The sequence below is a fragment of the Salinicola sp. V024 genome (assembly GCF_052645315.1).
In genome coordinates this window covers 57672-514792 of the sequence record NZ_JBQXYB010000001.1, presented here as the reverse complement: position 1 = coordinate 514792, position 457121 = coordinate 57672, and the positions used below count along the sequence as shown (strand labels likewise).

Genomic DNA, 457121 nt, shown 5'->3' with positions numbered 1-457121 from the left:
GGGCGAGCCAGCGCGGCGTCGAGATCGTTGAGCAGATCCGAGAACTCCCACAGCCCCCGGCGACGCTTGTCGGCGGCAAAGCTCACCGCGACCTGGTCACGGGCGTGAACGAGCACCTGCCTGGCAATCGTGGCGAAAGGTTGACCGATGGCAGCGAGGCGATCGAGCAGCGCGAAGAAAGGGTGCGTTGGCGCGGTCTGCCCTTTGCTGGCGGCGGCCTTGACCAGCGCCCCGTCGAGCTTCTGCTGGCTCAGCCAGAATCGCCCGCTGCTGTCGGTGATGCCGTCGCCCGCGCCGAAATCCCCCTGGGCCAGCCAGGTCTCGAACGCTGCCAGCCGATCCTCCAGCTCGTGGCTCTTGTAGCTGGTCTTGTTGAGCGTCTGGTTGCGAAACGCTTCCGCCATGATCTCCGCGATGGCCTCGCGATCCCAGGCGGCCGTCAATCCGTTCTCAAGCGCCGCCCGCTCGTCCAGGCCGCTTTCCAACTCGGCGAACAGCGGGCCCAGCGCGCGCGGTGCTTCGACCTCTTCTCCCGCGACCCAGAGCGGCTGCGGCTGGCCATCCTTCAGCAACGGGCGCAGCGCCCCCGCAAGCGCCTCCGGCCCGCTCCACTGGGCGCGAATCTGGCGCTGCCAGCGTTCGTCGAGCGGATAGAATTCGCGCCGCCAGTAGTCCTCGACGGCCTGGTTCAGCAGTGTCTGACCATCCTGCAGCAGTTCGGCGGAAAAACGCGCGCCGGCATCGAAGGCGTGACGAGTCAGCATGCGCTGACAGAAGCCATGAATGGTGAAGATCGCCGCCTCGTCCATCAGCCTCGCGGCCTGGTCCAGTCGTCTGGCGCCACTGCGACAGGCTGCCTCGCCCGCCGTGACAAGCGGCTCGAGCAGGTCCGCCAATACCGCATCCTGACGCGTCTCGGCACTCGCCAGCAGCCAGTCGCGGGCCTGCTTGAGACGCGCCCGAATACGCCCGCGCAGCTCGGCGGTGGCGGCCTCGGTGAAGGTGACGACCAGAATTTCCGGCGGTGTCAGCGGGCGTGGGAAATCGACCGTTTCACGCCCGGGCAACGGCCCCAGTACCAGCCTCACGTAGAGCGCGGCCAGCGTAAACGTCTTGCCGGTGCCGGCACTGGCTTCGATCAGATGATGGCCGGTCAGCGGCAGGCCAGTCAGTTCGAGCGGTACGGTCTCATCAGGCATTCGCTCGTCACTCATTGACTCGACCATGCCCGCGGTCGCTGGCTCATTCGAGTCGTTCATGCTTTTGCCTCCGCAGATCGCTTCGCCGTCGCGTGTGCATGAACCTGCTGGGAAGCCCGCAGCAGCGCCTCCAGAATCGGCTGATAGTGCGCCACGCTCTCGCGGACGCCGCCCGCCGCTTCGAAGGCGTCGAAATCCGGCCATAGCTGACCCAGACTGCCCTCGCGCTGAATCAGCGACAACATCCCGAAGCCGCCCTCCTCGTACTCCTCCGCCAGACGGTCGCGCCAACTCGCGTCGAGCGATTCGCCCGCCGCCAGCCCCGCAAGCGCCTCGCGATCGCCCAGGCCCCACAGCATCCTGGCCAGCGCGCCGCTGGCGGGCAACGGTGCGCACCAGGCGCGCCACCAGGCCCGCAGCCACGCTTCCAGCGACTCGCGAGCCTCGAGCGGGGTCAATGCCGGAAACTCGAGCCAGCGGTCCTCGAAGATCGCGGTCCAGCGGCACGGGGACTCGCCGCGAGCGTTGGCCAGCAGCCAGCGGCCGTAGCCGGAGAACAGTCGATGCGGTTTGCCCAGTTTTTTCCACGGGCCGTTGCCGGCATTCTGGCCCTGGCTATCGAAGTGGCCGAAATGGCTCACCTCCAGGGTTACCAGGCTCAGGCTGCCATCCTGCTCCCGATAGAGCCCGTCGACGCGAGATTCCAGCGCCAGCGCCGGACAGTCGTCAGTGTCGTCGATCGAGAAACGCAGCATCGGGGGCGAGATCGGTTCGCTGTCGGCGATTCGTCGATGCCAGCTCTCCAGCTGAATCTGTAGTCGCTTGAGCGGGGGCTCGATCAGCGCCAGACCGAAGCCGGCGGCGGGCAGACGCCCGGCCAGCCGCAGCCGATCGGCGACCTGCAGCAGCGGCTCGCCACGGCGGCCGGCATCGAGCAGTTCGCGCTTGAGCGTGTGGTCCTCGAGAGCGTCCAGAATGAACGGCTCGCTATCCTCGTCGGGCACCTCCGGATCCTGAAAGCGCACGCCCAGCCGGCCGAGGTAGACGCTCCAGGGCCGTCGCAGCAACCGCTGCAGATCGGCCAGCCCCAACGCTTCCGCCGGCAACCCGACAGAGTCGGTCTCCGCGGACGACGCTGTCTGTTCTTCACCCTTTGTAGCTTGTTCTTCGCCCTTTGTAGAAAGGTGCAGCGGCTCCCAGCTGGTATCGAAGGTGAAACGTGAATCCTCGGCTTGGAAATAGCGCCGCGAGAACGGCTGCAACGGGTGCGTCTCGATCAGTCGCTTCACCAGCGCCGCTTCATCGCTCGGCGTCGCTGCGCCAGCCTCGACTGATGTAGAGGCCGGCCGCCAGCCCTGCTCCAGCGTATCGAGCAGTTCGCCGATCAGCACCGAAGGCGGCCGCGGCGTGTTGTCACGTTGATCGAACCCGACCCAGGAAAGCGTCAGCCGCTCGCGGGCGGAGAGCAGCGCCTCGAGCAGCAGATAGCGGTCGTCGTCGCGGCGCGAGCGGTCTCCCGGCCGGGGCCGCTGCGCCATCAGATCGAAATCCTGGGGCTGGCGTGTTCGCGGATAGGCACCGTCGTTCATGCCCAGCAGATAGACCTGCCGGAAGGGAATGGCACGCATCGGCATCAGCGTAGCGAAGTTGACCTTGCCCGCCAGGAAGCGCTGAGCCAGCCCGCCATCGTCGAGTTCGGCGCGGAGCGCGTCGCGCAGCACGGCGAGGCCGATCGGCTGGGTGAAGGATGCCAGCTCACAGCTCTGCTGCCAGCGACTCAGCGATTGATCCACCCGCGCCAGCACGTCGTGCTCATCCAGCGCCGTGGGTGCAAACAGCGCATCCATCAGCCCGCGCAGTCGCGTCAGCCACGCTTCCGGCGTGCCGTCATGGCTCAACGCTTCGCACTGGCCAGCCATCACCTGCATCAGCTCGGCCAGGCGCCCGGCCAGATCCGCTTCCAGCCCGCCGACCTCGTCGTAGGGCACGATACCGTCGAACTGCCACGCGCTGTCGGCAGACGTTTCGTTCGGGTCTTGCGGCCCGGCGGCATCGGACCGGTGGATGGACCCGGTGGATTGCCTCGGCGGCATCGGGCCGGAAGATGGCAAAGCTCCGGTCGATGGCAAAGCTCCGGTGGATGGCAGCGCCCCGGTGGCATACCCCAGCAGCATGCGCTCGAGCCCGAAGGCCCAGCTGTTCTCATGCAGCCCGGGGAAACCGAGAGATTCGCGGTGTGCGCCGGACAAGCCCCAGCGCACGCCGCTTTCCGCCAGCCACTGCCGCAGGCGCGGCAATTCCGACTCCTCGATGGCAAAGCGCGATCGAAATGCCGGCACGTCGAGCGCATCGAGCAGCTCGCTGACCCCCAGCCGCCGCTCGGGCAACTCCAGCAACGACAGTATCAGCACCATCATCGGATGCGCCTCGCTGGCGACCTGGTCGGCGATGGTGAACGGAATATGGCGGGGGTCGTTCGGCGGCACCTGCCCAAAGACGGCTTCGATATACGGCGCGTAAACGTCGATCTCCGGCACCATGATCAGAATATCCCGCGGCCGCAGCGGCGTGCCCTGGCCACTGGCTTCCTCGAACGCCGCCAGCAATCGATCGTGCAGCACTTCCACTTCACGCAGCGGCGAGTGCACGCTGTAGAGCGACAGCGAGGCATCGTCTTCGGCGATCACTCGCTTGGCGCCGGCTTCTCGGGTCCGCTCGCCGGGGTGCTTGAGATCCAGGATGTCCTGCTGCAGCTGATTGAGCAGCGGCGCCTGCTCGGCGGGGAATTCGTCGTCCGGCGCGGGATCGCGGAACAGGTCGGTTTCGACATCGAAGCCGCCATCCTGGCTCTCGAACTCGTAGAGACCGACGATGAAATCCCGCCCCTGGGCGCCCCACGCCGCCAGCAGCGGGTTGGCCTGAAGATGCAGCGCCTCTTCGTCCAGGGCCTCGAGCCATGGGGCCTCCGGGTGACGGGATTGCTGCCGTGCCACGGCGTCGGCCGAGAGCCGCCCGGCACGTTTGATCGCCTCACGGTCGGAGATGATGTCGCCCCAGTAGTGGCGGCAAGGGTTGGTGATCATCAGGAACACGTCGATGACCCCGGAGAGCGCGTGCAGTGCTTCGAGCGTCTGTGCCGGCAGCGTCGAAATACCGAACACGAAAACTCTTGGCGGTAATGCCTTGGGGCAGCTTTCCAACGCCCGGGCGGCACGCAGGAAACGCCCGTGCAGATTGGCGCGGTGGAAGGCCCGTTCGTCGGGGTCGGCATCGGCGATCAGCGCTCGCCAGAGCGCCGGCTGCCAGCGCTGATCGGCAGGCAGATCTTTCGGCGAGTCCTCTCCCGCCTCCCAGGCCGCCAGCCAGTCGGGGCGGTAGTTGAGGTACTGATCGAACAGGTCGGCCAGTCGCACCGCCAGTTGCCAACGTTTGCGCTCGGCCTGCTCGGCGGCCTGGCGCTGCACCAACCCATGCGTCGGCGACGCCCGTCCAGGGCTTGCATCCTCACGTTCAGTATCCAGATAGTGGGCCAGCGGCGCGAAGGTGACCGGATCCCGCACGATCTCGCCCTCCAGCAGACGCAGAATGCGCCACGCCAGCGGGCGTTTGTCGAACGGCGAATGCAGCGGAATCGATTGACGCTCGTTTTCCGGCCCGGCCTGCTCGAGTACCGCACGGTAGGCCCGCCAGACGAAGCTCGATGGCAGCGGGAAATCCACCGACGCCGCGATGCCGTCCGCTTCCGCCAGTGACAGCCGCAGCCATTGCGCCATGCCGTTGGACTGCACCAGGAAGGTTTCCGGCGTCAGCGGCGGCATGCGGTGACGCTTGATCAGCGCCAGGGCCAGATCGTGCAGGTCTTCGAGGTGATTGGCATGCAGGACGCTGAACATCCGCTCTCCCGGGTTCTGGAGTCGATGAGATATCGGTAACGATCGTGCCATCCTACCGTGGCGCAGGGCGACGATCATCCAGAGCCTGTGGCAAGATATGACGATCTCATGACAGCGCTATCGTCGACGCCTCGTCGCTGCCGAGACAAAACTGCGAATAAGTAAAACCCCGAATAAGCAAACCCCCGAACAAGCCAAAACCGAATAAAAAAGGATTCACGTTGACGACGCCCGTCTTCCTCGCCGTACTCGCCGGCGCCCTCATGCATGCCAGCTGGAACGCGCTGGTCAAGGTGGGCCTCGATCGGCTGCTGAGCATCTCGTTGATCCAGGCCGCCTGCGCGCTCATTGCTCTCGCTGGCGTGACCTTCGTGCCACTACCGCAACCGGCCGCCTGGCCATGGCTTGCCGGTTCGGCCGTTCTGCATATCGGCTACAACGTGTTCCTGGCACGCGCCTACCGGGTTGGCGATCTCGGCCAGATCTACCCGATCGCCCGCGGCTGCGCGCCGTTGCTGGTCACCGCGATCAGTGTCTTCGCGCTCAGCGAGCACCCTTCCTGGCTCGGCTATCTCGGCATCGTGGTGCTGGTGCTGGGCATCTTGTGTATGGCGTTCCGCGGTGGGAAAGGGCCGCGCCTGGAACGCGCGTCGCTGATCAATGCGCTGACGACCTCGGCTTTCATCGCGGGCTACACCCTGGCCGATGGCAGCGGCGCTCGTACCAACGGCGATGCCATCGGCTATGTGATCTGGCTGTTCCTGCTCGACGGTTTCGGCATGCTGCTGGTTCTGATCGCCATGCGTGGCGTTCGCGTTCTCCCCGAGCTGACGCGCCATTGGCGAGTGGGCCTGATCGGCGGCGCGCTGTCCATCGGCGCTTACGGCATCACGATCTGGGCCATGACTCAGGCCCCGATCGCGCTGGTCGCCGCGCTGCGCGAAACCAGCGTTCTTTTCGCCATCGCCATCGGCGTGGTCTGGCTGAAGGAACCGCTACGCCGTGAACGCCTGCTGGCTGCCGGGCTGATTCTGGGTGGCGTCATTCTGACGCATTGGGGATGACTGCCATACCACGGCAAGACTGCTAGGCTTAACGATACTGAGCCACTGCCCTGCCAACGCCGTTCAACCGTCTTGCGGCGCGCATCGACGCTCACTAAGACGAAAGCCATCCAGGCGACAGCGATCGGCAAGGAGCCCATTTTGTCTCTTATCGCTCCACCCAACGCCACCAATGCCGACGGTCAGCCGCGCAAGGTCGGTGTCGAACTCGAATTTGCCGGTGTCGGCCCGATTCAGGCCGCGCGCCTGGTCGAAATGACCTTCGGCGGTCACGTCGAGCAGCACAGCGCCCATCGGCTGACGGTAACCGGCACCCCATGGGGCCATTTTCATGTCGAGCTGGACAGCAAGTATGTCCACCCCGATGAGCAGATACTCGACCGCATTCGTGCCAGCGATGGTCAACCCCCGGGGATCGGCGAACACCTTCGTGCCAGCGTGCACAGTCGCACCCGCGAGTGGCTAGGCGACATGGTGGCAGGTCTGGTGCCGACCGAAATCGTCTGCCCGCCGATCCCTTGGGACGAGCTGGAACGGCTGGATGAGCTGTTCGTTGCCCTACGCAGCCATGGCGCCCAGGGTACCGATGCCAGTCTGCTCTACGGTTTCGGGCTTCATCTCAATCCGGAGATCCCCTCGCCGAGGGTCGAGAGCGTGCTGGCCCATCTTCGCGCGTATCTGATTCTGGCAGACTGGCTACGCGACGAGATCGTGGTCGACGTGACGCGGGACATGCTGCCGCATACCCAGCCCTTTCACAGCGACTACACGCGGAAGGTACTGGCACCGGACTACCATCCCTCCTTGAAGACGTTGATCGACGACTACCTGCTCGCCAATCCGACGCGCAACCGTGAGCTGGATCTGCTGCCACTGTTCTCGTGGCTGATGCCGGATCACCCCAACGAACTGCTGCGTGAGACGCTGGTCAAGCCGCGCCCGACCTATCATTACCGGCTGCCCAACGCGGCGCTATCCGACCCGGAATGGGGCGTGGTCGTGGAGTGGAACCGCTGGGCGGAAGTCGAGCGGCTCGCCGCCGATCCGGATCGACTGGCCGAGCGCGGCGCCGCCTATCGCGAACATCTCGCCCAGCCGACGCTCAGCCGCTGGCTCGACTCCCTTCGACACTGGATGCGTCATTGATGAATTCAGCGAAACGTCCGGGAACGGAAGCCAGATCGCGCCAGACTCGCCCGGTGATCGGCATCACCACCTCGGATCACAAGAGCCTTCTGGCCTGGTGGTGCGACTGGCTCTCGGTCTGGCGCGCGGGCGGGAAACCACTACGTATCTCGCCGTCACGGCCTCTGACGCAGCCAGTGGATGGCCTGGTCATCGGCGGCGGTGACGACATCGGCGCCCAGCGCTACGGTGGCGAAGTGCAGCTTGACGTTCGTATCGATCCGGCTCGCGATGAACTCGAACTCGATCTGCTCGGCCACTACCTGCCGTCGAGTCTGCCGATCCTGGGCATCTGCCGCGGCGCCCAGATCATCAACATTCACTGCGGCGGCAGCCTGATCGAAGATATTCAGACGACCTACAGCCACATCAAAAATCGTCGCATGGTTCTGCCTCGCAAGCGAATCGAGATCGAGCCGTTCAGCCAGTTGGCCGACATTCTCAACCGCCGCTACTGCAACGTGAACAGCCTCCATCATCAGGCCGTCGACCGGCCGGGGGACGGCCTGAAAGTGGTCGCCCACGATCGCGACGATCTCGTTCAAGCCATCGAGAGTGAACGCCACCCGTTCCTGATCGGCGTACAGTGGCATCCGGAATTCCTGCTCTTCAGCCGTTCGCAACAACGACTGATCCGAGCGCTGGTGGAGGCGGCTCGACAGCAGCGTCAGGCGCCGGTTGAAACCGGCGAGCGACAGCGGCCGGTGGATGAAGACTGACCGCACCGCCGCATTCCTTGCCGTATCCCTGGCCGCACCAGGTTGCTATCACCGAGCCATCAGGACGGCATCACCGCCAACCTCCGCCCTGCCGGGGAGCGCAGCAGGAACAGGCCGATGATGATGCCCATCACCGATAGCGCCGCGACGTAGATCGCCGGCGACATGGGATACCAGCGCATCAGCGTAGTGACGATGATTGGCGTGAAACCACCGAAGAGTGCGTAGGCGACGTTGTAGGAGAACGAGAGCCCGCTGAAACGCACTGCCGCGGGGAAGGCCTTGACCGCAATCGCCGGTATCGCGCCGGTGATACCCACCGAGAAACCGGCCAGTGCGTAGAGCGGCATCAACTGCTCCGGGCGCTGGCCGACCACGCTCATCATCAGCCAATAGCTCGACCCCAGCAGCGCACTCCACCCCACCAGCGTCGCCCCACTGCCGAAACGATCGGCGCACCAGCCGGCGACCACGCAGCCGACGATTAGACACAGAATCGCCACCACGTTGGCGAGCGAGGCGTCGAGCCCGGCGTACTGCGCCGCCAGCAGCGGCGGCGTCATCAGCATGACGACGACGATGGCTGCGGTCAGAATCCAGCTGACCGCCATGGCCAGCAGTACCCCGCCCAAGTGATCGCGAAGTACCGTCTTGACCGGCAGTTCGGCCGCCAGGGCGCGGCGCTTGCGCATTTCGGCGAAGACCGGGGTTTCACTCAGCCAGCGGCGCAGGTAGACGGCGATGAGTCCGAACGCGCCACCGAGAAGAAACGGTATGCGCCAGGCGCCGCTCGCCAGTTCTGGCGCAGAGAAGTGCGATTTCATCACCGCCGCCACCAACGAGCCGATCAGAATTCCCGCTGCCAGCCCGGCCGATAGCGTACCGCAGGCCAAGCCGACATGACGGCGCTGGATATGCTCGGTGACGAACACCCAGGCGCCGGGTACCTCGCCGCCCACGGCTGCGCCCTGCAGCATGCGCAGCAGCACGAGCAACAGCGGTGCCAGATAGCCGATCGACCCGTAGGTGGGCAGGCAGCCGATCGCCAACGTGGGCAGCGCCATCAGCAGGATCGACAGCGTGAACATGCGCTTGCGCCCCAGCAGGTCGCCGAAGTGCGCCATCACGATGCCGCCCAGCGGTCTTACCAGGTAGCCGGCGGCGAAGATGCCGAACGTCTGGATCTGGCGCAGCCACTCCGGCATGTCTGGCGGGAAGAACAGCTGCCCGATGACCGTGGCGAAGTAGACGAAGATGATGAAGTCGTAGAATTCCAGCGCGCCGCCGAGGGCGGACAGCGACAGCGTCTTGACGTCGCCACGGGAGAGCGGACGCGGCGATTCGGACGAGGTGGGGTCGTGAGACATAGCGATCTTCCAAAAAGGACGGCACCCGAAGGTGCCGTCGCGATCATTCCATAGCGGAACTGCCGAGATCGAAACTCGCCCGCCAGCGCGGTTCGTAACTCGAGACGCGGCTCAGTGCTGCATCAATGCCAGACGCTGTCCGTTCGGCGCGCGTAGCAGGAAAATACCGATGACGACGCCGAGCGCCGACAACGCGGCGATATAGTACGCCGGGGCCGCGGGATGGCTCGCCATCAGCGTCGAGACCACCACCGGCGTGAACCCGCCGAAGATCGCATAGGCAACGTTGTAGGAGAACGACAGGCCGGAAAAACGCACCGCTGCCGGAAACGACTTGACCGCGATGGTCGGCACGACGCCGACGATACCCACGCCGAAGCCGGCCAGGCAGTAGAGCAGCATCAGCTGGTCGGGATGGGTCGGCACGGTGTGCATCATGACCCAGTAGGTGATTCCCAGCAGCAGGCTCCACAGAATGATCGTGATACCGCTGCCGATGCGATCGCAGCACCACCCGGATACCACGCAGCCGATGATCACACAGACGATCGCCCAGACGTTGGCCAGCGAGGCATCGATACCGTAGACCGACTGCAGCAGGCTCGGCGTCATCAGCACCACCACCACCACCGCACCGGTGAGAATCCAGGTCACCGCCATCGACAGCACCACGCTGTCCAGATGCCGACTCAGCACACGCTTGACCGGCAGCCCGTCGGAAAGCGCTTTCTTGGCGCGCATCTCGGCGAACACCGGGGTCTCTTCGAGGTAACGACGCAGATAGACCGCCAGGAATCCGAATACACCGCCGATCAGGAACGGCACGCGCCAGCCATAGGCGCTCATCTCTTCGGGGGTGTAGTAGGACTTCAGAAACGCCGAGATGATCGAGCCGATCAGGATACCGGCGACCAGGCCCGAGGCCAGCGTGCCGCAGGCGAGACCCACGTCCTTGCGCGAGACGTGCTCGGTGACGAAGACCCAGGCGCCCGGGACTTCGCCGCCCACCGCAGCGCCCTGCAGGATGCGCATCAATACCAGCAGCAGCGGTGCCAGATAGCCGATGGTTTCGTAGGTCGGCAGGCAGCCGATCAGCAGCGTCGGCACCGACATCAGGAAGATCGACAGCGTGAACATGCGCTTGCGACCCAGCAGATCACCGAAGTGCGCCATGATGATGCCGCCCAGCGGGCGCGCCAGATAACCGGCGGCGAAGATGCCGTAGGTCTGAATCATCCGCAGCCACTCCGGCATGTCCGGTGGAAAGAACAGATGCCCGATGACCGTGGCGAAATAGACGAAAATGATGAAATCGTAGAACTCCAGCGCGCCGCCCAGGGCGGAGAGCGACAGGATCTTGATGTCACCGCGTGACAGCGGACGCGACGGAGCCGCATCGTATTGGGGTGCGTTAGCCATGGCCGTGTTCTTTTTTCTGAGGCGTTGAAACGTACGTGTCCAGTAGCCAACGTGCTTCACGGAAGCTCGACAGAGGGTGTCATCCGCCGCACGAAGGGGTCATGACATTATCAGACTTTATAAGTTCCGTCAGTGTGGCCGACGGGTCCTTGGTTGGCTTCCGCACAAGATCCAGATACCGATACGGAGAGGCTTGCGCTAGAGTCTCTTTCGTCCGCTCCAATCACAGGCCCACGTCATGAAACCCTTGCTCATCCTGTTGCTCCTCGTCTCCACGCTGGGCGTATCGACCGTCCATGCATGTCCCAAAGGCCAGCATCCTCACGGCGGAACTGGATCGCACCACAAGGGCGGCTGGTGCTCCTAGCCCCGCGCCAGAGCGCCTAATACTCGGACATAAAAAAACCGGCCTCCGAGGACCGGTTTTTCATCATCGCCGGATGTTCAGCTTTCCAGCTTGGCATCCAGCGAAATCTTGGCGTTCAGCAGCTTGGAGATCGGGCAGCCTTCCTTGGCCTTCTGCGCGGCGCTATCGAAGGTCGACTGATCGGCGCCGGGGATCTTGGCTACCGTCTTGAGCTGGACTTCGGTAATGGTGAAGCCGCTGTCGTCCTGCTCCATGATCACCGTCGCGTCGGTCTTGATGCTCTCCGGCTCGATGCCCTCTTCACCCAGCATCATGGACAGCGCCATCGAAAAGCAGCTGGCGTGCGCGGACGCTATCAGCTCTTCCGGGTTGGTGCCTGGCTCGCCCTCGAAACGGGTATTGAAACCGTAGGGGTTTTGCTTGAGCGCGCCGCTCTCGGTGGATACGACACCCTTGCCTTTCTTGAGACTACCTTTCCATTCGGCGGATCCGGATTTCTTGATCGTCATCATCAACTCCTTCTGGTTCGATGTAACCGTTCGAGGCTACTGCCATCACAGCGGATGGAGTGGCAGTCAGTGTAGACCACCTGCGCCAGACGTCATCCCAATCGCTCTCCAACGAGCCGATTCGAACCCGAAAATCCTGTTTTAGGCCTTGAGTGCTGCCAACGCGGAGTCGTAGTCAGGCTCGTTCTTGATCTCGCTGACCAGTTCGGCATGCAAGATCTTGTCCTGCTCGTCGATCACGATGACCGCCCGCGCGCAGAGCCCGGCCATGACACCGCTCTGCAAGGCGACGCCGTAGCGTTGACGAAACTCGGGATGACGAAAGCACGACAGCGTGATCACGCGGTCCAGACCCTCGGCGCCGCAGAAACGGCTCTGGGCGAAAGGGAGATCCGCCGACACGATCAGCACCGCGGTATTGTCGAGGCCGCTGGCATACTCGTTGAACTTGCGCGTGGACATCGCGCAGGTCTTGGTGTCGACGCTGGGAATGATATTGAGCACCTTGCGCTGACCGGCAAAGTCGGAAAGCGAGCGCTCCCCGAGTTCGGCGTCGGTCAGGGTAAAGGCGGGCGCCGTATCGCCAACGACGGGAAATTCATCACCCACTTCGACGGGCACCCCGCCTCGCGTCACGCTTTGCATGATTGTCTACTCCCGCTGGAATGATTCAGAGATCAAAGGAACTAGAGAGGTGGCGTGCCTCGCGGCGCGCCATTCCAGACCAGCATAGCCTATCCCTCGGCCTTGCCGGACGATCGCGTCAGCAGTTCCCGCGATACCGCCAGGGCTTTCGAATCCGAAGCGCGTAATAACGTCATGTTGCGCTCGGGGATGGCCTCGGGGTCGGCGTGACTTGCGAGTGCTCGTTCGAGCTCGGCTTCGCGCAGGATATGCAGCATCGGGTAAGGCGAACGGTTGGTGGCATTGGCCGCATCGGTCGCCTCGACGCCATCGAAGACATAGTCCGGATGAAAACTCGCCAGCTGATAGATCCCGCGATAGCCCAGATCGTCGAACAGCCGCTCGGCCAGCTCGAGCCAATCCAGATAATCATCGAAATCGTCCATGCCGGCGGGCGCAATCAGCAGCGTGGTGGCAATCGAAGGCTCCGCGTCCAGTCGGCGACATTCGTCCACCAGCTCGTGCAGCAACCCTTCCAGCTCTGCGGACTCGGCCAGCGCATAACGAATGGCATTCCGGCGCATCTCGCGCCCGGCAAAAGGACAGATATCGTGGGCCACGACGAAGGATTCGAGCCAGGCTCGGGTGAGGCTGATCGAAGAAGATTCGATGACGGAACTCCTGAGTTCGGATGGGTCACCCGGGTGGCGTCTTCACACAAATCGCAAATCGATTCACGTAAAGCGAACGTACGCGCCACACAAGTCGAGTAATGTTACGCAGTTACCGCGAAAGTGATTTGCGAAACCCGCGAGCGGCGGCCAGCATAACAGTAACACCTTCATGGAAAGGGAGTTTCCGATGCCAGATACGCCGCCGCATATCGTCCTGCCCGAAAGCCTCGGGGCACCGTCACTTGCTCTCCCGGCGATGGGTCAGGGCACCTGGTACATGGGAGAGGATCTCGTTCCTCGTCAGCAGGAAATCGACGCCCTGCGTTACGGCCTGGATCTCGGGATGAGCCTGATCGATACCGCCGAGATGTATGGCGACGGCGGTGCCGAGCGGGTCGTCGGCGAGGCGATACGCGGTCGCCGTGACGACGCCTTCGTCGTCTCCAAGGTCTATCCCTGGAATGCCGGCCGGGATAGCGCCATCGCCGCCTGCGAGCGCAGCCTCGAACGCCTGGGGATCGATTGCCTGGATCTATACCTGCTGCATTGGCCGGGCAATATTCCCCTCGAAGAGACGTTCGAGGCCTTCGAGCGGTTACGTGATCAGGGCAAGACCCGGCGCTTCGGCGTCTCCAATTTCGATGCCGACAATCTCAGGGCCCTGGACGCCATTCCTGCCGCCGCCGAATGCGCAACCGACCAGGTGCTCTACCATCTCGGTTCCCGCGGTGTCGAAGTCGACATCATCCCATGGATGCAGGACCACCACATTCCAGTGATGGCGTACTGCCCGCTGGCCCAGGGCGGCCGGCTGCGATCCAAACTGCTCTCGTCGAGCGTGGTCAACGAGATCGCCGACAAACACGGTGCCAGCGCCGCGCAGATCCTGCTGGCCTGGGTGATTCGCCCCACCTGCGTCAGTCAGGACGGCATGCGTGGGGTCATTGCGATTCCCAAGGCGTCGAATCTCGCCCACGTCGAGGCCAATGCGAAGGCGCTCGAGATCGAACTCGACAGCGAGGACCTCACGCAGCTCGATGACGCCTTTCCGGCACCCAAGGAGCCGGTATCGCTGGATATCGTCTGAATCGATGATCGCAGCGCCGAATTCCCGAGTCCGACGCCCATCGCAGTGCTCGACACCAGAGCCGCTACAGCGACAGCTGTCCGGTGGTCGCCACCGAGCCGCGCCGGGACGCCAGCCGATCCGCCAGCCGGGTCGGCTCCGGCAGCTTGGTCTTGCCCAGGCAGCGCACGACCCAATTGACCGCGCTATCGAGAGACATTCGATGCCCCGGTGACACGAACAGCGGTTTGACGCCCTCTCTCGAGCGCAGCACGGCGCCGATGGTGACGCGGCCGCGTTCGTCGACGGCAACGTCGCTCGGGTCCTGTTCACGTCGGCGATCGGTCAGCGGCGTCCATTCGCCTTTGACCGACGGTACCTCGCCGAACTGCCCGCACAGCCGGCTCTTGCCCACGCCGATGGTCGGCAGATCGAGCCACAGCCCCAGATGGGAGGCGATTCCCAGTCGACGCGGATGCGCGATGCCCTGCCCGTCGACCATGATCAGGTCCGGGCGCTGCGACAGCTGCTCGAACGCGCCCAGCGCCGCCGGAATTTCGCGAAACGAGAGCAGGCCCGGCACGTACGGCATCCGCGTCGGCTCGCGGTGCACCACCTGCTCGACCAGCGTGAGCGATGGCCATTCGAGCAGCACCAGCGCCGCCCGCGTCGTCTCGCCTCCATCCTCGAAGCCGATATCCATGCCTGCGATCAGGTCGACCTCACCCAGCGTATCCTCGCGTATGATTGCTGGCGCCAGCTGCTTCTGCAGCGCGATCGCCGCCTCGGGCGTCAGATTCCATTCGTGTAGCGCCATCCTGGGCTCTCCCGGTTGTCTCCATGAGTCCGAAAGACTAGTCCCAGGTCGCGCGTCTCTCCAACGGCCGAGGCAATATTGAGGCGCGGTCGTGGCGGTGCGCGGCCATAAGGAAGCGCGCATTGGGTCTTTTCCCCCACGCCCGCCACGTTACACTTGGCGACGCTTTTGCCTCTTCACTCTCTCTTCGTTGCAACAGGGCGCCGCGCCGTGAAATTGATCCACACCGCCGACTGGCATCTGGGCCAGTCTTTCCATGGCCAGGAACGCCATGTCGAACATCGCGCCTTTCTCGACTGGCTGCTGGCGACACTCGTCGAGCGCCGCCCCGATGCCTTGCTGATCGCCGGCGATATCTTCGATGTGGTCAATCCTTCGCTGCGCGCCCAGGAGCTGCTCTACGACTTCATCGTTGCCGCCCACGCCGCCCTGCCGGACTTGGAGATCGTGATGATCGCCGGCAACCACGACAGCGGTTCGCGTATCGAGCTGCCGGCACCGTTGATGAAGAGCCTCAAGACCCATGCTCTGGGCCGCGTGCACTGGCTCGACGACGGTCGTCTCGACAGCGACCATCTGCTGATCCCGCTGCACGACGTCGATGGCACGCTCAAAGCCTGGTGTCTGGCGCTGCCCTTCCTGCGCCCCGCCGAGGTGACCGGCGGCGAGATCGATGACTATCGCCAGGGCATCGCTCGCGTCCACGCAGAGCTGATCGCCGCGGCCGAGGCGTGCCGCCAGCCGGGTCAGGCGCTGGTGGCGATGAGTCACGCGCATCTGCAGGGTGCCGCTGTCTCCGAGGCGAGCGAGCGCCCCATCGTCATCGGTGGCGAGGAGTCGGTCCCGGCGACGCTGTTTCCCGATTCGATCGCCTATGTCGCGCTCGGCCATCTGCATCGGCCCCAGCAGGTCGGCGAGCCACGCATTCGCTACAGCGGCTCGCCGCTGCCGCTCGATTTCAGCGAGAGCCACTATCCGCACCAGGTGGTCGAACTCACCCTCGACGGCGAAACGCTGGGCGAGATCGAGACGCTGCCGATCCCGCGTCACGTGGCACTGATACGCGTAGGCCCGGGCAGTATCGAAGAGGTCGAGCAGACGCTTGGCGAACTGGAGACGGATGCCGATCTTCCTCGTGAACGCTGGCCATGGCTGGAGATCCGGGTCGATCTCGACGCCCCTCGCCCCGATCTGCGCGCCCGGATCGAGGCCGCGATGGCAGACAAGCCGCTACGTCTGTTGCGCATTCACAGCCGCTACCCCAACGCCAGCGGGCGCGACGATGCGGACGCCAACGTTGACCTCGACAGCCTGACCCCGCAGGAGATTTTCACCCGCACCTGGCAGACGCGCTACGGCGATGCGCCTCCGGATGACGTCATGGCGGATTTTGCCAGCCTGCTGCAGCAGGTTCAGGACGCGGAAAGCCGCCATGAGGGGAGCGAGACATGAAAATCCTCGCCATCCGTCTGGAAAACCTCGCCTCGCTGGCCGGCCATCACGAGGTCGACTTCACCGCCTCACCGCTGGCCGACCAGGGTCTGTTCGCCATCACCGGCCCCACCGGCGCCGGTAAGAGCACCCTGCTGGACGCGCTGTGCCTGGCGCTCTACGGCAGCACACCGCGCCTGCGCCAGGCACCGAAACGGGACTCTCAGATCGCCGACGTCAATGACGACACCTTGACCACCGCAGACGCGCGCACCTTGCTGCGTCGAGGCTGCGCCAGTGGCTTCGCGGAAGTCGATTTCGTCGGCCGCGACGGGCGCCGCTATCGGGCACGCTGGGCGGTGCGCCGCGCCCGCAACAAGATCGACGGCAGCCTGCAGAAGATCGAACAGTCATTGACCGACCTGGATGCCAACCAGCTGCTCACCGCACAGACGCGGGAGTTCGAGAAGCTGCTGCCCGAGCGGCTGGGACTCAAGTTCGACCAGTTCACCCGGGCCGTGCTGCTGGCCCAGAGCGAGTTCGCCGCCTTCCTCAAGGCCGACGACAACGAGCGCAGTGAACTGCTGGAGCGTCTGACCGACACGCAGCACTACTCGGAAATCTCCAGAGCTGCCTATCAGCGGGTTCGGGATGCCAAAAGCATTCTCGATGCCATCGAGGTCAGGCTCGCCGACGCGTTGCCGGTAGACGCCGAGACGCGCGCGGCCTATGAACGACAGGCTCAGGCCGAGGAGCAGGCGCTGGCCGATCTCCAGGCCGAGCTGTCGCGCCATCAGACACAGGGCATCGAACTCGAGCGCGAGGCCCAACTGGCGCAAGCCTGGCAGCAGGCCGATGACAGCTGGCGCCAGGCCGATCGCGAATGGCGACAAAATCGGGGGGAACGCGAGCAGCTCGCCCAGCTCGATGAGCTGGCACCCTGGCGAGAGCGGGCAAAGCGCCGTCGGACGCTCGAAAGTACACTTGCCGGGCATCGCCAGACGCTGGCCAGGGAGCGTCGCCAGTCCGAGGATTGCGACCGGGAGCGCGAGGCGCTCGAGCCGCAGCTCGCTAGCGCCCGGCAAGCCCACGAACAAGCCCGGCTCGACGATCGGGAAGCCCAGCCGCAACTGGACGAGGCCCGCCAGCTGGCCGCCGATCTCGAACACCAGCGCCAGCAGCTCACCCAGCAGCAGCGCGAGCACCGCCAGCTCGCCGAGGCAACGCAGGCCGACGCGCAGCGCCGAACGCAATTGCAGGAAGCACGCCAGCCACTCAAGACACGCCTTGGCGAGCAGCAGGCGACCCTCGAAGGGCTGCTGAAAGGCGCTGGCGAGGCGGGCGAGCGTCCAAGCGCCCATGAACTGCGCTCGACCCTGAATCGCCGGCGCGATCTGGCGCAAGGTGAGTTGCAGGCACTGCAGGATCTGCAGCAGGACTGGCGTGAAGGAGAACGGCTACGCCAAGAGCAGACCGAGACGCGCCGGCAGCTCGACAGCGAGCGCCGCCGGCTCCAGGAGCTGGAAACTCAGGGCAAGCAGGCCGCACAGCGGCTCAAGGCGGCGGAATCCGAAGAGACGCTGATCCGCCAGCAGATCGAAGGCGCCCGCGCTGCGCGAAGCGACAGCGTCGAACAGCTGCGCCAGCACCTGAGTGACGACGAACCTTGTCCGGTCTGTGGGGCGACGGCTCACCCCTACCGACACGCGCCACCGGCACACCCCGGCGCTGCCATGATCGAGGCGATCGAGGGGCAGGAACGACAACAGCTCGACAACCATCGCGAACAGGTGGAAAACGCCCACCACGTCTATCACCAGTGCAGCGCCGATTACCGCGCCTGCCGCCAGGGCCTGCTCGAACGCGAGCGCCAGCTCGAGACGCTGTCCCGGCGGCTCGATCAGGCCGAGAGCGCCATTGACGCTCACGCCGCGGCCCCGGCCCTGCGTCAGAGCGAGGCGGCCGGCGGCTGGTTCGAGGCGCGGCGCGAGCGGCTGAACCAGCAATGGCGTCAGGCCAGCGACCAGCTCTCCGCGCTCGACGAGGCGGAACGTCTGCTGCAGCCGCTGGAAGCCGAATGGCAGCAGCTGTCACTCGAACTGGGCAAGCTGGAGGAGCGCCATTCCCTGAACCGTGAGCGTCTGCACACGCTCGAGACGTCGCTGCCCTCGTTGCAACAGCAGGTGGACGACACCGGATCACGACTTGCAGCCCGGCTCGGCAGTCACGACTCCGTTCCGGCCTGGCAGGCGGCACTGGAGCAGCGACGCCAGCAGGCGGAAGCGACGCTCGAGGAACATCGAACGCGCTGGCAGACGCTGGCCCAGACCCGGACCCAGTTGACGCAGCGGCTGACGGATCTCGAGCAGCGCCAGCGAGAGGCGCAGACGGAATTCGACGAGCTCGACGGCGACTGGCAAGCCTGGCGCCGCGAGCGTCCGGCGCTGGACGACGACACGATCGACACCCTGCTGGCGGTCAGCGAGGCGGATCACCGCCGCCGCCGGGAGCGCAGCGCACAATCCGAGCGCGACCTCGCCGCTGTCACCGTCAAGCGCGAGGAACGTCAGCAGGCGCTACGCGAGCAGCGCCGCGCGCTCCTTCCGGACCGAGACGAAAACCAGTTGCTCGATGACGCGGCTACCCGCGAACTGGCGGCACGGTTGATCCACCAGCGCGAGACCGCTGAAGCCCTGATCCGCCAGCGAGACGAGCGTCAGGACACCCGCGACGCCGCCCAGCATCAGCTTCGTGAAGACGATCGTCGTCGTCAGGCGCAGCGCGATGGCGCCCAGGAGCGCGAATCGGCCCGGCACGAAGTCAATCGCTGGGAGCGCCTGAACGGCCTGATCGGCAGTGCCGACGGCAAGCGTTTCCGGCGCATCGCCCAGGCCTACAATCTCGACCATCTACTGACCCACGCCAATCAGCATCTGCGCGCGCTGACGCCACGCTACCGATTGATACGCGGCGGCAGCGAGCTCGGCATTCTGGTGATCGATGGCGACATGGCCGACGAGCGCCGCTCGGTCCACTCGCTCTCCGGCGGCGAAACCTTTCTGGTGTCGCTGGCGTTGGCGCTGGGGCTGGCGTCAATGGCCTCCCACCAGCTGGCGATCGAATCGTTGTTCATCGATGAAGGATTCGGCAGTCTCGACCCCGAATCGCTGGCGTTGGCGATGGACGCGCTCGACGGCCTGCAGGCCCAGGGGCGCCGCGTGGGGGTAATCTCTCACGTCCAGGAGATGCACGAGCGGATTCCGCTACAGATTCGGGTCGAACCCAGCGGCAACGGGGCCAGCCGGCTGGTGATTCAGCGCCGTTGACGGCCGGCTATCGCCCGCAAGCTGCGCGCGCGAAGTCGACGCCATGAGTCACACCTCGATCGCCGCCCGGGCCATGACCTGAGCGGCGGCACCTCTGGCGGCGGTGAACGTGCTGTCTTCGATGATCTTGATCGGAACGGATTGCGACTGCCTGAGCAGATCGTTTTGATGGGCCTCGAAGTAGGCCAGCGCCGGCTCGATCAGAGGCCCTTTCAGCCACATCAACGACCCGCCCAGAATCAGCATCGACGGGTTGAGCGTGTGATGCAGGTTGAGCATCAGCAGCCCCAGTGCTTCTCCGGCGCGCTGAATCAAGGCTTGCACGTCCGCCTCACCGGCCCGGGCTCGTACCGAGGCGCTGAGGCTGTCATCGATATCGAGACCCAGCGACTCGCGCAGCGCCCAACCGCTGACCAGGGTTTCGGCACAGCCGCGGTTGCCGCAATGGCAAAGCGCTCCGCCCGGCTGAATCACGGTATGGCCGATCTCCCCGACCAGGCCTTGATAGCCGCGTGGCACCACGGGGAAATGTTCACCGCTGACCACGCCGCAGCCGATACCGATATCGGCGCTGATGTAGGCGAGCGACTCGGGCGGAATGCCCTCGAAAAAATAGAACTCGCCGAACGCCGCCGCGTTGGCCTCGTTGTCCAGTAGCCAGACTCCATCCGGTAGATCCGGCTCTTCCCGCAGCAGCGCCAGAAAATCGACGTCGATCCAGCCCAGATTGGGCGCCAGGCTGAGGATCGGCGCGGTGGGAGAGACGGGGCCGGGCACCGCAACGCCCAGCCCCAGACAGCGCCGACCCGCGATGGCGGGCGCTTCGCGTAGCTGGTTCAGCAGCTTCGCCAGACGCGTCGCGGTGGAAACGGGATCGGCGGGCGGCGCTTCCTGATGGCTGCTTGCCAGAATCTCCCCGACAAGATTGCAGGCAACTAGCCGCAGGCCCTTGACCCCCACTTCGGCACCCAGCATGTAGTGTCGCTCTCCATCCAGATAGAGCGCGCGCCCCGGCCGGCCACCGCCGCGCGCATGCAACTCTCCCTCGCGTAGCCAGCCTCGTTCGACCAGCGTTTGCACCACACTGCCTACCGTCGCCTTGGTCAGGCCTGTCTCGAGCGCGATATCGGCCCGCGACAATCCCGGGCTGCGCCGCACGGTGCTCAGAATCGTGCTGCGATTGAGGCTCTTCAGATAGTTGAGATCACCGGCAGTTTGCGGGGTGAAGGAGTTGGGCATGGGAAAGAGGACAGCGTCGGGTGGCGGTGGATACAGCGACTATACCAAAGCCCGCTGAGATCGACCGAGAAGCACCACCATCATGAGCCTTAAGTCTTAGATCCATTAGTCTCAAAGACAATGGTCTTAACACCAATGGTCAATGGCAGCCGGCACCACATGCGCGCATGATCGCCCTCAACTTAGTTAATAGGTTTTACTAACCTTCAGGAGCCTTCATGCCGTCAGCCATCTATCCCGGTCTCGAAAGCAAGCGCGTGGTCATTACCGGCGGCGGTTCCGGCATCGGCGAGGGCCTGGTACGTGCCTTTGCCGAGCAGCGCGCCGAAATCCACTTCATCGATATTATCGATGACGCCCAGGCGCTGGCCGAGGAGCTCGGCAGCAACGTCCATTTCCATCAGTGCGACCTGACCGATGCTGAGGCGCTGATCGCGACGCTCACCGCCATCGGCGATGTCGACATCCTGGTCAACAACGCGGCAAACGACGATCGCCACCGCCTCGAGGATATTACCCCCGAGTATTGGGAAAATCGGATGGCGGTCAATCTGCGCCATCTGGTGCTGGCTGCTCGCGAAGTGGCGCCTGCCATGCGCCGTCGAGGTGAGGGCGTCATCATCAATCTGGGCTCGATCAGCTGGCACCTCGGGCAGCCTGGCCTGGTGCTCTACGAGACTGCCAAGGCCGGCATCGAGGGGCTGACGCGAGCGTTGGCGAGCGAGCTTGGCAGCGACGGCATCCGCGTCAACTGCGTGATTCCCGGCAACGTCAAGACGCCACGCCAGTCGCGCTGGTACAGCCCCGAGGATGAAGAGCAGATCGTCGCCGAACAGAAGCTCAAGGTCCGTATCCATCCTCACCACGTGGCCTCCATGGTGCTCTTCCTCTCCTCGGACGCCGCGGCCGCCTGTACCGCTCACAACTATTGGGTCGATGCCGGCTGGCTCTGATCGCAAGCTGCCTCGGAACCCTCATCGAGAGACCATTGGAGTTCAACAATGCCAACATCAAGCACTTCACAAAATCCTGTCGTGGTTCTACTTATCTGCTGCGTGGCCGCCATTGGCGGCTTCCTGTTCGGTTTCGATAGCGGTGTCATCAACGGCACCGTCGACGGCCTTCAGCAGGCTTTCCAGTCGGAAAGTGTCGGCACCGGTTTCAACGTCGCCTCGATGCTGCTGGGCTGCGCCGTCGGCGCCTTCTTCGCCGGCCGACTGGCGGATAAATTCGGCCGCCGTACGCTGCTGCTGGTCGCTGCCGTGTTCTTTATCATCAGCGCCTGGGGTTCCGGCATCGCCGGGGGATCATTCGAGTTCGTGATCTATCGGATACTGGGCGGTCTGGCAGTGGGTGCGGCCAGCGTCATGTCGCCGGCCTACATCAGTGAAATCGCCCCCTCGCACCTGCGCGGCCGATTGGCGACCATTCAGCAAGTCGCGATCATCGGCGGGCTGTTCTTCTCGTTTCTCAACAACTACGCCCTGGCCAATATCGCCGGCGGCTCCACCGCCGAGCTGTGGTTCGGTTTTGAAGCCTGGCGCTGCATGTTCTGGATGGAACTGATTCCGGCCGGCATCTTCCTGATCGCGCTGATGTTCATCCCGGAAAGCCCGCGCTTTCTGGTCAGTGCCGGACATGACGACAAGGCCAAACGCGTTCTTCGCCTCGTCTACGACGAAGCCGGAACCGAAAAGCGCCTGGCAGACATTCACGCCTCGCTTTCCAACCGTCATAAACCGCGCCTGTCGGACCTGATCAACCCCGCTACCGGCAAGCTGCTGAAACTGGTCTGGATCGGCATCGGCCTGGCGGTGTTCCAGCAGCTGGTCGGGATCAACGTGGTGTTCTACTACGGTGCGGTACTGTGGCAGGCGGTCGGTTTCTCCGAAAGCGATGCCCTGATGATCAACGTCATCAGCGGCGCGGTCAGCATCGCGGCCTGCCTGGTCACGATCGGCCTGATCGATCGTATCGGTCGCAAGCCGCTGCTGTGGGCAGGGTCGGTGGGCATGACGATCACCCTGGCAATTCTGGTCTACGCATTCTCTACCGCAGAGATCGTCAACGGCAGCCTGGCGCTTTCCTCGGGCAACGGCATCCTCGCCCTGCTTGCGGCCAATGCCTACGTCTTCTTCTTCAACGTCTCCTGGGGCCCGGTAATGTGGGTCATGCTCGGGGAGATGTACCCCAACCAGGTGCGCGGGTCGGGACTGGCCGTTGCCGGGCTGTTCCAGTGGGTCGCCAACTTCGCCATCACCATGACCTTCCCGATCATGCTGGCATCGATCGGCCTCACCGGCGCGTATGGCTTCTACGCGATCTGCGCCCTGCTCTCGGTCATCTTCGTCGCTCGCTTCGTGCGCGAAACCAACGGCAAGGAACTCGAGGATATGGCGTACGAGTGAGCGGCCAATACGCCGTGATCTAAGCATCACGTAGCTTGCAACGAGCAAGGCCCGCGCCGGATGGCGCGGGCCTTCTTTTTGGGACGCTGTCTCCCGCACTGTTCTCCAAGGTCTTTTTCGAAGCTCTTCCCCCAGGCTCTTTCTTGAGGCCCTGTTTCGGGACCCTGTTTCGGGGGCCCTTTCTAGAAGCTCTCTAAACCCCTCTGAGCCTTCTTCCCATACCTTCTCTAGGAAACAGCACTTCGAACGGCGACAGTCACGCTGGGAACCCTGGACGCTATCTCTTCATCCCGCCATCTTCGCGGCGATCTCGGCCACGTGTTTGCCCTGGAACCGGGCAATCGTCAGTTCGTTCTCGCTCGGGGTACGACTGCCGTCGGCGTTGGCCAGCGTCGTCGCGCCGTAGGGCGTGCCGCCGGTGATCTCGTTCATGTTGGAGAGCTCCGGGCAGCTATAAGGCACGCCGACGATGACCATGCCGTGATGCAGCAAGGTGGTGTGGATCGAGGTCAACGTGGTTTCCTGGCCGCCATGCTGGGTCGCCGTCGAGGCAAACGCACTGCCGATCTTGCCGATCAGCTGACCCTGCGCCCAGGGGCCGCCAGTCATGTCCCAGAAGTTGCGCATCTGGGAAGTCATGTTTCCGAAACGGGTCGGGGTGCCGACAATGATGGCGTCGTATTGTGCCAGGGCATCGGGCCCTTCGATCAGTGCCGCCTCCTGATCGACCTTGTAGCCGGATTTCACCGCCACCTCTTCCGGCACCAATTCAGGCACGCGACGGATGTCGACCTGTGTGCCGCTGACACCTTCGGCGCCCTGCGCGACAGCCTTGGCCATGGTCTCGATGTGGCCGTAGCTCGAGTAGTACAACACCAGCACTTTGCTCATAGGAGTTCTCCTGAAGAGATCGGGTTTTTACGACGAACCGCCTCTCAGGCTAGCCCGCGCGATGAGGCGATGCCATCACCGGGCCACTGCATTTTTTGCGCCGGAACCCGCGAAGATATCGAACGCTTTCCGAGCATGGGATCACCACTCCACCCGCCACGCCCGTCGGTTCAGCCGTTTGTTGGCAGGCAGGATTAGCCGCTATTCTGTCGGCACACCCACCCAAAAGTGGTCCACGTTGGTGGATCGGAGCCAGTGATGACGACTTCCCGCGACCTGCTGACGAGCCTGATCGGCTTCGATACCGTCTCCCGCCATTCGAACCTCGAGCTGATCGACTTCGTCGAGCGCTACCTCGCGTCTCATCAAGTCGTGTCACAGCGCATCAGCAACGCCGATGGCAGCAAAGCGAATCTATTGGCCCGCATCGGGCCGGCGGTCGAAGGCGGTGTGGTGCTTTCCGGTCATACCGACGTGGTCCCGGTGGACGGCCAGCCCTGGAGCAGCGATCCGTTCATCCTCACGGACAAGGGCGACGGTCGTCTGTATGGTCGCGGCAGCTGCGACATGAAGGGGTTCCTCGCCTGTGCCCTGGCGCAAGTACCCGCCTGGCAGGCGCTGGATCTGAAGCGGCCAATCTATCTGGCGTTCTCGTTCGACGAGGAGATCGGCTGCCTCGGCGCGCCTTCGATGATCGAACAGCTGATGGCGGACGAGCCGCTGCCCGGCGCGGTCATCATCGGCGAGCCAACCTCGATGCAGCCGGTGGTAGCGCAGAAAGGGATCACCACGATGCGCACCACCGTGACCGGCAAGGAGTCGCATTCGAGCCAGATCAACCAGGGCGTATCGGCGATCCACGTCGCCGCGAGGCTGGTGACTCAGATCGAAGCGATCATGCAGGAACTGGTCGACGAAGGTGCCCTGGAATCCGTCTTCAACGTCCAGCATTCGAGCCTGCACGTGGGCCTGATCGAAGGCGGCACCGCGATCAACATCATGGCGCGCCACTGCCAGTTCGACTGGGAGATCCGTCATCTGCCCAGCGACGGCTTCGACGTCGTCTTCGCGCGTTTCGAGCGCTACGCCAGAGCACTCGAGGCCGAACTCCAGCAGCGCGCACCGGAGATTAGCATCGTCACCGAGCAGATGGTCGACACCGTGCCGGCGCTGGCCGATCGGGACAACGCCGCAGCCGTCGAACTGTGTCGTGAATGCCTCGGTGACCCGAACCTAGAGACCGGCGGCGTCGCCTACGCGACCGAAGGCGGCCAGTTCCAGCGCGTCGGCCTGCAGACCCTCGTCTGCGGCCCGGGCAGTATCGAACAGGCCCATCAGCCGGACGAGTACATTGAGATCAGCCAGCTCGAGGCCGGCGACCGATTCATGCAGCGACTGGGCGAGCGGCTGACGCGATGAGTGCTGCCGCCTCCCGCTTTCATCGACCAACGGAGACCCTGATTCATGACCACGCCCGCCCTCGCCGTTCGCCGCACCGCGCTGGTCGCCGTCTACGGCACGTTGAAGCGCGGTTTGCGCAATCATCACTGGCTTGATGGGGCCGAGTTCGTCGGTAGCGATGTCATCACCACCGCGACGCTCTACGATATCGGCCCTTATCCAGGCGCCAAGGCCGAACCGTCACGGGGCATCGAGATCGAAGTCTTCCGCGTCGACGCGGTCTGCCTGAAGGGACTGGACCGGCTGGAAGACTATCGAGTACGCCGCCCGAAATCCGGCGACTACGATCGCGCCGTTCACGACACCGCGTTCGGCCCCGCCTGGCTCTACTTGTACAATCGCGACGTCGCGGGCTGCCCGGTAATTCGCCAGGGCGGCTGGCCTATGGTGGCGTAGATCCAGGGTTTTTCCCGCCACCAGCAGTCACGCATCGAAGAACACTTTCAGCACGTGGTCCATGTGCACTTCCATCGCTTGTCTTGCCGCGTCGGGATCGCGATTTTCGATCGCGTCGAGAATACGTTGATGATCGTTCTGTGACTGACGCGGCATGTCGGTCTCCATGAACAGCTCCTGAAGTCGACGAAACATCTTGCCGTACTGGTGCCCGAGCAGATGCTTGATAGTCATGGCATAAGCGGCGTTGCCCGAGGCCTCGGCAATCCGAATATGCAGCAGCCGGTCGCCCGCCTGGTTACGCCCGCCGTGGCGGTTGTCCTCGACATTGCGCGCATAGGCGGCACGCATCGCCGCGAGATCGTCCTCGCTGGCATTGATCGCGGCCAGCGCCGCGGTTTCGGGTTCCAGATAGCGTCTCGCCTGCAGCAGCGAGAACGGCGGGATTTCCTGATCCAGATCCAGCTCGATCTCGCTGGCGAACTCCGGGTCCAGCGCCCACCCCTCCAAACGCCGTGCCGCACTCATCACTGACGACTCGACCTCGCCCGAACGCTCCAGCACCAGCACGCCATGGCCGACGCGAACCTCGACCTGCCCCACTACCTCCAGCGCGATCAGCGCCTCGCGCACCGATGCCCGGCTGACGCCAAGCTGCTGGGCCAGATCGCGCTCCGGCGGTAGCAGGCTGCCGGGCGGGAACTCACCCTGTTGAATCAATACCAATAGCTGATCGGCAATCTGTCGATAGAGCCGCTGCGCGCGAATAGTCTGGATCGGCATCCATCGATCTCCCGGTTTCATGAGCAGGACGAGTTAGACATTGGTCGCAAATTCGAACGTTTTCACCGGCCTGGCCGGGACTATTAGACGTTTGGCGATTTGCGGGCCGTTTCCACAAAGGATAATACTTGGATCAAAGGTCAGGCCTTTAGACATTAGAACCAAACCTGTGCTGAGAAGCAAAAAGCCCAGAAGCAGAAAAGTGCAGATCAAAACCGCTTTCAGGAGCCATCGGTCATGCGACTCGCCAACAAAACCGCTTTGATCACCGCCGCCGGTCAGGGCATCGGCCGTGCCACCGTCGAGCGATTCCTGGCCGAGGGGGCTCGAGTCATTGCCACCGATATCGATGCGGCCAAGCTCGAGGGGCTGGAAAACGCCCAGTGCCACGCCCTCGATGTCACCGATGCCGAGGCCGTGCGCACGCTGATCGAGTCGCTGCCGCCGCTGGACATCCTGTTCAACTGCGCGGGAACGGTGCCGAGCGGCTCGATTCTCGAGTGCGACGACGCCCAATGGGCTTTCGCCCAGCGCCTCAACGTCGACTCGATGTTCTACACCATTCGCGCAGCGCTGCCGTCGATGCTGGAGAACGGTGGCGGCAGCATCATCAACATGTCGTCGCTCGCTTCCAGCACCAAGGGCGTCGTCAATCGCTTCGCCTACGGCACGACCAAGGCCGCAGTTGTCGGACTGACCAAATCCGTGGCCGCCGACTACATGACCCGGGGCATTCGCTGCAATGCGATCTGCCCGGGCACGGTCGACTCCCCGTCCCTGCGCGAGCGGGTTGCCGAGCAGGCGCGCCAGCAGGGCCGTACCACGGATGAAGTCTTTGCCGAATTCATCGCCCGCCAGCCCATGGGCCGGCTGGGCAAGGTCGAAGAGATCGCGGCGCTAGCGACGCATCTGGCCAGCGACGAGGCGGGATTCATCACCGGGACGGTGCAGTTGATCGATGGCGGCTGGTCCAACTAGGTTCGCTCTCAGCGCTAGAAGCCAGCGATAACGAATTCACCAATGAAGACAGAAAAGGAAACCGCATGAAACTGCTACGCCACGGCCCCAAGGGTCAGGAAAAGCCCGGCATCGTCGATGCCAACAACACGGTCCGCGATCTCTCCGGCAAGATCGACGACATCGCCGGCGAAGCCCTCTCCGATGAGAGCCTGGCACAGCTGGCCAAGATCGATATCGACAGTCTTCCGGAAGTCGCCGCCGGTACTCGCCTTGGCCCCTGCGTCGGCCGTGTCGGCAAGTTCATCTGCATCGGATTGAACTATTCCGATCACGCTGCCGAGACCGGCGCCGAAGTGCCGGCAGAACCGGTGATCTTCAACAAGTGGACCAGCGCCATCTGCGGCCCCAATGATGACGTGGAAATTCCCCGCGGCTCCCAGAAGACCGACTGGGAAGTGGAACTCGGCGTGATCATCGGCAAGGGCGGTCGCTACATCGACGAAGCCAATGCCATGAGCCACGTCGCAGGCTTCTGCGTGGTCAACGATGTCTCCGAGCGCGAGTATCAGCTCGAACGTTCCGGCACCTGGGACAAGGGCAAGGGCTGCGACACTTTCGGCCCGCTCGGCCCCTGGCTTGTCACCCGCGACGAGATCGCCGATCCGCAGAATCTGGACATGTGGCTCGAGGTCGACGGCAAGCGCTATCAGAACGGCTCGACCCAGACCATGGTGTTCCAGGTTCCGCACCTGATCGCCTACTTGAGCCGCTTCATGAGCCTGCAGCCGGGCGACGTGATCTCCACCGGCACCCCGCCGGGCGTCGGCATGGGCCAGGACCCGAAAATCTTTCTCAAGCCGGGTCAGACCATGCGCTTGGGAATAGAAGGTCTGGGTGAACAGCAGCAACGCTGCGTCGAGAGCTGATCAGCCGATAGACCCGCCCGCCGACCTGCCGGCGGGCTGTTACGCCCCGATTGACCATACCATTGGGCCTATTTTCGTCAGTTTTCTGTCGATTGCCGCCTCAAGGAGCGCTGTCATGCAAGTCGTCGTCTGTTCGAAGCCGAACGAGATGGCCGTCATCGACCAGCCGGTGCCCGAGTGCGCGCCCGGCGAGGCGCTGGTGGCGATTCGCCGCATCGGTATCTGCGGTACCGATATTCATGCCTTCGGCGGTAATCAACCCTATTTCGTCTACCCCCGCGTGCTGGGCCATGAGCTCAGCGGCGAGGTGGTCGCCATGGCCGGCGATGTCGCACCCGGCCTGGTCGGCCAGTCGGTCTATGTCATCCCCTACCTGCACTGCGGCGAATGCCGAGCGTGCCGTCAGGGCCGTACCAACTGCTGCCAGAAACTCGAAGTGATCGGCGTGCATCGCGACGGCGGCATGGCGACGTTTCTCAATGTCCCCGCCTCGCATCTCATGCCGGTGCCGGGCCTGTCGACGGAAGCCCTGGCGCTGGTCGAATGTCAGGCCATCGGCGCGCATGCCGTGCGTCGCGGTCAGGTCGAGAAGGATGAACTGGTCGTGGTCGTCGGCGCCGGACCGATCGGCATCGGCGTGCTCCAGGTCGCCAGAAGTCGCGGCGCGCGGGTGGCGATGATCGATACCAATCGTGATCGGCTGGCGCTGTGTCGCGATGAACTGGGTGCCGATGCGGTCTGGCATGCCAGCGAGGACGACGTCATCGCCGAGATCGAGGCGATCAACGACGGTGCACTGGCCGACGTGGTGTTCGATGCCACCGGCAACCCCGCCGCCATGAATCGCGGTTTCGATTTCGCCGGTCACGGCGGGCGCTACGTGCTGGTCAGCGTGGTCAAGGCCGAGATCACCTTCAGCGATCCGGACTTCCACAAGAAGGAGCTGACCCTGCTGGGCAGCCGCAACGCCACGCGGGAGGACTTCGAAACCGTCACCCGGCTGATGGCCAGCGGCGACATCCTCACCGAACCCTTGATCACCCATCGGGGCCGGCTCGAGGACCTGCCGACCTTGATGCCGCAGTGGTGCGCGCCCGGCAGCGGTGTGGTCAAGGCGATGGTGACGCTCGAAAGCGCGGGACACGATGACCCGGTGGAAAGGCATTCATGAGTGACACCATCGGCACCGACAGCCCGGCCCGGCTCGCATCGCCCTGCGCATTCACCCACTCGACAACGTGGCGGTAGCGCTGACCGATCTTCCGGCCGGCCGCCGAGTCGTGATCGACGATCGCGATATCGCGCTCGCCGACAACATTCGCCACAAGCACAAGTTCACGCTCGAGGCGCTCTCGCCGGGAGCTATCGTCACCATGTATGGCGTCACCGTCGGCAAGGCGACGCGTGCCATCCCCGCAGGAGGCATCATCAGCGTGGGCAACGTCGCCCACGCTACGCAAAGCGACGACATCCAGCCCGGCAGCAAGGCCTGGACACCGCCCGATGTGACACGCTTCCAGGGCACCACGTTCGACGGCTTCCACCGCCCCGACGGCAGCGTCGGCACCGCCAACCTCTGGCTAGTCATCCCGCTGGTGTTCTGCGAGAACCGCAATATCGAGGTGCTGCGCCAGTGCGTTGCCGATGCGCTGGGCGACGACCCTTATCGTGACTACAAGCGCATGGCCCGGCAAATGCTGGACGGGATGCTCGATGACACGCTCGACGGAGAGACCTCGCCGGATCCTTTCCAGGCGCAAGCGCCACGACGCTTTCCCAACGTCGACGGCGTGCGCTTTCTGACCCATACCCTCGGCTGTGGCGGCACCGACGACGATGCCGAGGCACTGTGCCAGCTGCTCGCCGGCTACATCTGCCACCCCAACGTGGCCGGTGCGACGATACTGAGTCTCGGTTGCCAGAAGGCGCAGATTCAGATGCTCAAGGCGGCGGTGGCCCGACGCGACCCGCAGCAGCTGCGCACGGTGGACTATTTCGATCAGCAGTCTTCACCCAGCGAAGAAGCGCTGATTCGCAATGCGCTGCAGTCGATCTTCGACGGTCTGGCGGCCGCCGATCGCATTCGGCGTCAACCGGCCCCTCTCGCCAAGCTCACGCTCGGGGTCGAGTGCGGCGGTTCCGACGGCTTTTCCGGGATCTCCGCCAATCCGCTGGTGGGCGGCGTCGTCGACCGATTGGTCGCACTCGGCGGAAGCGGCATGCTCGCCGAGTTCCCGGAGCTCTGCGGCGTCGAGCACGAACTGGTCGCCCGCTGTGTCGATGCCGCGGTCGCCGAGCGTTTTCGCGGTCTGATGCAGGCCTATCAACGCCACGCCGCCGCGGTGGGCGCCGATTTCTCCATGAACCCGTCGCCCGGCAACATTCGTGACGGCCTGATCACCGATGCGATGAAATCCGCCGGTGCGGCCAAGAAAGGCGGCGATGGGCCGGTGGTCGACGTGCTCGATTACACCGAGCCACATCGCCGCCCTGGCCTCAGCCTGCTCTGCACGCCGGGCAACGACGTGGAATCGACCACGGCGCTGGCCGGATCCGGCGCCAATCTGATCGTCTTCACCACCGGTCTCGGCACGCCCACCGGCAACCCGGTAACACCCGTGCTCAAGATCGCCAGCAACAGCGAACTGGCGACGCGCATGCGTGACATCATCGATTTCGACGCCGGCCCCATCGTGCGTGGCGAGCGCACTATCGATGAGCTGGCCGAGGAACTCCTGACACTGTGCCTCGAGGTCGCCTCGGGCCGTCATCGTTCGCAAGCCCAGCGACTCTCCCAGCACGACTTCATCCCCTGGAAGCGAGGAGTCTCTCTATGAGTCTCTCCAAGAACAAGAACCCCTACCGTGATGCCGGGATCGTCCAGTTCGGCACCGGGCGTTTTCTGCTCGCCCACGTTGACGCACTGGTATCTGAATCACTGAAGCGTGGAGACAGCAACGAACGCATTCTGGTGGTGCAGAGTTCAACTCGCGAAGAAGGCAAGCGCAAGGCGCGCCTGCTCGCCGAGCAGCGCCACTACCCCGTGCGAATTCGCGGCCGGCGCGACGGCGAGACGATCGACCGCGAGCAGACCGTCGACAGCGTCGCCGGCTGCCTGATCGCCGTCGAGCAGTGGGACGCCCTCAAGCGACATGTGGTCGAACACGCCCGAATCATCGTTTCCAACACGGCCGATAACGGCTACGACATTGGCGACGACTCGAGTCTCGCGACAGTGCCGACAAGCTTTCCGGGCAAGCTGACCCACCTGCTTCGCGCGCGCTTCGAGGCCGGTAACGACGGCCTGACGATCCTGCCGTGCGAACTGATCGAGCAGAATGCTCAGCAGTTGAAATCGCTGGTGATGTCGCTGGCTCGCCGAGACAGCAAAATCAAGGGCGACAGCGAGGCCTTTCTGGACTGGCTGGAACACCGCTGCGTGTGGGCCGACACGCTGGTCGATCGCATCGTCTCAACCGCTCTCGAACCCCTCGGCGCGATCGCCGAACCCTATGCCCTATGGGCAATCGCCCGTCAGCCAAGCATGGCGGTTCCTTGCGCGCATCCGGATGTCGAAATCGTCGATGATCTGGGACCGCAGGCAACCTGCAAGCTGCATATTCTCAACCTCGCACACTCCTATCTGGTCGATCGATGGCAGCGCGCCGGCCAACCGGTCGAATTCGTGCGTGACGCCATGCAGAACGATGCGCTGGTCGACTCGCTGCGTGTCGTACTCGATCAGGAAGTGCTGCCGACGCTGGCCGTCGAACTGCCGCTGGCTCAGCTTCAGGCCTATCGGGATACCACGCTGGAGCGGTTTGCCAACCCATTTCTCGATCACCGCCTCGCCGACATCGCCCAGAACCACGCCGCCAAGCGGCAGCGACGTCTGCAACCGGTGGTCGATAAAGCGCGCCTTCAGGGGCGTGCCACGCCCGGCCTCGACGAGGCGCTGACATGACGGGCTCGACCTCCGAAAGCACGACGATTCATCCACCGGCAATCACCAGGCCACCGGCAACATCCACTCGGCTAGCGGCTCATCGACCGACAGCCCCTCGACTGATAACCAGTCAACCAATAACAAGCCACCGATCGACTACATCAGGAGCATGCCCATGAGGACCCATCGATTCTTCCGATTCACGGCTTCGCTCGCCCTGGCGGGCGTGAGTACCCTTGTCCTCGCCAGCACCGCGCAGGCCGCCACCGAAATCCGCGTTGCCTACGGCAATCAACCCGGCGAGCCGGTCGACGTCGCGGTCAAGGAATGGGCGAAAAGCGTCGACAAGGCCAGCGACGGCGAGCTGACGCTCAAGGCGTTTCCCGCCAGCCAGCTCGGCGGCGAAACCGAGGTGATGGAGCAGGCCCGTTTCGGCTCACCGCTGATCACCATCACCGCCTACTCGAACTTCATGAGCTCGGTGCCGGATCTCGCCGTGCTCGACGCGCCCTACCTGGCCGACGATTTCGACAGCAAGCTCAAGGTTTTCGACTCCGACTGGTTCGCCGAACAGGAGAAGAAGGTCGAGGCATCCGGCTACCATATCGTGATCCCCAACAGCGTCTATGGCGTACGCCATCTGCTCTCGCGCGAAGCGGTGTCGACGCCGGAGGACCTGGCCGGGGTCAAGATTCGGGTCCAGAACTCGCCCATGTACGTCGCCGCGATCAAGGCGATGGGCGCCGTGCCGACCCCGATGTCGCTGGGCGACGTCTATCCGGCACTGGCCCAGGGCCTGGTCGACGGCGTCGAAAACCCGCTGCCGGTGCTGTACGGCGGCAAGTTCTATGAAGTCGTCAAGAATCTCAACCTCACCGCCCACATGCATACGGTCGCACCGTTCGTCACCGGTGAAGCGTTCTGGGAGCAGTTGAGCCCGGAAGATCAGAAAATTCTGACCGAGACCGGCCAGGAGATGGCCAAGAATCTGCGGGGGCTGGTCGAGAAGGAAACCGACAAGTCGCTGCAGCAGTTGAAGGATGCCGGCGTCCAGATTCATGAGGTCGACACCGCTCCGTTCCGCGAACGCGCCCAGAAGGAAATTCCGGCGGCCTTTCCGCAGTGGAGCGACGGGCTGTATCAACAGGTCAGCGACATCATCAACGGCTGATCGAGCCTCGATCCCAGCATGACAGCGCCCCGCTCCACGCCGAGCGTGGGCGCTATGGAGTTGACCATGCAAACGCTTTTCAAGGCGATCGACCGCTTGATGCGGCTCGATGAGGTCGTCGCCAGCCTGGCGCTGTTCGGGCTGTTCGTGGTGGCCATCGCCAATGTCTTCATGCGCTACCTGTTCTCGTCGCCGCTGGCCTGGAGCGAGGAGATTCTGCAGCTGCTGATGGTGTGGGCGACGTTCCTCGGCGCCAGCGCGCTGGTTCGTCGTAACGAACACGTGCTGATCGGCCTGCTCAACGAGCGATTGCCGGCACCCGTCGCGCGCTGGAACACCCGCATTTTCAACGTCGGCATCGTCATGCTGTGCGCCGCCGCGATGCTGTTCTGGGGGCTGGAACTACTACCGTTCTCGCGTTTCCGCAGCACGCCGATGCTGCAGATTCCCTACTACTGGATTCACGTCGCCATTCCGATCAGTGCCGCCATGATGCTCTACCACGGCCTGGTACGCCTGATCACCAATGATCGGCTGGTTACCAGTGACCAAAACATGGCGTCCCCGGCAGCGATTCCCGAGACCGCCGCCACCAAGGAGTGATAGCAATGGCCGTTGGAATCGCGCTCGTCGCGCTCTTCGTTCTGTTCTGCCTGGGTACGCCGGTGGCCTTCGCCCTGTTCGCGTCGAGCCTGGCCTATTTTCTGATCGGCGCCGACCAGCCGATGGTGACGCTGATCCAGCGCCTTGCCGGCGGGCTCGAGTCGATTTCGCTACTGGCGATTCCGTTCTTCATCATGGCGGGGGTGTTCATGAACCACTCCGGCATCACCGAGCGCCTGCTGACGCTGGCCGAGCTGATGACCCGTCGAATGCACGGCGGTCTGGCCCAGGCCAACGTGCTGTTGAGCACGTTCATGGGCGGGCTGTCCGGCTCCAACATCGCCGACGCGGCCATGAACGCCAAGCTACTGGTGCCGAGCATGACTGCGGCCGGCTATCCCAAGGCGTTTTCGAGTGCGATCACGGCCTCGTCGTCGCTGATCACCTCGACCATTCCGCCGGGGATCGCGCTGATCGTCTACGGCTACGTCAACAATGTCTCCATCGGCCGGCTGTTTCTCGCCGGTGTGGTGCCCGGCGTGCTGATGGCGGTCGCGATGATGGTGCTGGTCTCGATCCAGTGCCGCCGTCTCGGCTATCAGAAACCGCGTCGCGAACGCGTATCGCGCCACGAATGGATCAGCGTCACCCGTGCCGGGATCATCGCCCTGCTGCTGCCCGTGGTGGTGATCGGCGGCATCCGCGTCGGTGTCTTCACGCCGACCGAAGCGGGCGCGATGGCTGTGCTTTACGCCCTGATCGTCGGGCTATTCGTGTATCGGCAGATGGGGCTGGGCAGTATCGCCGTGGCGACCCAGGAATCGCTGATGGCCTCGGTCAACGTGCTGTTCATCATCGCGGTCGCCTCGGGCTTCGCGCGCGTGTTGACCTGGGAGCAGATTCCCCAGCAGATCGCGCTGATGTTGTCGTCGGGCGTCGGCAGCGCCGTGGCGTTTCTGCTGATCGCCAACGCGCTGCTGCTGATCCTTGGCATGTTCCTCGAGGGCAACGCGATCCTGATCGTGCTATCGCCGCTGCTGGCACCCGTGGCGGCGCAGTTCGGCATCGATCCGGTGCACTTCGGCATCGTGTTTATCCTCAACGCCTCGATCGGCACGATCACACCGCCACTGGGAACGGTGATGTTCACCACCTGCAGTATCACCGGTGTTTCGATAGGCGCCTTCATTCGCGCGATCGTGCCCTACTGGCTGCTGCTGGTCGCCCTGCTGCTGGTCGTGACGTTCGTACCCGCGGTGTCGCTGACGCTGCCCAACTGGGTGTTCTGACCCCGATGCGGTGCCTCGAATAAAGGCTCTCGAGTACGACCATGGGCGTATGTCGACCTTTGCCGTTCGCAAAGCGCGTGACGGGATGGGTAAGATGGAGTTGAGACAGCCAATGTTGACCATACGGCTCAACCGACTTCGACTGCCGAGAACCGATTTTCGTGAAGGACGCGCCAACACCCCGTTCCCCTCAACGCCCCAGCGTTGCTGAAGCGCTGGCCAAGGAGATCTTCGCCGGGCTTTACCAGCCCGGCGATTTCGTGCCCAAGGAGATCGATCTGTGCGAACAGTTCGCGCTCAACCGTTCGGCGGTGCGCAGCGATCTGCGTCGGCTGGTGGATGCCGGCATCATCGAGCGTATCTCCGGCTACGGCTCGCGGGTCCGTGCCTACTCCGAATGGAATATTCTCGACCCTCGGGTTACCGAGTGGATGGTTCAGTTCGCCACGCCTAACCCCGGTATCCAGCGCGAGATCCTGACCTTCCGGCTCGACGTAGAACCCTATGTGGCGATGACGGCGGCCAAGCGCGCCACCGCGCGGGACCTGGTGGCGATAGAAGAAGCTTTCGAAGGCATGGGCCACGATTTCCACAATCCGGAGTCAGCCAACCGGGGGCGACTGCAAAGCGACCATGACGTCGCGTTTCATGTCGCCATCTTCAAGGCGACGCACAATATCGTCTGGACCCAGCTGTCGCATATTCTGCGTCCCTCGATTCATCTGCTGGTGCAGACATCCAATGTCAGCGCCAGCGATCCCGAGCAGAGCCTGGAACGCCATCGGTATTTGATGGAATGCATTCGCACCCGGCGGCCTCGAGACGCCTTCTTCGCGTCGGTAGCCGTGCTGGAAGGCACCGCCGACGCACTGGGGATGGAGATGCCGGAAACCTTGCTGGGAGAGGTACCGGCGGCCCTCGAGACTTGACCAGCGTTACCATTTATCGACACACAACGATTCGTCGATTCGAGCATCACCTCTGCGATGCCCGTCCCGTTCCCACAAGAGGACAAGTGTATGGATCTCGGTATTCGCGGCCGCTGGGCCATCATCTGTGCGGCCAGTCAGGGGTTGGGCAAAGATTGCGCGATTGCTTTGGCAAAAGAAGGCGTCAATCTGGTCGTCAATTCACGATGGCCACGAGCCTTCAGTGCTCAGACCAATATCCCCGATCCCAAATATCCTCAATAGCCACCTTCAAACGCCTTGAGGGCGTTTTACCGGGAACGATACGAAAGGCTTGATTTCCTTGAGCACGAACATGCTCTGCATTTCCTTGATGCCGGGTAGCTGCCGAACATTGGACATTGCAAAGTCGGCGAACGAGTCCAGATCAGGCGCCACCACCTGCAACAGGAAGTCGGCATCGCCACCGATGCTGTAGCACGCAACGACATCTTCCAGCTCCATCACTTCCCGCTCAAACTTCTTCGCCTCGGCCTCGCTATGACGGTCGATTTTGATCCGTATGAACACCATGACTCCCAGCCCGATCTTTCGGCGATCCAAAACCGCCCGGTAGCCCTGGATGTAGCGTTCCTCCTCCAGCAGCTTCACCCGACGCCAGCATGGGGAGGCAGACATGCCGATCTGCTCGGCCAGCGTCTGATTGGTGACCCTGCCATCTTGCTGCAGGGAGGTAAGGATTTTCACATCTGTCGGATTCAGCGCGAGATCGGTCACAAATTCCACCTATTGGCTTGATTTAGGTAAACTCTACCACTTTTCACCTAACTTCCAATAAAAACAGAAAACTCTTTCCCGGTCGGATGACGTAGAATTCTTCGCCTAGAACATCATGCGCGATAACTATTGTGCCGCATTCTTTATTGCATGTAGGGCACGTCGTTTGAGCCAATCAATAATTTGATAGTCGCCTTTGCGAAGCGCGATGCGGGGATGAAAAATGATTCTCCACCTAGTGGTTTTCAAACTTAGCAACCCTTTCCAATGGTGTGATGACGAAGTTGTCGATGCTGAAGCAGCGACACGCCAACATCCAAAGCAGATCAAAGAAATCAATGGCTGGTTTTGTGCCCGGAATATCAGTCTGCGCGAACAAGCCATGGACTTCGTGGTGATGGGGCTATTTGAAAACCAAGAGGACCTTTCGGCATATCTGATTCATCCCGATCATCAACAGGGTGTTCGAAAGTGGAAGAAAATTGCCAGTTGGGAAGTGGTGGATATTGATCTCGGCAGCGACACGACAAGGTTCTTCGGGTTACTCAATGGTATTGCCAACAACCGTGTAGCACTCGTATAGAGCTAAATAGTTTTTGAACACAAAGGAGAGAACAATGGATTTCGATGCTGCCATTCACAAGTGCGTCATTGTGGTCGACAAAGCACTTGGGGCGGGACATGCAGCCAATGCCGTCAGCGTGATTGGCGTCAGCATGGGACGCTCAGTAGAAGGTCTGGTTGGGCCAGACATGCGAAGCAAGGACAACGTGAATTACCCCGGCGTCATCTACTCGCCCTTACCTATTCTGCTCTCCAGCAACGAACTGTTGCGTGAAACCCTGGAGGAGGCGCTGGTGGACGAAGAAATCAACAGCATCCCGTTCAGTGCCTTGGCGCAATCCTGCAAAACCTATCAAGAATACGAAGAGCGTATTTCAGAAGCGGACAGCTCTTCCATTGAATTGGTTGCTGTTGGATTGATCGGGCCAAAGAAAAAAATCAGCAGACTAACCGGCAGTCTTCCACTATTCAAATAACAAGGAGGCCATCGTGTACGCCTTATTTAAGCCCGAACTACTAGAACTGGCTCGTGCGACTCATAAACAACATGAATTATTTGAAACTGGTAGGATTTCCGCCAAAGAACTGAGCAATATCCAGCTGGAACGGCTCAAAAGTACGCTTCGCTATGTCAAAGCGAACACGCCTTTTTACCGGAACGAGCTTTCTGTTCTGTCTGATTCAAATATAGATAGCTTGGACTGGGATTCATTTCGAGAACTGCCATTCACTACCAAGAATGATTTGCGCACTGCAGGGTATGGCATGGCTGCTGCTCAGTTGACCGAAGCCTGGACCTACTATGAGACCACTGGCACCACGGGCGGGGCCACACCTTGTCCGCGCAACGAGCAGGACTCCATATCCAACAACACCCCGCTGATACTCCGCTATGGTGAGATTTTCCGTGCCCATGGCCCGCAGCATATTGTCGGCGTGATGGGGCCTACGGAATTGCATTCGACCGGCGATACTTTCGAGGATGTGTGCCGCAGTTTGGGCCACACCGTCGTGAAAATGTGGCCGCGTTCACCCGTCGTAGGGCTGGATCGCGCGATGGCGCTGATCAAGGAGCTGAAGATCACCGCTCTAGTCTGTACGCCGGCCATCGCTATCAGCTTGGCCAAACATCTGCTCCGAAGAGATTGCGTACCTTCCGATTTGGGCGTGAAACTGATTTTCACTTTGGGCGAGCTCACCACGCCTGCCTTGCTGCGTAATATCGGCGAAATTTGGGGCAGTGCCGTCTACAACTGCATGTATGCCTCACAGGAATCATCGATCCTGGCCGCAAGCGACAAGGATGGAAACCTCTGCACGGTTCCCTTGAACGTCGTTTATGAAGTGATCGATCCTCTAACGGAGCAAGTCTTACAACCTGAGGATGCCAGAATGACTGGCGAACTGGTCATCACTCACCTGTATCCGGGGCAGAAACCGCTGATCCGCTATCGCACCGGCGATATGGTCAGAGCTCAGGTAATGGATCAAGGCCAGTGGTACATCGTTCCCATCGGCCGGGTCAGAGACACCTTGGTGATCAACGGCAGCAACCACTGCGCCTACGACATCGAAGCTGCACTGTTCGAAAACCTCAAAGGCTGCCTAGACTATCACATTCAGGTCGAAACCGTTGCGGGTGCCGATCAGTTGAGCGTCACGCTGGAACTGGAGAACAACAGCGTAACCCAGAACAACCTGGAGACCATTACCAGTTCCATGGCGGACAAGCTGAATGCCAATGTTCGCATCACGGTTGGCTCGACCGATGCCGTTACAGGCACTGCGGCGATGGTCAGTTGGAAGGCCGCCAGACTCCATGATAAGCGCCAGGGCAGTGATAACCAGGAGCGCGAAACCGCAATGAAGATTGCTGCGCGGGGAGCCTGACCATGGCTGACTCGTTAGGCACTGCCTTATCTGCCTCACACAAACCGCACCCTTGGGTATATCTGGATGGAGAGGTTGTAGCGGCTGCAGAAGCTCGGATATCTACAACGACTCAAGCGTTCAATTACGGCACCGCCGTTTTCGAGGGCATTCGCGCCTATGCCACTACCAATGGCGAACTGAATGTCTTCAGGCTGGATGATCACCTGAAGCGCCTGGAGAGTTCGGCCCGGCTTCTGCAGTTGGAAGACCTGCCGCGACGCCCGGCGATGAAGGAAGTCATTCTCGATCTGCTGCGGCGCAACCAAGTATCGACCGATAGCTACATCAGACCGCTGGCCTACAAGAAGGCGCTGATGCCCGGCTTCGGTTTCGGCGTCAAGCTAACTGGCGTCAGCACTGGCTTGGCAATCAACACCCTGGCCATGGGGGCCTACATGCCTGCAGAAGGCATTCGTTGTGCTGTTTCGAGTTGGCGCCGTATTCCCGACTGTTCACTCCCCGCGCGGGCAAAAATCACCGGCAGCTATGCAAATTCGGCCCTGGCCATGGAGTCTGCACAGCGCATTGGCTGTGATGACGCGTTGATGCTGAATGTGCATGGCAATCTGGCCGAATCGACCACTTCCAATGTTTTCATCGTCAAGGATGGCAACCTTATCACTCCCCCTTTGAGTGCCCACATTCTCGAGGGCATTACACGCGATACGGTCATTACTCTGGCCAGAGACGAACTGGGGTTGAAGGTCATCGAGCGTGACGTCTCGTTTTCCGAACTGTTCTCGATCGACGAATGCTTTCTGTCCGGCACCGGCGTTGAGGTCGTGCCAGTGACGCAAATCGACCACTACAAACTGCAAGAAAGTGGCGTGGGAGAAATAAGCACTGCAATCAGGAGGCTCTATCTAGAAACCGTAAAAGGTCTGAATACCAAGTACACCCATTGGCTGACCCCGGTATCAAATTGAACTCACTGGAGACTCGTGACTATGGACAACAGATTCCTGAATCTGGGTATTGGAGATTGGCGCGACTTCATCGTTCACACATTGGGACCCAACGGAACCAGCAGTGAAGCCGCCGCCGGATTCTTTGCCGAATGGTTCGAGCAGCGATATCCCGGCTCGCGTGTGCGGCTCAAACTCAGTGATTCTTACGAAAAAGCCCGTTCCAGCATGGAAAAAGACACCCCAGCGGTGTTGATCGTGGCCAATGCCTATCCAGACATCCACAACTTCTACATGGAACCGCAACTCAGCTTGGTCGCAACCTTTGTATTCGATACGCCTTTGTACGGATTGGCGAGCAAGGGGCCATTGACGACCAGCAAACCAACCATCGCAACCCACCCGGCGCCACGGCTCCTGATCGAAGAATTACTGCCCCAGGGCCTGGAAGTTGATTCCGTGATCCTCGCACTTTCCACTAGTGCCGCCGCTGCCGCAGCAGCCAGAAGCGAGGTGGATGTGGCCCTGACCACGGAAGTGGCGGCCAACATCCATGGGTTGCATTTCATCTCAAATACCCGTCCGATCCGGATGCTCTGGTCTGTCTTTGCTCATACGCGCTGGAGCACACGGCTAGCCGAAGTCAACCCGTACAGGTTGAACGTGGAGCTCGCCCTCTGATTGAACCGCCATTGGACTATCCTGCGAGGTCATGATGCCTATCTTGAAACGACACACGATCGACTCGGCACCGGAAAAAAGCAAAGCGCTACTCCAGAGCTCAATCGCCAGCTTTGGCTGGATTCCTAACCAGAGTGCCTATATGGCGGAGTCGCCATCTCTATTGGCAGCCTATCAGCGAGCACATGACCTGTTCATCGACAGCTCGTTGAACGAAGAAGAAAAGGCCGTTGTATGGATAACCTGCGGTGTCGAAAACAACTGCGCTTACACGGTTCAGGCACATGCCTACATTGCCTTGTCCAAAGGCGTGGACGAGCGCGTGGTCGACGCCGTTGCGCACGATTTGCCCAGCCTCGATGACGGGCTCCGGGAGTTGCACAACTTCACTCTGAAAGTGATTCACTGCCGCGGTCGTCTGGGAAAACAGGCAATAGATACCATCCTTCAAGCCGGTTTCAGTAAACAAAACATGTTGGACGTGATTCTCGGAGTTTCACAGAAAAACATGTCGACCATTCTGAACAATATAGCCGATACGGAAATCGACGCTCGCTTCAAGTGGGATACCTTTCGAGGAATCAAGCAGACGGGCGAGCTTGAATGATGCGTCACGTGGATGGCGACTCAATCAGGAAACTCCTGGATTTCAAACTAGGCATCCGGCTTAGCGAGGAGGCATTCAGGCTGCACTCCTCGAATCAGGTAGAACAGCCGCTGCGCACAATCGTCAGAGGAAGCGAAAACGAGCTGTTGGGCGTCATGCCTGCCTATATCAAATCCGGTCACTACCAGGGGTTCGGTTTGAAATCGGTGGTCGTCAGGCTGGGGGCCGAGATTTGTGGCCCATCTCATCTGGGGAGCGTCCTGATCTATGACGAGACCGGCGCATCCCCGGTCGTTGCAGTCGATGCTGGAGCGATCACTGAAATCCGCACGGCGGCAGCTTCGGCATACGCGACGAGCCTTCTTGCCGCGCCCAACGCCAGCCGCCTGGCTATTCTGGGCACGGGCTTACAGGCCCGCGCCCATCTCTTGGCAATGCAAGTCGTCAAGCCGGTCAACCAACTTTCCATATGGGGGCGCACCGAAGCCGCCCGCCAGGAATTTGCCACCTGGAGCAAGCGCTACTGCAATTTTCCGATCTCAACTCACGCCACGGTGGCCGAGGCAGTGCACGACAGCGACATCATCTGCACCACCACAGCCGCGAGCTCTCCCATCCTGACCCGTACTGACCTGCCTGCACAGTGTCACATCAACGCAATTGGCTCTTCAGCTCTTGGCTTTCAAGAGCTGCACGAAGACATGTATGAGCACAGCGCCTTGTTCACAGACTGCAATCGTTCGGTACTTGCCTCAGCAGAATGCGTGATCAAGGCCGTTCAGAAAGGCCTGCTGCCTGCGCCGGAGGTCGGAACAGAAATCGGCACCCTGCATGCCAGTCACACGCCACTAAATGAGCAGCCCGTGAGTATCTTCAAGTCGGTCGGACTGGCAGTCCAGGATTTGGTCTTTTCACGTGAGGCCATCAGGCGGCGGCTCTTCACATGCCACTGCCCTCCATAACCATTTCATTAGGATCGTGACATGCTCGATTTAACGCAGGTGTTTTCCTATTCGGTAGCGCTGGGTATTGCTGCTGCCGTTCCCGGCCCTGGTATGGCCGCCCTGGTCGCCCGCAGTGTCAGTGGCGGTGCCATTTCGGGCTTTTTCCTACTGCTCGGATTGATCCTGGGTGATCTAATTTATCTCTCTTTTGCGGTCTTTGGTCTGGCGATGATCGCCGAGCATTTCAACGCACTGTTTGATGTGGTGCGTTGGGGGGCAGCACTATATCTCTGCTATCTAGCTTGGCAGTTCTGGTTCGCCAACCATCAAGCGATAGAAATGGAAAAATCGGCGAAGAAGAGGGAACTGCTGTCGGCAGCATTGTCCGGGCTAACCATTACGTTGGGCAACCCTAAGACTATCGCCTTCTACTTGGCAATCTTGCCACTGGTCATCGACCTGAAGGGAGTCTCGTTGCAAACTTGGGCGGTGATGCTGGCGCCTCTTACCGTTCTGGTGTTATTGAGCGTTGGCGCACTGTTCATTGTCGCCGCGGTACGTGTTCGACGCTGGCTGTCGAGCCCTCGCGCCCAACAGAACCTGTTTCGCGGCGCGGCAACGATCATGGTGGTAGCAGCAGCATCCATGTTGCGTCACTAAGGAAGCCAATGGACAGCCTCCGTGATGGCTTCTTTCCACGTGCCGGCAAGTACGAGCATGCCGGCGTCCCAGGCTAACGGGATCCCTCCCGACCGCGCGTCGGTGGTCAAGAGTTGGGCGGCGCCCGGCGCGCACCCTGGCAATGCGGCTACTGACGGAGTCACGTTACCTGCTGCGGGGAGCAATGCAGCGCAGCACGCGCAGGATTCCGATCGCTGGCTGACCCAGGAGGCTGGTCAGCAAAACCGCTTCCGACAAACTGCGTGCGCCCCCATCTGGGAGCTGATACCGATGATCGAAGCGCCTAAGAGGCGCCCGCAGCGGGTTGACCGGATTCGTCGCCGGCACCGCGCGCCAATCGAGCCTGGCCAGTCGCAACGTCACCCTCAACAATCTGCTCCCCGGCGCCTTCGATACCCAGCGACTGAGAGGCGGCATAGACAAGGCCGCCAGCAAGACCGGTCGCTCCCACGAGGAGATGGCCCGAGCGCGTATGGAGGCCATTCCCGTCGGGCGCTTCGGCACGCCCGAGGAGTTCGGCCAGGTCTGCGCCTTTCTCTGCAGCCAGCAGGCCGCCTACATGATCGGGCAGAACGTGCTGCTCGACGGCGGCGCCTACCCGGGGACCTTCTAGGACGCCCGAAGCCGCGCCGCTGTTCCACGCGACCGAGACCGCGCCATTGTCCAAAGCGCCCATCCACTGCGCGCTGAAGTCCAGCTCCTTGGCGCCAGCCTCTGCGCACCACTACGGTATCCAAAACGCCGGACTCGAAAGCCCGGCGTTGTCGATTTTTCGAATGTCAGCAGCAGGTGGCTCGTGGCTCGTCAGTGGTTGTCTCGCGGTAGATCCCAGGCGATGGCGCGATATTTGGTCGCCGGCGCGAGCGTCATGCCGCGATCGAGCTGTTCGACCATCGAGCGCTGGATCTCCTGCCACGGCGTCTGGTGATCACGATAGGGATAGCCGCCTTCGGCCTCGAGCTTGGCGCGCCGCGCCGCCAGTTCGTCGTCGCCGATCAGCAGATTGGCTTCGCCACGCTTGAGATCGATGCGGATCCTATCGCCGGTTTCGAGCAGCGCCAGCGCGCCACCGGCCGCCGCTTCCGGCGAAGCGTTGAGAATCGATGGCGAGCCGGAAGTTCCCGACTGACGGCCGTCGCCCAGACACGGCAGCGATTCGATACCCTGCTTGATCAGCGCTTCCGGCGGCTGCATGTTGACCACCTCGGCGCCACCGGGATGGCCCACTGGACCGGCGCCGCGCATCACCAGAATGGTGTTCTCGTCGATCTCGAGCGCCGGATCGTCGATGCGCGCGTGGTAGTCCTCTGAGCCATCGAACACCGCGACCTTGCCCTCGAATGCGTCGAGATCGCCGGGGTTGGAGAGGTAGCGGCGACGGAAATCGTCCGAGATCACGCTGGTCTTCATCAGCGCCGAGTCGAACAGATTGCCCTTGAGATTGAGGAAGCCCGCCGACTCCACCAGTGGGTGGTCATAGCGCAGGATGACGTCCTCGTCCTGCGTCTCGCGACCCCGACAGTTGTCGCCGATCGTCCGGCCGTTGACGGTCAGCGCATCGCCGTGAAGCCGCCCTGCCGTCAGCAACTCATGTACCACGGCCGGAACGCCGCCCGCCCGGAAGAACTCCTCGCCCAGATAAGCGCCCGCCGGCATCACGTTGGCCAGCAGCGGGATATCGTGGCCGAGTCGCTGCCAGTCATCGTTGCTCAGCTCGATTCCGGCATGGCGGGCAATCGCGTTGATATGGACGGGCGCATTGCTCGAGCCGCCCAGCGCCGAGCAGACCACGATGGCGTTCTCGAACGCCTCACGCGTCATGATGTCGCTCGGACGCAGATCTTCCCATACCATCTCGACGATGCGCGCGCCGGTGGCGTAGGCGACCATCGGCCGCTCCTTGTAGGGCGCGGGAATCATCGCCGAACCCGGCAGGCTCATGCCCAGCGCTTCGGCCATCGAGTTCATGGTCGAAGCCGTGCCCATGGTGTTGCAGTGCCCCACCGACGGTGCCGAGTCTGCGATCCGAGCCAGGAATTCGGGATAGTCGATCTCGCCGGTCGCCATCCGCTTGCGCAATTCCCAGACGATGGTGCCGGAGCCAACGCGGTCCTTGCCGCGCCAGCCGTTGAGCATCGGCCCACCGGAAAGCACGATCGCTGGAATATCGGCAGTGGCGGCGGCCATCAGACAGGCCGGCGTAGTCTTGTCGCAGCCGGTGGTCAGCAGCACGCCATCGAGCGGATAGCCGTGGAGCACTTCGACCAGCCCCAGATAGGCGAGATTGCGATCCAGCGCGGCGGTGGGTCGGCGCACGTTCTCGTGAATCGGATGCAGCGGAAATTCGAACGGCACGCCACCGGCCGCTCGGATGCCGGCCTTGACCCGCTCCACCAGTTGAATGTGATGGCGGTTGCAGGGCGTCAGATCGGAGCCCGACTGGGCGATACCGATGATCGGCTTGCCCGAAGAGAGCTCCTCCAGGGTAATGCCGTAGTTCATGTAACGCTCTAGACACAGCGCCGTGGTACCGGCGTGCTCGGGGTTGTCGAACCACCAGCGCGACCGCAGCTGGTCGGGGGTTCGGCGGGGACGTTGGGGCATGTTCGAAACTCTCTCAAGCAAATTGATAGTCGTGGCAGCTGCAAAGTTGCCGTCTGGCCGCTGTAACGTGAATGCAACGGTGGAAGCTGCCAGCCAGGGGCGACGATGGGCCGGGGTTACAGCGCTTTCGCCGCTGAATAGCCGAAGTCCGCTTCGCTACCCAGGGTGTTGCGCAAGGGTCTGCCCAGCGCCGGCAGGTCGATCTCGTAGCGATCACCCGGCTCGACCACGATCTTGTCGGCGAAGCTCAGCGTGGCGGTACCGAAGAAATGCACATGCACGTCGCCCGGCCGGCGAAAGTTGCGGTACTTGAAGTGGTGATGCTCGAGGTTGGCCAGACTGTGGGCCATGTTGCCCTCGCCGGTCAGGAACGGTTTTTCCCACAGTGTGCGCCCGTCGCGCACGATCCGGCTGGTGCCTTCCAGATTTTTCGGCAGTTCGCCGATGAACAGTTCCGGGCCGAAGCTGCAGGCGCGTAGTTTGGAGTGCGCCAGCCACAGGTAGTTGAAACGCTCGGTGACATGATCGGAGAACTCGTTGCCGACGGCGTAACCGACTCGCCACGGCTGGCCGTTTCTGCCGATCACGTAGAGGCCGGCGAGTTCCGGTTCTTCGCCGGCATCCTGAGCAAAAGCCGGGGACGGAATCTCGGTTTCCGGTGCCACCACGCAGTCGCCGTCTCCCTTGTAGAACCATTCCGGCTGTGGCCCGACCTCTCCCGCCTTCGGCTTGCCGGCCTCGACACCCATGCGGAACATGCGCATGGAATCGGTGAGTTCACTCTCATCGACCTTGTCGGCCGAATGCATCGCCGAACGCGTATCGGCACTGCCGAGATGGGTCAGCCCCGTCCCCGTCACCAGACAGTGCGCCGGATCCGGGTGCGTCAGTGGGGGCAGCAGACGGCGCTCATCAATGAGCTTGGCGTAGTCGAGCCGGGTTTCGGTCAGCGCGGCTTCGACCACCGACGTCAGCGGCTTGTCTTCGTCGATGGCGCGCTTGGCCAGGCCGTAGACGCCTTCATCAGCATTGACGACCTGAACCTCCCGTTCGTTCAGGACCACTGCCACGGTCAGTCGATCATCGTTCAGACACTGTATCAGGCGCATTACCTACCTCCTCGAGTTAACTACGATTCGCACTACCGATTCGCACCACCGCGCTAACGTCCCTCAGCGGCAATCCAGTTCAGTGAACGCGTTCACTGAATGCGGCGCAACAACCACCCATGACGACGCCATGCCTATGTTGAACATATGACAGATAAGTACAACATAGACTTTCGGAGCAAATACGCTCAACGCGAACCAGCGTAATCTAGATACGACGGCCAACCCTCGACATCTGCTCCTCATCGGTTTTATTGCCGAATGATGTTGATAAATCAAGGCAAAATAGAACGCCTAAACAGGACCTTGATGGCTATCTCTAAATAGATCGTTCTGCCTTTTGGGCGGCAGTAATACCAATGTCTATCCAATACGCTTATTGCATTCAATAGTCATAAACCATAGCTTCATTGAGCGAAAAGCCCGTCAATAACCACACAAAATATCGCTCCCCAGGAGATACGCCATGAAGACGTCGATCACCCGAACTCATCTCGCAGGATTGCTGGGCCTGTCGTTGCTGCTGCCACTGCCGGCAATGGCGGACTATCCCGAAAAACCGATCACGCTGATCGTCCCCTGGGCCGCGGGCGGCGGAACCGATGCCACCGCCAGAACCATCGCCGCGGCACTGGAAGAGGAACTCGGTCAGACGGTTAACGTGGTCAACCGCACCGGCGGGAGCGGTGTGGTGGGACATACGGCCATGACGATGGCCAAACCCGATGGCTATACCCTTGGCCTGATCACCGGCGAGATCAACATGATGCACTGGCAGGGGCTGACGCAGCTGACCTACCAGGATTACACCCCCATCGCCCAGATCAACTATGACTACGCTGGCATCCAGGTTGCCGCCGATGGCCCGTTTGACTCTGTCCAATCACTCGTCGATCAGGTCAAAAGCGAACCCGCTCGAACTTATACCGCTTCCGGCACCGGCCAGGGGGGCGTGTGGCACCTGGCTTTCGCCGGTTTCCTGCTGGATCAGGGCCTGGAAGCCGACCGCGTCTCCTGGATTCCCAGCCAGGGTGCTGCACCGGCGATGACCGAGATGGCCGCCGGCAGTATCGACATCGTCCCCAGCTCGGTTCCCGAAGGGCGTTCGATGGTCGACGCTGGCAAAGCCAAGAGCCTGGCAATCATGGCACCGGAGCGACTCGACAGCTTTCCCGACGTACCCACGCTGAAAGAAGCTATCGGCAGCGACTACACCATCGGTGAATGGCGAGGTATCGCCGGCCCGAAGGGTATGGACCCGGCCGTCGTCGATACGCTCGAGAAAGCGGTCGAAGCTGCCTACAGCAGCGACACCTACCAGAGCTTCATGTCCAAGCAAGGGTTTGGCACGGAGTGGCGCGGTGCGGACGATTTCGGCCAGTTTATGGCCGAACAGGATGAACGCTTCGGCAAGATCGTCGAGCAGGTAGGCCTGGCCAAGTGATCCGACGACCCGACCGGGAGACGACTTCATGAGAGACTTCCTGCTCGGACTGGCGTTCGTGATCGGCGGCGGCGTGGTCATCGCCGTCGCCCGGACCTATCCAACGATGCCTGCCCTGCAGTTCGGGCCTTCACTGTTCCCCTCGCTGATCGGCGGGGGAATGGTGATCGGCGGACTGGTGCTGGCGTTGACTCGGGTCGGTCGGCTCAGGAGCGCGTTTGCCGGTCCCCGATCCCAGACGACGAGCTATGACTATCGCAGCCTGTTGATCTCGCTGCTGCCCTGCGCGCTGATCGTGTTCTATATCCTGACCAGCGAGTTCCTGGGCGCTCCTCTATGCATGGCATTGAGCATGCTGCTCCTGATGCAGGTGCGTGGCGCCAAGCTGTGGCTTTCTCTGATCGTATCGATCGTTATCGCAGCGGCGATCTATCTGCTGTTCTCCCGCTACCTGCTGATCCCGCTGCCGGAAGGCACCCTGCTCTCTCAAATCTTACCTTAGCCTGGTGATCGCTCATGGACGCTTTTCTACAAGGCCTGGCAATGGTGTTCAACGCCCAGACGATGCTGGTCATCGTCGCGGCGTCCGTATTCGGGCTGTTCGTCGGTGCCATTCCTGGCTTGACCGCCACCATGGCGGTGGCGCTGCTGGTGCCGATCACGTTCTATATGGATGCGACCCCGGCCATTGCCGCTATCGTCGCGACGTCGGCGATGGCGATCTTTGCCGGTGACATTCCCGGAACCTATCTCAATATTCCCGGCACGCCAGCTTCGGCGGCCTATGTCGGAGAATCCTACCGGCTCGCCCAGAAGGGCCGAGCTCGGGAAACACTGGGCACCAACCTGGTCTGCTCGGTCATCGGAGGCCTGTTCGGTACGCTGGTACTGGTTTTCGTCTCGCCTTCGCTGGCGGAGATGGCGCTCAACTTCAGCTCGTTCGAATACTTCTGGCTCGCGCTGCTCGGCCTGAGCAGCTCGATCTTCATTGCCATCGGCTCAAGGGTCAAAGCGTTCCTTTCGCTGACGGTGGGCCTGCTGCTGTCAACGGTCGGTCTCGACATGATGAGCGGCGCGCCGCGCTTCACCTTCGGCGTGCCCGATCTGATGGCCGGAGTCAATTTCATTCCGGTAATGATCGGCATGTTCGCGCTCAATGAGATCATGATGTTCTACGGCTCGCGGACGGAAGCACGCCACGTTCCGGTGATGACCAAGGATAGCGTCTTCTCCATGGCGCCGAAGCATATCAGGACCTACTGGCGCAACATTCTGCGCGGCAGCTCATTGGGCACTTTGATTGGCGCCTTGCCAGGTGCCGGTGCAGATATCGCAGCCTGGATCGCTTACGCGATGGGCAAGAGTCGCTCCAAGGAGAAAGAGAAGTACGGTACCGGCCATATCGAGGGTATCGTCGATGCCAGCTCCGCCAACAACTCCGGTATCAGCGGGGCCTGGGTCCCGGCACTGGTATTCGGCATCCCCGGGGATACCATCACCGCCATCGTGATCGGCGTGCTTTACATGAAGGGCATGAATCCCGGCCCGACGATCTTCATGAATGGCGGCGGTCAGGTCTACGCCCTGTTCACGGTGTTCTTCGTCGCCAACCTGATCATGCTGCCCATCGGCTATCTCGCCATTCGGGCCTCGAAGGTCTTCATTCTGACTCCACGCAAGATGCTGATGCCGTTGATCCTGAGTTTCTGCATCGTCGGCGCCTTCGCCATCAACAATTCGATCACCGATATCTGGATCATGCTGATCATCGGGATGGTAGCGTTCGTGCTGGCACGCAACGACTTCCCCATGGCACCTGCCATTCTCGGACTGGTACTCGGCAGTACGCTGGAAAACAGCTTCATGAGTTCGATGCTGAAATCCAATGGCGACATGCTGGCCTTCTTCGAGCGTCCCATCAGTGCCGCGCTGGGCGCACTGGTCATTCTGATCTGGGTACTGCCGTCGCTGATCCGGCTGTTCCGCCACTGGCGCCGTCCATCGCAATCTTCTCCCGAAAATGATCGCAAAAACTATCGCAAGCCGAGGTCTTCATGACACGTTATGACGCCGCCAACCTGCGCTCTACGCTAACCACTCTGTTCGCGGAAAACGGCGCGAGCCCCGAGGTTGCGGAAACCACCGCACGCATTCTGGTCGAGGGTGACCTGCTCGGGCATCACACCCACGGGGTGAAACTAGCCAACGGCTATCTCAAGGATCTCAAGGCGGGGCATGCCTGCGGCGACCACACGCGGCTCGAGATTCACCAGAACAGCCCGGTCGCGGCGCTGTTCGACGGCCACTACCTGCTGGGCCCCTATCTAGTCCAGCGCGCCCTAGACCAGTGTCGGGAGGCCGCCAGCGCGTTCGGCATCGGCATGGTCAGTCTCAGGCGCTCGCATCACATCGCGTGTCTGGCCGCGTATCTGCAGCCGCTGGTCGAGGCCAATCTGATTCCGTTGATTCTGACCTCGGACCCTGCGGTCGCTTCGGTGGCGCCCTACGGCGGCCTGGATCGCGTGTACACGCCCAATCCGTTGGCGATCGGCATCCCCGGGCGCGAGCAGCCGCTGCTAATCGATGTCAGCATGTCGACCATCACCAACGGCACGGTCGGCAAGACCCGCGCCGCAGGCGACCGGCTGGATCATCCGGCTATCCTGACCGGCCACGGCGAGGTCAGCGACGATCCCGAGGATTACTTCGCCTCTCCCGAAGGGAGTATCCTGCCCTTGGGTGAGCTGGCGTTCGGCCACAAGGGCTTCGCACTGGGGCTGATGGTCGAGGCATTGACCTCGGCGCTCTCGGGCTTCGGTCGCAAGGACTCACCCGACGGCTGGGGCGCGTCGGTGATGGTCATGGTGATCGATCCGGCACGCTTCGGCGGCGTGGAGCCCTTTCTCGACGAGACCGATCACGTGGCCAGACGTTGCCTCGACAGCCGCCCGCGCGACCCCGAAAAGCCGGTTCGCCTGCCTGGCCAGGCAGGGCTGGCCCGCCGCCGAGACTATCTCGACAACGGTATTCCGTTGCCGACGGATGTTGTCGATGCCATGCGCGAAGCCGTGGCAGACTCGTCCCTGGCGCGAACGACACCGTTCGGCTGACCGCTCAGCGTTCATCCCTTCCCTTTTCCCAAGGAGTTCGTTTTTTCATGGCTTCAACCACTCACGATGATTGCCTTCCCGACGATGCCGAACGAGCGCTGCTGGTCGGGAGAGCCTGGCTCGCCGATGGCGCCGAGTCCACCGTCAACCGCGCCGGCCCCGCCGTGGTGGCAGTGCGCGGCGACGAGCTGATCGATCTCTCCGACCATGTCTCGACCATGGCCGATCTGCTGGAACGCGACGATGCCGCCTATCTGGTTCGCGAGGCACCGGGCAACACAATCGGCACGCTTGACGAGGTGCTGGCCAATGGTCACGGCGATACACCACGAGCGCCCTACCTGCTGGCACCGTGCGACGTGCAGGCGATCAAGGCGTGCGGCGTCACCTTCGCGGTCAGCCTGCTGGAGCGGGTGATCGAGGAGCAGGCGGGCGGTGATCTCAAGCGCGCCGGCGAGCTGCGCCAGGAGATCCAGTCGCTGATCGGTGGCGATCTGTCGCGAATCAAGCCCGGCTCGGAGGAGGCGATGGCGCTCAAGGCAGAACTGCAGGCGCGCGGTGGCTGGTCGCAGTACATGGAAGTCGGCATCGGCCCCGACGCCGAAGTCTTCTCCAAGGCGCAGCCGCTGTCGGCCGTCGGCCACGGCGCCCGCGTCGGATTGCACCCGGCTTCCGAATGGAACAATCCGGAACCGGAGATCGTGCTGGCGGTAGATGCCGAGGGGCACGTCCGCGGAGCCACGCTCGGCAACGACGTCAATCTGCGCGACGTCGAGGGCCGCAGCGCCCTGCTGCTGGGCAAGGCCAAGGACAACAACGCGTCGTGCTCGATCGGCCCGTTCATCCGTCTGTTCGATGATCACTTCGGCATCGATGACGTGCGCAGTGCCCAGGTATCGCTACGCATCGAAGGCAGCGACGACGACTTCGTGCTGGAAGGAAAGAGCGACATGCGCGAGATCAGCCGCGACCCGCTGGATCTGGTGGCGCAGACCTACGGCTCCCATCACCAGTATCCAGACGGTTTCATGCTGTTTCTCGGCACCATGTTCTCGCCGATCCAGGATCGCGACAGCGAAGGTCAGGGCTTTACCCATCATCTCGGCGACCGCGTGACCATCGCCACGCCCAAGCTGGGAGCGCTGACCAACGTCGTCGATCGCAGCGATCGCCTGCCCCCCTGGACCTTCGGCATCCGCGCGCTGCTGGCCCATCTCAGTCAGCGCTGAGGCGCGACTTCCGGGAAACCTGCAGCAAGATCACCGTCGCCGCTCTTCGATGATAGCGGTGACGGTGATCGCCATTCATGAGCGGTCTCGCATCAGCAACGTGTCGATAAACTCCCCGACCACGTCGGAAATTTCCTCTTCCTTTCGGGTCAACACGCCGTAGTAGCCCAACGGCTCACCGATCACCAGCGGCAGCGCCGTGAACTTTCCCGCCGAGACGGCCGTCTTGAGCACCGATGTCGGCAGCAACGCGATGGCATCCGATGAGCTGACCAGCTGCAGCGTCGTCTGTGTCGAGGTGGTTTCCACCACGTTGCGCGGTGTCGATATTCCCTCCTCTGCCAGCGCGATCTCGAACAGTCCTCGCATCGGGCTGTTCATCGGATGCAGAACCCATGGCCAGCGCACGACCTCGCTAAGCCCCGGCGAACGTTCACAGAGTGGATGACCGGCTCTCACCACGATCGAGACCGGTTCCGCCTGCAGCGGCAGAAAATCGAATAGCTGGTGCTGAGCGTTTTCCGTCACGCGACCGATCACCACATCCAGGCGCTTGTATTCCAGGTCTGCCAGCAGCCGATCACTGGAGTTCTCGAACAGACTCACCGCCAGTTGCGGCCGCCGTGACTTGATCGTGTTGATCGCCTTGGGCAACAGCAGCGGCGCTGCCCCCGGTACCGCGCCGATGACCAACTTGCCGTATCCCCCTTCCCGCATCGATACCAGCTCGTCGATCAGGCGGTCGGTATCGTTGAGAATACTGCGGGCATAGCGCACCAACAGGCGCCCCGAATCGGTGATCTCCATGCTGCGGGGCAGCCGATAGAAAAGCGTCATGCCGAAGAACGTCTCGATATCCTTGAGCATCTTGCTGGCCGCGGGCTGGCTCATATTCATGTGGCGCGACGTGGCGTGGAGATTTCGACTTTCATCCAGCGTTACCAGCAGCACCAGATGCTTGATACGCATCCAACCCTTGACGTGTATACGACTATCGTCGGACATCGCGATCACCCGCATAAGGCTTTAGTCTAAAATAATAACCCCCGGTTATCGGGGTAACATAAAAAAAGATTAGCCACCGGACTATACCGCCAATTACGCTAGCGATATATCAGAAAAAAGACGTCGATTGCTGGCGATAAAACGGCGAACTCATCCCGAATCACGAGAAAATCAGCGAACAATACGGGACGTATTATCGTTAACTAATTCGCCAACAGATCGTTATGTTTTTTCTACAATTCGGTAATGATTTTCAAGGAATATTCTCAGTATGCCCAAGATCCAGCGGGTCGAGGTTCAAGATATTCGCTTCCCGACCTCCCGCGAGCTAGACGGCTCGGACGCGATGAACGCTGCCCCGGACTATTCGGCCACCTACGTCATCCTGCATACCGACGCCGGCGATGACGTCACCGGCCATGGCCTGACCTTCACCATCGGTCGCGGCAACGAGATCTGCGTGGCGGCCGTCGAATCTCTGTCTTCTCGCCTGGAAGGGCGCTCGCTATCGGATATCACCGCCGACATGGGCGCCTACTGGCGCGAACTGACCAGCGGCGATAGCCAACTGCGCTGGCTGGGGCCGGAAAAAGGCGTCATTCACCTGGCCAGTGCCGCGATGATCAATGCCGTCTGGGATCTATGGGCCAAGTGCGAAGGCAAGCCGGTATGGAAGCTGCTGGCCGACATGAGCCCCGAGGAACTGGTGCGCTGTCTCGACTTCCGTTTCGTCACCGATGCGTTGACGCCGGAGGAAGCGATCGGCCTGCTCAAGGGTCGTGAAGCGGGCAAGGCCGAGCGCGAAGCCGCGATCCGCGAGCACGGCTATCCCGCCTATACCACATCCGCCGGCTGGCTGGGCTACTCCGAAGAGAAGATGCGCGCGCTCTGCCGCGAGGCCATCGCCGGGGGCTGGGAACACTTCAAGCAGAAAGTCGGTGGCGATATCGAGGAGGACCGCCGACGTGCCCGCATTCTGCGCGAGGAGATCGGCGAGGAGCGCTTGCTGATGATGGACGCCAACCAGATGTGGGATGTCGACGAGGCGATCGTCAACATGCGCCGATTGGCCGAATTTCGCCCCCACTGGATCGAGGAGCCGACCAGCCCCGACGACATCCTGGGACATGCCGAGATTCGTCATCGCCTGGCCCCGATTGGCGTGGCCACTGGCGAGCACTGCCATAACCGGGTGATGTTCAAGCAGCTGTTTCAGGCCGATGCGATCGACTTCTGCCAGCTCGATGCCGCCCGTCTAGGCGGTCTCAACGAAGTGATCGTTGTGTTACTGCTGGCCGCCAAGTATGACATCCCGGTTTGCCCGCACGGCGGCGGCGTCGGCCTGTGCGAATACACCCAGCATATCTCGATGTTCGACTACATCGCCGTTTCCGGCTCGCTGGAAGGCCGGCTGCTCGAGTACGTCGACCATCTGCATGAGCACTTCGTCGATCCGGTACAGATGCGCCGCGGACACTATCTCGTTCCGGAGGCCCCGGGCTACGGCGTCACCATGAAGCCGGAATCGCTGAGCGCACACCAGTTTCCCGGCGGTAGTGCCTGGCAATAGCGGTTCAGGCACTGCTGGCACGGGCGCCTGAAGATCGACCCTTGGTGCCGCTCACGCCGCCACCCCGAGCATTGGGGCGCCGCCGACAAACGGCAGCGCCCTTTCGCAGGCCATACAGGCTTTTCACGCCATTCACGCTCTGGAGTTGAAGATGACAACAATCACACCTTCCCATCGCAGTACGCGCCCCCGCGCTCGTTCCTCGCTGACAACGCTGATGGCAGCCGCGGTGTTGAGCTTGACCAGCCTGTCGGCGGTGGCTGCCACCGAGATGCCTCCGTTACCGGACGTCACCGGTGATGTCGTCAAAGGCGATGGCAACGACTACAACATCAAGTTCAACATCGGTTTGACGCAGTCCAGTGCCCAGTATCGTGGTCTGGAGTATTTCAAGAAGATCGTCGAGCAGCGCAGCGACAACCATATCAAGGTCCAGACATTCCACAGTGCCCAGCTTGGCGACGATCTCCAGTCGGTCAGCGCACTGCAGGCCGGTACGCTGGACATGACGGCGCCTTCCACTTCACCCATGGTCAGCATGTTCCCGCAGTTCGCGGTGTTCGATCTGCCGTTCCTGTTCCCGACGCCCGAGATCGCCGACAAGGTGCTCGATGGCGATATCGGTCAGCAGATGCTCAAGGACGCTTCGACCAAAGGGCTGGTGGCTATCGGCTGGTCAGAAAACGGTTATCGCCAGCTGACCAACAGCGAACATGCCGTGACCTCACCCGCCGATCTCGATGGCCTGAAAGTCCGCACCATGCAGAATCCGATCCATCTGGATATCTGGCGTACGCTCGGGGCCAACCCGACACCGATGTCGTTCGCCGAGCTGTTCACCGCGCTGGAGCAGGGCGTAGTCGACGGCCAGGAAAACCCGTGGATCACCATCGAGTCCTCCAAGTTCAACGAGGTGCAGCCGTACGCCACCGAGACGAACCACGTCTACACGCCGTTCATTACGCTGGTCTCCGAGCGCACCTGGAAGCGGCTGCCGGAGAGTTATCAGCAGCTGCTGCGTGATGCCGCCAAGCAGATGGGCGACTACGAGCGCCACGTCAGCCGCGTCATGAACGATCAGATCAAGCAGGAACTGAAGGATGACGGCATGAAGATCACCGAGCTGACGCCGGAACAGGTCGCCGTCTTCCAGAAGGATCTGGCCCCGGTCTACGACGACTGGCGTGAAAAGATCGGCGGCGACTTGATCGACCGCATCCGCGCCGAGTCGAAGGTCGACTCGAAGTAAGTGTCGCTTCGCCGCCGGCGCATGGGCGCTGGCGGCGAACCTTGTGTGATGACGGAGGTCATGATGAGTGCCGACTCCCCTGCTACCCGGGGTCTCCTGGGCTGGCTGCGTCAAACGCTGGAAATCGCTGCCGGGCTTCTCGTGCTGGGCGTCGTCTTTTGCGTCACGGCCAACGTCTTTGGCCGTTTCGTTCTCAACTATTCCTATACCTGGGCCGAAGAGCTGTCCCGGGTACTGTTCATCTGGCTGGTGCTGCTGGGCGCCGGCGTCGGCAGTCTCGGCAACGAACACGTGGCAGTCACCTTCTTCCGCGACAAGGCCCCTGCCGGGCTGCGCAAGGCTGCCGTGCTGCTGAGCATCGCCATCATCTACATCGTCTGCATCTGCATCCTGCTCGGGTTCAACGAAGTCATCTCAGGCTACACCAGCGCCACCCCGATGCTGGGCATTCCGCAGACTTTCCTCTATAGCGCCATGCCGGTAATGGCGATTCTGACCATGATCGCCAACACCATTGCCCTGGTTGGCCTATTTCGGAGCAAGACGCCATGATCCTGTGGAGCATTCTGATAGGGCTGGCGGTCTGTATCGTCATTGGCATGCCGATCTCGTTCGGTCTGGCGGCCATCAGCCTGTTTATCTTCTTTGAATCCGGCTACTCGCTGTCGCCGATCGTCTCTCAGGCGGTCAACGGTCTGGATTCCTTCCCGCTGCTGGCGATCCCGCTGTTCATTCTGGTGGGCGAGGTGATGAGTGCCGGAGGTATCGCCACACGGCTGGTGCGTCTCGCCAGCGCCCTGGTCGGGTTCGTCGCCGGCGGCCTGGGCCAGGTTGCGGTGTTGACCTCGATGTTCTTCGGCGGCATCAGCGGCTCCGCCGTGGCCGATGCCTCGGCCGTGGGCAGCATGATGATCGAACCGATGAAGCAGCACCGTTATAGCGCGCCGCTGGCAACCGCCATCGTGGTCGCCGCCTCGGTGGTCGGCATCATCATCCCGCCGTCGATCCCGATGATTCTGTTCGGCGTGGTGACCAATACCTCGATCTCGCAGCTGTTCATGGCGGGTATCGTGCCCGGCATCCTGATCACGCTGGGGCTGGCGATCACCACCTACGTACAGTCGCGCAAGAACGGCCGCGGCCAGCCGTTTTCGGTGCCGGAACTGTTTGCCGCACTGAAGGAATCGCTGCTGGCCCTGCTGCTGCCAGTGATCATCGTCGGCGGCATTCTGTCGGGCGTGTTCACACCGACCGAAAGCGCGGCGATCGCGCTGGTCTACGCCTTCGCGGTGTCGTTCTTCATCTACCGTAGCCTGACGCTGAAGCGCTTCTTCGAACTCTGCATCGCCACCGGCAAACTCACCGGCGTCGTGATGCTGCTGCTGGCTTTCGCGAGCGTGCTGGCCTGGCTGCTGACGGCCAACATGATTCCGCAACAGCTAGTGGTGAGCCTGTCGACCATCACTGAGAACCGGCTGCTGCTGTTGCTGATACTGACCGCATTTCTGCTGGTCGTGGGTTTCTTCATGGACCTGACCCCGGCGATGGTGATTCTGGCCCCGCTGATGACCCCGGTCGTGGTCAAACTGGGCATCGATCCGGTCTATTTCGGTGTGCTGATGTCGTTCGTGCTGGGGATCGGGCTGATCACGCCCCCCGTCGGGACGGTACTTTATGTCGGCTGCGGCGTGGGCAAGGTCGGTATGGAGAGCCTGGTCAAGAGCCTGCTGCCGTTCTATTTCACGCTGATCGCGCTGCTGGTGCTGTTCCTGCTCTTCCCGCAGATCGTGCTGTGGTATCGCTGAGGCGAGGAGATTTCGATGACATCGAGTGTTTCGATGAAGCGCTTTTTGATGACGTTTCGAGAGGTGATGCATGATCACGCGTGAAGCGCTGTTCGACGACCTGTCGGCGCTGTTGGGCAAGGGCGGCTTGCTGACCGAGAGCGGCGACATGGAGCGCTATCGCGTCGACTGGCCGGGCTATCGCGGCGCCGAGCCGCTGGCGGTGGCACGGCCGACGACGACACGTCAGGTCGCCGAGGTGGTGAGCTACTGTCATCGTCATGACATTCCGCTGGTCCCCCAGGGCGGTCACAGCGGTCTGGTGGGCGGGGCGCTACCCGACGCCGACTATCCGGAACTGGTTGTCAGTCTCGAGCGAATGGCGTCGGTGCGCCAGGTCGATCCCATCAACTTCTCCATGAGCGTCGACGGTGGCTGCGTGCTGCAGTCGATCAAGGACGCCGCCGAAGCGGCCGACTGCGATTTCCCACTATCGCTTGGTGCCCAGGGAAGCTGTCAGATCGGCGGCAATGTCTCGACCAACGCCGGCGGCCTCAACGTACTGCGCTACGGCATGATGCGTCAGCTGGTGCTGGGGCTCGAGGTGGTGCTGCCGGACGGGCGCATCTACAACGGCATGAAGGCACTGCACAAGAACAATGCCGGCTACGACCTGAAGCAGTTGTTCATCGGCGCGGAAGGGACGCTTGGCATCGTCACGGGCGCCGTGCTCAAGCTCTTTCCTCGCCCCCAGGTCAGCCGTACCGCCCTGCTCGCCTGCCCGGACATCGATGCCGTGCTCGGTCTCTACGCCCTGGCTCGACGCAGTTGCTGCGATCTGCTGACGGCCTTCGAGCTGGTGCCGCGAGCCTGTCTCGAACTTGCGATGGAAGCCTCTCCCGACCTGCGCGATCCGCTCGAAGCGCCCTCCCCGGTCTATGTGCTGATGGAGGCGGCGGCCAGCGGACCGGTCGATCTCGAGGCGATGATCGAGGATCTGTTCGAGCGCGGATTCGAGGCTGGCATGCTGACCGATGGCGTGCTTGCCAGCAGCGATACTCAGGCTCGCAACCTGTGGCACATTCGCGAAGCGATGCTCGAGGGTCAGCGCAATCGCGGCGAACATCTGCGCACGGATGTCTCGCTACCCATCTCGTCGCTGACCGCATTTCACCAACGCGCCTCCGACGAGATCCAGGCGCTGTGTCCACAGGCGACGATCATCGCCTACGGCCATATCGGCGATGGCAACCTGCATTTCAATATCTTGCCACCGCCCGGGCTCGAGGCCGAAGCGCGTGCGGCGCTGCTGCACGAACTGGAAGAACGTCTATTCGAGATCGTCGACGACTTCGATGGCAGCATCAGTGCCGAGCATGGCATCGGGCGCTTCAAGCAGACCGCCTTCCTGGAGACGTTGCCGGAGCCCGAATACGAGATCATGCGAGGTCTCAAGCGTCTGCTCGATCCACGATACTTGATGTCACCCGGCCGGATTCTGCCCCGCCCGATCGAATGAGCGGCCAAACTTCGAACGCGGCACCACCTCGCTCAGGAACCACCCATGACTGATTCGCACGCCTCCCCCTCGGAACAGACGCCTCGCATCGTGGGGGTCCTCGGGACCGGCATCATGGGTGCCCCCATGGCCAGTCGCCTGGCCGCGGCCGGGCATCGCGTGCGAGCCTGGAACCGCTCGCCCGACAAGCTGATTCCTCTGCAACAAGCCGGTGTCGAAGCGTTCAGCTCGGCCATAGCCGCTGCACGCGGCGCCGATGTCGTCATCGTCATGCTGAGCGCCGGGCCGGTATGCGACGAGATTCTACTGGGCGACGACGGCGTCATCGCCGCGATGTCGCCGGATAGTATTCTGGTCGTGATGAGCTCGATTCCGGTGGATACCGCCCGCCATCAGGCGATCATCGCCGCCCGGCATGGAATCGGCTATCTGGATGCGCCGGTTTCCGGGGGCGAACGCGGGGCCATCGACGGCACCCTGGCGATCATGGCCGGCGGCGAGGCCGCGGTGTTCGACAGCTGCCAGACGCTGTTGCAGAACTTCGGCCGCCCCACTCACGTGGGTCCTGCCGGAAGCGGACAGCTTGCCAAACTCGCCAATCAGATGATCGTGGCCAATACCATTGCCACTGTGGCGGAAGCACTACTCCTGGCGGAACGCGGCGGTGCCGATCCGGCCCAGGTGAGAATGGCCCTGATGGGCGGCTTCGCCGATTCGACGATTCTCAAGATGCACGGTCAGCGCATGCTCGAGGGAGACTTCGCCCCCGGCGGCGCCGCCAAATGGCAGTACAAGGATACCCAGACCGCCATCGCGGAAATGAATCGACTGGAACTGGATTTACCGGTCAGTCGTCAGGCCGATGCATTGTTCGGCGACATGCTGAGCCATGGCGACGGCGAGCTGGATCACAGCGGATTGATTCGGGAACTTCGTCGGCGCAATGGCATGCCGGTGGATTGACCGAGTTCAGCGCTGGCCGAGCCAACGCAGGTATCTAGGTGTCCGTAATTCACCGGCATGCCGGAAATTGGCCAGTCGCTCCTGAACCAGCGATTCCGACGCCTGAAGGTGTCGATGCAGCGCCGAGCTGGCAAGCGCGGAACGACGCGCCCGCATGGCCTCGAAGACTTCCCGGTGCGCCGCGAAGAAGGGATCACCCGGCGGCAGCTCGATCTCCCCATCCAGCAAGTGCTTGCTGATCAGCAGGATCGGCCGCGTGCGCTGGAGCATGATCAGAATTTCGGCATTGCCGCCACTCTCCAGCGCTTCGTGATGAAGATCGTTTTCCAGTGCATCGAGCTGGCTTGCCTGCACGGCGGGATAGCGGGCCTGAGCCTGATCGAGTCGCTCGAGATACCGGACGATCTCCTTGTCGGCTATGCGCTCACAGGCATGTGCGATCATGAACGGCTCCAACTGTCGCCGAGCCTCGTAGAGCTGATGGAGCCGATCATCGTCCAGCGGCACCACGTTCCAGCTGCTGTACTTGATCTTCTCGACCACGCCTAGAGACTGCAGCTGCAACAGGATTCGATACGTCGTGGCACGACTGACATCCAGCGACTTGGCCAGTTGCAGTTCGTTGAGCTCGAAGCGGCCTTTCATCGAACAAAGTACGACATCGTGCTCGACCTTCTCGGCCAACGCGCGCCAGGACTCGGTGCGTTTGACGGAAGCCTGTCCGCCGGCAGCTCGGAAGTCTGCAGCGGTCAACGAACGTCGCACGATCGCGCGAGGTTCACGTCCCACCAGGAACCCCCGCCCTTCGAAACGACTGATCGCGCCCTCATCGTGCAGACGCCCCAGCGTCTGGCGCACCGGCGAACGACTCATGCCGAAGATATCGGCGATATTGCCCTCGAGCAGAACCAGACCCGGCTCCAGATGCCCGCTGGCCATGCTGCGCAACAGCGCATCGTACAATTGATCCTTGAGCGTCTTCGCCATCAACCTCATTCCCGCCGAATGTAGGGGACAAATCGGGACGTGCCACGATTCAGCGATAACGAGTATTGCATACAAAGATCGTCACTGGCTGCCAGACATAGGGACTATCCATGACATACAGGGGCTGTCCGTCATCACTGTCCGTCATCACTGTCCGACAGTGACTATCCCACAGGCAGACCTCGGACCTGCTCCAGGTAGCGCCGGGGCTTTTCCGAGTCGACCCAGAGAACGCGGACAGATCGAACCGCCAGACAAAAGAAAACGCCGCCCACAAAGGTGGACGGCGTTCGAACGTCAGCGAGGCGGGCCCCGCTGGCCGGTCTGGCTCGCGAATCAGGCCTGCGAACGACGAACCGGTGCATCGCCGTCGGTACGACGACGCGGTGCGCGCTCGGGTGAGCCCTGATCTTCCGCGATCTCCAGCGAGCGGCCGCCAACGCGGGCTCGGGCCATCTTGGTCAGAATCGAGGCCGGCAGACCGCTCGGCAGTTCGACCACGGAGAAGGCGTTACGGATATCGATACGCCCGATACGGCCGCCTTCGATTCCCCCTTCGTTGGCCAGAGCGCCGACCAGTTGGCCCGGCTTGACGCCATCCTTGTGGCCAACCGACACGCGATAGCGAGTCATGCCTTCGCGAGGCGCGCTGTCACGCTGACGCGGGCCGCCACGCTCACGATTGCCGCCTTCGCGACCGCCATCCCGGCCATTCTCGCGACGCGCCGGGGCGTTGGTGATGCGACCGATCGGAGCTTCTCCGCCGCGCGCCAATGTCGCCAGCGCTGCGGCCAGATCGATCGGATCGTGACCTTCCTCGACCAGCTTCTCGATCAGCCCACGCTGATGAGCCGACCCGGCATCGAGCATTTCACGCAGGCGCGCACTGAAGCGGTCGTCGCGATGGGCACGAATCGCTGCATCGTCGGGCAGCGGCATCTCGGTCATCGACTGACCGGTCGCCTGCTCGACCCAACGCACTTTGCGCGATTCACGGCCACCGGCGAAGGTAATCGCGATACCGTCGCGGCCCGCACGGCCGGTACGACCGATACGGTGGATATAGGCTTCGGAATCCTGCGGCAGGTCGTAGTTGATGACGTGCGTGATCCGCGGCACATCGAGACCACGAGCCGCAACGTCAGTGGCGACCAGTACGTCGACCTTGCTACGCTTGAGACGCGTCACGGTGCGTTCACGCAGGCTCTGGTCGAGGTCGCCCGACAGGCCGGCAGCGTTGACGCCACGAGCGGTGAGCTGCTCGACCAACGTGGTACAGGCGGCACGGGTACGCACGAACACGATGGCCGCGTCGACGGCTTCGACTTCCAGGATACGTGCCAGCGCTTCCAGCTTGCTGGGGCCTTCGACACGCACCACACGCTGCTTGATGTTCTCGCCGGTACTGATCTTGGAATCGATCGTGACCTTGACCGGATCCACCAGATAACGATTGACGATGCGCTCGATTTCGCTCGGCAGCGTGGCCGAGAAGAACACGCGCTGAGCATTCTTCGGGGTGTCCGCGACGACGCGCTTGACGTCATCGATGAAGCCCATGCGCAGCATCTCGTCGGCTTCGTCGAGAACCAGCGCCGACAGACCGTCGAGCTTGAGACTTTTACGATCCAGGTGATCGATGACACGACCCGGCGTACCCACGACAACCTGGGCGCCACGCTTCAGCGCCGAAAGCTGCTCGCGATAGTCCTGGCCGCCGCACAGCGTCGCCACTTCCAGGCCTTTCAGATTCTGGCCGTACTTGGTGAACGACACGGCAACCTGCTGCGCCAGTTCACGGGTCGGTGCCAGCACCAATACTTGCGGTTCACGCCGGCCGAGATCGAGTCGGCTCAGCAGGGGCAGCGCGAACGCTGCAGTCTTGCCGGTACCGGTCTGCGCCTGGCCCAGCATGTCACGTCCTTCCAGAAGCGCAGGAATCGTCTGCGTCTGAATCGGTGACGGGATTTCATAGCCCAGGGTTTCGAGGGCAGTCAGTACTTCCGGCAACAGAGCCAGATCGCCAAAGCTAGGCGAAGCAGTAACAGTCGAGGTCATTTCACACCTTGGAGTGGCCGGTAGGCACCGGCGAAAATGTCATGGCATCGGTGGCGTGATCACCACTGAATGCCGGTCGCACCAGGCATTGCGCTTATCGTCTCGCGAGTCACGAAGCGATAGCGTATGTGGCGACCTTGATGCGCCCGGTTGAACTCATTATCAACCGATCTAGGCGCTCCATCATTGCATCCGGACGCGAAAAACGGCTATGCCGTGCGTCATGTACGAGATACGTCCGGTGCTGGGCATCGATTCACAGGTCGATGGCGTCGATTACAGACATATCGGCAGGATGGTGGGGTCAACACATGCGAGGAAGTGCCACTATACCATTGGTGTAGGCGTTTCACCACCGGAACGTAAAAATCCGACAGATGAAGCGATCGATCGAAGGCCGTAGACTGGCTTCAACGCTGTTTGTTCCAGTGCCTTATTCCAGTAACTTTTTCCAGTACCTTGAATTCCAGCACCTTGAGCCCTCTTGCCATGCCGACACTTAAACCCACGCTGTGGATCGATGCCGACGCCTGCCCCCGGGTGGCCCGCGACATCATCATTCGTGCCGCCGAGCGCACTCGCACCCAGACCTGGATGGTGGCCAACCACGCGCTGCCGCTACCGCCGTCGGCCTGGGTCAAGTCTCGCACGGTGGCGCAGGGTTTCGATGCGGCGGATAACGCGATCGTCGAAGCCGCGACTGCCGGCGATCTGGTGATCACCAGCGACCTGCCATTGGCGCAGGAGGTGATCGAACGCGGCGCCGAAGTCATGACCACTCGGGGAGAGCGCCTGACCCTCGACAATATCAAGTCACGCGTGCAGATGCGCGATTTCATGGAGACGTTGCGCGCCAGCGGCGAGCACACCCAAGGCCCCAACGCCTACACCGACGGGGATCGCCGCGAATTCGCCAATGCCCTGGATCGATGGCTGCAGCGTCACGCCCGTTCCTGAGAACGGGCTTCGAGACCGCCCACCCTTCATCGATCGGTTCCGCGGATCCCCTGCCCCGGCAACCGTTGACGATCATGGGGCTCGTCCAGTGCCAATGCCGGGCCCACCGGAACGATACGAGTCGGGTTGATCGTCGGGTGGCTATAGTAGTAGTGGCGTTTGATGTGATCGAAATCCACTGTCTCCCGAATGCCCGGCCACTGATACAGCTCGCGTAGATAATTCCACAGATTGGGATAGTCGGCGATGCGCTGGCGATTGCATTTAAAATGCCCGTGATAGACCGGGTCGAAACGCACCAACGTCGTGAACAGACGTATATCGGCTTCCGTGAGCCATTGCCCTGCCAGATAACGCTGCGTATCGAGGCGCGCCTCCAGACGATCGAGGCAAGCGAACAGCGCGGCGAAGTGTTTCTCGTAGACCGACTGCTCGGTCGCGAACCCGGTCTTGTAGACCCCATTGTTGACGTTGTCGTAGACGTCCGCGTTGATCTCGTCGATGACCTCACGTAAATCGGCGGGGTACAAGTCCCGGCGATTGCCGGTCAGCTCGTCGAAGGCCGAATTCAGCATGCGCACGATGTCGGCGGACTCGTTGTTGACGATACACCGTCGTTGCCGATCCCAGAGCGCCGGAACCGTCACCCGCCCGGAGTAGTGAGGATCGGTCAGCGTATAGAGCTGGTGATGGAAATCGACATGATTGATGTCGTCGCCACTCGATCCTTCATCGATGCGGTAGGACCAACCCTGGTCGAGCATCAACGGGCTGGTATGAGAGACACCGATCAGCGCTTCCAATCCTTTCAGTTTGCGCATGATCAGCGCACGGTGCGCCCAGGGGCAGGCCAACGATACATAAAGATGATAGCGCCCGGCCTCTGCTGTAAGCCCAGCCTGGCCCTCAGGACCCGGCTCGCCCGAAGGCGTGATCCAGTCCCGCAGCCTGGCGGACTCCCGAACGAACTCTCCACCGTGGCTTTTGGTGTCGTACCACTGATCCCGCCATTCACCCTCGACAAGCAGTCCCATGATGCCTCCTGTCCACTCGATGTCTTGAGAACAACAGGATAGGCCCCCGCGGCCGGAGGTCGAGCGCAATAACTCGACTCATTCGTTCGGCGGCATCGATGAATACAGATTCGGGGAAACGGCATCTCGTGGACAGTTCGCCGTCACGCTGGCCTTCAGCGTCCGAGCCAGGGCCAGCGTCGCGGGACCCGCGCCATCGACGTCACGATGGAATATCTGCAGTGCCACTCGTCGCACCCCGCCCGCGCGCAGCGGCAACGCTTTGACGCGTCCCTGGTCCAGCGCCGAGCGAATGCGCGTTTCCGGTACCCAGGCGAAACCCAGCCCCCGTTCCAGCATATCGATCGATGTCGACAGATGACCCAGGGTCCAGCGCTGTTCTGCCTTCAACCAGCCGGCGTCGAGTCGCTGATGGATGGCTGAATCGCGCACGACCAGTTGACGATGGCGTTCCAGATCGCGCAGATCGAGCTCACGCTGCAATTGATGTAGTGGATGCTGCGGGTGAGCCACCGCGATAAAAGGCACCTCGACGATAGGCTCGCCCAGGAACCCCTGCGCGACGACCCCCGATATGATCAGGTCCGCCCGACTCTCATACAACATTTCGACAGCACCGTTGAGCACGGTTTCGTATAGCTGGACGCGCACATGGGGAAACGCGGCCGAAAACTGCGTCAACGCATCGGCCAGAGCATCCCCCGGAAAGACCTGATCCACGGCCAGTGTGACTTCCGCTTCCAATCCGCCGGCCAAGCGCTCCGCCACGTCCTCCAACGACGCCGCATTCTCGATGAGTTGGCGCGCTCGACGCAGTAATAGACTTCCCGCCTCGGTGAGCACGACCTGACGCCCTTTCGGTTCGAAAAGTACGACCCCCAACTGTTCCTCGATCTTGTGGATGGCATGGTTGAGCGTCGAAGGGCTTCGGTGAACGACTTCGGCAGCCTTGGCAAATCCACCGCTATCCGCTACCGCCGCCAGCATTTGCCACTGCAGCAATGTCACTTTCGGCACGATTTTCTCCCTTTAGCCCTAAATTCCGGCAAGCGAAATGACCCGCGACCGCTGACGGGTCTTGTTATCGACCTGCTGCCACCAGAGCAGAAATCATGACCGCCATTATGACTTACTCAACGTCACGTTAGACGCTAAATTGGCGCTATCGAGCCACTAACCTTGAATAAAAAAACCTTTACAAGGGTTTTACGGAAAGAATAGTTAGCCAGGAAACAAGGTTTTTCAAAGCACCATATTGGTGCAACAGTATGCACGGGTGCATTACATCTACTTACGCTTCGCCTCTTTGACTACGACTTTCGCCTGAAGCCATTTTTTTGCACAATGCCCAAACCGTGCGCCCTCCGATGCTGTACATAAATACAGACTAGGCAATTAACACTAGCTTGGGGTATGGTTCTTCGGCCTTTATTTAAACTTGTCATCCTATTTTATCCGGGCTCATCTCTTCATGTTGCGAATTTTCCATTCGCTGCCCCGCACGCATAAAGTGTTATTGCTACCGGTTGCCACCATGGTCACCGTGCTGGGTACGCAAAAGATCATTGGTGTTTTCGGCGATACCGAAGACGCTCAGACACAGATTCCCGTCGCGACGACGACCACGATTTCTCAGTCGATCGTCAATTCAGCCGCCTCGAGCGAAGCGGCTATCGCTTCTCTTACGATGAGTGATTTATCGAAAGGCATTCCGCTGGCTCAGCTCAAGCCGCTGGAGGTGATGCATCTCGATTTCATCTCCGAAGCCCGTGCCGATGATGACTCCCAGGCCCAGTCCTTTTCTCCCATTGCCAAGCCCCCGACTCAGCCGAGTGAGGTGAAGCTGGCCATGCAGCTTCCGTCGGAAGATGCCACGTCAGCCGAAAGTGAAGACGATGACGGCATTGGTGGCACTTCTTACGAAGACTGGACGTTCGATAACGCACAGGACCCCTCAGGCGACACGGAGCTGGGTGACGAAATCGCGTCTCGGGAAACTTACGTGCCCGAGTGGCAGAGCTATACCATTCAAAGCGGCGACTCCTTCGCACTCACCGCCGAAAGAACACTGGGTCTGGCTTACAGTGATGTAATGCAGATTCTCAACACCGTGCCGGACAAGAAAGTCCTGACGCGATGGCAAGTCGGGCACAGCTTCGATTACAAGCTCGACGAGAACGGTCAGCTACTGGCCCTTCGCGTGATGAAGAATCCTCGCGAGGGTTATCTGCTCAAGCGAGGCGACGAGACGGCAGAGTTCGCCTACTCGCCAGTGGAGAAAGCGGGAGAAGCCGCTCAGCGCATGTTCACCGGCACCGTCAGCGGCTCGTTTGCCTCGTCGGCACAGTCGACCGGCCTGTCCAGCTCGGAAGTTTCCGAGCTCACCAACATCCTTTCTAAGAAGCTGAATTTCCGCCGCGATGCGCGCGCGGGCGATCAGTTCAGGGTACTGGTGGAATCGGACATGATCGACGGTCATTCCATGGACTCCAAAGTTCTGGCCGCCGAATACGAAGGGGAACGGATGGATCTGACGGTGCTTCGCAACAGCGCCGATGACCATTTCTATACGCCGGATGGCAATAGCCTCGATCCGGCGTTCGATCGCTATCCTTTTCAAGGCCATTACCGCATCAGCTCGCCGTTCAATCTGCGACGCCTGCATCCCGTCACGGGTCGCATCAGCCCTCACAAGGGCACCGATTTCGCCATGCGCTCCGGCACGCCGATTGACGCCCCGGCCGACGGGGTCGTCGAACGCGTAGTCAATCACCCGCTCGCCGGGCGTTATATCGTGATTCGCCACAACAATGGCTACGAAACTCGCTTTCTGCACCTGAGCAAGGCACTCGTCAAACCCGGCGAGCATGTCAAGATGGGGGAAGAGATCGCGCTGTCGGGCAGTACTGGCCGCGTTACCGGCCCCCACCTGCACTACGAAGTCATGGTCAATAACCATCAGGTCGATCCCATGCGCGTTAAGCTGCCGGAATCCCAGCGACTGCGAGGCGATGCCCTGGCAGCATTCAAACGCGAATCGGAAAACCTGCTGGCAAAACTGGACCAGGACAGCGCCAACGAGCCAGCCATTGCCCAAGTCGATGTCTCGGGCAAGCCGGTGAGCGACGACAACATCTAGTCGTAGTCCGCTGCAGCGCCTGAGTCACCGCTGGAAATTCACTCCCTGGAAGTCGGATGCCGATCCGACGCCAGGGAGGTAATGCCCGGATGCGTCAATAGATCGACGCTCCCCCCTCTCTACTTCTCTACTTCTCTACTTCTCTACTTCTCTACTTCTTTCATCAGTCATCCAAGAGCATTCCATGGAAACCATAGGCCTTTCGTGGTGCGTCAGGCCATCGGCCTGGCGCGCCTGGTGCTGCAGGATCCCCGCATCGTGCTGCTGGACGAACCCACCGCCGCCTTCGACCAGACCAACGAGAAGCGCGCGGTGGAATTCCTCAAGCGATGGATGAAAGGCCGCACGCTGATCGTCTCGACCCACAAGAAGCCGCTGCTCGAGCTGACTGATCGCGCCATCGTCCTGCGCGAGGGCAAGCTGGCGATGCAGGGCAATCTCGATCAGGTCGTCAAGGGCAACCGTGTCGCCGCCACCGGCAACCAGGGCGCCAGCTCCAACCTTGGTTCCAAACCCAGGGAGGGACGCTAGATGGCCACCACACTCAGCGATCAGGAACTGCAGCGTCAACTGGGCGACCCACGCGCCAATCTGCGCCATCCCCTTGCCCGCCCGGTGGTATGGGCCGTATTGATCTGCCTGCTCAGCTTCATCGGCTGGGCCGCCTGGGCCCACATCGCCGTGGTGACCCATGGCGAGGGCCGCGTGATTCCGGTCAGCCGGATCCAGTCGATCCAGAGTCTCGAGGGCGGCATCATCGAAGACCTCAAGGTTCGTGAAGGCGATATCGTCGACAAGGACCAGTTGCTGGTCCAGCTCAGCGGCACCCGCTTTCGCAGCGCCTATCAGGAAACGCAGAATCAGGTCCAGGCACTGAGGGCGGCCATCGCCAGACTGCAGGCCGAAGTGCTGGAACAGGACAGCATCACGTTCCCGGAGAGCGTCGATGCGCAGAGCTCGCTGGCCCAGTCCGAGCGCGAGCTGTTTCACGCGCGGCGTGAAAAGCTGCGTGAGGCCACTGAATCGCTGGACCATGAAATCCAGATGGCGCAGCGTCGCTTGAATCTGATCCAGCCGCTGGTCAAGCGCAAGGCGGTGAGCGAGATGGAGGCGCTGCAGCTGTAGCAGGACATGGCGTCGCTACGGGGTAAACGCGCCGAAATCCAGAACAGCTACGTGCAGGACGCCTATACCGAGCTGACCGACAAGAAAGGCGAACTCTCCTCGCTAGAGCAGGTGCTGGTACAGCGTCAGGACCAGTACCAGCGCACCGAGCTGCATTCGCCGGTACATGGCCGGGTCAACGCCATCAACTACACCACCCGGGGCGGCGTGGTACCGCCGGGCGAGACGATCATGGAGGTGATCCCGATGGAGGATCAGTTGCTGATCGAGGCCAAGATCAAGCCGAGTGATGTCGCCTTCCTGGCGCCGGGCATGTTCACCAGCGTCAAGATCACGGCCTACGATTACACGATCTACGGGGATCTCGAGGGCACCGTCGATCAAATCAGTGCCGATACCATCGAAGAGGAAACGCCGCGCGGCACGGAGTCCTACTACAAGGTCTATATCCGGACCGACAGCGGCTCGTTGACCCACAACGGCGAGAATCTGCCGATCATTCCCGGCATGATCGCTCAGGTCGACATCCAGACCGGCGAACGCAGCGTGCTGGACTATCTGCTCAAGCCGCTGCTCAAGGCCAACCTGTATTGATAGTTCCCGGTCAGAGCGGGCACGACGCTCAGCGGCGCTCGGCCAACCAGTTTCGAGCTTCTTTCCGCAGCGCCTCGTCGGAAGGCCGACCAGCCCGCGACTGGCCATCGACGGCGCGCTGGGCGTAGGTCAAGGCGTCGTCGTCCTTACCCTGATCCTCGAGAAACTGGGCGTAGTAGAAGTTGGTATCGATACCGGCAGGCCGAATCGATACCGCGCGCTCGAGCAGTTGCCGGGCCTTGTCGTCATCACCGAAGGCGATCGGCCAGCCCGGCGCGTGCTGATAGAGCGCGCCCAGCGTCACGTAGGCCGAACCGTCTTCGCCCTGCGGGTCGATGGCGATCGCCTTCTCCAGTGCCGTGCGTGCCTGCTTGGCCAGATCCAGGGCGCCGAGGCCGCCCTTGGCCTTGGCGTACGAGGCCAGAATCACGCCCCGGGCCGTCAATATATGGGAATTCTCCGGTTCGCTCCTGGCCAGCATGTCGACTTCGCCGGCAAGATCTTCGAAAGCGCGTAACTGGGCATCGCCCTGCATCTGGTATTCGACATTGCCCCACCGCTGCATGAGGGAAAAGAGGGAAGAGTCCGGCGCTTGCGCCATCGCGGTAGCCGCACCGAGAACGCCGCTGGACGCCACGGCCAGTATCATGAGCATTAACATCAGTCGAAAACGGCTGCACGGGGACCACTGGCATTGCTGTCGCATCGACATCTCTCCTGGGGGATCGTGCTAATAATCAATCGTGCTAGCAATCTAACGAGCGTTTGAATCCATCACTATAGGGTTTTAGTCGCAAGAGAGGCGGTTTTAATCGCATGAGATGGCCGCCAGACACCGGATTACGATACGCTCCGCCTTCGATGAGCGTAACAGGATCTTCTTATGCAAGGCCGCAACATGACGCGCTGGCGCGATCCCAAGACGGATCCGCGTCAGGAGAAGAAGAGCAACCTGATCACGCCGCAGGGATGGAATCGGTTACAGGGCATTCACGACCATCTGTCACGGGTCAAACGCCCGCAGCTGTCGGAGAAGGTCGGCGAAGCCGCAGCACTGGGGGATCGCAGCGAAAATGCAGACTACACCTACAACAAGAAAGAGCTGAACCGCGTCATTGCCCGGATCCGCTATCTGCGGAAGCGGCTGGACGAGCTCCAGGTCGTCGATCGCCTGCCGGCGGATACCGGCAAGATCTATTTCAGTGCCAGCGTCACGCTGGAAGACGATAATGGAGAAGAGCTGCAGGTGCGTCTGGTCGGCCACGACGAAACCAATACCGACAAGCACTGGATCAGCATCGATGCGCCGTTGGCGCAGGCGCTCCTGGGCAAGGCGCTGGATGACGATGTCGTCGTCGCGGCCCCGGGCGGCGAGACCCATTACATCGTGACCGATATCGCCTATGTCGATTCCGAAAGCTGAGACCGCAGACCCAGCCGAGCTAGGCTGGGAGTGCGGTTCAGACCGCCCGCCCTACCGGCGTGGAAAGACAGTTATCCGTCGCTGACATGAACGAGCCCTCGAGGACAGCCTATGCCGAATGCCATCGATCCGCCCTCATCGTCGATACTGTTCGCTCGGCAACCGATCTTCGACACCGCCCTGGAAATCGTTGCCTACGAACTACTCTATCGCCCGACGGATGGCGGCCCGAGGCCGATGCCATTCGATGGCAATCGGGCCACCAGCACGGTTCTGATGAATGCGTTCAGCCAGGGCGAGCTGGAGACGGTCAGCGAGGGAAAGCCGTTATTCATCAACTTCACCGCCGACATGCTGAGTATCGATCTGCCGTTCGATACCTCACGTCTGGTAGTAGAAATTCTCGAAGATACGCCGGTCGACGACACCATCCGTGACTGCCTGCAGCAGTTGCGCCAGCGAGGCTTCACTCTGGCGTTGGACGACTATGCCGAAGTGGACGTCGAGCATCCCTACCTGTCCCTCGTGGATATCGTCAAACTCGAATACCCGTATTACTGCGACGAAACGTTCAAGTACATCGTCGAACAGCTACGCCTTCACTATCCCGAGCTCAAGATTCTGGCGGAAAAACTGGAAACGGAAGAGGACCTGAGCTGCTGTCAGCGCGCCGGCTGCGACCTGTTCCAGGGCTACTATCTGGCGCGACCGCAGGTCATGCACGGCGGCGCCGATTCCTGAGCGCCGAACTCCCGAGCGCCGAACTCCTAAGCGCCGACTTCCGAAGAACTTAGCCGGGCGTGTACGGCGAATCAACGCCGGGGTTTGATCGCACGATAGACGCGGAAGCGTCGGTTGTCGGCGAGGGTTTCGAAGCTGCCGAACGTCTCCTGCAGCCAATCCGGATACGGCAGAAACGCATTGGCGACCAGGGTCAGGCTGCCGCCTTCGACGAGATGCGCCGGCGCCTCGCGGATCAGTCGTTGGGTCGGCCCGTAATCGATCGAGCGCTCCTGATGAAACGGCGGGTTGCTGACGATGGCCTCGAAGGTCCCCTCCAGCTGGCGATAGACATCGCTCTGGATGACCGTGCCGGTCAGCTGATTGGCGACTAACGTGCGCCGCGTGGCCTCGACCGCGAAGGCGTTGAGATCGACCGCCGTGACCTGGGAGCCCTGCTTCGCCAGCCACGCCGACAGAATGCCATCCCCACAGCCGACATCCAGCGCCCGCAGCGGCTTACCGCGCGCCGGCAACGGCAACGGCGACTGCGCCAATGCTTTCAGCAATAGCCGCGTGCCGTCGTCGAGCTTGCCATGGCCGAAGACCCCAGGATGGCTCGCCAGCGTCAGCTCTTCTGCCGTGAACGTCTGCCAGACGGCATCCGGGTCGCGTTCGGATTCGACCGTCCGGCTCGCGAACAGCGTGCAGCGACGCGCCGTATCCAGCTTGCGGCACGTCTGCTCAAAGCCTTCCAGTATCTTCGGGACACGCTTGATGCCGCCCTGGTTCTCGCCAACGATCTGAATCGGCGTGCCCGCTGGCAGCGCCGTATTCAGCGCGCTCAGCCACCATTCCCCCAACGCGAGGCTCTTGGGCCAGAACAGCACCGCCCCCGGCACCTCGGCAGGCGGTGCGGTCAGCGCCCCGTAGGCCGGGCGCCCGGCATTGCGCCAGGCCTCGCAGACATCCAGATCCGCACTCCACACGCTGCCCTCGCCGGACTCGAGCCAGCCATCGCGGGGTGGCGCGACCCATAACCAGCCGCGATAGTCCGCATCCTGGCGGGCGAGCAGTTGACAGGCCGGTGGCTGCGTCGACATCAGAACGTCTCCTCTGGGCCCGCGCTGTCCGCGTGCCGAATGATGTAGTGAAGATAGCGCCCCAGGCGCCAGTGCGGATCAGTCTGGCAGTAACGCTTTTCGAGCTCGATGATCGTTGCAAGCTGCGCATCGCTCGGCGCACGTTCCCGCAGGTAGTCGTGAAAGATCCGGATGCCGGCGACGCTTTCGATCACCAGCCCCTCTTCGCGACACCAGCGCTCGATATCGGCATGCGTCAATGGCGAGATCGGCGTCAAACGCTGCCGCTGGCCCGTTCCCGAAAGCCGGTCTTCCAGCGCCTTGTCGAGATTGCCCTTGACCACATTGGAAAAACGCAGCGCATCGCGGTTGAACACCATCAGCGACAGACGACCGCCCGGAGCCAGCAGGGACTTCAACGTGGCAACCGCCCGACGCGGCTGGGCCAGCCATTCCAGCACCGCGTGACACACGACCAGCGGCCATGGCCCCGGCGCCAGTTCCTGCAACGCTTGGATCGGCGCCTGCAGTGTTCGAATGGGAAGCTCGCCGAATTCGGCCCGCGCTCGGGCCAGCATCTCCGCGGAAGGCTCCGCCAGCGTGACATCATGCCCGCGCTCGGCCAGCCACACGCTCATCTGGCCGAGGCCGCCGCCGACATCCAGTGCGACCGCACCGTCCTGCGGCAGAGACTGCGAGAGGACCTGATCGAGCACCGCCAGGCGGATCTGACCGCGCGCCGTAGCGTAAAGACTGTTGGCGAACTTGTCGGCCAAGCCGTCGAAGATCCGGTCCTGCCCCACGGGGATATCGTTGCCGTGCCGCGGGCTCGCGGCAGGCAGCGCGGAAGCGTCATCAGAACTACGCATGAGAACTACGCATGAGAACTACGCATGAGAACAAGGCATGAGATAGCGACGGCTCGAATCGGAAAGGCGGCATTGTATCAACGCCAACGCGGACCGTCCCGACGCAATGGCCCCCGCGGGTTTATCTCGACGAATCCGGCGCTTATACTGTGCGCCGCTTACCTCGCCCGATTCAGGGCGATCCCGGTCAGCCCCCATAGCTCAGCTGGATAGAGCGTCCCCCTCCTAAGGGGAAGGTCTCAGGTTCGAATCCTGATGGGGGCACCAAGTCGATCTCTCCCACCAGGCATGACCCTGCAGCCGAGCACGCTACCTGGCGAGTGAATCGGACAACCTGACGCCATCGATGAGGCAGTCCATCACCGCGGCGCCTCGACGACCTCGAGCGTGAGGTCGACGCCCAGTCGATCCAGCATGCGCCGGAAATCGCTGACCGAATAACGCGCGTCTTCCGTGACCAGTGTCCTGATCCTCCCCGTACCCACTGTTCCGGAGCCAAGATTCGCCACCACACTCTCAGCGGGGTCCAGAAACCGGCATTGAGGGCGCGCACGCTCGAAAAACGCCTTCAGCCATGGCAGGTGCGTGCTCGATAGCGTCAGCACGTCGATATCGGGCTTCCGCCGAAAGAGGGAATCCACGAAGTCGTCGACGCTCGCCTGCGTGCCTTGCGGGTCGAACAGAAACGCCCCGCTTTCTACCAGCTCCACCATGCTCGAGGCGTTGATCAGCTCGACACTGGCACCGGCGAGGTCATGAGACGCCACGAAGCTCTCCAGCATCTCGCTCTCGACCAGCGACTCGACGCCCATGATGCCCACCGCCTGATTGGTCGAGCTTGCCAGCGCCGCCTCCAGGGGTGGAAAGACCCCGAAGACCGGCAAGCGCGTCAGGGGGCGCACCGATTCGAGTACGGTGATCGATGGCGCGTTGGAAGCGATAACGATGGCCGAGGGGTCGAAACTCTCCAGAAAGCGCAACGTCCGCTCCATGACTCGGGCCAACTCGTCGGGCGCCTTGCTCCCGTAGGGAAAACTGGCACGATCCGCGAAGTAGATCACATCCTGTCTAGGTAAGCACCGCTGTATCTCCGCCACGATGGCGTAGCTGCCGATTCCGGCATCGAAGACCGCGATGGGCCGGTGCAGGGCTGTCGATTCCATGAAATTCCTGATCTCCGTGAAGGCTTAGCGGTGTGAAGTGGCCAGGGCGCCACCCGCTGCCATGAAAAGCCCACCGGTGGTGCGGTTGAACAGGCGCACGCGGCGTGGCGTGCCAAACCAGCGGCTGACCGTCGAGCCTACCGAGGCGTAGGCGGTCATCGTCGCCAGATCGACCGCGAGCCACGTCAGCGCGAGGATCACGAACTGTGACCACTGCGGTTGCCCCAGGTCGATGAAGTTGGGAAAGAGCGCGCCGAAGAACAGCAGATCCTTGGGATTGCTGATCCCCACGGTGAAGCCCTTGCCAAACAGCCGCCGCCTGGAGTGAATGCCGTTCGTAACGTCCATATTGGCTTCGGGCGATGCCATTGGCTCGGCGGGCGCACGCCACGCCTGGATGCCGAGATAGACAAGGTAGACCGCACCTACCGCTTTCAACACGACGAAGGCGGTTTCCGATGTCGCGAGAATCGCCCCCAGGCCCAGAGCCGACAGCGCCATCAAGGCAAGCGATGCCAGTGCTCCCCCCACCACCGTCGCCAAGGCGCGTCGCTGGCCGTGACGCAACCCGTGGTGCATGCAAAGCAAAGCGACAGGGCCCGGGAACAGGATAAGAGCGGTGATAACACCGAGGTACGTCAGCCATACGGCAAAATCCATCGCTTCGAGTCCTCGTGTGGAGCGTGATGGCATCTAAGAGGGACGGGCGTCATACCTGATGACCCGTTCGAGCTTATCTTGCGAGCCTTGATCCGTCTCGACCTTATCGAGCTACCTGGCTCTCCCCTTCCCCGGCTCGAGTTCGGGCGCGATAGCCACAAACCAGCGGTATTGGCTCAGGCAACAGATAGACAAAAGGCGCATTCCTGAGAAAACCAGAGTAAGCCAATGTGTTACCACATGGTAACGAGTGGAGTGGCTGTGGCCACTAAAGGAGCTTGGCTCGGCGCAATTTACGCCGCCAGCGCCGGCGCGCTGTCGACTCCCCTCCCCGCCTGCGCGCTAAATGGGTCGGTTTTGATGCGGCGTTGCAGAGGGCGCTAGGCCGCGCCAGCACAGGGGCGGCGGGGTGATTTAGGGGGCGATAAAATGATGCGGAATGATGCATTTTGCAGCGTACCCGACGAAAGGTGGGGGTCTTTGGATAGAAAAGTGAAACGTAATGTGTCAGATTGATACCAAAGGTATTCCTAACAAGCACTGAGAAGGCTGGCAAGTACCGACTTAAAGCGGATGGTTGAAGGAAGGTCGCATGCGCGTTTAAGGGTGTTATGCAGCAAATAAAATTATCAGTGTTATGTTGCCGAATTATATTTAATGCTTAGGGATTTCAATAGGTTGGGGTGCTGACAGTGTGCCAGATAATATTGTTGAACGCGCGTGCGCGTTCAAGTCAACAAACGATCGCGCTATCTAATACCTGTTAAGGCAAAGGAGGGTTGATGCGCAAACTATTTTGGAAGCTTTTCCCTCCTTATGAGGTAAGGCTCACGATTGAAGAGGTAAAAGCTTTCCTAGATCAGTCTGCAGGGCCGAGCAAAAGCATTTTAGAGCCAGAAGTTGTTTCTATTGCCAAGCATGCAGAAAAGACCATTTATTCGGTCAGAATTGACGGGATAAAACCTGGCGAACTCGCTCTATTGTTGATAACCAATGTAATCGGTCGGCATCTCAGTGGTGGGGAACACCATACCTATCGCGGCGTTCTCAATATGACTGGAAAGGACATGCTGAGGGTATGGCACACTGCGCAAAAGGCAATGCTTGAGCGAAAATTTGTCACTGAGACAGAGGTTGAAAAAGACAGTCACTGGGTTATGGAACAGATCAAAAGTGCCGGCTGAGAACTCAAGTGCCTTAACAAACTGCTCGAGCCGACCGGTTTGCGCTTGCGCTCCAACCGGCGGCTTAACTCTGCGTTACGTGTCAAATAAGGATGGAGTTAATCTATGAAGGATGAGAAGTATCAAAGAAGCATTGGCTTACAATTCCCCACTTGCGGCTGCACTGACTATGAGTATGAGCAAGGCGTTGATGAAACTATTGAGCTGGCTAAATGTGCGTCTTGTGACCGTGAGCTTACAAAGAATGAGTTAATTCATGAGAACAGTAAAAATATTCAAGAGCATGTTTTTTAAATAGGCAAGCAAGCTACTGGAGGTCTAGCAAAGGAGCTGAAAGCTTCGCTAAAAAAGCATTTGGCGGCAGCAGAAATACAAGGATTAAGTAATGCCTGTAACAGTTGATGCCGGTGACATTATTGCTGGTCTTGCACTATTAATGTCAGCTTATGCAACCTGGCGTACCACCAGCTTTAATGAAAAACAGAAATCCCTTATCGAAAGCCAAGAAAGGCTAAATAACCTTTTTCTCGAAAAAGAAGAAAGCGAAGCTGTTAGTGGCAAAAAGGCCGATTTGGGTGCATCGTTTGTAAAGCTCGGCAGCAACAAGCACCGGCTGAAGACTTGGAATAAGGGTAGTGCTACTGCACGGAATATCATGTTAGAGTTTCCCGAAGGGAATGATGTACTTATACAATCCGATGTAGATGAAAAGTTTCCCTTAGAATCTATGGAAAAATTTCAGTCTGTAAAGTTGATCGCGTCCGTTCATATGGGAACTAAAAGTAAGCACGCTATTCGTATAGTTTGGGAAGATGACTCGGAAAACCATAATGCAAAGCTCGTATATCCCACGCTGTAGACACGCAACAAGCGCATCAATTAGGATGCTCGCAAGCTCACGCATATTACGCGGGCGTTAAATCGTTTTCAGTTGTAGAGAAAATAAGGATGTAGGATGAAAAAAATTGCTGACTTAGATTTCGGTTTCGCTGATGCGCAAAATTATAAGAGAAGAGAGAATAAACAGCGGTTTAACGACGTTTTCATAAAAAACGAGTATTTGGATCAGTTGTGTGATCACGGCGTTTCGTTTCTTGTTGGGGAAAAAGGAACTGGAAAGACTGCATATGCTGTTTACATGTCAAACAACGACCACAAAAATAATAAATCAGAGATAAAATATATAAGAGAAACTGAGTACAGAAAATTTATATCACTAAAAAAAGACAAGCACCTACAGCTATCTGACTATACAAACGTATGGAAAGTAATTCTTTTCCTTCTACTTAGTCAAAGGATAAAAGAGGCTGAGGGAGGCGCTTTTAATTTTAAGAATTTTGGAAAGTTTAACGCACTAAACGAAGCGATTGAAGAATACTATTATGGGGCTTTTTCTCCAGAGATAATTCAAGCTTTGGAGTTTGTTGAAAACTCAAAGCTTGCAGCAGAAGTTCTTTCTAAGCATGCCAATGCTAAGGGAGAGCAAAGCGAAACATTCACTTTTAGCGAAAGCCGGTTTCAGGCGAATCTCTTTTACATAGAGAAAAAGTTTCAAGATGCCATTCGTCAAATAAGGCTAGAGCATAACTATCTACTTTTTATTGACGGTATTGATATAAGGCCGTCTGGAATTCCTTACCCAGAATATCTAGAATGTGTCAAAGGTTTGGCTAACGCAGTTTGGGAACTGAATAATGACTTCTTTCCAACAGTTAAGGGCGGCAAAGGGCGTTGCAGGGTCGTTCTTTTGATCAGGCCAGATATATTTGAGTCTGCCGGCCTTCAAAACCAAAACGCAAAAATTAGAGACAATTCGGTATTTTTGGATTGGAAAACAGAATATATCAGGCATAGAAATTCAAAAATATTTGAGGTTGCTGACCACTTGCTCGCCGTTCAGCAGGATGTTTCAGAAGGAGATTTAGGAAATCATTGGGATGCATACTTTCCATGGGATTCGCCGAATGTATTCGATACCTATGACTGTCCAACATCATTCATAAACTTTCTAAGATGGTCTTACTACAGGCCTAGGGATATCGTAACGCTACTCACCCTACTAAAACAGCTCACGGAAGACAAAGAAAAGACGAGTTTTTCACTTGACGACTTTGAGGCCAGAAATTTTCAAAGAGCCTATTCCAATTACTTGCTAGGCGAGGTTAAAGACCAGCTTGCTTTTTACTATGAAGACCATGACTACGAAATCTTCTTGAAATTCTTTGAGTTTCTCAAGGGTAAGGATAAGTTCTCATACGAAGAGTTCACCCAAGCGTACGGTGAGATGAAAAAGTATCTTGGGTCATTAGATAAGCCCATGCCACAGTTCATGAAATCAGAAAATGAATTCCTCCAGTTTCTCTACGATTTAAACGTCTTATGCTTCTTGGAAAGAACTGTCGACGGGAAGCCACATATCCATTGGTGCTTCAAGGAAAGAAATTACGCAAACATTTCACCAAAAGTAAAAACCCATTGTGAGTATCAGGTCTTTTATGGATTGGCTAAAGCGCTAAATCTGGGGAAGCAGTATTGATTTAACAGTCGTCTGCACAGCGACCGATTTTCCGCCGCTTCACGGCTCCAAATCGACGCGTGAGCCGGGCGTTAAGCAGAAGAGGATTCATTGCGGTGCTAATAAAATTGAAGGACTACGAGCGCATATACAAAGTAGTTAACTCTATTGTGAAGAATGAAGGAGCTGATCCCTCAGTATGCTGCGTTTTCTTCAGCGCTTATGGCTCATATATTCTGTCTAAGCATTTTAAATTGAACGCGCAACCGAAAGCTGGGTTGGCGGCTTATCACGTGGGCGGTAATAATGATGTTATTGTGTTCGGCGAAGAGACCGAGACTGGACTGACCGGTGATAAAGATGCCTTTCATTGTTGGGTGGAGGTCGATGGTTGGGTTCTGGATTTTATGGCACCTGCTTTTTCGCAGCTAAGTAATGGTCGCTCATCCATTCCGCCCAAGATGTTTCAAAAGCGACTTTCAGCTATGGCATCCTCACCACTTGAGTTGGCTACTCCAGGAGATTTTTACTTGGAATCAAGTCCGGCATCAACTGCAAAGCATATGAGCATTATAACTCAGAGTATGGCCTATGGAGATCTGGCAGAAATTTGCTCGACTTGGTTCAAAAAAGCTCCGAAGAAAATGCTGCAAGAAATTGGTATTGCGGATGCCTCGGGTACGCATAATGCGGTATCCTTAACCGGCAAGAATCTCGTAGGTGCATGGTAGTGCTTAACAGTCGCAGACAAGACGATGTCTTTTCCATTGCGGCTTTGTCTCCATTCCAACGCCGCGCATGCTGCAGGCGTTATGTTTTTACCTAAACTGGGAGTAAAAAATGTCTAGAACGACCGATAACATCATCCGAATTGTAAAAGCGGGTGGAAACATGAATGTAAATGGCGAAAAAATGACTACGGACAACATGATTCGTGTTGCTAAAGCGGCAGTAGAGTCCGGCTCAACTGTTACTTTTATAGGGTTGCATAAGCATACAACAGATAACTTGATCCGTATTGTTAAAGTAGGCGGTAAACAGGTTATTGTTCAAGATTAAAAAAAAGGTCAAGCACAATCGCCCGCAAAAAGACGCGGGCTGGACCTCGCTGTCGCTCGGCCTGTGTTGACTGCGTTATATCTACTCTGGCTTAACGCCAGCTTCTGGCCGGAAGCTGCCACTCAAAGGTTACTCGACACGGGTCGGGCTTTGATGAGTTTCATCAAGCGGCGATCCCGTTTCTCAATGGGTAGCCAACCGGCGCGCTTGTAGAATGCATAGGCTCGACTGCTGATTTCGGTTTCCATCCAAATTTCGTCGAATTTTGCGAATAGGTGGCGCTCGGCCCGCTCGAGGAGTAACCGTCCCACGCCTCGCCCCTCATGATCGGCGCGGACGAAGAGTCCAAACACGCATGCAGTCTCGTCACGAACCATCGAAAAGCCCACGGGTACTCGGCCAATCTCCGCAATCCAGAGACAAGGGCCCCGGGCCAGTATGGCGGCAATGGTCTCCGATGTGATGCCCATTTCGGCGAGCTGCTCGAGTGAAAGGTGATTCTTCGCCACGCTGGTGCGAATGGCGAAGATCTCCCCGATGTCTGCTTTTCTCGCCTCTCTCACTTGAATTGACATGTCTCGATACCCCTGGCAGCAGTTGAAACACCTTGGGCGATCATTCTGGGGCACGCAGTGTCCTCAGGCGAGCTTGCTTGGCGGATGGGAGCCGTGGCTACGGATCGTGCGATGAACAACCACGCGGTCAGCTTTTGAAGCTGAGAGGTATATCGGAAGGTATATATAGATTATAGGTCTTATAAGAATCTTAGCTAAAACATGTATTTACCTTTCATTATAGAATCCTGATGGGCCATCGTTGGCTACCACAGACACAAAAACGGCGAGTCACTATTATTCCGTGACTCGCCGTTCATAACCCGCCTCTTGGCGCCTGCCTATCCTGCGCCAACAGTCCTATCGAGTTGAGCGCTGCTTGTTGAGATGAAGGTAGAGCGGATCAAAATCGCCCTCTTCCTGCAGTCGGTCCCAGTCCAGAATCGCCACTCTTCCTCTCGTGGCATCGATCAGCCCATCCGAACGCAGTGCCTGAAACACTCGGTTCATGTGGACCGACGTGATGCCGATCGCATCCGCCAACTGCGCCTGTGTTATCGGCAGGTGGAATGCTCGATCTTCGACCACCCCTACCGCCTGAAGACGCATCAGCAGCTCGCAGAAAAAATGAGCTACACGGGCGTAGGCGTCACGCTGTCCGATATTGAGGATCCAGTCCCGGTAGATCGAGGCATCAACCAATGTTTCACGCCAGAAGGCGGCCGTCAGGCGTGGGTGACGCTCACAAACGTGGCGTAGAACGTCATGCTGGATGTAGCCGACCTTGCTGGCGCTGACCGAGGCAATACTGACATCCAGCACCTGCAGATGCAGGCTCTGCAGATCCGGCATGTCACCGGGCACGTGCAATGCCAGGATCTGCCGTTTGCCTTCGGAGGTAAGCTTATAAACGCAGGTAAAACCCTCGAGCAACAGGCAGCACTGAGTCGGCTGATCACCGATCCTCACGATATCCTGCTCGGGCTTGAGCGTTTCGACCTGGACGGGCAATGCCTGCAGCGCCTGTTTTTCTTCGGGGGAGAGACTGAAGATGCTCTCCAATTTCTGAACCATCAGACTAGTGGCGTAGGAGACGTCTGCTACCATGCTACTGCTCCTTGCTTGAGGCAGAAATGAAGCCTTGGACGCAGTGGTACTGCTCGATTGACTCAAACCATGGCTTTCTTTCATATCGTTCTTCACACAATCTGTCACGCGGGAATTATGCTCCAATTCCCGCCATGTCGCGAGGGACGATGGCGCAGCGCGAGGCGCGAGGCGCAATACGCGTAAGCGTTTAAAGTCGATCCATACGGTAGACACGAGTGGGAGCTACGAGCGCGTGGGTGGATAATCACAGCTGGCAATGTTTGGGCGGCGAACAACAGAGAGGGGGGTACGATAGGTCAGGGATAGGTCAGCGGGTAAAACAGGTGGGGGTGTACAACAGATCGAGGGTTGACGATTTCAATCATCGGGTCAGGAGGACAATGGGCACAGCGGAAAAGAGACCTATCGCTTGCAGGTCTCAGATACGCTGCTTTCCATGCCAATAGCACCATGGCATCCTGCCATGCGTCCTTGTGACAACCGCTTCCTTGCAGTTTCCTCTCCAGTACCTTCCTGGTACAGGCGCCCACTGTGGACCTGATATCGACGAATTAAGTTGATACAGATCAACTACCTAAAAATATAATCGAACGGCGGCCCACAGGCTGCGAATTGCGGGCTTGCACTCCCGGAGCGCTCTTTCCTGCATCCGGGATCAGGTTTCCAGTTCACGAATCCAGCGCTTGACTCGAAGGCGCCGCCACCGGGAGGCATATCGCCGGGTATCCAGGCGCGTCGGAATCAAGGCCTCGCCCGAGGGGCTCATCGTCAATTCAAAGGTTCTGGAAGCGCCAACGGGAGAATCCTCACTGCCGTAGATCGCGATGACGCGCAGCTCCACCGCCTGCAACGTGCGACCGTCGGTCGTTTGAAAGTCATCCGTCGGAATGTCATGTGAGCGAAGCACCCGCTCCACGATATTCTGAAAGGTTCCAATATGGTTGTAGCTGCCCGAGGCCATCGGCCCCTGCCGCGTCGTCTCGACCAGTTGATCGGCATTGCCCTTGTCGCCAGCAGATCGTTCGAAATCGATCAGATCCTGAAAGAGCGTGCCGCGATCCGTGTGCAGGATCACCACGATATGCTCGATGAAGATCGGCTCGGGGCTCATGTTGCTGATGACACAGCGCGCCTGCAGGGTGCGGCCGAAGCCCCGGTTGATGATGATCTTCGGTTGTCGCTGCCGCTTGAAGTTGAGATACAGCAGCTGCGCGTAAAAAAGCCAGACCAATAGGGTGCATATACTGGTCAGCGCGGTAATGGCGGAGCTATGTTGAGAGATCCAGTTCATCATTGCTCTGCTCACCGCCTCAAACTGCGCTTGGCCCCCTACCGTACCTGCCTGCCGGCAGTCTTTGCCAGCCACAATTGAATAGCGAGAAGCGTTGTTCGTTTCACTTGGCGAACCGCGGGCTCGACCAAGGATCGGACGTTCGACCGGTCACGGAAACGCTGAATAGCACAGGATGATAGAAGGAGAGCGAAACTGGTCTGCTGCACGCTGGCGCGTACCGGTATCACGATCTCGGGTCGTCAAGAAACTGAGCGACATCGAGCGCTTTCTGCGACCAAGCACTGAAACAAGGATGAAACAGGGAGAGAAATGACGAAGCTAAGATACTGATTTTGCGGATGGTGCCGGCGGTCGGACTCGAACCGACACACTGTTTCCAGCGGCGGATTTTGAATCCGCTGCGTCTACCAATTCCGCCACGCCGGCAGCGGAAACGCATTATACGGACGCCCCGCCCGGCGTCAATCATCCCACTGACTTAATCGTTCGGGTGCTTTATGATGGCGCCCTTTCGAACACAACCTGCCCATCCCGACTCGAGCCGATACGCGACCTACGCCATGCAGCGCGCCGATTTTCATTTTGACCTGCCCGACGAGCTGATCGCTCGTTACCCATCCGAACAGCGTACCGACTGCCGCCTGCTCTGCGTCGACGGCGAGTCCGGCGCGCTGGAGCACGCCCGCTTTCCCGATCTGCTGGCGAAACTCGAACCCGGTGACGTGGTGGTATTCAACGATACCCGGGTGATTCCGGCGCGGCTTTTCGGCCAGAAAGCCAGCGGAGGAAAGGTCGAAATGCTGCTGGAACGGCCGGTGGATAGCCATCGCGGGCTGGCGCATCTGCGTTCGAGCAAGTCGCCCAAGCCGGGCACGGAGCTGATTTTCGAGGGCGACATCCATGCCGTGGTCGAGGGCCGCCGGGATGCGCTGTTCGAATTGCGCTTCCTGGGCGAGACGCCGCTGATCGCGCTGCTCGAGCAGCATGGCCACATGCCGTTGCCGCCTTATATCACCCGCGAGGACGAACTGGCGGACCGTGAACGCTATCAGACCGTCTATGCACGCCGGGAAGGCGCCGTTGCCGCCCCCACCGCCGGGCTACATTTCGACGAAGCGATGATGGAGGCGTTGCGCGCCAAGGGTATCGAAACGGCTTTCGTCACGCTCCACGTCGGCGCCGGCACGTTTCAGCCGGTGCGTGTCGACGACATCCGCGAACACCATATGCACAGCGAGTGGCTGGAAGTCGACGAATCGGTCTGCGAACAGGTCAATCGCGCTCACGCCGCCGGTAACAAGGTAGTCGCCGTCGGCACCACCAGCGTTCGCTGTCTGGAAACCGCCAGCCAGAACGACAGCGGCGAGCTGACGCCCTATCGTGGCGAAACCGACATCTTCATCTACCCCGGTTATCGCTGGCGCTGCGTGGATGCGCTGGTGACCAACTTCCACCTGCCGGAGTCGACCCTGCTGATGCTGGTCTCCTCGTTCGCCGGCTACGACGCCGTCATGCGCGCCTATCAGGAAGCCGTCACCGAGGAATACCGCTTCTTCAGCTATGGCGATGCGATGTATCTGACCCGTCGGCCCAGCTAATCCCCGAACGCCTTGCACGCGGCGTCGGGCGCGTTGGACAGACAAACGCCTTGCGTGCGGCTTCGGGCGCGGTGGACAGACAAACGCTTTGCGCGCGGCTCCGGGCGCGGTGGACAGACAAACGCCTTGCGCGCGGCTTCGGGCGCGTTGAAAAAAGAAGAGAGACACCATGCGAGACGAATGCTTCATGAAATTCGAGCGGCTGGGCCAGCAAGGGCGTGCCCGTCGCGGCCGGCTGACCTTTCCGCGCGGCACGGTGGAAACGCCGGCCTTCATGCCGGTAGGGACCTACGGCACGGTCAAGGGCATGACGCCCAAGGATGTCGAGGCGATCGGCGCCGAGATCATTCTCGGCAATACCTTTCATCTGTGGCTGCGCCCCGGCACCGAGGTGATCGAGGCCCACGGCGATCTGCATGATTTCTCCCAGTGGCACAAGCCGATACTGACCGACTCCGGCGGTTTCCAGGTGTTTTCGCTGGGCGCCACGCGCAAGATCACCGAGCAGGGCGTGCATTTCCGCTCGCCGGTGGACGGTGCCAAGGTGTTCATGGGGCCGGAAGAGTCGATGGCGGTGCAGCGCTCTCTGGGTTCGGACGTGGTGATGATCTTCGATGAGTGCACGCCCTACCCGGCCAGCGAGGCCGAAGCGCAGAAGTCGATGGAGCTGTCGCTGCGCTGGGCAGCCCGCTCCCGCGCCGCGCACGGCGATTCACCGTCGGCGCTGTTCGGCATCGTGCAGGGCGGCATGTACCCCGAGCTGCGCAAGCGCTCGCTCGAAGGCCTGCTCGACATCGGCTTCGACGGGCTGGCGATCGGCGGGCTGTCGGTGGGTGAACCCAAGGAGGAGATGATCCGCGTGCTGGACTATCTGCCGACCTGGATGCCGGAAGACAAGCCGCGTTATCTGATGGGCGTCGGCAAGCCGGAGGATTTGGTCGAGGGCGTACGCCGCGGCATCGACATGTTCGACTGCGTGATGCCGACCCGTAACGCCCGCAACGGCCATCTGTTCACCGCCGACGGCACGGTCAAGATTCGTAACGCCGTGCATCGTCACGATACCCACCCGCTGGAAGCCGACTGCGACTGCTACACCTGTCAGCACTTTTCTCGCGGCTATCTACATCACCTGGACCGGTGCGGCGAAATGCTCGGTTCGATGCTCAACACGGTGCACAATCTGCGCTACTACCAGCGCCTGATGGCGGGTTTGCGCGGCGCTATCGAAGCGGGTACATTGGCCGACTTCGTAGCACAATTCTACCGGCGACGCGGAATGTCCGTGCCGCCCGAGGCCGATTGAGACGATTCGAACGGTCCTCGGTAGTCGCCCGGTACGCCGTATCGTCAGCTTCACCCAGGCAACCTTTTCATTACACAGCCGTTTCATTACACAACCTTCGGAGATACATCCATGCTGGACTTTTTCATCCCTGCGGCTCACGCCCAGGATGCGGGCGGCCCTGGCGGTGGTGGTATTGCCCAGATCATCATGCTGGTCGGTTTCGTGTTGATCTTCTATTTCCTGCTGTGGCGTCCGCAATCCAAGCGCGCCAAGGAGCACAAGAAGCTGGTCACCAACCTGTCCAAGGGTGATGAAATCGTGATCGGTGGCGGGCTGCTCGGCCGCATTACCGACGTGACCGATGACTTCATCAGCATGGAGATTGCCGAAGGCACCATCGTCAGCGTTCAGAAGAGCGCCGTGGCCTCCGTCCTCCCCAAAGGCACGTTGAAGTCGCTGTAACTCTCCTGGCTGCCGATGCTCCCATCGGCAGCCGTCTCTTTCCGCGACACTCTTCGCACGACGGTCATCGCCCGATCGTCATTGATTGAAAGGACAGGGCTTCCATGCTCAATCGTTACCCCCTGTGGAAGTATCTGCTGATACTGATCGTCTGCATTGTCGGCGTCATCTACGCGTTACCTAATCTTTACCCCCAGGACCCCGCCGTCCAGATCAGCACCACCAACGGTTCTCTCGGCAGTCAGCAGCTCGACCGAGTCACCCAGGCATTGACCGACGACGATATCCAGGTCAAGTCGGCAGCAATGACCGGCAACAACACCGCCCTGATTCGGCTCGACGATGCCGAACAGCAGCTTCCCGCCCGCGATGTGGTCGACAAGGCGCTCGACGACAAGTACACCGTGGCACTCAACCTGGCCGATTCCACCCCGTCCTGGTTGACCAGTCTTTCCGCGGCGCCGATGAAACTCGGTCTCGATCTCCGCGGCGGCGTGCACTTTCTGCTCGAAGTCGACATGGACGCCGCGGTCGAACAGCGTCTCAAGGCCACCGCCAGCGCCATTCGCGCCGACCTGCGCGACGAGCGCATCCGCTATCGCGGCACCGACGTCGACGACAACGCCCTGCATCTCGAATTCGCCAACAGCGAAGACCGTGACGCCGCCCGCGATCAGATCAGCCAGACCTTCAGCGAGTTCCAGCTGGAAGACCGCGACGAAGGCCGCCGTGCCTATCTCGACATGACCCTGACCGAACAGTCGATCAAGGACATCCAGGATTACGCGGTCCAGCAGAACCTGACCACCATCCGCAATCGCGTCAACGAGCTTGGGGTGTCCGAACCGCTGGTCCAACGTCAGGGGCCGAGCCGTATCGTGGTCGAGCTGCCCGGCGTGCAGGACACCGCCGAGGCCAAGCGTATCGTCGGCGCCACCGCCAACCTCGAGTTCCGGCTCGAGGCGCGCCCGGACACGCCGGACGCCGAGACCGAGACGTTCCCCTTTCGCAACGGCTCACAGCGCACGGCAACGCTGTCGCGCGACGTGATCATCACCGGCGACCGGGTTTCCAGCGCCAGCCAGGGCTTCGATCAGAACGGCCGACCGCAGGTCAACATCAACCTCGATGGCACCGGCGGTTCGCTGATGAACCAGGCAACCCGTACCAATATCGGTCGCAACATGGCGGTGCTGTACATCGATCACAGCACGGACACGCGCACCGTGACCAAGGATGGCAAGCAGGTCGAGGAGCGTATTCCGACTACCAGCCGCAGCATCATCAGCCTGGCGACGGTGCAGAGCGCGCTGAGCAACCGCTTCCGCATCACCGGTCTGGATTCGCCCACCGAAGCCAGCGAACTGGCGCTGCTGTTGCGCTCCGGCTCGCTCGCGGCACCGATCTACTTCGTCCAGGAACGCACCATCGGGCCTAGCCTGGGCGCCCAGAACATCGAGCGCGGCATCTTCTCGGTGCTGGTCGGTGGTCTGCTGGTCGTGGCGTTCATGCTGATTCGCTACAAGGCATTCGGGGTCATCGCCAATGTGGCGCTGGCGGTCAACCTGGTATTGCTGATCGCCGCCATGTCGCTGTTGGGCGCCACGCTGACGCTGCCCGGCATCGCCGGGATCGTGCTGACGCTGGGGATGGCGGTGGATGCCAACGTATTGATCTACGAACGCATACGCGAGGAGCTCAGGCAGAAGACGCTACCGCAGCAGGCGATCCATGCAGGCTATGGCCGCGCCTTCACCTCGATCGTCGATGCCAACCTCACCACGCTGCTGGTGGCGGTCGTGCTGTTCTCGATCGGCACCGGCCCGATCAAGGGCTTCGCCGTGACGCTGTCGCTCGGCATTCTGACGTCGATGTTCACCGGCATCATGGTGTCGCGTGCCCTCGTCAACCTCTCCATCGGCGGCAAGCCGGTGAAGAAACTCTGGATCTAGGAGATGCGAGCAATGCGCCAATTCGACTTCATGGGTAAGCGCCGCATCGCCTTTATCGTCTCGATCGTACTCACGATCGTGTCGGTGGCGGCCCTCGCCCTGCTCAACCTCAATCTCGGGCTCGACTTCACCGGCGGCACCGTCGTCGAGCTTCACTATGCCGCGGCGCCGTCGCTGGACGATATCCGCTCGCTGCTGGCCAATAGCGGTTTCGAGAACTTCTCGGTACAGACCTTTGGCGCCACGGATGAAATTCTGGTGCGTCTGCAGCAGACCTTCAGCAACGACGTGGGCAATCAGGTCGTTTCGGCCCTGAGCAGCGGCAACGCCTCGATCGAACTGGTTCGCGCCGAATTCGTTGGCGCCCAGGTCGGCGATCAGCTGCGCGACCAGAGCGGTCTGGGCATGCTGGTGGCACTGGCCGGCGTGGCGATCTACGTCGCCTTCCGCTTCCAGTACAAGTTCGCGCTGTGCGCGATCATCTCGCTGGGACACGACGTGCTGATCGTGCTGGGCCTGTTCGCGCTGTTCCAGTGGGAATTCGACCTGACGGTACTGGCGGGGATCATGGCGGTCATCGGCTACTCGCTGAACGACACCATCATCGTCTACGACCGGATTCGCGAGAATATCCGGCTGTCACGCAGCGAAGATCTGGCGCAGATCTTCAACGAAGCGATCAACCAGACGTTGTCGCGTACGTTGGCGACGTCCGGTACTACCTTGCTGGTGCTGTTCGCGCTGTTCTTCCTTGGCGGCGACATGATCCACAACTTCGCGATCTCGCTGATCCTGGGGATCGTGGCCGGCACGTTCTCCTCGGTCTACGTCGCCGCGGCGCTGCTGATCGTGTTCAAGCTGGAGCGTCTGGATCTGATCCCGGTGAAGAAAGGCGAGGTCGTCGACGACACGCCGTAGCCTTCGCGTCGCGCCAGTGACTTCAGGGCTCCTCGCACGGCGAGGGGCCTTTTTTGTGGCCGTCGCTCATCGCCCGGCTGGGGTATGATGGCTGGCTGCCGATGGGCATGCCGTTCGATTTCGTCCGGGCTACCCGGCTTCCCCCGTCCCTTTCACGAGTATTACATGGCCCCAATCTTTGCCGACAGCAGCGTCGCCCGCTGGCTTCTGGTGCTGGTGATGGTCGCCGGTGTCTACTTCTTCATCGATTTTCTGATCCCCGTGCTGGCCGCCCTGATCATCTGTCTCGCCAGCTGGCCGCTCTATCGCCGACTACTGGCAAGCTGCGGGCAACGCAAGACGCTCGCCGCCAGCATCGCGCTGGGGCTGATCATTCTGTGCCTGGTGATTCCCATGGTGCTGGCCTCTACTTACGCCTTCCAGGAGCTGAAGGGTTGGGTCGGCTGGCTGATGGTCGCCAACCAGCACGGCATCCCGCCGCCGGCCTGGGTCGGACAGCTGCCGGGCGTGGGGAATTGGCTGGCCCTACAGTGGCAGGATTATCTGGCCGAGCCTCACGCCCCCGAGTATCTGATTCAGCTGGTGGGCGGCGAGCATATCGGCAATATCTCGCGCTGGGTGCTGGCCCTGGGAAGCAACGCGCTGCATCTGGCACTGACGCTGCTGTTCATGCTGATCACGCTGTTCTTTCTCTACAAGGACGGCGCCGGCATGGCGCGTCAGTTGGATATCGTCGGTGAGCGGGTGCTGCCGGCGCGCTGGCAGCGGTTTTCGCGCGTGGTGCCGGCGACGGTCAGCTCGACCGTAATGGGCATGGGCCTGATTGCGCTCGGCGAGGGGCTGGTGCTTGGCACGGCCTATTGGATCGCCGGCATTCAATCGCCGGTGGTGCTCGGCGTGATTACCGCCTTCATGGCACTGGTACCCGGTGGCGCGCCGCTGACGTTCACCCTGGTGTCGCTCTATCTGCTGGCGACCGGGCATATGATCAACGGCGTCGGGCTCTTCGTCTGGGGCGCGTTCGAGCTCTTCGTCGTCGACAAGACATTGCGCCCGCGGCTGGTTGGCGGCCCGATCAAGCTGCCCTTCCTGCCGACCTTCTTCGGCCTGATCGGCGGCGTGAAGACGATGGGGATCGTGGGGCTGTTCGTCGGCCCGGTGTTGATGGCGCTGCTGGTCGCCAGCTGGCGAGAGTGGCTGCATGACGACGATGCGCCGGATGCGCCGTCGGAGGCCGAACGCTGGGGCTATGGCAGACGCAAGCCGATCACACAGTCCAGCGGCGGCGATCAAGCCACGCCTTCGGACGAGGCATCGCGGGACGTCAGTGCCATGGCGAGCACGAACATGGACACCAACGTCGATATCAGCCGTTGAGCCATTGCGGCTAACGTTCGATCAGCGCGCCTAGCGTTCGAGCCGAAGGTGATGGCGCTTGAGCTTGCGGACCACGCTGGGCTGGCTGATGCCGAGACGCGCGGCCAGGGCATAGGTCGTGCGATGCGTCGCCACCAGCGTCTCCAGGATGCGGCGCTCGTGAGCGGCCATGGCCGCCTTGAGTCCCTGTTCCGGTGCGAGCGCAGCGTCCATCGCAGGGTTTCCCTCCACCTCACTCTCGACACCCGCCGAGTCACTGAGCGTGACGGCGCCGTCCGCCAGATTCGACGGCGGCGCCCCCACGACGTTGCCTTCTGCCGATAGCCAGGCTCGTTCCAGCCAGTTTTCCAGCTCCCGGATATTGCCCGGCCAGTCATTGCTCATCAGCTCCGCCCAGGCGCCGGGATGCACCACTTTGTCCTGACCGTAGCGACGATTGAGCTGCTCGAGGTGGCGCTCGGCCAATCCGCGGATATCCTCGCGCCGGTCGCGCAGCGGCGGCAAGGTCACCGGAATGACATTGAGCCGGTAGTAGAGATCGAGACGGAAGGTGCCCTCCTCGACCCGTTTGATTAGATCCTGATTGGTCGCCACCACCAGGCGAAAATCGACCTGACGCGACTGGGTATCACCCAGGCGCATCAACGAACCATCCTGAATCACCTTGAGCAGCTTCGACTGCATCGACAGCGGCAGCTCGCCGATCTCGTCGAGAAACAGCGTGCCGCCGTGAGCCTGCTCGAGGAGACCGGCCTTGCCCTGCCGCGACGCACCGCTGAAGGCACCCGGCTGGTAACCAAACATCTCCGACTCGAACAGCGACTCTGGAATCGCCGCGCAATTGACGTCGACGAAGTCACCGTCGCGCCGCCGGCTCCAGCGATACAGCTGCCGCGCGAAGGCCGTCTTGCCGACGCCCGATTCACCCAGCATCAGTACCGTGGCATCGGTGGGCGCGCTGCGCTTCAGCAGGTGGACCATCTCGCGCATGATCCGACTCTTTACCACTAGGTCGCCAACGGCGGTTTCCTCGTCTCCGGCGGGCTCGTGATGGCGCTTGAGATGCTCCGCAAATCGGCGCTGGAGAAGCGCGTATTCGTCCTGCAGCAGCTGTAGGTCGGTAAGATCCCGCGATCGACTGATCACGCGAATCAGCTCGCCGTCGGCATAGACCGGGAACGCTTCGGCGATCACCTGGCGGCCGGTGCCCGTGCGCTGCATGATCTGCGCGGGCTGCCCGCTGCGGATGACCTCGAGCGATACTGAGGGCGACAATACTCCGCTGGCCTGTAGCGCCTGGACGGTCGTGGCACGAAGTTCATCGCGACGCAGGCCGTAGACCGCGGCACTGCCCGGACTCACATCCAGAATATGGCCGTCGCGGTCGACGATGAACAGATGGTCCTGAGCCGTCTGGACCAGCGTCTCCAGCGTGAGCTGAGCCGCAGCGTCTTCCGTTTTCGTCGAATCCGTCATCCCTGCACCTTTTACGTGACGCACCTTTTATGTGACGCGCCTTTTATCGGATGCGTCTTTCAGCGGCCGCACCTTTCATCGGCTGAACGTCTCATCAGCCGCGCCTCTCACCATCGAAACTGGCATCAACCCAGGCCATGGCGAATCGGCATGATGAATCCGTTGTCGATGCATTGTCGAATCATTAATCCATAAAAGGATCATTTAGACTTGCGCAGTGATTCATTAATAAATCAAAAAGCTCGCAGCATCGCGATATATCAATCACTTAACGATTGGCATGATTCCTGCTGGTGTTTATTCGGCAATCACTACTGACAACCACAACACCCAGGATACCCATGACCGACGGATCGCCATACAACCAGCCGCTCGGCGGCAACGAGATGCCCCGCTTCGGCGGACCCGCCACGATGATGCGCCTGCCGACGCAGAAGAGCGCCGCAGGACTGGACGTCTGCTTCGTCGGCATTCCAATGGATATCGGCACCTCCAATCGCCCGGGCACCCGCTTCGGACCCCGCCAGATCCGCGATGAATCCCGGATGCTGCGCCCCTTCAACATGGCGACCCGCGCCGCGCCGTTCGAAAGCCTGCAGGTCGCTGACATCGGCGATGTGCCAATCAACACCTTCGACCTCAAGAAGAGCGTCGACATCATCGAGCATTATTACGACGAGCTGCTGACCCACGACGTCATCCCGCTGACCCTGGGCGGCGACCATACTCTGTCGCTGCCGATCCTGCGCGCCATGGCGAAAAAGCACGGCCCGGTGGGGCTGATCCACGTCGATGCCCACGCCGATATCAACGAGCACATGTTCGGTGAAGCCATCGCTCACGGCACGCCGTTCCGGCGCGCGGTCGAGGAAGGCCTGCTCGACTGCCATCGCGTCGCCCAGATCGGCCTGCGCGGCACGGGTTACTCCCCCGAGGAGTTCGACTGGGGCCGCCAGCAGGGATTTCGGGTGGAGCCGGCAGAAGCGTGCTGGCACAAGAGTCTGACACCGCTGATGGCGGAGATCCGCGAGAAGGTTCAGGGCGGCCCGGTCTATGTGACCTTCGATATCGACAGCCTCGATCCCGCCTATGCGCCGGGTACCGGAACCGTGGAGATCGGTGGCCTGACCATTCCCCAGGCGCTGGAGATCATCCGCGGCGCTCAAGGTCTCGATATCGTCGGCTGCGACCTGGTCGAAGTCTCGCCACCCTACGACGCTCACGGCCAGACCGCCGTGGTCGCCGCCAACCTGCTGTTCGAGATGCTGTGCATTCTACCCGGCGTCAAACAGCGCTGAACGACACCGAGCAGTCACCCCCAACAAGATCGTCTTTCGACAATAACAACCGCCGCTGACTCAGCGGCAGGACAGGACAACATGATGCTGGATCTCTTCGTCGTCGCACTCTATGCGGTCGGTATGCTCGGCCTGGGCTGGTGGGGCATGAAGCGTGCCCGTAACCGGGAAGACTATCTCGTTGCCGGCCGTCGCCTGGGGCCCGGCATGTATATCGGCACCCTGTCGGCAGTGGTACTCGGTGGCGCCTCGACCGTGGGCACGGTCAGGCTGGGTTATACCTACGGGCTTTCCGGCCTGTGGCTCTGCGCCTCGCTCGGCCTGGGGCTGATCGTGTTGAGCGTGGTGCTGGCCAAGCCACTGATGAAACTCAAGCTCTACACCGTGACCCAGGTGCTCGAGCGCCGCTACAGCCCCGCCGCCAAGTTGATCAGCTCGATCATCATGTTCGCCTATGACTTGATGCTGGCGGTGACCTCGACGATCGGCATCGGCACCGTACTGAGCGTGATCTTCGGCATGCCGGCCTGGCAGGCCGTCGTCATCGGCGGCGTGGTCGTGGTGATCTATTCGACGATCGGCGGCATGTGGTCGTTGACGCTGACCGATATCGTGCAGTTTCTGATCATGACCGTCGGCATGGTGGCGCTGCTGCTGCCGTTGACGATCGATTCGGTAGGAGGCTGGAGTGCGCTGCTGGAAAAGGCGCCGGCCACCAGCTTTTCGCTGACGGCGATCGGCTGGGACACGATCATCACCTATTTCGTGATCTATTTCCTGGGTATCCTGATCGGCCAGGATATCTGGCAACGGGTCTTTACCGCGCGGTCCAGCCGCGTTGCCCGCGGCGCCGGGACCTTCGCGGGCATCTACTGCATCCTCTACGGGGTGATCGGTGCCGTGGTCGGTATCGCCGCCAGCATCCTGCTGCCCAATCTCGATGACGCCAACAACGCCTTCGCCGCCATCGCGCAACTGGCGCTACCGGACGGCATCCGCGGGCTGATCATCGCCGCCGCCATGGCCGCGATGATGTCCACCTCCAGCGCCGGGATGCTCGCTTCCTCGACACTGCTGACTCAGGACATCCTGCCGGCACTCCGCGGTGGCCGCGAAATCGAGGGCGTGACGATCAATCGCCTCTGCACCGGCCTGGTCGGCGTGGTCAGCGTCATCATCGCGATCAACGTCAGCGACGTCATCGGCGCGCTGACGGTCGCCTACAATCTGCTGGTGGGCGGCATGCTGATTCCCATGCTGGGGGCGCTGTTCTGGAAGCGATCGACCACCACCGGCGCCATTGCCAGCATGCTGGCCGGCTGCGCGGGCGTGATCGTCTTCATGCTCAAGGATGGTCTGCTGGCCAATACGCCGATCTATGCCGGCCTCGCCGCTGCGCTGCTGGCGTTCGTGGTGGGCAGCTTGCTCACTCGCCCTCAGCCGACGGCCTCTTCGACACCCTGACGGGACTGGGTGCCCACTCCAACGCAAAGCGCCCTGCCGGGATAACCCGACAGGGCGCTTCGTTTCGTGGCGAGGCGTTCGAGCGCCAGTCGCTCGGCGGCTCGCTCAGACGCTGGCCTTGAGCTGCTGCGCCAGCGCCTTGTAGAGACGCGGGCCAGCGGCCATCAGACTGCCACCGTCCTCGACGCTGGGCGAGCCATCGATGGCGCCGGTCAGCGCACCCGCCTCTTTCAGCAGCAAGGAGCCGACCAGACGGTCCTGCTCTTCCAGCCCCATCACGAACACGGCGTCGGCACGGCCCGAGGCAAACTCGATCATGTCAAGCAGCGCACAGCCGGTACCGGTCAGCGTATCGATCTGCGGCCCCAGGCGTTCGACCACGGTCAAATATTGCGGCAACCAGCGCGAGCGGCTGTCGAGCGCCGGCCAGGCCAACGAAAGCCGAGCGCCCTCGACGCTGACCGTCTTGGAGACGCGCATGCGCTTGCCGTTACCCTGCGCACCGCGGCCACGGCTGATCAGGAATTCGTCATCGCTGAATGGCGACACGACCACCGCATGCTCCGGGCGCCCCTTGACCAGGCACACCATCGAGATCGCGAACTGGCGATTCGCCACACCGAGATTGGACTCGCCGTGGATCGGCTCGATGTGCCACACGGTATCCTTGTCGGTGCCCTTGCCTTCGCGATAAGGCGTGTAGCGACCGGAAATCCCGTGTTGCGGATAACCGCGGGAGAGCTGATGAACGATCAGCGTTTCAGCGTTACGTGCCGTATCCTCGAGCAGATTGGCGGTTGCCTGCTCGTCGTGGTTGACCTCGAGACGGTCACGGATACGAACGAATTGCTCAGCGGCACTGCGAGCGGCGCGCAGCGCATATTGAACCATCGGATGCATGGATCTGGCCTTGGGGTGTCGGAGGCTGTTAAAGAACGCCGCGCAGTCTAGCAGAAGTCAGCCTTTCCAGTCATGCTAGACTACGCGTTTTCCCGCTTGCCCCAGCATTCGATCCGTACCCGATGCCTCTTTCACAGTGTCCCATGCCTCTTTCTATGCTCGACCGTATTCGTATCGTTCTCATCGGCACCAGCCATCCCGGCAATATCGGCGCTGCCACTCGCGCCATGCGCAACATGGGCCTCGAGGATCTCGCCCTGGTGACTCCCCGCTGCAACCCCAAGGATCTCGAAGCCTATTCGCGAGCTTCCGGGGCGACCACGCTGGTGGATAGCGCGCGACAATTCGACGCGCTCGAGGACGCCGTGGCCGACTGCACGCTGGTGGTGGGTGCGAGCGCCCGCTCCCGCCATCTGCCCTGGCCGATGGTCGGGCCCCGCGATCTGGCGGAGAGCCTGCCGCAGGCGCTGGAACCAGCCGAGGCCCGCGTCGCGCTGGTGTTCGGGCGGGAGGACACCGGCCTGACCAACGCCGAGCTGCAGCGCTGTCACCAGCACGTGCACATCCCGACCAACCCTGACTTCAGCTCGCTGAACCTGGCCGCTGCCGTCCAGGTGCTCGCCTACGAGTGCCGCCAGGCGTTTCTGGCCCTGGAAGACGCTTCGTCGAGCGCCGCGTCCGCGCCGGAGCGCGAAGTCGACCAGCCTTTCGGCGTGACCTGGGACAACCCGCCGGCGACCCACGCCGATCTCGAGCGCTTTTTCGTTCATCTCGAGCAAACGCTGACGGCGATCGAATTCCACGACCCCGACAATCCCCGCCAATTGATGGCACGTCTGCGCCGGCTATTCATGCGCGCCCATCTCGACAGCATGGAGATGAATATTCTGCGCGGCATTCTGGGAACGATCGACAAGCGGCTGCGCGACAAGTCCTGACTCGACATGGCTGGATGGCGATTCCAGAAGGCAGCGCGGCGGCGGCGGAATGGTTGACCGAATTACTGGGTTTTTCCATAATGTCGACACCGATGCAGCGACAGCCGATACTCGCCAATGCGTTTGACCACCAAAGGGCGCTATGCCGTCACCGCCATGCTCGATCTGGCGCTCAACGCCGATCAGGGCCCGGTATGCCTGGCGGATATCTCCAGGCGGCAGGATATTTCGCTGTCCTATCTCGAGCAGCTGTTCGCGCGGCTACGCCGGGCCAAGCTCGTCAGCAGCGTACGCGGACCGGGCGGCGGCTATCTGCTGGGCATGGCGCCCGCCGAGATTTCCGTGGCCGGCGTGATCGATGCGGTCAACGAGTCGATCGATGCGACGCGCTGCCACGGACAGGCGGACTGTCATCAGGGCAGCAAGTGCATCACGCATCATCTGTGGTGCGATCTCTCCGATGAGATCCAGCGCTTCCTGAGCGATATCAGCCTGCTGGAGCTGGTGCATCGCGAACAGGCCCGCTCGACCACGCGACGCGAACCCGACGTGCGCTCGCTCGCCGACGACGCTGCCACGATCACGGTGTCGTCGCACTAGGCAAACGCCTGCGAGCGAATACGCTTTAGCGTCTTTTGTTCTCTAGGCTTCAGCGTATTTTGTTCTAATGTATCGGGTCCGATTTCCTTTCGATCGACTGCCAGAGATCTTGCGTGCCATGAGTGCTCCGATTTATCTCGACTACGCCGCCACCACCCCGACCGACCCGCGCGTGGCCGAACAGATGATGCGCCACCTGACGATGGACGGGGTCTATGCCAATCCGGCCTCGCGCAGCCACATGCCGGGATGGTTGGCCGAGCAGGCGGTGGAGAACGCTCGCCGTCAGGTCGCCGACCTGATCGGTGCCGACCCGCGCGAGATCGTCTGGACTTCCGGCGCGACCGAGGCGGACAACCTGGCGCTGACCGGTTTCATGCGCGCCAACCGCGCTCGGGGCCGTCACCTGGTGACGTCGATCATCGAGCACAAGGCGGTCGTGGACACCGCGATCGCGCTGGAGAGAGAAGGATTCGAGGTCACTTGGCTGACGCCGGGCCACGACGGGCGTATCGAACCGGGCCAGCTGCGCGAGGCGATGCGCCAGGACACCGCCCTGGTCTCGCTGATGGCGGTGAACAACGAGCTCGGCAGCGTCAACGATCTCACCGCCCTCGCCGCCGTCGCGCACGAGTTCGGCGCCCGCTTTCATGTCGATGCCGCGCAGGCCTGCGGACGGCTCGCGCTCGATGTGCAAGCCATGGGCATCGATATGATGTCGCTCTCGGCGCACAAGGCCTACGGCCCCAAGGGTATCGGCGCGCTTTACGTGCGTCGCGATCCGGACCTGCGCATCGAGGCGCTGATCCACGGCGGCGGCCACGAGCGCGGCATGCGCTCCGGCACGCTGCCGACGCATCAGATCGTGGGCATGGGCGAAGCCTTCATGCTGGCCCGCGACGAGCGCGAAGCCGACGGCGCCCACGTCCGCGCGTTGCGCCAACGTTTTCTCGACGGCCTGGCGGACTGCGGCGGCATTCATAACCACTCGCCGCTGGACCAGGCCGTACCCAACATCGTCAACCTGGCTTTCGACGGCGTCGACGGCGAATCGCTACTGATGGCGCTGCGGGGGCTGGCCGTCTCCACGGGATCGGCCTGTAATTCGGCCAGCGTGGCACCGTCCTACGTTCTCGAGGGCATCGGCGTTCCGCATCGGCAGGCACTGGCCTCGATTCGCTTCAGTTTTGGTCGCTTCACCACCCTCGAAGAGATCGACGCGGCCGTCGCCGACATACGCCGCGCCCTGAATGGGTTGCGTCAACCCGCCAAAGCCGCCATGAATCATCGTTAGAGGAACGGCAGTAGCCGTTCGTCTTCGGCAGGAGAAATACCATGCAGAACATTACCATCAGTGAATCCGCCGCCACCCAGATTCGCCACGTGCTCGAAGAGCGCGGCGGCGGCCTGGGCCTTCGCGTGGCGATCAAGCCGAGCGGCTGCTCCGGTTACAGCTACGTGCTCGATATCGCCGACGACCTGCGCGCCGAAGATGTCGAGTTCGAAGAGCGTGGGGTCAAGGTACTGGTCGACCGGGAAGCGCTGAACGTCCTCGACGGCACCGAGGTCGACTACGTCAGCGAAGGGCTCAATCGCTTCTTCCGCTTCAACAATCCCAACGTCACCGACGAGTGCGGCTGCGGCGAAAGCTTCAACGTTTGAGCTCCGCTCAGATCATCCCAGCCCGGCCTGCCCGGTGCTCTTTGATCGCCGCTCGCTGATCGCCGCTTGCTGATCGACGCATCCCGACCAACGAGGCCGGGATGCGTCGGCCAAGGGCTTGCGCTACAATGGCGCGATTTTTCGGACGGGGCGTTGTGGCCGGGAATGAATGGTTCGGCATGAACCTTCGCCTCGCCTCATCTACCTATTTTTTTCCGCTCGCGACAATCGCGATCGATTCATTATCAATGCACTACTACCAGGAGACCTAAATTCATGGCCACCGAGCGCACGCTTTCCATCATCAAGCCCGATGCCGTTGCCAAGAACGTGATCGGCGACATCTACAGCCGCTTCGAAAAAGCCGGTCTGCAAATCGTCGGCGCCAAGATGCTGCACCTTTCCAAGGAGCAGGCGGAAGGTTTCTATGCCGAGCACGCCGAGCGCGGTTTCTTCGCCGATCTGGTCGGCTTCATGACCTCCGGCCCGGTGATGGTCCAGGTGCTCGAAGGTGAAGGCGCGATCGCCAAGAACCGCGAGCTGATGGGTGCCACCAATCCCAAGGAAGCCGCGCCGGGCACCATCCGCGCCGACTTCGCGTCCTCCATCGACGCCAACGCCGCGCACGGTTCCGACGCACCGGAATCCGCCGCTCGCGAAATCAGCTATTTCTTCAAGGATGACGAACTCTGCTCGCGCAGCTGATTCGTCGACCGACCGGCCTTCAGGGCCGGTCGGCCTTCTCCGTCCCAGCACACCCCGCCACTCTCGAGCCGATTCCGTTGCCATGACCGCTGCCACCGCTACTCCGCGCACCAATCTATTGGGGCTCTCCCGCGAGCAGATGGAGACGTTCTTCGTCTCTCTGGGCGAGAAGAAATTTCGCGCTGCCCAGGTCATGAAGTGGATTCACCAGGAAGGTTGCGACGACTTCGAGTCGATGACCAATCTTTCCAAGTCACTGCGTGGCCGCCTGGCAGAACATGCCGAGATCCGTGGCCCGAACGTGGTCTACGAAGGCACTTCGAGCGACGGCACCCGCAAATGGGTGCTGGAAGTCGAGGACGGGAGCTACGTCGAAACCGTGCTGATTCCGGCCGACAACGGTGCGCGGCGTACGCTGTGCGTGTCGTCCCAGGTCGGCTGCTCGCTGGACTGCAGCTTCTGCTCCACCGGCAAGCAGGGTTTTCAGCGCAACCTGACCAGCGCCGAGATCATCGGCCAGGTGTGGGTGGCCCAGCAGCGTGCCGGCGGCCGCATGAGCGCCCCCGACGGACGCAAGGCGATCACCAACGTGGTGATGATGGGCATGGGCGAACCTCTGCTCAACTATGACAATGTGGTGCCGTCGATGAAGCTGATGCTCGACGACAACGCCTACGGCATGTCCAAGCGCCGCGTGACGCTATCGACTTCCGGCGTCGTGCCGATGATCGACAAGCTGGGCGACGACATCGATGTGAGCCTGGCGATTTCGCTACACGCCGCCAATGACGAGCTACGCAACGAGCTGGTGCCGCTCAACCGCAAGTACAACATCCGCACGCTGCTGGATGCGTGCCATCGCTACCTCGCCAAGTGCGAGACGACGCGTCATGTCACCATCGAGTACACCCTGATCAAGGACGTCAACGACCAGCAGATACACGCCGAGGAACTGGTGGCGTTGCTCGCGGAGTTGCCGTGCAAGATCAACCTGATCCCGTTCAACCCGTTCCCGCACTCGGGTTACGAAAAGCCTTCGCGCAATCAAGTGATGCGCTTTCAAAGCTGGCTTTACGAGCTGGGCCACACGGCCATGGTACGCACCACCCGCGGTGACGATATCGATGCCGCCTGCGGCCAGCTGGTAGGTAAGGTCAAGGATCGCACAAAGCGTCACGAGCGCTACATCCAGTCGATCCAGCTGGATGCCGACTGAACGCTTGGGCATGAAGTCGCTACGCGGCCGCCAATGTCTGCCGCAGCCATCGATGTCGCCATCACCTCGAGTGGGCCTCGCCTTGACTTCGACTCGGTGCGGCGCTTTGATGGGAGCCCCAAAACCGCTTTGTTTTCAGTTGCTCGGGATTCGACCTTTGGCTCGTCGCTGTCTCGAAACGTGGGAGAGCCGCGCATGACCCGCTCATCTCGTTGGTGTTCGATACGATCGCTGTGTATCGCGACGGGAGTCGTATGTCTGGCGGGGGCGCTGTGTCTATCGAGCGGCTGCGCCACGGCGGTTTCATCCAACGGACCGAAACAGGATAGCCCTGAAGACGCGGCGGCAGCCTACACCCGCCTGGGCAAGGCGTATCTCGCCGAGGGCAATCTGCCCCGCGCGCAGCAGGCCCTGAATCATGCCGTCGATCTCGACGCCGGCGACAGTGGCGCCCTGGAAGGTCTGGCCCTGCTCTATCAACGTCAGCAAGAGCTGGACCTGGCCGACGACTTTTTCCAGAAAGCCCTGAAAGCCGACCCCGAGGCAACGCGCATTCGCAACAATTATGCGGCCCTTCTGTACCAGCGTGAACAGTACGCCCAGGCGTGCGAGCAACTGGCCGTTGCCAGTCAGGATATCAACTACACCCAAAGAGCCCAGCTGTTCGCGAATCTGGGCCAATGCGAAACCGCCAACGGCGATGCGACTGCCGCTCAGCAGTACTACGAGCGCGCCCTCGATATCGATACGCGCAACGCGCGCAGTCTGTTGGCGCTGGCTCGCATCGATCACACGCAGGGTAACGACGAACGCGCCTGGGAACGCCTGCAGCGTTATTTCACCGTGGCCGGCACCGACGACGATAGCCTGCGACTGGCGAGTGACATCGCCAGTGCGCAAGGAGATTCGACTCGTGCGGCCTTTTACCGTCAGCAGCTCGGCGGCTCCTGAGGCGATCAGAACCCCTTACTCGAGCCCGTGCTCGGAAAAGATCAAAAGGATTTTCGCCCATGAGCGAAATGAACGAACCATCAGTCAACCAGCAAGATGCACCAGCCCCGTCTCACGAAACGGCGGGCCACATGCTTCGAAGCGAGCGCGAACGCCAGGGGCTGAGCCTCGAGGATGCCGCGCTGCAGCTCAATCTGCGCCCGATCGTCGTCTCCGGGCTCGAGGAAGACCGCTTCGACCAGGTACCGATCGCCGCGTACCGCCGGGGCTACGTGCGATCTTACGCGCGCCTGCTGGGAATCGACGAGACCCGGGTCGTCAATGCTTACGACGCCACCCATGGGCGCGGCGACATGGAGCGTAAACTCGGCGTGGTTCACACCACCCGAGCGCCTTCTCGAGTCGGCCCGTGGATCTTTCGCCTGTTTACCCTATTGGTCATCATTGGTCTGATATCGTTGACGTTGCTGTGGTGGCAAAGCCGGGAAGGCAACGACATCTTCGGGGGCAGCAGCGACGACAGCCCCATCGCCGTTGACCGCCTGAACGACGAAGGCAACAGTGACGCCGCAACCGCTACCGACGCCGGCAGCTCGAATGGCACCGGCACCGATAGCTCGGCAATGACACCCAACACCGATACCCAGTTGCCGCCACTGCCGACGCAGCAGAATACGCCGACGACCGGCGCCGATGACGCAACGGCCGCGCGCGGCAACGACGATACCACCGGTGTCTCCGCCTCGGCGGAAACGACGACGCCGAGCGACGACGCACGCCAGGCTGCACAGACCAGTTCCGCAGCGGTAGGCGACGAGACTTCGGCGGCGAATGATGATGCGGCGGCCGCGGACGCCAGCGACAACGAGCTCTCCCTGACTTTCAGCCAGGAGTCATGGACCGAGATCTATGATGCCAACGACGACCGAATTTTCAGCGGCCTCCAGTCCGCCGACAGTCAGGCAACCGCGGAAGGCGAACCGCCCTTTCGTCTGACCATCGGCAACGCCAGTGGCGTGACGCTCGAGTATCGCGGCAAGTCGGTCGATCTGAGCCAATACACGGGCGGCAACAATGTCGCTCGCTTCACCCTGGGAGACTGAGAAGCGCCATGCAGATGCCATCTCCGATCACCCGTCGTCTTTCTCGACAGATCCATGTCGGTAACGTGCCTGTCGGCGGCGGTGCCCCCATCGCCGTACAGAGCATGACCAACACCGATACCAACGACGTCGCCGCCACCGTAGGCCAGATCCAGCGCCTGCAGCAGGCCGGCGCCGATATCGTGCGGGTCTCGGTGCCCGACATGGATGCCGCCGAAGCCTTCGGCAAGATCAAGCAGCAAGTCAGCGTGCCGCTGGTTGCCGACATCCATTTCGACTACAAGATCGCCCTGCGCGTAGCCGAACTCGGTGTCGACTGCCTGCGCATCAACCCCGGTAATATCGGCCGCGAGGATCGCGTCCGCGCGGTCGTCGATGCGGCCCGCCATCACGGCATTCCCATCCGCATCGGCGTCAACGCCGGCTCGCTGGAGAAGGATCTGCAGAAAAAATATGGCGAGCCGACCCCGGAAGCGCTGGTTGAATCGGCGATGCGCCATATCGACCACCTCGACCGGCTCGATTTCCACGACTTCAAGGTCAGCGTCAAGGCCAGCGACGTCTTCATGGCCGTGGCCGCCTACCGGCTGCTGGCCAAGCAGATCGAACAGCCGCTGCACCTCGGCATCACCGAAGCCGGTGGCCTGCGCTCGGGCACGGTGAAGTCATCGATCGGCCTCGGCATGCTGCTGATGGACGGCATCGGTGACACGATCCGCGTCTCGCTCGCCGCGGATCCGGTCGAGGAGATCAAGGTCGGCTTCGACATGCTGAAGAGCCTCAAGCTGCGCGCCAAGGGCATCAACTTCATTGCCTGCCCGAGTTGCTCGCGTCAGAACTTCGATGTCATCGCCACCATGAATGCCCTCGAGACGCGTCTCGAGGACGTGATGACACCGCTGAACGTCTCGGTGATCGGTTGCGTGGTCAACGGCCCCGGCGAAGCCAAGGAGACCGACATCGGCCTCACCGGCGGCAGCCCGGCCAACCTGGTCTACATCGACGGCAAGCCGGCCAGCAAGCTGCGCAACGACCATCTGGTCGACGATCTCGAAGCGCTGATCCGCCAGAAGGCCAAAGAGAAAGAGAGCCAGGAAGACGCCGTCATTGCCCGCGGGGCGTGAACACGCGAGGTGCCAGCGCGTGTCCGCGAGGCTTGATGCTTCGCCATTCTCGATCCGGGAATCACCGACGAACGCCCAGGCAGGCCGCCTGTGGCGTTTTGCTATAAGCAGGAGTGTCAGTTGAGCAACAAACTACAAGCCATTCGTGGCATGAACGATCTGCTGCCGGACCAGTCACCCGCGTGGCAATACCTCGAACGGCAGCTGCGCTCACTGGTGGATCGCTACGATTATCGCGAGATCCGCACGCCGATCGTCGAACCGACGGTTCTGTTTGCCCGCTCCATCGGCGAGGCGACCGATGTGGTCGAGAAGGAGATGTATACCTTCGACGATCGCAATGGCGAAAGCCTGACACTGCGTCCGGAAAATACGGCCGCCGTCGTGCGCGCCGCGATGGAACATGGTCTGCTCCACAACCAGACCCAGCGGCTGTGGTACATGGGCCCGATGTTTCGTTACGAGCGCCCTCAGAAAGGCCGCTATCGCCAGTTTCATCAGATCGGCATCGAAGCTTACGGCATGAGCGGCCCCGATATCGATGCCGAGATCATTCTGCTCTCCGCCCGCCTGTGGCGTCAGCTCGGCATGGCCGACCACGTGACGCTCGAGCTCAATTCGCTGGGTTCGCCGGAGGCGCGCGCTGCCTATCGTGAATCCCTGGTGGCCTACTTCGAGTCTCACCGCGAGGTGCTCGACGAGGATTCACAGCGCCGTTTGATCACCAATCCGCTGCGCATCCTCGACTCCAAGAATCCGGCCATGGGCGAGATGCTCGCCGGTGCGCCGCAGCTGCTGGATCATCTCGACGACGAATCCCGCGAGCACTTCGAACGGCTCAAGTCGACGCTAGACGCCGCCGGTATCGAATACCGCATCAATCCGCGACTGGTGCGCGGCCTCGACTACTACTCGCGCACGGTGTTCGAGTGGACCACCACGGCCCTCGGCAGTCAGGGTACGGTCTGTGGTGGCGGTCGCTACGACGGTCTGGTCGAACAGCTCGGCGGCAAACCCACGCCCGGCGTGGGCTTCGCCATCGGTCTCGAACGTCTCATGCTGCTGCTCGAAACACTCGAGCTGGTCCCCGAAGAGGCCAAGGGCGGTGCCGATGCCTACCTGCTGGCGATGGGCGAATCCGCCGAGCGTGAAGCCCTGCTGCTGGGCGAGCGTCTGCGCGATGCTCTGCCCGAGCTGCGTCTTCAGGTACACTGCGGCGGCGGTAGCTTCAAGAGCCAGATCCGGCGCGCCGATCGCAGCGGTGCCCGGTTCGCGCTGATTCTGGGTGAAGACGAAATCGCCAACGCGCGACTGACATTGAAGCCGCTGCGCGACGACAGCGAACAACAGACACTCGCTCAGGACGAGGCCATCGCCTGGCTCGGCCGACAGTTCGCCTGAGTGGGACGAGAGCGACTGGTTCAGAACCCAGACTCGACGGCGAACGAATGCCGTGAAGGCGCGGGTGCCGTGTTGCTGGCCATAGCCGTTTTGGAACGAATTAAGGAGACCGCCCGTGGCGGAGCTTAGGACCGAAGAAGAGCAGCTGGACGCGATCAAGGAATGGTGGAAATCCAACGGTAGCGCCCTGCTGGTCGGCATTGTCATCGCCGCCGCCGGCGTCTTTGGCTGGCAGGCGTGGCAGCGCCATCAGGAAGGCCAGTCTGCCGAAGCCTCCAACAGCTATCAGCAGCTGATCGCCATCGCCAGCAGCGATACGCTCGACGACAATGCCCGCAAGCAGGCTTTCGATCTTGCCGACGGCTTGCAGAGCGATCACGGCGATACGCTGTATGCCGATCTGGCCGGCCTGCTGGAAGCCAAGATCGCCGTCAATGCCGACGACACCGATCGCGCCCGCGAGGCGCTCAACGATGTCGTCGACGACAGCGACCGCCCCTATATGCAGGGCCTGGCTCGAATCGACCTGGCGCGCCTGCAGATCGCCGGCGACGACCCGAGTCAGGCGCTCGAGACCCTCGAAGATGCCGTGCCCGGCCCGCTCGAAGCGCAGCGCCAGAACGTGCTCGGCGACGCCTATCTGGCGCTCGAGCGTCCCGATGACGCGCGCAAGGCCTATCAGCAGGCACAAAGTCTGGCGCAGGATGCCGACCAGACCATCTATGGCCTGCAGCTCAAGCTAGACGATCTCGGTGCGGAGGACGCTACCCAATGAAATTGACCCACCTACTTCTGCCTCTGGGGTTGACCGCCACGCTGCTGGCCGGCTGTGCCGGTAGCGTCGAGCCGCAATATCCGCCCAAGCCGCTTCAGGACTTCACGCCCAAGGTCGGCCTCGACGAGCGCTGGGATCAGGGCATCGGCGAGGGACTGGGTCGCGCCCGCTACCCGCTCACGCCGATCGTCGACAACGGCACGATCTATGCGGTCGACGAGACCGGGGATCTTCGTGCCATCGATACCGACGACGGCGAGACCGAGTGGGACGTCGAGCTTGGCACGCCGATCTCCAGCGGGATCGGCGCCGACAGCACCCATCTCTATATCGGTACGCGCAATGGTGAAGTCCTGGCCGTGAGCCGCGATGACGGCAGCGTCGACTGGAAGTCGCGTGTTTCCAGCGAAGTGCTGGCCGCGCCGCAGGTCAACAGCGAACTCGTCGTGGTGCAGAGTGTCGATGGCGCGGTAACGGCCCTCGATCGTCTCGACGGCAGCGAGAAGTGGGTCTATTCCAGCTCGCAGCCGGCGTTGACGCTGCGTGGTACCGGCGCTCCCCGCGTCATCGAACCGGTGTCGTTTGCCGGGTTTGCCAACGGTCGCCTGGTGACGCTGGACAATCGCAGCGGCCAGCCGTTGTGGGACATGCGCGTCGCCGTACCCAAGGGGCGCACCGAAGTCGACCAGCTCGTCGATCTCGACGGTCAGCCGGTGCTGACCCAGGACGGACGCCTGTTCGTGACCAGCTACAATGGTCGCCTGCTGGCGCTGGAAGCCACGTCGGGCAAGGTACTGTGGGAGCATGAAGAGTCCAGTTACCTGACACCGCTGGTGGTAGGGAACTATCTGTTCACGGTCAACGCCGCCAGCCACGTCATCGCCATCGAGGCCGATACCGGCCGCGTGATGTGGGATTCCGATACGCTCGAGGGCCGTTCGCTGACCGCGCCCGCGTTCGTCGACGGCAACATCGCGGTAGGCGACTACGAAGGCTATATCCACCTCATCGACGCCGCGACCGGCGAAATGAGCGGTCGCGAAGAACTGGGTGGCGACGGCCTGACACTGCCATTGCTGACCGGTGATCGGCGCATCTACGCGCTGAGCAACGACGGCACGCTGGCAGCCTACGACCTCGAGACGCTTTCCGATCGCAACTGATCGTACCCGAAAGCCCTCTATCGGCCCCGCAGATGCGGGGCCGATTGCGTTGAAGCGAACCGGATCCCCGGATTCGGACTTCATGCTCGTCACATGCTAGAATGCCCGGTTATTAGCATCGATCGCACCGGGTTCTCCGACCCCTCCCGCTGATCGTCCATCTTGTCACCGCCCTTTTGCGAATCGCCATGAACCCCGTTATCGCCCTGGTTGGCCGACCCAACGTCGGCAAGTCGACGCTTTTCAACCGCCTGACACGCTCGCGCGATGCGCTGGTGGCCGATTACCCCGGCCTGACCCGCGACCGCAAGTACGGTAGCGGGCAACTCGGCGACAAGACTTACACCGTGATCGATACCGGCGGCATCAGTGGCGACGAACACGGCATCGACGCGGCGATGGCGGAGCAATCGCTCACCGCCATCGACGACGCCGATATCGTGCTGTTCATGGTCGACGGGCGTGCCGGCCTGATGCCCGCCGACCAGGCGATCGCCAATCATCTGCGCGTCAACCAGAAGAAGACCTGGCTGGTGGTGAACAAGACCGACGGTCTGGAAGAACACGCCGCGATGGCCGAGTTCTGGGCGCTGGGCCTGGGCGATCCCCACCCGATCGCGGCCTCTCACGGGCGTAACGTCACCACCCTGATCGACGAGGTGCTGGCGCCCTTCCCCGAGCGCGACCCCAACGCGGGCCCGGCCGGCTACCACCCCGGCATCCATATCGGCGTCATCGGCCGGCCCAACGTCGGCAAGTCGACGCTGGTCAACCGCATGCTGGGCGAAGATCGCGTGGTGGTGTTCGACGAAGCGGGGACCACTCGCGATTCGATCGAAATTCCGTTCGAGCGCCGCGGCAAGCCCTACGTGCTGGTGGATACCGCCGGTGTCCGGCGACGCAAGAACGTCAGCCTGATCGCCGAGAAGTTCTCGATCGTCAAGACGCTGGAGGCGATCAAGGAGTGCCACGTCGCAATCATGGTGCTGGACGCGCGCACCGGCCTGGTGGAACAGGACATGCACCTGCTCGACTATGTCCTCAGCAGCGGCCGCGCGCTGGTGCTGGCGGTCAACAAGTGGGATGGCCTGGAGAGCGAGGCGCGGGACAAGATGCGCTCCGATATCAAGCGCCGGTTGGGCTTCGCCGACTACGCCGAGCTGCATTTCATCTCGGCGCTGCATGGCACCGGCGTCGGCGATCTCTACAAGTCGGTCGACAAGGCCTTCGACAGCGCCAACAGCCACTGGTCGACCAATCGTCTGACCACCATCCTGCAGGACGCCGTCAGCGAGCATCAGCCACCGATGATCAATGGCCGCCGCATCAAGCTGCGCATGGCGCACCAGGGCGGCAGCAATCCGCCGATCATCGTCGTCCACGGCAACCAGACTTCATCGCTGCAGGAAGCCTACAAGCGCTATCTGACCAACACCTTCCGCAAGGTGCTGAAGGTGCGGGGCACGCCGATTCGGTTCGAATTCCGTTCCGGCGACAACCCCTACGATACCGACGCTGGCGCTAGCGATCGTGAGAAGGCCAAGAAACGTGAACTGGGCCGCAGTCGCGAAGCGCGCAAGAACCGGCGCTGACACCACCCTCGTCGCTCACGTTTTACCTCTTATCGCGGCGGAACGGCGATCCGGGTCTGATCGCGTCCGCCCTGCTTGGCCTCGTACATCGCCCTGTCGGCCGCCTCCAGCAGCGTTTCGGCATCCGACCATTCATGGGTGCCCGCCACCCCGGCGCTGAACGTGACGTGAAAGGTCTCCGTAGCCGCGACGCACTCGAGCTCCGAAAAGCTGACGCGAATGCGTTCGATGGCCTCGCGGGCGTTTTCCAGCGAGCACGATGGCAGCACCGCGACGAACTCTTCCCCGCCATAACGCCCGACGTGATCGACGCGCCGCAGTCGCTGGCGTAGCAGATTGGCCAGCAGCCGAATGACGTAGTCGCCGGTGCCATGACCGTAGGTATCGTTGATCGACTTGAAACGATCGATATCGATCATCACCACGCAAGCCGGGGTATCGGTGCGCTGGCCGCGGGCCATCTCGAGCTCGATCAGCTCCTTGATCGCCGGGTGCTTGATCAGGCCGGTGAGGCCGTCGCGAGCCAGCGCCAGACTCAGTTGACGGGAACGCTGCGCCCGCGCGGTCACCGCGGCGACCAGCGCCACGTCGGCAATCGGCTTGACCAGAAAGTCATCCCCCGCCAGGGCCAGCGCCTGGGCCTGACGATGGGCATCCGACTCCGCCGACAGGTAAACCAGCGGAATCTTCAGCCAGTCGTCGTCGAAACGGATGATCCGCGCCAGCTCCGGGCCGGAGCAACCCGGCATGTTGATATCGATCAGCACCAGATCGGGCACGAAATCGCGCAGACCCCGCAGCACGTCCTGGGGGTCGCTGATCACTCGCGATTCGATGCCGGCCATCTTCAGCGTCAGCCGAAAATGCTCGGCCAGTTCGATATCGTCGTCGACGATCAATACCCGGTAGGGATCCTGCTGCGGCAGGTTGACCAGATGGCGCAGGCGATGCTCCAGCGAAGGTACATCCACCGGATGGGTGAAGAATCCCTGGGCGCCCTCGCGGACCGCCTTCAACCGCGCTTCGAAGCCGCTCTCGGCGCTCAGCATGATCAACGCCGCCTCAGGCACGGCCTCCATGGCGGGCTTCCAGATCTCCTCCGCCACCTTGGCGGTATCGACGATGGCGATGTCCGGATGCCACGAGGACCAGGTTCGATGAGGATCGAGAGCCCCCGACAGCTGCCGACATTCATAGCCGAAACCGCTCAACGACTGGATGAGAGTCTCGGTATCGCCGTCCGCCAGCACCGCCACGCGTATCGCCCGGTCGCCGCTGGCCAGATAATAGCTACCCTGTGGCTCGTCGACTTCCGAAAGCGGCGGGCTTTCCAGCGCGCGATAGCAATCCTGCAGCCGGTCATGCAGCGCCGCCAGCATCGGTGGCGTTGGCGGATTGGTGTTCTCGAGAGCCGTCTGCAGCCAGATTTCCATCTCGCGCGCATCACGACTCAACGCCGTATAGCCGAAACTGCCCGCCGAACCGGCGATGCGATGCAGCCCCTGGCGCAGCACTTCGAGCGCGGCAAAGTCAATTCCGCCTTGCCGCGCACTCATCTCCCGCGACTGCGCCATCAATGTCTGCAAGTCATCGATCAAACGCCGGCTGTACTGCTCGCGCAGCGCGGCCAGACGCGCCTGAACATCGATATCAGACATGATGCTGCTCCCAGATGCGACGCAGCTGTTCGGCCAGCGTCATGGGATCGAAGGGCTTGATCACCACGTCCAGGGCACCGATGGCACGATAGTGCTCGATCTCGCTGGGCTGGACCTTGGCCGTCATGAACACCACCGGAATCGCCTGCGTCGAGGCCTGCTCACGGAGTTTGCCCAGCGTCGTGGGACCGTCGATGCCGGGCATCATCACGTCCAGCAGAATCAGATCCGGCTGCCAGGCGTCGGCTCGCGATAGCGCCGACTGTCCGTCGTCGCAACTGGTGACCTCGAAGCCGCCCACGATTTCGAGTGCCACCTTGGCCACTTCCTGAATCGAGATATCGTCCTCGACGTGCAAAATACGTTGAAGGGGTTTCATATCAACCTCATTCCTTCTGGTCTTCCTCTTTATCGTTATGGGAATCGTTCTGGGAATCGCTCTGGGAATCGCCCTCGGGTTCGTCATTCGAAAGCGTCCTGGTGGCATTGAGCTGACGATCGAAGGCATCCATCAATGCCTCCGCGGAGAGCCCCGGTCTGGCGATCGCCGTTTTGACGCGGCCTAGCAGCGTCGGCGCCAGGGCCTCCTCCGACAGGATGATGACGGCCGGCTGTCTGGCGAGCTGGCTCAGTATCGGAATGATCTCCCAGCCGGGGCCCTGGGGCGCGGTCAGATCCAGCGAGATCAAGCCATAGTCGTGACTGTCGAGCAGGTAGCGAGCCTCCTGCAGTGAACGCGCCACATCCAGCGTCATGCTGGGGGCGATCTGCCCGGCAACGCGCTGGGAAAGTCCGGCATCGCTTTCGACATGGAGAATCCGCTCGTGTTGCGGACGCAGACTCAACGAGCTGTGCAGCGCGCCGGCGAGGCGCTTCTCGTTGAAGGGCTTGGCCAGCCAGTCCACGGCAGCCATCCGACCGCCGATCTCGAGCTGGCCCTCTTCCGCCGTCGCCGATACCACCAGCACGGGTAGATCGCGCGTCTGCGGCTGTTCCCGCAGCTGGCGCAGCAGGGTCAGGCCGTTGCCGTCGGGCAGCATCAGATCGAGTGTGAGAGCGTCGAAACTGCGCCGTTCCAGCCATTTCAACGCCTCGCTCATGGTGTGGGCGATTTCGGCCTGATAGCCCCAATGCCTTACCAGCGTTGCCAACAGCATTGCCGTATCGTGGTCGTCCTCGACGATCAGCAGTCGAGAACCGGCGGCGACCGTCTCGTCCGTGCTTGCCAGCGCCTTCTCATCGGGATGCCGTCGCGATCCGTCGACGCCTTCCCCGACGCCCTCCAGGACGCCTACTGAGGTAGAGGCCGGCTCCACGCATGGCAGCTCGAAGAAGAAGCAGGCGCCATGGCCCTCTTCCGAGAAGAAGTTGATCGACCCGCGCATGCGCTCGACGAGCTCGCGAGTGATGGCAAGCCCCAGCCCGGTGCCGCCCTGCTTGCGGGTGGTGGAGGCGTCGGCCTGGGAGAATTTCTGAAAGATACGCTCGTGGAATTCGACCGGAATCCCCGGCCCGTGATCGATGACACTGACGCGCACCCGATCGGCGATCGGCTCGACCAGAATGTCGACCTGCGTCTCCGGCGGCGAAAATTTGGCGGCGTTGGAGAGCAGGTTGCTCAAGACCTGCTGAAGGCGCATCGCATCGACGTTGACCATCGCTCGATCGAGGCGCCTGGTAATCACGTAGTGGGTATGAAACTGATCCGCATAGCCCTGGTTGGCCTCGACTGCCTGATCGATCAGGGGCATCAGCGCCTGGTCCTGCATCTGGAACGACATCTTGCCCGCCACCAGCTTTTCCATGTCGAGCAGGTCGTTGATCAACAGGATCAGACGCTGGGAGTTATTATGCGCGGTCGTCAGCATGCTCCGCATAGCATCCGGCGGCGTGCCCAAGACACCGCCTTGAATCAACCCCAGCGCACCGGAGATCGAGGTCAACGGCGTGCGCAGCTCATGACTGACCGTCGAAATGAACTCTCCTTTCAAGCGCTCGTCGCGTTTGCGTGCAGTCACGTCATGCAAAAAACCATGCCATATCGTTCCGCCATCGTCCTCACGCTCGGGAATCGACTGTCCGGCGAGCCAGATAAATTCTCCATTGTCCTGTCTCACCCGGTACTCGCAATTCCAGGGAGTCAAGTTACGCTCGGACTCGCTGACGGAAATCGCCAGACGCTCTGCATCATCTTCATGTACTCGCTCGAAGACATGAGAAGCATCCTCGGCGGCCTCCTCGGGCGTGATCCCATAGAACGTCTTGATCGCTTCACTGGCATAGGGGAACGACGACCGCCCTGCCGAATCTTGACGGTATTGGTAAATCAAACCTGGCGTCTGTGAGGCAATCTTGCGCAACCGCTTGCTCAATTCTTCTCGCGCCTCGACATCCTTCCAGCGCATTAGTGTGGCGCCAATCCAGCGTGCCAGTAGGCGCACGAACTCCTCGTCAACCTCATTGAATTGTCGCGGATACACTTGGTCACTACTAAACGCCAGCGCGCCATAGCGCTTGCCATGCACCCAGATGGGCGCACCAATGTAGCTCTTGAGCTCATAGCGCAAACGACACCGATGCTCCGAGAAACCATCGGCATCGGCGTCGGAGAAAGCGACGACATCGGCGCTGGCCATGCTCAGCTCGCAGAATGTATCGCTGGTTTTCAGATGCTGCCCCGGCTCGAATCGCTGATCGATGGAGTAGGCAGCTTGAATCAGATAATCCTCGCCTTCGATGCGATTGGCGACGGCGAACGGCATACCCAAGTGTTCAGCGCCCTCCTGCAGCGCCTTTTCCACCAGACGCTGAAAAGAAGTCTCTTGAAAGGCAGCGATGTCGTTGAGCGTCTGCAACGTATCTTTCTGCGCCTCGAGACGCTGATTGAGAGACTCGAGCGTCGACTTCTGCCCCTCGAGTCGCTTTTGATGACGAAGCATGGTGTCCCGGGTCACACGACGCGTGCCCCATAGCAACAACAGCAGGCAGGCTTCGGCAATAAGCCAGGCCACTCCCCAACGCAGCCAAGTGTTGACGATCAGCGCATCGCGATGCTCAAGTTGAGTCGTGATGTCTTTCCAGACCGCGACCGCCGCCACCGCCCGCGAGCTGTCATCACCGGTTTGGCTCAGCGGGACCAGCGTCAATAGATAGCCGCGTCCACCCTCCCCCTGGACCACGGTCCAATTCGCCTGGTCGTGAACGACCGGAAGCTGATGTCGCGACACCCAGCCATCGATTAATTCGTCCGATCGGTTGGCGACTTGCCACCCGGGCGAGGTGCCATCGCCTTGAGGAGCAAGAATCGCGACACCACTTTCCAACTGCGCGGAAAGCTTATCGACGTTGGGCACGACGGCGAATTCCACCTCCAGCAGTCCGACGAGCACATCGTTTTTCTCATCCTCAGGGGCGAAGATGGGGGCAACGCCAGCCGTGGTGGCGCGCGAGCCGTCGAACTCGATGCCGTAAACCGCCTCCCGTGTTTCCAGGCTCTGTCGCAGCAGGTAGTCACTGTCCCCGGATGCTTGGGACGCGCCATTCGACTGCAGGCTCAAGAAGGGATCCGCGTCGGTGTCACCGGGCAGGAAGAGATTAAGCTCCAGAGCGTTGCCCGCCTCCAGCGCCTCCCAATAGGGGGCGAGGTTCTCGCGCAGGCGGACTCGGATCGCTCGAAGTCGACCCGGTGGGAGCGGCGTCACAGCCTGCGCCATGACCCCTCTGACCACCGGATTGGCGACAAGAGTGGTGGCCAGCACCTGAACGCGGCGTTCGAGTCCCGCTCGAGAGGCATTGATGGTGACGCCTTGCTCCTGAGACTGAAAATCAAGGTCTCGGGAAAAAGCTTCGCGGTCGTTGTACAACGCCTGCAGTAGCATCCAGCCGAAAAAAAGCGTCAGCAAGGCACTGCCCAGCAGAATCAGCCATATCGGTAAGCGAGAGACTTTCACCCGTTTTTCCCCTCATGAAGCCTTGATGAGCTGAGCTTGGCTCATGCTTTTTCATGAGAGTACCGTAATCTTTTATTCCGTGGCGCGTCGAATAGACTGCGATCCGACCCACTGACAGGCAAATTGCCACGCGGCACGGCCACTGCGAACGCCTCGCAGGGTGGCGTAGCGCACGGCTTCGGCGCGAGCCGCCTCGTTCCAGGCAGACTCCCCGCCCAGGTGCGCGACCCAGTGTTCACAGGTCTCGAGATAGGCCTGTTGGCCGAACGGGTGAAAGGCGAGCCACAGGCCAAACCGGTCCGACAGCGAAATTTTCTCTTCCACCGCGTCGCCGTGATGCAGCTCGCCCTCGACCAGATGCGTCTGCTGATTGTCGGCCATGGATTCCGGCAACAGATGGCGTCGGTTCGATGTCGCGTAGAGCAGCACGTTGTCCGGCGGGCCGGTGAGGGTGCCATCGAGCACGCTTTTCAATGCCTTGTAGGCATCGTCGCTGCCCTCGAACGAGAGGTCGTCGCAATAGACGACGAAACGCTCCGAGCGATCGCGCAGCCGCTGGACCAGAATCGGCAATGCCACCAGATCGTGGCGGTCGACCTGAATCAGACGCAACCCTTCCCCCGCCAGGGTATTGAGCAAGGCGCGGACCATCGACGACTTGCCGCTGCCGCGAGCGCCCCAGAGCAAGGCATGGTTGGCAGGGTAACCCTGGAGAAAGGCACGGGTATTCTCCAGCAGGGCGTGCTTCTGCCGTTCGACGCCAATCAGATCATCCAGCGTCACGCCGTCGCGTGGCGATACGGCGACCAGCTGCCCGCCGAGAGGGTGAGATTGCCACAGCGCCGCGATATCACGGCTCCAGTCCACGACTGCCGGCTGCTCCGGCAGCCAGCTTTCGACACGATCCAGCAGGCGGCTCACCCGTAGCGCAAGATCCCCATACATCTTCGATTCTCCCTACCATTTGAAAATGGGAACGTCTCGGCTGAAGATGGAAACGTCCCGGATAACAACGCAAAAATGCGCCAAACAGAGCAGACTGGCAGCGCCACGCTACCGACGATGGCGATCGACGTGACAGACGATTGCAGATTGCCGGAAACAGCGTATCTTGTGCCGGTTGATTCCACGGGTCCAGTCGTGGGCGGTGGCGGCCAACCTTGTCTGCCCGGCCCGAGGCGAGCCCTGCTTGATGGAATCGCCGTTTTCACCGCATTTTCCAACCACTTCCCCACCTGACTACTGCCTGGAAAAACGATGCTCTCTCGTTGCCGTCCGTTCTTGGCTCTGACGCTGGTGGCTTTGCTCGGCGGCTGCCTGGCACTGCCTCAGGTCGGCTTGATGCTGGGCCGAATCGCGCTGTCGTCAATGGGCGTGGAAAACGTGCGGATCGGTAACTATCACTTTTCCCCCGGGCTGGAAGGCATCGACGAGCTCTCGCTGCTGAGTTCCGGGCTGGCGCTGGCCGGGCTACCGGTGAATATCGACCTGCCGCTGGCGATGATGCTCCCGGCAAGCGCGCCCTCGATCGCACTTCAGGGCTTCGATTGGCAGCTGCAGGTACCCGGCGCCGAGCTTGTCACTGGCGAGGTCGACGAGCCCGTTCAACTGCAAGGCGGCGAGCCCACCACCGTGACGCTGCCGGTGGCGCTCGAACCGACCGGGCTCGACGAGATGAGCTCGAAAGCCGAACGCGTCTCGTCGCTGCTGGCGCTGGCGCGTCGACTCAGCGCTACGGGGGAACTCCCGGCAGGCAGCCGGCTGTCGTTGACGCCGACGCTGCCGGCCGCCCTCGGTGGCATCGTCACCGCCCCGACATTGACGCTGGATGTCGGCGAGCCGCCAACGACATCGCCAGGTGACCCGCCGGAGAGCGCACCCGGAAACGCAAGCGAGGACGCGAGAGAGAACGCGCCGGGTTGACCACCCCGCCAGGCCGGGTATCTTGAGCGGATCGATAATCCGTCCCGACAAACCGTCATGACGACAGAGCTTCAGGCAGCTCCGGAGATACTCATGGAAGATTCGAAGACTTTCGCATCGCGCCTCACATCGCCCCTCGCATCGAAAAGACCGTCCTCGCGGCTGATCGGCGCGCTCGGCGTCGCCGCACTGCTGAGTGCGTGCAGCACCTCGCCGATGGGCCGCAACCAGCTGGCGTTCTACTCCGATGACGAGCTTTCCCAGATGGGCAAGCAGAGCTTTTCCCAGTACGAACAGGAACTGCCCACGGTCGGCGGCGCGCAGGCGACCTACGTCCAGTGCGTGGCCAAGGCGATCACTGCGGCCGTCCCCGACAGCGCCGGAATTTCCGATTGGGAAGTCAAGGTGTTCAAGGACGACACCGCCAACGCCTTCGCCTTGCCGGGTGGTTATATCGGCGTCAACACCGGGCTGCTCGACGTCGCCACCAATCAGGATCAGCTGGCTGCGGTCATCGGCCACGAAGTCGGGCACGTGCTGGCGCACCACGCCAATGAGCGCGTCTCCACTCAGGCCGCGACACAGAGCGGGCTTTCGGTACTGCAGTCGGTGGCCGGCCTGCAGGGCGCCGGTGGCGAGCAGGTCATGGGGCTGTTGGGCGCAGGCGCCCAGTACGGTGTGATCCTGCCGTTCTCGCGCAAGCAGGAGTCGGAGGCCGATCTGGTCGGGCTGGACCTGATGGCCGACGCAGGCTTCGACCCCAGCTCGAGTATTCAGCTATGGCAGAACATGTCGGCCGAAAGCCAGGGCGAACAGCCTGCCTGGATGTCGACCCACCCCAGCAACGCCCAGCGCATGGAAGCGCTGCATGACCGGCTCAGCGAAGCCGAGCCGCGCTATGAGCAGGCCAAGGCCGACGGGAAGCGGCCCAACTGCAAGGTTTGATTGGGATAAGGACAACATATTCGAAGGTGTTCGAGTTACCACTGACGTGGCGTCAACCGACCTGTTGCTCGTGAATGCGAGGGGGATCCCTTCGCGCCCCCCTTTCTTGACGTCGCATGACGGCGAAACCCTGACCGCTGGAGCGCTGCTCCCGGTTCGGCGCGTAAGCACATCCCTGTGCCGGCGCGCCTCTGGCGACATCCCTGTCGCCAGACCCGTCTCAGCGCTCCAACTGTCAGCACCGTCATGAAGACGTCAGGGGGTGGCAAGTTCGACGTACAGGCTTTGCCGGCCTCTCCGACTACGAGCGCTTACAGCTCCCGCCTCAGCAGCTCCCGCAGCGGCGCGGTATCCGGACGCACCTGACGCCACAGCCAGAACGACTCCGCCGCCTGCTCGATCAGCATGCCGAGTCCGTCGACGGTGCGCGCGCCGTGCTCGGCCGCCCAACGCAGAAATACCGTCGGCTCGGCGGCATACATCATGTCGTAAGCCAGGCCTTCCGCAGCGAACGTCTCGTCGGGTAACGGCGGCAGATCGCCGGCCAGACTGGCACTGGTCGCGTTGATGACCAGATCGAACGGCCCCTCGACGTCATCGAATCCACAGCCGGACACTTCGCCCTTGGCGGCAAACAGCAACGCCAGTTGCTCCGCCTTGGCGACCGTACGGTTGGCGATCGTCAGCGAAGCGATACCGGCATCCAGCAGTGGTTCGATCACCCCACGCGAGGCGCCACCGGCGCCGAGCAACAGCACACGCGCCCCCTCGAGCGGAGCGGCGTGGGCCTGCAGGTCACGGACCAGGCCGACACCGTCGGTGGTATCGCCGTAGGTCTGGCCGTCGCGCCCCACCATCAATGTATTCACGGCACCGGCCAGCTGCGCTCGCGGTGACAGCACCTGCGCCAGCGCATAGGCGTCCTGCTTGAACGGCACCGTGACATTGGCGCCGCGACCGCCGGCTTCGACGAACGCCTGCCAGGCCCCCGCGAAGTCGATCTCGGGCGCTTCGATGGCATCGTAGCGCAGCGATTGCGCGGTCTGCTCGGCGAACGCCCTGTGGATACGTGGTGATTTCGAATGGCCAATGGGATTGCCGAAAACGGCGTAACGGTCGGTCATGACGGTTGGGGTTCCTCGGTTGCGGATAGCCAGTCGCGGGGTTCGAGGAACGCCTGCAGACGCGCCTCCTCGGTGCCGGCCTGCGGCGTCCACTGATACTTCCAGCGCGCCAGCGGTGGCATCGACATCAGAATCGATTCGGTACGTCCGCCACTCTGCAGGCCGAACAACGTGCCGCGGTCCCACACCAGATTGAATTCGACGTAACGCCCGCGGCGGTAGGACTGGAATTCCCGCTCGTGCTCGCCGAAAGGCACCTCGCGACGACGCCGGGCGATCGGCTCGAACGCCTCGAGAAAGCTCTCGCCGACCGAGCGCTGGAAAGCAAAGCACTCCTCGAACGGCCATTCGTTGAGATCATCGAAGAACAGCCCGCCGATGCCGCGCGTCTCGTTACGATGCTTGAGAAAGAAGTACTCGTCGCACCAGGCCTTGAAGCGCGGATAGACGTCGTCGCCGAAGGGATCGCAGGCCGCCTTGGCAACACGATGCCAATGCTGAACGTCTTCGAGATAAGGGTAGTAAGGCGTCAGGTCGTAGCCCCCACCGAACCACCACACGGGTTCCTCACCGGCCTTGTCGGCGATGAAGAAACGGATGTTGCCGTGAACGGTGGGCACGTGCGGATTACGCGGATGCAGTACCCAGGAGACGCCGACGGCGTGGAAACTGCGCCCCGCCAGCTCGGGGCGCGCCGCACTTGCCGAGGGCGGCAGTTTCTCGCCGTAGACATGCGATAAATTGACCCCGCCTTTCTCGAACAGCGCGCCCTCTTCGATCACCCGCGAACGACCGCCACCGCCCTCGGGGCGATCCCAGGTTTCCTCGTGAAAGCGCCCGTCGCCGTCGAGGGCAGTCAGCGCGTCGCTGAGTCGGTCCTGGAACGTGAGCAGGTATTCCTTGACGCGTTCGAGATGAGGATGTGCCACGGTCGTCGTTCCTTCGGGTCCGGAAAATATGAGTTCAGAGAGTGAATCGGGCAGTCTCGCTGCCAGCCGCTCGCGCCCTCAGGCACGCAGGGTCCGGTTGGTCATCAGGTCGCGAATGGTACTCGGCCGATCGCGTCCGCCCAAAGGCCCGTCGACGATGCCGTCCAGCGCCGTGCCGAACGTCTCGCGCACCTGCTCGGCGCTCATCGCCGACGGCTCACCGGCACGATTGGCGGACGTCGACACCAGCGGCCCGCCCCAGGCGGCACATAGCGTCTGTACCAGCGGGTGGTCGCTGACGCGTACCGCCAGGGTGGAATGCTTGCCACGAAGCAGCGGCGAGGCACGGCCGTTATCGGGAACCAACCAGGTATTGGGACCGGGCCAGGTCGCGGTCAGCCGGGCCATCGCCGCGTCGTCGATGCCCTCGAGCCAGGCCGAGAGCTGGCGGATGTCACCGGCGATCAGGATCAGCCCTTTTTCACTGGCGCGACCCTTGAGCGCGATCAACGCGGCCAATGCCCGCTCGTTGTCCGGATCGCAGCCAAGTCCCCAGACGCCTTCGGTGGGATAGGCGATGACCCCGCCGCGCTGGAGCGCCGCGACCGCTGCCGCATACTCTTGCCTCATCCTTGCCTCGTTTTGATCTCTATTCACGAAAAGCTATGCGTCACGAAAAGCTGCGCGTCACGAGAATCTGCACGACATGAATATCGGCGCGAAAGCCGGTACCGGAACCTGAAGGGAAACAAGGGCACCGAGCGTGGCGCAAATTCTAGCATGTCGGCATGGGCTCGGGCCGCGCCTCGACGTCGCACCCGCCCTCACCCGCCTGCCGATCCACAGCTGGCGAATGCTCGGATCGCCAGCCATATTGACTCGTCGTAGGCTCATCGCCAGACAACGACCGACCCTCGTAGACACTCACCGACCTCGACAGACAGTGACCGGCCCTCGACAGACAACCGACAAGGAAACCGACGATGTCCCGTTCTCCACTCTCTCTATCCCTGATCTCGCTGGCGCTGGCCGGCGGGCTGACCGCCTGCGCCCAGCAACCCGCGCAGCCGCCGAGCCAGTCGACGTCGCTTTCCGACGAACTGGTGATGGCGACGGTGTGGATGCAGTCTTCGGGAGAGTACGCCGCGCTCAGCCATCAGGCCTTCAATCTCGCCCGGATGAATCTGGATCGCGCGCTTTCCGCGCCGGGTAACAATCAGCAGCGCCCGCCGGCGATCATCGTCGACGTCGACGAGACCGTTCTCGACAACGCGGCCTACGAGGCGTGGTTGATTGCCAACGACGAGAACTACGCCAGCGACAGCTGGCATCAGTGGGTGGAGAAGGCCAGCGCGGTGCCGATGCCCGGTGCCAAGGCATTTCTGGACTACGCCGCCTCCCGCGGGGTCGAGGTCTTCTATGTCACCAACCGGCGCGAGAACGAGTCCGACGCGACGCTGCGCAACCTGCGCCAGGTCGGCTTCCCCGATGCCGACAGCGAGCATTTCCTGCCGCGCACCGATGCCAGCGACAAGACGCCGCGACGTCAGCGGGTGGCACAGTCGCACTGGGTCGTGCTGCTGATGGGGGACAACCTGGGAGACTTTTCCGCCGGCTTCGATCGCGAGACCGCCGCGGCGCGACGAGCTGCCGTCAACGCGCAGGCCGACGCCTTCGGCAGCCGCTACATCGTACTGCCCAATCCGGCCTACGGCGCCTGGGAAGAAGCGATTTACGGCGGCGACTGGAGCCTGAGCGACGAGGAGAAGTCGCGCGCGCGGCGCAACCATCTGGAAGTGTGGGGCGGGCCAACGACCCAATAGCCCAATAGCCCAGGAACCCAGGAACCCAGGAACCCAGGAACCTGATAGCCCAACAGGCGGCATTCGCGCCTGACGGCCAGAATTCCGTGTCGAAGATGGCCGAGACAAGGGTCGCTCTTAGCGCCCTCGCCGGACCCAGCCGCCGGTGGTCTGCGCAACCCAGCCGTCGAGTTCGAGCTCGAGCAGGCCCAGCTGGAGCTCGGCCACCGACTGCCCGGTGAGCTCGACCAGCAGGTCTACCGGCGTCGGCGCGTCGGTGAGCGCTGCCAACAGCGGCGAGTCGGGTGCGGCGGGCGCAACGTTCGGCGCCGACCGGCTTGCCGTGGACGGCTGCGAGCGATCCCCCGCGATCCGCTGATCCTCCTCGCGGCCCGTCGTCGTGGCGGAGACAGGCAGCTGCCACGGCGCCAGGTCGGCGAGCATGTCGTCGACATCGCGCACCAACGCCGCTTCGCCCTGACGAATCAGGCGCAGGCAGCCCGTCGACTGCGGGTTGTGAATCGACCCGGGTATGGCGAAGACTTCCCGGTCCTGCTCCAGCGCCAGCCTGGCGCTGACCAGCGAACCGCTCTTTTCCGCCGCTTCCACCACCAGCACGCCCTGGGCAAGACCGGTAATCAGGCGGTTGCGACGGGGAAAGAAGCGCGGATGCGCCCGCGTGTCCGGCGGATGTTCGGAGAGCAGCAGTCCCTGCCCTGCCAGCAGTTCCCGGTAGAGGAAAGCGTGGCGCGGCGGATAGATCACGTCCACCCCGCAGCCGAGCACGCCGATGGTCGCGCCGCCCGCCTGCAATGCCGCTCGCTGCGCGGCGCCGTCGATTCCCAGCGCCATGCCGCTAACGATGCAGTAGCCTCTTTCGACCAGATCTCGGGCGAAGCGCATCGCGTTGTCCTGACCTTCCCGGGTGGGTCGCCGGGTACCCACGATCGCCATGGCCGGGCGAGCCAGCACATCGAGATCGCCCTTGGCCCAGACAACGCTCGGCGGGTCCGGCAGCTGATCGAGCAGATCCGGCCACGCCGGATGACCGGGATGCAGCAGATGATGGCGGGGATCTTCGGCTTCCCAGGCGATCGCGGCGTCGACCGAAGCCGTAAGCGGGCTGCGCGCCGGATGTTCCAGCCACAGTCGCAGCGGCTGGGCCAGAGTCGCGGGTAGCGCCGCCAGCCAGCCCTGGGGCCAGTGCAGATCGTCCTCCTCGCGCCAGCGGCGCATCAGCGGCGCCAATTTGGCCGGACCCAGTCCGGGTAGCGCATCCAGCGCCAGCCAGTCGCGAATTCCCAGCGTCATGACCGACACCCGTCGCTGCCGGAGGCGAGCCGGCTCATGGCTGCGCCGATCAAAAAGCCCCTCCGCTCGCCACTGTTTCACGCAGATCCCGCGGCACCACCAGCCGATCGCCCACCGCCAGCGCCTGAGAAGCGCGCATCACCAGGGCGTAACTGAGGTGATCGAAAACACGAAACACCATCACCGCCCCCGCTTCGGTATCCGGTAGCGTCACCCAGGCGTCACGCACGTCGTCACGGACCTTTTCGCCCTGGCGCATGACCTGCAGCACATGGCCCGTCTCGAGGCCGTCCGCGCGGCCGCGGTCGATCGCCACGACATCGTTGCGACCAATGAATCGGACGCCGTCCGGCACCGACAGAATCGTTGCCACCACCGGTGTGTCCGGCGCGCGCGGCAGGAATTCGGTGGCAATACCGCCTTCGTCGAGGGCCAGCAGATAGTCGCCATTACGGATTTCCTGCACCGCATCCAGCACTTGGAGCTCGCCGACGTCGCCGACGTTGCGAATTACCTTTACGTGGCCGAGCCGCTGAAGCTCCAGACCAACGGATGTCATTTCCAATGTCTCTTGACCGGGCGTCGTCTGGTCCGTTGCCTGCTGGGCGGCTTGTCGAGACTGGCCGGTCGGCAACGGCATGCGGTAATCCGTCCCCGGCCGATACACACCCAGCGTGGCCCCCGCCGCTGGCAGATCACCATGGGCATATAACTTATCGCCGGCACCACTCAGCAGCCGCTGGGCCTGACCGGCGACGACCGTCGGCGCGTCGTCGAGAACATCGGGATCGACGATCTGGTAGGCGTCGAGAAAGACCTTGATTCGATCCAGCGGCAATCCGGGCACCGCGTCACGCGTTGGCGCTCGGCGCACACCGGGGGAAAGCCGAACCGGTTGCCCGCGCCCTCGCTCGAGGGAAAGACGCGGCGCGCCTGTGCTCGCCTCCAGATGGATCACGTCTCCGGGGTAGAGCTTCCGCGGCGAAGCCAACTGTGGATTACGCTGCCACAGCTGCTGCCACTGCCACGGCGCGTCGAGAAAGCGCGCGGCGATGCCCCACAGCGTATCGCCTTCACGAACAGTGTAGCTGGCCGGGGCGTCCGCCCTGAGCGAGAGCGAATCAGCCTGAACTGACGATGCCGGCAACGCCGCCACCCCCAGAGCCGCGACCAGCAGCCACCGCCCCGCCACCGAGCGGCAACGACGCGCCCGCCAACCCTGCAAACTGATCATTGCTTTAGTCTTCCCCCGAGGTGAACGCCGACGTCTTCCCGTATAGATCGGCCCCCGCCCTGCGGACTTGAGGATGAGAGCTCGGCGGACTCGAGGTGGAGAGCCAGGCGGACTCGAGCACGAGAAGTCCCCAAGACCCGCCAGGCGGTTCCCCCGTCGACGCTGGCGCTCTACAATAGGCACTACACGTCACTCATGCCGATAGGCACGCAAACGACTATGGCCATCAGAACCATTCTTCAATATCCCGATCCGCGTCTTCGCACCAAGGCGGCGCCGGTCGCTCAGGTCGACGACAGCATCCGTGCGCTGGTCGACGACATGATCGAAACCATGTACGACGCCTCGGGCATCGGCCTGGCCGCGACGCAGATCGACGTTCATCAGCGCGTGATCGTCATGGATGTCAGCGACGACCGTAACGGCCCGCTGGTGCTGATCAACCCGAGCTACGAGCCGCTGGACGATGAGCGCGAGCCGCTGCAGGAAGGCTGCCTGTCGATCCCCGATTACTACGCCGAGGTGCCGCGCGCGCTGCGCGTCCGCCTCAATGCCACCGATCGCGATGGCAACGCCTACGAACTGGACGCCGACGGCCTGCTGGCGCACTGCATCCAGCACGAGTGCGACCATCTCGAAGGCGTGCTGTTCGTCGATTATCTGTCGCCGCTCAAGCGCGACCGGATTCTCAAGAAAATGCAGAAACGGCTGAAGCAGGACGCCTGAGCGTCGCCTCCATCGCCGACCAGGCACCGCCACTCAGGCTTTCAAAGGCCGGCCGTCTCCGTGACGCCGGCCTTTCGTCCTTTCATCCACGGGAGTCACTTCCGTTGTCGGCATCATCCATCAGGAAAAGCATCGAATGAGTCACCGTTGTGAAGGACAGCCGCTGCGGATCCTCTTCGCCGGTACGCCCGATTTCGCCGCCGAGAGCCTAGCGGCCCTGCTCGCCTCCCGCCATCGGGTCGTCGGCGTCTACACGCAGCCGGATCGACCTGCCGGCCGTGGCCGCAAGCTCACGCCCAGCCCGGTCAAGCGGCTGGCGCTCGAGCATGGGCTGGTGGTGGAAACGCCGATCAGCCTCAAGAACGAAGAGGCTCAGCGACGACTGGCCGAATTCGATGCCGACGTGATGATCGTCGTCGCCTACGGCCTGCTGCTGCCGCAGGCGGTGCTCGATATCCCCCGGCTCGGCTGCCTCAACGTGCACGCCTCGCTGCTGCCGCGCTGGCGCGGTGCGGCACCGATCCAGCGTGCCATCGAGGCGGGCGACGTCGAGAGCGGTATCACCCTGATGCAGATGGATGCCGGCCTCGATACCGGCGCCATGCTGCTGATCAAGCGCACCCCGATCGATGACACCACGACCGGCGGCGAACTGCATGACCGACTCGCCGAGCTGGGCGGCCAGACCCTGATCGAAGGCGTCGACGCGCTGGCCGCGCAGGATCTGACCTCGACGCCGCAGCCGGAGGCCGGTGTCACCTACGCCAGCAAGCTCTCGAAGCCGGAAGCGGAGCTCGACTTCAGCCAATCAGCGGTCGCGCTGTCACGCCAGATTCGCGCCTTCAATCCCTGGCCGGTGGCCTGGACACGACTCGACGGCGAGCCCCTGCGGCTGTGGTTCGCGACCCCGGAAGCCGAGATCGAGAGCTCCGAACTCGGCAGTCCTGAACTCGGCAGTCCTGAACTCGGAGAGCAGAACGTCAAGCCCGGAACGCTGCTCGAACCCGCCTCGGATGCCATCCGAATCGCTTGTGGCGACGGTGGCCGCGAGGTTCTGCGCGTGAGCCAGCTGCAGATGCCTGGCGGCAAGCCGCTGGCGGCCCGCGACCTGCTCAACGCCAACCATCCCCGGCTCGCACCCGGGCAGTGCTTGGGGCCAGGTTTCGATCAACGTTCCGGCCAACCACTCGATCCGTCATCCAAGGAAGCCGCCCAATGAATCCTGGCGATACTCGCGCGTTTGCCGCGCAACTGCTGGTACCGGTACTGAACGGCAAGGGCTCGCTGTCGAGCCTGGACGCCGATCTGGCCTCCAGCGTGATCAAGGAGCGCGATCGCGGCTTCGTCAAGGCGCTGTGCTTCGGCGTATGTCGCACGCATCCGCGACTGGAAGCCCTCGCCAACCAGCTGCTGCGCGAGCCCCTGAAAGCGCGCGACACCGACATCCAGGCGCTGCTGCTGATCGGCCTGTATCAGATTCTGCACATGCGGGTGCCGCCCCACGCCGCCGTCAGCGAAACCGCCGGTGCCGCTCGCGCCTTCGGCAAGGGGTGGGCGACGAAGGTGCTCAATGGCTGTCTGCGCCGCTTCCAGCGCGAATCGGTGGCGCTGCAGGCCAAGGTCGACCGCGATGCGCCGGTAGCGCTGTGGCATCCCGCCTGGCTGCTACTGGAGTTTCGCGACGCCTGGCCGGAATACTGGCGGGCGATCTGCGAAGCCAACAACGAGCCGGGGCCGATGACCCTGCGCGTCAATCGCCGCCGCGTCACCCGCGAGGATTATCTCCAGCGTCTAACGACCGCCGGCCTGTCGGCATCGCCCTGCGCCGTCGCCGAGGACGGTATCCAGCTGGAAAGCCCCTGCGACGTGACCCAGCTCCCCGGTTTCGCCGAAGGCGACGTCAGCGTTCAGGACGAATCCGCGCAGCTCTGTGCCGAGCTGCTGGCACCGGTATTGCAGGACAGCAACGACAGGCGCGTACTCGATGCCTGCAGCGCCCCCGGCGGCAAGACGGCCCACCTGCTCGAACGCTTCGATGCTCGACTCACCGCGCTGGACGTCGACGCCACTCGCCTCAAACGCGTGGCGACGACGCTGCAGCGCCTGCATCTGGACGCCACGCTGCACGCCGCCGATGCCAGCGCGGCGAGCGCCGACGACAGCTGGTGGGATGGCGAGCCCTTCGATGCGATTCTGCTCGACGCGCCCTGCTCCGGCACCGGCGTCATTCGCCGCCATCCCGACATCAAGCTCGCGCGCCGTCACAGCGATATCGCCGAACTGGCCGCGCTGCAGGCGCGACTGCTCGCGTCGCTGTGGGCCAAGCTCGCGCCGGGCGGCACGCTGCTCTACGCCACCTGCTCGGTGCTGCCGGTGGAGAACGCGACACAGATCGAAAAATTTCTGGCCCGTACGCCGGATGCCGTCGCCGATATGCCCGACGATCTGAGCTGGGGCCGCCCCGCCGGCCAGGGCCAGCAGCTGTTGCCGGCTGCCACCGGCCACGATGGCTTCTTCTACGCTCGCCTGCGCAAGCAAGCCTGACCTGGAGACAGGATCCACGTCGGGGTGGCTCGCCGCCCCGACGTGCTGTCACGTCTCTCCCGCGCTTCTCACTTGCGACATGCCCATCCGCCTTCGATACTGGAACTGAATTCGCCATTCAGGAAGCGCCGGCCGTGCCTGACAACGAGGTTTTCGAAACGGACGTTCTCGCTACGGAAGTTCCCAATACCGAGGCTCCCGAGACCGAGTCTCCCGATACCGAGGCTACTAGTACTGAGTCTTCCGAGATCGAGTCTCCCGATACCCGGCACCGCACCGAGACGCAGCCCGCGGGGCTGGCACTCGGCGGCATCTCTTCGCATAGCGCCCTGATCATCGTCGACGTGCAGCCGGACTTCATGCCCGGCGGCGCGCTTGCCTGCGCCCAGGGCGACGAGATTCTGCTGGGGCTCGAATGGCTGCTGGCCCAGCAAGCCTTCGACCATGTCGTGGCGACCCAGGACTGGCACCCGGCCGGGCACGTGTCGTTTGCCTCCAAGCACCCGCCGCATCAGCCGTTCGAAGCGCTCGAATTTTACGGCCACTCCCAGACGCTATGGCCCGACCACTGCATTCAGCGCACCGAAGGAGCGGCGCTGCATCCGGCCATCGACTGGTCCTGTTGCGACGCGATCATTCGCAAGGGCACCGATCCCGCCATCGACTCCTACAGCGCCTTTCGAAACAACGTCGGCCCCGACGGCCATCGCCCCGCCACCGGGCTGGCCGGCTGGCTGCGCGACCGACGCGTCACCGATGTTTATGTCTGCGGCCTGGCCCGCGATGTCTGCGTGCTGTGGACCGCGGAGGATGCCGTGGCGGCCGGCTTCAAGACTCATTTTCTCTGGTCGTTGACGCGCCCGGTCACTTACGAGACCGACGACATCACGCGTCAGCGACTTTCGGAGCTGGGTGTCGTCATCGTCGACACCTGAGTTTTCAGCGCCTCGCAGGACGCAGGCGCTCTGTCACCCACGCGTTTTCACCGACCACTTTCACCAACTACGTTCACCGACCACGTTCACCCAAGCAAGGAGCATCAACATGAGCGACCACGTCTACAAGCAGATCGAACTGACCGGCTCTTCCCCCACCAGCATCGAGGATGCCGTACAGAACGCCCTGCAGAAGGCCAGCAAGACCGTTCACGGCATGCGCTGGTTCGAGGTCACCGAAACCCGCGGCCACCTGGAGGACAATAAGCTTGCCCACTGGCAGGTCACCATCAAGGTCGGCGTCACGATGGATTGAGAAGCGCTACCCGGCGGGGCGATTTCGCCCCGCCGACCAGTTGTCGACCACGGTCCTGTCATTCAGCCTGTCGGCTCGTTATGCTACGCGCTGATTTCGGCGCCGGACGGCATGATATCGCCGCTCCTGCGCCGGTAAACTGACAGGCGGCCCGCCGTGCTTCCGTGAAGGTTTGGCATGAAAATTATCATACTAGGTGCCGGTCAGGTCGGCGGCACGCTGGCCGAGCATCTGGCCCACGAAGAGAACGACATCACCGTCGTCGATATCAACGAAGAGCGGCTGCGCGAACTGCAGAACCGGCTCGATATCCGCACGGTGATCGGCACGGCGTCCTACCCCAATATTCTGCGTCAGGCCGGTGGCGAGGATGCGGACATGCTGATCGCGGTGACCAGCTCCGACGAGATCAACATGATCGCCTGTCAGGTCGCGCACACACTGTTCCGCACGCCGACCAAGATCGGTCGCGTGCGCTCGACGGCCTACCTGACACGCAAGAGCCTGTTCTCCAACGACGCCATTCCCGTGGACGTCCTGATTAGCCCCGAACAGGTAGTGACCGACCATATTCGCCGCCTGATCGAGTATCCCGGCGCGCTGCAGGTTCTCGATTTCGCCGGTGGCCTGGTCCAGTTGGTGGCGGTCAAGGCCTATTACGGCGGTCCGCTGGTGGGTCAGGAATTGGGCTTTCTGCGCCGCCACATGCCGAACATCGACACACGCGTGGCGGCGATCTACCGCCGCGACCGGCCGATCATCCCCACCGGTGACACCGTGATCGAGGCCGACGACGAGGTGTTCTTCATCGCCGCGCGCCGCGATATCCGCACCGTGATGGGCGAGCTGCGCAAGGTCGACCGCGACTTCCGCCGCGTATTGATCGCCGGCGGCGGCAACATCGGCGAACGCCTGGCCGAAACCCTGGAACACAAGCATCAGGTCAAGATCATCGAGCATGATCTGACCCGCTGCGGCGCGCTGTCCGAACGCCTCGACCGCACCGTGGTGCTGCACGGCAGCGCCACCAGCAAGCGGTTGATGCTCGAAGAGAACATCGAGGACTGCGACATCTACTGCGCGCTGACCAACGACGACGAGGTCAACATCATGTCGTCGATGCTGGCCAAGCGTCTCGGCGCCAAGAAGGTGCTGACGCTGATCAACAACGCCGCCTACGTGGATCTGGTACAGGGCGGCGAGATCGATATCGCGATCTCGCCCCAGCAGACCACCATCGGCAGCCTGCTGACCCATGTGCGGCGTGGCGATATCGTCAACGTGCACTCGCTGCGGCGCGGCGCCGCCGAGGCGATCGAGGCCATCGCCCACGGCGACAAACGCTCCTCTCGCGTGGTCGGGCGCACGATCGGTGAAGTCGACCTGCCCAGCGGCACCAGCATCGGTGCCATCGTGCGCGGCAAGGAGGTCCTGATCGCCCACGACGACGTCATGATCGCGACCGGCGACCACCTGATCCTGTTCGTCATCGACAAGCGTCGAATCCGCGACGTCGAACGGCTGTTTCAGGTCGGCCTGACCTTCTTCTGATGTCCGACGTCGCCACCCTAACCGTCGTGCGCCCGACCACCCATCCTTCTCGCCCGGCAGGGAGCGCCGCCTCTTGAGTTTTCTGGTGATTCTACGAATCGTCGGGCTGCTGTTGATGGTGTTCAGCCTGACCATGGTCCCGCCCATGGTCATCGCCCGGATCTTCCACGACGGCAACTGGTACGCCTTCGGCACCGGCATGGCGATCTCGATCGTCACCGGCGCCCTGCTCTACTGGCCCAATCGCCACGCCAAACGCGAGCTGCGTACCCGTGACGGGTTCATCATCACCGTGCTGTTCTGGAGCGTGCTCGGGCTGTTCGGGACCATCCCGTTCATGGTCTCCGAAGCGCCGTCGATGTCGTTCACCGACGCGGTATTCGAATCGTTCTCGGGCCTCACCACTACCGGCGCCACGGTGCTCAGCGGCATCGACCACCTGCCGGCATCGATCCGCTTCTACCGCCAGCAGCTGCAATGGCTCGGCGGCATGGGGATCGTGGTACTCGCAGTGGCGATTCTGCCGACGCTCGGCATCGGCGGCATGCAGCTCTACCGCACCGAGATTCCCGGGCCGCTGAAGGACTCCAAGCTGACCCCGCGAATCACCGAGACGGCCAAGGCGCTGTGGTACATCTATCTGATCCTGACCGTGGTCTGCGCACTGGCCTACTGGGGCGCGGGGATGAACTGGTTCGACGCCATCGGCCACAGCTTCGCCACCGTCGCCGTCGGCGGCTTCTCCACCTACGACGCCAGCATTTCGCATTTCGACAGCGCCACCATCGAGATGATCTGCGTGTTTTTCATGATCATCTCCTCGGTCAGCTTCGGCCTGCACTTTGCGGTGTGGCGCGAGCGACGCCTGCTGCAGTACATCCGCGATCCGGAATTCCGCTTCTTCGTGACCTTTCTGGTGCTGCTGGTCACGATCACCATCATCACCCTTTTCGCCACCGGCACCTACCACGACGCCACCGGTATTCGCCACGGCCTGTTCGAAGCGGTCTCGGTGGCGACCACGTCCGGTTTCAGCGTGGCCGACTTCACGCTGTGGCCCGGCGTGCTGCCGATCATGCTGTTCATGGCGGCGTTCGTCGGCGCCTGTTCCGGCTCGGCGGGCGGCGGTATCAAGGTGATCCGGATCCTGCTGATCCTCAAGCAGGGCATTCGCGAGATTCATCGCCTGATTCACCCGAATGCCATATTCGCGGTCAAGGTCGGCAAGATGCGTATTTCGGAAGGCGTCGCCGAAGCCGTCTGGGGTTTCTTTTCGGTCTACATGATGCTTTTCGTAGTGATGCTGCTGGCCCTGCTCGCCACCGGCATGGATCAGGTGACGGCGTGGTCGGCGATCGGCTCGTCGCTCAATAACCTCGGCCCGGGACTGGGCAAGGTCTCCACCGACTACGGCGACATCCCCAGCATCGCCAAGTGGATTCTGGTGCTGGCGATGATGCTGGGCCGGCTGGAGATCTTCACCATTCTGGTGCTGTTCACGCCGGCCTTCTGGCGCCGCTGAGGCCGAAACGATCGACCGTCGAGCTGGCCTTCTTCCGGGTACGGGGCAGATGGCGATGATAGAATGCCCCGCTTCGCCACCATCATTGCCATTACCACAGCCATCACGATGGCCGTCAGCCTCGCCACCCGGCAACCTCAAGAGAGCGTCATGTCCGCCAGTTCCGAATCCCGTACCGCCTCTTCGCCCCGGTTTCGCATCGGTCTCATTCCCCAGATTCTGATCGGCATCGCCGCAGGGCTGATTCTGGCGTCACTGGCGCCCTCGATCGCCTCAACGTTTGCCATCCTCGGGGATCTGTTCATCGGCGCGCTCAAGGCGGTGGCGCCGATTCTGGTTTTCGTGCTGGTCATGGCCGCGATCGCCGGCCATCAGCGCGGCCAGCCGACCCAGATTCGCGGCGTGCTGATGCTCTATCTGATCGGCACCCTGGTCGCCGCGCTGGTCGCGGTGACCGCCAGCTTCGCCTTCCCGACGACGCTGATCCTCGACGCACCCAGCGCCGACGGCACGCCGCCGACGGGCGTCGTCGAGATTCTCCGCAATCTGGCCATGAGTGCGGTGGACAACCCGGTACATGCGCTGACCGAGGCGAACTTCATCGGCATCCTGGCGTGGGCGGTCGGGCTCGGCCTGCTGCTCCGCCGCGCCAATGACACCACGCGCCGGGCACTGGGCGATCTCTCCGACGCCGTCTCCGGACTGGTGCGCTGGATCATTCGTTTCGCGCCGCTGGGCATCTTCGGTCTGGTCGCCGACACCTTCGCCTCGACCGGCATGAGCGCGCTGGTCGACTACGCCCAGCTGCTGGTGGTTCTGCTCGGCTGCATGGCCTTCGTGGCGCTGGTGACCAACCCGCTGATCGTGTTCCTCTACATCCGCCGCAACCCCTACCCGCTGGTTTTCGCCTGTCTTCGCGGCAGTGCCATTACCGCGTTCTTCACCCGCAGCAGCGCGGCCAACATCCCGGTCAACCTGGCGCTGTGCGAGCGGCTGGACCTGCACACCGACACCTATTCCGTTTCGATTCCGCTGGGCGCCACGATCAACATGTCCGGCGCCGCAGTGACGATCACGGTGATGACGCTGGCCGCCGTCAATACCCTGGGAATCGACGTCGATTTCGCCACGGCGGTACTGCTGTGCGTGGTTTCCGCGCTGGCCGCGTGCGGGGTTTCCGGTGTCGCCGGCGGCTCGCTGCTGCTGATCCCGATGGCGGCGAGCCTGTTCGGCATCTCGGCCGACGTCGCCATGCAGGTGGTGGCGATCGGCTTCGTCATCAGCGTGCTGCAGGACGCCACCGAAACGGCGCTCAACTCTTCCACCGATGTGCTGTTCACTGCCGCCGCCTGCCGTTCGCCCCACGCCGAAGCCCACCTTGCCGGCCGCGATTGATCCGCGAGCGGGACGCGCGCGGGGAAGCCGCCCGCGCTTGATGGCAAGACGCCCGCGGGGGTGACAGAAGACGTCAGCCCTCGCCCGCCGCCACTTCTCACTCCACACCCCCCACTACGCATCGCCGGTTTTCGCAGTCAATCGCTTGGAATTGGCGGCACGACGTGCAATATGGGGCGAGGATCTCTCAGCTTACAATCATTCAGCTTACGATCTTTCCGCCTTATCTCTTTCAGCCTGGAACGCCCTTGATGTCTGACACCGCTGCCGGACCTCGCGAGACCGTCAATCTCGCCGATCATCATCTGACGCTGCTGGGTACCGCCCACGTTTCCCAGGCCAGCGCCGACGAGGTTCGCGAACTGATTCGTTCCGGCGAATTCGATGCCGTCGCGATCGAACTCTGCACCTCGCGCCATCAGAGCCTGGTCCAGCCCAACGCCATGGCCAAGCTCGACCTGTTCCAAGTCCTCAAGCAGGGCAAGGCCGGGATGGTCGCCGCCAGTCTGGCGCTGGGCGCGTTCCAGCAACGGGTCGCCGAGCAATCCGGGATCGAGCCCGGGGCGGAGATGCGCACGGCGGTCAAGGAGACGCAGCGTGCCGGGCTGCCGCTCTATCTGATCGATCGCGAGATCGGGGTGACGCTCAAGCGCATCTATCAGAACGTGCCCTGGTACAAGCGCTTCAGCCTGATCTCCGGTCTCCTGGGTAGCGTACTGTCGCGCCAGAAGGTCTCGAGCGAAGAGATCGAAAAGCTCAAGCAGGGGGACGTGCTCGAGTCCACTTTCGCCGAATTCGCCGAACAGTCCCAGACGCTCTATGAACCGCTGATCACCGAGCGCGACCGCTATATGGCGCTCAAGCTGGTCGAGGAACTGCCGGACGGCAGCGCCAAGCGCGTGCTGGTGGTGATTGGCGCCGGCCACCTCAAGGGCATGACGGACCATCTGCAGACCTTGAACCAGCAGACGCCCGAACTCGATGCCGTGATCCAGGAACGTGCCAATTTGGAGGCGACCGCTCCCCGTTCGCGCTGGTGGAAGGTGATCCCGTGGGTGATCGTCGCCCTGGTCCTGACCGGCTTCGCTATCGGGTTCAGTCGCGATACGTCACTCGGCTGGTCGCTGGTGGGCGAATGGGTACTGATCAATGGCAGCTTCTCCGCGCTTGGCGCACTGATCGCCCTAGCGCATCCGCTGACGATCATCGCCGCCTTCGTCGGCGCCCCGCTGACCTCGCTCAACCCGACCATCGGTGTCGGCTTCGTGACCGCCGGCGTCGAGCTCTATCTTCGCCGCCCCACCGTCGGCGACTTCTCGCGGCTGCGCAGCGACGTCAGCCATTGGCAGGGCTGGTGGCGCAATCGCGTCGCCCGCACGCTGCTGGTATTCCTGCTATCGAGCGTAGGCTCCGCCATCGCGACCTGGGTCGCCGGTCTGCGCATCGCCGGCCAGCTGTTCGGCTGATGGCTCTGACTGATGAACGCGCCGTCCAGCCCGGCCGGCGCTTGAATCCCCCGAAAGCGACTCCATATCGAGCTTGAAGTCGTCAACCACACCGGTTTCAGACGCGTCGAAAAAAATTCAAGGATTGGCATTTCGACCGCTTGAAAACGAATTCGACGGCCCTATTTAACATAACGTCGAGATTGAGCAGTCGCGAACGGCATCATCGATGCGTTCGTTCTCGACGGCAGATGCCGCCAAGCGGGTCTGCGATCCGGCGCTCCGGAATGGGTCCGGGCGTCAGTAAAGCTTCGCTGTCAATCAGGGGGTTATTACCATGAACACACTGTCACTCTCCCCGCTGTTCCGTCGCTCCGTGGGCTTCGACCGTCTCAACGACCTGTTCGAATCCTCGCTGCAGAACGACGTACCCAGCTATCCGCCGTACAACGTCGAGAAATACGGCGATAACGACTATCGGATCGCCGTCGCCACGGCGGGATTCGCCGAGCAGGAACTCGACGTCAATGTCGAAAAGCGGGTGCTGACGATCACCGCGGGTAAAGGCGAGCGCCAGGAAGACGACCGAGTGCAGTATCTGCATCAGGGCATCGCCCAGCGCGCCTTCAAGCTGTCGTTCCGGCTCGACGAGAACATCGAAGTCCAGGGCGCCCGGCTCGAAAATGGCCTGTTGATCGTCGATCTGCTGCGCGTGATTCCCGAAGAGCAGCGGCCACGCCAGATTCCGATCAATGGCAGTCAACGCCGCCTGACCGAGGCTCAGCCGACCACGGAGACAGTCACTAGCTGACACCTGAGCCGCATGAGGGCCCGCCGCCAAGCCAATGGCGGCCGACCAGACGAAGACGCCCCCGACGGAGAGATCCGTCGGGGGCGTCGTCTTGTCAGGCTCGTCTTGTCAGGACCAGAATCCGAATGCTGTCAGCGTGATGGCGCCGTTGCGGGCGATTCGCCGAGCACGCCCTGCGCTCTTGCCATTGCATAGGCCGCCTTGGGGCCATGCCATAACGTAGGGACCAGGATCAGTGCCACCGGCACCGCGGGGATCACCAGAAACTGCTGCAGTACGCTGACCTGGCCTTCGCCCATGGCCAGCAGAATCGCCGCCATCAACGCGAAAACGATACCCCAGAATGCCCGCAGCGCGGTGCTCGGCTCATCGTTGCCGGCACACACCACGGAGACGGCATAGCTCATCGAGTCACCGGTGGTGGCCACGAACACGGTGGTCAGCACGAGCACGGCCAGCGCCATCCAGGTGCCGCCGGGCAGTGCCTGGGCGACGGTCAAGGTGGCGATATCGAACTGGAAGCTCTTCAGCGGTTCGGCGAGATCGATCGCGCCGCTCAGCTGGTAGAAAATGCCCGAACCGCCCAGCAGCGTGAACCAGACCGTGGTGACGATGGGCGCCAGCACGGCCGTGGCAATGATCATTTCACGCACCGTCCGCCCGCGGGAGATCCGAGTGACGAAGATCGCCATCGGCGGCGCGAAACCAATGAACCAGGCAAAGAAGAAGACCGTCCACCACTTCATCCAGCTCGGTGACGCCGTGACCGTGGTCATGGTCGACATTTCGAAGAAGTGCCCAAGATAGGTACCGAAACCCTGGAACCAGCTGTCGACCAGGAACTGCGTCGGCCCGAACAGCAGGATGATGGCGCCGATCACCAATGCCAGAATCACGTTCATACGGCTCAGAAACTGGATGCCGCGATCGATGCCGGTAACGGCCGAGGTCACGTAGATCGCACCCAGCACTGCCAGAATGCCCAGCTCGACCGCGTAGCCGCCCGGCAGACCGAACAGATCGTGAAGCCCGAAGCTCACCTGCGTGGCCAGAAAGCCCAGCGGCCCTACCGTACCCGCGGTGACGGCGATCGCGCAGATGGCATCGACCACGCCGCCGAGGAACCCCTTCACCAGCCGGTCGCCGAAGACCGGCGCCAGCAGCGTCCTCGGCTGCAAAGGCATGCCACGCTGATAGTGCTGATGCGACAAAATCGCCACCGGCAGCGTGCCGAGAATCGCCCAGCCAGTGAACCCCCAATGGAAAAAGGCCTGGGCCAGCGCGTTGGGAATGGCTTCCGCGGTGCCGGGCTGGGAGTCGAACGCCGGCGGCGTGACCACGAAGTGATAGATCGGCTCGCCTGCGGCGAAGAACACCCCGCCACCTGCCAGCAGCGTACACAGAATGATCGATACCCACCGGAACGTGCTCATGTCGGGCCGTGATTGCGAACCGATTCGCGCGCGCCCGGCCGGCGAGACGGCGACACCGATGGCAATGAAAAACGTCAGCAGCATCAGCAGCTGGAACAGGCTGCCAAAGGTCTTGGCGGACCAGGTAAAGCCGATATCGATCACCTGGGCGACCGTATCCGGCGCGATTGCCGATGCGGCCAGAAAGATCAGGATGAAACCGATGGTCAGTACAAGTACGACGGGATCGCCAAAACGGCCACCCTGCATCGATGGCACGTTGGTGTCGGAGGTCATATCAGAGGGAGGGTTCTTTAGGCATGAAGCGCGCCACAATACCGACCTTAGTCGTAGATCGCAAATCCAACCGCCGCCCTTTTTCCCACTTCGCTTTTCCAACTTCTCTGCGCCAACAATCTCGCCCCCTACCAAAAACGCCCCCGATGACCAGCTACCGTGGGCGTTGCACTCATGGATTGGCGATGGGGTCAGTCAGCGAGCCCGGCCGCGCGGGTATCGCCTAGCAGGCCCTGCTCTCGCGCCATCGCGTAGGCGGACTTCGGTCCGTGCCAGAGGGTCGGCAGCAGCACCAGTGACACGGGAATCGCCGAAATCACGATGAATTGCTGGAGTACGCTGATCTGACCGGCGCCCATCTTCAGCAATATCGCCGCCATCAATGCCATCGCCACGCCCCAGAAAGCGCGCAGCGCGGGCTTGGGCTCATCATGACCCGCGCACACCACGGAAATGGCATAGCTCATTGAATCTCCCGTGGTCGCCACGAAGATCGTGGTCAGCAGCAGAATCGCCAACGCCATGAAGACACCGCCCGGCAACGCCTGCGCTACCGTCAGCGTGGCGACGTCGAAACGGAAGTTCTGCAACGGTTCGGTGAGGTCGATGAGGCCATGAAGCTGGTAGAAGATCCCTGAACCCCCGAGCAGCGTGAACCATGCCGTGGTCGCCAGCGGCGCAAGAATCGCGACGGCAACGATCATTTCGCGAATGCTGCGGCCTTTGGAGATCCGCGCCACGAAGATCGCCATCAACGGCGCGTAGCCGATGAACCAGGCGAAGAAGAACACCGTCCACCATTTCATCCACCAGGCCGGCGCGGTCTGTGCGGTCATCGAAGCCATCTCGAAGAACGACCCCAAATAAGTGCCGAAGCCCTGGAACCAGGCATCGGCGAGAAATTGCGTCGGACCGAACACCAAAATCACTGCCGCGATGGCCATCGCCAGAATCACGTTGAAACGACTGAGAATCTGAATGCCTCGATCGATCCCCGTCACCGCTGAGGTCACGTAGATAGCGCCCAGAATCGCCATGATGATCAACTGGGTGCCGTAGCCGTCCATCAGGCCGAAAAGCTCATGAAAGCCGAAGCTGACCTGGGTAGCGAGAAAGCCGATCGGGCCGACCGTACCCGCCACCAGCGCGATGACACAGACCGCATCGACCACGCTGCCCAGCACGCCACGGACTCGACGTTCGCCAATCATCGGCGCCAGCAGCGTGCGCGGCTGAAGCGGCAGCCCGCGATGATAATGCTGATGCGCCAGCACGATGGCCGGCAGCGTGCCGAGTACGGCCCAGGCCAGAAAGCCCCAATGCATGAATGATTGTGCCAGGGCAGCCGGGACGGCAGCCGCGGTATCGGGTTCGGTATCGAAGGCCGGGGGCGTGACTACGAAATGGTAGACCGGCTCGCCGGCGGCGAAGAACACGCCGCCACCTGCCAGCAGGGTACACAGGATGATCGAGATCCATTTGAACGTGCTCATCTCGGGGCGATCCGTGCCGCCGATGCGCGCGCGGCCGGCTGGCGAGATCGCGATACCGAGCGCGATGAAGAACGTCAGTAGCAGCAGCAACTGGAAAAAACTGCCGAACGTTGCGGCTGTCCAGGTGAAGCCGGCGCCAATGGCATCAGTCACAGCGTCGGGAGAGATCGCTGAAAACAGCACAAATGCGACGATGAAACCGATGGTCAGTACTAGAACCACGGGATCGCCAAATTGGCCACGCCGAGCGGCCGGCATGTTGTTGTCGGAGGTCATATCAGATCGGTTCTTTAAGCATGAAGGGCTAGACCCTACCGACCTTGGTCGTAGACCGCAAATGTGTCCAACGCCTTTGCTGCACAAGCAAATGCCGATCTACAACAAAAAGCCAATGGTGAAATGCTGCGAATTGGTTCTAATCTCAGAGTGAACTTCGCCGTCGGGGGTACGATCCATGAAAAGCACGTCGTTCATCACGGAAAGTCTGCTGCTTCGCTGTCGCAGAGAACAAGCCAACCAGTTCAAGCGTTCGCGGCAAAGCTTCGACCCAACCTCTCTCGATGATCGCAAGGAGCTTTCGCTACTGGTGGAGGAAGCGATCCGCGAAGGCGAGAACTATACCTCCATCGTCCACGGCCATCGCGATATCGGCCTGACAGAGCGCGACCTGCAGGATCTCATCGGTCCCGAAAATGCCATTCGCGAACGCATCGACCGCTTTCAGCAGATTTGACCCTCCTGTATTAGCCCTCGCAGTGACGCCGATATCGCTCGGATTCGGCGTCCAGGGTCACGCGCTCGTTGACCTTGCTATAGTAAAAAGGTGAGGCGTCTCGGCCATGTTCGGCAGTCTGATAAAGCCCGCACACGCCGTAGCCCTTCTGCACCTCCTTCATTGCCTGCAACTCGATCTCGCGGTCGGAGCCCAGTTGCTGTGAAATCAGCGCCTTGATGTCGTCATCGACTTGGCTGTCCGAGATGGCCTGGCCGCCGAAGATGATGGCGGCTACCACCAATATGGCGACGACGGGAATGTAGAGGTTGTGCATGCAGAGTCGTTATCTGGCTGATAGGTGAGACGCGATGATAACGGATCACGTCTCGATGCGCACAAGCCAGGCTGGTCTGGCCTCACCCGGCAGGAAAGATTGCCCAAAACATCAATTATGTAATAACATAACAAAATTACCCGAACAGGAGATTCCCATGAAAAACGGCATTCATCCCGACTATCGCCAGATCATCTTCCACGACACCAGCGTCAACGAGTACTTCAAGATTGGTTCGACCATGACCTCGGACGAAACGATCGAGTGGGAAGACGGCAACACCTACCCGCTCGTTCATCTCGACATCTCCTCGGCCTCGCACCCGTTCTACACCGGGAAGCAGCGCGAGGTCGGCACCGAAGGCCGCGCCGCGCAGTTCAAGCGCCGCTTCGGCAGCATCGCTGCGCGTCGCCAGAGCTAAGCAGTATCTTCAGCCACCCCCAGCCGATCTAGCAGCTGGGGGTTTTGGTCTATCGCGTGCTACGCGCTTTTACCCGTCCTGCCGCCGCATCAGGTGCTTCTGCATCCATAAAGCGCTGAGGTACTGGCCGTTCTTGATCGCATAGTCCTCGAAGATCCCGACGCGACGAAATCCGAATTTCTCATGCAGCGCTATGGAGCTTTCATTCGGTAAGGCAATACCTGCGACGGCGAGATTCAGCTCCTGTTCACTCAGACGGCTGAATAACGCTGAATAAAGTCGTGTGCCGATACCGCGTCTTGCCCTGTCAGGAGCCAGGTAGATGGTGGTTTCCACCGTTTGGCAAAACGCCGAGGTCTTACGATAGGGTTGCGAACCCGCGAAGCCTTCGACCTGACCCCCTTCCACAGCCACGAGCAGCTGATACCGTGAGTTCCTAGCAAACAGGGAAAACCACTCCCGCCTATCTACCAGTGTCAGGGGCGACGTTTCGAATCGGGCATTGGTGTGCAGGATATAGTGATTGAAGATATCCGTGATGGCGGAGAGGTGGTGACTGTCGGCGTCGACGATCTGCATGGCGGCCATGCCTTGAAAGGTCCCGTGGCCTGCCTGAAGCTCGGAGGCAGGAACGTCAATGAATAATATGAACACACAAAAACACCAAGGCCCGCGTTAGCGGGCCTTGGTGCTGGAAGCTCTATCGCCCTAAGGCGAAGAATCTACCGAAAGTCTTAGAGCGGCTTGATGTTAGCAGCCTGAAGACCTTTTTTGCCCTGAGTGACGTCGAAAGAAACTTCCTGACCGTCCTGCAGAGACTTGAAGCCGTCGGCTTGGATCTCGGAGAAGTGTGCGAACAGGTCGTCGCCACCGTCTGCCGGAGAAATGAAGCCAAAGCCTTTAGTGTCGTTGAACCACTTAACTGTGCCAGTTGCCATGTTACGAATTCCTTTAATGCGCTTAACGCTTAATTACGATTGCCGGGTGCTACCCGATATAGTGGGTAAAACAAGGGGATATAACCAGGCTACCGAATGATTCGAGTGCAACTGACAATATGCGACTTGCTAACCAACTAGGCCGTCAGTTTGCGCTCTCATCGTCACCCCGTCAACCCCTGTGTTCATCGGAAAGCGAGAAACTTTCCATCTCGGCCTACAGACCGAAATTTTCCCCACAGAGAGATCATAGCCTCTCTTCCCTCACTTCGCAGCCTGCACTCTCAAATGTTCGGCTGCAAGGTGCGATTGACACGAGTGTAAGCCTCTCCCGCGCTAGCGCTGACCCGGCGACATCCCCACGCCACCTCTCTTTTTCAGACGCGATCAGTCTCTCCAGAAATCGCCTCGACCAACCCAAGAACCGCACTGGAGTATCTCTTGCGCCCGGTTCGGATGACGTAAACGATCGGCGGCGGCTCAGGAAACGCGGCCTTCATGATCTCCAACTCGGGTGTGATGTGGCGGCTATTCAAGAGTGTCACGCCCAACCCGGAGAGCACTGCCGACACGACACCAGCGATGCTCCCGCAGGTCATGACGGTAGTGAAACCCGGGGGGTGCGACTGCCCGACCTCCATCGCCCACTGACGGTAGAAACAGTCATCATCGAACGCAACGAGCGGTAACGGTCGACCCGTATCAAGCGAAAGATCCGGCGATTTCACCCAATGCAGCGGTTCCCGGGCAACCACCACATCCGAAGCTCGCTGACGATGCTCGAACAGCTGTAGAAAGCCGACATCAATCTCGCCCCGGTCGAGCTGACCTTCGATGGTCAGGCTCTGACTGACGCGCGTCTGCACCGCAACCTCCGGATGACGCCGGGCGAATCTTCCCAGAATGCGTGACAGACCGCCGCTGGTCGCATCCTCGGTGACACCTAGCCGGATTCGTCCGCTCAATGGCACCGTCCCCAGGCTGACTATCGCCTCGTCATGCAGCTCCAGAATGCGGCGTGCGTAACGCAACAGTTTTACGCCCTCGGGGGTCAACAATGGCGCTCCGGTGCGCCTCGCCAACAGCTCGCAACCCAGCGCCGTCTCGAGCCGCCGAATCTTGTGCGAGACGGCCGACTGCGTCAGCGCCAGGGAATGGGCACCCCGCGTGATGCCGCCCTGATCGACAACGGCCTGCAGTGCCTGCAACGCCCCCATTTCCAGTCTTGCACTCACTTGCGTCACTCCCAGAGACCGAGCCATACGCGAAGCACGTCAAGGCCAACATGACAAATATCGATTATCATCGTGAAATAACTCATTTGAGTCATGCTGCCAAGTCTCGCAAGCTCATCGAGACACCTCAAGCCGGAGCTGGAACATGAAACCCATCGCGATCGACAACGTATTGATCGACGGCAAACGTATCGCTCACGGCGCCTACGGCAAGGGCGACCCCATCGTGCTGCTGCATGGCACGCCCTTCTCTTCTCTCATCTGGCGCCATGTGATGCCCAGGCTGGTCGAGGCCGGCTACCGCGTTCATCTCTTCGATCTGCTGGGTTACGGTCACTCCGAGCGCCCCTGGGACCCTTCGGTCGACACCTCGATTTCCGCTCAGGTCCCGGTGCTGGAAAAGCTGATGGATCACTGGGGGCTGGAGACAGCGCATCTCGTCGCGCATGACTTCGGCGGCGGCATCGCCCAACGTTTCGGCATTTTCCAGCCCCACCGAGTGCGCTCGCTCATGCTCATCGACGTGGTGAGTTACGACAGCTACCCCTCGCCACGCACCCGCCAACAGATGGCTGCAGGGCTGGAAAGGCTGATCAAGGTTCCCGATGACGAACACCGCGCCCACTTTCGCGAGTGGCTGCTGACCGCCGTTCATCACCAGAGCGCGCTGGAAGCTTCCGCGCTCGATATCTACCTCGACTTCATCAGCGGCCCGATCGGCCAGCCCAGCCTGTTCCAGCATCAGATACGCCACTACGACCCAAAGCATACGTTGGAAGTGGCTGAACGATTGCGCGAGCTGGGCAACCTGCCGGTCAAGCTGATATGGGGTGCGGACGATGCCTGGCAGAGCGTGGATTACGCTCACCGCCTGAATACGGACATTCCGGGTTCGGAACTCACCGTTCTGGAGAACTGCGGCCATTTTTCGCCCGAGGACCAACCGGACGCCATCGCCCAATTGGTGATCGAGTTCATCAACCGGCACTGATCGATATCGTCGTTTCGGCCAGCGCCTTGAGCGCAGCCAGATCACGGCGGACCCAATCGGCATCGCGCTGAAATGTCGCTTCATCCGCTGCTTCATCCATCAGAGGAAGACGAAAGAGCGTCAGTTGGACTTCCGCGCCATCGCCGTTGGCGATAATGCGCAGCGGCACATAGATCTCCTGCCTGACCTCCTGCCCGTCTTCCAGCTCGACCCAATGATCCATGACGCCGTAAGGGTTATGCGGCGTAAAGCGGATGAAGACCGAGCCCTCCGGGCCTTGCGTCAACCAGCGCTCGCCCTGCCGGCTGAGTTGGGATTGGCTCAGCCCGGAAGCCCACAGAGGAAAAGCCTCCGGCCGCCAAAAGACTTCATAGACAGACTGCCAGGGGCAATCGACGGTGAGACTGATCGTGATCGCATCGTGCATGGCCTTAGCCTTCATATAGAGGAAGGATCACGATAGTCACGTCGATGAGCGGACAGAATTGGGTATTCGTCGAGAGTCAGGTCAAGCGCAAGAATAAGCCACGAAGGCCGAGGCAGGACTCTAAAAACTACCTAGGTGCATGATTTATATATAGTTTACAGACACAGGAACATCGCTATATGCCACTCGGTATGCCATTACCTCTGTAAGAGAGTTGGCCTCAAGGCGGCTTACGGTCACATGCAGCTATAGGAAATACAACTCAGTCCAGAAGGGGCCGAGTGAAACGAGGTCCAGCGCATAAACCGCGCGAACTTGATGGATTGGTTATATGGCTTCCCGGAACAGATCACCGTACCCCCAGATAACTGTGCCTATGATAGCCAGCGCTGCGCCAAGGTATTGTGCTATGCGATAGCGTAATTTGAATCTCTCACTCAGCTCTGTCTGATCGCTTACAACGATTCCTGATAGATTGATGTGCTCGTTTACTTTAGAGAGGCTGTACTCCGTCCAGACACCAAAAATAACGCTGATTGATCCACTACGCTGAAACCAGATATCAGCCGCTTCGCTTTCGGGCCGGAAAAATGAAAAATATGCAACCACTGGAATTAACCCCCCTAAGATAATTAGTGGAACACAACTCCATAGCGCTTTAACCACCTGTCTTTCTTCCTGTTTCATCCCTTTCCCCGAGTTTTTTTCATTCATGGCTCACACATAACGCAGGTTAGCAAACTCTGTAGAAGCTGGAGGCGAAGCCGCAATGTAGTAGACGCCGCCGAGACTGGCCTTATTAGGCAGTTGACCGTCAAAAGAATGGCTCCTCAACGAGTTCCGAGGGGCTAACCTTTGCTTTGATAGAGTATTTGTCATTTATATCATTCACCAAGGCAACGAACCAGCTTGGCGCTAGTGGGGAAACGAAGACATCTTCTATGAGAACATTTAGATCGCAGAGAGTGATTTTACCGGATTCCTGACACCTAAAGTCCGAAAAAATAGCCCTAACCTCTCTTTCATGCTCAAAAGATCTACGCTTCCGCCAGAACGAATCGTTAACACCAGCATAACTTCTTTCCATATCCAAATACTTTATGCGACCGATGTCTATCGACGGGTTCCTCCCTAGAGCTGTATATAAGCTTTGACATGAAGTTCGTATGGCCACCGCATTGGCCAGAAAACTTGAATATAGGCGCCACATCGCTTCCGACTCGTATTCACTTTCATGCCAACAACTTATAAACGTCTGTTTTCTTCTGGACTCCCCCACGGCTCCCATGTCTCGGAGTAACTTGTGAGCTTGCTCATCTATTTCGCTATCTGAAAACTTGCACTCATGGCCTTCTGGTGGGCTTTTTATAGCTTCACGAAAAAATTTTAAGTAATACTCGTCCCAGCGTGATTTATTTCGCCTAAACCCCTTCGCACCCTCAAAGGTGTCTTCAAAGCAATCGGCGGAGGCAAAATACAAACCTCCAGAAGAAAGTAAAGCCACATACTTCGTAAAATCCATATACCTCCAAAGCTTGCTGGAGGGATCGGGAATTTCATAGGGTCTGGGTTTAAAATAGTAACGTACCGCGGTTTCTTTAAGCTGCTTTGAACAGCCGTCACATAGGTAGAGGGGCTCTCCATTCTGGCTATATCCAAGGTGGGATGTGTCGGCCTCTTTGAACTTATAGTTGCACGAAAAACAATGGTCGTGATGCTCGAATGCCAGGCGCCGAAGCTCAGTCGTCAACCTATGAGTCATTTTCAGCATGATTTGCCTAACGCCGCCAGCACGCGCGGCTTTGTAGTGAAGACGAAAGCCGCAACGAAGAAGCCGTCGCTGTGACTGGACTTATCAATTTTTTTCCCTAAGCACTGTCCGAGTGAATTCACTACACACGCCTGCGATCTGTGATAACAGATCCGGTTTATGCTCTCTGTAGAGCACAACATAGGGTTTTAGCCGCTTTTTAAGGGCGAGGGGGTATAGTAGCGACTCATAATATAGCCTTCCCAACAGCCAAATCGTCCGGATTCGGAGGCGCCCAAGAGCATCAAGGTTTTCTATCCCAGACAAAAGCAACCGCTCCTCATGCTCTTTGAACATTGTTTCGATGGGAGTGATATCAGAGGTTGGGGCTTGTTCAGCATAGCCAGATAGTGATTTATGGTCCCATAAGTGGGAAAATTTATTCCTGACCTTTCTCAGCGAATCCATGTCTTTCAATATATCTTCACTCATCCAGCCAAAGGCGTAGGCAACTTGTATTCTCTTTGACAGACTTGAGAATGGCCCGTACCCAGAAAAGAGGCTGTTTCTGCCTCCCGGGATGCCCTTTGCCACTTCACGCTTGTACATTTCATCAAGCACTTCGTCAGCAAATGCGCAAGCGATTACTGGGATAAGCCTTTCATCATCAGAGGCTATGGCATCACATACCCTGTTTAATCTCGACACATCGTGAGATTGAGAATTAACTTCCGCTGCAAATTTCTTTGCCTGATCCCTCTCGAATGCCTTTGTATAATTTCGATAAACTTGCAGGCCATTTTTTTCAACATCGCTCATTGCAAGCGCCGCGATATCGTCATCCCATTCGGACATGCTTGTGCCCCCAGGAAATTCAGCAGGTATTAGGTAGCAGGCGCGTTTCTCACTTGAACGAGCGTGCGCGTTTAATATTCTTATGATGCAACGTTAACCATCTGGTTCTAACGCGAATTTTAATAAAGGCTGCATAACATCACTAAACGAGCTTGCTGCCTTTGCCTGCATATCTTCTTTGATGCGAAACCCGTTAGACCTCTCAAGCTCTCCCAAGAATATCCTTTGTATCAATCTGCCACATTTTGTTTCACTTCTCTATCCACCATCTCCCGCCTTTCGTCGAACAGGCTGCAAAACGCATCATTCCGCATCGTTTTTCAAGAACCGGAATCGCCCCGTCGCCCCAGCAACCGTGCGGCTTGGAGCTCTCTGCAACGCTGCATCAAAACCGACCCATTTAGCGCGCAGGCGGGGCGGGGAGTCGACAGCGCGCGGCGGGGTTCGGCAGAGCACAAACCAGAGGATGGCCACAGGGGCCGATGACGCCTATTCGCTCGCCCGATAAGGGCCAAGGCTGGGGTAGGTAGAGGCAGTGCGTGAAGAGGCGCTATGAGAGGGAAGGCGGGATGGCTGAGAGCGCCCATTGCTTCATCGCCCTCCCCCCTTTCAGGCTGGTGGGCTCTCAGCCCATCGGAATGATCAAGATGGACGTGCGTCCTTCTCGTCTTTCTTTTCTCGGTTGACTGCTGGCGTCGTCGTTACGACCTGGCGCGCATCCTTGGAAGAAGGCGATAGGCGGTTATCGATATGGCTCAACACCATGAGCTGCACGACAAGGAAGCACACGCAGAAAATCACGCCTTTAATCATTCGATTCATACCCAGTCATTGATAGTCAATCAGCGAAATTAGCACATCGCTGGCCAGCCCCACTATTGCCTATTCGTAACCCAGCAGCGTGACGGCTCTGCAACGGGTTTCGCCCTTACGCGCGTCCTGAATGGCGCTACCCGCCCTATGCCAGGGCGGTTTTGCTGACCAGCACGACGCCGAAAGCGATCAGCATCAGCAGCACCACTTTGCGGAAGGTGTCGGCATCCATCCGCTGGCGCACGACACCGCCGATCTTGGTGCCGACGTAGACGGGTATCAGCCCCAACAACGAGATCCAGACCGATTCGACCGTCATGAGCCCCAGCTTGGCCAGGCCCACGGCCATGATCAGGCTCGAGAGGCTGAAGGAGATATTGATCGCCTGAATAAACCGCTTGGGATCGAGCCGGAGCGCGAGCAGGAACGGCAGCACCGGCATGACTTGAGATCCGGTCATGCCATTCACCAGCCCGGTGAGAAGGCCGGACGCTGGCGCGAGCTTTCGGCCCAGGCTCTGCGATAACGGCTGGCCAGGGCGAAACAGCGTGAAAACGCCGTAGCCGATCAGCACCACACCCAGTATCGCGCCGGCGACCAGGCTATCGACCAGATCCAGCACGGCGAGGCCAATCAACAGGCCGGGAATGGTGGCAAGAAACATCGGCCAGAAGCGCCGCATCGTTTCGCCGAAGTGTCCTGCTTGCCTCATCACGATCGCGTTGCTGACCAGCGAGGGAATGATCACCAGCGGCATCGCGAATTTCAGCCCCAGCCCAAGCGCCAGGATGGGTAACGCGGATGTCGAGAATCCCAGGCCGGTCGCCCCTTTGACAAAGGCGGCCACGAGGTAGGCACAGGCGATGATCAGAATCGTCTCGAAAGTCACAGGGCATCCATGCTGAAGGTGGGCTCGCGGGAACTCGAGAGTGTGCGGCGCTCACCCCACGCTGACAAGATGACGGATGACTATCCGAAGCGCTGCATTACCGCATCGAGGGCCTTGGGCGTGTAGGCTTGCTATCCTCGCCAGCGAAGCCAGCTCAGAGGAAGCCCCCGTGGAACTGAAAGAGATCGTACGAGACCAGATGAACGAAGCCGCCGACGTGCTTTCCCGCTTCAGTCAGGATGAGACCCAGTTGGAAGCGGTCGGACAAGCAGCGGAGCTATTGGCGGCACGCTTCAAAGCCGGTGGAAAGGTTCTCGCTTGCGGCAATGGCGGTTCACACTGCGACGCCATGCATTTCGCCGAAGAACTCACCGGGCGCTTTCGGGAGAACCGCCGGGGCTTGCCGGCCATCGCCATTTCTGATCCCAGCCACCTCTCCTGTGTCGCCAATGACTTCGGCTACGAGTATGTCTTCTCACGCTATGTCGAAGCCGTAGGCAGGCAAGGAGACGTGCTGTTCGGCATTTCGACCTCGGGTAACTCCGAAACCATCATCAAAGCCGTCGAGACAGCCAGAGCCCAGAACATGAACGTCATACTGCTGACCGGCAAGGATGGCGGCAAATTGGCGGGGCTCGCCGACGTGGAAATCCGGGTTCCTCACTTCGGCTACGCCGACCGTATCCAGGAGATCCATATCAAGGTGATCCACTCGATCATTTTGATGGTCGAAAAACTGGTGGCGTGAAGGGCAAGACCTAACCCCATTCGCTCGCCAGGGGGCGAATGATCAGCCGCATGATTATGCAATTTGGCGCCCTCTCGTAGTCGATAACGTTTCTCATCTCCCCAATGCGTTATTACACACGTGATTTTTTAGTGGGAACAGTGGGAACACCGGGAACAAGGCTCAACCATGCGGGTTACAGGATGGGTACACCGTTCCCGGTTTTGGGAACAGTGGGAACAGAATCACCCTCTCTCTGGGTCAAGCGACACCCGTACCCATTGTTGTACCCACTTGTTCCCGTTTACACACTCCTTACTGGGAACAAGGGAACCGCTCAACCATGCGGGTTATAGCGCGGTGTTCCCACTGTTCCCGGTGTTCCCACTATTTTTGAGGTTCCTGTGAGAATTGACTCAGATGTTCCTGATTCCCACCTCGAACGTGTCGGATGCCAGCGATCATAGGATTAGGCAAGTCCCTTTCTCCTGGCGAGCGAATGGGTTTCGGGGCTGGGTCGCCGTGCCGGATCTTTCGACGACGCCGGGCGAGGCCTTCTGCACCACAAAAAAGCCCCGCACTTAGCGGGGCTGATTGCCGGTCGACCTATCGAGGCACTGGGCGTCGTCAATGCGCCGGCAATTCGAGTTGGGCCTGGAGTTCCTTGAGTCGCTGGGCGCGCTTGAGCGAGCTGCCGTACGCGTTACGTCCATCCTCGCAGGTCAGCGGCGCGATATCGGCCAGGCTTTCCGGCTGGGCGGCGTCGAGCTTACCCGGTCGCAGCCGCCACACCATCTCCCCAATGGCGGCATACTGGCGCTTGCGGATCTCGTGATCGAGGTGCTGGGTCTCCTGATTGTTCAGCTGGTGCTTGATGACGGTGCCAGGCTCGGCAGTGGTATCCACCTGGTAGTGGTGCGCCATATACGCCGCGTTGTTGCAAAGATCGGTCTCCACCCGGCCAAACAGCGCCGGCAGCGCAGCATAGAGCGCTTTGGCCTCGTCGGTATTGCATAGCGCCTCGGCGGCGGCCAATAGCGTTTGCTGGGTCATGACTTCGCTGGCTTCACTGCGAGCCCGCTGGAACTGCTCCCGGGCGACCTGGGTATGCAGGCGCAGCCATTCGACCTGGGGCGATAGCAGCTCGATCATGGCGTCGGTCTGCTCGACCTCGAGACGCCACTCCCGTTCGGCTTTCTGCTGTTCGCGGATCCCCTTGCCCTGCTTGCCGAAGTTCTCCAGAAACCCTTTGCGCCAGCTTTCCCCAGATTGGCGGGATTGATGCTCGGCGGCGTTGCGGGTCTTGCGCAGCCGCTCGAGTTCCTGGGCGGCCGGCTCCAGCCGCTCACGCTGATTGAGGTATTCGGTGCGGGCCTGCTCCAGTCGGGCACTCGCTTTCTCGGGCGTCAGCGCGTTGATGGCCGTGGTTTGCGGCAGGTAGTCGAGGCGCTGGCCTTGCAGTCGGGATTCGGTCGTCGTCATGGCGGCAGTCTCTCCGGTCGGTTGGGTGCGGGCTTGGGTGTCCTGGCTGTTCTCGTTCGTCGTAGTCATGCGGGTTGGCTCCTGGGTCACGGTGTCGGCGGTCGTCACCTGGGCGGCGCTGCCGCCCGGCTGGTGTTGGTTTGGGGCTGCCTCGGTCGGCACATTGGGAACGTGTGGGGCGTTGTCGGGTCGCATCAGGCACCGCCCTCCGGGTCGAGGCGGTCGGGATCGATGACAAAGAACCGCCCCATCCCTCCCCCTGGCAGGCGGTATTTCTTCTGCTTGCGGCCTTCGTCCATCTTGGCCAGCACGTCGTGCTGCCCGAGCGTGCGCAGGATGCGGGCACGGCTGTAGCCCTCGGCGGCCTCGGTGAGCGCGGCGCGGTTAAACAGGTAGAAGCGCTTGTCGCCCTCGATCTCGAAGTAACCGGCGCGGTGGCGCACGCTGGGATCGGCGAACTGGGCGTGGATGCTCGAGAACCGGCTATCCCCGTGCAGGGCGATGAAGTCGGACAGCGCAGACAGGATCTGGCGATCCTCGGCGTTACCGTCACCGATGGTGGCCAACCATTCGGCGAACAGCAGCCGACAGGCGTCGGTCGATGTCCCGGCCGGCCAGGGCAGGATGCCGCAGTCGCTGGCCAGCTCACCGGCCAGCGCCATCACCGCGAAGCGATCCGCCACCCGTCCCGCCTGGGAGCTCGAGACGTTGAACGCCTTGCGGATCTCGCCGAATCGCCACGTCAGGCCGTCGGCAATCTCGTCCTCAAGCAGCTTCTCGACCAGCGCGGGACCGACGTGGCCATAGTGTCGCCCGGCCGCGCCGGTCAGGGTGCGGTGGAAGGCTTCACCGCTGGTGCCGTGGACGTCATCGAAGGCACGGTGTTTACGGGTGCCGGCGTTGATGTCGACCATCCGTAGCTCCGCGCCGGCGTGGGCGGTATTGCCCGCCATGGCGGCGTGATCGCCCAGCGAGCGCTCGCCACTGGAGAGCGCGAGCAAGCGCCAGTAGTTCTTGGGCCGCCCTTCCCGTTCCCGGGTCATGGTGCCCTTGCCGGTGCCGTTGGCGATGGCGTAGGCGTGGCCCTGGATCTGCTTGGGGCTGGCTCGGCTCATCTCGTCGTTGATCATCACCGTGTCGTTGCGCGACGAGGCTTCGATCTCGACACCGCCCCCGGACATGTCCCAGGAGACCTTGAACCGATCCGCCGGGCCCCACACCGTGGCGGCAATGTCCTGGGCCAGCGATTTACCGCTCGAGGAGTCACCGACCAGATGCACGCCGCCGCCGTTGACGCCCACCTTCTTGAGTAGCGGGCCCGCCAGGGCGCAGCACACCGACAGGATCAGCACCGGGTTGCCCAGGCACGGCTCGGCGATCTCGCTTTGCCAGCCCTCGAGCGTGCCAAGGGTGTCGAAGATCCGCGCTTCACGGCCGGAACTGTGAAAACGCACGCGGTCACTGCCAATGATCCGGTTGGGCAACACGAACGCGCCGCTGCGCTCATGCCAGCCGGGGCGGGTGATCGTATCGAGCACCACCTGGGGCGTGTGGTGGCTGGCGATATAGGCCGGCACGTGTTTGCGGTGGTGGTACTCGATGACGAGCCCCTGACGCATCAGCGTCTTGAGCACGTCCTCGCCCTTCCCGGCGAGCGCTTCCATGGGGATGACACATTCGCGCTCTCGCCCTCGGTGCTGGAACTTCAGCAACCGGCCGATGCTGCCGTCATCGCTGTCGACGGTTTCGGCGGTGACGTGAAGCGGGCCGCACACCCACAGATCGAATGGCTGTCCCGGTTCGTCCGGGCTGGTCTGCTTGATGCCGTGATACCAGACGCCGGCGCGGAATACGCGACCATCAACGGTGGTCGGGCCGGCGTAGACCTCGAAGCCAGGCCGGGCGATGCCGATACGCTCCGGCGCGGCCGGTTCGCCGACCACGGTCAGATGGGGCTGTGACTCACTCATGATCACCTCCCGCGCTGTCGTTGTGGCTATCGTTGAGGGATTGGCTTTGGCCGGACTGGGACGCCTCATCGAGCCTGGCGCGGTGCCAGCGGTACAGGTCGTTGAAGTCGGTCAGATCCTCCGGACAGCCTTCCGGCCACTTGGGATAAAGCACCATCGCGCCCACGGCCAGTGCGGCATCGTTGGCCGCCTGCCGCCCGGGGTTGCCGGCCGTTTGGCGGTCGTCGTCACCGGCGATGACGATATCCAGCGAGCCATTGAGCGCAGCGCGCATGGTCTCGGCGACGGCGCGCAGGTTGCCGGCATTCATGGCGCACGCCACCGGGTCGCCGGTGAGGCGATGAAGCGTTGCCCCGGTCGCCCAGCCTTCACAGATGAACAGCCGGCCACCGGCGATGGGCTCGCCGATCAGGGAATAGGCACCCTGTACCTGCCCGCCCTTGAGAAAGCGCTTTTTGCCGTTGGGCAGGATCCATTGCAGGTTGACCAGCTCGCCCTGGGCGCAGAGCGGCACCAGCAGCCAGCCGCGCCGGCATTGACGCAGGCCATAGGCCGGAACGCCCCGGCTCATCAGATAGGGATGGGTGGTGCTGGCCGCCCTGGCGGCGTCCCACACCGTGCGAGCCCGGGCCGCCGCTTCCTGGCGAGCTAGGGCCTTTTCCGCGGCGAGACTCTCCAGCCGTTGGCGGTGGGCCTCGTCCGTAGCATCTGGAAACGCCGGGGCCGGTTGGGTCTCGGCACACGACGTGACGGGAGCCGCGCCCCAGCGGAACACGCCCAGCCCCAGGCGTCGATCGATCGCCATGGCGGCGTCGACCTGCCGGCAGCCGAACAGGTAGCTGTAGAGCGAGATCAGATCGCCACCGTGGGCGTTGCGGTCGGCAAAGTCGTTCCACTTGCCGGTCACGAGCGACACGCCGAACGAGCCGCTGGCGCGGTCGCCACGGGCGACGTTACGGGCCACCCACTCGCTGCCCTGGCGGCTGCCTTGCGGCAGCCACTCACGGGTCAGGGTTTCTGCGTAAGCCAGTGAGGCGCGAGACACACGCTGGATCTTGGCGACGACTTCAGACATGGCCACCTCCCGCGTTCTGACGCCGGGTCGCCGCACGCGCATCCAGGTCTTGCTGACGCGCCGCTGCCAGTAGGTCGCAGGCGTCACCGACGAGAAATCGCGACACCATGGCCAGATTGGAGAGATCCACCGAGGTCAGATCGTTGTCTCGGCCGTTCATGGTCGAGAGCGTGAACATCAGATCCTTGATCGCGTCGAGGCGCATCTCCGCGTTGTCCAGCAACGTCTCGCGGTCGGTGCGCGGATCGATCAACAGGCATTCGGATTCGGTCAGGCAGTTGGCTTGTTCGAGGCGCTTATCCATGACGCATCTCCTCGGCCATCAGGTCGTCGAGATCGGCCAGGAACTGCTGTCGTTCTTCCGGCGTGATCGCGCCCAGCTCGGCGGCCATGCGGGTCATGCCCAGCAGATGCGCGAGTTGATCGGGACGGCGATTGACGCGGAAAGCGATCAGCTTGGCACCGATAACGGCGGTAGCGATTTGATGCGGGGGAATAACGGATCGTGCGGACGTACGGGGGGCGTGTTCTGCCATGGGACTAGCTCCTTGAGTATCTTCGGAGCCGCCAAAAATCCTTTCCACAAGATAGGTGGCGACTGTACGCGGGGTGGAAAACCGGCACTCAAGGAAACCGGCCGGGCCGAAGCCCGCCCACGCACAGCCGCCATAACGACGCTTTGCGGGCACAAAAAAAGCGCCTGCAAAGGTAGGGGCGCTGCTGCGCCTTGAGTAGTACGGGTTTCCACGCCCGGTTACGGATTTTGCCGTAACGCGAGCATCGTAGCCGGACCCTTTGGGAAGGCGCAAGCCCTCCCCGGCCAAAGGATGACGAATGGCGAGCACCAGTCCCCAGTAGATCGGCGTGTGTCGGGACGTGACACCGCGCCGGATTTTGCTAGGATCGTCGTTGCTAAGAGTGTCTTTGAGAGCCCCGGCAGCCCCACGCTGACCGGGGTTTTCGCGTTTCGTAGGCACAAAGCCTCCCTATTCCCCTCGGCGTGAACGTCGAGCGGCTGTGTGAATCGATTCGGATTAGGTCGGAGAGTGCGGGCGGTCTAGCAGTCGGTCTCGAGCGTCGGGCCGCGATGCTGGTCACGCATCAGCACGGTATTGGGATCGTGTGGCAGCGTGGAATGCTTGCCGCCGCTCCCTTTGCGTTCCATCAGTACCGCCACGCGGGTGCCGCTGGCGCTATGGCGGATCACTTCGCGGCCGGCGCGGTTGGTGGCAACGTTCAGCGCCTCGTCCAACGCCGGGATATCTTCTTCGGTGAAGTTGAGCGACTGCGCGCCCACGGTCAGTGTGAAGCGTTTCATGCGCGGGCCTCCTGGGCGTTTTTGGCGAAGTGATGAATCTGGCGACCGGCCAGCGTGCGGTTGCGCTCGGCGAGTCGGGCGGCGATCCAGCTATCCACCTCCTCCTCGAGCCAGGCGACGCTCTTGTCACCAATCGGCACCGGTGCCGGAAAGGTGCCGTTGCTGACGCCGGCATAGATCGCGGATCGGCTCTTGCCGGTCTTGAGCTCCACGTCGCGGCGGCGCAACAGGCGGTTGCCGAGTTCGATGCGCTCGACCTTCTGGAAAGCGGTTGTCGTTGGGACGTTGGCCATGATGGTTCCTCGGTGGCTTCCATTGCGTGTCCAGGCGTTTTCGCTCAGGACAGGGATAGCTTGCCGGGGTCATGGCAGGACTTCGAGCGATTGGCGTTGTAGAACGTCACTCTACAGAGGAATACAACATTGAATGATGTCAGCGGTCTTTGGCGGTGACGCAGACGGTCGTTTTAAAGATGCTATATATGAAGCGCGCCTCTATACCCGAACGAGTAGGCGCCGAATTGGAACGGGTGTGGCAGGCCAGAACGAGAATAGAAACGATGGGAGGATGGAGCCCCTGAGATCGGCACGTTGGCGCGTGCTGCAACCGGCCTCGGGACAGTCTAGGTAGAACGCTTTGTGATTCTTCCCAATGTACCGGCTAGAACGGATATACATGCCCGCGCCACACTTCGGGCATCTCTCACCTAGTCCGTAGGTATCTGGGTCTAGGCTGGCTCTCTCTGGACTAATAAGAACACCGCGCCGCCTAGAAGCACGGCCGCGAACGTTGCTTGTGTCAGCGCCTCCAACGGTCTTTTTCCGGTACTGTCGGACAGGGCTGATTGTCACACTGACTCGGCAGCGCACTTTGCACCGAAAACATCTCACGATAGCAACGCGCTGAGATTCTGAAGTTTTCCAGTGCCCGCGAGTAACCACCTTGGCACGGCAGTATGGGCATCGCACGCCAAAACCTTCCATGTCACACCTGTGTGGAATCCGGGTAAAGGCGATCCGCCCAAAACTGCATCATCGCCGGTCTTTGCTCCGGTGCCATATGCTCGGCGTGCGTGTAGACGCCTTGAATCCCCGGCAACTTGTGAGAGAGCTGCATCTCGATCCACTCGCCGGGGAATCCAGCTTCCTTGAGCCCCGTCGCGACGGTGTGTCGTGTTCCGTGGGGCACGTGACGGCCTTCGAAGCCCATGCGCTTCAGCGCCATGCTGAAAGTCATGTTCGACATGATCTTGGTGGCGTCGTTGCGACTGGGGAATAGGTGTGGGTAATGGCCGGAGATCCGTTGCATCTGACGCAGGGTGGCCATCGCCTGGCGTGGTAGCGGAACGCGGTGCTGACGCCCCATCTTCATCCGGTCGGCGGGAATCGTCCAAACGGCCTTGTTGAAGTCGAATTCTTCCCACTTGGCCAGCCTTAGCTCGCCAGGGCGCACCGCCGTCAGCAACAGCAGTTTGAGCCCATGTTTGACCAGTTCGTTACCCGTATAGACCTCGATAGCTTGAACGAGCTCGGGTAGCTCCTCGGCGTCGAGGTGGGCCATGTGCTTCGACTTGCCCCGTACCAGCGCCACAGCGAGATCGTTGAGTGGATTACTCGACGCCCTGCCGGTCACGACAGCGAGCCGGTAAACGTCACGGCAAAAGAAGTGAACCTTTCGTTTTTGTTCGTGCTTGCCCTCTCGCTCCAAACGCCGCAGCAGCTCTAGCCACTCCATTGGCGAGATATCGTCCAACCCTTTGTCACCGACGAAGGGGAAAACGTGGCGCTCGAGTGCAGCCCAGCTCCCCTGAGTGCGTCGGGACGATTCCTTCCACTGCTGGGCCTTTCCGGCGTGCCACTCCCCAGCGATCACGCGGAAAGTATGAGCGTGAGGGTTCCGCTCTTGCTCCTTCTCGGCCTTTCGGTGCTCGGCTGGGTCGATCCCCTCGACGAGTTGCCGGCGGATCTCCAGCGCAAGCTCTCGCGCTCTGGCGAGCGTGATTGTCGGGTAAACACCGAGACTGATCATGTTGCGGCGTTTGGAACCGTCGGGACGAACGTAGCGGAAGCGCCAACCGCGCTTACCGTTGGGCGTGATCCTGAGTTCTAGTCCCGATCCATCGGAAAGGGTTATCACCTTGTCCGCTGGCTTGGTTGATTCGATCTTTCGGGCAGTTAGCGGCATGCGGGTATAGCGACCCTATTCGAACAGACAATAGGCCAAAAACTATACCGTTTGTATGCCAGATTGGGTAGGAATACTGAGGAACAGCAAGGAAGGAAATTCTCTAAAAAACTAACCGTTTCAGTGTTTTATTGGAACATTTTGGAACGCTTAGGAAGTCGATATGGCGCCCGAGGCAGGACTCGAACCTGCAACCCACGGCTTCGAAGGCCGTTGCTCTATCCAGTTGAGCCACTCGGGCGCACGGCGCAGACGATAACATTACCGGGGCCTCCGATGCGAGTGCAGCGGAGGCCCGGAATAGCGCTTAGTGCGCCATCATCTCTTCGGCGACCTCTTCACCGCTCAGATCGGCAGGATAGTAGGTAGGCCAGTTGACGACTTCGTCGAGCAGCGCGTCGCGATCGTCACCCATATAGATGTGGTAGTGGTCCGCATCGGTGGGCGAGATGGCGTGGTCGCTGAACTGGAAGTACTGCGGGGCGTCGTCATCGCCGCCTTCCCGCTCGAAGATATAGCGCACGCCACGATTGCCGGCTTCGTAGGTCAGTATCTCGTAGCCGTCGTAGGTGTACTCGCCGGTATGCGCTTCGCCGTCATCAAAAAAAGTGACCTTGTCGCCGTCGATGACGATACGGTTCACGTCGGTCCGATAGCCCTTTTCGTAATAGGCCTTGTACTCGTCGGCGCTCTTGTCGCCGTGCTCGGCCTTGTGGGCGAACACCGGGTCGAGTGTGCCGTCCTGGAGATAGGGATAGACGGACTGCCACTCCCCTGCCCAGTCGGAGAGCTGTCGATCCTCGACCTGGTCGTCGTCGAAGTAGCCTGCGTGGATATCCTGGTCGTGGTCATGGTCGTGGTCATGGTCGTGGTCGTGGCCGTGTGCATGGCTGTGTCCGTGATCGCCGTGCTCATGGTCGTGATCATGATCATGGTTCGCCGCGAGCGCCGTCTGCCAGCTCCCCATCGCCAACAAACCGATCGCCACCACGCCCGCGCTCTGCGCTCTGCGCTGATAATAATTTCATCGATTGATTCTCTGTTTCTGACTCACGTATGGGCTTACCTGCCAACGACACAATACGTTATATCATAACAATTTATCAATCCTCGCATTCCTGCATGCCATGAGAAAAGGCGACGGAAAAGGCCACGAGAAAAACAACGACAGCCGTCTGCCGCCCCGCCACGTCAGCGCCGCGGGCAGGAGGATCAGAGGCCAGAACTCGGCCGTCTCGGTCCTGGTCCCGGAAAGAACGGTCAGCCCGATTCAGGCGTAGGTGGAACCGGTGGCTCGCCGGTCGAGCAGACGCTGCATGGCGGCGTTGGGCTTTTCGAGCTTGTGATAGAAGCGGCTCGCGGCGTAGCTCTCGTTGAAGGCGTCGAAGTAGTCGTCCAGCACACTGGCGGCGGTGACATCCCCCGTCTTGCGCAGCAGTTCGGCGGCGACTTCGGCAGTGCAGAGGTGCGAGGCGGAAGCCGGCTTGCGCAGCCGGTAGCGCGTCAATCGATCCGTATGCAGCGGCAGCACCGGCAGGCCATCCAGATACGGGCTCTTGCGGAAGATCCGCCGCGCCTGACGCCAGGTGCCATCGATCAGGATGAACACCGGAATGAAGCCATCCTGCTTGGCGCTGATCACCGCACGCTCGTCGACCACGCGATGCTGATAGTCCGGCTGGTCATCGGGAAAAACCACGAACGGCACGTAGCGCCGGTCCGCCAGCAGTTCGAGCAGGCGCGCCTCCGGTGCGGTGCGATACCAGGTGAAGGTCTGGGTCAGCGGCAGCACATCGGCGATCAGGCGCCCGGTGTTGGTGGGCTTGTTGTGCTCGTAGGGATGCGTCAGCAGCCATACCTGGGCATCGCTCGTCGCCATGACCCGATAAGGGCACAGGCAGTTGAGCACCGGCAGACGGCAGCCGTCGCAACGCTCGACGAAGCTGCCTCGCGCCTTGAATTCGCGGCGCGGCGGGGTCGCGTCACCGACGACCGCTTCGCGGCTGGCCTCGGCACTCGGAAACTCGGTCTCGCTCGGCGGCCGGGATTCGGTCGTCAGTTCGGCATCATCACGCATGGTTCGGCTGTCTCGCGCACAAAAAAGCGGGGCGCGCATTCTAGCACTTCGCCCCGCTTCTCCAGCGTCGGAATTAAGACAACATTCGTATCGATCTCAGCGGCTGACGCTCTCGCTCGCTTCTGCCGTCGTGCCCTTGGCGCGAACACCCCGCTGTTTCCAGTAACCCGCCAGCAGCGAACCGGAGACGTTATGCCAGACGGAGAACAGCGCCCCCGGCAGCGCGGCACCGGCGGTGAAGAACTGGTTGGCAAGCGAGACCGCGAGGCCGGAGTTCTGCAGGCCGACCTCGAAAGCGATGGTACGAGCGGTGCGAATGTCGAAGCCCAGCGCGCGGCTCAGCCAGTAACCGGCGGTGAGCCCGATGCCGTTGTGGGCGATGACGGCGATCGCGACGATCGGCCCCAGCGTGGACAGGTTGCCGGCATTGAGCGCGACGACGATGGCGATGATCAGCACGATGGCGGCCATGGCGAGCGTGGCCAGCGCCGATTCGATCTTGCGGATACGCGCGCCCAGCAGGTGATGCACGATAACGCCCAGCGCGATCGGCGCGATGACCAGCTTGGCGATGCTCACCAGCATGCCGAGAACCGGCACGTCGATGCTCTGGCCGACCAGCAGCCAGGTGATGAACGGCGTGGCGACGACCGAAATCACGGTGGAAACCATGGTCATCGAGACCGACAGCGCGACGTGACCGCCGGCGAGCCAGGTCATCACGTTGGAAGAGGTGCCGCCCGCGGTGGCGCCGACCAGGATCATGCCGGTGGTCAGCTCCGGGCTGAGCTGTAGCACGCGAGACACCAGCAGCGCAGCAACGGGCATGATCAGAAACTGCAGCACGACGCCGACGGCGATCGGCTTGGGCGACTTGATCACCCGCGCGAAGTCTTCGCGGGTCAGCGTCAGGCCCATGGCAAACATGATCACCACCAGCAGGGTCGTGATATCCGCCTTCAGCCCGACGAAGAGCTGCGGCTCGAAAGCGGCGATGACGGCCAGCAAGACGGCCCAGACCGGGAACAACCGGTTGATGCGTTCAAACATGATGAAATGTCCTAGCGATGAGTGGCGTGCCGGCTTGGCACACCTGGGCCGCTCGAGCGGCTCTGTTGGGGCCGATGCCGAGGTGATATCACGCCGACGCCGACCGGGCGCGCCATTTTGCCGCACCGGACGCCGCGACTAAATAGGCAAAAGGCCGCTAATGGTGCGAAACACCCTGCCAGACGAAACGCGCCGCCAGTTTAAACGCCCAGTCAGTCACAACGCTCAGCCAGCAAAGTCGCCCTGCGCTTTCCAGCGCGCCACCAGCTCCGGCACGCCGCGACTGGCCGGTTCGGCGATGGGACTCACCCCCGGCGGCGCCAGTTCTTTCGCGTGAGGGTCGACCAGCCAGCACGGCGCCTCGAACGGGGCCTGATCCAGCAGCATCGCGGCGGGCATGACCGCCAGCGAGGTGCCGACGACCAGCAACGCGTCGGCCTCGGCAACGATGTCGCAGGCGTCGGCATAGCGCGGTACGGCCTCGCCGAACCAGACCACGTCCGGGCGCAGCTGGCTGCCCTTGTCGCACAGATCGCCGATGGCGATGGTGCCCTTCGTCGAGGTCTCGTCCACCGGATAACGCAGGTTGGCGTCGGCGGATGAGCGCGCCAGCAGGATTTCACCATGCAGGTGCAACACCTCACGGGAACCGGCGCGCTCGTGCAGATCGTCGATGTTCTGGGTGATCACGCTGACGCGAAAGCCCACGGCCTCGAGTTCGGCCAGCGCCCGATGTGCGGCGTTCGGCTGCGCGCGGCGGGTCTGCTCGCGGCGCTCGTCGTAGAAGCGCAGCACGCTCGCCGGATCCCGGGCCCAGGCTTCGGGCGTTGCGACATCCTCGACGCGGTGGTTTTCCCACAAGCCATCGCCATCGCGGAAGGTCTTGAGGCCGCTTTCGGCGCTGATGCCGGCACCGGTCAGCACGACCAGATGCGGGGAATCGATATCACTCATGGGCACAGGCTCATTCCGAGGGTTCATTCGTTGTCCCGAGGCTAGCCTTACTCAGCGTGGATGCCCAGCCCTCATGCCCAGCCCTCATGTCCAGCCTCCCTGTCCAGCCCGGCCCTTGAGATCGCCCGCGTCAGCCCCGACAATAGCGCTCTACTCGACTTCCCTGGCCAATTCATGACCGCGCCGCTTACCCCAACCGAGCGCCTAGGTCCGCTGCCGGTCATCTATCGCGATGCACGCCTGATCGCCGTGGCCAAGCCGCCCGGCATGCTGGTGCATCGTACGGCGCTGGCCCGCGGCGAAACCCGTTTCGTGATGCAGACGCTGCGCGATCAGATCGGCCAGCACGTCTATCCGGTGCACCGGCTGGATCGTCCTACCGGCGGCGTCCTGCTGTTCGCGCTGGACAGCGATGCCGCCGCTGCGCTGAGCCTGGCGTTCACCGAGCAGCAGATGACCAAGCGCTATCTGGCGGTGGTTCGCGGCTGGGGGCCGGAGACGGTCAGCGTCGATGCGCCGTTACGTGAAGAAGACGGCACTCGGCCCAAGGCAGAGATGCCAGCGCAAGCCGCACTGACCCATTTTCGGCGGCTGGCGACGGTGGAGATCCCGGTGGCGGTCGATCGCTATCCGCACTCGCGCTATTCGCTGATGGAAGCGCGACCGGAGACGGGCCGGCGCCATCAGATTCGGCGTCACCTGGCCCACTGCGGGCACCCGATCATCAATGATGCCAAGCATGGCAAGGGCGTTCACAACCGCTACTTTCGCGATCATCTGGACTGCCCGCACCTGCTGCTTGCAGCGGTTTTCTTGCAATTTCGACACCCGTTCGAGGACCGCACGCTGACGCTGGAAGCGGCCCTCGACGATCATTTTTCCGCCCTGCTCACGCGGTTCGGCTGGCAGGCGCATCTGACGCGGAACGGTGCCCGGTGGGAAGATGGCACCAGCGCCGCTGAGGCTGCCGAACCGATCGACATCCCTTTATGATCGAGAGCCCATGACCGAATTGACCGAGACCCGAGACAACGACGATTACGACTTTCGCTTCGGTGGCATCCGCCGCCTCTACGGCACCCGTGCGGCCAACGCGTTTCGTCGCGCGCATGTCGTGGTGATCGGCGTGGGCGGCGTAGGCAGCTGGAGCGCCGAGGCGCTGGCGCGTTCCGGCATCGGTAAGCTGACCCTGATCGATCTGGACGATGTCTGCGTCTCCAACGTCAACCGCCAGCTCCATGCGCTGGACGGCCAAATCGGCAAGCCCAAGGTCGAGGTGCTGGCCGAACGCTGCCGCGCGATCTGGCCGGGGATCGAGATTCATGCCGACGCCGCTTTCATTACCCCGACCAATCTGGCCGAGCGGATTCCGATTGATGCCGACCACGTGATCGACGCCATCGACCATGTCGGCGCCAAGGCCGCGCTGATCCACTACTGCAACCGGCGCAAGCTGCCGATCACGGTGACCGGCGGCGCCGGTGGTCAGAGCGATCCGACCCGCGTGCGCGTGGCCGATCTCACTCGCACCGAACACGATCCGCTGCTGGCCAAAGTGCGCTCGAAACTGCGCCGCGATTTCGGCTTCTCGCGCAATCCCAAGCGTCGCTTCGGCGTCGAGTGCGTCTATTCGGACGAGCAGCTGGTCTACCCTGGTGAAGATGGCGAAGTCTGCCTGCAGAAACCGGCCCCGGGGCAGGCCACACGGCTCGACTGCGCCGCCGGCTTCGGTGCGGTCAGCGTGGTCACCGGGACTTTCGGCTTCGTCGCCGCCGGGCGCGTACTGACCCGCCTGGCCGACCGGGCCAAACGCGCCGCCGAAGAGATGGAAACATCGGCAGACAAAGAAGCATCAGCCGCCACCCAGGAGATTTCTTGATGAGTGACCACCCAAAGCCGGTGCCGGGCATCTATCGCCACTACAAGGGCCAGCTCTACGAGGTGCTGGATGTCGCTCAGCACAGCGAAACCGAAGAGTGGCTGGTGATCTATCGCGCGCTCTATGGCGACTACGGCCTGTGGGTGCGCCCGCTCGCCATGTTCTGCGAGCAGGTCAGCGTCAGCGACGAGCCGGTCGCACGGTTCGCGCTGGAGAAAGCATTCCGCTGAACGCTGCCTAGAAGACGATGGTTTCCCGCAGGAACGATTTTACGGCTGATCGATTTTCCGTATTCCCGTACAATGCGCTGCTTTCCAAACGACGGCCCGACAATCCACACGGTGGGAGCCACAACCTACACGGTGGTATCTCCAACAAGGGCCGGCGAATCATTTCCCCGGGAGGAAGCATGAGCGTACGCGTCGGCGTGATCATGGGCTCGAAGTCGGACTGGTCGACTCTCTGCCATACCGTCGAGACCCTGGAAAAGCTGGGTATCGAGCATGAAACCAAGGTGGTCTCCGCTCACCGCACGCCGGATCTGCTGTTCGAGTACGCCGAAACCGCTGCCGACCGCGGGTTGGAAGTGATCATCGCCGGTGCCGGTGGTGCCGCCCATCTGCCGGGCATGTGCGCCGCCAAGACGCGGCTGCCGGTACTCGGCGTACCGGTGAAATCGAGCACGCTTTCCGGCGTCGATTCGCTGCTTTCCATCGTCCAGATGCCGGCCGGCATCCCCACCGCGACGCTGGCGATCGGCCGCGCCGGGGCGATCAACGCCGCCCTGCTGGCCGCCGCCATGCTGGCCAATCACGACGAGCGCATTCGTGAAGCGCTGGAAGCCTACCGCGCCGAACAGACGCGCAAGGTGCTCGACAACCCCGATCCTCGACCCGAAGACCAGGAGTGACCATGCGAATCGGAATCGTCGGTGGCGGCCAGCTCGGCCGCATGCTCGCCCAGGCAGGCGCACCGCTGGACCTGCGCTTCACCTTTCTCGATCCGGGCAGCGAGCCGTGTGCCGCCGCCCACGGCCAGCATCTGCAAGCCGACTGGCAGGATCCGGAGGCGCTGAACACACTGACCGCGACCTGCGACGCGATCACCTTCGAATTCGAGAACGTGCCGGCCGAAGCGGTAGAACGCCTGGCCGAACAGCGCCCGGCTTATCCGCCGGCACAGGCGCTCGCCACGGCGCGGGATCGCTGGCTCGAGAAGTCGCTGTTCCGCTCGCTGGATATCGACGTGCCACCGATCGCCCGGATCGACAGTCAGGCCGATATCGACACCGCGGTCAGCGAGATCGGCCTGCCGGTGGTGATCAAGACGCGCACCATGGGTTACGACGGCAAGGGCCAGAAAGTGCTACGCGGGCCCGAGGATGTCGCCGGCACCTTCGACGAACTGGGCGGCGTACCGCTGATCCTCGAAGGCTTCATCGACTTCGACCACGAGATCTCGGTGATTGCCGTGCGCAGCCGCGACGGCGAAATCCGCCACTGGCCGGTGGTGCGCAACGAGCATCGTCAGGGCATTCTGCACTGCTCGGTGCCACAGGTTTCTCACCCGCTTCAGGCCCAGGCGGAAGACTACGCCAGCCGCGTCATGAACGAGCTCGACTACGTCGGGGTGATGGCGTTCGAATTCTTCGTCACCGCCGCCGGCCTGCTCGCCAACGAGATCGCGCCGCGGGTGCACAACTCCGGCCACTGGAGCATCGAGGGCGCGGTGACCAGCCAGTTCGAAAATCACGTGCGAGCGATTGCCGGCCTGCCCCTGGGCGAGACCGAGCGTCTGGCACCGTGTGCGATGCTCAACGTGATCGGCGCCTTCCCGGAACGCGATGCGGTACTCGCCCTGCCCGGCACCCGCTGGCACGACTACGGCAAGGCGCCCCGCCCCGGTCGCAAGATCGGTCATATCACCGTGCTGGCTGCCGACGACGAGACCTTGATGACCCGCATCGACGCGGTCGAACTGCTGCTCAAGAACGATCTGGGCTAAGCTAGGGACTTCAATACGATCACGAATTCGAGGCGTCAAGACTGCGAGACGCCAAGACTTCAAGTCATAGCCGCGGATAAGCGAAAGCTCCGATGTCAGTTCATCACTGGCATCGGGGCTTTTCATTGACGGCAAGAGCGGTTGCGCAGTTGCCGACCGCTAGAGGGAATCTAGAGGATTACTCTTTTTCTGTCGTGAACATGTGCTTCTGCAGATAGTTCTGGATGCCGACCTTGTCGATCAGGCCCAGCTCCGCTTCGAGCTTGTCGATGTGCTCTTCTTCGTCGTCGAGGATCTTGATGAACAGATCGCGGCTGACGTAGTCACGGACGGATTCACAATAGGGAATCGCTTCCTGCAGATCGGCGCGGGCCTTGTGCTCGATCTTGAGATCGCTCTGCAGCATCTCCTGGCAGTTCTCACCAATGTTGAGCTTGCCCAGATCCTGCAGGTTGGGAATGCCTTCCAGAAACAGGATGCGCTCGATCAGACGATCGGCGTGCTGCATCTCTTCGATCGATTCCTCGTACTCCCACTTGGCCAGCACGCTGAAGCCCCAGTCCTTGTACATCTTGCTGTGCAGAAAGTACTGGTTGATCGCGACCAGCTCGTTGCCGAGCACGGTGTTGAGATAGGAAATGACCTTGGCGTCGCCTTTCATTGTCGTGTTCTCCTCATTGCATCGAATAACCAGTGTCTGGCGATGGGGAGGCACGCTTGGCCACGCTCTCCCGCGTGAATCACGCTACCACAATTGGCAGTGTCGATCCGGTAGCGGCAGTATCACTCAAAAGGAGAATAAATTACAACTATTACAGTAGGTTACGACAAGATCGCATCTGCAAGCGATTGGCAGATGGGAACACGGTTGATAACGAATCGCGCTACCGGGAAGGCGTCGGTCGGCGGGCACAGAGGATGAATTGCAGCAGAATCAAGGGGAAACGTCTCCGACAGAAAGGAGGGTCGAACTCAAACGGCGTAAGCCAGATCGAGATCCATCGCCATTTCCTGACTGATCGCCTCGCGCATCACGCTCTTGCCGGTGCAGGCGCACTTGCCGCACTGGCCGGCACAACCGGTGGTTTCACGCACTTCACGCCAGCTGCGCGCGCCGTCGGCAACGGCATTTTCGATATCGCGGTCGGTGACCCCTACACAGAGACAGACGTACACGGCTGAACCTCACTGGTAACGTGATAGCAAATGTAAATGATTCGCATAGGCAATTTCAACCCGCAATCATAATCATCTCGAAAAAATCACCCAGTGAGGTTTTGGTCAGCCCCACACGCGAAGACGCCGCGCCCTTTCGGGAGCGGCGTCTTCGCTGAAACGTCAACAGCCTCTAGCGCTGCGACCATCGTTCCTGATTTCGGCGCGCGCGCTGCACGTAGGGCGACAGGCGGATCAAGTTGAATGCCAGGCGGTTGACCAGCGCACCCGGAAAGCGCATCGGTCGCATGACATCCAGAAACAGGACGACCCTGACGCCATCCGTGTCGTTCCATACCTCGTGCTCGTAGGTATCGTCGAACATCAAGCTACCACCTTCCTGCCAGTAGCCGATATCGTCGCCGACGCGAATGCGGCAGCGCTCTCGCGGCTCTGGCACCTGCAGCCCCAGATGGTAGCGCATCACGCCCTTGTACGGGCCGCGGTGCGCAGGGATGTGCTTGCCGGGCGCGAGAATCGAGAAGAACGCCGTCCTCATCCCCGGCACACTTTCGATCAGACGGGTCGTTTCGGGACAGCGTGCACAGTTGACATCCATGCGATAGCCGTAGCCATAGAAGAAAAAGGTCTTCCAGCGATCGTCCTTGCTGATGCGCGCCTGATCCTCGGAAATATCCTGGAAATTGGGCAGCGCATCACGCTCACGTAGAATGCCGTCGAGTTCCGCACGGATGGTTTGCCAGTCGGCTTCCAGCGGCCGAACCCAGGCAAACTCGGCAGGATCGAAGAAGGTCGGATCGCCGACCCGCGACTGGCGGGCGATAAAGCGGTCGACCGAAGTCAGCAGCCTGCGCCCGGTCCTGATGTACCAGGGTTTCCTGCGCTTACCGGAAGGCCTTGCGGCTGTCGGGGGCGGTGAGGACTCCTTCACAATACTCGTCTCCTCGTGCGATTAGCGCAGCACGCGCTCGCGCAGCAGCCGCCACAGCAACGGCCAACCGAACAGCAACGGATAGCGGCGCAAGCGGTCACTGACGGGAATTTTCCGGCCACTGTGGCGCTCCAGTTTCCAAACCACGTAATCGACACCGTTTTCGAAGGTCAGAACTGCCTTCATCAATCTAGCAATATGCAGCATGCGCCCCTGTCGGCGCCGCCAGCGCCAGGCGCGTCGCCCTCGACGGCGCTGCGTCGCGTCCAACGTATTGCGGTAGCACTCATCGCGATGGTGCTCGTCGCGATGGTGCTCGTCGTCAATCGGCGTTAACCCAGGCAGCGCCTCGGATGCCGCCGCCAGCCGCCGACGGTACTCCGCCTCCTGCCCGGTCAGCAGCGAAGCCGGGCGAGATGCGCCTTCGGGACGCAGTTCGACACCGTAACTCAGGGCGAGGGCCTGCCGCCACCCATCGGCGGCGGCGAAGGTGTCCGGCAGACAGGGCAGCGCGGCGCGCCAAAGCGCAAGAACCGCCCCGGCCAGCGCATCGTTCACCTGCGTACGGGTTGCTTCATCGCGACAGTAGGCCAGGCGACAGGGCTGGGCGAAGCGTCCCCACAGGTAGGTCTCGAACCAGCGGGTCGTCCCACGCGAGAAATCATCGAGGGTGATGACCGCGCACTTGGCGCGCAAGCTTCGCCCCTGGGCATCCTGCGCCTCGAGATAGAACACATTGGGTGGCAACCAGGCGTTGACCAGTCGCAGCAGTCGGCGATCGTAGACAGCGGCATAGCGGTCGACCAACGCATAGAGATCGACCACGCCATCACCCGGATCATGATTGCGCAGGCAGGAGCCATAGAAGAGCACCGCGCAGGTCGCCTGGCCGAAACGTTCCCGCACACGGTCCACGAGCGGTGCCACTCCTTCGGGCTGCAGACGGGCGGCCTGGTCGGCAACCTCAGCGACCAGCGCCGCTGGCGGAGAGGAATGGGGGGTACGCATGGGTGCCTCAGGAGTGGACGAAGAAGTCATGCAAAGACGAGAAAATCGATCGCTGGCGTCGCTGACAGCTCCATGGCTTCGCCGGGCTCGGCCCAGAAGCGTTCACCGTCGAGAATGCCGCCTGCATCGAGTTCCAGACGCAGCGATGTCAGGTTGCGGCTGGCATAGCCTTCCCCGGCGCGTACGGACTGGCGGCCACGCCCGAGCAGAATGGCCGGCAGGCGTCGCCACAGGGCGCGTGGCGGGTAGCGTACCGCGGTGAAATGCAACGGCGCGGACTGTTCTCCCCAGAACGGTCGCGAGCCCAGCAGCAACCGCTCGAGGGTCGACACTAGCAACAGCAGGTAACGGCCTTCCAGCACCTCGTCGTGATCCAGCACCAGTCGGCAAGATTCAGCAGGCAGCAGCGGATGGGGTCGGCCGCGCAGCATCGACACCACCACCCGCAGGAAGGCCAGGCGTGGCCCCCACGCTCCCGCCGCCGGACCAGAACGTATCCGGCTATTAAAGTAGTCGACGCCGGTCTGGATCGCGCCACTGCCGAAGAACAGGCCATACTGTACCGCGGCCGGGCGCCCCAGTGCCAGGCGCACGAGGGGACGGGAGCAGGCACGTGGCCCCGGGCCTCGGCCTTCGAGCCAAGCCGCTAGCCTGGCCAGCGCAACAGGCGGCTGGCAGCGCGTGCCGAAATCGGCCGCGCTCATGTTGGTCGTGCCACCGGCGATTACCAGCAGCTTTGGCAACGCTTCGGCCGGCAGCGCCAGGTCGCGCAGCAGGCCGGTCAGGGCCGCCTGTAGCGTGCCGTCCCCCCCCGCAACCACGATCAGTTCAACACGTTCGGCATGAAACGCACGCAACGTCTCGACGATCGCTTCCGGCGTCGTGGCCTCGCGGTAGACGAAGAGCGCTGCCTGCTGCTCGGCAGTGCTGCGAATCGCCGCCAGATGGCGGCGGTTGCGTCCACTATGCGGATTGCACAGTACGCCAATGCGGGACGGGACATCAGCAGAATGACACATCAGCGCCACCCTACCCGCCGGAACGGATGGAGGGAGCGGAGAAGGTGAACCAGCGGACCATCAGCGGATAACGTTCGGCCACGGAATCGACGTTGGACAGCCACGGCGTCAGCGGGGCGCCACGCCGCGCCGCTGCCCGTGCCATCAAGACGCGCACGCCCAACACGACGGTGGAAATAAGCGTCCACAACATGACCAGTACCAGCCCAACATAAAGGGCCCCGCACAACCAAGCCAGAGTCAGGATGATCAGGTTAGGGTTACGGCGGGCGGTGATGAGCCGGTTAACCGAATCGAACGGCTGCCAGATGAACATCGAAAACGGCGCCGCCGTCTTGAAGGCGCCCTCACACAGCCGCCCGCCAATGTAACCGATGAAAATAAGCCAGTAGATGCTATCGGGCACGTTGAGGACTAATCCGAAGCCCCAGGCCAGATACCAGAAAGGCGGATGAATGAGATCGAGCAAATGATCGAAAAGATTGCCGAACTGACTCGAGTTCAGCGTCACGCGGGCGAGCTTGCCATCGACCGTATCCAGAAAAGTCATTAACCAGGCGCACACCAGCCCCGAGCCATAATGGCCATAGTAGAACAACACGCCGGCCAGCAGCGTCAGTACATAGCTCAGCGAGGTGACATGATTGGGACGGATACCAGTGCGTGCGCAAAATCGCGTCACCGCGCGGGCAGGCAGTGGCCACACCCATTTGGTGACCAGATCGGTGACACCTTTATAGGCGGCGCGGTAAAGCGCGTTTTCCAACGGCTCGCGATTCTGAGCGCTGACGCGCGCTACCCAGGGCGCATCAAACTTGCGCAGCTTGGACTCCAGACCCGAGGCCACGCTACTTGGAGTGACCGGCTCGAGCGCATGATCGACAAACTCGGCGATGCGCGGCGGCTGGACGGCACTTGCTACATCGACCCGGGTACGAATGGCCACGACCGTATGATCATTGGAATCATGCAGGATAACCTGCTCGGCATTCGCCAGGCCGCTCAGCACGTGCTGGTCATAGACATAGTCGGCGCGTAGCACCAGGATTTCCGTGCCGATTTCGGCCAACTCGTCACTGCCAACCAGTTCGATGCCTTCCATCTTAGACAGCATCTTCTGCAACCGCTCTCGGGAGGTTAGCCCCCATAGCGGCGTGTCGGAGCTTTCCTCGAGATACGCCTTTACTGTCATCATCACTTCCAAATGGTTCATCACGTGTGCAATGGCTTATTCAGCGAGCAGCCAGGCGGCTGATACCCTGAAAAGTCACAAATGCCAACGAAAACGAAGAGGTAATTAGCATCAAGGTGGCGTATTCTATGCCATTATGCCGATCAAGACATGGCCTGCGGGCCCTGACGCACTAACCACTTCACTACGCCTTATCCATCTTTCCGACCCACACCTGACCTCGATCTCTCGATCGGCGTGGCGGATGATGTGCAATAAGCGCGCCAGTGGCTATTGGGCCTGGCGGCGCAAGCGCCGTCGCCTGCACCGTCCCGAGGTGCTACAGGCGCTGGTCGATGACATCCATACCCAATCGTACGACCACATCGCCCTGACCGGCGACTTGACCCAGGTGGGCCTGCCAATGGAGTGTCAGCAGGCGCTCGGTTGGCTGGAGACGTTTGCCCCTCCCGATAGGGTATCGGTGGTACCAGGTAACCATGATGCCTACGCCCATGCCTCATGGCAGCAGACTATCGGTCTCTGGCAGGCCTACATGAGCGACGATTCAGGGCAGGCGGCCGACGACGCTTTCCCCTTCGTGCGCTATCGCGGTAGGGTCGCCTTGATCGGAGTGTCGACTGCGCTGCCAACGCCTTGGCCATTTGCTACCGGCACTCTCGGTGACGAGCAGCTGGCGCGGCTGGAAGCGTGCCTGCGCGACACCGCGGCAAAGAGCTATTTCAGAGTCGTAATGATTCACCATCCGCCGGTAGCCGGCACGATCGGCTGGCGCAAGCGGCTAACTGACACGGCCGCGCTGGCCGGCGTCATTCGCCGCGCCGGCGTGGAGCTGATACTGCACGGCCATGCTCATCGCGAACTCGAGGCCCGCCTGCCGACACCTACCGGCCAGGCTGTTGTGCTTGGTGTGCCCTCCGCCTCGATGACCCCAGCGACAGGACGCGATCACGCCGGCTACAGCATCATCGATATCACACGCGGCACCGCCCAGGATCAAGGGTCGGATTGGTCCGCCAAGGTAACGCGCCGCATGCTCAATCCTTATCGCGATGAGTGGCGCTTCGCAAGTCACGTTATAGACTTGCGCTTTACTACGGCAAACACGAAGGGGCCCGTTGCCATGCGTTGCGATGAAACTCCCTAGTCTTCACTTGAATGTTTGCTGGCACTTCTTTCCATTACAGCTCAAGAGAAATTAATCATGAATTCCTTGGTTCACTCACAGCCACGCCGAGCCATCATCCTCAGCGCCGGTCAAGGCAAGCGCTTGCTCCCCCATACGGCCGACCGGCCCAAATGTCTGATCGAATTTCAGGGACGTGCAGTGATCGAGCATCAGATCGATCATCTGATCGCCGCCGGTTTCGAGCATATATCAGTCGTAATCGGCTATTCCGCCGCCCAGGTCGAGCAGCGCCTGAGCCAGCGCTACAAGGATGCACCGGCGGTGATAGAGCCCGTGTTCAATCCATTCTTCGAACTCGCCGACAATCTCGCCAGCTGCTGGATGGCACGAACTGCGATGATGAATGGCGACTTTTTGATCCTCAATGGCGATACGCTGTTCGAGCTGCCGGTACTCGAACGGCTGATGGCCTCACCATCAGGGCCGATCACGCTGGCGATCGATCGCAAGAACGCTTATGACGCTGACGACATGAAGGTGATTCTCGAAGGCGAACGCCTGGTCCGCGTCGGCAAGAAACTGGACCTGCAGGTCGTCAATGGTGAATCCATCGGCATGATGGTCTTCCGCGGCGAAGGTAGTGCACTGTTTCACAATGCACTGGAACGCATCATGCGAACGCCGGAAGCGTTAACTCGCTGGTATCTGAGCGTGATCGACGAGCTTGCCGCGACGGGCCAGGTCTTCACCCAGTCGATCGAGGGGCTCGCCTGGGCCGAACTCGATTTTCCCCATGATCTTGAGCAGGCGCGCCGCCTGGCGACGCTCGACGCAGCAGTAGAAACCGCGCATGACTGAACGCCTCTTCTCCTTCTCGGACTCGTCGGCCTCTCTGCGAGTGCTGCGCGCCGGTCAGCGTTCGCCAGCGAGAATGGCTTCGACGAGCTGCCGGTCGGCGGGCGTGTCCACGTCGACTGCTGCCTCGGCGTGATCCAGCACCACGGCCCGAATGCGTATACCGAGCCGGCGGGATAGCCTGTCCAGGGCCTGCTCGAGCGTCAGGCGCCCGAGCAGATAACGCACCACTGCTCCCCAGCCCAGCGCTCCGCCGATGACCCGCCAGGGGCGCTTGCGCTGCTGTTCGACCCGGCGCCAAAAGTCAGCGAGCGCGCGTCCGCGCGGTGTGGTGAAGGCAAACAGGTTGCAGCCGCAGTAGGGACCGTCGGACAGGCGTATCGCCGTGCGTCGCGTACCGGGAAAGCGCGCCTTCACCGTCTCCAGGCGTGCCACACCCACTACGAAATCGCCATCGCTGACCATAGCGCGATCGACAAACGCTGTGACGATAGTCGGCGTCAGCAGGGCATGATCGGCGGTGGTCACCAACACCGGCATGTCTTCGGGCAGCAACCGCAGGGCGGCGCCGACGCTAGCGCTGGGCGTCGCGGCATTGTCCACCCAGCTCACATCGTTGCGGCCAAGCAGCTCGCCAAGCAAGGGCTCGCGTTCGATGATCGCCACCGGCGGCCCGGCCAGGCAAATGCGCGCGATACGCCCACTGCCGTCGAGTGCGCTGAATACGCGGCGCAGCATCGAGATGCCAGCGACCGGAGTCAATGCCTTGCAGGCGACGCCGGCATCCCGCGCGACCGGGTCGTCGGCGTGGCGGTCCGCCGCCAGCACCACGGCGCCAAGCCGTCCTTCAGAGATGCTTTTCATAGAGGCGGTAACGCTTGTAGAGGTCGGTTCCGATATGCTCAAGGATATTTCGCATGCCCGCGTTGTCATCGAGGATCCAGGACATTTCCACGGCTTCGATGCCATTGCGGATGAGCGACGCCTGGATAGACTCGATCAGCACCAGTGCAAGCGTCGGCCCGAGGCGACTGAACTGGTATTCACTGCGTACCCCCATCAGTGGCACGCGTCCGGTCTTTGGCCCGCGCACCTTGAGTCGCCATAGCAGACGCAGCCATCCTATCGGCCACAAGCGTCCGTTCAGTGGCGCGATCGCCTCGTTGAGGTTGGGCAAGCCGACGATGAATGCGACGGGCTTGCCGTCGATCTCGGCAATCTGGATCAGTTCGGACGGCACCAGCATCTTGAGACTGGTGCCCAGTTCGCGGAATTCGGCATCGGTGAAGGGTACGAATCCCCAGTTCTTGGCCCAAGCGTCGTTGAAAATGTCGCGCAGGATGTCGAGCTCTTCGTTGAAGCGGTCGCGACGCAGAGGGCGCAAGTGAATCCGCTCGCGCCAGCGATCAACCATGCGCTTCATCGTCGGCGTAAATTCGACACCACGTGTCGACATCCAGTAAGCGAGCAGGTCCTTGGCGGGCGTATAGCCCTGCGCCTCGACGTGAGAGGCATAGTAGTGCCCGGCATGCCCCATCATCATCGAAGGCGGCCGCTCGAAACCGTCGACCAGCAGCCCACACTCCTCGTTGATGGTCAGGTTGTAGGGACCGGTAATATGCCGTGCGCCGTGCTCGTGCAGCCATGTGTGCGCGGCGGTGAACAGCGCCTCGAACACGTCGGGGTCGTCGAGGGCATCGAGCATGCCGAAGTGGCCGGTACCGGCGCCGTGATACTGGCGATGGAGGCTGTCGACCTGGGCACTGATACGCCCCACCGGCCTGCCACCCGACCAGGCGATGAATCCCTGCCAGGTAACATGCTCGAAAGCAGGGTTCTTGGTCAGATGCATACGTCGCTCTAGGTGCAGCGGTTCCACCCACTGCGGATCATGCTTCAGCAGTTCGCCCGGCAAACGCACGAAGGTGTCCAGATCCCGGCGCCCCCTGATGGGCCGAACGTCGATGGCGGCACGCGATCCAGGGGTGGCGGCGTGATGATGAGTGTCGGAAGGGATATGCACTTCGGAAGGAGCGTTGCTGTTCACATGAAGCCTTAAGCATGCACCGCCTCACACCGAGCAGCATGATACATCGCGACAACGGGATTCGGCGGGATGGGAGGCGACCGAAAGCCGCAGTCGGGCAAATGGATCGCTTCAGGAATTTCGCATCGAATGCCATATGATAGGTATCTTGATACATCACTGCAACGCGTCTGCTATGAAGAACATGCCCGAAAAACACGGCCGGCCAGTCTTGATCTACCCGGATCGGCACAGCATCTTTCGCCTCAACCGACCGGACAGTGAAGGAGAACTCACGCAGTTCTCTCCAACCCTCGCCACGCTGGATGTCGCCGCTATTTATGCCCATGCGTGAAAGGCCAAAGAGCGCGTCGAGCGCACCAACAAGACCCTGCTGAACCGCCTCGTCAAGGAGCTGATGCCGGCCGACATCCAGGATATCGAGACAGCCAACACCTTCCTGCCGACCTTCATCGCCGAGTACAGTGAGGGAAGAAGACTGCCGTGGAGGGAAGAAGACTGCCGTGGTGATTTCTGGTAGCCTGCTAAACAAGTTAAGCCATCATTAAGGTTTTGTTTCTATATTAGATGTACGATAAGCATCTTTGGGACCTGGATCGTGAATACACAACCACAAACCGAACCGAACTCAACGATGGTGAAGTTCGGGGCTCCCGACAATATTTTATGCGACTACCGTTACTGGAGCGTGCTGTTTCGCGACGCCCAGGTGACGTTGGGTTCGCTGGTGCTGATCGCCAAGGGGCCGGAAACTACCTTTCCCGACCTGCCCCGCGAGGCATTTACCGAGTTGGCCGAGGTGACCACCGACCTCGAAGCTGCTCTGAGCCAGGCCTTTGCCTATGACAAGATCAATTACCTGATGTTGATGATGCTAGACCCTCATGTCCATTTTCATGTCATCCCACGCTACGCGGCGCCGCAACCGTTCGAGGGCCACGAGTTCACAGATACCGGTTGGCCCGGTCCCCCGAGGCTGGATGCCACCAATACCAGCGACGCTGCGCTCAATACGCGGATACGCTCAGCAATCATGCAGTATTGGGCATGACCATCGCATGACACGCCGTTACTTTCAGGGTCGACGCCGTCAGATGGCATGTCGGTGTGATACCGCGCGCAGGAACGAAGGTATATCGAGCCGGTCCGGGACACTGCCACTGATTACGGTGCGTCCAACTGGTACGTATTGTCTTTATAACAACCCCTCTGCTTCGATGATCGAGACTCCCCTCAATAATGACCGAACTCTATATCACCAAAACACCAACACGGAACCCGCTTCCCCAGCGGCTGGCCGATTTTGCCACTCTGGCCGAAGCGCTCGATTACGCCGCGCAGGGTGTGACGGGCTACAACTTTCATGATGGCCGCGGTCGTCTCACCGCCCCCTTGCGCTACGCCGAGCTGCGCCAGCGCGCCCTGGCGGCGGCTTATCGTCTCTGTCGCCTGGGGCTAAAACGGGGTGACAAGGTGGCCATCGTCGCCGACACCAGCCCACTGTTTATGGAGATCTTCTATGGCTGCCAGTATGGGGGCTTCGTTCCCGTACCGCTGCCGATCAACATGAGCCTCGGCAACCATGCCAACTACGTCGACCGCCTTGCGCGCCTACTACGCAGTTGCGAGGCCCGCGTCGCGATTGCCCCCGCCGAGATGCAGTCCTTCCTGACCGAGGCCGGCAGCGAACTCGAGCTGCTGTTCAGCGGTGGCGATGAGGCATTTCTTCGACTCAATGCCAATGTGCATGCGCTAGAACCGTCGCGGCCGGATGAACTGGCTTATCTACAGTACACCTCGGGCAGTACCGGCTTTCCGCGCGGCGTGATGATCGATCAGGCCACCGTAATGGCCAACCTACGCGGAATCGTTACCCACGGACTGGGGGTGCGCCCGGGCGATCGTTGCGCCTCGTGGTTGCCGTTCTACCATGACATGGGGCTGGTCGGTTTCGTTCTCGGACCGATGGCATCACAACTCTCGGTGGATTACCTGGGTGCACGGGAATTCGCTATGCGGCCGATGCAGTGGCTGGCGCTGCTCAGCCGCAATCGCGGTACCATCGCCTTTGCGCCGCCGTTTGGTTACGACATTTGCGCTCGCCGCCTGCGCAGTGGCGATCTCGAACGCCTCGATCTGTCGAGCTGGCGTGTCGCTGGCGTTGGCGCAGAGCCGGTACGTACCGATGTTCTAGAGCGCTTCGCCGAATGCTTCGCGCCTGCCGGCTTCGATTCGCGGGCCTTTCTACCCTGTTACGGTCTGGCGGAATGTTCCCTGGCAGTCAGCTTCGCGCCGCTCGAGCAGGGCGTCGCCATCGAGCGCATCGATCGTACCCACCTCGAGCATCATGCTCACGCCCGCCTGGCATCGGCATCTGGCGATCTCGCCGTCACCAGCTTCGTCAACTGCGGTCACGCGCTGCCTGACCACGAAATCGTGATTCGTGATCAGCAAGGGCGACCCCTGCCCGAGCGTGCAGTGGGCCGCGTCACCGTGCGCGGCCCCAGCGTCATGTCGGGGTACTTCCAGAATCCCGAAAAGACTCACCGGGTGCTTCGTAACGGCTGGCTGGATACCGGCGACCTGGGCTACCTGACGCATGAGGGGCTGTTCATCACCGGGCGTCATCGCGACCTAATTTTCGTCAATGGCCGCAACATCTGGCCAGAGGATCTCGAGCACCTTGCCGGGCGTTACCATGGCGTCCGGCATGGCGACGTCGTCGCGTTCACGGCGGCAGCCGATGACGAAGAGGCAGTTGTCATGTTGATCCAGTGCCGTCTCAGCGATACGCAACGTCGCCACCAACTGGTCAAGGAGCTGACCAGCCAGATACGCAGCGATTTCGGTGTTGCGTGCCGCGTCGTTCTGTTGCCCCCCCGATCGCTGCCGCGCACGTCGTCTGGCAAGCTTTCACGCAGCGAGGCGTGCAGACGCTACCTGCAAGGGGGCGGTGAATCGCTGGGTCTGGCTTCGCCAGCCGAGTCCGCGGTCGGGACCGGTGCTGCATCCTGATCCTATGGCCATGAGTGTCGCGCTTACCGGAGCCACCGGCTTCATCGGCCGCCGGCTGCTCGCCCGGTTGGTCAAGAATGGCGCGCAAGTACGTGCCTTGACGCGGCGCATGCCAGCCGAACCAGAAGGTCCGCATATCCGCTGGATCAGTGGGTCGCTCGATGACACGGCGGCGCTGGAGCGGCTGGTCGACGGAGCAGATACGGTCATCCATTGCGCCGGCGCGGTACGTGGCGCCGATCACGCCACCTTCCATCGCATCAATGTCGAGGGCAGCGGTCGGCTATTCGAGGCGGCGCAGCGTCAGCAATGCGCCCGCCTGCTGTTGATGTCGTCGCTGGCCGCGCGCCATCCCGAACTCTCCTGGTATGCCGCCTCCAAACGTCAAGCGGAGCAGCGAGTCGCATCGTCAGCGCGGCCGGCAGTGACGGTATTTCGTCCGACGGCGGTTTATGGACCAGGGGATCGGGAGTTACAACCGCTGTTCGAGATGCTGATGCGCGGCTGGCTGCCGATGACTGGCCCGCAAGATGCCCGACTGTCGTTTCTGCATGTCGACGATCTGGTGGACGCAGTGATGGCCTGGCTATATCACACTCCGGCCGGCGCCCTCGTCGACAGCGTGCCCTTCGAGCTTCACGATGGCTACCCGGGCGGCTACACTTGGCCGCGCATCGCGGCGATCGGCGCTGCCGTGCGCGGTGGGCCGGTACGTCGCCTGCCAATTCCCGCCGGCATATTGCACGGCATGGCGCTGGTCAACCTGATGCTGGCGCGCGGATTGCATCGTTCGCCGATGCTCACACCCGGAAAGTTCCGCGAGCTGAGACATCACGACTGGACATGCCATAATAGTGCGCTCACCCGCGCGACCGGATGGGTACCGCGGATTACGCTGGAGCAGGCACTTGGCGATCGCCGGCAGTGGGCGGCGGAGTGACCATGCTGCCTGCGGGCATATTCTTTCATCACAATGACCTGGCGAACGCCGCCAGTAACGGGTAGAGCACGCATGACCCAACACAAACAGATTCTCGCGCGGTTGATGGTACATCTCGAACGCCTGGCGCCGCCGGACAGCAATCTTCACCCCGACATCGATCTGGTTAGCGAGTTGGGGCTCGACTCGGTCAAGGTAATGGACCTCATGCTGGATGCCGAAGACGAATTCAATATCTCCGTTCCCCTGAACGTCCTCGCCGATATCCGCACACCTAACCAGTTGGCCCAGGCGATCAACAAACTGCTCGAGAGCCGATGATGTCTCTGTTCGATAAATTCCAGTCCCTCAGCGATGCGCGCCACGCCTTGATCCAGACGGAACCCAGCCCGATTGGCACACGCATCGACGAAATCCTGTCGTCCACCGAAGGGCGCGTAGATGGCAGGTCGGTGATCCTCGCCGGCACCAATAACTATCTGGGGCTGACTTTCGATCGTGACTGCATCGCGGCGGCACACGACGCTCTCGATCGCGAAGGCACCGGCACCACCGGGTCGCGCATGGCCAATGGTAGCTACGCCAGCCATACCCGCCTCGAGGAAGAACTGGCACATTTCTTCGCGCGCCCTTCCGCAGTCGTGTTCTCCACGGGTTACGTGGCCAATCTCGGCCTGATCGGCACCCTGGCCGGTGCCGACGACGTCATCGTGCTCGATGCCGATTGTCACGCCAGCATCTACGATGCGTGTCGTCTCACTGGCGCCGACATCATTCGCTTTCGTCACAACGACGCCAGTGATCTCGAGAAACGCTTGCGGCGTCTAGGCGAGCGCACCACCAATGCCCTAATTGTGGTGGAAGGCATCTACAGCATGCTGGGGGACCAGGCACCGCTGCGCGAGATCGCTGCCGTCAAGCGTCGGCATGGGGGTTATCTGCTGGTCGACGAAGCCCATTCGCTGGGGGTGCTTGGCACCCACGGCCGCGGCCTGGCCGAAGCCGAGGGCGTCGAGGCCGATGTCGACTTCGTGGTCGGCACTTTCAGCAAGAGTTTGGGCGCCATTGGTGGTTTCGCCACCAGTCATCACCCGCAACTCGACATGATCCGCTACGCCAGCCGTCCCTATATCTTCACCGCCTCATCCTCCCCGGCGACGATCGCATCGGTACGCACTGCCTTGCAGATCGTCCATTCGCGAGGCGAACTCCGCCAGCGTCTATGGGCCAATGCCGAGCGTCTGTATCTTGGCCTGTCACGGCTCGGTTTCGAGCTCGGGCCAGAGCCTGGGCCGGTCGTCGCCACCCTGCTGGGGTCGCCCCAACAGGGTGTCGCCTTCTGGCACGGGCTGCTCGATCATGGCGTCTATGTCAATCTGGTCTTACCACCCGCCACGCCAGGCGGCCGGGCGCTGTTGCGCATCAGCGTCAGCGCAGCCCATGAGTCGACTCAGATCGATCAAATTATCGCCGCCTTCGCCGCCTTGAAACCCACGCTCGACCATCACGAGCAAGAGTGAGCACCGGCGGTCGTCGAGACCGCCCACGGATCGCATATGCGTCTGCTTTTTGCATTCTTTCGCCTCTATCCTCAACGCACCGTCATCATGTTGATCTGCCTGCTATTTGCGGGCATCGCCGAAGGGATCGGTCTGACCACGGTATTGCCGCTGCTATCGGTGGCGCTGGGGCAGAACGAGCACCCTAACGCTTTCTCGCAAAAGGTGCTTGGCGTCATGGAGGCCATTGGGCTGCCGACCACCGTCGGCGTAATCCTGGCGATCATCGTCATCGGCATGACGGTCAAGAGCGCACTGGTTCTGCTCGCCAACCGCCAGGTCGGCTATACCGTCGCCCGGGTCGCCACCGATCTGCGTCTCGAACTGATCCATTCGCTGCTGGCCAGCCGCTGGGAGCATTACCTGCGCCAACCCACCGGCGGCATGGCCAACTCGGTGGCCACCGAGGCCACTCGTGCCGCCACCGGCTACGAACACTGTGCCAACGTCATTTCACTGTTCATCCAGGTGGTCGTCTATGCCATCGTCGCACTGATGATCGGCTGGCAGGCGACCATGGTCTCGCTGGTGCTTGGCGTGCTGATGTCGGTCATGTTGTATCGGCTGGTACGCGCCTCCAAGCGCGCCGGCAAGAAACAGACCCGGTTGATGCGTGAACTGCTGTCACGCCTGACCGATACGCTAGGCTCGGTCAAACCGCTCAAGGCGATGGCGCGCTACGATGTCGCCGATGCGCTGCTGCGGCGCCAGACCCACAAGCTCAATCGCGCCATGGAGCGTCAGGTGTTGGCCCGCGAGGGGATGAAGGCCATCCAGGAGCCGATCCTGACGCTGTTCGTGGCCGTTGGCCTCTATCTTGCCCTGGTCGTGTGGGGGCTTTCGCTGCCGTCGGTGATGGTGATGGTGTTTCTGCTGGCGCGCGTGGTGATGCAACTCAATCAACTGCAGCGGCGCTACCAGCAGATGCAGACTCAGGAGAGCGCCTACTGGGCGCTGAAGGATGCGGTCCAGGCGGCACGTGATAACGCCGAGCCGGTCAGCGGCGACCTGCACCCGACCCTCGAGCGTGAGATTACCTTCGAGAAGGTCCGTTTCCACTATGGCGACCAAGCGATACTGAACGCGACCGACCTGACCATCCCGGCGCGCTCGTTCACGACCTTGATCGGCCCCTCCGGCGCCGGCAAGACCACCCTGCTCGATATCCTCTGCATGCTGCTCGAGCCCAGCGCCGGCCAGGTGCGGATCGACGGTGTGCCGATCGAGCGGATCGATCGGCTCGCCTGGCGCCGCCTGATCGGCTATGTGCCGCAGGAAACGCTGCTGCTGCATGACAGCGTGCTCGCCAACGTGACGCTAGGCGATCCCACGCTGACCGAGGCGGACGCCGAACGCGCCCTGTGTCAGGCCGATGCCTGGGCATTCGTCAGCCAGATGCCAGAGGGGATTCATGGCTCGGTCGGCGAGCGCGGTTCACGACTGTCGGGCGGTCAGCGTCAGCGTATCGTCATTGCCCGCGCCCTGGCCCACCGCCCCAAGCTGCTGATTCTCGATGAAGCAACCAGCGCTCTCGACATGGAAGCGGAAGCGACAATCAGCAAGACCCTGCAGAGCCTCAAGAGCGAACTCACCATCTTTGCCGTCTCGCATCAGCCAGCGTTGATGCACGCTGCCGATCGGGTCTATCGCCTCGAACGGGGACAGCTGGAACAGGTCAAAGACAGCGGCCTTTTACATCAACCTGCCTGAGCCCTAACCGTGAGCGTGAAATCAAAAATCGCCTTGTTACTGCCTTCGCTAGTGGCTGGCGGAGTCGGCCGTTCGATACTGCATCTGGCCGGTGAGTTCATAAAGCGTGGCCATGATGTCGACCTGGTGCTGTGTCGCCATGAAGGGGCCTATGTCAATGCCGTACCGAAAGGTGTCCGTATCGTGACGCTGGCTCCGAGCAATCCATGGGTTGTGCGCTGGCAATTAATGCGATTTTTTCCAAAGGGGCTGTCTAGCCTGGCATACCCGGCCCTGTTGTCACGCAAGCCTGCCCCCGTCCAACGCTATTTGCCCGATCTGGTGCATTATCTCGTCACGACTCGTCCGGATGCGCTTCTGGCAGCCAAGACGCACACCAACCTGCTGGCAATCTGGGCAAAACAACTGGCAGGTGTCTCGACACGTATCATCGTGAGCGAACGTACTCAGCTATCGGTGACCATTGCCAATACGAAAAAATGGCGCTGGCGATATGTGGCGCCGCTGATCGCGCACAGCTATCCGTATGCTGACCGCATCGTTGCCGTTTCCAATGGCGTTGCCGATGATTTAGTCATCACTACTGGACTGGCGCGACAGACTGTCCAGACGATATACAACCCAACCGTCACACCACAGATAGCGAAACTGGCCACGGAATTGCCTTCACACCCGTGGCTTTCCGCTCCGGCCACAAGTCCAGTCATTGTTGCAGCCGGGCGTCTTGTTACGCAGAAAAACTTTAAATTATTGCTGCGCGCTTTCGCTCTATTACGCACCCAGTACCCAGCACGCCTGATCATATTAGGAGAGGGGGACGACAGAGCAGCTTTGGAAGCACTGGGTGATGAGCTTGGAATCAGCGAAGACATTTCCCTGCCTGGCTTCGTTGACAATCCCTATGCCTACTTTGCCCGTGCAGCATTGTTCGTACTGTCGTCCAATTATGAGGGCCTGCCCGGAGTGCTGATTCAGGCGCTTGCCTGTGGCTGCCCCGTCGTTTCAACCGACTGTCCCAGCGGTCCGGATGAAATACTTGCCAACGGTAAATATGGTTGCCTGTCCCCTGTCGGCAACGTAGATGCGCTGGCCAATGCCATGCGAGATACGCTTTCGGCTCCCCTGCCGTCTCACTTGTTGATACAGCATGCCAATATGTTCAGCCTAAAACGCAGCGCCAATGAATTTCTCGAGATTTTGTTGCCCGATCGTCTGTCGACTCACGGTGATCTTGCCCACCAACGGTGAACAACTCGTTAAAACAGTACACTGCGGAGAGACGATGCGTCGGCGAGTGTTCGGATATCTCGAGTCGGACGACAACCGGCTGCGCCGGCACAGTTCCCTCGGGGTGATCAGTCCGGAGGCCTTCGAGGCCCGAATGATCGCTCAAGCCGGTGTCCACCAACGCTGGGCAAGATCAGTTTCTTTAACCTACCGTGGTGTAGCATGGCAATAAATCGTTTAGGCGCGCCTAGTGAAGGGGATTATCCGGTGACCAGCAATGCTTCATCTCTCGACGAAGAAATTTTATCTATCGCCGCTCGGCCGATTCGGGTCGAACGCGCCGACACTTCGCACCAGCCCCACTGCGTAGTATTGCCAGCGTTGACTTCCGAACCGTCACCGCGCCCCCCTGTATGCATTTTCTTGGGCACCGAGAAAGCCCAAGTAAGAGCCCAGCGCATATTTTTTTATTCGATCGAGCGCGTACGCGATCCCGCCCGGGAGTATCGCATCTATCTGATGAAGGACATCGTCGGCTTCGATCAATCCAAATGGCGAACCGGCTTCACCAACTACCGTTTCGCGATTCCCGATTTCGCCGGTCGTGAGGGCCGCGCCATCTATAACGATGTTGACCAGATCTATTTTACCGATCCCGCCGAACTGTTCGATCTGCCCATGGACGACCATGGCTATCTCGCCATTTCTGCCAAGGACACCTCGGTCATGGTGATGGATTGCGCCCGCATGGCGCAGTGGTGGAACCTCGAGCAAGCCAGACATGCCGACAAGAAGGCGCTGACCAACACGCCAGCGGAACAGCCCGGCCTGTGGGGCGAACTCGACGGTCACTGGAACGCACGCGACGAAGAATATGAGCATGGTCGGACTCATGTGCTGCACTACACGGCGCTGCACCAGCAGCCCTGGCAGCCAACACCGCGCGTTTATTCCTATCACCCCAATGCATTGGGAGACCTGTGGCACAGACTGGAGCAGGAGGCGGATACTCTCAACTACGGGCCATTTTCGCGTCACTCGCCCAGCCCCTGGTTCGAGCAGTCGTTGCATACGCTCGGAACACTTGGTGACGCCAATGAAGCGCTGAGCAGCAGCCCCCGAGCCGCCCTGCTGGCGAGCGAGTGCAACACCTCCTCGCTGCTATGGTGCCGGCCCGCTCGGCAGATCACAGCATCATCGCCGCTGAGCATCGAGGCCAGCCAGACCTGGCACCCCGAACGTGACGCCCCGGACGACAGCATCTTTGACGGCGTTGCAGTGACGGGTGTGTTCGAACATCTTCCCGCCGAAGACGTTCATTGGTTTGGGGAGGAAGTGGCTCAGCGCGCGCGACGTTTACTTTATATCGGTCTTCAGCTCCCTGATCCCCGGCGCGTCGATGATCTACCCTTCTACCGCACCCACTGGTGGCGCGAGCAGCTGCGGCGGATCAGCCGCGCTCATCCCGATCTCGTCTGGCATCTCGATATTCAGCGGGAAGGCATCAGCGAGCTGGAGTGTTCTCAATCGGGACTGACCGGCGCACGCGGGGGGAATGGCCGAGAGCCGCGAGTATGGCAATTGCTGGGCAAGCATCAAGGCGACAATGCCCAACTACAGTTGCTCGCGCAGCGTCTGGGCTGGCCGAGCGAGGAGAAAAGACTGAGCTTTAAACAGGTCACGCGGAAGCCTTCACTATTCGATAAGCCCTCGCTTGCCAATGTCGATCAGGCGCGTTCCGATCGTCTCCAGCCACCCTGGCCTGACCTGATCCTGAGCACCGGCTGGCGCAGTGTCAATGCCGCACGCTGGATCAAGCAGCAGTCGGGAGGCCGTACACAGTTGATCGTTCTGGGCCGGCCGCGTTCACCACTGAACTGGTTTGATCTGGTCATTACCACACCCCAGTATGGCTTGCCGGCCCGAGACAATATTGTCCACAACATTCTGCCGCTCAATACACCGGATCCTGCAGCGCTTGAGCAGGCCGCCGCGCATTGGCAAGGTAGCTTCGATGGTCTTCCCCGACCACATATCGGCGTGCTGATCGGCGGTGCGACAACGACACAGCACTTCGATGATGCGACCGCCCGTGCGATGGCCGAAGCTGCCTGTCGTCTGGCTAGAGCCCGCGGTGGTTCGCTGATGATCACTACCAGCCCACGTACCACACCTTGCGCAGCAGACGCTTTTTTTGCCAGCATCAATGTACCCTGCCATCGCTACGCCTGGCACAGCGACAACGGCGCCACCAACCCCTACCGTGCCTATCTGGCCCTGTGTGATGAATTCATCGTTTCCGGTGACAGCGTATCGATGCAGGCCGAAGCCATTCGTACCGGGAAACCAGTGCATGCTTTCACGCTCGACATGTCGACAAAGTCATGGCATCGCTTGGGACAACGACTGGAAGCGTTCATGCATGGGCGCACGCAGGCGACTGGCAATCGCGGCACTCATCGCCAGCAGGACTGGAAAGGCCGACTTTATGACCGCGCCTTCTGCCTGGGGCTGGTATCCGCAACGCGCAACGTCGAGCGCCTGCACAATGTACTCGCCATGCGCAATTTAGTTGAGGATGCCCGCAATGTATCGAGCGAGACACCGAACACTACCGCGCCACGCTGTCAGCGCATCGCAGTCTCCGATGAAGTGAGTGCCACGGTAGAGAAAATTCGCGAGCGGGCCGGCGAGCATTACTGGCAGGAGCGCCGATGAGCACGCCGCGCGTAACGGTCTTTATTCCGGTCCATAACCGCCAACGCTACATCACAACGGCCGTCGACAGCATACTGACGCAGACGTTCGAGGATTTCGAACTGTTGATTGTCGATGACGGTTCGACCGATGAGACGCTTGAGGTATTGTCAAGCTATCGAGATCCGCGTTTACGCGTGGAAAGCAATTCACGCAACCTGGGTATTCCAGCCACCCGCAATCGCGGGCTGGAACTGGCCCGAGGCGAATATATCGCCCTGCTCGACAGTGATGACATCGCCTGGCCGAATCGGCTTGCCCGCCAGGTCGAGACCTTGGACCGTCATCCGGAGCTGGTGCAGATCGGCAGCGCCTGCGATTTCATGGACGGAGAGGGACAGCGTCTCAAGCGCGTGCGGCGCCAGCCATTAGCTGCCGATGATGTGGCCGCCAGTCTAGCGTTCTACTGCGCGCTGACCAACCGTACGATCATGGCGCGCACCGCTATTCTCCGCGAGCAGCGCTACAGTGAGGATTTTCCGCGCTGCCAGGACTACGAATTGCATCAACGGCTGTCGCGAACGCAGCGGATGGCCAATCTCGGTGATATTCTCGTGTGTGGACGTGAACACGACGGCCGCTTCACTAAGCAGACCGACACGCTGGGGCGCGACCGCAAACGGGCGATCTGTCGCCGTGCGTTAGATGAGATAGGCATATCACCGAGCGTAGAAGACCTTGAGCGACATTATGCGCTGGCGCGACCAAAGCGCCTCGGCGCGGCGCTGAACGACGAATATCTCGACTGGGCCGAACAGTGGCTGGTCCAGCTCGATGTCGCCAATCGCCTTAGCCAGCGTTACGTTCCCGAAGCGCTGATACGGATCATGACCGAGCGCTGGGCAGAGCTTTGCTGGCATGCGCGCTGTCACATCGGGGCAGGTGCCTATCTGCGCCTGATGCGCTCACCGCTGACCCGACGCTTACCCGCGACTCTGTTGCGACGCCTGAGAGCCTGATGTCGTACAGGCACTCCCATCAATGGCCCGCCAGAAGGCAGACCTGATCATCAGTGATTATTGAAGGAAGGAACACGTTATGCGCTATCTAGATTTCGACGCGCTGGAGCGCATGGATGCCCAAGCGTTCCAGCAGCAGCAACCCTACCCATGGGCCAATCCGGCCGGTCTGCTGACCGACGAAGGATATGCGGCATTGCGTGGCAGTCTGCCCGCTGCCGAGCACTTCCAGGAAGTGTTCGGCAAGGCGCGCCGTTACGGTCAGCAACCCCACGACCGCCTGGCGCTGGAATATTCACCGGATCTTGAGCTTTCGCCCTCCTGGCAAGCCTTCATGCAGGAGCTGCAAGGCCCGCACTATCGGCAGTTCATGGCACGCATGCTCGGCACCGATGCCTTCAGCCTGCGCTTTCACTGGCACTATACGCCAGCCAGTTGCTCGGTTTCGCCACACTGTGACGCTCGCGAAAAAGTGGGATCGCACATTTTCTACTTCAATGACGAAGATGACTGGCAGGCCGAATGGGGTGGGCAAACCGTTGTGCTCGACGACAATGGCCGTTTCGACAGTAAAAGCGCACCGGCGTTCGAGGATTTCGATAGCGCTACCGAATCCCATGCGATGGGCAACTACAGCTTTCTGTTTACCCGGCGAGGCAATTCCTGGCACGGCGTACGCGAGATCAGCTGCCCGCCGGGACGCTATCGCAAAGTTTTTATCGTAATCATCAACGAACGCCGACCATTCAAGCGATTGACCAATAAATTCAAGGGGCTGCTGACGGGTGCGGCATGACCCCATTCCTTCAGCGCGTCTTGGTCATCATTTCATCGATGGAGGCAGTCAGCTGCCGTTCCTGAATACTGTCGACGCCGGGCGCACGAGTGGCAAGCGTCGACAGACGGCGGCGCTGTGGCAGTTCATGTAGTTGCTTCTCGATGGCGTCCAGTTTGAGATGTTCAGGCGCGCGCCTTAGCAGACGACGCCTTGAGAATGGCTTTTTGGTCGAATGACGCACTAGCAGCGGCAACAACCGTTCGGCGATGGCGAAATCGGCTTCGGCGCCCACAAGCCCGTGCAGCAGCTTGAGGGCGCTACCCTCAAGCTGCGATGACGGCGAGTTACGTTTGCCGTTGAACTCATGCAGAAACACCCCGAGGTGCAGTGCGGCCGAAAGGGAGGGGTTGGCCAGCAGGCTCATCTGCCCGCAGTCGATTGCCCGTAGGGGTACCTGCGGACCGGGTGAAACCATGACATTGCCGGGATGAAGATCGAGATGCGTGATGCCGGCATCACGCAGAGACACAAGCAGGTCGAAAAGTTGTAACAGCAACATTCCACGCCGTATTGCATCATTTTCATGCAACCTCCAGGCAGCATCGAACGGCTGCCAATCCACCAGATATTCCTGCAGCAGTACCTGCTGAACAGGCAGACCACGACGGAAATACTCACCGAAAGTAAAAGTTCTGACACCGTGAGCAGTCTGCTCGTTCAAGGTCAGGTTGTATAACAGTTCCGCCGTGCCATGGCTGTACCCTACCAAGGGGTTGCTCCGACCTAGCAGTGCGCCTAAGCGCTTGCGCGGTAGCAGTGCCATCTGCTTGGCAAAATACTGCGGTGATTCTGGTGAGGTCGTCGGCGCGATACGATAGAAGCGACGCGATTTCACCGCTTTCTCACGGAGTAGCGTAATATCGGACGAGTCACCGGTACGGAAGTAATGATCGATCGTCCGGGCAGGTAGTGCTGCACGCCCATCGGCAAGCCACCAGCGCCATCCCGAATTGGAAAATGTCATTGGCCCCTCGAACCGAGCGGATAAGCAGCGTGGCCTTAACCATCGCATGTCTTTTCTCCCTGCAAAGAATGCATCTCTTGGCTTTTCTTACTTGCGAACGCCGTTTTTTAATATTTCCTTAATATAACGCACGGGACATTAGCAGGCACGCCGAAATGTCAATTTCGTGTGTCGTATGAATTTCAAGCGACAGACAGAAAGCCCAGCGAAGTCAGCATGCAAAGTGACTATCGCCGGATAAATACCAAGGGGAATATCAGAGGAAATACCGGAAAGCCTGACGGTCGCCATGCAGGAACGCCAGGCAGTCGCCTGGCGTTCCTGGGCTTACCCTGCCCTCCTGAGCAGCACGAAGCCCAAGGCAAAGCAGGCCAGAGTTGGCGTCAGAATCGCCCAAATCGGCGAGAAACCGAAGATCGTCGCTGCCGGCGCCAGCAAGTCCTGTATATATTTAAATGACAGCCCGACAATCGTGCCGTAGAACACCCGCGTGCCGGCCGCCACGGTCCTGAGCGGCCCGAACACGAACGAGGCCGCCACCAGCACCAATGAAGCGAGCATCAGCGGCAGCAGCAGCTTCTGCCAGAAATAAAGCCAGGAGTCGGTGGCCGCCAGCCCCTGATCGCCGAGGTAATGCGCATAGCGCCACAGATCGCCCATCGATTGGCTATCCGGGTTGGTGATGATCAGGCGCAGCAACTCAGGGTCAAGAGACGTGTCCCACGGTTCGCTCTTGTGAGTTTCGGCCACCGTGCGATTCGCCTCGAAACGCGTGGTGCGCACGTTCTTGAGCTGCCACTGATCGCCGTTGAGAACTGCGCGATCGGCGTGGGTGGCCGAGATCAGCCGGACCCCGTCGTAGCGATAACGGGTGATATCGATCAGGGTATTGTCGGTGCGGATCGAGCCGAAGCGATAGAAGCTGTCGCCTTCGCGCTGCCAGCCGCCGCCGCGATCGGCAACACCCTCCCCCTGTTTGAGCTCGGCGCGCCAAGACTTGGCGTACTGCTCGGTCAACGGCGCCGCATATTCACCAACCGCCATGGTGATCACGATCACGATCACCAGCGGCTTTATTACGCCCCAGATGATGCGACTCAAAGAGTATCCGGCGGCGCGCATCACGGTCAGCTCGTTGCTTGAGGCCATCGCCCCCAGGCCGATCAACGCGCCGATCAGTACGCTGACCGGGGCATATTGATAAAAGCGCCATGGCAAGCGCATCGCTGTATAGAGAAACACCTGCAGGGCGCCGTAGCTGCCTTTGACATCGCCGAGATCAGTGATGTAGTTGATCACCAGATCGAGCCCGAGCAGTAGTACCTGCACGACCAGCATCGCCATCAGCACGTTGCGGGCGATATAGCGGTCTAAACGATCGAACATCAGCTACGTCCCCTTAGTGCACCGCCACGGCTGATCAACCAAACGCCGATCAGCAGAAAAAACCCGTGAATTGGCCACATGCCCACCGCCACCGGAAGACGCCCGCCGCTGATTGCATCCTGGGCCGCCAGCAGCAGACTCATGTAGCTGATATAAATAAAGATCGCTGGCAACAGCTTGGCGAAGCGGCCCTGGCGCGGGTTGGCGCGTGATAGCGGGAGCGCGATCAGGGTCAGGATAAGCACCATCAAGGGCAGACTGGACCGCCACTGCAGCGCCCCGAGGGCCTCCAGATCATCACTGGCAAGCAGCGCCGGCGTGGACAACAGTTCCACATCGTCGTATTGCGTCGTCGTAGCGGCCTCGGCGAGGCGGATGGCATAGGTCTCGAACTGCAAGCGATCACTCGCCGCATTGCCCGGTACGACGCTGTAACGGTAACCGTTATCGAGAACCAGATAACGGCTGCCGGTCTCAGGATCGTTGGCCTGGTAGCCGCTCTGGGCACGCGTAAGGGTTTCTCTGGGCGGGCCGTTGGCCTGTTCTTCCTGCTCGGCGATTAACAGGTTTTGCATGCCGCTGGCGTCGCCGCTGATCGATTCGGCGTATACGGTAAGATCACCAAGCTCCTGGAAACGCCCGGGCGTCAGCGTACTGAAATCGGCGTTCTGCTTTTGATCATCCAGCATGCTCTCATTGTGTACCAAGCCGGCCGGTGTCAACCACAGACTGCAGGCGCCCACCAGCACGGCCACGATTCCGGCCGGCCACAATGTCACATGCAACAATTTGCGCGGGCTGACGCCACACGCCATCAGTACGGTGATTTCGCTGTTGAGATAGAGCTGGCCGTAAGTGAGCATGATGGCCAGAAAGAATGCCAGCGGCAGCAGTAGCTGTATGGAGTTAGGCAACTGATACAGCATCAATGTGCCGAGAAGACGTGCGGGGAAGTCCCCTTGCGCCACATCGGTAAAGTAGTGAATAAAGCGGTTGCCCATGATCACCAACAGCAGCACGCCGGCAACGGCGGCCATGGTGATGAGTATCTCGCGTGTCAGATAACGAAAGATGATCAAAAGTGTCTCCCGAAATGGCTTCCCTGCCGGCCTGCGTCCATGTCAACGCAGGTGGCCAGTCCATGCAATGCGGCACTGCTTTGCGTAAACTGAGAAACACTAGCCGCCGGCAACGTGCCGGCATTATCCAGAATCCGCGCGCCCTTGTCTCGTCAGCGACAGGCATGTGACGCGAAGCCAGCTCAATCGTTCATTGGAGACGACATGGAATTTTCCGTACTGACCGTCAATCCGGCCAAGGTCGAAACAGCCTGCCTAGTCGTGCCGCTGTTTCAGGATGGCGACCTGCTGTCCGCCGCCGCCAAGCTGGATGACGCCAGCGAACGCTTGATCGCGCAACTCGTCGAACGCGGCGATTTCACCCCGGAGCTGGCCAATGTTCAGCTGATCCCGTTCGCGCCGGGTCTTGCCGCCGAGCGGCTGTTGCTGGTCGGTCTCGGCAAGCGCGAGACGTTCAACGAAGGCGCTCTGCGCAAATCGCTCGACGCCGCCTTTACCGCGCTGGCCAAGCTGCCGGTCGACAGCGCTGCCGTGGCCTTCGACGATGCCGAGGTCGAGGATCGCGATACCGCCTGGAAAGCGCAGATGACGCTGGAGTCGGCAACCCGCGCGGTCTATCGCTTTACCCAGTGCAAGTCGACCTCACCGGCCGCGCCCCAGCTCGACAGGATCGAACTGCTGGTGGGCGATGCCAATCAGGCGGACAACGCCAAGGCCGGTGCCCGCATCGGCGCCGCCCTGGGTGACGGTGTCAACCTCGCCCGCACCCTGGGCAACCTGCCCGGCAATATCTGCACGCCCACCTATCTCGCCAATCAGGCCGAGACGCTGGCCGCGGAATCCGCCGGCTCGCTGGAAGTCGAGATCCTCGACGAGGCCGAACTGGAAACGCTGGGCGCGCATTCGCTGCTGGCCGTGGGTCGTGGCAGCGCCGAGCCCTCCAAGCTGATCGTGATGAAGTATCAGGGCGCCGACGACGCCGAAGAATCGCCTCACGTTCTGGTCGGCAAGGGCATCACCTTCGACACCGGCGGCATTTCGCTCAAGGCGGGCGCCGGTATGGACGAGATGAAATTCGACATGTGCGGCGCCGCCAGCGTGTTCGGCACTATGAAGAGCCTCATCGCTCTGAAACCGAAGCTCAACGTGGTGGCGATCGTTGCCAGCGCCGAGAACATGCCTGACGGCCGCGCGATCAAGCCCGGCGACATCGTCACCACGCTCAAGGGGCTGACCGTCGAGATTCTCAATACCGATGCCGAAGGTCGCCTGGTGCTGTGTGACGCGCTGACCTATGCGGAGCGTTTCGATCCGGCCAGCGTCGTCGATATCGCCACCCTGACCGGCGCCTGCATGATCGCGCTGGGCGATCACGCCAGCGGGCTGTTTTCCAACGATGACGATCTGGCGCTGGATCTGCTCGAGGCCGGCGAAGCGTCCTGGGATCGCGCCTGGCACATGCCGCTGTGGGACGACTATCAGCAGCAGCTGGATTCCAACTTCGCCGACCTCGCCAATATCGGAGGGCGCCCGGCGGGCGCCATCACCGCCGCGTGCTTTCTGTCACGCTTCGCCGACAAGTACCCGTGGGCGCATCTCGATATCGCCGGCACTGGCTGGGATAGCGGCAAGCAGAAAGGCGCCAGCGGCCGCCCGGTAGGCCTGCTGACCCGTTACCTGCTGGACCGCGAAAGCGAGCTGGTGGTGACGCAGGAAGCCTGATCGGTACCGACAGTCTTCGCGGAGGGGGCCGAAGGATAAGCCCGGGCGCCCTCTTCGCAGCCAACGCTTTGCGTGCTAATTTAAATGATCCGCTGCCCGTCGCTGCGACGGGCGGCTCCCAACCGAAGTCACCGACCGCCTGTCGCCCCACGAGTCGCCAGGCATCATGGACTGTCAGGAGAAGTCGCAGTGTCCACTTCAGGTTTCGAAGCCCGCCTTTCCTCCAATCCGCTCGATGCCACTCTGCGCAACGAGATTCTTGCCAACCCGGGCTTCGGCCGCTACTTCACCGATCACATGGTACACGTGCGCTGGACCAAGACCGGTGGCTGGCAGCGCGGCGAGATTCGTCCCTACGGGCCGCTGCTGATCGACCCGGCATCGCCGGTGCTGCACTACGGTCAGGAGATCTTCGAAGGCATCAAGGCCTACCGCCATGCCGACGGCTCGGTCTGGACCTTCCGTCCCGAGAAGAACGCAGCCCGCTTCCGCGCTTCCGCCCGGCGTCTGGCCCTGCCGGAACTCGATGACGAGACCTTCCTGGGCTCGCTCAAGACCCTGGTCGCCCAGGACGCCGACTGGGTGCCGACGCCGCAGAACGAAGCCGAAGAGTGCAGCCTCTACCTGCGCCCGTTCATGATCGGTAACGGCAAGTCGCTGGGCGTCAAGCCGGCGGCCGAGGTCGACTACTATCTGATCGCCTCGCCGGCTGCGGCCTACTTCAAGGGCGGCGGCAAGCCGGTCTCGATCTGGCTGTCCCAGCACTATAACCGTGCTGCGCCCGGCGGCACCGGATTCGCCAAGTGCGGTGGCAACTACGCCGCGTCGCTACTGGCTCAGGCCGAGGCCGAAAGCCATGGCTGCGATCAGGTCGCGTTTCTCGATGCGGCGGAAAACAAGTGGATCGAAGAGCTGGGCGGCATGAACCTGTTCTTCGTCTACCGTGACGGGCGCCTGGTCACACCGGCGCTGACCGGGACCATTCTGGAAGGTGTCACCCGCGACTCCATTCTGGAGCTGGCCCGTGACGCTGGTCTGACGCCGGAAGAGCGGCCGATCAGTATCGACGAATGGCGAGATGGCGTGGCCAGCGGCGAAATCGTCGAAGTCTTCGCCTGCGGCACCGCCGCAGTCATTACCCAGATCGGCCAGCTGGTGACCGAGAACGATCGCATCGTGACGCCGCCGATCGAAGGCGAAGCGGTCAGCGCCAAGCTGCGCAAGCGCCTGCTGGATATCCAGTACGGCCGCAGCGAAGACACTCGCGGCTGGCTGATGCGACTGGCCTGATTCCGACCTACACTGAATGCCCGAGCGCCGGCTCGAGCGACAATGACCGCCTCTTGGGCGGTCATTGTGCTTGTAGCCTTCGCTTCACCAAGGAGAGACGCATGTTCAGCCACGTCATGATCGGAACCAACGATATCGCCCGCGCCAAGCGCTTCTACGACGCCGTTCTGGGCACGCTGGATATCGCTGAAGGCCAGCTTGGCGAACGCAAGGGGATCCAGCGAGTCTTCTACCGTCAGGACGGCAATGCCTTTGGCGTCACCGAACCGATCGACGGCCAGCCCGCCACGGTGGGCAACGGCAGCACCTTCGCCTTCCGCTGCTCCTCGGCCGAGCAGGCCCAGCGTTTTCACGATACCGCCGTCGCCCAAGGTGGCACCTCCGTCGAGGACGCGCCGGGCGTTCGCCACACTGCCATGGGCGACATGTTTCTCGCCTACGTGCGCGACCTCGACGGCCACAAGCTTTGCGCCGTTTACCGCATGGAGCGCGCCGACTGAGTCGGGCCTTGCTCACGGCCAACGACCAACCCCCATCTCCAGAGGAGAGCCAGATGAAACCCGTGATGATCATTACCGGTGCCGGACGCGGTATCGGCGCAGCAACGGCCATCATGGCCGCCCAGAAAGGCTACGCCGTGGCGGTCAACTATCGCAGTGACAAGGCCTCTGCCGACAAGGTGGTGGCCGAGATCGAAGCCGACGGCGGCCGCGCGATCGCAATTCAGGCCGACGTCGTCGACGAAGCGGCGATCGTCGCCATGTTCGAGACCGTCGACCGCGAGCTGGGAAGCGTCGATGTGCTGGTCAACAACGCCGGCATCGTCGACCAGATCAGCCGCGTCGACGAGATGAGCTTCGAGCGCGTCGACCGCATGATGAAGATCAACGTCGTCGGCCCGTTCATCTGTGCGCGTGAGGCGATCAAGCGCATGTCGACCAAGCACGGCGGCAAGGGCGGCGCCATCGTCAATATCGGCTCGGCGGCCTCTCACCTCGGCGGCTCGGGTGAATACGTCGACTACGCCGCCTCCAAGGGCGCCATCGATACCATGACCGAGGGGCTGTCGAAGGAAGTCGCCGGCGAGGGCATTCGCGTCAACACCATTCGCCCCGGCGTTATCCGCACCACCATTCACGCCAGCGGCGGCAACCCGGACAAGCCCGACGTGGCCGGCTCGGTGATTCCCATGGGTCGCATCGGCGAACCGGAGGAGATCGCCAACGGCATTCTGTGGCTGGCCGAGGCGGGGTTCACGACGGGAGCGCTGGTCGACATCGACGGCGGCGTCTAGTCCTCCATCGACTGGCTGCGCGTCGCCCAGGCAGCGTTGAATCCAGCTTCGCGATGCTCATTGAAGAACCCTCAACTGCGCTCGCTTAGCTGGATTCGCCTTGCCTGAGGCTAGCTCGCACAATCGCTCTGGCTCACTTGGAGCCAATCATCTCGCTCGACGCCGACTCAATGACGAGATGCTGAATTCAGCTTCGCGATGCGCACTGAAGAATCCTCAAATGCGCTCGCTTGGCTGGATTCGCCTTGCCTGAGGCTAGCTCTCACAATCGCTCGGGCCTCGAGGCTTAGGCCATCAAAAGCCGGATCAGGTAACATTGCTAACTCGCAACCTTGGCTCGTAGCTCGTAACTCGCAACCCTGGCTCGTAGCTCGTAGCTCGTAGCTCGTAGCTCGTAGCTCGTAGCTCGTAGCTCGTAGCTCGTAGCTCGTCATCAACGGAATGTCATGACCAAAGTCGATTTCTACATCCTGCCCGATACCACGCTGGAAGCCCGGCTCAATTTCGCCTGCCGTCTGGCGGAGACGATCTATCGCAAGGGCTATCAGCTGCATATCCATACCCAGGATGAGTCGATGGCGCGAGAGCTAGACGAGCTGCTGTGGACGTTCCGAGAGGACAGCTACGTCCCCCACCGGGTGGCGGGGGACGCCATGGACCCGGCGCCGCCGGTGACGATCGGCTGGGACGCCGTGCCCGAGCCCGGCGTGCAGGCGATGCTCAACCTGAACTACGAGATTCCCGAGTGGTTCTCCCGGCTGGAACGGGTGGCCGAGATCATCAACCAGCATCAGGACGTGCTGCGCACCAAGCGCGCCTGCTGGAAGACCTACAAGGATCGGGGATATCGCGTCGAGGCGCATAAGCTCTGATCAGCGCAATAACCGGACGGTTCGCCGCTCGGCGCAGACACACCGGCCTGACTCCGCGGCCATCGACAAGGTATAATCCCCGCCATTTTTCGCTACGCGGCATTTCGCCGTGCCGCGTGTCGTCGTCACCGATTCGAGCCCGATAGCCGCCATGGACAAGACCTACCAACCCGATCAGATCGAAACCCGCTGGTACGAACGCTGGGAAGCCGACAACCGTTTCGCCCCGAGCGGCGAAGGCGAGCCATTCTCGATCATGATCCCGCCGCCCAACGTGACCGGCAGCCTGCACATGGGCCACGCCTTCCAGGACACGATCATGGACACGCTGGTGCGCTGGAAGCGCATGCGCGGCAACAACACGCTATGGCAGGTCGGGACGGATCACGCCGGCATCGCCACCCAGATGCTGGTCGAGCGCAAGCTGGCAGCGGAGACCGGCCAGACCCGTCACGATCTGGGTCGCGAGGCGTTCACCGACAAGATCTGGGAGTGGAAGGAAGAGTCCGGCGGGCACATTACTCGCCAGCTGCGGCGCATGGGTGCCAGTGTCGACTGGAGCCGCGAGCGCTTTACCATGGACGACGGCTTCTACAAGGCGGTGCAGGAAGTCTTCGTGCGCCTGCATGACGAGGGCCTGATCTATCGCGGCAAGCGCCTGGTCAACTGGGACCCGACGCTGCATACCGCGATTTCCGATCTCGAAGTCGAGAACCGCGAGCAGCAGGGCCAGTTCTGGCACTTCCGCTACCCGCTGGCCGATGGCGCCAGGACCGCGGATGGCAAGGACTACCTGGTCGTTGCCACCACGCGCCCGGAAACGCTGCTCGGCGATACCGGCGTGGCGGTCAATCCGGAAGATCCGCGCTACGCCTCGCTGATCGGCAAGTTCATCGAGCTCCCGCTGGTCGGCCGTCGCATTCCGATCATCGCCGACGACCATGCCGATATGGAAAAAGGCTCGGGCTGCGTCAAGATCACCCCGGCCCACGACTTCAACGACTATGAAGTCGGCAAGCGTCACGATCACGCCCTGATCAACGTGTTCTCGCAGGATGCCGCCGTCCTCGAGCGTGCCGAGGTGTTCGACCTGCAGGGCCGCCCGCTGCCCGATGTCGACGCCACCCTGCCGGCGGCCTACGCCGGGCTGGATCGCTACGTTGCGCGTGAGCGGATCGTCGCCGACATGGACGCCGCCGGCCTGCTCGAGCAGATCGAGACGGTCACCAACACCCTGCCCTACGGCGATCGCTCCGGCGACGTGATCGAGCCGCTGCTGACCGACCAATGGTTCGTCGCCGTCGAAAAGCTGGCCAAGCCGGCGATCGAGGCCGTCGAAAACGGCGACATCGAGTTCGTGCCCAAGAACTACGAGAACATGTACTTTGCCTGGATGCGCGATCTGCAGGACTGGTGCATCTCGCGCCAGCTGTGGTGGGGGCATCGCATTCCGGCCTGGTACGACGCCGAGGGCAAGGTCTACGTCGCCCGCACCGAACAGGAAGCCCGCGACAAACACGAGATCGCGGCCGACGTGACGCTGACCCAGGACGACGACGTGCTCGACACCTGGTTCAGCTCGGGGCTGTGGACCTTCGGCACCCTGGGCTGGCCGGAAAAGACGCCTGAGCTCGAGACCTTCCACTCGACCAGCGTGCTGGTCACGGGTTTCGACATCATCTTCTTCTGGGTCGCACGGATGATCATGCTCACCGGCCACTTTACCGGCGAGGTGCCGTTCAAGACCGTCTACGTCCACGGCCTGGTGCGCGACGCCCAGGGTCAGAAGATGTCCAAGTCCAAGGGCAACGTGCTCGACCCCATCGACCTGATCGACGGCATCGACCTGGAAACGCTGGTCGCCAAACGGACCGGCAACATGATGCAGCCGCAGAAGGCCCGCGCGATCGAGAAAGCGACCCGTAGCGAGTTCCCCGACGGCATCGAATCCCATGGCACCGATGCGCTGCGCTACACCTTCCTGTCGCTGGCGACCACCGGGCGCGACGTCAAGTTCGACATGGGCCGACTCGACGGCTATCGCAACTTCTGCAACAAGCTGTGGAACGCCTCGCGCTACGTGCTGATGAACGCCGAAGACCAGGATGTCGGCCGCGCCGGCGAGAGCGTCGAGCTGTCATTGGCCGACCGCTGGATCATCTCGCGCCTGCAGCAGACCGAAGCCCAGGTCACCAAGGCGCTGGAAGAGTACCGCTTCGACCACGCCTCCCAGGCGCTCTACGACTTCGTCTGGAACGAGTACTGCGACTGGTATCTGGAGCTTTCCAAGCCGGTACTGTGGGACGAAAACGCCTCCGTCGAGGCCAAGCGCGGCACCCGCCGCACGCTGGTCCGCGTTCTCGAAGTCATCCTGCGTCTGGCTCACCCGATGATGCCGTTCATCAGTGAGGAGATCTGGCAGCGCGTCGCCCCGCTGGCCGGCACCCGGTCGAAGGATGACGACAGCCTGATGACGCAGCCGTGGCCGGAAGCGGATGCCTCACGTATCGACGAGCAGTCGATTCGCGACATCGAATGGCTCAAGGGCGTGATCGTCGCGGTGCGTAACATCCGCGCCGAAATGAACATCGCCCCCGGCAAGCCGCTGGACGCTCTGCTGACCAAGGGCAAGGCCGGCGACCGCGAGCGTCTCGAGGCCAACCGCCTGTTCCTTTCCAAACTGGCCAAGCTCGAGAGCGTGACCTGGCTCGACGATCCCGAGCAGGCACCGCTGTCGGCGACGCAACTGGTCGGCGACATGGAAGTGCTGGTGCCGATGGCCGACCTGATCGACAAGGACGCCGAGCTTGCGCGCCTCGCCAAGGAGATCGACAAGCAGGACAAGCTGATCACCGGCATCGAGAAGAAGCTCGGCAACGAAAGCTTTACCGCCAAGGCGCCGGAAGCCGTGGTCGAGAAGGAGCGCGGCAAGCTCAAGGAGTATCAGGCAGCACGCCAAGTGCTGGTCGAACAGCGCATCAAGATCGCCGCTCTATAAAGCAACTCGCTCAACACGACGGCTGACACTGTCGCTGCCACCGCGCCTCGAGCCCTCGACCATTCGTCGGGGGCTTTTTCGTTTCGAGCCAGGTTGGAAGGCAGTCAAACCGGTTGTGCCCATCGGCACGGCAGGCGGCACGACAGGCGATAAGTTTTAGAACACTGTTCCTTATGTGTATCTTAAATTATAATTCTCGCAGACGAATCCTCTTGCGAGAGACATGACTCATGAACATGCAGTGGAAACGCGTGCTGGGGCTCAATCTGACCGGGCTGGTCCTGCTCCTGAGTTGGGCGCTACCCCATGGGTTGCCCTGGACCGATCTGGACGATCGGATCTTCTGGACCTTCAACCACTGGATCACGCCGGAAAACGGTCTATGGGACGATCTGCTGGCGCTGCTCAATACTCGATTCTTCGACGCCGCCTCGTTCGGCGTCATGGGCGTGTTGTTCACCGTCGCCATGCGCCGAGACCCGCGGCCTGATCGATGGCGGCGCTGGCTCGGTATCGGTGTGACCATGCTGCTGACAGCCGGGATGATCGCAGTGGTGACCAATAAGGCGATTACCTACGGCCACCCCAGTCCGACGCGTTTCTTCGCACACGCGGCCCATCTGACCGACATCGTCTCGATTTCAACCAAGGACTCGGCATCGAACAGTTTTCCCGGCGATCACGGTTTGATGCTGATGATCTTTGCCGGCTTCATGCTGCGCTTCGCCGATCGGCGCACGGCGGGATGGAGCATCGCCTTCGTGCTGCTGTTGAGCGCCCCACGAATCATGGTCGGCGCGCACTGGTTCAGCGACGTCTATATGGGTGCGCTGAGCATCGCCCTGCTCGCCCTGCCGTGGATTCTGTGTACGCCGGTGGCGGGCGGCATGACGGCCCTCGTTCAGCGCTGGCTGGCGCGTCTGCCTCGGGCAAATTGAACACGAACACACGAAGCCGCCGATTCCGCTTCGCTGACGAGGATGACGCTCACGCCCAAGCCGCGTAGCACTGTCCAGTGACATCGCTTCTGGACTTCCTGATAATCTGGCGCGGTCTCAACGCCTGGAGAACACATGGATAACCGAGTCGAACTGCGCCTCAGCCTGGATGACGGCAGCGTCAACATTCCGTACAGCGCGGAAGACAGTGAGAACGGAGAAGCGTACCCGTATCAACGACTCGTGGATGATCCAAAGCAGATCGACGCGATACCGGAAGTCCGCGAGTTCCCCCGCATCCGTGACGCGCTCGCTCGAATCAATCAGCCTGGCAACCCTTTCGAAACTGCCAGGATGATGACCTGGCGCGATGACGAAGCCGGTTATTCAAGCGTGTGCGCGTTGGGATTTTTCTTCCAGGACAGAAACCTTTTCGCCGATCAGAGCCACTGCTACCGAGTCGCCGGCAACCTGCTCAGCGCGATGCTGGGCGATGAATTCATGAGCCAGCAGGCTTTCGCACCCATGCTCGAGATCCAGCGCGCGCACCTGACCACCGAGCAATGCTCGGGCTGGATCATGGATCTCTATCTCGCCGGGACCAGCGACAATGATCAGGTTTCAGCAGACGACGAGCTTCAGCGTAAAGTTTCATGGCTTGCTAATTTCCTGAACCAGCAAAGCTAGCCCGAGTGGCGATATCGCTCGGGCTTACGGCGTCTTCTCACGATACAAGACCTCAACTCGCATAAAACGAGCGCCTCATCATCCGGTCGCGGTGAGACCGAGTCCGAATTGGTGTTGGAGAAGCGCCAAGAAGTAGGCCAAACCGGCTTACTCAAGAGAGATACTCCGAGTAGCTTTCTGCCAACTTCTGAATATTCTGATCCATATACTGCAAATGGATTTTCATGGCATTTTCTGCGGCATCAGAATCACGCTTGGCAATCGCATCGATAATGCTAGAGTGCTCCTGGACGATAGCAGGAACGCGCTCTTCATTAAGAAACAGCATGCGAACTCGGTTGATGTGCAACTGAACGTGATAAATGATTTGCCATACTGATGGTCGCCCAGCAATATCGGCAATCTTTTGATGGAGTTCCTCATCGAGGATTTCGATCTTGTAATACTGTCCTTGTCGATATACCAGACGCTGATGCTCGAGATTATCGTATAAATCTCGAGCATCACGATCACTACATTGAGTGGCGGCATCTCGTATCAAGGCGCATTCCAATACCGAGCGAGTATAGTGAGCCGCCTTGACGACTTCGAGCCGGATAGGCGTCACGAAAGTGCCTCGTTGGGCGAAGATATCGACGAAGCCATCGTAGCGTAATCGCATCAAGGCTTCGCGAATTGGCGTGCGGCTAATGCCGAACTCTTCCGATAACGCCTTTTCGTGAATCCTTTCTCCGGGTTTCAGTACGGTGGTAATAATTTTGTCGCGTATATCGCTATAGGCACGATCACTCGACGACCGTTCCTGCACCCCTTTCATCATGCTTTTGGCTCCTCGCTCATACGGCCAATTACGCTCTGTTGCCGCTCATCCTACTCTTCCGCCTTATGCGGGGCGAACCGTTTGCGAAACGCACGAATCGCGAATCAGTGAACGGTCGAGCTCGCGAAGATTACTGCATCCCAGAAGACCAAGGGTTCGATCCATCTCCTGGTGCAGCAGGCCGAGCGCATGATCGACGCCCGCCTGACCTCCTGCCCCAAGCCCGTAGAGCGTCGTGCGGCCTAGCAGTACGGCGTCGGCCCCCAGAAGCACCGCCTTGAGGATATCGCTGCCGCGCCTGAAGCCGCCGTCCAGCATGACGGCAAAGTCGTTTCCGACGGCCGCCCTCACTTCCGGGAGAATTTCCATCGGCGAGACCGAACTGTCCAGCTGGCGCCCGCCGTGATTGGACAACACCACGCCATCGATGCCGTACTCCACCGCCATCCGGGCCTCTTCCACCGACAGAATGCCCTTGAGCAACAGGTTTCCGGACCAGTTTTCCCGCAGCCAGCGAATATCCTCCCAGTTCAACGAGGGCATCAGATGCTTGCCTATCTCGGCGGCAGCGCCCTGCACGGACGAATCCCCGGGCGGCAAGAGATCTCCCAGATTCTTGAAGGTCGGTACGCCGTGGGGATAAAGCACATCCTTCATCCAGCGGGGCCTACTGAGCACATGGAGCTTATTGCGCCAATTGAGTACGAAGGGGCGCGCGTAATTACGCGTATCCCACTCACGATTCCCGTAAATGGCGCTGTCCGTCGTCACGACGATGGTGTCGTACCCCGAGGCACGGCAGCGATTTACCAGCTTCTCCACATAGTCACGGTCGCGATAGAAATAGATTTGAAACCACGGCCAACCGCCGGAAATCTTCGCGATCTCCTCCAGGGGTTCGGTCGAGGCGTTGCTTAGCGTAAATGGAATACCTCGATGGGCTGCAGCGCGGGCCAACTTGGCATCTCCGTCCCGAGTGACCATGCCATTGAACCCCGTCGGGCCGATTACGACCGGCATGTTCATCCGGTGGCCCAACAGGTCTCGGCTCAAATCCCGCTGACTGACATTGGTCAGAGTCTTGGGCGTAAATCTGAATCGATCGAATACGGCACGGTTGTTCATCAGGCTGACTTCGTCGTCGGAGCCACCCTGAATGTATTCATAGACGAAGTTCGGAAGTCTTCGGCGTGCGATTTCGGCAAGCTCCGCGATGCTCAGTGCGTGGTCGTAACGCTGTCTACGGGGCATGGATCTTTTCATGTCGATTGCACCATTCAACCTTTATGCAGAATACTTAATGGAAAGGTAACGATTTCGGGAAATAGAATCAGCGCAAATAGAATGGCTACGTACATCAACAGCATCGGCCATATGCCACGTGAGATATCGATAATACTGATTCTGCTGATGCTGCACCCGACATAAAGGACCGTGCCGACCGGCGGTGTTATTAAGCCAATGGACAAGTTAATGATCATCACCACGCCAAAATAGACAGGATCGATACCAAGCTGCTTGACTACCGGGATGAGGACGGGCGCGAAAATCAATACGGCAGGCGTCATATCCATGACGCACCCGAACAGCAACAGTATGACCATAATGATCAGCAGCATCAGCGTCGGACTATCTGTAATACTCGTGAGGGCCGAGGCGATTTGCGTGGGGACCTGCGCTACCGTGATGGCGTAAGCCGTGACGATGGCCGCCGAGGCGATCAACATCACGATGGCCGTGGTCTTGGCGGTATTGATAAGCACATCGAAAAGCTGCGTCGGGCGGACTTCTCCGTAGCAGAGACTGATCAGTAGAGCGTATACCGCTGCGACGACGCCTGCCTCGGTCGGCGTGAATACACCTCCACGTAGGCCGACGATGATGATGAGGGGCAGCAGTAAGGCCCAGAAGGCACGTTTGAAACTCCGCATGCGCGTCTGCCAATCGGCTCGCTTGAGCCGTTTCGTATCTGCTTTCCGAGCAACGAGCCACCAGGTAAACGTCATCCCCACCGCCATGAGAATCCCTGGGACGATACCGCCCATGAACAAGCCAGTAATCGAGACACCACCTACGACTCCATAGAGAATCAGGGGAATGCTTGGTGGAATCACGGTCCCCACGATGCCGACGGAGGCTACCAAGCCTGTCGAACGTTTCTTCTCATAGCCCTGGGCCACCATCATGGGGATGAGGATGGACCCAAGGGCCGCGGTATCGGCAACGGCGGAGCCGGACAGGCCAGCGAAAATGACGCCTGCTACGATGGCGACATATCCCAGGCCTCCCTTGACGTGCCCCACCAGTGACGAAGCAAAGTCGACTATGCGTCTGGAGACACCTCCAGCGTTCATGATCTCGCCGGTAAGAATGAAAAAAGGAATGGCCATCAGGGCAAAACTGTTGGCGCCGGTAATGAACTGTTCTGCCAGGGTCGTGATATCGAACATATCCTGAGTCCACATCATCACGACGGCAGAACTCAGCATGGCAAAGGCGATCGGCATGCCGATCAACATCAGCGAAAAAAGTACGCCGAGAAAGACGACGACCATCATAACCTGGGCTCCACGTCATGATCGTTCGCCCAGGTAGGGCCATTCCGTCCGGTTAGAACAAAGCTGATCGCTTGATACGCCATTACTACGGACATCAATACGGCCGCCACCATTCCTGCGTAATAATAGTTATTGATAGGGATATCGGTAGCGGGCCCCGTAATACCGACGTTCAGCTCGATAAGAACCAGAAGACCTTTGACCACGAGCGTCATCACCGCCACGGTCAGGGCCGTCGCCAGCAGAAAAAATGACTTCTGTAGCCAACCGGGAACATGGCGGGCCAGGATATCCACTCCCAAGTGGCTATGCTCTACCACGGCCAGGATGGACCCCAGAAACACAACCCACACGAAGAGGTACCGCGCAACCTCACTGGACCATGTCAACCCGCTATTGAATGCATAACGGAGCACGACATTGGCAAAAACGAACCCAACCATCAATATTAATGCAACGGCAATGGCAAGCCTTATTGACTTGTTCAAAAAACCAAAAAATGTCGTCATCGACATGGTACTACCTCTTATCCAATCGGATGGACCATGCGAACTCCCGGAATTCGCATGGCATAGATATTGCGGGTTTCATGAATCCCCACGCACCATATTCACCATCTCTTCGGCCCAATCATACTGGCTATAGAAATCGTCGTAGATCGGCTGGACCGCCTTGACCATTTCGTCATGGAACTCTTGACTAGGTTCAGTCACTTCCAAACCAGCTTTTTTCAAATCCTTTTTTATTTCTGAAGCGGAGTCACGCATCAATTGCCATTCCATCTCCATAGATTGGCGGGAAGCTTCCTGAATGACGTCCTTATCGGAATCGCTTAGATTGTCGTAAAAATCCTGGTTCATCAGATAGACATTGGGGCTGAACATATGCCTGCTCTCCAGCACATTATTCTGTACCTCATACCAGCCTGAGCGGTAAAGGGTCGCCAAGGGGTTGTCCTGACCGTCGATAACTCCTTGTTCGAGGGCCGGGTAGACTTCTGACATGCCCATTGTCTGAACATTGGCGCCTAGCGCCTGCCCTACTTTCACGTACAGTTCCAGGTTTGGCATTCTTAACTTGAAGCCATCGAAGTCTTCCATACTATCGATTTTATTTTTACTCGAGAAAACGCGGAACCCGTTAGCCGTCCACGCCAAAGGTTCGACACCGAGTTCACGAAAATAGGGATCGATCTTCTCTCCAATTGGCCCGTTGAGCATTGACTGAGCTTGGTCGTAGTCTTCGAACAAGAATGGCCACTCGGGAAAGCCGATTTGCGGCTTGGCTGTCTGCAGCCCCATGCCGGCAATTGCCATTTCAATGCTGCCTGTTCTTACGCCATTGGTGTATTGACGCTCATCACCAAGCGAGCTGTTCGGATAGATTTTGACCTGCATGTCAGAATGACTTTCGACGTACGGCTTGAATTTCTCCCGGATAGCAATGTTTTGCGGGTGGTCCTCCGCAAAATAACTCGCGATTTTGATGGTCGCAGAGCTTTGTGCATAGACATTTCCGGCAAACATGGCCGTCCCTATCAATGCAGAACCAACCAGAGTGCGGCCTATGATGGCTGAGATTGACCGTGTCATTTTTTGAGTCCCCCGTTAGCTGATACAGGCGCTGGTGTCAGAGGCTCTCATCGAGAACCGCCTGATATACTAGTATCCACTTTGCATCGCGCCTAGGAAGACTTTTGTCTAAGTGGGGGCTGGTTCAGTTTTGCCTTGGTAACGAAGGGACATCCGCGCCAAGGGTTACGAGGGATGACTGATACCATCTATGGAAACGATACCGGACTGGGTATCGCTAATATGCCGAGCTATTCTTGCGCTACGCTCATTCCGTAACTTCCGGCTTGGCTCAGCTGCAAAACCGCCATCAGACGGCCCTGGCCACAATGCGCTACGCTCACCTCTCGCCCGATCACTTGGCCGATGGGCTAAAATTTGGGCCTAAAATTGCCTGGTCGACACTTGGTTGACACCGACGAGAAATGGAACCCTGAAACGGGCAGAAAAGTGACGTAAGCTATTGATTTGATGGTGGGCCCAGTAGGACTTGAACCTACGACCAAGGGATTATGAGTTCGCTTTTAAATCAATAAGATACTGAAAGTTCTACGAAATCTATCGTAACCTAGCAAAGATTAAAGTACTGGATTATCAGAAGCTTAGCGAAGGTTAGTGTAACCTACCCGAACCAGCCACTGTACCGTCAGTGTACCGATATCAGCCCGTTTCCCAAGGGTTGATCGTCTCGACGCTCAACGTCTCGAAATCCTTTACATTGCGTGTCGCCAACACCGCTCCATGCTGGATGCAGATAGCTGCAATTTGGGCATCGGCCATGTGAACCTGCCTTCCTACACTCTCGCTGGCAGCGACCTGCTCTGCGTAGTGAATCGCAGCCCCGCTATCGAACGATAGGATGCGTCCAGAGAAATCTTCCTCGAACATTGCCGCCGCCTTGGCCGCGAAGCCACGCTTGCGCCTACCGTCTGGCAGGCGCTCGATACCATAGAGAATTTCTGCGATTGTAATAGCGGAAATTGTCACGGAAATAGCGTCCTGCCTATCCAGCCAGTCGATAACCCGGGCCTCTGGCTCAGGCCGCATCAGCTCGGATAGCACATTGGTATCAAGAACAATCATGCGCCGAAGCCCGGATCACGAGGCTTATCAGACCTAGGCGGCACTTCCAGTTCGATGCCCCCCGCGTCTGCGAATCGCTCACGTATGCGAGTCCCTAGCCCCTTTGCTTGAGGCTGGTTCAAGGCACTACGCAGAATGATGCGGACCTCCTCTTCCATGGAATGGCCATGACTAGCCGCCTCCATGCGAAGCTGAGTCTTTAATTGCTCATCCAAATTTCGAATTGTGATCGACGCCATGTCAGACTCTCCGTATGATTACAATGCCATCAATGCTAGCATAAAGCTAACGAGTGCGCCTATGCATGGCTATAGGTATCATGCTGGCCCGTAATAAAGGCTTCGAGGGCAGGGAGACCTGTGCTCGCTGTTGGAGCATAAGGAACTCATGAGCAAGTACGAGGGGCTAGACCGCGAAACGCTGATTCGCTTGCTGGAGCAGCGCGACCAAGGGTCGTCAATTAGGGTTGGTATGGGAGCGTGACGAAATAGATGCCGACCAGGCGATCAATGATGACTTCGTCGGCTTACAACTTGATACCTCTCTTTCTCATGGCGAAGCGCCTTGGGATAATCTGATTATCGAAGGTGACAATTACGATGCCCTTCGCGCCCTACGCATGACCCATGCCGGGCGAATCCGCTGTATCTATATAGACCCGCCCTACAATACCGGAAATAGGGACTTTGTTTACAACGACCGCTTCGTTGACAAGACCCACCGCTTCCGCCACTCGCTGTGGCTGGAGTTTATTTATCGGCGTCTGCTTTTAGCCAAAGATCTATTGGCAGAAGATGGCGTTATTTTCGTTAGCATCGATGATAATGAGTTATTCCGGCTTGGCATGCTAATGGACATGGTATTTGGACCAACCAGCAAATTAGCGACATTTGTCTGGCAGACAGATGGGAATTTTGATAACCAAGCCAAAATCAAGATAGCTCACGAGTACATCCTGGCTTATTCTCCAAATCCCGACCGCTTTCCAATGCCTCGGGTAGTCGACCCTAACATTGGAGAAGGCAGTAAGATTTTCCGTCCAAAAATTCGGAACACAATAGTAAAAAACGGGCCTAAAAACCCTGTTTCTGAAATCACTCTCCCCCCAGGATTCCCTGCCTCATTTGAAAACGGAATAGTGCCTGCTCGAAGTGATAGGTGGCCCCATATATCTACAGACATCCATGTCCATAAAGGCCATCTTGTCAATGAAGCTACTGTCAAAAGCGGATGGGCGAATCGAGGATTATGCCAAGCCTTTATTGATAGCGGATTTAAACCAGTTACCGATACCAAAGGGCAGTTAACTAGTTTTTTATTGACAGAAAATGGTGCCATCGAAAATATTAAAAAACGTGACACTCATTCGCACGTTGTTTCTGTTTTGCGAAACTTAGGCAACACGCAAAGCGATGGTGCTGCACTAGCCGAGATGGGGATTGATTTCACATACCCCAAACCGGTCTCGATGATGGCTTATTTATTATCCATCCTTGATGATCCTACTGCGATCGTGCTGGACTTTTTCGCTGGCTCCGGTACTACCGCCCATGCTATCGCAAAACTTAATGCTGGAGATGGTGGTCAGCGACGCTTCATACTCGTAAGTAACAGCGAAGCCACCGAAGATGCGCCGGAGAAGAATCTATGTCGCGATGTTTGCGCCGAGCGAGTTCGGCGGATTATGAGCGGCTACACCACTGCCAAGGGCGAAGATATCGGGGGGTTGGGTGGTAGCTTTGCCTATCTACGCACCCGCCAAGTACCAATGCACCGGCTACCGACAAAAATCGCTCACGATGAAGTTTGGCATGCTCTGCAACTGCTGCATGAAGCGTCACTTCAGCCTTGGGAAGGCAGCGGCTTTCAAGCCATCGAAACCTATGATGGCTGGGTTGCTTATCTGGCCAATCAGAATGCAGACAGCATCGAGCGGCTACAGACTTGGCTGGATAAAGCCGAGCCAATCCGTGGGCGAGTCTATAGCTGGTCACCGGAGCGCTTCGAGGCAAAAGCGCCATTACTCGACTGGCCACGAATTCCTGATGCCTTACAGGCCCGTTTCAGCAAAAGGAAGCGATAATGCCGCTCGTTCTCAAGCCATTTCAGGAAACGCTCTGCGACGGACTGGTTGCTCGCTTCAATAATCTAGCGGAGCAATATCGGCATCTCAGTAATTTCAGCGAAGCCGAGCTAAAGACTGTACGCGAACAAGATGCGGCGGTAGTCCTCCAGGCACCTACAGGGTCCGGTAAGACGGCCATTGCCATCGAAGCAATGGCGCGCTTCTCATCACAAGAACAGGTTCTCTGGTTCTGGTTCGCCCCCTTTGCCGGCCTGGTCGAGCAAGCCCGCAAGACCCTGCATGCGCAGGCGCCGAGTTTACGCGTGCTTGACTTGGCATCGGATCGTCGACCGGATCTCGCCAACGAGGGCGGGGTGTTCGTCACAACCTGGAGCGCCGTAGCGACTAGCAATGCCTCCGGGCGCCGTGCGCGTAACACCAGCGATACTGGCCTGTCCGTCGATGCGTTGATCGGGTTAGCTCGCCAACAGGGTATTCGCATCGGCTGTATCGTTGACGAAGCACATCACGGTTTCCAGCGTGCGCGTCAGGCACAGGTTTTCTTTCGCGACGTGCTGAAACCCGACTATGCGCTACTAATGACAGCGACCCCGCGCGATACCGATATCGCTCCCTTCCAGCGTGATACTGGATATCGCCTGGGCGATGAGGCTGATTGGGCCTCCGTGGCACGCATCGATGCGGTCAATGCCGGGCTACTTAAGCGGGGCGTGCGTGTAGTGCGCTTCCTTGCCAAGGACGATGACACTGAACAATTGATCGACTTCGAACAATTGGCGTTGCGCGAATGTACAGAGACGCACCGGCTAATCAAGAAGATGCTAGCCAATAGCGGCACGAATCTAACCCCGCTCATGCTGGTACAAGTGCCCAATGGCAAGGCTGCGCAGGAAACCGCTCGGCGACACCTAATCGATAACCTCGGTTTCGCCGAAGATGCGATACGTATCCATACCAGCGACGAGCCCGACGCCGATCTGATCTCGCTGGCCAATGATCCAAAGGTCGAAGTACTGATCTTCAAAATGGCTGTAGCGCTGGGCTTTGATGCACCCCGCGCTTTCACTCTCGCGGCGCTGCGTGGCGCGCGCGATCCCTCCTTCGGAGTGCAGGTGGTAGGCCGACTCATGCGCGTACATGCGCTGTTGCAGGGGCGCGATGACCTTCCAGAAGCACTTGGCTATGGCTACGTGTTCCTTGCCAACGCCGAATCGCAGGAAGGGTTGCTGAACGCTGGGGCGCAGATTAACAGCTTGCGCACTCAGGCACCGGAAGTAGGTACTTCGACGACTATCACTTATAGCGGAACTCAGCGCAGCGTGCAGCTTACGCGTACCGGAGAATCTTTCGCGCTGACGATAAATCCTGAGGGCGACGTCACTCGGGAAAACGCCGACGGAAGCGCAAACGAGCAGCAATCCGATGGCAGTGGCCCGCCTGATACAAATAAATCCTGGCAGGGGATGCTGGAATTCGGTCAAGCCGCATTGACGCAGGCTGAGCAGCATCGACGCGGCGAAAAAAAGCCACCCCCTGAAGGCAACACAAACCAGTCATTAGCCGGATTGAGCCTGTCGGTGCAGGAAACAAATCGTCAGTATCCGCGACGGAAGGATGTGCCTGCCATACTTCGTGGTGAGCGCTTGCCTCCCGCGCCGCTCGATTTAGAAATCCGCTTGGTCGGATTCGTCGATTTTACCGCTCAAGTCTTGGCCAGCCGAGAACGCGTACGTACTCAAGTACGCCGAGGTGAAACCGATATTTTCAATAATGGACATATCGCGGAGAACGGTAGCGATGTATGGGCCCAACTATCGATAGCTGCAATCGCCGAAAAGGCGCGGCAGGTCGTATTAAGGCTGGAAGGCGTAAACGAGCGTGAAATTCGTGAGCGACTACTTGATCGCTTCAAGCATGCAATCGAAGCCAGTGGCGCCGTGCCGCCTGAGGACGAGGAAGTTTTAGAACAGCAACTCGATCGAGTGCTGATTAGCCATCCAGCATTGTTACGCGAAGCCTGTCGCAGGGCGCGACTGGCTCAGGTGCATGATATTGAAGTGTCGATTCCGCCTGTGTTGGAAAGCGAAGTTCCACTGGAGACAGCCGAGCGCAACGTTTATGGCGTTTTTCCAATCGGCATGAACGAGGATGAGCGACGTGTAGCGCGGCTGCTGGATCAGGATACGCGAGTATTGTGGTGGCACCGCAACCCTGTCGGCGCTCATAGACCCGATGCCGTGGGACTGTATCGCTGGGACGAAGGAGATGGCTTTTTCCCCGATTTCATCGTCGCTATTGAGGGCCGAGAAACGCCTGACCAGATCGCACTGCTAGAAATCAAAGGTGCACATCTATGGGGTGTAGGCAAGGAAGCTGAAAAGGCCGCAGCCGAGCATCTTGATTATGGGCGTGTGTACATGGTGGGCCGCCGCCGTGGAGAGTCCAGTTATAAGTTTCTAAGAAATCTCAGTGGCCGACTCGAAGAGGAATCCACTTTCGAGATCCCCCGCATGGCTTGGCGCTCATGACCATGTATGGGACGGGTGGTGTGTTGGTAAGGCGGTAGCCGCCCAGCCTCGCAGAGCAGGATGACATCGAGCCCTACGGCGAGTATATGACTTGCATTGTACCGTAGCCGCTTGCGGCGTACCGGTACAATGCACATCCTGCCATTTTCTTCTGAGGCATTTTAAAGCATTGCCCTATAAGTGCCTTACAGTGCCCTTGTTTGCCCTACCTTGCCTTTATTTGCCCTACTGTGTCTTAGCGAGCCCTACCGTGCTTTTGTTTGCCCTAGCGTGCCTTATGATGGCGCCTTTCCTCCGGGACATTGTTGCCGCAGCGCTTCGCAGCAACCCTCCGATTGAATCGGAACGCCAAAAGAAGAAATAACGCTGCGTACAGCAAAATCGGCAAGAGCAAGATGCACAGACGGTATAGAGACTCCATCGCTTACTCCTGGCGCACTAATAAACGTGACAAATTCACGTAAATATTTAGGATTTCACTGCACAGCAATCATGCCATACGATCCCATCTCTAAAATTGCTTCAGAATGCCCTCTAAGGGTTTTCTCCGATCAACCTAGGCCAACCCCTTAGGTTAAGCATCTAAACGCCTCAGAAAGCATCGTTATGCCTTTTTGGCGTATTTTTCATTTCGTCTTGAGACAACTGCTTTTTAATCTGCAAGAAGGCTTCCCTGCCTTGCGCCGCTTCTGGCTGTCCATACCCCGCTCGCCGTGAGTATTCAAAGCAGGCATAGGTAGGCTCGAAATTTCCTTCGTGATAGCTACGTACGACTGCTTGAAACCAGTTCACTGGGGCTTTGTTTATTCGCCCGCACACCAAAGCACCTTATCAGCTCATCAATCAGCAGGCCCGCATAGCCAAGGTCGACTTGGTGAAGCATACGCGCAATCAAGGCCTTCTCGCCTTGCATCACAGCATCAGGCAATGACCCGACCATATCTTCAATTGATTCATGCTCATGCTCGAAGTTATCCACAGGGCTACTCCTAACTTCCTTTTTTACTTCCTTTGGTTGTTCTAGGGGTGACATAGCTATGTCACCCCCGAGGGTGTCACCGGTGTCACCCTCCCCCTGACACTCTGTCACCCTCCCCACCGTTAGGGGTGTCAATTTGTCAGGGTCCCTCTCAAGCGCTAAGCGATAGCAATTAGAGGTTTGGCGACCGTGACTTTCGTAACGGGCTTCGGTGGTGATCAGGCCGTCTGCCTGCAATGTCTTAAGTGCACGACGTACAGTCCGGCTAGAGGCACCGCTCATTCGCGCGATCGTGTTCACGTTTGGCCAGCATTTTCCCTCGCGGTCGGCGTGGCGGGCGAGCACTACCAGAACCATCTTGGTGGCTGGAGCGCATTCCAGAGCCAGCACCCAATCCAAGGCGCGATAACTCATCGCTTATTCCGCTGAGGCGATGTACTCGGCGATCTGAGGCGTACGGAAATACACCCGGCGACCGATCTTGATTCGCGCCTTTTTGATCTCCTGCGCATAACCGTGTGGTTTGCTCATAGCTATGCGAAGACCATCCGGGCTTCGATGTAGTAGCTCATCAAGCTGGGGCAGGCTGATAAGCGGGCCATACTTATCGAGCAGGGAGCGCTCGATTGCGATCTTTGTCGTTTCCAACGGTCAGCATCCATTGGTTACGTTGGTTTGCGTAATCTATGCCGAGCAGAGTGGAAAGAAAGGAACCGTATATGTAAGAATGGTTGACATCTTAGGCATACCCTAAGGACAAGCGGATGCGTGAGGATTTCTACCTGCTCAACCCAGTCCCCGGCTGCTCTCCAGAGCTTGCAGAAGCTCTTATTAATTTCCGAGAAAATGTCACGGAATCACATTCGACACATTCTAGGCGCTGGTCAATTTGGTCACTCGCTGGACGGAACCTTGATCGAAGCATTGCTCAAACGATGGCAGCATATGGTCTTCTTAAGATGTTTGATAAAGAAACGTTTTCGTCTTCGCGAAACAGAACACATTAAATGCTGCAGATATTTATCTCACCAAGCTTGCTAAACCTTTTTCGGAGACCAGCTTTATTTATAATATCGATGTTATGCGCAACGTATTACTCTTCTGCCACAACAAAAAGCCTAAGCATACTCAGACTCATTTTATTGCCAAAGAGAAATATTCCAAAGTATCCAGAGCTTGGCATAAATCATTCTGCGAACTATGTTGGAGAAAGAGTCAAGCTGAAGAAGAACTAAGAAATGGAGCGAAGCACACAAACAAAAGTATGCGATTTTGCGAAAAGCACGACCCTAGAGATAAAAATTCTTTCTACCGCCGCGACCATAACAAGCGAAATAACCTAGATAGTCTTCTGCGGGAACTGGAGAAGACCGGATATTACTACAATATTTTTGACGAAAGCCAAGTCATACATCTTCGGAAGCTTGCATGTAGAATGCTTTTACTGAACATTACTTCTTCGCATCTCAGGGTCTTCGATCTGTTACTCGAAGGTTACTCACAATCTGAAATAGTCAGAGATACTGGCGTATCAAGACAGGCAATCTCAAAACTTAAAAATAAGCATAAGCACATAATGCAGTCTTGGTTTGAGTTAAAAACCTCTAGCTATCCTATCGACCCTGCGGACCTTGAGATTTGGGAAAAATAAGCTAATTAGATAACCCCTATTTACAAGATTTCTTATCTTCTAGAAACTCATCGCACATAACTAGAAAACAAGAAATTTTGCTATGAATTAAAAACTCTCTATCCTAGTGAAATTTCATTCAAAATATCAAAAACCTCGTTGAAGGAACTCTTTGCTACTGCGTCAGGCAAGACGCCGGAAGCCTCTTTCGCTAATTCTTTTTCTCGCTTTACATCTTCTTGAGTCCAGTGCGATACGCGAACTAACTTTTTATAATCATCTTCGTTATGTTGCGTACCATATTTTGCCCAAATAGAAAATACTTCTGCTCTCTTTGCCATGAGAATATCACGCGCTATACTGTCACCCACATAGGCAGCCTCACTTGTTTTCACATTTTCTCTAGCACAAATCTCTAATAAGACTTCCCGGCTTGGTTTACGTTGATGATGTGTAAGCTCCACAATTTTTTCCAATGGAAAGCTTACGAAACTTTCCTGAACTTTTTTAGTTACCGGATGGATAGCGCTTGCCCGCTCACGACAATATATTTTGCTAAAATACTGCGTCAATCCAAGCCTGGACAACCGATCAACCGTTGCGTAAAACTTACTCTCTGTATGCGCTACTATTTTTATATTGTAGCTTTGCATTTTTTCCAGCCCCTCTATGACCCCCGGATATAAAGTTAAATTATTTTTGCGATAGGAATTAAAAGCATAGAATGCGGAATCAAGTATATTAGCAACCTCACTCGAATCTTTTCCTGGAAACATTCTAGTTATAGTTTCCGTTTCTAAAAGTGCAAACGGGTGCTCTGAGTCATGGTGAAAGCGATGAACCTCCCTGAAGTCATCAAGCAGTCTTTCACGATTGCATCCGGTAATTTTCACCACCTCATCGACCATAGCGTAAAACGAGCCAACAAAATATTTTACCCAGTCATAAAGAGTGTTATCTAAATCGCAAACAATCAGCTTCTTCATCTTTCACCTAACCTCAAGTTAAAAAAACCAGTGTAGTGAGCCCTTCGACGCGTTCATCCTTCTTCCTTAGGAGTTGGTGTTGGTGTTGGTGTTGGTGTTGGTGTTGGTGTTGGTGTTGGTGTTGGTACAGCCACTTCTTTTTTTGCTTCCGATTCAGAGCTTGAAGGGTCAAATAAATTTGAAATACTAGAGCTAGTATTAAAGCAAAACAACAGAACAGCAAATGCAAGCAGAGCAGCAATTGCCCACCTATAGAAATGCCTTATCTTATGTTCCGCTGTAATTCTTACGCCCCCTTCGTATTTATTTGTATCCTCATTAAGCTTGGCATCACTATATCTACTGAAGTGAGAAATTGCCTGAGTCATCCCTTTTTCAAGGTCTAATATTTCTCGCAAGTATTTATTCTCTAGGTCCTCACCAAAAGTCACTGCCCCACGCAGCATCCTATGGTAAACCCCCAGGTCAAGTTTACTGACACTTAAGATAGCCAGAGTGGCTGCTAACATCAGCATCACCCCGACATGAAATCTCCAACCCATGAAAGATAATGCAAAATCATCTTCTTTAGCTATTAATACTACTGCAACACCAAGAGATGCTGTAGCAAACGTCAGCCCTAGCTGACGAGACTTTACTGACATTTCATTAAAGTGCATTTGTGTTTCTATTGCTTTCTTCCAAATCTCTAAAATCCGGTCCTTATCTTCATGACTTAACCCACCTTCATGACTTGCCAATTTTTCATCACCTTCTACATCACCACTTACTTTAGACATATTATTCCCTCTTCAGTCTCAAAATTTAAAAAAATTTATCATTTTTTATAGGGGTGGGTCACTTTTAGTAGCCCTCAAATTGTCTAGCCTTACCACTAATTCCTCTGCTCTAAGATGGGTGTATCGTCTTAGCATTTGCATCGACTTATGACCACTGATTGCTGCGACCTCTTGGTCAGACAAACCCGCTTCCACCAGCCGACTAACGGCTTCATGGCGTAGGTCGTGAAAGCGGAAGTCAACAAGTCCGGCCTTCTTCTTTGCCTCATTCCAAGCCTTGGTGTAGGCGTAAGGCCCTCGCTTGCCACCTTTACCGGCCTCACCAAAGAACACCAGGTTGCAATCGAGCGGGCGCACAGGGTTGTTCAGTGCCTGCTTGAACACTTCGGTGGCAGCCTGAGTCAGCGGCACCAGGCGGGCTTCGTTGTTCTTGGTGTCGGTGAGGCGCACCACGCGGCGTTTTACGTCGACCTGAGAGCGAGTGAGGGTCAGTATCTCCGACGAGCGCATGCCCGTCTCCAGGGCGACTCTGGCGACCCAGGCCAGCATGGGGTTGCTGTGCTGTCTCAGCACGGCAAACAGGCGCTTCTCCTCGTCGGGATTCAGGCGACGGTCGCGCCCTTCTCCAGGGCTGGGCTTGCGGATGTTCTGGACGGGGTTGTAGGTCAGCCCCAGGCCCCATTCCTGGATGGCCACGGTGTAGAGGTGGCCAAGCAGGGCGAGTTCCAGGCGCACGGTATTGGGACTAATGGGCCGGCCCCGGTGTCCGAGGCTGTTGAGCCGCGTGTCGCGATAGTTGGCGATCAGTTCCGGCGTCAGGGCTGCGAGGGAGTATTTTCCCAGAAGTTCGATCAGCGTGCCCGCCTTGTGGCGCTCGCTCTTCTGGGTGCTGGTCTTCTTGGTCGGGGTGACGTCGGCCAGATAACGCTTGAGCGCAGCTTCGAGCGTCATGCGCTCAGAGGCGCTGCGCTGGATATAGACACCACGCACCATTTCATCTTCGGTGCGGCGGCTCCAGTCCTGAGCGTCACGTTTGGTACGAAAGGTCTTGGCGGTGGTGGGCCAGCCGGTCTTGCGGATGACGGCTTTCCAGCTACCAGCGGGGGTCTTGACGATGGTGGCCATGAAAATCTCCAGGGGGCTGAAGGATCGGCACTGTACCGAAACTGTACCCTTGGAACATGGGACTCACCAGAGAGAATTGCTAAGTCACTGTTTTATATGGTGGGCCCAGCAGGACTCGAACCTGCGACCAAGGGATTATGAGTCCCCTGCTCTAACCAACTGAGCTATAGGCCCTGAAACGCGGGAGCCGTATGATAACCAAAGCGGCCGGCACAGGCCAGCCGCTGTTGAAGGTCATGAACGTCCAGGGAGGACACGATGTCATCTAACACGATCATCCGCCGGATTGCCGGCATCGGCTTGGCTGCGGGCCTGGTGACATTCTGCGGCATGGCCCAGGCCGCGTGGCAGCTCGACCCCAATCAGTCCCGGGTCACGGCCACGGTGACCGAGATCACCAGCGGCGGCGAGTCCATTACCCACGAGCACTCGCTGCGCCGCATGGAAGGCCAGATCAGCGCGGACGGTACGTTGAAGCTGCCCGTCCGGCTCAACCAGACGGACGTGCTCGATCGGCTGGGCGAGCTGCCGCCGTGGATGTCATCGTTGACCAACACCACGCTGGTGACGGTGGTCACGCAACTGCCGCCGGAGCGGATCAATTCGTTGAAAGTCGGTCAGTCGACGGTGGAGATACTGACCCTGCGCACGGATTCCAACGGCGAACAGCGCCAGGAGAAGCTGCCGGTGCGTTTCACCCGCGAGTCGGAGGATGTGGTGCGCGCGCGCAATGCCGAGCCGGTATCCCTCGATGGCAAGGCGCTGATGCAGAACCAGAACGTGCGTTCGATCCTGTCGTTGATGGGTTACCAGCAGATCGGCGATGACGTGCCGGTCGAGCTCAACGCCGTGCTGGTCGATCGTTGATCGATGCCTGATCCGGCAACCGCTATCGAACCCTTACCGCCGGGCTGCCATTCGCGATCGTGCGAATGGCCTTGGCGCCGGCCTTTCCCGGGCGCGCAGTTCAGCGCCCTGCGCTTCGAGACCGAAGCGCTCTGTGATATCGATCCCGCCACCTGGCATGTTTCTCTGCCGAGCCGCCTCGAGACGGCTGCCGCCAAACGGCGGGCGGAGTTCGTGTGTGGCCGCCTTGCCGCTCGGCACGCCCTCGGTGCGCTGACGGGTTCGCGATCGACACCCGCGCAGGACGTCGAACGGCTCCCCGACTGGCCCGCTGGCACCGTTGGCTCGATCACTCATAGCCGGGGCCTCGCGGCAGCGGTCGTCGCCAGGCGCCCGGATTTTGAAGGCGTCGGGCTGGATGCCGAGGTCATGATGAGCGCCGAGCGTGCCCGGCGCCTGGCGCCGCAGATTCTGGTGGGATCGGAGCAGGAGTGGTTCGAACGGCTAGCCGTCGAGAGCCAGGGGGAATTCGTGACGCTGGTGTTTTCGCTCAAGGAGAGCCTGTTCAAGGCGCTCTATCCGCTGGTGCGTCGGCGCTTCTACTTTCCGGACGCCCGGCTGATCGCCTGGGACGCTCGCGAGGGCTCGGTCACCATCGAACTGCTCAAGACGTTGTCGTCACAGTGGCCGGCGGGTAGCCGTCTATTCGGCCACGTCACGGCTATCGATGAGTATCTGTTGACGCTGATCATGATTCAGGGAAAATAGTAAGCCAACAAATCATTTGCGCGACATGCGATTGCATCAACCGCGATCGCGACTGGCTAGCCCCTGGAACATTCCCCCTATGATCAAATGGATTCTCATACTGCTCTTCCTCGCTAGTGTGCTTTATACCCACTACCGCGGTCGCGTACGCCACAAGCCGCTGCGTCAGGCCTCCGACCATTCCACCTTCATGGCGCCGATCAATGCGCTAATGACGTTGTTCGGCCGCGACAGGGATCGCCCTTATCACGATCTGGCTAGCTATCCGGAACTCGAACGGCTGACCGGCAACTGGGAGACGATCCGCGACGAGGCGATGGCGCTGCAGGATCATATCAAGGCGTCTTCACGCTACGACGATGCCGGTTTCAATTCGTTCTTCCGCCGCGGCTGGAAGCGCTTCTATCTGAAGTGGTACGGCGAAAGTCATGCCTCGGCCGAGCAGCTCTGCCCGCGGACCACGCAGCTGCTGGCCGGCATTCCCAACGTCAAGGCGGCGATGTTCGCCGAGCTGCCGGCAGGCAGCCATCTGACCTTGCACCGCGATCCCTACGCCGGTTCGCTGCGCTATCATCTGGGCTTGATCACGCCCAACGACGACCGCTGCTATATCGATGTCGATGGCGAGAAGTACAGCTGGCGCGACGGCGAAGCGGTGATGTTCGACGAGACCTATCTACACCGTGCCGAGAACGGGTCGGATCAGAATCGCATCATTCTGTTCTGCGACATCGAACGGCCGATGAAGTATGGCTGGGCGCGCAGCCTCAACCATTTCTTCGGCCGCACGGTGATGGCCGCCGCCAGCTCGCCCAATGACGACAGCGACCGCACCGGCGGATTGAATCGCGCCTTCAAGTACATCTATGCCGTACGCCGACAGGGCAAGGCGCTGAAAAAACGCAACAAGCCGCTCTACTACGCGATCAAGTGGGCGTTGTTCGCGTTAGTCATCATCGCGATCATCGCCTGGTAGACAAACCCGGCGGGCCGTTCATGGTCCGCCGCTTTCCATTTTCTGCTTCCCTCTCTGCTTCCCTCTCTGCTTCCCGCTTCCCGCTTCCCGCTTCGATGGATCATCGCCGCACTTCGGCCGATCATGTACCGCCCGACGCCGTTTATTGAAAATAATTGTCATTTCGGTTCAGAAATTCGACTCCCCTCCGTCTTCTTCTGGGCAACGTCCATGGATAAGAACGAGTTTCATTCAAGGGGAGTCTGTCATTCATGCATCATGTTCTGCGTTACCCGGTAAGTGCACTGGCCTGCGCTTGCCTGTCGTTCCCGGTCTGGGCCCAGCAGACGGGTGACGATACGGCATCCAGCTCGGCACCCGGCGGCACGGCGGCCAGCAGTACCTCTCTCGATACCGTCACGGTGACCGGACAGTCTGCCGCCACCAAGACCGAGACACCCGTCGTCGAAACCCCGCAGACCGTCTCCAATGTCGATCGCGAGGAAATGGACGAACGTGGCGTACGTACGCTGCGTGAAGCCGCGCAGTACACGCCCGGGGTCTACACCAATCAGGTCGGGGCCTCGAACCGCTATGACTATCTGGTCATGCGGGGCTTCTCCGACGGCAGCCTGAGCAACACCTATCTCGACGGGCTCAAGGTGATGGGGGACGCCAACGGCTACAGCTCGATGGTGATCGACCCGTGGTTTCTGGATAACGTCGAGATCGTCAAGGGGCCGGCGTCGGTGCTCTATGGCCGCTCATCACCCGGCGGCCTGGTGGCGTTGACCAGCAAGAAGCCGCTGTTCGAGGATCGCAACGAGCTGCGCTTCAGCACCGGGACCAACAGCCAGCGCAGCGCCGCGTTCGACTTCTCCGGGCCGCTGGACGACGAGAGCCGCGTCGCCTATCGCCTGGTCGGGATCGGCAGCAAGAGCGATACCCAGTTCGGGCCGATCGAGGAAGAGCGCTACGCCATCGCGCCGTCGATCACCTGGGATGCGACCGATGACACATCCGTCACCTTCATGGCCTACCTGCAGAAGGACCCGGAAGGCGGTTACCACTCCGGCGTGCCCTACGAGGGAGCCGTCAGCAGCCATAACGGCCGCCACATCGGCAATGATTTCTTCGACGGCGAAGACGACTACGACAAGTTCGAGCGTACCCAGCGCATGTTCGGCTATGACCTCGAGCACCGCTTCAGCGACAACGTTACCGCCCGCCAGAAGCTGCGCTACCTGAACTCGGACGTCGAGCTGAATCAGGTCTACGGCTACGGCTGGGTGTCGCCGGACTCCAACGAACTAAACCGTTATTACTCCGGCGGCCGCGAATCCCTCGACGCCTGGACCGTCGACAACCAGGTGGAAGCGAAGCTCAAGAGCGGCTTCATCGATCACACCGTGCTGGTCGGCGTGGACTATCAGAAGCGCAAGAACGATGTGGAATGGACCGCCGGCGCATTCCCCAGCATCGATGCCTTCAACCCCAGCTACGGCGCCGACCCGATCGGAGACATCGCCGTCACCAACGACGAGCGCCATGAACTCACCCAGACCGGCATCTATCTGCAGGACCAGATGGCGATCGATCGCTGGCGTCTGACCCTCGGCGGCCGCTACGACTGGGTCGATATCAAGAACACCGACCATCTGAACGATACCGAAAGCACTCTCGACGACACCCAGTTCAGCGGCCGTGCCGGCGTGCTCTATCGGTTCGATAACGGGATCGCGCCCTACCTGAGCTACAACACCGCTTTCACCCCGACCAGCTTCGTCGATGGTAACGGCGATCTGCTGGAACCGATGGAAGGCGAACAGTGGGAGACCGGGCTCAAGTATCAGCCGCCGGAAAGCCGCGATCTCTACACCTTGTCGCTGTTCCGGATCAATCAGGAAAACGTGGCGACTAAGGAGCAGCCCACCGACGACTATCGCTCCGTGGGCGAGATCCAGTCTCAGGGCGTCGAGCTGCAGGCGCGCACCTACCTGACCGACAACTTCCGGTTGCAAGCAGGCTACAGCTATACCGACATCACCTACGAGAAAAGCGACGTGCCCGGCGAGCAGGGTAACCACGCCATCTATGCACCGCGCCATCAGGCCAGTCTCTGGGGTCACTATACCTTTGACCGCGGCACTCTCGACGGACTGGATGCCGGCGTTGGCGTGCGGTATTACGGCGATATCTACGCCGACCGGGCCAATACCGAGAAAGTCCCCGACTACACCCTGGTGGACGCCGCCGTGGGCTACGACTTGAGCCAGGTCGGGCTAAAAGGCGTCAACGCCCGGGTCAACGTGGGCAACCTGCTCGACAAGGAGTACGTCGCCTCGTGTAACTCGCTCGAGTACTGCTACTTCGGCGCGGAGCGGAATGTCACCGCCACCGTTTCCTATCAGTTCTAGCATGATCTCGTTCTAACACAGCCCGTTCTAACGCGGCCTGTTCCAGCACGGCCCGTTCTAGAACGTCCCGGGCTGATCGATCGCCGGCTGCAGGAAGCGGCCGGCACTCATCGACACTTGCATCACTCACCGTTTCGCTCTCTCTCGTTATGCGCGCTCCCGGCGTCGCATCGGCTACGCCTTTGTCTGCAAAAAACGGTTCGCAAAAAGGCGCCAGTAAGGCAATCAGGAGAAACGTCATGCGACATGACATGGAATTCGCCACGCCCATCCCCCTGCATCGGGCCCGCCCGCCAGGCTCGCCTGAAACCCTGACCCTGTTCGGCGAGCAGTCGCTGGAGGCCTACCGCAGCGGCATGCTGCAATGCATGGAGCGGGTCCAGCGCACGCTGAGCCAGGCGCAGGGCCCCTGCAGCGGCGTTGCCCCGCACGAACTGCAGCCGGCGTTCGAGGCGATCGATCTCGACCGGCCCCTGAACGATCTCGATGCCAGCCTCGAGGAGGTCCAGCGGCTCTATCTCGATCACGCCGTGTACTTCCACCATCCACGCTATGTCGCGCATCTCAACTGCCCGATCACGCTACCGTCGATCCTGGCCGAGGCGATCGCCACGCCGCTCAACACGGCAGTGGAAACCTGGGACCAGAGCGCCGGCGCCACGCTGATCGAGCAGAAGCTGATCGACTGGACCGCGGCGCGTATCGGGCTCGGCGAGGTGGCCGATGGCGTGTTCACCAGCGGCGGCACCCAGTCCAACCTGATGGCTTTGAGCATCGCTCGCGACAGCGCCTGTGAAGCGATGCCCGGCCACGCCGGCAACCGCCATCACGGACTTCCGGATAACTATCGCCAGCTGCGCATCCTCACCTCTGAGGTTAGCCACTTCAGCGTGCAGAAGGCGGCCGCGCTGCTGGGTCTCGGCTATGACGCTGTGATCGCCGTGCCCAGCGACACCGATAAGCGCATGGATATCGACGCGCTTCAGGCCACGCTGAAAGAGTGCGACGACAAAGGCCTGATCCCGTTCGCGATCGTCGCAACCGCGGGCACCACGGACTTCGGCAGCATCGACCCGATCCCGACGATCGCCGAGCTCTGCCGGCAGCGTGGCATCTGGCTGCACGTGGACGCCGCCTATGGCGGCGGGCTGCTGCTGTCGCGGCGCCATCGGCACTGGCTCGCCGGGATCGAGCAGGCGGACTCGGTCAGCGTCGACTATCACAAGACCTTCTTTCAGCCGGTGAGCTGCAGCGCCTGCCTGATTCGCGATCGCCGCCAGCTGCGACACGTCACCTACCACGCCGACTATCTCAACCCCCGCGATCAGGCGGAGGACGGCACGCCGGATCTGGTCAACAAGAGCCTGCAGACGACCCGGCGTTTCGACGCTCTGAAGCTGTGGATGACCCTTCGCACGATGGGAGCCGATCGCCTAGGCGACTATCTCGACGACGTCATCGAAGTGGCGCGCGCCACTTATCGGTCCATGCGCGACATCGACGACATCGACGTGCTGATGGCGCCGGCGCTGAGCACGCTGGTGTTTCGTTTCTACCCCTCTTGTTTTCCCCCTTCTCGCCATCGTTCAGCGGCAGCGGAAGAAGAAGCCATCGAATCGATCAACCGTCAGATCCGCCAGACGCTGTCACGCCGAGGCGAGGCAGTCATTGCCGGCACTCGGGTCGACGGACGTTTCTACCTCAAGTTCACACTGCTCAACCCCATGACCCGGGTCGAGGATCTGATGGCCCTGATCTCGGACATCGTCCAGGTCGGCGAAGCCCTGGTCTCGTCGTCGCGTCCGCCAATCGTCTGGAGCACGCCATCATGCTGAGCCGCATCTACGACTTCATCGCCGTCGGCCTGGGGCCGTTCAATCTCGGCCTTGCCTGTCTGACCGATCCCGTGGACGATCTCGACGGCCTGTTTCTCGAGCGTCGTTCCAGCTTCGACTGGCACCCCGGCTTGCTGCTCGAGGACGCCACGCTGCAGACGCCGTTCATGGCCGACCTAGTCACGCTGGCCGACCCGACCAGCCGCTTCAGCTTTCTCAACTATCTGAAATCCCAGGGGCGACTCTACAACTTCTACATCCGCGAGAACTTCTTCCTGCTGCGCAGCGAGTACAACCAGTACTGCCAATGGGTCACCACGCAGCTCGAGTCGCTGCGCTTCAATCGCGATGTCCAGAGCATCACCTACGACGACACCGAGCAGTGCTATCGCATCCGCTGCCGCGATACGCGCAAGAAGGAAAATCGCATCTATCGTGCCCGCCGGCTGGTACTGGGCACCGGCAACGAGCCGATGATTCCGGAATGCTGCCAGTCGTTAGCCGAGCGCGTGGTGCACTCCTCGCGCTATCTCGACAACAAGGCAGCGCTGCAGGCGAAGTCAGTGATCACTATCGTCGGCAGCGGTCAGAGCGCGGCGGAGATCTATCTCGATCTGCTCGAGGATATCGACACGCACGACTACACCCTGAGCTGGGTCACCCGCTCGCCACGCTTCTTTCCGCTGGAGTACGGCAAGCTGACCCTCGAGATGACCTCGCCGGACTACATCGACTACTTCCATGCCCTTCCCGAGTCGACGCGCAACGAACTGATGCGCCAACAGAAAGGCCTCTACAAAGGCATCAACCTCGAGCTGATCAACACCATCTACGATCGCCTCTACACCAAGAGCCTGCAGGGCCACGTGAATACCCACCTGCTGACCTGTGCCCAGCTCGAGAGCTGCCGCTTCGATGCCGCCCGTCGCCGCTTCAATCTCACCTTTACCCACACCGAGCAGGACCAGCGCTTCGAACACCAGACCGAGGGCCTGGTACTCGCCACCGGCTATGCCGCGCAGACGCCGGACTTTCTGGCGCCGATCGAGGAGCGGATTCAGCGCGACGCCGCCGGGCGTTATGCGGTCAGCCGCTACTACAGCATCGCGGCCGGCGACGACATCTTCGTCCAGAACGCCGAGCTGCATACCCACGGCCTGGTCGCGCCGGATCTCGGCATGGCGTGCTACCGCAACGCCTGCATCATCCGTGAGCTCGCCGGACGCGAGGTCTATCCGGTGGAGCGCGGCTTCACCTTCCAGGACTTCGGCGCGCCCGACGATCGCGTGTTCCAGCCCCAGCGGGCGACGGCATGACCGCCACCGCGCGCCTCGATTCGACATGCCCGATTTCCGATTCCGATTTCCGTCAGGAGAGACTCATGAATCACCCCCAGAGTCGGCTGCCCGCCGAAAGGATGACCAACGCGACAGGCAGCGTGACTGATCTTGAGACGAGTACCACATCGTCCAGCAGCCTCTATTCGCCCGAGATCCGCTTCCGTCGCGACTGGCCGGGCATCGGCACCCTCGCCCTGCGTCCGCTCGATCTCGGCCGCGACATCGACCTCGTCTTCGACTGGGTCAGCCGGGAAACCGCCCGCTTCTGGGGCATGAGCCGCGATACCCGGGATCAGGTCGTGGCGTTCTATCGCGAAATGGCGCAGAGCGAAAACGCCCAGGCCTTCATCGGCCTCCACGACGGCCAGCCGGCATTCCTGGTCGAATGTTACGACCCTCGCCACGATCCGGTCGGCGAGCAGTACCCGGTCCAGCCCGGCGACCGGGGCATGCACTTTCTGGTCGCGCCGAAGGGCCCCGCCAGCCCGTCGATTCACGGTTTCAGCCAGGCGGTAATCGACACCGTCGTCGCCTTCCTGTTCAGCGATCCAGGGACACGCCGCATCGTCGTCGAACCGGACGTCACCAACGACAGGATCCACCCGCTCAATCGTCGTGCCGGCTTCGTCTACGAGCGCGAGATTTCGTTGGGCGAGAAGACCGCCCATCTGGGGTTCTGCACTCGCGAGCGCTTCGAGACGACAGCTGCCTCGCGCCAGCCGGATAACACGACGATCGGGGCCATCGCCCATCTCCGCCCTGGCCGCTGGCAGCGTGCCAACCGTGATCTCCTGTGCAAAGCGATCAGTGAGTTCGCCCATGAGCGACTGCTACAGCCGATCCCGGAAACCGACATCGACGCGAACGGCTGGGCCGACTACGCCCTCGCCACCGATAGCGATGCCGTCCGCTATCGATTCCGCGCGCGCCGAATGGCACTGGATCACTGGTGGATCGACAAGAAAACGCTTGCCAAGACCCGCGACGGCGCGCCGCAAGCGCTGGACGTGGCGCAGTTTCTGCTCGAATGCCGGGGGCGGTTGAACATCGCCGCCGACAATCTGCCGACCTATCTGGAAGAGATCGCCAGTACGCTGGCCGGCATGGCCTACAAATTCGGCCGTGACGTGCCGCCGGCCGGCGAACTCGCGCTGGCCGACTTCCAGACCCTCGAGACGGCGATGAGCGAGGGCCACCCCTGTTTCGTCGCCAATAGCGGCAGGATCGGCTTCGATGTCGATGACTATCACCGCTACGCACCGGAAGCCGGCGCCGTGATTCGGCCGCTGTGGCTGGCCGCCGCGCGCCACTGCACCGAGTACAGCGCCATCGAGGGTCTCGATGTCGAAACGCTGATCGCCGACGAGCTGGACGCCCCGGTTCGCCAGCGCTTCGAGGCTCGGCTTCGCGAGCTCGATCTCGATCCGGTGGACTACTTCTTGATGCCGGTTCACCCGTGGCAGTGGCGCCACAAGCTGGCGATCACCTTTGCCGGCGAGGTCGCCGAGCAGCGTCTGATACTGCTCGGCGAAGCAGACGACGATTACCGCGCCCAGCAGTCGATCCGCACCTGGTTCAATGTCTCGCAGCCGCGGCGCCGCTACGTCAAGTTCGCGCTGTCGATCCTCAACATGGGCTTCATGCGCGGACTGTCGCCGCACTACATGAAGGGTACGCCGGCCATCAATGCATGGGTCGAAAACGTGGTCAGCAGTGATGTCGAACTGCAGGCCCAGGAATTTAGCGTGCTGCGCGAAGTCGCGACGCTGGGCTATCACCATGCCGGTTTCGAGGCCGCCACCGAAAAACAGCATCCGTATCAGAAAATGCTGGCCTGCCTGTGGCGCGAAAGCCCCTACACTCGTATCGCGCCCAATCGCCGGCTGATGACCATGGCCGCGCTGCTCCATCGCGATGCGAGTGGCGACGCCCTGCTGCCGGCGCTGATCGACACTTCAGGCATCGGCGCACGCAAATGGATCGAGCGCTATCTGGCGGCCTACATGACACCGCTGCTGCACTGCTTCTACGCCCACGATCTGGTGTTCATGCCCCACGGCGAGAACCTGATTCTGCAGCTGGAAGACGATGTGCCGGTTGGCGCGATCCTCAAGGATATCGGCGAGGAGACCGGCATCTTCGACAACGGCCAGTCCCTGCCGGAAGCCGCCAGACGCATCGCGGTCGAGGTGCCGGAGCACTTGAAGATCCTGTCGATCTTCACCGATCTGTTCGACTGTTTCTTCCGCTTCCTGGCCGAAATCCTGGTGGCTTCGAACCAGCTCGAGGAGGACGATTTCTGGCAGCTGGTCGCGTCTTGTGTGATCGATTACCAGCGGCGGCATCCGCAATTCGACGACAAGTTCGCCCGCTTCGATCTGTTCGCGCCCGAGTTCACGCTGTCGTGTCTCAATCGCCTGCAACTGCGCGACAACCGGCAGATGATCGATCTCGCCGATCCGTCGAAGAACCTGCAGTTCGCTGGCTCGCTGATCAATCCCATCGCCGCCCACCGGCCCACGAGTGGCGGTGAAAATCAGGAGGCGGGAAAGACCGGGACGCTGACGACGACAAGCTGAGCTAGCCGTTGCGCGAAACACGTCACCACCGGGCGCCCTCGAGGCGCCCGGTCGACGAGTTGTTGCCAATGCGAGTTGTTGCCAATACGACTTGTTGCTAATGATTCTCATTTTTGCCATGATCGCGGCACTTTTCCTGTGATGCCATCGGGTCGCCACCATGCGCGAAGCCACTGTCGAGTCGCTCTATCGTCAGCACCATCGCGAGCTGCTGGGCTTCCTCAGCCGCCAGCTGGATTCCCGCGACCAGGCCGCCGACCTGTGCCACGAGGTCTATCTCCGCCTGCTCAACGTTCCCTCGCGAAGCGCGCTCGATAATCCGCGCGCCTATCTGTTTCGTATCGCCCGCAATCTGCTGATCGATCATCGTCGTCGCCAGGTACCGGATCTGATCGCCATCGAGGCGCTGGAACCGGTTCTGGTCTGTCCGCGCGCCTGCCCGGAAACCGACGCCTGCCAGCAGCAATGCGTCCATCAGCTCACGCGAACGCTGGGAAAACTACCCGAACGGCTGCGCCAGGCGCTGATCTGGCATCGGTTGGAGGGATTGACGCAGCGCGAGATCGGCCAGCGGCTCGGTGTTTCCGAGCGCATGGCGGGGCGCTATATCGCTCAGGCGATGACGCGTTGTCAGGCTGAGCTCGACAGCCTGGATATCGCCTCGTGGCCCGACGTTTAATCGTTGCTCGGCTTGGGGTACCAGGCCATGCCGACGGCATGAGGCGCGGTCGGCTCGAAGCCGAACTGAGCATAAAGCCGATGCGCTTCGCCATCCGCCAGCAGGCTGACGAAGGCATTTTCCGGCGCCTCGCGCAGAAGGTAGCTCCGTATCTCGCTCATGATCCGCTTGCCCAGGCCCCGCCCTTGATGGGCCGGCTTCACGGCGATATCCACCACCTGGTAGAAGCAGCCGCCGTCGCCTACGACGCGCCCCATGCCGACGGTTTCGCTCTCGTGCTCGCCTTCATTCTCGCCCTGGTGAACGACCTGCACGACAAACAGGCTTTGGGGCAGGCCACGCGCGGCACCGGCGGCGCTGCGCGGACGCATGCCGGCCTCGCGGCGCAGCGTCATGTAAGTGTCGATGGTTGGCGGCTCGAAAATCAGCCGATAAGCGTTGTCATCAGAATAAGCGTCGTCTTTCATAGCGTGGGATCCATTCTCGCGTCATTGTCCGGTCGAGCACTCAGCTTGCCATTACCTTGCGACCGCTGCATTTTCGTCAACCAACGCGGTGTTTTGGATGTTGCCTTCAACAATGGCACCAGCAGCCACAACAGCGGCGCCAGCAACCAGCGATAGACGAAACGGACGACGATCAACAGCGGCAGCAGCACCACGAACCAGATCAGCAGCTGACTCAGCCAGATCGGCCAACCCAGCCACCGCCCGACGTTGGCGCCCAGTGCGCTGACGAGGCTGGGATGACGCACGACCACGTAAGCCGTGCCGGTGATCGCCGCGACCTTGGCCGCCCGCGACAGGCTGACGAAGCCCCCGCCGCCGGCCAGCACGCCGCGTCCGGCAGCCCGCGCGCCCTGCCCTTCGACCGCGGCGCCGGCTCGCACCGCACGGCCGGCTCGCAGCACCTTGATCGCGCTGGTCATCACCAGCAGATCGACACCGGCCCAGCCGATATCCGCAACGCCGATCGCTTCGCCGCGCCGCCACTGGCTCTCCAGATCGCGCAGACCGCTGGTAAAGAAATCGCCGATGTCGCTGACCACACGCTCGCTCTGCAACCAGCGCACCTCGCCGTCGGGATCGACGACGAACTGCTTGAGGAAATCGTGGCCCTTGGCGTCGAGAATGGCGATGGCAACCTGGCCGCGACGGGCGGGCGTCAATGCCATCGGATCCGGCGCCTCGTTTTCGGCCTGGGTCGCGTTCTCGGTCGGGTCGGCCGCGGCCCGGGAATCGCCAGCCTCGTCGGATTCATCGTCCTCGGCCCACCAGCGGTCGAGCTGCTCGCTGGCCTGACGATAGCGGGTTCCCAACCAGTGCTGAGCGCGCAACATGGCGATGTCGTGATCGCGGTAATAGATCACCGGCAACACCGCATCCGCGCCGAATCGCACCAAACCCTTTTGAAATTCCGGATCGAGTCCATAATCGAGCAACGCTTCGCGGGCCAGGTCACCATGATTGCGGATCGCCAACCAGGCACTCGTCCAGAGCGCCGGATCATCGGCGTAGTTCAGGAAGAGCGCGTTGATGGCGGGTGATTCCTCGGCCAGCCCGTCCGCCAGCGACGGCAGCGCGCGCTGGGTTTCCAGTCGCACCATCCGCTGCTCGAACGGTTCATGCGAAGCGACGGCGGTCAGCACGCCCCCGGCGACGAGCGCGAACAGCAATATCGACAACCAGACTTTCATGGGTTCGCGCTCCTTATCATGGGTTCGCGCTCCAGGGACAGGGATATTCGGCAGTCAACGGACGCTGCCAGACGATAAACGACGACAACTGTCTTTGATAACCGTTCGTATTTGAATTAGGATTGCCTTCCATCTGTGACCTATCACTCATCGCGAGGTTGCCCCAGCCATGTTCGAAGTCCAATCGGCGAGCTTCGAGATCGCGGGCAAGACGCTGCTCTCGTCTATCGATTTCACCTTCGGTGAAGGCCAGATTTACGGCCTGATCGGTCACAACGGTTCCGGCAAGTCGACGCTGCTCAAGCTGCTCGCGCAGCAGCAGCCGGTCAGCCACGGTAGCATCCAGCTCGATGGCCGGCCGCTGTCACAGTGGAAACCGCGCGAGTTTGCCCGCCATGTCGCCTATCTGCCACAACATCTACCCAGCGCCGAGAACCTGACCTGCCGCGAGCTGATCGGTTTTGGCCGCTACCCCTGGCACGGCCTGCTGGGGCGCCTCAACCGCCACGATCACCAGCAGATCGAACGCGCCATCGCCCTGACCCACACCGAACCCTTCGCTGATCGCCTGGTCGATACGCTCTCCGGCGGCGAACGTCAGCGGGTGTGGCTCGCCATGCTGCTGGCCCAGGGCAGCCGCTATCTGCTGCTCGATGAGCCGCTGGCCGCACTCGATATCGCCCATCAGGTCGAAGTGCTCGCGCTAGTGCGCAAGCTCTGCCGCGAGTTGGGCCTCGGCGTCGTCATCGTGCTTCATGACGTCAACATGGCCGCCCGCTACTGCGATCATCTGGTTGCCCTGCACAGCGGCAAGCTTCTCGCCGAGGGCGCGCCGGCCAGCATGATGAACGACATCAATCTCGAAGCCATCTACGGCATCCCCATGCGGGTCATGAATCACCCCGCCGACGCCTGCCCCATCGCGGTGCTGCAGTAACGGCCATCGCCGCTGTCACCATGATACCCATCGTTTCTGACATGAGGCTTGCCGGTTAGCGATAGCGCTGGACCCTCGCAGGCAGACCAAGGATGCTAATCTTCAGGCTTTGCCTTCCGATTCGCCTCCTGTCTGCGAGCTCGTCATGCTGCAACCCGTTTCCCGCCAGAGTGATCTGACCCTCGAGTCCGAACAGACGCCGCCACGGCCGGCGGATGTCAGCACCTTCGCTCCGCTGGGCGTCCCCGCGTTCCGGATGATCTGGATCGCCAACCTGTTCGCCAACCTCGGCGTGTGGGCGCAGTCGGTGGCGGCGGCCTGGGTAGTGACGTCCAACGATGGCGGCGCGGTGGCAGTGGCGATGATCCAGGTCGCGGCAGCATTGCCGTTGGTGCTGATGTCGATCGTCACCGGGGTGATCGCCGACAACTACGATCGCCGCAAGGTGATGCTGTTCGGCCTGGGTATCGAGGTGCTGGGCGGCGTATTCGTTACCCTGATCGCATTTCTGAATCTCCTGTCGCCGACCTTGCTGATCGTCTCGATTCTGTGCGTCTCGATCGGTGGTGCGATTACCACGCCGGCCTGGCAGGCCGCAGTCAACGAGCAGGTGCCGCGTAACCTGGTGTCGAGCGCCGTGCTGCTGAACAGCGTCAACTACAACGCCGCCCGTGCCATCGGCCCGGCCATCGGCGGGTTGCTGCTGGCGGCGGTGGGGCCGTCGTGGATCTTCCTGCTCAACGTGTTCTGTTTCTGCGGGCTAATCGCGGCACTGTGGCGCTGGAAACGCGCGGTGCTGCCCAAATCCTTGCCCCCGGAGCGCCTGTGGGAAGGCGTCAAGGCGGCGCTGCATTTCGTGCAGTACTCCAGCGTCACCCGGCTGGTGATGATGCGCTCGTTCATCTTCGGCATCTCCGCCAGCGCACTCTGGGCGCTGCTACCGTTACTGGCCCACCAGCATCCCAGCGGCAGCGCCTCGCTTTACGGCTATATGCTCGGCGGCCTGGGCATCGGCGCCATTGCCGGCAGCACGCTGGTCAACCGGGCCCGCCAGCGGGTCGGCAGCAGCCGACTGATCAGCTTCGCCGCGATGACGCTGGGCGTGGTGATGCTGGCCCTCGGCGGCCTCGATACTTTGTGGGTGCTGTTCCCGGCGCTCATCGTCGGCGGCAGCTGCTGGATCGCGGCCGTGGCCTCTTACAACTCCTCGGTCCAGATACTGGTGCCGGACTGGGTCAAGGCTCGCGCCCTGGCGCTGTATCAGACCGCGCTCTACGGCGGCCTTACGCTGGGCTCGCTGCTGTGGGGGCAGCTGGCCGAAGGGTTGGGCGTACAGATGGCGTTGATGCTGGCCGGCGCGCTGCTGATCGTCTCGGCGCTATTGCTGCTCCCTTCCAAGCTCCCGGAGCTGGATGCCAACGACCTGGTCGAGGCGCCCGAAGCGCACACCAGCAGGCCCGACTTCGACTTCAATCCGGCGCGCGGGTCGGTGATGGTGACGGTCGAATACCGCATCGACAGCGAACATCTGCGTGAATTCGCTCGCGCCGTGCGTCCGCTACGAAAACTGCGGCTGCGCAACGGCGCCAAACGCTGGTCGCTCTACCGCGACACTGTCGATCGCGATCTGTGGCAGGAGGTCTTCCTGGTCCCCAACTGGCTGCAGCATCTGCGCATGCTCGACCGGCTGACGCTGGCCGACCGCGCCATCATCGATCGGGTCACGGCACTCCACAGCGGTCCGGCAGCGCCACATCTACGCTACGGCGTCAGCTATCGTTCGTCGCGGTATGCCCAGCCGGCATTGACGCCGAACCAGACCCAGTCACCCGCCGAGTCTTCGGCCGATTCCGCCTCGTCCGACGCGTCCACACCCGATACGACCGCACCCTGGCCCCAGGAGAAAACATGACCCAGGAGAATATGGCTCAGGAGACGAAAAGCCCCCGCGATACCCTGCTCGAGGTATTCGGCTTTCCCGCCTTTCGCGGTAGCCAGGAAGCCGTGATCGAAAGCGTCATCGACGGGCGCTCGACGGCGGCGATCTTCGCCACCGGCGCCGGCAAGTCGCTCTGCTATCAACTGCCGGCGCTGCATTTGCCCCATCTCACGCTGGTGGTCTCGCCGCTGCTGGCGCTGATGCAGGACCAGTTGGCATTCCTCCAGCGTCACGGCGTGGCGGCCGCGAGCCTCGACTCGACCCAGGATCGCGATACCGCCCGCGCGATCATGGACCGCGCCCGCAGTGGCGAGCTGAAGATTCTGATGGTCTCGGTGGAGCGACTGAAGAACGAGCGCTTTCGTCATTTCCTGCGCCAGATCGCGATTTCGCTGCTGGTGATCGATGAAGCGCACTGTATTTCCGAGTGGGGCCACAATTTCCGCCCGGACTATCTGAAGCTGCCGGATTACCAGCGCGAATTCGGCATCCCCCAGGCGCTGCTGCTGACCGCTACCGCGACACCGGCGGTGATCGACGACATGCGCGCCAAGTTCGACATCGCCTTGGATGACGTCATCGTCACCGGCTTCTATCGCAGCAACCTGGAACTGCTGGTCCATCCGGTGGAAACCGAGAGCCGCCTGCCGGCGCTGGTCGAATGGCTATCGCCACGACAGGCGCCAACATCGGAACCGGGATCACAAGCGCCGACCATCATCTACGTCACTCTCCAGCAGACCGCCGAATCGGTGGCCGCGGCGATGGCGAAGCAGGGTTTCTCGGTGCGCGCTTATCATGCCGGGCTCGACAGCGAGACCCGAGACCAGATCCAGCGCGGTTTCATGAGCGGCGAGATTCCCTGCATCGTTGCCACCATCGCCTTCGGCATGGGCATCGACAAGGGCGATATCCGCAACGTCATTCACTACGACCTGCCCAAGTCGATCGAGAACTACAGCCAGGAGATCGGTCGCGCCGGACGCGACGGCAACCCCTCGCGCTGCCTGATGCTGGCCGGCCGCGACGGCCTGCGGGTGCTGGAAAACTTCGTCTATGGCGACACGCCGGAGCGCGAGGGCATTCGCCACGTGCTGAGCGAAATTGCCGATGCCGGCCAACGGCCGGAGCGCCAATGGCCGGTGCTGCTCAACACGCTATCCCGCGACAGCAACGTTCGTCTGCTGCCGTTGAAGACACTGCTGGTCCGGCTCGAGATGCACGGGGTGATCGCGCCCCGCTTTGCCTATCTGGCGGAGTACCGGCTGCGCTATCTCGAAGCGCCCAGTGATCTGGTCTCGCGATTCCAGGGCGAACGCGCCGACTTCGTGCGCCTGCTGGTGGACAACATCGCCATGGCAAAAACCTGGGGCACGGTGGATTTCGAACGGCTCTACCAAGCCGGCGTCGACGCTCAGATCGATGCCTCGCGCTCGCGGGTGATCACCGCGCTCGAGTACTTTCAGGACAAGGGCTGGGTGGTGCTGGAAGGCAAGCACATGACTGACGTCTACGAGGTGCGCCAATCGGAGATCGACGTCGACGCCCTGACCGACCGTCTGCTCGCCGAGTGCCACGCCAGAGAAGCCTCGGAGATCGAACGGCTGCAAGCCATGCTGGCGCTGTTCGAATCGGACACCTGCCTGGCCCGTCGCCTCGGCGATTACTTCGGTGACGATTCATTCCAGGGCGACGAACCCATCGCTCACGACGGCGCCGGCCAGCCCGTTCAGACTGCCCGAAGCCGCAGTCAGGCCGCCCGAAACTGCGGCCAGCCTGTTCAAGCCGCCCGAGGCTGCGGCGAGCCTGTTCAAGCCGCCCGAAACTGCGGCCATTGTTCGGTCTGCCAGGGTCACGTCGCTCGTTTGCCCGCAGCGCCGGCACTCCCGGAATTGACCCAGGACGATTTCGAACGCCACGCCCGACCGCTGATCCAGCGCCACCAGGAACAGCTCGGCCCGGTGCCCGGCGCGCAGCGCGTCGCCCACTTTCTGTGTGGGCTCGCCATGCCGATCTTCACGCCGCTCAAGGCGCGCCAGCTGAAGGGTTTCGGCGTCTACGACCAGCGCCCCTACCCCGACGTTCGCGCCTGGGTCGAGCGCCAGATGGCCGCTATGGGATGAAACGCCACTGACGGTAACGGCGTGAACGTCAGCTCCGAAATCGAATCACCGACCTTGTCGATCTCGCGATTCTCGAATACTGTATATAAAGCCAGTTTTCGAGGCGCACCACAGGATCACTGCATGGAACTGATCGACAAGCTTTCCATACTCGCCGATGCCGCCAAATACGACGCTTCATGCGCCAGCAGCGGCGCGCCGAAGCGCTCGTCCCGCGGCAAGGCGGGGCTAGGGTCCTCTGACGGCATGGGGATCTGCCACAGCTTCACGCCGGACGGGCGCTGCGTCTCCCTGCTCAAGGTGCTGCTGACCAACTTCTGTCTGTTCGACTGCCAGTACTGCGTCAATCGGCGTTCGAGCAACGTGCCTCGAGCGCGCTTCACGCCGGAGGAAGTGGTCCGCTTGACGCTATCGTTCTATCGCCGCAATACCATCAGCGGACTGTTCCTGAGCTCCGGCATCATTCGCTCCAGCGACTACACCATGGAGCAGATGATTCAGGTGGCAAGGTCACTCCGGGAGACGCATCAATTCCGCGGCTACATCCATCTCAAGGCGATCCCGGAAGCGGACCCCAAACTGCTCGAGGAAGCCGGCCGTTACGCCGACCGGCTGAGTGCGAACATCGAACTGCCGACGTTGACCAGCCTGAAGACGCTGGCGCCGGAGAAAGAGCTGGGTACCATTCATTCCGCCATGGGCCACATGCGTCAGCGAATCGATGCCGCCAACGACGACGCCCGTCAGGATGCCCGCCATCCGGTTCGCAGCAACAATCCCAAACGACAGGCGCCGCGCTATGCGCCCGGCGGTCAGAGTACGCAGATGATCGTCGGTGCGGACGCCACCGATGACCGTACGATTCTGCAATCCGCGCAGCATCTCTATCGGGATTTTCGTCTCAAGCGCGTCTATTACTCGGCGTTCAGCCCGATTCCCGAGCGCCCGGCCGGATTACCCCAGGCCGCCCCACCGCTGCTGCGGGAACATCGACTGTATCAGGCCGATTTCCTGATCCGCAGTTACGGTTTTCAGGCCGAAGAGCTGCTGAATGCGCCGGGCAACCTGGATCTGGAGATCGACCCCAAGCTGGCCTGGGCGCTGGCCCACCGCAACGACTTCCCGGTCGATCTCAATCGCGCCGAACCGGCGATGATCGCCCGCGTCCCGGGCATCGGCCTGCGCAGCGTGCAGCGGCTGGTCGATCTGCGACGCCTGCGGCGCATCCGCTATCAGGATCTGGTCGCACTGCGCTGCCGGCTCGACACCATGCCTCCGTTCGTCGTCACCCAGGACTACCGCCCCGCCGACGCCAACCTGGACAGCTCCCGCCTGCGCCAGAGCCTGACCGCACCTCAGCCTGCCCAGATGGCGCTGTGGTAGGTCCGTGCACCGCAAGCGCGCGAGCCATCAGCCGGAGCTTTCGCCATGAATCCTGATTCATCGTCAACGGCGCCACGTATCGCTCACGCTCGCGATTTCGACGAGTGGCGCGAACGGGCGCGTCAACTGTTGATGGCTGGCGTGCCGCCCCCGGACGTGACCTGGCGGGACGGCGATGACAGCCACGACGACCTGTTCTCCTCGCCGCCAGCATCGGCAAAACCGCCCTCCTCTCGGGAACCGTCTTCCACATCGATCCGAATCGGGCGCGAGCAATTGGCGCTACTGCGCAACGCCGCTCGCTATCGATCGCGCGGGGGCGAGCAGGCACGCTGGCCGTTGCTGCATCGGGTTCTGTGGCGATGGGTCCAGGGCGATGCGGCGGCGACTCACCCCGCCGACGCGGACGGCCGCGTTCTGCATCAGCGCTGGCATGCGGTGAAGCGGGAAGCGCACCACATGCACGCCTTTCTGCGATTCCATCGCCGCGATGACGCGCTGGGTGAACGCTACGTCGCCTGGTTCGAGCCCGCGCATGACGTGCTCGATCTGGGCGCAGAACATTTCGCCGACCGCATGGGCGGCTCGCCCTGGTTGATTGCCACGCCGGAAGGCGGCGTGCACTGGAACGGTTCGACGCTCGACTATCGCTTCCCCTGCCCCGCCGCCTGGACGACCGAGGCGCGGACAGCCGCCGAGCGCGCCAATGCCGATGAGGACCATGCGCTCTGGCGAACCTATTTCGTCAGCACCTTCAATCCGGCCCGGCTCAACCACAAGGTGATGACTCAACACATGCCGCAGCGCTTCTGGCGCCATCTCAGCGAAGGGGATCTGATTCCCGCGATGGAAGCCAAGGCCCGCCATGGCGGTCAGCGTCTGGCCCAGGAGAGCAGCGTGGGCCAGCGCAAGGGCAAGGCGCTACCGCCCGGCAGGCTCCCATGCCACAGGACGCCGCCGGCCAGCAACGACTAGCCACTCGCTGTGCCATCCTTCACGGCGTATCGATTCTTGCCACCGCATCCCGGCTGGCCAGCGCCCGCTCGTCGCCGGTCAGTTCGCGCAGCTGGCCGTCTCGCATTTCCAGCAGCCTATCGGCGTGGGCGAAATAGTGGTCGTCATGGCTGATCGCGAAGACCGTGATGCCGAGCTCCCGAAAGCACGGCATCAGTTCGCGATAGAAAGCGCGACGGAACTGCGGGTCCTGATCCGCGGCCCACTCGTCCAGCAGCAGAATCTGACGCTGCTCGACCAGTGCCATCAGCAGTGCCAGACGCTTGCGCTGGCCCTGGGAAAGCTCGGTATCGAGCACCTTGCCCTCGTCGAGCTGCAGCTTTCTGGCCAGTTCCAGCGTCTGCAGCCAGTTGTCCAGCAGCGCGGGATCGGCCGCGCCACCGCGTGGGCCCATCAGCCGATCGAACTGATGAAAATCGGTATAGACCGCCGAGAACCGTTGACGGTAGCGGTGCCAGTCCGACTCGCCGACGATCTCGTCGTCGATGCGAATCTCGCCCGCGTGGGGTCGATAGAGCCCGGTCAGAAGCTTGGCCAGGGTCGACTTGCCGCTGCCGTTACCGCCGATCAGATAGACCTGCTCGCCGCGCTCGAGGCGCAGGTTGAGCGGCCCGACCGAAAATCCTTCGCGCCCCGCCTTGGCCGGATAGCGATAGGTGATATCTCGCATCTCCAGCGACTGCCACTCGCTGTGGGTCTCGACCAGATCGAAATCGGCGCGGTATTCGGCCAGTGACAATTCCCGCAGCTTGTCGAACGAGACCTTGGCGGTAATCAGCGTGGGCGTCGCGCCAACCGCCTGGATCAGCGGCGAGCGTAGAAACAGTAGTGTCAGCGAGAACGTCGCCGCCACCGCCGTATTCGACCAGCCCAGGCCGTTGGCGAGGAAAAACACCACGCCGATGGCGCCCAACATCATGATGTTGGTCCAGTTGCCCGCGCTCAGGTGGTAAGTGTCGGCCCGGATGATGTGGTCGCGATAGGTTCGCGCGTCGGCATCGTAGACCTCTTCCAGCAGGTGCCGGGCGCGATCGCGATTGAGCGCCAGCTCCTTGCGTCCGTGGAGGATCGTCTCGTAGTCCTGGTAGAGCCGGCTATCGGTGGCGCGGGTAATGCGAATGTGGTGGTAGACCTTCGACACCAGCCACCAGCCGATCAGCATGGTCACGGCGATCCAGACTGCCGTAACCATCAGCAGCGGTGGCGAGAGCCAGAGCAAATAAGCCACGGAAGCCAGCGTGATCACGACGCCCTGGACCAGTTCCGGCAGACGCACGAAGGCGATGGTGACGTTGCGAATATCGCTGGATAGACACGACAGCAGATGCGCGCTGCCGAGCTGCTCGAGACGTTCGATATCGGTGTCGAGAATGCGCTTGATCAACCGGCCGCGCAGTTGATAGACGAAGTGATGGCCCAGCGTCGTCAGCGCCAGCTGAGAGCCCAGCGTCACCGCCAGCAGCAGCGCGACCAATGCGATGAACGGCACCAATGCGGCCATCGCGGAGCCGTCGGTCACAATCAGGTAGTGATTGATGAAGGCGATGACGCCGATCCCCAGCGCCGCGCTCAACAGACTGAGCAGCATGACGCCGATGAACGGCCAGCGATAATGACGAAAGACGACACGCAGTAGTTCCATTCGGATTCCGTAGCCGGCGATTGGGCTCGCTGGTGGCGGCGCCAAGCCTCTCCTGACGCGATCTGTCGTGGCGGCGGAGAGGTCAGAAGTGCGTGCCAAGCATCGAGCATGAGGGGCAGTGCCGAGTGATCGACGGCCGACCGCAGGCGCGAATGATTCTGATCTTCACTGACGAAGTCAAGTCACGCGGGAGCCCGTCTACCGGTCAAGAGCCGCGGCTGAATGCCGTTTCTGATTATCCCCGGCCACTCACTCGTCGCTATCGGCAAACATCATCTGGATTCGCGAGCGCAGCCAGCGCTCGGCGGGATCGTTGTCGTAGACGCTCTGCCAAACCATGCTCAGCGGCGACGGCGCCCGCTCCAGCGGCATCTCGTCTACCCGTAGCCCGCCCTGGGAAGCCAGAACGTCGGCGGCATAGTCCGGCACGGTGGCAACCATGTCGGTATCCCGCAGCAGCGAGGCGAGACTGTTGAACTGCGGGACGGCAAGCACGATCCGCCGCTTGCGGCCTTGCTCGGCCAGCAGTTCATCGACGTAGCCGTCGAGGTTGCCGTCAAAGGACACCAGCGCATGCGGCCGCTCGCAGTACTCGTCCAGCGTCAATGCCCCGGGGCGACTGTCCGCCCGCAATATCATGCCGCGACTGTGACGCAGGATCTTCTGCTTGGCGTTGGCCGGCAGCTCCCGCGCGTAGCCGGCGGCCACGGTGACTTCGCCGGTATTGAGCAACTGCGGCATCAAGTGGAAATCGGCGCGTCGCACGACCAGCACGATACCCGGCGCTTCTGTTCGCAGCCGCTTGAGCAGCGCCGGCAGCAAGGCAAACTCGATGTCGTCGGTGAGCCCGACCCGAAACACGGCTTCGCTGGTCGCCGGGTCGAAGTCGCTGGTCCGGCTGAGCACGTTGGAGATGGCATCGAGTGCGGGTTGCAGCTGTTCGTAGATCTGCTGCGCGCGCGCGGTGGGAACCATCTGGCGCCCGGTACGCACCAGCAGTGGATCGCCGAAGACGTCCCTGAGTCGCGCCAATGCCGCACTCGTCGCCGGCTGACCGATGAATAGCCTCTCCGCGGCTCGCGAGACGCTGCGTTCCTGCATCAGGGTCTCGAACACGACCAGCAGTTTAAAATCTACCCCACGCAGGTCACTGCGATTCATGCACGCCCTCCCTTCGGCGAGTGGCAACCTTCCACTCGCCCCTTCCTGAATCTGGCGACCGCACTTGTGCTTTCAGTCGTCGTATCGATCAGGGTTATAACCACTATCGATCCCCGAGCATAGTGTTTACCGGCCATCGTCGATAGAGTCGATGGCAAGACCTGGATACATTGAGGTGCACAATGTCACGTACGATACAATTTCAGCGATTCGGCGATGCCGACGTACTGGAGATCATTGAGCGCGACGATCCGCAACCCGCCGCCGGAGAAGTACTGGTTGCGGCAGAGGCGCTCGGTATCAACTGGTACGACATCATGTGGCGCCGCAACATGGCCCCGACCGAAGCCAGACTGCCGGCCGCTTCGGGAACTGAAATGGCCGGCACCGTGATCGCCGTTGGCCCGGGAGTGACCGCCTTTTCACCGGGCGACCGGGTTGCCTCGATTCCGGCGTTCGACCCCAATCACTACGGGGCGCATGCCGAGCGCGTTCTGCTGCCGGTCGAGGCGCTCATCGCCTATCCGACCTGCCTGACGCCCGCCGAAGCCAGCGTCCATTATGTCTCGTCATTGATCAGCTGGCTCGGATTCCGCGAGGTCGCCGATCTTCGCCCCGGCGAAACGGTCCTGATCACCGGTGCCTGCCATATCGGCGGCCCGTACGCCGTGCAGATCGCCCGGGCATTGGGCGCCCGTGTCATCGCGGCGACGCCCCACGAGTCGGCAGTCGACTACTTGAAGTCGCTGGGTGCCGCCGCCGTCATTCATACCGAAAGTCAGGATCTGGTCTCCCGGATCGGCAAGCTGACCGATCATCATGGCGTCGATGTCGTGCTCGATGCCCTTGGCGGTCCGCAGATGAATCTGCTTGGCGACGTGCTGGCCACTCGCGGCCGGCTGATCCTCTACGGGCTGATGGGTGGCAACCAGACCACTTTCCCGGCTCAGGCGGCGTTTCGCAAGAACATCCAGTTCCATGTCCATTGCCTCTCCAACTTCAGCGGCAAGCCCGAACTGGGAATCCCCCAGAATCGCGAGGCGCTGGATCGCGCCGTCGCCGACGTCGGGCGGATGACGCTCGCCGGCGAGCTCAAGCCCCAGATCGATTACCGCTTCCCGTTCGAAGAGATCGTCGAGGCGCATCGCTATCTGGAGACCTGCGCCAATCACCATGGTCGAATCGTGGTCGAGATGACCTGATGGCCTGGCGCTAACGGATCGATAATCGAGCATTGCCAGTTGGTTGATGGATTGACGACAATACCGCTTCCCGCGGTTGCCGCTCACTATTCCATCGCCCTTGGGTTCAAGGACTCGCAATGCTTGCTCAACTGTTCGCGGTCATGGCTCCAGTGCTGGTCGGGGCAAGCATCGGTTTCGGGTGGATCCGACTAGGATTCAGCTACCCCACCGAATTCGTCACCAAACTGGTGTTCAATATCGGCACCCCGGCACTGGTGTTGGCTTCTCTGGCCAACGCCGAGGTCGACCCCGATATCTTCGGACGTACGCTCGCCACCACGTTTCTGGTGCTCGCCGGCATGGCGCTGGCGAGCTTCGGCGTTGCCAGACTGCTGGGCAAGCCCTGGCAAGTCATCATCTCGCCGATGATGTATCCCAACGCCGGCAACATGGGGCTTCCCGTGTCGCTCTACGCGTTTGGCCATATCGGCTTCACTTACGCCATGACGGCCTGGGTCGCCAACGCCCTGATTCAATTTACCGTCGGCATGATGATGGCCACGCGCGGCAATCCCTGGAAGGCGCTGGTACGCAATCCGACGCTTTACAGTATCGCCATCGCGTTGACGCTGCTGTTGTCCGGCATTCACCTGCCGATGTGGCTCGGCAACACCGTGCATCTGCTGTCCGGCCTGACGATTCCGCTGATGCTGATCACCCTGGGCGTCTCCCTTGCGAGCATGCAGGCGCGCAATCTCTCTTCCGGCTTCCTGTTCACGCTGTGTCGCGTACCCATCGCCCTGGGCCTCTCCTACGGCATCGCTTCCTGGCTCGGATTGCCACCAGTGGCGGCCAGCGCAGTGGCACTCCAGATGAGCATGCCGGTCGCCGTCTACAACTATCTCTTCGCCCAGCGCTCCCGGCGCGAACCCGAGTATGTCGCGAGCCTGGTCTTCTGCTCGACCTTACTGGCCTTCATCTACCTGCCGCTAGAACTGGCCTTCATGCTGTAGCGGCTCGTCATGGCCGCTTGCAAAAGCCGAGCGAACAACTACATTACAAAGTGTAATCTTTAGAAATTCACGAGATTACAGAGAGTTGCACGCAAAAGCCGCAAGGCAAGGAGATTTCGATGCAAAACCTGTCATGGAAGCAGACACTCGGCGTAGCCACGCTGGCAGCCAGCAGCGTAATGATGTCCCAGGCCGCTATGGCTCAGGACGATCACGCTTCGCAGAGCCGTCAAGGTCTCTACTCCGCCGATGAACTGATGGATGCAGATGTCTATCTCTCCGGTCAGAAAGATGACGATATCGGTGATGTCGAAGACATCCTGCTCGGCGAGGACATGAGCGTGCAGGCGCTGGTCGTCGAAGCCGGTGGCGTCCTCGACATGGGCGACAAGGATTTCGTGGTCAAGAAAGGCGATTTCACGGTCGAAACCCAGCATAACGACGACCTCGACGATATCGAATATCGTGTCGTGGTCGACATGGATAAAGACGAGCTGAAGCAGCAGCCCGAATATGACAATGACTGGTGGAATCAGGCCAGGAAACAGGCCGCCGACGCATGGGAAAACACCAAACAAGGTGCATCCAGCGCCTGGCATGATACCAAGTCTGCCACATCCGACCTGCTGGACGATGCCAGCGACGCGATCGATAACAACTGATCACGTAGCACCTTGAATTGATGGCATAAAAAAACCGCCGACTCGATGTCGGCGGTTTTTGTTTGGACGGCCCGGGCACTGAGAATTACATGATCAAACGTCCAAGGCCGCCATCATGGCGCGTTTACTGCTGGGGCTGCTGAACCATGCCCTTCACGCGTTGCATGAGCTGCGGATCCTGCTGAACGGCCTGACCGATGGAGTTGAACTTCTCCACATCCATACCGCTATCCTTGACCGCCTCGACCATCTCGTCGTTGGCCTGCTGGCGAATCTCCTGCTGATCGCCCTCATCGGATGCATTCTGCAGCTTCTGGGTATAATTCTGGGAAATCGAAGCGATTTCCTGAGAAGCGTCAGCGAACTGCTGCAACTCTTCATCAGAAAAATTCTTGGCGGCCGCTTGAGACTGAGACTGCGGAGCACTGTTCGCGTTGTCCTGTGCCATAGCCGCAGTACTGGCCATACCTGTCGTCATCAGAGCTGCCGCGATGATTGCAGTGATCCTTTGCATGAATACCTCCAAGTGTTCTCGATTTTTGCGTGTGCCCAGTTGTGATACCCCATAGCGCGGGGAGTTCCCGGAAAAATGTATCACCTGGCAATTTAATGTTGCCTTAAGAAAAGCGCACAATCAAAAATGCCCACGAATTCAGCCTCGAGCCAGCCCCTTGAAGCTCAGCCCTTCTGAAGCTCAGCCCAGCCAGTCGATGATCGATCGTATGCCAAGACGCACTCGCTCCAGCGCCGGTAGCGCCATCGGCTGCTCGTGACGCTGCGGCGGATGCGGCAACAGCGCCTGGCCATCGAAATCGACATAGGCCAGACGAGCCGTGAGCTGAGCTGGATCACACCCGAACGCGCTACCCGGCAGCAATGCCACGCCGGTTTCCGCCAGCAACCGCGCGGTCAGCTCGGCGCTGGTGGTGATACCGCGCCGAGCCAGCGTCTCTCGATACTCGTCGAAATCGGGGAACAGATAGAAGCCCCCGTCGGGAAGGTGCACGCGGATATCCGCCGACTGCAGCTGGGTCGCACACCAGTGACCAATCAGGCTAAGCCATGCCCGCTGGCGATCGAGATATTCGGTCAACTTGGGCGTGACCCGATAGGCCACGCAAGCCGCTTCCTGAACGGGACTGGTCACGCTCGACCAGGTCTCCGAGGCGATCCCCAGCAGCCGCGCGAAGATCTCGTCTCCCAGCGCCTCGGGCACGTGCATCACCCCCAGCCGCCACCCGCCGGCGCCGCACCATTTCGACAGCCCGCTGGTCGTCACCGTGCCCTCGGGGTAGTCGCGCGCGAAGGCGCGGTGGGCACCACTATGGTCCAACGGGCCGTAGATCTCGTCGGCCAGCACGATCACGCCGTGACGCCGCGCCACCTCTGCCAGCGCCCGCTGCGTCTCGGCATCGGGCGATAAACCAGTGGGATTGCCGGGCGCATTGAGTATCAACAGCCGCGTGCTATCGCCGCCTTCAAGGCAGTGCGCCTCCAACTGCTCCGGCGTGATCTGCCAGCGTGTGTCGAAGTCCGCCGCCAGCTTGATCGGCGTCTGTCCTGCCAGACGCGCCTGAGGTGCATAGGAGACCCAGGCCGGTGCAGGAATCAGAATTTCTGCCGCCGGCAGCGCCTTGATCAGGGCGAACAGCAGCAGCTTGCTACCGGGGCCGATCAATACCCGCGAGGCATTCCATGCAATGCCGTCCATTTCACTATGGAAAGTGGCGACTCGTTCCCGCAGCGCGGGCAATCCCTGCACGGGTAGATAGGCTTTGTGATCGGCATGAGCGGCGAGCGCCTCGACCGCAGGGCCGTAGACCGGAAACGGCGACTGGCCGAAGCCGAACTTGATGACTCTCTCACCGCGGGATTCCAGCCATCTCGACTGTTCGTTGATCAACAGGGTATCGGAAGCCGGCGTGGCGTTGATGTCGTCGGCGTAGGCGTGATTCAACAGGGCGGTGGCGAGCCCCAAGCGAGCGGTCATGTCAGCGGGATTCCTGGTGTAGTGGGCGTATTGTGGTCGGCGTATCAAGGCAGCACGGTCATTCGATCTGCCAGCGAGCGATCAAGGCTTCACGGCGACGGATCGACGAGACGGCGTCGCCGCCCATGTCGTGGGCCATGTGGGACAACAGCATTTCGATCACCACGAACAGGCTGCTCATGGGATTGAAGAAGAACGGGCCTTCGGCGGACGCCAGCAGCGTCATCTCGGTCATGGTGGCGAGACGAGCGGCGGGATGATTGGTCAATGCGAGCAGCTGCGCGCCCTGTTCGAGTGCCTGCTGGCAATAATCGACACTGATTCGGGTTTCCGGCCGATAGCTGACGCCCACCACCAGATCACCCGGCCCCAGCTCGCGCGCGGCCTCGAGATTGATACCACCCACCGAATCGATCAACCGCACGTCGCTGCGCAGATAGCTCAAGTAATAGGAGAGATAGTGCGCCCCCGCGAAGCAGGCACGCTGGCCGACCACGTGAACTCGGCGTGCCTCGATCAGGGCGCGGGCGGCACCCGCGAGCATTGCCTCGTCGAGCCCTTCGGCAGTTCGCGAGAGGTTGCCCATCTCCTCCTGCCAAAGCGCCTGCCGCTGGATCGGATGCTGGCCATCCTTGGGAATCTGGCCCAGGTCGAGCAGGCGTTCGGCGCGGGTCGAGTAGAACGCCCCACTGGTCGCATCGGCACGAAACAGCGCCTGAAATGTCTTGAACCCGGCCAGCCCCAGGGCGTGCGCCAGGCGTGTCAGGCTGGAAGCATTGACGCCATGCTCATCCGCCAGCGCCGAGATGCTGAGCGTCGCCGCCAGCTCCGGTGCGGCCAGCAATTGCTCCAGTAGCTTGAGCCCACCGGGGGTCAGCCTGGGTGCCTGTGCCTCTCCCCGCCTTGCGGCGATTGCCATCGCCTGCAAGGCGGCAACTGACGTCGGGGGAGTGTCGAAACCTTCGTGATCGGCCATGACCTATCCCTCTGCTTCGGATGATTGAGATTATGCCTATGCTTCACTGACGGCAAATTAATTTTCAATGAGGATATTTTATTTCCTTTTGACATTGGCGCCTTCAGACCCGCCGGCCCGCCATGAATCCTTCTCCCCTTCATGGATCACAGGGTCTACAGTACGCGTAAACGACACTCTGGAGACGCTCATGAAACGTTGGTTGATGACCGGTGCACTAGTGGCGGGAGCCTTCTTCACGGCGAGCGCCGTGTTTGCGACAGCGGCCGAGGCCCAGTCAGCCGGCGGCAAGGATGCCGCCAATCCGCTGATCACCGACAAGTGGAACTTCCGCCCGCTGATCGTGGTGACGCCGGATGCCGAGCAACCGGCTTATCGGCATCTGCGCCAGCAGCTCGAGGCGACGCAGGATCAGTTCGCCGACCGTGACATGCTGCTCTACACGGTCGAAGGCGACAGCGGCAATCGCCACGGCCAGCCGATGACGCCCTACGAGACCCGGGCGCTGCTCGAGGCGCTGGGCGTCAGTCCCGATCAGGGCGTGACGACGATTCTGGTGGGCAAGGACGGCGGCAAGAAGGTTCAGCAACGAGGCGATGTCGATCTGCAGTCGATCTACGCCACCATCGACCGGATGCCGATGCGTCAGGCTGGCGATGACTGATCGCCGGGAGCGGCGAACCGCCCAACGCTCGCCAGGGCGAGCGTCCTCCGGCGCCAGGCCGAACCGGCTTGCGCTGATTCGCGGCTAACGCCACAGCGCGAGCTGGCGCAGATAGCGCGTTCGTGCCTGATGGGGCGTTACCGGCGAGAGCCTGATCGTGGTGCCGGGGGCGCACTGCCCCAGTTGCGCGCAGGCGATCGGCGACAGCGCCCCCAGCCGCGGGTAGCCGCCGATGGTCTGGCGATCGTTCAGCAGGATGATCGGCTGCCCGTCCGGCGGCACCTGAACGGCACCGAGCGGGATGCCTTCGGATATCATTCCCCCCAGCTGGCATCGCAGTTCCGGGCCGGTCAGCCGAACGCCCATGCGGTCGGCGCGGCTATCCACCTGCCAGGCCTGGTTGAAGGCGGCGAACAGACTGGCACCCTCGAAATGCGCGATCTGCGCGCCGGTTACCAGCTCCAGCACGGCCTCGTCCCGCGGCATGGGCGGCACCGAAGGCATGTCACGAATCTCTGCGGCATGGCCGGCGGCCGATAGTCGATCACCGATCTGGAACCCCCCGCCCCGGCCATCCAGCCCGCCCAGCTGCTCGCGGGCCACCGTCGACAGGCTACCCATGAAAGGCTCGGCGTCGATCCCGCCCGGCAGCGCCAGATAAGCACGCAGGCCCGCCCTCGGCTGATCGAAAGCGAGCACCTGGCCCTGTTCGAGCGTGAAGCTGACGTTGGCATCCAGCGGCTCGCCGTCCCGCGTGGCGCCCAGATCGGCACCCGCGATGGCCAGCCGAATCGTCTGCTCCGCTTTCAGCGCCAGGCCGCCGATGGCGATCTCGATGCCGGCAGCATCGGGCGCATTGCCCAGCAGCCAGTTGGCCCAGCCCAACGAGATCCAGTCCAGCGCTCCGCCCTGCGTCACTCCCAGATGGCGGCAGCCGAAGCGACCCGCGTCCTCGACCAGGGCCAGCGGCCCCGTGCGCTCGACGACCAGTGACGCCGGTCTGGTTTGCATCGCGTTTTGCGTACTCGTACGCGTCGCCATCAGCGTTCCTCCAGCGGCGTGGTATCGCCGCCCTGTTCGATAAAGGCTTCGCGACTGATCGGCTCGAAACGCACGCGATCGCCGGGGCGGAACAGGCTGATCTCGTCGCGCTCGCGATCAAACAGCTTGATGGCGGTACGACCGAGGATGTTCCAGCCGCCCGGCGAGCGCATCGGATAGATGGCGGTCTGACGCTCGGCAATGCCGACGCTGCCGGCGGGAACTCGCTGACGCGGCGTTTTCAATCGCGGCGTCGCCAGCGCTTCCTCGACCAGACCCATGAAGGCATAGCCGGGGGCGAAACCGAGCGCGAAGGCACAGTAGTCGCGCCCCGTATGCCGACGCACGACGTCATCCGTATCGACACCCAGGCGCTCGGCAATGCGGGAGAGCTCCGGACCGACACTGTCGTCGTACCACACCGGAATACGGTGCTCCCGCCCGGCCTCGTTCGACGCCGGCTTCAAGCCTTGCAAGGCGTCCTGAATCAGCTTCCTGGCCTCGATCTGGGAGAGCCGGGCGACGTCGTAATGCACCAGCAGCGTGGTGTAGGAAGGCACCAGGTCGATCAGGGCCTCGCCGAGGCGCTCACGCAGCACGCTATCGGCCGCCAGTATCCACGGCATGTGCGCCTCGTCGATGGCGTCGAACAGTCTCACCATCAGCGCGTCCATGCCCACCGTTTCGAGTCGGGGAGATAGCGACTGGCTCATGCGTCGCTCAACTGCTGAAAGGCTTCGCGAATGGCCTTGACCGCCGCTACCGACTCGGCGTTGTCTCCATGAACGCAGAGCGTATCCGCCGGTAGATGCAGCTTGCTGCCGTCACTCGCGGTCAACGGCTCGCCCTTGGCCAGCGCCACGGCCTGATCGACGATGGCACCGCGATCGTGATGCACCGCCCCCGGCAGACGCCGCGACATCAGGTGGCCTTGGGCATCGTAGGCGCGGTCGGCGAAGGTCTCGAACCACAGCGTCACGCCCATGGCCGCGGCGAGCTCGCGTACCGGCTCGGGATTGGCGGTCGCCATCACCAGCAGCGGCAAGTCGCGATCGTATTTGACCACCGCCTGCATTGCCGCCCGCAGCAGGTCGAAGTCGCTGGCCATATCGTTGTAGAGCGCCCCGTGCGGTTTGACGTAGCTGATCCGGGTGCCTTCGGCGCGGCAGAACGCTTCCAGCGCACCGATCTGATAGAGCATCAGGTTTTCGACTTCCTGCGCCGAGCAGGCCATCGAGCGACGGCCGAACCCCATCAGATCGGGGTAGCCGGGATGCGCACCGATACGCACCCCGTTGGCAACCGCCATCGCCACGGTCTTGCGCATCACATCGGGATCGGAGGCGTGAAAGCCGCAGGCGATATTGGCGCAGTCGACGAAAGGCATCGCCTGATCGTCGAGACCCAGCGCCCAGTTGCCGAAACTCTCACCCATGTCGCAGTTGAGCAGGGGCACGCGCATTCGCATTACCTCGTATCGTTGTTGTTGCTCGTATCGTTGTCGTAGCTCGTATCGTTGTCGCAGCTCGTATCGCTGTCGTAGAAAGCAGTGCCGCAGTAAAGCCTGAAGGCACTGTAAGAAACCGCCAGCGACAGGGTCCAATCGTTTTTCACGATGCGCAGTATCGGCGCAATCTTTCATTCTGCGGACTTTGACGCCAGCTGGCACTCTCTGAAGAGTTGACGTCCACGTCGCCGCGCCGAAGAATCGCCTATCCCCTGTCGACTGCATAGCGAGAACCCGAGATGTTCGATTTCAAGGAGCTCGAAGCGTTCGTCTGGATCGTCAGGCTGGGTTCGTTTCGCAAGGTGGCAGCGCGGCTGCATCTGACCCAGCCTTCGATCTCGGATCGCATCACTCGGCTGGAAGCCGTGGTCGGGGAGTCGCTGCTCGACCGCAGCGCACGGCCGGTGCAACCCACGCTGCGCGGTCGCGAGTTCTACGCCCACGCCGAACGCCTGCTGGACAGTCGCGAGGAAGCGTTGCAGCTATTTCAGAACCAGGAGGATTTCTCCGGCACGCTACGCCTCGGCGTGATCGAGACCATCGCTCACAGCTGGTTCAGTACCTTCCTGACCCAGCTGGCCGAGCGGCATCCGCAGTTGACCATCGAGCTCACCGTGGACATCTCGCCGGCGCTTCAACAGCGCTTGGCGGACAACGATCTCGACATGATCTTCGCCATGGATGGCGTTGCGCCGGGGCTGTCGGTGACGCAGCTGCCGCTGGCGACCTACGAGATGGGTCTGTTCGTGGCGCCGCAACATGCCGAGCGGTTACACCACGGCGGCACGGCCGCGCTATCCCGCCTTCCGTTCGTCTCGTTCAGCAAGCTGGCTCGCCCCTATGGCGAACTCGTGACCTACCTCGCCGAGCTGGGTATCGACGACCCCAAGATCCACTGCGCCACGACGTTGATGACCATTGCCCGCATGACCATCGACGGCGTGGGTGTCGGCTCGCTGCCCGTCTCCACGGTGTCGGATGCGTGCCAGCGCGGCGAGCTGTTGCGGCTGGCACTGCCCACCCCGCTGCCGGCGATGTACTACGACGCGATCTGGCGAACCAGCAGCTATCCGAACTTCTGTCGGGGCGTTACTCAGCTCGCCCAGGACTGTGCCGCTCGCTATGCCAAAGATCATGCCGATGACGAGCCCCAGCGGGAGGTGAAAGTCTGGCCCGATAGTTCGGATAAGAATTAACGATTTGACCGCATCGCCGGCCTACTTGAAGAATGCAGGGATAACCAGCAGCGTGCATGACCTTCTCAATAACAAACGGAATCCCACGATGCGCACTTCCCATCTTTCCCTGTTGACGATCGCCATGGCGGGTTCGCTCACCGCCGCCACCCCGGCACTCGCCGACCAGTGGAATCTCGCCTCTCCCTACGGCGATGCCAGCTTCCACACCCAGAACACCAAGCAGTTCGCCAAGGATGTCGGCGAAGCGACCGATGGCGAGCTGACCATCACCGTGCACAGCGGCGGCTCGCTGATCAGCCACGCCGAGATCAAGCCATCCGTGCGTCGCGGCACCGTTCAGGCCGGGGAGATCTTTCTCTCCACGCTCTCCAACGAATCGCCGATCTACGAAGTCGATACCCTGCCCGGTCTGGCGGGCAGCTACGCCGATGCCTACGACCTGTGGCAGGCCTCCAAGCCGATCATCACCGAACTCTTCGCCAAGGAAGGGCTGATGCCGCTGTACGCCGTGCCGTGGCCGGCGCAGGGCATCTACACCGACTTCGAGCTGACCGATGCTTCCCAGTTCGAGGGCCTGCGCGTTCGCGCGCCGAACATCAATACCCAGCGCTTCGTCGAGAACCTGGGCGGCATCCCGACCCAGACCGAAGAAGCGGATATCCCCACCGCGTTCAGTACCGGCCGCGTCGACGCCATGATCACCTCGGTTTCCACCGGCAAGTCGATGTCGGCGTGGGATTACGTGTCGAACTACAGCGATGCCAACCTGTGGTTGCCGAAGAACATCGTCTTCGTCAACAAGCGCGCTTTTGACCGCCTCGACGAGACCACCCAGAAGGCGGTTCTCGATGCCGCCGCCAAGGCCGAACAGCGTGGCTGGCAACTGAGCAAGGAAGACGCCGCGGAGAGCGCCAAGGCCCTCGAATCCCAAGGGGTAACCGTGAGCGAGCCCAGTGATGCCCTCCAGCAGCAGCTGAAAGCCGCCGGCCAGAAGCTGTTCGAGGACTGGCAGTCACGTGCCGGCGATCAGGCCAAGCAGCTGGTCGACCGCTACCGCAAGCTGCAGTCCCAGCAGAGCCAGTGACACCGTTCGAATAGCCCGCCCTGCGCGGGTTATTCGGCTTTCGGGCTTCCTTCACTCACACCCGGTGAGTCTTCATGACCTTCAAACTCGATCCGCTCTACCGGCTGGGCGCCTGGGGCGCCGCCGCCTGCATGCTCGCCATCTGTGCCATGGTCACTTTCCAGGTGCTGCTGCGCTGCCTCGATGCGGTACTGGTGCTGGCCGGGGCCGGCCGTCTCGGTTACGAGATCAGCGGCGTCTCGGAGATCGCTTCCTACCTGCTGGTCGGCGCCACCTTCCTAAGCCTCGCCTACACCTTCACCCACTACGCCCATATTCGCGTCACGCTGGTCATCGCCCGACTGCCGGCGGCGGTCAGAGCCTGGTGCGAAGTGGCGTGCCTGGCGATCGCCTTGGCACTCAGCGCCCTGCTCAGCTGGCAGGTGATCGGGCTGATTCGCGAAAGCCTCGACTACGGTGACGTCTCCTCGGGACTGATGGCGATTCCGCTATGGATCCCCCAGACCGTCCTGGTCGTCAGCCTCGCGCTGCTGTGTCTGGCCATTCTGGAAGCGCTGGCGAGCACGCTGAGACAGGCCGTGACGGCGCCGTCGCGCTACGTGGCTCCCGGCGACAACGACAGCTTCGGCGGCGAGTAACGTTTCGCTCCAACAACCAAACAGCGAGGAAGCGCTGAATAAATCGGCGAGCGGGATGAAGAGCAAGGCGCACGGAGCGCAGAAGACGAGACATAACTTAGGGTTAGGCGAGTCTTCCAGCACCGCGTAACGCAGCACTTCGCCCGCGCAGACATTTATACGGTGCTTCCCTGAACCGAGGATTCGACTCGTGCTCACGCTCAGTCTTGCAACGCTTTTTACTCTGGCGGTCCTGCTCGGCGGCGGCGTGTGGATCGCCTTCGCCCTGCTCGGCACCGGCTGGATCGCGCTGACCTTTTTTACGAGCTTCGAGGTCGGCCCCATTCTCGCCTCCGACTTCTGGGGCGCCAGCTATGGCTGGGATCTGACCGCTCTACCGATGTTCGTGTGGATGGGCGAAATCCTGTTCCGCTCCGGGCTTGCCGACAACATGTTCCGCGCGCTGTCGCCCTGGCTCAACCGTCTGCCCGGTCGGCTGCTGCACTCCAACATCATCGGAAGTGGACTGTTCGCAGCCGTCTGCGGCTCCTCTGCCGCAACCTGTGCCACCGTCGGCAAAATGACGCTGCCCGAACTCGAGCGTCGAGGCTACAGCGAGACACTAGCCATCGGCACGCTGGCCAGCGCCTCCACGCTGGGCCTGCTGATCCCGCCATCGATCATGATGATCGTCTATGGCGTGGTCACCGAGCAGTCGATCTCACGCCTGTTCATGGCGGGTATCGGCCCCGGTCTACTGCTGCTGGCGCTGTTCATGATCTATCTGGTGATCTGGTCGCTGACCGCCGGTAAGAACGGTGGCGCAGGGCACCCCGAAGCCTCGATGCCGTTTCTCGCCAAGGTCAGAAACAGCTGGCGCCTGATTCCGCTGCTGGTGCTGATCGGTGGCATTCTCGGCAGTATCTACGGCGGCGTTGCCTCCCCCACCGAGGCGGCCGCGGTGGGCGTGGTGCTGTCGATGGTGATCGCGCGTTTCAACGGCCATTTCGACAAGTCGATCTTCCTGGAGTCGATGTTCGCCGGGCTGCGCACTTCGTGCATGATCGCCTTCATCATCGCCGGCGCCTCGTTCCTGTCGTCCGCCATGAGCTTCACCCAGTTGCCGACGCAACTGGCCAGCGCCATCGCCGCCATGGGGCTCTCGCCCAACGTGCTGCTGGTGATGCTGACGCTGTTCCTGCTGGTGCTGGGCTGCTTCCTCGACGGGATCTCGCTGATTCTGCTGGTGACCTCGATCATCATGCCGCTGATCAACGCCGCCGGCATCGACCCGATCTGGTTCGGCATCTACCTGGTGATCGTGGTGGAGATCTCGCAGATCACGCCCCCGGTGGGCTTCAACCTGTTCGTGATCCAGGGGCTCACCGGCAAGAATATCTTCACCATTGCCAAGGCCACGCTGCCGTTCTTCCTGCTGATGCTATTCGCGATCGTGGTGATGCGGGCGTTCCCGGAGATCGTGCTGTATCTGCCCCAGGCAATGACCGGCTGAAGCTGCGAGCGGCGGGCTTCGAGCTTCGAGCTTCGAGCTTCGAGCTTCGAAAAGCAGAATGCCGACCTCAATACGCAAAATGCCAGCGCGATAACGCTAGCGTTTTGGTTCGGAGTTTCGGCTCGTAGCTCTCAGCTCGTGTCTCGTAGCTGGCATCTACTCGACGAAGTCCTCGACGGTGTGGCGATAGCCCAGCATCAGCGCGTCGGCGACATGGCGGAACGGGCTGACATCGACATCGGAACGGCCCTCGGCGATCAGGGTGGCAAAGCGCTGGTAGAGGCCGGCGTACTCGGCATCAGGGCCTTCTTCGCGCAACTCGCCATCGATCAGCAACCGGCTGCCGCCCGCTTCCAGGGTCAAGCGCCCTTCGTCGGTCTCGACGTGAATGTTCCAGATCGGCGGCGTGCCCTGCTGACGAAAATCGAACTCGGCATGGATCGGCACGTTTTCGCCGTCGACGAAATCCAGCGAGGCGGCGATCGGCGTCTGGCAGTTGCCGGGCACCTGCAGCTGGGCATCGGTCAGGTGGAACGGACGCGGCAGGATCTCGGTCACGATCGATAGCGCGTTGATACCCGGATCGAACACGCCCATGCCGCCCGGCTGCCAGATCCAGGCCTGCCCCGGATGCCAGACGCGGACGTCTTCCTTCCACTCGATGTCGACACGCCGGATCTCGCGTTCCGCCAGCCACTGTCGTGCCGAATCGACACAGTGGGCATGCCGGGAGTGCCAGGATGCGAACAGCGTGACGCCGTGGCGCTCGGCGTCTTCGCGCAGGGTTTCGATCTCCGCCAGCGTCGCGCCGGGCGGTTTCTCGAGCATCACGTGCTTGCCATGGGCCATGGCCAGTCGCGCCTGCGACGAGCGCACGCCGGCGGGGGTGCACAGCGAGACCGCATCGATCTCGGGGCCCTGATCGAGCAGCGCTTCGAGGCTCTCGAAGTTCGCGACCTCGGGAACGGAGGCATTGGGACTCGCGACCGCTACCAACCGGCAGCCGGCGTCGTTGTCGATGGCCGGATGATGCTGAGCGTTGGCAATCTTGCCGTAACCCACGATCGCGAGACGAAGGGTATCCATGACAGGTCCTTGTGAAAAACAGCCTTGAGATAAGAGCGGCTTGCTCATCGCAGCAGATAGACGATGATCGCGGTGAGCAGCGAGACGATGGCGATGCCGATCATGACATCGCGCGGCACCCGCTCCAATCCCTCTTTGGCCATGACGGCGACCTTCGCATCCTTGCTATCCGGCCGATCGCTGCTGCCAAGCCGGACCATCCAGAGCCAGGTGAATAGCGCGGTCGCCGCGAATAGGATGCCGCCGATGATGGTGAAGTGAATCGGCAGCACGCCGGTCTCCACCAGCACGAACAGTATCGCGCTGAGAATATGACCACTGGCCAGACCACGCAGCGCCGCCGACGAGCCCAGCGACTTGACCCATAGCCCCATCAGGAAGGTCGCCACCAATGGCGAGGCGACGAACGCGAACACCTGCTGGAGATAGGCCCAGAGGCCGGAAAAGTACTGGATCATCGGCCCCCAGGATGCCGCGATCGCCGCCAGGATAAACGTGCAGATCCGTCCCCATTTGGCCAGCTGGGCATCGGTCAGATTCGGCTTGGCCGGCTTGATGAAATCCAGAGTCAGCAGCGTCGCCGAAGAGTTGAGCGTCGAGGAGAGCGTCGACATCAGCGCCGCGATCAGGCCCGCCAGAATCAGGCCCGTGAGCCCGGTGGGCGTGAACTCCTGCACCATCTTTGGATAGACCTGATCGGGATGATCCAGCCCCGGCAACAGCGGTATCACCATGGCGCCGGGGATCGTCATGATGAAGATCGGCAATAGCTTCAGCGCGGCGGCGAATACCGAGGCCCGCCCCGCGGCCTGGATGTTGCGCGCGCCGAGCAGACGCTGGACCACGTACTGATTCATCGACCAGTAGTAGAAGCCGACGATCGGCACCCCGGTGATCAACCCCAGCCACGGCACGCTGGGGTCGTCCAGCGGTCGAATCAGCGATAGCCTTTCCGGGCTGACCGCCTCCTTGACGTTGGCCCAGCTGTGATCGAAATGACCGAAAATGATCCAGGTCATCGCCGCCGAACCGCCGATCAGTACGCACGCCTGCATCACGTCCGTATAGACCACCGCGCGCAGCCCACCGAAGGCGGTATAGATGCTGGTGAACAGCGCCAGCAGCGCACAGACTTCCCATAGATTGGTGCCGGGGATGAACGTGGTCACGATCAGGCCGCCGGCATAGAGCGTGCCGGCGGTATCGAGGATGATCGACAGGAACAGCGTGATGACGGAAAGATACTTGCGCAGGCGGGAATCGAAGCGTCGCTCCATCAGTTCCGGCATCGTGGTGACCCGGGCTCGCATCAGCACCGGCAGCACGAAGATCGCCGTGAACATCAGCACCACGCCCGCCATCCATTCGTAGTTGGCGGCGGAGATTCCGTGCTGGTAGGCGGCGCCCGGCAGACCGATCAGCGTATCCGAGGAGATATTGGAGGCGAACAGCGAGAAGCCGATCGACATCGGGCCCAGACTCCTTCCCGCCAGGAACAGCTCTTCCGGCGTCGTCTTGCCTCGCGCGGTCTTGTAACCGATGAAGGTGACGATCACGAAATAGGCCGCGATGACGGCACAATCCCAGAATTGTAGGTCTTCCATGAGTTCGTTCGCTTTGAGCTGTAGTTGTTGTGGCAAGCATGATGGCGAGCGATAGCGACGTGATGACACCAATGGCCAGCCGTCGCGACGACGCACGGTTGGGTGTTTAATATTCCAAGGTTAGTCATCACCTCGGCGAAATTCCATTCCCGGACAGCGGGTTGCCACCAGCAAAAAAGGCCTGACGAGATTTCTCGTCAGGCCTCGAAAGGAGCTAACTCCATCTGTTTACCGGCAACGAGCCAGCATAGCGCCCGGGAGCTGAAAGCTCAGGACCTACGAGACGAGCGCGGCCTCCAGCACCTTCGCCACGTGCAAGGCTTCCCGCCCGGCCCCGTCGAGAATCTGATGACGGCAGCTGGTGCCGTCGGCCACGATCCAGGCGTCTTCCCCGGCCTCGCGCACCGCCGGCAATAGCGAAAGCTCCGCCATCTGGCGAGATGCCTCGACATGCTCCGCCTCGTAACCGAAACTCCCGGCCATCCCGCAGCAGGACGAAACGATCGCCTCAACGTCGAGCTCGGGGATCCAGTTCAGTACGGTCATCACCGGGGTGAAGGCATCGAACGCCTTCTGATGACAGTGGCCGTGAACCTTGGCTCGAGAAACCGTCAGCGGCTTGAGTGCCAGGTTCAGTCGCCCGGCCTGTTTTTCCGCCACCAGGAACTCCTCGAACAGCATGGAGGCCCCCGCCAGCCGAGTGGCGTCTTCACCGAAACTCTCCTTACCAAAACCCTCCTTACCAAAACCAAAGTGCAAAAACTCGTCGCGCAGCGTGAGCAGACACGAGGGTTCGAGCCCGACGATTTTGACGCCGCGTTCGACGTAGGGCATCAGGGTCTCGAGGGTGCGGCGTGCTTCTTCCTTGGCCCGATCGACGCGCCCCGCGGCTAGATAGGTGCGCCCGCAACAGAGCGGCCTCTGGCCGTCGCGAACATTGAAATGTACTTGGTAGCCGGCCGTTTCCAGCACGCGCCGTGCGGCCCGCGCGTTGTCCGCCTCGAAGTAGTTGTTGAAGGTATCGACGAACAGCAGCACCTCACCCGTTGGGTTTGCTGCCGGGGGATGCGGCTCAGCGCTAGCCGTCCTCAGATAATCTCCACTGAAAACCGGAAGCGAACGCATCTCGGCGAAACCCAGCCAGCGCTTGCCACGCCCGCCCAGCCAGGAAACGCGTTCGAGACGTGCGGCCAACTTGCCCATATGACGCATCCAGGGCGCGTAGCGCGGCAGTTCGGATACCAGCTTGTCGCGCCAGCTCAAACCGTGCTCCTTCACCCGCGCAGCACGCGCTTCGATCTTGAACTTGGCCATGTCGACGCCGGTCGGACAGTCGCGCTTGCAGCCCTTGCAGGAGACGCACAGATCCAGCGCGTCACTCACCTCGTCGCTGGCCAGCCCCCGATCGCCGATCTTGCCCGCCAGCACCAGCCGCAGCGTATTGGCGCGCCCCCGCGTCAGGTGTCGCTCGTCGCGGCTGATCCGATAGCTTGGGCACATGGTACCCGCGTCGAACTTGCGACAGTGGCCGTTGTTGTTGCACATCTCCACGGCCTTGGCGAGGCCGTGGGCGGGGTCGCCGCCGCTACCGGGTTGGCCCAGATCGCCACTCAGCGGATCGCGGGTCACATTCCAGGCCGACCAGTCGAGCTCGGTCGCTATCGGAATGATCTGGTGGTCGGCGGGAAAGCGGAACAGCCGCGCGTCGTCCATCTTCGGCGTGTCGACGATCTTGTTGGGGTTGAAGCGATTATCCGGGTCGAACAGCCGCTTGATCTCGCCGAAGGCGGCGTTGAGTTCGGCACCGAACTGCCAAGCGACCCATTCGCCACGGCAGATGCCGTCGCCGTGCTCTCCCGAGTAGGCGCCTTTGTAGCGGCGGACCAGGGCAGACGCCTCCTCGGCGATGGCGCGCATCTTGGCGGCACCGCCGCGGCGCATGTCGAGAATCGGGCGTACGTGCAGCGTGCCGACACTGGCGTGGGCGTACCAGGTACCCTCGGTGCCGTGGCGATGAAAGACCTCGGTCAACTGCTCGGTGTATTCGGCCAGATGCTCGAGCGGCACGGCGCAGTCCTCGATGAACGACACCGGCTTGCCGTCGCCCTTCATGCTCATCATGATGTTGAGCCCGGCCTTGCGCACGTTCCACAGCGCCGACTGCTCGCTCCCCGATTCCAGCCCGACCACGCTACCCGGCAGCCCCAGATCGCCCATCAGCGTCTCGAGCGCTTTCAACTGACGGCGCTGCGATTCCTGATCCTCACCGGCGAACTCCACCAGCAACAGCGCATCAGGACGACCGATCAACGACTTCTCCACCGTCGGTCGGAAGGCCGGATTCTCCAGCGCCAGCTCGATCATGGTGCGATCGACCAGTTCCACCGCGGCGGGGCCCAGCTCGACGATGTGCTGGGTCATGTCCATCGCCTGGTAGAAGGTCGGGAAATTGACCACGCCGAGCACCTTGTGCACCGGCAGCGGCGACAGCTTGAGCGTCAGCCGGCGGGTGAACGCCAGCGTGCCTTCCGAGCCGATCAGCAGATGGGCGAAATTGGCTCGATTTTCAGCGTCGTAGGGAATCGGGTTGCGGCAATCGAACAGGTCCAGGTTGTAGCCGCCGACCCGCCGAAGCACCTGGGCATAGTGCTCACGGATCGCCGCAGCCTCGCGCTGGATAATGGCCGACACCGAACCGGCAAGCCCTGCCAGCGCCGAGCCGGGCGCGATCTCGTCGAAGCGGCCGAAAACCGCCTCGCGGCCATCCGCCAGCGTCGCCTCGAGGCCCAGCACGTTGTGAACCATGTTGCCGTAGCGGATCGAGCGCGAACCGCAGGAGTTGTTGCCGGCCATCCCGCCGAGCGTGCACTGCGCCGAGGTGGAAACATCCACCGGGAACCACAGTCCGTGGGGCTTGAGCCAGGCGTTGAGATGGTCGAGCACCACGCCGGGCTCGACCGTGACGGTGCGCGCCTCGACGTCGAGCTCGCCGATGCCGGTCAACCAGCGACTGGTGTCGATCACCAGCGCTTCGTTGACCGTCTGTCCGCACTGACTGGTGCCACCGCCTCGCGGCAGCACCGGCGCGCCGAAGTCCCGGGCGATATCCAGAGCGAGGGTCAGGTCCTGCTGGTCTCTCGGCACCACCACGCCCAGCGGCATGATCTGATAGATCGAGGCGTCGGTGGCATAGCGTCCCCGCGATCCGGCGTCGAACGCCACCTCGCCCTGGATCTCACGACGCAGCCGGCTCTCGAACTCGCTCATGGCGGCTTGTCTGGGCCGCCTCACGACCGGACTTTTCGGCATCACGCTCATGGCGATCTCCTGTCAGGCGCGGACGGCACCGGCCTGTGAGTGACCCTTCGATTCAGCCGCCGCCAGTTTGCGCGCCGCCGGCGTGCCGGGCGCCGGATTGTCGGCGAAGAAATCCAGCGCGGCCTGTACGCCGCTGCCGAACAGCTCGACGCCACAGAGCTTGAGCCCGGCTTCGCAACCGCCAAGAGTGGCGATCAGGGTCAGGTCGTTGCAGTCGCCGAGATGGCCGATGCGGAACATCTTCCCCTTGGCCCTGCCGAGTCCCGTCCCCAGCGACAGATCGAACCGGTCGTAAATGGTCCGACGAACCTCGTCGGCGTCGATCCCCTCCGGCATCACCACGCCCGTCAGCACCGGCGAGTAGAGCGCGGGCTCCTGGCACTGTATTTCCAGCCCCCAGGCATTGACCGCGCGCCGGACGCCCTCGCCCCACCGCTCATGGCGGGCGAAGACCTGGTCCAGCCCCTCCTCCAGCAGCATGTCCAGCGCCTCGTTGAGACCGTAGAGTAGATTGGTGCTCGGCGTGTATGGCCAGTAGCCGTTGGTGTTGCCGGCGAGAATCTCGTCCCACGCCCAGAAGCTCTTAGGCATGAGGGAGCGCTGGCTGGCTTCGATCGCCTTGGGCGATAGCGCGTTGAAGCTGATACCCGGCGGCAGCATCAACCCCTTCTGCGAGCCGGAAACGGTGACATCGACGCCCCACTCGTCGTGGCGATAGTCGGCACTGGCCAGCCCCGAAATGGTATCGACCACCAGCAGCGCCGGATGCCCGGCGGCATCGATGGCCCGGCGGACGGCGGCGATATCGCTGGTGACGCCGGTGGAGGTCTCGTTATGCACGACGCACACCGCCTTGATCCGATGCTCGCGATCCTCGCGCAATCGCTCTTCGATGAGCTGCGGCTGCACTCCGTAGCGCCAGCTCTGCGACGCCGGCAATGACAGGAATTCCGGCTCGAGTCCGAGGCGCAGCGCCATCTGCTTCCACAGCGAGGCGAAGTGGCCGGTCTCGAACATCAATACCGCGTCCCCCGGACTCAAGGTATTGGAGAGCGCCGCTTCCCAGGCGCCGGTGCCCGATGCCGGATAGATGATGACCGGATGTTCGGTCTTGAAGATTTTCTGAATGCCACCGATGACCTTCAGACCCAACTCGCTGAACTCGGGGCCACGGTGATCGATGGTCGGCAGGCTCATCGCCCGCAGAATACGATCCGGCACCGGCGACGGCCCGGGTATCTGCAGAAAATGGCGGCCCGAGGGGTGTTGGTCGAGATTGAGCATGGCGGCATCTCCAGGAGTGAAGCGGGAGCCGCCTCACGTTGTTTTAGCACCCAAGTGGTTTCTGTCACCCAAATGGTTTTTTGCATTCATTACGCAATATGCCGAATAATTGCCCGCCGACAAACCTCGACATAGGTCGAAGGCCGTCATACGACAGGGCGCTGGCGCCAGTTCCTGCCGATGGAATGCGATGGAGCAGTAGTCAGGGCCGAACGCTTGCGATAGAAAGTAGAGAAGACCGATCAGGGTTCAATGCATGCAGACATTCAATGACGATGACACCACGCTCGAGACGGCAGTGCGTCCGATGCGCATTCAGCGCGCTGCGCTTCACGACAAGATCGTGGAGCGGCTGCACGATCTGATTACCGAAGGTGATCTCAAACCCGGCGAGCGCATCAACGAGCGCGAGCTGGCCGATCGGCTGGCGGTGTCGCGCACGCCACTCAGAGAGGCGCTGCGTGTGCTGGCGGCCGAGAAACTGGTGACGATCTCGCCCAACTACGGCACCTTCGTGACCCGCATGACGCACCAGGAAATTCACGACACCTTCGAATTGATGAGCGCGCTGGAGCGTTTTTCGGGCGAGCTGGCATGCCAGCGCATCACCGTGGAGGAGCTGGCCGACGTTCGCGATGCCCACGAGACGATGCTGGGCTACTGGCAGCGCCACGACCTGCCTGCCTACTACCGTGCCAACCAGCGCATTCACGATCTGATCAATCGCGCCGCCCGTAACGAGGCCCTGCGCCAGACCTATCTATCGCTCAACCGGCGCCTTCACCCGCTGAGACTCTCCTCCAATCGCTCGGAAGCCAAGTGGCGCAGAGCGGTGGAAGAACACCGCGAGATGATGGCCGCACTGGAAGCGCGTGATGGATCTGTGCTCGGCGCCCTCATGGAGCGCCACCTGCTGGAGAAACGCGACGCGGTGCTGGCCGACCGGGCAGATGATTGAGCCAGCCGATGGAATCAGTCGAGCCGCTGAAGAAAATCGATACCGCCGAGATTGCGCATCTGACGCTGTATCCATGCCGACCGCTGCTGGACGTGCGCGGAAGGCCGAGAAGCGCTCCAGCCTCGCGGGTTGGGCAGTATCGCCGCGAGCCGGCTGGCCTGGGAGACGCTGAGATTGGCGGCAGAGGTGCCGAAATAGTGCTGCGCAGCGGCCTCCAGCCCGAACACGCCCGTATCCCACTCGGCGATGTTGAGATAGACCTCGAGAATGCGTTGTTTCGGCCATAGCGCCTCGAGCAGCAGCGTGAACCACGCTTCCAGCCCCTTGCGAATCCAGCTGCGCCCCGTCCACAGAAAGAGATTCCGGGCGGTCTGCTGGCTCAGGGTGCTGGCGCCACGCAAGTCGCCACCGTCCGACCAGCTCGTGATCGAGCGCTTGATCTGCGACACATCGAAGCCCCAGTGATCCGGGAAGCGCTGATCCTCCCCCGCCATCACAGCCACCTTGGCATTGTCGGAAAGTCTGGACCACGGCTCCCACTGCTGTTCGATGGCCAGATTATCGCCGTCAAACCACGAGCTGACCTTGCGCTCGACCATCACCATCGAGCCGAATACCGGCACGAAGCGAAATACCAGCACCAGGAGTATCGATAACCCCACGAAAGCGCCCATGGCGATCAGCAAGTAGCGTAGGGACGTGCGCAGCCAACCGGAAGGCATGGACGAGAGCTCATGGTCGAGAGAACGGGGGGCTAGTATAACAAGGGCATGACGGGATTGGGCCTATCGCCTGAGCGCTGAGGGAGAGACTGTCGCCAAGGCCTATTTCTAAAGCCCATTTCCCGGGACACTTTCCCAGGTCCATTTCCAAGGTCCATAGCCAGATCCATTTCCAAGGTCCATCTCAAAGGTCCATCTCAAAGGTCCATCTCAAAGGTCCATCTCAAAGATACATCGACAAGGAAAGCTCCATGCCTATCGAAGACTTCATCCGGGAATTCAGCCCGGCCGACAAGAGTGGCGATGAATCGCTGTCGGCAAGACGTCAGGCGTATGAGGCGCTGCATGCACGGCGTCGAGTCGCCGATCCGGCCGGCATGCAGTTCGTCGACGAACGTCTGGCCGGTGTCGCTGTGCGACGCTTCCTTCCGGTTAGCCGCGCCGAGGGTAGCGTGGTCTTCCTGCACGGTGGCGGCTGGAATCTGGGCTCGGTGAATAGCCATCACGGCGTCACCGCAGATCTGGCCAAACGCCTGCGGCGCGAGGTGGTGAGCGTCGACTATCGGCTGCTGCCCGAAGCGAACTACGCCGAGGCGCTGGCGGATTGCCGTAGCGTGGTCGAATCGCTGGTGCCCGTTGCCGTGATTGGCGACAGCGCCGGCGGACGGCTGGCGATCGATATCGCCCATACCAGCGAGTGGAAAGGACTGCTCGGCCTGATCTATCCGGTGGTGGGGACGCCGACGCTCGATAATCTGGGTGAGGATGCGCCACTGCTGTCGCGCGCCGATGTCCTGTCGCTGTGGGCGATGACCACACCGCACCTGCCAGACGTGCCAGCCGACCGGCCTCCGACCCTGGCCATCGAGGCGCTATCCGCCGAGCGCGACCCGCTGACCCGCCCGCTGGAGCGCGCCGTTCTGGCCTGGCGAGAGGCGGGGGCTGCGGTCGGTTACCGCCGTGCGCCCGGCATGGTACACGGCGCGCTACATGGCCACGCCGAGCTGCCGGCAATGCAGAACGCCTGGCAGGATTTCTGCCAGGCGCTGGCACGACGGCTCGGTAGCGAAGCGTAGATGCGGGTCGGGTTCAGCTGTCAGCCCGTCGTCAACTAATCATCCATCGTCAGCTATCCAGCTGCGCCTTGACGGCATCGATGGCCGGTTTGCCATCCTTTGTCGTCACCCCGTCCAGCCACTGGGCCACGATATCGTAGTGATCGTGAATCCACTCGCTGGCGACCTCGTCGGCGGATCGCTCTTCATGACTGTACTGGTAGACCCAGTCGTTCTGAGCCTCGATATCGACCTGATATTGGGAGAGGAAACGATAGAGATTGGCATCCTCCGCCTCGAGGCTAGACGGGACCACGGTCCAGACCGTGCTGAGAATATCCGCCGTGCCGCTATCGTCGGAATCCTTCAGATAGTAAAGATCGTAGCTGACGTTCATCCAGTGCGGTTCCCAGCCGACGAACGTCACCCACTGCTTATCGCTGATTTTCTGATCGGCATAGGCCAGCATGGCGGCCGTCGAACTTTCCCGCAGCTGCCAGTCGCCCAGCCCCGCCGCATCCTTGTCGATCGCGGCGAGAATGGCGTCATTGATGCCGGTACCCGCTTCGATGCCCTGGATCTCGCCGTCGAAACGATCCTTGTAACGGTCGAGATCGGCGACGCTGTCGACGCCCGCTTCATGAACGTATTCCGGAACGACCAGCCCCGAGTTGGCGTTGCTGATGTTCTTGGCGACCTTGTCGACCTTGCCGTCGGCGACCAACGGATCGATCATCTCCTGCTCGATCGGATACCAGCCGCCCAGATAGACATCCAGATCGTCGTTGGCCAGCCCGTTGAGAATGACGCCCACGGCCAGCTCGTTCTGCTGGGTCTGGTAGCCCATGGCCTCGAGAATCTGCGTTGCCACTTCCGACTTCACCGTCACGCCCGGCCACGGCGGCACACCGAAGCGCACGGTATCGAGATCGGCCTGCGCCGAGCCTGCAGCGAAGAGAGTCAGCGGCAACGCCGCGGTGAGGACGTGGCGTTTTATGTTCGAATGACTCATGAAGCGTCTCCCTTGATTTGTTATCGAATGGAACTCCTCCTCTACTCTGACGAGTTAAGACGCAATGATTTGACCGCAAGCGACGGATGCTATGCATCAACCGCCATCGGCGATCGATAGCAAGCATAGATAGGAGGAATGGATGGGAGAAACGGATAAGCAGAACAGACAGGTGGAGCGGATAAGCGGGAGAGACAGGAGAGACAGAGTAGAGATAGGCGGGTAACGGCCTCACCGGGCATTGCTGGTCGCCGACTCTATGGGGAAGAAAGACGACTCGCCTGAAAGTGCGGACTCAGGCGAGTCAATGTCATCGGACCTATCGCGTCGGACGCACCCTCAGCGCTTGGCGTGCAGCCTTTCAGCGTGATAACGCAGGTGCTCGTCGATGAAGCTGGCGACGAAGAAATAGCTATGGTCGTAGCCGGGATGGCGGCGCAGGGTCAGCGGGTGGTCGTGCTCCTCGCAAACCGCTTCCAGCCGCTCGGGCTTGAGCTGTTCTTCGAGGAAGTTGTCCGCCTCGCCCTGGTCGATGAACAGTGGCTGACGCGACGACCCCTTGGCGACCAGTTCGCAGGCGTCGTACTGGGTGCGCAGGCCGATATCCTCGCCCAGATAGTTCTCGAACGCCTTCTGGCCCCACGGCACCTGGGTCGGGTTGACGATCGGCGCGAACGCCGATACCGCGGCGTAGCGCCCCGGCTGACGCAGGGCCAGCACCAGCGCACCGTGGCCACCCATGGAGTGACCGCTGATCGATTCACGACCGTTGACCGGAAAGTGCAGCCGCACTACCGAGGGGAGTTCCTCGGTGACGTAGTCGTACATCCGATAATGCTTCGACCACGGTTCGCGCTTGGCGTTGAGGTAGAAACCCGCGCCGGAACCGAAATCATAGCTGTCGTGCTCACCGGGCAGGTCCAGTCCGCGCGGGCTGGTGTCCGGGCAGATGATCGCGATACCCAGCTCGGCCGCGGTCTCGAGCGCCCCGGCCTTCTGCATGAAATTCTCGTCGTTGCAGGTCAGACCCGACAGCCACCACATCAGCGGCACGCGATCCTCCTCGGCCTGGGGCGGCAGATAGATCGCGAAGATCATGTCGCAATCCAGCGCCCGGGAGTAATGCTTGTAGCGCTTGACCCAGCCACCGAAACTCTTGGTGGCCGAGACCAGCTCCAGCTGTTCGCTCATCGACATGACGTTCTCCTTGGCTTTCTATCCATGCGCCCCGAAACCGACGCCTGAAATACTCTTCATGCACCCCGGAACCGGGCTTTTGCGCTTTTGATCTGCGCTTTTGATCTGCGCTTGTAGCTCGTGACTCGTAGATCGCGGCTCGTCGCTCAAAAATGCAGAACGGTGCGAATGCTCTTGCCCGCGTGCAGCAGGTCGAACGCCTCGTTGATCTGATCGAAAGGCATGTCGTGGGTAACGAACTCGTCGATCTTGATCTCGCCATCCATGTAACGCTGAACGTAGCCCGGCAGTTCGGTGCGGCCCTTGACGCCACCGAAGGCGGAGCCTTTCCAGACCCGACCGGTGACCAGCTGGAACGGGCGCGTAGATATCTCTTCGCCGGCACCGGCGACACCGATGATGATCGACTCGCCCCAGCCCTTGTGGCAGCACTCCAGCGCCGAGCGCATCACGTTGACGTTGCCGATGCACTCGAACGAGTAATCGACGCCGCCATCGGTCAGATCGACGATCACCTGCTGGATCGGATCGCTGTAATCCTTGGGATTGACGAACTCGGTGGCACCGAACTGACGCGCCAGTTCGAACTTGTCCGCATTGACGTCGATGGCGATGATGCGGCCGGCCTTGGCCATCTGCGCGCCCTGAATCACCGCCAGGCCGATCGCGCCCAGCCCGAATACGGCGACGGTCGCGCCTGGCTCCACCTTGGCGGTATTCAGCACGGCACCGATACCAGTGGTGACGCCGCAGCCGAGCAGGCAGATCTTGTCCAGCGGCGCTTCCTTCGACACCTTGGCCAGCGACACTTCCGGCAGCACGGTGTACTCGGAGAAGGTGGAGGTCCCCATGTAGTGATGCAGCGAGGTGCCGCCTTGCGAGAAGCGCGTGGTGCCATCCGGCATCAGGCCCTTGCCCTGGGTCGCGCGGACGGCGCTGCACAGGTTGGTCTTGCCGGACAGGCAGAACTTGCACTTGCCGCACTCGGCGGTATAGAGCGGAATGACGTGATCGCCGGGTTTCAGGCCGGTGACGCCCTCGCCGACTTCCTCGACGATGCCAGCGCCTTCATGGCCGAGCACCGAGGGAAACAGGCCCTCAGGGTCCTTTCCGGACAGCGTGTAGGCGTCGGTATGGCAGACACTGGTGGCGACGATGCGCACCATGACTTCGCCCGCCTTGGGGCCCTCGACGTCGATCTCTTCCAGCGAGAGCGGCTTGCCTGCTTCCCAGGCGATTGCGGCACGAGATTTCATCAGCTTGTCTCCGGTTGAGCTTGAAGGCTTGGACTCTACGGTTCGCCCGTCGTTCGATTGATGACAGGACGAGCGGTTTTGATTCAGTCTAGGCGCTCACCGCTCAGCAATAAACCCGGCATTCGACACATGATTATTGCTGTGTGACAACAATCTGGATGACGAGCCGCAAGGTAAACAACATGTCACGATGGGAAGGAATCGAGGCGTTCGTCGCAGTGGTTCGCCTGGGCACGTTCTCCCGCGCCGCCCGGTCGCTGAAAGTGTCCAATTCCCACGTCAGCCGCCTGGTCAGCCAGCTGGAACAGACGCTGGGCACCCCGCTGCTCTACCGAACGACGCGCCAGATACGGCTAACCGATGGCGGCGCAGTCTACTATGAACATTGCCGATCGCTACTCGATGGTTTTCAGGAAGCCGAGGCCGCGCTCAACGAACTGCAGTCCCAGCCGCGGGGCCGCCTGGCCATCAGCTGCGCAACGACCTTTGGTGAGCGCTACATCGCCCCGCTGGTCAACGACTTTCACTGCCGCTATCCGCAACTCGACGTGCGTCTGCACTTCACCAACCGTACGGTCGAACTGATTGATGAAGGTTTCGATATCGCGATTCGTATGGGCGTGCTCAAGGATTCGAGCCTGCTGGCCCGGCGTCTGTGTCAACGCCGCGAGTACGTGGTCGGTTCTCCCGAGTACTTCCAGCGACTGCCGACGCCGCACAGCCTGTCCGAGCTTGCCCATCACAACTGTCTGATCGGGTCGCGCGACAGCTGGCTGTTCCGGGTCGAAGGGCAACGGCGAGAGATTCGCGTATCGGGGAATTGGCGCGGCAATTCGGGGCCGGCGCTACTGGACGCCGCCTGCAAGGGGATCGGGCTGGCTCAGCTACCGGACTACTACGTGGAAGCGGCGATCCAGCAGGGAGAACTGACGGCCGTGCTCGATCGCTATCAGTTTACCGACACTGCGGTATGGGCGGTCTATCCGCGCCACCGCCAGCTCTCTTCCAAGATCCGTCTGCTGATCGATTTTCTGTCGGCGCGCCTGCCGGAAGAGATTGCCGGGGGCAGTCCCGCCCGGCCAGCACCCTAGGCGCGCTGACCGCGTCGTGTCAGTGGTTGAAGAAGTGATCGATCCCGTCGTTGAGATAGGCGTCGCCGAACTCGGCTTCGCGAGCGAGGGCACCCGGATCGGGCAACTCGATGCGCTGACGCGAACGAAGCAACAACCCTTCCTCGCGGAACGCGGTCAGCGTGCGGCTGACATGGACCGACGACAGCCCCAGCGCATCGCCCAGATGCTGCTGGGATAGCGGCAGACGGATGCTGTTGCCTTGGCGGGCCTTGGTGCGATCCAGGCGCACGTACATCTCGTAGATCAGATGGGCCAGACGCTGACGCGCGCTGCGCCGCGCCAGATTGACCAGACGTTCGGTCAGCAATGCCTGCTGATGGGACGAGATCGCGAAAAAGATCGTCGACAGCGTCAGCGACTCGCGAAATACATTGATCAACCGTCGGTGGGGGAAGTGACAGACAACGCCGTCTTCCAGCATGGCGACGCCGGTGAGACGTTCCTTGAAGGCGAATTCTCTGAGACCGATGATGTCGCCGGGGAGATAGATTTCCAGAATCTGCCTGGAACCATCTTCCATATGGCGAAAGGAGTAGGCCCACCCTTTGCTGAGGGTACAGAACTCGCGTGCGGAATCCCCTTCCTGCCACAGAATCTGGTCGGCGGAGACCTCCGTCGGACTTTGCTCGAGATCGGCCAGCAGGGCCTCGTCATTCTTGGACAGCTCACCGTAGTGTTTGAAATGACAAACAATGCAACTGCCTTGGCTCATTATCCCTGCCCTTATCCGTACTTTTTGGCGACCACGTCACCGTTTCTCAAGGGAGTCGATATTGACACAGCCAGCCGTGATTGTCCTTATCGCGGGCGTGTCAAAGCGCTCAGCATTCGATGGTATTGACGGCCAATCCGCCCCGGGACGTCTCCTTGTATTTATCCTGCATGTCGCGCCCGGTGTCACGCATGGTTCGAATCACCTTGTCGAGGGAGACGAAATGCTCGCCGTCGCCACAAAGGGCCATCTGCGCGGCGTTGATCGCCTTGACGGAGGCAATGGCATTGCGCTCGATACAGGGCACCTGAACCAGCCCGGCAATGGGATCGCAGGTCAGCCCCAGATTGTGTTCGAGGCCGATTTCGGCGGCATTCTCGACCTGGGCCGGCGTACCGCCCATCAGCTCTGCCAGACCGGCGGCGGCCATCGCGCAGGCCGAGCCGACCTCGCCCTGGCAACCGACCTCGGCGCCGGATATCGAGGCGTTGGTCTTGCACAGAATGCCGATCGCCCCAGCCGTCAACAGGAACCGGACCACATCTTTCTCGCAGGCTCCCGGCTGAAACTTCATGTAGTAGTGCAGCACCGCCGGCACGATCCCTGCCGCCCCGTTGGTCGGCGCGGTGACCATGCGACGTCCGGCGGCGTTCTCCTCGTTGACGGCCAACGCGAACAGGTTGACCCAGTCCATCGCCGAGAAGGTGCTCGCGATCAGACTCTTCTCGCCCTCCAATGCGATCAGGCGCCGATGTAGCGCCGGCGCGCGACGCCTCACATTGAGCCCGCCCGGCAGCACGCCGGTCTGATCCAGGCCACTGTCGACGCAGGCTTTCATCGCCAGCCAGATATGCCACAGGCGATCCCGGATGTCCGATTCATTGCGCCAGACCTGCTCGTTGGCCAACATCACATCGCTGATGGAGAGACCCTCGCGACGGCAGATAGCCAACAGCTCGACGGCATTCTTGAACGGATAAGGCAGCGTTACCGCAGGCGTTAGCGAATCGCTGCGAGCGGCCCGGTCGGCATCGACGACGAAACCGCCGCCGATCGAGTAGTAGGTATTTTCATAGACGAGGCCCTGCTCGTTGTGGGCGCTCAGCTTCAATGCATTGGTGTGATAGTCGAGAATCTCGTCGCACCATTCGATATCCCGAGCGGCATCGAACGCGACGCCATGAATACCCGCGAGCTTGAGGTTGCCGTCGCGCGACAGAGCGCTCAGCCTGAGCGCCAGCGCGTCCGGGTCCACGCTGAGCGGGCGCTCCCCCATGAGGCCTCCCAACACGGCGCTATCCGTATTGTGCCCTCGTCCGGTGGCAGACAACGACCCGTAAAGCGTGACCGAGACTCGCGTGACGGCCATCAGCAGCTCGCGCTGGCGCAGCGTCGCCACGAAATCATGCGCTGCCTGCATCGGTCCGACCGTATGCGAGCTGGAAGGTCCGATACCGATCTTGAACAGATCGAACACGCTGAAAGTCATGCGATCACCTTTGAGGTCGGTCCTGCGCCATGAACCGTCGTTCTCGGAACAGGCGCACGATATAGTTTGACTTCAGTGTGCTCGGCGTATACTGCAGAAACAATCGATAAAAACTGCCAAAACCTATAGCCTTACTAAACCATGATGCAACCAATCAATGCCCAGACGCATGCCTGGCTGAAAGTCTTCGCCGTGAGCGCCCGCCACCTGTCGTTCACGCGGGCGGCGGAAGAGCTTCACGTGACGACCGGTGCGATCAGTCAACAGATCAAGCAGCTCGAGGATCGCCTGGGATTTCGTCTGTTCCGACGTCTGCCGCGTCGGCTGGCGCTGACCGAGGAAGGAGAACGTCTGGCCCGAGTGGTCGCCCAGGCTTACGACGCCGTCGGGCTGGAGGTCGACCGGCTCCGCGGCGGAGTCATGAGCGGCGTATTGCGGCTGCGCTGTCTGCCCTCGTTTCTAGCCAAGTGGCTGATGCCGCGCTTGCCGCGATTGCAGGCACGCTTTCCCGATATCGATCTTCATCTCAGCGCCGAGGACAGCAACCTGTCGCTGCTCGATGGCGGTTACGATCTGGCCATCGATCTCAACGACGGTCACTATCCGGGGCTTCAGACCACACCGCTGATCGACGAGAAGATCTTTGCCGTCTGTGCGCCGCAGCTACTCAGGCGGCGCCCCCCGCTCACCCACCCCGAGGCGCTGGGTTACTATCCGCTGCTGCATGACGTGACGGCCTGGCGAGGCAGCCATGATTACGCCGAATGGGAATATTATCTACAGGCGATCGGCGGCGAACGCGTCAACGTGCGTCGTGGCTATACCTTCAATCGCAATCAGCTGACGGTGGAGGCGGCGATCGCCGGCATGGGGGTCGCGATCGCACGACGGACCCTGATCGGCGACGAACTCGCCAGCGGACGCCTGATCGCGCCGTTTGCCGGTTCGGTGGCGACCGGCAAACGTTATGGGCTGGTCTACCCGCAGGGTGCGCTGGACGACCGCCGGCTCCAGGCCGTTCACGACTGGCTGGAAGAGGAAGCGCGACGATCTCAGGATATCGCCGCGCCAGCCGGCAACGTCGACTGAACTAGCGGACGACGCCGCGCTCGCGCAGTCCCGCCAGACGATCGCCTTCGATCCCCAGCGTCGCCAGCACTTCATCGGTATGCTGCGCGAAAATCGGCGCCGGGCGTCGAATCTGAGGCGGCGTTCCCGACAGTTTGCTGGCAAAACCGATGGTCTTCATGCGTCCGATCACCGGATGATCGAGCTCCTGAACCATGCCTCGCTCGCGATAATGCGGATCATCCATCGCCTGGGCGAAATCATTGATCGGCCCGGCCGGTACGCCGGCTTCGTCGCACCGGGTCAGCCATTCCTGCATGTCCATCGCACCCATCAACGTTTCCAGCAATGCCTCCAGCGCGTCGACGTTCTGCCCTCGGTCGCTGTTGGTGACGAAGCGGGGATCCTGGGTCAACTCGGGGCGCGCCAGCACGTCATTGCAGAACCGCTCCCAGGTACGCTGGTTCGCGCATCCCAGCATGATGAAGCCATCGCGAACCTTGACTGCCTGATACGGCGCGGAGACCCGATGCCGCCACCCGGTCGGCTGCGGAACGCGCCCCTCGGCGAAGTAGGCTGCCGCCTCCCAGGTGAACCAGGGCAGGCCGCACTCGGCAATCGCCACATCCACCAGTTGGCCCTCGCCTGTCTTCTGCTTGTGAATGTAGGCTGCCAGTATCGAATAGATCGCGGTGATCCCGGCGCCGATATCGTAAACGGCAACGCCGGTCTTCAACGGCCGCCGACCGGGTTCGCCGGTCATCGACATCAGTCCGGTCATGCCCTGGGCGACCAGGTCGAACCCGCCCTTGCGTCGATACGGCCCCGTCTGGCCGTAACCGGATATCGAACAGTAGACCAGCCCGGGATTGATCTCCTTGAGGGTGTCGTAATCGATCTTCAGCGACTGGGTCACGCCGGGTCGATAGTTCTCGACCACCACATCCACTTCCCGCGCCAGCTGATAGAAAAGCTCCAGGCCGTCGGGCTCCTTGAGGTTGATCGAGATACTGCGCTTGTTGCGATTGATCTGCGCGAAGCAGGTGGATTCCTCGTTGACGTAGGGCCCCATCTGGCGGCTGTCGTCGCCGCCATTGGTCTTCTCGACCTTGATCACGTCCGCCCCCATGTCGCCCAGCACCATGGTGCAGTACGGGCCCGCCATGATCTGCGAGATGTCGAGTACCTTCATGCCTTCCAGCGGTAACATGGCGATTCTCCCTGCCAACCTGTCAATGACGAAAGCGTCAACGGCGCTGACGAATGACGCGCCTGTCCCTTCGGGTCTAGCGGCCCTGCCAGGTGTATGGTGTCTTGTCGATGAATCGCCTGACGGCGCCCCGGAAATCTTCACTGGTGTAACAAAGCTCGATCAGGTCATCGCCGGCTTCAGGATCGGGCCGCCGCTGATCGAGGATTCGATTGATCAGGACTTTCGTCGCCCGCATCGTCAGCGGCGCGTGACCCGCCAGCTTCTCGGCGAGGGCCCTGGCAGTCTCGTCGAGTCCTTCGCTTTCGACGACGGCGTCGATCAGCCCGACCGTCACCGCCTCATCGATCTCGATCATCTTCGCCAGCATCAGTACGCGCTTGGTTCGCGCGATACCGAGCAGGTCGACCAGTCTCGACACGTTGGTGATCGACATGCAGTTGCCCACGGTCCTGGCGATGGGAATCCCGAACTTGAAGGCTCTATTGGCGTAGCGGAAGTCGCAGGCCATGGCGATGGCCGCACCACCGCCGACGCAGTAGCCGTCGATCAGCGCCACCGTCGGCGTCGTCACCCGCTCGATGCCGCCGATCACCGCATCGATCCGGCGCTCGTAGTCGATCCCATCGCGGGGAGCGGTAAATTCAGCAAACTGCTTGATATCGGTCCCCGCGACGAAAGCCTCCGCGCCCTCGCCACGGAAGGCGATCAGCTGGATTTCCCGGTTCTCGTCGAACTGCTGGCAAGCCTTTGCCATGGCCTCGTACATGTGCCAGGTCATGGCATTACGGGCTTCCGGGCGGTTGAAGCGAATCCAACCGATCGTGCCCTCCTGATAACAGCGGATTTCGTCATCCTGAATCATGGTGTCGCTCTCATGGTCGGTATCGGTGAGGCGTCGAGGCGCTTCAGCTGCGCGCCTCGGCTGGCGTACTTCAACTGGCGTACTTCAACTGCCGTAAATCAGGTGAACCAGCAGCAGTGCGAAATCGGGCACGTAGGTGTTGAAGATCAACACGATGAACAGCACTCCCAGGAACCAGAGATTGGTTTTCGAGGTGCGCCAGATATCCGCCTTGGCGATCGAGCACGAGGCGATCAGGACGCTGGCCACCGGTGGCGTCTGCTGACCGATGGCCAGATTGAGCGTTACGATCAGACCGAAGTGCAGAGGATCGATACCCACCTGGATGATCAGCGGCAGCACGATCGGCACCACCAGAATGATCGCCGCCGCCGAGTGCAGAAACACACCGAGAATCAGGAAGATGATGTTGAGCAACGCGAGAATGACGTACTTGTTGTCGGTCAGACCGCTGATCGAATTGGCCAGTTGCTGCGGCAGCTGGGACTCGGTGAGGTAGAGCCCGACCAGCGCCGAACTCGCCACCAGCAGCATCACCACGGCGGTCTGGATACCCGCATCCAGACACGATTTCCACAGTGTCTTCAGCGTGAATTCCCGATAGATCACCGCACTGATGAAGATCGCCACCACGACAGCCAGCGCCGCGCCTTCGGTAGCAGTGACGATACCGCCGAAGATGCCGCCGAGGATGATCACCGGGATCATCAGCGCCCAGATCGCCTCCTTGAAGGATTTCCACACCCGGCTGGCCTGAAAACGCCCCTCGGAAGGGAAGTTGTGCTTGCGCGCCAGAAAATAGCAGGCGATGGCCAGGCCCAGGGCACCCAGCAGCCCCGGGAAGATGCCGGCGACGAACATCTTGACCACCGACTCCCCCGACATCACCGCGTACAGAATCATCGGAATCGACGGCGGCAGGATGATCGCCAGACTGGCAGCAGATGACGAGATCGCGGCGGCGAACTCCTTGGAGTAGCCGCGACTCTTCATCGCCGGAATCAGCAGGCTGCCCAGCGCCGAGACACCGGCCACGGCGGAGCCGGAGATTTCGGCGAAGAAGATCGAGGAACCGATCGTCACCATCGCCAGCCCGCCTTTGACGAAGCCGACCAGCGAAGAGGCGAAGTCGATCAGACGTCGCGAGATACTCGAGGCGTTCATGATCGCACCGGCCAGGATGAACAGCGGAATGGCGATCAGCGGAAAGTTGGTGGCCCCCTCGAACATCGTCAGTCCGATATTGGGTAGCGCGTAGACCCCGTAGCTGGAGTAGACGGCAACGGCGCCCACCAGGCCCAGGGCGATGGCAATCGGCACGTTGAGCACGATCAACACCAGCAGCCCGATGAACATCAGCATGAGAATCATCGTGCCGTACCTCCTGCGCTAGACCGCACGTCGGGTGCGGCATCGCTCTGACTGGCCATGTTCGGGCTCAAGCCGATTTCTTCGAGTTCGTGATCGACGAAACCTTCACCGCGCGCCTGGCGAATCACCTCAGGCAATCGCAGCAGCTCCGCGATGATGAACAGGACCGAGGCGATCGGCAGCGCCGACTGGGTAAACTGCAGTGACACACTGGTCAGACTGATCATGGTCGAGCCCGCCAGAATCTGGACCACCTGCCAGCCGGTCAGGGTGAGCAACACGAAGAACGCGATCGTCACCGCCTCGCCCAGCAGGGCGATGGGCAACCGTATCCGCGGCGGGAACGCATTGACGATGCTGGGACAGGCGATATGCGCGCCCTTGGCGGCAGCCAGCGCAGCCCCGTAATAGGTCAGCCAGGCCAGGCTGATCGAAGCCGCTTCGTCATACCAGGTAAAAGGCGACCCCACCAGGCGCGAAAGGAAGCCGACGATGACGATGCCCGCCAACACCAGCATGTTGATGACCACGATGATCTCGAGCAGGCGATTGAAACCATCGCGAAGCGTACTCAGGGTTTTCATAGGCGGTTCCTTCGTCCACAGCCGGTCGAGCCCGAGTCGTCGAGCTCGACCGCGCACAGCGGTTAACTGGAGGGTTGCAGTTCACGCACCTTCTCGAGCATCGCCTGACCGCCATCGACGTCCTTGATGAACTTGTCGTAGACCGGCTTGGAGGCATCGATAAAGGCCTGACGATCGACCTTGTTGATCTGCAGACCGGCGTCGCGCATCTTGACGAGCGTCTCCTCGTCGAGCTTGGCGCCCTGCTCCAACGCATAGGGCTCCATCTCTTCGGCCGTCTGCTTGAGCACGTCGCGCACGTGTTCGGGCAGCCGGTTCCAGCTCAGGCCCGCGGTGACGAAGGCCGGGGTATAGATGTGATCGGAGAGCGAGAGGTATTTCTGCACTTCCTGCAGGCGCGAGGCGTAGGTCTGGACCAGCGGATTTTCCTGACCGTCCATGGCGCCCGTCTGCAGGGCGACGAACACCTCGGACAGCGCCATGGGCGAGGGGTTGGCACCGTAGCTCTTGAACATCTCGACGCGCCAGACGCCCTGCGGCACACGCAGCTTGATACCGGAAAGATCGGCCGGCGTGGTGATCGGCCGCTCGTTGTTGGTGATTTGACGGAATCCGTTCTCCCACACGCCGATGATGTGATACCCCCGGCTCTCGGCGACCGGATAGAGCTGAGGTCTCACCACCTCGTCGCGCACCTTGGCCATGTGATCACGATCGGCGATCAGATACGGCATCTCGAATAGGGCGAACTGCGGGGCGACACTGCTCATGACGGTCGAAGGCAGCGCCAGATCGACGGTGCCCAGCTTGAGCTTCTTCAGCAGTTCGGAATCGCCGCCCAGCTGGCTCGACCCGTAGACGACCACCTTGGCTTCACCGGCGAGCTTCTCGTTGGCGCGCTTGGCGAACTCCTCGGACACCTTGGCGAACAGCGAGCCCGGCTCACCGACATGGGCAAACTTGACCTGAACTTCCTGGGCACTGGCATGGTTGGCACCGGCCATCAGCGCTAGCGCCAACAGGCCTGCTTTGAGACTTTTCATCACTGGCGTCCTTCCGTCTTTTTATATTGGCTCGCCTGAACGATGGACCGGAAGGCCGTCGGGATTATTGCCACGCTCCGGTCGATACCCCGCAGTGCGAGCACCTTGGGATCTTGCCAATGAATTATGAATTCATAATTCAATTGAAACCAATCCGCCATTTGTCTATTGGCGTAAAGTCTCATCACTATGCGTTGATAATTAGCCAGTTATCGAGAAACAGCGAGACCGAAAGGCGCCAACGCAATGAATTCATTTTAAATTTTTCGCCTTTTGCAACGTGCAGCCGCTCTACCGGCGCAAGCTCCGGCCAACTTCAGATCGATAGCGGGTCGGGAAGGCCGAAACGGTCGACCACGCCGAGTGGTGTCCTCGCAAGGCAGTAGCGATACCAGAGGCGATACAGGCGATGCCGGGGCTGATACAGGATATGCCAGGGCCGATACAGGCAAGCGGGATTAGACAGCGAAGAGCCAGTGGCTGGCTTAGAGAAAGGCGCGGGCAGCCGATGGAGGCCGGCGAACCCGCGAGAGACCGGCCGATGGGGTTAGACGGCGGTAGGCTGGTCTTCGTCGATCACACCGCTCGCGGCGGCGACGACGAGCTTGTGTCGCAAGTGCTCGCGAAGTATGGCGCCCAGGCGTTCACCATCGCGAGCCAGCAGGCACTCGATCATCGCTTCATGATCGGCGACGGCCTGATCCCAGTATTCGTCGATCATGTGGGTGGAGTAGCGGACCCGCTGAATGCGGTAGTTCAGACTGCTATACGTTTCCCGCAGCGTATCGTTGCGGGCGGCGAGCATGATCGCATCGTGAATACGCTGGTTGAGCTCGAAGTAGGGCCGAATCTCTCCGCGCTTGTAATGCGCCATCATCTGATAGTGGAGTGCCTGAATGTCGGCAACCTCCTGTTCGGTGACATGGCGGCATGCCAACTCGCCGGAAAGGCCTTCCAGCGCGCCCATCACATTGTAGGTTTCCTCCAGCATCTGGCGCGTCAAGCGCATGACGCGTGCACCGCGGTTTGGCAGGAGTTCGACCATTCCCTCGAATGCCAATACCTTGAGCGCTTCCCGCAGCGGCGTCCGGGAAATCCCGAACTGCTCGCAAAGCTGCTTTTCCGGAATTCGGACGCCGGGAAGCAGGCTGCCCTCGTTGATCATGTCTCGGATGCGGGCAGCCGCTTCACCATAGAGAGTGTTCTGCTGAATCTTAATCATTGGGCACTCATAACTGTTTCGATGTTTCCATTCTCCCAATGGCGCATGGATAGCGCCACCCAAAATGAATTATGAATACAAAAATAGCTCAAGGAATACTGCCATGACTCGTAATGTCTACCTGACTTACCGGACACTATCGCTGAAACAAGCTCGCACCATCATCGATTCGGCATTGGCTCATGCTGAAGAGCACGAACTGAACCCCCTCGCCGTCACCGTCATGGACATCAGCGGATGCCCGATCAGCAGTGACCGGGCGGACGGCTGCGCGGCCCTGCGTTCAGCCGTCTCGCACGGCAAGGCCAAGGCCGCCCTGGGATATGGCGTCTCCAGCGGAACGGTGGGTGAACGCAACCACGACCGCCCCGCCTTCCTCTCGGCAGTCGCCTCGGCTGCCGAGGGAGAATTCATCCCTGTCGCCGGCGGCGTACTGATCCTGGACGAAAGGGATCAGGTCATCGGCGCGGTGGGCGTCAGCGGCGACAGCTCCGCCAACGATGAGCGCGCCGCGATCGTCGGCATCGAGACGGCCAAACTCCGGGCGGGAATAGCGCCAGAAAATTAAGGCTATCTTAAAAAACAATCGAAACAGCGTTTCTTAAGGAACTTAAGGCTGATAATCTTAGCCAGCTATTAATTGCTGGCCGGATCCGATCATGCCTCCTACTTTTTTTCCTCTGACCTTTCGTGCGGTTTCCTTCCGGGCCGTCGTGTATATCCTGTTCCTGGCAGCTCTCATGCAGATGGTGCTGACGGTGGACGTCAGGCATATTGGCGGCCCCAATTTCAGTGAAACGTCGTTGACTGAAATCACTCAATCCGTGCTGCTGCTCCTCTGCATGACCTCGATGCTGATCATTCGTCAGCATTTCAAGGTACTGCGCACCCTGAGCCTGTTATTGAGCGCCTTCTTCGCGATGTCATTGGTGCGCGAGAACGATCTCTGGCTGGATAGCTACGTTTTCGATGGCGCATGGGAATGTCTGGTCACCCTGATCGCGCTGCCGACTCTCGCCGTCGTGATTCGCGGCCGTCGCCAATTTCTGGAAGAGTTCACCCAGATGGCCAATAGCCTGGGATTCGGACTCTTCGCAGCCGGCTTTCTCGTCACCTACGTGTGTTCCCGCCTCTATGGACGCAGCGAGCTGTGGCATGCACTGATGGGGGAGCATTACTTGCGGATCATCAAGGATGCGGCAGAGGAAATCACCGAGCTGACCGGCTATAGCCTGTTACTGTTCGCCAGTCTCGAACTGCTGCTGATGGCGCGCCGGCTCAGTCGGGCCAAAGTCGTCACCACGGCGGATTGAGATGGTGACATACCAACGCAAGAGCCGCCGTTTCCACGATGGAAAACGGCGGCTCTCGGTGTCAGGACTTTAAACTCATGACTCCAAGCTCAGTACTTCAAGCTTGAGACTTCAGCCCCTGGGCTCCAACCGGACTCTCTAACCAGACTCCCTAACCACAGGTTCTCGAAACGGTCAGTCGTTGGTCACCTTGGGCGGCTCGATCTCAAGTTTCTGCGCGGCAATGACAGCCTGGGTACGGGAATGAACCCCCAACTTGCGCAGGATGGCCGTCACGTGGGCCTTGATGGTCGCTTCCGACACATTGAGTTCGTAGGCAATCTGCTTGTTGAGCAGACCTTCCGTCAACATGTTGAGCACGCGGAATTGCTGTGGCGTTAGCGAGGCGATCGCTTCCGCAAACCGGGCGTCTTCGGGGCTGCCCTCGCCCATGGCATCGGCTAGGTACTGTGGCAGCCAGACTTCTCCCTTGAGCACCTCACCGATTGCCTCGGCAATGGTGTCGAGCGAGGCGGACTTGGGAATGAACCCCGAGGCGCCGTAATCGATGGCGCGGCGAACGACATCCACTTCTTCACTGCCGGACACGACCGTCACGGGAATATCCGGCATCTGTCCGCGAAGCTGGATCAATCCGGAGAAGCCGTGCGCCCCCGGCATGTGAAGGTCGAGCAGAATCAGGTCGGCATCGGGATGGCGTGTCACGACTTCCGCCGTGGCCTCCATGCTGTCGGCCTCGACGATCTCCGCCTGGGGCGAGACCTGTCGCAGCGCTTGATTGAGAGCCGCCCGGAAGAGTGGGTGGTCATCGGCTACGATGAATTTCTGGGCAAAAGCCATTGATTCTCCTCCGGCGCTATCGGAATAGATGACGAATAAGTCGGTCTACTATCGCCATTCAGACAAAATGTTTCTACTAATGGTTAACGGCATGTTACCCCATGCGATCGTGGAATCCCAAGCCTCAAGTCAACCGACTGTAAATCCAGTAAGAATTGATGGATAAACCCGCACAGGAGAACTCAAACTGTTGGGTTAAACACAAAAAAAGTTCGGCCATCCCGGAAAGCTGGCGTGCTTCCCTCCCTTTGGAGCGGCACGAAAAGTACCGGAAGGAAAGCCTCTTTCGGGATAGCCGAACGATAACCATCGACCGCAATGAAGCTAATAATAATTTACATCAACCAGTCATATAGTTGTTACATTAACCTCTATTCTGCGTTCGATTCGAACCATTGAAAATGTGAGTTCATGAGCGTAAATGGCGGTTTTCGATCAGGTCCTCTACGACACCGGGATCGGCCAGCGTCGACGTATCGCCCAGACCATCACACTCGTCGGCGGCGATCTTGCGCAGAATACGTCGCATGATTTTACCCGAGCGGGTCTTCGGCAATCCCGGCGCCCATTGAATCACGTCGGGCGTCGCGATTGGGCCGATATCCTTGCGCACCCATTGCTTGAGTTCCTGCTTCAACTCGTCGCTGGATTCGACATCGTCGTTGAGGGTCACATAGACATAAATGCCCTGCCCTTTAATGTCGTGCGGATACCCCACTACCGCCGCTTCCGCTACGGATTGGTGCGCGACCAGGGACGATTCGATCTCGGCGGTGCCCATTCGATGTCCGGAGACATTCAGAACATCATCGATTCGCCCGGTGATCCAATAATCACCGTCGGCATCGCGGCGGCAACCGTCACCGGTAAAGTAGACCCCTTCATAGGTAGAAAAGTAGGTCTGAACGAAACGTTCGTGATTGTTCCAGATCGAACGCGCCTGCCCCGGCCAGGAATCCAGAATCACCAGGTTGCCATCGGTAGCGCCTTCCAGTCGCTTGCCGTCGTTGTCGAGTAGCGCCGGCTGCACCCCGAAGAAAGGTTGAGTGGCACAGCCTGGTTTCAGTGCCGTTGCCCCGGGTAACGGTGTGATCATGTGGCCGCCGGTCTCGGTCTGCCACCAGGTGTCGACGATCGGGCAGCGCGAATTGCCCACGACCCGATGGAACCAGTCCCAGGCTTCGGGATTGATGGGCTCGCCGACAGAGCCGAGAATCCGCAGCGACGAGCGCTGGCTGTCATCCATGATGTGCTCGCCGTGCGCCATCAGCGAACGGATGGCCGTCGGTGAGGTATAAAGGATCGCGACTTCGTGCTTGTCGATGATCTGGCCCATACGCCCATGGGTCGGGTAGGTCGGCACGCCTTCGAACATCAGCGTGGTGGCGCCGTTGGCCAGGGGGCCATAGACAATGTAGCTGTGACCCGTGATCCAGCCGACATCGGCCGCACACCAGTAGACCTCGCCTTCGTGATAATCGAAGACCGTGCGATGCGTCAGCGCAGCATAGAGCAGATAACCGCCGGAGGTGTGTTTCAGCCCCTTGGGCGTTCCCGTCGAACCTGACGTGTAGAGAATGAACAGCGGATCCTCGGCGTTCATGGTCTCGGCGGGGCAGTCGGTAGACTGCGAATCGACGACCTCGTCGAACCAGCGATCCCGCCCTTCATGCCATTCGATATCGCCACCGGTGCGCTTGACCACCAGCACCGACTCGACCACATCGGTCCCCTGGCGAGTCAACGCGGCGTCGACATTGTCCTTGAGCGGCACCTGCTTGCCGCCACGAACCGACTCGTCGGCAGTGATCACGATGCGCGACTGCGAGTCGACGATGCGCCCCGCCAGCGCGTCCGGCGAAAACCCGCCGAAGACGACCGAATGGACCGCGCCGATACGCGCGCAGGCAAGCATCGCCATCGCCGCCTCCGGCACCATCGGCATGTACAGCGTCACCGTGTCGCCTTTGCCGATGCCCAGAGACTTGAGGCCGTTGGCGAGCTGCGATACTCGTTGATGCAGCTCGCGATAAGTGATGATCTTGTGGTCGTCGGGGTCGTCACCTTCCCAGATGATGGCGGCCTGGTCGCCGCGCGAGTCCAGGTGACGATCGAGACAGTTGTGGGCGACATTGAGCTCGCCGTCTTCGAACCAGCGAATATCGACATTGTCGGAAGCGAACGACGTGTTCTTGATGGTCGCGGGTTTCTTGCTCCAGCTCAGACTCTCGGCCTGTTCGCGCCAGAAACTGTCGGGATCTTCGACGGACTGGCGATAGAGCGATTCGTACCGATCGCGATTGATCCAGGCATTGGCTGCCAAGCGCTCATCGACGGGGTATACGCGCTGCTGTTCGCTCATGCTCCAGGCTCCCTAGGGGTCGTGTTCCAATCGTCGCCATCCACTCGGCGATGATTCGTCGGTTCGTGAAAGCCTAGCCGACTCAAGGCGATAGACCACCGACCGTTCAGTCGGTCAGCATATAACGGTGGCCCCCGCCACACCCTATTAGACCTTCGTCTCACCTTGATGCCGGGTAACCCGGAGGCAGGCTCATGGGTATCTGATAGCACCGGTGGCGACTGTACTCCTGACGACGCGCGCCGCTATTCGGCCACTTCGCGATAGGCGAACGTCAAGGTCGCCCGACAGTGACGACACAGGTAACGGGAGCCCTTCATGGCCTGGGAGTGACGGCGACCGGTAAACCGATGCAGCACGTCGCAGCGGCAGCGGTAGAGATACGGTGAGGGGCTGGCGCGGGCGATGTCGAAGCGGTGAGTGACGGTCGGTTTCAACCCATAGAGCTGCCGCATTACCGTCTGCCATTCGCGCCCGTGGGGCCGGGCTCGAGCCGCCTCCTCGAGGTGAAAGACCAGCCAATGGGCCATTTCATGGGGCACGATCTCGTCCATGAAGGCCTGACGGTTTTCGCGTAACAGGGTCCAGTTGAAGCGAAGCCCGCCGCGCTGGTAGTGCGCCTGGCCCGCGCTACGACCGCGCAGGTCGAACCAGATCGCGGGGCGAGGCAAATCCGGATGCACGTCCCGCGCGAGCTGCCAGGCCGCCTCGGCTCGCTGCCTGAGCTGGCCTTCGAGGGCCGCCTCGTCGAGCGCGTCCAGCGTCCGAGCATCGCTCTCGCCGAGCGTGGGGGATAAAGGGGAAGAACGCAGATTGGTCATGGGATGATAGAATGCCGACACCATCATCGGGCGTCCAGCCCACTGGCGTCTGCCATCGATTTCCACTGGCCATCCGGAGAGCCCTATGTCTGAACTCGAGCCTGAACTCTCGTCCGAACGCCCCGATGACGCGATCGAGAGTCAGCCACCGTTGGCCGACGAAGCACTGGCGCGTCTCGATGATTACTTCGCCTCGGAGCGCCTCGGTGAAGATGCCCCTGACCTGATCGGTACCCACGGTTTTCTGGTTGCCCTGGCGGTTTCCCCGCGGGAGATCGCTCAGCCCCATTGGATCGCCGAGCTGTTCGAAGACGAGCCGCCGTTCGAGAGTGACGCCGAACGCGACGAAATTCTGGGTCTGCTGGAAAGCCTCAAGAATAACGCCGGCAGCATTCTGGAACGCGGAAACTGGGTCGAGCTGCCTTTCGACACCGAGCTCGACGAGAGCGGCGATATGGCCGCGGCCATCGAGGATTGGTGCGCCGGCTTCATGCAGGGCGTATTCCTCGACGAAGCGGCCTGGTTCTCCCAGGACGAAACCCATGTCGCCGCCCTGCTGCTCCCCTTCATGGCGTTGTCGGGGCTGTTCGACGACGAGCCGGAGATCGAGGAAATGGTCGCCGAGGATAGCCAGTTTGCCGCGCTGGCAGGCCAGCTCCCGGAACTGACTCTGGATCTCTACCTGCATTTTCGGGTCCCGGCCGAACCCCCGGCGAACCCGGGCAAAGGTAAAACCAAGGGAACCGGTAAAAGCAGTGGCAAGCCCAAGTCCAAGAACGCCATGACGGGTCGGCAGCGCGGTTCGCGCTGAAACGTCAGCGGTTCCGGACGAATTGCCGACAAATCACATCGCGTGACTTGTCACATCGGGCTACTTGTCATTCCGGGCCACTTTTCACTCCGGGCAGTTGTCATTCCGGGCTATTTGAGCCGTGTCACCCAGGCATTGAGCGTGCCGAACAGCCACTCGCGCGCGCGTCGCCACCACGCGCGCTGCGCCCAGCTGGCGGCATCGATACGCTGGCTGGCGGCGAAGTTACGCTCGAACAGCTGGGCGACCTCGGCAGCGAAGCCGGCGTCGTCGATCTCCTGATTGGCTTCCAGGTTCCACTGCAGACTCCAGTGATCGAAGTTGCACGACCCCAGCGAGACCCAGTCGTCGACGACACTGAACTTGGCATGGATGAACGTGGGCTGAAACTCGTAGATCTTGACGCCGGCCTTGAGCAGCCGGTTGTAGAACCGCTGCCCGGCATAGCGGACTCCGGGATGGTCGTGATGACCGCCCGCCAACAGCAGGCGCACATCGATACCGCGGCGCGCGGCGCGAGCCAGCGCCCGACGCAGGCTCAACGTCGGCACGAAATAGGGCGTGCATAGCCAGAGCCGGCGATCGGCCGTGTTGATACGGCCCTGCAGCGAGACCCGAATCGCCTGATAGCGATGTCCCCGCCCCCAGATGGCCCTGCCGCGCATGCCGCTGACAACCGCTTCGGGTGGCGAATGCCAATCGGGCAACGCTCTCGACAGCCGCGTTCTCGCCCTTCCTCCCCGCGTCAGGGGGGAATTCCAGACCTGGGCAAACAGTCGCATCCAGTCTTCGACCACGGGCCCCTGAACGCGTACCGCAACCTCGTACCAGGCATCGACGAACTCGTCGACGATGCCGAAGCCGCCGGTAAAGGCCATGGCACCGTCGACGACCACGAGCTTACGGTGATCACGCATCAGATTGCCGCCCAGCCGCGTCACCGAGAGCGGATTGAAGAACCGCAATTCGACGCCACCGTCCCGCAGCCGCTGGCGATCGCTGCGCGAGAGCCCCATGCTGCCCACGCCATCGAGCATCAGCTTGACCTCGACCCCGCGGGACGCCGCCGCTGTCAGCACCCCGATGAAGCGCTCGGCCAACTCACCCGACTCCATCAGATAGAGTTCGATCCACAGATGCCGCTGGGCACCATCGATGGCTTCGCGCATCGCCGGCCAGAACCGCTTGCCTTCCGGCAGCAGTTCGAACCGATTGCCATCCTTCCATGTCGCTTGCATGAACCATCTGCCTCCTAGATCGCTCCCGATTGACGCACGTTTGCGGTCCCAAGGAAAGCCTGTCCAAGCGGGCATCGATCGCTGTCGGCCGTTGATGTGGCTATACTCGGGCGTTTGCGGGAAATGCCACGATGCTGGCACGCTCAGAAGATCCCCGATGCTGAGTGATCTTCATCGCCATGACCGGATCTCAACGCCGATGACCGAACGTCAACGCCGATGACCGAACGTCAACGCCGATGACCGAACGTCAACAACCAAGATCGAGCCTCAACGCCGATGATCGAACCTCAAAAACTGTGGCATCGCCTCGTCAGCCGCGTACTCGATCGCTGGCTGGCGTTTCGTCTGATCGAGCCGGAGCCCTTCGCGCTCGACGCCGCGCTGCCGACGTTCTATGTCATCGCGCATCCATCGTTGACCGACGAGATTGCCGTCGAACGCTTGAGTCGCGATCTCGATCTGCCCGGCGCTGATGGCCGACACTCGATTGGGCAGCTCGATCTGCCCGCCTGCTTTGCCCTGCCGCGCCTGCGCCGCCACCGTGGCGAGATTCGAGGTCAGCACTCGATCCACCTGGAGCGACTGCTGGAGACCCTCGAGCACGACACCACGCTCGACGCGCAGCTGGTGCCGGTCAGCGTGTTCTGGAGCCGCGCGCCGGGCAAGGACTTCGGTTTCTGGAAGATGCTGGCGGCGGACGACTGGGCCTGGAGCGGGCGACTCCGCCGGCTGCTTTCGGTGGCCGTCAACGGTCGCCACCTGGAAGCACACTTCGGCGCGCCGGTTCGCCTGCGCCCGCTGCTCGATGACCCTGCCGTCACGCTGAATCAGCGCAAGGTCGCTCGGGTCCTGCGCGTTCACTTCCGTCGCATTCGCGCCCGGGTGCTGGGACCCGACATCTCCCACCATCGCACGCTGATGCGCGGCGTGGTCGACAGCCGGCCGGTCCGTGAGGCCGTGCTCGAGGCGGCCGAGGCCAATCGCAGCACGCCGGCGCGCGAACGTCGGCGCGCAGAACGCTACGCCCGTGAAATCGCCTCCAACATGTCCTACCCGGCGCTGCGTTTTTTCTACGAACTGCTCAAGCGGCTGTGGAACCGCCTCTATGATGGCGTCGACGTCCACGGCCTCGACGCGGTCAAGGCGATCGCCGGCGAGCGCACGCTGATCTACGTCCCCTGCCATCGCAGCCATATCGACTATCTGCTGCTCTCCTACGTGCTTTATCGCGAGGGATTGATGCCGCCGCACATCGCCGCCGGCCGCAACCTCGACATGCCGGTGATCGGCGCGCTGATGCGTCGCGGCGGGGCGTTTTTCCTGCGCCGCAGTTTCAAGGACAACCGCCTTTATGCCACCGTCTTCAACGAGTATCTGCACCGCCTGATCGCCCGCGGCCATCCGGTGGAATATTTCATCGAGGGTGGCCGCTCGCGAACCGGAAGGATGCTGGCGCCCCGCCCCGGCATGCTGGCGATGACGCTGCGATCGTTCGCGCGGGACGCGATTCGTGACGTCGCCTTCGTGCCCGTCTACGTCGGCTACGAACGGGTACTCGAGAGCAACAGCTATCTGCGGGAGCTCCGCGGTGGCGAGAAGAAGAAAGAATCGCCTCTCGACCTGCTGCGCATTCTGAAGCACCTGCGCGAGCCCCATGGTCGCGTCACGGTCAGCGTGGGGGAACCCTTGTCGCTGGCGAGCTTTCTGAATGCAACGGTACCGGAGTGGCGAGACGAACCCGTTTCGGCGCGACCGGAGTGGCTCCATCGGGCCGTGCCACAGCTGGGGCAAACCCTGGCCCGCCGGATCAACGACGCCGCCAGTCTCAATGCCGTTTCGCTAGTGGCGATAACGCTGCTGGCGACGCCCCACCACACCATCGAATCCGATCTACTGGTAAATCATGTCGGACTACTGGTCAGACTCCAGCGCAACCTGCCGGGCAGCCAGCGCTGCCAGCTGCCGAGCGGAGAGCCCGCCGACTGGATCGATCACGCGGTGGCTCTCGGCTTCGTCAACCGCCAGCCTCAAGCCCTGGGCGAATTGATCAGCGCCCGTCCGGAGCAGGCAACGCTACTGACCTGGTATCGCAACAACGTGCTGCACCTCTTCATGCATCTCGGACTGGTGGCGTTCGCCTTTCGCAACAATGCCGCCTTTTCCCTCGACGAGCTCGATAAGCTGCTGTCGCCGGCCTGGCCGTTGCTGGCCCACGAACTCTACTTCGCCCCGCCCGACGATCCGCGTCAAAGGCTGGTAGACACTCTGGCCGTGCTGACCGAGGAAGGTCTGCTGCAGGCTACCGACAACGGCTGGCGTCGACAGCCGGGGCATCTGGAATCGAGCGAACATCTGAGACTGCTGGGCCAGCCGGTACAGCCCACGCTGGAGCGCGCCTACCTGCTGCTGGCCTCGTTACTGCGCTACCCCAGTGGCGAACTGACTCGGGAAGGCCTGGAAGAACACAGCCGTCAGCTCGCCGAACGATTGACGCTGTTATCCGGACTCAACGCGCCGGAATTCTTCGACAAACGGCTATTCAGTGGGCTGCTGGATACGCTGGAGCAGCAGTCATGGTTACGCGTCGAGGATGAACACCTCTTCTACGATGAATCCCTGATCCGCCTGCAGAGGCGCAGCCGTGCCCTGTTCGACCCTGAGTTGCGCCACCGTCTGGTCAGGCTGACTCGCCAGTAGATCGCTTTTCAGCAAGCGCTTGACCGAGCGCGACTGGTGTCAGCCGAGACGTCTGGCGGCTTCACGCCGTCGCTTGAATTCGTAGATCATCGCCAGCCCGACCGTGAACAGAATCATCAGCAACGCCAGCGCATTGACCGCCGGCGTCAGGCCGGTGCGGACCTTGGAGGCGATATAGATCGTCAGCGTGGTGTCATAGCCGGCCACGAACAGCGTTGTGTTGTAGTTCTCCAGCGACTGCAGGAACGCCAGCACCGCTGCGGACAGAATCGCGGGCTTGAGGTAAGGCAGCAAAACTCTTCGAAAAACCTGCCATTGACTGGCGCCGAGGTCGAGCGCCGCCTGCTCCAGCGTGCGATCGAAGCGCTGCAGCCGTGCCGCTACCATCAGCATGACGTAGGCAGCGATAAAGGCGCTCTGTGCGATGACGGTCAGCGCGATTCCCCCATTCAAGCCCCAGCCGCGCCAGAAGATCAGCGTCGAGATGCCAATGATCACCCCCGGCGTCAGTAGCGGCGACAGGATCAGGGCATAGATGAAGGATTTACCCCGGCCGTCGACCGTGGTCAGGAAAAGCGCGCTGGCGATACCGATCGGCAATGCCAGACACAGCACGCCGACCGCTACCATCAGGCTATTGACCAGGGAACTCCACATCCCGCTATCGGCCCACAGCGCCGAAAACCACTGCAGCGTCGTGCCGGTCCAGGGCGTGACGGTCGGAAAGCGGCCTTCGTTGAAGGTGGCCGCCGCCATGATCACCAATGGCAGGAACAGATAGACGAAGAACACCAGCAGGTAGGCCTTGAGCGCCCAGGAGAAGAATCGCGAAGAACTCATGAAGCGCTTTTCCTATTTGGCATGGTCTACTTGGCTATGTCGCCGAGGCCGACCTTGAAAACCCGCATGATGACAGTGACGAAGACGATGCAGAGGACCAGCAGCAGGAATGCATAGGCCGCCCCCTGATTCCAGTCCCCGCCCTCGAAGAACCAGTTGTAGATGATCTGCGTGAACCAGCGACTGCCCGGCGAGCCCAGCAGCGCCGGCACCGCGTAACTGCCCGCCGCCAGCATGAAGGTCATGATGCAGCCCGTCGCGATACCCGGCTTGGCGTGAGGAATGACGATACGCCGGTGGGTGCGGCCCCAGCCCGCACCGAGATCCCGCGCGGCCCGGATCTGATTGGTATCGAGACTCTCGATGGCGTTGTAGAGCGGAAACACCATGAACAGGATATAGGCGTAGACCATGCCGACCAGCACGCCGGTGTCGCCGTTGAGAAAGCGAATGGGTCGATCGATCCAGCCCAGGGCGAGCAGCAGCTCATTGAGCGGCCCCTTGAACGCGAAGATGATGTACCAGGCGAAGGTGCGCAGAATCTCGTTGATCCAGAACGGGATGATCAGCAGCAATAGACACAGCGCCGCCTGGCCCGGCGTAGCGACCTTGGCTAGATAGTAGGCCAGCGGATAGCTGACGATCAGCGTCAGCCCGGTGACCAGCACGCTCGACCAGATCGTCTTGAAGAAGATCGCGAGATGAATGTCGTTGTGGAAAAAGGTGGCGTAGTTGGTCAGCGACCAGACATCCTTCACGCCCCCGCGCTCGGCCGGCAGCAGCGAAGGATGAAACGAATAGTCGATCATCTGCCATTGCGGCAGCAGCACCATGGCGATCAGCCAGATTCCCATCAGTGAAACGATGGCCACGGCCAGCGGACCGCCGAAACGTCTACGCAGTTGCTGCCACATTGACGGCCTCCTCGCTCGCCGGCTCGTGCAGCGTCCCCGCCAGAACGACCGCCTGACGTGGCGAATAGTCCAGGCGGCAGGCACCACCCACGACGAGCGGCGCCCCGGTATCCGCGCCGGGCGTCATATGGGGAACCTGCGCCCGAATGGTCGGCCCCTGGTCCAGCGCGACCTCCAGCGTCAACCACGCACCTTCGAAATGTTCGCTCTGAATCACGCCACCCAGCGGCAGACGCCGATCGTCGGCGGGCCCCACGCGCCACTGTTCCGGGCGGATATAGAGCGTCGCCGGATCGCCGGGCTCGAGCGGCGTCGCGGATCGCCCGACCAACGGTGCCGGCAGCCCGGCGTCCAGCGTGACCAGCTCGCCCTCCACCGCCATGACTCGGCCCGGAAAACGATTGTTCTCACCCACGAAACTGGCCACAAAATCGGTCTGCGGCTGACGATACAGCGTCATAGGATCGGCAACCTGCTGGATTCGACCTTCCGACATCACGGCGACCCGGTCGGACATGGTCAGCGCCTCGCCCTGGTCGTGCGTGATATAGATGAAGGTAATGCCGGTCTTGCGCTGAATCGCCTTGAGTTCGATCCGCATATGTTGGCGCAGCTTGAGATCCAGCGCCGATAACGGCTCGTCCAGCAGCAGCACTCGCGGCTCCACGGCCAGCGCGCGCGCAATCGCGATTCGCTGCTTCTGGCCGCCGGATAGCTCGGCAACCGGCTTGTCGCCACTGCCCGTCAACGCCACCAGTTCGAGCAGTTCATCGGCTCTTTGCCGACGCTTTTGCCGATCGATACCCCGCACCTCGAGCCCGAACTCGATGTTCTGGTAAACGCTCATCAACGGAAAAAGCGCCAGATTCTGGAAGATCATCGCGGTGGGCCGGCGATTGACCGGCACCCGGGTCATGTCGCTCCCGCCGATGGTCACGCTGCCCTCGCTGGGAGTCAGAAAGCCGCTGATCATGTTCAGCAGCGTGGTCTTGCCGCAACCGGAAGGACCCAGAAAGCTGAAGAACTCGCCGGATTCGATGTCCAGCGAGGTCGGCTGAATCGCCGTGAAGTCGCCAAATCGCATGGCGACCTGACTCAGGGATACGCGACCGTCCATGACGCCCTCTTCGAATGTTGTCGATAACGGATATCGACTGACCCACGGAAAAACCCCGCGTCATCGAACACGGGGTATCGTTCGGCGAGAGCCACGATCATGCCGACAGGTAACGATCCTGGTACTCGTTGCGCAGCGCGACGTACCACGGATCCTGTACCGGCCACCACCACAGATTGTCCAGATCCTGCTGAGTGTAGGAATCCTTGAAGAACTGCCGACTCGCTTCCGGCAGCAGGTCTTCCGCGCCGACCGCAGTGGAGTTGTAGCCGGTGGACTTGACGAACATCGCCCCGGCTTCCGGGGTGTAGTACCAGTTGATCAGCTCGTAGACCGCATCGACGTTGCGCGCGTTCTGAGGGATCACAAAGCCTTCCATCCAGGCCAGAGCACCTTCCTTGGGGGCACCGAAAGCGATCGGTTCGCCCTCACTCTGCAGCCGAAAGGCGGTGCTGTCCCAGGTCTGGCCGATCAGCGCACCATTGGTGCGGAAGGCTCCCTGGGCCTCGTTTTCGGTCGACCAGAACTGGATGACCATGTCCTTATGCTTGAGCGCCTCGTCCAGAATGACATCGAAGTTGGCGCGCATGGCCTCCTCCGTCTTGAACGATTCCAGCAAGGGTCGCGGCAGCTTGCCCTGCGACTCCAGCCACAGTCCGATACCAACCAGCGCGGAGTGGGCACGTACCGTGACGCCGGCGCCAATATCGGGGTTCCACAAATCGGCGTAGCTCAGCTGGGAACGGTCGATATCGGTATAGCGGGTGTTGTAGGCGATCGCCTCGGTCCCCCAGTCGGAGGGCGCAAAATAACGTTTGTCATCGATGACACCACCGGTTTCCGAGCCCTTCATCGCTGTTTCCAGGCAGCCATCCCAGTGAATCCGCGACGTATCCAGCGGCTGAATCAGTTGATAATCGAGGTAGCCGGGCACCCGATCCACGGTGGGCATGATGACATCGAAGCCTGAACCATCGGTGGCCCGCAGCGAATTCATCAACTCGTCGTTGGTGCCATAAGGGGTGAAGGTCGCCTTGATCCCGGTCTTGGCAGTGAAGTCCGCCAGCATTTCATCGCTGAAATAACCCGCCCAGGCATAAATACGCAATGTCTGATCCTGAGCCCAGGCACGATTGATATAAAACGGTACCGAAGCGGCGGCACCGATGGCCGCAGCGCCCTGCAAGAAACGACGACGGGAAAATGTCATCGAAGGTCTCCTGTTGTTTGTCGATTCCCCGTCTGGATTGACATATCCCGATCGGCGGAAAGTGTTGTTATACGACAGACCTGTTACGACAGCGTGACGCCATTCATTGATGATCGGTGCTGGTGATCTGTTTCACCACCCCGGATTATTGAACGCCCGCTCAACAGAAGATTACCAGCCTGTCACGCTAATGACACCTAGACCAAGGCGAGCCCAAGGCCGCATGTCGGGATTGGAAAGTCGCAAGAGATGAGAGGAAGTGAGGAGGGATCAGCACCGCTTAGCGAGAGACGGCCAGGGATGCGCGTCTTCATACGATATATTTCACGCATTAAAAAGCCGGCCCTAGAGGGGCCGGCTTCGCTCGAGTGAGCGGCAAGCCGCTCACATCGGTATCAGCTTAGAAGCTGTAGACGGCACCGAAGGAAACGCCGTCACCTTCGTCTTCAGTACGATCATACTGAGCATATTCAACGTAGGTATACATAGCCGGCGAGATATTGTATGTCGCGCCCACAGTCCACTCGTTGAAAGAGTCTTCATCGCCACCGTTATCGACGATCGGAGCCACTTCGCTGTCTGCATCGACGTACTGATAGGCACCGTACACGTCACCAGCAAAGTTGTCAGACAGTGCGTAACCGTAACGAGCACCCAGTGCATAACGCATGATGTCGCCATCATCACCAGCGTAAGTCGCGTCGGTATCTTCGACCTTCGCGGCTAAACGCAGAGTACCGATGACATACTGAGCGCCTAGGCCATAAGCCTTGGCTTCATATTCCAGCGATTCGCCAGTTTCGCTATCTTTAGCGTGCAGGCCGTAGTTGTCGAGATCGTCGTAGACAGCTGCGAGAGAGAAGTTACCAATACTGTACTTCGCACCACCGAAGAATGAAGCGTTGGAGCCTTGGCTGGATACACCCGTCACGCCATGGTCAGCACCGAACTCTTCCTCGGCATCACCCTTGTACTGGGTACCGATGGCGAACTGCAGACCGCCCCAGACCGGAGACATATACTGGAACTTGTCGCCTTCGCGATCGACATCAACACCATCTGCCAGAGAACCGCCGTACAGGCCACCAAGGTCTGTTGAAGAGTCGGTCAGATCAAAATATTCGTTGTTGGAGATCGGATCCTGAATCCAGTCGTCGATCAGCGGATCCCAGGAACCCAGGCGTGCATCACCGAAGTTGCCTTTCAGACCCAGATAAGCTTGGTCGCCGTCGTCGAGGCCGCCATTGCTCTTCTCTTCGTCAGCCTGATGCTCGAACTCGGCTTTGAAGTAGCCGGTCAGGCCTGGGTTAATAATGTGCTGGCCAGAAAAGCCGATGGTCGAACCGTTATCGAAGACTTCGTCTTCCCAGTTCCCACGTTCGTTCTTGATATTCTTGTAAGCAATCTGGATGTTGCCGTAGATGTCGAGCTGCGTGCCGTCCTGGTTGTAGACAGTCGCTGCCTGGGCAGCGGCGGAGGCGCCCAGGGCACCAGCAATAGCAGTCGCTAAGAGCGTCTTTTTCATCGCGATAGGTTCCTTAACTAGCTTACTGTTCGATCGTGTCTGCAGATGCAGTCGGCTTCGGCACCTTCAACCAGCATCGTCATGCGAACGAATGACGGCTGCGGAACTCGGAAGCCTTGTTATTGTCCAATGCTCGCAAGGCAAACCTTATACCGGGCTCTAGTGGAACGCAACAAGAAAAAACACTGTTTTCGTTGCCCGGATGAGCCGCCCGTTTCCTTCCTTCTGCCATCGCGAGTTACCGCCCCAAGCGCGAAAAACCGGTGCCAGCAGCCGTTTCGCGGGTAGTTCGAGTAAAATATTTCGGTGGGAATTGGCAAGAGAATGCGCCAGAACGGACTGTCGGCAACCGCCCCGCTCGTCAGACCCAAGACCAAAGTTCAACGCGTTGACGCGTGCCAACGGATCTCCGGACCCGCTGATATTCTGACTTCACTCCTGCGAATGCTGACCATGCTTGGCCAGTAGTGCCCCGATCTTGCGGTCCAGTTTTTCCGATCGCTGCTGGGTCTCACGCATCTTCTGTTTCTTCTGCAGCGCCTCCAGTTGCCGCTTGGCGTGCTTGGCTTCTTCGTCAGTGACGGTCTCGCAGTCCTCTCCCGCCAGATCGACCCGCCGCGCGCCTTCTCGAACCGATTTCATGTAGCGCGGCAGATGTACATAGCAGGCCAGCGCCCGCCGGACCAATTTTTCCGGCCAGGGCTCGACCTCACAAAGATCGAGATGAATGCCGGTCTTGAGCGGTCGCGTGTGTCCTTTGAAAAACGCCTTGGGGTAGCGCTTGTACCATTGTGCGAGCAGCGTATGCGGAGACGGCGCATCATGCTCGGCGCCGAACGCCAGTGAACTTTGGGGAGGTTCGCCGCCCACCCCATCCGCAATGGTCTTGTCTGGAAGCGCTTCCTTCGATATCGCCGGGTTTGAATCGGCGTTGTCCCTACCTATGGCGTCCGAACTGACGGCGTCCGGACTGACTCCTCCGTCACGAATCGCCGGAGCCTGATTCACATCGCCGGTATGCGTTGATGGCGATTCTTTCAGCCAGTCCTTTTCAGACTGAGACGATACGCTGACTGCAGGGGCTTTCTCGTGGGATGAGGCGGAGGTCAGTCGCTGTAACGGGGAGACGGCATGTGCCTGACGACTCGGCTGCGCATCGGGGGCGCCATCCGGCTTCGGTCGGGGCCGCCTGAACGCCAGATTGCCCAGCCCCCGAGCACGTGTGCCTCCATCGGGGTCCTCGTTATGGTCCTGGCCCTTGACCATCAAAGGATCCAGCTCCGCCAGTGCAAGCAGTCGCTCCTTGAGGGCTCGATTCTCCGCCTCCAATGCCTTGTACCGCTCTTTCTCGGCTTCCAAAGCGGCTTGACCCGCTTCGACCTGGTGCTCGATGGCAGCCAGGAGCGCCTGTGTTCGATCCGTCAACACGGCACAACTCCTCTCAAGTCCTCTCAATCAACACCGGGACATGCTGGCGCTTATCCTGGCGTCAGCCGCTCGATCCCGCTCAGACGCACCATTCTTCGCCAACTCAGCCAGACTCGCGCGATCGACGATACTCGACGAAAGCGTAGCTCGGCTGGTCCGGCTGCGACGCCATCGTGACGCGTTCCACTTCGTCCCACTGCGAGCGTTCGAACGCCGGAAAGTAAGCGTCGCCTTCGATCTGGACATCGACCTCGGTGAGATGAAGCCTCGCGGCCCCGGCCAGTGCCTGCCGATAAATCTCTCCCCCGCCCATTACCATGATCTCATCGGCGGCGTCGATCAACGCCTGATGATCGGCGAGTTGCAGCGCCTCGTCCAACGAATGGCAGACCCGAATACCCTCATAATGGCGCTTGTGAAAATAATGCACATCGCGTGTGATCACGATATTGAGCCGTCCCGGTAGCGGCCGGCCGATCGATTCGAACGTCTTGCGCCCCATCACCAGCGGCTTGCCCAGCGTGATGGCTTTGAAACGCTTGAGATCTTCCGGCAGATACCACGGCAGGCGATTGCCCACGCCGATCACGCGATTACGTGACATTGCCGCAATCATGGCAACCGGCGTTTCCAGCGGCGAAGAAGGCGTCATGTTGGTCATACGGCGATCGGCGCCTTGATGGCAGGATGGGACTCATACCCCTCGATGGCGATGTCGTCGAAGCGGAAACCGAACAGATCATCGATCGCCGGATTCAGCTTCAGCGTCGGCAACGGCAACGGCTCGCGCGACAGCTGCAACCGCGCCTGCTCGAGATGATTGAGATAGAGATGCGCGTCGCCGAACGTGTGGACGAATTCGCCGGGCTCGAGACCGCAGACCTGCGCGATCATATGGGTCAACAGCGCATAGCTTGCGATGTTGAACGGCACACCGAGAAAGATATCGGCGCTGCGCTGATAGAGCTGGCAGGACAAACGGCCGTTGGCAACGTAAAACTGGAACAGCGCATGGCACGGGGGCAGCGCCATCTCGTCGACCAACGCGGGATTCCAGGCCGAAACGATATGTCGGCGAGAGTCCGGATTGCGCCGGATCTGCTCGACGAGTTTGGCGATCTGGTCGATATGCTCGCCCTCGGGGGTCGGCCAGCTGCGCCACTGATAGCCGTAGACCGGCCCCAGATCGCCGTTGGCGTCCGCCCACTCGTCCCAGATCGAGACGTTGTGCTCGTGCAGATAGGCGATATTGGTGTCGCCCCGCAGAAACCACAGCAGTTCATGAATGATCGAGCGCAGATGCAGTTTCTTAGTGGTGACCAGAGGGAACCCTTCGCGCAGATCGAAGCGCATCTGATGACCGAACACGCTGAGCGTACCGACGCCGGTGCGATCGGCTTTTTCAACGCCGCTGTCGAGCACGCGTTGCATCAAGTCGAGATAGGGCCGCATGGGCACGTTCCTTTCAATTATGTCGCTCGTCCAGAAAAACGAGCCAGTCGAAGTCTATTCTACCCCGCGCGACGGAAACACCAGCTGCGCCGGACATCCGCCGTGAGCGGAAGGGAGATTAGGGCGCGGCCTGTGAGGCGCGAGCGTCGTCGACGCCATTGTGCCGCGACCAGACGATCAGTGCGATACCGGCAAGGATCATTGGCAGCGACAGCAGCTGACCCATGGTCAGCCAGTCGAAGGCGATGAAGCCCAGCTGCGGGTCCGGGCGGCGGAAAAATTCCGAGAGGAAACGAAAAGCGCCGTAGCAGACCAGAAAGAGACCCGAGATGAAGCCACGCTGGCGCGGCTTCAGTGATGCCGTCCACAGCACCCCGAACAGCACGACGCCTTCCAGAAAGAACTGGTAGAGCGAGGACGGATGGCGCCCCTGCCCGCCCATTCCCGGAAAGACCAATGCCCAGGGCACATCCGTGACCCGCCCCGGCAACTCGTGATTGATGAAATTGCCGATGCGCCCGGCACCCAGCCCGATCGGGACCAGCGGCGCGATGAAATCCGTCAGCTGGAAAAACGCCAGACGATGCTTGCGCGCGAACAGCAGCGCCGCCAGCAGCACGCCCAGCAGACCACCATGGAAACTCATGCCGCCATCCCACACCTGGAAGATCCACAGCGGATTGTCCAGAAAGCGATCGAAACCGTAGAACAGCGCGTAACCGATTCGCCCGCCGAGCACGACACCCAGCGCGCCGTAGAACAGCATATCGCCGATATCATCGGGCTTGAGTCCCAGGCGATCGGCACGTCGTCGTCCCAACCACCAGGCGCCCACGAAGCCGATGACATACATCAATCCGTACCAGTGCACCTTGAGCGGGCCCAACGACACGGCCACCGGATCGATCTCGGGGTAAGCCAGCATGCTTTCTCCTTGGCTACGGGGTAGTCCAGATCGCCGGGTCAGCCAATGATCAGCTTGATTCCCACCACGATCAGCAGGAGGGCAAAGATACGTCGCAGCGTCCTGGCAGGCAATGCATGAGCCAATTTGACGCCTACCCGGGCCATCGGCACGCTGGTCACCATCAGACCGAGAAAGGCTGGCCACATCACGTAGCCGGTAGCACCGGCGGGCAATGTCATCTCGCCCCAGCCCACGATGACGTTGGTCACGGTGCCGATCAGCGCGATCGGCAAGCCAATCGCCGACGACGTACCTACCGCTTCCGTCATGCGACTGGTGAAGCGCGACAGCCAGGGCACCGACATCACGCCACCGCCGACGCCGAACAGCGTCGAGACGCCCCCGATGACCGCTCCGGCCAGGGTCATCGGCCAGCGCTGTGGCACCTGGCCCTGCGCAGCAGGCGGTCGCGACAGCAACATTCTCAGTGCCATCAGCACCGCAAAGACCCCAAACAATCGGGTCAGCGCATGCCCGGGCAGCGCCGAAGCTAACAGCACGCCGAGAATGCCGCCCACCAACAGCCCCGGAATCATCAGCCGCAGCCAGTCCTGACGCACGCTACCGCGCCGCCAGTGGCCCCAGGCCGAAGACGCGCCGGTGACCACGATCGTCGCCAGCGAAGTGCCGACCGCCAGGTGCGCGACAACCGCGGGGTCGAAACCCTGCGCCACGAAGGTGAAAACCAGGGCGGGCACGATGACGATGCCGCCACCGATACCGAACACTCCCGCCAGCAGGCCGGCGATGGCACCCACCAGCAGATAGATCACGACCGCGGTCAGCATCGAACGCTCTCCTTCCTCGCGAGGAAGCAATCGATCGAGCAAACTGGGAGAGTTACCGTCGACACTGCAACGGCCGGGGGGCGGGAAACGAGCATGAAGCGGTCCTGTAGAGAGCAAGACATAGGGTACGAACCAGGGTACGAACTAGCGTGCGAGCCTATGGCACGAGTCGGCGCGCGAGGCGCGTGCCAGTCGCTAGCGTGCTCATGTTACGCTGCCGCCGGAGTCGTGTCATGACGGCGACCGTTTCGCCTGACATCTCCTGTCCCTCCCCAGCTTCTTCCACTGGAGATCGTCACATGTGCCTGATCGTATTCGACTGGCAGCCGGACGCCGAAGTTAGCCTACGCCTCGCCGCCAATCGCGACGAGTTTCACCAGCGACCGACACGGGCACTGCACCGCTGGTCGGACGCCGAACTGATCGGCGGGCGTGACTTGCAGGCCGGCGGAACCTGGCTCGCGGCAACAGCGTCACGCGTGGCGGCACTGACTAACGTTCGAGAAAATCAGGCTAACGTTCGAGAAAACCAGGCCAACGTTCGAGAGGGTCTGACCAAGACGCCGCCAGGCGCGCCCAGCCGCGGTGAGCTGGTGCGCCAGGCGCTGACGGTCGACGATCCGGCCCGTTGGCTGGAAAACCTGGCCGCGCAAGGCGCCCGGCAATACGCCGGCTTCAACCTGCTGGTGATGGCGGGCGGGCGGCTCTGGGCGCTGCATCACAGCCGCCATGAGACGGTCTGCCGACGCCTGGATCCCGGCCTCCACGGGCTCTCCAACGCCAGCCTGGATACGCCTTGGCCCAAGCTCGTGCGGGCACGCGATGCGTTGCAGCAGGCGCTGAACACGCAGGATTGGCGAGCCGAGATGTGGAGATCGCTGCGCGATACCCGGCCCGCGCCGGACAGCGAACTGCCCGCTACCGGTATCGGTCGCGATCGAGAGCGGTTTCTTTCGCCCATGTTCATCGAGGGAGAGGAGTACGGTACCCGGGCAACCACGCTGGTAACGGTCTCAGCCGGGAACACCACCATGGAAGAGCAGCCATTCGGCCCCGGCGGCGTGCCCACCGGGGATATCGTCCGGCTGACGACGAACGCCGCGGATCAATCCTGAGGCGGCAGCAGGTGCCCGATCTGCCAATCGTTCAGTCGCTGGCGCAGGTGGGCTCTGACCACCGCCGTGGTGGGTAGCGAGAGCGTTTCCGATACCAGCGAACGCGCATCCCCGATGCTCACGCGCCGAATCGCCGCTCGTACCCGCGGCAGGCTGGGCGCGTTCATCGACAGTGCATCGAAGCCCATGCCCATCAACAGCAGCGCGCCGGAGGGATCACCGGCCAGCTCGCCGCAGACGGAGGCCGGCACGCCCAGCTGCCGACTCTCTTCGGCCAGGCGCGCCAGGGCGTTGAGTACCGCGGGATGGCAGGCATCGTAGAGGCCGGATACCCGCGCGTTGTTGCGATCGACCGCCAGCAGATACTGGGTCAGATCGTTGCTGCCTACCGAGAAGAAGTCGACACGATCCGCCAACGCCGCGAGCTGGTAGAGCGTTGCCGGCACTTCGATCATCACCCCGACCTTGGGCGAGGCGACTTCGATACCACTCTCGGCGAGTTCCTGGCGCGCCCGCGCCAGCAGACGAAGCGCCGTGTCCACTTCGTCGACACTGGTGATCATCGGCAACAGGATGCGCAGATTGTCCAGCTCGCGAGACGCCATCAGCATGGCCCGCATCTGGACCATCAGCACTTCAGGATGATCGAGTGTGACCCGGATTCCGCGCCAGCCGAGAAACGGATTGGCTTCGTTGATCGGGAAATAGGGTAGATCCTTGTCACCGCCAATATCGAGTGTGCGCATGACCACCGGCAGGGGCGCAAAACTGGCGAGCTGCTCGTGATAGAGCCGGGTCTGTTCCTGTTCGCTGGGGAAGCGCTCGTTCATCATGAACGGGACTTCCGTCCGATACAGTCCCACGCCGCTGACACGCGGCTTGAGCTGCGCCACGGCATCCACCGCCAACCCCGTATTGACCATCAACGGCATGTTGTAGCCGTCGGAGGTCTCGCTCGGCAAGTGCTGCTCATGTTCCAGCACCTCTGCCAGCGCCAGCTCCTCCTTGATCAAGCGTTCATAGCGCTTGGCCAGCTGGGCATCGGGACGCACGAACAGGCGTCCGCGGTGACCGTCGAGAATCGCCTTGGCACCGTTGATCCGCGGCAGCGGCAGGTCGACCATGCCCAGCACGGTCGGGATCCCCATCGCCCGCGCCAGAATGGCGACATGCGAATTGCTGGAGCCGCGGATCGACACCAGGGCGGCGAGCCGTCCCTTGGGCAGCTCACCCAGGGTTGCCGCGCTGATCTCGTCCCCCACCAGAATGGCGTTATCGGGATAGGTCGAGGGCGTCATCTCGTTGCCTTCCTGCAAGTGCGCCAGCACTCGACGTCCCAGATCGCGAATGTCGGTGGCACGCTCGCGAAGATAGCCGTCGTCGACCCGCTCCAGATACTGCGTGTGCCGGCGTACCACGTCGGCAAGCGCCCCCGGCGCCCACTGCCCTTCGCGAATGCGTTTCTCGACCTCGTTACCCAACGCCGCGTCCCCCAGCATCTGCTGGTAGACATCGAAGAGCGCCAGCTCCTGAGTGGAAATCCGGCTGGCGAGACGCGCCCCCGCCTTGCGAATGTCTTCACGGACGTGGGCCAGCGCGGCATGCAGGCGTGTGACCTCGGCGTCCGGGTCGGTCGGAATGAGGTCGGGAACACTATCCAGATCCGCCGGGGGCGCGATCACCACGATCTCACCGATGGCCATTCCGGGCGAAGCCGCCACTCCGGAAAACATCGCCTGGCCGTCGGGCTGAGCGCGGCGGTTGAGCGTGCCGGAGACCAGTGCATGGGCCAGCACGCCGGCCAGTTGCGCCGCCATGGTGACCAGAAACGCCTCGTCGCCTTCGTCGAAGCGGCGCTTCTCCTGCTGTTGAACCACCAGCACCCCCAGCATGCGCCGCTGATGGATGATCGGCACGCCCAGGAAACTGGAGAACCTCTCCTCCCCGGTCTCGACGAAATAGCGGAACTGCGGATGAGAGGGAGCATCCTCGAGGTTCAGCGCTTCCTCGCGCTGCCCGACGAGCCCGACCAACCCCTCGCCGAGACGCAGGGTCACCACACCCACCGCCTGCGTGCGCAGGCCGATGGTGTCCATCAGTACCAGTCGGTCGCGCTCGCGATCGAACAGGTAGATGGAGCAAACATCGGTGCGCATCGCTTTGCGGATGCGGCGAACCATGGTGGCCAGAGCGGCGTCCAGACTGCGAGCGCCGTTGACTTCCTGGACGATGCGGCGAAGGGTATCGAGCATGAGCCTTTTCTTGTGGGCGAGGAGATCCTCGTGATGGCATCGAGTGGGTGGCCGGGCCGACCCGAAACCGGCCCATGGACCGGTTTCGGATCAGGCGGCAAAGCCCGCGTTTATTGGCGACCCTTCAGTTTGCGCTCCTTCAGTTTGCGCTCCTTCAACTGGTGACCCTTTCAGTTGGCGACCCTACAGCCCGGCCTTTTTTATTGAAGACCGACTCTTTGAAGACCGACTCTCCAGAACGGGTTCGAGACCGGGTGGCTCCTTCGGCGATTCACAACCGCGCCATTTCCTCCAGCGAAAGACGATGAAAATCGGGTGCCAACTCTCGCAGCGCGCGCCGATAGACCTCGCGCTTGAACGAGACGACCTGCCCCAGAGGATACCAGTAACTCACCCACCGCCAGCCATCGAATTCCGGCTTGGGCGTACTATCGACACAAACCCGACTGTCGTGGCAGCGAATTTTCAGTAAAAACCACTTCTGCTTCTGGCCGATACACAGCGGTTTCGAATGCATCCGGACCATGCGCCGGGGGAGACGGTAACGTAGCCATCCTCGCGTACAGGCCACCACATCGACATCCTGGGATGTCAGCCCAATTTCTTCCTCGAGTTCACGGAAGAGAGCCTGATGGGGTGTTTCGCAGGCATTGATGCCTCCCTGTGGAAATTGCCACGCTTCCTGACCCGCCCGACGCGCCCAAAGCAGCTGGCCGTCACAGTTGGCAATGATGATGCCAACGTTCGGCCGAAAGCCATCGGCGTCTATCACAGCGTTCACCTTAGCTCAATCGTCGTTGGGATCATTCTTCCACAAAGCGAGAAAGGGCATCAATACACCTTAAGCCCACCAGCCGTAAAACCTTGAAATAACATCGTTAGCGAGCAGCGACATGGGCAACATGAGAGGAATTTGCAATACTGGCGATACTCTTTCGCACGGCCCGGCCGCCGCTACCACCCCTGACACACGACAACGGGAGTCCCTCTTGAGCCTGGCGATCTTCGATCTCGACAACACCCTGCTGAGCTGCGACAGCGATCATGCCTGGGGCGAATTCCTGATAGAACAGGGCGCCGTGGACGAGGACGCCTATCGGCGCGCCAACGATCAGTATCTTCGCGACTATCAGGCGGGCCAGCTGGACATCATGGCGTACCTGTCGATGGCGCTGAAACCGCTGAGCGAGCACAGCGAAGAACAGCTCGACGCCTGGCACCGACAGTTCATGGCCAGCAAGATCGAACCCCACATCCTGGCAAAAGGCGAAGCGCTGCTGGAATGGCATCGCCAACGTGGCGATTTCCTGTTGATCGTCACCGCCACCAACCGCTTCGTCACCGGCCCGATCGCCCGGCGCCTGGGGGTCGACGATCTCATCGCGATCGAGGTGGAACGTGAAGGCGGCCGCTATACCGGTCGAGTCGAGGGCATTCCCAGCTACCGTGAAGGCAAGGTCACCCGCGTTCGGGAGTGGCTCGAGTCCCGACCCACGCTGACCCTGGACGACGCCTGGTTCTACAGTGACTCGATCAATGACCGTTATCTGCTCGAGGAAGTCGCCACGCCGGTGGCGGTCGACCCCGATGACCAACTCAGAGCGCTGGCCCAGGAGCGGAGCTGGCAGGTGCTGTCCCTGCGCTAGACATCGGCATCATCCGCGCCGGGCGCTCCAGCGGCAGGCCAGAACGCATGAAGCCCCGGCAATGGCCGGGGCTTCATAACGATTCGACAGCAGGAAAAGAAAGCAGCAGAACGAAAGCGGGTCGATAACGGCGAGCAGAAAGATCCGCTCAGATGTTCCGCTCAGTCGGTCCGGACGGACTGGTCGTCCGCCGCCTGGCGTGCCGCCACGGTCGGCGCGTGTACCGCATGCAGACGACTGATCAGCTGATCCTCGAGAAGGAATCGTTCCGTCATCGTCGCACCCAGCTTCTCGAGCCAGCCGGGAAGACGATCGGTGTAGCGCTGGCAGCGTGATGGCGTGGCATATTCGGCATCGAAATCCAGCACCAGCTGCGTCGAGGCGTCGACTCGCGCCAGCAGCTTGTCGGCCACCGTCAGCGCCTCGCGATCCTCGAACGCCTTGGCTTCTTCGCGAAGCTGGGGATAGATCTCGAAGTGTCCGGCGCTGATGTAGTCCATCAGCGCTTCACTGAACGCGTCGATCCGAGGTTTGGACACCGCCGTGACATCGGCATCGCAGAACTCGCGAAGGTCGACCAGCGTCACCAGCATGTCGTAGCGCTGTTCCAGCCAGCGATCGATCAGCGCGTGGACGCCTCCCCAGCGCTCCTGCGCGGTCTTGCAATCTTCCAGCATGATCAGCCTCTCCCTGGTCCCGCGTGAAACTCGTCGCCGGCCGTCCGGCACAACGCCGACCCTGTTTCAGGACGCCTGCCCCATCGGTTCGCGAACCGTTTTGCCACTGTAGCGCACTCGGGACACGATCATCATCACCGGAATGATGGCCATGACGACGAAGCCCAGCAGCGTCCACTGCGGCAGCGTGACACCCCAGAACACGCCCTCCACGACCGCGCACTCGCCGGAACCGTGCAGTACGCGGGCCATCACGTCCCACAGCGGCAGCATGTCCATCATGTAGTCTAAGCCAGGCCCACAGCTAGGCACACTATCCGGAGGTAGGGTCTGCAACCACACATGTCGGCCAGCGACGACGATGCCGCCGAGTACCGCGATCAACGAGAGCACGGCGTAGACCAGACCGCCACCGCGCCCGGGATTGTGGATCGCGCCGATCAGGAAGACGATGCCCGCCGATATCACGGCGACGCGCTGAAAGATGCATAGCGGGCATGGCTCGAGGCCGATGCCGTATTGCAGGAAGAGCGCGACGGCCATCATGAAACAGCACATCAACAGGCCCAGCACACACCATCGGCGAGTGCTAGCCTGCGCCACCCAATGCTCGATTTTCATGTCCTACCCCAATCCATGCCGAATGGCTCGACGTTGACGGCTCACTCCGCAGCAGCCGGCCTCGAATACCGAACTCGACGCCGGGCTTGACGACTGCCGTCGAGCGCGATGAGTTCACTGACTTACGGGTTCACAGACTCACGCTGCGGAACGAGGTTCCCTCGCCCGTTGGAAATAGTCGGCGATGAACTGCGCGAACGAGAGGTGATCCTCGGCCTCGATGTCATGCTGCTGTTGATGCGACGTCTCGACCAGCTGCGCAAACAGCGAGGCGCGCGCCTCGTCCATCGGCGTCGAGCGCCACTCCTCGCCCTGCGACTTGGCCAGATCGGTCACCAGATCGGCCCATTCACCGCCATGCGCTTCCAGCGCCCGCAGCATCCGGGCAGATGGTGTCAGCTCGGGATCATCCAGACGCGGGGCGATCGCGGTGATGGCGGCGACATGGAGGTCATCGCCTTCGATCGCATCAAGCAGCTCGGCGACCTGGCGCAGCCCTTCGATGATCTCGTGCCCGCGGGTGCGCAGTGGCACACGACGTTCACCGATCTGGAGCTCGAGCTCCGGATCGCGCCCCCGCTCGACCACCAGCCGACGATTGTCGTCGAGGCGATCGCATTCTTCATCCGGAATCCACGGGCTCTCGGAGAGCAGGCACCACAGCAGGAAGGTATCCATGAAACGCATCTGCGGCTCATCGATGCCCAGCGGCAGAAACGGGTTCAGATCGAGACAGCGCACCTCGATATATTCGACGCCGCGCGCCTCGAGGGCCTGCGTCGGCGTCTCGCCGGAACGCGCCACACGCTTGGGCCGGATGTCGCTGTAGTATTCGTTCTCGATCTGCAGAATATTGGCACTCAGCTGACGCCAGTCGCCGTCGACCTCGACGCCGATGCGACGATAATCGGGCCACTCGGCGGAAATCGCATGGCGCAGGGTACCCACGTAGTTGGAGAGCGAGTTGAAGCATATCTTCAACTGCTCCTGCACCTTGTTCTGATAGCCCAGATCGGACATGCGCAGACTGGTCGCGTAGGGCGCGTAAAGCGTTTCCTTGCCCAGCGACTGGAGCTTGTCGCAGCGATTGTCGCCACCATCCTTGCCCAGAAAACTGCGATCCAGCGCCGGAGATGCTCCGAACAGATAAAGCAGCAACCAGCTGTTGCGGCGGAAATTGCGGATCAGGTCGAAGTAGCGTGTCGAGCGATAACCCTGCAGCGATTCGTCCTGGCGTCCCTCCAGCTCCTGCAGCAGCGGCCAGATATCATCCGGCAGCGACACGTTGTAGTGAATCCCCGCAATCGACTGCATGATCCGGCCGTAACGCGCATCGAGTCCCTTGCGGTAGACGTGCTTCATGGTGCCGACGTTGGAGGTGCCGTAGTCGGCAAGGGGGATGCTGTCGTTGCCGTCGAGGCGCGCCGGCATGCTGGCCGGCCACAGCCACTCGTCCTTTCCGTCGAGCTGGCGATAGGTGAAACGAACCAGGTCTCCGAGAAACGACAGCGCATCGCCGGGACGACAGTAGACCGGCGTGATGTACTCGAGCAACGCTTCGGAGTAATCGGTCGTGATATGCGGGTGGGTCAGCTTGGAGCCCAGGGCGTGCGGATGGGCGGTCTGCACGATGGCGCCCTTCGGGTCGACACGCAGCCCCTCCTTCTCGATGCCTCGCCGCAGACGGCCAAGCAATCCCTTCTGGGCCGGCGCCATCAGATGGCCGACATTCTTGGCGAGTTGATCAGACACGCTCAACACCTTATCTCATGGGGAGAGTTACGCTCTCCCGTTTTGTCCGTGCGTCGACGGCGCCAGCAGAAGTCATTTTCCGCCGGCCCCGCCTCGGGCCAACCTCCATTATGGAGTCGACGCCGACGCTTTCAAGGCTAACGATTTCGACGAGCCTCAACTCCCGCTCGTTTTCAGGTTCGCCGCTGCGCCTTGCGTAACGCCTCGGCCATCGCTCCCGAGGGCGGCGCGGCCTGACGATCACTGCCCTGGCGCGAGGGCTGATGCCCGCGATTCGCGTTGCCGTGACGGGATTTTCCCCCGTCGGTGCGACGCTCGCCAGCGCCCTTTCTGTCATCAGCGCCCTTCTTCTCGCCGGGCGTGTCGCCGAGTCGCATCGTCAAGCCGATGCGCTGACGCGGCACATCGATCTCCATCACCTTGACCTTGACGATGTCGCCCGCCTTGACCACCTGACGCGGATCATCGACGAACTTGTCAGCCAGTGCGGAAATATGCACGAGTCCATCCTGATGCACGCCGATATCGACGAAGGCGCCGAAATGGGTCACGTTGGTGACTGCGCCCTCCAGCAGCATGCCGGGTTCCAGGTCGCCGATTTTCTCGACGCCCTCGCGGAACGTCGCCGCCTTGAACTCGGGCCGCGGGTCACGTCCGGGCTTGTCCAGCTCGGCCAGAATATCGATCACCGTCGGCAACCCGAACGCCTTGTCACCCTCTGGCGCGTCATCGACATAGTCCGACGGCTTGAGCGACTTGAGATAGCGGCTGTCCCCGATCAGCCCGCGCAGTTCGCGGCCGTTGCGCTCGGCGATGCGCGCCACCAGCGGATAGGCCTCCGGGTGAACGGCGCTGGCATCGAGCGGATTCGCGCCGTTCATGATGCGCAGGAAGCCGGCGCACTGCTCGAAGGTCTTGGGCCCCAGCCGGTCGACATCGAGCAGCTCCTTGCGAGTCCGAAAGGGTCCTTCGCGATCCCGCCGCGCGACGATATTGTCGGCCAGCATCGTGCTCAGGCCGGAGACCCGAGCCAGCAGCGCGCTGGAGGCCGTGTTGAGATCCACGCCCACGGCGTTGACGCAATCCTCGACCACGGCTTCGAGACTGCGGGATAGATTCACCTGGGAGACATCGTGCTGGTACTGACCCACGCCGATCGACTTGGGGTCGATCTTGACCAGTTCGGCCTGCGGGTCCTGAAGGCGCCGGGCGATCGATACTGCCCCGCGAATCGAGACGTCGAGATTGGGAAATTCCCTGGCTGCCAGCGCGGATGCGGAGTAGACCGAGGCGCCGGCCTCGCTGACCATCACCTTGGCGAGCTGACGTGGCGCCACCCGCTTGACCAACTCGGCGGCGAGCCTGTCGGTTTCACGGCTGGCCGTGCCGTTGCCGATCGCCACCAGCGTCACCTCGTGCCGCTCGACCAGCTTGACCAGCGTGGCCAGCGCCTCGTCCCAGCGCTTCTGCGGCGCGTGCGGGTAGATCGTCGCGTGCTCGAGAAAACGCCCGGTCGCATCGACCACGGCGACCTTGCAGCCGGTGCGCAAGCCGGGATCGAGCCCCAGTGTCGCTTGCGGCCCGGCCGGCGCCGCCAGCAACAGGTCCTTGAGATTGGCAGCAAAGACGTCGATCGCCTCCTGCTCGGCACGCTCACGGAGCCGCCCCATCAGCTCGGTCTCCAGATGGGTGTAGAGCTTCACCCGCCAGCTCCAGCGAACCACCTCTTTCAGCCAGCGAGAGGCCGGCTGTTCGGCGCCGAGACCGATGCCCACGTGGCGCGCGATCGCCACCTCGGCCGGATGAATCGGGGCGTCGTCTTCGCCGGCCATGGCCAGCGCCAGCGACAGCACGCCCTCCTTGCGTCCACGAAACATCGCCAGCGCCCGGTGAGACGGGGTCTTGGCCAGGCCCTCGTCATGCTCGAAGTAGTCGGAGAACTTGGCACCTTCCGCCTCCTTGCCCTTGACCACACGGGCGCGAAGCTGGCCGTCTTCCCACAGTCGTTCACGCAGACGGCCGACCAGCTCGGCTTCTTCGCTGAAGCGTTCCATCAGGATCTGCTTGGCACCGTCCAGCGCAGCCTTGGCATCCTCGACACCACGGCTTTCGCCGGTGGCACTGTCGATGAATGCAGCCGCCTCGCGTTCGGGGTCTAGACTCGGGTCGGCCAGCAGGTGATCCGCCAACGGCTCGAGCCCGGCTTCCCGGGCGATCTGCGCCTTGGTGCGACGCTTCTTGCGATAAGGCAGGTAGAGATCTTCCAGCCGCTGCTTGGTCGTTGCCTTGTCGAGATCGGCGCGCAGCGCAGGCGTCATCTGGCCCTGCTCTTCGATCGCTTGCACGATCGCCTCGCGGCGCTCTTCCATCTCGCGCAGATAGCCGAGGCGCTCTTCCAGCGTGCGCAACTGGGTATCGTCCAGGCCGCCGGTGACTTCCTTGCGGTAGCGGGCGACGAAGGGAACGGTGGCGCCGCCATCCAGCAGCTCGACAGCGGCAGCGATCTGATTGGCGCGGACACCGAGCTCGTCGGCGATCAGCGCAATGATTGCGGTTTGGGTGTTGGACATGAAAACCATCGCGATGGGTAGGATCGCGCCACGTTAGCACACAGCCGAGAGCGGCTCACACCTCGAAGACGGTGAAGTGTCGGAAAGCAAACGGGGATGGCCCATGGCCATCCCCGTCATGCGTGGGCGACGTTCAGCGCCGGGATTGTCGATAAAGCACCGCACGGATCTTTTTCGTGAGAGCCGGGGTGAGGCAGTAATGGCCAGCGCGCTTCTTCAGGCGCTAGAGCACCTGCGGGCCGGCCGCCAGGATCTCCGCGTCGATGTCGTCGAACTTGGCGAAGTTGCCGGTGAACTTGGCAATCAACGCATTCATCTGCTCACGGTAGGCGTCCCGATCGCCCCACGCCTCGCGCGGGTCGAGCAGCTTGGCGTCGACCCCGTCCACCGCGACCGGGACGTCGAGGTTGAGCCCCTCGATATGACGCGTTTCGACGTTCTTCAGATCGCCTTCCTGGATGGCGCGGACGATGGCACGGGTCGTGGGGATGCTGAAACGGCTGCCGCCCTTGCCGTAGGCACCACCGCTCCAGCCGGTGTTGACCAGATAGACCCGGGATTCGAACGCCTCGATACGCTTGATCAACAGCTCGGCATACTCGTGCGCCGGGCGAGGGAAGAACGGCGCGCCGAAGCAGGTCGAGAACGTCGCTTCCAGGCCGCTGGTAGACCCCATTTCGGTGGAGCCGACCTTGGCCGTATAGCCGGACAGAAAATGGTAGGCCGCCGCTTCCTTGGAAAGCAGCGATACCGGCGGCAGTACGCCGCTCATGTCACAGGTGAGAAAGATGATCGCGCTCGGCTCGCCGCTACGGTTATCCTCGATACGCTTCTCGACGAACTCCAGCGGGTAGCCCGCGCGACCGTTCTGGGTCAGGCTATCGTCGGTGAAATCGGGAACCCGAGCTTTATCCAGCACCACGTTTTCCAGCACGGTTCCGAAGCGAATCGCGTCCCAAATGATCGGTTCGTTCTTGCGCGACAGATCAATAGTCTTGGCGTAGCACCCGCCTTCGAAGTTGAAGACCGTACCCTCGCCCCAACCGTGCTCGTCGTCGCCGATGAGGTAACGGTCCGGATCTGCCGACAGGGTCGTCTTGCCGGTACCGGAAAGCCCGAAGAACAGTGTGGTCTCGCCGTCTTCGCCGACGTTGGCGCTGCAGTGCATCGGCAGCACGTCCTTCTCCGGCAACAGGAAGTTCTGTACCGAGAACATCGCCTTCTTCATCTCGCCCGCGTAGCGCATGCCGGCCAGCAGCACCCGGCGACGGGCGAAATTGATCATCACGGTGCTCTCCGAGCGGGTGCCGTCACGCTGGGGAGCGCAGACGAACTTGGGTGCGCTCAGCACCGTCCATTCGCTCTTGTCCTTCGGATTCCAGTTATCGGGACGCACGAAAAGATTACGCCCGTAGAGGCTATGCCAGGCCTGTTCCGTGACCACGCGAATTGGCAGGTAGTACTCCGGATCGGCGCCGACATGCAGCTCGGAGACGAAAGTGTCACCACCGACCAGATAATCTTCCACTCGCTCCCAAAGCGCATCGAACACGTTGGGTTCGATCGGTCGGTTGACCTGCCCCCAGTCGATCAGATCCGACGTCGAGGGCTCCTCGACGATGAAGCGATCCAGCGTAGAGCGCCCGGTACGCTCCCCCGTCTCGACCACCAGTGCACCGTTGGCAGACAGCACGCCTTCACCTCGCGCGAGGGCATATTCGACCAGCTCGGCCGTGGTCAAATTGGTGTGCGCTTTCGCGGGGCGGGAATCGCCAGCAGCCGGGGCGGTGGCTTGAGAGGTGGTCATTGTCCAGTCCTGGGCTCGAGGGCCTCTGTTCCGTGTCGTTTCACAGCGTTATAGACCCGCCACCCCGATGCCACCGCTCTGGTGGAACCGGTGACTTCGACACCTGGCGGGCGAAAAAGGATCGCCATTATGGCAAAAAGCGACCAGCGCGCAAACGCTGGCCGCCCGATGTCAATTCGGCTTTGATCAAAGCGCCGCCCGGCAAGCATGCCGAGCGCGGCGCACGCCCTAGTGTACGGTCGGCGATGGCGCCTGAGGCGAGTCGATGATCGCTTCGATTTCCGCCGCACTAAAATGGTACTGGGTATGACAAAAATGGCACTGGGTATCGATGGCCTTCTGTTCATCGAGTATCTCGCGCAGCTCATCGGCGCCGAAGGTGTGCAGGGCGTTGGCGATCCGCTCGCGCGAGCAGGTGCAACCGAATGCCAGCGCCTTGGGCGTGAAGACACGCGTGGTCTCTTCGTGAAACAGCCGATGCAGCACGTCCTGCGCCGGCAGCGTCAGCATTTCCTCGTCGGTGATCGTCGCCGCCAGGTGCACCACCCGATCCCAGGCATCCGGGTCCTTGTTCGAGTGATCGTCCGGCAGCTGCTGCAACAGCAGCCCAGCACTGCGCTGGCCGTCGGCGCTCAGCCAAAGCCGCGTGGCTAACTGCTCCGACTGGGCAAAGTACGCTTCCAGACACGCCGCGAGCTGGTCGTGTTCCAGCGCCACGATCCCCTGATAGCGATTGCCCTCGGCGGGGTCGAGCGTGATCACGATCTGACCGTCACCGACCAGCTGGCGCAGCGTGGCATTGTCGGCGAAGACCTGCTCATCATCGTAACGCGCAATGGCCCGCAGCTGCCCGCCCGGGCTGGACTCGGCCATCAATACATCGACGCCCTGCTTGCCCCGGACCTCCACGCTCACGGTGCCGTCGAGCTTGACGGTTTCGGTCAGCAGCGCGACCGCGCTCAACAGCTCACCCAGCTGCTGGCGAATGGGCTCGGGGTACGCCTGACGCTCGAGAACTTCGCGGTAGGCCGTCTCCAGTTGCACGATCTCGCCGCGCACATTGGTGTCGTCGAATAGAAAGCGTTGGATTTCGTCGTTCATGACTCATATCTCTTCAGACGCTGGGTCCGGACGATATTGCGTCAACGACGCGTCTCATCGATACGGAACCAGCGATGGCAGGTAGGCCGGCGGCGCTGACGCAATTCGCGAACCCGACGGTCAGTCGTCGGTAGGCTGGCGCTGAAAGCGATGAATGTCGCGACGCTGGCGCTTGTCCGGGCGTTTGATCGGTGGCTGCATCATCTGATTGGCCAGCTTGCGCTGGTGGGCTTCACGTTCGCGGCGGTCGATGCTCTCCGGCGTCTCGGCATAGAGCTGCTGAGCTTCCGGCGCACCGCGTCGTTGTCCCGACAGCGCGACGACCTCGACGGTCGCATTATCCCAACCCTGGGGCACTTCGATCAGGGCGCCGATCTCGACATTGCGGCTGGTCTTGACGCGGCTGCCGTTGTAACGAACCTTGCCGCCTTCGATGGCTTTCTTGGCCAGTTGACGCGTCTTGAAGAATCGCGCCGCCCATAGCCATTTATCGATACGTACCGTTTCACTCATGGGCTTATCATCATGGTTCTGTCACCTCGACCGCTCTAGATGGGGGCCGCTGGCCGCTGCTTCAACCCGCGCTTCAACTCGATGCGCCGGGCAACAGTGAGGCGAAACGATCGACAACGGTAAACGTCGGGTGCGGTCTGTCGGCCTTCTGGCTATCCGGCTTGAGAATGCCCAGCAAATGGCCCATGCCGTAGTGCCGAGCGCACTCCAGCACATCGGTATTGTCATCGATGAACAGACTGCGGGCCGGGTCGAACGGGTGCAGCGTCTGCATCGCCTCCCAGAAGGCGGGCTGCTCCTTGGGCGCCCCGACGTCCGCCGACGACACGATGCGATCGACATAGCGGTCCAGGCCGGTCAGCGGGAGCTTGAGCCCGAGACTCTCGCGGTCGGCGTTGGTCGCGAGCACGACTTCGACCGGCGCCGCCGCTAGCCATTCCATGAATGCCAGCGCGTCGGCGCGCCACCCGATCAGGTGCGCGACTTCGCGCTTGAGCGCCACGATATCCACCGAAAGCTCTCGGCTCCAGTGCGCCAGACTGTACCAGTCCAGCGTCCCGCGGGCATCGAGGATGCGTGCCTCCAGCGCGGTACGATGCGAGTCGTCGAGGCGGTGCAGTTCCACGTAGCGACGCGGCAGGTGCTCAAGCCAGAAGTGGCTGTCGAAGTGGAGATCGAGCAGCGTACCGTCCATATCCAGGAAAACGGTGTCGATAGTGTTCCAGTCGATCATCAGGCGACATCTCGGCAATCGGGCGGGATAAAACGTCCCGCAGGGACGCCACCCTCGCCTTCCGGGCGTTGAATGGGTATTTCCCACACGAGCAAGCGTCGATTATTGTACCTAAAGCAACCCGCCCGATGCACGGAGGCCGCATGGCGCCGACAGACTCTTCCTCGCCCCCCTCGATCAAGCCGTCGATTCTCGAGCGGCGCAACGTCGCCCAGAGCGAACTCTTCGCCATCGAGTCGCTCGATTTGCGCTTTGCCAATGGCGCGGAGCGCACTTTCGAACGATTGAAAGGCAAAGGGCGGGGAGCGGTAATGCTGGTGGCGATGCCGGATCCGGATCATGTCCTGCTGATCCGCGAGTATGCTGCCGGTTTCGATGAATATACGTTGACGCTTCCCAAGGGGCTGGTCGATCCGGGCGAAGACATCGTCACGGCAGCCAATCGCGAACTGATGGAGGAGTGCGGCTTCGGCGCCCATCGCATCGAGCCGCTGGTCGAGCTATCGCTGGCTCCCAACTACATGAATCACCGCATCCAGGTGATGTTGGCAAGCGATCTCTACGAAAAGCGTCTCGAAGGGGACGAACCCGAGCCGTTGATCGTCGAAACCCACGCCATCGACGATATCACCGGGCTGCTGGCTCGCGACGACTTTCATGAGGGCCGCGCCATTGCCGCCCTGTTCATTGCTCGCGAAAAACTGCGTGGGGAGCGAGAATCCGAGAGCTGGTGGTAAGGCGCTCGTCTCCACTCATCTTGTCACCGCCCTTCTTGTTACAGCCCCCGTAACGACGAACGCCCCGCTTAGCGGGGCGTTCGTGAACAGTAAACTAGGGAACTGCTGCGAGCATTACCTAGTCAACAACGCTTGATCATCAGCGCTAGACGATCAGTTGGGATCGACGTCCTGCGCGGAATCGACGCCGTGGTTGTTTTCCATATCGTCCTGCATCTTGCCCTTGGCGGCGGACTTGTCCTGAGCCGTCGGGCCGTCGGCCTTGAGGCTGCCCGGCTGGGTATTGGCAGAACCGGTCTGCGCATTGTCAGTATCCGGCAGGCTGTTCTCGGACGGCAATGAGCCAGTGCTTTCTCCAGCTGCCGTGGCACCTTGAGCCTTGGTCGGCGCAGAGCCACCGGACTGTGTGTTGGCAGACCCGGTCTCGGGGCTGACGTCGGGCGCCTGATCCTGGGCAAAAGCACCCGCGGTCGGCAGTGCGATCAGTGCGGCAAAAATGGCGGCGTTGAGCTTTTTCATGGGAATCCTCCGTAATTCATCCTGAAGTAGTGCCCGTCCAGCGACTGGAGGTGGGTGGTAATCCGCTGATCCAGACGCTTGCACTACTGACGACTGCTAGTGCTACTGGTACTGCCTTGCCGAAACAAGTTATACAAAACTTAGTCATAAAACCGCGACTTGGCAAATTTCGTTTTATCGCTTCTCGGCGTCATAGCATTCGATGAAGCGACGCGCCGCCGGCGACAACTCCCTGTCCCGCCGCCACAGCAACTCGAAGGCAGGATTGGGCGTGCGAAACCGGTAATTCACTCGTGCCACCCGCCCTCGCCCCACCTGTTCGCGAGCGATTCCCTCAGGCAGCAGTGCCAGTACGCCGGAGTCACGTTCCAGCATTGCCAGGATGGCGTAGGTCGATGAAATTTCGATCGAATGCACCGACTGCGACAGGCCGGCAGCGACGAACTCCTGCTCCAGCATCCGCGGCATGCTCACGGGGTAGACGATCCAGGCCTGCCGGGCCAGCGTGGTGAAATCCGGCTCTTCGATCGCGGCTAGCGCATGATGCGGATTGGCCACGACCCACAGCGGTTCGGGGAAATTGCCATGACTATGGTAGTCACCGGGGCGGCGACCGAAGTTGGAACGGCATAGCGCGACATCGATACGGCCCTGATCGAGCAGACGCAGCAGCCCTGTGCTGGTGTCCTCGATAACCTGCAGCGACAGCGAAGGCTGTTCGGCACGCACCTTGACGATGGCTTCGACGATCGTCGCGATGGCGCCCATGGTGCCGCCGACCGCCAGATGCCCTCCGTAACCCTGCTGAATGCCGATCATCTCCTCGCGCAGATGCGCCACATCGGTCTGGATCAGCCTGGCATAGCGCACCACGCAGCGTCCCAGATCGTTGGTCTCCAGTCCGCGTGCACTCCGTGCGAACAGCGCCCCGCCCAGAGTCGATTCGATCTCGTTGAGCGCTCGCGTCGCACCAGGTTGGGAAATGCCTACCTGCTCGGCCGCCTTGTGGATGGATCCACATTCGTCGAGCGCCATCAACAGCCGCAGCTGGCGCAGACGGAGGCGCGACATCAACGTTTCCAACGTCGGGGGCATCGATGAAATCCCTTTATGGCGGGGCCGAGTGGTCAAGGCTTTCGATGAATCAAGACTTTCGATGGATCAAGACTTTAGAGGAATGCACGCAAGTTATCACTCGATCAGCAACTCTCAGTAGTGGAAAGCACGTCGAAAGGATACCGTGTCGCCAGCCGCAAAAATCATGATAAATATCTGATTAAAAAAGAATTTAAACCAAAAGTCGCATAGACCAAAGTGGCAGCCGCAGCCGAGGAGCCAAGCCATGGCACTGATCGAACATACCACCGAGGCACCCGCCTCGGTCATCCGATTGCATGAGCGCGACGATGTCGTCATCGCCCGTGTGCCGTTACCCAAAGACACCGAGGTGATGCCGGGCATCGTTCTGACGAGCGCCGTGCCGGCCGCCCACAAGATCGCGCTGCGCTCGCTTCAGACGGGCGACATGATTCGCCGCTACGGCCAGATCATCGGTCGTGCTACTCGACCCATCGCCGCCGGCGATCATGTTCACGTTCACAATCTCGGCATCGGCGATCTGGAAGGCGCCGGCCACGAGCAGGGCTATTCGAAGGACTATGCCATCGGCACCGAAATCAATCCGGTCGAGCCAGTCACCCCCGCCGCCACTTTCATGGGCATTCCGCGAGCGGACGGGCGCGTCGCGACCCGCAATTACATCGGCATTCTCACGTCGGTCAACTGCTCCGCCACGGTGGCTCATGCCATCGCCGACCATTTCCGCCGCGACGTTCATCCCGAGGCGCTGGCGCCCTACCCTAACGTGGATGGTGTGGTCGCCCTGACTCATGGCGTCGGCTGTGCGGTGGCCGCGGATGGCGAAGCGCTGGAGATGCTGCGCCGTACGCTTGCCGGCTACGCGCGCCACGCCAATTTCGCCGCCGTCCTGGTGATCGGACTGGGCTGCGAGACCAATCAGATCGATGCGCTGATCGAATCCCAGGGTCTGAAACCGGGACCCAAGCTGCATCCCTTCACCATCCAGCAGATCGGCGGCACCACCAAAGCCATCGCCGAGGGCATTCATCACATCAAGCAGTTGCTGAGAGAAGCGAACGAGGTCGAACGCACGCCGTGTTCGGCGGAGCATCTGCGCGTCGCCCTGCAGTGCGGCGGATCCGACGGTTACTCCGGCATCACCGCCAACCCGGCTCTGGGCGCCGCCGTCGATCGCCTCATCGCCCACGGCGGTAGTGCCGTGCTCGCCGAAACACCGGAAGTCTATGGCGCCGAACACCTGCTGACACGACGAGCAGTCAGCCCTGCGGTTGCTCACAAGCTGATCGCACGCATTCACTGGTGGGAGGAGTTCTGCCGGGTTCGCGGGGCCTCGCTCGACAACAACCCCTCGGCCGGCAACAAGGCCGGCGGGTTGACCACGATCCTCGAGAAATCGCTGGGCGCCGTCGCCAAGGCGGGCACCACGCCGCTGGTCGAAGTTCTCGAATATGCCGAGCCGATGCGCGAACGAGGTCTGGCGTTCATGGACTCCCCCGGATTCGATCCCGTCTCCGTCACCGGCCAGGTCGCCAGCGGCTGCAACCTGATCGCCTTCACGACCGGCCGTGGCAGCGCGTTTGGCTGTGCCCCGGTCCCTTCGATGAAACTCTCGACCAACAGCGCCCTATGGCATCACCAGTCGGACGACATGGATATCAACTGCGGCGCCCTGCTCGACGGCGACATCGAATTCGAGCAGCTCGGCGAACAGATCTTTCAGCGCTTTCTGACCCTGGCTTCCGGCGAACGCAGCCGCAGCGAACGTCACGGCTACGGCCAGCAGGAGTTCGTGCCCTGGCAGATCGGTGTCATCACCTGAGCGCTCCACACTCCTGAGCTCATTCAATATCCATCCACATAGCTCAACTCTTGCACAGCGCCGTCGCTGACGGTGCTTCCCCTAGCTCTGGCATGGAGACGATCACATGTCGATTCCCGCGTCACGCATACCCATCTACGACACCCTCAACCGCATCCCCGGCGGCCTGATGATCGTGCCACTGATTCTCGGCTCGATTGTCGGCACTTTGGCGCCGGCGGCGCTGGAAATCGGTAGCTTCACGACCGCGCTGTTCAAGGACGGCGCCATGGCCTTCATGGGTCTGGTGATCTTCGCTACCGGTATGCAGATCACACCACGCAACGCCGGGCCCATCGTCGGCACCGCCAGCGTTATACTGCTGACCAAGAGCCTGATTCCTGGCGTGCTGATCGCGGTGCTGGGTTTGACCACCGGAATGCATGGCCTGTTCGGCATCTCGATTCTGGCCATGCTGGCTGCGATGGATAACAGCAACGGCGGAATCTGGCTGGCATTCACCGGCCGTTATGGCGATCAACGCGATCGCGGCGCCTATATCGCTAGCGCGATCAACGACGGTCCGTTCTTCACCCTGATTCTGATCGGGGCATCGGGTCTTGCCGACATTCCGCTGGAAGTATTCTTGGCGGCGATCATTCCGCTGCTGCTGGGCATTCTGGTGGGCAATCTCGATCCGAAATGGACCGAGGTCCTGCGCCCGGTACCCGAAATGGTAATCCCGTTTTTTTCCTTCGGCCTCGGCACCGGAATCAACCTGACCGACGTCTTGCATGGCGGACTGACGGGATTGGCACTGGGACTGATCGTTGCGCCGTTTACCGGCGGGCTAGTCTATCTCGGCTATCGATATCTGCTGAAACGCGGGCGACGCAGCGGTATCGGCTTTGCCGCCGGCACTACGGCAGGAAACTCCATCGCGACGCCGGCGATCGCCGCGGCGGCCGATCCCTCGCTGCAATCCTATGTAGGCGTTGCCACGACCCAAGTCGCGGCCTGCGTGCTGGTATCAGCGCTAATGGCGCCGGCCATTGCCTCGTGGCTGCTCAAACGCAACGGCGAATTGCGCTCACCCGACGAGGCGCAAGAGAACGCCGTCGAAATCGACGGCGCCTCCGACCTAGGCCCTAACCCGATCATGAAATGACCTCGCTGACGTAGCGGGCCCCGAAAAGCGGCCAGAAACAACGACTGATAACACCAGCCGAAAATGCCTCGAGCCAGCAAATGCTGGCTCGAGGCGTTCACGTTCGACGCGGAGATCGCTGCTCGGGTCAGGACAGCCTGACGACCTGCCCGGTTTCTGCGCTTTGAACACCGGCTTCCAGCAAACGCATGACTTCGAGCGCCTCTTGCGCCGTCACCGGGAGCGGAGCGACGCCCTGGATGGCGTCGAGGACACCGGCGTAGTAAGCCAGATAGTCACCCGGCAAGGTCGCAATCTCATGCAGCTCTGGCTGACCGCCCTCGCGCACCTGGCCGATCGTCATCATGCCGTGGCGCCAGTCCTCACCCCATTGTGGCGAGGGCAGCCGGTCGCCACGCTTGAGCATGTCTTCCTGCGGGTCGAGGCCGTGCTTGATGTAGCTCGCCCGAGTTCCGTGAACGGTAAAGCGGGCCCCGGGGGCCGGCACCAGCGTGCCGCCATGCAGGACCACTCGAGATTCGCCGTAGCGCAGCACCGCATGAAAATAGTCGTCGACCTTGGCACCTTCGCGCTGGCAGGCCAGATCGAGCGAGATCGACTCCGGCGTACCGAACAGCACCAGGCTCTGGTCGAGCAAATGGGAGCCGAGATCGAACCAGGCGCCGGCGCCGGGCGCGGGGTCCTCGCGCCAGCGCTGGACGACATCCGGCCGGAAGCGATCGAAATGCGATTCGAAATGCACGATCTTACCCAGCGAATGACTGTCGATCAGATCGCGCACCGTCAGGAAATCGGCATCCCAGCGTCGATTGTGAAAGACAGACAATAGACGCTCAGCCTTTTCGGCCTGATCGCACAGCTTGCGCGCCTCGTCCGCCGTCACCGTAAACGGCTTGTCGACAACGACATGCTTGCCCGCCGCCAGCGCCTCGCTGACCAGCGGATAGTGCGTGGCATTCGGCGTGGGAATGACGACCAGATCGATATCGTCGCGAGCGAACAGCGCCTGGGGTGTCGGCTCCACCGGCACGCTCGGCCAGTCGACGTGGACCTTGTCGGCGTCTCGGCTCGCCACGGCGACCAGAGCAAGCCCGTCCTGGGCGGAGATCAAGGGCGCGTGGAAGCGTTTGCCGGCCATACCATAGCCAACCAGTCCCACACCGATGGTTCCCTTCATGCAGAGGTCCCTTAAGATGAATTCGCGATCGCTTCGCGGGCGGTTCTACAGCCAGCTTTTGAGTCAAACCCGGCGAAGCACGTAATCGCTTAGGGTATCGCAACTTGCCGGGCAATGATCTCCCCAAAACGGTGGGGCCGATACCCACTGCAGGCTCGGCGATCTCCCGCGGCGACATACCGGCACCGTCTTTCACCACCGGCTCCGGTTGCCATCTCAAGCCTTGGCGACAGCCAGTCTCGGCCGCCTCTGCTGCCACGCGACCGGCAGTCTCGCCTCCAGCCAGTGGCGCATGGGCGCCACCACGAAGCGCTGCATCAATAGCGCCAGCACGACGATCAGCGCCAGGTGGAAAACCATGGTCCAGAGCGGGATCGCGAATTTCAGCGCCGCGTTGCCGCTATCCACGACCCAGCCCTCGTGCCACCGCTGGAGCAGCCAGCGCGTGGCTCTGGCCGTTGGCCCGATCAGCGGCGTGTGCAACGCAAAGATGCACAGCGCCGACTCACCCAGCCGCTGCGCCCAGGCTCTCACCGTTGCGCTGTTCGGTGTCGTGAACGCACTCGCACTCAGCAACACCAGCGCCTGGAATGGCAACAGGAAGCCGTTGTGGGTCAGGTAGTAGAGGTGCAATCCATCCAGCTTGAGCAGCCACACCCCGATCGGCACCCCGCACAGACCCAGCGCCAGCACCGGATAGCGGAAACGGCGGATCAGATCGCTTACGCGGTCAGACTGCCAGGCACGATAGAGCACGATCCCCGCCAGGAATTCGGGCAGCCGGAACAGGGGATTACGATGAAGAACGCCGACCGTGACGTAGTCGAACGCGCCCGCCAGGGTCGCCAACAGCGGTCCCAGCGCATAGAGCCCCCAGATGGCGACCAGTACCAGCCCCCAACGCTGAACACGCATGAGCCGGGGGGCCAGCCAGGGGAAACAGGCATAGAAGAAGAGTAACGCCGAGATCGACCAGGAGGCGCCGTTGAGCCACAAAAAGCGCGGCTCCCAGGCCTGCAGTAGCGTCAACTGCAAGGCGATGTGCTTGAGCGCCCCGGGCCAGGAGAGGCGCTCCGAAAACGCCGCCTGCGCTTCGTCACTCAGCGGATAGTAGGGGTGCGTATTGAAGTAGACATAGACCCCTTCGGGGCGGATGGGATACTGAAGCAGCAGCAGACCGATCGCCAACAGCATGGTGATGACATGGATCGGATAAAGATTGCAAAGCCGTTTGGCGACAAAGGCCGGGCCACGCATCTTCATCTCGCCAGCGTCATCCAGCGCCACATGAGCGAGCAGAAAGCCCGACAGCATGAAGAACGTGCTGGTCGCGAAGAAACCCATGCCGATGAAACTTCTCAGCATATCGGGCATGCCGTCGTAGATGCCGCCGAAATGGTAGGCCACCATCCACAGGGCCATTAAAAACCGCAGCCACTCGAGACCGTAATAACGCTGCCGCTTGCTCGTGGCCATGATGCGACCTCCTTTCGGCGTCACCGCGAACGGCAGCAACCCGATCTGCAAGACAAGGCGAGAAAATCAGCCCTGTCGATGTGAATGGCGCAGCCAAGACGACTGCCATCGAAACGCCGAGACCGGCTCGAAGGCATACTGAAGAAAGTTGAAATACCGATGCAGGACCGCTTTTTCAGCCGCGCGAATGATGCCACCACTGCAAGCAAAGTGTAATCGAACGGCAACGAAAAGCCTCTTTCGACACTGGGAATCACCGAGATTTACATAAATCTCGACGACTGTCGCCGACGACCGACACAATATCATCGTCGCGTGCCATGCACCGGGACGCGCCGGGATGCGCTAATCTGGGACCAAGCGGTTCGTCATGGCAGCCAATCGAATATGCTGGCTGGCCGAATGCCCTTTACTCGCATGCTATCCATCGCCAGGAGTCACCATGAGTCAGCATCCCCCCATCGCTTTCATCACCGGCGCCACGTCAGGCTTTGGCCGCGCCTGCGCCCACCGGTTTGCCGAGGCCGGCTGGGCCCTGGTGCTGACCGGTCGCCGGCAGGACCGGCTGGAAGCGGTCAAGCAGCAGCTGCAGGATCAGGTCCCGGTGCATATCGCAACGCTGGATGTCCGCGAGCGTGACGGCGTTGCCAAGGTGGTCGAGGAGCTGCCGGCGGCGTTCAAGGCGGTCAAGGTTCTGGTCAACAATGCGGGGCTGGCGCTGGGTGCCGGACCTGCCCAGGAGGCCAACCTGGACGACTGGCAGACCGTCATCGACACCAATATCACCGGACTGGTCAACGTCACGCGTACGCTGCTGCCGACACTGATCGATGTCGGCCGCGGTGCGGCGATCATCAATATCAGTTCCACGGCCGCGCTGTGGCCCTATCCGGGTAGCCACGTCTATGGCGCATCCAAGGCGTTCGTCAATCAGTTCTCCTACAACCTGCGCTGCGATCTCAAGGGAACCGGGGTTCGCGTCACCGACATCGCGCCGGGCATGTCGGAAACCGAATTCACCCTGGTGCGGATGAAGGGCGATCAGAGCGCCCATGACAAGCTCTACGGCGGCGTCGAGCCGATCCAGCCGGAAGACGTGGCCGAGCAGGTCTTTCTCGCCGCGACCTTACCGCCGCATCTCAACATCAACCGTCTCGAGCTGATGCCGGTGTGCCAGTCGTGGGGCGGTCTCGCCGTCAACCGGGACTGACGGACGAATACCAGGCAGGCCGAATGGAGCCGCCTAGACAGTGCTGGAAATCCTTTGGCACGCGCCGCATGATGCTCCGTCACGCAGAGCCTCATGCGTCGCGCGGCTTCGCGCAAAGCGGATATCAACAACGACAACGCAATCGTAATCACGGATCGACATGACTGAATCTTCCCCTGCAGCGGCATCGTCCGCTCGCGAACGGCAACCGCTATGGCTCACCGCGGCCCCCGGGCTGTTCCTGTTGTTGTGGTCACTGGGATTTCCGGTCGCCAAGATCGGCACGCAGCACGTCGATCCGCTGCTGTTTCTGGGGCTGCGATTCGTTCTCGTGCTGCTGATCATGCTGCCCGTCTGGTTGTGGCTGCGTCCACCCATGCCGACCCGACTCAGCGCCTGGGGCCATCAGGCAGTGGTCGGATTTCTGATCCAGACCGTCTACTTCGGCTGCTGCTACAGCGCTTTCGCACTGGGCAGCTCCGCCGGCGTCGTAGCGCTGATCGTGTCACTGCAGCCGGTACTGGTCGCCCTCGCCGCCCCGGCGATGGTCGGGGAAACCATCGGCACGCGACGCTGGATCGGTTTCGCACTGGGCCTGATCGGCGCCGTGGTGGTCATTCTGGGGCGCTCGACGGTGGAAGGCATCACCACCGGCGGGCTGTTGCTGGCGATCGCGGCCCTGATCGGGATGAGCGGCGCGACGCTCTACGAAAAGCGCTACGGCCAGCCGCTGCACCCGGTCAGTGCCAATCTCATCCAATACTTCACCGGGCTGATCACGACCCTGCCGCTGATCGTATTGTTCGGTCACTTCACGCTCGAGTGGGATGGCGCACTCGTCGGATCACTGGCCTATCTGGTCATCGGGAACTCACTGATCGCCATCTCGCTGCTGCTGGCGATGATCCGGCGTGGCGAAGCCTCGCGGGTCTCGGCGCTGTTCTATCTGGTGCCGCCCTGCGCTGCCCTGTTCTCGTGGTGGCTGATCGACGAACCGATGCCGCCGATCGCCTGGCTGGGCATGGCCATCGCCGCCGCGGGCGTTGCCCTGGTCAGTAGCCGACCTCAACGCCGCTGAAACAGACACTCGACGTTGACGACACAAGGCTCCCGACCCAACATGAGCGATGATTGAGAAATTGCTTAACCATCAGGCCGATCCCATCATGTCCACTGCCGACGAGCGCCAAGCGCTCCGCCTGCCCGAAGGGCACGCCAAGCTGCTACTTCACTCCTGCTGCGCTCCCTGCTCCGGAGAGGTCATGGAAGCGCTGCACGCCTCGGGTATCGACTACGCGATTTTCTTCTACAACCCGAATATCCATCCCAAGAAGGAGTATCTGCTGCGCAAGGAAGAGAACATTCGCTTCGCCGAGCAGCACGGCATTGAATTCATCGACGCCGATTACGATACCGACAACTGGTTCGCCCGCGCCAAGGGGATGGAGTACGAGCCGGAACGCGGCATTCGTTGCACCATGTGCTTCGACATGCGTTTCGAACGCACGGCGCTTTACGCCAAGGAGAACGGCTACACGTTGATTTCCAGCTCGCTGGGCATCTCGCGCTGGAAGGACATGAACCAGATCAACGACTGTGGTCACCGCGCCGCGGCGCCTTACGAAGGAATCGAATACTGGGATTACAACTGGCGCAAGAAAGGCGGATCGAAACGCATGATCGAGATCAGCAAGCGCGAGCGCTTTTATCAGCAGGAGTATTGCGGCTGCGTCTATTCGCTACGCGACTCCAACCTCCACCGCAAGGCGCAGGGCCGCGACCTGATCCAGCTCGGCGTCCAGTACTACGGCGACGACGAGTGACGCTCGCCCCCCCCATTAGCTTTTCGCTATCAATAGCGCGCCAGCGCCGATCATCAGCGAACCGGCGCCCCGGTTCAATCGGCGCTGCGCCCGTGACGAACGCAGGGCTCTCCTAGCCCTTGCAGCACCGGCAGCGACCAGACAGAGCCCCGCCATCAGACCCGCAACCGTCAGCACGACCAACAGCGCCAGAGAGGAGCCGCCGAGCCGCCCCAGATCGACGAACGTGGGAAGAAAGGCGATATAGAACAGAATCACCTTGGGGTTGGATGCGGAGATCAGGACTCCCTGCGCCACGCCGGCCAGATTGCCGCCAGATTTACCGGGCGATAACACCTCGGCGTTCTGCACCGGCGCTCTCCATAGCTTCCAGCCGAGATAGAACAGATACAGCGCGCCCAGGATTCGGATCACGCCAAAGAACTCGCCCCAGTGTTCGGCGATTGTCGCCAGGCCGAACGTCGCGAGCAGCAGATAGAGCACGTCGCTGATCGTCATCCCCACTGCCATCGGCAGGCACCGGCGGAAACCGGCATTCACACCCGTGGCGATCAAGGCGAACACGCCCGGGCCGGGGGTGATGGCAAACAGGAAGATGGCCAGCAGGTAGGTGGCGGCGCTCTCGATGGTCATGGCGTTCAGCAATCCGATATCGATGAGCGCTGATTGTCTACTTCGAAAAAGGGGCAGCGCAAGTGCGCTGCCCCTTTAAAGCCCCTATTAGATACCGCCGGTTGTCGACGCTTCAGCGGCCGAACACGATCTTGGCCACGTCCGGGTAGACCTTGGCGAAATGCACGGTCATTCCCGCCTTGAGATAATCCGGCAACTCGTCGTAGTCGCGCTTGTTGGCCTCCGGCAGAATCAACTCGAAGATGTCGCTACGACGCGCAGCGATGACCTTCTCGCGGATACCGCCGACCGGCAGCACCTGCCCGGTCAGCGTCAGCTCGCCGGTCATCGCCAGCGGCCGGTCGATGCTCTGATTGCGGGCCAGCGACATCAGCGCCGTGGTCATGGTCACACCGGCGGATGGACCATCCTTGGGCGTCGCGCCCTCGGGCACGTGCAGGTGGATGAAGGCCTCGTTGAAGAAGTCGGCATCGGCGCCGTATTCGCCCAGGTGTCCCAGCGTGTAGCTGTAGGCGATGTTGGCCGACTCCTGCATCACCTCGCCCAGCTTGCCGGTCAGCTTGAAGCCACGCGTCAGGGCGTGCACCTTGGTGGCCTCGATGGGCAGCGTTGCCCCGCCCATCGAGGTCCAGGCCAGGCCGGTCACCACGCCCACGCCCTTGAGTACCTTCTCCTTGCGGAACAGCGGCGCGCCGAGAAACTCTTCCAGGTTGTTGACTGAGACCTTGACCGTCTCCTGGTCCTGCTCGAGCATCTTGACCGCCGCCTTGCGCACGATCCGGTGAAGCTGCTTTTCCAGCTGACGCACGCCCGCTTCCCGCGCGTAGCCTTCGATCACCTGCCTGAGCGCGGTATCGGTCAGGTTGATGCGCTTTTTCGGGATCCGGTCCCGCTTCAGCAGCTTCGGCCACAGATGATGCTTGGCGATCGCCACTTTCTCTTCGGCGATATAGCCGGATAGCCGGATCTGCTCCATTCGATCGAGCAGCGCCGCCGGAATGGTATCGAGCTGGTTGGCGGTGCACACGAACAGCACCTTGGAGAGATCGAGGCGCACGTCGAGATAGTGATCGAGGAAATCGACGTTCTGCTCCGGGTCGAGCACCTCGAGCAGCGCCGAAGCCGGGTCGCCCTGGAACGACTGCCCCATCTTGTCGATCTCGTCGAGCATGATCACCGGGTTCTCGACCTCGACCTCCTTGAGTGCCTGCACCAGCTTGCCCGGCATCGCGCCGATGTAAGTGCGCCGGTGGCCCTTGATCTCGGCCTCGTCGCGCATGCCCCCCACCGAGAAACGGTAGAACTTGCGACCCAAGGCATCGGCGATCGAGCGACCGACGGAGGTCTTGCCGACGCCCGGCGGGCCGACGAGCAGCACGATCGAGCCGCCGACGTCACCCTTGAACGAGCCTTCGGCCAGGAACTCGATGATCCGTTCCTTGACGTCGCTGAGCCCGTCATGATCGCGATCGAGCACGCCACGCGCGCGCTTGAGATCGAGCTGATCCTGCGAGGTGATGCCCCACGGCAGCGAGGTCAGCCAGTCGAGATAGTTGCGGGTGGTGCCGTACTCCGGCGAGCCGGTCTCCAGTACCGACAGCTTGTTGAGCTCGTCATCGATGCGCGTCTGCACCCGCTCGGGCACCTGCAGCGCCTCGAGTCGGTCGCGGAAGGTGTCGACGTCGCTCTCGCGATCGTCCTTGGAGATGCCCAGCTCTTTCTGGATCACCTTGAGCTGCTCGCGCAGGAAGAATTCGCGTTGGCGCTCCTGCATCTGCGAGTTGACCTGCTCGCTGATCTGATTCTGCAGCTGGGCGACCTCGATCTCCTTGCGCAGCAGCGGCAGTACCTTCTGCATCCGATCCATGATCGGCAGCGTCTCGAGCACGCTCTGCAGCTCGCGCCCCTTGGCCGAGGTGATGGCGGCGGCAAAATCGGTCAACGGCCCGGGCTCGTGGGGGCTGAAGCGGTTGAGATAGCTCTTCAGCTCTTCCCCGTAGAGCGGATTGATCGGCAACAGCTCCTTGATGCCGTTGATCAGCGACATCGCGTAAGCACGGGCTTCCTCGGCTTCGGCATCGACCGGCTCCCGGGGATAAGAAACCTCGACCAGATACGGCGGCGTCTTGGAGAGCCAGCGATGAATGCGAAAGCGCCGCACACCCTGGGCAATGAACTGGATCTGGTGTTCTTCGTTCTGGTTGCGGTGGACCTTCACCGCCGTGCCGATCTCGGGAAAGCTTCCCGGCCCCAGCTCGTCCATGCCCACGTCGCCCACGAACGCCACCCCCACCATGTGATGGGGCGTGTTGCCGACTCGCTTCATGGTCTCTTCCCAGCGCTGGCGCTGAATGATCAGCGGCTGCACCTGGGCGGGAAAGAACGGACGATTGTGAATGGGGAGGAGATAGATCCGCTCCGGCAGGGAGTCGCCGGACGGTACGATAGCGCCGCGGGGCGAGTGCTGCGCCTCCCCATCGGCATCGATCGACTCCTGGCTGGTATCGAAAGTGTCCGCGGAATCCCGGTTATGTTCGCTCATCATTCACCCTGAGTTCGTGGCCAGTTCTGGCCGAATGATCAAGGGATGCGGGCAGCGAGGCAGGAGTTCAAGGTAAAGGCACGGGATTAGGGCATAAATAGACAGGCCGGACTCGAGGGCCCGGCCTGTCTGAAACTCCATTTCCGTCGATTCAGCGAAACGAGCTACGGCAACAGCGGCATCCGCTGGCCGTTGATTTCGAGCACGCCATCTGCGAGTTTTATCTGCAACGGATCGCTGCTCATCGGCAGACCGAGGTACATCAGCACTATTGCCGGTGCGCCCTCGAGCGTCAGTTGCCCATCGAGCCGCCGGGTCAGTTCGCGTCCCATTGCCTCGTCGCCCATCGTATCGAAATTCCAGCTTTCGATGCCGTCGCCATCGATACCCAGCTCGCCCTGGCCGCGCAGCTTCATCCCCAGCATCGGGCTGTTGGCGGTAAGGCGATCCAGCGAAAGACGGGGCGATCCTGCCAGCAACTTTTTCATCGACGGTCGCAGCGGCGCCATTGCGGACTCGAGCGCCTGATCGTCATCGGCGTCGATGGCCGCCTGAATCCGGGGCAGGTTGTCGTCGAGCGCCGCTGCCAGAGCGCGATAGGCATCGCCGTCGACATGATCCAGGGTCAGCTTGAGGCCGCCGTTGAACATCGACTGGTCCCGCATCCGCGTATCGCCGACATCCGCCTGCACATGCAGCGTCAACTGCTGCGGGTCGAGCTTGGCATCCAGCGTATAGCCGAGATCCTTGCTGACCACGCTCGGACCGCCGGCGGGCGTGACCGTGGCGGCGGCGATGGCAAGCGTCACCGACTGCTGGAACGCCTGCTCGTCCCCCGCGAACGTGCCGGACAGCGTGGTGTTCTCGATCAGAATATCGCTCCGATCGTCGGCCAGTCGCAGACGCGGTGCCTGGCCGTTCAGGGTAACCTTGTCGCCCGCCTGCTCGATGTCCATCTCGAACCCGTCGAACTCGAGCTGCATGTCGCGGGACGCGGTGGTCTCCTCGGCGCCGCCCTCTCCAGGCACTTCACCAGGCACTTCACTTGCCGGTACGCTGACGGTCTGCGAGAAGCCGGGTAACGTGAAGTGCGCCTCCAGTTTCTGGTCGCGGGTCAGAAAGCGTCCGTGCCAGGTCAACGGCCCCTCGCTCTCGAGCACGTCACCGAATAGCGTCTCGCCGTCGCTGCCCCTCACCTGCGCTACGCCATCAAGGGTCGTTTCCAGCAGGCCATGGCCAGCCTCGTACGGCACCTCGACCAGGACCGGATCGGCATCGGTCGACGCCATATAGCGTGCCTCGATCCGACCGCTGGAGTGGAACCAGCCGCTGTCGATATCGTCGCGCGACACCTGCCAACCGGGCCGGGCGTCGAGTCTCGCGACCAGTTTGTCGATCTCGCTATCGAAACGCTGGCTGGAATAGGCCTGCGCCCCCAGGTAGCCGCCGCCGGCCAACACGATCACGACCGCTCCTGCGATCATCCATATACGCATGCACTGCTCCGGACGTTGACGATAGAAACGCTGTTAGGGAACCACTGTATAAATGCCTACACGCGCGAATGGCTGCGTTGCGCGGTACCAGTGCACCGGTCCGATCGGAACTCGCCTAACCCCATGTCATGTCTCGTTCTCTGCGGGCCGTGCGCCTTGCCCTTCATCGCCTTCAGCAATTTATTCAGCGTTTCCTTAGATCCACACTGACTCGGCCTGCATGGGGCGTCGTCTTGTTTCGCTCGTGGCTCCTGGCTCCTGACTCAGTGCAGCCAGAACCACAGATGCATCGTGCTCCAGGCGTAGACGCCGGCCAGGATGTCATCGAACATGATGCCGATGCCTCCCGCAACGCGACGATCGACCCAGCGGATCGGCCAAGGCTTGAGAATGTCGAACACGCGGAACACCACGAAACCCCATAACGCGGCCTCCCAGGAGAACGGCACCGCCGCCATGGTCAGCCAGTAACCGACGAACTCGTCCCAGACGATGCCGGAATGGTCGTGAACGCCGAGGTCGCGAGAGGTGGTCTCGCAAAGCCAGATGCCGACCAGCGTCGCGATGCCCATCAAGCCCAGATAGATCGTCAACGGCAGACCCGAGAGCAGCCAGTAGAACGGAATCGCGGCCAGGGTGCCGAAGGTTCCGGGCGCGAACGGCACCGCGCCGCTGCCCAGCCCAAAGGCCAGGAAATGTGTCGGACGGCGCCAGACGCTCGAAGGAGCCCGATTCATGAGACGATCTCCGGGAAGTGGTCCCAGCCGCGGTGCGCCAGATAACGCGGCGCAACTCCCTCGATGCCTTCACCGGCAACGACTCGGCCGATGGGCGTCAACGGCAGATGTAGCGGAGCGAGCCGGCGCTGGGCCTCGGCCAGATCGGCGGCCGAAAGCGTTACCAGCAGTTCGTAGTCGTCGCCGCCATTGAGGACCCGCTCGCGGACATCGTCCAGCTCAAGAATCGCCCGCAGCGGCGTCGCCAGCGGCAAGGCTTCGACGTCGATCCGAGCGCCGACACCGGACGCCGCCAGCACGTGCCCCAGATCCGCCAGCAGGCCATCGGAAACGTCGATCGCGCTGCTGGCCAGCCCCCGCAACGCTTCACCGGCCGCCAGGCGTGGCTCGGGGCGTAGATAGGCCTCGAGCAATGGGTGGTCAGAATCCTGCTCGCCGCGCTGCCAACGCTCGAGCCCGGCGGCGGCACGACCGGGATAGCCGGTCACCGCGATCAGATCGCCCTCCCGCGCGCCGCTACGCCGCAATGCCGTGCCGGCCGGCAGCTCGCCATGCACTGTCACGCCGATCGTCAGCGGACCTCGCGTGACGTCGCCGCCGATCAGTTCGCAACCGCTGCGGTCGGCCAGTTCACGAAAGCCCTCGGCGAACGCCGCCAGCCATTCGGCATCGGCCGCGGGCAGCGTCAGCGCCATGCAGCACCAGCGCGCCTTCGCGCCCATCGCCGCGAGATCGCTCAAGGCGACGGCCAGGGCCCGATGACCGATAGCCGCCGGCGGGGCGTCTTGGGGAAAGTGGACATCGACCACGGACGTATCGACGCTGATCGCCAGCTGATGCCCGGGGGACGGCATCAGCACGGCGCAGTCGTCGCCGTTCCCGACGACGACGTCGCTACGCTCCGGCGCCGCGGGGCGCGACAGGTAGCGTGCGATCAGCTCGAATTCGCTCGACGAAGCGCGATTCATATCAACGACGGCGAGCAGCGACCTCGGCGCCCCGAAGTCGCGAGGCGAGCTTGTCGAGAGTGCCGTTGACGTATTTGTGACCATCGGTCGCGCCAAAGATCTTGGCCAGCTCGACCCCTTCGTTGATCACCGCGCGGTAGGGAACTTCGGGACGATGCTTCAGCTCGTAGGCGCCGAGGCGCAGAATGGCGAGTTCGATCCGGTCTAGGTCTTCCAGCCGGCGGTCGAGCAGCGGCGCGATGGCCGCGTCCAGCTCGGCTTTCTGGTTGGCGGTATTGTGCAGCAGGTCATGGAACAGCGCCTGGTCGGCGATCTGCATCACCTTGTGCCAGTTCTCGTGATCCTCGAGATCGTCATCGCCGACCTGAGCGCGAAATTCGGCCTCGACGGCGGTGATCGACTTGCCGGTCATCTGCCACTGATAAAGGCCCTGAACGGCCAGTTCGCGGGCGGCGCGGCGCGATTCCTGAGCCGGTGACGGCTGCCGTGACGGTGTACTCATGCCTCGCCTCCCAGTCGCTTGAACAGAGATACCATTTCCATTGCCGCCATCGCCGCTTCGGTGCCCTTGTTGCCGGCCTTGGTGCCGGCGCGCTCGATCGCCTGATCGATCGAATTGACCGTCAACACGCCGTTGGCGATCGGGGTTCCGAACTCGAGTTGCAAGCTGCTGAGCGAAGCATTGCAGTTGCCCGCCACATATTCGAAGTGCGGTGTGCCGCCACGAATCACCGCCCCCAGCGCCACCACGGCGTCGGGTCGAGAAACCTGCAGCACGCGCTTGACCGCCAGCGGCAGTTCCCAGGCGCCCGGAACATGAATCAGCTCGATGTTCTCTTCACTGACGCCATGGCGCGTCAGGCTGTCGACGGCACCTTCGACGAGGCTATCGACGACGTGGTGATTGAAGCGTCCCACGACGATGGCGTAGCGGCCATCGACATCGGTGAACTGACCTTCCAGTTGAGCGATCGGTTGCATTGTCGGTTTCCGGATACACTGCGGTCAGGTTCATCACGCATTCGAACCTGACACACGATAAAACAGTCTGATTGGCCGGCGCCAGACGCTGGCGCTCGGCGCGCGAAGCCGGCCATCTTACCATGGCCGCGCGGCCTGGCTATCCTCACCAGGATTGCGAGATATTGACTCGTGCTTCGCTCAGGCGTCGCCGCTGACCAGCTCGACCACTTCCAGATCGAAACCGGAGAGCGCGGAGAAGCGCCACGGCGAGCTCAAAAGCCGCATCTTGCCGACGCCGAGCTGACGCAGGATTTGCGCGCCGGTGCCGATCGACAGGAAATTCCCCGAGCCGTCGGAGGCGCTGGAACGCGGTGAAGCGCGCCGCCCCAACAGCACGTCGAGCTGCTGTTTGAAGTCGCCCTCAGGGCGGGCATCGTCGAGCAGCACGAACACGCCGGCTTCCGCCCGAGCGATCTCTGCCACCGCGGTATGAGCCGTCCAGTGGCTGTCCGCCCGGCATAGCGCCAGCAGGTCACGAAGCGTATCCCCGCCATGCACGCGCACCGTCGTCGCCGAGTCACGCTCGGGTTTGCCCTTCACCAGCGCCAGGTGATGCTTGTCCTGAATGGTGTCGTGGAACACGTGCAGCATCATCTCGCCGAAGGCGGTCGTCACCGACGTCTGCTCCACCGCGTCGACGGTGCGCTCGTTGAGCATGCGATAGTGGATCAGGTCGGCAATGGTGCCGATCTTGATGTCGTGCTCGGCGGCGAAGCGCTCGAGTTCCGGACGCCGCGCCATGCTGCCATCGTCGTTCATGATCTCGCAGATCACGCCGGTCGCCTCGAATTCGGCCATGGTCGCCAGATCGCAGGCCGCTTCAGTATGACCGGCCCGACGCAGCACGCCACCCGGCTCCGCCATCAGCGGGAAGATATGACCCGGCTGAACGATATCTTCCGGCCTGGCGCCACGCGCCGCCGCCGCACGCACGGTAAGTGCGCGGTCGGCGGCGGAGATACCCGTGGAGACGCCGTTGGCAGCCTCGATGGAAACGGTGAACTTGGTGCCGTAGCCGGAACCGTTGTCACTGACCATCAGCGGCAGCTTCAACTGCTGGCAGCGCGCCTTCGACATTGGCTGGCAGATCAGCCCGCGGGCGTGCCGCGCCATGAAATTGATATGCTCGGCCTCGACGCACTCGGCCGCCATGATGATATCGCCTTCGTTTTCGCGATCCTCGTCATCCATCAGGATGACCATCCTGCCCTGCCGAATCTCTTCGATCAGGACCTCGATGCGGGCCAGCTGGCTCGGTTGCGCTGTCGTCATTGCTGATTCGTCCACGGAATTCACGATCTCGAAAGCACGAAGGCTCGATGCGGCACAGCCTACCTGTCGCGAGACACGGACGCCACTGTCGGGTGATGGCGACGGCCGTTGCCCCGGAATTGCCGGCAGGCATGACCAACGCCTCGCGGGTATCAGGCCATCGAATATCAGACCGGCGAATGTCAGACTGTCGAATATCAGGTCGGCGAATATCAGGACCCGGATATCCGGTCCTGGAAAATTAGATCAGGTCCAGGAACATCAGATCAGACCGGACGCGCGGATATGCGCCAGTCGTCTCCCAGCGCGCGGATATCCTCGATTTTCAATCGCCGCTGCTGGCTCATCTTGGCCAGCCCCGGCAACGCGAACAGCGGCCGAGCTTCGCTGCCCAGCAGCGTCGCCGCCATGAACAGCTCCAGCCGGTCGACGCAGCCCGCCTCCAGCAGCGCACCGGCCAGCGTGGCGCCGGTCTCGACGAGGACCTCGTTGCACGCCTCCCGAGTCGCCAGATAGCGCAGCACGGCGTCGAACTCGACACGCCCTTCGGCGTTGGCGGGCATCGAGACCAGTTCAGCGCCGGCGGCCGCCAGCTTGCCCCAGCGCGGATCGGTTTCATCCTGCAGCGTGAAGACCAGCGTACGCCCGGGTTCGCTCAGGCAAGCCGCGGCCAACGGCAGACGCAGACTACTATCGAGGATCACTCGTAGCGGCTGGCGCTGGGCGATCTCGGCGCCATTTTCCAGCCCCAACTGCTCGGCGCGCACCGTCAACCGGGAATCGTCGAAAATGATCGATTCCACGCCCGCCAGTATGGCGCTCGAGGCGGCGCGCAGTCGCTGAACCTGCTGCCGCGCGACGGGCCCGGTGATCCACTGGGATTCTCCGTCGGCCATCGCCGTACGGCCATCGAGACTCATCGCCATCTTCAAGGTGACACGCGGCATGCCGTCGCGCATGCGGCGGATGAATCCGGGATTGAGCTGGTGCGCGTCCTCCTCCAGCAGCCCCACTTCGACGTCGATACCTGCCTCGCGCAGCATCGCGAAACCACGTCCCGAAACCTGCGGATTGGGATCCTCCATCGCCGCCACCACTCTCGCGACGCCGGCCTCGATCAATGCCTGGCTGCAGGGGCCGGTGCGCCCGGTATGCGAGCAGGGCTCGAGGGTGACGAACGCCGTCGCCCCGCGCGCGGCCTCGCCGGCCATTCGCAGCGCGTTGATCTCGGCATGCGCTTCGCCGGCACGCGCATGGAAACCCTCGCCGACGACCTGGCCATCCTTGACCAGCACGCAGCCGACGCGCGGATTGGGGTCACAGGTGTATTGCCCCCGCCAGGCAAGCTGAATGGCGCGACTCATGCTGGCATGAGAAGTGCCGGTGGCTGCAACGGAAGATCTGGACGAAGACATGGACAAAGGGTCAGACATGGCGGCTCGCTCGAGAAGACGGCAGCTTGGAGGGTCGAGCTGCCGAATGGAAACAGTGCCGATTCAGCGTGGGTTGTCGTCGTCACTCGAGGAATGGTTCGGTTCCTGGGACAGTCGATCGATCTCGGCCCGGAACTCGTCGAGATCCTGGAAGCGGCGGTAGACAGAGGCAAAACGAATGTAGGCGACGTGGTCGAGACGCTTGAGCGTCTCCATCACTTCCTCCCCGACCTCGCGGGCCTCGACTTCGCGATCACCACGAGCCCGCAGCCGCTGACGGATACGCTCGACGGCGGCTTCGAAGGACTCCACGCTGACCGGGCGCTTTTCGAGGGAGAGCGCCATGCCGGCACGCATTTTCTGCTCGTCGAAGCTTTCGCGGGAGCCGTCGGACTTGACCACGCGGGGCATCACCAGCTCGGCGGTCTCGTAGGTCGTGAAGCGCTCCCCGCATGCGGCGCACTGACGGCGGCGACGCACCTGATCGCCCTCGGCCACCAGGCGGGAGTCGGTCACCTTGGTATCGTGCGTACCACAGAACGGGCAATGCATCGTCGGAATCTACCTGTGGGCTTGGGCGACTCGGGAACCGCCACTGTTGTTGAACGAGATGATACTTGCCGAGTAAACGAGATAACCTGTCAAGCAAACGCGAGAACGGTGTCGAATGAATGATAGAGAGTGTAACGGTTTGACCAATCTAGCGGAAATACACTGAAAGTCCCCGTCAATTTTCATGTTGGCCCGTCTTCTGCAAGGATACCGTAACCAACCGCCACATCGGCGTTCCGACCCGTGCGCCGCGTACGCCATCCGATGATCAGGAATCGCTCCCATGCCCAGCCGTGCCGCGAACTATCATGCGCTTTCCGAAGAAGCCTTCATCGAGCGCGCCGCCGCGCGTCTGGAAGAGGTCTACGGCCCCCGTCGTGACGAGGTCATGCGACGACTGATGACCTTGCTCATGCACCAGCGAAGTGCATTGGACACGGCGCCCCGTCCGATGTGGAGCGAGCGCGACCAGATTCTGATCACTTACGGCGACTCCATCATCGATGGCGAGCGTCCTCCGCTCGAGGTGCTGGACGACTTCCTAGCCACGCGGCTCAACGGCACGTTCAGCGGCCTGCATATCCTGCCGTTCTTTCCCTGGAGCAGCGACGACGGCTTCTCGGTGATTCATTACCGCGAGGTGAACCCCAAACTCGGTGACTGGCAGGACGTGCGTCGACTCGCCTCCCGGGTCGATCTGATGGTCGATCTGGTCATCAACCACGTTTCCCGCGATTCGTTATGGTTCATCGACTACCTCTCCGGGACGCAGCCTGGGCGCGACTATTTCATCGAGATGGATCCGGACACGGATCTCTCGATGGTCACGCGGCCGCGCAACTCGCCGCTGCTGGTGCCGGTCTCGACGCGCCGAGGCACTCGGCATCTGTGGGCGACCTTCTCCGAGGACCAGATCGACCTCAATTTCGCCAACCCGGACGTCCTGCTCGAATTCATCGGCATTCTGCTCTACTACGTCCAGCAGGGCGCGCGCCTCATTCGACTCGATGCGATCACCTATCTGTGGAAGGAGGTCGGCACCTCCTGCGTTCACCTGCCCCAGACCCATGCCATCGTGCGTCTGCTGCGGGCCATTCTGGATTTCATGGCGCCGGGTACGCTGTTGATCACCGAAACCAACGTGCCGCATCACGAGAACATGAGTTACTTTGGTCTGGAACGGCTGGCTCCGGGCGCGACTGGCAGCGAGGCTCTGCAGCCCCAGTCGATGCCCGACGAAGCGCACATGATCTATCAGTTCACGCTGCCGCCGCTGCTGGTGCATACGCTGACCAGCGGCGATGCCACCACCCTGAGCGAGTGGGCGCGAAGCCTGCCGGCGCTGCCGCCGGGCTGCACCTATTTCAACTTCACCGCCAGCCATGACGGAATCGGGGTCAGAGCACTCGAAGGACTGCTGCCGCCCCACGAGGTCGAGGTCATGCTCGAGCTGATGCACCGCTTCGGCGGCTACGTCAGCATGAAGACCAACGCCGATGGCAGCGATTCTCCCTACGAGATCAACATCACCTACTACGACGCCCTCAAGGGCACGCGCCGGGGCGCGGACGCCTGGCAAGTCGAACGCTTCCTGTGCAGTCAGAACCTGATGCTGGCGCTGCAGGGTATCCCGGGGGTCTATTTCCACACATTGACCGCGACGCTCAACGACCATGGCGGTGTCGAGCGCAGCGGAAAGTTGCGCTCGATCAACCGACGTCGCTGGCCCAAGGAAGAGCTGGACGAACTCATCGACAGCCGCAGCACGCCGACCCGCGAGGCGTTCACCTCACTGAAGAGACGCCTCAACATCCGTGCCAACGAGCCGTGTTTTCATCCCGAGGCGGCACAGCGCGTGCTCGACACGCCTCCGGGGATCTTCGCCATCGAGCGCGGGCCGCTCGCCAATGGCCGTCGCCTGCTGGCGATCTACAACATCAGCGATACGCGCCAGCCGCTGGCGATCGATGAATTGAACGACGGCGAGTGGTACGACGTACTCAAGGACGGCAAGAACTGGAGTCCGCATCCCGACGAACGCGACATCCTGCGGCCCTATCGAAGCCTGTGGCTGGTGCAACCCTGAGCAGCACTGGTCGCTCCTCCGGAAAGCCACCGCGGGACGATCACTCTTGCCGGGAGACCGAGGTCTGACTAAAGTAGCAGCGGGAGATGGCATTCCTCCCGCCGCGGCGCGCCCAGAGCCCCGGCAAACCGCCTCGCGCTGATGATGCCTGCCAACACACCCGAGGTGTGTTCTGTGCAGGCGTGAACATCGATAGCACTCCTCGCCCCGGGACACCGCTCTGCCAACGAGCTTCTGACGAGGAATTCAACAGCATGTGGATCCCCATTCTGGCCATCAGCGCCGGCGCCGCGATCGGTGCCAATCTTCGCTGGTGGCTTGGTGCCCAGTACAACGGCTACTTCCTGCACATCCCCCCCGGCACGCTGATCGCCAATCTGGCTGGCGCCTGGCTGATCGGCGTCGCGCTCAGCTTCTTTCAGGATTCCTCGCTCAGCGTGGAGTGGAAGCTATTCGCGATCACCGGCCTGTTGGGCGCTTTGACGACCTTCTCCACCTTTTCGGCCGAAATGGTCGGCGCCATCCAGAACGGTCGTTGGGCCTGGGCACTGACCGGCACCCTGGTACACGTCATCGGCTCGTTCGCGATGACCATGCTCGGCATCGCCTGCTACGGCTGGCTGAGGCACTGACATGGACCGGCAGCGTCAGACCTGAGGAATCAGACCGGCGGCGCCAGATCGACGGCATCAGACCAGCGGCTCAGGCACCCTCGTCCGCTCCGGCAGTAGCGGTAGTAGCGTAGAGGTCGCCCTCGACCATTTCGCTGGCAGCAGGATCCAGCGCCAGTGAGATATCTTCGCCGGGCCGGAATCAGAGAGACAGCGTGACGAACCCATGCCGTCCCAGCGCCAACGCTGCGCTCAAGCCTGACTGCACCGGCTCGATACCGGCTTCGACCTCCTCGAGCGATAGCCCTTGAGCGGCCAGCGCCTGCAGGCAGACCAGCACCGGCACCCCTTGCTGGCGCAGGGCGTTCCACCAGGGCGCGTTGGGGTTTTCCTCGAGTGACGGCTCGGCAATCCGCTCGCGATAGGCTGCAGATTTCAACACGCATGGCGTCGCCGGCCCGGCAACGACGACCACGGCCCGGCATGCCACCTCGGCCTGTGACATCAGATTGAGCGTTCGTACCAGCCGCATGACACCGCCATGCACTCGATCCGGCGCATCGGCCGCACTGGAAATCTGAAAGAGCCCATGACAGGTCTCGCCGGGCGCGGGAAGCCACTGATCGACCGCCTGCCCCACGGGCCGCGGTGAACCGGGGATCGCCAGTTCGGCATTACCGGGTTTGCCTCGAATCAGCCCCAAAGAGTCGAGCCACTGCGATGAGGGGTAATTGTGCATTTTGACCTCCGCTTAGATCTCATAAAAAGAATAACTATATTCAATAAATGAATATACGCTACCAGCAGCGATAGCAAGGGTTCATTTTCAGCTCATCCCCATGGGCCAATCTGTCGCCATCGAATCAGGAGCGCAGCCGATGCGGGCAGGAGCGAAGGGGAAGTCAATGCGGTCAAGGCGAGTCCAGTGGATCATGATGCTGGCATTGCTCGGTGTCGCCACGCTGTCCATGGCGCAGGATCCGTTCGGGCAACAGAGCGACTTCCTGCCGCCGGATCAGGCCTTCGAACCGACGCTGATACAAGACGGCGACGAGGTGGAAATCGACTGGCAGATCGAGCCCGGTTACTACCTCTATCGCCACAGCTTCTCTGCTCAAGCCGATGAGCGCGAACTGTCGCTCGATATCCCCGAGGGGGAGACCATCGAGGACGAGTACTTCGGTCGTTCCGAGATCTATCGTCATGCGTTGCACATGACCACGCACCCCGGGGAAGCCGATACCCTCACCCTTCATTGGCAGGGTTGCGCCGATGCCGGCCTTTGCTACCCCCCTCAGCAGCGGACGTTCGATCTGGAATCCGTCGCCGGTGCCTCGGGGCAGCACCACCGACGCGAACGCGCTGGGACCGGATGCCTCGGCCGATGCGCCTGATGCGTCATCCGCGACATCAGCGTCTGTCGCACCAGACTCCACCACTCAGCCTCAGCCCCGGACAGACGCGGCGATGGCTGAAGATCAGCAACTGGCAGCGCAGCTCGCCGGTGGCAACTGGATCTGGACGCTGGCAGCGTTCTTCGGCATGGGGCTGCTGTTGACCTTCACGCCCTGCGTGCTGCCGATGATCCCCATTCTTTCCAGCCTGATCGTCGGCCAACGTCGCAGCGGGGAGAATCCGCGCGCCGCCGGCTTCGTGCTCTCGCTCGCCTACGTTCTCCCCATGGCTGCAACCTACGCGATACTGGGCGTCGCCGCGGCCATGGCCGGCGCCAATTTGCAGATGCTGTTCCAGAATGTCTGGTTCATCGGCATTTTCTCGGTGCTGTTCATGGTACTGGCGCTCGCCATGTTCGGTGCCTTCGAGCTAGAACTGCCGCGAGCGCTGCGTCAACGCCTGGATGCGGGACTGTCGAAACAACGCGGCGGCCGATTCAAGGGCGTCGCCGTCATGGGGGTGCTCTCCGCCCTGCTGGTCGGCCCCTGCATGACCGCCCCACTCGCCGGCGCTCTGCTCTTCATCGCCGACACCGGTAATCCGTGGCTGGGCGGCGTGGCGCTGCTCGCGCTGGGCCTCGGCATGGGCGCTCCGCTGGTGCTGATCGGCACGCTCGGCAGCCAGCTGCTGCCTAGGCCCGGCGCCTGGATGACCCGCGTCAAGGCGCTGTTCGGCTTCGTGCTGCTGGGCATGGCGATCTGGTTCGTCGCCCGAATTTTCTCGGATGCCCTCGTTCTTGGCCTGTGGGGCGCGCTGGGCCTGGGCGCCGCGATCGCCCTCGTCGCCATGGCGCGGGGCAACGGCACGGGTAGCATTCTGCCCCAGTTCGCCACCGCCAGTGCCGCCATCATCGGTCTGTGGAGCACGTTGATCCTGATCGGTGCCGCCGGTGGCGCCAACGACCCGTGGCGACCGCTGTCGGTCTACGTCGCAAGCGGTGTGGCAACGGCCTCCAAAGACGCCAGCGAGTCCGGGCCTATCGCGTTCGACGACGTGAAGGATCTGGCCACGCTCGAACGCCGCGTCCAGGCAACCGCCAACAGCGGCCAGATGACACTGGTCGAATTCACCGCCGACTGGTGTGTCTCCTGCGAAGTCATCGAACGGGAAGTGTTCAGCGACCCGGCCGTCAAGAAGGCGCTCCAGGACGTGCAGCGACTGAGTATCGACGTCACGGATTACGACGCCGAGGATCAGGCGATCATGCAGTACTTCGGCATCGTCGGCCCGCCGACGCTGATGTGGTTCGGCCCCGACGGTCGGGAGCAGCGCAGCACCCGCATCATCGGTGAACTGGATGCCGAGGCCTTTCTCGACCGCTACGCGCAGGCCAGACATAGCGCCAACGAGTCCACGGAGGGCTGACCATGAATCCGCTCGATCGCAGTATCGCCCTGGGACCGCTGGGCGTGAGTCTGGGTCAGCTTCTGCTGGCCCTGGCCATGGTCGTCGCCCTGATCGTGGGTGCCTGGATAGGCCGTCGTCGACAGGTCAGCGTCGGCGATGTTCTGTTCAATGCGTTGCTGATCGGCATCATCGGCGCACGCATCGTGTTCGTGGCCCGCTACTGGCAGAGCTACGACACGTTCTGGTCCTGGCTAGACATCCGGGATCGCGGGTTCGAGCCGCTGGCCGGGCTGGCGATCGCTTTCGCCTATCTGGCCTGGCGTTTCTGGCGGCAGCCGGCCATGCGCCGCCCGTTGGGTGCAGCGGTTCTCTCGGGTGCTTTGGCGTGGTCGATGACTGCTGGCGCCCTGGCGCTGATGGCGCCCCGCGGGGCGAGCCTGCCCTCGATCCCGCTGGCAGCTCTCGGTGGCTCGCCGGTGGCCCTGCCCACCGTGCTGCAGGAAGCCGACCGGCCCATGGTGGTCAATCTCTGGGCAAGCTGGTGTCCGCCCTGTCGTCGCGAGATGCCGATACTGGAACAGGCCCAGCAGGCGCGGGACGACGTGTCGTTCGTATTCGTCAATCAGGGCGAGAGCGTCGACGCCATCGAGACGTTTCTACAACGGGAGTCCCTCTCTCTCGATCAACTCTATCGCGATCCGGACATGACCTTCGGTCGAGAAGTGGGGGCGATGGCCATGCCGACCACCCTCTACTACGACGCCGACGGTCAGCTCGTCGATACCCACTTCGGTGAGCTTTCCCGTGCCACGCTCGATCGCAGTCTCGAACGCTTCACCCCATGACGGTCCAGACGCGCTTTCAACCCGAGCGCTTAACTCGACCTCCCCGCTAGACATTAACAACCGGAGACGACACCGATGCAAAATCACGCCCCCCGAATGATGCCACTACGGCTCACGCTGCCCTTGGCCGCCGGTATTGCCCTGGCGGCAAGCCTGCCCGCCGCCGCCGACGACTGGCCGGCGCCGATTCAGACACTTGAGCAGCAGGGCCTCACCATTCACGGTGAATTCGATGCCCCCGGCGGACTCAGGGGCTACGGCGCCAGCATTCGAGGACAGAGTGTGGCCGCCTATCTGACGCCGGATGGCGAGCATGCCGTCGTCGGCACGCTGATCGACGCCCAGGGCCGGGACGTCTCCGCCGAGCCGCTGGAACAGCTCGTCGATGGGCCCAAGAATGCCGAGCTATGGAAGGCAATGGCGGACCACCATTGGGTTCGCGAGGGCGATACCGATGCATCGCGCGTGCTCTACACCTTCAGCGATCCTAACTGCCCCTACTGCCGCAAGTTCTGGCAGGACGCTCAGCCTTGGGTCGAAAACGGTGATGTCCAGATTCGTCACCTGATGGTGGGGATTCTGAAAGCGGACAGCCCCGAGAAAGCCGCCGCGATTCTAGCTGCAGACGATCCCAGCGCCGCGATCGCCGAACACTATCGCACCGGCGCCATGCCGGACAGCGAGGGAACCGATCAGAGCGAGCAGTGGGTCGCCGACAATACGCAAGTGATGCGCGACGCCCAGCTCTATGCCACACCGGTGATTTTCTATCAGGACGACGATGGCGAGGTGCACAAGGTCATGGGCGCTCCCTCGCCGAACAAGCTGCGCACAATCATGGGTAGCGACTCGCCCTGAGCTTTCCTGTCCCCCCCCCCCTGCTTATCCACCTCCTGCTCACCCGTCCTTACTCATCCGCCCGGGCGAATCAGGCCAGGGGCAGCGAGAGGGTGACTCGCAGCCCGATACCGTCGCCGGAGACGAGCCGCAGGCTGCCGCCGGCCCGGGTGGCGATCGCCTCGACGATGGATAACCCCAGGCCGCTGCCCTGCGGATGATTGCCGCGATGAAAACGCTCCGTCAGGCGGGCGATCTGCTCGGGCGGGATGGTCTCGCCCTGGTTGACGATGTCGATCACGGCCAAGCCGTTCATCCGCTGCGCTTCAATCTCGATCGGGGTGTCAGGCAAACCGTGCCGCATGGCGTTCTCGAGCAGATTGCGCAGCGCAATCACCAGCAACTCCCCGGACAACGCGACGTGAAGCCGGTCGACCGAGGCGTGCCAGTGACAGCGATCGCGACTGCCCGTCTCCACCATCGCAGCCTCCAGGGCCTCTCCCAGCCGCGTAGGGTCGACACTACCCTGCGCAACCTCCTCGCTTTCCATGCGTGCCAGCAACAGCAATTGGTCGAGCGTCTTCGTCAGCCGCCCCACCCCCGCCTCCGCCTGCTGCATCGCCTGTTGATGGGGATCGCCATCGACGCGTCGCGCGATCTGCAGATGGGTCCGAATCGCGGTCAGCGGTGTGCGCAGCTCATGCGCGGCATCATCGGTAAAGCGCTGCTCCAACTCCAGCATGCGCCGGGTGCGTGCCAGCAGGGTGTTGAATCCATCGATCAGCGGACGAATTTCCCCCGGCAAACCGCGGATCGGCAGTGCCGAGAGATCGTCGTGATCGCGTGACATCAGGCGCCGCTGCAGCCTCGAAAGTGGCGACAGCCCCCGGGTCACGCCCCACCACAGGGCGATCAGGCTGCCGATCGAAGCGAGTAAAAAGGGATAGAACGCCGCACGGCGTACCTGACCCAGCAACGACTCCCGCTCCCGCAGGCGATCCGCCACGGTGATGCGCTTATCGTCATCGACCAGGGTATAGACGCGCCAGCGCTGGCCGTTGTGATCGCGGTAGCTGTAGCCTTCGTCATCGACTGCGAGAACATCGTTCATTTCAGGGTGCGTACCCGCCACCACCTGCCCGCGCAGCGACGACACGCGGCAGGCAACGCCCTCGAGCGCAGGGATGGTCGACGTCTCGCCCACTTCTCCATCCCAGGCCGCCGCCGGCACGCGATCGAGCAGGCCGGCCACCATTCGCGCCGACTGAGCCAGACGCTGATCCAGCGAACGTTCGAGCTGGCTCGAGAGATCGCGCATCGACCACGCCGCCGTCAGCCCCCACAGCAGCATCAGCGTGATCCCGAGCGTGGCGACGAGACGCAGCCGAAGGCTCATGAGGGTATGTCGCCATGAAGTCGCTCGTCGGCGGGAAGCGCGCCGAGACGGTAGCCGACGCCCCGGACCGTCTCGATCACTTCGCGTCCCAGCTTGCGACGCAACTGGTAGATATGCACGTTGAGGGCGTTGCTCTCGATCTCGTCATCGATGCCGTAAAGGCGGTCCTTCAACTGGTCGGCGCTCAGGATCCGCCCACGCGCGCGCATCAGCGCCTCCAGCAGCATCAGCTCGCGACGCACCAACACCACCGGTGCGCCATCCAACGTTACGCTGCGAGCGACGGGGTCCAGCGCCAGGCGCCCGTAGCGAAGGGAGCGGTCGATCTGCCCGGCGCTGCGGCGCAACAGCGCCTGCAGCCTTGCCGTCAACTCATCAAGGTCGAACGGTTTGACCAGATAATCGTCGGCTCCGCCCTGAAGCCCTTCGACACGACTGGCAACGGCGTCTCTCGCCGTCAGCATCAGTACTGGCATGGCAATACCCGCACGACGCCACTGTTGCAACAGCGTCAGACCATCGCCGTCGGGCAAACGGCGATCGAGCACCGCGGCATCGTAGTCGATCGCGGACAACGCCCCGCGTGCACCGTCCAGCGTGGTCACGATATCGACGACGAAGTCGCTCAGCGCCAGTCCCGCTTCGATGCCTGCCGCCACCGGTGCATCGTCCTCGACGAGTAGTACGCGCATGTTTTCCCCGTTTGCGATCCGATCCATTCATGCCACAGTCTGGCGGACGGCGATGATGTCGGAATGAGCTCGCCGATCAGTGAGCGGGAGAGAGCCGACGGGCCAGCCACCAACCCAGCAGCAGGGTCATAATGAATGCCGCCAGCGGCCAGCTCAGCCCCGCCAGCGAGGCGACCGCCGGTCCCGGGCAATACCCTGAAAGCCCCCACCCGATACCGAAAAGTGCGGCACCACCCAGCAGTCGGGTATCGAGGTTACGGCGGGTGGGCAGCTGGAACCGGGATTCGAACAGCGGCATCTGGCGTCGCCAGACGAGGCGATAACCGATGAACGTGGTGATGACCGCTCCGCCCAGTACGAAGATCAGGGTCGGATCCCAGGCGCCGGCGACATCGAGAAAACCGATGACCCGCGCCGGATCGGTCATGCCGCTGATCGCCAGGCCGAGCCCGAACGTGAGCCCTGCCAGATAGCCTGCCAGTGCTTTCATGATGCGCCTCCCAGCCAGTGACGCGACACGAACACGGTCAGCATGGCAACCAGCACGAAGACGAGCGTTGCGGCCATCGACCGGTGCGACAGACGCGCCAAGCCGCAGACCCCGTGCCCACTGGTGCAGCCGCTACCCAGGCCAGTGCCCAATCCGACCAGCAGGCCGGCGATCAACATCGTCGTCAGCCCCCTCGTCGGAGCACCGATCATCGCCCCGCTGTCGCCTGCCACATTGCCCCAGTCCAGACCAGCCAGGATCAGTAAGGCCGGTCCGGAGACGAGGCCTAGCAGAAACGCGAAGCGCCAGGGCCTATCCACGCCGCGCTCGAAAACCACCCCGGAGAGGATCCCGCTGATACCGGCGATCCGTCCCAGCAACCCCATGAGCAGAGTGGCGGAAAGTCCGATCAGAACCCCGCCCAGCAACCCCTGCAACGCACTCAACGTTTCCATCTCGCTCCTTTTGCCACTATCTCCACCACTATCTCCACCACTATCTCCCCCACTATTTCTACCACTATCGTCATCAGCCGGCAGTCACCGAATGACCGGGCGTCGGTGATTCGATACAGGGATGGCTCAGCGGCGCAGAGCCACGGCCGTGCAGCTCGCACCAGGCATCGAAGGTGCTCAGGAAAACGCGGCCATTGAGCGTTTCGAGCAGTTCAGTGCGACTCAGCCGATCCATCACCGGGCCTTTCACTTCGGCGAGATGCAGCCCGATCTGCCGGTCTCGAAGACGCCGATTGAGCGCCTCGAGACTTTCCAGCGCCGTGGCATCGATGACGTTGATCGCCTGACAGGCCAATACCAGATCCCGCGGCGACGGATCGCGAGAAACCACTGCCGTGACCAGGTCTTCCAGGTGGCGGACGTTGGCGAAGTAGAGGCTCTCGTCGACGCGCAGAATGGCAACCCCGGCGTCGGTTTCCACGGCGTGGCGGCGGACGTTGCGAAAATGCTCGGTGCCGGGAATGCGGCCGACTTCCGCGCTATGAGGCCGGCTGGTGCCATAGAGGTGCAGCGCCAGCGACATGGCGACACCGACCAGAATGCCCACGTCGACGCCCAGCATCAGCGTTGCCAGTGCGGTCGCCGACATGGCGATGCCTTCGCCGCGGGCATAGCGCCAGACGCGCCTGAACGCCGCCAGATCGATCAGCGAGACGGTGGCGATGACGATGGTCGCCGCCAGTGTCGTCATCGGTAGTTCCCGCAGCCAGGGCGACAGAAACAGCATGGCCAGCGCGATACCCACGGCGGTGAACGCGCTGGACGCCGGGGTGCGAGCGCCGGCGTCGAAATTGACCACGGAGCGGGAGAAGCCGCCGGTGATCGGCATGCCGCCGGTGAACGCCGCCGCCAGATTGGCCCCGCCGAGCCCGATCAGTTCCTGGTCCGGATCGACGCGCTCACCGCGGCGCACCGCCAGCGCCTGCGCCACCGAAACCGACTCCACGTAGCCGACGATGCTGATCAGCACCGCCGAACCGATCAGCGATCGCCACAGCTCCGGCTCCCAGTCGGGCAGGGTCAGCGGTGGCAGCCCGGCGGGGATCTCGCCGATGACGGCCACGTCGCGGCCCAGCCATCCCGCCGCGCCGGCGACCAGCGCCGCCAATACGATGGTGGCGATGGGCGCCAGCTTGACCAGCACGGCAGCCACACGGGCCGGTACGTGACAGCGTTCCAGCGCGGACTTGCCCCACCCCCGTATCATCCCCAGTAGCAGCAGCGACCCCATCCCAATGATGACAGTCGGCAGGCTGACGCTGTCCAGCGCCGAGGGTAGCCGGGATAACAGTGCCGGCAACGTGGAACCGGAGAGATCGATACCGAGCAGCTGTTTGAGCTGGCTTGCCGCGATCAGCACGCCCGAGGCGCTGACGAAGCCGGTCATCACCGGGTGGCTCAGAAAGTTGACCAGAAAGCCCAGCCGACATAGCCCCATGATCAGCAGAATGGCCCCGGAGAGCAGTGCCAGCACCAGGGCTGCGGCGATGTAGTTCGGCGATCCCGACTCGGCAACCTGTGAAAGCGCCGATGCCGTCATCAGAGACACCACCGCCATCGGGCCGACGGAGAGCGTCGCGCTACTCCCCAGCAGGGTGTAGACGACCAGCGGCACCAGGCTCGCGTACAACCCCACCACCGGCGGGAGTCCCGCCAGCATGGCGTAGGCCAGCGCCTGCGGGATCAGCATCAGCGCCACGATGATGGCCGCCAGCAGATCCTCGCCCAGCAACCCGCCGTTGTAACGCCGCCCCCAATCCAGGATCGGGAGCCAGCGTGCCAATCCGGCTTTTTGCGGCTGATTCATGATCTGCCGGCCCCGATCAAGTGCGCGCCTGCGGCTTGGCCAGCCATTCGTGTCCCTTGAGCATCAGATTCCAGTAGATGAAGGGGAGCTGCTGCGCCTTGATGTTCCAGCCGAGCCGGGTCGGCCGTGTCGCCTGATTGATCCAGGACGGGAACGTCGGCTGCAACTTGCCGCCGTAACCGAACTCCGCCAGCACCACGCGGCCTCGTTCGACCGTCAACGGACAGGCGCCATATCCCGCATAGCCGGAGGGCATCGGCTTGCCATCGAGCACAGCCAGCAGGTTGTCCGCCACTACCGGTGCCTGCTTGCGCACGGCGGCGGCCGTCTTGGCGTTGCCGGTACCGCTGGCGTCGCCGAGACCGAAGACATCACTGAAGTGGTTGTGCTGGAGAGTGTCGGCATCGAGATCGAGCCAGCCACCCTCGTTGGCCAGTGACGATTCGCGCACCAGCCGTGGGGCGCGCTGAGGCGGCACGACGTGAAGCATGTCGAAATCGGTCTCGATCTCTTCGCTGCTATCTTCGCTCGTGACGCGAAAACGCGCCTTCTGGGCCGGGCCGTCCACAGCGATGAGGTTCTGTTGGAACTGCTTGTGGATGCCGTAACGCTGAACGTATTCGTCCAGTGCCGGCACGAAGTCCGAGACACCGAACATCACACCGCCGGCATTGTGGAAATGGACATCGATGCCGTTCAGGACGCCCTGCTTCTCCCACTCGTGACAGGAGAGATACATCGCCTTCTGTGGCGCCCCGGCGCACTTGATCGGCATTGGCGGCTGGGTAAACAGCGCCTTGCCGCCTCGCATTGCCTGAACCAGCGACCAGGTGTAGGGCGCCAGATCGAAACGGTAGTTCGACGTCACGCCATTCTTGCCCAGCGTCTCCTCGAGACCATCGATCGCCTGCCAGTCGATCTCGAGACCTGGCGCAACCACCAGTGCCCGGTAGCCAAGCGTCGTCCCGTTGTCCAGCACGACCTGGCGGGATTCCGGCAGCAGCTGTTCCGCCGCGGCCTGATACCAGGTGACGAAGCTCGGCATCACCGAGTGCATCGAACGCCGGGTCTGTTCAGCAGTGAATACGCCACCGCCGACCAGCGTCCAGCCGGGCTGGTAGAAGTGATCCTGTGCGGGCTCGACGATGGCGATATCGAGATCCGCACGACGTTTGTGAAGACTCGCGGCGACCGCGATGCCCCCCGCCCCACCGCCGATGATGACGATGTCATGGTACTTTTCGTTCGCGGCTGTCGACTGATTCGTGTCTGTCGATTCGTTCATGACTGTCGATTCGTTCATGACTGGCTCCCTTTAGTCGATTCGGCGCGGCGCGATAGCGCTTGGCGACGACGCCTTCTCACTCCCACGCGGCGCCTGCCAGGGCGTCGAGCGGCAATTTCAGATAGCGCTTGCCGTTGCTCTCCGGTTCGGGGAGGCGGCCACCGAGAATGTTGACCTGCAGGGCGTGCAGGATCAGCTTTGGCATCGGCAGTTCGCTATCGCGCTTCTCACGCAGCGCAACAAACTCAGCCTCGCTGCTGTCGCTCAAACGATGCTTGTTGGTCTCGCGCTGCTCGCGCACGGTGCTTTCCCACTGCGGATCGCGGCCGTCGGGCATGTAATCGTGACCGGTGAACAGGCGCGTCTGGTCGGGCAGCGCGAGGATCGCCTGGATCGAGTGCCACAGCTGGTGCGCACTGCCGCCGGGAAAGTCGGCACGAGCGGTACCGAAGTCGGGCTGAAACAGGGTGTCGTGAACGAAGGCGGCATCGCCGATGACGTAGGTGACCGAGGCCAGCGTATGGCCCGGCGAGTGCATCACGCGGCACTCGATCTCGCCCAGCGTGAAGGTATCCCCATCACCGAACAGATGATCCCACTGGCTGCCGTCGTCCTTCAGGTCCGGCCAGTGGTAGATCTCCTTCCACAATGCCTGCACCTGCGTCACCGGCCGGCCGATGGCGGTGGGCGCGCCGGTCCTGTCATGCAGATAGCGCGCGGCGGAAAAGTGATCCGCGTGCGGATGGGTATCGAGAATCCACTCGACCACGAGCTCTTCACGCTCGACGTAGGCCAGCAGATCGTCGGCCTGCAGGGTGGCCGTCGCCCCGGACTTCTCATCGTAATCGAGCACTGGATCGATGATCGCGCAGCGACGCGTGGCGGGATCGCTGACGATGTACTGGATACTGAACGTGCGAGGGTCGAAGAAACCGGCGACATCGGGTCGGCCTTTATTTCTGTCGCCTCGAGAGAGAGCAAAGGTGTTCATGACGGCTCCTTAGGAAGGCATGCCCCTAGAGTAGCGCCAAATTAGTTCTAACGTTAGAACGATTTTTTATATAAAGTTTCGTGATCTGCTTTTCATAGATTCAATAGGCATATCGATCTTTCCAAACCCCATAAAAAAAACCGCGCCGAAGCGCGGTTTCCGACATGTTGAGCGACGGCGTCAGACATCGCCGCTGTTATCCAGCTCCACGGCTTCGTAGAGCCGATCCTGGAGATCCGGGATCGCTGCCTGAACCCGGTTCCAGCTGGGGATGAACGGCTTGTCGCGCGGCGATTCGAAGAAAGCCGCACCGGCCTGCATGATGTTGTCGGCGAACAGTTCCACCGCCGCTTCCTCGCTGTGACGGTCGAGCTTGAGCCCGTTCATCGCGGCATCATGGTCGTAGGCTTCGATCAGATCCAGCGCCACGCGGTAGTAAGTCGCCTTGACGGTACGGAAGCTCTCGACGCTCATCTCGACGCCGAGCGTCGCCAGCTTGCGATACATCGCCTTGGCGATGTCCATGCTCATGCGGTTCAGACCGCCCGACGGATCTTCCTCCGAGACCGGCTGGTGCTTGTGATCGTAGGCATCGGCGATATCGACCTGACACAGGCGTTTGGTCGAAAAATTGCGGTGCACCTCGGAAAGCACGCCGATCTCGAGCCCCCAGTCGCTGGGAATACGGATGCCGTCGAGCACGTCGGCGCGCATCGAGAACTCGCCGGAGAGCGGATAGCGGAAACTGTCGAGATAGTCGAGATAGGGCAGCGGGCCGTAGATCATCTTGAAGGCACGAATCAGCGGCGTGACCATCAACCGCGCCACACGCCCATTGAGCTTGCCGGAGGCGATACGCGAGTAGTAGCCCTTGCAGAACTCGTAGTGGAACCGCGGATTGGCGACCGGGTAGATCAGCCGAGCCAGCAGGCCGCGGTCGTAGGTGACGATATCGCAGTCATGCAGCGCTATCGCCTCGGCCTTGCCGGACGCGCGCACGTAACCGGAGCAGTACCAGACGTTGCAGCCCTTGCCGGGCTCCAGCGGCGCCAGATTTTCCTTCGCCAGCTCCTGCTGCAGGGCCTGGAGCCGGGGCCCGTCGTTCCAGAGAATGCGGTGATGCTGCGGCAGACGGGAGAAGAATTCGCGCGCTTTCAAAAACTGCTCGCGATCGGCGCGATCCAGGCCGATGACGATCTCGCTGAGATAGGGCACCTTGCACAGCTCGTCGACGATATGCGAAAGCGCCGGCCCTTCCAGCTCGGAATACAGCGACGGCAGGATCAACCCCATCGGGCGGCTGCGGGAGAACTGCTTGAGGTCGTTTTCCAGTGCTTCCACCGAGCGACGCGTGAGGTTGTGAAAATTGGTAACGATACCGTTCTGATAAAAATCACTCATGAAGCGCCCTCGTCATATTGTCTTCCTGGCGTCGTTCCCTGACGCCGGTTATCGGGACTGTCTATCCACCATCGGCCATCCAAACCCAGCCATCCAAACCCAGCCATCCAAACCCAGCCGTTCAACCTCAGTCATCCAACCTCAACCGCTCAATCCCGTCCGTTCGACCTCATCCCTTCCGCGTCATCCTCTTCAGGACGGCTCGTTCGTGTCCCACCCCAGTTCGCTGACCAGCCAGTGCGATACCCCTTCCGACCAACCGGCGGGTCCCTGCGCTTCGGTTCGGTAGACCCGCGGGTTTTCCAGCGGCATTGGTTGACCATGCTTGGCGGCGATGACAACGGCCATGTCGGTGGCCGCCAGCAGCGTCAGATCGTTGGGCCCGTCACCCAGGCCGATCGTCTGCGGACGATAGCCCCGCAGCGCCTCGAATCGAGCCACCAGCCAGTCCGATGCCTGGCCCTTGTCGACGGCGCCCATCACATGCCAGAAACGACCGCCGCGAGTCAGCCGCAAGCCATCAACCTGGAGCGTCTCATGTAATGTCTGCAGTTTGATGTCGTCGTCTTCCCACACCAGCGGCTCGCTGCCCTCCCGATCCATGGCCTGTGCGGCACCGGACTCGCTGAGTCCGGTCAACTCGCGAACCTCGGCAACGTCCATCTCGCCCATGCGTCGAAAGCGCAGACCGTGACGCTCACGCACCACGTCCAGGCGCCGCCGGATGAAGTCCACATCCATGCTGGGGGTCTTGACCACCAGACCGTCCGGCGAGGCGGGATCGCGATCCAGGCGCGCATGCTGCCATGAGGGCGGTAGGCCGATGACGGCGCCGTTCTCGGCGATGAACGGGGTTTCCTCGAGCCCCAGTTCCTGGCGCAACGCCAGCAGTTCGCTACGAGTCTTGCTGGTGGTGGGAATGACCGGAATCGACTGCCGCTCGAGGCGCGAAAGCCAGGCCGACGCCGGCTGCCAGTCGTAAGTATCGTGATCCAGCAGCGATCCATCGAGATCGGTAAATACCATCAGGGACGGTTTGTTCAAGGCCGGCTGCGTCATGGGTTCACCTGCATCGCTTCACCTCGTCATGTCGTACGCGGGCGGCTGCGTGTCGGCAGTTCTATAGGAAAGTTCCATGGATGAAGGTAGCACGGATCATGCCAAACACGACGGCCCGGGCCATTTGTCCTGACCACGGGCCGTCAACAGCGCTAATCGGACCTAATCTGATCGAACCTTCACCGATCAAACATTCGCTGATCAAACCCTCGACGCGGTTGCCGCAAACCGTTTCGGTGCACTATTGAGGTGCATCGTCATAGGGGCATTGTCGTGGATGCATTGTTTTAGGTGCATTGCATTAGATGCATCATCGACACGAGCGGTGACGCCGGGGGTCAACGCCGGGCGTGTTTCGCCGCAATGGCGCCGACGCCGGCCAGCGTCGCCCGATCACTGTCGATGGCCTCGACGCGGAGTCCGGCGGCTTCCAGCGCGATGGTGTAGCTTTCGCGCAACGACTCCGCGCCGATCAGACGTACGACCTCGAGTCCGGGACGTGCCTGGCGCATGGCATGCACCTCCTCGCCGATCAGTACACCGGAGAGGAAGCTGCCCACCTGCCCCGCTTCGAGCCCCGCGTAAAGATGCCGGCTGCGGGCCTCGAACAGCGCATGCATCACACCGCCCGGGCAGCCGGCACGGGAAACGCCCAGCCGGAATGCTGCCTCGTCGAAAGGCGCCTCGTCGCGGGCCGGCTCCCCCGGCAGGGTATGAAAGCGCACGGCGTGATAGAGCTCGCCGGTCATGACGGTGGTGAATTCGACCATGCGGCCAGCATCGAGACGCGCCCACTTGCTGTGGGTGCCCGGCAGGCAGCAATCGCCGCTGTCGACACCCGCCAGCGCCAACGCACCGAACGCCTGGACCTCTTCGCCGCGCATCACGTCGACGTGTTCGGGCGTCACCTGCTTGACCCCCGGTACGATCCAGACGTTGTCGAGCCCGGGTGCTGCGACGACATTGTCCGCGAGATCGGCCGCGGTTGCCGGCAGCTCCAGCTGCGGCGCCTCGTACCAGCCCCGCGCCGAGCCCACCATGCCGGCGAGATAAACCGGGACTTTTTTAGCGCCCGAAGCCGCGCCGTCAGCGCCCGAAGCCGTGCCGTCACCACCCGAAGTCGCGCCGTCAGCACCCGAAGCCGCGCCATCGCCATTCCGCCAGTCATCGGTCTGCGAGGCACAGTAATGGGGGAATTCGCTCTGGCTCAACGCGCGCAGACCGGAGGCAGAACGGCGGCTGTCGAGCACCTCGCCGCTGGTCGTGTCGACCAGAAACGCCCGGAAGTTGCTGGTGCCCCAGTCAATGACGATCAGGCGTTCGGCGGCGCTGTTTTGCTGCTCCCCGCTCATGCGTCGGCCTCGCGTTCGAGCTGCTCCGCCTGATGGGCGACTTCGGTCAGCCGCCGCCACTCGGCGACCAGCTCGGCGGCGATCTCGCCGACCTCTTCGGCTTTCCGGCCGGGCTTGTAGAGATTGCTGCCGAACCCGAAGCCGGCGACACCGTGGGCATGCCACTCGCTCATGTTGCTCTGATCGATACCGCCGACCGCCAGCACCGGCAAGCCCTTGGGCAGAATCGCGCTGATATCCTTGAAATAGCCGGTGCCCAGGCGAGCCGCCGGGAACAGCTTGAGCGCCGTCGCGCCGGTTCTGGCCGCTGCCAGCGCCTCGCTCGGGGTCATACAGCCGATCATCGGCGCCAGGCCGTGCTCGACGCCGGCGCGAATCACTTCCGGGTCGGTATTGGGCGTGATCAACAGCGGCGCATCGAGGCCCGCCAGGCGCTCGGCATGCGCCGGGTCCAGCACCGTGCCGGCGCCGATCACCACGTCATCCGGGCAGCGCTTGGCGATGGCCGCGATGCTGTCCCAGGCCCGTGGCGAGTTGAGCGGAATCTCGATCAGCTTGAAACCCGCCGTCACCAGCGCGTCGAATACTGCATCGATCTCTTGCGGGGTGATACCGCGCAGAATGGCCACCAGCGGCCGCTCGCGCAGCGCCGTTTCCAGTGCGAACTTGCGTGTCTCGTTCATTTCTCTCTCCTCGATGGCGGCCTGCCTCGACAGAATGCTGCCAGCAGAGCGCCAGGAATCACCATTCGGCTATCGAGCCATCCTCATGCGTCCACACCGGGTTCCGCCAGCGGTGCCCGACCTTGGAACGCTCTTCGACGAACGCTTCGTCGATCTCCACGCCCAGCCCCGGGCCCTGAGGAATCGCACAGAAACCGTTCTCGATCGCCAGCGCGTTCTTGTCCACCAGATAATCGAGCACGTCGTTGTCCCGATTGTAGTGGATCCCCATGCTCTGCTCCTGGATGAAGGCGTTGTGATTGACCGCATCCACGTGCAGCGACGCGGCCAGTGTCAACGGCCCCAACGGGCAGTGCGGCGCCAGCGCGACATCGAAACAGGAGGCGAGCGTCGCGATCTTCATCCCTTCGCTGATACCGCCGCAGTGGGACAGATCGGGTTGGACGATATCGACCATCCCTTCGACCAGCAGATCGCGGAACTGATAACGCGTGTGCAGTCGCTCGCCGGTGGCGATGGGATAACTCAGGCCGCCGGCGATGTGCTTGAGGCTCGGCAGATGCTCCGGCAGCACCGGCTCCTCGACGAACATCGGGTGATAAGGCTCGAGTTCCCGCAGCAACGCCTTGGCCATCGGTCGATGCACGCGACCGTGGAAATCGATGCCGATGCCGACATCCGGACCCACCGCGTCGCGGGCCTCGGCGACACGCGCCACCGCTTCGTCGACCTTGGCGTGAGAATCGACGATCGCCATCTCGGCGGTACCGTTCATCTTGAACGCGGTGAAGCCCTGCTCGACCAGCGCCTTGGCACCGGCGCCGACGTCGCTGGGCTTGTCGCCGCCGGTCCAGGCGTACATGCGCATCTTGTCGCGACAGGCACCGCCCAGCAGTTGATGCACCGGCACCCCCAGATCACGCCCCTTGAGATCCCACAGCGCCTGATCGATGCCGGCAATGGCACTCATCAGGATCGGACCGCCGCGATAGAAACCGGCGCGGTACATGATGTTCCACAGGTGTTCGATGCGGTGCGGGTCCTGGCCGATCAGATAGTCGGCAAGTTCGTGTACCGCCGCTTCGACCGTAGCCGCGCGGCCCTCGACCACCGGTTCGCCCCAGCCATAGCAGCCCTCGTCGGTCTCGATTTTCAGAAACAGCCAGCGCGGCGGGACCTGCCAGGTCTTCAAGCGGGTAATTTTCATGGTTCACCTGTTCTCTTCATTAAGTTCGGTCATCGGTAGCGACATGACGATCGCGGGCGGATTTTTGACCAGGTCCTCCATCCCGAGGTCCCGTCCGGTGCGCTTGAGCACCGACAGCGCTGCCTCGGCGGCCTCCTGCGGCTGGCGCAGGCGGATCGCCTCCATGACCCGGCGGTGCCGCGCCATGCTGTCATCGAGATCCTTGGCGCTATGCAGCGTAGCACTCTGGTTGGAGCGCTCGACGATCAGGGCGATGGCCGGTTTGAGCACGTGGCTGATCTGCGCCCAGATCAGATTGTGGGAGGCGGCGAAGATGGCCTCGTGAAACGCCACGTCGTAGGCGTTGTAGCTCTGCCCCTGCCAGTGAAGATCTTCGCATTCGAGCGTGCGCAACATGCCTTCGAAGGCGTTCTCGATGGCGAGCAGGTCCGAAGCGGTGGCATGAGTCGCGGCCAGACTCGCCACGAAGGGTTCGACCCCCACGCGAAAGGCGAAAACCTCGCGCTGCAGGTGCGGGTTGGGTTGCGCATAGTGCGCCATCCACGCGCTGACCTGCGGATCGAGCAGATGCCAGGCGGAAAGTTCGCAGACTCGCGTGCCCTGCCCTGAGACCCGGACCAGCAAACCGGCGTTGACCAGCTTCTGCAGCGCACTGCGGACCGTGCTGCGACTGACGCCGAAGCGTTCGCACAGGTCGACTTCCCGCGGAATGGTATCGCCGATGGCGTAGCGGCCGCTGAACACGGCTTCGGCAAGCGTCTCGGCGATATCCCCGCGGGGGACGCCGGCGGCATCGGTCACTGACGGTTCTCTGGGCATCGCGATGTTCAACTCACTGGCGCTTATGTCCGACATAGCTTCTAGCAAGTTTCGGTTGGCTGCCTTTAGACCATGGTCAAAGAGCCGACTTTTCACACGCCGGAAACGACGGCGCCCCTCCTGACAAGTGCCAGGAGGGGCGCCGTGGTAGCGCCACTTTCCCTATTCAGAAAATGGCGGCTTTCAGGACGAACGACAAGTCCGATAAATCAGCGATAGACCGGCAGCCGCGAGCAGACGGTCTCGACCTTGGCCTTGACCTCGCCTTCCACCTGACTGGAGTCTCCTGCCTGCATGGCATCGAGAATGTCGCAGATCCAGCCGGCCAGATCGCGGCATTCGGTCTCACCGAAACCGCGCGTGGTAACTGCCGGCGTACCGATCCGCAGGCCGGAGGTCACGAACGGGCTCTGCGGGTCGCCGGGCACGGCGTTCTTGTTGACGGTGATGTGAGCACGACCCAGCGCGGCGTCGGCGTCCTTGCCGGTCAGGCCCTGCTTGACCAGCGACAGCAGGAACAGATGATCTTCGGTACCGCCGGAGACGACCTCAAAACCGCGTTCGATGAACACGCCGGCCATTGCCTGGGCATTCTTGACCACCTGCTGCTGGTAGGTCTTGAACTCGGGGTCCATCGCCTCCTTGAAGCAGATCGCCTTGGCCGCGATGACGTGCATCAGCGGACCGCCCTGACCGCCCGGGAAGACCGCCGACTGCAGCTTCTTCTCGATGTCGGCATCGTTCTCGGCGGACAGGATCAGGCCGCCTCGCGGGCCGCGCAGGGTCTTGTGGGTGGTCGTGGTGACCACGTGCGCGTGCGCCATCGGGCTGGGATAGACGCCAGCCGCGACCAGGCCGGCGACATGCGCCATGTCGACCAGCAGATAGGCGCCCACTTCGTCGGCGATCTTGCGGAATTCGGCCCAGTCGATGATCTGGGAGTAGGCGGAGAAACCGGCGATGATCATCTTCGGCTGGTGCTCGCGCGCCAGCTTGGCGACTTCCGCGTAATCGATCCGGCCGCTGTCATCGATGCCGTACTGAACCGCGTTGTAGTGCTTGCCCGAGAAGCTCGGCTTGGCGCCGTGGGTCAGGTGCCCGCCGGCATCCAGGCTCATGCCCAGCACGGTGTCGCCCGGCTTGACCAGCGCCTGGAATACCGCGCCGTTGGCCTGGGAGCCGGAGTGCGGCTGGACGTTGGCGTAGGTAGCGCCGAACAGTTCCTTGGCATAATCGATCGCCAGCTGCTCGACCACGTCGACGTGCTCACAGCCACCGTAGTAGCGCTTGCCGGGGTAGCCTTCCGCGTACTTGTTGGTCAGCTGCGTGCCCTGGGCCTGCATCACGCGCGGGCTGGCATAGTTCTCGGAGGCGATCAGCTCGATGTGGGCTTCCTGGCGCGCGACTTCCTGCTGCATCGCGTCCCAGAGGGCGTCATCGAATCCGGCAACCTGCATCTCTCGGGTGAACATCGACGGGTATCCTCGGCTCGGGGATGGTTCGACTGCCACCGGCGAAAGTCCGGCATCCGGTGGCTCGATCTCAAATGATGGGCGGCAATGATACCCCAGCGCTGACGGCCTTTCCTATGAAAGTCCGTCATGCGCTGGCGCATAATTTCTCACGTCGGCTTTAGCGTCGGTAAAGCGTACTCCGGGGCGGCATTGGCTATCCCGCCGCCGACACGAACGGGATTCTCGCCCTCGTTCGCGATCATCAAAGAAGTGCTTCTTCAAGTCTCTCCCAACAATCGCAGACTCTCCATCGGCGCCTGTCGTCGGGCGCCCCGCGACAGCACGAAACCGATGCCACCGACGACCGCGGCGCCCAGAACCGGCATCACGATCCACATCAGCCAGTGCATGCGAGGCGCAAGCCCCAGCCAGCCGTAGATGCCCAGCGCGGCCGCCTCGGCCAGTGCCGCGCCCAGCAGCCCGCTGGCGAAACCGAGCAGCGCGAATTCGGCCCACTGCATCCGCGCCAGGATGCGATTGCCGGCGCCGAACACCCGCAGTAACGCCCCTTCGTGAGCCCGCGCCGGCCGGCTGGCGGTGAGCGCGGCGTAGAGCACGCTGACCCCCGCCAGCAGCACGAAGCCGAGCACGAATTCGATGGCTCGCGTGACCTGGCCGAGAATCCCGCGCACCTGCTCCAGCAACGCCTCGACGTTGAGCACCGACACGCCGGGATACTGCCGCACCATCTCGGCCAGCATGTCGTTGTCGCCCTCGGCGAGATGGAACGAGGTGATATAGCTGTGGCCGAAGTCGTCCAAGGCGCCTGGCGGAAAGATGATGAAGAAGTTGGGCTGAAAGCTCTCCCAGTCGAGATGACGCAAACTGGTGATCCGGCCGGTGACGCTGTCGCTGCCGATGGTGAACGTCAGCTCGTCGCCCAGCGAAAGCCCGAGGCGCCCTGCCAGCTCTTCCTCGACCGATATCGGCACTGATCCGTCGCTCGCCGCCTCGGACCCGGTGTCAGTATCGGTATCGGCGCCGAACCACTCGCCGGCGGTGATTCGGTTGCCCTCGGGCAGCGCCGCGCGCCAGGTGAGATTGAGGTCACGCCGCAGCGCGCCGTCTGTCTGGTGATCTTCCGGCACCTGCTGCTTCGGGGGCTTGCCATCGATGGCCGTCAGTCGGCCCCGAACCATGGGATAGAGACCGCTGCCGCTGTCGGCGGCGCTGTCGATCAACGACTCGACGCCGTCACGCTCCTGCGGCTGGATGTTGATCGCGAAGTAATTGGGCGTATCCGTGGGCAGCTGTGCCTGCCAGGTGGTCAGCAGATCGCCCCGGACCAGAGCGATGATCGCCATGGCGGCAAAGGTGACCGAGAACGCCAGCAGCTGGCCGAGGCTTGCCTGGCGCCGTCGCGCCAGTTGGCGGCCGCCCAGTTGCCAGGCACGGCCGTTCTGGCTCCTTTGCGGCAGCCGAGCCAGCACCGCCAGCAGCAGGTTCATCAGCATCTGGCCGATACCCCATAGCACGACCAGCGCCGCCAGGCCGCCCAGCAGAATGCCTGCTGCCAATATCGGATCGCCGGAATAGAGCCACAGCAGCGCGCCGAAGACGAGGCTGGCGAACGTCACCACCAGCCATCCGGACGGCGGGATCGGATCGAGCTCGCGGCGCAGCACCTTGAGCGCACTGACGCGCTTGAGCCTCAGCAGCGTGGGGCCGGCAAAACCCACCAGCACCGCCAGTGCCGTCAGTACGCCCATTAGCCAAGGCATACCGCCGGGGGCAGGCAGCTCCAGCGGCAGAAAGCGGGTCAGCAGCGATAGCAGTACCGCCTGACCGGCGAGGCCCAGCAGCGCGCCGACCACAGACGCCGCCAGCCCCAGCCACGCCAGCTGCCAGGCGAACAGTTGACCCAGCTGCCGTTGCGAAGCGCCGAAACAGCGCAGCAGCGCGGCCGTGTCCAGATGGCGATCGACGTAACGGCGCGTCGCCATGGCGACGGCGACACCCGCCAGCAGCACCGCCGCCAGCCCGGCCAGGCTCAGGTATTTCTGGGCCCGATCCAGCGAGCGGCCGAGGCTGGGACGGTCCACGCGCACATCGCGAATCTCGACGCCGGCTTCGCGCAGCGTATCGAGACGACTGCCGAGACTGTCGACGGCGGCCGGCGGGCCGGCGGCCAGCAGTTCGTACTCGATGCGCGACCCCGGCCTGATCAGACCCGTGGCATCGAGATCCTGGATATTGAGCATGATGCGCGGCGTCAGACCGGCGAAACCGGCCTGCTGGTCGGGCTCGCGATCGATCAGTCCGGTGATGGTCAGCGCCAGAGAGCCGACCTGGACGCTGTCCCCGACCTTGGCATCCAGCAACTGGGCCAGTCGCGGCGCGATCCAGGCACTGCCCGGTGGCGGACCATGAGCGAGTTTCTCGATGCCGTCACCACGATCCACGCGGACCTGACCGTAGAGCGGATAATGGTCATCGACGACTTTCAGCCCCGCCGGCTGGAAGGCATCTGCCTGACTGACCATCGACACCAGATCGACCTGATCGCTCAACGTCAGGCCGGCCTGACGCAGCTCCTGGCGCAAACCGTCGTCAAAGGGCTGGCCCTGTTCGAGCACCAGATCGCCGCCCAGCAGCTGACCCGCCTGCCGCGTCAGCCCCCGGTCGAGCCGGTCGAGAAAGAAGCCGATCATGGTGGTCGCCGCCACCGCCAGCGCCAACGCCACGAACAGCGCGCGTACGTCGGACGCCCGCAGATCGCGCCGGAGCCCCTTCAGCGACAGTGCGATCAGATTCATGCTTCGACCCCATGCGGCTGACGCTCGACCGCCTGCAGCCTGCCACCTTCGAGCTGCAGACAACGATCGCAGCGTCTGGCAAGGGCCATGTCGTGCGTCACCAGAATGAGCGTCGTACCGGACTCGCGATTAAGATCGAACAGCAAATCGATGATGCGCTTGCCGGTGGTCTCGTCGAGATTGCCGGTGGGCTCGTCGGCGAAGACCAGGTCGGGCTCGGTCACGAATGCCCGGGCCACCGCCACCCGCTGCTGTTCGCCGCCGGAAAGTTGCTTCGGCAGGTGATCCAGGCGTGCTCCCAGACCGACCCGCTCCAGACATTGGCGACTTTTGCCCGCAACGTCTTGCCGTGGGGACAGTTCCAACGGCAACATAACGTTTTCGATTGCGGTGAGAGTGGGTAATAACTGGAAGTTCTGAAAAACGAAGCCGACGCGCCCCGCGCGCAGCGCGGCGCGACCATCTTCGTCGAGAGTGCTCAACGACTGACCGAACATCTCGAGTTCACCCGAACTGGGGGCATCCAGCCCGGCCAACAAGCCCAACAGCGTCGACTTGCCGGCCCCGGAACTTCCCACGATGGCAACACTCTCACCGCGATCAACGTCCAACGCCAGCGATTCGAGAATAACCAGTTCTCGTTCGCCGCTTGTCACTCGTTTGCCGAGTTCGTTGGCATATAAAATCCGCGTTTGCTGATCGTTCGAGGAGTAAGACATGGTGCGTGGTTTCCCTGTGCTGGACATCAAAAGGCCTGTCGCCAGGCTGGCAAGGCGCTGTGCAGGTGGCGCGCTGTTGGTGGGCCTTTCCGTGCTTGCGCTGGCCCCGAGCACGGCTCGTGCCGATACCATACTGGTCATGGGTGATAGCCTGAGCGCAGCTTACGGCATCGACCCAAAAGCGGGTTGGGTCAACCTGCTGAAACAGCGATTGGGCGATGAGCATGACGTCGTCAACGCCAGCATCAGCGGAGAGACGACTTCCGGTGGTTCGGCTCGACTACTCGACATGCTCGGACAATACCACCCCGACATCGTTCTGCTGGAGCTCGGCGGCAACGATGGTTTACGTGGCCTGTCCCCACAGCAGATGCAGGTCAATCTGGCGAAGATGATCGAACGTAGTCAACAACGAGGAGCCGAGGTCCTGCTGCTGGGCATCGAGGTCCCGCCCAACTACGGCCCCGCCTATAGCGATGCGTTCCGCGGTGTCTTTACCCAACTGGCCGACGAGTACCAAGTGCCATTGCTGCCCTTTCTGTTGGAGGGGGTCGATCTGGAGACCATGCTTCAAAGCGATGGCATTCACCCCACCGCCGAGGCCCAACCGATCATTCTCGACAACGTCTGGCCCAAGCTGGAACCGCTGCTGACGTCGCCGGCCAACGATAACGCCACTAACGCCACTAACGACAGCACCCCTAACGACAGCGCCACCAACGACGCAGCCGCCAATGCCGACGAATAAGTGATTCATGACCTGCGAAGCAGCCGGTTCCGGTGTCGGTCGCTGGCGGCTCGCGACTGACGTGCTATCGTCAACACCTTGAAAAGACTCGCGACATATCGCGTCGAAAGGCGGTTCGGCAGGGAGGCTGAAGATGGAGAGCGAAACGGCACTGGTCGCCGCGTATGAACTGGATGGACAGGGCGGCGGCAGACTTCTCAGCGTGCGCCAGCTGCGGGAGGCGTGGGCCGATCCTACGCGCCCGCTGTGGATGCATCTGGATTTTCGTCACGAGGACGTCCACACCTACCTCGAGGAGATCGCCGGCCTCGACGAAGCACCGATCGAGGCGCTGCTCGAGGAGGATACCCGCCCCCGCGTGGCCAAGTTCCGCAACGGCGCCGTCACCACTCTGCGCGGTATCAACCTCAATCCCGGTGCCGCACCGGAAGACCTCATCTCGCTACGTATCTGGTGCGCGCCTCACCGAATGATCACCCTGCGCCGTCGGCCGTTGAAATCGGTCAGCGACGTGCGTGAACGAATCGACAACGGCGACGGCGCGCTCTCGATCCCGGACCTGCTGGCATGGCTGACCGAAACCCTGGTGGACAAGGTCGGTGACGTCGCTCATCAACTCGACGACCGTCTGGGCGAGCTCGAAGAGGATCAACTGAGCGATCGGGAGGTCGACCCCGACGATCTTTCGCGACTGCGACGTTCGCTGATCACGCTGAGACGTTTCATGGGCCCGCAACGCGACTGTCTGGATCAGATTGCCCAGGGCTCCGAATGGCTGGACGAAGATACCAAGGTGTCGGTTCGCGAGAGCGCCAACCAGCTGTCCCGTTACGTGGAAGATTTCCATGCCATGCAGGAGCGGGCCCTGATTTTGCAGGAACAGCTCTTCAGCGAACACAACGAGCGGCTCAACCAGCGCATGTATATGCTGGCGATCGTCACCACCGTGTTCCTGCCGCTGAGTTTCCTGACCGGGCTACTGGGCATCAACGTCGGCGGCATTCCCGGTGCCGATAGCCCCTACGGCTTCGTGATCTTCGTGACCATCACCGCGCTGGTCGGCGGCTGGGTCATGTGGTTGCTCAAGCGCAAGCACTGGTGGTAAAGCTGTCGCTCGATCATGACGAGGCGCGATCGGTGTGCCCCAGATCGCGCTCGGGATCGAGACGATCACGCACCCGGCGTTTCAGCTCCTTGATATCGGGGAAGCCGCCATCACGCTTGCGCTCCCAGAGCGTCTCGTCGTCGTAGAACACTTCGAAATGCCCGCCGTGGCTGGGCGCCAGCGCTACCTGTTCGAGGTCCTCGCCGAAAGTCTGCAGCAGCTCCTGAGCGTACCAGCTCGCACGCAGCAACCACTGGCATTGGGTACAATAGTGAATCCGGATGCGGGCCATGGGTCTCTCCTCGAACGTCTGAACGCATGATGCGACGGCGCCAGGGGTTAACTCAAGCCGTTAACACGAGGCGTCAACTCAGGCCGCCGACTCGAGCCGATCGCGCGGCGTAAGCGATTGGATTCGATATCACCCGGCCCGGTAGCGCCAAAAATCAGGGCCACAGCCAACGGCTCGGAACCGAGCGGGAATCGTCAGGGAAACAGGGACCGTTTTTCATGCCAGCCACAGACACCAGCCTCACTCGCCTCTTCGAACGCGTCACCGGCGACGAAGACAGCCGCCTGTGTCGCGATATCTCCGATGATGCCTGCCAGCAACAACCCGGCAATTTCTTTCGGCATCTGCTAGCCGCTCTCGGCAACAAGCTCGCGGATGAGCTCTCCAACGCACGTTTGATCCTGCCGTGGCTGATGGGCGCCATCGGCGCTCCGGTATGGATGGTCGGGCTGCTGGTGCCGATTCGCGAAGCCGGCGCCCTACTGCCACAGCTACTGATCGCCGGCTACATCCGACTCCGTCCCATCCGCAAGTGGGTATGGGTCGCAGGCGGTGTCGCTCAAGCCTTCGGCGCCGCGATTCTCGGGCTGCTGGCGCTGTTCGGTCACGGTAGCTGGGGTGGCGCGCTGGTACTGATCGCGCTGACCGGACTGGCGCTGGGTCGGGGGCTATCATCGGTCGCGACCAAGGACGTCCTCGGCAAGACCATCGCCAAACAGCGTCGCGGTACCCTGATGGGCTGGAGCGCCAGCGCTGCCGGCGCCCTGACGCTGCTGGTCGGCGCCACCCTGATACTGCTTGGCGATCAGCCCGGACACTCGGCATTGGCCGTATTGCTGTTCGCCGCCGCCCTTGGCTGGATATTGAACGCGCTGTGCGCCGCCGCGATCCATGAGGCACCCGGGGCTACCGCAGGCGGCGCCAACGCCTGGCAGAGCGTCAGGCAGGGGTTCTCGCTGATGCAGCGTGACCGCCGCTTCCTGCATTTCAATCTCTCCCGCGCCCTGTTGCTGTCAAGTGCGCTCGCCTTACCGTATCTGGCGTTGCTGGGCCAACAGAACAGCGGCACCGATCTGGCAAGCCTCGGCATTCTGATCGTCACTTCCGGTGTCGCCAGCATGATCGCCGGGCCGATCTGGGGCCGCCTGGCCGACCGCTCCAGCCGGCGAGTCATGCGTAACAGCGCCATCGGTGCGGCGGCTTGCTGCCTGGCCGGGGCCGCCTGTGTATGGCTTCCGGAAACGATGCGAGCCAGCGTATGGCCCTACGCCCTGGTTTACGGGCTGATGATGATCGCCCACGCGGGAATTCGGCTGGGTCGCAAGACCTACGTCATCGATCTGGCCGACAGCGATACGCGGGCGCTCTACGTGGCGTTCTCCAATACGTTCACCGGCGTGCTGATGCTGGCGGTCGGGCTGATGCTGGGCGCGCTCGCTCAGTGGCTGGGCAGCGCCGGGCTATTGTTGCTGCTCGCCGCGCTTGCGATCACCGCCGCACTGAGCTCTCACGCCCTGGCGGAGGTGGAAGAGACAAGCGCCGGCTAATGCGTTGTAATACCGCGTCGTCGTGGCATCATTATCCGACGTAGCGTCTCTATAATCCGTCGAATGCCCAGCCTGGAGGCAAGGATGGCCAGTACTCATAAACACGCACCCCTGATCAACCCGGCGCTATTGGAGCGCATCGTCAATGCCTCGGATGACGGCATCGTGGTGGCCGAGCAGGAAGGCGACGAAAACATTCTGATCTACGCCAATGAAGGCTTCGAAAGGCTGACAGGTTACAGCGTCGACGAGATTCTCTACCGCGATTGCCGCTTCCTCCAGAACGGCGATCGTGATCAACCGGGCATTGACCGGGTTCGCGCTGCGCTGCGGGAGGGTAAATCGTGCCGTGAGGTCCTGCGCAATTACCGCAAGGATGGCAGTGCGTTCTGGAACGAGTTGTCGATCACCCCGGTTTACGACGATGAAGATGCGCTCACCTATTTTGTCGGGGTGCAGAAAGACGTCTCGGGGCTGATGGATGCCTTGCAGGAGCTCGAACTCCTGAAGACGGAGCGTGACACCGTTTAAGGAACCCCACCCTCGTACCTCGCCGTGATGCCGCGGCGACAGATGCTGACGGAATCGATCGGGTTACGGCAGCATGAACCGGGTCAGGCAGACATTTTCATTCCGGGAGAAAAGCAAAAAAAAGCCCGCGCAAGAGGGGGGATGCGCGGGCGAGGCGGGGTGTTACTAGGAGATACATCTAAGACGCGACTCGAACGACTGCTACAGAAGCTATCCATTCGATGAATACAGATTAGCACCCTCATGTTTTTCCGGCAATGCAATTTAACGATCATCTCCATCGCATGGCGCTATCATCCACCGCCTGGCCCTATCATCCATCGCCTAGCTCTATCATCCACCGCCTGGCTCCATCGCATCGCGGAACTCTATCGCTGTTCTGGTTCCCCTCCTCGCCGATCGGGTTTCTCATCCTCGGCGCTCCGGCTTCCAGCCGTGGTCCCTTCATCCTCTTCGGGCTCGGCACGTGGATGGCGATCGGCCAATTCCCGCCGATGATCCTGCAGTTCTCGGCGCAGCGACTCGATCTCGACCTGTAGCTCGCTCACCTGCTCGATCATGTGTCGCATCATGCGCCGGTTCGCCTTGTGCTGCCGCGACTCCGATTCGCCCTGATCTTCAACGAACAGCGAACTGACGTACGCTGCGAAGCTACCGAACAGCCCCACCCCGCAGACCATCAGCAGTACGGCGACGATCCGGCCCATCGTCGTAATCGGATAGTAGTCTCCATAACCGACGGTGGTGACCGTCACCACCGCCCACCAAAGCGCTTCTTCGGCGGTATTGATGGGACTTGCCGGATTGGGGGTTTCCACCATCAGCACCGTCATCGCCGCCAACACCACCAGCAAAACGGTCGCCGTTGCCACCGAGGCCAGAACGCCCTCGGCACGATTGCGAAACAGCAGTTGCCAGATCAGTTCCAAGGAACGCAGGGCGCGCAGCACACGAATGATCTGAACCATGCGCGCCAGACGCGCCGCCTGAAACCACCCGGCGGGGATGCACGCCAGTAGATCCAACCATCCCCAGCGCATGTAGCGCCATTTGCTGGGTGCGCGATAGAACCGCTGGCAGAAGTCGATGAAGAAGAAGAAACAGACGACATAGTCCAGGTAATCGAACAGCTGAAGCATATCCGCCGGCAGATCGAAAAATATCTCGGCCAGCATCGCACCCAGCACGTAGAAGGAGAGTGCCAGGTTGAAGAACTGAAAAGGGGTAACGTGTTCCTTCATGGCCTGCCTCATTCACGTAAACGACAAGGCCTGATGGCCATCGGACGAGAATGGCATTATCAGCGGAAGAAACGCCCGGACGCGAATCGCGAGCTCGTTATTCCGGCACTGGATCGTCAGGCGAGATCGCTGAGCTGAGCCTTCACATCCCGCTTCGCGAGTCTCGATGACGAGCGGGAAGCATATCTCGGCCGCAGCTTATGCCGAACAGGGATTAGCGGCCTTCATCTGGGCGAAGTTGGTCACGAACGTATCCATCTTCTCCGCGTCGTACTCCTGCAGGCCGCTGATGACCAGCTTCTTGGAGCCGATCCCCACATCGCGCCCATTGCAGCTCATGCGGAATTCGAGATGGGCCTCGCCACGCTTGCCCTTGACATCCAGATTGGCTCCGGCGAAATCCAGGTCTAGATCGCAGGGGTCATGGTCCTTCAACGAAAAGCCCATGCTGTCATAGATCACCAGCGGCCGCCGGGGATTGAACATGACGCCCTTCTCTTCCAGAAGTGGCTTCAGGTAGTGCGGGAAATTGCGCCCGGAAAACGCCACGTAACGTCGAGTGAACGTCTCGACGGTCGCCGGATCGCGAATCGTCCAGCCGCTGCGCTTGACGCTCAGGTACTGCTTGCCGACCTGATCGACGACGCTGACGGTACCGGCATCGTCCTCGACGAACTGCAACGACACGCTATCACCCACCATCCCGCAGAAATGGAACGTCATGTGCTGGGACAGACCGTAGCGAGAAAGCACCAGGGCGAACAGTAGATCCCCGGGTACGCAGAAGCGGCGCGCGCAGGGGTCATGGATCGGGTTGTAATCTCCCGCGATCCGGCGCGCGAACTGACTGGCCTGCGCTGCCGTGATACAGAAACCGTCGGCGGCGGTAGAGTGAAACTCGTCGAGAAACATAGGTGGTCGACCCACATGTCGAATGACTTGGCGATGAAATGGCTTGGCGTCGGTATTCATTGGTATTCTAGGCGCCGCTCTTTTACCACATGTCCGAGCAAAGCACAGCGTACCATTAACATTTAGCGACAAACGATAGCGTAGTTTACTTAAATGAAGGTTCCAACCACAGCCCCGGAAAGCGATAGTTCCCGCTCATGCCCCTGCGGCAGCGCGCTCAGCTACGCTCACTGTTGCGCGATCTACCATCTCGGAGAAGCCGCCGCGCCGACGCCGGAGGCCCTGATGCGTTCGCGCTACAGCGCTTTTGCGCTCGGCGGCCTGGGCGCCTATCTCCTCGCCACCTGGGATCCCCATAGTCGCGACTCGGCTTTGACGGAGGCGCAGCTCGATGTACGGGATAGCCATTGGCTGGGGCTCGAGATCATCGAGGCTCACGCGCATGGCGCCAAGGGCGTGGTCGAATTCAAGGCGCATTTCCGTCCGGTCACGGCGGCGGCGCTCTCCGCGCCTCAGGTGCTTCACGAGCGCTCCCGTTTCCGTCGGCACCGGGGACTCTGGCGTTACCTCGACGGTATCATAGAGCCGCCGGCCGACGGCGCCCCCGTTTCACGCAATGCGCCTTGCCCTTGTGGTAGTGGAAAAAAGGCCAAACGCTGCTGCCTGCGCTGATCCAGTTTCGCCAGCGCGACGAAACGACCATCACTGTGGAACACATGCTGATGGCCCGCTACGCTTTTCCCGAACCGAAGCCTTGCCAGCCACTCGATACGGTGAGTCATTCAGCCGCGCCGCCGCGCGCCAATCCCCCGACATCAAAAGCAGGTGCATGAACATTTCCGATAGCGCCACGAACCTTCTTTCCAGCCTTCAGACCGAACTGGGTCAGTGGCTCCATATCCCCGGCTGGATCGTATTCCCGGCCCTGATAATGCTGGCGGCGGTCATCATCGATATCGCACTACATTTCGTGCTCAACCGGATGGAGCGCCGCCTGCGCGATTCGCCGCGTCGCTGGGATGACCCCATCTTGCACGGATTGCGCCTTCCGCTGCGCTGGTGGGTCTGGGCCACCGCACTGATGGTCAGTCTGGGCGTGGTCGGTGAACATTTCGGGATCGAGCGCCTCACCACCGTACTCTCCAGGCTTGGCGCTCTGATCACGCTATTGCTGGTTGCCTGGGGCGGCATCCGACTTTTCCGGCGTCTCGAACAGCGACTAGTGTTTCCGCCGGGCAACTGTCACGCCAAACCGGTCGACCCCACCTCAGCGTCGGCCCTGACCAAGATCGTCGGCGCCGTGATGATCGTCACGCTGCTATTGATCGGGCTGCAGATTCTGGGCGTATCGATGTCGAGCATTCTGGCCATGGGCGGCTTCGGCGGCCTGGTGATTGGCTTTGCCGCGCGGGACGTCATCGCCAATTTCTTCGGCGGCATGGTGGTTCACCTGGACAAGCCGTTCGTGGTCGGCGACTGGATCCGCTCTCCAGAGCGCCAGATCGAGGGCATCGTCGAGGATATCGGCTGGCGCCTCACCACCGTCCGGACCTTCGCCGGGCCACCGCTCTACGTGCCCAACGCCTGGTTCAGTCAGATTTCGGTGGAAACGCCAACGCGAATGGTCAGCCGTCGCCTGTGGGAAACCATTAGCCTCCGCTACCAGGACATCGGCGCCGTCGAGAACGTCGCCCGGGATATCCGCAACATGCTGCTGAAGCATGAGGAGATCGATCAGGACGAGCTGATCACGGTCAACTTCGCTACCTTCGGCCAGTACTCGCTGGATATCATTGTCTACGCCTTCACCCACGAGACGGATTGGCAACGCTTTCACGAGATCAAGCAGGGAATCCTCTTGAAGATCCGCGACATCATCGATGAACGGGGCGCGGAACTGGCTATCCCGGCCTCCCGCATCTATTTACCCGAAGGCATTGAAAAAGGGAGTTTCGAAAAAGAGAGCGCTGAAAAAGAGGAGAGTGAAAAAGACCGCGCCGAGCAAGACGACTCCCGCAACGACAGCGCTAGGCGTGACGACGTCGAAAGTGAAAACGTCGAGTGTCAGGACGCCGAATACGAGAGCGAACAGCGGCGCACTCGCCAGGGCGCGTCGTCACGCACGGCTCGACAATCTCAGGAAGGCAACCGCCGAACCGCCCCTGGCCCCAGCGATACCGATGGGGACGGAGAAGGCGACGCCTGACGCCGGTTCCCGCCGACAAGCCCCGGATCAATCTCTGTCCGGGGCGCCCAGTTCGCGCCAGGCGCTGCATAGCCAGTGCCCGGCCGTAGCGATCTCGGCATCCGTGGCGCCGGCATAACCCAGTACCAGACCGGCTTTCGCGGGTGGTTTCAGGTAATAACGCGAGAGCGGCGAGAGCAGAATCCCGGCTTCCCGTCCCCGTGCGACCAGCTCGGTTTCGAGCTCGACACTCTCCAGCTCGGCGACCAGATGCATCCCCGCCTGCCCTGCCGACAGCACGAGCCCGCGTGCGACGGCCGGAGCCAGCGCCTCGCGTAACTTCGCCTGCCGCCAGCGGTAGAGTTCGCGCATTCGCGAAACGTGACGCACGAAGTGCCCCTCGGCGATGAAGGCCGCCAGTGCCGCCTGCGCCACGTACTGACCTTCCCGGTGGAGTCGCGCATTGGCGCGCGTGAACGGCTCGACCAGCGCGTCGGGCAGTACCAGATAGCCGAGCCGCAACCCCGGATACAGCACCTTGCTGAACGTGCCGACGTAGATCACCGGCGCGTTGTCGACGAGCCCCTGCAGCGACGCGATCGGCGCACTGGCGTAGCGAAACTCGCTGTCGTAGTCATCCTCGATGATCCAGGCCCCGTGGCGGGAAGCGGCTTCGAGCAACGCCATCCGCCGCGGCAAGGTCAGCGTTACCCCGCTGGGGTATTGATGCGAAGGCGTGACGTAGATCAACCGCGGCGCTGGCGTCCCGTCCGGTACGCGATTCACGTTCGCGCCGTCCTCGTCCACCGCCAGCGGTATGGGATTCAGACCGGCCGCCACGAAGCAGGACTGCGCACCGCCGTAGCCGGGCTCTTCCACCCACACTGCGTCGCCGGCATCGGCAAGCAGTCGGGCGATCAGTTCGAAGCCCTGCTGGGCGCCCTGGGTGATCAGAATCTGTTGGGGCCGGCAACGAACCGAGCGCGACAGCCGCAGATAATCACACAGCGCTTCGCGTAACGCCGGGACGCCACCCTGGTGCTGGTAGTCGTGCCATTCGACCGGTGCTCGCTGGTAGTGCCGACGCAGCAAGCGCTGCCAGCGCTCACGCGGAAACTGGTCCAGCGCCGGCACACCCGGTGCGAAGGCGGTATGGCGATTGCTCAACACGCCGCTGAAATCGAGAATGCGCTGACCCCGATCGGAGAGTTCTTGAGTGACGGCGACAGCAGTGGACGCCGGTATTGCCTCAGCGCCGCTCCCCGATTGCCACGCGGCGACGAAAACCCCCGCGCCCTGGCGGGTTTCCACGAAGCCCTCGGCCGTGAGCCGGTCGACGGCGGCCAGCACGGTGTTACGCCCGAGTCCGAGTTCACGGGCCAACTGGCGCGACGAAGGCAGTGCGCTGCCGGCGCCGAGCTGACCTTGCTGAATCCAGTCTCGCAGCGATTGATAGAGCCGCTGGCTCAAGGTCCGCGTCGACGGCGAGGCGAGTTGCATCGCCAGCGCGTCGATGATCCAGAGTCGACGGGCATGAGAGGGTGTTGCTGGCTCTATCTTCATTGATTGACTGATCACTGGGTGATTGGTCACGGGTTTCCTCCGCGGGCTACTTCACTACTGGTTCCCATATTACCGCGCCAACTGGACCTTACCGAGGAACCAGTATGGTGCCAGACTGATGTTACGCCACGTCACTGCCAAAAGAGCCCGATATGCCCACCATTCGTGTCGCCAAGCCCGAAGATATCGACGACCTCGCGCCGCTGGTCGACGGCTATCGCCAGTTCTACCGACAACCCAGCGACCCGGAAGGCGCAAGGCGCTTTCTGCTCCAGCGCTTCGAACGGCAAGACGCGCAGCTACTGATCGCGCTGGATGACGGCGGCTCGGCCGTCGGATTCGTTCAGTTGTTCCCCGTGCCCTCGACCACCTCACTCGGTTCACGCTGGATACTCAACGATCTTTTCGTCGTCCCCGAGGCCCGCCGAGCCGGCACCGGCAGCGCGCTGCTGCAGGCCGCCAGAAATCTGGCAGCCGAGCACGACGTGCCCCAGCTGATGCTGCGCACACAGACCGACAACGTCGCCGCCCAGTCTCGATATCAGGCGCTCGGCTGGCAGCGGGACGAGTCGTTCCATACCTATCTATTGAGCGTTTGATGTCATGACCAACGACTATGGCCAACCGGTCGGCGCGGATATCGAAAACTGGCGGCCCCCTTCGCTGCCAGATGCCGTCGCGCTGCAAGGCCGCTTCTGCCGCCTGGAACCGCTGGATCCCGCACTTCATGCGTCAGCGCTGTGGCCGGCGTGGCAAATGCCGGATCCTGCCATCTCCAACGATCACGAGGCCAAGGCGCGCTGGACCTATCTCGGCGGCCGCAGGTTCGACGACGAAGCCGGCTGTCGACGCTGGCTGGAGACGATGACCGCAGGCAATGACCCACGCTGCTACGCCATTATCGATCCGGCGGATGATCGGGCCGTCGGCATGGCGACCTATCTGCGCATCGTGCCGACCGACGGTAGCCTCGAGATCGGCCATCTCAGTTTCTCGCCGCGTATGGCGCGCACGCCGATCTCCAGCGAAGCGTTGATGCTGATGATCCGTTACGCCTTCGAGCTCGGCTACCGCCGCGTGGAGTGGAAATGCGACGCCTTGAACGCACCCTCGCGGCGCGCCGCCGAACGCCTGGGTTTCCGCTTCGAGGGCCTATTTCGCCAGCATCGCGTGGTCAACGGTCGCAATCGCGATACGGCCTGGTTCTCGATCATCGACGAAGAGTGGCCGGCGATTCGCCGCTGTCACGAACAGTGGCTGTCAGCGGAGAATTTCGATATCGACGGCCGCCAGCGCCGGTCGCTTTCGAACATGACCGCCGAACTGACCCAGGCGGATCTCTGAGCATGCACCAGCCAAGCCAGTTCCGCCTCGACGATGGTGAAGCATTGCAGGTGGCCATCGACGAGTCGCCGTTCGCGACGCTGGTGACCCAGAGTCATGACGGCAAACTAATCGCCGACCATCTTCCTCTGTTGTTCGAGCCGGCCAGCGACGAGTCGACGCCAGCCAAACTGCTGGGACATATCGCCCGGGGCAATCCGCTCGCCCACGAATTGAAGAACGCCTCGCACACGCGTTCGGCCTTGGCCATCTTCCACGGACCGCAGGCGTACATCACGCCGAGCTGGTATCCGGCCAAACGCGAGCACGGCAGGGTCGTGCCGACGTGGAACTACCAGGTCGTGCATGCCCACTGTCAGCTTCGACTGGTCGACGATGCCGAGTGGCTGAAAGCGCTGGTCACGGAACTGACCACGCGTTTCGAGCGTAATCGTGAAACGCCCTGGGCGGTCGATGACGCACCAGCGGATTTTATCGACAAGATGTGCCGAGCTATCCTCGGCGTGGAACTCACGATCGAACGGCTGGAAGGCAAGCGCAAGGCGAGCCAGCACAAACCGCTGGAGGAGCGCGAAGCGATCCGGAGAGGATTGCGCGACGAATACGGCTACGATGACGCAGACTCGCGCTGCTTGAGCGGAATCGACTGAAGTCTAATCTCAGCGTTTGAATGATTCTCGCGGCTCGGTCCCGGCAGATTTTTGTTGGCGTTGTAGACCGCGACAGACTCCAAGGATTTTGCCCCATGGTTCGACAGATCACCTACGCCGAAGCCCGCGAGCACCTTAGTTGGGCCAAGGCCGTCGATGCCCTCCAACAGGGCCATCACGCCGCCCGGCCAGAGATCGCCGACGCTTTTCTCGGCCCCGGCGACAAGACACTGCTCAACCGTTCGTGTTTCATCCCCGGCTTTGGCTACGGCGTCAAGGCAGTCACCGTCTTCGACGGCAATGCCGCCCGCGGTCTGGATACCGTGCAAGGCGCCATGCTCTATTTCGCGCCCGATGATGGCCAGCTGAAGGCGATCATCGAAAGCCGGCTGGTCACCGAGATCAAGACGGCCAGCGATTCCGTGCTGGGGGCGCTTTCGCTTGCCCGACCGGACAGCCGTCATCTGCTGATTTGCGGCGCGGGTAGGGTCGCGGCGAGCCTGATCGACGCCTACACCGCGCTGTTTCCCGAGCTCGAGCGCATCAGCGTGTGGAATCGCACTCATGACAAAGCCGTGGCACTCGCCGAAACCTGCATTCATCGTGACCTGAACGTCACCGCGGTGACCGATCTGGAAACCGCCGCCCGATCGGCGGATATCATCTCCAGCGCGACCATGGCGCGTGCCCCCCTGATTCTGGGCGAGTGGATACGGCCCGGAACCCATGTCGATCTGATCGGGGCGTTCAAGGCCGACATGCGCGAGGCGGACGATGCCCTGCTGCAAAAGGGTCGACTGTTTGTAGATAGCCGCGAGACGACGATGGGCCATATCGGGGAACTGAAGATTCCTCTGGCCAGTGGCGCCATCTCCGAACGAGACGTTCTCGGCGATTTCTACGATCTGCTCGGCGGCCAGGCCGGCCGCCAGGAGGCGAGCGACATCACGGTATTCAAGAATGGCGGCGGCGCGCATCTCGACCTGATGATCGCGCGTTATATCGCCGAGACGATGCGCTAACGGCTGCGGCGTTACCTTATGCTCCTGAAGACGGGCACCACTGGAACGCCCTCAGTCAGGGGCGTAAAATGCAGCCGTTCATTACCAAGGCGCCCGTAACCGCGCCAGGAAATGTCCAAGGCGCCCGTGACCGCGCCCTACTTTCCAGGGGCGCCCGTGACCGCGCCAGGAAATGTCCAAGGCGCCCGTGACCGCACCCTACTTTTCAGGGGCGCCCATGACCGCGCCCTCTTTATCAACCCGGTCCGCCCTTTGCGAGGGCGACTACCAGGAGTCCTGCATGTCATCACACGATCAACCGATCGTCGTCGCGGCGTTGTATCAATTCGTCACGCTGGACGATTTCGAAGCCCTGCGCGAGCCGCTGCTGAACGAGATGAAACGTCTCGACGTCAAGGGCACGCTGCTGCTCGCCTTTGAAGGTATCAACGGTACGGTTTCCGGGACGCGGGCGGATATCGATGCGCTGCTCGACTGGCTCAAGCGTGACCCGCGCTTCGCGGCGCTCGAGCACAAGGAGTCCTGCTGCGAAGCGCATCCGTTCTATCGCACCAAGGTCAAACTCAAGCGCGAGATCGTCACGCTCGGCGTCGACGGCATCGACCCCAATCGGCGCGTCGGCACCTACGTCGAGCCGGAACAGTGGAACGATTTGATCGATGACCCCGAAGTGCTGGTGATCGACACGCGTAACGACTACGAGGTGGCAATCGGTAGCTTCGAGGGCGCCGTCGATCCCAGAACCAAATCGTTCCGCGAGTTTCCGGAATACGTCAGAGCGCACTACGATCCCAGTCGTCACAAGAAAGTGGCAATGTTCTGCACCGGCGGCATTCGCTGCGAGAAAGCCTCGAGCTTCATGCTCGACGAGGGTTTCGAGGAAGTGTTCCACCTCAAGGGCGGCATCCTCAGCTATCTGGAGAAGGTGCCGGAAGCCCAGACGCGCTGGCGCGGCGACTGTTTCGTGTTCGACAACCGGGTTACCGTTCGCCACGATCTGAGCGAGGGTGAATTCGAGCAGTGCCACGCCTGCCGAATGCCGATCTCCACCGAGGATCAGGCCTCCGAGCGCTATTCGCCGGGTATCAGTTGCCCTCACTGCTGGGACTCGCTACCGGAAAAGACCCGTGCCGGCGCCCGCGAGCGTCAGAAGCAGATCGAACTGGCCAAGGCACGCAATCAGCCGCATCCGCTCGGACGCAATCCGCGCGAGACCACTGAGAATTGACTCCGCCGAAGATCACTGCGCGCTGCGGGCCAGCTCCTCCCTATCGGACTCGGGCAGAAGGCCGACGCGGGCCAGCTTGGCGAAGAACCGCTTCATGCGTCGATCGATCTTCTGGCGCGCAAACCACGGCCACATATTGGCCAGGGGCATGAAGTCGGGATTGGACACGCCGTCGATCAGCCACAGCCGCCGGGTACCGTCTGCCCGGCGCTGACATACGATATTGCGGTCATTGATATCGGAGGGCACGATCCAGTTGTCACGCAGGTAGAGATAGAGCCGCTGAAGCTCGTCCCGGAACGCCTGGGACTCGAGCCAGGCCATGTCCTCGCGCTGACGATACTGTCGAATCGTGGCAGAGATTTCGCCATCGGCGTCGGTGATCAGGTCGAAGACCAGACCCTCGCCCATATCCGTTTCCAGCGTTCCGAAATATTCCGGGACGTAACGCCAATCGTCCACGCCACGCTGCTTCAAAATGTCGAAGTAGCCCTTTTCGCGCTCGTTCTGATGGCTGCCACGCTCGGGAAAGCGCGCCACCTTGATACAGCGCTCGGGATGATCCGGATGCCGGTAGATCGCCCGGTCGTTGCCGTGGGCGATTTCGTCGTTACAGGCGAGTCGATACATTGCGGGCCACTCCCAACCGCCATTAAGACGTCATGACCCGTTAATATTAGCGTAAGCAAACGCTGTTTTCATTGATCGTTTGTCTCGGATTCTGCTTCCGGCTCCATCCAGTGCTGCCATAGCGTCAGGATATGCTCGCGATGATCGGCAAACCCTTCCGACGATACCAGGCTGCCACGCTTGGCCAGCGAAGCGCGGTGGCTGGCATCGCGGTATGCCAGATAGGCGGCCTGCAGGTCGCGGGCGTCCTGCTCGGAAAGCGTCCCGCTCTCGGCCAGCGCATCCATCAGCCGCATGTTGTCGGTGACCTCGAGCAGTTCGGGGGTCCGTGCCGACAGCGCCAGCACCGCGTACTGATTCATGAATTCGATATCGACCAGACCGCCGGCATCCTGCTTGAGATGGAACTGCCCTGCCTCGCGCGCATCGCCACCGCTACCGAGATGTTCGCGCATTTTCAGCCGCATCCTGACGACTTCGCGACGCAGTTCGTCACAGTCGCGCTCCCGCCCCAGCACCTCCCGCCGAACGGCTTCGAAGCGCTCTCCCAGCGCCCTGTCTCCCGCCACGGCCCGGGCGCGAACCAGCGCCTGATGTTCCCAGATCCAGGCGTCTTTGCGCTGGTACTCGGCAAAGGCCTGTAACGAGGAGACCAGCAACCCGGCGTTACCCGAGGGTCGCAGTCGCATGTCGACCTCATACAGCGTTCCACTGGGCGTGGTAACGCTGAGTAGATGGATGATGCGCTGTCCCAGCCGGGTGAAGAACATCAGGTTGTCGATCGACTTGGCGCCGTCGGTGACGCCGCGGGGCGCCGCATCGTAGAGGAATACCAGATCGAGATCGGAGCCGTAGCCCAGCTCGATGCCGCCCAGCTTGCCGTAACCGACGACCAGGAAGGCGGCCTCGTCGCTACCGTCTCGCGGTTTCGGTTGACCGAACCTTGCCGTCAGCGAGCGCCAGGCCATCTGCAGCACACTGTCCAGCACCACCTCGGCGATCGCGGTCAGATAATCGCTGACCTTCATCAGCACGCGCCCACCGGCAATATCGGAAGCGGCGACACGCAGTACCTGGGTCTGCTTGAACACCCGCATCGCTTCCAGCCAGCCCTCCTCGTCGTCTTCAGGGATTCGTGCCAGGGTCTGGCGCAGCTCGTCCGCCAGCCGCTGCTTGTCGGCCGGCGAATAGAGCGTCGCGGGTGTCAGCAGCTCATCGAGAAGAATCGGATGACGCGCCAGCTGTTCGGCGATCCACGGGCTCGCCGCACACAGCCGGATCAGCGAAGGCAGTACCTGCGGGTTTTCGCGTAGTAGCGAGAGATAGGCGGTGCGGCGCAGGACCGCTTCGATCAGCGGCAAAACCCGCTCCAGTGCCGTCGTCGGGGTCTCGCTATCGGCGGCGGCCTGCAGCAACATCGGCATGACCGCTTCGAGGCGCTCGTAGCCGATGCGCTGCATCGCCTGCACGCCGCGAGAGTCGCGAAAGGCCTTGAGCCGACGCAGCGCCTCGGGCAGATCGTAACCCGCCGCCGCCATCACCCGCTCGGCTTCAGCGTCGTCCATCTCCCCGTGCCACAGCTGATGCCAGACCGCATCGCCCTCGTTCGACTCGTCGTCGGCTGTTTGCGATTCGTCATCCGGGTCGGCGACAACCGCATCGAAATGGCCTCGAATCCGCTCTCGACACTGGTGCAGCGCTTCTCTCAGAGACGTCCAGTCCGGCATCCGCATCGCCATCGCCAACCTCGCCTGATTCTCGGAATCACTCGGCAGCTGCTGGGTCTGACGGTCCTGCTGCGCCTGCAGCGCATGCTCGAGATTGCGCAGAAACTCGTAATCGCCACGCAGCTCGTCCACCACCGGCTGGGGCAGCAGTTCGAGACTCACCAGCTGTTTCATGGCATCGCGCAGCGAGGGAATCTGGAGTTCGGTATCCCGACCGCCGCGAATCAATTGAAAGGCCTGGACCACGAACTCGACCTCGCGAATCCCGCCGCGGCCCAGCTTGATATTGTCGTCCCGGCCGAGCCGTTTGACCTCGCGGTGAATCATCGCCTTCATTTCGCGCAGCGATTCGATCGCGCCGAAATCCAGATACTTGCGATAGATGAAGGGGCTGAGGAGATCCAGCAGTTGCCGCCCGGCGTTCAGATCGCCGGCCACGGGACGCGCCTTGAGCATGGCGAAGCGTTCCCATTCACGCCCCTGATCCTGGTAATACCCGGTCAGGGCGTTGAAGTTGCCCACCAGCGGCCCGCCGTCACCCATGGGGCGCAGGCGCATGTCGACCCGGAACACGAAACCGTCGGCCGTGATCGCGTCCAACGCGGCGATCAGTTTCTGGCCCAGCTTGGTGAAGTACTGCTGATGCTCGTATTCACGCTCGCCGCCCTGGGTGGTGCCCTTCTCCGCAAAGGCGAAGATCAGGTCGATATCCGAGGAGAGATTGAGTTCGCCGGCACCGAGCTTGCCCATCCCCAGCACGATCAGACGCTGAGGTGTACCGTCTCCGCGTGCGGCCGGCTTACCCCAGCGCGGCGCCAGATGCGTCTCGAGCCAGCCCAACGCGCCTTCGAGGCAAACCTCGGCGAGCCCGGAAACGTCCGCAGCGGTTTGCCACATTTCGGCACCGTTGAGATCCCGCCACACGATGCCGAGCATCCGGGCCTGGCGAAAGCGGCGCAACGCTCTGTGGAGATCTTCCTCGCTCCCCGCCTGGGCCAGCATCTCGCGCAGCGCGTCTTCGATCTGGGGCCGGCTGGGGGCGGTCTCCAGCTCCTGCGTGTGAAGCAAGGCAGGTAGCAGCGCGGGCCTCATGCTCAGCGCATCCAACGCAAAGTCCGATAGCAGTACCAGGCGCGCCATTTCCTGCCGGCGTGTCTCATCCAGCGACAGCCAGGCCTCGGTGATCGACTCATCACCGGCACAAGATTCGAGCCCCTCGCCGAGTCTCATCCTGGCCTCACGCCAGGCAGTCTCCAGCGCAACGGGAATGTCCATTTCGGCAAACCAGGACTCGGGTAACGACATCTGGGGCTCCAGGCGGCTAGTCAGAGGCACACAGCATAGCGAAAATCCCGCCCAAGGAAGCAATCAACCGTACCTGCCCGGCCTAGTCGTCACGCTGTGCGGGCTCGCATATTCACACAACGTCAGGAGTGCAGACAGCCACGTCCATTCGGCGCTGCGGGAAGCATCGCCGTCGCCAGCGGCCCTTTTTCTCGACGCTCAGCAGAACCCTCACGATCGGATCACCTCTGCCACAATATCCGCACTTCTTCGATCTCAAGAACGTCGCCCGCCTTTATCTCGAGAACGTCGCCCGCCCCGCCCTCCTCGAGATTGGGTCGCAGACGTACCGTAAAATCCTCGGCGGCGCGGGTAGCGGGTACGGCGGTGCGATAGATCGCAACCTCCGCGGCGCCGGCAGGCATCTCAATGCAACTCATCGTCTGGCAAAAGAGTGTGCCTTCCCGGCCACCGTCGGCATAGAGTTCTGCGCGTATCTCACCGCGCCCCAATCCACCGAGAGGGATTCGCGCTTCGAAGTGATGCCATTCGCCGCGGGTCTCGAAAGAGACTGCTTCAATCCGCAGTGAAGGCCAGTGCTGATCCAGATGACTATGCCAGGCGACAATCCGCTTGCCCAGCGCACCGGAATTGGCGGTCCGCCGGTGGTAAGCCCGTGCTGCCGGACAGTAGTACTGCTCGGTGTACTCCCTCAGCGAGCGATTGGTGGAGAATTGCGGCGTCAGTCGCGCCATGCTCTCCCGCATTCGTGCCACCCAGGCGCCGGGGATGCCGAATTCGTCTCGCGCATAGAATGCCGGTATGACCTCGTGTTCCAGTAACTCGTAGAGTGCCTCGGCTTCGCTGGCATCCTGAGCAGAATCGTCATCATGCTCGCGGCCGTCACCCAGCGCCCACCCGACATCCGGGCTATACGCTTCTGCCCACCAGCCATCCAGTTCGGAAAGATTGAGTCCGCCATTGACCAGTACCTTCATGCCGCTGGTACCGCAGGCCTCCCATGGGCGACGCGGGGTGTTGAGCCAGACGTCCACACCCTGCACCAGACGCTCGGTCAGGCGCATGTCGTAATCAGCGAGAAAGACCACATGCGGCCGGGCTTCGGGTCTCTGTATAAAGCGTATCCAGTCTTGAATGAGTGCCTGGCCACCCTGATCCGCGGGATGGGCCTTGCCGGCGATGATGAGCTGCAGAGGACGGTCACGATGCGTCAACAATCGCAGCAGTCGATCCGGGTCATGCAGCAGCAGGTTCGGTCGCTTGTAGGCGGCAAAGCGTCGCGCAAACCCCAGCGTCAATATATGCGGATCGAATAGATGTGCAACGCTCTCGACGGTCTCTGGGGGCGCCCCCGAGGCCGCCATTTGCCGGCTCAATCGCTGCCGCGTGTCGCTAACCAGCGCCTGACTGGCAGCCATGCGAAACTGCCAGAGGTGGTCGTCGGAGACCTGGCGAATGGTCGACGTCAGCTCCTCGGTGGAGCCTAACCAGCGCGCCTTGCCGCAAGCCTGGGTCCACAACTTGTCCGCTGCCGCCGAGTCCCAGCTCGGCATATGCACACCGTTGGTCACATGACCAACCGGAATTTCCGGTGTGGACCAGCGCGGAAACAGGGGCTGAAAAATGTGTCGGCTCACCCTGGCGTGCAAGCGACTGACACCATTGACTGCGCCACTACCACGACAGGCCAGGTAAGCCATGTTGAATGGTTCTGCGCTGTCATCCGGGTCCTGGCGGCCGAGTGCGAGCAATTCTTGCACGGTAATGCCGAGTTGTTGCACGACATAATGACCCAGATATTGTTCGATGAGCGCAGGCGCAAACAGATCGAAACCAGCGGCGACGGCCGTATGCGTGGTGAATAAATTTCCGGCGCGCGTTATCGCCAGGGCGACGTCGAAGGTGTCACCACTCTTTTGCATGTAACTGCGAGCCCGCTCCAATACGGCCAAGGCGGCATGGCCCTCGTTGAGATGACAGACATCCGGCTCCAGACCCAGTGCCTCGAGCAGACGCCAACCACCAATACCCAGGAGCAGTTCCTGTTTCAGCCGCAGCTCAGTCCCACCGCCATAAAGCTCGCTGGTGATGCCACGGTGGGCGGGGTAGTTGGCGGCATCGTTACTGTCAAGCAGGTAGAGATTCACACTACCCACCCGGGCCTGCCAGGCGCGTAACCAGACCGAATAGCCGGGCAGTACAATCTCGAGTCGTAACCATTCACCGTCCGGAGTACGTAGCGGGGTGATAGGCAGTTGCCCAGGATCATTGTAGGGATAGAGCGCCTGCTGCTGCCCTTGGGGGTCGATTATCTGGCGAAAATAACCCTGCTGATAAAGCAGTCCCACACCCATGACCGGAACACCGAGATCGCTGGCTGCCTTGAGATGATCGCCGGCGACATTGCCCAATCCGCCCGAGTAGATGGGCAGCGCCTCGCTGAGCATGAACTCCATACTGAAGTAGGCAACGCCGTTCAGAGGCTCCAGAGGCGCCGTCTGCTGAAACCAGCCCGGCGCCTCATTCATGTCACAGCGGGAGCGCTGCAAGGCGTGCAGTTGCTCGCAGAAGGCCGTATCCGCCAGCGCTTCCTGGAGCCGTTCCCGTGACACGGTTTGCATTATTGCCCAAGGGTTCTGAGTCAGCTCCCAGAGCGTGGCGTCCAGCGTGCGCCATATCTGGTCAGTGGCATGATTCCAGGACCAACTCAGGTCCAGTGCCAGCTCAGCCAGGTTATCGAAACCTTCGAGATCCGCTGTCCGCAACTCCTTCGGTGATACCATGAATGCCTTTCTCCCGTGATGGATACCGGGGCAGGTGGCATGCTTCGTCGATACAGCTTCCGCCTTGCAGCGACATCATGACTCCGGAGAGCGATGCGGCCGCCCCTGATAGAACTCCGATCTGCATCGCCTCGCTCACCCGATGCGGGGAATACGATAGCTCTCCAAACATGGTAAAGATGGCCCGTCAAGCAACAGCCGAGCCTACCACGGGTTCATGGACATTGATGACCATGCATTCCGCCGTATGACTGACCCGATGCGAAACACTACCTACCAGCAGCCCTCTGCAATCACTGATCCCCCGGCTCCCCATCACGATGGCGATGACACCCAAGCGTTTGGCTTCCTCAACGATCACAATACTGGGTGGGCCGAGGCCGACCAGTGTGTGTACCTCGCCCTGGTGAGGGGGCATCGTATCCATCGCCTTCTCGAGTATCTCGCGGCCAGCCTTCTCAGACCTCCTGACAAGAATATTCCGCCGAGAGGCCTGAATATCATTCACAGTCATATCAGGCAAAAAGGATGACGGGTCTTGCACGTTCAATAGATAAAGTATTCCCAGATTGGGCGAAATCAGCCGGCAGGCAATACGTAAAGCCTTGCGGGCGTGAATCGAGCCATCGACCGGCACAAGCAGCGACCTGAACATGAGTCAACCTCAACCTTTCAATAACCCATCAGCGAGAACCGATCCGGGAGTTGTTGATGTAACCCCTAAGAAGACAGCACAGTAACTTTACGGCCATTTTTCAACTTGATCCTGATCAACATCATTGAAAAATCCCGCGGAGAAAGACGCAGGACACCTGCCATTACTGTTGAAAGAAGCACTACCCACATCGGTTCACTATATCTGACCTCTCAGATCTCTACGCCTCTCCTGACTGACACATAATCTTCCTTTTGAATGCATTGACACAGTTTGATCCAGGTCAATCTGCCGTCAGCTTTCACCGTTATTCTGAAGTAACAGAGGTTATTCACGATAACTAGCCTCATTCGCTCGACGCCACCGCATCGACGATGACGATCTTTCCTGCCAGTCGAACGGGATGACCTCAGATGCAGCTGAAACTCAAAAAGCCTCTCTCCAGATACCGTCTCGTGGCCGTGCTGGCGATCGTGTTGTCAGCCGGCGGGCTGGCGTGGTGGCTACTGCAACCCAGCGAACTCGGCGAAGGTTTCGCCAGTGGCAATGGCCGCATCGAGGCAACCGAGATCGATGTCGCGACCAAGGCAGCCGGCAGAATTCTGGACATCAACGTCGATGAGGGCGACTTCGTCCAGCCTGGACAAGTCATCGCGCACATGGACACCGATGTGCTGGCAGCGCAACTCAAGCAGGCCAGGGCAGAGGTGCAACAGGCGCAAAACGCTATCCTCACCGCCCAGGCCCTGGTCACCCAGCGGGAAAGCGAAAAAACCACTGCCGAGGCCGTGGTCAATCAGCGACGCGCCGAACTCACCGCTGCGCAGAAGCATTATCAGCGTACCGAAACCTTGGTCACTCGCAACGTCATGGCCCGTCAGCAACTCGACGATGACCTGGCTACCCTGCAAAGCGCCCAGGCGGGGCTGGCTGCGGCACGTTCACAGGTGCTTTCGGCACAAGCCGCGATCGCTGCGGCGAAATCCCAGGTGATCGAGGCGAAATCCGCCGTCGACGCGGCCAATGCAGCCGTCACCCGACTGCAGGCCGATATCACCGACAGCGAGCTGAAGACTGACCGCCTGGCCCGAGTCCAGTACCGCGTGGCACAACCCGGCGAAGTACTCGGGGCCGGCGGCAAGGTCCTCAATCTGGTGGACCTGTCCGATGTCTATATGACCTTCTTCCTGCCCGAGCGTCAGGCGGGCCGCGTCGCCCTCGGTGCCGATGTACGCCTGGTGATAGATGCCGCAGCGCAGTATGTCATTCCCGCCAAAGTCAGCTATGTAGCAAGTGTCGCGCAGTTCACCCCGAAGACGGTGGAAACGCAAAGCGAGCGCGAAAAACTCATGTTCCGGGTCAAAGCGAGAATCGACCCCGAATTGCTGAAACAGCATCTCGAACAGGTCAAGACCGGCCTGCCCGGCATGGCCTACTTGAAACTCGATCCTGACGCCGAATGGCCTGCGCAGCTGCAAGTCAACGTCACGCCATGAACGAGACCTCGCCACCCGTCGCGCAAATCAAAGGGGTCAGCCTGCACTACGGCAACATCTGTGCACTGGATGACTTGAGCCTCGACATACCGGCCAGCTGCATGGTCGGCTTGATCGGCCCGGATGGCGTCGGCAAATCCAGTCTGATGGCCTTGCTGGCTGGCGCACGCAAGCTCCAGCAAGGACAGATCCAGGTGCTCAATGGGGATATGGCCGACCGCCATCATCGCCGAGAGATCTGCCCGCGCATCGCCTATATGCCCCAAGGTCTGGGCAAGAATCTCTATCCGACGCTGACGGTATTCGAGAACCTGGACTTCTTCGGCCGCCTGTTCGGCCAGGACGAGGCCGAGCGCAAGCGTCGTATCGCCGACCTGGTGAAAAGCACCGGGCTCGCCTCCTTCACCAAGCGCCCGGCGGGCAAGTTGTCCGGCGGAATGAAGCAGAAACTCGGGCTTTGCTGCGCGCTGATCCATGACCCCGATCTACTGATACTCGACGAACCCACCACCGGCGTCGATCCGCTGGCACGTAGCCAGTTCTGGGCCCTGATCGCCCGCATTCGCGGTGATCGACCGACCATGAGTGTCTTGGTGGCTACCGCGTATATGGATGAAGCACAACGCTTCGACTGGCTGGTGGCCATGGACGCCGGCAAAATCCTCGCGACCGGCATCCCGAACGAACTCCTCGAGCGCACCAGCAGCAACGACCTGGAGTCGGCGTTCATCGCCCTGCTGCCCGAAGAAAAGCGTCGCGGGTACCATGCTCTGGTGATCCCGCCCCGGCAGCAGGCGGGCAGCGAGGTGACGATCGCCATCGAGGCACATGACCTGACCTGTCGTTTCGGCGACTTCGTCGCTGTGGACCGGGTCAGCTTTCGTATCGAGCGCGGCGAAATCTTCGGCTTTCTCGGTTCCAACGGCTGTGGCAAAACCACAACCATGAAGATGCTCACCGGCCTGCTGCCCGCCAGCGAAGGCCAGGCATTGCTGTTTGGTCAGCCCGTGGATCCCGATGATATCGAGACCCGGCGACGGGTAGGCTTCATGTCCCAGGCCTTCTCACTGTACGGCGAGCTGAGCGTACGCCAGAATCTCATGTTACACGCCCGCCTGTTTCACCTTGCGGACGATCAGCGTGATGCGCGCATCCAGGAGATGTTCGAGCGTTTCGATCTCGAAACGGTTGCCGATAGCCAGCCCAACGACCTCCCCCTGGGGGTCCGCCAGCGCCTGTCGCTGGCAGTGGCGGTGATCCATAAGCCGGAAATATTGATCCTCGACGAGCCTACCTCCGGGGTCGACCCGGTGGCCCGAGACGGCTTTTGGGCGCTATTGATCCAGCTGTCGCGCGAAGATGGGGTCACCATCTTCATCTCCACCCATTTCATGAACGAGGCACTGCGCTGCGACCGCATGTCGATGATGCACGCCGGCCGCGTACTGGACAGCGACACGCCCCAGGAGCTGATGGCCAAGCGCGGCCTGCCGACCCTGGAAGAAACCTTTATCGCCTACCTGCAGGATGCCGTCTCCGGCGATGAGGTCGAAGCCACGGAGGCCACGCCACAGGCACCGTCGTCGTCGGCTCCTGATGCCGACGCTTTAAGAGCGCGCTTCAGCCTGCGCCGCCTGCTCAGCTATAGCCTGCGCGAATCCATGGAGCTACGCCGCGACCCGATTCGAGCCACCCTGGCGTTGCTCGGAACCGTGATGTTGATGTTCATCATGGGTTATGGCATCAGTCTTGATGTGGAGGACCTGAACTACGCAGTGCTCGACCGCGATCAGACCACCACCAGCCAGGCCTACACACTGGATATCGCCGGCTCCCGCTATTTCAAGGAGCAGGCGCCGCTGCGTGACTACACCGATCTCGAGCAACGCATGCGCAGCGGTGCCATTAGCCTGGCAGTGGAAATTCCGCCGAATTTCGGTAGCGATCTCAAGGGCAACCGCACGCCTGAGGTGGGCTTCTGGGTAGACGGCGCCATGCCAACGCGTGCGGACACCGTCAGGGGTTATGTCCAAGGCATCCACCAGGGCTACCTGCAGCAGTTGGCGCGAGAAGACACCCAGTCAAGGGCTGTCAGTCAGGTCGATATCGCCGTGCGCTACCGTTACAACCCTGACGTGCAAAGCTTGCCGGCCATGGTCCCGGCGACGATCCCGCTGCTGCTCATGCTGATACCGGCAATGCTCACCGCTCTTGGCGTGGTGCGCGAAAAAGAACTCGGCTCAATCATCAATTTCTATGTCACCCCTGTCACTCGCCTGGAGTTTCTGCTCGGCAAGCAGTTGCCCTATATCGGTCTGGGCATGATCAATTTTTCCCTGATGGTGGCGTTGGCGGTGCTGGTCTTCGGCGTGCCCGTCAAGGGCAGCCTGCTGACGCTGACCCTGGCTGCGCTGATCTACGTGATCTGCGCGACCGGCCTGGGACTGTTGATCTCGTCGATCCTCAACAGCCAGATTGCCGCGATCTTCGGCACTGCCATCGCCACCCTCGTACCTGCCGTGCAGTTCTCCGGGCTGATCCACCCTGTGTCCGCGATGGAGGGTGTAGGCGCCTTCATCGGCAATATCTACCCAACGACGCACTTCCTGACCATCAGTCGGGGGACCTTCTCCAAGGCGCTGGGATTGACCGATCTATACCTCTATTTCATGCCTCTGCTGTTGGCCATTCCCGTCTTGACCCTGCTCAGCGTTTTCGGTCTCAAGAAGCAGGAGAAATAGATGCGAAAACTCTCCAATATCCTGCAATTGGGCATCAAGGAACTGCGCAGCCTTTACCGCGATCCGGCGCTGCTGCTGCTGATATTTTATGCCTTCACCCTGGGTATCTATTCCAGTGCCACCGGTGTGCCAGAGGCACCATATCGCGCCACTATCGGCGTAATCGACGAGGACCAGTCACAAGCGTCAACACGCATCATCAGTGCCTTTCAGATGCCCTATTTTCTCCCGCCTAAAGCCATTGACCAGGTTCAGATGGACAGCGGCATGGACGCCGGCTTGTATACTTTCACTCTGGATATCCCGCCGAATTTCCAAAAAAACCTGCTGGCCGAGCGTACTCCATCGATTCAACTCAATGTCGATGCGACCCAGGTCAGTCAAGCCTTCACCGGCGCTGGGCATATCCAGCAAATCATCAACGACGAGGTGGCGGAGTTTATCCAGCACTATCGCAGTGCCACGACACTACCGGTTGCCGCAGTGGTCCATATGGAGTTCAACCCGAACCTGATACGCGCCTGGTTCGGCGCGGTTAACGAAGTGATCAATCAGATCACCATGCTCTCGATCATTCTCACCGGCGCCGCGCTGATACGGGAGCGCGAGCACGGCACCATCGAGCACCTGTTGGTCATGCCGGTGACGCCATTCGAGATCATGTCGGCCAAGGTCTGGTCGATGGGGTTGGTGGTGCTGCTGGCGTCGGCCCTCGCCTTGAGCTTTGTGGTCGAGGGCTGGCTAGAGGTGCCGATCGAAGGATCGATTTCGCTGTTTCTCTGCGGCGCCGCGCTGCACCTGTTCGCCACCACCTCGATGGGCATCTTTTTCGGCACCCTGGCCAGATCGATGCCTCAGCTGGGGCTACTGATCGTGCTCACGCTATTGCCTCTGCAGGTTCTTTCCGGAGGCGTGACTCCACGCGAGAGCATGCCCGATATCGTCCAGAACATCATGCAGGTGGCCCCCACAACGCATTTTGTTGAACTGGCCCAGGCGATTCTATTTCGGGGAGCCGGGATCATGATTGTCTGGCCACAACTGCTTGTATTAGGCGCCATCGGGGCCGTGTTTTTCCTCGCTGCGCTGGCACGGCTACGCAAGTCATTGCAGTGACCGGTATTCCGAAATACCGTCATGCCGCCAGGTAGACGGACAACAGCTGTGGCCGGCTCGATTGCATAAATTTGACTTGGGTCAACTCGGCTCGGGCCCATCGGCACATCCTGTAAGACAGATATCGACGAGCCAGGAATTGGTGGGCATATCCATCATTAAAGACACCGATCTCGTTTTCTCCGACAGGTATTTGGCCCCGCGGTACCGATGACAAAGGTCCGATAATGGCAGAACCCAATATTTCCTTTCAGGGCATCATGTCGATCATCGGTGATATCGTCGAAGTCGATTTGCACGCGGCTCGACGCATGGGGTTGGACCCTCTCAATCGGGAACTGGCACAAATCGAACAGGACGATCATCCCTTCTCGCTGGCTCAGGTTGTCAAACTGAGCAGCGACAGCGTATCCCTGCAGGTTTTCGCCGGTACCCGGGGGCTTTCCAGCCGTGCTGGCATACGTTTTCTCGGTGAAATGATGCGCGCAATCTATTCCGACAATATTTATGGCCGTGTATTCAATGGCTCAGGACATCCGGTCGATTTCGGGCCCGAACTGGACGATGATCGTCGTGTACCGATTGCAGGACCTACGGTCAATCCGATGTCACGCATACTGGCTTCGCAGATGATCCGCACGGATATTCCGATGATCGATGTCTTCAATTGTCTCGTGGAAAGCCAGAAGATTCCTATTTTTTCGGTTGCCGGAGAACCCTATAACGTATTGCTGGCCCGCATCGGAATCCAGGCGGACGCCGATGTCGTGGTGTTTGCAGGGCTGGGTCTGATCTATGACGATTATCATGCTTTTCGCCAGACTTTCGAGGATGCCGGCGTACTGTCGCGTACGGTGATGTTTGTCAATATGGCGTCCGACCCGGTAGTCGAACGGACTTTGGTTCCCGATCTGGCCCTGGCAGTGGCTGAACACCTTGCCGTCGAGGAGGGCCGTCGCGTACTGGTACTGATGTCCGACATGACAGCCTTTGCCGACGCGCTCAAGGAGATCGCCATCTCCATGGAGCATATCCCTTCCAATCGCGGTTATATGGGCGATTTATACTCCCAGCTGGCCAAACGCTATGAAAAGGCCTGTGACTTTCGCGGCGCAGGCTCGGTCACCATTCTGTCGGTGACCACCATGCCCGGCAACGACGTGACCCACCCGGTACCCGACAATACCGGCTATATCACCGAGGGCCAGTTCTATCTGCATGACGGCATGCTCGATCCGTTCGGCTCGCTATCGCGCCTCAAGCAGCATGTCATTGGCAAGCAGACCCGCGAAGACCATGGCCAGATCATGAACACCATGATTCGCTATTACGCCGAGGGCGTAGAAGCCGAGCAGAAACAGGCCATGGCCTTCGAGCTATCCCCTTTCGACCACAAGCTGTTGCGCTTTGCCGATGCCTTTCGTCAGCGCTTCATGCGCCTTGACGTACGCCAACCGCTCGAAGAGGCCCTGGATGCCTGCTGGGCATTACTGGCCGAATGTTTTACTCACGATGAAGTCGTCATCAAGCAATCCCTCAAGGACACCTACTGGCCCGGTGATGCAGATGCCCGCACTCAACAAAAGCTCGCTCAGTCAACTTAAGCAACAGCGCACCATGTACCAGCGCTATCTCCCCGCGCTGGAAATGAAGCAGCGCATGCTGCTGGCGCAGCGCAAGATGACCGAGCAACATCTGTCAGAACTGCGTCTACAGATCGAGGAGATGCAGACGGCGATCGGCAGAGAGTTACCGATGCTGGCCGATACCCGCGTATCGCTGGAAGGATTGATCAGTGTCGAGACATTACGCATCGATGAGGAAAACGTCGTCGGCGTGACGCTGCCTCGACTCAACACGCTGACTATCGAACGGCGACCCTACAGCCTGTTGAGCCATCCGCACTGGATCGATCAGGTCGTTGCAAGGCTGGAGAACATGCTGCGCCTCAAGGTGGCAGCGCGGATACTCGAACAACGGCTGATGCTGATTGACAAGGCCGCCCGGATCGTGACCCAGCGGGTCAATCTATTTTCCAAGGTCAAGATTCCCGAGACGGTTCACGCCATTCAGCGCATCGATCTGTATCTCGCGGATCAGGAGCGGGCTGCCGTGGTACGCGCCAAACTGGCCAAACGCAAGCTCGCTCAGACATAGACCCAGGAGAAACGCCGATGAGCATCGTCCCCATGCGCAGACTCGTCCTGGTCGGCCTGTACGAGCGCAAGCGCACGATCCTGCACCGGCTTCAGACCCTCGGGCTGGTCAATGTGATCGAGCGGGGCGTGAGCATCGACGAGGATCGTCGCGAACACAGTGAACTCTCCACTGCGCTCGAGTATCTGCTTTCCAGTCCTCGGCATCGGCGCCCTCAGCAGCCGCCGATTCCCCCCGAGCGGTCGACGCTGCTCAGCAGCATCCAGATCAATCGACAACGTCGCGAGGACATTCTCGATCACCTGTCGCTATTGCAACATCGACGCCAGGCATTGGCCCCATGGGGCGACTTCCAATTCCCCCCCCTCGACGCGCTCGGCGGATTGCGTCTGTGGTTCTATCTGGTGCCGCTGGGCAAACGCCACGCTATCGACGCGATTGAGCTGCCCTGGACGGTGGTCAATCGCGACCATCGCCAGCTATATCTAGCGGTCGTCGCCACCCAGGAACCGAGCGCCGATCAAGTGCCTTTCGCGCGCTCGCACACGGGGGGGGTGTCGCTCACTGAAGTGCGTGCGCAGGAAGAGGCCTTACGGATCGAGCTCGAAGAGCTGGATGCCGAACGTTTCTTCCTGACCCGCTGGCTCACTTTCCTTGCCACGCAGATCGCGGATGCCGCCAATGCTGCCGAACTCAACCGGGTGACCCGCTACTGCGACGATAGCGAATCGCTGTTCGTACTCGAGGCCTGGGTCCCCAGCGAGCACTGGGCAGCACTATCCGCTCTATGCGAGATCGGCGACGTTGCCCTGATCGATCAACCGCCGGAGGCGCAAGACGAGCCCCCTATACTGCTCGACAACCCCGAGTGGCTAGCGGGGGGCGAGGAAGCGGTGAAGTTTTTTCAACTGCCCGGTTATCGCAGTAGCGACCCCTCAGTGATGATATTTTTCTCGTTTGCCCTGTTCTTCGCCATTATCCTGGCCGATGCCGGATATGCCCTGATATTCGCGTTGCTCTGCCTGCTCTGGCGGCGCCGTTGGACTCTGACCCGCACCGGCAGGCGGTTGGGCCGCATGGGGCTGGCCATGAGTGGTACCGCCCTGATCTATGGCTTCTTGATCGGCAGTTACTTTGGCGTGACACCGCCGCCGGATTCGCTGCTTGCGCATCTGCATTGGCTGGACATGGATAACTTCAACGCCATGATGGCTCTGTCGATCACCATCGGCGTTCTGCACCTGATGCTGGCCAATGCGTTGGCGGCGTGGGCCGCACGGCCACGCTGGCTGGCACTGGCCAATGGCGGATGGATCCTGATACTGGGTAGCGGTTTCACGCTATGGCGCGTCATCCAGTCCTCTTCGCCACCACCGGTAATCGCCGCCTTGCCGCTGATCGGACTGGCGGGTGGCGCGCTGCTGGTGGTGCTGTTTTCGAGCGCGGAACCCTTTGACGGATGGCGGCATGGCCTACGCCGCCTAGTCAGCGGAGTGTCTTCGCTGGGCGAACTGGCACAGGCCTTCGGTAACACCCTCAGCTATATGCGGCTGTTCGCGCTCGGCCTGTCGAGCGCCTCGCTAGCGATCACCTTCAACCAGCTCGCGATCCAGGTCCGTGACAACCTGAATGGTGGCGGTACGCTGCTGTTCGTCATCATCCTGTTACTGGGCCATATACTGAATTTCGCCCTGGCCCTGATGGGCGGCGTGATTCATGGACTGCGCCTCAATCTCATCGAATTCTTGCGTTGGGGGGTCAAGGGCGAGGGGCGTCCATTCAAAGCCTTTGCCAACAAGGAGAAAATAACGTGGATCAAATGATCATGATGCTCGGCTGGCTCGGCATCTATTCTCCAGTAGCGCTGGGCGCGATCGGCAGTTCGATCGGCTGTACCCTCGCGGGACAGGCCGCAGCGGGTGCATTGCTCGATGCCGAGAGCGGCTACGGCAAGTACATCGGCATGACCGCCATGCCATCGACCCAATCGATTCTGGGCATTGTGATCATGTTTTCCCTCAACCGTACCGTGACGCTGGCGAATAGCCCGGGCCTGGCGGCGATCGGTCTGTTGTCGGGGCTGGCCTTGCTGGTCAACGGGATCTACCAGGGGCGCGCCCTGGTCAGCGCCATCGACACCGCCAAGAACAAACCGGAAGTGTTCGGCATATCCCTGGCGCCGGCAGCGATTGTCGAGGGATTCGCCGTGTTCGCGTTTGTCTTCGCGCTGGTGATGAGCAGCTCGCTGCCTGATTGAGGAGTCCCCGTGAATATATCTTCCGATAGCCGCAGCCACGGTATTCAAGCGCTACTCGACAGCTTACGCGAGCAAGGCATCGATGCGGGCCGCCAGGAAGCCACACGACTGGTCGAAGAAGCGCAACTGCATGCCGACTGGGTACTCGCCCAAGCCCAGGAGGCAGCCGAGCAGATCAAGCAACAGGCCGAGGATGAAGCCCACAGGTTGCGCCAGTCAGGGCATCAGGCCCTGACGCTGGCCTATCGTGATCTATGTCTGACGGCAAAGGATACTTTCAGTCATCAGTTCTCGGCCGAGCTGGAGAAACTGGTTGGCGAAACACTGGGCGATCCGGATATTCTCGCTCGGCTGATGCTTGAAGTAGCCCGCCGCTCCCCGCTGCCAGCGGAGGTTCAGGGAGAAGCGTTGCTACCCATGGAGGTGATCGGGGTCGAGGAGTTACGCCAGAATCCCCAAGCCCTGCATGAGGGCGCCTTGTCCACACTGCTCGCCCAAGTCGCCCGGCAGATGCTCGAACAAGGCATCACGCTCCGGGCCGATCGTGAGGTCGAAGCCGGGGTCCGCTTCCTGCTTGATCAAGGCCGGATCCATGTCGACCTGACCGACAAATCCATCGCCACTCTGCTGCTCCGCCATCTACAGCCACGCTTCCGCGCGCTGCTCGAAGGGGTGGTAGCGTAGTCGGGCAAACGAGGAACCCAGCATGTCGGATGGCTATCGCTATATCACGCTGTTGAGCTCGCTGCCTCATCTACGCCAGCCGTTTCACTGGGAGCGACCGCCGATCTCGCGCATTCAGCTCGAATCTCGCCTAGACCTGCTGACGGCGACCGACCGCCGACAAGTGGCGCGCATCCAAACCCTCATTCAACCGTATTCCGCAGCCACCGTCATGGATGACGCCACGTTGTTGCATCAGGCCGAGAGACTGCTCGACGAACTGGAATCGAGGTGCCTATGCCGCTGGATCGTCTGGCGGTTGCAGCTGGATGTACTGACTGCCGCGCTGCGCCGACGCCACCACGGCGAAACGACGCCCGGCCCCCTTGCCCGTTTACCTGTCGTAGGTCGCCAACTGGACCGCTACTGGGCGCATCCCACCTTCACCCTCGAAAGACGCTATCCCTACCTGACAACACTGGTGCCGCTGATCGAACAAGGTGACAGCCTGGCAACTGAACAGGCGCTGCTGACGCTGTGCTGGCACTATTTCAGTCAACAACGAGCGGAGGCTCCCTATGGCTTCGAGGACGTGGTGCTGTACCTGTTTCGCTGGTGGCTTGTCGAGCGTAGCTGCCAACGCGATGAATCTCAGGCCCGTCAGCGTTTCACCTTATTGCTCGAGACCTTTGCTGGACCGGAGAGTCTACTGAAGGCAGTCCTATGACGATTGACCCCCACTCCCTTGACAAGGCCACGGCCCACGTCGTTGCCGTCAATGCCGACGTTGTCACCATAGCGCTCAATGACCCCGCCCAGGGCCGCTTGATCAAGAACGAAGTGGTCTATCTCTGCCCGTCACCGGATGAAGGCATGACATCCATGCGTCTCAAGGCAGAGATCTTGCGGGTACGCGGTGCCGAAGCAGATGCTCAGGTGTATGAAGACACTGCCGGTGTGGGAATCAATGATCCGGTCATTCAGAGCGGTGAGCAGCTGGCGGTGGAACTCGGCCCGGGGCTGCTCGGCCAGGTTTTTGACGGTCTCCAGAATCCCCTGGCTCGGATCGAAGCACTTCATGGCCGCTTCCTGCAGCGGGGCATTGATGTCAAGGCACTCGATCATCAGCGCACCTGGTCGTTCGAGGCGACGATCCGCAGTGGTGTCACGGTAGAGGCCGGGGATGTGATCGGCACGGTGCAAGAGGGACGCTTCACCCATCGCCTCTTCGTGCCGTTCGGCTTCTCCGGGAAGTTCAGCGTCACCTGGATTCAGGCTGGCACTTTCACCCTCGATACCGTGATCGCGCGCCTGCGTGACCCCCGGGGGCGGGAGTATCCGGTGACGATGACCCAGCAGTGGCCAGTACGCCAACCGTTGGCCAAGGCACTAATGCATAACGGCAGAGCCGAGCGCCGCTATCCGAGTACGCCACTGACCACCACGCTGCGACTGATCGATACCTTTTTCCCTATCGCCAAGGGCGGCACTGCCTGCATTCCCGGTCCGTTCGGCGCCGGCAAGACGGTATTGCAGGGACTCATCTCTCGCTACTCGGATGTCGATATCGTCATCGTCGTCGCCTGTGGCGAGCGCGCTGGCGAAGTGGTGGAAACCATTACTGAATTTCCCCAGCTTCATGACCCTCGCAGCGGTGGCACGCTGATGGATCGTACCATCGTCATCTGCAACACCTCATCGATGCCGGTGGCGGCGCGCGAGGCGTCTATCTATACCGGAATCACGCTGGGCGAATATTATCGGCAGATGGGTTATGACGTGCTGCTGATCGCCGATTCGACCTCGCGCTGGGCTCAGGCCATGCGCGAAACCTCCGGGCGCCTTGAGGAAATCCCGGGAGAGGAGGCGTTCCCCGCCTACCTCGAATCTTCGATTCGCATGCTCTATGAGCGTGCCGGCGCGTTGTGTAACGCACAGGGCGATACCGGCACTCTAACGTTGATCGGCACCGTCTCGCCGGCCGGCGGCAACTTCGAAGAACCGGTGACTCAGGGCACGCTCAATACCGTCAAGACCTTTCTAGGACTCAGCTATGCGCGCGCCTATAAACGCTTCTATCCGGCAGTCGATCCGCTGATTTCTTGGTCACGCTACATCGATCAGCTCGCTCCCTGGTTCCGCGATCAGATGGGTACCGAGTGGCGCGGCCGCATCGAACGGCTCAAGCGGCTATTGCATGACGGCGACGAGATCCAGCGCATGATGCAGGTTACCGGCGAAGAGGGTATCAGCGATGCCGATTTCCTGACCCAGCAGAAGGCCCAGCTGGTCGATATGGTCTATCTACAACAGGATGCTTTCGACCCGGTTGATGTATCCACACCGCTGGCTCGACAGAACATGATGATTGCCCTGCTTTCGCGCCTGGTGGATGCCCCGATGACCGGCGCCGACAAGCAAGCGATACGCAACGCCTTTACTCGATTGACTGATCTGCTGCGCAATCTCAACTATGCTGCAACGGACAGTGAGACCTACCAGCAGTACCTGCAACGGATCGACACGCTATTGAGCGAGACCACAGGCATGAAGCAGCCCACGGACCCACAGAAGGGAGTGGTGGCGGCCAAAACCTGACCTCGACCCACTACTTCGCGCTGGCCGTCATGGGCGGCCGTAGCGGATGCTGCGATAGCGAAGCCAATGGCACGCAACGGCTATCCTTCTGGCTTTCAACCTGTTGACGTTCAAGATGCGCCTGAGACAGCATCTTCAGGAAACGATGCCGCCAGTCATGAATGTCATGCGTTTCAATCTCCAGCATGAGCTGATGCCAACGCGCACGTCGCTCCGACAGAGGCATGTCGAGCGCCCGCATGATGGCAGCGGCCACTGCGCCGACATCATGAGGGTTGACGATCAGCGCTCCCTGCAATCGCTCGGCAGCACCGGCGAAGCGAGAGAGAATCAGCACGCCGGGATCCAACGGATCCTGGGCGGCAACATACTCCTTGGCGACCAGATTCATGCCGTCACGCAATGGCGTGACCAGCCCTACCCGACTGTGGCGGTACAAACCCGCCAGATGTTCGCGATCAAACAGTTGGTTCAGATAGCGCATCGGAATCCAGTCCAGCGAGGCGTAACGCGCATTGATGCGCCCCGACTGGGCCTCAAGCTCATCACGCAACGCGCGGTATTCGGGCACGCTTTCCCGCGAAGGAGCCGCGATTTGCAGAAACTCCAGCCGACCGCAGTAGCGAGGGGCATGGCGGAGTAGATGCTCGAACGCCTGCAGTCGCTGCGGCAGCCCCTTGGTATAGTCCAGCCGCTCTACACCGATGATTCGCAAAGGCACTCGCGCTGACACCGCCGCCATACTCTGGGATAGAGCCAACTGGCTGAAGGCCTGTGGATCGATGCCGATGGGAAATGCCGCGATGCGAACGCGATGCCCTCCTACCATCAGACTATCGTCCGCAAGACGTTGACCTCCCAGGTAACGCAGCATGAAATCAGACAGGTTTCGCACATCCTTTTCGGTCTGCAGTCCCACCAGGTCATAGGCGTTCAGGGAACGGATCAGCTGCTGATAGCAGGGCAATGCCTCCAGTATTTCAGGCGCGGGAACCGGTCCATGCAAGAACAATCCCAGAGGAGACGAGACACCCTGCTGGCGCAACAGTGCCCCCAGTGGGATCAGGTGATAATCGTGGACCCAGATGCAGTCGTCAGCCTCCAGCAGGGGCAAGAGCGCATCCGCAAAGCGCTGATTCACCGCTAGATAACAGGCGAATTCTTCAGCGTCAAAGTGGACCATATCCAGCCGCCCATGCATCAGAGGCCACAAGGTACGGTTGGAAAATCCCCCGTAATAACCCTCGTACTCGGCTTGATTCAGTGACAGCGTGGCCAGGGTGAATGGGGTTGTCCATGCGATCCGCGCCGCCGCCTGGGCAATCCGACCATCCCAGCCCAACCAGAGTCCGCCACTTTTCTCCAACGCCTCTCTCAACCCCACCGCCAGCCCCCCGGCTGATGCTTCGCGGGCGGGGGACGGTACCCGATTCGAAACGACCACCAATCGATGCCTGCTCATGTGCTGATCCCCTGTTGTGGTATGCACACCTCTCGGCGGGCGGGCGACTCGTACCGGTTGGCCGCAAGGACAGTCGCATCACGCGGCTGGATCTGGGTGATCCACGTTATCGCTGTTGTCAGGAACCGGCGGCGTACCCAGATGCCACCCCCTGTCCGGACCTCGATAGTGGAAGGTCAAACACTGGCCAGCCATGAAGTCGTGTACCTGATTGCCGGCCATGACCTGCCCCGGCCCCTCCCAACCTTCCGCAGCTTCGAGCGTCATGCCGCTACTGCTGATCGCCAATTCCAGCCAGTGCCCCCGGAAGCGCAAGCGCAGATGCAGGCCCCGCAGTCGACGCGGGAGGCTGGGGTTGAGGCGCAGACAGCCGCCCCGAATCTCGAGTCCCGTCTGGCCGCGTTGTACGAGGTCGACGGTGCCGGCCATGGCGCCCAGATGGATACCCTCGGCAGTCGTGCCGCCCTGCACATCGGTGATATCGCTTTCCAGCGCATCCTTGAGCAGTGCCAGTGAGCGGGGGCGATCCAGGCGGGCCAGCACCCAGGAGGACACCACACGACTCAAGGTCGAGCCATCCGAGGTACGCTGCTGATAGTAGGCGATGGTGCGCGGCAAGAGCTCGCCGGCAAACGGGTAACCGAGCTGGGCGAACAGTTCCCCCAGCTCTTCGGTGGAAAAGAGATAAAACAACATGAGCACATCGGCTTGCTTCGAGGCCTTGTAGCGGTTGACGCTGTCGCCTTCGGCCTCGAGCAGACGATCGAGGCGTTGAATATCGCCGTAACGGTGGCGATAGCCTTCCCAATCGAATTCCTTGAGCTGTTCGTAACCCTCGAACTGACTGGGAATACCATCGGCATGGAATGCCACGAACAAGCGAGAGCTGATCTCTTCCCATTGGGCGATTTCCCGCTCGGTCAGCGACAACGCCTCGCCCAGCTCCTGACGCCGCTCGGCACCAATCACATCGCGAACCTCGATCGCCCGTTTCAACACCCAGGCCGCCATCATGTTGGTGTAGGTATTGTTGTCCAAGCCCGGTGAAGCGGCGTCGGGATAGCGATCATGAAACTCGTCCGGCCCCATCACACCGGTGATGTCGTAGCGCTCCCGCTGCGGATTCCAGTGTGCCGCACTGGCCCAGAAGCGGGCGATTTCCAGCAGCATCTCGGCGCCGTAATAGGCCAGAAACTCGCGGTCTCCGGTCACCTCGTAATAACGCCATACGTTATAGGCCACGGCGGAGCTGACATGCCGCTGTAACGCACTGTTGTCGGCGATCCAGCGTCCGGAGTTGGGATTGAGATGCAGTTTCTGACTCTCCTCCCGTCCGCTGCTGCCGCTCTGCCAGGGGTACATGGCACCACGATAACCTGCCACCGCTGCCATTCGACGAGCCTCGTCAAGACGTCGATACCGGTAACGCAGCAGGGCGCGCGTGATCTCGGGAATGCGGAAATTGAGAAAAGGAAAAATGAACAGTTCATCCCAGAACACGTGCCCTCGATAGGCTTCACCATGCAGCCCCCGAGCCGGCACTCCGACATCCAGTTCGACACTGTGCGGCGAAACGGTCTGCAACAGATGGAAAATGTGCAGCCGCAAGATCATCTGTGTCCGATGACCATCCTCGAGCCGGACATCGCAGCGTCGCCATAGCCACGCCCAAGCCTGAACATGGGTCGTCAGCAGCTCGGCGAACCGTCCGGCCCCCTCTAACGCATCATGAGCCGCGAGGGCTGGATCGGCAATGGCTCGATCACGCGAGCTGAAAAGGGCTACGACCTTTTCCACCGTCACTGTCTGCCCGGAGGTCAGCTCAAGCGTCAGTTCATCAGCGATATAGCGCTCTTCCCGAATCGTCTTGCGTTCGACCTCGAGCGGTGTGGCGCCTACAAAGACCCGAGTACGTGCCGCTTCGACCACTCGCAGACCCGATTGGCTGGTTTCGACGCCAAGACGAATCGTATCGGCCTCGAGCGCCTCGGTGACCGGCATCACGAGATGGTGGCTGGCCAACGTGCGATAACGCGCGACCCCGTCATTGCTCACTCTGCCATCGAGAGCCGAACACACCCGAATCCGACCCGACCAGTTATCGGCCCGCAATTGCCATTCGATAGCGGCAAGATGCGGTTTACCCATGTGAACCAACCGTCGGGCAAGCAACGTCGTCTCGCGCCCCTGACGGTCACGAAACCGAAGTTCCCGCCGCAGCACCCCGTCCTGTAAATCGAGTGACTGGCGCCAGTCCAGCCATTCGACGGTGAGCGGACTGAACCACTCACCCTCGTCAACACAAAACGTCAGGCACAACCAATTCGGTAGATTGACCAGATCCTCGTTCTCGACTTCCTGCCCGGCAATTCTCGTCGTCACACGATTGTAGCCGCCGGCCAGATAGGTCCCCGGGTAGTGATGGTCGCCGGCCTGGGCTTCCTCGGCAGCGCCGCGGGTGACGAAATAACCATTGCCTAGCGCACATAACGCCTCTCTCAACCTCTCCCGCTGGGGTTCGAATTGGGTATAGTCCAGCGTCCAGGCCATCATGCCGACGCCCTCCGATCCTGCTCGAGACGCTCGAGAAAGTGCGTGACGGCAGCGACGTCATCCAGTCGATAGCGGGCGGCGGTTGGGCCGGCAACTGCAGCCACCCTGACCCCGACCCCCTCGATGCCCTGCAGCGCGGTAAAAGCGTCCTCGTCGGTTTCGTCGTCACCCAGGTAAAACGGCAACACGTCCGAGCCACTCAAATCGAGCGCCTCGAGGAGCCAGAGCAACGCTCTGCCCTTATCCCAGCTCACGTCCGGCCGCAGTTCGAAAACGCGTTTGCCCCCCGTCTGTCGCAACCTCGGTGCTGCGGCTTCGGCCACCGCCGCGACCTGGTCCCGAACGGTTGAATGCTGATCCGGTGCGACGAGTCGGTAATGCACCGCAATGGCGAAGCGCTTGCGCTCGACCAGGGCACCCTCGACCGTCTCCAGCCGATGACGCAATTGGAGCTCGGCCTGATCGAGCGCAGGCAGGTACTCCAGCGCCGCAGGATACTCCATGCGCAGCCCCCCCGGTCCGGCGATATCCAACCCGTGGCTGCCGGCATAAATCAGCGTCTCGAGTCCCACCAGCCGGGCCACACCGGCGCGGTCGCGGCCACTGATAATGCCGACGGTCCAGTGGCGGGCCAGACGGCGCAAGACCCCGCGCATGGCGTCATCCAGTAACGCCAGTTCGGGGCGGGCCACGATCGGGGTCAAGGTGCCGTCATAGTCGAGAAAGATCGCGGGACGTCGTTGGGTCAGTTGCCGCGCGATGGCCGGAAAGCCGGCCAAGGCGTCCGGCCGCCAGGGGGCGTCCGCGGGGTCGAGCTCGGTTAACGCGTTCACCACCAGATCGGCCCCGTGGGCAAGCAGGTCATCCCGCTGTTGGTCGTGATCGAGGCCGATGACCAGCCCGTAACCGGCAGCCCGGGCCGACTCGACCCCGGAGAGAGCGTCCTCGACGGCCAGTGCTCTTGCAGGCCTTACATCCAGCATGGCAGCGGCATGGCGAAAGATCGCCGGATCCGGTTTTCCCCTCAATTGGAGTCGGTGTGCCTCGACCCCGTCCATGCAGACATCAAAAAGCTCGAGCAGCCCCGCCTTCTCGAGCACCCTTCGCGCGTTGCGGCTCGACGATACCAGCGCCGTTTTCAGCCCGGCCGCACGCAGCAAATGGATAAAGCGCACGGTACTGTCGTAGACATCAACCCCATGGCACTCCAACTGCATCAGGAACAACTGATCCTTGCGCTGCCCCAGCCCCTGAATAGTCTCCACCTGAGGCATATCCTGCGAAGACCCTTCCGGCAGCGAGATCGCTCTCGAAGCCAGAAAACTTCTGACGCCATCGGCACGCGGCTTGCCATCCACATAGCGACGGTAATCGCGGTCAGCATCGAAGGGCACGAAGGGCACGAAGGGCACATCATGACGTGCCGCTCGGCGGCGCAGATAATCGTCAAACAGGGTTTTCCAGGCGGCGCTGTGCACCCTGGCCGTCTGCGTCACCACGCCATCAAGGTCGAATACACCCGCATCGAAGGCAACAAGACCCCCGCTCGGCAACTCGTCATCTGTCGGTTTCATGCGGCTCTCCTGGCTGCGACGACCCGCCTATTCACAGGGGTCGACGAGGTCCAGGGGTGCAGCCGGTCCGAGTCCATGACGCGCCATGACACTAAAACCGTTCGGTGGCCATACCCCCTCGATTCTGCTGCTTAGCTTCCACCAGGTTGAATATCGCGCGCTTGATTCAGATCAAGTCCCGTCACGCATTCCGGCTGAATACTGGTTCAGAAGCGATTGCCACTCATCCATGTCGCTGCGGCGACAGAGGAGGTTCTGCCATGACCATGATGAAAGCCGCCATTTTCGTCGAGCCCGGCCGTATCGAGTTAGCCGACAAGCCCATTCCCGACGTCGGCGCCAACGACGCGCTGATCCAGATCACTACCACCACCATCTGCGGCACCGATATTCATATCCTCAAAGGGGAATATCCTGTCGAAAAAGGACTCACCATCGGTCACGAACCGGTCGGCATCATCGTCAAGCTGGGCGCCAACGTGCAGGGCTACAGCGAAGGCCAGCGCGTCATCGCCGGTGCCATCTGCCCGAGCTTTACGTCCTATGCCTGTCAGGATGGGCGGCCCTCTCAGGATGGTGGCTGCCATGGCCATGGTTACAAGCCCATGGGCGGCTGGCGTTTCGGCAATACCATTGACGGCGTACAAGCGGAATATGCCCTGGTGCCAGACGCCCAGGCGAATCTGGCTCCGGTGCCCGATGGACTGACGGATGAACAGGTGCTGATGTGTCCGGACATCATGTCAACCGGCTTTTCCGGCGCCGAACATGCCGGCATCCGCATCGGCGATATCGTCGTGGTATTTGCCCAGGGACCGATTGGCCTATGTGCCACCGCAGGCGCGCGGCTGCAGGGAGCCAGCCTGATCATCGCCGTGGATGGTATCGAGGATCGGCTGGCAATCTCACGCGAAATGGGGGCTGACGTCACGCTCAACTATCGGGAAGTCGATGTCGTCGAAGAAATCATGAAGCTGACGGGGGGCCGCGGCGTCGATGCTGCGATCGAGGCCCTGGGCACCCAGACTACCTTCGAAAGTGCGCTCCGTGTGCTCAAGCCCGGCGGCACGCTTTCCAGTCTAGGGGTGTATTCGAGTGATCTGACCCTGCCGCTCGGCGCCATTAGTGCAGGCCTTGGTGACCACCGGATCATCACCTCACTGTGTCCGGGCGGTAAGGAACGCATGCGCCGTCTGCTCAACATGGTGGCCTCGACACGTATCGATACCGGCGCATTGGTGACACACCGTTACTCGCTGGATGATATCGGCGCAGCCTATGACCTGTTCGGCCATCAGCGAGACGGTGTGCTTAAGGTCGCGATCACACCCAATTGAGGCCTGAGGCGCCAAACCGCCCTCACTACGCCACCAGGTAGCCACGTGCTTCGCCGAGATCGCCACCTTCTGAGGTTGGATGCTCAATCGCGGGCCACGATGGATGAACCGATGAGGTTGTCATGACAAGCACTCAGCCAGTCCTGGAAGAGGTAGAGCTCCGGCATCTCGATGCCTGGTGGCGCGCCGCCAACTACCTGACCGTGGGGCAGATCTATCTGCAGGCCAATCCTCTATTGCGTGAACCCCTGCGCCTTGAGCACATCAAACCGCGCTTGCTCGGGCACTGGGGCACCTCTCCGGGGCTCAATCTCATTTATGTTCATCTCAACCGCCTGATCAAATGGCATGATCTCGACATGCTTTATTTCACCGGCCCCGGCCATGGCGGACCGGCGCTGCTCGCCAATCTATGGCTGGAGGGCAGCTACAGTGAGTATTATCCCGCCATCCCGCGGGATGAAGCGGGCATGCTAGCGCTGTTTCGACAATTCTCGACACCGGGAGGCGTTCCCAGCCATGTGAGTGTGCCGACACCGGGCTCTATTCATGAAGGGGGGGAGCTGGGCTACGTGCTGATGCATGCCTTCGGCGCCGTGTTCGATAATCCCGATCTGATCGCCACGGCCATCGTGGGTGATGGTGAAGCCGAAACCGCCCCGCTGGAAGGTTCCTGGAAGGGCATCCGCTTCCTCAATCCCGAACGGGACGGAGCGGTACTACCGATCCTGCATCTCAATGGTTACAAGATTTCTGGCCCTACCATCCTGGCACGGCAAAGCGATGCCACCCTGCGCAAGCTGTTCGAGGGTCACGGCTACACCCCCTATTTTGTCGAGGGGGACGACCCCATGAGCGTCCATCAGCGGCTGGCAGCTGTTCTGGAGCGGGCGGTCGAGGACATTCGCGGGATCCAGCAACGCGCTCGTACCCTCGGCATGCATACACTGCCGCCATGGCCGATGATTGTCATGCGCACGCCCAAGGGCTGGACCGGTCCTGCCAAGGTGGATGGCCAAACCATCGAGGGTACCTTTCGCGCTCATCAGGTACCGTTATCCGGCTTTCGTGAGCATCCCGGGCATATCGAACAGCTCCAGCAGTGGCTCGAAAGCTATCGGCCCGAGGATCTTTTCGATGAGCATGGCTGCCCCACTGCCGAGATCGCCGCACAGGCGCCCGAGGGCAAGCGACGCATGGGCGACAATCCCCATGCCAATGGCGGGCGGCTAAGCGTACCGCTCGTGCTACGCGATGGCGCCGCCTATGCTGTCGATGTCAACGACGCCAACCGTGCTCGTGAGCGGCACGAATCCACTCGCGTGCTGGGAGAATTCCTGCGCGATATCTATCGCGACAATCCGCACAGCTTCCGCCTGTTTTGCCCCGACGAAACCAATTCCAATCGTCTGGGGGCCGTGTTTGAAGCCAGCGATCGTTGTCTGGTCGGTACGAGCCTCCCCGGGGATGATCATGTCTCCCCACAGGGCCGTGTCATGGAAGTGCTCAGCGAGCACAACTGCCATGGCTGGCTGGAAGGCTACGTATTGACCGGCCGTCATGGTCTGTTTGCGAGCTATGAGGCCTTCGCCACCATTGTCGACTCCATGGCGACACAGCACGCCAAATGGCTAGAACACGCGGATGAGGTGACTTGGCGAGCCCCCATTCCATCGCTGAATTACCTGCTGACTTCGACCTGCTGGCGCAATGATCACAATGGCTTCAGTCACCAGGGTCCGGGCTTTATCGACAACCTGTTGACCAAACAGCCCAGGGTAGTGCGCATTTATCTGCCTCCTGATGCCAACTGCCTCTTATCGGTGGCCGAACACTGTCTACACAGTCTCAACTATCTCAATGCCATCGTTATCGACAAACAACCCCAGTTACAGTATCTGGATCTCACCGAAGCCCGCGCGCATTGTGCCCGTGGGGCCAGTATCTGGCCCTGGGCCAGCAGTCAGGACGGGGACAATCCCGAGGTCGTGATGGCCTGCGCGGGGGACATTCCCACTCAGGAAACCCTCGCCGCAGTGGATCTGTTGCACCAGTTCGTTCCCGACCTGCGGATACGTGTGGTCAACATCGTGGATCTGATGATGCTGCCCCCGCCGGACCGACATCCTCACGGCACCAGTGAAACCACGTTCATCGACCTGTTTACCTCCAACAAGCCCGTGGTCTTTGCCTTTCATGGGTATCCGGGCGTCATCCATCAGTTGCTGCATGGGCGTGCCGGTACCGAACGCTTTCATGTTCGGGGCTATCAAGAAGAAGGGACGACCACGACGCCGTTCGATATGGTGGTTCTCAACCGGCTGAGTCGCATCCATCTCTGCGGCGACGTTCTGCGCTATGCCCCTAGCTCCCTGGTGGGCCGGGCACGCATCGTCAGGCACTTGGAGGAGATGCTCGACAGGCACCACCGTTATATCCGTGAGCATTTCGATGATCTACCGGATATCGCAAACTGGACATGGCCGGGGTCGCCTGAACGATCTACTGATCAAGATCAGTGACATTAAAAGGTCACACACTCCCCGCTGGTACATCATCCTTGACAAGCATATGGTGTTAATCCACGGATAATGATAGAGGTCGAATCATGTCCCGCACTTTTGACATGCCAGCACATGAATGCCAGTACCATCTGAACTGTCATTCATGCCGGCTCAAAGCCTTGTGTCTGCCATTGGCGCTCGAAATGGGGGCTATGGATCAATTCGATGCCATTATCAAACGCCGTGCGCCAATGGTTAGCGGAGAGCGTCTGTTCAGTCAGGGAGAGCCTTTTTGTCATGTATTCGCCATCCGTTCGGGTAGTCTCAAGCTGATCATCCTGGACCAAGACGGGACAGAGCAGATCGCTCAGTTCTATCTACCCGGTGAACTGGTTGGCATGGATAGCATCAACGACAACGTCTACTCGGGATTTGCGGTCGCACTGGAACGGACCTCGGTGTGCGAGATTCCCTTCCATCATCTGGATGCCCTCGCCGAACGGATTCCCCAACTGAGAAATCAGCTCTATCGCAACATGAGCAAAGAACTGATGGATAATCGGCGCCTGATTCGGTTGTTGACCTGCAAAAGCGCCGAAGAACGTCTGGCGAGCTTTTTCATCGACCTGGCGTTGCGCTTTGAACGCGGGGGATACTCCCAGCATAGCTATCGCCTCCCGATGTCGCGCACCGACATAGCGCATCATCTGGGTCTTGCCCTGGAAACCGTCAGTCGCCTCCTGAAACGCTTCCAGCAGCAGAAACTCATGACCATCCATGGCCGTCAGGTAGAGATTGCCAATATCGATGAACTGGGTATGCTCGCTGAAAAACCCATCTGCCCAGAACTGAGCCGCGAGATACACGCCTAACTGCCGGATCTGGCCATCGCTGCCTCACCCGGGACTGCCTTTGCATCCACAGCCATCGGTCACTTCCCGGCGTTCGCAGTCTCAGAATCGCCTAAAGAAAGCGTTGACTCTCGGTGCGAAAAGGAACGGGATGATCGCGTTGTTCGCGGCATCTCAAGCCGATCATGACGCCCCTGCATAAGCCAACGTCTACCCTCGATAACAGCTACATCCCGCCCCCACTCGCAAACTCCTGTTGTCGATCGGATTTCCGAGGCACCACAGTCGCGCTCGGGAAGACACCACTTTCCTCCCCACCGAATGCGAAAACTGCGTCCCGCCCTCAGCTCTCAAACCAATGTTGTATTACATCGTACGAATAAAAAGGCTAAAACAGAGTTCGGGATGACGCAGTGGGAGCGCTGTCGCGATCGGGCCATACCGATGTCACGGCCAGATCGCCAGATAGCGATCGATCGGTCCACGGGTCCGGAACTATCGCGTTCGATAGCTTGCCCAGCGCTCTCACTGAAGAGCAATTTCAGAACAACCACCCGACATAACGACGCCTTTTGGCAAACCGACGCACCAGCCTCATCAAGCAAGGGATACGCCATGAAACTCAAGAAGACACTCCTCGGATTCGTCTGCCTCGCATCGTTGGCGGTCAGCGCCGCCCACGCCGACTACCCCAGCCGGGATGTCCGCGTCATCGTGCCAGCGGCTGCCGGCGGCGGTACCGATGCCATCGTCCGCAAGATTTCCAACATTGCCGAAGAATCGCTCCCCGTGTCGATGTACGTCGAGAACGTCGAGGGCGGGATGACGGCCACCGGTCTGCTGCAGTTGATGAAGGCCCGCCCCGATGGTCAGACCGTTGCCGCGATCACCTACGACAGCATCATCACGATCCCCTGGAAGAACATGCTGCCCGGCTTCAACATGGACAAGATGCGCATGATTGCCCGCATCACCAGCGAAGCCGACGCCATCACGGTGCCGGAAAACTCTCCCTACAAGACGCTGGACGACCTGATCGCCGCTGCCAAGGAGAAGCCCAACAGCGTTCGTGTCGGCATTCAGAATATGGGCGCCAGAACGCACCTGACACTGCTGCAGCTCCAGCAGCAGACCGGCGCCAAGTTCAAGATCGTCTCCTACGACAATAGCGCCGCCTCCCAGAAGGAAGCCCTGCTCAACGGCGAAGTCGATGCTGTCGTCACCAGCCTGGGCGATCTGGCACCGTTGATCGAATCCGGTCAGGCCCGCGGTCTGGTCGAGTTCTCGGATACCCAGAACGAGGGCTTCCCCAACGTTCCGCCGGTCACCGAAACCGATACCGGTCTGGATCTGCAGATGGGCAGTTTCATCATCATGGTGGCTCCGGCGCGTACGCCGGACGACGTGATCGAAAAGCTGGAAACGACCTATCACAAGGCTTACGAGAGCGACGAATTCCAGCAGTGGCTGAAAAAGATCGGCGTGACGCCCGCCTGGCTGGGAGCCGACGACGTGACCCAGTGGGCAAATGACACCCAGCAGCAGCTGTTCAGCACCATGGACGATCTGGTCGACCAGGGCGTGCTGGAGAAATAAGCCACCCTCATTCGATTCCACTCACTCTGCGCCATGCTTTACGCATGGCGCAGTGTCGTCAATCCAGAGGTCTCCATGTCTTCTGAACGGTCATTCAAACCCTCGCCTCACCCGTCGTCCCGACGCCCTACCCTGGGCGGGGAATTCTTCGTGCCGGCGGTGCTTGCGCTCATCACCCTGGTCTATCTGATCTCGGCGGTCCAGCTCGGTCCGCCGATGAAAGCGGGCAACATGACCGCCTCGTTCTTTCCTATCGCGACCGCCATTCTGATGCTGGTCGCGCTGATCTGCGCCATGGTTCACGCCCTGCGCGGCAAGGCCAAAGCGCCGGCGACAGAGTCCACCACCGATGCCGACAGCACCGATGGCGAATCCGCCGGTAGGCAGTACCTCGGGCTGTCGCTCGGAGCGATTGGCGTCATCGTGCTGACGGCAGGCTATCTGCTGGCATTCGATCTGATCGGCTATTTCGTCGCGACGTTCGTCTACGTATTGCTGCTTTGCTGTCTGTTCGGCGGCGGCTTCCGCGATAAATGGCCGACCAAGCTGATCGCCGCTATCGCCATCACCCTGGCGGGCTACCTGCTGTTCGAGGTCGTCTTCCAGGTCCGCCTGCCCACTCTCTGGAGTCAATGATCATGGACGCGATCTCCGGGCTGTTGGGTGGTTTCGCTGCCCTCGCCAATCCCGAAACCCTGCTCTACATGATCGGCGGTTTTCTGATCGGTACTTTTTTCGGCGCGGTGCCGGGTCTCACCTCGGTACTGGCCATCGCCCTGCTGTTGCCGCTGACCTACAGTCTCGACGTGACCACGGCGCTGGTCGCTTGCGCCAGCATCTTCATGGCGGGCATGTGCAGCGGCAGCATCACCGCCACCACCATCAATATTCCCGGCGCGCCCTCGTCGATGATGACCGCGCTGGAAGGCTACCCGATGCAGCAGCGTGGCGAGGGCGCCAAGGCGCTAGGTCATGCCGCACTGGGTTCGATGATCGGCGGCTCGCTGGGCGCGCTGCTGCTGATGGTCATGGCACCGCTGGCGGCCGACGTCGCCCTGCTGATCCGCACGCCGGGCAAGTTCTCGCTGATCGCCTTCGCGCTGATCGTGATCATCATTTCCCAGCGAGGGTCGATCACCAAGGGCATGATCGCGACCCTGTTCGGCGTCATGATCGCCACCATCGGCATCGACGTGGTGCAGCCGTTGGCTCGCTTCACCTTCGGCACCAGCGCGCTGGTCCAGGGCATCGACATGATGCCGCTGATCATCGGCACCTTCGCCATCAGCGAGCTGCTGGTGCAGGCCGACAGCCGCAACAGCCGAACCGTCGACCCTGGCATGATCAAGGCGGCCAAGGTGCGCCGTCGCGATTTCATCCCGCCGCTGTCGGAAGTTCGCGAGATCGGCGCGCTGCGCTATCTGAAGAGCGCCGCCATCGGCTACGCGGTCGGCATTCTGCCCGGCGCCGGCGGCTCGATGGCCGCTTTCGTGTCCTATGCGGAGTCGATGCGCTCTTCCAAACATCCCGAGCGCTACGGCAAGGGCAATCCCGAAGGCATCGCGGCCGCTGAGTGCGCCAACAACTCGATGTGCGGCGGCGCTTTCGTCCCGATGCTGACGTTCGGCATTCCCGGCGATCCGACCACGGCGATCGTGCTCGGCGTGCTGGTCATCAACGGTCTCCAGCCCGGCCCACAGTTCATGACCCAGCAGCTCGACCTGATCGCGCCGATGTTTGCCTCGCTGTTCATCAGCGCCCTGATCCTGATTCCGCTCACGCTCTATCTGCTCGGCCCCTATTTTCTCAAGATCGTCTCGATCCGCCGCGACGTGCTTTATTCCAGTATCGCCATCGTGGCCCTGGTGGGCAGCTACGTGGCTACCTACTCGACCTTCCAGATGGCACTGGCGCTGGTGTTCGGCGTGCTGGCCTACTTCCTGCGCAAGCAGAAATACCCGACCGTCTGCCTGCTGCTCGGCTTCGTGCTCGGCCCGAGCCTCGAGGAGTACTGCCGCCGGGCGCTTTCGATCAACGACGGCAATCCGATGATCTTCTTCACCAGCCCGGATAGCCTGTTCTTCATCGCCCTCACCGCGGTGTTCTTCTATTTCATGGTGATCCGCAAGCCCAAGGATAACGGGCTGGGAACACGACCGGCGTAGGGATGAGCCTGCGTCTTCTTCGAAGCGTCATCACGCGAACGGCTGCCCAAGGGCAGCCGTTTCTCCTTCTAAAGATCGCGGATGGGGCTAGAAGCTCGCCTTGCTTGGAAACTTGCTCAGAAGCTCGCCTTAATGGTGGTACCGGCCACCCAGGCGTTGTCGACCGAGTCCACCGCCGACGGGTTGACCACGTACTGCAGATTGGGCCGCAGCGTCAGGTAATCGGTCAGGTTGAAGCTGTAGTAGACCTCGGCGTCGTATTCGTGGCCCTGGCGCGGCAGCGGCGACAGCGAACCGGCCGGTGTGGCGTTGTGATAATCGACGTAGTCGTTGACGTCATCGTTGACGTGGAGATACGCCAGACCGATGCCGGCATCATCCTGCGGGCGTGCATCGAACGGCCCGTCGTAGGTCGCCCCGACCGAGACGTAGCGATCGATACCCGCGGTATCGCCGTGATTGGTGTTACCCATGCTGAACAGCGTCAGCCCCCGATCAGGGTTGCCATCGCGGGTCGTCACCTGCTGCTGGACCACGTAATAAAGCCCGGTATTGGTATCGCTGGTGCGATCCGCGGGGCCATCGCCATAGGCCCGGTTATCGACATTCTGGGTGTAGAACCCGAGCTTGTAGGCGCCCGCCAGGCCGTTCAGTTTCGGCGTATAACCCAGTTCCATCGGGAACAGGGTGCCCTCGGTACCGCTGGTGCGCAGATCGAAGCCGTTATCGTTCTCCAGGTTGCTGTCATTGATGTTGAAAGCGCCGACCTGGGCGTACCAATCGGGAGTGATATTGGCGCGGACCACTGCCGCCCACTGGGCGATCGGCCAGTTGTAGATATTGTTGCCCCAATTGCCCGGCTGCGCCCCGCCGAAGGCCAGGTTCTGGAAGTTGCTATCGATGGTGGCGAAGTCATCGCCGAACGGAATCCGACCCAGCTTGATCGCCAGCGCATCGTCGAAGAAGCGCTGGCGGTACCAGAACTGAGTCAGGCGGGTGACGGGCCCGCGACCCTGAACTTCCTGCACCGACGAGCCGCCAACGGTCGCACCCGGATCGCTCAACCTGTCGTTGACGCTATGGCCATTACGGTTGGTGACGGTGACCTGGAATTCCGCATCGGGAATGCTCAGCAGTCGATCGAGATCGAAGTTGGCACCCACCGCGAACTGGTCCGCGTATTTGCTCACGTGGCTGTCGCGATAGCCCCCATCGAGAATCGTCGCCGCTTCCCCCACATAGCCGAAATTGAAGGACACCCCGGCGTCCTCCAGCGCGGTACGCTCGCCGCCCCAGTCTCCGAACATAGTGGGGGAATCCGGAGAGAATGCCGAATAAGCCTGCGCCGTCCCCATCACCCCGAAACCACCCAATAGAATCGCCGCTATGCGGCCGATTCCGATAACCCGTGATGTGACCTCTGCCATGACCTGGCCTCCCGAAATATAGTTAGCACGTTACCAATGCGCAGAAAATGGTAGTCCTTATCAGGGATAGCGAACAGCGGTCGAGCCGGCTCAGAGCGCCATGCTCGACTAAAGGATAAGAGCAAAACATCGGAATATCGCCAGCGTGAGGAATGTCGTTGAACGCTTGCGATTGCCGGCACGGCGCGCTGAACGCAAACTGCTCGAGTACCCACGTCACACCTCGATGCCGCTGCGGTCGAACACCTGGTGCCTATCGCCTACGCGCCCATCGCGGCCAGGCCCTCTTCAACCTCGAGCCGAGAGAGGTCTCATGACGACTGCCGCGAATCCACGTCTGCCGCTCACCGTCTGGGGGCTGGCGCTATGTCAGGCCCTGCTGGTCAGTGGCAATATATTGCTCATCGCCGTCTCGCCGCTGGTCGGGGATCAACTTTCGGGTAGCGCCGACTGGAGCACGTTGCCCGTGGCCGCCCAATTGCTCGGGCTGACGGCGGCGACCCTGCCTTCCGGCTGGTTGACGGACAGGCTGGGACGAAAACGCACTTTCGTGATCGGCAACGGGTTCGGGCTCATCGGCATCGCGATCTGCTTGCTGGCGCTGGAGACTTCCGCCTTCGCGCTATTCAATCTGGGGACGTTCGCCATCGGCATGAGCATCGGCACCGGCATGCTGTACCGCTTCGCGGCCATCGACGCGGCCAGCTCCGCCCAACGTGACCGAGCGCTAAGCCTGGTGATGGCGGGTGGTGTGATCGCCGCCTTCCTAGGCCCCTGGCTGGCGCGTTCGTCGCAGCACACTTTCGAGACACCGTTTCTGGGCTGCTTCGTGGGTCTTGCCGGACTTTACACTCTGGCACTGCTGTTGCTGTCGCGGCTGGAACTTCCGTTGCCCCAGGGCGCCGCCGGTCACGAGCCGGCCCGCCGACGCGGCATCCTACTGCGCGAACCCCGGCTGCTGGCGGCCATCGCGATCGCCACCTTGAGCTACGCCATCATGAACCTGGCGATGACCGCAACGCCGCTGGCGATGACACACGCTGGGCACGGCTTCGGCGAGGTCACCAACGTGATCCAGTGGCATATCCTGGCGATGTTCGCGCCCTCGTTCGTCACCGGCGACCTGACCCGGCGCTTCGGCCATCAGCGGATGATTATCGTCGGATCGTTGAGTCTACTGGCCAGCCTGCTCTACGCCCTGCTGCCCGCCTCCTTCTGGACGTTCGCTATCGGGCTTTTCCTGCTGGGACTAGGTTGGAACTTCACCTTTCTGCCCGCCAGCGCGTGGCTGACCACGACTTATCGGCCCGGCGAAGGCCCACGAGTACAGGCCCTCAATGACTGCGCGGTGTTTTCGCTGACGACCCTTTCAGCGCTACTCGCCGGACCGCTGAACGCCTGGCTTGGCTGGCAGACGCTCAACGTGACGCTGATTCCTCTGGTCGCCGTGATGTGGCTTGTGTTGCTGGCCCTGTTCCGGCGGTCTTCATGAATTTCCTAGCCAATTCAGGGTTCGGCCGGGTCAGTAGACTCACGATCACGAACAGCGCCACGGCAACCGGCAGCGCCCAGATACCTGCCGGCAGCCCCAGCGGTTTGGCGCCGCTCAGATAGAGCGCGATGACGACCAGACCGCCGATAACGATGCTGGCCAGCGCTCCCGCTGCCGTGCCGCGTTTCCAGTAGAAGGCGCCGATGATTGCCGGAACGACGACGACCAGACCGGTGGAAGCCGCCACCGACAGCACCGCGATCAGACTGAGCTGCAGCTCCGCGAACAGGAAGGCGAGAATCGCGATGACCGGCAGCACCCATTTGCCCACCTTGAGCTGTGCCCCTTCGCTGGCGCCGCTCGCCACGTTGGCGTAGACGTCCCGCGACAGCATCGACGACAGCGTCAGCATGATCGAATCGATGGTCGACACCGCCGCCGCCAGAATCCCCACCATCACGATCACGCCCAGCACCGGCGGCACGTGCTCGGACGCCAGCAACGTCGGCGTCGCCAGATCCGATTTGGCCAGATCGGGAAATGCCACCAGCGCCGAGAAGCCCCAAAGCACCGAAACCACGGTGTAGATGAAGCCGAAGATCAGAAAGCCGATCAGCATCTGGCGCATCGACTTCAGCGACGCCGGCATGAACAGCCGCTGGCTCACCTGCGGGTTGGAAAGACTGAAGAAGAACCACGGGATCGTCAGCCCCAGAAAGGTGGTGAAGCTGAAGAGCCCCGGCCCGGGCACGCTGAGAGACGCCGGATGCTCCGCCGCCAGCGTGTCGAACAGCTCGGCAAAGCCGCCGAGAGAATGCACCACCAGCAACGCCACCAAGGTCGATGCGACGATCATGAATAGCGCCTGCAGCGAGTCCGTCCACATCACCGAGCGAATCCCGGCGATATAGGAGAACAGGATCGCCAGTATCGTCGACACGACCACGCCGGTCGTGAACGAGATCGCCCCGCCGCTCATCCCCGCCAGCAGATAACCCACGCCCGCCAGCTGTACCGCCGCGTAGGGGATCAGAAACACGCAGCTGGCGATGGCGGTCACCACCGCAACCTTCTTGTTGCCATATCGATGGCCGAGCATCTCGCTGGGGGTGACATAGCCGAAGCGTTTGCCCACCGCCCAGAACTTGGGCCCGAAGATCGCCACCAGCGACACGCCGGCGAAATAGACGATCTCGAACCCGAACGCGCCGACGCCGCCGGCGTAGGTCAGCCCCGCCAGGCCGACCATCATGAATGCGCTGTAGGTCGTGGCACTGTAACTCAGCGCCGAGACGAAGCCGTTCATCTGGCGGTTGCCGAGAAAATACCCGGACATGTCGACACCGGCCCCGTTGGTGGTCTTGCCGCGGGAGAGAAAGGCAACGCCCAGGCCCACGATCAGATAGACGATGACCGCGCTCCAGATCAGTCCGATGGTCATCGCCTATTTTTCCCTATCGTCATGGAGTTCATCATTTCGAGACAAGGCGTCAAACACGTCCTCGGACTGGAACGTCCGGGTGATCATGATGTTGGCGACGATGACCAGCACGCCGACCACGCACCAGAACAGGAAGCTGCCGTACCAGGCCTGGACCTGACCAAGCAGACCATACGGCACGACGTAACACGAAAGGACCAGTATCCAGACGCCCCATATCCAACGCCGAGCGCTCATTGGCAATTCCTCACCTTGTGCTTTTTGGACATTTTGTCATTTACAGTAAGCGCATCACTGCAGCGCCCATGATAACGCGATAGTCTCGAAGACGATGAAACCGCCATGGAATTTTCGATGACCGCAACACCTCTTGTCTCTGACGTTTCGACCGTGTGGCAGATGGACCCCATGGCCCTGGACGCACGCCTGCGCGACTTCCTGGCCGAAGATATCGGTCACGTGGATCTGACCGCGACCCTGATGATCGACGAAGCGTCGACCGGCCAGTTCGAGATGCGCGCAAGAGAGCCAATGACGATCGCCGGGCTTGCGGTCGCCGCCCGCGTGTTCTCGCTCTACGACGCGCGTATCGAGATCGAGCGGTTGGCCGTGGACGGCCAGACGGTCTCCGAAGGCATCACGCTGATGCGGCTGCAAGGCCCGGCCCGTAGCCTGCTGACGGTAGAGCGCACCGCGTTGAATCTGATCCAGCATCTGTCGGGCATCGCGACCCTCACGGCGCAATACGTCGAACGGATCGCCGGCACCGGCGCCCAGCTGGTCGATACCCGCAAGACGACGCCCGGCCTGCGCGCGCTGGAAAAACACGCCGTGGCCTGCGGCGGCGGTCGCAACCATCGGCTCGGTCTCGACAGTGGCGTGATGCTGAAAGACAACCACATCGCGGTCTGCGGCGGTATCGCAAAGGCAGTGGCACGGGCCCGATCACGGGTGCCGGTGCTGACGCGTATCGAAGTGGAGTGCGACCGGCTGGATCAGGTGGAGGAAGCGCTCGCCGCCGGCGCGGACATGATCATGCTCGACAACATGTCGGTGGAGACAATGCGCAGCGCCGTCGAGCTGGTGGGCGGCCGCGTGCCGCTGGAAGCGTCCGGCGGCGTGCGTCTGGAGACGATACGCGCCATCGCCGAAACCGGCGTCGACTTCATCTCGGTCGGGCGGATCACCCAATCGGCAGCCGCGGTCGATATTGGCCTGGATGACGTCGTCGACGTGCCACCGACCCGGGAGGCGTAATTCGATGTCATCCACCGAGATCAGCAACGCCGCCACCGTCGAGGCGTTCGATACGCTCATGTCGGGCCTGCTGGCGCAGGATTTCGGGCTGCGCAAGCCGCCCGTCGTCACCTTCTGGTGCGGCGCGGGCTTCTCCAAGGCGTGGGATCCGCGCTCGCCCACCGATGGCGAGCTGTTCGCCATCGATCTCGACGACATTCGCGACTTTCCCAACCTTCAGCATGTGATGCACGTGATTGGCTGGGAGCATTATCGCCACCTGGACTTCGAGCGATTCAAGAACCTGCGTTACGTGCTCGACATGCAGGTGCGCTATCCCGATATCCGCAATCGCTACTTCGACGATCAGAACCTGCGCCTGAGCATTCACGAGTTGCGGACGCTGGTGATGCGTCGCTTCAGCGCCGCCTGCGACATTCACAACGTCGACGACACCACGTTACGCTTCACCTCGCCCTACGACAGCGACGGCCAGCGCGCGATCACGCAGTTCTTCGCCTCGCTGGAAGACCGCGCGGAACGCGCCGGCCTCGACGAGAACTGGCCGCTCTACCATTTCCTGACCACCAATTATGACTTCACCATCGAAACCATCCTCGAGCACGTCTACCGCCAGCAGGCTCCGGTGTTCGGGCGCCTGTATCGCGGCATCACGCCACAACGGATCTGCGGCGGCTCGATCTGGGAGCACCTGCCGCGCACCGTCGATCGCAACGTGATCAAGATCAACGGCGGGTTCGAGATACTGCCCACGGCTCAGGGTTTCGACTTCGAGTATCGCCGCCGCAGCGATACCGAGATCCGGCAGGAGCCGCCGCTGCTGATCCTGCCATCTCAGGTTCAGGACTACGATGAATCCTATTTCCACCAGGTCTTTCCCAAGGCCGTGCGCCTGCTGCGAGAAACCGACGTGCTGGTAATCGTCGGCTACAGCATGCCGCAGGAGGACTCGCTGGTACGGTTCATCCTGCGCCAGCTGGCGGAGAGTCCCAACGATGCCAAGGGCAAGCACGTGTTCGTCATCGACACCAAGAATCATTCGACCATCAAGTCGCGGCTCGAGGAGATGTTCTTCTATCTGCCGCGCACCGGCTGGCCTCGCGAGCACTACTATAGTGGCCGCTTCGAGGACTTCTGTGAAAAAGTCATGGCCGCATGAACCAGAATCTGCGGGATTCTTGCCCTATCCTACGAAACGGTCATGGTAGTCGCGAACCTCTCTCTTCCTGTCGTCGGTATCGATTACTCTACACAGCATCGATTCACTACCGCGTCAGGATATTTCACTGACCCCAACAGATGACGCCCATGCAACATCTCGACCTTCAAGTCATCGATGCCGCCCTCGAATGGGCCAATGCCGGCGAACCGATCTGGCTCTGCAGCGTACTGGCGACGTTCGGCTCGTCGCCGCGCGAGCCGGGCTCGATGCTGGTCGCCAAAGCGGACGGCACGCATGTCGGCTCGCTTTCCGGCGGCTGCATCGAAGAGGACTTTCTCGGCAGGATCGCCGAAGGCCATTTCGACGCTGCGCTATCGGTCGTGCGTTACGGCGAGGGCGCCGACGAATCGCCGCAGGTGTCGCTGCCCTGCGGCGGAATTCTCGACGTGCTGGTGGAGCGACTGACGCCGGATGCCGAGACGCTGACGCACCTGGAAGTGCTTCACGCCACCTTGCTGGGCCAGCGCTCGCTGGTACGGCGGATCGATCTGGAGAGCGGCCGCAAGCGCTTCGTCGAGGCAGGCGAGAATGGCCCGCGCGTCGAGCGCGACGGCCAGATCATCCAGCTTCGCGTCGGTCCGGCGCTACGTCTGATCATCGCCGGCATCTCACCGGTATCGCGTTTCTGCGCCGAATTCGCGCGCACGCTGGGCTTCGAGGTGATCGTCTGCGATCCCAGAGAAGACGCCCGCCGCGATTTCCAGGTCGAGGGCGTCGAGGTGCAATCGGTGTTGCCGTCACTGTTCATCGGTAGCGGCGCCACCCACGCCGCTACCGCTATCGTCGCCCTGACCCACGATCCGCGCATCGACGATCTGGCAATGATCGAGGCGGTACGCACGCCGGCGTTCTATATCGGCGTGATGGGATCGAAACGCACGTCCGAGAAGCGCGCCGAGCGGCTGAAGCGCTCCGGCGGCCTGGACGACGAGGCTATCTCAAGAATCCACATGCCGATCGGGCTCCATCTCGACAGCAAGACGCCCGCGGAGATCGCGCTGGCCGTGGTCGCCGACGTACTTCGCGTGCGGCGCGGCAAGGGGCGGGATGAGCTCTAGATCTCCACATCATCCAGAGCCCGATGTCGTTGCCCTAGTCATGGCGGCCGGCGTCTCCCGCCGCTTCGGTAGCGACAAGCGTCGGGTCGAGCTGCCTGACGGGCGGACCCTGCTGGCAACGACGCTGGCAACAGTTTTGCAGGTCTATTTACGGTGTCGACTGATCACGCGTCGGGACGACGATATCGAGTTGGCGTTGAACGCTTTCTCCGAGCAGAGCGAGCTTCGACGGTGGGAGGCAGAACACGCGGGCGACGGACTGGGCGGCAGTCTCGGGGACGCATTCCGTCATCTGATCGCGCAAGACGAGGCGGCAGTCGCTGCCGCCGTGGTACTGGCAGACATGCCGTGGTTGAAAGCCACCACCTGTGCACAACTCAATCGACACGCCCGTGCCGAGCGTATCGTCGTGCCCTGTCACAAGGAGAAGCGCGGCCACCCGGTGCTGTTCGGGCGAGACTTCTGGCCGGCGCTGGCAGAGCTGAAGGAAGGCGACGGCGCGAGAGCCATCGTGAGGGCGAATCGCGAAGCTGTTCACCTCGTCGATGTTGATGATCCCGGCATCTGGCGGGATGTCGACACCCCGCAGGATCTGGCGGGCTCGGAGATCACCGAAGGCTAGACGTTGTTCACTCGCCAGCGGATAACGGGTTGGGCGACATCAACCGAAAAACTTCTGGTACGCCAGCAGGCCCCAAGTCACCGCCGCCATGCCCAACGCCAGCATGACCGCAGCCGAGCCAATATCCTTGGCGCGACCGGAAAGCTCGTGGTGTTCGGGGCCGATTCGATCGACGACCGTCTCCACGGCACTGTTGAGCAGTTCGACGATCAGCACGAAGACGCAACTGCCGACCAGCACCAGCCATTCGACGGGATTCTTGCCGATCCAGTAGGCCAACGGCACCAGAATGACACAGAGCGCCACCTCCTGGCGAAAGGCAGCCTCGTTGCGGAAGGCGGCAACCAGCCCCTTCAACGAGTAGCCCGTGGAGTGAAACAGGTGGCGAAAACCGGTATCGCCGGAACGTGATTTCATGGACTCTCTGATTCGACCGCGCTGGCGATCGCCCCCTCGGCAACGAAACGATAGCTCGGCACCGATCTCGGCGCGCAGAAGCCAATTGAATGGCGACGATGGTAGCAGAGGCACATGATGACATCATCGAAGTCGCGATAGCTTCTGCAGATTTCAGACCCAGGCCACCGGACGTCGTTTCTGGCCCCTGTTTCACGCGGCCTTTATGCTGGGTCGTCTTCAACGCAGTGACAGCCTCACGTTTCCAACAAGGTCGATCATGTCTGAATCCAATCCTCTTTATCCGCCCCTCGAACCTCATGCCACCGGTCATCTGGAGACCGGCGACGGTCATCAGGTCTACTGGGAGCGCTGTGGCAACCCGAACGGCAAGCCGGTGGTCTTCCTGCATGGCGGCCCCGGCGGCGGTTGCAAGCCGATCCACCGCCAGCTTTTCGATCCCGAACGCTACGACATCGTGCTGTTCGACCAGCGCGGCTGCGGGCGCTCGACGCCTCACGCCGGCCTCGACAACAACACCACCTGGCACCTGACCGAGGACATCGAACGCCTGCGCCAGATGATTGGCGCCGAACAGTGGCAGGTCTTCGGCGGGTCGTGGGGCTCGACGCTGGCGCTGGCCTATGCCGAACAGTATCCGTCACGGGTCAGCGAACTGGTGCTGCGCGGGATCTTCACCATGCGCCAGCAGGAGCTCGACTGGTTCTACAAGCACGGCGCGCGCAATATATTTCCCGAGAAGTGGGCGCGGCTGGTGGAAATCCTGCCCGAAGACCAGCGTGGCGATATCATTCCCGCCTTCCACGAACGGCTCATGGGCGATGATATCGAACGCCAGCTCGAGGCGGCCCGGCGCTGGAGCGTATGGGAAGGCGAGACCTCGAAACTGATTCCCGTCGACGCTACCGAATCCCACGCGGCCGATCACTTTGCGCTGGCCTTCGCGCGGATCGAGAACCACTACTTCATCAACCAGGGCTTCTTCGAATTCGACGATCAGCTATTGGCACAGGCCGATCGTCTCGCGGGCATCCCCGGCGTCATCATCCACGGCCGCTACGACATGGTCTGCCCGCTTCAAAACGCCTGGGATCTGGCAAACGCGTGGCCCGACGCGACGCTTGAGATCATCGAGGCCGCCGGCCACGCCTTCAGCGAACCCGAGACTCTGGCGGCGCTGGTGCGAGCGACCGATCGATTCGCCGACCGCCATTGAACCAGGGCAGGGTCCTCGCGCGCTCCGGCAGGGCAACCACCATGTGGCCTGGCCAGAAAACCCTCGCGGGCCGACCGCCCGGCTAGGGGTGGTACTCGATAGAGGCTGGCAGGCCGATCCAGCCGTAACGCTGATCGTCGTGCATCGAAAAGTTCGGCGGCGGAAAGCTGGAGTCTCCGAACGCCCCGATGGCGACGGCCAGGACGTCTGGATCGACGGCTAGCCAATAGCAGAGCGTCGAACCACAGTGCGGGCAGAAATGCGCCGTCACCTCATTGCCGCTATCGGCGACGCGGACGAACGTCTTGTACTCTCTGTCGAGCCGCACCCTGGCCCGGGGATAGCGCGCCTGAGCCGCGAACGGCGCCCCGCTGCGACGTTGACACGCCTGACAGTGGCAAACCGAGATCCGAATCGGTTCGCCGCTGACCTCGAGCGTCAACTGACCGCAGGCACAGCTCGCCTGCCGACTGGCTGAAGACTTCATGGCCCTGATCATTTCGGAGAGGCGTCTGCCGCTAGATCCAGAATCGTCGCCGCCACCGCCTGGGCCCGCGGCACGAACGTTTCGAGCCGACAATATTCGTCGTCGGTGTGCATCTTGGCGCCGACCGGACCGGTGCCGCAGAGCGTGGGGATGCCCAGGCTCGCCGTGGTACCGGCATCCGAACAGCCGCCGGTGAATTCGCCGCCGACGCTGAAGCCCAGCTTCTCGGCCTGGACCCGATAACGCGCAAACAGGGCCTCGCTCATGGCGGGCTCCATCGGCAGGAAGCCGGAGGTCTGGCGAATCGTCGCCTGAGTCCCCGGCACCTCCTCCTCGGCGATGATCGTCTCGATCGCCGCCAGCAGATTGGCGCGTTGCTCGTTGGTGACGAAGCGCGTATCCAGCTGTGCCGTTGCCGCAGGCGCGACGGTATTGCGCGATACACCGCCTTCGATCAGGCCGACGTTAGTGGTCACACCGCTCTCGTAATCGGTCAGCGCATGCAGCTTGACGATCTTGCGCGCCAGCGCTTCGATGGCGCTGGCGCCATCCGCATGACTGACACCGGAGTGCGCCGCCTTGCCGGTCACTTCGATCAGAAAAGCTGCGCCCCCCTTGCGGCCGGTGACCACGTTGCCGCTGATTCGCCCCGGCTCCGCGTTGAGCACCGCTCGCGCACCACTGGCCGCCTCGCGAATGAAAGCCGTACCGTCGCGGGAGCCGATCTCCTCGTCCGCCGTGAACAGTGCCCGCACCGGGAACGGGAACGGCAACGGCGCCAGCCGCTTGAGTGCCCGCAGCACGAAGATATTGAGCACCAGCCCCGCTTTCATGTCGGCGACGCCGGGGCCATAACCAATCTCGCCTTGCTGTGTGTAGCCACGCTCGGCGACCGTACCGGTCGGAAACACCGTATCGCGATGCCCCATCATCAGCACGTGGCCGGCGCTCGCATCGCTGCCATCACCCTCCAGCCACGCCTCGAGAATATCGCCGGCGTCCGGTCGCGGCGTCCGCGTCACGGCAATCCCGTCAGCCTCAAGCCACTCGACGATGACATCCGCCACCGCATCGGTGCCGGCCTTGTCGTAGCTGTTGGAATCGATGTTCACCAGCGTCTTCAGGGACTCGACCATCTGCAACTGCTGCCCGGCCAGCCAGTCGCAGGTGATGTCATATCGCTCGTTCGAGCACGTCACTGTACTCATGCTATCTCCCGGATCGTTTTGGATTTATATCGATGGAGAACCTATGGGGTAATTCTTGCTAGCCGGCATGGCACTTCTTGAACTTCTTGCCGCTGCCGCAGGGACAAGGGTCGTTGCGGCCGATGTCCTTCATCGCATTGCGCACCGGCGCTTGCGCTTCGTGGTGATGATGCTGGCAGTGCGGGCCATGAACGTGACCAGAGGCACCCTGATCATGAACGTGGCTGTGGTCGTGGCTATGGTCGTGGCTGTGGTCGTGATCGTGCTGGCAGTCCGGGCCGTGGACGTGGGGCTGAGTCATAGCGCGATACCGTAATGAATGGAGGATAATCGACGGGCGATTATCCTCCACGGATCGAGTCAGCGCCATTGTCTGGCGACATGAGCGCGCTACTTGATCTCGATCTCGACGAAGACGAATTCGAAATCGTTGGTGTTGACCACGTTGTGCTCGGCGCCCTTGTCTCGATAGTAGGAAACGCCGGCTTCCAAGGTCGAGAACGTATGGCCGTCCAGCGTCTCGAGTTCGAGCTTGCCGGTGGTCTGCGGCACCACCACATAGTCGCAGTCATGCGCGTGCCAGCCGGTTTCGGCGCCGGAAGAAAATCGCCATTCGGTGACCCGGACCCGGTCATTTTCCACTTGGACGCTGGGCTGGGCCTGTGGCCGCGAGGAGCTCATGATTCCAATCCTTCAATCGATAAATAGAGATGTCCGGCGCCGACGCTACGCCGGCACACGCTGCCAAAACTGGCTCAGTAGCCGTGACGCTTCAGAATGGCGTCTTGGTCCTGAGTCGGGTGACCGTAAAATTCCAGCAGCCGTTCGGCCCGGTTGGTGAAGAAACCATCGACGCCGCGCTGCTGATAGCGTTCGAAGTCCGCCGGTGCGTCGACCGTGTAGAGGTGTACCAGCATGCCATCATCGTGGGCCATGCCGATCATCCACGGTTCGGCCAGGTCCATATAGCTGAACTGGCTGCTGAAATTGCCGTCGTGCTCCGACTGCACGGCCGACGGACCGATTCCGATCGCGCCATGATCCTTGGCGAAGTCGAGCCAGGATCGATACGCCTCCGGTGAAGCGACCTGCTGACGGGCGTAGTAATCGGCCGTGCTCTCGTCGTCACCCTGCGGCTTGCCTGGTGCGGCCTCGATACCGCCCTTGCCAAGCCACAGCAGCAACACGCGAGGCACATACGGCATGGACGTTTCCAACGCTTTCAGGCTGGCCTTGGAAAAGGTCTGCATTACCACACGACCCGGCGTGTCCCCCACGTTGACGGCTCCCTTCTTCGCCGCCGGACGGGATTTCGCTTCATCGCCCAACCAGCCCCGCGACTGAAGCTTCTTGCGCAGGTCCTCCTCGATGCCCGGAAACTGCTCGGGCACCTTGGTCTCGATATAGAGTCCGGGATGGTTGTCGCCGCCTTCGGCGATGTCGATCACCTCATCCAGCGTCAATATTTCGAGACCCGAATAACTGTCGCGGGCACGGTCCGGATAGCTCGCGTTGAACCAGCTGCCGGCATCGAGCTGCTTGAGTTCGTCGAGCGTGAAACTCGACACCGGCGCATCGGCCCGGTCAGGGAACACCTCGGCGACGTTGGTATTGCGCCCCAACGTATTGTCATGGACGGCCACCAGCACGCCATCTTTCGTTCGCTGCAGATCCAGCTCGAGATAATCGACCCCCAGGTCCCGCGCCAGAAGATAAGCGGGCCGGGTCGATTCCGGCGCCTGATAGGAGGCACCCCGATGGGCGATGACCGCGTCACAGGGAATCGGAATCTTGGTGCACAGCGTCGAGCCCTGGGGTTCGCCGCTACTGGCCGGCGCTGAATCGGCGGCCTGAGTCACGCTGACCGGCAGCAACAGGCTGACACCGCAGGCCAGAAGCCAGCGACGCGTCGAGGTGGTCATCATTATCTCCTTGTTCATTATCGGGTTTCTCGACCGAATCCAACGTCGACGCTACCCCATAACCCGCTGGCGACCAAGTCAGGGCCAGACGTTGACGCTGTCGGCCACGTCGAAATCCGCTCGCTGCGGATGCACGACGCAGAACCGATGGCCGGTGGGGGCTTCCATGACGGTCCAGCGTTCCAGACGCTCTACGACCGTCGCCCCCAGCTTCTCCAGTCTGGCCACTTCGGCATCGATATCGTCGGTTTCGATATCCAGGTGAACGCGGCTGGGATGATCGACCTGCTGGATCAACACGTCAGGTTGATTCGGCGGGGTGGCCAGCTTGCCGTATTTCTCGTCGGTCTCGTGGCCGGGCCAACCCAGTGCCCCGGCCCAGAAATCGATGGCCGACGATTTCTCGTCGCGCTGGCTATCGATGACGAGTGCCGCCAGACGACTCTTGTGCATGGTCGCTCTCCTGTTTGTGCTGAAAATCCAGATGGCGCGCTATCCAGCATAGCCCGCGCTGAACGGGGCGACATCCCACCGCCCCAGTCAGTCCTTACTTCGGCTGGAGGCTAGCGGGCAGGCGCTGCAATAATCTGCGTCGCCATGAAACCGATGGCGAACGCCATTCTACGATAGTCGCAGTATCGGATGGCGGCGGGCCCGCACATGCGTTAAGCTGCGTGCCCATTGCCGTTATCTGTCTGACCGTCGTCACGCGAAGCTGAAAAAGTCGACGACCCTCCTTTTTGTCGCCTCCAGGCGCATCAGCCAGCACTGGCATTCCCCGGTAGAGCGTAGCCGCTTCGCTTCGCCAATCGCCGCGACCTAGAGAATACCGAATGAGTTTTGCCTCACTGGGCCTTAGTGCCCCGTTGCTGAAAGTCGTTGCCGAACAAGGCTACGACACCCCTTCCCCGATTCAGTCACAGGCGATTCCCGCCGTCCTCGAGGGAAGAGATGTCATGGCGGCCGCACAGACGGGTACCGGCAAGACGGCAGGTTTCACCCTGCCGATCCTGCACCGTCTGTCTCAAGGTGAACGCCCCCAGGGCGGTTCGCAGATTCCGGTCCGTGCCCTGATTCTGACCCCGACCCGAGAGCTCGCTGCTCAGGTCGGCGAGAGCGTGGCGACCTACGGCAAACACCTGTCACTGAAAAGCGCCGTGGTCTTTGGCGGGGTCAAGATCAACCCGCAGATCGCTACCCTGCGCCAGGGCGTCGACATTCTCGTTGCCACGCCTGGCCGCCTGCTCGATCTCTATCAGCAGAAAATGGTTCGCTTCGACAAGCTCGAAGTGCTGGTGCTCGATGAAGCGGATCGCATGCTCGACATGGGCTTCATCCACGATATCCGCAAGATTCTGGCGGTGCTGCCCAAGCAGCGACAGAACCTGCTGTTCTCGGCGACGTTCTCCAACGAGATCCGCAACCTTGCCAAGGGCATGGTCAACGATCCGGTCGAGCTTTCGGTCACGCCGCGCAACGCCGCTGCCGCCACGGTGACCCAGTGGGTTCATCCGGTGGACAAGAGCCGCAAGCCGGCCTTGCTGTCGCACCTGATCCAGACCCATCAGTGGCAGCAGGTGCTGGTCTTCACCCGCACCAAGCACGGCGCCAATCGCCTGACCAAGTATCTCGAGGGTCAGGGTATCGAGGCTGCGGCGATTCACGGCAACAAGAGCCAGAACGCGCGGACCCAGGCGCTGGCCTCCTTCAAGAGCGGCGGTATTCGTGCGCTGATCGCTACCGATATTGCCGCCCGCGGGCTGGATATCGACCAGCTGCCGCAGGTCGTCAACTTCGAGCTGCCCAACGTGGCGGAAGACTACGTTCACCGTATCGGTCGTACCGGCCGCGCCGGCGCCAGCGGTCAGGCCGTATCGCTGGTCAGCCTGGATGAGAAGAAGGAGCTGGCCGGCATCGAGCGGCTGATCAGTCAGCGTTTGAACAGCCAGACGGTGGAAGGTTTCGAACCGACCCCCGGCGGCGGCCCCAAAGTCGACGAGAACGATGATCGTCAGCCTCGCGGTGGCCAACGTCGCGGCGATGGCGGCAACGGTCAGCGACGCAGCAACGGTGGCGGACGCACCAGCAACGCCGGTGGCCGCGGTAATACGGGCGGACGCGGCAATACGGGCGGACGCGGCAATACGGGCGGACGCGGCAATGGTGGCGGGCGCGGTTCCTCCTCAGGCCAGCGCGGCGATGCCAACGGCAACCGGGACGGCGCCAATCGCAACAGCGAGGCCCCGGCGCAACGTCGCCAGCGCTCGGGTGGTGGCCAGCGTCGCAGCGGCGGCGGCACGCCCAACGGCAACGTCTGAAAGTTAGACGTTGCCGCTCGTATCAACGGCTTCAGCTCGTATCAACGACAACGACAACGCCACCGTCAATGACGGTGGCGTTGTCGTATCCGGATGCCGGCCAGGTGCCGGCACGGGAAGCCTAATCGAGCACGACGAGCCGGTTCGGCAACTCGTTGCGCTCGTGGGTCGCCGGAACATGGGTCTTCAACAGCTCGCCGCAACTATCGATGCAGTCGAGGAAACCCTGCAAGGTTTCTCCGGCTTTCACCTTGGCCGTGAAGCTGACCACGATCGACTGCCAGGTGTCATCGTCCAGTCGATCCGAAATTCCCCAGTCGACGAGAATCTCCACGTAACGCTCGGCTTCGGAGACGAAGATCAGCATGCCGGTACCAGCATCGGTGTGGTGCAGGTTCTGGTCCAGGAACTGGCGCCGGGCCAGATTGGAAGCGCGCCAGAACCGCACATGACGCGGGATCAGGCGCGTGAGGACCGTGGGCAGCCGGAAAACCACCGCCAGGACGATGAAGACCAGCCACTGCACCAGCAGCAGATACCAGGCGCTGATGCTGTCCAGCCCGCTCAGCCAGCTGGCGATCACTGCCAGGGCGCCGGGAACGATGAGCGCCGTCAGCCCCGCCCACAACAGCGGGATGTAGGTGTAATCGTCGGCTTGACGCGCCAGGACGGTGACGACTTCGGCGTCGGTGTCGCGCTCGATCCGGGTGATCGCATCGCCGACCTGCCGTTGTTCGCTTTCACTCAATAAGGCCATGCTGTCATTATCCTGTCGTCTACGGGAACACTGCCCGAATGGCTACGCAGGCGAATCGCCGCGTTGCGCTTCATCCTGCTCGTCGATTTATTCAGCGTTTCCCTACCAGCCACCGGAGGCACCGCCGCCGCCAAAACCGCCGCCACCGCCGCCGAAGCCGCCACCGCCGAAACCTCCGCCGCCGAAGCCACCGGACCCGCCGAGAGCGCCGCCCATCAGCACGCCACCCATGAAGCCACCGCGCCGACGTCGTTTACCACCACGACCGCCGCCGCCACCCCCGCCGCTGCGGACGATCAGCATCACGATCATGAACAGCGCGAAGAACCAGAATCCCGCGCCGCCGATATGCCGCGATTCTTGCCGATCGGGCTGTTGCTGTGGCGGCGCTTCCGCCAGGGGATCGCCCCCCAGCACCTTGACCATCGCCTCGGCCCCGCGAGTAATCCCGCCGGCGAAGTCGCCGTCGCGAAACGCCGGGGTGATGATCTGATTGATGATTCTCGAGGACTGGGCGTCGGTCAGTCGGCCCTCGAGGCCATAACCGACCTCGATCCGCACCGCGCGTTCGTCCACCGCCACGATCAGCAGGGCACCGTTATCCTCGCCCTTCTGGCCGATGCCCCACTCGCGGCCGAGCTGATAGCCGTAATCCTCGATGGCCTCGCCCTGCAGATTCGGCACCGTTACGACGACCACCTGCTCGTCGGTAGCGTCTTCGTGAGCCGCCAGCATGTCGGTCAACTGGGACTGGGTCGAATCGTCGAGCAGATCGGCGTTATCGACGACACGGCCGGTCAGTTCGGGGAAATCCGGCGCCGCCGGGGCGATCGCGGTAAACGCCAGCAACCACAGGCCCAGTGTCAGCGAGATGGCCCGCGGAGCCGTTCGTCGAAACAGTTGTCGCATCATGACCGGCATCAGAACTCCACCTTGGGTGCCTGATCCGCATCCTCCGCCGTGGCTTCGAAGTTCTCGCGAACCGGCATGTCGCTGTAGAACACGCTATGCCAGATCTTGCCGGGGAACGTCCGGATCTCGGTGTTGTACGCCTCGACCGCCTGGATGAAATCGCGACGCGCCACCGCGATGCGATTCTCGGTGCCTTCCAGCTGCGACTGCAGCGCCAGGAAGTTCTGGTTCGACTTCAAATCGGGATAGCGCTCGGAAACCGCCATCAGCCGGCTCAGCGCGCCGGTCAGCTGGCTCTGGGCCTGCTGGAACTGCTTAAGCTTCTGCGGATCGTTCAGACTATCGGCATCGACCTGGATCGAGGTCGCCTTGGACCGCGCCTCGGTAACGGCCGTCAGCGTTTCCCGCTCCTGGCTGGCGAACCCTTTTACCGTCTGCACCAGATTGGGAACGAGATCCGCGCGGCGCTGATACTGGTTCTCGACCTGAGACCAGGACGACTTCACCTTCTCGTCCAGCGTCGGGATGTTGTTGATGCCGCAGCCTGACAGCGACAGCATCAGTACCAGCAGCAACATCCACCGCCACGGTTGACGGGTGGCGATGGAGAGAGCGGTCACGGGTGTCTGCATGAAGGGTTCCTGATGAGAAATCATGGCGTGTCGTCTCGATAGCTCGAACGCGTCACGAGGGTTCGAGGATGGCAAGACGGCGATGACGCCAAGTTACAGGTTGGCCGGCGCCATGGGAAGGTGAATCCCCGGCACCATAGGGAGGTGAATCCCCGGCACCTTGGGAAGGTGAATCCCCGGCACCATGAGAAGGTGAATGCCCAGCGCCGAGTGCGCTCCCGGAGCAACGCGGAGTGGCCGGTGCCAACGGCTGGTGACGCCTGCCCGCTGGCTCTCGCCGCACTGGTCATTCGCCGACGGCTGCGCCAACATGGGGAAACGATCTTCATGTGTGACATCACCGTCGATGAGCACAAAGGGTCGTCTCAAGGGCTATCGATAAAGCCCTCCCAACAAAAGGTCTTCAGACAAAGGGCCATTCAAAAAAGGATCTTCCGCGTGACACTACGCTTCAACCATCGATTTACCCTTCCCCTTGCCGCCCTGGCGATGGGACTCGGCCTGGCTTCCACCGCTCAGGCTGCCGCGCCGCAGCACGTTCGCATCGCCGTCGATGTGCCCTATCCGCCGTTCGAATATCGCAATGCCGATGGCGAGCTGGAGGGTTTCGAGATCGACCTGGGCAACACGCTTTGCGAGCGCGCCAAGCTCGACTGTGAATGGGTGGTACAGGGCTGGGATGGCATCATTCCCGGCCTGCTCTCACGCAAGTACGACGCCATCATGTCGTCGATGCGGATCACCCCGGCTCGCGAACGCCAGGTGCTGTTCACCAGACCTTACGCCATGTCGCCCAAGGTCTGGGTGGCACGACGCGGCAGCGATATCTCTCTCGATGATCCGGCATCGCTGAAGGGACTGTCGGTGGGCGTGCAGCGAGGGACGACGCAGGATAGCTACATCACCCAGCAGTATGGCGACAAGCTCGACGTTCAGCGTTACGCCACGGCGGCGGATGTCGCGCTGGATCTGGAATCGCAGCGCCTGGACATGGCGTTCCTCAACTATCCGGTGGCACTGGACGCGCTGGAAATCGGCAGCGCCGACAGCGATTTCGTCCAGGTCGGGCCGCGTATCGATAGCCCGGAGTCGATCTTCGGCAAGGGCAACGCGATCGCGGTGCGCCCGCGCGACAAGGATCTGGCCGAGACCTTCAATCAGGCGCTGGATAGCGTCTATGCGGACGGCACCTTCGAAACCCTGATGCACCAGTATTTCGACTACGATCTGCGTCCCGCCTCCCGCAAGTAGCGACATTACGGGAAATGCCGTCGTTCCATTAGCCGCTCAATGAAAAGCGCCGCTGGAGTCTTCCAGCGGCGCTTCGGGTTTGGCGCTACTCGTCTGGGCGTTTCACGAGGCGCGATACGGGAGGCTTAAAACTCCAGGCAGATCTTGCCGAAGTGCTTGCCGGATTCCTGATGGCGGAAGGCGTCGCCGATCTGGTCCAGGGCGAACGAGCAGTCGATGACCGGCTTGATCCCGGTCGTTTCGAGCGCGCGAATCATCTCGATCTGGTGCCGACGGCTACCCACGATCAAACCCTGCAGCCGGGCCTGCTTCGCCATCAGCTTGGAGGTCGGGATATCGCCGCCGCGTCCGGTCAGCACGCCGATCAGCGAAATATGCCCGCCAATGGCAACGGCATCGATAGACTGCGGCAAGGTGCCCGGGCCGCCGACTTCGATGACGTGATCGGCGCCATGCCCGTGGGTCAACTCCTGCACTCTCTTGCCCCACTCCGACTCTTCGCGGTAGTTGATCGTGTGATCGGCACCCAGCGCCTTGAGCCGCGTGATCTTGTCCGCGGACGACGAGGTCGAGATGACGGTGGCGCCCATGGCCTTGGCCAGCTGCAGCGCGAAGATCGACACCCCGCCGGTCCCCAGAGTCAGCACAGTGTCACCCGGCTTGAGGCCGCCGTCGACGACCAGCGCGCGCCACGCCGTAAGACCGGCAGTGGTCAGCGTCGCGGCTTCCGCATGGGTATAGCCCTCGGGGGCATGGGTGAACCATTGCGCAGGACGAACGACTTGTTCGCGGGCGTAACCGTCGACACCGTCACCCGGCACCGTCTTGAAGTCGGAGACGCGTGCCGGCCCGTCGAGCCAGTGCGGGAAAAACGTGGAAACCACGGAATCGCCGACCGCGAATTCGGTAACGCCTTTGCCCACCGCCTCGACGACGCCGGCGCCGTCGGCCATGGGAATGCGCCCTTCCTCCGTCGGCGACTTGCCGCTGGCGACGACATAGTCATGAAAGTTGAGCGAGTTGGCATGAACACGAACCCGGATTTCTCCGGGGCCGGGTTCGCCGGGGCTTTCGACCTCGTGAAGATTGAGCTGGTCCAGACCGCCGGGAGACTTCAGATTGATGACTTGCATGGTGCACTCCTTGAACGAAACGATCCCAAGGGATCGTTTAACGGGTGCCCGAAGTGTAGACGGTCTCCTCCGGTGGTGACCAAGCCAGCCGGTCGAACCCTTATTTTTTGCCCGGCTGACAGGCAGCGGCCTCCTGCCGGTGCCATTCGTCGGTCGCTTTCCCTGCGCTCCTGTCAGTCGTCCTCGTCGTCATCCTGTTCCCGCGCCTGTCGCTCCGCGGCTTCCTCGCGAGCGGCGTCGATGACCTGCATGACATCGCTGACGTCGACGAGCGACGCGTCCGGTTCGAAACGTCCGGTCAATGGCGTCTCGGGGTGGAGTTCCCCGGCCTCGTAGAGCGCCCAGATCTCCTTGCCATAGTCCGTCTTCAACAGGGCCGGGGCGAAGCGGCCGAAATAGCCGCGCAGGTTGTCGACGTCGCGCACCAGCATCCACGGCGCATTGTTATTACCGGCCGCGTCGACCGCCTGAGGCAGATCGATGATCACCGGCCCCTCGGCGCCCACCAGAATATTGAACTCGGACAGATCTCCGTGAATCAGACCGGCGCACAGCATCTGCACCACTTCACCAATCAGGCGCTGGTGATACTCGAGCGCCAGTTCCGGCGTCAACTCGACGTCATCGAGGCGCGGGGCCACGTCGCCGTCGGCATCGACGATCATCTCCATCAGCAGCACGCCATCGACGAAGCCATGCGGCGTGGGCACGCGCACGCCCGCCTCGGCCAGCCGATAGAGCGCATCGACTTCGGCATTCAGCCACGCCGACTCCTGCTCACGCTGGCCGTAGCGAGTCTTCTTCGACATCGCCCGGGCGCGACGCGTGTTACGCACCTTGCGCCCTTCCTGGTAGGCGACCGCCTGCTTGAAGCTGCGCTGCTTGGCCTCCTTGAACACCTTGGCGCAGCGCAGTTCGTCACCGCAACGAACCACGAAAACCTGCGCCTCCTTGCCACTCATCAGCTGGCTGACGACTTCGTCCACCAGCCCATCTTCGACCAACGGCTGCAATCGCTTGGGTACCTTCATGCTTTCGCTATCCTCACATGTATCCTCACATGTCCCCGCTATCTTCAGCGTCCGATTCGGCGCACCCGACAGCTGCGCCCTTTCAATTTGCCGGCGCTCAACGTCGCCAGCGCCTGTTTGGCGATCGAGCGTTCGACCGCGACGTAGGCGCTGCGATCGAGCACCTTGATCTTGCCGACCTGATCGCCGCCGATCGCGTCGTCACCGTTGGTGAGCGCGCCCAGCACGTCGCCCGGGCGAATTTTCTGCTTCTTGCCGGCATCGATCTGTAGCGTCGCCATGCGCGGCTGAAACGGCGCCTGGGATGCCGAGCCGCGGCCGGGCAGCGGCTCGATGGTCAGCGTCTCGCCCAGAAACGCCTCGAGTCGCTCGAGGCGATAGGCTTCCTTCTCGGTCAATATGGTACAGGCGACGCCACTTGCGCCTGCGCGCCCCGTCCGGCCGATGCGATGGACATGCACTTCGAGCTCGCGGGCGATCTGGTAGTTGAATACCGCATCCAGCGCGTCGATATCCAGCCCACGCGCCGCGACATCGGTCGCGACGAGAACCGACAGACTCTTGTTGGCGAAACGGATCAGGGTCTGATCGCGATCGCGCTGTTCCAGATCGCCATGCAACGCCTCGGCGCTGAATCCGGCCGCCAGCAGTTGGTCCGCGACCTCCTGGGTTTCACGGCGCGTGTTGCAGAACACCACGCTGGATTCCGGCCGGTAGTGCAGCAGCAGCTGGCTGAGCGCGGCCAGGCGGGCCGGCTCGTCGGCAACCCGGTGAAAATGCTGACGGATGCTCTCGTCATCGTGGGACGAATCCACCTCCACCATTACCGGCTGACGCAGCATGCGCTCGGCGACCGGACGCACGCTGTCGCCGTAGGTGGCGCTGAACAGTAGCGTCTGGCGTGCTTTCGGGGTCGCCGCGACGATCGTGTCCAGCGCCGCCTGGAAGCCCATGTCAAGCATGCGATCGGCCTCGTCCAGCACCAGCACCGAAAGCGACGAAAGATCCAGCGAGCCCTTGCGTAGATGCTCCTCGATGCGGCCCGGCGTGCCGACGATCACATGCGCGCCGTGGGACAGCGAATTCAGCTGCGGACCCAGCGGCGTTCCCCCGCACAGCGCGAGGATCTTGACGTTGGCCAGCATTCGCGCCAGCCGACGCAGCTCTTCGGCGACCTGGTCCGCCAGCTCACGGGTGGGACACAGCACCAGGGCCTGGACCTGAAAGCGCGAAACATCGAGCGCCGACAGCAGGCCCAGACCGAACGCCGCCGTCTTGCCGGACCCCGTCTTGCCCTGCCCGATCACGTCCTGACCGCTCAGGATCGGCGGCAGGCTGGCGGCCTGAATCGGCGTCATCGCCAGATAACCCAGCGATTCGAGATTATCCACAAGCGCCGCGGGTAACGGTAACGAGGAGAACGCCTCGGGCTGACCCGTCGCGGAGGGATCGGCCTCCGAGTTCGGGAGCTCCGAATGCGGGATCTTCGAGTGATGAGTGTCGGGCACGGCACGCGCTCCTGGTCGAGATGAAAAGGTCGATGCAGTCAACCGGCGGACGACTCGGTCTCACCATGTCATGCTCAGGCGCGGCAGAATACCAGAGCGCGCGAAGATTGACGCCGTCTCGTCGTGCGAGCTAGGCAATTGGTGCGAGAAAGGCCAAATAAACCTGCAACATCCGCGCAATGTTGCGTAAAATCCCGCTCGTCGTTGACAACCGATAGGGTGTGACAATGGGAAGGGCCTTCCAGAACCGCAAGGAATCCATGGCCAAGACGGCCGATGCCAAGACCAAGGTCTACAGCAAGTACGGCCGTGAAATCTACGTCTGCGCCAAGTCCGGTGGTACCGATCCTTCCGGTAACCTGACGCTCCGCGGGCTGATCGACAAGGCGAAGAAGGATCAGGTGCCATCGCACGTGATCGACAAGGCGCTCGACAAGGCCAAGGGCAGCGGCGGCGAGGATTTCTCGGCGGCACGCTACGAAGGTTTCGGCCCGGGCAACTGCATGGTGATCGTCGAGTGTCTGACCGACAACCCGAACCGCACCTTCGGTGACGTGCGCGGCTGCTTCACCAAGACCAAGAGCAAGATCGGCACCCAGGGCTCGGTCAGCCATATGTTCGACCACTGCGCGATCTTCGCCTTTGCCGGCGAGGATGAGGAAGCCGTGCTGGAAGCGCTGATGGAAGCCGATGTCGACGTCACCGACATCGAAAGCGAAGACGGTCGCATCACCGTGTTCGCGCCGCATACCGACTATGCCAAGGCCAAGCAGGCGTTGCTCGACACCTTCGGCGAGCTCGAGTTCGAAGCCGACGAGATTCAGTTCCTGCCGCAGACCCATACGCCGCTGGAAGGCGACGACGTGGCGATGTTCGAGAAGTTCATCGACATGTTGAACGATCTCGACGACGTACAGAACGTCTATCACAATGCCGAGCTGCCCGGGAGCGCCTGACACGATTGATCTGTCACGGATTGCTGGCATCAATAGGAAACCCACCTTGCGGTGGGTTTCCTGCGTCTGGGGGGATCAATCCGGAAAAGACAGGATCAAGGGCTGACCTTGGATATCTTGGCGCCGTTCAACGAGACACCGCCCTGGATGCCCTGATTGTTCATCACGAACGCGATGACCTCCTTGTCGGCCGTAGCGTTGGTGATCTGGCCGTTGGCACCGATATCGGCGACCGCCACTCCGGCGCTGGCCCCCACCGACCATCCATTGTCGCTACGCACGCGATTGAGCGCCTTCTCGGTCATCAGCAGGTAGACGATGGCCTGCGACTGCGCCCCCGCCTGGAAACCGATCGAACCGCTGGTGGTGGTGTAGTAGCCGGCCTTGGCGCCGTCCATCAGCAGCGACCCGTCGCCATGACTGGCGCCGACGATGAAGCTGGCGCCCAGTACGCCGGGAAACACCAGTACGCCTTCGGCCTGCTGTGCCAGCGATCGGGCGTCGGGCACCGAGCGATAGAGCCGGTCCAGCGTCTGCTGGACGTCCTGATCCAGCTGCGCACGCTGCGAGAGACGGCTTTCGCGATCTGAAGAGGAGGTGGTGGTACAGGCGGTCAATGCTGTACTGCCCAGAACCGCGACGAGCAGCATGACGGCGGTACGGTTGATCGATGAAAAGCGTGCCATGAATGGTCTCCTTGCTTGAAAAAATCGGCGTCGTTTCAACACCGATCCTGCCTGTCTGATTTTTGATGTTGCCTATTCGTTATAGACAACTCTGCGCCATTGCGCCCGTTTCACGGCAATTGTCAGCCTCTGTTCTCGGTCCGGTTGTAACGCTCAATGCGATGACGACTACTCCCGACTACAGCCAGCTCAATTTTTGCCTGCCGATGTTCTTAACCTGCTTATGTTTTTCGCCTGCCAGTGTTTTTCGCCTACAATAGTGGCCCTTCACGTCACGATGTATCGCCTTCATGAGTCACGAGACGCCCCTAGCGCCCGAGCGCGCGGCATCCAGCGATGCCACCGTCGACACGCCGGTCGACGTGCAGTCCGAAAATCCCGGCGCTCAACCTGCGCCGGTGATCGCCATTACCGGTCTCTCCAAACGTTACGACTCCGGTTTCGAAGCGCTGAAGCAGATCGACCTGGAGATCCAGCGCGGCGAAATATTCGCCCTGCTCGGCCCCAACGGGGCCGGCAAGACCACCTTGATCAGCATCATCTGCGGACTGGTCAACGCCAGCTCCGGGAGTGTGGTGGTCGACGGTCACGACAGCGTCACCGACTACCGCGCCGCGCGCGCCAAGATCGGCCTGGTCCCTCAGGAGCTGACCAGTGACGCCTTCGAGACCGTCTGGAACACGGTGCGCTTCAGCCGCGGGCTGTTCGGCAAGGCCCCCAACGATGCCCATCTCGAGCGCGTGCTGAAGTCGCTGTCGCTGTGGGACAAGCGCAACAACAAGCTGATTACGCTCTCCGGCGGCATGAAACGACGCGTGCTGATCGCCAAGGCGCTGGGCCATGAACCCGAGATCCTGTTTCTCGACGAGCCCACCGCCGGGGTAGACGTCGAACTGCGTCGCGACATGTGGGAAGTCGTGAGAGAGCTTCGTAACAGTGGCGTGACCATCATTCTGACCACGCACTACATCGAGGAAGCCGAGGAGATGGCCGATCGCATCGGGGTCATCAACGGCGGCGAGATCGTGCTGGTACGGGAGAAGGCGGCACTGATGCGACAGCTCGGCAGCAAGCAGTTGACGCTGCATCTGCTGACGCCGTTGGCAAGCGTGCCCCCCGCGCTGGCCCACCACCCGCTGACGCTGGCCGAGGAAGGCAGCGTGCTGGTCTACACCTACGACGCCAGCGAGGCCGGGGACAGCGAGCACGTCAGCATCAGCGCGCTGATCAACGAGATCGAGGCCGCCGGCATTCGCTTCAAGGATCTGCACACCAAGCAGAGTTCGCTGGAAGATATCTTCGTCAACCTGGTCAGAGAGCGCCCATGAATCTGCAAGCCGTTCGCTCCATCTATGTCTTCGAAATGGCTCGCGCCGGACGCACGCTGCTGCAGAGCCTGATTTCGCCGGTGATCTCGACGTCGCTCTACTTCGTCGTTTTCGGTGCCGCCATCGGCTCGCGCATTCAGGAAGTCGAAGGCGTCAGCTACGGGGCGTTCATCGTGCCCGGCCTGATCATGCTGATGCTGCTGACGCAGAGCGTCTCGAATGCCTCGTTCGGGATCTTCTTCCCCAAGTTCACCGGCACCATCTACGAACTGCTGTCGGCACCGATCTCGTACTTCGAGATCGTGCTCGGCTATGTCGGCGCGGCGGCATCGAAGTCCGCCATTCTGGGGCTGGTGATTCTGGGCACGGCCAACTTCTTCGTCGATCTGCATATCCAGCATCCGTTCATGATGATGCTGTTTCTGTTGCTGACCGCGCTCACCTTCAGCCTGCTCGGATTCATCATCGGAATCTGGGCGGACAGCTTCGAGAAGCTGCAGCTGGTGCCGTTGCTGATCATCACGCCCCTGACCTTTCTCGGCGGCAGCTTCTATTCCATCGATATGCTGCCGTCGTTCTGGCAGGGGGTGACGCTGGCCAACCCGGTGGTCTATCTGGTCAGCGGTTTCCGCTGGAGCTTTTACGGCATCAGCGATGTCAGCGTCGTTGCCAGTCTGGTCATGATCGGCGTCTTCCTGGCGGTAAGCCTGGGCGTCATCAGTTGGATCTTCCGCACCGGCTATCGGCTGCGCCCCTGACGTATAGCCAGGTCCGGACCGGAAGGCGGAAGCCAAAGCCGCCCTCCCCGTTCTTCGCGGGTCGCCGAATAGCCACCCGCCCTTTCACGCTTCACGAGTCACGTCATGCCGATACTGCAAACCTGCGCGCACCGCGTCGACAAGCACGCCGATGACCAGCCGGCCACCATGGCCAGCGGCGAATCCATGGTCGATACCGCGACGGCGGAGTCGCTGCTGGCGAGTTTCAACTCGAGCTTTCACGGCAAACCCAAGGCCTGGGGCCACTTCGGTGGAAGTGGCGGGGAGGAGGACACCGATAACGCGGTGAATAATGACGCCGGCCCCGCGTTGTCGTCGCGATTCGCCTTCGAGCTGGAACGCTATCGGAGTGGAGAGTCGAACTTCACCGATTTCACCCGCGAAGCCACCCAGAGTCTGTTGCCGCTGATCGACCAGCATCTATCGGTCGGCGGCCACTGGTGGTTTACCCACTATCGCCAGGGCGAAGCGGAGTACCTGACGTTGGCCCTGCTGCATCAGCGTGACGGCTATGGCTTCGATGCCGAGCTCAATCTCGTGCCCGTGCAGCAGCTCAACCTGGGCCAGTTGATGCTGGCCGCGCGTATCGACCTGACCCAGTGGCAGAACGGCGGCTCTCGCCAGTACATCGCCTACGTTCAGGACCGCGGCAACAAAAAACTGGTGGAAGATTTCAGGCTGTGGCTGGGCTGTCAGGAGGGCATCAACGCGGGCGCGGAAACCCGCACGCTACTCAAGGCGTTCAGCGATTATGTCGAGAGCGAGGACCTCCCCGAGGAAGCCAGCCGCGAGAAGACCGGGACATTGATCGACTATGCCAACGCGCAGGCCAAGCGCGGCGAACCGATCACGCTGGACGAGCTCTCGGAGCTGGTCGATGAGCAGCATCCCAAGGCGTTCTACGACTATATCCGCAATCAGGACTATGGCCTCGCCGCCGAGATTCCGCCGGACAAGCGTACCCTGCAGCAGTTCAAGCGCTTTGCCGGGCGCGCCAGCGGCGTGTCGATCAGCTTCGACTCCCACCTGCTCGGCAACAGCATCGAATACGACGACGAGCGCGACCGCCTGATCATCAAGCAGGTGCCCGGGCAGTTGAAGGATCAGATCAAGGAGCGCAAGGGCTGAGACGCTGATGCGGTCTCGGAATCGATGCCGGTAGCGACACGCGCGACTGCGCTCATCGCGAAGCTCAAAACGATGCTCATAACGGGCTCATAACGGCGTTCATAACGGCGTTCACAACGGCAACGGCCCACTCCTCTTGCGAGGAGTGGGCCGTCTTTTTACCGCCATTCAGGCGCTGAACGACTTACTGGCCGCGATTCGCCTTGACGCCTTCCTCGATGCGCCGGCCGATGGTCGCATCAATGTTGCGCCAGTACTCGAACACGCGAGAAAGCACCGGCTCCTCGACGCCACCGGAGACGTGACCGACCACGTTGTTGACCAGCCGGTCGCGGGCCGCGTCATCCATCACCTTGTTGACGAGGTCATTGGCCTGGCTGTAGTCGTCGTCCGCCGGACGCAGCGTGTAGGCAGCGCGGACGAACTCGCCGTCGGCCTGCCACACCGCATCTTCCGGATAACGCTCGGGATCGGCCTTGGAGCCCCCCTTGCTGTTCGGTGCGTAGACCGGATCGCTGGCGTTATGCATGCGCATCGCGCCGCCTTTGCTGTAGCTGTTGACCGGCGCCTTGGGCGTGTTGACCGGGATGTGCTTGTAGTTCACCCCGAGCCGCGCGCGGTGCGCATCGGCATAGGAGATGGAACGTGCCAGCAGCATCTTGTCCGGCGACAGTCCAGTACCGGGAACCATGTTGTTGGGTTCGAAGGCAGCCTGTTCGATCTGGGTATGGAAGTCTTCCGGATTGCGATCCAGCTTCATCTTGCCGACTTCCATCAACGGATAGTCGTCGTGCGGCCAGACCTTGGTCAGATCGAACGGATTGATGCGGTAGGTCTTGGCATCCTCGAACGGCATGATCTGAACCTGCAGTGTCCAGGTCGGGTAGTCACCGCGCTTGATCGCATTGAACAGGTCGCGGCGGTGATAGTCGGCATCGCTACCGGCCATCTCGTCGGCCTGCTCCTGGGTCATGCACTTGATGCCCTGGTCGGTCTTGAAGTGATACTTGACCCAGAAACGCTCACTCTGCTCGTTCACCCACATGTAAGTGTGGCTGGAGTATCCATTCATGTGCCGCCAGCTTGCCGGCACGCCGCGGTCGCCCATCAGCCAGGTCACCTGGTGGGCCGATTCCGGCGCCATGGTCCAGAAGTCCCACTGCATGTCGTGATCGCGCAGACCGTTGTCGGCACGGCGCTTCTGGGAGTGGATGAAGTGCTGGAACTTCATCGGATCGCGGACGAAGAACACGGGGGTATTGTTACCCACCATGTCGAAGTTGCCTTCCTCGGTATAGAACTTGAGCGCGAAACCGCGCGGGTCGCGCCAGGTGTCCGGGCTGCCGCCTTCGCCGGCGACGGTCGAGAAGCGCGCAACCATTTCGGTCGTCTTGCCCGGCTGGAGAAATTTCGCCTTGGTATATCGGCTGACGTCGTGGGTCACCTCGAAGTGGCCGAAGGCACCGCCGCCCTTGGCGTGCGGCTGACGATCCGGAATCATCTCACGGTTGAACGCCGCCATCTGCTCCATCAGGTAGTGATCGTGAAGCACGATCGGGCCATCAGGGCCTACGGAAAGCGAATTTTCTTCGCTCGCTACCGGAATGCCGGCATCCGTCGTCGTCGGTTTGCGGTTGTCGCTAGTCACGATGATCTCTCCCTAATTCAACGCCGCAAGACGATGATCGCCTTGCACTGAAACCTCTTGGCGATGCCCTACTAGATGTCCTACTAATAGGAGTGGTCGCAACGAGTCTACTGCCACATGGCCATGGAGACTCGGATGTCAGGTCTGCGACACGATCGCCTGAATTCTGCCCGTCTAAGCCGTCTTCGGCTCAGGTGCATAGACCCAGCCGAGCAGGACGGCTACCCCATACGGGCGCCCCACAACTTATAGAGTGAACCCTGGACACTGTCCAACCGTGGAAAACCGACTTTAGGGCAACGTCACGCCGAATGTGGGACACGCTCACGCTTCATCACGACAGCCAAAACGGGCAGCGCCAGATGCCGCAAGGGCTGCGTGATAGGCACTGCCTTGGCAACGACACGGGACTGATAGTCGCGACCAATACCGCCCATGGGCAAATTTCATGGCCATCACACTGATCCGCACCGCTCCATGGCACCGCTGCCAGTGGCGTCATCGCCAAACATTTCTATAGTTAATGAGCTAACGGTATCGGTCATAGGCCGGTAAGTTTCGTAACAAGGACGTTTCACCGAGGTTATCGTGTTCCATCCCCCTGTCACCGCTCAAACGGCCTGTCGCTATCGCGCATTCTCGGCCGGACTGCTATCGATCCTGCTTACCGGATGCAGTCAAACCCCCATCTCGTTTCTCGATCCTCAAGGGCCGGTTGCCACCGCCCAACGCCACCAGTTCGGCTTGATCATCGCGCTGACATCGATCGTGGTGCTACCGGTGCTGATCCTGACCCCTTGGATCGTGATCCGCTATCGCTACGGCGCCCAGTCGGCTTATCGCCCTCGCTGGGGCTTTTCCAAGCTCGCCGATATCGCCATCTGGGGTATCCCCTTCCTCGTCGTCGTGGTCCTCGCCACGGTCGCCTGGCGTAGCACGCTGGCACTGGATCCGTACCGCCCCATTCAAAGTGACGAGAAGACCGAACCCTTGCGGGTGCAGGTGGTCGGCTTCGACTGGAAATGGCTATTCATCTACCCCGATCAGGGCATCGCGACCGTCAACGAGCTGGTCGTTCCCGCTCACCGCCCTCTGGCACTGGAGCTGACCTCCGCCAGCGTCATGCAAGGATTCTTCATTCCGGCGCTCGGCAGTCAGATCGATGTCATGAACCGCATGGTGACCCAGCTGCATCTGGAAGCGGACCATACCGGCGAGTTCCCGGGCAAGAACATGCAATACAACGGCAAGGGGTTCTCGCATCAACGCTTCGTCACTCGCGTCGTCGATGAGCAGACATTCCACAACTTCGTCACCCATACGGGTAACGACGGCATGACGCTGGACGCCCGGATGTTCGATCGACTGATGGCGCAGAACACTGGCAGGACGCTGGCGCAGTCTCTCGCCCGCGCCGATGTCGGCAGCAACAACGATGGTGACGGTAAAGGCTGGGACGACGACGCCGGACGACTTCGTTTCGGCCACCTGCCCGACGACCTGTTCAACGATATTGTCGGCCATGTATCGCCCGACTGGGCATCGATTCCGGTCGCGTCGACCGGGAAGGCGAACGATGCCTCGTCTTCGCAGGAGGCCCGACCATGAATCATTGGGCCGAGTGGCTATTGGGTCGACTGGACTGGAGCGCGTTGCCTTTCTGGGACGCCGTCGTCGACCCGACGACCAAGAACATCGTCAACGCGATCATCGCCAGCGGCGCCGGCGCCATGGTGATCCTCGGCGGCCTGATCGCCATCGGCGTGCTGACCTGGACCCGCCGCTGGCGCTGGCTGTGGTCCGAGTGGTTGACCAGCCCCGATCACAAGAAGATCGGCATCATGTTCATCGTCATCGCGCTGGTGATGCTGGCGCGCGCGGTGATCGAGGCGGTGTTCATGCGCCTGCAGCAGGCCGTGGGGCTGGGAGGCGGATTTCTCACCGCCGAGCACTTCGGGCAGCTCTTCACGACCCACGGCACCATCATGGTGTTCTTCATGGCAATGCCGTTTCTGACCGGCATCATCAACTACGTGATGCCGCTGCAGATCGGCACCCGGGATCTGTCGTTTCCGGTGATGAATTCGGTCAGCCTGGGCCTGACCGCGGCCGGCGCGGCACTCGTCATGGTGTCATTGATTCTGGCGCCGTTTTCCACCGGCGGCTGGAGCGGCTATCCCTCGTTTACCGAAAGCGCGGCCAACCCCGGCGCCGGCGTCGACTACTGGATCTGGGCGGTGACCCTGTCGACGCTGTCGTCGACGCTCACCGGCATCAATTTCGCCGTGACCATCTACAAGAAACGCGCCCCGGGCATGAGCTGGTTCCGCCTGCCGCTGTTTACCTGGACGGCGCTGTGCACGGCTATCCTGATGATCTTCGGCATGCCGCCGCTGACCGTGGCGACGGCGCTGCTGGCGCTGGACCGCTATCTCGACTTTCACTTCTTCACCGCCGATCTCGGCGGCAACATGATGAATTACGTCAATCTGTTCTGGGCGTTCGGCCATCCGGAAGTCTATATCCTGATCCTGCCGGCATTCGGCATCTTCTCGGAAATCTTCTCGACCTTTTCCGGCAAGAAACTCTACGGCTACGGCGCCTTGGTGATCGCCACGATGGCCATCGCCGTTCTTTCGTTCACGGTCTGGCTCCACCACTTTTTCACCATGGGTCAGAGCGCGCATATCAACGCGATCTTCGGTATCGCCACGATGCTGATCGGCATTCCCACCGGGGTCAAAGTGTACGACTGGATGCTGACGATGTTCCGCGGCCGTATCCGCTTTGCGGTACCGATGATCTACGCGGTCGGCTTCATCATGCTGTTTGCGATCGGCGGGCTGACCGGGATCATCCTGGCGGTGCCGAGCGTGGACTATCAGATCCACAACTCGCTTTTTTTGGTCGCACACTTCCACAATATGCTGATTCCCGGGCTGCTGTTCGGGATGCTGGGCGGCACCAACTTCTGGTTTCCCAAGGCCTTCGGCTTCCGCCTGGAGGAGCGCTGGGGTCGGCGCGCGGCGCTGTGCTGGATCGTCGGGTTCATGCTGGCGTTCTTCCCCCTCTATGCCCTCGGCGTGCTGGGCATGCCTCGGCGATCGGCGGCCTTTTTCGAACCGGCTTATCTACCGTGGACATTGGCCGCCGCTGTCGGCGCGCTGATCATTCTGCTGGCCATGCTGCTGTTGCTGGTCCAGCTCTGGGTCAGCATCCGGGATCGGGACGCCAACCGCGTGCCGGCGGGCGATCCCTGGGATGGCCGCAGCCTGGAGTGGTCGGTGTCGGCGCCACCGCCGGAGTACAACTTCCCGGTCATTCCCGAAGTCCTCAGCCGCGATGCCTACATGCGCCAGAAGGAGAACGGCCGAGGCGCGCACCCGCGGCCGGACGAGTACGCGGATATCGTGATGCCGGCCAACAGCGCCATGGGGCCGATCATGGCCGCCACGGGCTTCCTGATCGCCTTCGGCCTGACCTGGTACGAATGGTGGCTAGTGGTGGCGGCGGGCATCGTCAGCCTGATCGCGCTGGTGGCACGAGGCTACGTTCGCCAGCGTACCCGGACGATCCCCGCACAGACGGTGCGCCGGGAGCACGAGGCCTGGCTCGAGCGCGTCAGCCATATTCGGCCCGTTTCCCGGCGTGAGGAACAGACGCCGGCCAATCAGGGTCTAGCCATGTCACCGCTCGAGGGAGCCATCCAATGACTGCGACACCGAGCCGCCACCCCGGTCTCAATCTGGGCCACGCCCACGCCGAGGCCCACGAAGCCAGCGAGGAGTTCGTCTTCGGCTTCTGGGTATTCATGATGAGTGATCTGATTCTGTTCGGTCTGCTCTTCGCGACCTACGTCACCATGCTCGGCGGTACCGCTGGCGGACCCGGCCCCGGCGAGCTGTTCGAGCTCAAGAGTGCCTTCATCGAGACGATGCTGCTGCTGGTCAGCAGCTTCACGTTCGGCATGGCGTCGCTAGCGCTGAAATATCGCACCGACCGCAAGGTGCTGGTGGCCTGGTTGCTGGTGACGCTGCTGTTGGGCCTTGGCTTTCTCGCCCATGAGCTCTACGACTTTCACAAGATGTTCACCGAAGGCGGCGTGCCTAGCCGGAGCGGCTTTCTGTCCGCCTTCTTTGCCCTGGTGCCGCTCCACGGGCTTCACGTGACCGGTGCCTGCATCTGGTTGATCGCCCTGCTCGGCCAGATTGCCGTGCACGGTCTCGATACGCCCACCAAGACCGGGCTGATGCGGCTGGCGATCCTCTGGCACTTCCTGGACGTGGTCTGGATCGGAATCTTCTCGCTGGTCTATCTGGGAGGCATCGTATGAGCCATCGCCAACTTTCCGAGCAGGAAGCCCAGGAGAAATCCAGCGAGTTACGCACCTATCTGTGGGGTTTCGGGCTGGCGCTGGTACTGACGCTGATTCCGTTTGGACTGGCCGCCTACACGCAGACGGCGGCGCGCACGCTCTATATCGTCATCGCCGTCTGCGCCGTGATTCAGGTCGTGGTCCACTTTCGCTTCTTCCTGCACATCACGCTGGCCCGGAACAAGCGCGAGGATCTGCAGCTGATCCTGTTCACCGTGTTGATCCTGACCATCATGGTCGGTGGCACGCTGTGGATCCTGTTCAATCTCTACTACCGGATGATGCCCGCCATGCTGCCCTGATTCGACGAAACGGCTCGCCTGACCTCGACAGCTTTAGGCAAACATCGGACGGAATCGAACCGGCGTCACCTGGCCGGCTCGACCATACTCATTTTCCTGCAGTCTCATCCTTCACGAGTAACGAGGAATGAATCATGCGCTATAACCCGCTGGGCAACACCGGTCTGTTCGTCTCCGAGCTCTGCCTCGGCACCATGACGTTCGGCGGCAACGGCGAGATGTGGAGTCAGATCGGTGACCTGCAGCAGGCGGACGCCGACAAGCTGGTCGGCCGCGCCTTCGACGCCGGGATCAACTTCATCGACACCGCCGACGTCTACTCTCAGGGTCAATCCGAAATCATCACCGGCCAGGCACTGAAAAACCTCGAGATCCCCCGCGACGATGTCGTGGTGGCTACCAAGGTATTCGGACCAACGGGCGGTGATGGCGCTCACCCGTCCAGCGGCGTCAACAGCCGTGGCGCCTCGCGCTATCACATCATGGAAGGCGTCAAGGCGAGCCTGAAGCGTCTGCAGCTCGACCACATCGATCTCTACCAGATCCACGGCTTCGATCCGGCGACGCCCATCGAGGAGACCGTGCGTGCGCTGCATACGCTGATCGAACATGGCCACGTTCGCTACGTCGGTGTCTCCAACTGGGCGGCGTGGCAGATCATGAAGGCGCTGGGTATCGCCAAGCACAATGGCTGGCATCGTTTCGAATCGCTGCAGGCGTACTATACCGTCGCCGGCCGCGACCTCGAGCGCGAGATCGTGCCGATGCTGGATAGCGAGGGTTTGGGACTGATGGTCTGGAGCCCGTTGGCGGGCGGTTTGCTCAGCGGCAAGTACACTCGGGACGGCGAGGCCCAGGCCGGCGATCGTCGCGCCACCTTCGACTTCCCGCCGGTGAACCGGGATCGCGGCTTCGACTGCATCGATGTGATGCGCGATATCGCCGATGGCAAGGGCGTTTCCGTGGCTCAGATCGCGCTGGCCTGGCTACTGCATCAGAAAGCCGTGACCAGCGTCATCGTCGGCGCCAAGCGACTCGAACAGCTCGACGACAACATCGCTGCAACCGGGGTGCGTCTCAATCAGGAAGAGCTTGCCCGGCTCGACCAGGTCAGCGCCCTGCCGGCGGAATATCCCGGCTGGATGCTGGAGCGCCAGGGCGACTATCGTCGCGAGCAGTTGGCGCAGTCACAGGCTCTATCCGAGAAACGCTGACCCGATAACGATGAACCGATAACAATGTCTCGATAACGATGTCTCGATAACAATGAACCGACGCCGCGTCTTCCCTTGATTACGGAAGACGCGGAGCTGCCATCTCGACCGTTCTGGGCTGGCGCTGAAATAGCGGCGCTATACAAGCGGTCCCGATAACGAATGTCAGGGCGACTCCTCCGGATCCTGTGGCTGCAATCCATTGGCTTTCGCGAACGTCAGAGCCACCTGACGCAGAAGCTTGCGCTGCTCCGCAGGCAGCCCGCGATAGATCCGCAGCATTTCGTCTTCCTCTCCTCCCACGGGTATCACCCAGGTCGCCTGCATCGCGCCGCGAATGTGCGATGACGACTCGCCGTAACGCAGGATCTGAGGTTCGATGCCCAACCAGCCAGCCAATACCAGTAGCTTGTCCTGAGACGGTATCGAGTCACCCCGCAACCACCGGCGCACTCCCTGGAAACTGACCGGCGATCCCCAGTAGCGCAGGTTGAACTCGCGCTCCAATACCGAAGGGCGAGGTTGGTATCCGGCGGCGGTGAGCGCCGCTTGAAGACGCAACGCGAACAAGCTCTTCTCATCCATTGATTTAATTTGAACTATTTGTTCAATTTAAGTTGAACCAAGGTTCAAATTTGTATTGAATTATTAATTCAACTTCCTGCCGGTGGTAGGACCCAATGATGATCGCGGAACGCTAAGTTTACTATAGTAAAAGTTGCTGAAATGCCACACGGATGGGGCTGGGAAGGCTTTCGATGAGGTGCCACACCGTGAATCTGGATTGCTACGAAACATGGCGTCGAGAGGCCATGCATCAAACAAGAAGAATCGACACGCTAACTGAAGAGCGAATTGACCGCATACGCTGGATCGCCAAGCAGCACTATCGGGTAACGGACGCCTGGTTGATGCTGGAAGGAGAGGATCTGCAGTGGTGCAGGACCGACACCGGCTCGGCATCGGTCGCTATTCCGGATGCGCTATCGCTTTGTCATCACACCATTCGCTACGATGCACTCATCGTCATCGAGGATGCGCTGATGCATCCCGATTACGTCGAACATCCGCTGGTCGTCGGATCGCCCCATCTGCGCTTCTACGCCGGTGTGCCTGTGAGAGACATCGAGGGATTCGGCATCGGCACGCTGTGTCTCATCGATACAGCACCAATTTCGGCACCAGCGCTGAATTTCGAGATGCTTGGCGTTCTTGCCAATCAAGTCGAGGACGAAATCGGCCTTCATCTTTTGACCCGACGCCCCCCAGGTCTGACCTCCGACGATATCGATCCCCTGACCGGACTGCCGAACCGGCGCCTTCTTCAGGTGCTGATGAAGGCCGAACTGGCATTGGCCAGGCAGTGCCGGGGCCATCTTTCCATCTGCCTGATCAATCTGGATGGATTCAAGAGCATCAACGACTCCCACGGCAACAGTGCCGGCGACACGGTGTTGCGGGTCGTCGCCGAACGCCTGCGCGATGCCGTGCGCCGGAAGGACCTGGTGGCTCACCTGGGGGGCGACGAATTCGTCGTTATCCTGCGTGACAGACTCCAGCCGGAGGCCTGCCATCGTATCCTGGATCAGATCCGCATCCCGATCCAGATATCGGAGCATGTCCACAGCCTCACGGCCAGCATGGGCGTCACCGGCTATCCCGAGGACGAAGAGGATACGGATGCGCTGCTACATCATGCCTATCAGGCCATGTACTCTGCCAAGGAAGCCGGCAAGAACGGTTACTGCCGTTTCGATCTCGGGCTCCACCACTCCCGTCGCGAGCGGCTGTCCATCGCCCGTGAAGTGTGGCAGGCGCTCTCACTACAGCAGTTGGAACTCTTCTATCAGCCCAAGATCGACTATCACCATGACACTGTCGCTGGCTTCGAGGGGTTGCTGCGCTGGCGCCTGCCTTCAGGTGAGATCCTGCCACCCGGCTACTTCCTCCCCTCGATCGCGAACACCTGGCTCGACATAGAGGTCGGCAAGTACGTCATCGACGAGGCGTTGAGGGCTCTCGAAGAGATCAAGCGGCGCGGCCTGCCCTACTCGATCAGCATCAATGTCAGCCCTTCCAGCTTCCGCGACAGCGGATTCATCGACCATTTACACCGGGCGCTCGCGAACCGTGACCGGGAACTGGTGGGAAGGCTCACCCTGGAGATTCTGGAAAGCATCTCGCCGCAGGAAGACATGGAAGCCATCGTCGTCAACATCCAGGCTTGCCTGCAGCTCGGCCTGCAGCTGTCGCTGGACGATTCGGTACCGGCCAATCGTCGCTGAGTTATCTGCGCACCTTCCCCACCCAGAAGATCAAGATCGATCGCTCGTTCGTGATCGGCATGCTCGACAATCCCGAGGACGAGGCGATCGTCACGGCGATCATCGATCTGTCGAAGACCTTCAACCGTCTCGTCATCGGGGAAGGAGTCGAAAACAGCGCCATCGAGGCACGCCTCAAGAGTCTCGGCTGTGACCTGGGACAAGGGTTCTACTACAGTCCCGCGCTGCCCTTCGAGGAAGCTCTCCAGTGGGCTGTCGTCTACCCGAGCTGAAGACACCATCAGTTGCGGCCGGCCACCGCAGGGGCTTTTCATCCGTCGCCGGCCGGCCGCTCGAATCGCGTCAGGCGCACGTCGACGGTCACCGTGAGGAAATCGAGCGCTTGCGCTCTGGCTCGACCGTCGGCACTGGCGCGGTAGAGATGCGGGGTCATCGCCAGCAGATCGGCGATGGCCTCGGCGTTATCCAGTGTCAGCGAATAGCGGATCGATTCACTCTCGTGTCGGATCAAGCCCTCGGGAGCCGCTTCCGAAAGCTCGCGCTCCGGCTTGAGGCTGGGATAGATGACCTCACGCAATTCACGCAGATGATCCGGCCCGACATCGGCCTGCACCAGCACGCCGCCCGGCCTCAGCACGCGCATGAATTCCGGGTAGACCGGAAAGCCGAACAGGCACAGCACGCAATCCAGCGAATTCGACTGCACCGGCAAGTGGGCATTACTCGCCACCACCCAGGTAGCGCCAGCGTCCTTGTGCGCGTCGCGCTGCAGCACGCGCGCCTGCTTCGCGGCAGACAGCTCCGCCCGCTCTTGTTTGGCGGCGCTCTTATCCTGCTTCGCAGCAGACAGCACCGCCCACTTGGAAATATCCAACCCCAGCAGGGACAGTGACGCATCCCCTGCTCCCGCATCCGATTGCGCCTCCATCAGCTGGCGCAGGTAGTAGCCTTCGCCGCAACCGGCGTCCAGGCAGTGAAGCGGGCCGGCGGCAGGCCGTCGTGCAAGCACGATACGCGCGACCGCGTCGGCAATAGGCTGATAGTGGCCCGCGTTCAGAAAGCGCTGACGTGCAGCGACCATCGCCTTGCTGTCCCCCGGATCGCGAGAGCGCTTGTGCTGCACCGGCAGCAGATGGGTATAGCCCTGCCTGGCAATGTCATAGCTATGGCCGGCCGCGCAGCGCCATGTCTGACCTTCGCGGTGCATCGGATCGCCGTCCAGCGGGCAGGCCAGGGCGGAAAAAGAAGTGGGAGACAAAGGAGGGAAGGACATAGGGGTGGAGGACATAGGGTTGGAAGAAATAGGGGTGGAGGACATAGTGCTACCGCTTGCTCGTAAAGGCCGTCAGTGTACGCGAAATCCAGCAGCACTCGGCCGCCAGCGCCACGTCGAGCCACCGACTTCGGCTTTCAATTGCGCGCAAGCGTGAATCGCCCCATCCGAAATCCTACGAGTTCCGAAGCCGCGTGACCGCTGACCAGCCATTGGCCCAGCGATTCGCCGATGGCACTGGCGAACTTGAAGCCGTGGCCGGAGAAGCCACCGGCAACGATCAACCCGGGGAGCGGTTCGTCGATCAGAAAGTGCTCGTCCGGAGTGCGAATATATTGGCAGACGGCACCGTGGCGCAGTGCGCCGACGCCGGGCAGATAACGATCGATGACCCGCTGCAATTCGGCAAGATCCTCGGGATGCTCACCAAACGGTGCCATTGCCTCGCCCGGCGCCAGGATCTGGCCGCTGTCGTGGCGACCGATCTTGAATCCAGCGCCATCGATATCCGGGAAGCCGTAGTAGATGCCCAGCTCATCATCGGTAAGGCTGAAACCCGGGAATCGCTCGGGGCTGTAACGTTCATCGGCCTCGAACCAGGCAAACGTCTTGCGCACCCGAGTCAGTGGCAAGTCGACCCCGAGCTCGGCCAGCAGCGGCGACACGTGCTGCCCCGCGGAGACCAGCAGCCGATCGGCGCTGAATCGCCTGCCGTCGTCACAGCTGACCGCATAGCCGCCCCGCGCCCCGCGTTCCAGCCGAATAACTCTGGCACCGGTGGTCAGCGTCACGTTCGCGCTTCGCTCCACGCGTCGGCGCCAGGCCGCGAGAATACGCTCGACCCTGAGCACACCGGCATTGGCTTCGAATGCGCCGGTCGTTCGTTCATCGAGCCGCCACGCCGGCCAGCGCGCCGAGACCGCGCCACCGCCGAGCACCTCCAACGCCAGATCGTACTGCCGCGCACTTGCCTCGACCTGCTGGATGAACGGCGCCGCTGCCGGACCCAGGTTGAGCACCCCGGTGGGTAGAAACAATGACTCCCCAGTCTCCCGCTCCAGCTCCTGCCAGCGATCCAGGGCACGCAGTGCCAGCGAGACGTAGCCGCTACCCTCGCCGTAAGCCAACCGGATCAGGCGGGTTTCGCCATGATGTGCGCCCTGATCGTGGGGCGGGCTGTGAGCGTCGAGCACCTGCACCGAAGGTTGGCGGCTGGCGTCGGGGCGGGAGGCCAGATAGTCGGCCGCCGCCAGCCCCATGCTGCCGCCGCCGATGATCAGAAGATCCGTGTGTGTCTCAGAATGCATTCGAAAATTCCTGGGGTCGATATCAGGCCGCCGCTTCTTCATGCGGCTGCGACGCAGCGCCTTCGCCCTCGCTACGCGCAATAATCGCGGTGCCGGTCAGATCGCCGGTGACGTTGAGCGCGGTGCAACCCATGCCGACCAGCGCATCGATCGAGGTCAACAGCGCCACGGTCTCGATCGGCAGCCCGACCTGGGCGAAGACCGTCGCGATCATCACGATACCCGCGCCGGGCACCCCCGCCGTGCCGATGGAGGTCAACGTCCCGATCAGCACGATCTCGACCATGGTCATGAAATCCAGCGTCATGCCGACCACGTTGGCGGCGAATACCGCCGAGATCGCGATCCGGATCGCCGCACCGTCCATGTTGATCGTCGCGCCGAGCGGCAAACTGAACCCGTACAGGCTCTGGGAGATACCCAACCGCTGCGCGGCATTCAACGTCAGCGGTAGCGTTCCAGTGCTGCTCTGGGTGGCGAAGGCCGTGGCCATCGGCGTGCGAGCCTCGCGGAAGAACGCCTTCAAACGCACCCCGAAAGCCGTCATCAGCACGCAGTAGAGAAGCAGATGCACCGCCAGCGCGAGATAGAGCACCACCACCATGCTGCCCAGCGACAGGATCGTATCCAGGCCCTGCCTGGCGACGGTGCCCGCGACGATTGCGAACACGCCGATGGGTACGTACTGGAGCACGCCCGCCATCACCTTCATGGTGACCGCATTGAGCGCCTCGATGACCCCGTAGAGCTTTTCGCCCAGCCCGTTATCAAGTGCGCGCTGCCCCTCGCCGTGACGCATCTTCAGCAGCGCAATGCCGAACACGAAGGCGGTAAAGATGATTCCCAGCAGGTTGGGCTCGGCGAGCGCCGCGACGATGTTATCCGGCACGATACTCAACAGCACGCTGACGAGGCCCGGATTGTCCGGCACCTCGACACTGGCGCCGTCGCCCAGGTTCATGCCACTGCCCGGTGAGAACAGCGACGCCACCGCCAGCCCGACCACGATCGCCATGGCCGACGTCGCCACGTAATAGACGAATACCTTGCCGCCGATCCGGCCCATGCGCCCCAGATCGGCCTGATTGATGCCCACGATCAGCGTAAACAGCACGATCGGTACGATCAGAAACTGCAGCAGTCGCAGCAGCAGATCGCCGAATGGCGCCAGCCACGCGGCGACCGTTTCTCCCCCGATCAGCCCCACCGCCACGCCGAGAACCAGCGCGATGGTGACACGGAGGATCAACGAGGATTCGAGATAGCCCCGAAATAACGTTTTCATGGAGATGCCTTATCAAAAGCCGTCGGCGCAATGGAACCGGTTTGTCTTCTCTTGAAGAACCCACACAAAGCCTAACGTAAAAAGCCCGGCAAGATAGCCGGGCTTCGCATGGCTTTACAATAGAGTCAGCCGCCGATCTTGTCCTGGGTCTGGGTCTCGAAATCGCTGGCATCGTGGCGTTCATGGAGCTGGGTCTCCGGCTCGCCGAAGGTGCGATTGACCATGCGGCCGCGCTGCACGGCCGGGCGGGCATCGATCTCCTTGGCCCAGCGCTGGACGTTCTCGTAACTCTCGACGTCCAGGAACTCGGCCGCTTCGTAGAGGCGGCCCAGCGCCAGTTGGCCATACCAGGACCAGGTCGCGATATCGGCGATGGTGTACTCGTCGCCCGCCAGATAGCGAGTCTCGCCCAGACGGCGATCGAGCACGTCGAGCTGGCGCTTGGTTTCCATGGTGAAACGATCGATCGCGTACTCGATCTTCTCCGGCGCGTAGGCATAGAAGTGGCCAAAACCGCCACCCAGATAGGGTGCACTACCCATCTGCCAGAACAGCCAGTTCATCGTCTCGACACGCTTGGCCGGATCCCCCGGCATAAATGCACCGAACTTTTCGGCCAGATGGACTAGGATCGAGCCGGACTCGAATACCCGAATCGGCTTGTCGCCACTGTGGTCCATCAACGCCGGAATCTTGGAGTTCGGGTTGACCTCGACGAAGCCACTGCCGAACTGATCGCCATCGCCGATCTTGATCAGCCAGGCGTCGTATTCGGCATCCTTGCCCAGCGACAGCAGCTCCTCGAGCATCACGGTGACCTTGACGCCGTTGGGCGTTGCCAGCGAATAGAGCTGGAACGGATGTTCGCCGATCGGCAGTTCCTTATCGTGGGTGGGGCCGGCAACCGGGCGGTTGGTCTTGGCGAACTTACCGCCGCTCTCTTTCGGTTCCCAGACCTTGGGTGGGGTGTAATCGCTCATCATCTCTCCTGAATCGATAACATCGGATGTGAGATGGAAGGTAGCGTGTTAAAGGTTGTCTGGCGAGCCGCGATCGATTTGACCACTACTGGCGACCATCCGATGAGTTCCATAAAATTGGCGACGTGCTGAGTGACAGAGAGTCGACCCGATCATGTAGCCACGCGCCGCGCCACACCATGACGCTGCCGATCGAGCAAGATCCGGATGACGATGAAACCGACCGCCAGCGCCGCGAATAGCCACCCGCTCACCAGTGTCCCCTTCAGCCCCCAGGTGCCAATGAACCAGCCACTGAAGGAGGACGAACAAACCGTGCCCAGATTGGCGGAAGAGACAAACAGGCTGGTGGCAAATTCCGGCGCCTCTTCCGCTGCCGAGGTCAGCCAGACCTGACAGACGACCAGCCCGCTGGTGTGCGCGGCCCCCCAAAGCACGCAAATCGGCAGCATCTCCACGACCGATGACGATCCCAACGTCATCAGCAACAGATAAGCGACCGATAGCGCAACCGGGTAGAGCAGCACGGTCAGCGCACGTCGACTCCCCAACAGACGCCCCGCCAACAGATTGCCGCCCACCCCACCGACACCGAAAACGACCAGCAGAAAACTGATGGTCTGACTCGAGAACTCGGTAATTCTGCCGAGATATTCCGCGGCATAGCTGTAGACCGAGAACATCGCGCCGAAGACTGCGACCGTGGCCGCGATGGAGAGCCAGACCCGGCGTTTGCGTAAAACGGCCAGCGCACCGGCGCCACTGGTGGATTCCCGGTGTGGTTGCGGCGGCAGCATGAACCACAGCCCGATCGCTGCGGCCAGGTTGACGATGGCGCAGAAGTAAAAAGATGCCTCGTAGGAGATCGTTGCCTCAATCCAGGTCGTCAACGGCACACCGATCACCAGGCCCATGCTGGTGCCCACCAGCGCCATCGAGGTGGCGTGGGTGGCCCGCTCCGGCGGATAGAGGGAAACGGCTGCGGCAAAGGCGGCGGAAAAGAATACCGGGTGCAGCAGCGCCGATGGCACCCGTAGCGCCATCAACACGCCGAAACTCGGTGCCCAGGCCGAGATCAGGCTGCACACGGCGAACCCCAGCAGCGAGCCGGTCAGGATCTTGCGGCGATCGTAACGTGAAAGCCACAACACCATCGCCGGGCCGCACACCGCCACGACCAAGGCGAAGAAACCCACCAGCCACCCGGCCAGAGCGACCGAGACGTCATAGCGTTGGATAATCGGCGGCAGCACACCGACGACACCGAACTCGACGGCGTAAAGCCCGAACAACCCCAGCGCGATGAAAAACAGCGAGCGTCCCGGGTGCATTAGCCACCTTCCGGGCACAGGCTCGATACCGGGGCGAACCACTGGAAAAACCTGACTGTCGTCGGGGTTATTAACATGTCGGCATTCCTGTCGAAGTGAAAGCCGCAGACCCTAACCGTTAGCCGACTTCAGAAAAAGACGGATGGATTTCCGCACACCCCGGACTATTCTGTCCGCAATTCATTTTCATGGCGTTGGCATATCGATGGACAGCATCCACGGCATCACGGTTTTCGTGCAGGTCGCCGAGGCTCGAAGCTTCGCCAAGGCCGGGCGGCAGCTCGGACTTTCGGCGTCGGCGGTTGGCAAGAGCATCGCTCGCCTTGAAGACAGGCTCGGCGGACGTCTGCTTCATCGCAGCACTCGCAGCATGACGCTCACCGCCGAGGGCGTGAGGTTCCTAGAGCGCAGTCGGCGGATCCTGGCCGAGATCGATGCCGCCCAGGCCGAGTTCGATGAGTTGCAACGGGCGCCGCGAGGGCGTCTGCGTCTGAGCTTACCGATCGCCGGTGCGCTGATGCTGCCGGTGTTGAGTGACTTCATGCACCGCTATCCGGAGATCGAGCTGGATCTGGATTTCACCGACCGGGTAGTGGATGTCATCGAGGAAGGATTCGACGCCGTCATCCGGGCGGCCAAACCCGTGGATTCCCGACTGACCGCGAGAAGACTGGGCAGCTTTCGTCTGATGCTGGTCGGCGCTCCCGAGTACTTTCGACGCCACGGCAAACCGGCCTCGGCCGCCGCCCTGGCCGACCATCACTGTCTTCATTATCGCTACTCGAGCTCTGGCAGGCTCGAGACGTGGCCATTATTCGAGGCAGACAGCGTTGCGCTGCCGACCTCAATGGTCTGTAACAATCTCGACGCTCATCTTCGCTTTACCCTCGACGGCCACGGCATCGCCTGTCTGCCAGACTTCGCGATTTGCAACGCGCTCGACGATGGCCGCCTGGAAAGCGTACTGACCGATACCGTCAGTCGCGACGGGGCTTTTTATGCTCTGTGGCCATCGAGCAAGCACCCCACACCGAAGACCCGTGCGCTGATCGACCATCTCAGCGAGCAGATGGCAATGCCAAATCATCAGACTCGCGCTTGAGCCGGGCCGAAGGCAGCGCCAGGACAGCCCCCGCGAAGTCGGCATCATTGACCTAGATTCCCGCCCACCAGTTGTATCCCCTGTCTTCCCAATAGCCGCCCTTGCCACCATGAATGTTCTTGAAGCTGTCGACGAGCTCCACCTGCATCACGTACTTGGCCTGCTTGTAACCCAGCTGGCGCTCCGCTCGCAGGCGCAGGGGCGCGCCGTTGGCTACCGGCAGCGCGGCATCGTTCAGCCCATAGGCGAGTATCGTCTGCGGATGATAGGCCTCGACCATGTCGAGACTCTCGTAATAGAGATCGCTACCGCCGTAGGTGTGCTCGGCACAGTGGAAGACCACGAATCTGGCCTGATCCCGCGGACGCACGCGATCGAGCAGGTCCGCCAGCGGCACGCCCGTCCACTGGCCGATGCAGCTCCAGCCCTCGACGCAGTCATGGCGGGTAATCTGAGTTCGCGACGGCATCGCGCTCAGCTCGGCCAGCGACAACGTCGTGGGCTGCTCGACCAGGCCGTCGATCGTCAATCGCCAGTCGGCGAAATCGTTCTCCACCCAGGCGCGATAATAGTCTTCCTGAGGATTGGTGGTGCCGTTGGGACGGAAGACCGGCGCGATCTGGCTCTTGTCGAACTCCTGCGCCAGCGCCTGCCGGGAGGCGATCAGCCGCTGCGCCTTGTAGGTCAGTTGCTCGACGCTACCCAGCGCGCGCTTCACCGAAGTGTTGCCGGCTATCCGGTCGCAACCCGCCAGCAGGCTTCCCGCCCCCAGCGCCGCCATGCCGGAGAGAAGCCGGCGTCTATTCCGGTTCGGCCCGGACGATTGTGGCTTACTCATGCGAATCCTCCCGATTCACCGGCCCAGCCGGCCTTTCAGTGATGCGATAGCGCCCTGTCACCATCGAGCGCAGGTTGTTGAAGACACCCGAGACCAGCACCAGGGCGATATGCACGAAGAAAAAACCCACCAGCGACAACGCGCAGATGAAATGCAGGGTTCTGGCGCTCTGCCGGCCGCCGAACAGCTCCGTCAGCAACGGCCAGGCCGCATTGATCGAGGGGGACATCGTCAACCCGGTGAGGATCATCATCGGTAACAGCACGAACAGCACCAGAACATAGGTGAGCTTCTGGATGCCGTTGTAGTCGGCTTCGTGATGAAAGCGGAACCGCGCGTGATCGACGATCGTCCTGGGTATGGCTCTCAGTTGTCGCCGCGTGGGAAAGATCGAGCCTCGCCGATGACGGCTGATCACGGTGTAAAGCAGGTACGCCACCACCGAAGGGGCAAAGATCCAGCCGGCGAGGAAATGCCAGTTTCTTCCCATCGTCAGCCACTTGTCCCCCGGCAGCGTCGCCCAACGCGGAAAGGCTCGTTGGCGCAGCTGTCCATTGTCATCGGAGAGCCCCAGCACGCCCGTGGTATCGAGCGTGTAGCCGGCGACTCGTACCACGCCCCGTTGTTCACCGTCGTTTCCGGCTTGGGCATGAATCGCGATGAAGGGATCGGAGAAACCGGACTGCTCTCCCCAGTACAGCGCCGGGTGCGCGTTGAATATCTGCAGGCCGCTCATCAGCAGCACGATGAGACAGAGGAAATTGGTCCAGTGCCACAGCCGAGTGCCCAGGCTATGGCGTTTGATCAACCGGGACGACTCCAATACTTCCGGCTCGGAGGCCGGCCTGGAACTGGAATCGGCGTTGGGCTTGGGATTGGGATTGGCGACGGGGCCGATACC

The 457121-nt window shown here is 61.6% G+C and carries 411 protein-coding genes, 4 tRNA genes, 2 pseudogenes and 1 riboswitch (2 of these 418 cut by a window edge); of the genes and pseudogenes, 208 read left to right on the top strand and 209 right to left on the bottom strand.

What is annotated here, in order from left to right; genetic code table 11:
- Both recB and ACUN9V_RS02340 read right to left on the bottom strand, forming a co-directional pair.
- Nucleotides 1-1259, bottom strand: partial view of an exodeoxyribonuclease V subunit beta gene (gene recB, locus ACUN9V_RS02345; protein ID WP_445510215.1) — the beginning only. Its footprint begins 2890 nt before the window's first position; only the first 1259 of its 4149 coding nucleotides appear in the window; the start codon lies at nucleotides 1257-1259; its stop codon lies off the left edge, out of view.
- Entirely contained in the window at nucleotides 1256-5092 is a 3837-nt protein-coding gene (locus ACUN9V_RS02340) for an exodeoxyribonuclease V subunit gamma (RefSeq protein ID WP_445510214.1), read from the bottom strand. The genes recB and ACUN9V_RS02340 overlap by 4 nt, the downstream gene beginning before the upstream one ends.
- A gap of 221 nt (nucleotides 5093-5313) precedes the next feature.
- Between ACUN9V_RS02340 and ACUN9V_RS02335 the strand changes: the two genes are divergently transcribed.
- From ACUN9V_RS02335 to ACUN9V_RS02325, 3 genes are all read left to right on the top strand, one after another.
- Nucleotides 5314-6156 carry an EamA family transporter gene (locus tag ACUN9V_RS02335; protein WP_110692873.1) on the top strand — a complete coding sequence of 281 codons (843 nt, stop codon included), beginning with the start codon at nucleotides 5314-5316 and terminating at the stop codon, nucleotides 6154-6156.
- 141 nt (nucleotides 6157-6297) lie between these two features.
- Nucleotides 6298-7302 carry an amidoligase family protein gene (locus ACUN9V_RS02330; RefSeq protein ID WP_445510213.1) on the top strand — a complete coding sequence of 335 codons (1005 nt, stop codon included), beginning with the start codon at nucleotides 6298-6300 and terminating at the stop codon, nucleotides 7300-7302.
- Nucleotides 7302-8060, top strand: a complete 759-nt coding sequence (locus ACUN9V_RS02325) for a gamma-glutamyl-gamma-aminobutyrate hydrolase family protein (RefSeq protein WP_439284778.1) — start codon at nucleotides 7302-7304, stop codon at nucleotides 8058-8060. Before ACUN9V_RS02330 ends, ACUN9V_RS02325 begins: the two co-directional genes overlap by 1 nt.
- A gap of 59 nt (nucleotides 8061-8119) precedes the next feature.
- On the opposite strand, the gene ACUN9V_RS02320 is transcribed toward ACUN9V_RS02325, so the two are convergent.
- The 5 genes from ACUN9V_RS02320 to ACUN9V_RS02300 all read right to left on the bottom strand — a co-directional run bounded on the left by ACUN9V_RS02320 (nucleotide 8120) and on the right by ACUN9V_RS02300 (nucleotide 13002).
- Entirely contained in the window at nucleotides 8120-9427 is a 1308-nt protein-coding gene (locus ACUN9V_RS02320; RefSeq protein ID WP_445510212.1) for an MFS transporter, read from the bottom strand.
- 111 nt (nucleotides 9428-9538) lie between these two features.
- The gene (locus tag ACUN9V_RS02315; protein ID WP_439284774.1) at nucleotides 9539-10846 is read right to left on the bottom strand and encodes an MFS transporter; all 1308 of its coding nucleotides are present in this window, start codon (nucleotides 10844-10846) and stop codon (nucleotides 9539-9541) included.
- A gap of 444 nt (nucleotides 10847-11290) precedes the next feature.
- On the bottom strand, nucleotides 11291-11722 hold the full coding sequence (locus ACUN9V_RS02310; RefSeq protein WP_075562899.1) for an OsmC family protein: 432 nt from the start codon (nucleotides 11720-11722) through the stop codon (nucleotides 11291-11293).
- A 141-nt stretch (nucleotides 11723-11863) separates the two neighbouring features.
- Nucleotides 11864-12367 (bottom strand): thiol peroxidase, encoded by a 504-nt coding sequence (tpx, locus tag ACUN9V_RS02305; protein ID WP_445510211.1) that lies wholly within the window; start codon nucleotides 12365-12367, stop codon nucleotides 11864-11866.
- Nucleotides 12368-12456: 89 nt separating this feature from the next.
- Nucleotides 12457-13002 carry a DUF1415 domain-containing protein gene (locus ACUN9V_RS02300; RefSeq protein ID WP_445510362.1) on the bottom strand — a complete coding sequence of 182 codons (546 nt, stop codon included), beginning with the start codon at nucleotides 13000-13002 and terminating at the stop codon, nucleotides 12457-12459.
- Between the two features lie 205 nt (nucleotides 13003-13207).
- Between ACUN9V_RS02300 and ACUN9V_RS02295 the strand changes: the two genes are divergently transcribed.
- Complete coding sequence (locus ACUN9V_RS02295; protein WP_445510210.1) at nucleotides 13208-14107, top strand: aldo/keto reductase; 900 nt, start codon at nucleotides 13208-13210, stop codon at nucleotides 14105-14107.
- Between the two features lie 64 nt (nucleotides 14108-14171).
- Here ACUN9V_RS02295 and nfi read toward each other — a convergent pair whose 3' ends face one another.
- On the bottom strand, nucleotides 14172-14903 hold the full coding sequence (nfi, locus tag ACUN9V_RS02290) for a deoxyribonuclease V (protein WP_445510209.1): 732 nt from the start codon (nucleotides 14901-14903) through the stop codon (nucleotides 14172-14174).
- Between the two features lie 210 nt (nucleotides 14904-15113).
- On the opposite strand from nfi, the gene ACUN9V_RS02285 reads away from it, so the two are divergent.
- Nucleotides 15114-16355: an exonuclease SbcCD subunit D C-terminal domain-containing protein gene (locus tag ACUN9V_RS02285; protein WP_445510208.1), complete on the top strand. Its 1242-nt coding sequence runs from the start codon at nucleotides 15114-15116 to the stop codon at nucleotides 16353-16355.
- On the top strand, nucleotides 16352-19660 hold the full coding sequence (locus ACUN9V_RS02280) for an AAA family ATPase (RefSeq protein WP_445510207.1): 3309 nt from the start codon (nucleotides 16352-16354) through the stop codon (nucleotides 19658-19660). The genes ACUN9V_RS02285 and ACUN9V_RS02280 overlap by 4 nt, the downstream gene beginning before the upstream one ends.
- Nucleotides 19661-19708: 48 nt before the next feature.
- On the opposite strand, the gene ACUN9V_RS02275 is transcribed toward ACUN9V_RS02280, so the two are convergent.
- On the bottom strand, nucleotides 19709-20899 hold the full coding sequence (locus ACUN9V_RS02275) for an ROK family transcriptional regulator (RefSeq protein ID WP_445510206.1): 1191 nt from the start codon (nucleotides 20897-20899) through the stop codon (nucleotides 19709-19711).
- 218 nt (nucleotides 20900-21117) lie between these two features.
- On the opposite strand from ACUN9V_RS02275, the gene ACUN9V_RS02270 reads away from it, so the two are divergent.
- Nucleotides 21118-21852, top strand: coding sequence for an SDR family NAD(P)-dependent oxidoreductase (locus ACUN9V_RS02270; RefSeq protein WP_445510205.1), 735 nt, complete (start codon nucleotides 21118-21120; stop codon nucleotides 21850-21852).
- 48 nt (nucleotides 21853-21900) lie between these two features.
- Entirely contained in the window at nucleotides 21901-23307 is a 1407-nt protein-coding gene (locus tag ACUN9V_RS02265) for a sugar porter family MFS transporter (RefSeq protein WP_075563634.1), read from the top strand.
- 285 nt (nucleotides 23308-23592) lie between these two features.
- On the opposite strand, the gene wrbA is transcribed toward ACUN9V_RS02265, so the two are convergent.
- A complete protein-coding gene (wrbA, locus tag ACUN9V_RS02260; protein WP_445510204.1) occupies nucleotides 23593-24198 on the bottom strand; it encodes an NAD(P)H:quinone oxidoreductase in 606 nt (201 codons plus the stop codon).
- Nucleotides 24199-24456: 258 nt separating this feature from the next.
- Here wrbA and argE point away from each other — a divergent pair, with 258 nt between their 5' ends.
- Both argE and ACUN9V_RS02250 read left to right on the top strand, forming a co-directional pair.
- Nucleotides 24457-25617, top strand: a complete 1161-nt coding sequence (gene argE / locus ACUN9V_RS02255; protein ID WP_445510203.1) for an acetylornithine deacetylase — start codon at nucleotides 24457-24459, stop codon at nucleotides 25615-25617.
- A 45-nt stretch (nucleotides 25618-25662) separates the two neighbouring features.
- Entirely contained in the window at nucleotides 25663-26055 is a 393-nt protein-coding gene (locus ACUN9V_RS02250; protein ID WP_445510202.1) for a gamma-glutamylcyclotransferase family protein, read from the top strand.
- 27 nt (nucleotides 26056-26082) lie between these two features.
- On the opposite strand, the gene ACUN9V_RS02245 is transcribed toward ACUN9V_RS02250, so the two are convergent.
- On the bottom strand, nucleotides 26083-26838 hold the full coding sequence (locus ACUN9V_RS02245; RefSeq protein WP_075563638.1) for a FadR/GntR family transcriptional regulator: 756 nt from the start codon (nucleotides 26836-26838) through the stop codon (nucleotides 26083-26085).
- A 237-nt stretch (nucleotides 26839-27075) separates the two neighbouring features.
- On the opposite strand from ACUN9V_RS02245, the gene ACUN9V_RS02240 reads away from it, so the two are divergent.
- The 10 genes from ACUN9V_RS02240 to ACUN9V_RS02195 all read left to right on the top strand — a co-directional run bounded on the left by ACUN9V_RS02240 (nucleotide 27076) and on the right by ACUN9V_RS02195 (nucleotide 36926).
- A complete protein-coding gene (locus tag ACUN9V_RS02240) occupies nucleotides 27076-27816 on the top strand; it encodes an SDR family oxidoreductase (RefSeq protein ID WP_445510201.1) in 741 nt (246 codons plus the stop codon).
- A 65-nt stretch (nucleotides 27817-27881) separates the two neighbouring features.
- A complete protein-coding gene (locus ACUN9V_RS02235) occupies nucleotides 27882-28724 on the top strand; it encodes a fumarylacetoacetate hydrolase family protein (protein WP_445510200.1) in 843 nt (280 codons plus the stop codon).
- Between the two features lie 115 nt (nucleotides 28725-28839).
- A complete protein-coding gene (locus ACUN9V_RS02230; protein WP_445510199.1) occupies nucleotides 28840-29895 on the top strand; it encodes a zinc-binding alcohol dehydrogenase family protein in 1056 nt (351 codons plus the stop codon).
- 67 nt (nucleotides 29896-29962) lie between these two features.
- Complete coding sequence (locus tag ACUN9V_RS02225) at nucleotides 29963-31561, top strand: UxaA family hydrolase (protein ID WP_445510198.1); 1599 nt, start codon at nucleotides 29963-29965, stop codon at nucleotides 31559-31561.
- Nucleotides 31558-32688, top strand: coding sequence for a mannitol dehydrogenase (locus ACUN9V_RS02220; protein ID WP_445510197.1), 1131 nt, complete (start codon nucleotides 31558-31560; stop codon nucleotides 32686-32688). The genes ACUN9V_RS02225 and ACUN9V_RS02220 overlap by 4 nt, the downstream gene beginning before the upstream one ends.
- 157 nt (nucleotides 32689-32845) lie before the next feature.
- Nucleotides 32846-33841 (top strand): C4-dicarboxylate TRAP transporter substrate-binding protein, encoded by a 996-nt coding sequence (locus tag ACUN9V_RS02215; RefSeq protein ID WP_445510196.1) that lies wholly within the window; start codon nucleotides 32846-32848, stop codon nucleotides 33839-33841.
- A 66-nt stretch (nucleotides 33842-33907) separates the two neighbouring features.
- Nucleotides 33908-34444 carry a TRAP transporter small permease gene (locus tag ACUN9V_RS02210; RefSeq protein ID WP_445510195.1) on the top strand — a complete coding sequence of 179 codons (537 nt, stop codon included), beginning with the start codon at nucleotides 33908-33910 and terminating at the stop codon, nucleotides 34442-34444.
- 5 nt (nucleotides 34445-34449) lie between these two features.
- A complete protein-coding gene (locus ACUN9V_RS02205) occupies nucleotides 34450-35733 on the top strand; it encodes a TRAP transporter large permease (protein WP_110658187.1) in 1284 nt (427 codons plus the stop codon).
- Between the two features lie 161 nt (nucleotides 35734-35894).
- The gene (locus ACUN9V_RS02200) at nucleotides 35895-36662 is read left to right on the top strand and encodes a FadR/GntR family transcriptional regulator (RefSeq protein WP_445510194.1); all 768 of its coding nucleotides are present in this window, start codon (nucleotides 35895-35897) and stop codon (nucleotides 36660-36662) included.
- A 90-nt stretch (nucleotides 36663-36752) separates the two neighbouring features.
- Nucleotides 36753-36926 carry a hypothetical protein gene (locus ACUN9V_RS02195; protein WP_445510193.1) on the top strand — a complete coding sequence of 58 codons (174 nt, stop codon included), beginning with the start codon at nucleotides 36753-36755 and terminating at the stop codon, nucleotides 36924-36926.
- Between the two features lie 6 nt (nucleotides 36927-36932).
- On the opposite strand, the gene ACUN9V_RS02190 is transcribed toward ACUN9V_RS02195, so the two are convergent.
- The gene (locus ACUN9V_RS02190) at nucleotides 36933-37418 is read right to left on the bottom strand and encodes an Lrp/AsnC family transcriptional regulator (RefSeq protein ID WP_445510192.1); all 486 of its coding nucleotides are present in this window, start codon (nucleotides 37416-37418) and stop codon (nucleotides 36933-36935) included.
- A gap of 223 nt (nucleotides 37419-37641) precedes the next feature.
- Between ACUN9V_RS02190 and ACUN9V_RS02185 the strand changes: the two genes are divergently transcribed.
- The 9 genes from ACUN9V_RS02185 (at nucleotide 37642) to ACUN9V_RS02145 (ending at nucleotide 44345) form a co-directional block, all read left to right on the top strand.
- Complete coding sequence (locus tag ACUN9V_RS02185) at nucleotides 37642-38001, top strand: Dabb family protein (protein WP_445510191.1); 360 nt, start codon at nucleotides 37642-37644, stop codon at nucleotides 37999-38001.
- 34 nt (nucleotides 38002-38035) lie between these two features.
- Nucleotides 38036-38458 carry a DUF2000 domain-containing protein gene (locus ACUN9V_RS02180; RefSeq protein WP_445510190.1) on the top strand — a complete coding sequence of 141 codons (423 nt, stop codon included), beginning with the start codon at nucleotides 38036-38038 and terminating at the stop codon, nucleotides 38456-38458.
- A 13-nt stretch (nucleotides 38459-38471) separates the two neighbouring features.
- The gene (locus ACUN9V_RS02175) at nucleotides 38472-39872 is read left to right on the top strand and encodes a phenylacetate--CoA ligase family protein (RefSeq protein ID WP_445510189.1); all 1401 of its coding nucleotides are present in this window, start codon (nucleotides 38472-38474) and stop codon (nucleotides 39870-39872) included.
- Nucleotides 39873-39874: 2 nt separating this feature from the next.
- Entirely contained in the window at nucleotides 39875-40840 is a 966-nt protein-coding gene (locus ACUN9V_RS02170) for a branched-chain amino acid transaminase (protein WP_445510188.1), read from the top strand.
- A gap of 21 nt (nucleotides 40841-40861) precedes the next feature.
- Nucleotides 40862-41500 (top strand): bacilysin biosynthesis protein BacA, encoded by a 639-nt coding sequence (locus ACUN9V_RS02165; RefSeq protein ID WP_445510187.1) that lies wholly within the window; start codon nucleotides 40862-40864, stop codon nucleotides 41498-41500.
- A gap of 34 nt (nucleotides 41501-41534) precedes the next feature.
- Nucleotides 41535-42107 (top strand): carboxymuconolactone decarboxylase family protein, encoded by a 573-nt coding sequence (locus ACUN9V_RS02160; RefSeq protein ID WP_445510186.1) that lies wholly within the window; start codon nucleotides 41535-41537, stop codon nucleotides 42105-42107.
- Complete coding sequence (locus ACUN9V_RS02155) at nucleotides 42104-43069, top strand: ornithine cyclodeaminase family protein (RefSeq protein ID WP_445510185.1); 966 nt, start codon at nucleotides 42104-42106, stop codon at nucleotides 43067-43069. Before ACUN9V_RS02160 ends, ACUN9V_RS02155 begins: the two co-directional genes overlap by 4 nt.
- A gap of 21 nt (nucleotides 43070-43090) precedes the next feature.
- The gene (locus ACUN9V_RS02150; RefSeq protein ID WP_445510184.1) at nucleotides 43091-43711 is read left to right on the top strand and encodes a LysE family translocator; all 621 of its coding nucleotides are present in this window, start codon (nucleotides 43091-43093) and stop codon (nucleotides 43709-43711) included.
- A 325-nt stretch (nucleotides 43712-44036) separates the two neighbouring features.
- Nucleotides 44037-44345, top strand: a complete 309-nt coding sequence (locus ACUN9V_RS02145) for an SDR family oxidoreductase (protein ID WP_445510183.1) — start codon at nucleotides 44037-44039, stop codon at nucleotides 44343-44345.
- A gap of 191 nt (nucleotides 44346-44536) precedes the next feature.
- On the opposite strand, the gene ACUN9V_RS02140 is transcribed toward ACUN9V_RS02145, so the two are convergent.
- The gene (locus ACUN9V_RS02140; protein WP_445510182.1) at nucleotides 44537-46336 is read right to left on the bottom strand and encodes an IlvD/Edd family dehydratase; all 1800 of its coding nucleotides are present in this window, start codon (nucleotides 46334-46336) and stop codon (nucleotides 44537-44539) included.
- A gap of 116 nt (nucleotides 46337-46452) precedes the next feature.
- Complete coding sequence (araD1, locus tag ACUN9V_RS02135) at nucleotides 46453-47445, bottom strand: AraD1 family protein (protein ID WP_445510181.1); 993 nt, start codon at nucleotides 47443-47445, stop codon at nucleotides 46453-46455.
- Nucleotides 47446-47911: 466 nt separating this feature from the next.
- Here araD1 and ACUN9V_RS02130 point away from each other — a divergent pair, with 466 nt between their 5' ends.
- Genes ACUN9V_RS02130 through ACUN9V_RS02110 form a run of 5 tightly spaced genes read left to right on the top strand, consistent with a single transcriptional unit; the run spans nucleotide 47912 to nucleotide 53228 of the window.
- Nucleotides 47912-48889 (top strand): tripartite tricarboxylate transporter substrate binding protein, encoded by a 978-nt coding sequence (locus ACUN9V_RS02130; protein ID WP_439284727.1) that lies wholly within the window; start codon nucleotides 47912-47914, stop codon nucleotides 48887-48889.
- Between the two features lie 28 nt (nucleotides 48890-48917).
- On the top strand, nucleotides 48918-49391 hold the full coding sequence (locus ACUN9V_RS02125; protein WP_075563507.1) for a tripartite tricarboxylate transporter TctB family protein: 474 nt from the start codon (nucleotides 48918-48920) through the stop codon (nucleotides 49389-49391).
- Between the two features lie 14 nt (nucleotides 49392-49405).
- Nucleotides 49406-50947 carry a tripartite tricarboxylate transporter permease gene (locus ACUN9V_RS02120; RefSeq protein ID WP_110658206.1) on the top strand — a complete coding sequence of 514 codons (1542 nt, stop codon included), beginning with the start codon at nucleotides 49406-49408 and terminating at the stop codon, nucleotides 50945-50947.
- Nucleotides 50944-51999, top strand: a complete 1056-nt coding sequence (locus ACUN9V_RS02115) for an Ldh family oxidoreductase (RefSeq protein ID WP_439284725.1) — start codon at nucleotides 50944-50946, stop codon at nucleotides 51997-51999. The genes ACUN9V_RS02120 and ACUN9V_RS02115 overlap by 4 nt, the downstream gene beginning before the upstream one ends.
- Before the next feature lie 47 nt (nucleotides 52000-52046).
- Nucleotides 52047-53228 carry a fumarylacetoacetate hydrolase family protein gene (locus tag ACUN9V_RS02110; protein ID WP_445510180.1) on the top strand — a complete coding sequence of 394 codons (1182 nt, stop codon included), beginning with the start codon at nucleotides 52047-52049 and terminating at the stop codon, nucleotides 53226-53228.
- 75 nt (nucleotides 53229-53303) lie between these two features.
- On the opposite strand, the gene ACUN9V_RS02105 is transcribed toward ACUN9V_RS02110, so the two are convergent.
- A complete protein-coding gene (locus ACUN9V_RS02105; RefSeq protein WP_075563512.1) occupies nucleotides 53304-54233 on the bottom strand; it encodes a LysR substrate-binding domain-containing protein in 930 nt (309 codons plus the stop codon).
- 271 nt (nucleotides 54234-54504) lie between these two features.
- Here ACUN9V_RS02105 and ACUN9V_RS02100 point away from each other — a divergent pair, with 271 nt between their 5' ends.
- From ACUN9V_RS02100 to ACUN9V_RS02075, 6 genes are all read left to right on the top strand, one after another.
- Complete coding sequence (locus ACUN9V_RS02100; protein ID WP_445510179.1) at nucleotides 54505-55803, top strand: L-fuconate dehydratase; 1299 nt, start codon at nucleotides 54505-54507, stop codon at nucleotides 55801-55803.
- A gap of 151 nt (nucleotides 55804-55954) precedes the next feature.
- A complete protein-coding gene (locus ACUN9V_RS02095) occupies nucleotides 55955-57052 on the top strand; it encodes a TRAP transporter substrate-binding protein (protein ID WP_445510178.1) in 1098 nt (365 codons plus the stop codon).
- Nucleotides 57053-57115: 63 nt separating this feature from the next.
- Nucleotides 57116-57604 (top strand): TRAP transporter small permease, encoded by a 489-nt coding sequence (locus tag ACUN9V_RS02090; protein WP_075563501.1) that lies wholly within the window; start codon nucleotides 57116-57118, stop codon nucleotides 57602-57604.
- Nucleotides 57601-58857: a TRAP transporter large permease gene (locus tag ACUN9V_RS02085; protein ID WP_139313691.1), complete on the top strand. Its 1257-nt coding sequence runs from the start codon at nucleotides 57601-57603 to the stop codon at nucleotides 58855-58857. The genes ACUN9V_RS02090 and ACUN9V_RS02085 overlap by 4 nt, the downstream gene beginning before the upstream one ends.
- A gap of 70 nt (nucleotides 58858-58927) precedes the next feature.
- Nucleotides 58928-60355, top strand: a complete 1428-nt coding sequence (locus tag ACUN9V_RS02080; RefSeq protein WP_445510177.1) for an FAD-binding oxidoreductase — start codon at nucleotides 58928-58930, stop codon at nucleotides 60353-60355.
- A 45-nt stretch (nucleotides 60356-60400) separates the two neighbouring features.
- Nucleotides 60401-61318, top strand: coding sequence for an NAD(P)-dependent oxidoreductase (locus ACUN9V_RS02075; RefSeq protein ID WP_445510176.1), 918 nt, complete (start codon nucleotides 60401-60403; stop codon nucleotides 61316-61318).
- A 6-nt stretch (nucleotides 61319-61324) separates the two neighbouring features.
- On the opposite strand, the gene ACUN9V_RS02070 is transcribed toward ACUN9V_RS02075, so the two are convergent.
- Both ACUN9V_RS02070 and ACUN9V_RS02065 read right to left on the bottom strand, forming a co-directional pair.
- Nucleotides 61325-62305, bottom strand: coding sequence for a GntR family transcriptional regulator (locus ACUN9V_RS02070; protein WP_445510175.1), 981 nt, complete (start codon nucleotides 62303-62305; stop codon nucleotides 61325-61327).
- A gap of 336 nt (nucleotides 62306-62641) precedes the next feature.
- Nucleotides 62642-64363: a DEAD/DEAH box helicase gene (locus ACUN9V_RS02065; protein WP_075563497.1), complete on the bottom strand. Its 1722-nt coding sequence runs from the start codon at nucleotides 64361-64363 to the stop codon at nucleotides 62642-62644.
- A 489-nt stretch (nucleotides 64364-64852) separates the two neighbouring features.
- Between ACUN9V_RS02065 and ACUN9V_RS02060 the strand changes: the two genes are divergently transcribed.
- Nucleotides 64853-65320 carry a YaiI/YqxD family protein gene (locus ACUN9V_RS02060; RefSeq protein ID WP_445510174.1) on the top strand — a complete coding sequence of 156 codons (468 nt, stop codon included), beginning with the start codon at nucleotides 64853-64855 and terminating at the stop codon, nucleotides 65318-65320.
- A gap of 26 nt (nucleotides 65321-65346) precedes the next feature.
- Here ACUN9V_RS02060 and ACUN9V_RS02055 read toward each other — a convergent pair whose 3' ends face one another.
- Nucleotides 65347-66354: a glutathione S-transferase family protein gene (locus tag ACUN9V_RS02055; RefSeq protein WP_445510173.1), complete on the bottom strand. Its 1008-nt coding sequence runs from the start codon at nucleotides 66352-66354 to the stop codon at nucleotides 65347-65349.
- Nucleotides 66355-66432: 78 nt separating this feature from the next.
- Nucleotides 66433-67371 carry a LysR family transcriptional regulator gene (locus ACUN9V_RS02050; RefSeq protein ID WP_445510172.1) on the bottom strand — a complete coding sequence of 313 codons (939 nt, stop codon included), beginning with the start codon at nucleotides 67369-67371 and terminating at the stop codon, nucleotides 66433-66435.
- A 454-nt stretch (nucleotides 67372-67825) separates the two neighbouring features.
- On the opposite strand from ACUN9V_RS02050, the gene ACUN9V_RS02045 reads away from it, so the two are divergent.
- From ACUN9V_RS02045 to ACUN9V_RS02030, 4 genes are all read left to right on the top strand, one after another.
- On the top strand, nucleotides 67826-69493 hold the full coding sequence (locus ACUN9V_RS02045; RefSeq protein ID WP_445510171.1) for a peptidoglycan DD-metalloendopeptidase family protein: 1668 nt from the start codon (nucleotides 67826-67828) through the stop codon (nucleotides 69491-69493).
- A 204-nt stretch (nucleotides 69494-69697) separates the two neighbouring features.
- A complete protein-coding gene (locus ACUN9V_RS02040; protein ID WP_445510170.1) occupies nucleotides 69698-70024 on the top strand; it encodes a hypothetical protein in 327 nt (108 codons plus the stop codon).
- Nucleotides 70025-70618 carry a hypothetical protein gene (locus ACUN9V_RS02035; RefSeq protein WP_445510169.1) on the top strand — a complete coding sequence of 198 codons (594 nt, stop codon included), beginning with the start codon at nucleotides 70025-70027 and terminating at the stop codon, nucleotides 70616-70618.
- 6 nt (nucleotides 70619-70624) lie between these two features.
- A complete protein-coding gene (locus tag ACUN9V_RS02030) occupies nucleotides 70625-71212 on the top strand; it encodes an HlyD family type I secretion periplasmic adaptor subunit (protein ID WP_445510168.1) in 588 nt (195 codons plus the stop codon).
- A 28-nt stretch (nucleotides 71213-71240) separates the two neighbouring features.
- On the opposite strand, the gene ACUN9V_RS02025 is transcribed toward ACUN9V_RS02030, so the two are convergent.
- Nucleotides 71241-71867, bottom strand: a complete 627-nt coding sequence (locus ACUN9V_RS02025; RefSeq protein WP_245392235.1) for a hypothetical protein — start codon at nucleotides 71865-71867, stop codon at nucleotides 71241-71243.
- Nucleotides 71868-72095: 228 nt separating this feature from the next.
- On the opposite strand from ACUN9V_RS02025, the gene greB reads away from it, so the two are divergent.
- Together greB and ACUN9V_RS02015 are read left to right on the top strand one after the other, a co-directional pair.
- Complete coding sequence (gene greB / locus ACUN9V_RS02020; protein WP_110643520.1) at nucleotides 72096-72635, top strand: transcription elongation factor GreB; 540 nt, start codon at nucleotides 72096-72098, stop codon at nucleotides 72633-72635.
- Nucleotides 72636-72746: 111 nt separating this feature from the next.
- Nucleotides 72747-73376 (top strand): EAL and HDOD domain-containing protein, encoded by a 630-nt coding sequence (locus ACUN9V_RS02015; RefSeq protein WP_445510167.1) that lies wholly within the window; start codon nucleotides 72747-72749, stop codon nucleotides 73374-73376.
- 71 nt (nucleotides 73377-73447) lie between these two features.
- Here the strand turns inward: ACUN9V_RS02015 and ACUN9V_RS02010 are convergent, their stop codons facing one another.
- Both ACUN9V_RS02010 and ACUN9V_RS02005 read right to left on the bottom strand, forming a co-directional pair.
- A complete protein-coding gene (locus ACUN9V_RS02010; RefSeq protein WP_445510166.1) occupies nucleotides 73448-74458 on the bottom strand; it encodes a methyltransferase in 1011 nt (336 codons plus the stop codon).
- Entirely contained in the window at nucleotides 74458-75306 is an 849-nt protein-coding gene (locus tag ACUN9V_RS02005) for a methyltransferase domain-containing protein (protein ID WP_445510165.1), read from the bottom strand. Before ACUN9V_RS02005 ends, ACUN9V_RS02010 begins: the two co-directional genes overlap by 1 nt.
- Before the next feature lie 190 nt (nucleotides 75307-75496).
- On the opposite strand from ACUN9V_RS02005, the gene ACUN9V_RS02000 reads away from it, so the two are divergent.
- Nucleotides 75497-75573 (top strand) — tRNA-Arg (locus ACUN9V_RS02000).
- Between the two features lie 92 nt (nucleotides 75574-75665).
- Here the strand turns inward: ACUN9V_RS02000 and ACUN9V_RS01995 are convergent.
- Both ACUN9V_RS01995 and ACUN9V_RS01990 read right to left on the bottom strand, forming a co-directional pair.
- Nucleotides 75666-76469, bottom strand: a complete 804-nt coding sequence (locus tag ACUN9V_RS01995; protein WP_445510164.1) for a glutamate racemase — start codon at nucleotides 76467-76469, stop codon at nucleotides 75666-75668.
- Nucleotides 76470-76493: 24 nt separating this feature from the next.
- Nucleotides 76494-77129, bottom strand: a complete 636-nt coding sequence (locus ACUN9V_RS01990) for a LysE family transporter (protein WP_445510163.1) — start codon at nucleotides 77127-77129, stop codon at nucleotides 76494-76496.
- 782 nt (nucleotides 77130-77911) lie between these two features.
- Between ACUN9V_RS01990 and ACUN9V_RS01985 the strand changes: the two genes are divergently transcribed.
- The 6 genes from ACUN9V_RS01985 to ACUN9V_RS01960 all read left to right on the top strand — a co-directional run bounded on the left by ACUN9V_RS01985 (nucleotide 77912) and on the right by ACUN9V_RS01960 (nucleotide 81887).
- Nucleotides 77912-78313, top strand: coding sequence for a hypothetical protein (locus tag ACUN9V_RS01985; protein ID WP_445510162.1), 402 nt, complete (start codon nucleotides 77912-77914; stop codon nucleotides 78311-78313).
- A gap of 105 nt (nucleotides 78314-78418) precedes the next feature.
- Complete coding sequence (locus ACUN9V_RS01980) at nucleotides 78419-78607, top strand: ECs_2282 family putative zinc-binding protein (protein ID WP_445510161.1); 189 nt, start codon at nucleotides 78419-78421, stop codon at nucleotides 78605-78607.
- A gap of 91 nt (nucleotides 78608-78698) precedes the next feature.
- On the top strand, nucleotides 78699-79172 hold the full coding sequence (locus ACUN9V_RS01975; RefSeq protein ID WP_445510160.1) for a hypothetical protein: 474 nt from the start codon (nucleotides 78699-78701) through the stop codon (nucleotides 79170-79172).
- Nucleotides 79173-79268: 96 nt separating this feature from the next.
- On the top strand, nucleotides 79269-80849 hold the full coding sequence (locus ACUN9V_RS01970) for a P-loop ATPase, Sll1717 family (RefSeq protein WP_445510159.1): 1581 nt from the start codon (nucleotides 79269-79271) through the stop codon (nucleotides 80847-80849).
- Nucleotides 80850-80956: 107 nt separating this feature from the next.
- Nucleotides 80957-81559, top strand: a complete 603-nt coding sequence (locus ACUN9V_RS01965; RefSeq protein WP_445510158.1) for a DUF2026 family protein — start codon at nucleotides 80957-80959, stop codon at nucleotides 81557-81559.
- A 109-nt stretch (nucleotides 81560-81668) separates the two neighbouring features.
- Nucleotides 81669-81887 carry a hypothetical protein gene (locus ACUN9V_RS01960; protein WP_445510157.1) on the top strand — a complete coding sequence of 73 codons (219 nt, stop codon included), beginning with the start codon at nucleotides 81669-81671 and terminating at the stop codon, nucleotides 81885-81887.
- Between the two features lie 122 nt (nucleotides 81888-82009).
- Here the strand turns inward: ACUN9V_RS01960 and ACUN9V_RS01955 are convergent, their stop codons facing one another.
- The 4 genes from ACUN9V_RS01955 to ACUN9V_RS01940 all read right to left on the bottom strand — a co-directional run bounded on the left by ACUN9V_RS01955 (nucleotide 82010) and on the right by ACUN9V_RS01940 (nucleotide 85271).
- Nucleotides 82010-82462 (bottom strand): GNAT family N-acetyltransferase, encoded by a 453-nt coding sequence (locus ACUN9V_RS01955; RefSeq protein ID WP_445510156.1) that lies wholly within the window; start codon nucleotides 82460-82462, stop codon nucleotides 82010-82012.
- A gap of 339 nt (nucleotides 82463-82801) precedes the next feature.
- A complete protein-coding gene (locus ACUN9V_RS01950; protein WP_445510155.1) occupies nucleotides 82802-83548 on the bottom strand; it encodes a Crp/Fnr family transcriptional regulator in 747 nt (248 codons plus the stop codon).
- A gap of 658 nt (nucleotides 83549-84206) precedes the next feature.
- The gene (locus tag ACUN9V_RS01945; protein ID WP_445510154.1) at nucleotides 84207-84845 is read right to left on the bottom strand and encodes a hypothetical protein; all 639 of its coding nucleotides are present in this window, start codon (nucleotides 84843-84845) and stop codon (nucleotides 84207-84209) included.
- Between the two features lie 339 nt (nucleotides 84846-85184).
- Nucleotides 85185-85271 (bottom strand) — tRNA-Leu (locus ACUN9V_RS01940).
- Between the two features lie 134 nt (nucleotides 85272-85405).
- Between ACUN9V_RS01940 and queA the strand changes: the two genes are divergently transcribed.
- From queA to ACUN9V_RS01910, 6 genes are all read left to right on the top strand, one after another.
- Nucleotides 85406-86443 carry a tRNA preQ1(34) S-adenosylmethionine ribosyltransferase-isomerase QueA gene (gene queA, locus ACUN9V_RS01935; RefSeq protein ID WP_445510153.1) on the top strand — a complete coding sequence of 346 codons (1038 nt, stop codon included), beginning with the start codon at nucleotides 85406-85408 and terminating at the stop codon, nucleotides 86441-86443.
- 187 nt (nucleotides 86444-86630) lie between these two features.
- Nucleotides 86631-87749 (top strand): tRNA guanosine(34) transglycosylase Tgt, encoded by a 1119-nt coding sequence (gene tgt / locus ACUN9V_RS01930; protein ID WP_445510361.1) that lies wholly within the window; start codon nucleotides 86631-86633, stop codon nucleotides 87747-87749.
- Between the two features lie 111 nt (nucleotides 87750-87860).
- Nucleotides 87861-88193, top strand: a complete 333-nt coding sequence (yajC, locus tag ACUN9V_RS01925; protein WP_075563434.1) for a preprotein translocase subunit YajC — start codon at nucleotides 87861-87863, stop codon at nucleotides 88191-88193.
- Nucleotides 88194-88297: 104 nt separating this feature from the next.
- On the top strand, nucleotides 88298-90145 hold the full coding sequence (secD, locus tag ACUN9V_RS01920) for a protein translocase subunit SecD (protein ID WP_445510152.1): 1848 nt from the start codon (nucleotides 88298-88300) through the stop codon (nucleotides 90143-90145).
- A 12-nt stretch (nucleotides 90146-90157) separates the two neighbouring features.
- The gene (secF, locus tag ACUN9V_RS01915) at nucleotides 90158-91063 is read left to right on the top strand and encodes a protein translocase subunit SecF (RefSeq protein ID WP_445510151.1); all 906 of its coding nucleotides are present in this window, start codon (nucleotides 90158-90160) and stop codon (nucleotides 91061-91063) included.
- Nucleotides 91064-91228: 165 nt separating this feature from the next.
- Nucleotides 91229-92440, top strand: a complete 1212-nt coding sequence (locus ACUN9V_RS01910; protein ID WP_445510150.1) for an AI-2E family transporter — start codon at nucleotides 91229-91231, stop codon at nucleotides 92438-92440.
- Nucleotides 92441-92470: 30 nt separating this feature from the next.
- On the opposite strand, the gene ACUN9V_RS01905 is transcribed toward ACUN9V_RS01910, so the two are convergent.
- On the bottom strand, nucleotides 92471-93916 hold the full coding sequence (locus ACUN9V_RS01905) for a sigma-54 interaction domain-containing protein (protein ID WP_445510149.1): 1446 nt from the start codon (nucleotides 93914-93916) through the stop codon (nucleotides 92471-92473).
- Nucleotides 93917-94257: 341 nt separating this feature from the next.
- Here ACUN9V_RS01905 and speB point away from each other — a divergent pair, with 341 nt between their 5' ends.
- A complete protein-coding gene (gene speB, locus ACUN9V_RS01900; protein WP_445510148.1) occupies nucleotides 94258-95214 on the top strand; it encodes an agmatinase in 957 nt (318 codons plus the stop codon).
- Between the two features lie 81 nt (nucleotides 95215-95295).
- Nucleotides 95296-96678 (top strand): sodium:solute symporter, encoded by a 1383-nt coding sequence (locus ACUN9V_RS01895; RefSeq protein WP_445510147.1) that lies wholly within the window; start codon nucleotides 95296-95298, stop codon nucleotides 96676-96678.
- A 105-nt stretch (nucleotides 96679-96783) separates the two neighbouring features.
- Here the strand turns inward: ACUN9V_RS01895 and ACUN9V_RS01890 are convergent, their stop codons facing one another.
- A complete protein-coding gene (locus ACUN9V_RS01890; RefSeq protein ID WP_075563444.1) occupies nucleotides 96784-97578 on the bottom strand; it encodes an inositol monophosphatase family protein in 795 nt (264 codons plus the stop codon).
- 155 nt (nucleotides 97579-97733) lie between these two features.
- Between ACUN9V_RS01890 and ACUN9V_RS01885 the strand changes: the two genes are divergently transcribed.
- From ACUN9V_RS01885 to der, 13 genes are all read left to right on the top strand, one after another.
- On the top strand, nucleotides 97734-98516 hold the full coding sequence (locus ACUN9V_RS01885) for an RNA methyltransferase (RefSeq protein WP_445510360.1): 783 nt from the start codon (nucleotides 97734-97736) through the stop codon (nucleotides 98514-98516).
- Nucleotides 98517-98633: 117 nt separating this feature from the next.
- The gene (gene iscR, locus ACUN9V_RS01880) at nucleotides 98634-99116 is read left to right on the top strand and encodes a Fe-S cluster assembly transcriptional regulator IscR (protein ID WP_110692812.1); all 483 of its coding nucleotides are present in this window, start codon (nucleotides 98634-98636) and stop codon (nucleotides 99114-99116) included.
- Between the two features lie 118 nt (nucleotides 99117-99234).
- A complete protein-coding gene (locus ACUN9V_RS01875; protein ID WP_445510146.1) occupies nucleotides 99235-100410 on the top strand; it encodes an aminotransferase class V-fold PLP-dependent enzyme in 1176 nt (391 codons plus the stop codon).
- A gap of 41 nt (nucleotides 100411-100451) precedes the next feature.
- Nucleotides 100452-100778: a HesB/IscA family protein gene (locus ACUN9V_RS01870; RefSeq protein WP_110692811.1), complete on the top strand. Its 327-nt coding sequence runs from the start codon at nucleotides 100452-100454 to the stop codon at nucleotides 100776-100778.
- Between the two features lie 276 nt (nucleotides 100779-101054).
- Nucleotides 101055-101483: a nucleoside-diphosphate kinase gene (ndk, locus tag ACUN9V_RS01865; protein ID WP_075562635.1), complete on the top strand. Its 429-nt coding sequence runs from the start codon at nucleotides 101055-101057 to the stop codon at nucleotides 101481-101483.
- A gap of 82 nt (nucleotides 101484-101565) precedes the next feature.
- The gene (rlmN, locus tag ACUN9V_RS01860) at nucleotides 101566-102699 is read left to right on the top strand and encodes a 23S rRNA (adenine(2503)-C(2))-methyltransferase RlmN (protein WP_110692810.1); all 1134 of its coding nucleotides are present in this window, start codon (nucleotides 101566-101568) and stop codon (nucleotides 102697-102699) included.
- A gap of 195 nt (nucleotides 102700-102894) precedes the next feature.
- The gene (pilW, locus tag ACUN9V_RS01855; RefSeq protein WP_110692809.1) at nucleotides 102895-103650 is read left to right on the top strand and encodes a type IV pilus biogenesis/stability protein PilW; all 756 of its coding nucleotides are present in this window, start codon (nucleotides 102895-102897) and stop codon (nucleotides 103648-103650) included.
- Nucleotides 103651-103781: 131 nt separating this feature from the next.
- Nucleotides 103782-104753, top strand: a complete 972-nt coding sequence (locus ACUN9V_RS01850; RefSeq protein WP_445510145.1) for a RodZ domain-containing protein — start codon at nucleotides 103782-103784, stop codon at nucleotides 104751-104753.
- An 8-nt stretch (nucleotides 104754-104761) separates the two neighbouring features.
- On the top strand, nucleotides 104762-105877 hold the full coding sequence (gene ispG / locus ACUN9V_RS01845; RefSeq protein WP_075562638.1) for a flavodoxin-dependent (E)-4-hydroxy-3-methylbut-2-enyl-diphosphate synthase: 1116 nt from the start codon (nucleotides 104762-104764) through the stop codon (nucleotides 105875-105877).
- 120 nt (nucleotides 105878-105997) lie between these two features.
- Entirely contained in the window at nucleotides 105998-107278 is a 1281-nt protein-coding gene (gene hisS / locus ACUN9V_RS01840) for a histidine--tRNA ligase (protein ID WP_075562639.1), read from the top strand.
- Nucleotides 107279-107393: 115 nt separating this feature from the next.
- Complete coding sequence (locus ACUN9V_RS01835) at nucleotides 107394-108053, top strand: YfgM family protein (RefSeq protein ID WP_075562640.1); 660 nt, start codon at nucleotides 107394-107396, stop codon at nucleotides 108051-108053.
- Nucleotides 108050-109216 carry an outer membrane protein assembly factor BamB gene (bamB, locus tag ACUN9V_RS01830; RefSeq protein WP_445510144.1) on the top strand — a complete coding sequence of 389 codons (1167 nt, stop codon included), beginning with the start codon at nucleotides 108050-108052 and terminating at the stop codon, nucleotides 109214-109216. Before ACUN9V_RS01835 ends, bamB begins: the two co-directional genes overlap by 4 nt.
- Before the next feature lie 188 nt (nucleotides 109217-109404).
- The gene (gene der, locus ACUN9V_RS01825) at nucleotides 109405-110808 is read left to right on the top strand and encodes a ribosome biogenesis GTPase Der (RefSeq protein WP_445510143.1); all 1404 of its coding nucleotides are present in this window, start codon (nucleotides 109405-109407) and stop codon (nucleotides 110806-110808) included.
- Nucleotides 110809-110837: 29 nt separating this feature from the next.
- Here der and ACUN9V_RS01820 read toward each other — a convergent pair whose 3' ends face one another.
- The 4 genes from ACUN9V_RS01820 to ACUN9V_RS01805 all read right to left on the bottom strand — a co-directional run bounded on the left by ACUN9V_RS01820 (nucleotide 110838) and on the right by ACUN9V_RS01805 (nucleotide 117361).
- On the bottom strand, nucleotides 110838-112466 hold the full coding sequence (locus ACUN9V_RS01820) for a diguanylate cyclase (protein WP_445510142.1): 1629 nt from the start codon (nucleotides 112464-112466) through the stop codon (nucleotides 110838-110840).
- On the bottom strand, nucleotides 112459-112845 hold the full coding sequence (locus ACUN9V_RS01815) for a response regulator (protein ID WP_445510141.1): 387 nt from the start codon (nucleotides 112843-112845) through the stop codon (nucleotides 112459-112461). The genes ACUN9V_RS01820 and ACUN9V_RS01815 overlap by 8 nt, the downstream gene beginning before the upstream one ends.
- A gap of 7 nt (nucleotides 112846-112852) precedes the next feature.
- On the bottom strand, nucleotides 112853-116416 hold the full coding sequence (locus ACUN9V_RS01810) for an ATP-binding protein (protein ID WP_445510140.1): 3564 nt from the start codon (nucleotides 116414-116416) through the stop codon (nucleotides 112853-112855).
- A gap of 72 nt (nucleotides 116417-116488) precedes the next feature.
- Nucleotides 116489-117361 (bottom strand): ATP-binding protein, encoded by an 873-nt coding sequence (locus ACUN9V_RS01805; RefSeq protein WP_445510139.1) that lies wholly within the window; start codon nucleotides 117359-117361, stop codon nucleotides 116489-116491.
- A 312-nt stretch (nucleotides 117362-117673) separates the two neighbouring features.
- On the opposite strand from ACUN9V_RS01805, the gene ACUN9V_RS01800 reads away from it, so the two are divergent.
- Nucleotides 117674-118339 (top strand): hypothetical protein, encoded by a 666-nt coding sequence (locus ACUN9V_RS01800; RefSeq protein ID WP_445510138.1) that lies wholly within the window; start codon nucleotides 117674-117676, stop codon nucleotides 118337-118339.
- 93 nt (nucleotides 118340-118432) lie between these two features.
- On the top strand, nucleotides 118433-119284 hold the full coding sequence (locus tag ACUN9V_RS01795) for a M48 family metallopeptidase (RefSeq protein ID WP_445510137.1): 852 nt from the start codon (nucleotides 118433-118435) through the stop codon (nucleotides 119282-119284).
- Between the two features lie 311 nt (nucleotides 119285-119595).
- On the opposite strand, the gene aroE is transcribed toward ACUN9V_RS01795, so the two are convergent.
- The 3 genes from aroE to ACUN9V_RS01780 form a co-directional block, all read right to left on the bottom strand.
- Entirely contained in the window at nucleotides 119596-120408 is an 813-nt protein-coding gene (gene aroE / locus ACUN9V_RS01790; protein ID WP_445510136.1) for a shikimate dehydrogenase, read from the bottom strand.
- Nucleotides 120405-121337 (bottom strand): oxygen-dependent coproporphyrinogen oxidase, encoded by a 933-nt coding sequence (gene hemF / locus ACUN9V_RS01785; protein ID WP_445510135.1) that lies wholly within the window; start codon nucleotides 121335-121337, stop codon nucleotides 120405-120407. Before hemF ends, aroE begins: the two co-directional genes overlap by 4 nt.
- Before the next feature lie 78 nt (nucleotides 121338-121415).
- On the bottom strand, nucleotides 121416-121967 hold the full coding sequence (locus ACUN9V_RS01780; protein ID WP_445510134.1) for an L-threonylcarbamoyladenylate synthase: 552 nt from the start codon (nucleotides 121965-121967) through the stop codon (nucleotides 121416-121418).
- A gap of 353 nt (nucleotides 121968-122320) precedes the next feature.
- On the opposite strand from ACUN9V_RS01780, the gene ACUN9V_RS01775 reads away from it, so the two are divergent.
- Nucleotides 122321-123160, top strand: coding sequence for a 5'-nucleotidase, lipoprotein e(P4) family (locus ACUN9V_RS01775; RefSeq protein ID WP_445510133.1), 840 nt, complete (start codon nucleotides 122321-122323; stop codon nucleotides 123158-123160).
- A 117-nt stretch (nucleotides 123161-123277) separates the two neighbouring features.
- Here the strand turns inward: ACUN9V_RS01775 and dprA are convergent, their stop codons facing one another.
- Nucleotides 123278-124450, bottom strand: coding sequence for a DNA-processing protein DprA (gene dprA, locus ACUN9V_RS01770; RefSeq protein WP_445510132.1), 1173 nt, complete (start codon nucleotides 124448-124450; stop codon nucleotides 123278-123280).
- A gap of 49 nt (nucleotides 124451-124499) precedes the next feature.
- On the bottom strand, nucleotides 124500-125684 hold the full coding sequence (locus tag ACUN9V_RS01765) for a LysM peptidoglycan-binding domain-containing protein (protein WP_445510131.1): 1185 nt from the start codon (nucleotides 125682-125684) through the stop codon (nucleotides 124500-124502).
- 219 nt (nucleotides 125685-125903) lie between these two features.
- Between ACUN9V_RS01765 and def the strand changes: the two genes are divergently transcribed.
- The 10 genes from def (at nucleotide 125904) to ACUN9V_RS01715 (ending at nucleotide 136929) form a co-directional block, all read left to right on the top strand.
- The gene (gene def, locus ACUN9V_RS01760) at nucleotides 125904-126410 is read left to right on the top strand and encodes a peptide deformylase (RefSeq protein WP_445510130.1); all 507 of its coding nucleotides are present in this window, start codon (nucleotides 125904-125906) and stop codon (nucleotides 126408-126410) included.
- A gap of 136 nt (nucleotides 126411-126546) precedes the next feature.
- Complete coding sequence (fmt, locus tag ACUN9V_RS01755; RefSeq protein ID WP_445510129.1) at nucleotides 126547-127629, top strand: methionyl-tRNA formyltransferase; 1083 nt, start codon at nucleotides 126547-126549, stop codon at nucleotides 127627-127629.
- Nucleotides 127626-128954, top strand: a complete 1329-nt coding sequence (rsmB, locus tag ACUN9V_RS01750) for a 16S rRNA (cytosine(967)-C(5))-methyltransferase RsmB (RefSeq protein WP_445510128.1) — start codon at nucleotides 127626-127628, stop codon at nucleotides 128952-128954. The genes fmt and rsmB overlap by 4 nt, the downstream gene beginning before the upstream one ends.
- A 134-nt stretch (nucleotides 128955-129088) precedes the next feature.
- Entirely contained in the window at nucleotides 129089-129889 is an 801-nt protein-coding gene (gene pncA, locus ACUN9V_RS01745; protein WP_445510127.1) for a bifunctional nicotinamidase/pyrazinamidase, read from the top strand.
- A 109-nt stretch (nucleotides 129890-129998) separates the two neighbouring features.
- Nucleotides 129999-130205 carry a dodecin gene (locus ACUN9V_RS01740; protein WP_075562656.1) on the top strand — a complete coding sequence of 69 codons (207 nt, stop codon included), beginning with the start codon at nucleotides 129999-130001 and terminating at the stop codon, nucleotides 130203-130205.
- 177 nt (nucleotides 130206-130382) lie between these two features.
- Entirely contained in the window at nucleotides 130383-131756 is a 1374-nt protein-coding gene (gene trkA / locus ACUN9V_RS01735; RefSeq protein ID WP_075562657.1) for a Trk system potassium transporter TrkA, read from the top strand.
- Between the two features lie 73 nt (nucleotides 131757-131829).
- Complete coding sequence (locus tag ACUN9V_RS01730) at nucleotides 131830-133278, top strand: TrkH family potassium uptake protein (protein WP_445510126.1); 1449 nt, start codon at nucleotides 131830-131832, stop codon at nucleotides 133276-133278.
- 150 nt (nucleotides 133279-133428) lie between these two features.
- Complete coding sequence (gene sstT, locus ACUN9V_RS01725) at nucleotides 133429-134673, top strand: serine/threonine transporter SstT (RefSeq protein ID WP_445510125.1); 1245 nt, start codon at nucleotides 133429-133431, stop codon at nucleotides 134671-134673.
- A gap of 251 nt (nucleotides 134674-134924) precedes the next feature.
- Nucleotides 134925-136139 (top strand): TraB/GumN family protein, encoded by a 1215-nt coding sequence (locus tag ACUN9V_RS01720; protein ID WP_445510124.1) that lies wholly within the window; start codon nucleotides 134925-134927, stop codon nucleotides 136137-136139.
- Between the two features lie 316 nt (nucleotides 136140-136455).
- Nucleotides 136456-136929 (top strand): Hsp20 family protein, encoded by a 474-nt coding sequence (locus ACUN9V_RS01715; RefSeq protein WP_445510123.1) that lies wholly within the window; start codon nucleotides 136456-136458, stop codon nucleotides 136927-136929.
- A gap of 131 nt (nucleotides 136930-137060) precedes the next feature.
- Here the strand turns inward: ACUN9V_RS01715 and ACUN9V_RS01710 are convergent, their stop codons facing one another.
- Both ACUN9V_RS01710 and ACUN9V_RS01705 read right to left on the bottom strand, forming a co-directional pair.
- Complete coding sequence (locus tag ACUN9V_RS01710; protein WP_445510122.1) at nucleotides 137061-138638, bottom strand: BCCT family transporter; 1578 nt, start codon at nucleotides 138636-138638, stop codon at nucleotides 137061-137063.
- Between the two features lie 191 nt (nucleotides 138639-138829).
- The gene (locus ACUN9V_RS01705; RefSeq protein ID WP_445510121.1) at nucleotides 138830-140407 is read right to left on the bottom strand and encodes a BCCT family transporter; all 1578 of its coding nucleotides are present in this window, start codon (nucleotides 140405-140407) and stop codon (nucleotides 138830-138832) included.
- Between the two features lie 178 nt (nucleotides 140408-140585).
- Here ACUN9V_RS01705 and ACUN9V_RS01700 point away from each other — a divergent pair, with 178 nt between their 5' ends.
- A complete protein-coding gene (locus ACUN9V_RS01700) occupies nucleotides 140586-140864 on the top strand; it encodes a hypothetical protein (protein ID WP_075562662.1) in 279 nt (92 codons plus the stop codon).
- Between the two features lie 10 nt (nucleotides 140865-140874).
- Here the strand turns inward: ACUN9V_RS01700 and ACUN9V_RS01695 are convergent, their stop codons facing one another.
- Nucleotides 140875-141180: a hypothetical protein gene (locus tag ACUN9V_RS01695; RefSeq protein ID WP_445510120.1), complete on the bottom strand. Its 306-nt coding sequence runs from the start codon at nucleotides 141178-141180 to the stop codon at nucleotides 140875-140877.
- A 157-nt stretch (nucleotides 141181-141337) separates the two neighbouring features.
- Between ACUN9V_RS01695 and ACUN9V_RS01690 the strand changes: the two genes are divergently transcribed.
- Nucleotides 141338-141601, top strand: coding sequence for a type B 50S ribosomal protein L31 (locus ACUN9V_RS01690; RefSeq protein ID WP_075562664.1), 264 nt, complete (start codon nucleotides 141338-141340; stop codon nucleotides 141599-141601).
- 69 nt (nucleotides 141602-141670) lie between these two features.
- Here ACUN9V_RS01690 and ACUN9V_RS01685 read toward each other — a convergent pair whose 3' ends face one another.
- The 3 genes from ACUN9V_RS01685 to ACUN9V_RS01675 form a co-directional block, all read right to left on the bottom strand.
- Nucleotides 141671-142189 carry a GNAT family N-acetyltransferase gene (locus ACUN9V_RS01685; RefSeq protein WP_445510119.1) on the bottom strand — a complete coding sequence of 173 codons (519 nt, stop codon included), beginning with the start codon at nucleotides 142187-142189 and terminating at the stop codon, nucleotides 141671-141673.
- 146 nt (nucleotides 142190-142335) lie between these two features.
- Complete coding sequence (locus ACUN9V_RS01680; RefSeq protein WP_071229947.1) at nucleotides 142336-142539, bottom strand: cold-shock protein; 204 nt, start codon at nucleotides 142537-142539, stop codon at nucleotides 142336-142338.
- A gap of 377 nt (nucleotides 142540-142916) precedes the next feature.
- The gene (locus ACUN9V_RS01675; RefSeq protein WP_445510118.1) at nucleotides 142917-143774 is read right to left on the bottom strand and encodes a LysR family transcriptional regulator; all 858 of its coding nucleotides are present in this window, start codon (nucleotides 143772-143774) and stop codon (nucleotides 142917-142919) included.
- A 145-nt stretch (nucleotides 143775-143919) separates the two neighbouring features.
- Between ACUN9V_RS01675 and ACUN9V_RS01670 the strand changes: the two genes are divergently transcribed.
- The gene (locus tag ACUN9V_RS01670; RefSeq protein WP_445510117.1) at nucleotides 143920-144765 is read left to right on the top strand and encodes an alpha/beta fold hydrolase; all 846 of its coding nucleotides are present in this window, start codon (nucleotides 143920-143922) and stop codon (nucleotides 144763-144765) included.
- Here ACUN9V_RS01670 and ACUN9V_RS01665 read toward each other — a convergent pair.
- From ACUN9V_RS01665 to ACUN9V_RS01640, 6 genes are all read right to left on the bottom strand, one after another.
- On the bottom strand, nucleotides 144752-145192 hold the full coding sequence (locus ACUN9V_RS01665) for a hypothetical protein (protein ID WP_445510116.1): 441 nt from the start codon (nucleotides 145190-145192) through the stop codon (nucleotides 144752-144754). The genes ACUN9V_RS01670 and ACUN9V_RS01665 overlap by 14 nt on opposite strands.
- Nucleotides 145193-145519: 327 nt before the next feature.
- Complete coding sequence (locus tag ACUN9V_RS01660; protein ID WP_445510115.1) at nucleotides 145520-145879, bottom strand: hypothetical protein; 360 nt, start codon at nucleotides 145877-145879, stop codon at nucleotides 145520-145522.
- Between the two features lie 127 nt (nucleotides 145880-146006).
- Nucleotides 146007-146963, bottom strand: a complete 957-nt coding sequence (locus tag ACUN9V_RS01655) for a hypothetical protein (protein WP_445510114.1) — start codon at nucleotides 146961-146963, stop codon at nucleotides 146007-146009.
- Nucleotides 146964-147047: 84 nt separating this feature from the next.
- On the bottom strand, nucleotides 147048-147797 hold the full coding sequence (locus tag ACUN9V_RS01650) for a hypothetical protein (RefSeq protein ID WP_445510113.1): 750 nt from the start codon (nucleotides 147795-147797) through the stop codon (nucleotides 147048-147050).
- Between the two features lie 642 nt (nucleotides 147798-148439).
- Nucleotides 148440-148619, bottom strand: coding sequence for a hypothetical protein (locus ACUN9V_RS01645; protein ID WP_139313640.1), 180 nt, complete (start codon nucleotides 148617-148619; stop codon nucleotides 148440-148442).
- Nucleotides 148620-148755: 136 nt separating this feature from the next.
- Nucleotides 148756-149499 (bottom strand): sulfite exporter TauE/SafE family protein, encoded by a 744-nt coding sequence (locus ACUN9V_RS01640; protein WP_445510112.1) that lies wholly within the window; start codon nucleotides 149497-149499, stop codon nucleotides 148756-148758.
- Between the two features lie 169 nt (nucleotides 149500-149668).
- Here ACUN9V_RS01640 and lpcA point away from each other — a divergent pair, with 169 nt between their 5' ends.
- A complete protein-coding gene (lpcA, locus tag ACUN9V_RS01635; RefSeq protein WP_445510111.1) occupies nucleotides 149669-150247 on the top strand; it encodes a D-sedoheptulose 7-phosphate isomerase in 579 nt (192 codons plus the stop codon).
- A gap of 606 nt (nucleotides 150248-150853) precedes the next feature.
- Here lpcA and ACUN9V_RS01630 read toward each other — a convergent pair.
- The 14 genes from ACUN9V_RS01630 to ACUN9V_RS01565 form a co-directional block, all read right to left on the bottom strand.
- Nucleotides 150854-151777, bottom strand: coding sequence for a hypothetical protein (locus ACUN9V_RS01630; protein ID WP_445510110.1), 924 nt, complete (start codon nucleotides 151775-151777; stop codon nucleotides 150854-150856).
- 125 nt (nucleotides 151778-151902) lie between these two features.
- Nucleotides 151903-153678 (bottom strand): DUF927 domain-containing protein, encoded by a 1776-nt coding sequence (locus tag ACUN9V_RS01625; RefSeq protein ID WP_445510109.1) that lies wholly within the window; start codon nucleotides 153676-153678, stop codon nucleotides 151903-151905.
- Nucleotides 153671-154753 (bottom strand): toprim domain-containing protein, encoded by a 1083-nt coding sequence (locus tag ACUN9V_RS01620; protein WP_445510108.1) that lies wholly within the window; start codon nucleotides 154751-154753, stop codon nucleotides 153671-153673. Before ACUN9V_RS01620 ends, ACUN9V_RS01625 begins: the two co-directional genes overlap by 8 nt.
- A complete protein-coding gene (locus ACUN9V_RS01615; protein WP_110693630.1) occupies nucleotides 154746-155057 on the bottom strand; it encodes a hypothetical protein in 312 nt (103 codons plus the stop codon). Before ACUN9V_RS01615 ends, ACUN9V_RS01620 begins: the two co-directional genes overlap by 8 nt.
- A complete protein-coding gene (locus ACUN9V_RS01610; RefSeq protein WP_445510107.1) occupies nucleotides 155050-155289 on the bottom strand; it encodes a hypothetical protein in 240 nt (79 codons plus the stop codon). Before ACUN9V_RS01610 ends, ACUN9V_RS01615 begins: the two co-directional genes overlap by 8 nt.
- Nucleotides 155290-155810: 521 nt before the next feature.
- Complete coding sequence (locus ACUN9V_RS01605) at nucleotides 155811-156071, bottom strand: hypothetical protein (protein ID WP_445510106.1); 261 nt, start codon at nucleotides 156069-156071, stop codon at nucleotides 155811-155813.
- On the bottom strand, nucleotides 156068-156364 hold the full coding sequence (locus ACUN9V_RS01600) for a helix-turn-helix transcriptional regulator (RefSeq protein ID WP_445510105.1): 297 nt from the start codon (nucleotides 156362-156364) through the stop codon (nucleotides 156068-156070). The genes ACUN9V_RS01605 and ACUN9V_RS01600 overlap by 4 nt, the downstream gene beginning before the upstream one ends.
- A gap of 201 nt (nucleotides 156365-156565) precedes the next feature.
- Nucleotides 156566-157054 (bottom strand): ogr/Delta-like zinc finger family protein, encoded by a 489-nt coding sequence (locus tag ACUN9V_RS01595; RefSeq protein ID WP_445510104.1) that lies wholly within the window; start codon nucleotides 157052-157054, stop codon nucleotides 156566-156568.
- Between the two features lies 1 nt (nucleotide 157055).
- Nucleotides 157056-158255, bottom strand: coding sequence for a tyrosine-type recombinase/integrase (locus tag ACUN9V_RS01590; RefSeq protein WP_445510103.1), 1200 nt, complete (start codon nucleotides 158253-158255; stop codon nucleotides 157056-157058).
- Between the two features lie 164 nt (nucleotides 158256-158419).
- Nucleotides 158420-158496, bottom strand: a tRNA-Arg gene (locus ACUN9V_RS01585).
- 66 nt (nucleotides 158497-158562) lie between these two features.
- Complete coding sequence (locus tag ACUN9V_RS01580) at nucleotides 158563-159222, bottom strand: metal-binding protein ZinT (RefSeq protein ID WP_445510359.1); 660 nt, start codon at nucleotides 159220-159222, stop codon at nucleotides 158563-158565.
- A 303-nt stretch (nucleotides 159223-159525) separates the two neighbouring features.
- On the bottom strand, nucleotides 159526-160332 hold the full coding sequence (locus tag ACUN9V_RS01575) for a tRNA-uridine aminocarboxypropyltransferase (RefSeq protein WP_445510102.1): 807 nt from the start codon (nucleotides 160330-160332) through the stop codon (nucleotides 159526-159528).
- 96 nt (nucleotides 160333-160428) lie between these two features.
- Nucleotides 160429-161382 carry a bile acid:sodium symporter family protein gene (locus ACUN9V_RS01570; protein WP_445510101.1) on the bottom strand — a complete coding sequence of 318 codons (954 nt, stop codon included), beginning with the start codon at nucleotides 161380-161382 and terminating at the stop codon, nucleotides 160429-160431.
- 225 nt (nucleotides 161383-161607) lie between these two features.
- Entirely contained in the window at nucleotides 161608-162336 is a 729-nt protein-coding gene (locus tag ACUN9V_RS01565; protein WP_445510100.1) for an SIR2 family NAD-dependent protein deacylase, read from the bottom strand.
- 174 nt (nucleotides 162337-162510) lie between these two features.
- On the opposite strand from ACUN9V_RS01565, the gene ACUN9V_RS01560 reads away from it, so the two are divergent.
- The 5 genes from ACUN9V_RS01560 to ACUN9V_RS01540 all read left to right on the top strand — a co-directional run bounded on the left by ACUN9V_RS01560 (nucleotide 162511) and on the right by ACUN9V_RS01540 (nucleotide 166219).
- A complete protein-coding gene (locus tag ACUN9V_RS01560) occupies nucleotides 162511-163329 on the top strand; it encodes a pseudouridine synthase (protein ID WP_445510099.1) in 819 nt (272 codons plus the stop codon).
- Between the two features lie 10 nt (nucleotides 163330-163339).
- A complete protein-coding gene (gene tcdA / locus ACUN9V_RS01555; RefSeq protein ID WP_445510098.1) occupies nucleotides 163340-164215 on the top strand; it encodes a tRNA cyclic N6-threonylcarbamoyladenosine(37) synthase TcdA in 876 nt (291 codons plus the stop codon).
- Nucleotides 164215-164445 carry a DUF1653 domain-containing protein gene (locus ACUN9V_RS01550; RefSeq protein WP_439305129.1) on the top strand — a complete coding sequence of 77 codons (231 nt, stop codon included), beginning with the start codon at nucleotides 164215-164217 and terminating at the stop codon, nucleotides 164443-164445. The genes tcdA and ACUN9V_RS01550 overlap by 1 nt, the downstream gene beginning before the upstream one ends.
- A 179-nt stretch (nucleotides 164446-164624) precedes the next feature.
- On the top strand, nucleotides 164625-165125 hold the full coding sequence (gene purE / locus ACUN9V_RS01545; RefSeq protein ID WP_075562678.1) for a 5-(carboxyamino)imidazole ribonucleotide mutase: 501 nt from the start codon (nucleotides 164625-164627) through the stop codon (nucleotides 165123-165125).
- Between the two features lie 2 nt (nucleotides 165126-165127).
- A complete protein-coding gene (locus tag ACUN9V_RS01540; protein ID WP_445510097.1) occupies nucleotides 165128-166219 on the top strand; it encodes a 5-(carboxyamino)imidazole ribonucleotide synthase in 1092 nt (363 codons plus the stop codon).
- 178 nt (nucleotides 166220-166397) lie between these two features.
- Here the strand turns inward: ACUN9V_RS01540 and bfr are convergent, their stop codons facing one another.
- From bfr to ACUN9V_RS01510, 6 genes are all read right to left on the bottom strand, one after another.
- Nucleotides 166398-166880: a bacterioferritin gene (gene bfr, locus ACUN9V_RS01535; RefSeq protein WP_075562680.1), complete on the bottom strand. Its 483-nt coding sequence runs from the start codon at nucleotides 166878-166880 to the stop codon at nucleotides 166398-166400.
- Between the two features lie 311 nt (nucleotides 166881-167191).
- Nucleotides 167192-167395 (bottom strand): (2Fe-2S)-binding protein, encoded by a 204-nt coding sequence (locus tag ACUN9V_RS01530; protein WP_445510096.1) that lies wholly within the window; start codon nucleotides 167393-167395, stop codon nucleotides 167192-167194.
- A gap of 172 nt (nucleotides 167396-167567) precedes the next feature.
- Nucleotides 167568-168326, bottom strand: coding sequence for an aspartyl/asparaginyl beta-hydroxylase domain-containing protein (locus ACUN9V_RS01525; protein WP_445510095.1), 759 nt, complete (start codon nucleotides 168324-168326; stop codon nucleotides 167568-167570).
- A 21-nt stretch (nucleotides 168327-168347) separates the two neighbouring features.
- The gene (locus tag ACUN9V_RS01520; RefSeq protein WP_445510094.1) at nucleotides 168348-169334 is read right to left on the bottom strand and encodes a hypothetical protein; all 987 of its coding nucleotides are present in this window, start codon (nucleotides 169332-169334) and stop codon (nucleotides 168348-168350) included.
- A gap of 26 nt (nucleotides 169335-169360) precedes the next feature.
- Nucleotides 169361-170353, bottom strand: coding sequence for a diacylglycerol/lipid kinase family protein (locus ACUN9V_RS01515; RefSeq protein WP_445510093.1), 993 nt, complete (start codon nucleotides 170351-170353; stop codon nucleotides 169361-169363).
- Between the two features lie 10 nt (nucleotides 170354-170363).
- Nucleotides 170364-171548 (bottom strand): CDP-alcohol phosphatidyltransferase family protein, encoded by a 1185-nt coding sequence (locus tag ACUN9V_RS01510; RefSeq protein WP_445510358.1) that lies wholly within the window; start codon nucleotides 171546-171548, stop codon nucleotides 170364-170366.
- A gap of 133 nt (nucleotides 171549-171681) precedes the next feature.
- Here ACUN9V_RS01510 and ACUN9V_RS01505 point away from each other — a divergent pair, with 133 nt between their 5' ends.
- Both ACUN9V_RS01505 and ACUN9V_RS01500 read left to right on the top strand, forming a co-directional pair.
- Nucleotides 171682-172692, top strand: coding sequence for a metallophosphoesterase family protein (locus ACUN9V_RS01505; RefSeq protein WP_445510092.1), 1011 nt, complete (start codon nucleotides 171682-171684; stop codon nucleotides 172690-172692).
- A 57-nt stretch (nucleotides 172693-172749) separates the two neighbouring features.
- On the top strand, nucleotides 172750-173532 hold the full coding sequence (locus ACUN9V_RS01500; protein ID WP_445510091.1) for a phosphocholine cytidylyltransferase family protein: 783 nt from the start codon (nucleotides 172750-172752) through the stop codon (nucleotides 173530-173532).
- A 54-nt stretch (nucleotides 173533-173586) separates the two neighbouring features.
- Here ACUN9V_RS01500 and ACUN9V_RS01495 read toward each other — a convergent pair whose 3' ends face one another.
- Nucleotides 173587-174393, bottom strand: coding sequence for an NTP transferase domain-containing protein (locus ACUN9V_RS01495; protein ID WP_445510090.1), 807 nt, complete (start codon nucleotides 174391-174393; stop codon nucleotides 173587-173589).
- Nucleotides 174377-175576 (bottom strand): hypothetical protein, encoded by a 1200-nt coding sequence (locus ACUN9V_RS01490; protein WP_445510089.1) that lies wholly within the window; start codon nucleotides 175574-175576, stop codon nucleotides 174377-174379. The genes ACUN9V_RS01495 and ACUN9V_RS01490 overlap by 17 nt, the downstream gene beginning before the upstream one ends.
- A 634-nt stretch (nucleotides 175577-176210) precedes the next feature.
- Here ACUN9V_RS01490 and ACUN9V_RS01485 point away from each other — a divergent pair.
- The 10 genes from ACUN9V_RS01485 to ACUN9V_RS01440 all read left to right on the top strand — a co-directional run bounded on the left by ACUN9V_RS01485 (nucleotide 176211) and on the right by ACUN9V_RS01440 (nucleotide 188539).
- Nucleotides 176211-176627, top strand: a complete 417-nt coding sequence (locus tag ACUN9V_RS01485; RefSeq protein WP_445510088.1) for an HIT family protein — start codon at nucleotides 176211-176213, stop codon at nucleotides 176625-176627.
- Nucleotides 176628-176815: 188 nt separating this feature from the next.
- Nucleotides 176816-178591 (top strand): fatty acyl-AMP ligase, encoded by a 1776-nt coding sequence (locus ACUN9V_RS01480; protein ID WP_445510087.1) that lies wholly within the window; start codon nucleotides 176816-176818, stop codon nucleotides 178589-178591.
- Nucleotides 178592-178601: 10 nt separating this feature from the next.
- Nucleotides 178602-179531, top strand: a complete 930-nt coding sequence (locus tag ACUN9V_RS01475; RefSeq protein WP_445510086.1) for an NAD-dependent epimerase/dehydratase family protein — start codon at nucleotides 178602-178604, stop codon at nucleotides 179529-179531.
- A 72-nt stretch (nucleotides 179532-179603) separates the two neighbouring features.
- On the top strand, nucleotides 179604-179852 hold the full coding sequence (locus ACUN9V_RS01470) for an acyl carrier protein (RefSeq protein WP_445510085.1): 249 nt from the start codon (nucleotides 179604-179606) through the stop codon (nucleotides 179850-179852).
- Nucleotides 179852-181051: a serine palmitoyltransferase gene (gene spt / locus ACUN9V_RS01465; RefSeq protein ID WP_445510084.1), complete on the top strand. Its 1200-nt coding sequence runs from the start codon at nucleotides 179852-179854 to the stop codon at nucleotides 181049-181051. Before ACUN9V_RS01470 ends, spt begins: the two co-directional genes overlap by 1 nt.
- A 36-nt stretch (nucleotides 181052-181087) precedes the next feature.
- Nucleotides 181088-182800 (top strand): ABC transporter ATP-binding protein, encoded by a 1713-nt coding sequence (locus ACUN9V_RS01460; protein WP_445510083.1) that lies wholly within the window; start codon nucleotides 181088-181090, stop codon nucleotides 182798-182800.
- A 9-nt stretch (nucleotides 182801-182809) separates the two neighbouring features.
- Complete coding sequence (locus ACUN9V_RS01455; protein ID WP_445510082.1) at nucleotides 182810-184048, top strand: glycosyltransferase; 1239 nt, start codon at nucleotides 182810-182812, stop codon at nucleotides 184046-184048.
- A gap of 498 nt (nucleotides 184049-184546) precedes the next feature.
- Entirely contained in the window at nucleotides 184547-186745 is a 2199-nt protein-coding gene (locus ACUN9V_RS01450; RefSeq protein ID WP_445510081.1) for an ELM1/GtrOC1 family putative glycosyltransferase, read from the top strand.
- Entirely contained in the window at nucleotides 186742-187743 is a 1002-nt protein-coding gene (locus ACUN9V_RS01445) for a glycosyltransferase family 2 protein (RefSeq protein ID WP_445510080.1), read from the top strand. The genes ACUN9V_RS01450 and ACUN9V_RS01445 overlap by 4 nt, the downstream gene beginning before the upstream one ends.
- Nucleotides 187744-187822: 79 nt before the next feature.
- Nucleotides 187823-188539: a hypothetical protein gene (locus tag ACUN9V_RS01440; RefSeq protein WP_445510079.1), complete on the top strand. Its 717-nt coding sequence runs from the start codon at nucleotides 187823-187825 to the stop codon at nucleotides 188537-188539.
- 10 nt (nucleotides 188540-188549) lie between these two features.
- On the opposite strand, the gene ACUN9V_RS01435 is transcribed toward ACUN9V_RS01440, so the two are convergent.
- The 3 genes from ACUN9V_RS01435 to lptF all read right to left on the bottom strand — a co-directional run bounded on the left by ACUN9V_RS01435 (nucleotide 188550) and on the right by lptF (nucleotide 192010).
- On the bottom strand, nucleotides 188550-189545 hold the full coding sequence (locus ACUN9V_RS01435) for a hypothetical protein (RefSeq protein WP_445510078.1): 996 nt from the start codon (nucleotides 189543-189545) through the stop codon (nucleotides 188550-188552).
- 327 nt (nucleotides 189546-189872) lie between these two features.
- Nucleotides 189873-190934 carry an LPS export ABC transporter permease LptG gene (gene lptG / locus ACUN9V_RS01430; RefSeq protein WP_445510357.1) on the bottom strand — a complete coding sequence of 354 codons (1062 nt, stop codon included), beginning with the start codon at nucleotides 190932-190934 and terminating at the stop codon, nucleotides 189873-189875.
- Nucleotides 190931-192010 (bottom strand): LPS export ABC transporter permease LptF, encoded by a 1080-nt coding sequence (gene lptF / locus ACUN9V_RS01425; RefSeq protein ID WP_445510077.1) that lies wholly within the window; start codon nucleotides 192008-192010, stop codon nucleotides 190931-190933. Before lptF ends, lptG begins: the two co-directional genes overlap by 4 nt.
- 204 nt (nucleotides 192011-192214) lie before the next feature.
- On the opposite strand from lptF, the gene ACUN9V_RS01420 reads away from it, so the two are divergent.
- From ACUN9V_RS01420 to ACUN9V_RS01385, 8 genes are all read left to right on the top strand, one after another.
- Nucleotides 192215-193732 (top strand): leucyl aminopeptidase, encoded by a 1518-nt coding sequence (locus ACUN9V_RS01420; RefSeq protein WP_445510076.1) that lies wholly within the window; start codon nucleotides 192215-192217, stop codon nucleotides 193730-193732.
- Nucleotides 193733-193921: 189 nt separating this feature from the next.
- Nucleotides 193922-195022, top strand: coding sequence for a branched-chain amino acid aminotransferase (locus ACUN9V_RS01415; RefSeq protein ID WP_075562685.1), 1101 nt, complete (start codon nucleotides 193922-193924; stop codon nucleotides 195020-195022).
- 101 nt (nucleotides 195023-195123) lie between these two features.
- Nucleotides 195124-195522 (top strand): VOC family protein, encoded by a 399-nt coding sequence (locus ACUN9V_RS01410; RefSeq protein WP_445510075.1) that lies wholly within the window; start codon nucleotides 195124-195126, stop codon nucleotides 195520-195522.
- Between the two features lie 53 nt (nucleotides 195523-195575).
- Nucleotides 195576-196316 (top strand): SDR family oxidoreductase, encoded by a 741-nt coding sequence (locus ACUN9V_RS01405; protein ID WP_445510074.1) that lies wholly within the window; start codon nucleotides 195576-195578, stop codon nucleotides 196314-196316.
- Between the two features lie 446 nt (nucleotides 196317-196762).
- Nucleotides 196763-197188 carry a DNA polymerase III subunit chi gene (locus ACUN9V_RS01400; RefSeq protein WP_445510073.1) on the top strand — a complete coding sequence of 142 codons (426 nt, stop codon included), beginning with the start codon at nucleotides 196763-196765 and terminating at the stop codon, nucleotides 197186-197188.
- Nucleotides 197189-197339: 151 nt separating this feature from the next.
- Nucleotides 197340-200186 (top strand): valine--tRNA ligase, encoded by a 2847-nt coding sequence (locus ACUN9V_RS01395; RefSeq protein WP_445510072.1) that lies wholly within the window; start codon nucleotides 197340-197342, stop codon nucleotides 200184-200186.
- Between the two features lie 230 nt (nucleotides 200187-200416).
- Nucleotides 200417-201124 (top strand): phosphatase PAP2 family protein, encoded by a 708-nt coding sequence (locus tag ACUN9V_RS01390; RefSeq protein WP_445510071.1) that lies wholly within the window; start codon nucleotides 200417-200419, stop codon nucleotides 201122-201124.
- A 135-nt stretch (nucleotides 201125-201259) separates the two neighbouring features.
- Nucleotides 201260-201811, top strand: coding sequence for a hypothetical protein (locus ACUN9V_RS01385; protein ID WP_445510070.1), 552 nt, complete (start codon nucleotides 201260-201262; stop codon nucleotides 201809-201811).
- Between the two features lie 151 nt (nucleotides 201812-201962).
- Here ACUN9V_RS01385 and ACUN9V_RS01380 read toward each other — a convergent pair whose 3' ends face one another.
- The 7 genes from ACUN9V_RS01380 to ACUN9V_RS01350 form a co-directional block, all read right to left on the bottom strand.
- Nucleotides 201963-202631 (bottom strand): GntR family transcriptional regulator, encoded by a 669-nt coding sequence (locus ACUN9V_RS01380; protein ID WP_445510069.1) that lies wholly within the window; start codon nucleotides 202629-202631, stop codon nucleotides 201963-201965.
- 63 nt (nucleotides 202632-202694) lie between these two features.
- Nucleotides 202695-203882 (bottom strand): alpha-hydroxy acid oxidase, encoded by a 1188-nt coding sequence (locus tag ACUN9V_RS01375; protein WP_445510068.1) that lies wholly within the window; start codon nucleotides 203880-203882, stop codon nucleotides 202695-202697.
- A 26-nt stretch (nucleotides 203883-203908) separates the two neighbouring features.
- Nucleotides 203909-205189: a TRAP transporter large permease gene (locus tag ACUN9V_RS01370; RefSeq protein ID WP_445510067.1), complete on the bottom strand. Its 1281-nt coding sequence runs from the start codon at nucleotides 205187-205189 to the stop codon at nucleotides 203909-203911.
- Nucleotides 205186-205704, bottom strand: a complete 519-nt coding sequence (locus ACUN9V_RS01365; protein ID WP_445510066.1) for a TRAP transporter small permease — start codon at nucleotides 205702-205704, stop codon at nucleotides 205186-205188. The genes ACUN9V_RS01370 and ACUN9V_RS01365 overlap by 4 nt, the downstream gene beginning before the upstream one ends.
- 72 nt (nucleotides 205705-205776) lie before the next feature.
- On the bottom strand, nucleotides 205777-206781 hold the full coding sequence (locus ACUN9V_RS01360; protein ID WP_445510065.1) for a TRAP transporter substrate-binding protein: 1005 nt from the start codon (nucleotides 206779-206781) through the stop codon (nucleotides 205777-205779).
- A 639-nt stretch (nucleotides 206782-207420) separates the two neighbouring features.
- Nucleotides 207421-207843, bottom strand: coding sequence for a type II toxin-antitoxin system VapC family toxin (locus ACUN9V_RS01355; protein ID WP_445510064.1), 423 nt, complete (start codon nucleotides 207841-207843; stop codon nucleotides 207421-207423).
- The gene (locus ACUN9V_RS01350) at nucleotides 207840-208082 is read right to left on the bottom strand and encodes a FitA-like ribbon-helix-helix domain-containing protein (RefSeq protein ID WP_445510063.1); all 243 of its coding nucleotides are present in this window, start codon (nucleotides 208080-208082) and stop codon (nucleotides 207840-207842) included. The genes ACUN9V_RS01355 and ACUN9V_RS01350 overlap by 4 nt, the downstream gene beginning before the upstream one ends.
- 227 nt (nucleotides 208083-208309) lie before the next feature.
- Here ACUN9V_RS01350 and ACUN9V_RS01345 point away from each other — a divergent pair, with 227 nt between their 5' ends.
- Together ACUN9V_RS01345 and ACUN9V_RS01340 are read left to right on the top strand one after the other, a co-directional pair.
- Nucleotides 208310-209926 carry a site-specific DNA-methyltransferase gene (locus tag ACUN9V_RS01345; protein ID WP_445510062.1) on the top strand — a complete coding sequence of 539 codons (1617 nt, stop codon included), beginning with the start codon at nucleotides 208310-208312 and terminating at the stop codon, nucleotides 209924-209926.
- Complete coding sequence (locus ACUN9V_RS01340; RefSeq protein WP_445510061.1) at nucleotides 209926-212457, top strand: DEAD/DEAH box helicase; 2532 nt, start codon at nucleotides 209926-209928, stop codon at nucleotides 212455-212457. The genes ACUN9V_RS01345 and ACUN9V_RS01340 overlap by 1 nt, the downstream gene beginning before the upstream one ends.
- A 763-nt stretch (nucleotides 212458-213220) precedes the next feature.
- Here ACUN9V_RS01340 and ACUN9V_RS01335 read toward each other — a convergent pair.
- The 7 genes and pseudogenes from ACUN9V_RS01335 to ACUN9V_RS01305 form a co-directional block, all read right to left on the bottom strand.
- Nucleotides 213221-213436: a hypothetical protein gene (locus ACUN9V_RS01335; RefSeq protein WP_445510366.1), complete on the bottom strand. Its 216-nt coding sequence runs from the start codon at nucleotides 213434-213436 to the stop codon at nucleotides 213221-213223.
- A gap of 228 nt (nucleotides 213437-213664) precedes the next feature.
- Nucleotides 213665-213793: pseudogene (locus ACUN9V_RS01330) on the bottom strand (helix-turn-helix domain-containing protein); the annotation flags it as partial.
- Between the two features lie 60 nt (nucleotides 213794-213853).
- A complete protein-coding gene (locus ACUN9V_RS01325; protein WP_445510060.1) occupies nucleotides 213854-214084 on the bottom strand; it encodes a DNA-binding protein in 231 nt (76 codons plus the stop codon).
- Between the two features lie 1101 nt (nucleotides 214085-215185).
- Nucleotides 215186-216052, bottom strand: a complete 867-nt coding sequence (locus tag ACUN9V_RS01320) for an HAD family hydrolase (protein ID WP_445510059.1) — start codon at nucleotides 216050-216052, stop codon at nucleotides 215186-215188.
- 53 nt (nucleotides 216053-216105) lie between these two features.
- Complete coding sequence (locus ACUN9V_RS01315; RefSeq protein WP_445510058.1) at nucleotides 216106-216831, bottom strand: hypothetical protein; 726 nt, start codon at nucleotides 216829-216831, stop codon at nucleotides 216106-216108.
- 45 nt (nucleotides 216832-216876) lie between these two features.
- Nucleotides 216877-217956, bottom strand: a complete 1080-nt coding sequence (locus ACUN9V_RS01310; protein ID WP_445510057.1) for a site-specific integrase — start codon at nucleotides 217954-217956, stop codon at nucleotides 216877-216879.
- Nucleotides 217957-218053: 97 nt separating this feature from the next.
- Nucleotides 218054-218130: transfer RNA gene (locus ACUN9V_RS01305), tRNA-Ile, on the bottom strand.
- An 84-nt stretch (nucleotides 218131-218214) separates the two neighbouring features.
- Here ACUN9V_RS01305 and ACUN9V_RS01300 point away from each other — a divergent pair.
- From ACUN9V_RS01300 to ACUN9V_RS01265, 8 genes are all read left to right on the top strand, one after another.
- Entirely contained in the window at nucleotides 218215-218823 is a 609-nt protein-coding gene (locus tag ACUN9V_RS01300) for a hypothetical protein (protein ID WP_445510056.1), read from the top strand.
- 3 nt (nucleotides 218824-218826) lie between these two features.
- Nucleotides 218827-219570 carry a 4'-phosphopantetheinyl transferase family protein gene (locus tag ACUN9V_RS01295; RefSeq protein WP_445510055.1) on the top strand — a complete coding sequence of 248 codons (744 nt, stop codon included), beginning with the start codon at nucleotides 218827-218829 and terminating at the stop codon, nucleotides 219568-219570.
- Nucleotides 219571-219649: 79 nt separating this feature from the next.
- Entirely contained in the window at nucleotides 219650-220546 is an 897-nt protein-coding gene (gene lpxO, locus ACUN9V_RS01290) for a lipid A hydroxylase LpxO (protein ID WP_110692750.1), read from the top strand.
- A gap of 251 nt (nucleotides 220547-220797) precedes the next feature.
- The gene (locus tag ACUN9V_RS01285; RefSeq protein WP_445510054.1) at nucleotides 220798-222942 is read left to right on the top strand and encodes a TonB-dependent siderophore receptor; all 2145 of its coding nucleotides are present in this window, start codon (nucleotides 220798-220800) and stop codon (nucleotides 222940-222942) included.
- A 239-nt stretch (nucleotides 222943-223181) separates the two neighbouring features.
- Nucleotides 223182-224777 (top strand): pyridoxal phosphate-dependent decarboxylase family protein, encoded by a 1596-nt coding sequence (locus ACUN9V_RS01280; protein WP_445510053.1) that lies wholly within the window; start codon nucleotides 223182-223184, stop codon nucleotides 224775-224777.
- Complete coding sequence (locus ACUN9V_RS01275) at nucleotides 224771-226093, top strand: lysine N(6)-hydroxylase/L-ornithine N(5)-oxygenase family protein (RefSeq protein WP_445510052.1); 1323 nt, start codon at nucleotides 224771-224773, stop codon at nucleotides 226091-226093. Before ACUN9V_RS01280 ends, ACUN9V_RS01275 begins: the two co-directional genes overlap by 7 nt.
- A 65-nt stretch (nucleotides 226094-226158) precedes the next feature.
- Nucleotides 226159-228696 carry a GNAT family N-acetyltransferase gene (locus ACUN9V_RS01270; RefSeq protein ID WP_445510051.1) on the top strand — a complete coding sequence of 846 codons (2538 nt, stop codon included), beginning with the start codon at nucleotides 226159-226161 and terminating at the stop codon, nucleotides 228694-228696.
- A 160-nt stretch (nucleotides 228697-228856) separates the two neighbouring features.
- The gene (locus tag ACUN9V_RS01265; protein WP_445510050.1) at nucleotides 228857-229375 is read left to right on the top strand and encodes an RNA polymerase sigma factor; all 519 of its coding nucleotides are present in this window, start codon (nucleotides 228857-228859) and stop codon (nucleotides 229373-229375) included.
- Here the strand turns inward: ACUN9V_RS01265 and ACUN9V_RS01260 are convergent.
- Both ACUN9V_RS01260 and ACUN9V_RS01255 read right to left on the bottom strand, forming a co-directional pair.
- The gene (locus tag ACUN9V_RS01260) at nucleotides 229372-229842 is read right to left on the bottom strand and encodes a GNAT family N-acetyltransferase (RefSeq protein ID WP_445510049.1); all 471 of its coding nucleotides are present in this window, start codon (nucleotides 229840-229842) and stop codon (nucleotides 229372-229374) included. The genes ACUN9V_RS01265 and ACUN9V_RS01260 overlap by 4 nt on opposite strands.
- Complete coding sequence (locus tag ACUN9V_RS01255) at nucleotides 229839-231071, bottom strand: hypothetical protein (protein ID WP_445510048.1); 1233 nt, start codon at nucleotides 231069-231071, stop codon at nucleotides 229839-229841. The genes ACUN9V_RS01260 and ACUN9V_RS01255 overlap by 4 nt, the downstream gene beginning before the upstream one ends.
- A gap of 169 nt (nucleotides 231072-231240) precedes the next feature.
- Here ACUN9V_RS01255 and ACUN9V_RS01250 point away from each other — a divergent pair, with 169 nt between their 5' ends.
- From ACUN9V_RS01250 to ACUN9V_RS01230, 5 genes are all read left to right on the top strand, one after another.
- On the top strand, nucleotides 231241-232008 hold the full coding sequence (locus ACUN9V_RS01250; protein WP_445510047.1) for an ABC transporter ATP-binding protein: 768 nt from the start codon (nucleotides 231241-231243) through the stop codon (nucleotides 232006-232008).
- Nucleotides 232009-232153: 145 nt separating this feature from the next.
- The gene (locus ACUN9V_RS01245) at nucleotides 232154-233920 is read left to right on the top strand and encodes an MFS transporter (RefSeq protein ID WP_445510046.1); all 1767 of its coding nucleotides are present in this window, start codon (nucleotides 232154-232156) and stop codon (nucleotides 233918-233920) included.
- Nucleotides 233917-236070: a RecQ family ATP-dependent DNA helicase gene (locus ACUN9V_RS01240; protein ID WP_445510045.1), complete on the top strand. Its 2154-nt coding sequence runs from the start codon at nucleotides 233917-233919 to the stop codon at nucleotides 236068-236070. The genes ACUN9V_RS01245 and ACUN9V_RS01240 overlap by 4 nt, the downstream gene beginning before the upstream one ends.
- Nucleotides 236071-236193: 123 nt before the next feature.
- Nucleotides 236194-237453 (top strand): putative DNA modification/repair radical SAM protein, encoded by a 1260-nt coding sequence (locus ACUN9V_RS01235; RefSeq protein WP_445510044.1) that lies wholly within the window; start codon nucleotides 236194-236196, stop codon nucleotides 237451-237453.
- Between the two features lie 45 nt (nucleotides 237454-237498).
- On the top strand, nucleotides 237499-238428 hold the full coding sequence (locus tag ACUN9V_RS01230) for a TIGR03915 family putative DNA repair protein (RefSeq protein ID WP_445510043.1): 930 nt from the start codon (nucleotides 237499-237501) through the stop codon (nucleotides 238426-238428).
- A gap of 19 nt (nucleotides 238429-238447) precedes the next feature.
- Here the strand turns inward: ACUN9V_RS01230 and ACUN9V_RS01225 are convergent, their stop codons facing one another.
- Both ACUN9V_RS01225 and ACUN9V_RS01220 read right to left on the bottom strand, forming a co-directional pair.
- The gene (locus tag ACUN9V_RS01225; protein WP_445510042.1) at nucleotides 238448-240109 is read right to left on the bottom strand and encodes a multidrug ABC transporter permease/ATP-binding protein; all 1662 of its coding nucleotides are present in this window, start codon (nucleotides 240107-240109) and stop codon (nucleotides 238448-238450) included.
- A gap of 249 nt (nucleotides 240110-240358) precedes the next feature.
- Nucleotides 240359-241270: a LysR family transcriptional regulator gene (locus ACUN9V_RS01220; RefSeq protein WP_110692742.1), complete on the bottom strand. Its 912-nt coding sequence runs from the start codon at nucleotides 241268-241270 to the stop codon at nucleotides 240359-240361.
- Nucleotides 241271-241452: 182 nt separating this feature from the next.
- On the opposite strand from ACUN9V_RS01220, the gene ACUN9V_RS01215 reads away from it, so the two are divergent.
- The 3 genes from ACUN9V_RS01215 to ACUN9V_RS01205 all read left to right on the top strand — a co-directional run bounded on the left by ACUN9V_RS01215 (nucleotide 241453) and on the right by ACUN9V_RS01205 (nucleotide 244129).
- The gene (locus ACUN9V_RS01215; RefSeq protein ID WP_445510041.1) at nucleotides 241453-242472 is read left to right on the top strand and encodes a zinc-dependent alcohol dehydrogenase family protein; all 1020 of its coding nucleotides are present in this window, start codon (nucleotides 241453-241455) and stop codon (nucleotides 242470-242472) included.
- Nucleotides 242473-242591: 119 nt separating this feature from the next.
- Nucleotides 242592-243467: an AEC family transporter gene (locus ACUN9V_RS01210; protein WP_445510040.1), complete on the top strand. Its 876-nt coding sequence runs from the start codon at nucleotides 242592-242594 to the stop codon at nucleotides 243465-243467.
- A gap of 119 nt (nucleotides 243468-243586) precedes the next feature.
- The gene (locus ACUN9V_RS01205) at nucleotides 243587-244129 is read left to right on the top strand and encodes a PRC-barrel domain containing protein (protein ID WP_445510039.1); all 543 of its coding nucleotides are present in this window, start codon (nucleotides 243587-243589) and stop codon (nucleotides 244127-244129) included.
- A 124-nt stretch (nucleotides 244130-244253) separates the two neighbouring features.
- Here the strand turns inward: ACUN9V_RS01205 and ACUN9V_RS01200 are convergent, their stop codons facing one another.
- The 3 genes from ACUN9V_RS01200 to ACUN9V_RS01190 form a co-directional block, all read right to left on the bottom strand.
- Nucleotides 244254-244643, bottom strand: a complete 390-nt coding sequence (locus ACUN9V_RS01200; RefSeq protein WP_075562727.1) for a DUF4168 domain-containing protein — start codon at nucleotides 244641-244643, stop codon at nucleotides 244254-244256.
- Nucleotides 244644-244823: 180 nt separating this feature from the next.
- Nucleotides 244824-246119 carry a pyridoxal phosphate-dependent aminotransferase gene (locus ACUN9V_RS01195; protein ID WP_439284490.1) on the bottom strand — a complete coding sequence of 432 codons (1296 nt, stop codon included), beginning with the start codon at nucleotides 246117-246119 and terminating at the stop codon, nucleotides 244824-244826.
- Between the two features lie 58 nt (nucleotides 246120-246177).
- Entirely contained in the window at nucleotides 246178-247095 is a 918-nt protein-coding gene (locus ACUN9V_RS01190) for a MurR/RpiR family transcriptional regulator (RefSeq protein WP_445510038.1), read from the bottom strand.
- A 190-nt stretch (nucleotides 247096-247285) separates the two neighbouring features.
- Here ACUN9V_RS01190 and ACUN9V_RS01185 point away from each other — a divergent pair, with 190 nt between their 5' ends.
- Nucleotides 247286-247759 carry a DUF4174 domain-containing protein gene (locus tag ACUN9V_RS01185; RefSeq protein ID WP_245392224.1) on the top strand — a complete coding sequence of 158 codons (474 nt, stop codon included), beginning with the start codon at nucleotides 247286-247288 and terminating at the stop codon, nucleotides 247757-247759.
- 84 nt (nucleotides 247760-247843) lie between these two features.
- On the opposite strand, the gene ACUN9V_RS01180 is transcribed toward ACUN9V_RS01185, so the two are convergent.
- Genes ACUN9V_RS01180 through ACUN9V_RS01170 form a run of 3 tightly spaced genes read right to left on the bottom strand, consistent with a single transcriptional unit; the run spans nucleotide 247844 to nucleotide 250262 of the window.
- A complete protein-coding gene (locus ACUN9V_RS01180) occupies nucleotides 247844-248800 on the bottom strand; it encodes a 5-oxoprolinase subunit C family protein (protein WP_445510037.1) in 957 nt (318 codons plus the stop codon).
- A complete protein-coding gene (pxpB, locus tag ACUN9V_RS01175; protein ID WP_445510036.1) occupies nucleotides 248800-249513 on the bottom strand; it encodes a 5-oxoprolinase subunit PxpB in 714 nt (237 codons plus the stop codon). Before pxpB ends, ACUN9V_RS01180 begins: the two co-directional genes overlap by 1 nt.
- Nucleotides 249510-250262: a 5-oxoprolinase subunit PxpA gene (locus tag ACUN9V_RS01170; protein ID WP_445510035.1), complete on the bottom strand. Its 753-nt coding sequence runs from the start codon at nucleotides 250260-250262 to the stop codon at nucleotides 249510-249512. The genes pxpB and ACUN9V_RS01170 overlap by 4 nt, the downstream gene beginning before the upstream one ends.
- A 284-nt stretch (nucleotides 250263-250546) precedes the next feature.
- On the opposite strand from ACUN9V_RS01170, the gene ACUN9V_RS01165 reads away from it, so the two are divergent.
- The 4 genes from ACUN9V_RS01165 (at nucleotide 250547) to ACUN9V_RS01150 (ending at nucleotide 254720) form a co-directional block, all read left to right on the top strand.
- Nucleotides 250547-251503 carry a LysR family transcriptional regulator gene (locus ACUN9V_RS01165; protein WP_445510034.1) on the top strand — a complete coding sequence of 319 codons (957 nt, stop codon included), beginning with the start codon at nucleotides 250547-250549 and terminating at the stop codon, nucleotides 251501-251503.
- 88 nt (nucleotides 251504-251591) lie between these two features.
- Complete coding sequence (locus tag ACUN9V_RS01160; protein ID WP_445510033.1) at nucleotides 251592-252590, top strand: TRAP transporter substrate-binding protein; 999 nt, start codon at nucleotides 251592-251594, stop codon at nucleotides 252588-252590.
- 74 nt (nucleotides 252591-252664) lie between these two features.
- The gene (locus ACUN9V_RS01155; protein WP_445510032.1) at nucleotides 252665-253228 is read left to right on the top strand and encodes a TRAP transporter small permease; all 564 of its coding nucleotides are present in this window, start codon (nucleotides 252665-252667) and stop codon (nucleotides 253226-253228) included.
- A gap of 190 nt (nucleotides 253229-253418) precedes the next feature.
- The gene (locus ACUN9V_RS01150; protein ID WP_445510031.1) at nucleotides 253419-254720 is read left to right on the top strand and encodes a TRAP transporter large permease; all 1302 of its coding nucleotides are present in this window, start codon (nucleotides 253419-253421) and stop codon (nucleotides 254718-254720) included.
- Between the two features lie 156 nt (nucleotides 254721-254876).
- Here ACUN9V_RS01150 and ACUN9V_RS01145 read toward each other — a convergent pair whose 3' ends face one another.
- The 4 genes from ACUN9V_RS01145 to ACUN9V_RS01130 all read right to left on the bottom strand — a co-directional run bounded on the left by ACUN9V_RS01145 (nucleotide 254877) and on the right by ACUN9V_RS01130 (nucleotide 262012).
- On the bottom strand, nucleotides 254877-255806 hold the full coding sequence (locus ACUN9V_RS01145; RefSeq protein WP_445510030.1) for a Gfo/Idh/MocA family protein: 930 nt from the start codon (nucleotides 255804-255806) through the stop codon (nucleotides 254877-254879).
- Between the two features lie 44 nt (nucleotides 255807-255850).
- Nucleotides 255851-257410, bottom strand: coding sequence for a sodium:solute symporter family transporter (locus ACUN9V_RS01140; RefSeq protein ID WP_445510029.1), 1560 nt, complete (start codon nucleotides 257408-257410; stop codon nucleotides 255851-255853).
- A 276-nt stretch (nucleotides 257411-257686) separates the two neighbouring features.
- Nucleotides 257687-260728: an FAD-binding and (Fe-S)-binding domain-containing protein gene (locus ACUN9V_RS01135; RefSeq protein WP_445510028.1), complete on the bottom strand. Its 3042-nt coding sequence runs from the start codon at nucleotides 260726-260728 to the stop codon at nucleotides 257687-257689.
- A 12-nt stretch (nucleotides 260729-260740) separates the two neighbouring features.
- Nucleotides 260741-262012 (bottom strand): pyridoxal-phosphate-dependent aminotransferase family protein, encoded by a 1272-nt coding sequence (locus ACUN9V_RS01130; protein ID WP_445510027.1) that lies wholly within the window; start codon nucleotides 262010-262012, stop codon nucleotides 260741-260743.
- A 256-nt stretch (nucleotides 262013-262268) separates the two neighbouring features.
- Between ACUN9V_RS01130 and ACUN9V_RS01125 the strand changes: the two genes are divergently transcribed.
- Nucleotides 262269-262970 carry a GntR family transcriptional regulator gene (locus tag ACUN9V_RS01125; protein WP_445510026.1) on the top strand — a complete coding sequence of 234 codons (702 nt, stop codon included), beginning with the start codon at nucleotides 262269-262271 and terminating at the stop codon, nucleotides 262968-262970.
- Nucleotides 262971-262984: 14 nt separating this feature from the next.
- Here ACUN9V_RS01125 and mtgA read toward each other — a convergent pair whose 3' ends face one another.
- Nucleotides 262985-263692 (bottom strand): monofunctional biosynthetic peptidoglycan transglycosylase, encoded by a 708-nt coding sequence (mtgA, locus tag ACUN9V_RS01120; protein WP_445510025.1) that lies wholly within the window; start codon nucleotides 263690-263692, stop codon nucleotides 262985-262987.
- A 251-nt stretch (nucleotides 263693-263943) separates the two neighbouring features.
- On the opposite strand from mtgA, the gene ACUN9V_RS01115 reads away from it, so the two are divergent.
- Nucleotides 263944-264768, top strand: a complete 825-nt coding sequence (locus tag ACUN9V_RS01115; protein ID WP_445510024.1) for an alpha/beta hydrolase fold domain-containing protein — start codon at nucleotides 263944-263946, stop codon at nucleotides 264766-264768.
- Between the two features lie 49 nt (nucleotides 264769-264817).
- Here the strand turns inward: ACUN9V_RS01115 and ACUN9V_RS01110 are convergent, their stop codons facing one another.
- The 3 genes from ACUN9V_RS01110 to ACUN9V_RS01100 form a co-directional block, all read right to left on the bottom strand.
- Nucleotides 264818-265759 carry an ABC transporter substrate-binding protein gene (locus ACUN9V_RS01110; RefSeq protein WP_445510023.1) on the bottom strand — a complete coding sequence of 314 codons (942 nt, stop codon included), beginning with the start codon at nucleotides 265757-265759 and terminating at the stop codon, nucleotides 264818-264820.
- 339 nt (nucleotides 265760-266098) lie between these two features.
- Nucleotides 266099-266956, bottom strand: coding sequence for an S-formylglutathione hydrolase (gene fghA, locus ACUN9V_RS01105; protein ID WP_075562742.1), 858 nt, complete (start codon nucleotides 266954-266956; stop codon nucleotides 266099-266101).
- Nucleotides 266957-267102: 146 nt separating this feature from the next.
- The gene (locus tag ACUN9V_RS01100; protein WP_445510022.1) at nucleotides 267103-268212 is read right to left on the bottom strand and encodes an S-(hydroxymethyl)glutathione dehydrogenase/class III alcohol dehydrogenase; all 1110 of its coding nucleotides are present in this window, start codon (nucleotides 268210-268212) and stop codon (nucleotides 267103-267105) included.
- Between the two features lie 182 nt (nucleotides 268213-268394).
- Here ACUN9V_RS01100 and ACUN9V_RS01095 point away from each other — a divergent pair, with 182 nt between their 5' ends.
- Complete coding sequence (locus tag ACUN9V_RS01095) at nucleotides 268395-269303, top strand: LysR substrate-binding domain-containing protein (RefSeq protein WP_445510021.1); 909 nt, start codon at nucleotides 268395-268397, stop codon at nucleotides 269301-269303.
- A 19-nt stretch (nucleotides 269304-269322) separates the two neighbouring features.
- Here ACUN9V_RS01095 and ACUN9V_RS01090 read toward each other — a convergent pair whose 3' ends face one another.
- The gene (locus ACUN9V_RS01090; RefSeq protein ID WP_445510020.1) at nucleotides 269323-270057 is read right to left on the bottom strand and encodes a Crp/Fnr family transcriptional regulator; all 735 of its coding nucleotides are present in this window, start codon (nucleotides 270055-270057) and stop codon (nucleotides 269323-269325) included.
- Nucleotides 270058-270166: 109 nt separating this feature from the next.
- Nucleotides 270167-271546, bottom strand: a complete 1380-nt coding sequence (locus ACUN9V_RS01085) for an L-serine ammonia-lyase (RefSeq protein WP_445510019.1) — start codon at nucleotides 271544-271546, stop codon at nucleotides 270167-270169.
- A 141-nt stretch (nucleotides 271547-271687) separates the two neighbouring features.
- Between ACUN9V_RS01085 and ACUN9V_RS01080 the strand changes: the two genes are divergently transcribed.
- On the top strand, nucleotides 271688-272635 hold the full coding sequence (locus ACUN9V_RS01080) for a LysR substrate-binding domain-containing protein (protein WP_445510018.1): 948 nt from the start codon (nucleotides 271688-271690) through the stop codon (nucleotides 272633-272635).
- Between the two features lies 1 nt (nucleotide 272636).
- On the opposite strand, the gene ACUN9V_RS01075 is transcribed toward ACUN9V_RS01080, so the two are convergent.
- The 6 genes from ACUN9V_RS01075 to ACUN9V_RS01050 form a co-directional block, all read right to left on the bottom strand.
- Nucleotides 272637-273824, bottom strand: a complete 1188-nt coding sequence (locus ACUN9V_RS01075; RefSeq protein ID WP_075562748.1) for a CaiB/BaiF CoA transferase family protein — start codon at nucleotides 273822-273824, stop codon at nucleotides 272637-272639.
- Nucleotides 273825-273900: 76 nt separating this feature from the next.
- Nucleotides 273901-274689 (bottom strand): enoyl-CoA hydratase/isomerase family protein, encoded by a 789-nt coding sequence (locus ACUN9V_RS01070; protein WP_445510017.1) that lies wholly within the window; start codon nucleotides 274687-274689, stop codon nucleotides 273901-273903.
- 84 nt (nucleotides 274690-274773) lie between these two features.
- Nucleotides 274774-276060, bottom strand: coding sequence for a TRAP transporter large permease (locus ACUN9V_RS01065; protein WP_075562750.1), 1287 nt, complete (start codon nucleotides 276058-276060; stop codon nucleotides 274774-274776).
- Nucleotides 276057-276644 carry a TRAP transporter small permease gene (locus ACUN9V_RS01060; RefSeq protein WP_075562751.1) on the bottom strand — a complete coding sequence of 196 codons (588 nt, stop codon included), beginning with the start codon at nucleotides 276642-276644 and terminating at the stop codon, nucleotides 276057-276059. The genes ACUN9V_RS01065 and ACUN9V_RS01060 overlap by 4 nt, the downstream gene beginning before the upstream one ends.
- A gap of 62 nt (nucleotides 276645-276706) precedes the next feature.
- Complete coding sequence (locus ACUN9V_RS01055) at nucleotides 276707-277687, bottom strand: TRAP transporter substrate-binding protein (RefSeq protein ID WP_445510016.1); 981 nt, start codon at nucleotides 277685-277687, stop codon at nucleotides 276707-276709.
- 547 nt (nucleotides 277688-278234) lie between these two features.
- A complete protein-coding gene (locus tag ACUN9V_RS01050) occupies nucleotides 278235-278909 on the bottom strand; it encodes a GntR family transcriptional regulator (RefSeq protein WP_110692718.1) in 675 nt (224 codons plus the stop codon).
- A 103-nt stretch (nucleotides 278910-279012) separates the two neighbouring features.
- Here ACUN9V_RS01050 and ACUN9V_RS01045 point away from each other — a divergent pair, with 103 nt between their 5' ends.
- Both ACUN9V_RS01045 and ACUN9V_RS01040 read left to right on the top strand, forming a co-directional pair.
- Complete coding sequence (locus ACUN9V_RS01045; protein ID WP_445510015.1) at nucleotides 279013-279477, top strand: GlcG/HbpS family heme-binding protein; 465 nt, start codon at nucleotides 279013-279015, stop codon at nucleotides 279475-279477.
- A 91-nt stretch (nucleotides 279478-279568) separates the two neighbouring features.
- Nucleotides 279569-280222, top strand: a complete 654-nt coding sequence (locus ACUN9V_RS01040; RefSeq protein WP_445510014.1) for a hypothetical protein — start codon at nucleotides 279569-279571, stop codon at nucleotides 280220-280222.
- A gap of 174 nt (nucleotides 280223-280396) precedes the next feature.
- Here the strand turns inward: ACUN9V_RS01040 and ACUN9V_RS01035 are convergent, their stop codons facing one another.
- From ACUN9V_RS01035 to ACUN9V_RS01025, 3 genes are all read right to left on the bottom strand, one after another.
- Nucleotides 280397-281062 carry a response regulator gene (locus tag ACUN9V_RS01035; RefSeq protein WP_075562756.1) on the bottom strand — a complete coding sequence of 222 codons (666 nt, stop codon included), beginning with the start codon at nucleotides 281060-281062 and terminating at the stop codon, nucleotides 280397-280399.
- A 409-nt stretch (nucleotides 281063-281471) separates the two neighbouring features.
- On the bottom strand, nucleotides 281472-283424 hold the full coding sequence (gene acs / locus ACUN9V_RS01030; protein ID WP_445510013.1) for an acetate--CoA ligase: 1953 nt from the start codon (nucleotides 283422-283424) through the stop codon (nucleotides 281472-281474).
- A gap of 245 nt (nucleotides 283425-283669) precedes the next feature.
- A complete protein-coding gene (locus tag ACUN9V_RS01025) occupies nucleotides 283670-284272 on the bottom strand; it encodes a SprT family zinc-dependent metalloprotease (RefSeq protein WP_445510012.1) in 603 nt (200 codons plus the stop codon).
- 58 nt (nucleotides 284273-284330) lie between these two features.
- On the opposite strand from ACUN9V_RS01025, the gene ACUN9V_RS01020 reads away from it, so the two are divergent.
- Nucleotides 284331-285056, top strand: a complete 726-nt coding sequence (locus tag ACUN9V_RS01020) for a YecA/YgfB family protein (RefSeq protein ID WP_445510011.1) — start codon at nucleotides 284331-284333, stop codon at nucleotides 285054-285056.
- A gap of 110 nt (nucleotides 285057-285166) precedes the next feature.
- Here ACUN9V_RS01020 and ACUN9V_RS01015 read toward each other — a convergent pair whose 3' ends face one another.
- Nucleotides 285167-286294, bottom strand: coding sequence for a phospholipase D-like domain-containing protein (locus tag ACUN9V_RS01015; protein WP_445510010.1), 1128 nt, complete (start codon nucleotides 286292-286294; stop codon nucleotides 285167-285169).
- A gap of 279 nt (nucleotides 286295-286573) precedes the next feature.
- On the opposite strand from ACUN9V_RS01015, the gene plsB reads away from it, so the two are divergent.
- Nucleotides 286574-288994 carry a glycerol-3-phosphate 1-O-acyltransferase PlsB gene (gene plsB, locus ACUN9V_RS01010; protein ID WP_445510009.1) on the top strand — a complete coding sequence of 807 codons (2421 nt, stop codon included), beginning with the start codon at nucleotides 286574-286576 and terminating at the stop codon, nucleotides 288992-288994.
- A 39-nt stretch (nucleotides 288995-289033) separates the two neighbouring features.
- Here the strand turns inward: plsB and ACUN9V_RS01005 are convergent, their stop codons facing one another.
- The 10 genes from ACUN9V_RS01005 to ACUN9V_RS00960 all read right to left on the bottom strand — a co-directional run bounded on the left by ACUN9V_RS01005 (nucleotide 289034) and on the right by ACUN9V_RS00960 (nucleotide 299235).
- The gene (locus tag ACUN9V_RS01005; RefSeq protein WP_445510008.1) at nucleotides 289034-289834 is read right to left on the bottom strand and encodes an ABC transporter permease; all 801 of its coding nucleotides are present in this window, start codon (nucleotides 289832-289834) and stop codon (nucleotides 289034-289036) included.
- A gap of 26 nt (nucleotides 289835-289860) precedes the next feature.
- A complete protein-coding gene (locus tag ACUN9V_RS01000; RefSeq protein ID WP_445510007.1) occupies nucleotides 289861-290748 on the bottom strand; it encodes an ABC transporter permease in 888 nt (295 codons plus the stop codon).
- On the bottom strand, nucleotides 290729-291865 hold the full coding sequence (locus ACUN9V_RS00995) for an ABC transporter ATP-binding protein (RefSeq protein ID WP_445510006.1): 1137 nt from the start codon (nucleotides 291863-291865) through the stop codon (nucleotides 290729-290731). Before ACUN9V_RS00995 ends, ACUN9V_RS01000 begins: the two co-directional genes overlap by 20 nt.
- Nucleotides 291866-291962: 97 nt before the next feature.
- Nucleotides 291963-293075 (bottom strand): extracellular solute-binding protein, encoded by a 1113-nt coding sequence (locus ACUN9V_RS00990; protein ID WP_445510005.1) that lies wholly within the window; start codon nucleotides 293073-293075, stop codon nucleotides 291963-291965.
- A 400-nt stretch (nucleotides 293076-293475) separates the two neighbouring features.
- Complete coding sequence (locus tag ACUN9V_RS00985; protein WP_445510004.1) at nucleotides 293476-294600, bottom strand: porin; 1125 nt, start codon at nucleotides 294598-294600, stop codon at nucleotides 293476-293478.
- A 432-nt stretch (nucleotides 294601-295032) separates the two neighbouring features.
- Entirely contained in the window at nucleotides 295033-296028 is a 996-nt protein-coding gene (locus ACUN9V_RS00980; protein ID WP_445510003.1) for a ProQ/FINO family protein, read from the bottom strand.
- A gap of 103 nt (nucleotides 296029-296131) precedes the next feature.
- Nucleotides 296132-296689 (bottom strand): dihydrofolate reductase, encoded by a 558-nt coding sequence (locus ACUN9V_RS00975; protein WP_445510002.1) that lies wholly within the window; start codon nucleotides 296687-296689, stop codon nucleotides 296132-296134.
- On the bottom strand, nucleotides 296686-297480 hold the full coding sequence (locus tag ACUN9V_RS00970; RefSeq protein ID WP_445510001.1) for a thymidylate synthase: 795 nt from the start codon (nucleotides 297478-297480) through the stop codon (nucleotides 296686-296688). Before ACUN9V_RS00970 ends, ACUN9V_RS00975 begins: the two co-directional genes overlap by 4 nt.
- A gap of 118 nt (nucleotides 297481-297598) precedes the next feature.
- Entirely contained in the window at nucleotides 297599-298405 is an 807-nt protein-coding gene (gene lgt, locus ACUN9V_RS00965; RefSeq protein ID WP_445510000.1) for a prolipoprotein diacylglyceryl transferase, read from the bottom strand.
- Between the two features lie 38 nt (nucleotides 298406-298443).
- Nucleotides 298444-299235 (bottom strand): sulfite exporter TauE/SafE family protein, encoded by a 792-nt coding sequence (locus ACUN9V_RS00960; protein ID WP_445509999.1) that lies wholly within the window; start codon nucleotides 299233-299235, stop codon nucleotides 298444-298446.
- A 299-nt stretch (nucleotides 299236-299534) separates the two neighbouring features.
- Between ACUN9V_RS00960 and ACUN9V_RS00955 the strand changes: the two genes are divergently transcribed.
- Entirely contained in the window at nucleotides 299535-300350 is an 816-nt protein-coding gene (locus ACUN9V_RS00955) for an NRDE family protein (protein ID WP_445509998.1), read from the top strand.
- Here ACUN9V_RS00955 and ptsP read toward each other — a convergent pair.
- Together ptsP and ACUN9V_RS00945 are read right to left on the bottom strand one after the other, a co-directional pair.
- Nucleotides 300341-302602, bottom strand: coding sequence for a phosphoenolpyruvate--protein phosphotransferase (ptsP, locus tag ACUN9V_RS00950; RefSeq protein ID WP_445509997.1), 2262 nt, complete (start codon nucleotides 302600-302602; stop codon nucleotides 300341-300343). The genes ACUN9V_RS00955 and ptsP overlap by 10 nt on opposite strands.
- Before the next feature lie 271 nt (nucleotides 302603-302873).
- Complete coding sequence (locus ACUN9V_RS00945; protein WP_075562878.1) at nucleotides 302874-303374, bottom strand: RNA pyrophosphohydrolase; 501 nt, start codon at nucleotides 303372-303374, stop codon at nucleotides 302874-302876.
- Between the two features lie 217 nt (nucleotides 303375-303591).
- Between ACUN9V_RS00945 and ACUN9V_RS00940 the strand changes: the two genes are divergently transcribed.
- Nucleotides 303592-304248: an HAD family hydrolase gene (locus ACUN9V_RS00940; protein ID WP_445509996.1), complete on the top strand. Its 657-nt coding sequence runs from the start codon at nucleotides 303592-303594 to the stop codon at nucleotides 304246-304248.
- A 161-nt stretch (nucleotides 304249-304409) separates the two neighbouring features.
- On the opposite strand, the gene rsd is transcribed toward ACUN9V_RS00940, so the two are convergent.
- The 8 genes from rsd to ACUN9V_RS00900 all read right to left on the bottom strand — a co-directional run bounded on the left by rsd (nucleotide 304410) and on the right by ACUN9V_RS00900 (nucleotide 314022).
- Complete coding sequence (gene rsd / locus ACUN9V_RS00935) at nucleotides 304410-304925, bottom strand: sigma D regulator (protein ID WP_075562774.1); 516 nt, start codon at nucleotides 304923-304925, stop codon at nucleotides 304410-304412.
- Between the two features lie 66 nt (nucleotides 304926-304991).
- Entirely contained in the window at nucleotides 304992-305546 is a 555-nt protein-coding gene (locus ACUN9V_RS00930) for a disulfide bond formation protein B (RefSeq protein WP_075562775.1), read from the bottom strand.
- A gap of 138 nt (nucleotides 305547-305684) precedes the next feature.
- Complete coding sequence (gshA, locus tag ACUN9V_RS00925; protein WP_445510356.1) at nucleotides 305685-307262, bottom strand: glutamate--cysteine ligase; 1578 nt, start codon at nucleotides 307260-307262, stop codon at nucleotides 305685-305687.
- Nucleotides 307263-307471: 209 nt separating this feature from the next.
- Entirely contained in the window at nucleotides 307472-309868 is a 2397-nt protein-coding gene (locus ACUN9V_RS00920; protein WP_445509995.1) for a Tex family protein, read from the bottom strand.
- Nucleotides 309869-310091: 223 nt separating this feature from the next.
- A complete protein-coding gene (locus tag ACUN9V_RS00915) occupies nucleotides 310092-311675 on the bottom strand; it encodes a phosphoenolpyruvate carboxykinase (protein WP_075562777.1) in 1584 nt (527 codons plus the stop codon).
- A 228-nt stretch (nucleotides 311676-311903) separates the two neighbouring features.
- The gene (gene hslO, locus ACUN9V_RS00910) at nucleotides 311904-312776 is read right to left on the bottom strand and encodes an Hsp33 family molecular chaperone HslO (protein ID WP_075562778.1); all 873 of its coding nucleotides are present in this window, start codon (nucleotides 312774-312776) and stop codon (nucleotides 311904-311906) included.
- 120 nt (nucleotides 312777-312896) lie between these two features.
- Nucleotides 312897-313289 carry an RNA-binding S4 domain-containing protein gene (locus tag ACUN9V_RS00905; RefSeq protein ID WP_075562779.1) on the bottom strand — a complete coding sequence of 131 codons (393 nt, stop codon included), beginning with the start codon at nucleotides 313287-313289 and terminating at the stop codon, nucleotides 312897-312899.
- Nucleotides 313290-313362: 73 nt separating this feature from the next.
- Complete coding sequence (locus ACUN9V_RS00900; RefSeq protein WP_075562780.1) at nucleotides 313363-314022, bottom strand: HAD-IA family hydrolase; 660 nt, start codon at nucleotides 314020-314022, stop codon at nucleotides 313363-313365.
- 143 nt (nucleotides 314023-314165) lie between these two features.
- On the opposite strand from ACUN9V_RS00900, the gene nudE reads away from it, so the two are divergent.
- Nucleotides 314166-314759, top strand: a complete 594-nt coding sequence (gene nudE / locus ACUN9V_RS00895) for an ADP compounds hydrolase NudE (protein ID WP_075562781.1) — start codon at nucleotides 314166-314168, stop codon at nucleotides 314757-314759.
- Between the two features lie 153 nt (nucleotides 314760-314912).
- Here the strand turns inward: nudE and ACUN9V_RS00890 are convergent, their stop codons facing one another.
- Nucleotides 314913-315278 (bottom strand): hypothetical protein, encoded by a 366-nt coding sequence (locus ACUN9V_RS00890; protein WP_075562782.1) that lies wholly within the window; start codon nucleotides 315276-315278, stop codon nucleotides 314913-314915.
- 174 nt (nucleotides 315279-315452) lie between these two features.
- Nucleotides 315453-316349 (bottom strand): LysR family transcriptional regulator, encoded by an 897-nt coding sequence (locus tag ACUN9V_RS00885; RefSeq protein ID WP_445509994.1) that lies wholly within the window; start codon nucleotides 316347-316349, stop codon nucleotides 315453-315455.
- 271 nt (nucleotides 316350-316620) lie between these two features.
- On the opposite strand from ACUN9V_RS00885, the gene ACUN9V_RS00880 reads away from it, so the two are divergent.
- Together ACUN9V_RS00880 and ACUN9V_RS00875 are read left to right on the top strand one after the other, a co-directional pair.
- Nucleotides 316621-318198 (top strand): UxaA family hydrolase, encoded by a 1578-nt coding sequence (locus ACUN9V_RS00880; protein ID WP_445509993.1) that lies wholly within the window; start codon nucleotides 316621-316623, stop codon nucleotides 318196-318198.
- 106 nt (nucleotides 318199-318304) lie between these two features.
- The gene (locus ACUN9V_RS00875) at nucleotides 318305-319345 is read left to right on the top strand and encodes a 2-keto-3-deoxygluconate permease (RefSeq protein WP_445509992.1); all 1041 of its coding nucleotides are present in this window, start codon (nucleotides 318305-318307) and stop codon (nucleotides 319343-319345) included.
- A gap of 127 nt (nucleotides 319346-319472) precedes the next feature.
- On the opposite strand, the gene ACUN9V_RS00870 is transcribed toward ACUN9V_RS00875, so the two are convergent.
- A complete protein-coding gene (locus ACUN9V_RS00870; RefSeq protein WP_445509991.1) occupies nucleotides 319473-320522 on the bottom strand; it encodes an oxidoreductase in 1050 nt (349 codons plus the stop codon).
- A 216-nt stretch (nucleotides 320523-320738) separates the two neighbouring features.
- Nucleotides 320739-321998, bottom strand: coding sequence for an acyltransferase family protein (locus ACUN9V_RS00865; protein WP_445509990.1), 1260 nt, complete (start codon nucleotides 321996-321998; stop codon nucleotides 320739-320741).
- Nucleotides 321999-322440: 442 nt separating this feature from the next.
- Here ACUN9V_RS00865 and ACUN9V_RS00860 point away from each other — a divergent pair, with 442 nt between their 5' ends.
- The 3 genes from ACUN9V_RS00860 to ACUN9V_RS00850 all read left to right on the top strand — a co-directional run bounded on the left by ACUN9V_RS00860 (nucleotide 322441) and on the right by ACUN9V_RS00850 (nucleotide 325031).
- Nucleotides 322441-323208 (top strand): SDR family NAD(P)-dependent oxidoreductase, encoded by a 768-nt coding sequence (locus ACUN9V_RS00860; RefSeq protein WP_439286178.1) that lies wholly within the window; start codon nucleotides 322441-322443, stop codon nucleotides 323206-323208.
- Nucleotides 323209-323368: 160 nt separating this feature from the next.
- Nucleotides 323369-324286, top strand: a complete 918-nt coding sequence (locus ACUN9V_RS00855) for a DMT family transporter (protein WP_445509989.1) — start codon at nucleotides 323369-323371, stop codon at nucleotides 324284-324286.
- A gap of 88 nt (nucleotides 324287-324374) precedes the next feature.
- A complete protein-coding gene (locus tag ACUN9V_RS00850) occupies nucleotides 324375-325031 on the top strand; it encodes an epoxyqueuosine reductase QueH (protein ID WP_439304041.1) in 657 nt (218 codons plus the stop codon).
- A gap of 15 nt (nucleotides 325032-325046) precedes the next feature.
- Here ACUN9V_RS00850 and ACUN9V_RS00845 read toward each other — a convergent pair whose 3' ends face one another.
- From ACUN9V_RS00845 to nrdR, 10 genes are all read right to left on the bottom strand, one after another.
- Nucleotides 325047-325664: a LysE family translocator gene (locus tag ACUN9V_RS00845; protein ID WP_445509988.1), complete on the bottom strand. Its 618-nt coding sequence runs from the start codon at nucleotides 325662-325664 to the stop codon at nucleotides 325047-325049.
- A gap of 112 nt (nucleotides 325665-325776) precedes the next feature.
- Nucleotides 325777-328206, bottom strand: coding sequence for an endopeptidase La (gene lon, locus ACUN9V_RS00840; RefSeq protein WP_445510355.1), 2430 nt, complete (start codon nucleotides 328204-328206; stop codon nucleotides 325777-325779).
- Nucleotides 328207-328370: 164 nt separating this feature from the next.
- A complete protein-coding gene (locus ACUN9V_RS00835) occupies nucleotides 328371-329702 on the bottom strand; it encodes a DUF945 family protein (RefSeq protein ID WP_445509987.1) in 1332 nt (443 codons plus the stop codon).
- Between the two features lie 263 nt (nucleotides 329703-329965).
- Nucleotides 329966-330439 carry a phosphatidylglycerophosphatase A family protein gene (locus ACUN9V_RS00830; protein ID WP_075562790.1) on the bottom strand — a complete coding sequence of 158 codons (474 nt, stop codon included), beginning with the start codon at nucleotides 330437-330439 and terminating at the stop codon, nucleotides 329966-329968.
- Nucleotides 330436-331407 carry a thiamine-phosphate kinase gene (gene thiL, locus ACUN9V_RS00825; protein WP_445509986.1) on the bottom strand — a complete coding sequence of 324 codons (972 nt, stop codon included), beginning with the start codon at nucleotides 331405-331407 and terminating at the stop codon, nucleotides 330436-330438. The genes ACUN9V_RS00830 and thiL overlap by 4 nt, the downstream gene beginning before the upstream one ends.
- 1 nt (nucleotide 331408) lies before the next feature.
- Nucleotides 331409-331909 (bottom strand): transcription antitermination factor NusB, encoded by a 501-nt coding sequence (nusB, locus tag ACUN9V_RS00820; RefSeq protein ID WP_075562792.1) that lies wholly within the window; start codon nucleotides 331907-331909, stop codon nucleotides 331409-331411.
- Nucleotides 331906-332388 (bottom strand): 6,7-dimethyl-8-ribityllumazine synthase, encoded by a 483-nt coding sequence (gene ribH, locus ACUN9V_RS00815; RefSeq protein ID WP_075562793.1) that lies wholly within the window; start codon nucleotides 332386-332388, stop codon nucleotides 331906-331908. Before ribH ends, nusB begins: the two co-directional genes overlap by 4 nt.
- 180 nt (nucleotides 332389-332568) lie before the next feature.
- Nucleotides 332569-333702 (bottom strand): bifunctional 3,4-dihydroxy-2-butanone-4-phosphate synthase/GTP cyclohydrolase II, encoded by a 1134-nt coding sequence (ribBA, locus tag ACUN9V_RS00810; RefSeq protein WP_445509985.1) that lies wholly within the window; start codon nucleotides 333700-333702, stop codon nucleotides 332569-332571.
- A 266-nt stretch (nucleotides 333703-333968) separates the two neighbouring features.
- Nucleotides 333969-335117, bottom strand: a complete 1149-nt coding sequence (gene ribD / locus ACUN9V_RS00805; protein WP_445509984.1) for a bifunctional diaminohydroxyphosphoribosylaminopyrimidine deaminase/5-amino-6-(5-phosphoribosylamino)uracil reductase RibD — start codon at nucleotides 335115-335117, stop codon at nucleotides 333969-333971.
- A gap of 81 nt (nucleotides 335118-335198) precedes the next feature.
- Nucleotides 335199-335687: a transcriptional regulator NrdR gene (gene nrdR, locus ACUN9V_RS00800; protein WP_075562796.1), complete on the bottom strand. Its 489-nt coding sequence runs from the start codon at nucleotides 335685-335687 to the stop codon at nucleotides 335199-335201.
- Nucleotides 335688-335970: 283 nt separating this feature from the next.
- Between nrdR and ACUN9V_RS00795 the strand changes: the two genes are divergently transcribed.
- Nucleotides 335971-337773, top strand: a complete 1803-nt coding sequence (locus ACUN9V_RS00795; RefSeq protein ID WP_445509983.1) for a sugar phosphorylase — start codon at nucleotides 335971-335973, stop codon at nucleotides 337771-337773.
- Nucleotides 337774-337846: 73 nt separating this feature from the next.
- Nucleotides 337847-337931, top strand: a riboswitch (Fluoride riboswitch).
- A gap of 96 nt (nucleotides 337932-338027) precedes the next feature.
- Nucleotides 338028-338405: a fluoride efflux transporter CrcB gene (gene crcB / locus ACUN9V_RS00790; RefSeq protein WP_075562798.1), complete on the top strand. Its 378-nt coding sequence runs from the start codon at nucleotides 338028-338030 to the stop codon at nucleotides 338403-338405.
- A gap of 181 nt (nucleotides 338406-338586) precedes the next feature.
- Here crcB and ACUN9V_RS00785 read toward each other — a convergent pair whose 3' ends face one another.
- Nucleotides 338587-339123, bottom strand: a complete 537-nt coding sequence (locus ACUN9V_RS00785; protein ID WP_445509982.1) for a DsrE family protein — start codon at nucleotides 339121-339123, stop codon at nucleotides 338587-338589.
- Nucleotides 339124-339289: 166 nt separating this feature from the next.
- On the opposite strand from ACUN9V_RS00785, the gene ACUN9V_RS00780 reads away from it, so the two are divergent.
- The 4 genes from ACUN9V_RS00780 to dsbG all read left to right on the top strand — a co-directional run bounded on the left by ACUN9V_RS00780 (nucleotide 339290) and on the right by dsbG (nucleotide 342889).
- The gene (locus tag ACUN9V_RS00780) at nucleotides 339290-339778 is read left to right on the top strand and encodes a protein-disulfide reductase DsbD domain-containing protein (protein ID WP_445509981.1); all 489 of its coding nucleotides are present in this window, start codon (nucleotides 339290-339292) and stop codon (nucleotides 339776-339778) included.
- Between the two features lie 73 nt (nucleotides 339779-339851).
- Nucleotides 339852-341204: a protein-disulfide reductase DsbD gene (gene dsbD / locus ACUN9V_RS00775; protein ID WP_445509980.1), complete on the top strand. Its 1353-nt coding sequence runs from the start codon at nucleotides 339852-339854 to the stop codon at nucleotides 341202-341204.
- A 2-nt stretch (nucleotides 341205-341206) separates the two neighbouring features.
- Nucleotides 341207-342031: a prolipoprotein diacylglyceryl transferase family protein gene (locus tag ACUN9V_RS00770; protein WP_445509979.1), complete on the top strand. Its 825-nt coding sequence runs from the start codon at nucleotides 341207-341209 to the stop codon at nucleotides 342029-342031.
- Between the two features lie 75 nt (nucleotides 342032-342106).
- Complete coding sequence (dsbG, locus tag ACUN9V_RS00765; RefSeq protein ID WP_445509978.1) at nucleotides 342107-342889, top strand: thiol:disulfide interchange protein DsbG; 783 nt, start codon at nucleotides 342107-342109, stop codon at nucleotides 342887-342889.
- Between the two features lie 70 nt (nucleotides 342890-342959).
- Here dsbG and ACUN9V_RS00760 read toward each other — a convergent pair whose 3' ends face one another.
- The 16 genes from ACUN9V_RS00760 to ACUN9V_RS00685 all read right to left on the bottom strand — a co-directional run bounded on the left by ACUN9V_RS00760 (nucleotide 342960) and on the right by ACUN9V_RS00685 (nucleotide 361554).
- Nucleotides 342960-344264, bottom strand: a complete 1305-nt coding sequence (locus ACUN9V_RS00760) for an ATP-binding protein (protein ID WP_445509977.1) — start codon at nucleotides 344262-344264, stop codon at nucleotides 342960-342962.
- Nucleotides 344261-344956 (bottom strand): response regulator, encoded by a 696-nt coding sequence (locus tag ACUN9V_RS00755; protein ID WP_445509976.1) that lies wholly within the window; start codon nucleotides 344954-344956, stop codon nucleotides 344261-344263. Before ACUN9V_RS00755 ends, ACUN9V_RS00760 begins: the two co-directional genes overlap by 4 nt.
- A gap of 76 nt (nucleotides 344957-345032) precedes the next feature.
- Nucleotides 345033-345446, bottom strand: a complete 414-nt coding sequence (locus ACUN9V_RS00750; RefSeq protein WP_110692676.1) for a DUF6691 family protein — start codon at nucleotides 345444-345446, stop codon at nucleotides 345033-345035.
- Nucleotides 345443-345901, bottom strand: a complete 459-nt coding sequence (locus ACUN9V_RS00745; RefSeq protein WP_445509975.1) for a YeeE/YedE family protein — start codon at nucleotides 345899-345901, stop codon at nucleotides 345443-345445. The genes ACUN9V_RS00750 and ACUN9V_RS00745 overlap by 4 nt, the downstream gene beginning before the upstream one ends.
- A gap of 73 nt (nucleotides 345902-345974) precedes the next feature.
- On the bottom strand, nucleotides 345975-347768 hold the full coding sequence (locus ACUN9V_RS00740; protein WP_445509974.1) for a SulP family inorganic anion transporter: 1794 nt from the start codon (nucleotides 347766-347768) through the stop codon (nucleotides 345975-345977).
- A 16-nt stretch (nucleotides 347769-347784) separates the two neighbouring features.
- Nucleotides 347785-349071, bottom strand: coding sequence for an NAD(P)/FAD-dependent oxidoreductase (locus ACUN9V_RS00735; RefSeq protein WP_445509973.1), 1287 nt, complete (start codon nucleotides 349069-349071; stop codon nucleotides 347785-347787).
- Between the two features lie 58 nt (nucleotides 349072-349129).
- Nucleotides 349130-350044 (bottom strand): MBL fold metallo-hydrolase, encoded by a 915-nt coding sequence (locus ACUN9V_RS00730; protein ID WP_445509972.1) that lies wholly within the window; start codon nucleotides 350042-350044, stop codon nucleotides 349130-349132.
- Between the two features lie 180 nt (nucleotides 350045-350224).
- Entirely contained in the window at nucleotides 350225-351445 is a 1221-nt protein-coding gene (locus ACUN9V_RS00725) for a glycosyl transferase (protein WP_075562809.1), read from the bottom strand.
- A gap of 192 nt (nucleotides 351446-351637) precedes the next feature.
- Nucleotides 351638-352504, bottom strand: a complete 867-nt coding sequence (locus ACUN9V_RS00720; protein WP_445509971.1) for an HAD-IIB family hydrolase — start codon at nucleotides 352502-352504, stop codon at nucleotides 351638-351640.
- A gap of 338 nt (nucleotides 352505-352842) precedes the next feature.
- Nucleotides 352843-353856 carry a 2-dehydro-3-deoxygalactonokinase gene (locus ACUN9V_RS00715; RefSeq protein WP_445509970.1) on the bottom strand — a complete coding sequence of 338 codons (1014 nt, stop codon included), beginning with the start codon at nucleotides 353854-353856 and terminating at the stop codon, nucleotides 352843-352845.
- Nucleotides 353853-354539, bottom strand: a complete 687-nt coding sequence (locus ACUN9V_RS00710) for a 2-dehydro-3-deoxy-6-phosphogalactonate aldolase (RefSeq protein WP_445509969.1) — start codon at nucleotides 354537-354539, stop codon at nucleotides 353853-353855. The genes ACUN9V_RS00715 and ACUN9V_RS00710 overlap by 4 nt, the downstream gene beginning before the upstream one ends.
- Before the next feature lie 58 nt (nucleotides 354540-354597).
- The gene (dgoD, locus tag ACUN9V_RS00705; protein WP_445509968.1) at nucleotides 354598-355746 is read right to left on the bottom strand and encodes a galactonate dehydratase; all 1149 of its coding nucleotides are present in this window, start codon (nucleotides 355744-355746) and stop codon (nucleotides 354598-354600) included.
- A 3-nt stretch (nucleotides 355747-355749) separates the two neighbouring features.
- The gene (locus tag ACUN9V_RS00700) at nucleotides 355750-356565 is read right to left on the bottom strand and encodes a FadR/GntR family transcriptional regulator (protein ID WP_445509967.1); all 816 of its coding nucleotides are present in this window, start codon (nucleotides 356563-356565) and stop codon (nucleotides 355750-355752) included.
- Between the two features lie 209 nt (nucleotides 356566-356774).
- Nucleotides 356775-358037 (bottom strand): serine hydroxymethyltransferase, encoded by a 1263-nt coding sequence (gene glyA / locus ACUN9V_RS00695; RefSeq protein WP_075562814.1) that lies wholly within the window; start codon nucleotides 358035-358037, stop codon nucleotides 356775-356777.
- 260 nt (nucleotides 358038-358297) lie between these two features.
- Nucleotides 358298-360835: an ABC transporter permease gene (locus ACUN9V_RS00690; protein WP_445509966.1), complete on the bottom strand. Its 2538-nt coding sequence runs from the start codon at nucleotides 360833-360835 to the stop codon at nucleotides 358298-358300.
- On the bottom strand, nucleotides 360832-361554 hold the full coding sequence (locus tag ACUN9V_RS00685; protein ID WP_445509965.1) for an ABC transporter ATP-binding protein: 723 nt from the start codon (nucleotides 361552-361554) through the stop codon (nucleotides 360832-360834). The genes ACUN9V_RS00690 and ACUN9V_RS00685 overlap by 4 nt, the downstream gene beginning before the upstream one ends.
- On the opposite strand from ACUN9V_RS00685, the gene ACUN9V_RS00680 reads away from it, so the two are divergent.
- Together ACUN9V_RS00680 and ACUN9V_RS00675 are read left to right on the top strand one after the other, a co-directional pair.
- Nucleotides 361553-362302: an arylesterase gene (locus ACUN9V_RS00680; protein ID WP_445509964.1), complete on the top strand. Its 750-nt coding sequence runs from the start codon at nucleotides 361553-361555 to the stop codon at nucleotides 362300-362302. The two genes, ACUN9V_RS00685 and ACUN9V_RS00680, sit on opposite strands and share 2 nt — an antisense overlap.
- Before the next feature lie 133 nt (nucleotides 362303-362435).
- Nucleotides 362436-363407 (top strand): zinc transporter ZntB, encoded by a 972-nt coding sequence (locus ACUN9V_RS00675; RefSeq protein WP_110692663.1) that lies wholly within the window; start codon nucleotides 362436-362438, stop codon nucleotides 363405-363407.
- A 13-nt stretch (nucleotides 363408-363420) separates the two neighbouring features.
- On the opposite strand, the gene ACUN9V_RS00670 is transcribed toward ACUN9V_RS00675, so the two are convergent.
- A complete protein-coding gene (locus ACUN9V_RS00670; RefSeq protein WP_445509963.1) occupies nucleotides 363421-363699 on the bottom strand; it encodes a SelT/SelW/SelH family protein in 279 nt (92 codons plus the stop codon).
- 218 nt (nucleotides 363700-363917) lie between these two features.
- Between ACUN9V_RS00670 and ACUN9V_RS00665 the strand changes: the two genes are divergently transcribed.
- Together ACUN9V_RS00665 and ACUN9V_RS00660 are read left to right on the top strand one after the other, a co-directional pair.
- Nucleotides 363918-365246: an MFS transporter gene (locus ACUN9V_RS00665; RefSeq protein ID WP_445509962.1), complete on the top strand. Its 1329-nt coding sequence runs from the start codon at nucleotides 363918-363920 to the stop codon at nucleotides 365244-365246.
- Between the two features lie 84 nt (nucleotides 365247-365330).
- The gene (locus ACUN9V_RS00660; RefSeq protein ID WP_445509961.1) at nucleotides 365331-365777 is read left to right on the top strand and encodes a PAS domain-containing protein; all 447 of its coding nucleotides are present in this window, start codon (nucleotides 365331-365333) and stop codon (nucleotides 365775-365777) included.
- Nucleotides 365778-366145: 368 nt separating this feature from the next.
- Here the strand turns inward: ACUN9V_RS00660 and ACUN9V_RS00655 are convergent, their stop codons facing one another.
- Together ACUN9V_RS00655 and ACUN9V_RS00650 are read right to left on the bottom strand one after the other, a co-directional pair.
- Complete coding sequence (locus tag ACUN9V_RS00655) at nucleotides 366146-367018, bottom strand: ion transporter (RefSeq protein ID WP_445509960.1); 873 nt, start codon at nucleotides 367016-367018, stop codon at nucleotides 366146-366148.
- 198 nt (nucleotides 367019-367216) lie between these two features.
- Nucleotides 367217-367930 carry a DUF3581 family protein gene (locus ACUN9V_RS00650; protein WP_075562886.1) on the bottom strand — a complete coding sequence of 238 codons (714 nt, stop codon included), beginning with the start codon at nucleotides 367928-367930 and terminating at the stop codon, nucleotides 367217-367219.
- A gap of 153 nt (nucleotides 367931-368083) precedes the next feature.
- On the opposite strand from ACUN9V_RS00650, the gene ACUN9V_RS00645 reads away from it, so the two are divergent.
- Together ACUN9V_RS00645 and ACUN9V_RS00640 are read left to right on the top strand one after the other, a co-directional pair.
- Entirely contained in the window at nucleotides 368084-368602 is a 519-nt protein-coding gene (locus tag ACUN9V_RS00645; protein WP_445509959.1) for a YchJ family protein, read from the top strand.
- A gap of 157 nt (nucleotides 368603-368759) precedes the next feature.
- Nucleotides 368760-370136, top strand: coding sequence for a mechanosensitive ion channel family protein (locus tag ACUN9V_RS00640; RefSeq protein ID WP_445509958.1), 1377 nt, complete (start codon nucleotides 368760-368762; stop codon nucleotides 370134-370136).
- Nucleotides 370137-370163: 27 nt separating this feature from the next.
- Here the strand turns inward: ACUN9V_RS00640 and pdxR are convergent, their stop codons facing one another.
- A complete protein-coding gene (gene pdxR, locus ACUN9V_RS00635) occupies nucleotides 370164-371678 on the bottom strand; it encodes a MocR-like pyridoxine biosynthesis transcription factor PdxR (protein ID WP_445510354.1) in 1515 nt (504 codons plus the stop codon).
- Nucleotides 371679-371830: 152 nt separating this feature from the next.
- Between pdxR and ACUN9V_RS00630 the strand changes: the two genes are divergently transcribed.
- From ACUN9V_RS00630 to trhO, 5 genes are all read left to right on the top strand, one after another.
- Nucleotides 371831-372277, top strand: a complete 447-nt coding sequence (locus ACUN9V_RS00630; RefSeq protein ID WP_445509957.1) for a GNAT family N-acetyltransferase — start codon at nucleotides 371831-371833, stop codon at nucleotides 372275-372277.
- Between the two features lie 4 nt (nucleotides 372278-372281).
- Complete coding sequence (locus ACUN9V_RS00625) at nucleotides 372282-373022, top strand: GNAT family N-acetyltransferase (protein WP_445509956.1); 741 nt, start codon at nucleotides 372282-372284, stop codon at nucleotides 373020-373022.
- A gap of 2 nt (nucleotides 373023-373024) precedes the next feature.
- Nucleotides 373025-373672, top strand: coding sequence for an FMN-binding negative transcriptional regulator (locus ACUN9V_RS00620; RefSeq protein ID WP_445509955.1), 648 nt, complete (start codon nucleotides 373025-373027; stop codon nucleotides 373670-373672).
- A 95-nt stretch (nucleotides 373673-373767) separates the two neighbouring features.
- Nucleotides 373768-374694, top strand: a complete 927-nt coding sequence (locus ACUN9V_RS00615) for an ornithine cyclodeaminase family protein (protein WP_445509954.1) — start codon at nucleotides 373768-373770, stop codon at nucleotides 374692-374694.
- Nucleotides 374695-374974: 280 nt separating this feature from the next.
- A complete protein-coding gene (gene trhO, locus ACUN9V_RS00610; protein ID WP_445509953.1) occupies nucleotides 374975-375922 on the top strand; it encodes an oxygen-dependent tRNA uridine(34) hydroxylase TrhO in 948 nt (315 codons plus the stop codon).
- A 12-nt stretch (nucleotides 375923-375934) separates the two neighbouring features.
- Here trhO and ACUN9V_RS00605 read toward each other — a convergent pair whose 3' ends face one another.
- The 4 genes from ACUN9V_RS00605 to ACUN9V_RS00590 form a co-directional block, all read right to left on the bottom strand.
- On the bottom strand, nucleotides 375935-376552 hold the full coding sequence (locus tag ACUN9V_RS00605; protein WP_445509952.1) for a YrbL family protein: 618 nt from the start codon (nucleotides 376550-376552) through the stop codon (nucleotides 375935-375937).
- A gap of 68 nt (nucleotides 376553-376620) precedes the next feature.
- Complete coding sequence (gene glnE / locus ACUN9V_RS00600; RefSeq protein WP_445509951.1) at nucleotides 376621-379584, bottom strand: bifunctional [glutamate--ammonia ligase]-adenylyl-L-tyrosine phosphorylase/[glutamate--ammonia-ligase] adenylyltransferase; 2964 nt, start codon at nucleotides 379582-379584, stop codon at nucleotides 376621-376623.
- A gap of 221 nt (nucleotides 379585-379805) precedes the next feature.
- On the bottom strand, nucleotides 379806-382367 hold the full coding sequence (glgP, locus tag ACUN9V_RS00595; protein WP_445509950.1) for an alpha-glucan family phosphorylase: 2562 nt from the start codon (nucleotides 382365-382367) through the stop codon (nucleotides 379806-379808).
- 187 nt (nucleotides 382368-382554) lie between these two features.
- A complete protein-coding gene (locus ACUN9V_RS00590; RefSeq protein WP_445509949.1) occupies nucleotides 382555-383022 on the bottom strand; it encodes a universal stress protein in 468 nt (155 codons plus the stop codon).
- 413 nt (nucleotides 383023-383435) lie between these two features.
- Between ACUN9V_RS00590 and ACUN9V_RS00585 the strand changes: the two genes are divergently transcribed.
- The 10 genes from ACUN9V_RS00585 (at nucleotide 383436) to ACUN9V_RS00540 (ending at nucleotide 396050) form a co-directional block, all read left to right on the top strand.
- Nucleotides 383436-384518 (top strand): HlyD family secretion protein, encoded by a 1083-nt coding sequence (locus ACUN9V_RS00585; protein WP_445509948.1) that lies wholly within the window; start codon nucleotides 383436-383438, stop codon nucleotides 384516-384518.
- Entirely contained in the window at nucleotides 384515-387259 is a 2745-nt protein-coding gene (rbbA, locus tag ACUN9V_RS00580; RefSeq protein WP_445509947.1) for a ribosome-associated ATPase/putative transporter RbbA, read from the top strand. The genes ACUN9V_RS00585 and rbbA overlap by 4 nt, the downstream gene beginning before the upstream one ends.
- Nucleotides 387260-388375 (top strand): ABC transporter permease, encoded by a 1116-nt coding sequence (locus ACUN9V_RS00575; RefSeq protein ID WP_445509946.1) that lies wholly within the window; start codon nucleotides 387260-387262, stop codon nucleotides 388373-388375.
- A 227-nt stretch (nucleotides 388376-388602) separates the two neighbouring features.
- A complete protein-coding gene (locus ACUN9V_RS00570) occupies nucleotides 388603-389979 on the top strand; it encodes a V-type ATP synthase subunit B (protein ID WP_445509945.1) in 1377 nt (458 codons plus the stop codon).
- Nucleotides 389942-390532 (top strand): V-type ATP synthase subunit D, encoded by a 591-nt coding sequence (locus tag ACUN9V_RS00565; RefSeq protein ID WP_445509944.1) that lies wholly within the window; start codon nucleotides 389942-389944, stop codon nucleotides 390530-390532. Before ACUN9V_RS00570 ends, ACUN9V_RS00565 begins: the two co-directional genes overlap by 38 nt.
- Nucleotides 390533-390549: 17 nt before the next feature.
- A complete protein-coding gene (locus tag ACUN9V_RS00560; protein ID WP_445509943.1) occupies nucleotides 390550-392355 on the top strand; it encodes a V-type ATP synthase subunit I in 1806 nt (601 codons plus the stop codon).
- Nucleotides 392352-392789: an ATP synthase subunit C gene (locus tag ACUN9V_RS00555; RefSeq protein ID WP_445510353.1), complete on the top strand. Its 438-nt coding sequence runs from the start codon at nucleotides 392352-392354 to the stop codon at nucleotides 392787-392789. The genes ACUN9V_RS00560 and ACUN9V_RS00555 overlap by 4 nt, the downstream gene beginning before the upstream one ends.
- A gap of 9 nt (nucleotides 392790-392798) precedes the next feature.
- The gene (locus tag ACUN9V_RS00550; protein WP_445509942.1) at nucleotides 392799-393473 is read left to right on the top strand and encodes a hypothetical protein; all 675 of its coding nucleotides are present in this window, start codon (nucleotides 392799-392801) and stop codon (nucleotides 393471-393473) included.
- A gap of 22 nt (nucleotides 393474-393495) precedes the next feature.
- Entirely contained in the window at nucleotides 393496-394179 is a 684-nt protein-coding gene (locus tag ACUN9V_RS00545; RefSeq protein WP_445509941.1) for a hypothetical protein, read from the top strand.
- Nucleotides 394176-396050 carry a V-type ATP synthase subunit A gene (locus ACUN9V_RS00540; RefSeq protein WP_445509940.1) on the top strand — a complete coding sequence of 625 codons (1875 nt, stop codon included), beginning with the start codon at nucleotides 394176-394178 and terminating at the stop codon, nucleotides 396048-396050. Before ACUN9V_RS00545 ends, ACUN9V_RS00540 begins: the two co-directional genes overlap by 4 nt.
- A 10-nt stretch (nucleotides 396051-396060) precedes the next feature.
- On the opposite strand, the gene ACUN9V_RS00535 is transcribed toward ACUN9V_RS00540, so the two are convergent.
- From ACUN9V_RS00535 to otsB, 3 genes are all read right to left on the bottom strand, one after another.
- The gene (locus ACUN9V_RS00535; RefSeq protein ID WP_445509939.1) at nucleotides 396061-397512 is read right to left on the bottom strand and encodes an alpha,alpha-trehalose-phosphate synthase (UDP-forming); all 1452 of its coding nucleotides are present in this window, start codon (nucleotides 397510-397512) and stop codon (nucleotides 396061-396063) included.
- 78 nt (nucleotides 397513-397590) lie between these two features.
- Nucleotides 397591-400065: a glycoside hydrolase family 65 protein gene (locus tag ACUN9V_RS00530; protein ID WP_445509938.1), complete on the bottom strand. Its 2475-nt coding sequence runs from the start codon at nucleotides 400063-400065 to the stop codon at nucleotides 397591-397593.
- Complete coding sequence (gene otsB, locus ACUN9V_RS00525; RefSeq protein ID WP_445509937.1) at nucleotides 400062-401639, bottom strand: trehalose-phosphatase; 1578 nt, start codon at nucleotides 401637-401639, stop codon at nucleotides 400062-400064. Before otsB ends, ACUN9V_RS00530 begins: the two co-directional genes overlap by 4 nt.
- Before the next feature lie 260 nt (nucleotides 401640-401899).
- Between otsB and ACUN9V_RS00520 the strand changes: the two genes are divergently transcribed.
- The 6 genes from ACUN9V_RS00520 (at nucleotide 401900) to ACUN9V_RS00495 (ending at nucleotide 410092) form a co-directional block, all read left to right on the top strand.
- Nucleotides 401900-402976: an NAD(P)-dependent alcohol dehydrogenase gene (locus tag ACUN9V_RS00520; protein WP_445509936.1), complete on the top strand. Its 1077-nt coding sequence runs from the start codon at nucleotides 401900-401902 to the stop codon at nucleotides 402974-402976.
- A gap of 122 nt (nucleotides 402977-403098) precedes the next feature.
- Nucleotides 403099-405498 (top strand): phosphoketolase family protein, encoded by a 2400-nt coding sequence (locus ACUN9V_RS00515; protein ID WP_445509935.1) that lies wholly within the window; start codon nucleotides 403099-403101, stop codon nucleotides 405496-405498.
- Between the two features lie 86 nt (nucleotides 405499-405584).
- Nucleotides 405585-406352, top strand: coding sequence for a fumarate/nitrate reduction transcriptional regulator Fnr (gene fnr, locus ACUN9V_RS00510; protein ID WP_445509934.1), 768 nt, complete (start codon nucleotides 405585-405587; stop codon nucleotides 406350-406352).
- Nucleotides 406353-406946: 594 nt separating this feature from the next.
- Nucleotides 406947-407927 carry a Bug family tripartite tricarboxylate transporter substrate binding protein gene (locus ACUN9V_RS00505; protein WP_445509933.1) on the top strand — a complete coding sequence of 327 codons (981 nt, stop codon included), beginning with the start codon at nucleotides 406947-406949 and terminating at the stop codon, nucleotides 407925-407927.
- Nucleotides 407928-408002: 75 nt separating this feature from the next.
- Entirely contained in the window at nucleotides 408003-408563 is a 561-nt protein-coding gene (locus ACUN9V_RS00500) for a tripartite tricarboxylate transporter TctB family protein (protein WP_445509932.1), read from the top strand.
- 2 nt (nucleotides 408564-408565) lie between these two features.
- Nucleotides 408566-410092: a tripartite tricarboxylate transporter permease gene (locus ACUN9V_RS00495; RefSeq protein ID WP_445509931.1), complete on the top strand. Its 1527-nt coding sequence runs from the start codon at nucleotides 408566-408568 to the stop codon at nucleotides 410090-410092.
- Between the two features lie 116 nt (nucleotides 410093-410208).
- On the opposite strand, the gene ACUN9V_RS00490 is transcribed toward ACUN9V_RS00495, so the two are convergent.
- Nucleotides 410209-411519 (bottom strand): carbohydrate porin, encoded by a 1311-nt coding sequence (locus tag ACUN9V_RS00490; RefSeq protein WP_445509930.1) that lies wholly within the window; start codon nucleotides 411517-411519, stop codon nucleotides 410209-410211.
- A 313-nt stretch (nucleotides 411520-411832) separates the two neighbouring features.
- Between ACUN9V_RS00490 and ACUN9V_RS00485 the strand changes: the two genes are divergently transcribed.
- Entirely contained in the window at nucleotides 411833-413011 is a 1179-nt protein-coding gene (locus ACUN9V_RS00485; protein WP_445509929.1) for an MFS transporter, read from the top strand.
- Here ACUN9V_RS00485 and ACUN9V_RS00480 read toward each other — a convergent pair.
- On the bottom strand, nucleotides 412938-414452 hold the full coding sequence (locus ACUN9V_RS00480) for a sodium:solute symporter family protein (RefSeq protein WP_445509928.1): 1515 nt from the start codon (nucleotides 414450-414452) through the stop codon (nucleotides 412938-412940). The two genes, ACUN9V_RS00485 and ACUN9V_RS00480, sit on opposite strands and share 74 nt — an antisense overlap.
- A gap of 3 nt (nucleotides 414453-414455) precedes the next feature.
- On the bottom strand, nucleotides 414456-414689 hold the full coding sequence (locus tag ACUN9V_RS00475) for a hypothetical protein (protein ID WP_445509927.1): 234 nt from the start codon (nucleotides 414687-414689) through the stop codon (nucleotides 414456-414458).
- A gap of 117 nt (nucleotides 414690-414806) precedes the next feature.
- Here ACUN9V_RS00475 and nadC point away from each other — a divergent pair, with 117 nt between their 5' ends.
- The 4 genes from nadC (at nucleotide 414807) to ACUN9V_RS00455 (ending at nucleotide 418611) form a co-directional block, all read left to right on the top strand.
- Entirely contained in the window at nucleotides 414807-415709 is a 903-nt protein-coding gene (gene nadC, locus ACUN9V_RS00470) for a carboxylating nicotinate-nucleotide diphosphorylase (protein ID WP_445509926.1), read from the top strand.
- Nucleotides 415710-415713: 4 nt separating this feature from the next.
- Nucleotides 415714-416868, top strand: a complete 1155-nt coding sequence (locus ACUN9V_RS00465) for an SIR2 family protein (protein WP_075562839.1) — start codon at nucleotides 415714-415716, stop codon at nucleotides 416866-416868.
- Nucleotides 416869-417017: 149 nt separating this feature from the next.
- A complete protein-coding gene (locus ACUN9V_RS00460; RefSeq protein WP_075562840.1) occupies nucleotides 417018-417989 on the top strand; it encodes an XdhC family protein in 972 nt (323 codons plus the stop codon).
- Nucleotides 417979-418611, top strand: a complete 633-nt coding sequence (locus ACUN9V_RS00455) for a nucleotidyltransferase family protein (protein ID WP_445509925.1) — start codon at nucleotides 417979-417981, stop codon at nucleotides 418609-418611. Before ACUN9V_RS00460 ends, ACUN9V_RS00455 begins: the two co-directional genes overlap by 11 nt.
- Before the next feature lie 39 nt (nucleotides 418612-418650).
- On the opposite strand, the gene ACUN9V_RS00450 is transcribed toward ACUN9V_RS00455, so the two are convergent.
- Nucleotides 418651-419028, bottom strand: coding sequence for a diacylglycerol kinase (locus tag ACUN9V_RS00450; protein WP_075562889.1), 378 nt, complete (start codon nucleotides 419026-419028; stop codon nucleotides 418651-418653).
- Between the two features lie 259 nt (nucleotides 419029-419287).
- Between ACUN9V_RS00450 and pip the strand changes: the two genes are divergently transcribed.
- A complete protein-coding gene (gene pip / locus ACUN9V_RS00445; RefSeq protein WP_445509924.1) occupies nucleotides 419288-420244 on the top strand; it encodes a prolyl aminopeptidase in 957 nt (318 codons plus the stop codon).
- An 82-nt stretch (nucleotides 420245-420326) separates the two neighbouring features.
- Here pip and ACUN9V_RS00440 read toward each other — a convergent pair whose 3' ends face one another.
- The 6 genes from ACUN9V_RS00440 to ACUN9V_RS00415 all read right to left on the bottom strand — a co-directional run bounded on the left by ACUN9V_RS00440 (nucleotide 420327) and on the right by ACUN9V_RS00415 (nucleotide 424314).
- Complete coding sequence (locus ACUN9V_RS00440; RefSeq protein WP_445509923.1) at nucleotides 420327-420731, bottom strand: GFA family protein; 405 nt, start codon at nucleotides 420729-420731, stop codon at nucleotides 420327-420329.
- Nucleotides 420732-420739: 8 nt separating this feature from the next.
- Nucleotides 420740-421939, bottom strand: a complete 1200-nt coding sequence (locus ACUN9V_RS00435) for a M20 family metallopeptidase (RefSeq protein ID WP_445509922.1) — start codon at nucleotides 421937-421939, stop codon at nucleotides 420740-420742.
- Between the two features lie 58 nt (nucleotides 421940-421997).
- The gene (locus ACUN9V_RS00430) at nucleotides 421998-422240 is read right to left on the bottom strand and encodes an SEC-C metal-binding domain-containing protein (protein WP_445509921.1); all 243 of its coding nucleotides are present in this window, start codon (nucleotides 422238-422240) and stop codon (nucleotides 421998-422000) included.
- A gap of 89 nt (nucleotides 422241-422329) precedes the next feature.
- Nucleotides 422330-422620 carry a cupin domain-containing protein gene (locus ACUN9V_RS00425; RefSeq protein WP_445509920.1) on the bottom strand — a complete coding sequence of 97 codons (291 nt, stop codon included), beginning with the start codon at nucleotides 422618-422620 and terminating at the stop codon, nucleotides 422330-422332.
- A gap of 74 nt (nucleotides 422621-422694) precedes the next feature.
- Nucleotides 422695-423861, bottom strand: a complete 1167-nt coding sequence (locus ACUN9V_RS00420) for a glycerophosphodiester phosphodiesterase (protein ID WP_445509919.1) — start codon at nucleotides 423859-423861, stop codon at nucleotides 422695-422697.
- Between the two features lie 78 nt (nucleotides 423862-423939).
- Nucleotides 423940-424314: a VOC family protein gene (locus ACUN9V_RS00415; protein WP_445509918.1), complete on the bottom strand. Its 375-nt coding sequence runs from the start codon at nucleotides 424312-424314 to the stop codon at nucleotides 423940-423942.
- Between the two features lie 380 nt (nucleotides 424315-424694).
- Between ACUN9V_RS00415 and ACUN9V_RS00410 the strand changes: the two genes are divergently transcribed.
- Nucleotides 424695-426179 (top strand): DEAD/DEAH box helicase, encoded by a 1485-nt coding sequence (locus ACUN9V_RS00410; RefSeq protein ID WP_445509917.1) that lies wholly within the window; start codon nucleotides 424695-424697, stop codon nucleotides 426177-426179.
- Between the two features lie 121 nt (nucleotides 426180-426300).
- On the opposite strand, the gene ACUN9V_RS00405 is transcribed toward ACUN9V_RS00410, so the two are convergent.
- The 4 genes from ACUN9V_RS00405 to ACUN9V_RS00390 form a co-directional block, all read right to left on the bottom strand.
- The gene (locus ACUN9V_RS00405; protein WP_445509916.1) at nucleotides 426301-426936 is read right to left on the bottom strand and encodes a TPM domain-containing protein; all 636 of its coding nucleotides are present in this window, start codon (nucleotides 426934-426936) and stop codon (nucleotides 426301-426303) included.
- Between the two features lie 102 nt (nucleotides 426937-427038).
- Entirely contained in the window at nucleotides 427039-427857 is an 819-nt protein-coding gene (locus tag ACUN9V_RS00400) for a TPM domain-containing protein (RefSeq protein ID WP_445509915.1), read from the bottom strand.
- Complete coding sequence (locus ACUN9V_RS00395) at nucleotides 427857-428480, bottom strand: LemA family protein (RefSeq protein WP_075562891.1); 624 nt, start codon at nucleotides 428478-428480, stop codon at nucleotides 427857-427859. Before ACUN9V_RS00395 ends, ACUN9V_RS00400 begins: the two co-directional genes overlap by 1 nt.
- Nucleotides 428481-428573: 93 nt before the next feature.
- Nucleotides 428574-428849, bottom strand: coding sequence for a hypothetical protein (locus ACUN9V_RS00390; protein WP_445509914.1), 276 nt, complete (start codon nucleotides 428847-428849; stop codon nucleotides 428574-428576).
- A gap of 120 nt (nucleotides 428850-428969) precedes the next feature.
- Here ACUN9V_RS00390 and ACUN9V_RS00385 point away from each other — a divergent pair, with 120 nt between their 5' ends.
- Complete coding sequence (locus ACUN9V_RS00385) at nucleotides 428970-429731, top strand: transporter substrate-binding domain-containing protein (RefSeq protein WP_445510352.1); 762 nt, start codon at nucleotides 428970-428972, stop codon at nucleotides 429729-429731.
- A 125-nt stretch (nucleotides 429732-429856) separates the two neighbouring features.
- Here the strand turns inward: ACUN9V_RS00385 and ACUN9V_RS00380 are convergent, their stop codons facing one another.
- The 3 genes from ACUN9V_RS00380 to dbpA all read right to left on the bottom strand — a co-directional run bounded on the left by ACUN9V_RS00380 (nucleotide 429857) and on the right by dbpA (nucleotide 433379).
- Nucleotides 429857-430864 carry a zinc-dependent alcohol dehydrogenase family protein gene (locus ACUN9V_RS00380; RefSeq protein WP_445509913.1) on the bottom strand — a complete coding sequence of 336 codons (1008 nt, stop codon included), beginning with the start codon at nucleotides 430862-430864 and terminating at the stop codon, nucleotides 429857-429859.
- Nucleotides 430865-431037: 173 nt separating this feature from the next.
- Complete coding sequence (locus tag ACUN9V_RS00375; protein ID WP_075562854.1) at nucleotides 431038-431895, bottom strand: PA4780 family RIO1-like protein kinase; 858 nt, start codon at nucleotides 431893-431895, stop codon at nucleotides 431038-431040.
- Between the two features lie 44 nt (nucleotides 431896-431939).
- Entirely contained in the window at nucleotides 431940-433379 is a 1440-nt protein-coding gene (gene dbpA, locus ACUN9V_RS00370) for an ATP-dependent RNA helicase DbpA (RefSeq protein WP_445510351.1), read from the bottom strand.
- 251 nt (nucleotides 433380-433630) lie between these two features.
- Between dbpA and ACUN9V_RS00365 the strand changes: the two genes are divergently transcribed.
- The gene (locus ACUN9V_RS00365; protein ID WP_445509912.1) at nucleotides 433631-434359 is read left to right on the top strand and encodes a YebC/PmpR family DNA-binding transcriptional regulator; all 729 of its coding nucleotides are present in this window, start codon (nucleotides 433631-433633) and stop codon (nucleotides 434357-434359) included.
- Nucleotides 434360-434454: 95 nt separating this feature from the next.
- Here the strand turns inward: ACUN9V_RS00365 and ACUN9V_RS00360 are convergent, their stop codons facing one another.
- Nucleotides 434455-435045 (bottom strand): BPSL1445 family SYLF domain-containing lipoprotein, encoded by a 591-nt coding sequence (locus tag ACUN9V_RS00360; protein ID WP_110692628.1) that lies wholly within the window; start codon nucleotides 435043-435045, stop codon nucleotides 434455-434457.
- Between the two features lie 290 nt (nucleotides 435046-435335).
- Between ACUN9V_RS00360 and ACUN9V_RS00355 the strand changes: the two genes are divergently transcribed.
- From ACUN9V_RS00355 to ACUN9V_RS00345, 3 genes are all read left to right on the top strand, one after another.
- Nucleotides 435336-436373, top strand: a complete 1038-nt coding sequence (locus ACUN9V_RS00355) for an ABC transporter ATP-binding protein (protein ID WP_445509911.1) — start codon at nucleotides 435336-435338, stop codon at nucleotides 436371-436373.
- Nucleotides 436370-437131, top strand: coding sequence for an ABC transporter permease (locus ACUN9V_RS00350; RefSeq protein WP_075562857.1), 762 nt, complete (start codon nucleotides 436370-436372; stop codon nucleotides 437129-437131). The genes ACUN9V_RS00355 and ACUN9V_RS00350 overlap by 4 nt, the downstream gene beginning before the upstream one ends.
- A 105-nt stretch (nucleotides 437132-437236) precedes the next feature.
- Nucleotides 437237-438280, top strand: a complete 1044-nt coding sequence (locus ACUN9V_RS00345) for a nucleoid-associated protein (RefSeq protein ID WP_075562858.1) — start codon at nucleotides 437237-437239, stop codon at nucleotides 438278-438280.
- Between the two features lie 184 nt (nucleotides 438281-438464).
- Here ACUN9V_RS00345 and ACUN9V_RS00340 read toward each other — a convergent pair whose 3' ends face one another.
- Nucleotides 438465-439928: a catalase gene (locus tag ACUN9V_RS00340; RefSeq protein WP_075562859.1), complete on the bottom strand. Its 1464-nt coding sequence runs from the start codon at nucleotides 439926-439928 to the stop codon at nucleotides 438465-438467.
- A 588-nt stretch (nucleotides 439929-440516) separates the two neighbouring features.
- Between ACUN9V_RS00340 and ACUN9V_RS00335 the strand changes: the two genes are divergently transcribed.
- From ACUN9V_RS00335 to ACUN9V_RS00315, 5 genes are all read left to right on the top strand, one after another.
- Entirely contained in the window at nucleotides 440517-441536 is a 1020-nt protein-coding gene (locus ACUN9V_RS00335) for a ubiquinol oxidase subunit II (RefSeq protein WP_445509910.1), read from the top strand.
- Nucleotides 441533-443641, top strand: a complete 2109-nt coding sequence (locus ACUN9V_RS00330; RefSeq protein ID WP_445509909.1) for a cbb3-type cytochrome c oxidase subunit I — start codon at nucleotides 441533-441535, stop codon at nucleotides 443639-443641. Before ACUN9V_RS00335 ends, ACUN9V_RS00330 begins: the two co-directional genes overlap by 4 nt.
- Nucleotides 443638-444261, top strand: coding sequence for a cytochrome c oxidase subunit 3 (locus ACUN9V_RS00325; protein ID WP_445509908.1), 624 nt, complete (start codon nucleotides 443638-443640; stop codon nucleotides 444259-444261). The genes ACUN9V_RS00330 and ACUN9V_RS00325 overlap by 4 nt, the downstream gene beginning before the upstream one ends.
- Nucleotides 444258-444605 (top strand): cytochrome o ubiquinol oxidase subunit IV, encoded by a 348-nt coding sequence (gene cyoD, locus ACUN9V_RS00320; RefSeq protein ID WP_075562511.1) that lies wholly within the window; start codon nucleotides 444258-444260, stop codon nucleotides 444603-444605. Before ACUN9V_RS00325 ends, cyoD begins: the two co-directional genes overlap by 4 nt.
- Nucleotides 444606-444739: 134 nt before the next feature.
- Nucleotides 444740-445819, top strand: a complete 1080-nt coding sequence (locus ACUN9V_RS00315; RefSeq protein ID WP_445509907.1) for an aldo/keto reductase — start codon at nucleotides 444740-444742, stop codon at nucleotides 445817-445819.
- Nucleotides 445820-445984: 165 nt separating this feature from the next.
- Here ACUN9V_RS00315 and ACUN9V_RS00310 read toward each other — a convergent pair whose 3' ends face one another.
- A complete protein-coding gene (locus tag ACUN9V_RS00310; protein ID WP_245392210.1) occupies nucleotides 445985-446389 on the bottom strand; it encodes a transcriptional regulator in 405 nt (134 codons plus the stop codon).
- A gap of 167 nt (nucleotides 446390-446556) precedes the next feature.
- Between ACUN9V_RS00310 and ACUN9V_RS00305 the strand changes: the two are divergent.
- Nucleotides 446557-448376, top strand: a pseudogene (locus ACUN9V_RS00305) (sensor domain-containing phosphodiesterase).
- A 38-nt stretch (nucleotides 448377-448414) separates the two neighbouring features.
- Here the strand turns inward: ACUN9V_RS00305 and ACUN9V_RS00300 are convergent.
- The 5 genes from ACUN9V_RS00300 to ACUN9V_RS00280 all read right to left on the bottom strand — a co-directional run bounded on the left by ACUN9V_RS00300 (nucleotide 448415) and on the right by ACUN9V_RS00280 (nucleotide 454280).
- Nucleotides 448415-449362, bottom strand: a complete 948-nt coding sequence (locus tag ACUN9V_RS00300; protein WP_445509906.1) for a putative RNA methyltransferase — start codon at nucleotides 449360-449362, stop codon at nucleotides 448415-448417.
- A gap of 152 nt (nucleotides 449363-449514) precedes the next feature.
- Nucleotides 449515-450684 carry an N-methyl-L-tryptophan oxidase gene (gene solA, locus ACUN9V_RS00295; RefSeq protein WP_445509905.1) on the bottom strand — a complete coding sequence of 390 codons (1170 nt, stop codon included), beginning with the start codon at nucleotides 450682-450684 and terminating at the stop codon, nucleotides 449515-449517.
- Between the two features lie 22 nt (nucleotides 450685-450706).
- Entirely contained in the window at nucleotides 450707-451969 is a 1263-nt protein-coding gene (locus ACUN9V_RS00290) for a dicarboxylate/amino acid:cation symporter (RefSeq protein WP_445509904.1), read from the bottom strand.
- 125 nt (nucleotides 451970-452094) lie between these two features.
- On the bottom strand, nucleotides 452095-452949 hold the full coding sequence (gene yghU / locus ACUN9V_RS00285) for a glutathione-dependent disulfide-bond oxidoreductase (protein WP_445509903.1): 855 nt from the start codon (nucleotides 452947-452949) through the stop codon (nucleotides 452095-452097).
- Nucleotides 452950-453101: 152 nt separating this feature from the next.
- Complete coding sequence (locus ACUN9V_RS00280) at nucleotides 453102-454280, bottom strand: MFS transporter (protein ID WP_075562503.1); 1179 nt, start codon at nucleotides 454278-454280, stop codon at nucleotides 453102-453104.
- Between the two features lie 205 nt (nucleotides 454281-454485).
- Between ACUN9V_RS00280 and ACUN9V_RS00275 the strand changes: the two genes are divergently transcribed.
- A complete protein-coding gene (locus tag ACUN9V_RS00275; protein ID WP_445509902.1) occupies nucleotides 454486-455382 on the top strand; it encodes a LysR family transcriptional regulator in 897 nt (298 codons plus the stop codon).
- 52 nt (nucleotides 455383-455434) lie between these two features.
- Here ACUN9V_RS00275 and ACUN9V_RS00270 read toward each other — a convergent pair whose 3' ends face one another.
- Together ACUN9V_RS00270 and ACUN9V_RS00265 are read right to left on the bottom strand one after the other, a co-directional pair.
- Nucleotides 455435-456220, bottom strand: a complete 786-nt coding sequence (locus ACUN9V_RS00270; RefSeq protein ID WP_445509901.1) for a molybdopterin-binding protein — start codon at nucleotides 456218-456220, stop codon at nucleotides 455435-455437.
- Nucleotides 456213-457121, bottom strand: partial view of a cytochrome b/b6 domain-containing protein gene (locus ACUN9V_RS00265; protein WP_445509900.1) — the 3' portion only. 9 nt of this gene lie beyond the right edge of the window; 909 of the gene's 918 nt are visible here — the last part of the coding sequence; its start codon lies off the right edge, out of view — the gene reads right to left on this strand; its stop codon occupies nucleotides 456213-456215. Before ACUN9V_RS00265 ends, ACUN9V_RS00270 begins: the two co-directional genes overlap by 8 nt.

Excerpts from the sequence above, each read along its gene's own strand:
- ACUN9V_RS02340 (WP_445510214.1), bottom strand. The coding sequence starts at position 5,092 with ATGTTCAGCGTCCTGCATGCCAATCACCTCGAAGACCTGCACGATCTG.
- ACUN9V_RS02325 (WP_439284778.1), top strand. The coding sequence starts at position 7,302 with ATGAATTCAGCGAAACGTCCGGGAACGGAAGCCAGATCGCGCCAGACT.
- ACUN9V_RS02320 (WP_445510212.1), bottom strand. The coding sequence starts at position 9,427 with ATGTCTCACGACCCCACCTCGTCCGAATCGCCGCGTCCGCTCTCCCGT.
- ACUN9V_RS02315 (WP_439284774.1), bottom strand. The coding sequence starts at position 10,846 with ATGGCTAACGCACCCCAATACGATGCGGCTCCGTCGCGTCCGCTGTCA.
- ACUN9V_RS02310 (WP_075562899.1), bottom strand. The coding sequence starts at position 11,722 with ATGACGATCAAGAAATCCGGATCCGCCGAATGGAAAGGTAGTCTCAAG.
- tpx (WP_445510211.1), bottom strand. The coding sequence starts at position 12,367 with ATGCAAAGCGTGACGCGAGGCGGGGTGCCCGTCGAAGTGGGTGATGAA.
- ACUN9V_RS02295 (WP_445510210.1), top strand. The coding sequence starts at position 13,208 with ATGCCAGATACGCCGCCGCATATCGTCCTGCCCGAAAGCCTCGGGGCA.
- nfi (WP_445510209.1), bottom strand. The coding sequence starts at position 14,903 with ATGGCGCTACACGAATGGAATCTGACGCCCGAGGCGGCGATCGCGCTG.
- ACUN9V_RS02280 (WP_445510207.1), top strand. The coding sequence starts at position 16,352 with ATGAAAATCCTCGCCATCCGTCTGGAAAACCTCGCCTCGCTGGCCGGC.
- ACUN9V_RS02275 (WP_445510206.1), bottom strand. The coding sequence starts at position 20,899 with ATGCCCAACTCCTTCACCCCGCAAACTGCCGGTGATCTCAACTATCTG.
- ACUN9V_RS02270 (WP_445510205.1), top strand. The coding sequence starts at position 21,118 with ATGCCGTCAGCCATCTATCCCGGTCTCGAAAGCAAGCGCGTGGTCATT.
- ACUN9V_RS02265 (WP_075563634.1), top strand. The coding sequence starts at position 21,901 with ATGCCAACATCAAGCACTTCACAAAATCCTGTCGTGGTTCTACTTATC.
- wrbA (WP_445510204.1), bottom strand. The coding sequence starts at position 24,198 with ATGAGCAAAGTGCTGGTGTTGTACTACTCGAGCTACGGCCACATCGAG.
- argE (WP_445510203.1), top strand. The coding sequence starts at position 24,457 with ATGACGACTTCCCGCGACCTGCTGACGAGCCTGATCGGCTTCGATACC.
- ACUN9V_RS02250 (WP_445510202.1), top strand. The coding sequence starts at position 25,663 with ATGACCACGCCCGCCCTCGCCGTTCGCCGCACCGCGCTGGTCGCCGTC.
- ACUN9V_RS02245 (WP_075563638.1), bottom strand. The coding sequence starts at position 26,838 with ATGCCGATCCAGACTATTCGCGCGCAGCGGCTCTATCGACAGATTGCC.
- ACUN9V_RS02240 (WP_445510201.1), top strand. The coding sequence starts at position 27,076 with ATGCGACTCGCCAACAAAACCGCTTTGATCACCGCCGCCGGTCAGGGC.
- ACUN9V_RS02235 (WP_445510200.1), top strand. The coding sequence starts at position 27,882 with ATGAAACTGCTACGCCACGGCCCCAAGGGTCAGGAAAAGCCCGGCATC.
- ACUN9V_RS02230 (WP_445510199.1), top strand. The coding sequence starts at position 28,840 with ATGCAAGTCGTCGTCTGTTCGAAGCCGAACGAGATGGCCGTCATCGAC.
- ACUN9V_RS02220 (WP_445510197.1), top strand. The coding sequence starts at position 31,558 with ATGAGTCTCTCCAAGAACAAGAACCCCTACCGTGATGCCGGGATCGTC.
- ACUN9V_RS02215 (WP_445510196.1), top strand. The coding sequence starts at position 32,846 with ATGAGGACCCATCGATTCTTCCGATTCACGGCTTCGCTCGCCCTGGCG.
- ACUN9V_RS02210 (WP_445510195.1), top strand. The coding sequence starts at position 33,908 with ATGCAAACGCTTTTCAAGGCGATCGACCGCTTGATGCGGCTCGATGAG.
- ACUN9V_RS02205 (WP_110658187.1), top strand. The coding sequence starts at position 34,450 with ATGGCCGTTGGAATCGCGCTCGTCGCGCTCTTCGTTCTGTTCTGCCTG.
- ACUN9V_RS02195 (WP_445510193.1), top strand. The coding sequence starts at position 36,753 with ATGGATCTCGGTATTCGCGGCCGCTGGGCCATCATCTGTGCGGCCAGT.
- ACUN9V_RS02185 (WP_445510191.1), top strand. The coding sequence starts at position 37,642 with ATGATTCTCCACCTAGTGGTTTTCAAACTTAGCAACCCTTTCCAATGG.
- ACUN9V_RS02180 (WP_445510190.1), top strand. The coding sequence starts at position 38,036 with ATGGATTTCGATGCTGCCATTCACAAGTGCGTCATTGTGGTCGACAAA.
- ACUN9V_RS02170 (WP_445510188.1), top strand. The coding sequence starts at position 39,875 with ATGGCTGACTCGTTAGGCACTGCCTTATCTGCCTCACACAAACCGCAC.
- ACUN9V_RS02165 (WP_445510187.1), top strand. The coding sequence starts at position 40,862 with ATGGACAACAGATTCCTGAATCTGGGTATTGGAGATTGGCGCGACTTC.
- ACUN9V_RS02160 (WP_445510186.1), top strand. The coding sequence starts at position 41,535 with ATGCCTATCTTGAAACGACACACGATCGACTCGGCACCGGAAAAAAGC.
- ACUN9V_RS02155 (WP_445510185.1), top strand. The coding sequence starts at position 42,104 with ATGATGCGTCACGTGGATGGCGACTCAATCAGGAAACTCCTGGATTTC.
- ACUN9V_RS02150 (WP_445510184.1), top strand. The coding sequence starts at position 43,091 with ATGCTCGATTTAACGCAGGTGTTTTCCTATTCGGTAGCGCTGGGTATT.
- ACUN9V_RS02140 (WP_445510182.1), bottom strand. The coding sequence starts at position 46,336 with ATGCCCCAACGTCCCCGCCGAACCCCCGACCAGCTGCGGTCGCGCTGG.
- araD1 (WP_445510181.1), bottom strand. The coding sequence starts at position 47,445 with ATGCGCCTGATACAGTGTCTGAACGATGATCGACTGACCGTGGCAGTG.
- ACUN9V_RS02130 (WP_439284727.1), top strand. The coding sequence starts at position 47,912 with ATGAAGACGTCGATCACCCGAACTCATCTCGCAGGATTGCTGGGCCTG.
- ACUN9V_RS02125 (WP_075563507.1), top strand. The coding sequence starts at position 48,918 with ATGAGAGACTTCCTGCTCGGACTGGCGTTCGTGATCGGCGGCGGCGTG.
- ACUN9V_RS02120 (WP_110658206.1), top strand. The coding sequence starts at position 49,406 with ATGGACGCTTTTCTACAAGGCCTGGCAATGGTGTTCAACGCCCAGACG.
- ACUN9V_RS02115 (WP_439284725.1), top strand. The coding sequence starts at position 50,944 with ATGACACGTTATGACGCCGCCAACCTGCGCTCTACGCTAACCACTCTG.
- ACUN9V_RS02110 (WP_445510180.1), top strand. The coding sequence starts at position 52,047 with ATGGCTTCAACCACTCACGATGATTGCCTTCCCGACGATGCCGAACGA.
- ACUN9V_RS02105 (WP_075563512.1), bottom strand. The coding sequence starts at position 54,233 with ATGTCCGACGATAGTCGTATACACGTCAAGGGTTGGATGCGTATCAAG.
- ACUN9V_RS02100 (WP_445510179.1), top strand. The coding sequence starts at position 54,505 with ATGCCCAAGATCCAGCGGGTCGAGGTTCAAGATATTCGCTTCCCGACC.
- ACUN9V_RS02095 (WP_445510178.1), top strand. The coding sequence starts at position 55,955 with ATGACAACAATCACACCTTCCCATCGCAGTACGCGCCCCCGCGCTCGT.
- ACUN9V_RS02090 (WP_075563501.1), top strand. The coding sequence starts at position 57,116 with ATGAGTGCCGACTCCCCTGCTACCCGGGGTCTCCTGGGCTGGCTGCGT.
- ACUN9V_RS02085 (WP_139313691.1), top strand. The coding sequence starts at position 57,601 with ATGATCCTGTGGAGCATTCTGATAGGGCTGGCGGTCTGTATCGTCATT.
- ACUN9V_RS02080 (WP_445510177.1), top strand. The coding sequence starts at position 58,928 with ATGATCACGCGTGAAGCGCTGTTCGACGACCTGTCGGCGCTGTTGGGC.
- ACUN9V_RS02075 (WP_445510176.1), top strand. The coding sequence starts at position 60,401 with ATGACTGATTCGCACGCCTCCCCCTCGGAACAGACGCCTCGCATCGTG.
- ACUN9V_RS02070 (WP_445510175.1), bottom strand. The coding sequence starts at position 62,305 with ATGGCGAAGACGCTCAAGGATCAATTGTACGATGCGCTGTTGCGCAGC.
- ACUN9V_RS02065 (WP_075563497.1), bottom strand. The coding sequence starts at position 64,363 with ATGACCTCGACTGTTACTGCTTCGCCTAGCTTTGGCGATCTGGCTCTG.
- ACUN9V_RS02060 (WP_445510174.1), top strand. The coding sequence starts at position 64,853 with ATGCCGACACTTAAACCCACGCTGTGGATCGATGCCGACGCCTGCCCC.
- ACUN9V_RS02055 (WP_445510173.1), bottom strand. The coding sequence starts at position 66,354 with ATGGGACTGCTTGTCGAGGGTGAATGGCGGGATCAGTGGTACGACACC.
- ACUN9V_RS02045 (WP_445510171.1), top strand. The coding sequence starts at position 67,826 with ATGTTGCGAATTTTCCATTCGCTGCCCCGCACGCATAAAGTGTTATTG.
- ACUN9V_RS02035 (WP_445510169.1), top strand. The coding sequence starts at position 70,025 with ATGGCCACCACACTCAGCGATCAGGAACTGCAGCGTCAACTGGGCGAC.
- ACUN9V_RS02030 (WP_445510168.1), top strand. The coding sequence starts at position 70,625 with ATGGCGTCGCTACGGGGTAAACGCGCCGAAATCCAGAACAGCTACGTG.
- ACUN9V_RS02025 (WP_245392235.1), bottom strand. The coding sequence starts at position 71,867 with ATGCTCATGATACTGGCCGTGGCGTCCAGCGGCGTTCTCGGTGCGGCT.
- greB (WP_110643520.1), top strand. The coding sequence starts at position 72,096 with ATGCAAGGCCGCAACATGACGCGCTGGCGCGATCCCAAGACGGATCCG.
- ACUN9V_RS02015 (WP_445510167.1), top strand. The coding sequence starts at position 72,747 with ATGCCGAATGCCATCGATCCGCCCTCATCGTCGATACTGTTCGCTCGG.
- ACUN9V_RS02010 (WP_445510166.1), bottom strand. The coding sequence starts at position 74,458 with ATGTCGACGCAGCCACCGGCCTGTCAACTGCTCGCCCGCCAGGATGCG.
- ACUN9V_RS02005 (WP_445510165.1), bottom strand. The coding sequence starts at position 75,306 with ATGCGTAGTTCTGATGACGCTTCCGCGCTGCCTGCCGCGAGCCCGCGG.
- ACUN9V_RS01995 (WP_445510164.1), bottom strand. The coding sequence starts at position 76,469 with ATGGAATCGACAGCCCTGCACCGGCCCATCGCGGTCTTCGATGCCGGA.
- ACUN9V_RS01990 (WP_445510163.1), bottom strand. The coding sequence starts at position 77,129 with ATGGATTTTGCCGTATGGCTGACGTACCTCGGTGTTATCACCGCTCTT.
- ACUN9V_RS01985 (WP_445510162.1), top strand. The coding sequence starts at position 77,912 with ATGCGCAAACTATTTTGGAAGCTTTTCCCTCCTTATGAGGTAAGGCTC.
- ACUN9V_RS01980 (WP_445510161.1), top strand. The coding sequence starts at position 78,419 with ATGAAGGATGAGAAGTATCAAAGAAGCATTGGCTTACAATTCCCCACT.
- ACUN9V_RS01975 (WP_445510160.1), top strand. The coding sequence starts at position 78,699 with ATGCCTGTAACAGTTGATGCCGGTGACATTATTGCTGGTCTTGCACTA.
- ACUN9V_RS01970 (WP_445510159.1), top strand. The coding sequence starts at position 79,269 with ATGAAAAAAATTGCTGACTTAGATTTCGGTTTCGCTGATGCGCAAAAT.
- ACUN9V_RS01960 (WP_445510157.1), top strand. The coding sequence starts at position 81,669 with ATGTCTAGAACGACCGATAACATCATCCGAATTGTAAAAGCGGGTGGA.
- ACUN9V_RS01955 (WP_445510156.1), bottom strand. The coding sequence starts at position 82,462 with ATGTCAATTCAAGTGAGAGAGGCGAGAAAAGCAGACATCGGGGAGATC.
- ACUN9V_RS01950 (WP_445510155.1), bottom strand. The coding sequence starts at position 83,548 with ATGGTAGCAGACGTCTCCTACGCCACTAGTCTGATGGTTCAGAAATTG.
- ACUN9V_RS01945 (WP_445510154.1), bottom strand. The coding sequence starts at position 84,845 with ATGATGAACTGGATCTCTCAACATAGCTCCGCCATTACCGCGCTGACC.
- queA (WP_445510153.1), top strand. The coding sequence starts at position 85,406 with ATGCAGCGCGCCGATTTTCATTTTGACCTGCCCGACGAGCTGATCGCT.
- tgt (WP_445510361.1), top strand. The coding sequence starts at position 86,631 with ATGAAATTCGAGCGGCTGGGCCAGCAAGGGCGTGCCCGTCGCGGCCGG.
- yajC (WP_075563434.1), top strand. The coding sequence starts at position 87,861 with ATGCTGGACTTTTTCATCCCTGCGGCTCACGCCCAGGATGCGGGCGGC.
- secD (WP_445510152.1), top strand. The coding sequence starts at position 88,298 with ATGCTCAATCGTTACCCCCTGTGGAAGTATCTGCTGATACTGATCGTC.
- secF (WP_445510151.1), top strand. The coding sequence starts at position 90,158 with ATGCGCCAATTCGACTTCATGGGTAAGCGCCGCATCGCCTTTATCGTC.
- ACUN9V_RS01910 (WP_445510150.1), top strand. The coding sequence starts at position 91,229 with ATGGCCCCAATCTTTGCCGACAGCAGCGTCGCCCGCTGGCTTCTGGTG.
- ACUN9V_RS01905 (WP_445510149.1), bottom strand. The coding sequence starts at position 93,916 with ATGACGGATTCGACGAAAACGGAAGACGCTGCGGCTCAGCTCACGCTG.
- speB (WP_445510148.1), top strand. The coding sequence starts at position 94,258 with ATGACCGACGGATCGCCATACAACCAGCCGCTCGGCGGCAACGAGATG.
- ACUN9V_RS01895 (WP_445510147.1), top strand. The coding sequence starts at position 95,296 with ATGATGCTGGATCTCTTCGTCGTCGCACTCTATGCGGTCGGTATGCTC.
- ACUN9V_RS01890 (WP_075563444.1), bottom strand. The coding sequence starts at position 97,578 with ATGCATCCGATGGTTCAATATGCGCTGCGCGCCGCTCGCAGTGCCGCT.
- ACUN9V_RS01885 (WP_445510360.1), top strand. The coding sequence starts at position 97,734 with ATGCTCGACCGTATTCGTATCGTTCTCATCGGCACCAGCCATCCCGGC.
- iscR (WP_110692812.1), top strand. The coding sequence starts at position 98,634 with ATGCGTTTGACCACCAAAGGGCGCTATGCCGTCACCGCCATGCTCGAT.
- ACUN9V_RS01875 (WP_445510146.1), top strand. The coding sequence starts at position 99,235 with ATGAGTGCTCCGATTTATCTCGACTACGCCGCCACCACCCCGACCGAC.
- ACUN9V_RS01870 (WP_110692811.1), top strand. The coding sequence starts at position 100,452 with ATGCAGAACATTACCATCAGTGAATCCGCCGCCACCCAGATTCGCCAC.
- ndk (WP_075562635.1), top strand. The coding sequence starts at position 101,055 with ATGGCCACCGAGCGCACGCTTTCCATCATCAAGCCCGATGCCGTTGCC.
- rlmN (WP_110692810.1), top strand. The coding sequence starts at position 101,566 with ATGACCGCTGCCACCGCTACTCCGCGCACCAATCTATTGGGGCTCTCC.
- pilW (WP_110692809.1), top strand. The coding sequence starts at position 102,895 with ATGACCCGCTCATCTCGTTGGTGTTCGATACGATCGCTGTGTATCGCG.
- ACUN9V_RS01850 (WP_445510145.1), top strand. The coding sequence starts at position 103,782 with ATGCTTCGAAGCGAGCGCGAACGCCAGGGGCTGAGCCTCGAGGATGCC.
- ispG (WP_075562638.1), top strand. The coding sequence starts at position 104,762 with ATGCAGATGCCATCTCCGATCACCCGTCGTCTTTCTCGACAGATCCAT.
- bamB (WP_445510144.1), top strand. The coding sequence starts at position 108,050 with ATGAAATTGACCCACCTACTTCTGCCTCTGGGGTTGACCGCCACGCTG.
- der (WP_445510143.1), top strand. The coding sequence starts at position 109,405 with ATGAACCCCGTTATCGCCCTGGTTGGCCGACCCAACGTCGGCAAGTCG.
- ACUN9V_RS01820 (WP_445510142.1), bottom strand. The coding sequence starts at position 112,466 with ATGTCTGATATCGATGTTCAGGCGCGTCTGGCCGCGCTGCGCGAGCAG.
- ACUN9V_RS01815 (WP_445510141.1), bottom strand. The coding sequence starts at position 112,845 with ATGAAACCCCTTCAACGTATTTTGCACGTCGAGGACGATATCTCGATT.
- ACUN9V_RS01805 (WP_445510139.1), bottom strand. The coding sequence starts at position 117,361 with ATGTATGGGGATCTTGCGCTACGGGTGAGCCGCCTGCTGGATCGTGTC.
- ACUN9V_RS01800 (WP_445510138.1), top strand. The coding sequence starts at position 117,674 with ATGCTCTCTCGTTGCCGTCCGTTCTTGGCTCTGACGCTGGTGGCTTTG.
- ACUN9V_RS01795 (WP_445510137.1), top strand. The coding sequence starts at position 118,433 with ATGGAAGATTCGAAGACTTTCGCATCGCGCCTCACATCGCCCCTCGCA.
- aroE (WP_445510136.1), bottom strand. The coding sequence starts at position 120,408 with ATGACCGACCGTTACGCCGTTTTCGGCAATCCCATTGGCCATTCGAAA.
- ACUN9V_RS01780 (WP_445510134.1), bottom strand. The coding sequence starts at position 121,967 with ATGAGGCAAGAGTATGCGGCAGCGGTCGCGGCGCTCCAGCGCGGCGGG.
- ACUN9V_RS01775 (WP_445510133.1), top strand. The coding sequence starts at position 122,321 with ATGTCCCGTTCTCCACTCTCTCTATCCCTGATCTCGCTGGCGCTGGCC.
- dprA (WP_445510132.1), bottom strand. The coding sequence starts at position 124,450 with ATGACGCTGGGAATTCGCGACTGGCTGGCGCTGGATGCGCTACCCGGA.
- ACUN9V_RS01765 (WP_445510131.1), bottom strand. The coding sequence starts at position 125,684 with ATGATCAGTTTGCAGGGTTGGCGGGCGCGTCGTTGCCGCTCGGTGGCG.
- def (WP_445510130.1), top strand. The coding sequence starts at position 125,904 with ATGGCCATCAGAACCATTCTTCAATATCCCGATCCGCGTCTTCGCACC.
- fmt (WP_445510129.1), top strand. The coding sequence starts at position 126,547 with ATGAGTCACCGTTGTGAAGGACAGCCGCTGCGGATCCTCTTCGCCGGT.
- rsmB (WP_445510128.1), top strand. The coding sequence starts at position 127,626 with ATGAATCCTGGCGATACTCGCGCGTTTGCCGCGCAACTGCTGGTACCG.
- ACUN9V_RS01740 (WP_075562656.1), top strand. The coding sequence starts at position 129,999 with ATGAGCGACCACGTCTACAAGCAGATCGAACTGACCGGCTCTTCCCCC.
- trkA (WP_075562657.1), top strand. The coding sequence starts at position 130,383 with ATGAAAATTATCATACTAGGTGCCGGTCAGGTCGGCGGCACGCTGGCC.
- sstT (WP_445510125.1), top strand. The coding sequence starts at position 133,429 with ATGTCCGCCAGTTCCGAATCCCGTACCGCCTCTTCGCCCCGGTTTCGC.
- ACUN9V_RS01720 (WP_445510124.1), top strand. The coding sequence starts at position 134,925 with ATGTCTGACACCGCTGCCGGACCTCGCGAGACCGTCAATCTCGCCGAT.
- ACUN9V_RS01715 (WP_445510123.1), top strand. The coding sequence starts at position 136,456 with ATGAACACACTGTCACTCTCCCCGCTGTTCCGTCGCTCCGTGGGCTTC.
- ACUN9V_RS01710 (WP_445510122.1), bottom strand. The coding sequence starts at position 138,638 with ATGACCTCCGACACCAACGTGCCATCGATGCAGGGTGGCCGTTTTGGC.
- ACUN9V_RS01705 (WP_445510121.1), bottom strand. The coding sequence starts at position 140,407 with ATGACCTCCGACAACAACATGCCGGCCGCTCGGCGTGGCCAATTTGGC.
- ACUN9V_RS01700 (WP_075562662.1), top strand. The coding sequence starts at position 140,586 with ATGAAAAGCACGTCGTTCATCACGGAAAGTCTGCTGCTTCGCTGTCGC.
- ACUN9V_RS01695 (WP_445510120.1), bottom strand. The coding sequence starts at position 141,180 with ATGCACAACCTCTACATTCCCGTCGTCGCCATATTGGTGGTAGCCGCC.
- ACUN9V_RS01690 (WP_075562664.1), top strand. The coding sequence starts at position 141,338 with ATGAAAAACGGCATTCATCCCGACTATCGCCAGATCATCTTCCACGAC.
- ACUN9V_RS01685 (WP_445510119.1), bottom strand. The coding sequence starts at position 142,189 with ATGGCCGCCATGCAGATCGTCGACGCCGACAGTCACCACCTCTCCGCC.
- ACUN9V_RS01680 (WP_071229947.1), bottom strand. The coding sequence starts at position 142,539 with ATGGCAACTGGCACAGTTAAGTGGTTCAACGACACTAAAGGCTTTGGC.
- ACUN9V_RS01670 (WP_445510117.1), top strand. The coding sequence starts at position 143,920 with ATGAAACCCATCGCGATCGACAACGTATTGATCGACGGCAAACGTATC.
- ACUN9V_RS01665 (WP_445510116.1), bottom strand. The coding sequence starts at position 145,192 with ATGCACGATGCGATCACGATCAGTCTCACCGTCGATTGCCCCTGGCAG.
- ACUN9V_RS01660 (WP_445510115.1), bottom strand. The coding sequence starts at position 145,879 with ATGAAACAGGAAGAAAGACAGGTGGTTAAAGCGCTATGGAGTTGTGTT.
- ACUN9V_RS01655 (WP_445510114.1), bottom strand. The coding sequence starts at position 146,963 with ATGCTGAAAATGACTCATAGGTTGACGACTGAGCTTCGGCGCCTGGCA.
- ACUN9V_RS01650 (WP_445510113.1), bottom strand. The coding sequence starts at position 147,797 with ATGTCCGAATGGGATGACGATATCGCGGCGCTTGCAATGAGCGATGTT.
- ACUN9V_RS01645 (WP_139313640.1), bottom strand. The coding sequence starts at position 148,619 with ATGAATCGAATGATTAAAGGCGTGATTTTCTGCGTGTGCTTCCTTGTC.
- ACUN9V_RS01630 (WP_445510110.1), bottom strand. The coding sequence starts at position 151,777 with ATGACTACGACGAACGAGAACAGCCAGGACACCCAAGCCCGCACCCAA.
- ACUN9V_RS01625 (WP_445510109.1), bottom strand. The coding sequence starts at position 153,678 with ATGAGTGAGTCACAGCCCCATCTGACCGTGGTCGGCGAACCGGCCGCG.
- ACUN9V_RS01620 (WP_445510108.1), bottom strand. The coding sequence starts at position 154,753 with ATGTCTGAAGTCGTCGCCAAGATCCAGCGTGTGTCTCGCGCCTCACTG.
- ACUN9V_RS01615 (WP_110693630.1), bottom strand. The coding sequence starts at position 155,057 with ATGGATAAGCGCCTCGAACAAGCCAACTGCCTGACCGAATCCGAATGC.
- ACUN9V_RS01610 (WP_445510107.1), bottom strand. The coding sequence starts at position 155,289 with ATGGCAGAACACGCCCCCCGTACGTCCGCACGATCCGTTATTCCCCCG.
- ACUN9V_RS01605 (WP_445510106.1), bottom strand. The coding sequence starts at position 156,071 with ATGAAACGCTTCACACTGACCGTGGGCGCGCAGTCGCTCAACTTCACC.
- ACUN9V_RS01600 (WP_445510105.1), bottom strand. The coding sequence starts at position 156,364 with ATGGCCAACGTCCCAACGACAACCGCTTTCCAGAAGGTCGAGCGCATC.
- ACUN9V_RS01595 (WP_445510104.1), bottom strand. The coding sequence starts at position 157,054 with ATGGAAGGTTTTGGCGTGCGATGCCCATACTGCCGTGCCAAGGTGGTT.
- ACUN9V_RS01590 (WP_445510103.1), bottom strand. The coding sequence starts at position 158,255 with ATGCCGCTAACTGCCCGAAAGATCGAATCAACCAAGCCAGCGGACAAG.
- ACUN9V_RS01580 (WP_445510359.1), bottom strand. The coding sequence starts at position 159,222 with ATGGGGAGCTGGCAGACGGCGCTCGCGGCGAACCATGATCATGATCAC.
- ACUN9V_RS01575 (WP_445510102.1), bottom strand. The coding sequence starts at position 160,332 with ATGCGTGATGATGCCGAACTGACGACCGAATCCCGGCCGCCGAGCGAG.
- ACUN9V_RS01570 (WP_445510101.1), bottom strand. The coding sequence starts at position 161,382 with ATGTTTGAACGCATCAACCGGTTGTTCCCGGTCTGGGCCGTCTTGCTG.
- ACUN9V_RS01565 (WP_445510100.1), bottom strand. The coding sequence starts at position 162,336 with ATGAGTGATATCGATTCCCCGCATCTGGTCGTGCTGACCGGTGCCGGC.
- ACUN9V_RS01560 (WP_445510099.1), top strand. The coding sequence starts at position 162,511 with ATGACCGCGCCGCTTACCCCAACCGAGCGCCTAGGTCCGCTGCCGGTC.
- tcdA (WP_445510098.1), top strand. The coding sequence starts at position 163,340 with ATGACCGAATTGACCGAGACCCGAGACAACGACGATTACGACTTTCGC.
- ACUN9V_RS01550 (WP_439305129.1), top strand. The coding sequence starts at position 164,215 with ATGAGTGACCACCCAAAGCCGGTGCCGGGCATCTATCGCCACTACAAG.
- purE (WP_075562678.1), top strand. The coding sequence starts at position 164,625 with ATGAGCGTACGCGTCGGCGTGATCATGGGCTCGAAGTCGGACTGGTCG.
- ACUN9V_RS01540 (WP_445510097.1), top strand. The coding sequence starts at position 165,128 with ATGCGAATCGGAATCGTCGGTGGCGGCCAGCTCGGCCGCATGCTCGCC.
- bfr (WP_075562680.1), bottom strand. The coding sequence starts at position 166,880 with ATGAAAGGCGACGCCAAGGTCATTTCCTATCTCAACACCGTGCTCGGC.
- ACUN9V_RS01520 (WP_445510094.1), bottom strand. The coding sequence starts at position 169,334 with ATGCGTACCCCCCATTCCTCTCCGCCAGCGGCGCTGGTCGCTGAGGTT.
- ACUN9V_RS01515 (WP_445510093.1), bottom strand. The coding sequence starts at position 170,353 with ATGTGTCATTCTGCTGATGTCCCGTCCCGCATTGGCGTACTGTGCAAT.
- ACUN9V_RS01510 (WP_445510358.1), bottom strand. The coding sequence starts at position 171,548 with ATGATGACAGTAAAGGCGTATCTCGAGGAAAGCTCCGACACGCCGCTA.
- ACUN9V_RS01505 (WP_445510092.1), top strand. The coding sequence starts at position 171,682 with ATGCCGATCAAGACATGGCCTGCGGGCCCTGACGCACTAACCACTTCA.
- ACUN9V_RS01500 (WP_445510091.1), top strand. The coding sequence starts at position 172,750 with ATGAATTCCTTGGTTCACTCACAGCCACGCCGAGCCATCATCCTCAGC.
- ACUN9V_RS01495 (WP_445510090.1), bottom strand. The coding sequence starts at position 174,393 with ATGAAAAGCATCTCTGAAGGACGGCTTGGCGCCGTGGTGCTGGCGGCG.
- ACUN9V_RS01485 (WP_445510088.1), top strand. The coding sequence starts at position 176,211 with ATGGTGAAGTTCGGGGCTCCCGACAATATTTTATGCGACTACCGTTAC.
- ACUN9V_RS01480 (WP_445510087.1), top strand. The coding sequence starts at position 176,816 with ATGACCGAACTCTATATCACCAAAACACCAACACGGAACCCGCTTCCC.
- ACUN9V_RS01475 (WP_445510086.1), top strand. The coding sequence starts at position 178,602 with ATGAGTGTCGCGCTTACCGGAGCCACCGGCTTCATCGGCCGCCGGCTG.
- ACUN9V_RS01470 (WP_445510085.1), top strand. The coding sequence starts at position 179,604 with ATGACCCAACACAAACAGATTCTCGCGCGGTTGATGGTACATCTCGAA.
- spt (WP_445510084.1), top strand. The coding sequence starts at position 179,852 with ATGTCTCTGTTCGATAAATTCCAGTCCCTCAGCGATGCGCGCCACGCC.
- ACUN9V_RS01460 (WP_445510083.1), top strand. The coding sequence starts at position 181,088 with ATGCGTCTGCTTTTTGCATTCTTTCGCCTCTATCCTCAACGCACCGTC.
- ACUN9V_RS01450 (WP_445510081.1), top strand. The coding sequence starts at position 184,547 with ATGAAGGACATCGTCGGCTTCGATCAATCCAAATGGCGAACCGGCTTC.
- ACUN9V_RS01445 (WP_445510080.1), top strand. The coding sequence starts at position 186,742 with ATGAGCACGCCGCGCGTAACGGTCTTTATTCCGGTCCATAACCGCCAA.
- ACUN9V_RS01440 (WP_445510079.1), top strand. The coding sequence starts at position 187,823 with ATGCGCTATCTAGATTTCGACGCGCTGGAGCGCATGGATGCCCAAGCG.
- ACUN9V_RS01435 (WP_445510078.1), bottom strand. The coding sequence starts at position 189,545 with ATGACATTTTCCAATTCGGGATGGCGCTGGTGGCTTGCCGATGGGCGT.
- ACUN9V_RS01420 (WP_445510076.1), top strand. The coding sequence starts at position 192,215 with ATGGAATTTTCCGTACTGACCGTCAATCCGGCCAAGGTCGAAACAGCC.
- ACUN9V_RS01410 (WP_445510075.1), top strand. The coding sequence starts at position 195,124 with ATGTTCAGCCACGTCATGATCGGAACCAACGATATCGCCCGCGCCAAG.
- ACUN9V_RS01405 (WP_445510074.1), top strand. The coding sequence starts at position 195,576 with ATGAAACCCGTGATGATCATTACCGGTGCCGGACGCGGTATCGGCGCA.
- ACUN9V_RS01400 (WP_445510073.1), top strand. The coding sequence starts at position 196,763 with ATGACCAAAGTCGATTTCTACATCCTGCCCGATACCACGCTGGAAGCC.
- ACUN9V_RS01395 (WP_445510072.1), top strand. The coding sequence starts at position 197,340 with ATGGACAAGACCTACCAACCCGATCAGATCGAAACCCGCTGGTACGAA.
- ACUN9V_RS01390 (WP_445510071.1), top strand. The coding sequence starts at position 200,417 with ATGAACATGCAGTGGAAACGCGTGCTGGGGCTCAATCTGACCGGGCTG.
- ACUN9V_RS01385 (WP_445510070.1), top strand. The coding sequence starts at position 201,260 with ATGGATAACCGAGTCGAACTGCGCCTCAGCCTGGATGACGGCAGCGTC.
- ACUN9V_RS01380 (WP_445510069.1), bottom strand. The coding sequence starts at position 202,631 with ATGATGAAAGGGGTGCAGGAACGGTCGTCGAGTGATCGTGCCTATAGC.
- ACUN9V_RS01375 (WP_445510068.1), bottom strand. The coding sequence starts at position 203,882 with ATGCCCCGTAGACAGCGTTACGACCACGCACTGAGCATCGCGGAGCTT.
- ACUN9V_RS01370 (WP_445510067.1), bottom strand. The coding sequence starts at position 205,189 with ATGATGGTCGTCGTCTTTCTCGGCGTACTTTTTTCGCTGATGTTGATC.
- ACUN9V_RS01365 (WP_445510066.1), bottom strand. The coding sequence starts at position 205,704 with ATGTCGATGACGACATTTTTTGGTTTTTTGAACAAGTCAATAAGGCTT.
- ACUN9V_RS01360 (WP_445510065.1), bottom strand. The coding sequence starts at position 206,781 with ATGACACGGTCAATCTCAGCCATCATAGGCCGCACTCTGGTTGGTTCT.
- ACUN9V_RS01355 (WP_445510064.1), bottom strand. The coding sequence starts at position 207,843 with ATGATTGTTCTTGATACCAATGTGCTATCCGAGCTGATGCGGCCTGAG.
- ACUN9V_RS01350 (WP_445510063.1), bottom strand. The coding sequence starts at position 208,082 with ATGGCGTCGATCACAATTCGAAATTTGGATGAGCAATTAAAGACTCAG.
- ACUN9V_RS01340 (WP_445510061.1), top strand. The coding sequence starts at position 209,926 with ATGCCGCTCGTTCTCAAGCCATTTCAGGAAACGCTCTGCGACGGACTG.
- ACUN9V_RS01320 (WP_445510059.1), bottom strand. The coding sequence starts at position 216,052 with ATGAAGAAGCTGATTGTTTGCGATTTAGATAACACTCTTTATGACTGG.
- ACUN9V_RS01315 (WP_445510058.1), bottom strand. The coding sequence starts at position 216,831 with ATGTCTAAAGTAAGTGGTGATGTAGAAGGTGATGAAAAATTGGCAAGT.
- ACUN9V_RS01310 (WP_445510057.1), bottom strand. The coding sequence starts at position 217,956 with ATGGCCACCATCGTCAAGACCCCCGCTGGTAGCTGGAAAGCCGTCATC.
- ACUN9V_RS01300 (WP_445510056.1), top strand. The coding sequence starts at position 218,215 with ATGTCATCTAACACGATCATCCGCCGGATTGCCGGCATCGGCTTGGCT.
- ACUN9V_RS01295 (WP_445510055.1), top strand. The coding sequence starts at position 218,827 with ATGCCTGATCCGGCAACCGCTATCGAACCCTTACCGCCGGGCTGCCAT.
- lpxO (WP_110692750.1), top strand. The coding sequence starts at position 219,650 with ATGATCAAATGGATTCTCATACTGCTCTTCCTCGCTAGTGTGCTTTAT.
- ACUN9V_RS01285 (WP_445510054.1), top strand. The coding sequence starts at position 220,798 with ATGCATCATGTTCTGCGTTACCCGGTAAGTGCACTGGCCTGCGCTTGC.
- ACUN9V_RS01280 (WP_445510053.1), top strand. The coding sequence starts at position 223,182 with ATGCGACATGACATGGAATTCGCCACGCCCATCCCCCTGCATCGGGCC.
- ACUN9V_RS01275 (WP_445510052.1), top strand. The coding sequence starts at position 224,771 with ATGCTGAGCCGCATCTACGACTTCATCGCCGTCGGCCTGGGGCCGTTC.
- ACUN9V_RS01270 (WP_445510051.1), top strand. The coding sequence starts at position 226,159 with ATGAATCACCCCCAGAGTCGGCTGCCCGCCGAAAGGATGACCAACGCG.
- ACUN9V_RS01265 (WP_445510050.1), top strand. The coding sequence starts at position 228,857 with ATGCGCGAAGCCACTGTCGAGTCGCTCTATCGTCAGCACCATCGCGAG.
- ACUN9V_RS01260 (WP_445510049.1), bottom strand. The coding sequence starts at position 229,842 with ATGAAAGACGACGCTTATTCTGATGACAACGCTTATCGGCTGATTTTC.
- ACUN9V_RS01255 (WP_445510048.1), bottom strand. The coding sequence starts at position 231,071 with ATGAAAGTCTGGTTGTCGATATTGCTGTTCGCGCTCGTCGCCGGGGGC.
- ACUN9V_RS01250 (WP_445510047.1), top strand. The coding sequence starts at position 231,241 with ATGTTCGAAGTCCAATCGGCGAGCTTCGAGATCGCGGGCAAGACGCTG.
- ACUN9V_RS01245 (WP_445510046.1), top strand. The coding sequence starts at position 232,154 with ATGCTGCAACCCGTTTCCCGCCAGAGTGATCTGACCCTCGAGTCCGAA.
- ACUN9V_RS01240 (WP_445510045.1), top strand. The coding sequence starts at position 233,917 with ATGACCCAGGAGAATATGGCTCAGGAGACGAAAAGCCCCCGCGATACC.
- ACUN9V_RS01235 (WP_445510044.1), top strand. The coding sequence starts at position 236,194 with ATGGAACTGATCGACAAGCTTTCCATACTCGCCGATGCCGCCAAATAC.
- ACUN9V_RS01230 (WP_445510043.1), top strand. The coding sequence starts at position 237,499 with ATGAATCCTGATTCATCGTCAACGGCGCCACGTATCGCTCACGCTCGC.
- ACUN9V_RS01225 (WP_445510042.1), bottom strand. The coding sequence starts at position 240,109 with ATGGAACTACTGCGTGTCGTCTTTCGTCATTATCGCTGGCCGTTCATC.
- ACUN9V_RS01220 (WP_110692742.1), bottom strand. The coding sequence starts at position 241,270 with ATGAATCGCAGTGACCTGCGTGGGGTAGATTTTAAACTGCTGGTCGTG.
- ACUN9V_RS01215 (WP_445510041.1), top strand. The coding sequence starts at position 241,453 with ATGTCACGTACGATACAATTTCAGCGATTCGGCGATGCCGACGTACTG.
- ACUN9V_RS01210 (WP_445510040.1), top strand. The coding sequence starts at position 242,592 with ATGCTTGCTCAACTGTTCGCGGTCATGGCTCCAGTGCTGGTCGGGGCA.
- ACUN9V_RS01205 (WP_445510039.1), top strand. The coding sequence starts at position 243,587 with ATGCAAAACCTGTCATGGAAGCAGACACTCGGCGTAGCCACGCTGGCA.
- ACUN9V_RS01200 (WP_075562727.1), bottom strand. The coding sequence starts at position 244,643 with ATGCAAAGGATCACTGCAATCATCGCGGCAGCTCTGATGACGACAGGT.
- ACUN9V_RS01195 (WP_439284490.1), bottom strand. The coding sequence starts at position 246,119 with ATGACCGCTCGCTTGGGGCTCGCCACCGCCCTGTTGAATCACGCCTAC.
- ACUN9V_RS01190 (WP_445510038.1), bottom strand. The coding sequence starts at position 247,095 with ATGGCCGATCACGAAGGTTTCGACACTCCCCCGACGTCAGTTGCCGCC.
- ACUN9V_RS01185 (WP_245392224.1), top strand. The coding sequence starts at position 247,286 with ATGAAACGTTGGTTGATGACCGGTGCACTAGTGGCGGGAGCCTTCTTC.
- ACUN9V_RS01180 (WP_445510037.1), bottom strand. The coding sequence starts at position 248,800 with ATGGCGACGCGTACGAGTACGCAAAACGCGATGCAAACCAGACCGGCG.
- pxpB (WP_445510036.1), bottom strand. The coding sequence starts at position 249,513 with ATGAGCCAGTCGCTATCTCCCCGACTCGAAACGGTGGGCATGGACGCG.
- ACUN9V_RS01170 (WP_445510035.1), bottom strand. The coding sequence starts at position 250,262 with ATGCGCGTGCCCCTGCTCAACTGCGACATGGGTGAGAGTTTCGGCAAC.
- ACUN9V_RS01165 (WP_445510034.1), top strand. The coding sequence starts at position 250,547 with ATGTTCGATTTCAAGGAGCTCGAAGCGTTCGTCTGGATCGTCAGGCTG.
- ACUN9V_RS01160 (WP_445510033.1), top strand. The coding sequence starts at position 251,592 with ATGCGCACTTCCCATCTTTCCCTGTTGACGATCGCCATGGCGGGTTCG.
- ACUN9V_RS01155 (WP_445510032.1), top strand. The coding sequence starts at position 252,665 with ATGACCTTCAAACTCGATCCGCTCTACCGGCTGGGCGCCTGGGGCGCC.
- ACUN9V_RS01145 (WP_445510030.1), bottom strand. The coding sequence starts at position 255,806 with ATGGATACCCTTCGTCTCGCGATCGTGGGTTACGGCAAGATTGCCAAC.
- ACUN9V_RS01140 (WP_445510029.1), bottom strand. The coding sequence starts at position 257,410 with ATGGAAGACCTACAATTCTGGGATTGTGCCGTCATCGCGGCCTATTTC.
- ACUN9V_RS01135 (WP_445510028.1), bottom strand. The coding sequence starts at position 260,728 with ATGAGCGTGATGCCGAAAAGTCCGGTCGTGAGGCGGCCCAGACAAGCC.
- ACUN9V_RS01130 (WP_445510027.1), bottom strand. The coding sequence starts at position 262,012 with ATGCTCAATCTCGACCAACACCCCTCGGGCCGCCATTTTCTGCAGATA.
- ACUN9V_RS01125 (WP_445510026.1), top strand. The coding sequence starts at position 262,269 with ATGCAGACATTCAATGACGATGACACCACGCTCGAGACGGCAGTGCGT.
- mtgA (WP_445510025.1), bottom strand. The coding sequence starts at position 263,692 with ATGCCTTCCGGTTGGCTGCGCACGTCCCTACGCTACTTGCTGATCGCC.
- ACUN9V_RS01115 (WP_445510024.1), top strand. The coding sequence starts at position 263,944 with ATGCCTATCGAAGACTTCATCCGGGAATTCAGCCCGGCCGACAAGAGT.
- ACUN9V_RS01110 (WP_445510023.1), bottom strand. The coding sequence starts at position 265,759 with ATGAGTCATTCGAACATAAAACGCCACGTCCTCACCGCGGCGTTGCCG.
- fghA (WP_075562742.1), bottom strand. The coding sequence starts at position 266,956 with ATGTCGATGAGCGAACAGCTGGAGCTGGTCTCGGCCACCAAGAGTTTC.
- ACUN9V_RS01100 (WP_445510022.1), bottom strand. The coding sequence starts at position 268,212 with ATGAAATCTCGTGCCGCAATCGCCTGGGAAGCAGGCAAGCCGCTCTCG.
- ACUN9V_RS01095 (WP_445510021.1), top strand. The coding sequence starts at position 268,395 with ATGTCACGATGGGAAGGAATCGAGGCGTTCGTCGCAGTGGTTCGCCTG.
- ACUN9V_RS01090 (WP_445510020.1), bottom strand. The coding sequence starts at position 270,057 with ATGAGCCAAGGCAGTTGCATTGTTTGTCATTTCAAACACTACGGTGAG.
- ACUN9V_RS01085 (WP_445510019.1), bottom strand. The coding sequence starts at position 271,546 with ATGACTTTCAGCGTGTTCGATCTGTTCAAGATCGGTATCGGACCTTCC.
- ACUN9V_RS01080 (WP_445510018.1), top strand. The coding sequence starts at position 271,688 with ATGATGCAACCAATCAATGCCCAGACGCATGCCTGGCTGAAAGTCTTC.
- ACUN9V_RS01075 (WP_075562748.1), bottom strand. The coding sequence starts at position 273,824 with ATGTTACCGCTGGAAGGCATGAAGGTACTCGACATCTCGCAGATCATG.
- ACUN9V_RS01070 (WP_445510017.1), bottom strand. The coding sequence starts at position 274,689 with ATGATTCAGGATGACGAAATCCGCTGTTATCAGGAGGGCACGATCGGT.
- ACUN9V_RS01065 (WP_075562750.1), bottom strand. The coding sequence starts at position 276,060 with ATGATTCTCATGCTGATGTTCATCGGGCTGCTGGTGTTGATCGTGCTC.
- ACUN9V_RS01060 (WP_075562751.1), bottom strand. The coding sequence starts at position 276,644 with ATGAAAACCCTGAGTACGCTTCGCGATGGTTTCAATCGCCTGCTCGAG.
- ACUN9V_RS01055 (WP_445510016.1), bottom strand. The coding sequence starts at position 277,687 with ATGAAAAGTCTCAAAGCAGGCCTGTTGGCGCTAGCGCTGATGGCCGGT.
- ACUN9V_RS01050 (WP_110692718.1), bottom strand. The coding sequence starts at position 278,909 with ATGATTAAGATTCAGCAGAACACTCTCTATGGTGAAGCGGCTGCCCGC.
- ACUN9V_RS01045 (WP_445510015.1), top strand. The coding sequence starts at position 279,013 with ATGACTCGTAATGTCTACCTGACTTACCGGACACTATCGCTGAAACAA.
- ACUN9V_RS01040 (WP_445510014.1), top strand. The coding sequence starts at position 279,569 with ATGCCTCCTACTTTTTTTCCTCTGACCTTTCGTGCGGTTTCCTTCCGG.
- ACUN9V_RS01035 (WP_075562756.1), bottom strand. The coding sequence starts at position 281,062 with ATGGCTTTTGCCCAGAAATTCATCGTAGCCGATGACCACCCACTCTTC.
- acs (WP_445510013.1), bottom strand. The coding sequence starts at position 283,424 with ATGAGCGAACAGCAGCGCGTATACCCCGTCGATGAGCGCTTGGCAGCC.
- ACUN9V_RS01025 (WP_445510012.1), bottom strand. The coding sequence starts at position 284,272 with ATGATGGTGTCGGCATTCTATCATCCCATGACCAATCTGCGTTCTTCC.
- ACUN9V_RS01020 (WP_445510011.1), top strand. The coding sequence starts at position 284,331 with ATGTCTGAACTCGAGCCTGAACTCTCGTCCGAACGCCCCGATGACGCG.
- ACUN9V_RS01015 (WP_445510010.1), bottom strand. The coding sequence starts at position 286,294 with ATGCAAGCGACATGGAAGGATGGCAATCGGTTCGAACTGCTGCCGGAA.
- plsB (WP_445510009.1), top strand. The coding sequence starts at position 286,574 with ATGATCGAACCTCAAAAACTGTGGCATCGCCTCGTCAGCCGCGTACTC.
- ACUN9V_RS01005 (WP_445510008.1), bottom strand. The coding sequence starts at position 289,834 with ATGAGTTCTTCGCGATTCTTCTCCTGGGCGCTCAAGGCCTACCTGCTG.
- ACUN9V_RS01000 (WP_445510007.1), bottom strand. The coding sequence starts at position 290,748 with ATGTGGCAGCAACTGCGTAGACGTTTCGGCGGTCCGCTGGCCGTGGCC.
- ACUN9V_RS00995 (WP_445510006.1), bottom strand. The coding sequence starts at position 291,865 with ATGGACGGTCGCGTATCCCTGAGTCAGGTCGCCATGCGATTTGGCGAC.
- ACUN9V_RS00990 (WP_445510005.1), bottom strand. The coding sequence starts at position 293,075 with ATGACATTTTCCCGTCGTCGTTTCTTGCAGGGCGCTGCGGCCATCGGT.
- ACUN9V_RS00985 (WP_445510004.1), bottom strand. The coding sequence starts at position 294,600 with ATGAAAAAGACGCTCTTAGCGACTGCTATTGCTGGTGCCCTGGGCGCC.
- ACUN9V_RS00975 (WP_445510002.1), bottom strand. The coding sequence starts at position 296,689 with ATGACCAACATGACGCCTTCTTCGCCGCTGGAAACGCCGGTTGCCATG.
- ACUN9V_RS00970 (WP_445510001.1), bottom strand. The coding sequence starts at position 297,480 with ATGCGGCCCTATCTCGACTTGATGCAACGCGTGCTCGACAGCGGCGTT.
- lgt (WP_445510000.1), bottom strand. The coding sequence starts at position 298,405 with ATGCTGGCTTACCCCGAGATCGATCCGGTGGCCGTGTCGTTGGGCCCG.
- ACUN9V_RS00960 (WP_445509999.1), bottom strand. The coding sequence starts at position 299,235 with ATGCTGACCGCGGTCGTGATCTATCTGCTGGTGGGTGCCATCGCCGGC.
- ACUN9V_RS00955 (WP_445509998.1), top strand. The coding sequence starts at position 299,535 with ATGTGCCTGATCGTATTCGACTGGCAGCCGGACGCCGAAGTTAGCCTA.
- ptsP (WP_445509997.1), bottom strand. The coding sequence starts at position 302,602 with ATGCTCGATACCCTTCGCCGCATCGTCCAGGAAGTCAACGGCGCTCGC.
- rsd (WP_075562774.1), bottom strand. The coding sequence starts at position 304,925 with ATGCTGGAAGATTGCAAGACCGCGCAGGAGCGCTGGGGAGGCGTCCAC.
- ACUN9V_RS00930 (WP_075562775.1), bottom strand. The coding sequence starts at position 305,546 with ATGAAAATCGAGCATTGGGTGGCGCAGGCTAGCACTCGCCGATGGTGT.
- gshA (WP_445510356.1), bottom strand. The coding sequence starts at position 307,262 with ATGGCGCCGGCCCAGAAGGGATTGCTTGGCCGTCTGCGGCGAGGCATC.
- ACUN9V_RS00920 (WP_445509995.1), bottom strand. The coding sequence starts at position 309,868 with ATGTCCAACACCCAAACCGCAATCATTGCGCTGATCGCCGACGAGCTC.
- ACUN9V_RS00915 (WP_075562777.1), bottom strand. The coding sequence starts at position 311,675 with ATGACCACCTCTCAAGCCACCGCCCCGGCTGCTGGCGATTCCCGCCCC.
- hslO (WP_075562778.1), bottom strand. The coding sequence starts at position 312,776 with ATGAACGACGAAATCCAACGCTTTCTATTCGACGACACCAATGTGCGC.
- ACUN9V_RS00905 (WP_075562779.1), bottom strand. The coding sequence starts at position 313,289 with ATGAGTGAAACGGTACGTATCGATAAATGGCTATGGGCGGCGCGATTC.
- ACUN9V_RS00900 (WP_075562780.1), bottom strand. The coding sequence starts at position 314,022 with ATGATCGACTGGAACACTATCGACACCGTTTTCCTGGATATGGACGGT.
- nudE (WP_075562781.1), top strand. The coding sequence starts at position 314,166 with ATGGCGCCGACAGACTCTTCCTCGCCCCCCTCGATCAAGCCGTCGATT.
- ACUN9V_RS00890 (WP_075562782.1), bottom strand. The coding sequence starts at position 315,278 with ATGAAAAAGCTCAACGCCGCCATTTTTGCCGCACTGATCGCACTGCCG.
- ACUN9V_RS00885 (WP_445509994.1), bottom strand. The coding sequence starts at position 316,349 with ATGTCGCGCCTCCGTCTGCGCCAGCTGCGGCTGTTGATGGCGCTCGAC.
- ACUN9V_RS00880 (WP_445509993.1), top strand. The coding sequence starts at position 316,621 with ATGGCACTGATCGAACATACCACCGAGGCACCCGCCTCGGTCATCCGA.
- ACUN9V_RS00875 (WP_445509992.1), top strand. The coding sequence starts at position 318,305 with ATGTCGATTCCCGCGTCACGCATACCCATCTACGACACCCTCAACCGC.
- ACUN9V_RS00870 (WP_445509991.1), bottom strand. The coding sequence starts at position 320,522 with ATGAAGGGAACCATCGGTGTGGGACTGGTTGGCTATGGTATGGCCGGC.
- ACUN9V_RS00865 (WP_445509990.1), bottom strand. The coding sequence starts at position 321,998 with ATGGCCACGAGCAAGCGGCAGCGTTATTACGGTCTCGAGTGGCTGCGG.
- ACUN9V_RS00860 (WP_439286178.1), top strand. The coding sequence starts at position 322,441 with ATGAGTCAGCATCCCCCCATCGCTTTCATCACCGGCGCCACGTCAGGC.
- ACUN9V_RS00855 (WP_445509989.1), top strand. The coding sequence starts at position 323,369 with ATGACTGAATCTTCCCCTGCAGCGGCATCGTCCGCTCGCGAACGGCAA.
- ACUN9V_RS00850 (WP_439304041.1), top strand. The coding sequence starts at position 324,375 with ATGTCCACTGCCGACGAGCGCCAAGCGCTCCGCCTGCCCGAAGGGCAC.
- ACUN9V_RS00845 (WP_445509988.1), bottom strand. The coding sequence starts at position 325,664 with ATGACCATCGAGAGCGCCGCCACCTACCTGCTGGCCATCTTCCTGTTT.
- lon (WP_445510355.1), bottom strand. The coding sequence starts at position 328,206 with ATGAGCGAACATAACCGGGATTCCGCGGACACTTTCGATACCAGCCAG.
- ACUN9V_RS00835 (WP_445509987.1), bottom strand. The coding sequence starts at position 329,702 with ATGCGTATATGGATGATCGCAGGAGCGGTCGTGATCGTGTTGGCCGGC.
- ACUN9V_RS00830 (WP_075562790.1), bottom strand. The coding sequence starts at position 330,439 with ATGAATCGGGCTCCTTCGAGCGTCTGGCGCCGTCCGACACATTTCCTG.
- thiL (WP_445509986.1), bottom strand. The coding sequence starts at position 331,407 with ATGAATCGCGCTTCGTCGAGCGAATTCGAGCTGATCGCACGCTACCTG.
- nusB (WP_075562792.1), bottom strand. The coding sequence starts at position 331,909 with ATGAGTACACCGTCACGGCAGCCGTCACCGGCTCAGGAATCGCGCCGC.
- ribH (WP_075562793.1), bottom strand. The coding sequence starts at position 332,388 with ATGCAACCGATCGCTCAACTGGAAGGTCAGTTCACCGATGTCGATGGC.
- ribBA (WP_445509985.1), bottom strand. The coding sequence starts at position 333,702 with ATGACGACAGCGCAACCGAGCCAGCTGGCCCGCATCGAGGTCCTGATC.
- ribD (WP_445509984.1), bottom strand. The coding sequence starts at position 335,117 with ATGTCTTCGTCCAGATCTTCCGTTGCAGCCACCGGCACTTCTCATGCC.
- nrdR (WP_075562796.1), bottom strand. The coding sequence starts at position 335,687 with ATGCATTGCCCGTTCTGTGGTACGCACGATACCAAGGTGACCGACTCC.
- ACUN9V_RS00795 (WP_445509983.1), top strand. The coding sequence starts at position 335,971 with ATGCCCAGCCGTGCCGCGAACTATCATGCGCTTTCCGAAGAAGCCTTC.
- crcB (WP_075562798.1), top strand. The coding sequence starts at position 338,028 with ATGTGGATCCCCATTCTGGCCATCAGCGCCGGCGCCGCGATCGGTGCC.
- ACUN9V_RS00785 (WP_445509982.1), bottom strand. The coding sequence starts at position 339,123 with ATGCACAATTACCCCTCATCGCAGTGGCTCGACTCTTTGGGGCTGATT.
- ACUN9V_RS00780 (WP_445509981.1), top strand. The coding sequence starts at position 339,290 with ATGCGGTCAAGGCGAGTCCAGTGGATCATGATGCTGGCATTGCTCGGT.
- dsbD (WP_445509980.1), top strand. The coding sequence starts at position 339,852 with ATGGCTGAAGATCAGCAACTGGCAGCGCAGCTCGCCGGTGGCAACTGG.
- ACUN9V_RS00770 (WP_445509979.1), top strand. The coding sequence starts at position 341,207 with ATGAATCCGCTCGATCGCAGTATCGCCCTGGGACCGCTGGGCGTGAGT.
- dsbG (WP_445509978.1), top strand. The coding sequence starts at position 342,107 with ATGCAAAATCACGCCCCCCGAATGATGCCACTACGGCTCACGCTGCCC.
- ACUN9V_RS00760 (WP_445509977.1), bottom strand. The coding sequence starts at position 344,264 with ATGAGCCTTCGGCTGCGTCTCGTCGCCACGCTCGGGATCACGCTGATG.
- ACUN9V_RS00755 (WP_445509976.1), bottom strand. The coding sequence starts at position 344,956 with ATGCGCGTACTACTCGTCGAGGACGATGCACCGGTGGCGGCAGGCATC.
- ACUN9V_RS00750 (WP_110692676.1), bottom strand. The coding sequence starts at position 345,446 with ATGAAAGCACTGGCAGGCTATCTGGCAGGGCTCACGTTCGGGCTCGGC.
- ACUN9V_RS00745 (WP_445509975.1), bottom strand. The coding sequence starts at position 345,901 with ATGGAAACGTTGAGTGCGTTGCAGGGGTTGCTGGGCGGGGTTCTGATC.
- ACUN9V_RS00740 (WP_445509974.1), bottom strand. The coding sequence starts at position 347,768 with ATGAATCAGCCGCAAAAAGCCGGATTGGCACGCTGGCTCCCGATCCTG.
- ACUN9V_RS00735 (WP_445509973.1), bottom strand. The coding sequence starts at position 349,071 with ATGAACGAATCGACAGTCATGAACGAATCGACAGACACGAATCAGTCG.
- ACUN9V_RS00730 (WP_445509972.1), bottom strand. The coding sequence starts at position 350,044 with ATGAACACCTTTGCTCTCTCTCGAGGCGACAGAAATAAAGGCCGACCC.
- ACUN9V_RS00725 (WP_075562809.1), bottom strand. The coding sequence starts at position 351,445 with ATGAGTGATTTTTATCAGAACGGTATCGTTACCAATTTTCACAACCTC.
- ACUN9V_RS00720 (WP_445509971.1), bottom strand. The coding sequence starts at position 352,504 with ATGACGCAGCCGGCCTTGAACAAACCGTCCCTGATGGTATTTACCGAT.
- ACUN9V_RS00715 (WP_445509970.1), bottom strand. The coding sequence starts at position 353,856 with ATGAGCGGGGAGCAGCAAAACAGCGCCGCCGAACGCCTGATCGTCATT.
- ACUN9V_RS00710 (WP_445509969.1), bottom strand. The coding sequence starts at position 354,539 with ATGAACGAGACACGCAAGTTCGCACTGGAAACGGCGCTGCGCGAGCGG.
- dgoD (WP_445509968.1), bottom strand. The coding sequence starts at position 355,746 with ATGAAAATTACCCGCTTGAAGACCTGGCAGGTCCCGCCGCGCTGGCTG.
- ACUN9V_RS00700 (WP_445509967.1), bottom strand. The coding sequence starts at position 356,565 with ATGCCCAGAGAACCGTCAGTGACCGATGCCGCCGGCGTCCCCCGCGGG.
- glyA (WP_075562814.1), bottom strand. The coding sequence starts at position 358,037 with ATGTTCACCCGAGAGATGCAGGTTGCCGGATTCGATGACGCCCTCTGG.
- ACUN9V_RS00690 (WP_445509966.1), bottom strand. The coding sequence starts at position 360,835 with ATGAATCTGATCGCACTGTCGCTGAAGGGGCTCCGGCGCGATCTGCGG.
- ACUN9V_RS00680 (WP_445509964.1), top strand. The coding sequence starts at position 361,553 with ATGGTGCGTGGTTTCCCTGTGCTGGACATCAAAAGGCCTGTCGCCAGG.
- ACUN9V_RS00685 (WP_445509965.1), bottom strand. The coding sequence starts at position 361,554 with ATGTCTTACTCCTCGAACGATCAGCAAACGCGGATTTTATATGCCAAC.
- ACUN9V_RS00675 (WP_110692663.1), top strand. The coding sequence starts at position 362,436 with ATGGAGAGCGAAACGGCACTGGTCGCCGCGTATGAACTGGATGGACAG.
- ACUN9V_RS00670 (WP_445509963.1), bottom strand. The coding sequence starts at position 363,699 with ATGGCCCGCATCCGGATTCACTATTGTACCCAATGCCAGTGGTTGCTG.
- ACUN9V_RS00665 (WP_445509962.1), top strand. The coding sequence starts at position 363,918 with ATGCCAGCCACAGACACCAGCCTCACTCGCCTCTTCGAACGCGTCACC.
- ACUN9V_RS00660 (WP_445509961.1), top strand. The coding sequence starts at position 365,331 with ATGGCCAGTACTCATAAACACGCACCCCTGATCAACCCGGCGCTATTG.
- ACUN9V_RS00655 (WP_445509960.1), bottom strand. The coding sequence starts at position 367,018 with ATGAAGGAACACGTTACCCCTTTTCAGTTCTTCAACCTGGCACTCTCC.
- ACUN9V_RS00650 (WP_075562886.1), bottom strand. The coding sequence starts at position 367,930 with ATGTTTCTCGACGAGTTTCACTCTACCGCCGCCGACGGTTTCTGTATC.
- ACUN9V_RS00645 (WP_445509959.1), top strand. The coding sequence starts at position 368,084 with ATGAAGGTTCCAACCACAGCCCCGGAAAGCGATAGTTCCCGCTCATGC.
- ACUN9V_RS00640 (WP_445509958.1), top strand. The coding sequence starts at position 368,760 with ATGAACATTTCCGATAGCGCCACGAACCTTCTTTCCAGCCTTCAGACC.
- pdxR (WP_445510354.1), bottom strand. The coding sequence starts at position 371,678 with ATGAAGATAGAGCCAGCAACACCCTCTCATGCCCGTCGACTCTGGATC.
- ACUN9V_RS00630 (WP_445509957.1), top strand. The coding sequence starts at position 371,831 with ATGCCCACCATTCGTGTCGCCAAGCCCGAAGATATCGACGACCTCGCG.
- ACUN9V_RS00625 (WP_445509956.1), top strand. The coding sequence starts at position 372,282 with ATGACCAACGACTATGGCCAACCGGTCGGCGCGGATATCGAAAACTGG.
- ACUN9V_RS00620 (WP_445509955.1), top strand. The coding sequence starts at position 373,025 with ATGCACCAGCCAAGCCAGTTCCGCCTCGACGATGGTGAAGCATTGCAG.
- ACUN9V_RS00615 (WP_445509954.1), top strand. The coding sequence starts at position 373,768 with ATGGTTCGACAGATCACCTACGCCGAAGCCCGCGAGCACCTTAGTTGG.
- trhO (WP_445509953.1), top strand. The coding sequence starts at position 374,975 with ATGTCATCACACGATCAACCGATCGTCGTCGCGGCGTTGTATCAATTC.
- ACUN9V_RS00605 (WP_445509952.1), bottom strand. The coding sequence starts at position 376,552 with ATGTATCGACTCGCCTGTAACGACGAAATCGCCCACGGCAACGACCGG.
- glnE (WP_445509951.1), bottom strand. The coding sequence starts at position 379,584 with ATGTCGTTACCCGAGTCCTGGTTTGCCGAAATGGACATTCCCGTTGCG.
- glgP (WP_445509950.1), bottom strand. The coding sequence starts at position 382,367 with ATGGTATCACCGAAGGAGTTGCGGACAGCGGATCTCGAAGGTTTCGAT.
- ACUN9V_RS00590 (WP_445509949.1), bottom strand. The coding sequence starts at position 383,022 with ATGTTCAGGTCGCTGCTTGTGCCGGTCGATGGCTCGATTCACGCCCGC.
- ACUN9V_RS00585 (WP_445509948.1), top strand. The coding sequence starts at position 383,436 with ATGCAGCTGAAACTCAAAAAGCCTCTCTCCAGATACCGTCTCGTGGCC.
- rbbA (WP_445509947.1), top strand. The coding sequence starts at position 384,515 with ATGAACGAGACCTCGCCACCCGTCGCGCAAATCAAAGGGGTCAGCCTG.
- ACUN9V_RS00575 (WP_445509946.1), top strand. The coding sequence starts at position 387,260 with ATGCGAAAACTCTCCAATATCCTGCAATTGGGCATCAAGGAACTGCGC.
- ACUN9V_RS00570 (WP_445509945.1), top strand. The coding sequence starts at position 388,603 with ATGGCAGAACCCAATATTTCCTTTCAGGGCATCATGTCGATCATCGGT.
- ACUN9V_RS00565 (WP_445509944.1), top strand. The coding sequence starts at position 389,942 with ATGCCCGCACTCAACAAAAGCTCGCTCAGTCAACTTAAGCAACAGCGC.
- ACUN9V_RS00560 (WP_445509943.1), top strand. The coding sequence starts at position 390,550 with ATGAGCATCGTCCCCATGCGCAGACTCGTCCTGGTCGGCCTGTACGAG.
- ACUN9V_RS00555 (WP_445510353.1), top strand. The coding sequence starts at position 392,352 with ATGATCATGATGCTCGGCTGGCTCGGCATCTATTCTCCAGTAGCGCTG.
- ACUN9V_RS00545 (WP_445509941.1), top strand. The coding sequence starts at position 393,496 with ATGTCGGATGGCTATCGCTATATCACGCTGTTGAGCTCGCTGCCTCAT.
- ACUN9V_RS00540 (WP_445509940.1), top strand. The coding sequence starts at position 394,176 with ATGACGATTGACCCCCACTCCCTTGACAAGGCCACGGCCCACGTCGTT.
- ACUN9V_RS00535 (WP_445509939.1), bottom strand. The coding sequence starts at position 397,512 with ATGAGCAGGCATCGATTGGTGGTCGTTTCGAATCGGGTACCGTCCCCC.
- ACUN9V_RS00530 (WP_445509938.1), bottom strand. The coding sequence starts at position 400,065 with ATGATGGCCTGGACGCTGGACTATACCCAATTCGAACCCCAGCGGGAG.
- otsB (WP_445509937.1), bottom strand. The coding sequence starts at position 401,639 with ATGAAACCGACAGATGACGAGTTGCCGAGCGGGGGTCTTGTTGCCTTC.
- ACUN9V_RS00520 (WP_445509936.1), top strand. The coding sequence starts at position 401,900 with ATGACCATGATGAAAGCCGCCATTTTCGTCGAGCCCGGCCGTATCGAG.
- ACUN9V_RS00515 (WP_445509935.1), top strand. The coding sequence starts at position 403,099 with ATGACAAGCACTCAGCCAGTCCTGGAAGAGGTAGAGCTCCGGCATCTC.
- fnr (WP_445509934.1), top strand. The coding sequence starts at position 405,585 with ATGTCCCGCACTTTTGACATGCCAGCACATGAATGCCAGTACCATCTG.
- ACUN9V_RS00505 (WP_445509933.1), top strand. The coding sequence starts at position 406,947 with ATGAAACTCAAGAAGACACTCCTCGGATTCGTCTGCCTCGCATCGTTG.
- ACUN9V_RS00500 (WP_445509932.1), top strand. The coding sequence starts at position 408,003 with ATGTCTTCTGAACGGTCATTCAAACCCTCGCCTCACCCGTCGTCCCGA.
- ACUN9V_RS00495 (WP_445509931.1), top strand. The coding sequence starts at position 408,566 with ATGGACGCGATCTCCGGGCTGTTGGGTGGTTTCGCTGCCCTCGCCAAT.
- ACUN9V_RS00490 (WP_445509930.1), bottom strand. The coding sequence starts at position 411,519 with ATGGCAGAGGTCACATCACGGGTTATCGGAATCGGCCGCATAGCGGCG.
- ACUN9V_RS00485 (WP_445509929.1), top strand. The coding sequence starts at position 411,833 with ATGACGACTGCCGCGAATCCACGTCTGCCGCTCACCGTCTGGGGGCTG.
- ACUN9V_RS00480 (WP_445509928.1), bottom strand. The coding sequence starts at position 414,452 with ATGACCATCGGACTGATCTGGAGCGCGGTCATCGTCTATCTGATCGTG.
- ACUN9V_RS00475 (WP_445509927.1), bottom strand. The coding sequence starts at position 414,689 with ATGAGCGCTCGGCGTTGGATATGGGGCGTCTGGATACTGGTCCTTTCG.
- nadC (WP_445509926.1), top strand. The coding sequence starts at position 414,807 with ATGACCGCAACACCTCTTGTCTCTGACGTTTCGACCGTGTGGCAGATG.
- ACUN9V_RS00465 (WP_075562839.1), top strand. The coding sequence starts at position 415,714 with ATGTCATCCACCGAGATCAGCAACGCCGCCACCGTCGAGGCGTTCGAT.
- ACUN9V_RS00460 (WP_075562840.1), top strand. The coding sequence starts at position 417,018 with ATGCAACATCTCGACCTTCAAGTCATCGATGCCGCCCTCGAATGGGCC.
- ACUN9V_RS00455 (WP_445509925.1), top strand. The coding sequence starts at position 417,979 with ATGAGCTCTAGATCTCCACATCATCCAGAGCCCGATGTCGTTGCCCTA.
- ACUN9V_RS00450 (WP_075562889.1), bottom strand. The coding sequence starts at position 419,028 with ATGAAATCACGTTCCGGCGATACCGGTTTTCGCCACCTGTTTCACTCC.
- pip (WP_445509924.1), top strand. The coding sequence starts at position 419,288 with ATGTCTGAATCCAATCCTCTTTATCCGCCCCTCGAACCTCATGCCACC.
- ACUN9V_RS00440 (WP_445509923.1), bottom strand. The coding sequence starts at position 420,731 with ATGAAGTCTTCAGCCAGTCGGCAGGCGAGCTGTGCCTGCGGTCAGTTG.
- ACUN9V_RS00435 (WP_445509922.1), bottom strand. The coding sequence starts at position 421,939 with ATGAGTACAGTGACGTGCTCGAACGAGCGATATGACATCACCTGCGAC.
- ACUN9V_RS00430 (WP_445509921.1), bottom strand. The coding sequence starts at position 422,240 with ATGACTCAGCCCCACGTCCACGGCCCGGACTGCCAGCACGATCACGAC.
- ACUN9V_RS00425 (WP_445509920.1), bottom strand. The coding sequence starts at position 422,620 with ATGAGCTCCTCGCGGCCACAGGCCCAGCCCAGCGTCCAAGTGGAAAAT.
- ACUN9V_RS00420 (WP_445509919.1), bottom strand. The coding sequence starts at position 423,861 with ATGACCACCTCGACGCGTCGCTGGCTTCTGGCCTGCGGTGTCAGCCTG.
- ACUN9V_RS00415 (WP_445509918.1), bottom strand. The coding sequence starts at position 424,314 with ATGCACAAGAGTCGTCTGGCGGCACTCGTCATCGATAGCCAGCGCGAC.
- ACUN9V_RS00410 (WP_445509917.1), top strand. The coding sequence starts at position 424,695 with ATGAGTTTTGCCTCACTGGGCCTTAGTGCCCCGTTGCTGAAAGTCGTT.
- ACUN9V_RS00405 (WP_445509916.1), bottom strand. The coding sequence starts at position 426,936 with ATGGCCTTATTGAGTGAAAGCGAACAACGGCAGGTCGGCGATGCGATC.
- ACUN9V_RS00400 (WP_445509915.1), bottom strand. The coding sequence starts at position 427,857 with ATGCCGGTCATGATGCGACAACTGTTTCGACGAACGGCTCCGCGGGCC.
- ACUN9V_RS00395 (WP_075562891.1), bottom strand. The coding sequence starts at position 428,480 with ATGCAGACACCCGTGACCGCTCTCTCCATCGCCACCCGTCAACCGTGG.
- ACUN9V_RS00385 (WP_445510352.1), top strand. The coding sequence starts at position 428,970 with ATGGGACTCGGCCTGGCTTCCACCGCTCAGGCTGCCGCGCCGCAGCAC.
- ACUN9V_RS00380 (WP_445509913.1), bottom strand. The coding sequence starts at position 430,864 with ATGCAAGTCATCAATCTGAAGTCTCCCGGCGGTCTGGACCAGCTCAAT.
- ACUN9V_RS00375 (WP_075562854.1), bottom strand. The coding sequence starts at position 431,895 with ATGAAGGTACCCAAGCGATTGCAGCCGTTGGTCGAAGATGGGCTGGTG.
- ACUN9V_RS00365 (WP_445509912.1), top strand. The coding sequence starts at position 433,631 with ATGGGAAGGGCCTTCCAGAACCGCAAGGAATCCATGGCCAAGACGGCC.
- ACUN9V_RS00360 (WP_110692628.1), bottom strand. The coding sequence starts at position 435,045 with ATGGCACGCTTTTCATCGATCAACCGTACCGCCGTCATGCTGCTCGTC.
- ACUN9V_RS00355 (WP_445509911.1), top strand. The coding sequence starts at position 435,336 with ATGAGTCACGAGACGCCCCTAGCGCCCGAGCGCGCGGCATCCAGCGAT.
- ACUN9V_RS00350 (WP_075562857.1), top strand. The coding sequence starts at position 436,370 with ATGAATCTGCAAGCCGTTCGCTCCATCTATGTCTTCGAAATGGCTCGC.
- ACUN9V_RS00345 (WP_075562858.1), top strand. The coding sequence starts at position 437,237 with ATGCCGATACTGCAAACCTGCGCGCACCGCGTCGACAAGCACGCCGAT.
- ACUN9V_RS00330 (WP_445509909.1), top strand. The coding sequence starts at position 441,533 with ATGAATCATTGGGCCGAGTGGCTATTGGGTCGACTGGACTGGAGCGCG.
- ACUN9V_RS00325 (WP_445509908.1), top strand. The coding sequence starts at position 443,638 with ATGACTGCGACACCGAGCCGCCACCCCGGTCTCAATCTGGGCCACGCC.
- cyoD (WP_075562511.1), top strand. The coding sequence starts at position 444,258 with ATGAGCCATCGCCAACTTTCCGAGCAGGAAGCCCAGGAGAAATCCAGC.
- ACUN9V_RS00315 (WP_445509907.1), top strand. The coding sequence starts at position 444,740 with ATGCGCTATAACCCGCTGGGCAACACCGGTCTGTTCGTCTCCGAGCTC.
- solA (WP_445509905.1), bottom strand. The coding sequence starts at position 450,684 with ATGCATTCTGAGACACACACGGATCTTCTGATCATCGGCGGCGGCAGC.
- ACUN9V_RS00290 (WP_445509904.1), bottom strand. The coding sequence starts at position 451,969 with ATGAAAACGTTATTTCGGGGCTATCTCGAATCCTCGTTGATCCTCCGT.
- yghU (WP_445509903.1), bottom strand. The coding sequence starts at position 452,949 with ATGAGCGATTACACCCCACCCAAGGTCTGGGAACCGAAAGAGAGCGGC.
- ACUN9V_RS00280 (WP_075562503.1), bottom strand. The coding sequence starts at position 454,280 with ATGCACCCGGGACGCTCGCTGTTTTTCATCGCGCTGGGGTTGTTCGGG.
- ACUN9V_RS00275 (WP_445509902.1), top strand. The coding sequence starts at position 454,486 with ATGGACAGCATCCACGGCATCACGGTTTTCGTGCAGGTCGCCGAGGCT.
- ACUN9V_RS00270 (WP_445509901.1), bottom strand. The coding sequence starts at position 456,220 with ATGAGTAAGCCACAATCGTCCGGGCCGAACCGGAATAGACGCCGGCTT.